Consider the following 458,755-nt stretch of genomic DNA (forward strand, 5'->3'; position numbering starts at 1 on the left):
GCTTGCTCGACGAGCGCCGCGTTCTGCTGCGTGACCTGATCCATCTCGCCGACCGCGCGATTGACCTGCTCGATGCCGGCGCTTTGCTCGCGCGATGCGCGGCTGATCTCTTCGAGAATCTGGTTGACGCGCCGTACCGATTGCACGATCTCGCCCATCGTCGAACCCGCGCTCGCGACGAGTTCGGCGCCCGCATCGACGCTGCCCGTCGACGTCTCGATCAGCGCCTTGATCTCCTTGGCCGCCGTGGCCGATCGCTGCGCGAGGCTGCGCACCTCGGCCGCGACGACCGCGAAGCCGCGGCCCTGTTCGCCCGCGCGCGCCGCTTCGACGGCCGCGTTCAGTGCGAGGATGTTCGTCTGGAACGCGATGCCGTCGATCACGCCGATGATGTCGCCAATCTGCCGCGAGCTGTTCGTGATGTCGCCCATCGTGCGCACGACATCGTCGACGACCTGGCTGCCGCGCGACGCGACATCGGCCGCCTGGCTCGCGAGCTCGGCCGCTTGCGCGGCGCTGTCCGCGTTGTGCTTCACGTTGTGCGTCATCTGGTCCATGCTCGATGCGGTTTGCACGAGCGCCGCCGCCTGTTCCTCGGTGCGTTGCGACAGGTCGGTATTGCCCGCGGCGATTTCCGTTGCGCCCACATCGATATTTTCGGTGCCGATGCGTACTTGCGAGACCGTCGCGACGAGCCCCTGTTGCATCGCGGAGAGCGCATGCAGCAGGCTCGTATGATCGCCGGCGGATACCGGCACGGCGGTCGCGAGGTCGCCGCTTGCCATGCGCTGCGTGGCCGCGACCGCGACTTCGAGGTCGCCGCCGAGCGTACGCCGCACGCTGCGCAGCACGAGCACCATCACGATGGTGGCGAGCGCGCCGAGCGCGAACGTGATGGCGAGCCAGCGCACGAGGTTGCCGATGAACGCGCTGCGCACGTCGTCCATGTACATGCCGGTGACGAGATACCAGTCCCACGGCGCGAAGCGCAGCGAAAAGCTCGTCTTCGGCACGGGTTTTTCGTTGCCGGGCTTCGACCACAGATAATCGACGAAGTCGCCGCCGCTATTGCGGTCGCCGGCCTTCACGATCTCGATGAATACATGGGTGCCCGCAGGGTCGGCGAACTGCGCAAGGTTCTTGCCGTCCAGCTCGGGCTTGATCGGATGCATGAGCATCACCGGCTTCGAATCGTTGATCGAGAAATAGCCGTCGGCGCCATAGCGCAGCGCGCCCACCGCGGCGAGCGCCTGCTTCTTCGCTTCCGCTTCGTCGATCGCGTGCTGCTGCGACAGCGTGTAGAAGTGGTTGACGATCGAATCGGCTTCCTGGCCGAGCGTCATCAGTTGCGCGCGGCGTTCCGCGATCATCGATGCGCGGGTCTGCCACGCGCCGAACGCGCCGATCAGGATCAGGCCGATCCACAGCACGGCAATCATCGAGCCGAGTTTCTTGTTGAGGGTCATGGTCTGCATGTCCGGGTGTCTGGATAAAGCGATGTCGATTGCGAGCGCGGTTGTCGTGCGAGTCGAAATACGAGGTCGTGAGATGACGTTGAAAGCCGATTTTTACGGTAATGCCGCGAGGCGAAACTTTGCGAGGCCTCAGTGCAGTTAACGGATGCGCGGCAAACCGCGCGCAGCAGGGGAAACCCTTATGCGGCAACGGTTTGCGCTAATTTTTGTCTGATAAATCAGTGCGTTGGGAAATCGTGGCGAGTGGCGGCATCGCGAGGCGGGAGCGAGCCGTTTGAGCGGTGCGTCGGTTTTCGCATGAACCGCGATAAATCACACATTTTTCAAACTAATTCCACCAATTGCCATAAATGACGCACCAATGCGGCGTCGGCGATTTATTTCCGATATAGTCGCCACTTTTGGTCAGCCGAAAGGGCACCGTAATTGCGGACAGCCCGAACCGATTTGAACAAGAACCGCATTGATCAATTCGATTTTTCCCTAAGAGCGGACGAGCGCTCCCGCGCCTTGTCTTTCCGCATGCTTAGGCTTGCTTTCGCAAGCTCGATTACGATCGATTTTCCCAACGACGTCGCGCGAGCGGCCGTCGACGATTTGCCGCCATTGCAGCGGCCCGCAGGAGCCACAAAATGAATGCACGCGAACCTTCTTTCTCCGCCACCTCGGTCACGTCGCGCAGCGCACGCCTGCGCCAGATGCTGCTCAGCAGCGAACTCGAATTCCTGATGGAAGCGCATAACGGCCTGTCGGCGCGCATCGTGCGCGAAGCGGGCTTCAAGGCGATCTGGGGCTCCGGTCTGACGATTTCCGCGCAATTCGGCGTGCGCGACAACAACGAGGCGAGCTGGACTCAGGTCGTCGATCAGCTCGAATTCATGGCCGACGCGAGCGACCTGCCGATTCTGCTCGATGGTGACACCGGTTACGGCAACTTCAACAACGTGCGCCGCCTTGTGCGCAAGCTCGAGCAGCGCGGCATCGCGGGCGTGTGCATCGAAGACAAGCAGTTTCCGAAAACGAACAGCTTTATCAACGGCGAACGCCAGCCGCTCGCGGATGTCGACGAATTCTGCGGCAAGATCAAGGCCGGCAAGGATTCGCAGCTCGACGAAAACTTTTCGATCGTCGCGCGCGTCGAGGCGCTGATCGCGGGCTGGGGCATGGAAGAGGCGCTGCGCCGCGCCGAAGCGTACCGGCAAGCAGGCGCCGACGCGATCCTGATGCACAGCAAGCTGTCGAAGCCCGACGAGATTCTCGAGTTCGCGCGCGAATGGGCCGGCCGCGGGCCGATCGTGATCGTGCCGACCAAGTACTACAGCACGCCGACCGATGTGTTCCGCAAGGCCGGCATCAGCGCGGTGATCTGGGCGAACCATCAGCTGCGCGCGGCCGTGTCGGCGATGCAGGCGGTCGTCAAGGACATCTACGAGCACCAGACGCTCGTCAACGTCGAAGATCGCGTGGCGACCGTCAACGAGATTTTCCGTCTGCAGGACGCGGACGAATATTCGGAAGCGGAAGACCGCTACCTGTCCGCCTCGCGCGCATCGGGCTCGGCTGTCGTGCTCGCGGCGAGCCGCGGCAAGGGTCTCGAAGCCGTCACGGCCGACCGTCCGAAGGTCATGCTGCCGATCGCCGGCAAGCCGCTGTTGCGCTGGCTCGTCGATGCGTTCAAGAAGCAGGGTGTCAACGACATCACGGTGGTCGGCGGTTATCGCGCCGACGCGATCGACACGGCCGGTATCAAGCTCGTCGTGAACGAACAGCACGAAACGACGGGCGAGCTCTCGTCGCTGGCCTGCGCGCTCGATCGTCTGCAGGGCGATACGGTTGTCTCATACGGCGATCTGCTGTTCCGCAGCTATATCGTGCGCGACCTCGTCGAAAGCGAAGCGCCGTTCTGCGTCGTCGTCGATTCGTCGGATGCGTCGGAAACGCATGCGGCCAACCGCAGCGTGCGCGATTTCGCATGGTGTTCGGCGTCGGACGACCGTGACCTGTTCGGCAACAAGGTGCTGCTGAGCCGCGTGTCGAGCGACGAGAGCGATGCGCCGGCCGGCGCGGCGTCGAAGGCGCCGCAAGGCCGCTGGGTCGGGCTCATGAACGTGCGCGGCGCGGGTCTCGCGCGCCTCAAGGAAGTGGTGGCGCAACTGCGCACGCGTGCAGACTTTGCGTCGCTCGACATGCCGGCGCTGCTCAATGCGCTGATCGAAGCGGGCGAAGAGGTCGAAGTGCAATACGTGCACGGCCACTGGCGCGGCGTCAACGATCTCGAAGACTTCCGCCGCGCCGGCGATTTCGCGCACGCGCAGACGCCGCTCGCACAAGCTGGCGGCGCAGACGAGGGCGCACGATGATCGAAGCAGCACAATTTGTCGAAGCGGCGCGCGAGCGCGGCTTCGACTGGTACGCGGGTGTGCCGTGTTCGTATCTGACGCCGTTCATCAACTACGTGCTGCAGGACCCGAATCTGCATTACGTGTCGGCGGCCAACGAAGGCGATGCGGTGGCGTTCGTCGCGGGCGTAACGCTCGGCGGCAAACGCGGCGTCACGATGATGCAGAACTCGGGGCTCGGCAATGCGGTGAGCCCGCTCACCTCGTTGACATGGACGTTCCGGCTGCCGCAATTGCTGATCGTCACGTGGCGCGGCCAGCCCGGTGTGCCCGACGAGCCGCAGCACGCGCTGATGGGCCCGATCACGCCGGCCATGCTCGACACGATGGAGATTCCGTGGGAGACGTTCCCGACCGAGGCCGACGCAATCGGTCCCGCGCTCGATCGCGCAACCAGACATATGGACGAAACGGGCCGGCCGTATGCGCTCGTGATGCAGAAGGGCAGTGTCAAACCGTATGAACTGAAAGCGGGCACTGCGGCGCCGCGCGGTGCGGCGAAAGCGGCGGTGACGCGGCTCGACGGCGTTGCGCCCGACGCATTGCCGACTCGCAACGAAGCGCTGCAGCGCGTGATCGCACATGCGCCGCTCGATTCGACGGTCGTGCTCGCGTCGACCGGTTTCTGCGGTCGCGAGCTGTATGCGATCGACGACCGTGCGAACCAGCTGTATATGGTCGGTTCGATGGGCTGCCTGACGCCGTTCGCGCTCGGCCTTGCGCTGGCGCGACCCGATCTGCACGTCGTCGCGCTCGATGGCGACGGTGCGGCACTGATGCGCATGGGCGTATTCGCTACGCTCGGCGCATATGGCACCGCGAATCTCACGCATGTGTTGCTCGATAATGGCGCGCACGATTCGACGGGCGGCCAGGCGACGGTGTCGCCGCAGGTATCGTTCGCCGGCGTCGCGGCCGCGTGCGGTTACGCATCGGCGGTGGAAACCGATCAACTGCGCGTGCTCGACGAGGTGCTCGCCGCGCCGCGTGCCGATGGCGTCGGCCCGCGTTTCGTGCGGCTCGCGATTCGCCGCGGCACGCCGGACGGCTTGCCGCGCCCGACGATCACGCCGCCCGATGTCAAGACCCGTCTGATGCGCCATATCGGCGCAAGTGCTGCGTAAGAGCAGGCGGGACAGCCAGCATAGTAAGTAGTCAGGAGAAAGTCGATGTTATTGCTGAATCCCGGGCCAGTAACGCTGAGCGCCCGCGTGCGCAACAGTCTGCTGCAAACCGATCTGTGCCACCGCGAAAGCGAGTTCTTCGATTTGCAGGACGAAGCGCGCGCGCGTCTGCTGCAGATCTATGGTCTCGATCCTGCGCAGTGGACCGCGGTGCTGATGACGGGCTCCGGCACTGCCGCGGTCGAAAGCATGGTGGCCGCGCTCGTGCCCGGGAAAGGCAAGCTGCTCGTGGTCGAGAACGGTGTGTATGGCGAGCGTATCGCCGCGATCGCGACGCAATATCAGATCGCGCAGACGGTGATCAGACACGAATGGATGCAGGCGCCGGACGTGGCGCGCATTGCCGCCGCACTCGATGCCGATCGTGCGATCACGCACGTCGCGGCGATTCACCACGAAACGACGACGGGCCGGCTCAACGACCTGCGTGCGCTTGCCGCGGTATGCCGCGAGCGCGGCGTGCGCTTGCTCGTGGATGGCGTGAGCAGCTTCGGCGCCGAAGCGATCGACTTTGCCGATACGACGATCGCCGCGGTTGCGGCTACGGCAAACAAGTGTTTGCATGGCGTGCCGGGCGCGGCATTCGTGATCGTGCGACGCGACGCGCTCGAGGTGGCCGCGAGCCGTACGTACTATCTCGACCTTGGGCGGCTTGCACGTTTGCAGGATCAGCGCAATACGCCGTTTACGCCGTCGGTGCATGCGTATTACGCGCTCGTCGAAGCGCTGCGCGAGATGGCCGACGAAGGCGGATGGACTGCGCGGCATGCGCGCTATGCGGCGCTCGCCGAGCAGGTGCGGGCGGGATTGGCCGCGCGTGGGATGGCGAGCGTGTTGCCGGCCGACCAGTCGTCGGTCGTGCTGCGCGCATACCGGCTGCCGGGCGGGGTGGCGTATCCGCAATTGCACGATGCGCTGAAAGCGCGCGGCTTCGTTATCTACGCGGGGCAGGGTGGCTTGTCCGCGGAGCTGTTCCGGATTTCGACGATGGGCGATATCCATGCACCGGATATCGAGCGCTTATTGCAGGGATTCGATCAGTTGTCGAAGTAGGCGTCGACCAAAAAAGGCGCGACGGGCGTGAGCTCGTGCGGCAAAGATCGCCGGTCTCGTATCGGCGCAAGCGGACCGTCACATTGCCCTTGCGCCGATGATTCCACAGGTCGACATCGACCTTCTTCGAGCCGCGAAAGCAGCGGAAACTACGAAGCCACCTTCACTAGCACCGGCTTGTCCCGATACTGCGTCGGAAACAGCTTCTTCAGATCCTGGACCTTCGGAATATCGTTGAACGCGATATACGGCTGATCCGGGTACAACGTCAAATAGTTCTGGTGATACGCCTCAGCCGGATAAAACGTGCGATCCGGCTCGATCGTCGTGATCTTTACGCGAACATATGCGCATTTTATCGCTCCGTCAGAGCCTGTATTAAAGAGACGTGAGATTGCTCTGAAAATGACTTTAAGTTGACGTTGCTTAACAGTTTTACATTGCACCTTGTGTACGGATAACTCAGAAACCCGGTAGATTGCCAAGCGAGAATTTCAAACAAAGAAAGAGAGGGCAATACCGGAATGAAGCGGTTCTATATCTTGCAAGGCGACAAGACGACGGCCGGCGGGCTGGTCGTCGATGGTCTGGACTATGCGTTTCACCACGGCACGAAATTTAGCTTTCTCGGAGCCAATGTGTATTGCCCGGCCTGTGGGACGAATGGAGTAATTGTGCCTATAGGCCCCCGCAGAAAATCAAACTTGCTCGGCAAGCAATTTGCGCTCGAAGGCGATGCATGTTGCTGCAGATGTCACCCTTCTCCTGCTCTCATTGCATCACAACGCCAATCAGGTGATTTCTTCGAGGTGCACGAGCTTGTGGAAATGGGATTGACGCCTCAAGGCTTAAGAGCCGCTAAACCACCCAATATAAATTTCGACGAACGCATTCGCGTGGTGAACCCGGCTGGATTGCCCATGGCTGGTGTTCCTTATCACATCCAGACGCGATCGGGCGAAGCATATAAAGGGCTAACAGATTCCGAAGGCTACAGTGAGCGTGTCTACACGGAGATCGAGCAGCAACTGAGTGTCGCCTTGGGCGGTGAAGCGCTTGCGAGGTGGAACGCATGAGAGATTACACGTATCAGATCGTCACCAACTCCCGAGAGGGCTCAAGTGCGGACGTGCTCGGGCCACTGATGCCCGCGCGGATGTTCTTCTTCGTTGTTGTCGAAGAACCGGGCAGGGACGGATTTCTCGTGCGGCATACATATGCCACCGTCGATGATCCCTTCTTGCAGGAATTGAAATTGAGTCCGCTCGCGAATGAGCGACAGGTATTTCCCGAAAGACATGGGCTGTGGCCCAAGGGCACGCAGGAATCGCCGGCGACCGTTGCAGAGCATGTATTGAAGTTCGAATCTGTTACGTCGTACGCGTCCGCAAGTACCAATTTCCCGGGCGGGGCCAAACGGTTCAGCGGCAAGTCGGTCTATGTTGATATTGCGGCCGCGAGACGCTCGGGCGCACGGCTTGTGACCACTGAAGAAATCGTGCTAGCGATAGATCAATACCAGGCAGGCCTCAATTCTGAACAGCGGCGCAAGGCCGAGTTCATCAAACGCAAGATTTTGTCGATGGATAGAGAAGTGCTTGTTCAACCGCGGACTAACGTTCCGGCGACTGGCATTTTTTCAAAGAGAGGCTTGAGTATAACGCTCGGCATCGTACGTTACGCACGCGTCGTGCAGGTGATCGGCCTTGGCTTTACCGCCTACGATCTCGGCGTAGCTGTCGATGATTCGATCAGGTTGAAGAGCGTCCGTCCTGTCGGAAAGGAGGTGATACGACAAGCGAGTGGCTGGGGCGGTGGCGTCGCCGGCGGTTGGGCAACGGCGGTTGCCGCTGCTCGCATTGGCGCTTCAACAGGGTCCCTTGTTGGCATCGAGCTCGGTCCAGGTGCCGTAGTTACTGGTCTGATCGGTGGCATCATCTTCGGAGCCGTGGGGTATTTTGGCGGTTCGTGGATCACGGATCAGATTTCCGACAAGTGACCGGAGGCGTCAGGCAATGTTTTCAATCACGCGCAAAATGAAGCAAGCAGAGGCAAGGAGTGCCGAGCGCGACAGGATCAAATCGCTTGAACAAAGATTCGGTCAGTCGTTCCACCAGCTGCGAGCGCTCTTTGCCGATGGACCGGCAGATTTGGAACGCGCGCGGTTGCCTTCTTATCCCGTCGCCATCTTCAATCGTGACATCGGCATCAACGCGTTCGGCTTAGCCTACGACATGGAGTCGGCGCAGTTCCCGCGTTTTCTGAACCTCGTGCGCACAGCGAGTGAGGAGCGCGACTGGTTATGCTTCCGGAGCGAAGCGGATGGGCGGGCAACCTCTACGCTGCTTCGTACCGAGTCCCGCTTCAGGGGTGTGTCGGTGAAGATGCTGTCCAACGATGTCGAACTGATCCGCTCAATTGAGCGGCAGCGGTTCAGCCCTGCCCCACCGTGGGTCGCGATGTACGAACACGGTCCGTTTCTGTCTCTGTCGCAGGGGGAAGAACAATACTGGCTCGAGCACATCTGGGTGCCATTCTGGCGAAGTCTGACGATCGAGGAGCAGGGTGAATTTGTCAGGGGTGCGCGCGGCGCAACCCGGCACTACCTTTCCGAAGGCCAATGGCGCGATTGGCTGATCGAACTGCGAGGAGAAGATCCGAGAACGCGAAATCTTGACGACGAAGCCGTGGCGCAACTCAACTGGTCGTAGACCGTCGGGCACCGAACGGGCGCTCATCCTTACGAGCGCCCACGTCATTCAAGCAAGACTTCGAAGATCCCTCACGAAGCCGAAGCCACCTTCACCAGCACCGGCTTGTCCCGATACTGCGTCGGAAACAGCTTCTTCAGATCCTGGACCTTCGGAATATCGTTGAACGCGATATACGGCTGATCCGGGTGCAACGTCAGGTAGTTCTGGTGATACGCCTCAGCCGGATAAAACGTGCGATCCGACTCGATCGTCGTCACGATCTTATCGGCGAACACGTGCGCGTTGCTCAACTGCGCGATATACGACTTCGCGATGCGGGCCTGCTCGGGCGTGGTCGGGAAGATCGTCGAGCGGTACTGCGTGCCGACGTCCGGCCCTTGCCGGTTCAGCTCGGTCGGGTCGTGCGCAACAGAAAAGTAAATCTGCAGGATGCGTCCGTAGCTGATCTGATGCGGATCGAACGTCACGCGCACCGATTCCGCATGGCCCGTCGTGCCGGTGCTCACCGTCTCGTATTCGGCTGCCGCTTGCGCGCCGCCGGTATAGCCCGACGTCGCGCTCGTCACGCCCTTGACGTGCTGGAACACACCCTGCACGCCCCAGAAACAGCCGCCCGCCAGCACGACCGTCTCCGAGGCAGGCGCGTTCGCTGCCGTCTCATCGACTGCCGGCGGTGGCACCATGTGTGCCTCGTCGGCCATGACGTGCCGTTGAGTGAAACCGACGCCCGCCACGAGCGCGGCGAAAAGCGCGACAAACGGCAGGCGGCGGCGCAATCGTTGCGCCGCCGTGGCGCCCTTGCGCGAGGGTTGTTGGCTAACTTCGTTCTTCATGGTCGTCTCCGTGATTGAAGCAGGGATCAACCGAACGTGAACGCGTATGCGCGCACGCCCGGGTCGAGAAAGCGGATTTCAAACGTGTGGTCGGTAATCGTGCCGCTCTGGCGGATCAGCTGATAGAGCCGCTGCGTGGTGACCGTGCCGTTGCCGTTCGCGTCGGTATCGCTGCCGTGATTCGAGCCCGGCGCCTTGCCGTCGATCATCACCTGGAAGCGCACCGGCTGTCCGTTCGCAGTCGGTCCGAGCACGAGATGCAGATCGCGTGCATGGAAGCGGAATGCAATCGCGCCGCCCGGCTGATCGAGATCGGTATGCTCGGCGCCGAGCGTCCACGTGCCGTCGAGCGCCCAGTCGTTCAGGCCGAGGCCATTGCCGAGCGTGTAACGGTGCGGCTTGTCGAGCACCGGTTCGCCCGGCGACGCGAAGTTCGTCGCGCGGTCGTAGCCGACGTAGGTCTCCGGCGACTGGATGTCGGCCATCTCGGGCGCGGCTTCTGCGCCCGTGCCGGTGTCCTTCACCATGCCGCCCGGCAGGTTGTGCGCGCCCGCTTCGGTCAGCAGTTGACGGATCACCTGCTCGGAGCCTGCATAGTCGCCTTCGCCGAAGTGGTGCGCGCGAATCCTGCCTTGCGCGTCGACGAAGTAATCGGCAGGCCAGTATTGATTGTCGAACGCGCGCCAGATCTTGTAGTTGTCGTCGATCGCAACGGGGAAGTTCACCTTCAGGTCCTTCACCGCGCGGCTCACGTTGCCGACGTCCTTTTCGAACGCAAACTCGGGCGTATGCACGCCGATCACCACGAGGCCTGCGTCCTTGTACTTGTCGGCCCACGCTTGCACGTACGGCAGCGTGCGCAGGCAGTTGATGCACGAGTAGGTCCAGAAGTCGATCAGCACGACCTTGCCGCGCAGTTGCGCCGCGGTGAGCGGCGGTGAATTCAGCCATTGCACGGCGCCGTCGAGCGACGGCAGCGTGCCTTCGACGGGCAGCGGTGCGGGACTGCCCGGTTGGGCCGCCTGGCTTGCCCGCGACATGGCCTGCGAGCTTTCGACGCCTGCCGCGGCGGCGTTGCCCGATAGAGCCGCGGCCATCGCTTCCCGCGGAGCATTTTTCGCCGGATGCAAGCGGTCGAGCACGTTCTGCTCGAGGCTATTCGTACCGGCAAGCGACAGATGTGTGAGAAAACCCGTGTCCGCATGCGCCGCAATCGCCGCGACACCCGCGAGCACGGCCACGCCGAGCCCGCGCTTGAGCCACTCGCTGATGTGCAGCGATTGCTTCATCCCGCTGAACACCTTGCCGCCGACCACGAGCGCGAGCGCCAGCGATGTCGCTGCGCCGGCCGCATACGAAAGCAGCAGCAACGACGTGTGCACGCTCGCGCCTTGCAACGCGGCGCCGGTCAGGATCAGCCCGAGAATCGGGCCCGCGCACGGCGCCCACAGCAGGCCCGTCGCGACGCCGAGCAGCAGCGATGCCCAGATCGTCTCCGAGATCGTCTGTTTGTTATCGGCGCCTTGTGCGGTCTCCGAAAGCCGCGCGCCGAGCGCGACGAGCGGCCGCGTCATCGAGTCGGACAGCTTCGGCAGCAGCAGTGTCAGGCCGAACAGCGCAAGCACGACGAGCGCGGCGATGCGGCCGTACTGGTTCGCGGCGACCGCCCAGCCGCCGCCGACCGCGGCCAGCGCGCCGACCGCGCTGAAGGTGGCGGCCATGCCGGCGAGCAGCGGCAGCCCGCTTTGCAGAAACGGCTTGCCCGTGCGTGCGAACACGAACGGCAGAACCGGCAGGATGCAGGGGCTGACGATCGTCAGCACGCCCCCCAGCCATGCGATCAGAAACGGAATCATCTTCGGCAACCTCGGCAAGCGATGCGCGCGCCGCATACCGGCGGCGCTCTTCCTGCCGATGCGCGGCCACGTCAGCACAACGCGGCGCCTGCGCGATCAACAGGTTCCTTTCATCGGGCAAACACCGTTTTCCGCTAGTTATTCCCCGATATATCGCTTGGTCGCGTCATGCTCGCGAAAATGACAGTTGCGGCACGCGCATGGATCGGCTCCGGGCGATATGCAGCGTCGAGCGTCGGGCCTTTTTCCATTACGTTTGCCAATCCGGGCGTGCCGCTAACGACCTTTTCGCGCCGGCGGCTCGAACTGTTCCACGAGGAAGTCGATGAATGCGCGCACGCGCGCCGCCTGGTTCTGGCGGCTCGGGTAGTACACGAAAAGATCGGCGTCCGGCAGCACGAAATCGGGCAGCACGACACGCAGCCGGCCGCTTTTCACGTATTTCTCGAGATCCCACTCCGAGCGGATCAGGATGCCGTGACCGTCGAGCGCCCAGCCGAGCACGATGTCGCCGTCGTTGCTCGACAGCATCCCGTGCACCTTGACCGCTTCGCTGTGCTGCTCGCGCACGAAGCGCCAGATACCGTAAGCGTCGTCGTTCTGACGGTGCACGATGCAGCGGTGATGCGCGAGATCGGCCACTTTCTGCGGCGTGCCGTTGCGTTCCAGATAGGCCGGCGACGCGCATAGAAAGCGCCGGTTCGACATGATGCGCCGCGCATTGAGGCGCTGATCGGGCAACTCGCCGAAGCGGATGGCCAGATCGAAGGCGTTTTCAATCAGATCGATTGGCCGGTCGGTCACCTCGAATTGCACTTCGACATCGGGATACGCCTTCGCAAACTTCGATACGACCGGCGCAATGGTCGTGCGCCCAAAGCCGAGCGACGCGTTCACGCGCAGCAGGCCGCGCGGCGCGGCGCCGTGGCTCGACACGGCGTCCTCCATTTCCTGCACCTGCGCGAGGATGCGCGCCGCGTGCTGCAGGTAGATCTCGCCTTCCGCCGTCAGGCTCACCGTGCGCGTCGTGCGGTTTACGAGCCGCACGCCGAGTTTTTCCTCCATCTGGGCGAGGCGCCGCGTCGCCGCGGGCGGCGTCAGATCGAGCGCGCGGGCCGCCGCCGAGAGGCTCTCGTGGCGCGCCAGCAGGACGAAAAACTCGAGGTCGGAGTTGATGTCGGTTTTCACTGAAACTGAATTATCAATTGAATATTGCTGAATTCTAACGCGCGTCGCCAGACGTAATCTTTCGTCTTTCAAACGTCGTATGCACCGGCAGCGTGCAGGATTTCTGGAGACTCCCGAATGAAGATCGTCGAGATTCGCGAAAAGACATTTCCTATTAGTTCGTCGATTCGCAATGCCTATATCGACTTCAGCAAAATGACACTGAGCTGCGTCGCCGTGATTACCGATGTGATCCGCGACGGCAAGCCGGTGGTCGGTTTCGGTTTCAACTCGAACGGCCGCTACGGTCAGGGCACGCTGATGCGCGAGCGCTTCATTCCGCGCATCATGGCCGCCGACCCCGCGTCGCTCGTCGACGACAAGGGCACGAACCTCGATCCGCACAAGATCTGGGCGACGATGTTCACGAATGAAAAGCCGGGCGGCCATGGCGAGCGCTCGGTCGCGATCGGCACGATCGACATGGCGATCTGGGATGCGGTCGCGAAGATCGAAGGCAAGCCGCTGTTCCAGCTGCTCGCGGACCGTTACGGCAACGGCGTGCCGGACCGCAAGGTGTTCGTCTACGCGGCAGGCGGCTACTACTACCCGGGCCAGGATCACGAGAAGCTGAAGGACGAGATGCGCAGCTATATCGACCGCGGCTATACGGTCGTCAAGAAGAAGATCGGTGGCGGCTCGCTCGACGAAGATCTGCGCCGTATCGATTCGATCCTCTCGGTGCTGCAGGACGGCCAAAAGCTCGCCGTCGACGCGAACGGCCGCTTCGATCTCGATACGGCAATCCGCTATGCAAAGGCGCTGTCGCAATACGACCTGTTCTGGTACGAAGAGCCGGGCGATCCGCTCGACTTCGAACTGCAGGCGACGCTGCGCAACTACTACGACAAGCCGATGGCGACCGGCGAAGATCTGTTCTCGATGCAGGACGCGCGCAACCTGATCCGCTACGGCGGCATGCGTTCGGATCGCGACTGGCTGCAATTCGACTGCGCGCTGTCGTACGGCCTCGTCGAATATCTGCGCACGCTCGACATGCTGCACGAGCACGGCTGGTCGCGTAAGCGCTGCATTCCGCATGGCGGCCACCAGATGTCGCTCAACATCGCGGCCGGTCTCGGCCTCGGCGGCAACGAGTCGTATCCGGATCTGTTCCAGCCGTTCGGCGGCTTCCCCGATGGCGTGAAGGTCGATAACGGTTACATCACGATGCCCGATCTGCCGGGTATCGGTTTCGAAGGCAAGAGCGATCTGTATCAGCAGATGCAAACGCTGCTCGCGTAATCGCGCAGCTCGATAAAGGCCGTTTGTCCGTCTGCATCGGGAGTGCAGCGGGCAAGCGGCTTCGTCGTAACAACGGGGATCGCGCGGGGACAAGCGGAAACACGATGGGCGCGAACTCCCCATTGTCATGTTCCATCGGTACGCTGGCCGCTTTTTCGGGCTGCCGGCATGCCAGCCGAAGCAGAAAGTGAGAAGGAGACCGAAGATGAGAATCAGGCAAACCCTTTCGAAGCTCTACGTGCAGGTGTTGATCGGTATTGCGATCGGCATTCTGCTCGGGCATTTCAATCCCGATGTCGGCGCGCAGATGAAGCCGCTCGGCGATCTGTTCATCAAGCTGATCCGGATGCTGCTCGCACCGATCATCTTCGCGTCGGTGGTGGTCGGCATCGCGCGCATGAACGATATCCACGAAGCAGGTCGCGTCGGCGTCAAGGCGTTGCTCTACTTTGAAATCGTCTCGACTTTCGCGCTGGCGATCGGTCTTGTCGTGGTGAACCTGATGAAGCCGGGCGTCGGCATGAACGTCGACCCGTCGCATATCGACGGCGCGGCGATCGCGTCGTACACGCACGCGGCGAAAGAGCACGGCGCGATCGCATTTCTGACGGGCATCGTGCCGTCGACGGTGGTCGGCTCGTTCGCGAACGGCGACATGCTGCAGATCATTTTCTTCTCGGTCCTGTTTGCGATCGCGCTCGCGAAGATGGGGCGGCGCGCCGATCCGTTCGTCGACATGCTCGACACGTTCCTGCACGGCATGTTCGGCGTGGTGCGCATCGTGATGTACGTCGCGCCGATCGGCGCATTCGGCGGTATCGCGTTCACGGTCGGCAAATACGGCATCGGCACGCTCAAGCAGTTCGGCGAGCTGATGCTGTGCGTATATCTGACGTCGGTCGTGTTCGTCGTCGTGATTCTCGGCGTGGTCATGCGCATGTGCGGGCTGTCGCTGTGGAAGTTCCTGCGCTATATCAAGGATGAAATCCTGATCACGTTCGGCACGGCTTCGACCGAAGCGGTGCTGCCGCAGATGCTCGTGAAGATGGAACAGCTCGGTTGCCGCAAGTCGGTGGTCGGCATGGTGCTGCCGACCGGGTACACGTTCAACGCGGACGGCACGTCGATCTATCTGACGATGGCGGCGATCTTTGTCGCGCAGGCGATGAATATCCATCTCACGCTCGAAGACCAGCTGATCGTACTCGGCGTGCTGCTGTTCACGTCGAAGGGGTCGGCCGGCGTGGCGGGCGCCGGTTTTGTCGCGCTCGCCGCGACGCTCGCATCGATGCATCAGATTCCGGTAACGGGCCTCGTGCTGCTGCTCGGTGTCGATCGTTTCCTGAACGAAGCGCGCGCGGTGACGAATCTGATCGGCAACGGCGTGGCAACGCTTGCCGTCGCGCGCTGGGAGGGTGCGCTCGATCGCGCGACGGCGACGGCCGTGCTCGACGGTCGCATCGATCCCGATAACGACGACGGTTCGCCGCAAACGGTGGGTTTCGACTCGGTGACGGCGCAAGGCCGTTGAGTGCGCAACGAATGCAGCGCAGATGAAACAGGCGCAGATGAAACAAGCGCATGAATGGCAGCAACCAGCAGCGATGTGACCGGACTTTCACAGACCGGTCACAAACCTTATCGATACGCTTCGGCGCAACGTATTTTTCCGCTGAAAGCCTCAAGTTCGGCGTGCCAGTGCCGTTGTAATCAGCGATAGACCGGGCCGTTTTTTCGATCGTTCGATCGCCGCCCGGTTCGTCCAAAAACAACTCATCTGGTCAATCATGTTCGCACGCCTCTCGATCTCCGCCCGGCTTTGGGCCACCACCGCAATACTCGGCGTTCTGATCGTCGCACTCGGACTGCTCGCGCAATTCGGCATGCAGGATCTGAGCGGCGATCTCGACTACGCATACTCGAACCAGCTTGCTTCGTCGATCGCGCTGGCCAAATCGAACCTGAATCTGACGATCACGCGCACGACGCTCGATCGCGCGCTGTTGCATCCCGAAGCGCCCGATGCGCCGAAGCTCATCGACAAGGCCGCGAGCTACCTCGCGATTTCGGACGAGGCGTGGAAGGACTACAACGCGCTGCCGCACGAAACCGAAGAGCAGGGTCTGGCCGACGCGGCCAACGCGGCGCGCAATGCGATCGTCCAGAATGCGCTGCTGCCGCTGATGGATGCGATGAGGAAAGGCGACGGCAAGACGGCCGACGATATCGCGATGAACGTCATCATCAAGTACACGGTGCCGCTCGCGAAGTCGTGGGACGCGCTGCAGCAATGGAAGCTCGAGCGCGGCAAGCGCGCGTTCGATGATGCGCAGAGCCGGTTCCGCATGCTGCGCACGATCGGCATCGTGCTGATCCTGATCGGCATGGGCGCCTGTGTGCTGTGCGCGAACGGCCTGAACCGTTCGATTTCGCGGCCGCTCGCCACGGTGCTCGAACAGTTGCGACGCATCGCGAGCGGCGATCTGACGGGCCGTCTCGACGTGCGTTCGCAAGACGAGATGGGCAAGCTCGTCGAAGGCTTGAAGACGATGCAAGGCGGCCTTGCCGATACGGTTCGCCAGGTCACGCATAGCTCCGAATCGATCTCCACCGCGACGCGCCAGATCGCGGCCGGCAACGGCGACCTGTCGCAGCGCACCGAAGAGCAGGCCGCTTCGCTCGAAGAAACGGCGGCGAGCATGGAGCAACTGACGGCGACGGTCAAACAGAATGCCGACAACGCCCGGCAGGCTCAGGATCTGGCCGGCAAGGCAAACGTTATCGCGGGACGCGGTGCGACGGTGGTCGGCGATGTCGTCGAGACGATGGGCAGCATCGATCGCAGCTCGCAGAAGATCGCCGACATCACGGGCGTGATCGAAGGCATCGCGTTTCAGACCAATATCCTCGCGCTGAATGCGGCGGTCGAAGCGGCGCGCGCGGGCGAAGAGGGCCGCGGCTTCGCCGTCGTCGCGGGCGAGGTGCGCAGCCTCGCACAGCGTTCGTCGGCGGCAGCCAAGGAAATCAAGGAACTGATCGGCGACTCGGTCGAGCGCGTCAATGCCGGCGCGCGCCTCGTCGGCACCGCGGGCGAAACGATGGAAGAATTGCGCCAGTCGATCGCGCACGTAACCGCGATCATGGACGAAATCGCCGCCGCTTCCGAAGAACAGCGCGACGGCATCGAGCAGGTCAATCGCGCGGTGACGCAGATGGATCAGGTGTCGCAGCAGAACGCGGCGCTCGTCGAAGAGGCTGCGGCGGCCGCTGCCGCGCTGGATGCGCAGGCGCAATCGCTGCGCAAGGCGGTGTCGGTCTTCCAGCTCGGTTGAGCGGCGCCGCGCCGTTATCGGCTATCGCAACGATGCGATAGCCGACGTTCCGATGCGTTACTGCGCAGTCAATACGTGACGCGCGTGATGCCGTCGCTCGACAGCAGGCGCACGCGTTCGCCGGGACGGAAGACCCCGTCGTCGGTGTTTTGCGTGATCGCGCGCCACGTGCCGTCGTCGAGGCGCACGGTGATTTCCTGACCGTGCTGCTGCGCGAGTTTGTGCTGCACCTCGCTGCCGGCCACCGCACCCGCGACGCCGCCGAGTACGCCCATCAGCAGCGAGCCGTGTCCGCGGCCGATCGCGCTGCCCGCCACACCCCCGAGCAGACCGCCGCCGAGTGCGCCAAGCACGCCGGGCTGGCCGTTGTTCGCGTCGATCGTCACGTTGCGCACATTTTCGACGGTGCCCATGCGGATCGTTTCTTCGCGTTGCGTCTGCGCTGCGCCGTAGATGCCGGGCGAACCGGCGGGCGACGCGCAGCCGGAGAGCGCGAACGCGCAGATCAGTGTCGAGGTGCCGGCGATAACCAGTGACCGTTTCATTTTTTCCCCTTGTTGCGCATCGGTGCCACCCGGTCGGGCGCTTGCCCCGCGCTTCATTGACGATTGCAGGGTAGCGGCGCTGAATGAGGCCGCAATGAGGGGAGCACACGCCGAGCGAGCGCGTGACATGGCGCGGCTTGCACCGCGCGGCCTGGAACGCAACGCCTGCCTTGCGGTAAATCGCGCCTCGTCGGTGCCTGCCACGCGCGAAAAGAGGAAAGTTGCGCGCGCCGGACCGTGGAACACTGTTTGCTATCGCATGCATGGCTGCGAATTTACGCAGTAGATTTTGCGCAGTGTGTAGCAATCGGCCGCGCGGCAAGCGGTACGAAAGCACGCTGGCATGCTCGCTCACCCAGACCCGGCCAGCCACGCGCAGGACCGCCGTCGCCGTTCGCAGCAGAACGGCGACGCGTGGCGAGAACGGCCGGGACTCGACTAACCAGAAGATGGGAGGCGTTGTGGCGTCAACAAAAAGGACCGGCCGGGTGGTTGGCTTGACGAATATGCGCGGAAAGAGCCGGCGCGAGAAAAACAGGCGCGGTGCGGGCGTGGGCAAGGCCGCATTCTGGGCGACGGCGACCGCCGCCGCGGCATTGGCGGCACCGGGTGCCTATGCGCAAACGCCGTCGCCGCTCGGCGAATGGCAATATTCGGCCGGCATCCCGCTCGAGAAACTGTACGAGCCGAAGCTGCCGACGTGGGAAACCCGCGTCGGTGCCGGCATGACGTTCGAGCCGCGTTACGACGGCTCGTCGCGCTATCACATCCTCGCGGGCCCGAGCCTCGATATCCGCTACAAGGATCTCGCGTTCCTTTCGACCGGAGAGGGCCTCGGCGTCAATGTGCTGCAGGGCCAGAACTGGCGCACGAGCGTCGCCATGGTGTATGACCTCGGACGGCGCGCCCACGACGATCCGCAGCATCTGAATGGTCTTGGCAATATCAACCCGGCGCCCGAGATCAAGCTCGCGGGCGAGTATGTGATCTCGAAGGAATTTCCGTTGACGTTCCGCACGGCGATCACGCGCAGCCTCGGCGGGTCGAACGGCTGGGTCATGGATCTCGGCGCGTATATGCCGATGCCGGGCAGTTCGGAGTCGTTCTTCTGGTTCGCCGGCCCGTCGGTGACGTTTGCCGATTCGACCTATATGAACAGCTGGTTCGGCGTGAATGCCGCGCAATCGGCCGCGTCGGGCTTGCGCCGGTACGATGCGAGCGCGGGCCTCAAATCGGCGGGGTTCGGCATCACGATGATCTGGTTCGTCAACAAGCACTGGTTCGTGACGGCCGACGGCGCGCTCAAGCGGCTGCTCGGCAGCGCCGCGAACAGCCCGATCATCCAGACGAAAACCAACGGCGTCTGCGATATCTCGCTCAACTATCAGTTCTGATGCCGTTCCGGCGCGTGGCGTTCGACGCGGGTGAAGCGCTTGCGCGCGATTGCGCAAGCCGCTTCGTCAGCGCCTGGACGCAGATGGCCAGTGCGGCCGCTTGCGCGAATGCCGCGAGGGCGGGCTCGCGCGTCAACGCGAACGACAGAACGAGGCAGAACGCACCGAACGAGAAGCGGCCGGCAACCATGCCGCGCAGCAGCGCGATCACGAACGCCGGACCGTGCGCGCGGTGCGACGACACGGACAGCACGACGCCCATCAGCGGAAACACGGCCAGCACGCCGCTCCAGCTCGCGCCGAGCCGCCCCGATAGCGCGGTGACGATCAACGTGAGCGCGATGCCTGCGAGCATCCGGCCCGCGAGGTCGATGCGCGTGAGCGGCGCGCCGTTGGCGATCGCGCGGCTCCTTGGCAAAAACGCATTGCCGAAACCGACACCGAGCGCAGCTGCGCCGAGCGCCCATGCAGTCGATGCGGACCATGCGAGCGCGCCGGACGAAATGGGCAGCAGCGCAAGCGCGTTCGCACAGGCGAACCACGCGGCGAGTCCGGCGGCGAGCGCGACGCGCCAGTGCGCAACGCCGCACGTCCACGCGTAGCCGAAATTGAACGCTTCCGATGCGAGAATCGCCGCCAGCGACAGCGTGGCCGCATGCGCACCGAACGAAGAACCGTGCTGCAGCACGAGCAGGTAGAGAATTGGGCCCGCTACGACCGGCAATCCGGCGAGCCATCCGGCGACCGCCGGTCCCCACCATTTGCCCGACATCGAGACGATCAGCAGGAAAGACGGAACCAGCGTGAGCTTGAGGGCAAGCATGTCGAACGCGCGGATTTTAAAGCCGGAGTATACCTGTCTACCTGTCGGGGCCTGCCGGAAATGCATTGCCGGGCGACGCTTCTGGTTGCCGGCACGCAGCGAACGCGGCAGATGGCCGTGCGACCGGCAATGACTGCAATAACGGTAATCGACGAAACCAGCCTGCGGATTGGACGCCTATGCTTTCAGACTCTTTTCGCGTCGAGACGATCGACGCACCCGACGATCTCGACGCGGCCACCGCGGCGCTCGTGCTCGCGAATGTCGAAGACCCTGTCGTGCGATGGATTTTCGACACGCCGCTGCGCATGATGACCTATGCGACGCAACTGTTTCGCGTGCTGGTCGCGAACGCGTTCGCTGCGGCCGCTTTGCAGCGCACTGACGACGGCCTTGCGGTCGCCTGCTGGCGGCCGCCGGGCGTCCATCACGACGACGGCGCGATTGCCGCGATTCTGCAGCAGGGGTGCGCGCCGGAGAAGCTCGAGGCGCTCGGCGGCGTAATCGCGGAACTCGAACGCTACGAGCCGCAAGGGCCTTTCTGGTATCTGTCGGCGCTCGGCGTCGACCCGATCGGGCAGCACCGCGGGCGCGGTGCGTTGCTGTTGCAGGCTCGCCTCGCCCAATGCGATGCGGCGCATTTGCCCGCGTACCTGTGGTCGTCCAACGAGCGCAATGTGCCGTTCTACGAGCGGCACGGTTTCGAAGTGCAGACGATGCTGCGCGTGAGCACCTGTCCGCCGATGATCCCGATGGTGCGCCGCGCGCGTTGAGCGGCGGTGAGCCGCACACTACGCCGCAATGAGCGCAATGAACCGCAATCAGCCGCGAGGCGGCCCGACAAGTCGCCTCGCCTCCAGCCCAGGCACGCGTCCGTGGCTCTACACGGGGTCCTTGTCGGGAGGCCCTTCGGGGCGCTGCGGTTCGTCGTTGTGATGGCCGGGCGACGGCGGCGTGAGCGGATCGCCCTCCGGGTCGCGCGTCGGGTCCGCGAGCGGTTCGGGAATCGGAGTGGTGTGCATGCGGCAAATCATGGCGTTACCTCGTGCTTGCCTTGTATCGGTTAGCCAGATGCGGGGAGCAACGTGGCCGGATTGCTGATCGATGCCCGATGCGCTTTCCTGCAACAGATAGCGTAGGCGATCAGGGTCGAACCTGCTCGGGCTTTGCTCGATCGAACGTGCGGCCTGCGTCGTGCGCCGCGCCCACGGCGCACCGGCGCCCCGGCGTCCCGCCCGGCGTCAATTCGCAAGCCTCGACGCGCGGCCTTCATCTGCCCATGCGATGCTCGCCGGCCGAGCGCCGCGCGGTATCGAGCCGCCAGTAACGTTCGCCTGCAAACACGTCGGCGTAACCTTCGGGACCGAACGCGCGTAGCTGGCTCGTGTACGCGCTGATCGCTTCGCGCTTTATCAACGCCCGGCGCTCGCAGTCGAGCGTGTGGTCGGCCGCCGGATGCGCGGGCGTTGCGACGATGCCGCGCTTCGCGAGGTCGACAAGACGCTGCTGAACCTGGCCCGGCATCGGCCGGTAGATCGCTTCCTCGTACGCGAACCACGTCAGATGCGAGAGCCGCGGCAGGATTTCGCAGCATGCGTCGAACACGAGCCGGTGATCGGCATGAAAAAGCCCGAGCGGCATCAGCAGCGTGTTCGCGGTCGAGCCGTAAATGGTTTCTTCGAGCGCGGCGGCGAGCTTGCCGATCGACGGCGAATCGAGATACTGCGCGTCGCGAAACGGCAGCCGCACCGGTATTGCGTCGAGCACCGCGAGCGCGTTGTCGTCTTCGATCGTGCGCGCATGGACGGATTCGTACGCGCCGGCGAAGCCGGCTTTCGTATCCCATTCGGTACACATGTCATGCTCGGGCGGCGCGGCGAACACGGTGCAGACCGCGGCATCGGGAGAGGTGGCGAGCAACGCGCCGCAACTGAACACGGCGTCGTCGAAATGCGGGGATACGACAAAGAGACGCGGATTGGTTTCGCTCATGGTTTGTGAGTGGACGGACCTGCCGGGGTGGTGGGCGGGCGGCCATCGTGGCGCCAGGCGGCCGCGGCTCCTCACCAGCTTAGATGCAAAACCGGCGCGCTGCTGCGGGTTTTATTGGCCGACAATTGCCGGTTCGCCTGCAAAGAGCGCAAGCGTTGTGCCTGTGGAGGCAGAGATAAATACGGGCGGAGATGAACACGGGCGCGCCGCCGTTCCCGGTCACCGGGCGCCGACGGCGCGGATTGCCGGTTTTGTGGCGTTTGTAGCGGGCTGATAGCGGCGCGGTAGCGGTTCAGTCGCGGCTTAGCTTACGCAGATCGTCCGGCGTGTCGACATCGGTCAGCACGCCCGCATCGTCGAGATCGAGCCGCGTCACCGCGTGCAGCGCGAACAGGGCGCGGGCGCCCGTGTCGCCGTCGAGCGCGAGCAGCGCGTCGCGATGTGCGGGACCGAAGCCGGCCGGATGGCCGCGCTGCCCGCGGTAATACGGCGCCACGATCGATGCGCCGCTATCGAGCGTGCGCGCGACCGCTTCGATCGTGGCGACCGCGATGCGCGGCATATCGGCCAGCGCGACGATCCAGCTTTCGGCGTCGTCGCTGGCCGCGACGCCGGCGGCGAGACTTGCGCCCATGCCGCGTTCGGCGTCCTTCGAAAACACGACGTCGCAGCCGGCGTCGTTGAGCACGCGCGCGAGCGGGTCGGAGCCGGGCCGCACGACCGCGATCACGCGCGGCACGACAAGCAGCAGCCGGTGCGCGGCTTCATGCGCGACCGGCGTGCCGTCGGGCAGACGCGCAAGCAGCTTGTTGTGGAGGCCGTCCGGATCGAAGCGCGATCCATAACCGGCGGCGAGCAGCACACCGGTCGCGAGCGACGCATAAGCCATGGGCGGCACCGGAAGAAGGGAATGAGCCCGATTGTGCGGCGCAACCGGGGTGCCACGCAAGTCGCATAACGGCTCAGCACCGGCGCTCGCGCTAGACGAAATGCCGCTGCGTGCCGGGCATCACCTTGTCGAGCGTGATCGGCAGATCGCGTACGCGCACGCCGCTCGCGTGATAGACCGCGTTCGCGATCGCGGCCGGCACGCCGGTAATGCCGATCTCGCCGATGCCCCTGACGCCGAGCGAGTTGATGTGCGGATCGGGCTCGTCGAGCATGACGACATCGAGTGCGTTGACGTCCGCATTGACCGGCACGTGGTATTCGGCCAGATTCGCATTCGTGATGCGGCCGACGCGCGGGTCGAGCGTGCTTTCTTCCTCGAGCGCCGCACCGATGCCCCAGACGATGCCGCCCATCAGCTGGCTGCGCGCGGTCTTTTCGTTGAGCACGCGGCCGATGTCGTAGACCGCCGTGACGCGCGCCACGCGTATCGTGCCGAGGTCCGCGTCGACGTGCACTTGCGCAAACACCGCGCCGAACGAATGCAACGAATAGCGTTGCCGCTCGTCGCCCGCTTTCGCGCTGGCGGTCGCCTCGATCGGCTGGCCGCCGGCGCGCGCGAGCACGGCCGCGGCCGGATCGCGTTTGGACGGATCCTTGCGGCTGACGACCCAACCTTTTTCGACGGTGACGTCCGCGACGTCGGTGCCGAACACCGGCGAAGCTCTATCGGCCAGCGCGAGCGCGATCAGTTTGTTGCGCACTTGCGTCGACGCGTCGCGCACGGCGGGCGATACGCTTGCGGCCGAGCGCGAGCCGCCCGAACCCGGCGCGTTCGGCAGCGTCGAGTCGCCGAGCGCGAAGCGGATGTTTTGCGTCTCGAAGCCCAACGCATCGGCGGCGACCTGCGTCATCACCGTGTAGGTGCCGGTGCCGATGTCCTGCGTGCCCGATGCGACGAATGCCGTGCCGTCCGGCAGGATGCGCGCGAGCGCTGCCGCCTCGCTGCGGTTCGCCGGATACGTCGCGGTCGCCATGCCCATGCCGATCAGCGTGTTGCCGGAGCGCATCGAGCGCGGCGCGCCGCTGCGGCGCGACCAGCCGAAACGTTGCGCGCCGATCTCGTAGCATGTGCGCAGCGCTTTGCTCGACCACGGTTTGCCTTCCTGCGGGTCGAGTTCCGCGTAGTTTTTCAGACGCAACTCGAGCGGGTCCATGTGCAGCGCGACCGCGAGTTCGTCCATTGCCGACTCGAGCGCGAACGAGCCCGTCGTCTCGCCCGGCGCGCGCATGAAAGTCGGCGTGCCGACGTTCAGTTGCACGAGCCGGTGCGTCGTGACCTGATTCGGTACCGCGTAAGACATTCGCGTGACCATGCAGCTGGTCTCGGTCCAGTCTTCGAACACCGAGGTGACCGAGATGCTGTCGTGGCGCATCGCGGTCAGCGTGCCGTCGGGTTTCGCGGCGAGCACGAAATGCTGCTCGGTGCGCGGCCGCGCACCGACCGGCCCGAACATCTGCGGCCGCTCGAGCGCGAGCCGCACGGGGCGGCCCGTCTGCTTCGCGGCCATCGCGCACAGCGTGACATGCGACCACGACGAGCCCTTGCAGCCGAATCCGCCGCCGATGAACGGCGAGATCACGCGCACGTTGTCGACCGGCATGCCCAGCGCTTTTGCGACCGCGACCTTCGCGCCGGTCACGCCTTGTGTCGAATCGTAGAGCGTCAGATGCGGGCCGTCCCACACGGCCATCGTCGCGTGCGGCTCCATCGGATTGTGCGTTTCCATCGGCGTCGTGTAGATCGCGTCGACGCGCACCGTGCCTTCGCGCAGGCCGGCGTCGACATCGCCGCGCTTCGTATCGGTTTGCCGTCCCTGCGGATTGTCGGGCGCATGCATGCGCGCTTTCGCCTGCGTGAAGTCGAGCGCGGCCGGCTGGCTTCGATACGCGATACGCAGCTGATGCGCAGCGTCGGTCGCATGCTCGAGCGTATCCGCGACGACGACCGCGACCGGTTCGTTGCTGTAGTGCACCTGGTTGTCCTGCAACAGCGAAAGGCGCCGGCCCGCGGGCGGCGCGAAGCCTGCCGTGCCATTCTGCGGCAGGCGCGGCGCGTTCTGGTACGTCATCACGAGCAGCACGCCCGGCAGCGTCTCGGCGCGGGTCGTGTCGATCGACGCGATCGTGCCGTTCGCAATCGTGCTCGTGACGAGCACCGCGTGCGCGAGCCGTGCTTCGGGAAACTCGGCCGCATAGCGGGCGCCGCCGGTCACCTTGAGCACGCCGTCGGTGCGGTCGAGCGGGTAGCCGATCATGTTCATGCGAGACCTCCCGCGTCATCGGCAGCCAGGGTAGAGGCCGGGTCGGCGGCCTGCTTGACGGCGCGCACGATGGCGCGCTGCGCGAGTTCGATCTTGAACGCGTTGTCGCGCTGCGCGCGCGCGTCGGCGAGCGCCGCGGAGGCCGCCTCGCGCAACCTCGCATCGGTCAGCGGATGGCCGTTCAGCGCCTGTTCAGCGGCGCTCGCGCGCCACGGCTTGTGTGCGACGCCGCCGAGCGCGATGCGCGCGTCTTTCACTGTGTTGCCGTCCATCTGCAGCGCGGCTGCGACCGAGACGAGCGCGAACGCGTAGCTCGCGCGGTCGCGCACCTTCAGGTAATGCGCGTGGTCGCCGAAGAGCGGTGGCGGCAGATCGACCGCGAGGATCAGCTCGCCCGTTTGCAGCGTCGTATCGAGGTCCGGGCGAGCGCCGGGCAGACGGTGAAATTCGCCGATCGGCACCGCGCGTTCGCCGCTCGGGCCGCGCACGCGTACGACCGCGTCGAGGGCCGCGAGCGCGACGCTCATATCCGACGGATTGACCGCGATGCATTGCGGACTCGCGCCGAGAATCGCGTGCGTGCGGTTCAGGCCTTCGAGCGCGGCGCAGCCGCTGCCGGGCAGGCGCTTGTTGCATTGCGCGAAGGCGGTGTCGTAGAAGTACGGGCAGCGCGTGCGTTGCATCAGATTGCCGCCGACGGTGGCCATATTGCGCAGTTGCGGCGATGCGCCTGCGAGAAAGGCTTGCGAAAGCAACGGGTAGCGTTCGCGCACGAGCGCATGATTCGCCGCGTCCGCGTTGCGCACCAGCGCGCCGAGGCGCAGCCCGCCGTCGGGCAGTGTCGCGACCGTGTCGAGGCCGCCGATGCGCGTGATGTCGATCAGCCGCATCGGCCGCGACACACCGCCTTTCATCAGGTCGAGCAGGTTGGTGCCGCCGCCGATATACATCGAGCCTGGCTCCTGTGCGGAGCGTAATGCGCCGTTCACGTCGGCGGCGCGTTCATAGGAAATCGGGTCCATGCGCGCTCCGTTACGCGTGAGTGGGAATGTGAGCCGGGACGAGGCCGATGGTATCGGCGCGGCCGTCGTGGCCGGCGCTGCCGGTGGTCGTGCCGCCGGCATTCGCCGCGCGCACGGCTGCGACGATATTCGCGTAGGCGCCGCAGCGGCAGAGGTTGCCGCTCATGCGCTCGCGGATTTCATCGTCGGTCAGTTGCGTCGGGCGGCGCCGCACGTCCGCGGTGACGGTGCTCGCCGTGCCTGCGCCGAATTCGTCGAGCATCGCGGTCGCCGAACACAACTGGCCCGGCGTGCAGTAACCGCATTGAAATGCATCGTGCTCGATGAACGCGCGCTGCAGCGGGCTCAGCGCGCCGTTTTGCGCGAGGCCTTCCACGGTCGTGATCTTTTCCCCTTCATGCATGACCGCAAGCGTCAGGCATGCATTGATGCGGCGACCGTCGGCGAGCACCGTGCACGCGCCGCATTGCCCGCGATCGCAGCCTTTCTTCGTGCCCATCAGGCCCGCGTATTCGCGCAGCGCGTCGAGCAGCGTCACGCGCGGTTCGAGTTGCAGCGTGTATTCGCGGCCGTTGATATCGAGCTTCACCGGCCGCGCGGCAACGGGCGCGGGCGGCGGTGCCGTCGCAGCGCCCGGTTGCGCGGGCTGCGACTGCGCATGCAGATGCGGGGCGGCGCCGACGGTCGCGGCGGCCGCCGCCGATTGCAGGAAGCGGCGGCGCGACGGTTGGGCGGGAGCCGCGCCGGCGGTGCCGGCAGTGTCGTCGTGCGCATTCTCGTGGTCGAGAGCGTGATCCTTGAACATGGTGTTCTGCTTGCTCCAGGAAAGGCCATTGCAAACTCGCAAGCGTCGGGCGCGTGTTGCCTTGAACGGCGAGCACGCCACGCGAGGCGATGGCCGGGCGGTAGTAGACGGAAACCGGAACAGCAATTTCGATGCCCCGCTCCCGATCTGCGAGACGCGTGGGGCGCGCGACGTGCGGCCGGCATCAAAAGCCGCGGCGGGCAACAGCGCAAGGGCGAATACGGAAGCCGGAATCGGCACGCGCTTCAACGCAGCACGTTGCACGCAACAAAGTCAAAAGTAAACAGGCGCACCAGAGTCTTGCGCGATTGAAAGTCAAAGTTCACGCGGAGCGTGCGTCATGACAGCGTGTTAAACACGGTTGAAAAGAATGTGATGCGCAAAGCACAGCAGGCCATGCATCCGCGGCATAGCTGCACGTTGCACGTCGTCGTTGGCCATAGGTCCGCTGCATAAGGGTCCGAGCGCCCGTTTCAGGCCATCGAGCCGGAATCGAAGCGCCGGACGCGCTCGCATCGGGCCGATGGCCCGTGAGCCGATCGAGCAGTTTCATGAGCCGACGCGCCATTCACGCCAAACGGGTGTCCCCCTAAAGTTCAACCCATGCCGTCGCAGACGGTACACACCAAACCGAAGGGGATTTGCGATGAAACGCTTGAACAAGGCTCTGATCGTTGCTTCATTCGTTGTCCTTCCGCTTGTCGGCCATGCGGCGGACAACGCGCCGTTGACGCGCGCACAGGTCCGCGCCGACCTGATCGCGGCTGAACAGAATGGGACGTTTCCGCTGAGCAAGGTGCACTATCCGGAGCCCGGCTGGAATCCGTCGGCGGTCTACGTCGCGAACAAGGCCGCTCAAAAGATGGCGCAGGAAGCGGCGAACCGGCAGGCAAACGGTGCGGATAACAGCGCGGATAAGAGCGCGAACGCCAGCGTGGCGGCATCGTCGTACGGCGGCTCGAACTTCGGCAGCTCCGCACAAGGGGCGCGCTTCGATAGCGCCGATCTTGGGCGGGCACATCCGGTCGACCTGTATCGCCATCATTGAGTTGAGACCTGGTTATGCAGATGCAGGGAACAGAGCTCGCATGTCGATTCGTTATGCGAACGAGACGGCCGCCTCGATCCTGTGTTTGCATGATGTGCGATGCGACGTGAACGCTTTGACCGATGCGCCAGACAGTATGCGCGATGGCTATGACACGGTTGATGGTGAATCCATGTCAACTCTGTCATGAATGGAAGCCTGATTGTTATTGCGGTCATGTTCCGTAAAATTCACGTCGCATCAGACCCGCAATCTGTAACGATGCCGAAGCCTGCTCGACATGAAAGAGAAGGCTTTCGCCGATTTGTTGAGGACGAGATGGATTTGTCTGCCGTTGAGGCGTTTGTGCGTGCCGCTGAAGCCAGGAGTTTTACCGGCGCAGCCAAACAGATGGGGTTGACGGCTTCCGGCGTCAGCAAGGCGGTCAGCAGGCTCGAATCGCAAACCGGTGTCGTGCTGTTGCATCGCTCGACGCGAAGTGTCGGGCTGACCGCGGAAGGGGCCGTGTTTTTCGATCGATGTCGCGAGATTCTCGCCGGTCTCAAGGACGCGGAGGCGGCGTTGCAACAGTCCGCTCAAGTGCCGTCCGGCCGCTTGCGGATTGCGGCGCCGATGGCATTCGGCCGGTCGGTGCTGATGCCCGCGCTTGTCGCGTTCAAGCGGCAGTTTCCCGACATCACGGTCGAAACGAGCTTCTCGGATGTGATGCAGGACATCATCGAGGAAGGTTTCGATATCGCGGTGCGTATCGGCGATCTGCCGTCGAGCCGTCTGATTGCGCGCGAGGTCGGTTTTGCGCACTGGGTGGCTTGCGCGAGCCCCGAGTATCTGGACGAGTACGGCAGGCCTCGGACTCCTGACGATCTCGCCGGGCACGATTGCGTGGCGTATATGTCGCCCGATACGCGGCGTTGCCGCGACTGGCACTTCATGTCGGGCAGCCGCGACTGGACCGTGCGCGTCGGCGATACCGCGCGCCAGGTGGTCGACCAGTGCGACGCGCTGATCGATGCGGCGCTCGCCGACTCCGGCATCGTCTACGTGCACAGCTATATCGCAGCGGACCATCTGCGCACGGGCAGGCTCGAGCGCGTGCTCGACGGCTACAACACGCCGAGGCGCACGGTTCACATCATCTATCCGACCTTGCGGCAGCTTTCGCCGAAGGTCCGCTCGTTCGTGGACTTCGCAGTGGAGGCGATCGCGGGTTGCAATGCGCTGTATCGGCCGAGCGAAGAACTCGATGTAGCTTGACGAACGCGGCGGCGCGGCTTTGCCGGTCGAGACGGCTGTCCCGCCCGCTTCGTGGCGCGCGTTCCCGGCACAATTGCGCCGTTGCTGCGAGCGCGCGTGCCGCGATCGTCAATCGATGCCGTGAAACACCGCGTCGTCCGGGCCGAGATACGCGGGCGGACGCCAGGCCGCATCGCGCATCGAATGCTGGACGAGCGTCTCGACGCCGAGCAGCACCGCGAAAATTGCCATGCGCACCGGAATGCCGTTGTCGGTCTGCCGGAAGATCGCGAGCCGTGAATCGTGGTTCAGATCGGTGCTGAGGTCGTTCGCACCGGGACGGCTATCGCGCGGCAGCGGGTGCATGATCAGCGTGTCGGGGCCGCACGCGCTGTCGACGAGCGCCTGGTTGATCTGGAAATCGGGCGTGTAGCCTTCGAACGATTCGTCGGTGAAGCGCTCTTTCTGAATACGCGTTGCATAAACGACGTCCGCGCCGCGCAAGCCGTTCGTCAGATCGTGCGTCTGCTCGATCACGTGGCCGTTGCGCGAGATCTGCTCGACGATATACGTCGGCATTTCGAGCATCGGCGGCGAGATCAGCGTGAACTTGATGCCGCGATAGAGCGCGAGCAGCTTCACGAGCGAATGCACGGTGCGCCCGTACTTGAGATCGCCGACCAGCGCGATATGCGCACCGTCCACAATCTTGCCGAGACGCGAGAACTCGCGCTGGATCGTGTAGAGATCGAGCAGCGCCTGGCTCGGATGCTCGCCGGGCCCGTCGCCGCCGTTGATCACGGGCACGTTGGTCGCGCGCGCGAATTCCGCGACCGAGCCTTGCTCCGGGTGCCGGATCACGAGCGCGTCGACATAGCCGCTCATGACGCGGCTCGTGTCGTAGATCGACTCGCCCTTGGCCATCGACGAAAACGTGAAGCCGGTCGTGTCGCACACCGAGCCGCCGAGCCGGCAAAACGCCGCGCCGAAGCTCACGCGGGTACGCGTGCTCGCTTCGAAGAACAGGTTGCCGAGCACAGCGCCTTCGAGCACACGCGAGATTTTTCTGCGGCGCGCGATCGGCTGCATGATGTCCGCGACGCGAAACAGCGCCTCGACCGAATCGCGCGAGAACTGGTCGACCGACAGCAATTGCGGCTTGCCTTCGAACAGCATCTGGCTCGCCAGCGTCGGGCGGTGCGAATCTACGCTTTGCGTATATCTTTCGGGTGCGGCGCCGCTTACGACGATTTCCGAGACGAAGCGCTCGACGATTTCCGGCATCGCGCGCGACTCCTGCGAGTCATCGGGCAGCAGCCAGGTGTCGAGCGCGCGGCGCGACACGCCGATGCGGCTCGCGAAGCCGTCGCGAGTCAGATTCATGCGACGCATCGCATCGCGCAGAAAGGCTTGTTGCGGAACGCTCATTCGGGCACCTCGTGCAGTCGGACCGACGTTGAGATCGACGTTGGCTGTTTCGTCAGCGGATATACGCGATGCGTATATTAATGCGCCGACGACCGAAGTCAAGGAAATATCGAAAAAGCCGGCGCGGCGAGCCGCGCCGCCTGCTCAGTTCAGAAGCGCGGATGCGTCGCGATGGCTCCGGATCTGCTGGTGCATCAACGCGCCGAACGCATCGGCCGTCAGCGGACGGCCGAGCAGAAAGCCCTGCATTTCGTCGCATTGCATGTGTTTGAGCTTGTCGTACTGCGACTCCGTCTCGACGCCTTCGGCCACCACGTCCATGTCGAGCGAGTGCGCGAGGGCGATGATCGCCGACACGATCGCCTGGCCTTCGTGGCCGTCGTCGTCGAGCCCGTTCGTGAAGAAGCGGTCGATCTTCAGCTGTTTGACGCGAAAGCGCTGCAGGTACGCGAGGCTCGAATAGCCGGTGCCGAAATCGTCGATCGAGATGTCGAAGCCCGCCTGCTGGAACTCGTGGATGGTCGCGATCGTCTTCGGCGCATCCTGCATCGCGACGCTTTCGGTGATTTCGAACATCAGTTGCGCGCACGCGACCTGTTCGGCCCGCGCGATGTCGAGAATGGTCGGCACGAGTTCGGGCTGGATCAGCTGGCGCGGCGACAGGTTGACCGCTACTTTCATCGGCGGCAGGCCGGCCGCTTCCCAGCGCCGGATCTGGCGGCACGTCTCGCGTACGACCCAGTAGCCGATCTGCACGATCTGGCCCGAACGCTCGGCGATCGGAATGAAATCGACGGGCGCGAGCTGGCCGAATTCCGGATGATCGAGCCGCAACAGTGCTTCGGCGCCGGCGACCTCGCCGTTGTCGCCGCGGAATTTCGGCTGGAAATGCAGCGCGAAATAACCTTTGCCGAGACCTTCGTGCAACGCGCGCTGGATTTTCAGCGTTCGCATCGCGGCCTCGTTCATGCGCGCTTCGAAGAAGCGGTAGATGCCGCGGCCTTCGCGCTTCGCTTCGTACATGGCGGCGTCCGCGTGGCGCAGCAGCGTGTCGACGCTGTCGCCATCCTGCGGGAACAGCGCGACGCCGATGCTCGGCATCACCTGCAGCGGCTGGCCGTCGGCGACGATGCCGTCGCGCATGCGCGCGAGCACGGCGTCGGCCATCTGTGCGGCATCCTGTGCCGACGTCAGGTCTTCGGCAAGAATCACGAACTCGTCGCCGCCCAGACGCGCGACCGTGTCCGCCGCGCGCACCGATTGCAGCAGACGCAGCGCGAACGCCTTCAGCACTTCGTCGCCGAACGCGTGGCCGAGCGAGTCGTTGATCGTCTTGAAGCCGTCGAGGTCCATGAACAGAATCGCGAACGGCTTATGGCGCGCTCGCGACACGTCGATCGCACGCCCGATCCGCTCGGTCAGCGAACTGCGGTTCAAGAGGCCGGTCAGCGTGTCGTAGGTCGCAAGGCGCACGATCTGGTTGTTCAGCGTCGAGACCGAGCCTGCGAGCACGCTTGCACGCGCATCGAAGCGCGACAGCAGCAGCGTGACGACGAGAATCGCGAACGTGAACAGAATGACGCTGGTCGCCAGCCACTGCGCGTGCTCGCCGGCGATCACGCTCGGGTTCGCGCCCTGCACGGCGCCGCAGATCGCGCCAGGCGCGAAGTCGGCGGCGGCCATGCCCGTGTAGTGCATGCCCGCGATCGCCATGCCCATCAGCGCGGCTGCGCCGATCCTTTTCACGATGATGCGGCGCTGGCTCGAATCGCGCAGCGTGTGCGCGATCCATAGCGCGGCGATCGACGCCGCGACGGCGATCGCAAGCGAAGCGGCGAACAGCGCGGGTTCATACCGGATGCCCGGTGCCATGCGCATCGCGGCCATACCCGTGTAGTGCATGCCGGCGATGCCGGCGCCCATCAGCACGCCGCCCGCGATGAGGCGCGGGCGCGACAGCGTGCGCCGCGTGACGATCGCGAGCGCAAAGTAGGACACGACGAAGGCGATCGCGAGCGACGCGCCGGTGATCGGCAGATCGTAGCCGAGCGGGATCGGCAGCGAAAACGCGAGCATGCCGATGAAGTGCATCGACCAGATACCGACGCCCATCGCGGCTGCGCCGCCCGCGAGCCACGCGCGGCGCTGGCGCGAGACCGCCTGCAGCGTGATGCGGCCCGCGAGGTCCAGTGCCGTGTAGGACGCGAGCGTGGCGACGACGATCGACAACGCGACGAGTGCAAGGTTATACGAGCTCGGCATGGCAGGTTCCGCGGTAGATAACTCCTTTACTGGTTATCGACGCCGGCTTGCAATTATTTAATACGCATCGCGCGTTGCGCGAGCGCAGTTGCGAACCGCCGGACCGGGCGGCGCATTTTTGCCACATCGTCGCTGGACGCGCGTTTTCGGCGTATTGTGCTGACGAGTCCAGGCGCGCTGCACTGAGCCTTCGTGCGCAGACCGATTGCCGGACACTGAAAGAGAATGCGGGGAAATCCGAGGTGCCGGGACGATGACCTTGCCGAACGATGACGCGCCTACGCCGCGCGACGCCTGTGTACAAAGCCTGCTCGATCACGCGGTCAACCGTGTGCGGGCCGACACCATCGCGTTCGCGCGACTGATCGGCGCGAAGCTTGCGAGCGGCGCGCTGCAGGAGCTCGGGTTGCCGCGCGACACGCTCGGCGCACTGGCCGCGCGCCATTTCCCCGGCGCCGTGCTGAGCGGGGCCATGCCGCTCGAAGCGTTTCCCGAACACCCCGATGCGACGCAACATCAGTCATTCGTCGACGATCTGCGCCGGCTGTTGCTGCGTCACGAACGGCCACCGATCGCGAACGCAATCGACGCGTGGTGCCTCGCCACGATCGTTTCAACCGCGTGCCTGCGTGGCGATCACTTGTGGCGCGATCTCGGTCTCGATGGCCGCGACGACGTCACCGACATCATGACGCGCCACTATCCGAGGCTCGTTGCGCGCAACGTCGACAACCTGCGCTGGAAGCGCTTTCTCGCCGAGCAGGTCGCGCTCGACAAAGGGCGCACGCCCGGCCCCGCGCCCGGATGTCCCGGCTGCGAAGACTTCGGCTTCTGTTTTCCGAAAACGTGACGAAAACGGGGCGGCAACGCGCGGGCGATTCCGGTATAAAGACCGCTGCTGCACCCCCCATCCACGTTCCAGGAGAAGTCGATGTACCCAGTTCGTAAGCTGATCGCGACACTCGGTCTGCTGGCTGCGGTTGCGAGCGCCGCGCCCGCGTTCGCGCAAACGGCGCCGGCCGGCGCGCCCGCCGCGACGCCGGCCGGCGACGGCACGTTCCTGCTCACCGTTTTCCTCAAGCACGACCAGTCCAAGACGCTGCCCGAGATCAACAGGGAACTCGCGAAGCAAGGGTTCTACAAGGCGTTTCCGCCGCCGGGCATCGAGGTTGTTTCGTGGTACGTGATGATGGGCGTCGGCCAGGTCGTGACGCTGCGCGTGCCGGCCAACCGGCTGCGCGAACTGAACCGTGTGCTCGAGGAAACCGCCTGGGGCGGCTACCGGACCGAATTCTATCCGACGTACGACTACAAGGCCGCCGCGGAAGAGGCGCGTAAGACGGAAGGGAAGTAGGTCGTCCAGGGGCAGCAAGCGGCAGCAAGCGGCAGCAAGCGGCGCGCACAACGCGGTGCGCGCCCCTACGGACTCGCTTCGTCGGCGGACGGCAGGAACGGCAGGTTTGCCGTTGCGAACATCACGGCGGCGAGGGTGACGATGCCGATCAGGATGCCTTCGAGCCGCATCAGCGCGGGCAGCGGATCGGCCGACCAGTGATGGTCCTGCACGAACACCATGATGAACGCGATCGTAAACTGGCGGCCCACGTAGCTTGCGCCGGCGCTGCCGCTCTGCACGTGGCAGCCCACCCACACGCCGCACGACAGCGCGATCAGGCATGGGATCTCCTTGCCGTTCATGAGCGGCAGCAGCGCAATGCCGAGCGCGCCGGCCAGCACACACCCGGTTACCCGCTGCACCATCTTCTGCACGACCGGTTTCTGATCGCGGCTCGTCAGCGATGCGGCGGGCAGCACCATCACGGCGACCGTGGTCACGAGCGCCTGCGCGAAGCCAGGCAGGTTCAGCGTATAGGTGAGCGCCGCGATGATGGCGATGGCCAGTCCCGATTGCAGACCGAGCAGCATCCGCGCGGCGCGCAGCTCGCGCAAGGGCGGCGCGGCCGCGGCGGCGGGCGAGGGCGCCGCGTCGCCGGTCCGCCTGCGCCGATGCCATTCGATCACGACGTGGAAAAGCCCCGCCACCACGACGCACGACAGCGTCCCGACGAGCACTTCGGCGACTCGCAACACGGCGAACGACGCGGTCTTCTCCATCGACCCGAGGATGTGCGCCTCGTAGGTGACGAGCAGGGACGTGATGCCGCCGAGCACCCACGCATATGAAGCCACCGCGCCGTTGCCGGAGTAGACGCAGAAGCCGCCGATCGCGCCGATCACCGGAATGAAGAGCCACGGCCGGTCGCCGATCAACGGGCCGACGACGGTGCCCACGAGCGCGCCGAGCAGCGTGCCGAGGATGCGGTACGTGGAACGCTCGATGCTGCCCTGGAAGCTCGTCTGCATGACCGCGAAGCCGCTGATCGCGGCCCACCAGGTGTTCGTCAGATGCAGCGCGTGCGCGACCGCTACGGCGAGTACGACCGACAGCACGGTTTGAGCGCCGAACAGCGCGCGCTCCTGCGACGGCTTCCATGCGGCGAGTTCGCGTCCGAGCGAAACAATCGCCGAGCGCGAGAGCTGGGTATAGGCGTTGAGCGGATTCATCGGCGGCGGCTTCGGAGTCGCGCGCCGCCTAGCGCGTGGCGATGGCCGCGGCGGCGCCCGCCATCATCGTCGCGCTCGCGCGATTCGCGATGCGCACGGCGCGCCGGCTCGTCAGCAGCTTGCGGGCGCGCGCGGCAACGAGCGCCCAGCCGAGATCGACCGCGCTCAATACGACGAGCATGGTGAGCGTGAGCTCAAGCCAGGCGAGCGTGCCGACATGCGACAGATCGACGAGCGTCGGCAGCAGCGCGAGATAGAAGACCATGATTTTCGGATTGCCGAGCGTGACCGCGAGCCCCGCGCCGAACATGCGCCATGCCGATCGATGCGCGGGCAACGGGCTCTCGCGCACGTCGGCCGGCGCTCGCCACATCTTCCAGGCGAGGTACAGCAGATACGCGATACCGGCAACTTTCAGCGCGACGAACACGGCCGCGAACGTGTGCGCGAGCGCGACGAGACCGGCGACCGCGCAACCAAGCCAGAGCGCTTCGCCAAGCCACATTGCGGCGAGGAACGGCAGCACCTCGCGCAGTCCGTTGGTCATCACGCGGGCGACGAGCGCGGCGATACTTGGGCCGGGGGAACCGGCCGCGACGACGAGCGCGAGTGCAAAGACAAGCAGACCAGACAAAGCCATCGTGATGTCTCCGGGTGACCGTTCGTGATGCCCGTCAGTGCGCGTGGAATTGCAGCGGAGCGCAGGACGCTGCGCTATCGGGCATTCTGCTTGTGCGCTCGCCGCGGGCGTGGGGCGTTCGCGGGCCGGTTCATTATAGCGGCGCGTTGTCGCGTCAATGCAGGTGAGGCAACGGCGTGGCGCGCGACGGCGCGCCGGCCGCGACATCGAGATTGCGCGCGTCGCGTTCTTTTGTGCGCGCTTTCGCGGCGCTTATCCTCGCCGGTATGCATTCACGCGACGCCACAGCGCGCCGACGACCAGTGACCCGACGCCAAGCCCGATGCCCAGCAGCACGATCGAACTCATATGGTCGCGCACGAGCGGCACGTTGCCGAACAGATAGCCGCCGGCAACGAGCGATACGATCCACAAGGCCGCGCCGGCGATCACGAACGACGCGAAACGCGCAAACGTCATCCGTGCGACGCCGGCGACGAACGGCGCGAAGGTCCGCACCACCGCGATGAAGGGCGACAGCAGGAACGTGTAGCCGCCGCGTGCCTCGTAGAACGCGTGCGCGCTGCGCAGCGCGTTGCGGTCCAGCCATCGATAGTCCGCGCTGTAGACCTTTTCGCCGAGCGCCCGCCCGAGCAGATAGCAGACGATGCTGCCCGCGACTGTCGCTGCGAACAGCACCGGCACGACGAGCCGGATGTCGAGCGCGCCGGTCGCGGCGAACGCACCGCAGATGAAGATCAGCGGATCGCCAGGCAGAAAGAACAGCGGTAGAAAACCGATCTCGACGAACACGATCGCGAACAGCATCGCGTAGACCGCAGGGCCGTATTGCGCGATCAGCGACGGCAGGTGCTGGTCGAAGTGAAGGGCGATTTGCAGAAGATGCAGGGGATCCATCGGCGGGTCTCTGAATGAAAGCTTGCGCAAGGCCTCGTCAGGCAACGGACATCAGTGTAACGGGGCTTGGCATCGAGGTCGGCGCTCCCGCATAGTGACGCGTTTGCCAATCGCGCGTTCAACCTCTACCCCCTCCCAATTGAAAACATTTGCCACACGCGTCGCGCTGCTCGGCATGGCGTTGTTCGCCTGCGCCGCCCACGCGATACAACGTCCGCAAGCGGGCATCCAGCCGGACGCATACAAGGTCATCGTGCTCGATTCGGGCGAAGCGCAACTGACGCTGATCGACGAAGCGACGCGTCAGGTGGCCGGCACCGAAAACACCGGGAAAGAGCCGCATCATCTGATGATTACGCCGGACCAGAAATCGTTGATCGTCGCCAACTCGGTGTCGAACAGCCTGATGTTCGTCGACCCCGCGAACGCGGCCGTGCAGCGCGTCCTGCAGGATATCGAAGATCCGTATCAACTCGGCTTTTCGCCCGATCATCGCTGGTTCGTCACCGCGGCGCTGAGACTCGATCGGGTCGACATCTACCGGTTCGACGGCCGCAACCTTTCGCTCGCGAAACGCATTGCGCTCGGCAAGACGCCAAGCCATATGACATTCTCGTCGGACGCGCGCACCGTCTATGTGACGTTGCAGGACTCGGGCGAACTCGCCGCGATCGATCTGGCCACGCAGTCGGTCGACTGGAAAATTCCGGTCGGACGCGACCCCGCGGGACTGTGGATGACGCCCGGCGATCGCGCTCTGCTCGTCGGCATGACGGGCGAAGACGATGTCGTGGTGGTGGACCCGCGCACGCGTGCGGTCGTGAAGCGGATTCACACGGGACGCGGCGCGCATAATTTCCGCAATCTCGACGACGGCCGTCACGTTGCCGTGACCAATCGCGTCGCCAACACGATCAGCATTCTCGACTACGCGACGCTGCAGAACGTCGGCGAAATCGACAACCTGATGCCCGGCCCCGACGATATGGAACTGTCCGCCGACCGGCGCTTCCTGTGGGTGACGTTCCGCTTCTCGCGGCATGTCGGCGTGATCGATCTGCCTGCGCGCAAGCTCGTGTCGACGATTGCCGTCGGGCGTTCGCCGCATGGCATCTATTTTCAGAATCGCGCGCCGGTATATCCGCCTAATCCCGATTGACGGCCGATAAAAAACGCCCGGAACGGGTCCGGGCGTTTTTCGACGTTGCGCGCTATTGTCGTGCGAGCGCCGCGCAACCGTCGCGCGGCGGCGCTTGCCGAAGCGCTCGCGCTTGCGTTTCAAGCGGCTTCAAGCTGGTTCAAGCGGCTTCGAGCGACGGATAGTCCGTGTAGCCCTTCGCGCCTTCCGCATAGAAGGTCGAGGCATCCGGCTCGTTGAGCGGCGCGTTCAGTTCGAAGCGGCGCGGCAGGTCCGGATTGGCGATAAACAGCTTGCCCCAGGCGACTGCGTCGGCTTCGCCGGCGTCGAGCACCTGTTGCGCGGTTTCCTTCGTGAACTTCTCGTTCGCGATATACGGGCCGCCGAATGCGTCCTTCAGCTTCGGTCCGATACGGTCGTCGCCGAGCGCTTCGCGTGCCGCGATAAATGCGATCTTGCGCTTGCCGAGCTCGCGCGCGACATAGCCGAAGGTCGCGACCGGGTTCGAGTCGCCCATCGAGTGCGAATCGCCGCGCGGCGCGAGATGCATGGCGACACGATCGGCACCCCAGACGTCGATGCATGCGTCCACCACTTCGAGCATCAGCCGCGCGCGGTTCTCGATCGGACCGCCGTACGCGTCGGTACGCCTGTTCGTGCTGTCCTGCAGGAACTGGTCGAGCAGATAACCGTTCGCGCCGTGCACCTGCACGCCGTCGAAGCCAGCCTTCTTCGCGTTTTCCGCGCCTTTGCGATACGCAGCCACGATGCCCGGGATTTCGGAGATGTCGAGCGCGCGCGGCGTGACGAACGGGCGCTGCGGACGCAGCAGGCTCACATGGCCTTGCGCCGCGATCGCGCTCGGCGCGACCGGCAGATCGCCGTTCAGGAAGTGCGGGTCCGATACGCGACCTACGTGCCACAGTTGCAGGAACATCAGGCCGCCGGCTTTGTGCACGGCGTCGGTCACGAGCTTCCAGCCTTCGGTTTGCTCGTCGGACCAGATGCCCGGCGTGTCCGCATAACCGACGCCTTGCGGCGTGACGGAAGTCGCTTCGGACAGGATCAGTCCGGCGGATGCACGCTCAGCGTAGTACTGCGCCATCAGCGCGTTCGGCACGCGGATATCGCCGGCGCGTTGGCGCGTAAGCGGCGCCATGATGATGCGGTTCTTGAGCGTGAGATCGCCAATCTTGAGCGGATCGAACAGAGTCGGCATGAGGGTTCACCTTTGTCTTGTGGGCGCAAGCCCGTGGCTATGGGTTCGGCGTTGGGTCCAGCTTGCAAGGCACGTTTGCAGTACACGCTGGATCTGGCTTGACGAAGCTGGCGTTGCGCATGCGTGCGTCCGAAATCAAAGGCCCGTGTTCATCTGCTCGACGAACGCCTTGATGACTTCCTCGTTGCGCTTGAAGAAGATCCACTGGCCGACCCGCTTCGACGTGACGAGCCCCGCGCGCTGCAAGGCGGCGAGGTGCGCGGAAACCGTCGACTGCGAGAGGCCGCAGCATTCGTCGATTTTTCCCGCGCACACGCCGTACTCGAGCGGCAGCTCCTGGTCGGAGAAGTGCCGTTCGGGGTCGCGCAGCTTCGCGAGAATCTCGCGGCGCACAGGATTGGCGAGCGCTTTGTGGATCGCGTCGATATCGATCGTCATCGGAACTGCTTCAGGTTCGTCGAGTTAGCTTTCAAACCTTTGCGGCCTCCCGTTTCGAGGCGGAGCCCGCTTTCGGTGCACGCAATTGCATCGTCAGGTACCGAATCTTATATCGGAATTTTGCGATATGTTTGAAAGCCATTCTGGGGTAGGGGTCGGGCTTTGTTGCAGAACAGTCCAGTGTGCGAGGCAGACAAAGCCTGTGGGAGCCTGTTCGCACCAGCCGCGTCGCGATGACGCGTTGCCGCTACGATGTCCCTTTGCGTATTTCAGCCTGAAGCTCTGGCGAAGCGATTTCACCGATGTTTCGAAAAGCACGCGAAAGCTGATCCAGAAGCTTTCCCTCGGCTCCGTGCTCTTCGAAGCACGTCTTCCACTGGCGTACCTCACTCCACACCCGGCGCATGATGCCAACGGCTGTCGGTCGTCCTGACACGAAAGCCGAGTAGTGGCTCAGAGCGTTGTCCAGCGTAGCGAGCTTGCCTTTTTCCCCTACGCCAAGATGCAGCCTTCGCTCGCTGGCGAGGAGGGGGCGGGGAACGACGTCGTACAGAGGGCTGAGTACCCAGCCATCAAGCCGCGGGTCCCGTACGAAGCCATGGTTGCGAAGATGGTCGTCGTCGTTGGTCTCGAAGATGTTGAGCACCATGCGAGCAAACATCTCCTCGCCATTGGCTCTGACACAGCCCGGGTGGACGTATTTGTGAATGGCGCGGCCCAGGTCCGCGTAGGCCTTGTCCGGTGACTCCAGCTCACCGCAGGCCACGAGCGTGAGGCCGCTCACGAACGGAAGCCTGCCTTCGACGCGGCGCTCGCCCGGACGGGTGTCGTGCAGGGCGCCCGTGGATAGTTTCTGGCCAGCCTCGCCCCAGAAGCGGTCGAAGCGACGAATGAGCATGACTGGCAGGCCGCCAATGTCCAGATAGCGTACTTCGGGGACCGTCAGGCCGCAGCGGCGGGCGAGCTCCAATGTGCATGCCTCTGCCCGGGCCACATCGAACGTGTCGCCCTTCGCCGGGAACTTGGCGAGCCATAGTGCCCCTTCGTCGTCGCGTACCGAAGCCTTGGGCCGAGCGCCGCCAGCGGAGGGACCGGCACCGAGGAAGCTCTCGAGGTTTGCCGGCACCGGAGCCCCGTTCTCGACGGCCTCTGCCGCCTCCAGCACGTATTGCAACGAATGCAGGTCGCTCGCGGATGCCGAATCAGGACTCGTTCTCTGTTCCCGCACGTCCAGGGCGCCGACGCGGTCCCCGCCGGCGTGCAGCAGGTACTGCACTTCAAGCAAACCATTGGCTGGGGCCTTCAGGCGCGCTTCAATCACCCTGCGTCCCCAGGCGTCGGGAGCCGCGTCGCGAATACTTCCAAACTCGCCGAGTCCGTTCAGCGGGAACAGCACTTTTCCCTTGATGGCCCGACGGTCGCCAAGCGCAAGGCTCACAGGGTCCAGTTCGAAGGATTCCTTACGCTGGATATATTGCGTGCCGTATGCGAACTCACTGGCCAGCTCGCGGTTCCGGACATTCGCACCGTCCGTTTCCGTCAGACCGAGGATGCCGGCCGGGACGAACCGATTGCCATCGGTTTGCGCGATGTGGCTGAAGACGAAGACTTCTGCTTTGCTGCGCGCCATCAGAAGTCCAGCCGCTCCAGTTCGGCCTTGCTCGGTTCGCGCACGCGCCGCGTCGTTTCACGCGCCGCCAACGCCTGCAGCGAAGGGTCGTCTTCCTTCAGAAGTGAAAGCAGGCTGACACCGGGCGCGATCGCTTCCAGATACCGAAGTATTTGTGCCTGCGTGCGACCGAGGTCGCCCTTCTCCAGCAGAACCGCCGTCGAGCGGGAAATTCCGGCGCGAGTCGCCGCATCCGCTTGACGAATGCGCCGGGCAATACGCAAGCGCGCCAGCTTCTCGCCGAGCTCTCGAGCTTCGCGTAGACGCTCGGGGCTCATCATCGGTTGCTCATCGCGCTTCATGTTTGCAATCCCGGTCTGAAAACCTATAACGCCTATTTTTGCAGACATCTTATCTCTCGCTTTGGAGATGTCAAGTTTGCAATGGCAATCATTATGCAGATAATGACTGTGATTACAGTCATGCTCACTTGGGGGCGGCGGGGAACGGTGGTGTTGAGTGTATGACCGCGCCGTTATCCATCTAGCAAGGCCAGACAGACCTTATCGTCGTCAGACGGTGGCGCGGTGGCGCCTAGGCAGGGCTTTTCGATAAGGTTGTCGCAGATGTTTGCAATGCAACTAACTGTCTGCTGCAGTCCACGACTTTCTGGCGCGCAGACCCGCGCGCGCATCACGTCACGCTGACAGGAAAGGCCGCAGCGTACTGCCTGGCAAGCGGGCCTAGCGGTTGCCGTCAAGCAGTTCGCCGAGCATTTCGTCGAAGGCAGCCTGAGCGTCTTCGAGTTCCTGCAGCGCGGCGTCGAAAGTCTGCAACGCGATCTGCGACGGGCGGCCGCTGCCGGCCGGCGGGAATTGCGACTGCAAGGCGGCGAAGGCCGTCTGCACCTGCTGCGTGGCGGCGACCACGCGCTCCATCGCTTGCGTTTCTTCGGCTCGTGCCTGTTCGGGGTTCATGATGTTCAGGGGCTCCCAAGGCTCTCGGTTCGATATGCGGATATGTGCGCAGGTGCGGCGTCGCGCGGCGCGATGCGGCGTTCACTATGCCACTCGCGCTGCGAGCATCAAAGTGCGGCGCCGTGTACGCGCCAATCACAACAGCGGTAATGCGCCGGGCGACTTCACTTCTCGCAACGACAGCGCGGATTCGATCGAGGTCACGCCCGGCAGCGCGCGCACCTGGTCGCGCATGAACGTGCCGTAGTCGTCGAGGTCGCGCGCAACGACCTGCATGACATAGTCGGCAGTTCCCGAGACGTTGTGGCACGACAGGATGCGCGGTATGGCCTCTACCTCGCGCTCGAAGCGGTTCGCGAGTGTCTTGTCGTGCACCGCGAAGCGCACGTAGACGAACGCAAAGACGCCAAGCCCCAACGCCCGGCGCGACAGTACCGCGCGATAGCGCTCGATGAAGCCCTCGTTTTCGAGGCGCTTGAGACGTCGCGCGCAAGGCGTTTCGCTCAAGCCGACGGTCTCGGCGAGCTTCGCGTTGGACATCCGGCCATCGGTCTGCAGTGTGGCAAGCAGCGCGAGGTCGATTTTGTCGAGGTCGTTCATGGTGGTGGAATAGGCCAATTAATAGCCGAATTTTAGAGCAAAGCTCCAGTTTACGTCACTGTTAGATCGAAAAACGCCAGAATGCTCTCGCGCGACGCGTGCAACATGAAGGCCATCGACATCGCAACTTCACGATGGAAGCCGACATGATTTCCGCTCATCTGCTGGTTCTGTTTATTGCGGCGCTTGCCGTTGTCTGTGCGCTGCCGGGACCGGACATGGCGCTCGTGCTGCAGACGACGATCGCGCGCGGCACGCGTCAGGGCTTCGGCGTCGCCTGTGGCCTTGCGACTGCGCGTGCGCTGCACGTCACGCTGTCCGCGTGCGGTGTCGCCGCGTTGCTGCGCAATGCGCCGTGGCTTTACGAAGTCGTGCGTTACGGCGGCGCCATTTATCTGGCATGGGTGGCCATACAGATTTTTCGCTCGCCGGTGTTCGCGATGCCCGATAAGGATGGACGTCCGATGGTGGACCAGAGCCTGCGGACCGCCTATGTGAAGGGTCTCTTCACGAATCTGCTGAACCCCAAGGCCTTGCTGTTCTGCTCGGTCCTGCTGCCGCAGTTCGTGCGTCCGGACGCCGGGCCGATCTGGTCGCAGGTGATCGAACTGGGCGTCGTGCTGGTTCTCGTATGCGCAGCCTTCGACACTGTCTATACGATCGGCGCCGCCCGCATCTCGCGATGGGTGCGCACGCATCCACTCGCGCAAACGGTGCAGCGCTGGACATTTTCAGCGGCATTGATCGGCTTTGCGCTGCGCCTGTCGCTCGACTGAGCGGTCGAACTGTTCCAGGCGCTGCGTTGCACACTTACTTCTTTAGCATCGACAGACGCTGCGACTTCTCTTCGATGATCTTGCGGCGATGCTTGTCTTTCATCTTTTTCCAGGTCTTGCATTCATCTCGTGTGCGCAGGCAGCCAACGCAATAACCGGTCTTGCCGTCGAACTTGCAGATATCGATGCACGGTGATTTGACGCTCATGGGCGGGGCGCGAAAGGGATGGTCGGAAAACCGTTCGGACGAAAAACGGACTGCGCAAACTGTCGCATGGCATCGCTGCGTGCGGCAAAGTGATTGTCTTTATAAAGACGATAGACTGCCGGGGCAGTGCGCTCATTGCAGCCTACTCAGTGCAGCCCACTCAGTGCAGCCCACTTACCGCATTCCGCACGGCGACCGCATTGCAGTCATCTGTGCGCTAATGTCCGGGCCTCAACCCTGATTGCCACGCGGTTATTCCATCGCTTTTCTTTTATGAAGACTCTGCTGCTCTATATCGTGACCGCGCTAGCGGAAATACTTGGCTGCTATTTGCCGTGGCGCTGGCTCAAGGACGACGGCTCCGTGTGGCTGCTCGTGCCCGGCGCATTGAGCCTCGCGCTGTTCGCCTGGCTGCTCACGTTCCATGGCGCGGCCGCGGGCCGCGTCTATGCGGCCTATGGCGGCGTGTATGTCGCGGTTGCGATTCTCTGGCTGTGGCTGGTCGAGCAGATGCGCCCGACGATCTGGGATATCGCCGGCGCCGCGTTGACGCTTGCCGGCATGAGCGTGATCGCGTTCCAGCCGCGCGGTTGATGTGCTGCGAGGCGCCGCGAAACGCAGCGAAACGCCGCGACGCAATCGGCGCGCCCGCGCATCGCCTCGCGTGCCGCGCGCGCCCGCAGCGGCGTTTAACTGTTCGGCTTGCCGAGATAGTCCATCTTGCCGAGTTCGACGCCGTTGTGACGCAGGATGTTGTACGCCGTCGTCACATGGAAATAGAAGTTCGGCAGAACGAAGCCAGTCAGAAACTGGATGCCCGTAAATTCGACCGGGCCGCTGCGCATTTTCAGCGCGATCGGCCGCGCTTCGCTGCCGTCGATCTGCTCGGGCTTGAACTCCTTCAGATACGCGATCGTTTTCTCGATGCGGGCGGCGAGTTCGTCGAACGACACTTCGACGTCGTCGTACTTCGGCGGCTCGACGCCGGCGAGGCGCGCCGCGCATCCTTTCGCACCGTCGGTCGCGATATGCACCTGGCGTGCGAGCGGCAACATGTCGGGAAAGAGACGCGATCCAGGCAGCACCGACGGGTCGAGCTGCTTTTCGGCCGCGTGCGCCTGGCCTTTGCCGAGAATGGCCAGAAGGTTGTTGAGGCCGCGAATCAGCACAGGCACTGATGCCTGATACATCGAAATGGTGGTCATTGGTTTTCTCCGTGAATTTTCTCGCGTGGAACACCGATGCGTTGCGTCGCTTATGCGCGAGCCGCGAGCCGCGAGCCGCGAGCCGCGAACGCGGCGCTTCGCTGGTGTATCGCGGCAGCATCATAACCCTTGTGACGTCGCGCCGACACCAGGCCATTCGGCCGATTGTCGTGTACCCCGGAACTGTGTTCGAATGGTTTTGTCGGACAGAACGGCGTGATCTCTGAAACGAATGCGGCAGCGGGCGGCGCGGCATACCACGCGGCGTCATGCATGCCGGCCATCTGCAACGCGCGGTCACGAGCCGCGCATGGAGGAGAGCGACACGATGGGCAAGCATCCATTGCCGGGCAGCGAGCGGGCTGTCACGGAAGGCTCGAAGGTGATTGGCCAATGCGATCCGGCGGAAACGATCGAAGCGATCGTCATGCTGCGCCGCCAGGACGAACAGCAGTTCGAACAGCTGGTGCGCAGGATCGCATCGGGTACGCCCGGCGCTGCGCCGATCTCGCGCGACGAACTGGAAAGGCGCTTCTGCGCGTCGCCGGAAGACATCGCAAAACTGAAGGCTTTTGCCGCGCAGCATGGCCTCACTGTGGTGCGTGAAGATGCGGCCGCGCGCACCGTCGCGTTGAGCGGTACCGTCGCGCAGTTCCAGGCCGCATTCGACGTCGAACTGCAGCACTACGAACATCATTCGATCGGCCGCTATCGCGGGCGCACCGGCGCGATCAGCGTGCCCGACGATTTGCACGGCGTCGTGACCGCGGTGCTTGGGCTCGACAACCGTCCGCAGGCGCGGCCCCACTTTCGTATCCGGCCGCCGTACAGGCCCGCGCGCGCGGCGCCGGCGGTGTCGTTCACACCGCTGCAGCTCGCGTCGCTGTATCGCTTTCCGCAAGGCGATGGCGGCGGCGAATGCATCGGCATCGTCGAACTCGGCGGTGGCTATCGCATGTCCGATCTCAACGCGTACTTTTCGAGCCTCGGCGTGAAGACGCCGAAAGTCGTGCCAGTCGGGGTCGATCAGGCCGGCAACGATCCGGGCGGCGACCCGAACGGCCCGGACGCCGAGGTGACGCTCGATATCGAAATCGCCGGCGCGATCGCACCGGGCGCGACACTCGCCGTGTACTTCTCGCCGAACAGCGACGCGGGCTTTGTCGATGCGGTAAGCCGCGCCGTGCACGACACCACGCATAAGCCGTCGGTCGTCTCCATCAGCTGGGGGGCGCCGGAATCGACGTGGACCGAACAGTCGATGCGGGCATTCAACGACGTGCTGCAATCGGCCGCTGCGATTGGCGTGACGGTTTGCGCGGCATCGGGCGATAGCGGCTCGGGCGACGGCGTCGGCGACGGGCGCGACCACGTCGATTTCCCCGCGTCGAGCCCGTATGTGCTCGCCTGCGGCGGCACGAGTCTCGAAGTGTCCGGGCAGAGCATTTCGCGTGAAGTCGTCTGGAACGACGGGGCGAACGGCGGCGCGACCGGCGGCGGCGTGAGTGCGACGTTTGCGGTTCCGGTATGGCAGGAGGGCTTGTCAGCGGCCAGTTCGCAAGGTGGCAAGGCGCCGCTCGCGCGGCGCGGCGTGCCCGATGTCGCAGCCGATGCGTCGCCGGCGACAGGCTACGATGTGCTGATCGGCGGGCAAAACACGGTGGTGGGCGGCACGAGCGCGGTCGCGCCTTTGTGGGCGGCGTTGATCGCGCGCATCAATGCCGCGAAAGGGCAACCGGCCGGCTTCGTCAACGCGAAGCTCTACAAGGCGGCGCGTGTCTGCAACGACATCACACAAGGCAATAACGGCAGTTATGCGGCCGCGTCGGGATGGGACGCCTGCACGGGTCTCGGCAGTCCCGATGGGGCGAAGGTGGCGGCGGCGCTTTAGGCCTGTTCGGGTTCGAGTTGCGGCGCGTATGGCGCGTATGGCGTGTATGGCGCGTGTGATGCGCGTAGCGGCTGCTGGACGGTAACGGTAATGCATTCTATGGAGCGGTCATGGCAAACAACGAATCGGCTTCCGGCGGTCTGCAGTCGTCACACTCTTCGGGTGCACCGTCCGCGACGGCGGGCGAGAGCACACCGCATCGTGCCGGCGATCAGCCTTTTTTCGATCCCGTCGCATACGGCAACGGCCCCGACGACTCTGTCAATGACGCGAGCGAAAACGCCGCAATCACGAAGCATTCGATCACGATCGGCGGCAGGAAAATCAACTACACGGCGACGGCGGGTCATCTGGTGACAGTCGACCCGAGCAGTTCGCAGCCGAACGCGAAAATGTTCTACGTCGCGTTTACGCAGGACGGCCAGAAAGAGGAAACGCGCCCGCTCACCTTTTTCTATAACGGTGGACCCGGTTCGTCCTCGGTGTTCGTGCTGCTTGGTTCGTTCGCGCCGCGGCGCATCAAAACGTCGATGCCGAGCTTTACGCCGCCCGCCCCGTATCAGATGGAGGACAACCCCGATAGTCTGATCGACACGAGCGACCTGATCTTTATCAACCCGGTCGGCACCGGCTATTCGGCCGCGATCGCGCCGCATAAGAATCGCGATTTCTGGGGCGTCGATCAGGACGCGGATTCGATCAAGCAGTTCATCAAGCGCTATCTGACGAAGAACAACCGGTGGAACTCGCCGAAGTTTCTGTTCGGCGAATCGTACGGCACCGCGCGCAGTTGCGTGCTTGCGTACCGCCTGCATGAAGACGGTGTCGATCTGAACGGCGTGACGCTGCAGTCGTCGATTCTGGACTATACGCAGGCGGGCAATCCGGTCGGCGCGCTGCCCACTGCGGCGGCGGACGCGTGGTTTCACAAAAAGCTCGGCGTCGCGCCGAGACCGGCTGACCTCGGCGCCTTCGCGGAAGAGGTCGCGCAGTTTGCGCGCACCGACTACCTGGCCGCGTTGCGCAAGTTCCCGACCACCGACGATGCGACCGTCGAAAAGCTCAGCGAGTACACCGGTATCGACAGGACGACGTTGCTCGCATGGAGCCTCGACATCGCAGCCTACGACAGCCGCGGCAATTCGCTGTTTCTCACGACGCTGCTGAAATCGAAAGGGCTCGCGCTCGGCGCATACGACGGCCGCGTCACCGCGATCGAAACCGGCATTGCCGGGCAGATCGATCCGAACTCGGGCGGCAACGATCCGACCATGACGGCCGTCACCGGCGTCTACACGACGATGTGGAACACATACCTGAACGAGCAGTTGAAATTCACATCGAACTCGGCATTCACCGATCTCAACGATCAGGCGTTCCAGAACTGGGACTTCAAACACATCGACCCGACCGGCGCGCAGAAAGGTGTCGACGACAAGGGCAACGTGGTGCTCTACACGGCGGGCGATCTTGCCGCGGTCATGGCGCTCAACGTCGATCTGAAGGTGCTGTCCGCGAACGGCTTTTACGATTTCGTCACGCCTTTCTATCAGACCGTCATCGACTTGCAGCGCATGCCGCTCGTGAGCCAGCAGGTGCGCGAGAATCTGTCCGCGCGCTTTTATCCGTCCGGTCATATGGTTTATCTCGACGGGGCATCGCGTACCGCGCTCAAGCATGACCTCGCACAGATGTACGCGTCCGCGATCGGCAATACAGCCGCGCTCGGCCGCATTCGCGCACTGCAGGCGCGTAGCCTGGAAAGAGCGGAGAAACCGGCGTAGTAGCGAGTCGCGCGCCATCGTGAAAGGTTGTGGACGCAATCGTTTTCATTTGCAAGAAAGCGCCAATTCAAAGCCTTCTGCGTCGGTGAAATCGCAGTAGGGTTGCCGAGTGTGTTTTAATTGGCCTGCGAATTGACCCTTCCGCGCCGGTCGACGGCGCGCTGACCAATGAACGAAGGCAATGCAGACAGGCGTGGCAACGCGCGCCGCATCAGTAATCGTATCGAGTCGAACGATCATCGCGCTGCCGCACGCACATGCCGCACTGCGCGCGTCTCGCGGTGCGCGCGTAGCGCCGCCGTCGCCGCGCTGTGCGTCTCGGCGCTGCTGCATGGCGGCGCGGTGCGCGCGCAAGACGCGTCGATGCTCGACGAGCGCGTCACGCAGCACTCGGTGGCAGACACGATCTGCAAACCCGGTTACGCAGATACCGTTTCGCCGCCGCTCGACGAGATGCTCGCGCACAAGAACCGGTTGCTTGCGCAACGGGGCATCGATACGGACGACAGCACCGAATACGCGCTGGACCGGCGTGTGCCGATCCTGCTGGGCGGCTCGCCCGACGCGGCCGACAACTTCGATCTGTTGCCGTGGGGCGGGCATCGCGGCGAGCGTCGCAAGGAATTGCTGGCTGCGAAATTGAAGCGCTGCGTCTGTGCCGGAAAGATGAGCCTGAGCGCTGCTCAGGCGGCGATTGCGGGCGACTGGCCCGCGCAATATGCACGCCTGCGCCGCACGCCGTGCGAAGACGGTCATGTCGGCATGACGACCGATGGTGACGACGACGGCTCGTGACGCGCAGGTCCGGATCAGGAGATACCCATGACGAAGCTCAAGCTCAGTTTGATCGCGGTTGCCGCGGCATCCGGCTTCCTGATGTCGAACGGTGCGTTCGCATCGGACGGCGCGCCGCTCGGATGCCGCACTGGCGACCCTCTGCACATTCGCGGCGACGCGCCTGCCGCGATCAGCTACGATGTGTACAGCCAGCTGTACCCGCTATCCGCGAAACGGCTCGCGCTGTTCGAGGAGGCGGGCACCGTGAAGCGTTTGCCGGAAGGCCTCGACGTCTGCGAGATCGCGGACGACGGGGTGACCGATCCGTCCGCGGTGCTCGTGCGGGGCCCGCACGACCGCATGGCGTGGTGGGTCAGCGCGGACCACGTGGCGCCGAAAGCCGCGAGCGACGGAAACGACTGAGCAGCCTGCGGCGAGCGTGTGTGCGGCACGTCAGAGGAGTCCGCAAGATGACGGCGTCTTACCTGCACCCGGCCGCGGCGCGAACGCTGCGCGGGTTTCGTTGCGTGGGGTGTGTATGAACCTGATCGTCTGGAATATTCCCGAGACCTGTTCCGAGCAGGATGTACGCGACTTTCTCCAGCATGAGCTCGGCCACTACGCGAAGAACGTCACGGTGTTCGAACAGGGCACGTCGAACGCTTACGCCAATGTCGAACTGAATGCGGACGTACCTTACGTCGGCGATGTCATTGCGCAGCAGGTGCACGGCAAAATGCTGTGCGGCGTGGTGTTGCAGGCGAGCGCAACGCCATTCGACGAAAGGCCCGCTCCGCCCCCGAAGAGCCTGTAGCGCGCTCATGTAAGGTAGGGCAAGCCGCGCGCCGCAACGCAGTCGCGAGCGGACTCACGTCGGTTTCAAACGCGCGCGCACACGCGTACACGTCGCACAAGAGCCTGCGCGCATGCCGCATTCACGGGCGAGCTGCGGGCGTTTCCCAGTCGAACGGCGTGTAAGGCAATGCACGCTTGTGATGCGTCGCCTCGTAAAAGCGCATCACGGTTTGATACACCGCGTCGCTCACCGGCTTGCCTTCGAGAAAGTCGTCGATGTCTTCGTAGCGGATGCCATACGCGTCCTCGTCGGGACGTTGCGGGCGCAACATTTCGAGGTCGGCGGTCGGCACCTTGTGCGCAAGCACGCCGGTTGCACCGAGCGCTTGCGCGACGGCGCGCACGCGCCGCTTGAACAGGCCCGCAAGCGGCAGCACGTCCGCGCCGCCATCGCCGAACTTCGTAAAGAAGCCCATCACCGATTCCGCAGCGTGATCGGTGCCGATCACGACACCGCGGCGCGCGCTTGCGACCGCGTATTGCGCAATCATCCGGCTGCGCGCCTTGATATTGCCGTGCACGAAGTCCTGTTGCTCGTGGTTCGCGAAGCGCAACCCGCTCGCGTCGAGCGACGCGAGCATCGCATCCGCCGCAGGTTTCACGTCGACGCTCAGCACCTCGTCCGGGCGAATAAACGCGAGCGCCTGCTGCGCATCGGCTTCGTCGTGCTGCGTGCCATACGGCAGGCGCATTGCAACGAAGTGCGCGTCGTAGTTCGCCGCGCGCAACCGCTCGACGGCCAGTTGCGCGAGACGGCCCGCGGTCGTCGAATCAACGCCACCGCTGATGCCGAGCACGTAAGTCGCAAGGCCGTTCGCGCGCAGATAGCGCGCGAGAAAATCGACGCGCCGCTCGATTTCCAGCGCGGCATCGAACGATGCGGTGACATGCAACTCTGCGGCGATGCGTTTCTGGCAAGCGGCGGCGTTTTCGTCATGGGGGGGCATCGGCGTTCTCCTCGGTACGGACGTTGCGCTTCGAGCGGCGTCCAGACAAATCCAGGCGGGTTTAAGCAGATCCGGGCAGATTCGAGCGTGCTGCGGACATGCAAGGAGTCTGGTTTAATGTGGACAGCTTGTCTCCGACTACGTTCGTCCGAAGCTTTAATTCACCTGACGCATTCGCGAAATTTGCACCGCGTGGTCGCAGCGTCGCGTCAGTCGAAACAGGCGATCGCGATGCGCGGTCAAATTTGGGCTGATGTTTGTCCATTCGACGCGTTCACATTGCGGATTTCGACGCGTGCCGTCATTGTCGTCGACACTCCCGCGGAGCTTGCCTTGCGCGGGTCTCGCGCGTGCCGTGAGGGTCGGCGCGCGATTATGGTCAAGCGGGTTTGCGTACACAGCGATGAAGAACAATAAGTTCTGCCGGCTGGCGAAACGCGCGCCGGAATCCACATATGGTAATGACGGATGCGATGCGATTTATCGAATCCAATGCGTCGGTAATATTGCGCCCGCCAATCGGACCGGATACCGCGCCGCTCGAGTTTTTTCGAAGTGTAGAGCGGGTTTGCGAGGCGGTTCGCGTTCTGCCGCATCGTCCTGCATATTCGCCGCCATCGCCTTGGCGAGCTGCGTGTTGACAGGCGGCGCATGTGCCGCCATCGCGTCGCAGCCGCGTACGCAGGCGGCATGGTCCGCGCTCGAGTCCGCCGTCGCGGCGCGCGATGCGGTCGGCGGCGCCGATCCACGGCAGGCGTTGCTGATGCGCGACCTGTTCGCGCACGACGTCGCGCGCCGGCTCAGAGTTCCGCTTGCCGATCAGCGCGCGTATGGCGAGCGGCTCGAGGCGGCACTCGACGCGCATGCGCTCGGCAGCCTGTCTGGCGAATATGTGGTGCTGGTCGACCGTAATCCGAACGTGCAGACGCTCTTTATCTATTTCCGCGCGGTGCCGGCCGACGATTGGCAACTGATCGGCGCGTCGCCGGTCGCGACCGGCCGGCCCGGACAGTATGACCACTTCATCACGCCGCTCGGCGTGTTCGAACACACGCCGGACAATATGGACTTTCGTGCGGAAGGCACGATGAACTCGAACGGTATCCGTGGCTACGGCCGGCATGATCTGCGCATCTTCGATCTTGGCTGGGCGCAGGCCGAGCGCGGATGGGGCAAGGGCGGCGTTTCGCAGATGCGTTTCCAGATGCATGCCACCGACCCGGACAAGCTCGAGCCGCTGCTCGGGATCCGCCATTCGAAGGGCTGCGTGCGGATTCCAGCAGCACTGAACCGGTTCCTCGATCACTACGGCATTCTCGATGCCGAGTACGAAGACCTCGTCGATGCGGGCCGCTCGCTGTGGGTGCTGCATTCCGACCGTCAGGTTACGCCGTGGGCGGGGCGCTATATCGTCGTCGTCGATTCGGCGCGCAAGACGAGGCCGGCATGGTCGCCCGCGCCGAGCAGCGCGCTGCGTGCGAAGATGCCGGGTCAAGCCGATACGGCCGATTGAATAAAGCGTGTCTCGGGTTTGATCGCGGTTGCGCGCAGCAATGCGCGATCAGCATGTCACGGTCGCGCAACCTTCCACGACCTCGCGCGACTTCGCAGGCCGTGCGGCACATCAGCGAGCTCGACGCCGGCCGCCGGCATCGGCTCACGACCTCGACCTCGCGAGCAACACCCCGACGAGTGCCACGACGAATCCGGCGATCTGGATCGGCGTCAGCGTCTCGCCAAAGCCGACATAGCCTTCGAGCGCGGCAAGCGGCGGCACGAGAAACAGCAGCGCAGTCGCGCGCGACGCGTCGCCGCGTCTGACGAGCCAGACAAGCATGGTCAGGCTGACGCCGGACAGCATCACGATGCCCCACGCAAGCGACACCCATAGGGTCGGCGACGGTATCCAGCGATGCTCGCCGAGCGCGAGCGCAAACAGCGCGGCAACGAGCGCCGCGCCGACATTCTGCACGGCGCTCGAACTGCGCAGATCGGCGCTTGCGAGCGAAGTCTTCTGAAACAGCGTGCCCGCGGTAATCGCCACGACGGCGAGAATCGAGACCGTGACGACGAGCCACGCGGGCGCGTTTCCGTGCGTCGCGGGCAAGCCGGCTGCGCTCAGCTTCGGTTCGAGCACGAGCGCGACCCCGGCGAGGCCGAGCGCCATGCCGCTCCAGCCGCGCCGCGACAGACGTTCGCCGAAGAGCGGCGCAGCGACGGCTGCGGTCAGAAGCGGTTGCAGCGCGCCGAGCAGCGCCATGACGCCGGCCGACATGCCTTGCGCGATGGCCCAGTAGCCGGCGCCTAGATAAACGCCTTGCAGCAGCGCCCCCGCAACCAGGTGTTTGCCGAGCGCGCGGCCGGTCGGCCAGGCGGCGCGGCCGATCCATGCCGCGCATGCAAACAGCAGGGCGGTGCCCGAGAAGCGCGCGAGCAGGAACAGATTCGGGTCGGCGAACGGCGCGATCGCGCGCGCGACGACGAAACCAGTCGACCACAGGACGACGAATACGACCGCACTGATTGAAGCGAACATGACAACGACGGCAACAGGATGAGATGCGTGCAGTATCGCGAAGCGGCTGTCGAGTGTCTTGTTCGAAGCTGCACTGCTGCCGCGCTGCCGTGGTGCCGCAGCGGCCGCTTCGAGACCCGGGCATTCAGTACATCAGCAGTATCGCCAGCGCGCCCAGCACTGCGCCGCAAACGGTGCACGCCCACAGCAGCGTGCGCGTGCGCCGATATTCGCGCGTGACTTCGCCGACCAGTTGTGCCTGCTGTCGCGTGGTCGCGATACTGTGCTGCTGCTGAAGATAACGAATCGCAAGCTGCGGCACGCGCGGCACCAGATGCGCAAGATGCGGCAGTTCCTGCGCGAGATGCTTTGCCCAGCCGCGATGATCGAAATCGCGCCGTGCGAGATCGGCGAGTACGCGGCGCGCGATATTCCAGCTGTCGACGCCCGGATGAAGCGCATTCGCGAGTTGCTCGGCCTGCTCGAAGGCGCGTTGCGCGGCGACGAGGCGCGGCGGCACGCAGCCTTCGAATGGCGCGACCGCATGCAGCAGATGATGAAACAGCGGGGCCGCCGTCCGCTCATGCGGCGCATCCGCAAAATGGGCTTCGGCGCGCATGCGCAGTTCGGCCTCGAGCTGCTCGGTGCGCGCATCGGGCGGCACGTGCCCGGCGTTGCGATGCAGATCGGCGAGGCGTCCGTAATGCTGGCCGAACAGCGCAGTCGCACCGTGCACGAAGAACGAGCGCTCGTCGCTCGACAGATTCGACATGACTGAAAAGTCGCCGAGCACGAGCTTGCCGTGCGTCTCATCGTCGACGCTTACGCGCACGCGCTGCGCGTCGAGCGCCGCATGGAAGAAGCCATGCTCGAACGCCTCGTGGGTCACGACCTCGATGATGCGCGCGGCGAGCGCCGGCACGCTGACGCGATGCGCCGCGAGGCCAGCGAAGTCGGTCACGCGTACGGTCGCGATACGCTGTATGACAAGCGTCGCGTCGCCGCACAGGTCCCAGATCACGGCGGGCACGACGACGCGCGCGTCGTCGGCGAACAGGTGCGCCGTCTGGCTCTGGTTTGCCGCTTCCGCGCGCAGGTCGAGACGGCGCATGATGTCCTGCGTGAACGTGTCCGCCAGTTCGCGCACACGCAGCTTGCGCGCCGCGCGCGACAGCTTTTCGAGCCAGCGCGCGACCCAGCGCAGCAGCGCCGTTTCGTCGGCGATCTGCGTGCGCTGACCGACGCGCAGCAACTTGATCTCGACGTCGCGATGGCCATCGATCGGCATGGCGAGCCGCGCGAGATGGATCTGGTGCGCAAAGCCGCTTTCGACGGCGGTCAGATCGATCGATTCGAACAGCGTCGGCAGGGGCCTGCCGAATGCGGCAGTCAGCGCGTTGCCCGCGGCGTCGGGCGGCAGCGGCTCGAGTAGATGGTGGACCGAATCGAGCGCGTCGTGCAGCGTGCCGGCGGCGAGCTCGGGGCGCGTCGCGAGTGTTTGCACAAAGCCGCCGGCGAGCGGCCCGAGCAGCGGAAGCAGGCCGCGCATACCCGCGCGGCCGCGCTCGGACGCATGCACGCGCTCGAGCAGCGTGACGATCCAGTGCACCTTATGGTCCGCAGGCGCGGCGAGCCAGATAAGGCGTGCGCCGAAGCGCAATGCGTGGAACAGCAGGAGCAGGCGGCGAAAGAAAGACGGCATCGGCTAAACGGTCGGCAGGGCGCACGGGGCAGTGCGCCGCATAAGGGGGCAAGCTTAGCAGGGATGCGCGTTCGGGCACACTAGCGCCGAAGGGTCGTTCGATGTTCGCGGCGCGGCAGCATGCGTGCCGGACGTCGCACCGCGCGCCACGCTTTGCCATGCGCGGCCCTGGCGCGTGCGCGGGTCTCACGTAATACAATATGCCGGCCTCCTGAACTGACACGAGCCGGTTACGAACGGCTGCCCAAGAGAGAGATGCTCGCCGAACAACGCTATCAATACATCCTGTCGCAGGTTTCGAAGAACGGCGCATTGTCGGTGGCGGAACTCGTGCGCGAGCTGAACGTATCGCGCGAGACGATCCGCCGCGACCTCAATACGCTTGCCGAACGCGGCCTCATCGTGACGACGCACGGCGGCGCGTTATCGAGCGAGCGGCGCGAGCCCGATCTCGATGTGCGCGAAGCGGCCAACGCGGCGGCCAAGCGGGCGATCGGCGAGCGAACGGCGCAGCTCGTGCCGGACGGCGCATCGCTCGTCATCGATTCGGGCAGCACGACGAACGCGGTCGCGCGCGCGTTGATGATCCGTCATCGGCTATCGGTCTATACGAACGACTGGCGCATCGCCCTCGTCCTCGGACGTCGCAATGAGAATCGCGTGACGCTGCTCGGCGGCGAGCTGTCCGATATCGAAGACGCGGCGTTCGGGCTCGATACGATCCACCAACTGTCGCAGTATCACGCCGATTTCGCGATCGTCGGCGCGGGCGGCATTACGCCCGATGCGCATCTGGCGGACTACTCGCGCATGGCGGCCGAAGTGCGCGCGAAGATGATCGAGGCCGGCAATATCGTGGTGGTCGTCGCCGACAATTCGAAGTTCGGGCGCGTGACGCCGGTGCGCATTCGCGGCCTCGAGCGCGCGCGCTATGTCGTGACCGAAGTTGCGCCGGAGCGCGCGCTCGCGAAGGCGATTACCGCGCGCGGGCCTGAGATTCTTGTCGCTTGAGCGCGGCAGCGGGCGCGCACTCGTGTCGCGCTCGCCGCGTACATGCCGTTTGCCTGCTGCCTGCCGCTGCTTATCCGCCGCCTATCCGCCGCAGCATATCGAACGCTCCGCGCTACTGAACGCGTATCCCTAACTGCTCGAGCGTCCGGCCGATCGCCGCCACGGCGTTGTGCATTTCGTTGACGTCGACGGCGCCGATGCAACCGACGCGAAACGTGTCCATCTGCGTGAGCTTCCCCGGATACAGCACATACCCCGCCTCGCGCACGGCCGCGTAAAACGCGGCGAAATTCCACTGCGCGTCGCGCGGCGCGTGAAACGTGACGATCACCGGTGCTTGTGCCTCGGCGCGCAGGAAAGGACGGAAGCCCAGCACCTGCATGCCGTCGATCAGCGTCGTGCAATTGCGCGCATAGCGCGCGCCGCGCGCACGCTGTCCGCCTTCCGCGATAAACGTATCGAGCGCGCGGCGTAGCGCGGCGACGACGTGCGTGGGCGGCGTGAAGCGCCACTGCGTCGTCTTCTTCATATAGGCGTACTGGTCGTACAGGTCGAGCGCCAGCGACGGCGAGCGGCCTTCGCTGGCTTCGAGCACGCTGCGCCTGACAATCGCAAAGCCCATGCCGGGCACGCCTTCGAGACACTTGCCGCTCGCGGATACGAGCGCGTCGATGCCGCCTGTGCGCAGATCGATCGGTAGCGCACCGAACGAACTCATTGCGTCGACGATCAGGCTCTTTCCGCGCCGCTTGCAGAGCGCGGCGATGTCATCGAGCGGATTGAGCAGACCCGCGCTCGTTTCGAGATGCACCAGCGCGACGTGCGTGATGCGCGGCTCGAGCGTAAGCGCGTGTTCGAGCGCCGCCGCGGTGACCGGCTCGTCTTCGCGCAACGGCAACTCGACGCAGGCGATCGAAAGCCGCTGCAGGATCTTCACGATACGTGCGCAATACGCGCCGTTGTTCGGCACGAGCACGCAGCCGTCGCGCGGCACCAGCGTGCCGAGCGCGGCTTCGACGGCGAAGGTTCCGCTGCCTTGCAGCGGCACGCAGACGTAGTCGGCAGTGCCATGCGCGATATCGACGAGGTCGCTGCAGACGCTTTGCGTGATCCGGTTGAAGGCCGCGTCCCACGAGCCCCAGTCGCGCAGCATCGCTTCGCGTGTCGTGGGCGATGTGGTCAGCGGTCCTGGCGTCAGCAGGACCGGATCGTTTCCGAGAATCACAGAGCGTTCCTTTTTGTCGAGCGATGATCTCGCCGATACGGCACATCGCGGCAGCATGAGCATGTTGGCTTTAATTGGCAATATGTGTCAAGTTGTGGCATTTTTAAGGTTCGTCACGGGATTGTCACGGAAACCTGTGATTCTTCCCCTGCCTGTCGAAACACGGCAGGCGGCGGATTCGTCGGATCAGGAGCCGCCCCGCCAGGCTGCGGTCAAGCGGGATTGCCAATAGACGTCAGCAATAGTTCAGCAAGGTGAGTTGGCAATCTGTGTGGAGCCAGGCGGACCCTACCCATGCGGCGCGGCTGCTTTCGTACCTTTGCGCGGTCGCGCGCCGCACAAACAGAACAGATTCGGGCAACCCGATGCGCCGGGTTCGGCCGCGGGTATTTCGCCCTTTGGAGAAAACGACATGAGATCGACGAATCAACCTCGCGCAATCGCCGGCGTCGCCCGCACGCTGCTGCCGGCGCTCGTCGCCGCCGCGGCGTTCGGCGCGAGCCTGTCCGCCCATGCGGCCGACGCGGTGGTGCTGTACACCGCCGACGGCCTCGAAAATCTGTACAAGGACGTGCTGCCGGCGTTCGAAAAGAAGGAAGGCATCAAGGTCAACATCGTGACGGCAGGCAGCGGCGAAGTGGTGAACCGCGCGACCGTCGAAAAAGACTCGCCGAAGGCCGACGTGCTCGTCACGCTGCCGCCGTTTATCCAGCAGGCGGCGCAAACGGGCCTGCTGCAGAACTACCAGAGCGTGAACTACAAGAACGTGCCGGCCATCGCGAAGGCGTCGGATGGCGCGTGGGCGACCTTCGTCAACAACTACTTCTCGTTCGCGATCAATCCGGAAGTCGTCAAGAACCAGCCGAAGACCTTCGCGGATCTGCTGCATCCGGACTACAGCGGCAAGGTCGCGTATTCGAATCCGGCCACGGCCGGCGACGGCATGGCGGTGATCATCCTGACCACTTCGCTGATGGGCGAAGACAAGGCATTCGATTACCTGAAGAAGCTCGAGCAGAGCGCGAAGTTCCACACGAAGGGCACGGGCTATCTCGACGTGCTGCTGTCGCGTAATGAAATCTCGGTCGCGAACGGCGACCTGCAGATGGACCTCGACGATGCGGCGAACGGCGGCCTGACGTTAAAGCCGATCTTCCTCGCGGCCGACAACGGCGGCCAGCCGACCACCTTCCAGCTGCCGTATGCGATCGGCCTGATCAAGAACGGCCCGAACACGGCCGGCGGCAAGAAGCTGATCGACTACCTGATGTCGAGCGAAGTGCAGGCGAGGGTGCCGGACATCTTCGGCATCCCGGCGCGTAGCGACGTGGCGCTCTCCGGCAAGAACGGCGCAGCGGTCAAGCAGGCCATCTCCGGCGTGAAGCTGATTCCGGTCGACTGGAACCAGGTGATGGCGAAGAAGGCCGACTGGACCGCGCGCTGGAAGAACGATGTGATCGGCAATTCGGGCAAGCAGCTCGAAGTCGTGAAGCCGAAATAAGCAGCTTGCCTTGCACTTCGCTTCATTTCGCCTGGCGGCGATCGCCCATCACTGAAAAGCGGGAGACGAACCCGGTGAATACCGCGAGCCTTGCTCATGCCGGCGCACTCGACGCCGCACCCGAATCACCGGGTATCGCGTACGCCGACACTTCGGGCGGCGTGCGGATCGAGCACCTGACCGTGCGTTTCGGCGCGCGCACGGTGCTCGACGATCTGTCGCTCACGATCGAGCGCGGCGAGCTGCTCACCGTGCTTGGCCGCAGCGGCTGCGGCAAGACCACGCTGCTGCGTTTCATCGCAGGGTTCATCGAGGCGGACGGGCTGTCCGGCACGTTGACGGTGGCCGGTCACGACCTCACGCATGTGCCCCCGCACAAGCGCAATCTCGGGCTGCTGTTCCAGAGCTATGCGCTGTTTCCGCATCTGTCGGTTTTCGATAACGTCGCGTTCGGGCTGCGCGCGCGGCGCGTGACGTCGAAAGAAATCGCGCGGCGTGTCGCCGACGCGCTCAAGCTCGTGCAGCTCGGCGATTCGGGGCATGTGATGCCCGCGCAACTGTCGGGCGGCATGCAGCAGCGCGTCGCACTGGCGCGCGCGCTGGTGATCGAACCGGACGTGCTGCTGCTCGACGAGCCGCTGTCCGCGCTCGACGCCAATCTGCGCGCTTCGGTGCGCTCCGAACTGAAGGCGCTGCACGAACGGCTGCCGAATCTGACGATCGTCTGCGTGACGCACGATCAGGACGACGCGCTCGTGCTGTCCGATCGCACGCTGTTGATGCGCGAAGGCCGCATCGCCCAGCTCGGCACGCCGCAACAGTTGTACGACACGCCGGACGACGCGTTCGTCGCGCGTTATCTCGGCGCGGCGAATCTGCTGCCCGCGCAGGTGGTCTTCCCGCTCGGCGATGCACGCCATGCGGAGCGCGAGCGCGTCGCGTGTCTGCGGCCGGAGTCGCTGCGCATCGTGCCGCTCGGGCAAGGGCAACTGCATGGCGCGATCGCGTCGGTCGAATGGTATGGCGCGGTGCTGTCGGTGTCGGTCGTGCTCGATGCGATGCCGAACGAGCCGGTGCTCGTCACGATGCAGCGCGTAAGCGGCATGACGCCCGAAAAGGGCGCGCGCGTGTCCTTGCATTACGAGGCGGACGATGTCGTCCTTATCAAGCCCTGACGCGCTCGGCGCGGCGGCCAACGCCGGCGATGCCGACGCGCGCCGCGCGGCGAGCGTCGCGTTGCACGCTGCGCAGAGGCGCCGCCGGATGCGTGCGTCGCAGTGGCATCTGCTGTTTCTGGCCGTCTTCGTGCTCGGGCCGCTCGTCGTCTATCCGCTCGTGCGGCTCGTGCTGCTGAGCCTGTCGGGCGCGCATGGCGTCAGCTTGCAGGCGTACGCGAAGTTTTTCGGCAATCCGGAGACGAGCGGCGTGATCGGCACCACGCTGTGGATTCTGTTGCTCAGCGCAGGGCTCGCGTCGCTGCTCGGCGTCGCGTTGGCGGCGCTGCTGTTTTTCAGGCCGTTTCCCGGCGCACGGCTCGTGACGCGGTTTCTCGAACTGTTCGTCGCGTTCCCGTCGTTTCTGGTCGCGTTCACGCTGATCTTTCTGTACGGCTCGCAAGGCTCGGTCAGTATCGGGCTGCAGCGGCTTTTCGATTTGCAGGCGCCGCCGCTCGATTTCCTGTTCGGTATCGGCGGCGTGGTGCTGGCGGAAGTCGTGTTCTATGCGCCGTTCGTCGTCAGGCCGACGCTCGCGTCGTTCGCGCTGCTCGATATGCGCTTGATCGAAGCGGCACGCAGTCTCGGCGCGAATGGCTGGATGGTCGCGTGGCGCGTGATCGTGCCGCTCGCATGGCCCGGCATCGCGGCCGGCACGATTCTCTGCTTCCTGCTGACGCTCAACGAGTTCGGCATTCTGCTCGTGCTCGGCAGCGCGCATCTGATCACGCTGCCGGTTGCGATCTATAGCTCGGCCACGGTCGATCTTGATCTGCCGACCGCTGCCGCGGGGGCGGTCGTGATGCTCGCGATGTCGCTGTCGCTCTATGCGCTGTACCGTCAGGTGAACCGGCGCACCGCGGGAGGTCGACGCTGATGGCGACGCCGCAAGACAAGGTCGTGCTGCCCGCGATCCGCCATCGCGCGCGTCCTGTGCGGCGCGGTCCTGTGGCACGTATCGCAAGCGGCTTGTTCCTCGCATTCGCCGCGTTGCTGTGTGTCTGGCTGTTCGTTTTACCGGTGATCGTCGTCGCGTTGTCGAGCGTCGCTGCGCATTGGTCGGGCACAATCCTGCCCGATGGTTTCAGCATGCGCTGGTTCGAGCGCCTCGGCTCGAGCGATTTCGATGCGGTCACAACGAGTCTCGAAGTCGGCTTCGGGGTGGCGCTGCTCGGCACCGCACTCGGGTTGTGGCTCGCGCTTGCGCTCGAGGGGCGCGACCGGCGCGGACTCGGCGCGCTCGTCGATACGATCGCGATGATGCCCAACGGCGTGCCGAGCGTCGTGCTCGGGCTCGCGGTGCTGATCGCGTATCACAAGCGGCCGGTGGATCTGTCGAGTTCGGCCGCGATCGTCGTATTCGTCCAGCTCGCGCTCGTGCTGCCGTTCTGCTATCGCTGCGCGGCCGCGGCGCTGCGTCCCGAACTGACGGTGCTGCGCGAAGCGGCGGCGAGCCTCGGCGCGCCGCCGTCGATGGTGTTGCGTACGGTTGTGCTGCCGCAGCTTGTGCCGGCGATTCGCGCGAGTCTCGCGCTCGGCTTCGCACTGTCGCTCGGCGAACTCGGCGCGACACTGACCGTGTATCCGCCGGGCTTTGCGACCGTGCCGATCGTCGTGGTCGGACAGGTCGAACGCGGTTATTACCTGCCGGCTTCGGCGCTCGCGCTGATTCTGCTGCTGGTCTCGCTCGTCGCGCTGCTGCTCATTGCGGCGCGCGTGCCTAAACGGCGCGCGGGCTGATACCCGTCCGCGCAGTCAATCTCCGAAATTTTGCGTGGTGCCTCTTTCTAGGAAATTCGACGCTTGTGGTTGTGGCAAAATTTGTCGAAATGACCGAAAATGTGGAAACCGTGCCGGTACCAATGGGAAGCATGCAATGACTGGTCAATCTCCTGAAGCGGCCCACGCTTCGCCGAATATCGACGTCAACGGGCGAACCTACCGGCTGCCCGGCACGCCAACCGTGGTCGTGTGCATCGACGGCTGCGAATACGACTATCTCGAAGCGGCGGCCGCGGCCGGCACGGCGCCTTATCTTGCGCGGCTGCTCGCCGGCGGCGCGGCGTTCAAGGGCGATTGCGTGATTCCGTCGTTCACCAACCCGAATAACCTGTCGATCGTCTGCGGCGTGCCGCCCGCGGTGCACGGCATCTGCGGCAATTACTTCTGGGACCCCGATGCGAACGGCGGCAAGGGCGGCGAAGTGATGATGAACGACCCAGCGTATCTGCGCGCGGGCACGTTGCTGGCCGCGGCGTCGCAGGCGGGCGCGGCGGTCGCGGTCGTCACGGCGAAGGACAAGCTGCGCCGGCTGCTCGGCTGGCAGATGAAGGGCATCTGCTTTTCCGCGGAAAACGCGGATGCGGCAACGCTCGAGGAAAACGGCATCGAACGCGTGAGCGATCTGGTCGGTTTGCCGGTGCCGGACGTGTATAGCGCGGCACTATCGGAGTTTGTGTTTGCCGCGGGCGTGCGGCTTGCGCGAACGCGCAAGCTCGACCTCATGTATCTGTCGACCACCGATTACGTGCAGCACAAGAGCGCGCCGGGCGCGCCCGAGGCCAATGCGTTCTACGCGATGATGGACCGTTATCTCGCGCAGTTGCATGAGCTCGGCTGGACGATCGCGCTGACCGCCGACCACGGCATGAATGCAAAGCACGATCCGGTGACCGGCGAGCCCAATGTGATCTATCTGCAGGACACGCTCGATGACTGGTTCGGCGCACGCGCGGCGCGCGTAATTCTGCCGATTACCGACCCGTATGTGGTGCACCATGGCGCGCTCGGGTCGTTTGCGACGGTCTATCTGCCGGCGTCGTTTGGCGCTGCGAACGAAATCGGTGTGGTGATCGAAAGGCTTGCCGCGCTGCCCGGCGTCGAAGTCGTGCTCGACAACCGCACGGCTTGCGAACGCTTTGAATTGCCGAACGATCGCGTCGGCGACATCGTCGTGATCAGCAAGCGCGACGTCGTGCTCGGCACGCGGCAAGCCGAACACGACCTGTCCGGCCTGACCGTGCCGCTGCGCTCGCATGGCGGCTTGTCCGAGCAGCAGGTGCCGCTCATCTTCAACCGGCGCGTCGCGCATTGGCCTGCCGACAGGCGCCTGCGCAACTTCGACGTGTTCGATGTCGCGCTCAACCATCTGGTGATCTCATGAACGCTGCGCTCGCGGAACGTCAGTCTGATCGTGCGGCCGATCGTTCGAGTGCTCGTTCGGGTGCTCATTCGAACGATCACGCGGCTTTTCGCGAGGAAGCGTTGCGGCTCGCCGGCGCACGCGCGCGGCGCGAGCGCACGCTCGACGTAGTCGATCCGTATCGCGGGCTGCGCGTCGGCAGCGTCCCGCTTGCGTCCGTCGACGATGTCCGTGCGGCGTTCGAGTACGCGTTTGCGTACCCGGCAAAGCTCACGCGCTATGAGCGCTCGCAAATACTCGAGCGCGCCGCGGCCTTGCTGCGCGAACGCGCGGAGGCTGCATCGGATCTGATCTCGCTCGAATCGGGCCTGTCGAAGCAGGACTCGCGTTATGAGATCGGCCGCGTCGCCGATGTATTCAAGTTCGCATCGATCGAAGCGCTGCGCGACGACGGCCAGAGTTTTTCGTGCGATCTGACGCCGCATGGCAAGCGTCGTCGCGTGTTCACGCAGCGCGAGCCGCTTGCGGGCGTGATCGTTGCAATCACACCCTTCAACCATCCGATGAACCAGGTCGCGCACAAGATCGCGCCGGCGATCGCAACGAACAATCGCGTTTTGCTGAAGCCATCGGAAAAGGTGCCGCTTTCTGCGTATTACCTTGCCGATCTGCTGTACGAGGCCGGCTTGCCCGAGCCGATGCTGCAAGTGCTGACCGGCGATCCGCGCGAAATCGCCGATGAACTGATCACGCATCCGCTCGCGGAACTCGTGACGTTTACCGGTGGTGTGGCGATCGGCAAGCATATCGCGACGCGGGCCGGTTACCGGCGCGTCGTGCTGGAACTCGGCGGTAACGATCCGCTGATCGTGCTCGAAGATGCCGATCTCGAGCGTGCGGCCGAGCTGGCCGTGCAAGGCTCGTACAAGAACTCGGGGCAGCGGTGCACGGCGGTCAAACGAATGCTTGTGCAGCGTAGCGTGGCTGCGCGTTTTACCGAGCTTGTCGTCGAAAAGACGCGCGCATGGTCGTATGGCGATCCATTCGATCCGGCTAACCAGATGGGCACGGTCATCGACGAAGCCGCGGCGCGGCTGTTCGAAGCGCGCGTCAATGAAGCGCTCGCGCAAGGCGCGCGGCTTCTGACAGGCCATCGACGCGATGGCGCGTTGTATGCGCCGACGGTCGTCGATTGCGTCGATCCGTCGATGACGCTGATACGCGAAGAAACCTTTGGGCCGGTTTCGCCGATCGTCGCATTCGATACGCTCGACGACGCGCTTCGAATCAGCAACGGCACACCCTATGGTTTGTCGTGCGGCGTGTGTACGAACCGGCAGGACGCGATTCTGCGTTTCATCAACGAATTGCGGGTCGGCACCGTGAATGTGTGGGAAGTGCCCGGCTATCGCGTCGAGCTCACGCCATTCGGCGGCATTAAAGATTCGGGGCTCGGCTATAAGGAAGGCGTGCAGGAGGCGATGAAGAGCTTCACCAATCTCAAGACGTTTTCGTTACCGTGGGAGTGACATCGTGGCTTTGAGTCTTGGCGACATCCGTGAGCTGTTCGAGCAACACGGGAGTCTCAATTATGGCGGCGAGCAGGTAACCCAGCTCGAGCATGCGTTGCAGTGCGGCGCGCTTGCGGAAAAGGAAGAAGCAGGCGACGAGCTGGTGGCCGCGGCGTTTCTGCACGACATCGGGCATTTGCTGAATCGTCGTGGTCCGACGCCGACTGCACGCGGCGTCGACGATCTGCATCAGTTCTTTGCGCTGCCGTTTCTGCGACCCGTATTGCCCGATGCGGTGCTCGAGCCGATTCGCCTGCATGTCGATGCCAAGCGCTGTTTGTGCGCGATCGACGATACGTACTTCGGCAGGCTGTCGCCGGATTCGGTGCGTAGTTTGAATCTGCAAGGCGGCATTTTCAGCAGCGACGAAGCCAACGCGTTCCTGAGCAAGCCTCATGCTGAAGACGCACTGCGTTTGCGTCGCTGGGACGATCTCGCGAAGGTGGCAAATACAGTGACACCCGATGTCGACCACTTTCTTGGCGTGGTCGAGCGCGTGATGGAGCGACAGGCGGTGGCTTGATTGAAGCGTTCGCGCTTAGCGCCTGTTGTATTTAGCGCCTGCGTTTTTCTTGATGATCGAGCGGTTGCATGAGGGCCTGTGAAGCGCTTCTTCACAGGCCCTCATGCTTTGCAAAATACCGCTTGCGTCGTGTCATGCATGTGTCTAGAATTCCGGTCTTTCGCGCTTTGGACAGCGTCTTTTTGAGGCGCAGTTGAAGAAAGCGCGGAAAGAGGAAGTGAGCGGGATCGCCAGCAATGGCGGGGCTTTCGCGGCGTCGGGCGGGTTAGGTGAAGTTAAAAACCTGTTGACGATGTGAGTGGGAGTCTGCATAATCTCGCTTCTCTGCTGCAGCGAGCGGCAGACACGAAGAAGGCGGTGGCGGTTCAGTGGAATGCGCCGGAAGGAAAGCCCGATTCGTGAATCGATCTTTAACAATTCACAGCCGATAAGTGTGGGTGCTTGATGGCGGCGCGCGATGACCTCTCGGGGTTATCGGATAGCGAAAGTATCAAGTGTCTCACACAGTATTGAAGGGTCTTCAGAGATGGAGGCCGAACTGTCAGTACGTTGAGTGAGCGACCGGTTCATCGCAGGAAACTGCGAAAAACATGAACCGAAAACAGTAACAGGCATTGAACTGAAGAGTTTGATCCTGGCTCAGATTGAACGCTGGCGGCATGCCTTACACATGCAAGTCGGACGGCAGCGCGGGGGCAACCCTGGCGGCGAGTGGCGAACGGGTGAGTAATACATCGGAACGTGTCCTGGAGTGGGGGATAGCCCGGCGAAAGCCGGATTAATACCGCATACGATCTGAGGATGAAAGCGGGGGACCGCAAGGCCTCGCGCTCAAGGAGCGGCCGATGGCGGATTAGCTAGTTGGTGGGGTAAAGGCCCACCAAGGCGACGATCCGTAGCTGGTCTGAGAGGACGACCAGCCACACTGGGACTGAGACACGGCCCAGACTCCTACGGGAGGCAGCAGTGGGGAATTTTGGACAATGGGGGCAACCCTGATCCAGCAATGCCGCGTGTGTGAAGAAGGCCTTCGGGTTGTAAAGCACTTTTGTCCGGAAAGAAAACTTCGTCCCTAATATGGATGGAGGATGACGGTACCGGAAGAATAAGCACCGGCTAACTACGTGCCAGCAGCCGCGGTAATACGTAGGGTGCGAGCGTTAATCGGAATTACTGGGCGTAAAGCGTGCGCAGGCGGTGATGTAAGACCGATGTGAAATCCCCGGGCTTAACCTGGGAACTGCATTGGTGACTGCATTGCTGGAGTATGGCAGAGGGGGGTGGAATTCCACGTGTAGCAGTGAAATGCGTAGAGATGTGGAGGAACACCGATGGCGAAGGCAGCCCCCTGGGCCAATACTGACGCTCATGCACGAAAGCGTGGGGAGCAAACAGGATTAGATACCCTGGTAGTCCACGCCCTAAACGATGTCAACTGGTTGTCGGGCCTTCATTGGCTTGGTAACGTAGCTAACGCGTGAAGTTGACCGCCTGGGGAGTACGGTCGCAAGATTAAAACTCAAAGGAATTGACGGGGACCCGCACAAGCGGTGGATGATGTGGATTAATTCGATGCAACGCGAAAAACCTTACCTACCCTTGACATGGACGGAACCTCGATGAGAGTTGAGGGTGCCCGAAAGGGAGCCGTCACACAGGTGCTGCATGGCTGTCGTCAGCTCGTGTCGTGAGATGTTGGGTTAAGTCCCGCAACGAGCGCAACCCTTGTCCCTGGTTGCTACGCAAGAGCACTCCAGGGAGACTGCCGGTGACAAACCGGAGGAAGGTGGGGATGACGTCAAGTCCTCATGGCCCTTATGGGTAGGGCTTCACACGTCATACAATGGTCGGAACAGAGGGTTGCCAAGCCGCGAGGTGGAGCCAATCCCAGAAAACCGATCGTAGTCCGGATCGCAGTCTGCAACTCGACTGCGTGAAGCTGGAATCGCTAGTAATCGCGGATCAGCATGCCGCGGTGAATACGTTCCCGGGTCTTGTACACACCGCCCGTCACACCATGGGAGTGGGTTTTACCAGAAGTGGCTAGTCTAACCGCAAGGAGGACGGTCACCACGGTAGGATTCATGACTGGGGTGAAGTCGTAACAAGGTAGCCGTATCGGAAGGTGCGGCTGGATCACCTCCTTTCCAGAGCTTAAGCGCTCAAAGTTGAGCACTCACACTTGTCGGCTGTGCATTGAAGGACAGGCTGAAGGGGTCTGTAGCTCAGTCGGTTAGAGCACCGTCTTGATAAGGCGGGGGTCGCTGGTTCGAATCCAGCCAGACCCACCATGTCGGCTGCCGTTGGCGCTTTGGCGCTTACGGAAGCCCCACCCCCGAAGGGGGCGGAAGGTGGAGAGCAGATCCCTTGAAAGTTGTCGTGCGGGGGATTAGCTCAGCTGGGAGAGCACCTGCTTTGCAAGCAGGGGGTCGTCGGTTCGATCCCGTCATCCTCCACCAATTACCAGTGCCTAGTGTCCGGTCAGCAGGTGAGCCGGGTATTACGCATTGGCAATTGCGCCAGTCAGCTCTGGTATGAAGCGGTAAGGCATATCGGCTGTCGTTCTTTAACAATCAGGAAGAAGCAGTAGTAGAGATCAATGAAAGCGTCTGTGAGATGGGCGTGAGTAGATTGGTCAGGGTTGTGATTGTATCGAAGTATTTTTTAGGGTCCTCGATGAGAGGGCGCTTGGAATACGGCACAACACGCAAGTGTGTGGGCTGCCTGTAAGTGCTAAAGCACTAACGGGCAGCGACACGCTAAAACTCAGCCTGTAGTGCGTGTGGTCGAAGGGACGCAAGTCCGTGGAGACACACCCGTTATAGGGTCAAGCGAACAAGTGCATGTGGTGGATGCCTTGGCGATCACAGGCGATGAAGGACGCGGTAGCCTGCGAAAAGCTTCGGGGAGCTGGCAAACGAGCATTGATCCGAAGATGTCCGAATGGGGAAACCCACTCCGAATGGAGTATCCGTGGCTGAATACATAGGCCATGTGAAGCGAACGCGGCGAACTGAAACATCTAAGTAGCCGCAGGAACAGAAATCAACCGAGATTCCCAGAGTAGTGGCGAGCGAAATGGGAGCAGCCTGTACTCTTTATCTGTACTGTTAGCCGAACGCTCTGGAAAGTGCGGCCATAGCGGGTGATAGCCCCGTAGGCGAAAGCAGTGTGGAAGAACTAGGTGTACGACAAGTAGGGCGGGACACGTGAAATCCTGTCTGAAGATGGGGGGACCATCCTCCAAGGCTAAATACTCGTGATCGACCGATAGTGAACCAGTACCGTGAGGGAAAGGCGAAAAGAACCCCGGGAGGGGAGTGAAACAGATCCTGAAACCGCATGCATACAAACAGTCGGAGCCTGGAAACGGGTGACGGCGTACCTTTTGTATAATGGGTCAGCGACTTACATTCAGTGGCGAGCTTAACCGATTAGGGCAGGCGTAGCGAAAGCGAGTCCGAACAGGGCGAATCAGTCGCTGGGTGTAGACCCGAAACCAGATGATCTATCCATGGCCAGGATGAAGGCACGGTAACACGTGCTGGAGGTCCGAACCCACTAGTGTTGAAAAACTAGGGGATGAGCTGTGGATAGGGGTGAAAGGCTAAACAAATCTGGAAATAGCTGGTTCTCTCCGAAAACTATTTAGGTAGTGCCTCGTGTCTCACCTTCGGGGGTAGAGCACTGTCATGGTTGAAGGGTCCATTGCGGATTACTTCGCCATAGCAAACTCCGAATACCGAAGAGTGCAATCACGGGAGACAGACATCGGGTGCTAACGTCCGGTGTCAAGAGGGAAACAACCCAGACCGCCAGCTAAGGTCCCCAAATATGGCTAAGTGGGAAACGAAGTGGGAAGGCTAAAACAGTCAGGAGGTTGGCTTAGAAGCAGCCACCCTTTAAAGAAAGCGTAATAGCTCACTGATCGAGTCGTCCTGCGCGGAAGATGTAACGGGGCTAAGCCATATACCGAAGCTGCGGATGCGCGCGCAAGCGCGCATGGTAGGAGAGCGTTCCGTAAGCCTGCGAAGGTGCACTGGAAAGTGTGCTGGAGGTATCGGAAGTGCGAATGCTGACATGAGTAGCGATAAAGGGGGTGAAAGGCCCCCTCGCCGTAAGCCCAAGGTTTCCTACGCAACGTTCATCGGCGTAGGGTGAGTCGGCCCCTAAGGCGAGGCAGAAATGCGTAGCTGATGGGAAGCAGGTCAATATTCCTGCACCAGTGTGAAATGCGATGGGGGGACGGATCGCGGAAGGTTGTCCGGGTGTTGGAAGTCCCGGTCGCTGCGTTGGAGAAGGTGCTCTGGCAAATCCGGGCACGTAATTCAAGGGCGTGGCGCGAGCTCCTTCGGGAGCGAAGCAACTGGAAGGGGTTCCAGGAAAAGCCTCTAAGCTTCAGTTTCACATTGACCGTACCGCAAACCGACACAGGTGGGCGAGATGAGTATTCTAAGGCGCTTGAGAGAACCCGGGAGAAGGAACTCGGCAAACTGGTACCGTAACTTCGGGATAAGGTACGCCCTTGTAGCTTGATGCGCCTGCGCGCAGAGGGTGAAGGGGTTGCAATAAACTGGTGGCTGCGACTGTTTAATAAAAACACAGCACTCTGCAAACACGAAAGTGGACGTATAGGGTGTGACGCCTGCCCGGTGCCGGAAGATTAAATGATGGGGTGCAAGCTCCTGATTGAAGTCCCGGTAAACGGCGGCCGTAACTATAACGGTCCTAAGGTAGCGAAATTCCTTGTCGGGTAAGTTCCGACCTGCACGAATGGCGTAACGATGGCCACACTGTCTCCTCCCGGGACTCAGCGAAGTTGAAGTGTTTGTGATGATGCAATCTCCCCGCGGCTAGACGGAAAGACCCCATGAACCTTTACTGCAGCTTTGCATTGGACTTTGAACCGGTCTGTGTAGGATAGGTGGGAGGCTACGAAGCTGGAACGCCAGTTTCAGTGGAGCCGTCCTTGAAATACCACCCTGATCTGTTTGAGGTTCTAACCTTGGACCCTGAAGCGGGTTCGGGGACAGTGCATGGCAGGCAGTTTGACTGGGGCGGTCTCCTCCCAAAGTGTAACGGAGGAGTACGAAGGTACGCTAGGTACGGTCGGAAATCGTGCTGATAGTGCAATGGCATAAGCGTGCTTGACTGTGAGACTGACAAGTCGAACAGGTGCGAAAGCAGGTCATAGTGATCCGGTGGTTCTGTATGGAAGGGCCATCGCTCAACGGATAAAAGGTACTCTGGGGATAACAGGCTGATACCGCCCAAGAGTTCATATCGACGGCGGTGTTTGGCACCTCGATGTCGGCTCATCTCATCCTGGGGCTGTAGCCGGTCCCAAGGGTATGGCTGTTCGCCATTTAAAGAGGTACGTGAGCTGGGTTTAAAACGTCGTGAGACAGTTTGGTCCCTATCTGCCGTGGGCGCTGGATATTTGAAGGGACCTGCTCCTAGTACGAGAGGACCGGAGTGGACGAACCTCTGGTGTACCGGTTGTGACGCCAGTCGCATCGCCGGGTAGCTATGTTCGGAAGAGATAACCGCTGAAAGCATCTAAGCGGGAAACTCGCCTTGAGATGAGATATCCCCGGGGCTTCGAGCCCCTTGAAGGGTCGTTCAAGACCAGGACGTTGATAGGTCAGGTGTGGAAGCGCAGTAATGCGTTAAGCTAACTGATACTAATTGCCCGTAAGGCTTGATCCTATAACCGGTGTGTTTTGCGGTCATGGTTAATGCTCCAGCATCTACCAGGACCCCACCCCCGTCAGGGGGCAGCGCAGACACACGGTCGAGTGAGCCGCGTTGTGCCAGACAACACAACCCACCCCCCTGCTACACCACGCTTCTTCCCGATTGGTCCGGCTGCCCGCGCGCAGCAGGACAACCCGTCATGCCTGATGACCATAGCGAGTCGGTCCCACCCCTTCCCATCCCGAACAGGACCGTGAAACGACTCCACGCCGATGATAGTGCGGATTGCCCGTGTGAAAGTAGGTAATCGTCAGGCTCCCCCTCAGTTGAAAACACCAACCCCGCCCTCAAAAGCGGGGTTGATGCGTTTACAGCCGGCTAAAGTTCATCGAAGCGTCAGCTCTCGAGCACTCGTCATCAAGACTCAAGACTACGTGTCGGCTCCTGCATCTGCGATCGAAACTATTTGATATTTCCCAGGTTAATTCGGATTCCAAACGTTGACAGGATTCATCTCGAAAAACAAACTGCTGTGCGAGTCGCTGTTGATCAACAACTGAGGATCGCATGAACCAGAAGCCAACCATCGCTGCTGCAATCGCCGGAGCCATCATCGCTCTGGCACCGTTAAGCCTACAGGCGGCACAGCCTGCCGCATCGGCTGCGTCGAGCGCAGCCATCGCGGGAGTCAGTGTGCTTCAGGCCGAAGGGACCGTGCAGGCGGTGGATCGTGTCGCACATACCGTCACTGTCAAAGATGCAGCAAGCGGTCAGGCAACTTTCAACGTCAACCCCGATACAACGAAGCTCGCGGAGCTCAAGGCAGGGGACAAGGTGCGTGTGCGGATGGTTCGTGATGCGGTCGTCACGCCGGCGTCCCACCCGTCGGCGAACATGACTGGCCAAGGCGCGGCAAACGCCGATCCGATGGCACATAACAACGTCGCGGCGGAAATCGTGTCGGTCGATCAGAAAACGGGTGTGCTCGCGCTGCGTGGACCCAAGGGCGCAGTGTTTCACATTCAGGCGAGCAACGCGGCGCAGATCGCGCATCTGCCAGCCGGTACGCATGTGGAAGTCGTCTACGCCCCGACCGCGAATGTGTCGGTATCGGCGGCTCAATAGATCGACCTCGTCCCGGCGACGTCATCGCCCGAAGTCAGTGGGTAGAATTCAGCGGGTCGATCTCAACACATGCGGCGTGGCAGCGGTTATATCGTGACCGCCGCCGCGCTTCTTAAAGGCCTGCGCTTACCAGCTTGAGTCGCGTAATTTCGGACGGGGCGCCCAGTCGTTTCGGCGGCCCCCAATAGCCGGTTCCGCGGCTCGTGTAGACCCACAAGCCATTCAGCCGAGCAAGTCCCGCCGTAAACGGCTGCTGCAAGCGGACGAAGAAGTTCCACGGGAAGAACTGTCCGCCATGAGTATGGCCCGACAGTTGCAGCGTGAATCCCGCGTCGGCCGCCGCCTCCGCCGTGCGCGGTTGATGCGCGAGCAGCACCCTGATCAGCACGTCGCCGGGGGCGCCTCGAAGCGCGGCCGCCGGATCGCTGTTATGCGCAGGGTCGTAGTGCCCCGCCGAGTAGTCGGTTACACCCGCGATCACCGCTTGCGCACCGTCGTGGTTCAGCACCACGTGCTCGTTGAGCAGCACGCGCAACCCGAGCCGTTCGAATTCCGCAATCCATGCATCGGCGCCCGAATAGTATTCGTGGTTGCCCGTGACGAGGTACGCGCCATGGCGCGCGGTGAGTTTCGACAACGGCTGCGTATGAGCCGACAACTGTGCGACGGAGCCGTCGACCACATCGCCGGTTACGGCAATCAGGTCTGGTTCGAGCCGGTTTACCGCGTCGACGATCGCATCGACGTAGTTGTGCTTGATGGTCGGTCCGACGTGAATATCGCTGATCTGCACGATGGTGAAGCCCTCGAGCGCGCGCGGCAAATCGTCGATCGGCACTTCGATCGTCACGACGCGCGCGCGACGCCGCGCGTTGACAAAGCCGATAGCCGTGGAGATCAGCGCAAGAATCGGCACTGCGGCCGCGCTATTTTGCCGCCAGTGTGCAATCGACACCGTGTTGGGCCACAGCGCGTCTACCGTCAATAGCGACGCGAGGACGATGTCGCGTGCGAATGTGAGCACGAGCAGCGACGAGAAAAAGCCCATCGCTAGCAGGCCGACCCACGCGAAGCGGTCGCCGACCGACTGCTGTTCGAAACGCCGCGCCAGCATGCCGGCCGGAATCAGTAGGCATGACAGCACGAGCCAAAGCACACAAAGCGCTCGCCCGATCGAACCGATCGGCAGGTCCGGAATGATCCGGAAACCTACGTAGAGGTGAAACAGAATGCCGATGGAGACAAGGCGAACGAAAAACGATGATAGGCGCATGGTAGAGGGTAGCGTGATGCGTCGGTGCCAAAACGACAGGGTCTGTCGCGAAGCAACGTCATATATGGGAACGCCGGCCAGTCATTCTACCGGCAGATTTGACGAGAGGTAGGAGGGGTAAAAGACAGTGCTCGACGGCTTTGCCGGAAACGCTATCGCGCTGGTTCCACGTACGGGTCCGTCCGGCGACGCCCTCGCGGACGAGGGTTCATACTTACCCGTATCTCGATATTATCCGCGCCGCATTCGCGGCTTTTGACATGCACGACCTGTTCGACGAACTGCCTGCGCCCGATGTGACGTGGTTTCCCGATTGGCTCGCGCCGGCGACGGCGACCTCGATGCTCGAGCGCATCATCGACGAAGTCGCGTGGCGGCAGGACACGATGGGGACACCCGCAGGCCGCGTGCCGCTGCCGCGCCTGACCGCGTGGCAGGGCGAGCCCGACGCCGTCTACGTTTATTCAGGTATCCGCAACGTGCCGGACGCGTGGACTGCAGCGGTCGGCGAACTGAAAGCCGCGGCCGAAACGGCTTGCGGCGCGCGCTTCAACAGCGTTTTGCTGAATCGTTACCGGACCGGCACAGACAGCATGGGCTGGCATGCGGATCGGGAACCCGAACTTGGCGACGAGCCGGTGATCGCATCGGTGAGCCTTGGCGCCACGCGCAGGTTCGACCTGCGACACAACCGGACTGGCGCGGTGCAGTCGTTCGGATTGAATAGCGGCAGTCTGCTCGTGATGCGCGGCCGCACGCAGACGGAGTGGCGTCATCGCATCCCGAAGGAGCCACGGGTTCATGGCGAGCGGATCAATCTGACGTTTCGGTATGTGATGCCGCGCGGCGCGTCGGCTGGCCGTTGAAGTATCGGGCGTCTATAACATGTTCGAAATATAAAATTTATGCGCATAAAGATGCGCAGCAATCAATAGGACGCCGTCGTCGGCGACCATGCGACACCATGAAATTCGCCCTATGTCGTTTGGAAATGCTATGTTGTAGTAACTTTGTGCTTACTTTTTACTCCGGCCCACTTAACATTTTTAGTCGAGGCAAGGCCATGAAAACGACGATCCGCAAGATGGGTAACTCGCATGGTGTGCTCATTCCGAAACCGATTTTGGCCCAGCTGGGACTGGAGGACGAAGTGGATATGCAAGTGGAAGGGAACGCGCTCGTGCTGCGTCGGCCGCAGAAAAAGGCGCGCGAGGGCTGGGCCGAAGCAAGCCGATCCGTTACCGCGGGCGGAGGCGATCGTCTCGTGCTGGGCGAATTCCCGAATGCGGGCGACGAGGGGTTCATATGGTAGAGCGCGGCGAGGTCTGGCTAGTTGCGCTGGATCCGACCGCCGGCAGCGAGATTCAGAAGATGCGGCCCTGCGTGGTCGTGTCGCCGCCGGAACTGAATGAACACCTGAACACGGTCATCGTCGCGCCGATGACCACCGGCAGCAAGGCGGCGCCGTTCCGCGTCGGCCTTACGTTTGCGCGCAAACGGGGGCTGATTCTGCTCGATCAGATCTGCACGGTCGATAAAGATCGATTGATCAGGAAAGCGGGGGCCATTTCCGATCAGGCGCTAGCGTCGACGCTAGCGGGGCTGCAGGAAATGTTTGTTGACTAGCTAGCCGCCAGCGTCGATGCGGCGCCTGACCGTCGCCACCAGTCGATCGAACGCGAGCGTGCTCGCAGGAAGCGCCACCGTATCGGGAAAGTGTTCGCGCGCGATGTCGGTCAATACCTGGCCCGGCGGCGCTTCGAGTAATACGCGTGCGCCCATTTCGACCATCGCCGTCAGCGCATCGAACCACCGCACGGTATGGCGCATGTTGGTCACGAGGTCGTCGCGAATCGCATCGGCGGTATGCAACGGTCGGCCACCGCGATTGCCGATATAGACGCTTTGCGGTGCATGGAACGGGATATTGCGCGCGTAGTCGGCAAGTTCGTCGGCGGCGGCGCCGAGCAGTTCGCAATGCGACGGCACGCTGACCGCCAGTCGCGTGGCCTTGCGCGCGCCGGCGGCAAGCGCGGTATCGATGAACGCGTCGAGCGCGTCGTTCGCGCCCGCGACGACGATTTGCCGCGGTGCGTTCACATTGCCGACGAACACGCGCGGTTGCCCGTCACGCGTGACTTGTGCAGCGAGCGTCTCGATCTCGTGCTCGGTCAGTCCCGCGATGGCCGCGAGTCCATAACCGGCCGGGTAGGCGCTTTCCATCAGTTCGGCGCGCTTGCGAACGAGACGTACCGCATCGGCGAATTCGAGTGCGCCGCAACAGACTGCCGCGGCATAGGCGCCGACCGACAGCCCTGCGCTGAAGTCGGCTGTCAACCGTTCCACAGCCAGCGCACGCGTGATCGCCACTCCGGCCACGACCATACCGATTTGCACGGCAACGGTCGATTGGAGGGCGGCGCGATTATCGAGCGTCAACACATCGAAGCCGAGCACATCTGACGCTTCGGCGAGGGTCGCGTCGCTCGCGGGGTGGACGGGAAGCTGATGCAGAAAGCCTTCAGTCTGCGCGCCTTGTCCGGGAAAGAGGAGGGCGAGCGTCATCGTATCGCGGCCCCGTCATCGCACGTCGATGGAAAGATGGAAAGCTGCTGCGACCTCGATGCCTTGCTTGCCGACGACGAGCCTGCCGTCGCGGCGCCGCTCGCCGCGGCCCACGGATCGCTCAGCAGCGACGCGCCAGCATTCGCGCGCACCATCACAGACGACTTTCCCGCAGCAAGCTCGGCCAGTGCGACACCGCCGGCCGGCGTGTCGAGCTGCGCATCCACCCGCACGCCGAGCCGCTGCGCGAGCACGAGCAGTTCGGCAAGCAACTGACCGGCCGCGGCGCGGTCGAGTCGTTCAGGCGCGCGAACAAGCAGATCGAGGTCGCTTGATCCATTGACCGTGGGCACGCCGGTCGCGAGCTCGAAGCCGGCGCTGCCGGCCGGCCCCCAGACATACTGTCCGAGCGAGCGAGGCGCACGACGGAGTTCGGCCAGCATGAAAAATGCGGGCAGCGGTTCGCGCCCCGGCACAGGTTCTTGCGTGACGAGTGCTTCCGGCGGCACTGCAAACTCGACATCGCCGTCTTCGACCCACGTACCGTACCGTTGCGCCCGGCTCGCGCCGCGTATGCCGACCGCGACGGAACCCGGCGCCGACGGCGCACGTCGCACGACCGCGAACGGCGCCCGCAGCAACGCCTCGCGAACCCATACAGGCTCGCTACCATGCAGCGGGACGCGATGCAGCCGCAATATGTCGTGCGGCTGCCAGCGCGCATGACCGCAGTTGCGGCCATCGCCGGGCGGCAGCGCAACCACCATCATCACGCCGCATCCCACTGGGCAGCGAGCCGCCGCCGCACTTCAATCGACGCGGCGCGCGTCTTATGCGCGGCCGCGGACTCGAGACGATGCGACAACCCGCGCGTCTTGTCCGCACGTGCGTCGCGTATCGAATCCGCAAGAATGCCGCGCACGCGTTCGATATGCGCGCCGCTCGGCGCATCCGCATCGATGTCGCCGATCAGCGTATCGAGCAGCCCCAACCTGGCAAACGACGCGATCGAATACGACATCGGCACGATCGTTTCGCCAAGCTTGTCGAGCTCATCGACGGTACGGCGCGTCACGCGCGCCGCGGCTTCCTTGCCCATCGCATGGACGAGCGTGCCGGGCGCATCGAGTGCGAGAATCCGGTTCGCCTGATAGCCGTGCGCGAGAAACGCGCCCGACATCGCCGGCCCGACGATCAGCGCGATCACCGGATGCCCCGCGTCGCGCGCGGTCGCATAAGCATCGACGCCAGCCGCGCACGCGAGATGCACGCCGAGCATCTCTTCACGATAGCCATACGCCTGGCTTTTCACATCGACGATCGCGACAATCGGCCGCTTGTTCGCGGTATTCGCGTCTTGCGCAATCGCATCGCGCACCGCACGCGCGAGCAGCCATCCCTGTTCGAGTCCGACCACGTTGTCGACGGCGCGTGGAAAGCGATTGTCGGGATCCGGCACGACCGAGACGAAACGTGCGAGTTCGTCGCCGAGCATCGCGTCGCCGCTCCAAACCGGTGCTTTCGTCGCCGGTTCGCCGGCCAGCGCGTGGAACCAGCGCGCGCCGCGTGTCAGTTGGGTATCGGTCACGGTCACTCCTTGCGCGTCGCAGTCGACGCATGGGCTGGATGAGATGCTTCGGCGCCGAACACCGCGCGCATCGTTTCGGGCGTCACGGTTTGCGGATCGATCGCGGCGAGCCGCGCGAGGTACGTGTCGACCTGCTCGCTGCGATGTGCGGCGGGCAGGCCGCGTGCAAAGGCGTCCAACACGGCGCTGCGCACCGCGACGACATCGTCTTCGACGAGGCTGTCCGCGAGCCCCGTCGCCGCACGTTGCTCGCCGCCGATCAGTTGCCAGATGCGGCGTTTGTCGCTCGAATCGAGCTCTTCGATACCGGCTTCCTGCTCGATCACTTCAGGCCCGTTCATGCCGAGCCGCCCCTGTTTCGTGACGACGAGGTGCGAGCACAGCGCCGCGGCCAGCGACATGCCGCCGAAGCAGCCGACCATGCCCGCGATCACGCCGACCACCGGCACGTACCGGCGCAGGGCGACGATCGCGGCCTGCATCTCGGCGATCACCGCGAGCCCGAGGTTGGCCTCCTGCAGCCGCACGCCGCCCGTTTCGAACAGCACGACCGGGCGCACGATCCGGCCGCGTTCGCAGTCGCGCAGCGCGAGTTCGAGCGCGGCGGCGAGTTTGCTGCCCGACACCTCGCCGATGCTGCCGCCCTGAAACGCCGATTCGAGCGCGGCAACCACGGCGGGCTCGCCGTCGATCGTGCCGCGCGCGATCACGGCGCCATCATCGGCCTGGCAGACGATGCCTTGCAGCGGCAGCCACGGCGATTCGATGCGGTCGAACGGACCGAGCAGCTCGCGGAACGTGCCGGGGTCGAGCAGGGCGCGCACGCGTTCGCGCGCGGGCAATTCGATAAAGCTGTCCGCAAGGACCGGCGCAGCCTGAAGCGCGGCAGTATTCATCACGCACCTCCCCGAGCACCCGAAGTACTACCTTGGGCGCCACCATTCGCCGCGCCGGCATCGATTGCTTCGATCGCTTCCGCCAGCCTCAACGCAACCACGCCCGGCGTCGCGCCGAAATCGTTGATCTCGATATGCGCCGCGCCGTCGTAGCGCTGGAAGAAGCGATCGAGCACGCTTTTCCAGATATGGCTATACCCGTCGACGCTCGTGCGCACGTCGACGGTCGCCGTCATCGAGGCAGCGGGCGACAGCAGCACTTCGAGGTCGCCGGACCCGACCACGCCGACATGCGCGCGGGCCGTGAGGGCGCGTTGCGCCGGATACTCGAACGTCAGGTGTTCCATGAGGCGGTACTCCCGGTGAAGTCTTGACGAGACAGTTTGTCGAGAAAGAGTGTCGCGGCGAGCAGATCGGCCGCGCCACCCGGAGAGGCGTTCAGCGCGACAAGCGCGCGATCGAGTGCGGCGAGTGCGGCGCGCCCGCCGTCAGTCGAGCTGCCGCCGGCCGCCAGCACGCGGCGGGCACCCTGCTGGCCGGCCCGCAGGCCGGTCAGGCCGGCGCGATGCAACAGGCAGGTGTCGTCGAGCGAGGCCATGATGGCGAGCAGTGCGTCGACGCGCGCCGATGTCTCGTCGATGCCCTGTGCGCGTGCCCGGAAGAGCGCCGGCAAACCGACGTCGAGCGCATGCGGAAAGCCGTCCTGTGCTTCGCGGCGCGCACCGCCGACCTGATAGCGCACGCGCACGCGTTCGCCGTTGCTGTCGGCGGGCGCGGCAAAGCGATCGGGGAAGCAGGCAATCTGCGCGCCGAACGAGCAGACTGCGGCGGCGTCGGACGCCGCACCCGCGGCGCGCACGACGGTCCGCGCCGCCACGCCGCTGATCGCCGCGCCCGCGATCATCAATCCGATAATCCAGATCGCGCCGCGATGCGCGTTGCTGCCGCCCGTCGCGCGCATCATCGTCTGTTCGCCGCTGCGGCCGATCTGTGCGAGCTCGGCGCGCAGCGTCGCCGACGGCGTGCGTTGCCGCGAAGCGCGCGCGAGTGCTTCGAAGGTCGCTTCGAGCGCACGCGCCGAACGGCGCATCGTCGGCAGATCGAGATCGCGATGCGCGCCGCTGCCGCGCCCGTCGACGAGCGCGGGCTTCGGCGTCAGCTCCGCTTCCTCGATCAGCGATTCGACGGCCAGCCGCGCCAGCTGCGCATCGGACAGCACGCTGTGCGCCGCGGCGCACGCGTTGCCGCCGCCGCGCTTCGCGCAGGTGGACGAAGCGCCCGCTACCGCCGCTCTCAGTGCCGCAGTCGCAGTCATCGCGTCACCAGCTTCTGAAGCGTGCCGGCGGCGCGTACAGGCCGCCCGACCACGTGACGAGATCGTCGATGCTGCGCGCCGCCAGCAGCGAGCGTTTCGCATCGCCGCGCCGGATACCGAGATCTTCGGGATAAGCGACGATGCCGCGCCGGCGCAACTCGGCGGTTTTCTCGGGCTTCGCGCGCAAGCCGATCGGCGTGACGCCGGCCACGGCGGCAATGGCCGCACGCCGTTCGTCGATGCCCTCGGCCTTGTGCAGATGCGCAATGCCTTCTTCGGTGACGACATGACTCACGTCGTCGCCGTAAATCATCACGGGCGCGATCGGCATGCCGCTCTTCTTGCCGACGGCGATCGCGTCGAGCTCGTCGACGAAAGTCGGCTCGCCGCCTTTCTTGTACGTCTCGGCCGTTTGCACGACGAGCTTCTGGCCGCGGGCAACCGGTGCATCGCCCTTGAGCAGCTTGAGCCACGCATCGCTCGCATGACGCCGGCCGCGCGGATCGTGACCCATGTTCGGCGCGCCGCCGAAGCCGGCCAGACGTCCGCGCGTGACGGTCGACGAATTGGCGTCGGCGTCGATCTGCAGCGTCGAGCCGATAAAGAGGTCGACCGCGTATTGCCCGGCCAGCTGGCACAGCACGCGGTTCGAGCGCAGCGTGCCGTCGCTGCCGGTGAAGAACACATCGGGCCGCGCTTCGATATACGCTTCCATGCCGACTTCGCTGCCGAAGCAGTGCACGCTGTCGACCCAGCCCGATTCGATCGCCGGAATCATCGTCGGGTGCGGATTGAGCGTCCAGTGGCGGCAGATCTTGCCGCGCAGGCCGAGCGATTCGCCGTACGTGGGCAGCAGCAGTTCGATCGCCGCGGTATCGAAGCCGATGCCGTGATTCAGCGACGTCACGTTGTACGGCTCGTAGATGCCGCGGATCACCATCATCGCAGTGAGCACCTGCAAGTCGCCGATATGGCGCGGATCGCGCGTGAAAAGCGGCTCGACCGCGAACGGCCGGTCCGCTTGCACGACGACGTCGACCCATGAAGCCGGGATATCGACGCGCGGCAGTTTGTCGACGATCTCGTTGACCTGCACGATCACGATGCCATGCCGGAATGCGGCGGCTTCGGCGATGGTCGGCGTGTCTTCGGTATTCGCGCCGGTGTACAGATTGCCGTGCCGGTCGGCCTGCTCGGCGCACAGCAGCGCGACCTGCGGCGACAGGTCGACGAACATCCGTGCATACAGCTCGACGTACGTGTGAATCGCACCGATTTCGAGCTTGCCGTCTTCGAGCAATTGCGCCACACGCAGGCTTTGCGGTCCCGCGAACGCGAAATCGACCTTATGCGCGATGCCCTTTTCGAACAGCGTCAGATGCTCGGGCCGGCTGATGCTCGAGATCAGCAGATGCACGTCGTGCACTTCGGCGGGATCGATCTTCGCGAACGAGCGCGACAGGAAGTCCGCCTGCTTCTGGTTGTCGCCTTCGAGCACGACACGGTCGCCCGGGCGAATCAGGGCCTGCAACGCATCGACGATACGCGTGGTGGGCAGCACGCCGTCTTCTTCGAGCCACGGAGCGATTTGCGCAAGACGGCGGGCCTTCTCGTCTCGCCGCGTGGTCCACGAGCGGGCAGGCGCCGCGTTCGCGCTAGCCGTCGTCGCGATCAGACGGTTGGGTTCGAGTCGCTGGTTCATCGGCAGGGGTACTCACGGATGGAGAGGTTGAAACGCGCGCGCGTTTCGCGCGCGGCTTGCGCTTGTGTGCCGTTTCTTCGGTCTTTGCGCGGTCGGTCAGAAAACGGTAGATCAGCTCCCCGGTGCCGATCAGGTGGGCGGCGACAAGCGATTGCGCAGCCGCGACATCGCGGCGCTGCACCGCGTCGAGCAATTCGACGTGTTCGTGATCCGATTCGCCCTTGTACTCGGGAAAACCGAACTTGAGCCGCAGATAGCGTTCGCCGCGGCGGTGCAGATTCGCAATCATCTCGCAGAGCTGCGGACGCCCGGCGGGCGCATAAAGACTCATATGAAACGCCTCGTTGCGCGCCACGTAGAGCGACGGATCGGGTTCACGCTCCGCAGCTTTGCACAACCTGGTCACTTCGCGCAGCGAAGCGGCCGTGTGCCGCGCAATGGCAAGGCCGAGCGCGAGGCTTTCGAGCGCGGAGCGAATCTCATAGATCTCGCGCGCTTCGTTCGCGGACAGCGGCGCGACCGTCGCGCCTTTATGCACCTCGACTTTCGCCCAGCCTTCGCTTTCGAGCTGGCGCAGCGCCTCGCGCACCGGAATCGCGCTAACCGAAAAGTGACGCGCGATCGCGTCCTGCCGCAGCGGAGCGCCGGGCGCGAGCGTGCCTTCGACGATGGCAGCGCGCAGCGCGTCCGCGATCATGCGCGACGCGCTCGAGCGGGGCGCGCCGGCGGTGGGCAGGAACGGCGCGGCGGGCGCGTCCTCCAGGGGAAAACCATTGGTTGCGGTGTTCATGATGGCATATATTATATATAAAAATGCAAGTTTTCCAGCCGGAAAAACCCGCGAAACGCCCGCCGCAGTAAGGCGGGCGTGGCTTTTTGAAAAAACGTTCCGGCGGAGAAAACCAAGGGGCCTGGCGCGCGTGCTGCACTCTCGTTTCAGCTTGCGCAATACCACCGCGCATTTCAACCGCACGCATTTCGCACATTGAAACCGCAGTATCTGGAGGAGCATGACTGATGGATTCAGTAACCGATTCCGACCGCGCCGTTGCCGCGCGTCCACGCAAGACGCCGCTCAACCGCTCGCAGATCGCCGGCTTCTGGGGCGCATGGGCGGGCTGGACGCTCGACGGCATGGACTCGTTCATCTACGCGCTGGTTCTGACGCCGGCGCTCACCGAACTGCTGCCGCGCTCGGGCTACGCCGCGACGCCCGCAAACGTCGGCCTTGCCGGCTCGATCCTGTTTGCGTTGTTCCTCGTCGGCTGGGGGCTGTCGTTCATCTGGGGGCCGATTGCGGACCGCTTCGGCCGCACCAAGGTGCTGGCCGCCACGATCTTTACGTTCGCGATCTTCACGGGTCTGTCGGCCACCGCGCATAACGTGTGGGAGCTGGCCATCTACCGCTTTATCGCGGGAGTCGGCATCGGCGGCGAATGGGCGCTCGCGGGCACGTATGTGGCCGAAGCGTGGCCCGAGGACCGCCGCAAGATGGGCGCCGGCTATCTGCAGACCGGCTATTACGCAGGCTTCTTTCTTGCCGCCGCGCTCAATTACACGATCGGCGTGCACTTCGGCTGGCGCGCGATGTTCCTGACGGGCGCGGTGCCGGTGTTCATCGCGATCCTGATCCTCACGCGCGTGAAGGAATCGGAGAAGTGGCAGAAGGCCGAGTCGAAAGCGGTGCAAACGAAACCGATGCGCGAGATCTTCTCTCCTGCGTACCGGCGCCGCACGTGGGTCGCCTGCGCGTTGCTGACCATCGCGATCATCGGTTTGTGGGCCGGCGCAGTCTATGAGCCGTCGGCGGTCATCCAGCTCGCGACGCGCTCCGGCATGGACAAGATCGCCGCGACGAAGATGGCCTCGCAAGCGACCGGTCTGCTGTCGATCGGCACGATACTCGGCTGCCTCGTGCTGCCGCCGATGGCCGAGCGCATCGGCCGCAAGTTGACGCTCGCCGTGTATTTCGCGGGCATGGCGGTGACCATCGCGCTGAGCTTCGGCTGGGCGTTCTATCTGCCGAACGGACTCGCGCCGTTTATCGCGATTCTGTTCGTGCTGGGCTTTTTTGGCGGCAACTTCGCGCTGTTCAGCCTCTGGCTGCCCGAGCAGTTCGAAACGCGCGTACGGGCGACGGCCTTCGCGTTCTGCACGTCGATTGGCCGTTTCGTCGGCGCGGGCGTGAACTTCCTGCTCGGCGCCGCGGTACTCAACATGCATACGCTCGGTGTTCCGGTCGCGCTGACGGCGATTGCATTCGTCGTCGGTCTCTTCATTATTCCGTTCGCGCCGGAGACCAAAGGCAAAGTGCTGCCGCAGTAATCTGCACTGCTGGCCGGTATCTTGCTCAAGGCGCGCGGTGACATGCCGCGCGCCTTTGCGCTTCCGGGGGCCATCTCCGGCTTTCTCATCGTGCGCTCGCCGGGCACAAAAAAAGCTCGCCGAACGCGCACTGCCGCCCGGTGTCGAAGCCGACAATGAAGTCGACCTGAGCAACGCGCGGCCATTCGATGCGCGCAGCAATCCGATGAGGAGGAGCAGCATGAACCGACGCATTTTTTCCGCGGTGGTAATCGCAGGCGCAGCCGCAACCGCACTGGCAAGCAGTGCCTCGTACGCGCAACTCAATCTCAAGCAGTTCGGTATTGGCGGCGGCGACGGTTCGTCGGGCAACGCCGCAACGGGCGCCGCGTCGGCGGGCGGCGTGTCGCAATTGCTGCAGAACTACGTGGGTGCGAACCAGCAGGTGCTGGCCGGCCAGTCGAGCCTCGCTTCGGCGATGGGCATGTCGGGCGCCGCAGGGCAGGCGCAGCAGGCCGCGGGCCTGTTGAGCGGCGGCACGCCGTCGGTCAGTCAGTTGACACAGGTCGGCAGCACGCAGCAGTCGCTGTCGCAGCAACTGACGCAGGCCTTCGCGAACGGCGGCGGTGCGTCGCCGTCGGGCTCGATCGACAAGCAGGCGTTCTCGAGCGGACTCGAATCGCTCGGCAAAGGCGTGAGCCAGTATTCGAGCCTGCAGTCGAGCCTCGGCAGCGTCGGGCAGATGAACCCGACGTCGCTGTTGCAGTCGGGCCTCAATCCGCAGACGGCGCAGGCCGCGTCGTATATCGCGCAGTCCGCGCCCGGGCAGTTGCAGTCGCTCGCGTCGACGCTTTCGCAGGCCGTGCAGTTCGCGACGAGCCATGGAATCAGCGTGCCGTCGATCGCCAACTCGGCGCTCAAGGGATTCTGACGAACGCTAACGAGCGCGCGCGACATCATCCGTATTCTTGCGCTTCAAAGGATCCGCACCGACAGGGCTCACGCCATGATTGCGCGGCTGTTTATTCAAACCATCGTCTGGCTCCTCGTCATGGGCGCGGTGCTGTTCGCGTCCGCGGGCACGCTCGCATGGCCGTTTGCATGGTTCTATCTCGTCGAAGTCGGCGTGCTCGGTCTGTGGCTCGGCGTATGGCTTGCGCGGCACGATCCGGCCTTGCTTGCCGAACGCATGAGCATGTTCATGCAGCCGGCGCAAAGCCGCTGGGACAAACTTTTCATGCTGTGCGCGGGCATCGGGTGGTTCGGCTGGCTCGTGTTGATCGGCATCGATGGCGGGCGCGTGCATCGATTGGACATGCCGCTCTGGCTCAACGTGTGCGGGGCGGCTGCCGTTTGCGTCTGTATCGTCGCGACGCGGTCCGTGTTCCGTGCGAACAGCTATGCAGCGCCGGTCGTGAAGATACAAACCGAGCGGGGCCACAAGGTCAGCGATAGCGGACCGTATGCGTTCGTGCGCCATCCGATGTACACCGCCGCGAGCCTGTACCTTGCCGGCACGCCGCTGATGCTCGGCTCGTGGTGGGGCCTCGCGTGCGTGCCGTTGATGATCGGCGGTCTCGGCTACCGCGCGGTGCTCGAGGAACGCACGCTGATCGACGGGCTAGAAGGCTACGCCGACTATGCGGCGCGCGTGCGCTACCGGCTCGTGCCGCATGTCTGGTGACGCGAGAAGGACGCGCTCGGCCGACAAGGCGTCGCGGCAGTCAATCCGGCGGGTGCCGCGCCGTGGCGCCTGCGTCACGAATCGTTCATATTGCGCAGCGCGAAAATTGACCGCGCGGCAAATCGTGGATAATGCTGCGCGAAATGCGCGATCAGGGCGCGCCGCCGACCGGCGGCGAGGTTCGATCCAACGTCGCGGCCGAACTGCCGGCCGTCCGGTTTACCCACCGGATTGACGAAAGCGAGAGGCGCATCAAACCCACGAGGTCGAAACAAAATGAACATGAACAGTCAGGCCGAAGCCGTTTGCGCACGCGCGGCGCACGCTAACCCGCTGCTGGCGCAGACGATGCCCGCCTATGAGCAGATCAAGCGCTACGTGCTGGCGCGCATTGCCGAGGGCGCGTGGACACCCGGCGCGCCAATTCCTTCGGAGACGGAACTCGTCAAGCAATTCGGCGTTGCGCGCATGACGGTTTCGCGCGCGCTGCGCGAACTGACGAACGAACGTGTACTGACGCGCGTGCAGGGCGCGGGCACCTATGTGGCGCCGCCACGCTATGAATCGACGGTGCATGCGGTTCGTAATATCGCCGATGAAATCGCCGCACGCGGCCATCGGCATTCGGCGCATGTGCTGATGCTCGAAGCAAGCGCTGCGCAAAGCGCGCTCGATGCGCTCGGGCTTGACGAGGGGCCCGTGTTCCACTCGCGCATCGTGCATTGCGAAGAGGGCGCGCCGATCCAGTACGAAGACCGCTTCGTGAACCCGCGCCTTTTTCCCCAGTATCTCGAGCAGGACTTCACGGTCGAAACGCCGAACCAGTATATGGTGCGCGTCGTGCCGATCCAGCGCGCCGAGTTCGAGATTCACGCGCAAAAGCCCGAGGCGCAGGTGCGCCGTCACCTGCAGATGGAGATGGGCGAGCCCTGCCTGATGCTGTGGCGTCGCACATGGGTCGGCGCCGAGATTGCGACGTCGGTGCAGTTGTGGCATCCGGCGTCGCGCTTTCACCTTGCTGGCGCGCTTTAGATTTCCGCGTTGCACGTCCTGCGTGCGAGCCGGCTTTGGTACCTCGCTTCAAAGCCCGGTATCAAAGCCTGGTATCGAAGCCTGGCTTCAAAGCCTCGCTTTGAAGCGCTCCGGCGCGCTCAATGCGCATTCAGATGCCGTGCAATCGTCGGATACACATCGATCGACGCATTCTTGCCGAAGATGCAGTCGATATGCCCATACCCGTCGAACAGATGCCGCTCGTAATTGTCCGGCCCGAATCGCTCCACCAGCATATCGAAGGTCATTTCGGTGCTGACCGGTAAATAGCAGCGATTTTCAGCGCCGTGGATAAACGCGATCGGCAGCTTCATTCCCTCGAGATTCCTTAGATAGACGTCTTCGCCTTGCGCATCGACAATATGGCCTTCGCGCACGATGCGTGCGAGCTGCATGAAAAGCTCGATATCGTGGACGCCGAACAGTTCGTCGAGGTTCGCATGCAGCGGCTCGTTCAATTGCGCATGCTCGTAGACGAGTCCATAGAGGAATGTCGCGCGATGGCAGACCGCGCTGTTGCATGCTTCGTCGTCTTCGTTCGGGAAGAAGCGCAGCGCCTCGTCGAGCAGATTGTGCGGCCACTTTTCGTGACGCGTGTACGCGGTCAGATCGTCGACGCCGAGAAAGCGCAGAATCTGCGGCGTATGCAGTCCTGCCTTGACGCGTTGCAACAGTCCCGGCACCAGATGCGCGGAAACCTGCGACAGCACGACCGAGCGCACGCCATGCAGGCCCGATAGCAGCGCCATCGTCGTGACGACCGCGCCGAGGCAGTGCGCGACCACCTGAATGTCTTGCGCGCCGCTCAGTTCGCGCACCTTCGCGACGGCGGCCGGAAGGTCGTAGCGCGCGATTGCATCGGCCGTGGTCGGCTCCGTCGCACTCGGCAATTCGATGCTCACGCGCAGATCGACGAGCCAGACATCGAAGCCCGCCGCGCACAGGAATTCGACGAGGTTCGTTTCGATCAGATCGGTCGAAAAAATGCGGCTCGATACGCCGGAGCCGTGCACGAGCAGCACCGGACCCTTCGTGCCGCCGTGATAACGCGTGAGCCGCAGGGTTTTGTTATCGGGCGTGGGGGTGTTGAAGTAGCTGACCTGCGGTGCCGGCGTGCGCAGCGCGCGACGCACGCGCGGCGTGACATCGTCGTCGGCGAATTGCAGCGGCGCGGCGACGCCGCCATATTCGGTGAACAGCACGCCCGCAAAAAACTCGCCGAATTTCCGCGTCCATTTGAGCCGCGTGGCGAGATCGGGCGCATTCGTCACTTCGATCGTGCGCTGCTGCTTGAGGAAATTCTCGGGCGTGATGATCAGCGTCGCGTGGCCAAGGACGGCGGCGTCCGCTGCTTCGGACGCGCGCACTTCGAGATAAAGCGTGTTGGTCTGCTCCCACAGATTCAGCAGCGACGAACGGGTGATGATTTTCTGTCCGAACAGGAAGACCGTCTTGCCATCGGTCGCGTCGAGCGTCATCCGGTAGTTCATGTTGCGGCGCTCGACATGCTCCGGGTCGACGACGAACAGATTGAAGCGGCCGTTCGAGATCTGCAGCGGTTCGGGCGACAGCGCCGCGCAAGTGAGCGTGCCGATCATCGCGGCCGTGTGCTGCGGATTGGCGAGCATGTCGGCAAGATCGGCCGATTCGACGGTTGCCGTGAAGCTCATCGGCACGCCCTGGTCCGAGGTCGCGCCGCTCGGCACATAGGTGCCTTTCATCGTCTCGGTGAAGCGCAGGCCGATTTTCGGCTGCGGCGGCGTAGCGGCAGTGCCGACGGCCGCGTAGTCGATCTGCCAGCCGCGTGCGGCGGCGAGCTGCGCGCAGTTGCGCTCGGCGAGCGCGGAAATCGTCAGCAGCGGGTTCACGCCGAGCGAGATCGGGATCACGGCGCCGTCCATCACATAGAGGCCCGGATGCACCGCACGGCCCGCGATGCCGGAAAACACGCGTCCGGCTTCGTCGACGACGCCCTGTTGCGCGTCGTCGGCCATCGCGCAGCCGCCGAGCGGATGCACGGTCACCGTGCGGTTGCGGAACATGTCCGATGAGATCGGATTGCGCACATATTCGCCGCCGAGCGCGCTCGTTGCCGCTTCGAGCGTGTGCTCGACGACGTCGTAAATCGGCTGCTTGCCGGCGTTCGGCCAGGCGACGCGCGGACGGCCATCGTCGTCGACGGTGATGCGGCCGCTTTCGTCGTCGTGCGCCATCACGAGGAAGGTCTGCGTGTTGCGCATCGCGCCGTAGTGCGGCCCGCGCAGCATGCTTTCGATCACGCGCGCTTCGTCCGCGAGCGGCGGATCGCCTTCCGGGTCCGGCATCGACACGCCTTCGACCGGCGCGGCGGCGCCGAGTACGCCGGCGAGGAAGCCGCCGATCGGCGACGCGAGCGACCCTTCCTCGATCACGAAACCGTCGCGCACATCGGGCGTGTTCCGATGATCGATGATGCCGGCGATGGTCGGCCCGACGCGCGGCAGATCGCCGCGCCATTGCGCGCCCCAGCCGACACCGTTGATGTCGTGGTCCGTATTGAACGCGAACGCGAGCACATCGCCGTTGCCGGTAAAGCGGTGACCGAGTTGCGTCGACACGGGCAGACCCGCTTCGTTCGAGCGCAGCAAAATCGCGGTCGAGCCGAGCGTGCCGGCCGACAGGATCACGATATCGGCCGTGATCGACATCTCGGGCGCTCCGTACAGATCGCGGCCGAGCGCGACCGGCTGATAGCGGACGATCCATTTCTGCCGGGCCTGATCGCGCAGCACGGAGTGGACGTCGACGCCCGTGAAAATCTGCGCGCCGTGCGCGACGGCATCAGGCAGATAGTTCATATGCGTCGAATTCTTCGCGTCGTAGTTGCAACCCGAATTGCAGTCGCCGCAGCCGACACAGCGGCATTGATCGACGCCCGCGGCGTTCTTGCCGTCCCTGAACGTGACGGTAATGGGCGGGCGGTAGAAGCGGTCTCCCATGCCGAGCTTTTGCGCGGACAACTCGAGCGCCGCGAGCTTGGGCAGCGGCTTCGAGTCGTGCGTAAAATCGTCGGGCACCTTTGACGGCTGCAGCATCGCGCTGGCAAGCGCATAGCCTTTATCGCGGCCGGGTTTGTCGGCGCGGATGGCGGCGGGCCAGTGCGGATCGTCCCAGAGGCGCTCGTCGGGCTGCAGCGCGACGTTGGCGTTGATCAGCGACGTACCGCCGAGACCGCAGCCGACCACCACGTTGACGTCGGGATTCACGTGCACTTCGAGCAGCGCGAGCGGCGAGCCTTCCTGGCCAATGCCCGTGTTGTACTGCACCTGCGTAAGCCCTTCGACCGGCGTTTTCGGGTATTCGCCAGCCATGAACTCGCGGCCCCGTTCAAGCAGACATACGTCGCGTTTCGCGCGCGCCATGCGGCTCGCCGCGATCGCACCACCGTAGCCGGACCCCACCACGACTACCTCGTAATGCGGCTTCATCGCCTCGAGGGCGCTGGACAAGCGGTTCATTTCGACCACCTCTTTAGATTCGATGTGCAGGGCGGGGGAGACCCTGACGACGAGGACGGCTCGCGCGCTCGCAGCCGATCTGCAATGAGGCATGCAACCCGATCATCCTGGACTGCGTGACAGAAAATGCAAAGGAGTTCGTGAGATACGAATGCAAATGCGGACGGTGCCAGGGCGCACTTCGACGATTGCCGTGGCCAATGCTTTGGCGTGCTACGCGGCCGCCTGTTACGCGGCCGCTTCAAACGGTTCGCCTTCGATGCTCGATTCGACGGCGAGCAGGTTGAGCACGACAAGGATCGCCGCGCGGTTTTCGATGCCGATTTCGATGCCGAGCTCGCCGGTGAGCCACCGGCCGATCTTCGTGTTGGAAAAGTCGATGGCGTCGGCCGTCTTTTTCATGGTGACGCCGAGCTTGACGGCGCGATAGTGATACGACGGCACGCGATGCCGCGTCGCCACGGCCGACAGGCCGCCCTTGCATTCGGAGCACCAGCCGAGGCTGCCGGCGAGCACGATGCGCTCGGGTTCGTCGAGACTCGCGATAAACGCGCGTGCGGCGGTGCGCACGCGCTGCTCGTCGAGACCGTGTTGCAGCAGCACGCTGCCGATCGGATCGTCGAGCGCGTGTGCGCGCAGATCGATTTCCTGCGCCATGCCTTCGCTTTCCATCGATACGTTGCGCTGATGACTCGCGCTGCGCAGACAGTCGATCAGATAACGGCGGAAGTACGCGCAGATCGCATAGCTGTTGGACGGCGCGCTTTCCGGGCACGCATGCGACTCCATATGGCCGGGCGCGAGACGCAGCACCTTCGAATAGATGAACTGATGCACGAGTTCTTCCTTGTCCTCGCCGAGCGCATGCAGTTCGAGCGGATGATAGCTGCGCAGCGCGCGCTTCACGAGGTCGTACATCGAGACCATTTCGTCGTCCGACAGTTGCGTGCGGCGCCGCCACAGTTCGGGAAGGATTGCATCGTCGAACGTGCGTGCGAATTCGTGACTCGATACCGCGCTCATGGAAGCCTCCGTCGGTTGAAGGGCAAAGAAGCGCGGTGGAGGCGGGAAGTCCGCCGGGGCCTTGGGGGCAAGCTGCTGAGCCGGTCTTCGCGTGCTTCGGAAGACCGCATGCCGCGCTGGAATTGGTATGCAGTATGGTTTTCGCGCGGCGCATCGCCTATATGGATTAAGTGATAGCTGGAGGGTAAACCGATGGGTAAACCAGGTACGCGTGCAGGCGTAAGCGCTTGTGCGGTGCGTCATCCGCTGCGCAACCCGACACCCGACTGGAATATTGCAGCGGTAGACTCTGCGTACACGAAAAACGACCACGAAGTAACGCAGCCGTTCGCCCTTGCAAGCGCGCCTGCTTTACCTCAAGGAGACCGCACGATGCGGGCCGATCCGATCCAGCGTGCCATCGACGAAGACCTCGTCCGCGTGCTTTACGCGCAGGACCCGATTGCCTTTTTCTCGCACTGGTTCTCGATTGTGATGCTGGTCGCGCTGTACTGGGCCGATATGCCGTATCCGCAGCGCTTCGCCGCGTGTTTTATCTTCTACGCGCTCGCGAACTGCGCGGGTCTCGCGCTATGGATGTGCCATCGGCGCTGGCCCGACGCACTGCGGGCGCGCGCGTGGATCTATCTGCATGCGGTGCGCAACGCGCTGCTGTATGCGGCGCCGGGACTTGCGATCTGGTTTGCGTTTCAAAGCACGCATACGAACCTGCCGCTGCTGCACACCGTACTGATCGTCACGCTGGCCGCAGGCGTGTTTATGTCGAACGGCTTCGACGTCGTCAATTTCTCGACGTCGATCGCATTCCTGCTGCTGCCGTCGATCGTGCTGCACTTCGGCGTCCACACGTTCGACCGCACCATTCTGGCGATCGTCCTCGCGTTCTTCTTCTGCGCGATCAACGTCTATGCGCTGAGCTATCGCAAGCTGTTCCAGCGCGTCGTGCAGGCGCGCGTCGATCAACAGACGCTGGCCGAATCGCTGGCCGAGCAGAAGCTCGTTGCCGAAGAGGCGAGCCTCGCGAAGTCGCGGTTCTTTGCGGCCGCCAGCCACGACTTGCGCCAGCCGCTGCACGCAATCGGTCTGCTGGCGGCGTCGCTGAACGACCCGGCGGCCAACCGTGAGCAACACACGAAGACCGCTGACCATATCGTCAACAACGTCGAGGCGCTCAATCAACTGTTCAACCAGGTGCTCGACCTTGCGCGGCTCGAAAGCGGCGTGACGCAGGTGATCAAGCTGCATTTCAGGCTCTCCGAACTGTTCGACCGCGTCGGCAACCAGTACTGGCCGCAGGCCGCGGCGAAGGGGCTCGCGCTGCGTATCGCGCCAACCTCGGCCGTCGTGCACGGCGACCCTGTGCTGCTCGAGCGGATTCTCAGCAATTTGCTGTCGAACGCGGTGCGCTATACGGAAAGCGGTGCGATCTGGATGGGCTTCAGGCGCTCGGGCTGCCTTGCGGGCGGCTATATCGAGGTGCGCGATTCCGGCATCGGCGTCCCGCCCGATGAACAGGAACGCATTTTCGAGGAGTTCTACCAGGTGGCCAATCCGCAGCGCGACGCGCGGCAAGGGCACGGTCTCGGCTTGCCGACCGTCAGACGCCTCGTCGAACTGCTCGGCGGCGAGCTGCAACTGCGCTCGCGGCCGGGGCGCGGTTCGGTGTTCCGCTTTAGCGTCGATGCGGGCGACCCGGCGCGCATCGTCGCGGGGCTCGACGAAACGGCGAGCGGGGCGTCGGCGGCGCTCGGCCGGCATGTGCTGTGCATCGACGACGAACCGGCGATTCTCGAAGGGCTGTCGAGTCTGCTTGGGCGTTGGGGCTGCATCGTACGCGGCGCGCGCGACGAGGGGCAGGCGTTGCGTGCAATCGATGAGGGCTTCATGCCCGACGCGGTGCTGTGCGACTACCAGCTCGCGAACCACCTGAGCGGCGCGCAGGCGCTGGCCGCCGTGCGCGACGCATTGCGCCAGCGTGGCCGCGATCAGGTCGTCACGCTGCTGATTACCGGCGATATGGCGTCCGCCGAACTGCAGGCGCTTGCGCGCGATGGCATTCCGGTACTGCACAAGCCCGTGACCGCGGCGCGGCTGCGCCGTACGCTCGAGATGCTGTGGCAGCAGCCGCAGACGCCGACGCCGATCGTCGTGGCGTTCGCGCCAAACGAGCAGGAGGGCGCGGTAGTGCCTCCTCAGGTGGCGCAGGCAATACAACAGCAGGCGATGCCGCAAGCGCTGTCAGGAAGGCGCGCGTAGCGCGTTTGCCGCTCGTGTCCTGACCGGTGCAAAGCAGCGCAACCGGGTCGGTGAGCCGTTATGCTCGCCTCGTCGCCTGCGTCGCCTTCCTTGCACCGGGCGTCGACGCGTTGAACTCCCTTCCGGTTTGCAGAAGAAAAACTCCACCCAGTATTGCCGCCATCGCTATCAGCTCGATGCCCCGAACCGACTCATGGGCGATCAGCGATCCCATGAGTAGTGCGATGACAGGCGGAACGTAGGTCACGCTCGAAGCGGCGACTGCACCAAGCCGGGCCACGATCGCGTAGTAAAGGATATACGCGAGGCCGGTGCCCGTCAGACCAAGCCCCAGCACGAGTCCCAAAACCGCGCGCGTATAGTCGGTGACGTGCATCATGCCGCGAAAGTCCGTGATGCAGCTGATGATGACAAGAGCGAAGCCGATCTGCCAGGTGGAGAGAACGAGCGGCGAAAGGTCGAGGTTCGACAGGAACCGCCGCGCGTAAACGAACGAGCATCCAACGCTCAGCGAGCCGGCGATCATGTAACCGACGCCTCGCGGATCGATGCCGCCGCCGTGCGCATTCCACGGCCGGGCGATCATCAACACGCCTACGAACCCAAGGACGATGCCGCCGATCATGCGTACATTCAGGCGCTCCTCGCGCAGCAAAGCCCACGCGCACAGAAACGAGAAGAGCGGGATTGCGCCGCTCAACATTCCCGCGACACTCGATGGCAAGAGTGCAGTTCCTTTGGCGAACGCGTAGTAATAGATCACGGTGGCAAGCAGCGACATCACGATGAAATGGTGTGCGTGGCGCAGGTGTCTCCATCTGAGCGCCCGCGTGAAGAGCGCGACCGCGAGCAGCGGCATGAAGCCGAAGAGCACGCGAAGAAACACGATCTGGCTGGCGGAGATCTCAACGCTTGCCCACTTCATGAACAGGAAATTCGTGCCCCAGACGAGGCCGAGCGCTGCGAAGGCGAGATAAGCGGGGTTCATAACGGCAAAATGGCGCGAGCGGATGATGAGGTCTTGATTGTCTTCGCGGCGCCGATGCGCTACAAACCATTTAATCTTTACGATGGAATAGAAAATCTGCACCATGCGACGCTATCCTCCACTGAAGGCACTTCCCGCGTTCGAGGCCGCGATGCGGCGGGGCAGCTTTACGCTCGCCGCCGACGAGTTGCGCGTGACCCCCGGCGCGATCGGTCAACAAATCCAGAAACTCGAAGCGTGGCTCGGCGTGACGCTGTTCGTTCGGCAGATTCGGCAGGTGACGCCCACTTCGGAAGGTCGAGCGTACTTTGCGCAGATTCGGCCTGCTCTTGCGGAAATCGTTAGCGCGAGCCATCGTCTTCGTGAGCGCCGCAAGAAAGGTGTCCGGCTATCCATGCCGCCGAGCTTTGCCGCGAAGTGGTTTGGGCCGCGCATGGCGGATTTTCTGCAAGCGAACCCGGGAATGTCACTGAGTCTGAGCACGACCACAACGATGGTTGATTTCGAGCTGGATGGAGTCGACCTGGCCGTCAGACACTTCGACGGTAACGCCCCGCATCTCTCCGTAGAACTGCTTTGCCGCGACGAAGCTCGTGTGTACTGCCACCCTGCATATGCGAAGAAACGCAAGTTGAGGCGGCCCGACGATTTGCGGTCGGCCACACTGCTGCACAACACGTTGCATCCGTACTGGAAGTCGTGGCTCGAGCGTTTCACTGAACTCGACGAATCTCAGATAGAGGCTATTGCCGGCCTGCAGTTCGACCAGTCATTGATGGCAATCGGAGCAGCGGTATCTGCTCAGGGCGTCGTGCTGACAAGTCCGCTGTTGGTGGAAGCGGAGCTTGCACGGGGAGAACTCGTCGATCCGTTCGACAAGGCGCTGCCACTGGCGCGTGGCTACTATCTGGTCCATCCCGACACCAGCGAACCGCAACAAGCCGTGCAATCGCTCAAGAGCTGGTTCGCCGGGCACATGGCTATCGGAACGCCAGGCTAGTTCGCACTCTTGACCGCGGCCGTCGACGGACCGCGCGCGATCAGAAAGTGCCTGCCTGCACCGCACGGCGAAATATCGATGCGACGCCGTGCGATGCCGGGCTATCGCCGGCGTGTCAGAACGCAGGCAAGTCGTTTACCCAGCGAATAATGTTTTTCAAATGGTCTGCCGGATCGCCGGGTATCGTGGTGGTCCACGTTTTGTCGTTCATGATCGACAGCGGCGCATAGGCAATTGCACCGACAATGACTTCAGAAATCAGACGACTTCCCAATGGGCCCAGTTTCGACGAATTGACGCCGGGGCCATTGGTCAGTTCAGCCTCCTTGAGAAAGTAGTACCACAGCGGCGTTTCGAATTGGCGACTCTCCGCCGGAACAGCTTCGTTCTGCATGTAAAGCGCACGCGCAGATGCATCCGGTTCGATCGCTTCCGGCGCAAACGGTGTAATGCCGTAGAACGCAGCCAGCGCTTCACCCGAGCAAACGCCGACCTGCCGGCTGCGGATGAGGTTGCGATGCGGCAGGTTCCCGATGTATTTGATGTCGTCGGGAATTGCGCTTTCCGGAAGGTCGAATACTCGCGACGTCACCTTGCCGTCAATCCGGTTACCCAGAACCGGCTTTGCACGTGCATAAAATACCGGCCACTCGATCGTGTTCTTTTCACGCAGAGTCTGACTTCCGCGAAGGTCGTCGAATTCGTTGCCGCGCGGCCCCGTGCCGACCAGGCTGTTGTCGAACAGAACCGTGCCATCCGGATGACGGCTGTTGAGGCGGTAGCTGCGCTTGAGCTGGCTATGACCGAAGCGATAACCGATCGCGAACTCATGCGGCATGCTCACCTTGAGCTGCCCCGTGGCCAGATCGAGGACGGGTTTGTGCTTGAGCGCGCCGAAATCCGGCAGCGCCACCTGCTCGAGGACATAACGCAACGTATCCGCTTCGATGACTCTCGGCAGGTGGTCCTTCAGGATCATCAGTTGCCAGTTGTAAATCGTCTCTTTACGAGCCTCGGCGAATGACTTTCCCTCGTCGACAAACTTGTTGTGCATGCGTTGCACGAGCAGATGGATCTGCAGAATCAGCTGGTTCTCGTCGTTGCGACTATCGCCAATGACTGCAGTGCCGTCTTCCTCGCGCGGCAGGTCCGTCATGCCGTTCGACGTAACCAGTCTGAACTTGTCTCCTTCATACAGGTCGCCCGCCGGTGAGCTCGAACTGACGCGCGTGCCATAGACGCTGTCGAGGTCGATCAAAGGCGACGCGCCGTCCACGACGGAGTTTGCGGTGACAGGCGCTCCGGCTTTTGCCGGAGGAAGCGGGTCTTGCTGCGGCTCGAAGAGATTGACCGCGTTCATTGTCAGGTCATGGTCGATGAACTGCCCCACGAAGGTGAATACCGCAGGGATGTCGCGGCTTTCGAACTTCGCAGGATCGCGTTTTTCTTCTGTATCGGGTGAGTAGGTGGTGCCTTCGTGCGGCAGCACGATATGAGACATCAGACTCGACGGAATCAGATAGGGAGCGTCGGGAACAAGCCGGGTAAAGAATGTTTCGGCCGTGGACTGAAGATGCGGCACCAGCGCCATCAAGGCCGACCCATGCTCGGGTGTATGCGCGGCAAGCGCATTGAGGCGAGCGGTCATCATGTCCTTATCGAGGATTGTGTACAGGCCCCCATGCTTCATCAGCGTCGTCAACGAACGGGACGTGCTGTGCGGACCGGGCCGTGATCGAATGGCGTGATTCAATGCGCGAAGGTTTGCGCGCAGCAGGGCGTCCTGATCTGTCTTGAGCATTGCTGTACCTGTTTGGTGAGATTCATTGGAAGTGAGGCAGTTCGTCGGCCCACGCTGCAGGAAATCATCGAAGGCATCGATGCTCTGCTGCAACACAGGCTCCGATTTCAAAACAGGTGAACGGCCGTCGCATTCCGTGTTGAAACTGATGCCTGATGAAGTATGAGATTTGTATCGGGCGCGAAGCGGCTTCTCTATCGATACATATGAGTTTCCCGACGATCGTCCAACTCATTGCACACCGCGTCCGGGTTCCGCACCTTGTTTTTAGCATTCAGGCGCGCCTGAGCTGCATCAATGCCACTTATGGAGACGACGACAATGACATCGAGGCAATCGCGCATGACCCGCTACGACACCGCCATGCTGCCGATCGACCGCCAGCTCGGATTGTTCACCGGGGAGCGACGCTGATGGTCGAGATCATGGCCGGCAACGCTATCCCCAAAGCCGGCGAGGTCTATGCCGCGCTCCACATGCCGTTCGCCACGCGCGCGGACCAGGTTGCCGCGGGGTGCGCACGATGAGCGATCGATTCGATATTCTGATCGTCGGCGGCGGTTCGGCAGGGGCGGTGCTCGCGAACCGTTTGAGCAGCGAACCGGCGCGCCGGGTACTGCTGCTGGAAGCCGGCAACGCCTATCGTCCGAACGAGTTCCCGGCCGTGCTTTGGAATGCCGACCACGCCGCCGGCGACGCCGCGCACGACTGGGGCTATCAGGCGATTACCTTCGAAGGCGGCCGCACGATCGCGGCGCCGTGCGCGAAGGCGCTCGGCGGCTGCTCGTCGGTGAACGCCGCCGTGGCGATCCGCGCCCGTCCGGCGGATTTTGCGAAGTGGACTGCGCGCGGTCTCGCCAGCTGGACGTTCGAGGACGTGCTGCCTTGTTTCAAGTCGATCGAAATCACGCCTGACGGCGACGACCGTTATCGGGGACGCCACGGTCCGCTGCCGGTGCGTCACCGCCGCCGCGACGAACTTACGCCCGCGCTGAACGCCTCCGTCGACGGCGCGCTCGAATGCGGCTTCGCCTATGTCGAGGACTTCAATGGTGACGATCAGGCAGGCGTGTCTCCATACCCGCTGAACGTTATCTCGGGGCGCCGTATCAACACCGGCATCGCCTTTCTCGACGACGGTGTGCGGAAGGCGTGAAGATTGCGCGCGCCATCGGACACTCGCAGGCGTTTTCGGCGACAGTCGCCGAGGAACTGGCGCCAGGTGCGAAGGTGTCGAACGCCGAGCTCGAACCGGTGATCCTCGCTAGTCTCGACGGCTATGCACATCCGACGTCGACCGCGCCGATGGGCGACGACGGCGTGGTCGACAGCGAAGGCCGCGTGCACGGCGTGGGAGGGCTGATGGTGGTTGACGCGTCCATCATGCCCTGCATTCCGAGCGCGCCGACCAACCTGACGACGATGATGCTCGCCGAGCACATCGCAGCGCGTGTGTTCGCGGCGCCTTGACGTTTTTTGCCGCCTCGTGCACGGGGCGAAACATATGACCGATCGCGGGGAACCGCTGCTCGGCCCGCATCCGGGCCGCGCTAGCCGATCGCAAGGCGATGATCGGATGCCCGGCCAGGTGCGAGCACGCGAGAGCCGGGTGCGATTGGCGAGAGCATGGATGAGTTGCACACACGCCGACGAGGGTATCCTCGCCAATCACTTCGCAGTTCAGAATGTCGTTCTGGCTCGCGCCCGAACATCACGGTAAAGTCGACTTCCCCTCTGTAGACGCGGCTCAACAGTTCCGGAACGATCCGTTCCGTGAACCACCTCGCGATATTCCGATACATGTCCTTGTAGCAGCCCAATACGCATGCAGGATGCGTGGCCGCGGGGCAAGGTCGTCATGCCTGCTCTTTTGTTTGCCAATCGATACATATTTGGCTTGACAGAGGGCTCGTCGTAACTATGATATGTATCGAATGTTTCAGAAAGGTATTTTTCACGTTGCCGTCAGAAAGAAACCGCGTTTTTGTGGCCGGTGCGAGCGCGGTATCGGCGCTGCTATCGCGCGGCAATTATCGGCTGGACAAAGGGCCTCGCCCGCGCCGCTGGCGACAGCGGGGAAATTGGTGGGCTGGCGGGCCTTTTCAGTAGCGCTTGCCGGACCTTTTATCGCGCTGGGGGCGAGCCGTCTGCCATACCGCTTCGTTCTTCTCCAAACAAAGGAATCTGATCATGGAATCTCGTCTTTCCGGCAAGGTTGCGTTTGTCACGGGCGGAGCGCGGGGCATTGGCGCGGCGGTGGTGCGCCGTCTCGCGCGGGAAGGGGCGGCGGTCGCATTCACCTATCACAGTTCGGCGGACAGCGCGCTGGCCCTTGCCGACAGCGTCAGGAAAGACGGAGGCAATGCGCTGGCGATCAAGGCCGATGTCGCGAACGACGAAGCGCTCACGCGTGCAATCGACGATGCGGCGAAGGAAATGGGCAAGGTGGACATTCTTGTCAATAATGCCGGTGTGCTGTATCTCGGCACCGTAGACAGTTTCTCGCTGGAAGATTTCGACAAGACACTGGCCGTCAATGTCCGCGCCGTATTCGTCGGCGTGAAGGCGGTGTTGCCACACATGGGACAGGGCGGCCGCATCATCACGATCGGCAGCTGCAATTCCGAGCGCATGCCGTTTCCGGGCGGCAGCGCTTACGCGATGAGCAAGTCGGCGCTGCGCGGCCTGACGCAAGGCATGGCGCGCGACCTCGCGCCTCGAGGCATTACCGTAAACAACGTGCACCCGGGTCCGGTCGACACCGATATGAATCCGCAGAACACCGAGTTCGGAGCGAAGCTGCACGAGTTGATGGCGGTGCAGCGGCATAGCACGGCCGACGAGATCGCCGGCATGGTGGCCTATGTCGCGAGCGACGAGGCGGCATTCGTGACAGGCGCAAATCTGGGCATCGACGGCGGCATCAACGCGTGAAGAACTGGCACGACCCGCATCGTGCAGGCAGAGGGGTCACAGTCGCTTGCCTGTAGGGCAGGCGTCCTGTTTCGTGGTGCCTGGACCGTGCGGCGATCTCTTGCGTCGTTCAACGGCGCGCGGCCGTGTTTCCCGTCAATACAGGCCAGCCTGCCAACGCAGCCTTGCCGGTTTTGGCGAGCGAGGCGCGACTCGCTCCATCGCGAGCCTGGATCGACATGCCTTGTTGTACCGTCATCAGATACGTGGCCAGCCCGTTGACATCTGTGCAAGCCGCAATCTCTCCGGTCTTCACGCCGGACGCCAGTTTGCGCGCCAGCGTTTTCGCGCATTCGCTTCGTCTGCGTATGAGCTCGTCGCGGACCGAGGCGCTGTCGTCCGCGGCGTGGAGTGCCGACAACACAACGAGGCATCCGGTTGGTTTGCCTTTGCGCGTAAATGCCCGTGCGCTCTCCATCAGAAATCCTTCTGCTGCGTCATAGGCGGTCTGCGCGGCCGCGACGGTTCCCCATATCGAAGCCCCATCCGTTTTGACGTACAACGCGACTGCCTCGCGAAAAAGCGCTTCTTTCGATCCAAACGCCGCATACAGACTCGGCGACGCAATGCCCATCGCAGACGTCAGGTCGACCATCGACGCGCCATCGAAACCTTTCGCCCAGAACACATCCATCGCGCGGGCCAGGGCCACGTCCCGGTCAAAGCCACGCGGTCTTCCACGGGTTCCCATCGCGAACTCCAATTATTTGTCGTTCAGTATATATTCTGACCGATAGATGCCAAGCCGTAACGGAATGACTGCTTTTCGCGCGAGCGCTGCCATTGCATGCGGCATGCGCCTCATTGATTGCGCGAAGCGCTTTGGTCCGCTTCGGGCCAGGCAGACATCGCAATGTCGATCATGTGCTCGAGCACTTCAGACGACGCGCCACTCTGCGGAAAGTTCAGAACCGCCTGCAAGACGCCGAGATAGTACCAGGCCAACGCGTCCACATCGCTCTCGGGACCAAGCTCGCCCGTCGCTACGGCTTCGCGCAGTAGATTCGCGAAAACTTCGCGTTGTCTCGCAATGCCGGCAAGTGCAGTTGCCTTGCCCGCAGCGGCGAGATCGATCAATTCGACGCTGCTTCGCGACAGCAGGCAACCGGCCGGGCGCCGCGACGCACCGGGTTTCGGCAAGAAATCGCGCAATATCGCCTCCACGCTTGCGCGCGCCGAATCGGCACGCGCCGAAGTCATCCGTTTGATCACCCGCTCCGTGTAGACCTCCAGCGCATCGCGGAAAAGGTTGTCCTTGTCGCCAAAGCGCAGGTAGAGGCTCGAGCGCGACAAGCCGGTCGCCTCCGTGAGGTCATGGATCGAAGCGGTCGCATAGCCGTGGCGCCAGAAGACGTCGATCGCGGCGGCGATGACGGCGCCCTCGTGATATTGCGGCTTTCCACTCATACATTCTCCTGTTGACAAACTGGAACGATTGTTCCATGATTCTTGTACCGATCGTTCCATCATACATCAGGGGAAGTGCCGTGCTCAATCAGTCACCTCAGCCACCTCACCCGGTATCGCGCCGCTTGCGCGTCGCCGTCGCAGGCGCGACGGGCCGTGTCGGCGCCACATTAATCGATCGACTGGGCGCGGATCCCGTCGATGTCATTGCACTGACGCGGCAAAGCGCTGCAGCGCACTGGGCGTCGAACGTGGCTGCCGCGACGGTGGACTTCGACCGGCACGCTACGCTTCAGGAGGCGCTTCGCGGCGTCGATAAGCTGTTTGTCGCACACGGCACATCGGCCCGGCAGGTGCAGAACGAGATCGCGCTTATCGACGCCGCCGTAGCCGCCGGTGTTCGCCACATCGTCAAGCTTTCGGTCATGGGGCCGGCAACGCGGCTCAATCCGTTTGCCTGGCACATGCAGATCGAAGCCCATCTGGCCCGCCAGCCGGTCGCGTCGACTGCACTGAGGCCCGCCACTTTCGCCGACGTGCTCAAGCGCGCAGGCGCCCTCGTAGCGGCAGGCCGTTGGGCCGGGGCAGCAGGCGACGGCAGTGCGAACTTCATCGATACGCGAGACGTTGCCGAAGCGGCACGCGTTGCCTTGCTCGAAGACGTCGCTGACCAGTCCCAGCGCGCATATCACCTGAGCGGGCCGCGCAACTGGACGATGCAGCAGATAGCCGACGAGTTATCGCATCTGCTCGGCCGGCCGGTTGTGTATCACCATCGGTCGCCGGCGGAGCATCGCGAGGCCTTGCTTGCCGATGGGCAGCCCGCGCTGGTTGCCGACCTGCTCGTCGGTTTGGACCTGCTTTTCAGCGAATCGGCGCTCGCAGAAACCACCTCGACCGTCGAGAAACTGACAGGCCAGCCTCCGCGTTCCTTGTCTGACTGGCTGAGAGAAAACATCGCGATCTTCCAGCAATAAGCGCATTCATCGCTCGCACTCGCGAGGCGCTGAAAGCGTGCCGATTTAAGGTTGGTACCTGGAGGCGGATTGGAACGGCCAGAGTTTCCCGCAGTCTGGCCATAACTCCATAGAAATCTTGCGGGGACATGAGACAAGTGATGAACAATCGATCGTTGCGCGCCCGCCGCGGGCTACCGCTTGCGGTACTGCTTTCGTTGCTGGCAGGACCGGCTTTTTCGCAAACGGCGGACGTGACACCTGCCGACACTGAGGCAGTTCGCAAGCTGTTTCTCCAGCAGGCGGCCGCCGAGACCGCGCATGACATCGACGCGCTGAACGGCATGTTCGCGCCTGCCGCGCCAGGGCAGCCTGATCCCGTTTCGTTCGTGGCGCGCGCATACCGCTTCTGGGGCAAGGACGCCGTGATGCAGCATTTCAAGCAGACCTTCGCCGGGACATGGAGTCTCGAGCCAGACCCGAGTGCGCTGCGCGTCATTGCGCTGAACCACGATACGGTGCAGGTGTATGCGCCGACCAAAGTGACGATCGGCGCGCCGGGTCAGCCCGCGAAGACCGCGACGTTTCTGATCAACGAATTTATGATCCGCAGCCCGTCCGGCTGGAAGGTTGCCGCGGTGATTCCGGTGCCGGCGCAATAGAGCGCAATAGGGGACGAGCAGATGAATATTCATACCATGCTGGCCTGCTGCGCGGCTGCCTCGCTGGTCAGTCTCGCGCACGCTGAAACGCCGCATCGTTTTACCGATGCGGACCGCCAGGCCGTTGAAGCGGTTTTCATCCGGCAAGCGCAGGCGGCCACCGCGCACGACATCAACGCGTTCGAGGGTGTGCTGGTCTCGGCGCCGGCCGGCGAGCCCGATCCGATTGTGCTGCTCGCTCGGTCCTATCAGTTCTGGGGCAAGCCGGCTCTGATCGAGCATTTCAAGAAAACGTTCGAGGGCGTGTGGAAGTTCGAGCCGGACACTGCGAAGATCCGCATTGTTCCGCTCACCGCTGACGTTGCGCAGTTGTATGCTCCTACGCGGGTCACGGTCGGCGCTTCGGAAGCCACCGCAAAGACCGCGTCGTTTCTCGTCTATGAAACGGCCGTGCGAACCGCTGACGGCTGGCGCATTGCGTCGATCGTTCCGGTGCCCGCGCAGTAGCCGGTGCGTATTGCTTCGCGTTGCCGTGCTCTGTTGTGCAGGGCACGCGAGTTTCCCGTGCCGCCTGTGCCTTCGTCATCGCCAGCGTTCATAAAGCACGGCACCAACGACGAAGAAGACGGTGTGCGCTACCGCAAACGTCAGCGCGCCGGTCAGGGAAAGAATGCGGGAGCCTGCGAATCCCTGGCCGATCATCGGCAGCACGAGGCAAGCGTTGGCGAGCCAGACTAGAGCGGCGACAAGAAGACCTTTCGCCAAGGCGGGCGCGCGCCAATTGCCGAGTACGACGGCATAGGCGACCATCATGGCTACGCCTATGACAATATGAAAAGCCTGCTGGAACATCCACGTGGCCACTAACGGGGGAACGGGCACCCCAGCCAGTTTGACCAGCAGCGTCAGAAGTCCTCCACGCGCAGTCACGATATGAACGGACTCAGCCGCGATCAGGATTGCCGTGTTCAGGAGAATCGCCAGAACACCGGCAAAAATGCTTGCGCGGAAGTTGATTGAAAAGCGGGCATCGAGACGACGCGGCGGCTCATGCGAGAAGGTGTTCATTCAATGGCACTCCGGTATCCGGTTTGATGCATCGCAGTCGAAGATTCGCGCGAAGGCCCGATCTCCTGCTTGGGAAACGGTATCGCTCGCCGCTTATTCCACGGACAGCAAAAAAAAGAGGGTGAGCCGCGGCGATAGCGGAGGAAGTGCGTCGTCAGCGAGGCATAACCCGAAGGCATGGGACGCATCGAAAGTAGGTATTTTTCGCCTCTTCCTTACCTGGCTAATCTTTCACTCAACGAATCGCACTTGACAGGCCGCTGTGGCCAGCACCGCGAAACGTCTCCGGCAACGCTCAGGAACCTCTGCGGTTTGCCTTGTCGATGAATGGATGTCGAATTAAATAAGGATATCGAAATGCGTATCTATCCAACAGTTACGATTGGCGCCTTGCTCGTTCTCGCGACGACCGGCTTTGCCTCCCCTGCTTCCGCTCAGGGCCTCAGCCGTGCCGAAGTACGCCAGCAACTCATAGACGCGGAAAACAACGGCTCACGTCTCGTGACCGAGACGTCCTATCCCGACATCGGTCTTATCTACTCGCATCAGGCCAGGTCCACAAGCGCGCGGCCAGACGGCATCGGTGGCACACCTGCCGGCACTTCGCAAACCAGCAAGCCGGAGAAGGCCAGTCACAACGCGCACCCCGACGACTGCGTCGGCCCGGTGAGCTTCTGCAACATCTATTTCGGCGGCTAACCCCCTCTGAATCTTTGTGGATCTCTTGACAACCTATGACCCGAAGGAGTCGACATCATGAAATCGCTCACATTCGCTTCCATTGCCGCTGCTGCGCTCTTCAGCCCTGTTTTGTGTTTCGCGCAAACCGCCGCTCCGCTCACGCGCGCCGAGGTCAGAGCCGATCTGATTCGCCTTGAGCAGGCCGGCTACAACCCGGCATCGGCAGACAATGTCTACTATCCCGCGAATATTCAGGCAGCCGAAGCAAAAGTCGCGGCTGAGCAGGCGCGGCAGACGTCGAATGACGCAGTCGGCGGCACGGCTGGCAACGGCACGTCGGATGCCGGGAAGCGGGCCGCCGCGCCCCGTGATTCGTCCTCGTCATGTGTGGGTCCCGCGAGCTTCTGCGATATCTACTACGGCGAGTGAGACATCGTGACAGCTATGTATGTCCACCGGGACGGGTATGCCATGGCGTGGCTGCGGCACCTGTCCGGTGCCGTCAGGGCACGATGTGACGTCCCGTTCCTCTAGCGGCTGCGAGGTCAAACCATGAACGTGCTGTCAGGCCGCCGCATCCTGCATCACCCAGCAGTGATCGGCATTGCGATCTATCTGGCCGAGGTGCTGACACGCACCGACAACAGCGTCGCCGGCGCGCTACTCGTGATAGCCGCGATGCTGGTTTCGCGATTCGCCATCGGGGTGCGTCGCCTGTTCGAGAGCGGCATGAAGTCGCAGCCGGCTTGCGCCGGATTAGACGGCGCCGCTTTGCGAAAACATTCATGGTTTATGGGAATAACCGCCGTGCGCTCGTGTTTGCACGCTTGTACCCGCTCCATGAACGAGTGGTCCCACCCGACGACACGAATTCCGATGAACTTCATTCACCTCTACGCATTCTATGAAGTTGCCCGCGCCGGGAGCGTCAGCGGCGGTGCCGAGCGTCTGCACGTGAGTCAGCCCGCCGTGACGCGTGAAATTCGCGAACTGGAAGACCGTCTCGGCTTGATCCTGTTCGATCGCCTTCCGCGCGGCGTCGCGCTGACCGAGGCGGGGAGCATTTTGTACGACTACGCAGACCGGATCTTCAAACTGGCCGACGGCGCGGAAAACCGCTTGAAAGAACTATCCGGTCTCGACGCAGGGCATATCACGATCGGGGCAAGCGCGACACTTGGCGTCTATTTCGTGCCGGACATCATCGCCCAGTTCAATGCGCAGCACCCGCGTGTGTCGATCGACCTCGTGGTGACGAACACGGAACGCGTCGAAGCCGGACTGCGCGACCTCACCTATGCACTCGGCTTCATCGAGGGGCCGTTCGACGATTCGATTTTCCACGCGCATCGCATCGGTTCGGATGAAATTGCGATCGTCGCGGCATCGTCTCATCCGCGCGCGGGAACGTCGTTGCTCGCGCGCCAGCTCGTGGATCACGCGGTGATCATGCGCGAGCCGGGATCGGGTACGCGAGCGGTTGTCGAGGAAGCCTATGCGCGGGCCGGCTCGCGTATCGAACCTTTGATGTCGGTCAGCGATACCGAAGCAATCAAACGCATGCTGCTTGCGCGGCATGCGCTCGCGTATCTGTCGGTACTCAGCGTGAAGGACGAGATACGACGTGGAGAGCTGACGACGATCGCTGTCGACGACCTGCGCATCGAACGACCGCTGCACATGGTCTGGATGAAGGGCCGGTCTTTATCGCCGAGCAGTCAGGCGATGTTCGACCTCGTTGTCGAGACGACGTAGGCCTTGTCAGACGGCAACAAACCGCGGGTCCAGATTGGCAACGGCAAATTCCCGCACGTGCTGCACAAATGACTTCAACAACAATGCAGGTGGCCTTTGGGACGGCGTCAAAATCGAAAAATCCGTAACAAGCGCGGGCTCAAACGGCTTGAACACGACGCCCGTGCCGCGATAGCTCCATGCGCTCATTGCATCGATCAGCGAAATTCCCACTCCAGCCTCGACGAACGAACAGATGGCATGCGACACCTGTGTTTCGAGCTGCGCCTTGAGTCGAATACCTTGAGCCGCAAACAACGCTTCGATCTGCAGCCGCGAATCGAGCGTGCGCGGATGCGCAATGAAGCGCTCTTCGGCAATGTCGTGCGGGCGAATCGTATCGAGCGCGCAGAGCCGATGCCCGGCCGGTAACGCGCATACCATGCGCGTGGAGATCAATCGCTCGCCGTGCGCGCTCGGATGATTCATCGACAGGATCGCGAAGCCGACATCGCAGCGTTGGCCCACAACCATATCGACCACCGATGGCGACGAATGCACCAGCACGGACACATGGGCCTCGGTATGCGTCTTCAGATAATCAGCAACCGCATGCGGCAGAAACGATAGCGCGATAGCAGGCGCTCCCACGATCTGCAGCGTGCCGCGTTGCAACGCCCGGATTTCTTCGGCCGCGCGTGCGATCCGGTCGACTCCGAAGAGCGAGCGTTGCACCTCTTCGTAAAGCGCCTGGGCCTCGACGGTCGGATAGAGCCGGCCCTTCACGCGCTCGAATAGTGAAAACCCTAGCGATCGTTCGAGATCGGCCAGAAGACGTGTGGTTGCAGGCTGCGAGATATGCAGCATCTCGCTCGCTCGCGTGACCGTCTGACAAAGCATGGTGGCCCGAAACGCTTCGAGCTGGCGGAGTTTCATTGTGCAAGGTCCATAACAAAATATTATCGACTGGCCAAAAAAAAGAATTTTCCATCCGATTTTTCTCTGCCTATTGTGACAGCCAATCCGCTTTTGCAGAGCAATTCGCAATCGTTCGAGCCATAGCCTTTTGTGTTCGGACGCGCGTTCCTGCCATTGTGCAGACAACCGGGGAGAAGATATTGATCAAGACCAGACTGGCCACCGCGGCGTTCGCGGCTTGCATGTCGCTGACCGCGCTCACGGCATCGGCGCAGCCCACGCTCTATGTCGGCTCATACGGCGGTTCGACGCAGACTGCGTTCGAAAAGAGCATCATCCCGGCGTTTGAAAAGGCCCATGACGTCAAGATTGTCTACGTGCCGGGCAATTCGACCGACACGCTCGCCAAACTGCAGGCACAGAAGGACAAGGAAGAGCTGAACGTCGTGCTGCTCGACGACGGCCCGATGTATCAGGCAGTGCAGTTCGGTTTCTGCGACAAGCTCGCCGATGCGCCGGTCTATCACGACCTGTATCCGCTCGCGCATATGAGCGACAAGGCAGTCGCGCTGGGCGTCGTGGCCACTGGCCTTGCCTACAACACCGATGCGTTCAGGAAGGCCGGCCTGCCACCGCCGACGTCGTGGACCGCGCTGACCGACAGGCGCTTCAGCCAGAAGATCGCGATACCGCCGATTTCAAACACCTATGGCTTGCAGACGCTGTTGATGTTCGCACGCCTGAATGGCGGCAGTGAAACCCGTATTGCGCCGGGTTTCGACGCACTCATCAAGCAGGTCGCGCCTAACGTGCTCGCGTGGGAACCGTCGCCGGGCAAGATGACCGAACTGTTTCAGGACGGCGACGTCACGCTCGCGGTATGGGGCAGTGGCCGCGTGCTGACGCTCGCGCAAACCGGCTTCCCGATCCGCTTCGTGTATCCGAAGGAGGGCGCGATGGCACTGCTGACTGCGGTGTGTCCGGTCGTGCAGAACAGGCAGGCGGAACTCTCGCAGCAGTTCGTGCAGTACCTGCTGTCGCCGCAGGTTCAAACCCTCCTCGCGCAAACCCAGGCTTGGGGACCGGTCAACAGCAAGACCGAGCTTGCGCCCGCGGTTGCGGCGACCGTGCCTTACGGCAAAGACCAGATTGCGAATCTGAAGACCACGGACTGGGCCGTCGTCAACGAGAAGCGCGCCGACTGGACCAACCAGTGGAACCGGCAGGTCGAGCGCTAAACGGCCGCGCGCCGACCTGACTGCGTTCTCTTCCAAACCGACGGCGCAACGGGCGATCCTCGTTGCGTGCCACCATGACATTTCTGCAACTCGACAGCCTGTCAAAGCGCTTTGGCGATTTCAACGCCGTTCAGGGCTTCTCGCTCGACGTGGCGCGCGGCGAGTTCATCTCGCTGCTCGGTCCGTCCGGCTGCGGCAAGACGACGACGCTGCAGATGATCGCCGGCTTCGTCACGCCGAGTGCCGGCCGCATCCTGCTCGATGGGCGCGACATCTCGCCACTCGCGCCCGAGAAGCGCGGGATGGGCGTCGTGTTCCAGAGCTATGCGCTGTTTGCGCACATGAGCGTCGCGGAGAACGTCGGCTTCGGACTCGACATGCGCAAGGTGCCGCGTGCCGAGCGTGCGAAGCGGATTCAGCAGACGCTGTCGCTGGTGCGGCTCGAGGGACTGGACAAGCGTTACCCGCGCGAACTGTCGGGCGGCCAGCGCCAGCGCGTCGCGATTGCGCGTGCGCTGGTGATCCAGCCGGAAGTACTGCTGCTCGACGAGCCGATGTCGAATCTCGATGCGAAGCTGCGCGAGGAGATGCATATCGAGCTGCGCGCGATCCAGCGTCAACTCGGCATCACGACGATTCTTGTCACGCATGACCAGGTTGAAGCGATGACGATGAGCGACCGGATCGCCGTCATGCACGGCGGACGCATCGTGCAGATCGCCGCGCCGCTCGACGCCTACGAGCGTCCCGAATCGCCGTTCGCCTCGACGTTTCTCGGCCGCACCAATGCGCTCGCGGGCACCGTGCTCGAACGTAAGCCGCACTGCTGCGTCGTGCGGGTCGGCGCGCGCACGGTGCATGTGCCGCACGATGGCCGCGAGGTCGGCGACGCGGTGAACGTCTACGTGCGCCCGGAAAAGTTGCGTCTGACAGCGGGCGGCGAGGGCGCGCTGCCGGGCCGCATCCGCACACGCCTGTTTCTCGGCAGCCACTGGATGCTCGAGGTCGATAGCGTGCTCGGCACGTTCCGCGTCAGCCAGCCCAATATCGGCACACCGCCGCCGACCGAGGGCGAGGCCGTCAACGTTGCGTGGTCGGACGACGATCTGCGCATTCTCGACGCGGAGGCATCCCATGGCTGACCTCGCGCTCGCCCCGGAACGGCAGGCGCAGCGCGCCCCCTGGCTTTTGGCCGGGCCCGCATTGCTGCTGTTCGTCGGCCTTCTGGTGGTGCCGATGTTCCTGATCGCGGTCCTGTCGTTCCATGCGTTCGACGGCACTCGCGGCGTCCTGCCCGATTACACGGTGTCGAACTATATCGAGGTGCTGAGCGATCCCTACTACCACGAAATATTCCTGCGCACAGCGGGGTTGTCGCTTGCTGTCACGGCGCTGTCGATCGTGCTCGGCGTGCCGGAAACATTGATTCTCGCGCGCATGAGAAGCCCGTGGCGCAGCGTGTTTCTGCTGATCATCCTCGGGCCGCTCCTGATCTCGGTCGTGGTGCGCACGCTCGGCTGGGCGATTCTGATGGGCCGCGTCGGCCTCATCAACGAGGCGTTGCTCGCGCTGCATCTGACCGATTCGCCGGTCCGGCTGCTGTTTTCGATGACGGGCGTCACGATCGCGCTCGTGCATGTGCTGGTGCCGTTCATGGTGATTTCAGTGTGGGCGTCGATCCAGAAGCTCGACCCGCAGGTCGAGAACGCCGGTCTGTCGCTCGGTGGTCCGCGCTTCACGGTGTTTCGGCGCGTCGTGCTGCCGCAACTGCTGCCGGGCGTATTGTCGGGCAGCATCATCGTGTTCGCGCTGTCCGCGTCGGCGTTCGCCACGCCGGCGATTCTGGGCGGCCGCCGGCTCAAGGTCGTCGCGACAGCCGCTTACGACGAATTCCTGAGTACGCTCAACTGGCCGCTCGGCGCGGCGATCGCGGTCCTGCTGCTGATCGCGAACGTCGCGATCATCCTCGGATGCAACCGGCTCATCGAACGGCGCTTCCGGGCGATCTTCGAATCCTGACAGGAGCGTCCACGATGCGCAGGAATGGTGTCTTCCCGCTTCTCTATCACACGCTTTTTATTGCGTTCATGGTCGCGCCGCTGGTCGTGGTGGTCGCGGTGTCGTTCACGGGCAAGGGCTATATCTCGATGCCGACCGACGGGCTGTCGCTGCGCTGGTTCCGTGCGCTCGGGCAGGCCGACGATTTCATCTCCGCGTTCTGGCTGTCGATCCGGCTTGGCATCGTCGCGGCGACCGTCGCGGTCGCGCTCGCGGTGCCGGCCGCGCTCGCGCTGACGCGCTACAGGTTCGCCGGGCGCGGCGCGTTGACGAGTTTCTTTCTGTCGCCGCTCATGATTCCGTACGTGGTGTTGGGCGTCGCATTCCTGCGTTTCTTCACGCTCGCGGGAATGACGGGCTCGTTCTTCTGGCTGGCGCTGACTCACGTGATCGTCGTGATGCCGTATGCGCTGCGTCTCGTGCTGGCATCCGCCACCGGCCTCGAGCGCGACGGCGAACGCGCGGCGCGCTCGCTCGGCGCCGGGCGTTTCACGGCGTTTCGACGCGTCGTGCTGCCGCTGCTGCTGCCGGGTGTCGCGGGCGGCTGGATTCTGGCTTTTATTCAAAGCTTCGATGAGCTGACGATGACCGTGTTCGTCGCGACGCCCGGCACCACGACGCTGCCGGTCGCGATGTACAACGACATCGCACAGAACATCGATCCGCTCGTGACGTCCATTTCGGCCGTACTGATCGTCGGTACGGTGCTGCTGATGATCGTGCTCGACCGCGTTGTCGGACTCGACCGTGTCCTCATCGGCAAAGGTTGATGACAGGAATATCTTCAATGAAAGCAACTGAGGTGATCGTGGTCGGCGGCGGTCTCGTCGGCATGGCGGTCGCATACGGTCTCGCGCGTCACGGCGCGAAGGTCACCGTGCTCGATGAAGGCGACGACGCCTTGCGCGCGTCGCGCGGCAACTTCGGGCTGGTGTGGGTGCAGGGCAAGGGTTACGGGCTGCCGGCCTATGCGCGCTGGAGCATGGAATCGGCGCGGCTGTGGCCGCAACTGGCGGCGGCGCTCGTCGACGAGTCGGGCGTCGACGTGCAGCTGAAGCAGCCTGGCGGCTTCCACCTCGTCCACTCGGAAGCGCAGGCGCGCGAACGCGAGGCGCGGCTTGGCTGGTTGCGCGACGCGCTTCGCGGTGCGTATCCGTTCGAGATGCTCGACCATGCGGCGGTCCGCGCGCGTCTGCCGGCGGTCGGTCCCGAGGTGTTCGGCGCGAGCTATACGCCGATGGACGGCCACGCGAATCCGCTCAAGTTGCTGCGTGCGCTCTATGCGGCGTGCGGGAAGCGCGGCGTCGAATGGGTGCGCAACCAGCGCGTCGAGCGGATCGACCCGGCGCAAGGCGTGTTCACGGTGCACGGCATCGGCCGCAGCTGGCAGGCGCAGAAGGTCGTGCTGGCCGCGGGCCTCGGCAATGCCGTCCTGGCACCGTGGGTCGGCCTGCATGCGCCGGTGCGCCCGAACCGCGGGCAGGTGCTGATCGGCGAGCGCACGACGCGCTTTCTCGACTATCCGACCACCTACGTGCGCCAGACCGACGAAGGCACGATCCAGCTCGGCGATTCGATGGAGGATGTCGGCTACGACGACACCACGACCATCGACGTGCTCGGCACCATCGCCCGGCGCGGCGTGCGCAGCTTCCCGGTTCTCGCGGGGCTCAAGCTGGTGCGCGCATGGAGCGCGCTGCGGGTGATGAGCCCCGATGGTTTCCCGATCTACGAGCAATCCCGTTCATCGCCGGGCGCCTTCGTCGTCACCTGTCACAGTGGCGTGACGCTCGCGGCGGCGCACGTGCTGCGCATCGCGCCGTGGATTGCCGGCGCGGCGGCGCCGCAGGACCTGGACGTATTCGCGGGCGACCGCTTTCTGAATCCGCAACGGACCTTCGATCATGCCCACTAGCAGTCTATTCAGTGTGCCGGCACGGGCCGGCGACGGTGCCCCGCGCATCACCGTCGAACTCGACGGCGTAGCGCTTCAGGTGCCGTCCGGATGCAGCGTCGCGGCGGCGCTGCTGGTCTCCGGCGTCACGCGATTTCGCAGCACGCCGGTCAGCGGCAGCGCACGCGCGCCGTACTGCATGATGGGCGTCTGCTTCGAATGCCTGATGGAGATCGATGGCGAGCCGAACCGGCAGACCTGTCTGATCGAAGTGCGCGACGGCATGAAGATCCGGAGCCAGGAAGGCGCCCGGGACCTCATGGCCGGTGCGGTGGAGGGCCATCATGAACGGTGAGCAGGTCGATCTCGCAATCGTCGGGGGCGGACCGGCAGGCATGGCCGCGGCCACGCTCGCGGCGAGCCTGGGCGTATCGGTGGTGCTGCTCGACGAACAAACCGCGCCCGGCGGCCAGATTTATCGCAATGTCGCCGCCGCGCCGCCGGGACGGCTCGACGTGCTCGGTCCCGACTATGCCGCGGGCCGCGCCCTGGTCGACGCGTTCCAGCGATCCACCGCACGCCACATCGGCGCAGCGGCCGTGTGGCACGTCAGCGCCGAACGAATGGTCCATTATCTTCAGGATGGCCAGGTTAAATCGGTGCAGGCGCGGCAGGTGATCCTATGCACCGGCGCGCTCGAACGGCCGTTCCCGATTCCGGGCTGGACCCTGCCGGGCGTGCTGAGCGCGGGCGCGGCGCAGATCCTGCTCAAGACCGCGGACGCGAGGCCGTCGGCGCCGGTGGTGCTGGGGGGCTGTGGGCCGCTGCTTTATCTGCTCGGCTGGCAATACATGCGCGCGGGGGTTCGGGTGCGCGCGATCGTCGATACGACCGATGCCGCCGACCGGCGCCGCGCGCTCGCGCATATTGGCGGCGCGATCGCCGGCTGGCGCTATCTGGAGAAAGGGCTGGCGATGATGCGCGCCTTGCGGCGCGCCGGCGTGCCGTTCTATCGAGGCGCGAGCGGACTCGAGGTCGAAGGCGACGATGCCGCGCATGCGTTGCGCTTTGTCAGCGCGGGCCGCGCGCAGCGGATCGAAAGCCGTGTGGTGCTGCTGCATCAGGGCGTCGTGCCCAATACGCAGTTCACGTGGTCGCTTCGCGCCGCGCATCGTTGGGACGATGCACAGCTGTGCTTTGTCCCGGTCACCGACGACTGGGGCGCGCTCGATCTGCCCGGTCTCTATGTTGCCGGCGACGGTCGCGGCATTGGCGGTGCGCTCGCGGCCGCGCTGCAGGGACAACTTTCGGCGCTCGGCGCGGCATGCGCACTCGGTCGGCTGCCGGTTGACGAACGCGATCGCCGCGCTTTGCCGCTGCGCGCGGAACTGGCTGCGCACATGCGGGTGCGGCCGTTCCTCGATGCGTTGTACCGACCGAAAGCGCAGAACCGTGTTCCCGCCGACGACGTGCTCGTCTGCCGGTGCGAAGAAGTCACCGCCGGCACGCTGCGCGAACATGTGAAGCTCGGCTGCACCGGCCCGAACCAGGCGAAATCGTTTGGACGCTGTGGCATGGGGCCGTGTCAGGGCCGGCTATGCGGCCTCACCGTCACCGAGGTCATTGCCGACGCCAGGCAGGTCTCGCCGGATGAGGTCGGTTACTACCGGATCAGACCGCCGATCAAGCCGATCACGCTCGGCGAGCTGGCCCGGCAAGCGTGATGGCGGGCCCGTCGATGAGCGCGTCGGGGATGGCGGGGGCAGACGTGATTGTCGTTGGCGGTGGCTTTCATGGCTTGTCGAGCGCGTTGCATCTCGCCCGCGCCGGCGCCCGGGTCATCGTGCTCGAAGCCGAGTACTGCGGGCGGCATGCATCGGGCGTCAACGCGGGCGGGGTACGCACGCTGGGCCGCCATCTCGCCGAGATTCCGCTTGCGCTCGCCTCGCGCGAACTATGGCACCGGCTGCCGGAACTGGTCGGCGATACGGCCGGCTTCGTGCCGAGCGGACAGATCAAGGTAGCGGAAACCGACGCCGAGCTGGAACTGCTGCGCACGCGCGTCGCCGAGCTCAACCAGCGTGGTTATCGGCATGAAGTCCTGATCGACGCGGCCACCGTGCGCACGCTGCTGCCCGCTGTCGCGCCGCATGTGACGGGCGGCATCTGGGCTGCCGACGATGGTCATGCATTGCCGTTTCGCGCGGTCACGGCTTTCCGCCGCGCGGCGCAGCGGCTCGGCGTCACGGTTCACGAAGGTATGCGCGCGGACGCGCTGCGGCGCGTCGGCGAGCGTTGGGAAGTCACGGCGGCAGGGCGACGCTTCACCGCCGAATACGTGGTCAACGCGGCGGGCGCATGGGCGAGCGGTATCGCAAAGCAGGTCGGCGAGCCGGTTCCGGAGGAGCCGGTTGCGTTGCTGCTGACCATCACGCATCGCGTGCCCGCGTTCTGTACGCCCGTGGTCGGCGCCACTGGGCGTCCACTATCGTTCAAGCAGTTCGACAATGGGACGGTGCTGATCGGCGGTGGCGTTCGCGGCTCGGTCGACATGGCTGCTCGCAGCGGCGACGTCGACTTCGCGCAACTCGCGTCGAACGCGCGTACCGCACTCGATCTGTTTCCCCATCTGCGCGGCGTTGGGATCAACCGGACCTGGGCCGGCATCGAAGGCTTCATGCCCGACGGCATCCCCGTCATCAGTCCGAGCCGGACGGCGCCGAAGCTCGTTCACTCATTCGGCTTCTCGGCGCATGGCTTTGAGCTCGCTCCGGCTGTCGGCCGCATCGTCGCGGACCTTGTGACGAGCGGCCGTAGCGCGCTGCCGGTCGAACCGTTTCGCATCGACCGCTTTCATTGAACCGGTCACGGCGCTCGAGCCGACATTGGCATGCGTTTAAGGTACCCAGGGTTTGTACCTATTTCAGCAACTTTCATTTGTTCTGCAGGCGCTTAATCAGAAGCTGGTTCCGGCCTAGACTGTAATCACTGAAACGCAAACGGGTGTTTGCGGAAAATCAAGCTCTGGAGGTAAGGATCATGAAACTCGTTCAATCGCTCGTCGTGGCTGCCGCTCTTGCTATTCCCGCTGTGTCGTCGTTCGCTCAATCGAATGCGGCGGGCGCACCGGTCAATCCGCAGGTATCGCATGTGAACGACGCGACCCAGGATTCCGGCGGCGTGGCGGATGGCACGTCGGCGTCGGGAAGCCATCAGCATCTGCGTGCGTTCCGTAGCGATGTATCGCGCCTGGGCCACAAGATTCAAGGTTCGATTCGTCCCGATGCAAACGATGGGATGAAGCCGATTTACTTCGGTTCATAAATCGCCGCGTTGAATTTCACAGGGCCGCACGACGTTTTTGCTTCAGACGGTGTGTGTCTCTGGTAGCAACGCAATCGAAAGCGCGCAGATTATCGTGCGCGCTTTCGCGTTTTGAAAAGACATGTCGCTGCGCGTGCATTGCGTTGCGAATCTCGTCCGTTTCGATCACGGTTTCCACCGCAGTGGCTTAGCCCGCGTCTCCGGAGCTGATGACCCTCTGAATGCTGCTCAGCATCTGTGCCAGATATCGCAGCAAGCCGACCGTATCGCCGAACTCCATGAAGCCGGGCTGCTCTCCATCGGAGAACAGGAGGGTGCCATCGAGCTTCGCATCGATGACGAGGTCGCCGTAAGCGGCATGCGGGCGGTATTCATCCGCGTTGAGCCGGAACGTATTGTTGTTGAGCGCCGCGTCGCGCAGACGCATCAGAAACTGCACCTCGGGCGCTCGTGAATCCGACATCTGATGAACTTCGAAGAAGTCTGCCACCGCGACGATCGCGTTCATACTCGGAATGCGCGTCGCGAAGGCGAGGCGCCGAGCAGCGTCGCTGAACGCCGGCCACTCGGGCACATCCGCCGGCGGCGTGCGTTTGGTCGGCGCGCCGTCCGCGGCGAGCGCACGGTCTTCGCCGGTGGTGCGCGTGACCGCGAACAGCGGCTCCGCTGCACTGAGGTCCGGTGCTTTTTCGCCTTTATCGATCCATTCGGCAAGCATGCTCGCGTATGCGGAGAGGCTCAGCAGCTGTGCATTGATAAAAGCGATTGCTGGATTGCATGAGTTGCGCGAATAAGTTTGGGGCATGTCGGCTCCTGCAGGTCGGTGAGCGTTGCGTGCTTCGTGCAACGCTCATGCCCGCTCGCGTCTGCTCGCGTCTGCTCGTGTCTGTTCGTAATTATCAGCTCGACATGCCGCTTTGTGCGAGGCTAGTGCATCAATGGCCGGTGGGAGTGGACCGCCCTCGTGCGAATTGCACACTCAGCGAAATAACCGGCTACGGTGTTCAGCGGCCGAACGCGATCAGGTCCTTGAAGATCAGGTGGCCCCAGGTTTTCCCCCGCCCATGCACGAGCAGTCCGCCTTCAGAAAGCCCGCCGAGCTGGATTGGCGCGAAACCGAGCTGTTGCGCAAGCGCACCGATCTTCCCCGCGGCGCCGCCGTCGTCGTCGCTCGCGAGGAACACGACCCGCCTGCCACCGTGTACGGCCGGATCCTGGTCAAGAACGGCAGCGACCAGATGATTGAAGCCTTTCACCACGCTCGCGCCGGTGAACGTCCTCGCGACGAAAGCAGAGGACGGGAGACCGCCCAGGTCCTCGAGCGGGGCCTGAGTGTTCATCGCGTCGACGACGGTCTTCCCGCTCCAGTCGGGCAATGCTTTTGCGACCTCCGGGTGCGACTCGAAACGGACTGCCAAAAAGATGACGTCTGCCTTGACGGCTTCGGCCACGGTTGTGGGAATGATCGTCGGTCCGATCGCGGCCGCATCGGCTGCAAAGCTTGCCGGATCGCGCGTGGTTGCAACGGCCACTTCGATGCCTTTGCGGGCGAACGCCCTGGCAAGTGCGTGGCCGATCTTGCCGAAGCCAATGATGGCGTAACTCATAGGTTCCTCCTTCGTTTCCCGTTGCGCTCAGAGCTTGTAACCGCCGCTCGCTTCAATTGTCTGGCCGGTCACCCAATGGCCTTCGTCCGAGGCCAGGAACGCCACGACGGCGGCGATTTCCGAAGGCTCGCCAAAGCGGCCCAGCGCGATCTGGGCTTCGACCGCCTTGACGAGTTCGGGATTCTGCCGAAAATCGGCGTTCGCATCGGTTCGCGTGAAGCCCGGCGCTACGGCGTTCGCGGTGATGCCGCGCGGCCCCAGTTCGATGGCGAGCGTATGCGTCAGCGTGTTGATGGCCGCTTTTGCCATCGAGTAGACGGGCGCAACCGTCACGGGCTTGGTGGCGGCAGCGGAAGAAATGTTGATGATGCGTCCGCCTTCGGCGAGGCGATCGAGCGCGGCCTGAACGATGAAGAAGGGCGCGCGCGCGTAGACCGCCATCAAGGTATCCCAACTTTCCGGCGTCGCTTCCCTGAAGCCAAGCCAGCCGGTATTGCCCGCGTTATTGACCAGAATGTCGAGGGTTGTGCTGCCGTTGCGCCGGGTGAATTCGTCGTCGAGATTCTCGAACAAGGCGGGGACGGTGGCCGGATCGACGAGATCCGCATGGATCGCGAACGCGGTGCCTCCCGCTTTCTCAATGGCCGCGACCGCTTCATCCGCGCTCGATTTGCTTGCGTTGTAGGTGAGCGCGACTGTCGCACCGTCCATTGCAAGACGTTCTGCGATGGCGCGGCCGATGCCCCGCGATGCACCGGTAACAAGCGCTGTTTTGCCCTTTAGCGATGGTGTCATCGTTTTTTCTCCTCAGAGTTGCGCGAGACCACCGTCGACGGCGACCTCGCTGGCGGTCATGAAACTGCTGTCCGATGACGCGAGAAAGGCGGCTACCGCCCCGATCTCCGCTGGATCGGCCATACGCTGAAGCGGATTCATCGAGGCGAAGACCTTCTGGCCTTCTTCGCCTAGCGCTGCCTTCGCGAGTTCGGTCGCGGTCGGCCCGGGCGACAGCACGTTGACCCGGATGCCGGTGCCCTTCAGGTCTTCGGCCCAGGTCCGGGCGAGGTTGCGCACCGCTGCCTTGCTCGCGCTGTAGGCCGCGAATGCCGGCGCTCCCGTGGTGCCGGCGCTCGATCCGGTCAGGATGATCGAACCGCCTGGGCCCATCAGCGGCAGCGCCTTCTGCACCGTAAAGATCGTTCCTTTGACATTGGTGTCGAACGTGTCGTCGATGTGCCCGGCGGTGATCTGACCGAGCGGAAGCGGGCTTCCAGTTCCGGCGTTGGCGAAGACGATGTCGAGCGTTCCGCGCTCGGCCTTCACCGCTGCATAAAGCCGGTCGAGGTCGGCGAGGCTCGAGACCGAGCCGTTCACCGCGCGGGCATTCGGCCCAAGTTCGGCCACACCGGCGTCGAGCGCTTCCTGGCGGCGGCCGAAGATGAAGACAAAGGCGCCTTCCTCGATGAAGCGCCTCGCTGCGGCACGGCCGATACCGGTGCCGCCGCCGGTGATCACGGCGGTCTTTCCATTCAGTCTGTTCATTCGTGCATCCTTCGAAAAATTCGACAGACACGATTCTGCGGCTCTTGATTCATGAAGCCAATTGACGAAAGATGTATAGTTACCATCTATTTTTTAGATATCTATGCTCGACAACGTCACCATCAATCAATTGCGCGCCTTCGTCGCCGTGTGCGATCAGGGAAGCTTTTCAGGGGCTGCACGGGAGTTGAGGCGTGCACAGTCGGCGATCAGTCACGCGATCGGCGCGCTCGAAAACGCGTTCGATGTAGCGCTGTTCGAGCGCAACACGCGCAAAGCGACGCTTACCGCTGCGGGTCGCAGTCTGCTGCCTGATGCTCGTGGGGTGATCTCGCGCACCGAGGAAATGAAGATGCGCGCGGTTTCGATCGCGGAGGCCGGGGTTCCGCAGGTCTCGATTGCTGTGGATACCTATTTTTCTCGCGCGCATCTGATTGAATGCCTGCGCACGCTGCAGGCGGACTTTCCGACGGTTGCCATCAATCTGCGCATGACGACCATGCAGGGTGGAGAGCGTCTGGTTCTCGAAGGCACCTGCGCGTTGGCGGTGACGATCACGGATGTGCCGGAGCTGAGCCCGGGCACCATAGAAAGGGATCATTTATGCGATGCGCAGATGGTGACCGTCTGTGCGCCATCGCATCCGCTGGCCTCAAGCGGGGGGCCGGTTTCGCGCGAGGAATTTGGGCGGCACATCCAGCTTGTCGTCACCGACAATCAGCCCGATGCCGAAAAGACGCAACAGGGGGTCGCGAGTGAACGCCAGTGGTGGGTGAACGACCTCGGCGCGAAGCATGATCTGCTCAGGGGCGGCTTGTGCTGGGGGCATATGCCGCGCCATATGGTCGAGGAAGATCTTGTAAAGGGAACACTGGTCAAACTTCAACGACGTGCATGGCACATGCGCGCCCTCACGTTCATGATCTCGCACCGGCGCGGGTACTCGTTTTCCGAATGCGAGACACGGTTGGTCGAACTGCTTGGGCGTTGTCATGCTTCGCAAAGGGGGAAGACGAGGGAGAAAGTAGTGCGCGGTCGCTGACGGCTACTGAACGTACGGAGTGGCACATTCTCGTCTACGTCAGACGAAGACTGGCTGGCCTGACCGCAAACAAACGCTTCTCCGCCATGGAGACGATTACGAAGCTGCGCGTCGACAGGCTGGTAGCGGGTCATGTCGCTCGATTCGGGACGCGCGTCGACGTGCTTACTGAGATCGGGTTTGATAACGGCCTTGAAAGAAGGGGCCGCCGCGGCCGAATACGATCTCGGCGAACCGTTCGCCGATGCGACGATGCGCACGGCCATCAGGGTGGAGTTGGTCGGGAAGCGGCAGATCGGCAAAATCCCGCTGTCCGTACAGGTCAAGTCCGTCGAGGTAGTGAAGGTGTGGATCGGCCACCGCACGCAGTTGCACGATACGCCGCAATGCCTCCCGGATGACGGTCAGTGTCAATTTCCCAGCCGTGCGCTCGGCAGGGTCGCCGGTCGCGCGAAACGACACCTTTCCTGCCATCAGCGCACTTTGATCGAATGCTCCGGGACCTGGCGTGTTTTCGTGAATCAAGCAGTAAAGCGGCGAAATGACGAGCAGCGGCGTCGTCGGGTGGCCTTCGCGGATCGTGTCGAGGAAACCATGAACCGCTGGCGTAAAGGCGCGTAGACGCATCAAATCGGTGTTGACGAGGTTGATGCCGATTTTCAGACTGATCAGGTCGGCCGGGGTGTCTCGCATCGCTCGAGCAGTGAACGGATCCAGTAGAGCGCTACCTCCGAAGCCGAGATTGATGAGCTCCACGTTGCCGCGCGAGGCAGCGAGCGCGGGCCAGATAGCCGTGGGGCTGTCGCCATTGGATCCCTGGCTGATCGAGCTGCCGTGGTGCAGCCACACCCTTCGACCATGGTCGGAGTCAGGGCGGATGCGGGCGTTGGTACGCAACGCAATGAGCTCGGTCATTTCGTTGTGCGGCATCCATATCTCGACTTTCTTGTCGTGGCCCGGCAGATCGCCAAAGCGAACGGTGCCGACTGGACCTGACTGTTTCGAAGCGGTACCGACGGCCATGTCGATCGTGGTGACGTCTCCGCCGGCCGCGCTGCTCTGCCCGACGAGTCGACCGTCGATGAGGAGGTCATACACGCCCGCAGGCCGCGGCGGGATACCGGCATAGATGTACCGGGTCGGAAGCACATCGATTTCGATGACTGTCGCATGAGTGTGGAACACCAGTCGCACTCCCGAGGGCTGCGCCTCGGCCATTGCCAGTTGCGGATCCGCGCATTGAGCCCGAGCTCGAGCGGGAAGGCGGTGCGGCATGTGCCCGCGGCTGGTCGGTTCCAATTCGAGGGCGCCACGTAACAGTTCGAGTGATATGGGCGTGGTGAACCAGGTCTGCGGGCTGTTGGGCATAGGATCCTTGCAAGTGGAGTAACGAGCTTAACAAACCGTGCGCGGTTGCCGAACCGCTCATAGCCAATAACGGTCGTTCGTTGCGGTCAACTGAACGACTCATCGCCAGATTGCGGATCTGGGGAACGGCGTCGCACGCGGCGCATGAAAACCTTATCGGATGGAGCGGTTCCGCCGGTCGACCAAAGCGGACCGAACGTCGTCGGAACGTTCAGGTTCAGCATGATTCGGCCAAGACCAAGGCGTCCGCGCCGGCGGCAATGCGAAGCGGACACGATGGGTCGTTCACCGCGCGCCACACCGCTTGCGCAACGTCCAGTGCGCGCGTGACCAGCGACGTCTGCCCCATTCCAGCAAAGACAGTCTGCGTGAAGGCCGCGTACTCCTCGGGCGCGGTGCCTTGCATGCGGGACCGCGCGTTTTCGCCAAAGGATGTTTCCGGCGCCCGGCCTGGCAGCACCAGGTTCACCCGAACGTTGAACGGCTCAAGTTCCTGCGCCAGGGACTCGGTGAATGCGTTGACCGCCGCCTTGCTCGCTGTGTAGACGGACAGCAGAGGCAGCGACTTCAAGGTCACACTCGAACTGACATTCACGATGACTCCCGCTTTGCGTTCGCGGAATTGAGGCAGCACCGCCTGGGTCATCGCGATCGTCCCAAACGTGTTGGTCTCGAACAGCTCGCGAGCGACTTGCATCGACGTGCCTTCCAGCGCGGCCAGCATGCCGATCCCTGCGTTGTTGACCAAAGCGTCGATCGGACCTGCCGCCTGCACGGCCTCGCGGATGCTGTCCGGATGGGTGACGTCGAGGGCGAGCACACGCAGACGTTTGGAGCGCGGCATCGAATCCTCGCGCGGCGTTCGCATCGTGGCGACCACCTTCCAGTCGCGGTCGAGGAAATAGCGCGCGGTTTCGAGGCCAAAGCCGGATGAGCATCCGGTGATCAGAACGGTTTTCATCAGGACATGCCGTGGGTTGATTGCGGAATCGAGACGATAAGACGCCGCAACCGGACTTGCTACAATCGAAAGTCCACATTTTCTTTGCAAGAGTCCAAACATGATTGACCCCTTGGCGGAGGTGGTCACGTTGCTTCAGCCTCGCGCACGATTCGCGAAAGTGGTCAATGGCGCGGGTTCATGGGGCGTTCGCCGTTCGGAAGTCGGCCAACCCTTTTACTGCGTGATCCTTGAAGGTTCCTGCCGCCTTGCAGTCGACGGACCGAAGCCGATCGCCCTGAACGAAGGCGACTTCGTGCTGATTCCCGCGGCGTATGACTTCACGATGTCGAGCATCGAGCCAACGACATCGAAGGCCTTCGATATGGCGCCCGTTGCGGTATCCGCTGCCGAGTTCAGAGTCGGCGCTCAAAGCGGTCCACCTGACGTTCGACTGCTCGTGGGGCACTTCACCTTCGGCTCGCCTGACGCAGCTTTGCTCGTTTCGCTTCTTCCGCAACTCGTGCACGTTCGCGCACAGAAGAGACTGGCCACGCTTGTGCAATTAGTGGGTGACGAATCTCACGCGCAACGGCCCGCGCGAGAGGTCGTGCTAGCACGGCTGCTCGAGGTTCTGATGATCGAGGCGTTGCGGTTCACTGCGGGCACGGCGGCGTCGCCGGGCCTGTTGCGCGGGCTTGCCGACGAGCGCCTTGCGCTTGCAATCCGACTGGTTCACGGAAGTCCGGCCCGGCCCTGGACGGTTGCGCAACTGGCGAAGGAAGCAGCGCTATCGCGTTCGGCATTCTTCGAACGGTTCACCCGAGCAGTGGGCGTCCCGCCAATTGAGTACCTGCTCGCCTGGCGTATGGCAATCGCGAGGAACATGCTGCGGCACGATAAGCGGAGTATTGCGGAAGTCGCACAACGCGTTGGTTACAGTTCTGCCAGCACCTTTAGCGTTGCATTTACCCGCCACGTCGGACTGTCGCCAACACGGTATGCACAGGAGCAAATGCGAGCTTCGTCCGCGTAGTCCGCGTTACGTGAACTGGCTGGGCTGAAATGCGGTATGCCAAATGACGGCGAACGACCGCAGTTGGACCCGAAAAGGATCTTCGCTGACGCCGGGCTCGATCACGCGATTCGGATCGCCAGGCGATAGTCGTCTTGCAGCGACTCCTCGAAATAGGCAGCCGGCGGACAGGCAGTTGATTCACAGGTGTTTTCGGAATTTTGTCGCGGTAAGGCGCGCGCTCGGCGGCGGCACGACGCCGACGCTAGCCGCGCAGCGCGACGATTTCGGTGGCCGGCCCCGTCGTGAACGAGGCGCAGACGCTGAACGCGTACTGGCACTCGCACTGGGTGCAGGAAACGGGCATGTTCAGCAGTGACAAGCGGCACGATACGTGGGCGTGCGGGTCGCCGGAAGAATGCACGCAACTGTATGGCAGCGCGTACACGAACACGGGCGGCGCGATCGATCCGCCGACGCCGGTCGGCAATATCGCAGCAACGATCCAGGCGCCGAATCTGTCGATCACGTCGAACGGGCAGATCCAGAACGTCGGCAACGTGATCGGCACATCGGTTTCGTTGACGGGTCAGCAACTGATCAACGGTATCACGACGGCTAATACGTATACGCCGCGCGTCAATGCGCCGTCGCAGGTTATTTCGTTGAGCCCGGTGAATTTGCCGGGGCTCAATCTTTCGACGCCGCGCCGTGTCGGTGATCCGTTGCCGACCGCGGTGGCCGGTCAGGCGGCCTTCGTCGACGGCTCGCTCGCGCCTTCGGCGATTGGCGACCTTGGTCCGCAGGATTTGCTGAACAACCTGCCGTCGAACCTGCAGCCGGGCTCGACGCTGTTCTACTACAACCCGCAGGAAGAGGACGTGTTGCTGCAGCAGGCCGCGCTGCAGCAGACGGGCAAGGCCAGCTTTATCGATGGGCTGAGCTACGACAGTATGAGCGGCGCGACGGTGACCGAGCAGGAGAAGGCGTACCTGTATCAGAACGCGATCGACTACGCGAAGGCGAACAACCTGCAGCTTGGCGATGCATTGACGCAGGCACAGGTGAGTGAACTCGACAAGCCGATGCTGTGGTACGTCGAGCAGACCGTGCCCGATCCGGATTGCAAGGCGACCGGTAACGCCACCTGTCCGACGATCACCGCGCTGATGCCGCAGGTGTATCTGCCGAGCGATACGAGTGCGATGTCGGCGGGTGGGAATAGCCCCCTTTATGTGATTGCTCATGCAGGACTCGGATGTGCCGCTGGGGCCGCTGAAGGAACAGGGTGCGCTGGTGGGGCGATTGGTGGGACTGTGTCGGCCGGGGTGAACCCGATCATCAACGGCAGTGGCAATCTTTCGCCAGCGGCGTTGGCCGGCATCGAAATGCTGGTGAGCGGGAGTGTTGCGGGCGCGCTCGGGTTCAATGTTCAGGGAGCAGCAACGGCGGCCCAGAACGAGACGCTGAACAACTTCTGTGAGCACAATTCGTGTGGCGCGGCACTGACCGCATTCCTGAACAACGTTAGCTCGGCGCTGAACGCTGGCGCGGACGTTCCCGTAATGGATGCGGCCGCGGGAACTGACGTGCTAGCGGGCATCGGGAATACCGCCCTGAACATTAGCAGTGGGTCACTGCCAGGCAGCGACAGTTTCGTGCCGTATTTCCAGTACAACAACCCGGCGCTTGGCGCGCTGGGTGAGACATACGCAACCTTGGGGCTTGGCGCGCTCGCTTTGTCGGCGTTCGAAGGTGCACTTGCCGCAAACACGGCGGGTACGTCAGAAGGCACGGCCAACGCAGCAACCCTTCAGGGTTTGAAGGGGCAGCTCGCGAACGAAAACTTGGCCAATATCGCTGCGCAGGACCCACGATTGGCGGCTGCGGTGAACGGTAGTGGCACCAGTAATATCAACTTCCCCATTGGAACAGGTACCGCGGCGGAAGCTGATACCCTTGGGCAAACGTGGGTCGGGGACGGCGCTCGGCCTATAAATGGCGTGCCGGGCGGTTTAGTGAGCGCCGACGGAACTCGGGTGTATAGGCCACCAACGGCTAAACCAAACACCCCTGTGCAATACGCCCCTACCGGTGTGCAGGCAAATTTCCAGCAACTGGAAAATGGCGTGGTTATAAGCAACGGACACTTGAACATCTCAAAGCCATGAAAGCAATCGTTAAGAGTATCGATACCGGTAGCCATGTGGCCTTCGACAAAGATTTGCCGGAGGACCAGATGTGCTTCGGCTTCTGGGTCACCGTGCAAGTTGGGCCAGATAACGAAGAGGGGGGACATCTGTATCAGATACTGGTATGCACCCCCGATTGGATCAAGACGAAATATCTTCATGCGGGCGCCGTATGGGGGCGTCATATGTTGATCGTCTCTCATTACGACTGCGATCGCATTAAGAGTGAGATTGCTCGGTATGTTGAAGGATGTACGGGGAAGAATTTTTGGGAGTTGGCGCAGAAGGTGGCGAGGATTGGTGCTTGGGAATTCGAGGACTATCAGGGTTAGCCGGGTGCCGTCGCGAATGCCGGTGTTGGTGACTTGTTGCCACAAACAGTGCAGCCGAGAGTGACTCGACTATTCAGTTCGGGGCTAACGACAATCAGAGCACCCACACCTTCCGTCACGTTATCGGCGGCGGCTCTGATGCAACCGCAGTTCAAAGCGCGGTGACAGGTGACCTCAACAATATCGGGGCGTCGTTGCCTCAGGGGCAGTGCACAGGCACCGTTGTTGTGAACGGGACGACCTTCAACTACAGTGCCTACAAGCTTCCGAACGGCACGATTAACGAATACCTGAACACTGCTTTATTTGCGAAGAAACTGCGGATATTCAAGATCGGCTGAGAGCATGCTTGTGCGGTTAGCCAATGGGCCTGGGCGCATGCTGATCTCCCGAGTTTGAAGCCCGCTTTCCCCGCCAGCCGATAATCTGCTCGAGCCCCGCGCATGACATGCGCCGAGGGTAACCAAGGCCCAAATCCACCCCCACCCCGGGCATGCCGCTTGCTCCCACCCGCAAGTCACAACAGAACATCGATCACACCAGGCGTCTGATCTCGCGTCTGTCACCCATGTCGCCAATGACTGATCCGATCGATCCTGCCCGCCACGCAGCGCGCGACACCGCCGCCACCGCCACCGACACCACAGACGGCGACCAGCCCGACGCTTCCACGACGCCGCCGACGCGCCACCGCGCGCCGCGCCCGCGTCGGATACCGAAAGCGCGCGTCGAACCGCCGCACGACACGTTCACATCAACCGTCTACTCGCCCGATCCCGAACACGCTGCACTGCCGTTCAACAGCCGCAAGCAGCAATGGTTCGACGCCCGCGGCTGGCAGCCATTCGACTTCCAGCGCGAGGTCTGGCGCGCGATTGCGGCCGGCTCGAGCGGCCTGCTGCACGCCACGACCGGCGCCGGCAAGACCTGGGCCGTATGGTTCGGCGCAATGGCGGCGTTCGGAGATCACCCGCCGCGCGCGCTCGCGGATCCGCTTACGGTCCTATGGGTGACGCCCATGCGCGCACTCGCCGCCGATACTGCCCGGGCGCTGCAAAGCTCCGCGCAAGGACTCGCCGTGCCCTGGACCGTCGGCCTGCGCACCGGCGACACCGGCTCGGCGGAACGCGCGCGCCAGAACCGGCGAATGCCGAGCGCACTCGTCACGACGCCGGAAAGCCTCGCGCTGATGCTCACGCGCAGCGACGCACGCGACGAGCTCAAGCACGTGCGCCTCGTGGTTGTCGACGAATGGCACGAACTGCTTGGCAACAAGCGCGGCACGCAGATGCAGCTCGCGATCGCGCGCCTCGCGGGCTGGCGCACCAATCTGCAAGTGTGGGGACTGTCGGCGACGCTCGGCAATCTCGAGTTCGCCGCCGATGTGCTGCTCGCGCCGGTTCGCACGCCGCGCTCAACCGTCAGCGGCATGCAACCGAAGGCGCTGATCATCGACACGCTGATCCCCGCGACGATCGAACGCTTTCCGTGGGGTGGCCACCTGGGCACGCGGCAGGTGGGGCCGGTCGCCGCGGGCATCGACGAAGCACGCACGTCGCTCGTCTTCACCAACACCCGCTCGCAGGCCGAGATCTGGTATCAGGCGCTGCTCGAAGCGCGGCCCGACTGGGCCGGGCTGATCGCGCTTCATCACGGCTCGCTCGCGCAAGAAGTGCGCGAATGGGTCGAAGATGGACTGAAGAACGGCAAACTCAAAGCGGTTGTGTGCACCTCGAGCCTCGATCTCGGCGTCGACTTTCTGCCGGTCGAGCGCGTGTTTCAGATCGGCTCGCCGAAGGGCGTCGCACGGCTCATGCAGCGCGCGGGACGCTCGGGCCACGCGCCCGGCCGCGCGTCGCGCATCACGATCGTGCCGACCCATGCACTCGAGCTGGTGGAAGCCGCCGCCGCGCGGCGCGCGGTCGAGGCGCAGCGGATCGAAGGCCGCGACACGCCGCACAAGCCATTCGACGTGCTGGTCCAGCATCTGGTCACGGTCGCGATCGGCGGCGGCTTCACCGCGCCCGATCTGCTCGACGAAATCCGTACGACCTTCGCATACCGCGACCTCAGCGCCTCAGAATTCGACTGGGCGCTGACCTTCGTCGAACGCGGCGGCGCATCGCTGCACGCGTATCCGGACTATCACCGTGTGGCACGCGACGATGACGGCATGTATCGCGTGCCGCGTGAAGACCTGATCAGGCGCCATCGCAACAATATCGGCACGATCGTCTCGAACGCGACGCTGCAAGTCGCCTGGCTCAGCGGCGGACGCATCGGCTCGATGGAAGAATCGTTCATCTCGCGGCTCAAGCCCGGCGACATCTTCACATTCGGCGGCCGGGCGCTGGAACTCGTGCGCGTGCGCGACATGACAGCGTATGTGCGGCGCGCGAGTTCGTCGCGAGGGGCGATGCCGCAGTGGGCGGGCAGCAAAATGCCCCTGTCGTCGGAGTTGGCGGACGCGACACTGGCGATGCTTGGGGAAGCCCAAGGCGGCGTCTACATCGAGCCCGAGATGATCGCGGTTCGGCCCTTGCTGCAACTACAGGCGAACTGGTCGGCGCTGCCGGAAGCCGGCGTACTCGTCGTCGAAGCGCTGCAAACCCGCGAAGGCCATCACTTCTTTTGCTATCCGTTCGCCGGACGCATTGCACATATCGGCCTCGCATCGCTGCTCGGCTGGCGCGCGTCGCGACATCAGCCGGGCACATTCTCGATCTCCGCCAACGACTACGGCTTCGAACTGTTGTCGTCGCAACCGTTCGACTGGGCGAGCCTGATTGCGGGCGGCCTGTTTTCCGCCACGCACCTCACGGACGACATCATGGAAAGCCTCAACGCATCGGAACTGGCGATGCGTCGCTTCCGCGAAATCGCCCGTGTTTCCGGGCTCATTTACCAAAGCCATCCGGGGCAGCACAAAAGCGCACGGCAATTGCAAGCCTCGAGCGGTCTCTTCTACGAGGTGTTCCGCAAGCATGACAGCAACAACCTGCTGCTCGCGCAAGCCGATTCGGAGGTCAGGTTGCAGGAACTCGAACTACGCCGCATCGAGCGCGCGCTCGTTGCGATGAATGCTTGCCGGCTTGCTTTGACGCATCCGAAGAAGCCAACACCGTTCGCATTCCCGCTGATCGTCGCGCGCATCCGCGAAAGACTCAGCACCGAAAAACTCGCCGACCGCATCGAGCGCATGCTGGCCGAGCTCGACAAGGCCGGACGCTGATGACTTTCCAGACCCTGACTGCCGAAGTGGGCGGCTTCGCGCTGCAACTGTGCGCACAGCGCGCCGCGTTCGACCCGCATCTGCGCAGCCTGTTCGTCGCGGATGCGCATTTCGGCAAAGACGCCGTATTCCGGGCGCACGGCGTGCCGGTGCCGGCCGGCGGTACGCATGACGATCTCGCGCGGCTCGATTCGCTGATCGCGACGCACCGGCCGGTATCGATCGTGTTCCTCGGCGATCTGCTGCATGGCAGGGCATCGCTCGGCAGCGCAACGGTGGGCGCGCTCGGCGAATGGCGTGCGCGGCATGCGTCTGTGCGCGTCGTGACAATCGAAGGCAATCATGACCGTAGCGCCGGAATCTTGCCGCCTTCGCTTGGCATCGAGACGGTGCAGGAGCCGTGGATGCATGGGCCATGGGCGCTGTGCCACTACCCGCAGGTGGTCGACGGTGCATACGCGCTCGCAGGCCACGAGCACCCGGTCTATGTGATCGCGAGCAGGTCGGATTCCGTGCGCGTGCCATGCTTTCGCTTTGCGGCGAAATACGGCGTGCTTCCGGCGTTCGGCGCATTCACGGGCGGATTCGTCGTCAACCAGCTTGCCGACGATGCGGCGATCTATGCAATCGCCCAGCACCGCGTCATTGCCGTTCGCGAGCGCCGATAGCTCGCGACGACCCGATCCGGAATCCGGGGCGCCCATCGAGCGAGCCGTTCGGGCGCATCGGCGACGCAGCCCATTACAGCACTTTTCCCGTCTCCAGCCATCCGTTGATCACCGCGATCGCCGTTGCCCGGTTATGCACGCCGAGCGCCCGGAAAATCACCGACAGATGCACCTTCACGGTCCCTTCGGCCACGCCGAGGTCGCGCGCGATCATCTTGTTGGTCCAGCCGCGATGCACGAGCCGCATGATTTCCTGCTGGCGCGGCGACAGGTTTTCGAGCAGATGCCGCTGATGCGGCTGCAGCGCTTCGACGCGCGCAATCGGTTCGGCCTCGGCCGCGCCCGCGGCAACCCCCGCGCTCGACGTCGAACCGGACGCCGTGCCCGACGCCGCGCCTGCAGTTTCCGGCAAGGTCGCGTCGCGCGCGCCGAGCAGGCTGAGTGCCTCCATCGGCACATACGCGCCGCCCGACAGCACGAGCTCGATCGCCTTCAGCATGACGCTCGACGGTTGCCGCTTCGGCACGAAGCCAAGCGCGCCGGCGGCCAGCACCGCGCGCATCTCGTCGGGCGACTCCTCGGCGGACAGCACGACGACCGGCAGCGCCGGATTCGCCTTCAGCAGGCTCTCGAGCGATGCGGCGCCGCTCATGCCGGGCATATGCAGATCGACGATCGCAAGGTCGTGGTTTGCATCGGGCCGCGCCAGCGCGGCAAGCGTTTCCCAACTCTCGGCTTCGTCGAACTGTGCGGCTGGATCGAGTCCGCGCAACAGTCCTTTGACACCCTGGCGGATCAGTTCATGGTCGTCGGCCACAAGAAACTTCATGATGTCTCCGCGAATTGGCCCTGCTGGTTCGTCCTGCTACCGCCGGACCGTCCATGCCGCCCACGCCGCATCGAGAATTTCCGCGTTGCGGCATGCGCGCCCCTGACGGCCAGCCGGCGCGGCTCGAAGTCCGCGTCCGGCGTCCCGCTCTGATTGCCGGTTGCTTATTGTTGGCGTCCTCGCCGGCGAAAGCAATCATGCCGTCGCCGGAGGCGGGTCCCTCGCGCCACCGCGATTGGCTTGCCGGCTGCGCGGCCCGGTACCGGGCCGGCGCGGCAGCGGCGGCGCAATGCGATGTCGAGTGGCGCGACGCGCAGGCGCCGCGGCCTGCTACGTAGACGAGTACGCCGAAACGTTTTTGAAGGGATGTCCGCGCGGCGAAGTGATAGCCGAAAGGCTTATCCGCACGCGGGTCGCGACGGGGACGGGCGACGCACGAGACGGAAGGGTTCGCCGCATGTCCGATGCATGCGGACGAGCCCATCCGGCCTAGCGGCTGACGGCGAACAGCGTCGCGTTCATCAGCACCTTGAACGCGAACCCGACCGTCATCGCGCTGCCGACACCGACACACCACAGCGCGACGAACCACAGCCAGCCGGGCAGGCGACGCGCGCTCGCTTCAGTTTCAGTGATAGTGGACTTCGCCATGACGCACCTTTCCGCGGAATACCCAGTAACCGAGCGTCGTGTACGCGATGATGATGGGCAGGATCACCGCGGCGCCCGCAAGCGTGAACATCTGGCTCGAGCGCGGCGCGGCCGCTTGCCAGAGCGTGACGCTCGACGGAATCGCATACGGCCAGAGGCTCACGAGCAGGCCGATATAGCCGAGCAGCACCAGCGCGAGCGCCAGCATGAACGGCGTGTTGTGATGCCGCTCGCGCACCGCGCGATACATGAAGAACGCGCACAGCGCGACGAGGAACGGCACCGGCAAAAGCCGTGCAAACAGATCCGACTCGAACCAGCGTTGCGCGATGTTCGGATCCTGCAGCGGGGTCCACAGGCTGACGAGTGCGATAAACACGAGCAGCACGATGGTCAGCGGCCATACGACGCGATGCAGGCGCCGTTGCAGATCGCCTTCGGTCTTCGCGACGAGCCAGCAGCAGCCGAGCAGTGCATAAGTTGCGACGAGCCCAAGCCCCGTTAGCAGCGAAAACGGTGTGAGCCAGCCGAACGCGCTGCCGGCGAAGCTGCCGTTTTCAACGGGGATGCCCTGCAGGAACGCGCCGAGCGCAATGCCCTGGAAGAACGCAGCGCCGGTCGACCCGCCGATAAACGCAAGGTCCCACAAATGTTTGGTGCGATTCGCCTTCGCGCGGATTTCGAACGACACGCCGCGGAAGATCAGACAGCCGAGCATGAACACGAGCGGCAGATACAGCGCCGGGAGCACGGTCGCATAGACCATCGGAAACGCGGCGAATAGCCCTGCGCCGCCGAGCACGAGCCACGTTTCGTTGCCGTCCCAGACGGGCGCGACGGTGTTCATCATCAGGTCGCGTTCCTTCTCGTCTGGAAAAAACGGATACACGATGCCGATGCCGAGATCGAAGCCGTCGAGCACGACATACAGCAACACACCAAGCGCGATGATCGCGGCCCACACTACAGTGACGTCCATCTTGTTCCTCGCAAATATCGATCAGGTTCAACGCGCGATGCAAACGCGGTATTCGAATCACGCAACCGGCAGCGCATGGCGGGCAGGGCGGCCGCGCGCGTCGTCGGGGACGCCGTCGGGTGTCGTGCCCGGCAGCGCGGGACCGTTGCGCATCAGCTTCAGCAGGTAGTAGACGCCGGTGCCGAACACGAGAAAGTAGATGACGATAAACGCCATCAGCGAGATGCCAACCTGCTGCGCCGTGAGCGGCGAGACCGCATCGACGGTGCGCTTCATGCCGTACACGACCCATGGCTGACGGCCCACCTCGGTCGTGACCCAACCGGCCAGCAGCGAGATGAAACCGGTCGGCCCCATCGCGACTGCAAAACGCTGGAACCATTTCGCTTCATACAGCCGATCGCGGCGGCGCATCGCCCAGGCAGTGATCGCGAACGCGATCATCAGCATGCCGAGGCCCGCCATCACGCGGAAGCTCCAGAACACGACGGTCGAATTCGGGCGGTCTTGCGGCGGAAATTCCTTGAGGCCGCGAATCTGGCCATCCCAGCTGTGCGTGAGAATCACGCTGCCCAGATGCGGAATCGACAGCGCATAGCGCGTGGTTTCTGCCTGCATGTCGGGAATGCCGAACAGATTCAGCGCGGTGCCATTCGTTTCGGTGTCCCAGATACCTTCGATCGCCGCGATCTTCGCAGGCTGATACTCGCGCGTATTCAGACCATGCTGATCGCCGACGAATGCCTGCACGGGCGCGAGAATCAGCAGCATCCAGAGCGCCATCGAAAACATTTTTCTCACGGCGGCGTCGCGCCGGCCCTTGAGCAGATGCCATGCGCCGACGGCCGCCACCACGAGCGCGGTCACGATAAAAGCCGCGAGCGCCATATGCGCGAGGCGATACGGAAACGACGGATTGAAAATGATCTTGAACCAGTCGACCGGCACGACATGGTTGTCGACGATCTCGATGCCTTGCGGCGTTTGCATCCAGCTATTCGACGCGAGAATCCAGAACGTCGAGATCAACGTGCCGATCGCGACCATCAGCGTCGCGGCGAAGTGTGCACGCGGGCTCACGCGCTGCCAGCCGAACAGCATGATGCCGAGGAAACCCGCTTCGAGAAAGAACGCGGTCATCACTTCGTACATCAGCAGCGGGCCCGTGACGGGTCCGGCGAAAGCGGAGAAGCCCGACCAGTTCGTGCCGAACTCGTAGCTCATCACGACGCCCGACACGACACCCATGCCGAACGCGACGGCGAAGATCTTCGACCAGAACAGGCACAGGTCCTTGTAGTACGCCTTGCCGGTTTGCAGCCAGCGCCACTCGAGCACGGCGACAAAGCTCGCGAGACCGATCGAGAGCGCGGGAAAAACGATGTGAAACGAAATGGTGAAGGCGAACTGGAGACGAGCCAGATCGAAGGCGGAGAGGGCGGTGTGCATTTTTCGATACCGGGAATCCGAACCACGCACGGCGACCCATGTCGGCGCGCACCTGCCTTTTTGTTTGGCAGGTGAACGCAAGCGTAAGGGAGTGTGAAAAATCGTGCTGCGCTGCGACGTGTGTCGAAATTACGCAGCGAGGCGCATTGCCGCAGCGGCTGCAGGCGGCATAAATATTTGATTGATATCAGGAAATGCGCATTGGATCGAAGCGCGCGGCGAACCGGGCGCCGATGCGGCGTGCGGCAATCCACCGCGCTGCAGCATCGGCTGAACGAGGCGGGAAGCGGGCGAAATCAGGTCTGCGGATCGGACCACAGGCGACCGCCCGTGGCCCAGTTTTCACGCGGCACGTCCACGAGAATGATGTCGACCGATGAAGGCTCGACCTTCAGCGACTCGCAAGTCGCTTTCGTGATCGCTTCGACGAATTCGCGCTTCTGCGCGACGGTGCGTCCCTCGAAGAGTTCGATGCGAAAGGTAGGCATAACTACGTCTCCTGGTTATGAAATGGTTGAAGCACTCCGGCTTCAGTCGCGATACGAGCGGTCGATGCGATCGAGCTTGCGCAGCAAGGCCGGCCATTCGATGCCGCCTTCAATGGCGCCGCCATCGTGGAGTTGCTCGGCCGCGCGCCCGGCAACCGCCGCGGACGGCAGCACGAGATGCGTGCCGCCCGCCTGCGCCTGCAGCTGGATTTCGCACGCCTTGATCAGCGTCGCCATCAGCACATACGCTTCGGCCACCGTGCGGCCTGCCGTCAACGTGCCGTGGTTGCGCAATAGCATGGCGGGCTTGTCGCCGAGATCGGCGACGAGCCGTTGGCCATCGGCCGGCGAGAACGTCACGCCTTCGTAATCGTGATACGCGAGATAACCGTGAAAGCGCAATGCGTGCTGCGAAGCGGGCAGCAAACCGGCAGGCTGGATCGACACCGCAATGCCCGCCGTGTTGTGCAGATGCATGACGCAGAACGCGTCCGCGCGCGCCGCGTGCACGGCCGCATGCAGCGCGAAACCTGTCGCGTTGACCGGATGCTCGCTCGCGCCGACGATATTGCCGTCGATGTCGATTTTCACGAGGTTCGAGGCGCACACTTCATCGAAGCCGAAGCCGAACGGGTTGATCAGAAAATGGCCCGGTTCGTCGGGAACGCTCGCGGAGATGTGCGTGTAGACGAGATCGTCCCAACCGTTCAACGCGGCGAGCCGGTAGGCGGCGGCGAGGTCGATGCGCGTGCGCTGCTCGGCCTCGGAAATCGGGCCGGACGCGGCGACGCGGCTCGCGGGGGTGTGGGCGAACGACATGGATGTCTCCTCGTGTGTACAGGGCGGATGCGAAGCATCAGCACGAGGATGATAGCGGGTTATGTCGAAGCGAGCCGGTCGGCGGGCGCATCGTCCGGCAGCGAGGCGTTTAGCCCGCGGCCGACATCTCGCCCGTATCGCCCAGCGCGCGCTGCATCAGCGTCGTATCGAGCCAGCGCCCATGCTTGAAGCCGACGCCGCGCAGCGTGCCGACAAGCTCGAACCCGGCCTGCCGATGCAGCGACAGCGAGCCGCCTGTGCCGCCGTCCGCGATGACCGCGATCATCTGACGCCACGGGCCGCGCTCGCATCGTTCGATCAGCGCCTGGAGCAGGGCGCGCCCGACGCCGCGGCCACGCAATGCATCGTCGACATAGATTGAGTCTTCGAGCGTGTGCCGGTATGCGATGCGCGGCCGGTACAGCGTCGCATAGCAGTAGCCGGCGACGCGGCCGTCGGTTTCCGCCACGAGATACGGCAAGCCGAGTGCGAGCACCGAGGCGCGCCGCGCGTGCAGATCGTCGACCGAAGGCGGCGTCTCTTCGAACGATGAGACGCCGGTCAGCACGTGGTGCGCGTAGATGGCCTGGATGGCGGGCAGATCCGCATCGGTTGCGTCGCGGATCGCCGGGCCGGACGAAGGGGGAGAAACGGCGGAACCAGGGGCATTCATTGGTGTTCGTTATCGGTCGTGCTTTGGCAGCCCTCAATATGCCCGATCAGTCGTGCAAATTGAAGCGCGTCAAAAACAACCGCTGTGCAGTCGATGCGCGATCCTGCCATGCTGGCAGCGTTGCGCTGCCAGAAGCGGGCGGCGGAAGGGCGCTAAAAATGCAGCCGGCTAACCCGCCGCGGTTTCCTGACGCCGCAGCGCCGGCGAATTCCTCAGCATGCCGATACACGCATCGGCAATCAGCTTCGCGTCGCGCGGCAAGTCCACCGACCCGTAGTCGAGCAGCCAGTCGCGCAGCACGCCGCCGAGAAACATCAGCATCAGGCCCGCGGCACGCGCGGTATCGAGTTCGCGCGGCAACTGGCCCTTGTCGATCGCGTTGCGCAGGCCCAGTTCCATGCGCGTGCGGCCGTCGCGCGCGGCGATGCGTTGCCGCTCGAGCACCGGCGCCATTTCTTCCGTGTATTCGCACTTCGTGAACAGCACTTCGAAAACGCGGCGGCTATGCGGCTCGATGGCGGCCTTGGCGAGACAGAACATGAAAAGATCGCGGATCCGGCCCAGTGGATCTGCTTCGCGAGGGTCGAACGTGGCGGTGACGAGCATTTCCATCGGCAGCTTCACGCGCTCGGCCATCGCACTGAACACTTCGCCCTTGTTCCTGAAGTGTCCATAGATGGCGCCGCGCGTGAGCCCCGCGTGCCCGGCGATCCGGGCGAGCGTCGTATGCGCGAAGCCGTGCTCGAAGAACGTCACTTCGGCCGCGTCGAGAATCTGATCGCGCGTCTTCAGCGCGTCTTCGCGTGTCCGTCTCATTGCCGTTACACGTTCGCTTCCTGCGGATCGCCGTCGTCGTGATGGTGGATCTTCTTCGACGGTTCATCGAGCTTGTCGCCGAGCAGACGCCGCACGGTGACGTAGAACACCGGTATCAGCATCAGCCCGAAGAACGTCGCGAACAGCATCCCGCCGATCACGCCCGTGCCGATCTCGTGACGCGACGCGGCGCCGGCGCCCGTCGACAGCACGAGCGGCACGACACCGAGAATAAACGCCATCGAGGTCATCAGAATCGGCCGCAGACGCAGGCGGCCCGCTTCGATGACCGCATCGTAGAGCGTCATGCCCCGCGCCTGGCCTTCGACCGCAAACTCGACGATCAGAATCGCGTTCTTCGCGGCAAGACCCACCACCGTCACGAGACCGATCTTGAAGTAGATGTCGTTCGGCACCTTGAACCACAGACAGAACGCGAGCATGCCCAGCATGCCGAGCGGCACGACGAGCAGAACGGCCACCGGAATCGTCCAGCTTTCGTACAGCGCCGCGAGACACAGGAACACCACGAGCACGGACAGCCCGAGCAGCACGGTCGCGGAGCTGCCCGCGAGCAGTTCCTGATACGACTGGCCGGTCCAGTCCGCCGCAAAGCCGTTCGGCAGCTTCGTATCGACGATGTTCTGCAGCGTGTCGATCGCCTGACCGGTCGAATAGCCCGGCGCCGAGTTACCGACGATCTCGATCGCCGAGTAACCGTTATAACGCGGCAACACGAGCGGACCGATGGTCCATTGAGTCTTCACGACACTCGACAGCGGCACCATGTTGTACGGTGCGATGCCGGTGTTCGCAGCCGACGGATTGACCTGCGTCAGATATCCGCTGCTGTTGGCCGCGCCGGTCGAGCTCGACGATGACGTACTGGCCGTTGTCGCGGTGCTCGCACTCGACGTCCCGCTTGTGATGCCGTTGGTTCCGCTGGTCGCCTTGGTCGGCGTATACAGATGCTGGAACGCATCGAGACCCATCCGGTACGGCGCGTCGGCCTGGATATACACGCGCTTCACGCGGCCGCCGTACGTGAACTGATCGATATAGAACGGCGCCAGTTGCATCTGGATCGTCGCATAGACATCGCTCAACGACAGGCCCATCGCTTCGGCCTGCACACGGTCGACCGCGATGTCCAGCTGCGGCGCGGTCGGCAGCGAGTTCGGCCGGATGCCGAACAGCACCGGGCTCTTCGTGGCGTCCGTGACCAGCGTCGCCGTCGCCGCGTCGAGCTCCGCGCGCGACTGGCCTTCACGCGCCTGCAGATACATATCGATACCGCCGAACTGGCTCAGGCCGCGAATGGTCGGCAGGTTGGTCGCGAAGATCTGTGCATCGGGAATCGCGTGCAGGATCTGATTCACCTCGGGAATCAGCTGCATGGCGGTTTTCGAGCGCTTGTCCCAGTCGGTCAGCTTGATGAACGCCATACCGACGTTTTCGCTCGTGCCGACGAAACTGAAGCCTTCCGGCTGGAAGATGCTCGAAATGTCCTTGCCGACGGGACTCTTCAGCAGCGTCTGGCGAACCTCGGTCATCACGTGGTTCGTGCGCTGGATCGTCGCGCCCGGCGGTAGATTGATCAGCGCGAGAATGAAGCCCTGGTCTTCGTCCGGCACGAAGCCGGTCGGCAGCTTCGTGTACAGGAAGCCGGCCAGCACGGTGACGATCACGAACAGCGTCATCCAGATCGGCACGCGGCGCGCCGAATGGCCGACATGGCGCACGTAATGGTGCGTCAGCCACTCGAAGCCGCTGTCGAACTTGCGGAACAGCCAGTTCTTCTGCACATGCGAGCCCTGTTTCAGGATCGCCGCGCACAGCGACGGCGTGAACGACATCGCGAGGAAGGCCGAGAAGATCATCGACACGGCGATCGTCAACGCGAACTGTGCGTAGATGATGCCGGTGGCGCCCGGTTGCAGCGCGGACGGCACGAACACGGCCGACAGCACGACCGTAATCGCGACGATGGCCCCCGTGATCTGCTTCATCGCCTTGATGGTGGCGGTGCGAGGGTCGGACTTGTCCTCCGTCATGATGCGCTCGACGTTTTCGATCACGACGATCGCATCGTCCACCACAATGCCGATGGCAAGCACCATCCCGAACAGCGTCAGCTGGTTGAGCGTGTAGTGAAGCGCGGACAGGCCGATGAACGTGCCGAGCAGCGCGACCGGTATCACGAGCGTTGGAATGATCGTGGCCCGGAAGTTCTGCAGGAACAGCAGCATCACGAGGAACACGAGGATGATCGCCTCGGCGAGCGTGTGCACGACGTCCGCGATCGACGCGGTGATGAATGGCGTGGTGTCGTACGGCACGCTCCACGACACCCCGTTCGGCAGGTCTTTCGCGAGCGACGTCATTTCCGCTTTCACCGCCTTCGCGACCGCCAGCGCGTTTGCGCCCGGCAGCAGGAACACCGCGAGGCCGCCGGCCGGCTTGCCGTCCCAGACCGGCGCGATGCCGTAGGTTTGCGCGCCGAACGTGATGTTCGCGACGTCCTTCAGACGCACCACCGTGCCGTTGCTGTTCGCCACGATGATGATGTCCTCGAACTGCTTGCGCGTCGAGAACAGCGAATCGCCGGAGACGGTGGCGGTGAACACCTGGCCGGGCAACGCCGGATCCGCGCCGAGCGAACCGGCCGCGAACTGCGCGTTCTGCGCGCTGATCGCGGTTTCCACCTGCGTGGTCGACAGCCCATACGACTGCAGCTTGTCCGGGTTGAGCCAGATACGCATCGCGTATTCGGAGCCGAGCAGCGTGGTATTTCCGACGCCGTTCACGCGGCCGATCTGCGGCTGGATGTCCGACGCGAGGATGTCCGAGAGGCGCCCGGCGTCGATCGCCGGATTATCCGAACGCAGCGCGAGGAACATCAGGATATCGGGGCTCGCCTTTGCGACCACGACGCCTTGCTGCACGACCGCGGACGGCAGCAGCGGCTGGGCGACCGTGATCTTGTTCTGCACCTGCACCTGCGCGATGTCGGGATTCGTGCCGGTCGCGAACGTCAGCGTGATGACGGACTGGCCGTTCGAACTCGACTTCGAACTGAAGTACAGCAGATTGTCGATGCCGGTCAGCTGCTGCTCGATCACCTGCGTGACGGTGGTTTCCATCGTCTGCGCGCTCGCGCCCGGATAGGTCGACGTGATCGTCACCTGCGGCGGCGCGATGTCCGGATACGAGTCGATCCCCATCGAGCGCATCGCGATGTATCCGAACAGCGAAATCAGGATCGCGACGACCCACGCGAAGACCGGGCGTTTGATAAAGAAACTCGGCATGCCGGAAACTCCTATTGCGCGCGGCTAGCCGCGTTCGCCGTGTCGGGTGCGGACGCCGCCGCGGCGCTCGCCGTCATGGCGCCCGATGCGGCCGGGGCCGGGGCCGCCGCTGCTGGGGCGCTTGCGGCCGCGGCGCCTGATGCGGCGGCTGCGGGCGGCTGCCATGCAACGGGCACCACCGGCTGGCCCTCGTGGACGCTCTGCAGTTGCGTGACGAGCACGCGGTCGCCGTCGTCGAGTCCGCCCGTGACGATCCAGCTGTCCTTGTACTGGTAGGCCGCGGTGATGTCCTTGCGCACGATCTTGTTGTCCGGGCTCACCGTGTACATGTACGAACCGACCGTGTCGCGCAGCAGCGCCTGCTGCGGCACGAGGATCACGTTGTTCTGCTGGCCGAGGTTCATCGTCAGGTTCACGTACATGCCGGGCAACAGCACATGGTTCGGGTTGGCCACGAGCGCGCGCAGATTGACCGCGCCGGTCGTCGCATTGACGGTCACGTCGGTGAAGTCGAGCGTGCCGACCTTGTCGTACACGCTGCCGTCGGGCAGCGTGACTTCGACCGTGGTCCGGTTCTGGTTCGACAGCGCGACCGAGCCCTTCGTCGCGGCCTGGCGCAGCGTGACGAGATCGGCGGCGCTGATCGTGAAGTTCACGTACGACGGGTCGATCTGCTGGACCGTGGTGAGCAGCGTGCCCGCCGCGCCGGCGTCGCTGTTGCCGCTGCCGACCACCGCGCCCGCGGTGACGAGCTGCTGGCTTGCGATGCCGCTGATCGGCGAGGTCACGCGCGTGTAGTCGAGATTGATGCGCGAGCTCTCGACGAGCGCCTGATCCGCTTTCACCTTCGCGGCCGCACTGCGTTCGGCGGCGTCGGAGTTGTCGACGGTCTGTTGCGACACCGAGCCGACCGGCAGCAGTTTGCGATTACGCACCGCGGTGATGTGGTCGTTGACGTAGGTCGCCTGGTCCTGCGCGAGCTGCGCGAGGTTGTTGTCGAGCTGCGCCTTGTAGAAGGTCGGGTCGATCTGGAACAGCAGTTGCCCTTCGCGCACCTGGCTGCCTTCCTTGTAGACGCGTTTGAGCAGCACACCGGACACGCGCGCGGTCACGTTCGCGCTGTAATACGGCGAAAGCCTGCCGACCAGATCCCTCGTGAGCGGCACGTCCTGCTTGTGCACGGTCACCACCGACACATGCGGCGGCGGCGGTGCGGCCGGCTTCTGTTTGCTGCAAGCGGCGAGGCCCACGAGTAAAAGGCACAGCAAAGGCCCGCGTAGCGGGAATGACTTCATGAAGACTCCATTCTTGCTTGACGGCAGTGATGACGACAGCCCGAGGCATCCGGCGCGGTATTCGTCGCATGACGAAGCCCGAACATCAGCCGGAGCGCCGCGAGTAGCGGGGATTCAAACATCCAGGACCGGCGCGGTTCAGCGCGGCGGCGGCGTCGACGCCTGCTGCTGGTCCGACGCCGCATCCGGCGCCGAAGCGGTCGTTGCCTTCGAAGACGCGCCGTTGCCGGCGGCCTGCATGTCCTTGTAGTCCCAGCCCCCGCCGAGATTCCTGACGAGTGCGACGCTGCTCTGCGCGAGCAGCGCCTGCGTGTCGCTCAGGTTCTGCTCGGCGAGCAGCAGGGTCAGCTGCTGGGTCAGCACGTCCTGCTGGCTGGCCGCGCCGGCCTCGAACTGCGCGTTCGAACTGGCGAACAGCTGCTGGTTGCGCTTGAGAATATCCGTGAACGACTGCGCCTGCTGGCGCAGGTGATTGACCGAGGAGAGGCTGTCTTCGACGTTCTGGAACGCGGTGAGCACCGTGTTGCGGTAGGTTGCGACATCCTGGTCATAGGTGGCGCGGGCCTGGCGTACCGCGGCTGTGCGTTCGCCGCCGTCGAAAATCGTCTGGGCGATATCGGGGCCGAGCGTCCAGAAGCGGTTCGGCAGCGAGAACAGATTGGCGAACGTATTGTGCTGGAAGCCGCCCGTGGCCGACAGCGTGACGGTCGGGAAGAATGCGGCTTCGGCCACGCCGATCAACGCATTGGCCGACGCCGCCGTGCGTTCGGCGGCCACCACGTCGTAGCGGCGCTCGAGCAGTTGCGACGGCACGCCGAGCGGGATTTGCGGCTGTACGAACGCATAATTCGGATCCGGCGCGATCGAGAAGTTGCCGGGCGGCACGCCTACCAGGACGGCGATCGCGTGCTCGTCCTGCTCGCGCGCGATCAGCGTGGTCTGCAGGTCGGCAATTACCACCTCGAGGTTGTCCTGCGCGGCGAGCACCTGGTCGTTCGACGCCTGGCCTTCGCGATACGCTTCCTGCGTCATATAGAGGATGCGGCTGTCGATGTCCTTTTGTTGCGTGAGCAACTGGATGTCGACGTCGGCCTGCCGCAATTCGAAATAGTCGATCGCAATGCTCGCGGCGATGGAGAGCCGCTGCCCGGCCAGTTGCGCGTCGGTGGCTTCCGCGGTGCCTCTCGCCGATTCGACCTGGCGGCGGATCGCGCCCCACAGGTCGAGCTCCCACGACGCCGTGGCGCTCGCGACGAAGTCGTTGTTCACGCCCGGCGCAAACGAGCCCGTGGCCGAGCGCGACGTTGCGCCGGCCGGCGTGCCGCTGCGCGTGCCGGACAGGTCCGCCGTGACGATCGGGAACAGCTGCGCCCGGTTCTCCTGAACGATCGCGAGCGCGGCGCGGTACGCGGCTTCGGCGGCGGCGATCGTGAAGTTCGCCTTCTGCGATTGTTCGATGAGTTCGGTGAGCTTGTCGTCGTTATACATGCGCCACCAGTCGCTCGACAGCGATGCCTGCGGGTTGGCCTGGGCGCGATTCCAGTTGGCGCCTTCCTTGAAGCTTTGCGGCACCTGGACATCGGGCCGCTTGAAGTCCGGGCCGAGCGCGCATGCCGTGACGGCGAGCGTGGCGGCGAGCGCGACGCCGCTCTTCAACAGGCGCCATGCCGGCGAGGGCGGCAAGGCGCGCGGCGCTTCAGATAACGATGGGGCAATCAGCGAAACAATTTTCACGCAGGCTTCCTGTCAAGGAATCGAGTGGCAAGTGAAATGCGACGGTTGCAAAAATGAACGTATAGCTTTGCTCTGTGACGAACGCTCGTCGTGCATTCGGCGATTCTAGTCGGTATGAGTGAAGTTATGACTGCATGTTTTGTTTACAGCGTGTTTCGTATGGCGGCAACAACAATGGCCATGCAAAACAGGTGTGTAAGCTTAATGAAAAAATATACGCCGGGCGACTATTGGAAATACGCGAATTTTTGAATTCGCACGATGTCGATTGCGAAGTCTGATCGTCCAATGCGAAAAGACTGTGGTCGAAAAGTCATGAAAACGGGCAAAATCAGGCAATCCGGATTAAGTCGTCCGCAATGTTGCTTACATAACACTGGTCGACTGTTGTGTCGCGCAACGGGAGTAGACGCGATGCGCGTAATCGTTGTTGCGCCAATGCAATAATGCATTGCGCTTTAAGAAGTAATCGTTACGCCGCTTCGCTTAATGGCCGATGTCTTATGTCGCACGTGTCGCGCATGATTAACGCGCTTTGCGCAATAGAGAAGGGTGCGCAATGCGCACCCTTCTCCGGCAATCCGACGCTCGCGCATTACTTCCCGCACAGCAGCAGCAGACGCTCCTGATCCGAGCATGGCCGCCGGTTCGTTTTCTGGGCGGTGGCGGCGGCGCGCTCCGGTGCGGCCGCCGTGCCCGCCGCCTGCATCGCGGCGCGATGCGCGAGGCACGCCTTCAGATGCTTCTCGACCGGCGGGTAGTATTGCCAGCCCTTGCCGAGACTCGGCAATTCGAGTTTCACCTGCTTCCACTTCGGATGACCATGCTCCTGCAGGTTGTCGAAGTTCTCGCATAGCGAGTCGGCGAAGCGGTTCAGATTGCCGACCGTGTCGCGCAGATTGTAGTCGTAGGTGACAAGAAACGCCTTGACGGTCCACGTCGGCACGTCTTCCTTGAGCCAGTTCGGGTAGCTCGATACGCGGATCGTCGCGGGGAAGTAGGTTTGTCTCGCGCGCGCGCTTTCGGGCGCATTCGGATCGACGCGCAGAAAGCGGATCTGCTGCAGCAGATCGGGGTTCATGTCGGTAAAGAGCTTGGCGGGTTGCCCGGCGACGACGATCGCGACGTCGATTTTCTTCACGATCAGCGCGGCGAGCGCATCTTCATTGCTCAGGTGCTGAACGTTCTGCTCGGGAATCGGCTGGTTGAACATCAGGCGGTAGAGCGTCGTTGCCGACTGCGCAGTGCCGCTGCCGATCAGCCCGACACTGATCACCTTGTCCTTGATGTCGTTGATGTTCTTCATCGGCGAATCGTTGCGCACGACGAAATAGATCTCTTCGTCGTAGAGCGGCATGATGAGCCGCAGCGGGCGGATCGTCGTGCCGGCATCCTGGTTGCCGGAGTTGGCCATGTCCACATAGGCCTGATAGACATCGGACTGCACGAGCGCAAGCTTGACGCCAGGCTCGAAGCGCATCCGCTGGACATTCTCCGCGGAACCCTTCGATGGAATCACTTCGAGATCGATGCCGACCGGCTGCGCGACCCATTTCGACAGGTCATTGCCGATCTGGATATACGTGCCGCGTTCGGGGCCGGTCACGATCTTGTAGTGCGCGTTCGCCGGCGCGGCGACGGCGAGTGCCGCGAAGAGCAGGGCGGTCAGGCCCGCCAGTCCCGTCAGAATGATTTTCAGCATGGTCTCTCTCCCATTTTTGGCATCGATGTGCGGCAGATCTCAAGACACTTTGGAATACGTAGGGTTGACGTGCAGCTAACGTGTGGCATCGGGCGGCGCGGCATGCTTCCATCCCGATTGCCTGATCGTGCGCTCCTGTGCATCGATACCGTTGTCGTTGCTTGCCGGGGTGGTGCTGCCGGCGGCGACCGGCTGATTCGTGCTCGCGCCGGGGTTGGCGGCTGATGGCGCGCTTGTTGTTGCGCTTGTCGGTGCGCTTTTGAGTGCGCTTGTGAGTGAGCTTGTCGGTGCACTTGTGGGCGCGCTCGTAAGCGCACTGGTCGTCGCGCCGGCAGGCGCGCGCGATGTGCGCGGCAACGGAGGCAGCGCCGCGGTGCCGCCCGGCGATGCGCCCCAATCCTGCGACGACGGCAAACGCACGCTGCTTGCGCCGCGCGGTAGCGGCGGCTCGGACGCCGCCGTCGTGCCGGATGCCGCGGCGCCGGCCTGCGATCCCTTCGGCGGTGTCAATGGTGTCCAGCCGGTCGACAGGATCGCGCGCTCGAGCAGCGATTGCGCGCGCGCGCTGCTCGAATCGATCGCGAGTGCATCCGATGCCTGCCGCTGCACGCATCCCCATGCGCGCTCGCTTGCGCATCGGTCCGCGCCTTGCAGCGCGGTGTCGCGCCGCTGTTCGCGCACGGCGATGTCGCGTTGAAGGTCGCGCGCGTCTTCGTTGTCGGCCTCGCGCGCGAGTGCGGCGTTCGTCGCGGCCTTCGCATCGGACAGGTTGTTTTGCGCGAGGCTGGCGCGTGCCGCGCGAAGGCTGTCGGGTAGGTCCTTGAATTGCGGCATGACGCGCGGTTTGGGCGCGGGCGACGGCGTATGTGCATCCGCAGAGGGGGGCACGGCATTCGTCTGTTGTGTCGAGTAGGGGGAAATCGAGCCGCCCGATGAACTGGCGATCTGGTCATCGGGTGCCGACTCCGGTTTGCGGTTTTCGCCGAGCAGCACATACGCCGCGTAGCCGAGCGCGACGATGAACGCGAGCAGCAGCAGTCCCTTCGCGACGATCCATTGCGTCGTATGCCAGAACGGCGACTGCCGCTCGATCGCGGAGTCGTCGCGGTAGTCGGGCTTGACCGGCGGCTGATCGGTTGCCGCGGCCTCGCCGGTCGACAATGCGGCCGGCGCGACCGGCACGGGCGTGGCCGGCGCTGCGGGACCCACGGCTCTCAAGGTCGCATCCGGGCGCGTGCGTGCCACGGTTTCGAGCGGTCGATCCGTGCCGCAGTAAGGGCAAAAATCGACATGCTGATAGAGCACACCGCCACAACGCTTGCACGGCGTGGGGAAACTCTGGTCACGAGTAATCTGAGCAGACATGCTGTCGACCCACCGTTATGGCGATGCCATTTCGGCATGCTCCGGATCGTCGTTGATGCGATCGGCGAGGACTCGCGGAACTCACGATCTACATGCGCAGGAAAGCGGCGAGGCTGGACCGAGCACAGCCGCTCGAAGAAAATATGGGTGCTTTCCAACAGCGCGTCAATCGCCGTTGTTACCTACCGCACACACGCGTTGCCGCCTCAAGGATCTGAACGATCGGCGCGAGGGAATTTTCACAGCGAAAACACGATTGCGTAAGCCGCTTTTTTAATCATAAGAATAGCTAAACGACTGACGCGACGTGTTGCCGCATCCGAGCCGTATCGCACATGCGGCTCATCAATGCTTGCGCAACGGATGATCGCGCATGAGCCACGCGAGCGCGAATGCAAGAACGACCACGCAGGCCGCTGTCAGATATACGGTATGCAACGCCCCCGCAAACGACTGAAGATACACGCTGCGCAATGCATCGGGGAGTTGGTGAATTGCAACAGGGCCGAGCGAATGCGGCAGCTCGGTACCTGCAGGCAACGCCGCTTGCAAGCGCGCCGCAAGCCCATTCGAAAAGATCGCGCCGAAGCCCGCAACGCCGACCGAACCGCCGATCGAACGGAACAGCGTCGCGCCCGATGTCGCGACACCGAGGTGCCTGAATTCGACCGTATTCTGCACCGCGAGAATCAGCACCTGCATCACCATGCCGAGGCCGCAGCCGACGAGACCCATGTACACATACATGGTGCGCACGGGCGTGGATACGGTCAGCGTGGCGAGCAGCGCCATGCCCGCGGCGACGAGCAACGTACCGACGATCGGGAACATGCGGTATTTGCCGATGCGGCTGATGAGCCTGCCGCTGATGATCGACATGACAAGCACGCCGCCCATGATCGGCAGCATCTGCATGCCGGCTTCGGAAGGCGTGGAGTGCTTGACGACCTGCAGATACATCGGCAGAAACGTGACCGAACCGAACAGCGATACGCCGACGATAAAGCCGATTGCGCTGGACAATAAAAACGTGCGCTGGCGAAACAGTTCGAGCGGCAGGATCGGTTCGCGCGCGTGACGTTCTTCGTATATGAAGCCGACCACGCAGACCGCGCCGAGCACGAGCGTCATCCACAACTGCGCCGACGACCATGGCAACAAACCGCCGCCTTCGCTCGTAAACAGGATGATGCAGGTGAGGGCGCCCGCGAGAAACGCGGCGCCCATGTAGTCGATCGAATGTTTCACCTGCAACGTGCGCGGCTTGAATACGGCACCGATCACCACCAACGCGACGATGCCGAGCGGCACGTTGATATAAAAGATCCAGCGCCACGACAGGTGGTCGACGAGGAAGCCGCCGAGTAGCGGGCCGACGACGGTGGCAAGACCGAACACGCCGCCGAATATGCCCTGATAGCGGCCCCGTTCCGCCGGTGGAATGACGTCGCCGATCGCGGCCATCGTGATGACGAGCAGGCCGCCGCCGCCCAGACCTTGCAGCGCGCGCAGCAACACGAGCTGCGTCATGTTCTGCGCGACGCCGCATAGCGCCGAGCCGATCAGGAACAGCACGATCGATGTTTGCAACACGATCTTGCGGCCGAACAGATCGCCGAACTTGCCGTACAGCGGCACGACGATGGTGGAAGTGAGCAGGTAGGCGGTGACGACCCACGACAGGCTGCTGAGCCCGCCCAGCTCGCCGACGATGGTCGGCAACGCGGTCGACACGATGGTCTGGTCGAGCGCGGCGAGCAGCATGACGAGCAGCAGCGCCGGAAACAGCAGGCGCAGCGACGGGCGCTGCGCCGTGTGTTCGACGGGCGCGGGAGCGGGGGAATTCACGTCGATGTCCAGGTCCATGATGCGGCAAGCGAACGGGAAGTACGCTTGAAATTAATTAACACGAAGATTAATATTATTCGACGTTAGCCGTTTCGTCAAATTCGAACGCGGCTCGGGTTCCGGCGATGGCGGTCGGGAACGAGGCCCTATAGTTGAAGCGGGAAAATTAAGTCTTATGAAAGGCTGGTTTATGGCAAAGGCAGCGCAATCGGGTAATGCGGCGGCAGCGGCGGCAGCGGCGGCAGAGGCGCCACTGTTGAATAGGGCACGCCGTCCCGGCCGGCCGCTGGGCGCCGCGCGCGCGCCCGAGCAGCGAGCGCGGCTGCTCGACGTCGCGCTCGCGCTATTTGCGCGGCAGGGCATCGTCGATACGACGCTTGGCGCGATCGCACGCGAAGCCGGCTACACACCGGCCATGGTTCACTACTACTTCAAGACGCGCGATCAACTGATCGACGTGCTGATCGACGAGCGCTTTATGCCGTTGCGGGCCGCGCTCGCGGGCGCGTTTCACGAGAACAGCGAAGATCCGGTCGCGGCCGTTACCGAACTGGCTCGCAGGCTTGTCGCGATGGCTCGCGACTATCCGTGGTTTCCATCGCTCTGGGTACGCGAAGTCATCAGCGAAGGCGGATTGCTGAAGCGGCGCATGAACGAGCGCTTCGGCGATGCGAAACAGAAGGCCTCGCTGGCACGCATCGCGAAATGGCAGAAGGAAGGGCGGTTGAATCCGTCTATCGAGCCGTCGCTACTGTACGTGTCGATACTGGGGCTGACGATTCTGCCGCTGGCCGCGTCGAATGCATGGCGCAACGATCCCGCGCGCAGCCGGCTCAAGGCCGACGACATTGCGCGCAATGCAGTCGCGTTGCTGACAGGCGGCGTCGGACCTCGCTAACAGGCGTCGTTCATGTCACGCTGCCCGCGCGCGGCCGGCGCGAACTGCGCGGACCGTCGTCGCAGTTCGCGTTTCCCGGCGAACCCGGCTCCCGGTCGCTCATTGTTCGAGCGGCCTGCGTTCGAGTTGCGCGTCGAGCGCTTGCGAATCGGCCAGCGCATCGAGCGATGCATAGGCCGCATCGCGATACTTCGCCGATAGCACGCCCCAGCGGCGCGCCCAGAGCGATGTGACGATCGGCGTCAGCAACGCCGTCACGACAACCGAGGTCGCAACCAGCGCCGTTGCGGCCGGTGCAACCGCCGCATAGCGCGGCTCGATGCCCGCGATGATCTGCGGCACCGCGACCGCCGCGCCCGCCGTCGAACAGGCGCCCACGCCCGCCGTGCCGTTGCCTCTCGCAAGAAAAATATCGGCGAGCACGAGCGTCGTGCCGGTCACGAGCATCACGCAGATGCCGACCACGATGCCAAGCAGGCCCGTGCTCGCGATCACCGCGAAATCGAGGTTATTGCCGAGCGCGAACGCGAAAAACGGCACCATGACCGGTACGGCCGACCCGAAGAAGCGCCGCAGTTCGGGATCGAGATTGCCGAGCGCGAAGCCGATCAGAAACGGCAGCAGCGCCCCGAATAACGTCGCATACGGAAAGCTCGCGAGGCCGGCGATGCCGAGCGTGACCATCGTCATGAACGGTCCCGATTCGAGCGACATCAGGCAGAACGCGCCCGCCTCCTCTTTCGTGCCGTACTGCTGCATCAGTGCCATATAGAGGCCGCCGTTCGTCTCGTTCATCACGCAGATCACGGTCAGTGCGGAGAGACCCGTGAGGAATCCCGACGTGATGCCGCCCGGCGGCAGGAAGTGCGAGGCAATCACGCCGGCGAGCGCGGCCGTCGCCACTTTCGTCACGACGAGCACGCCGCTTTTGCGCAGTACGACCGGCGTCGCCTTCAGGCTGATGCTGGCGCCCATGCAGAAGAACCAGACGGCAAGAATCGGCAGCGTGCCGGTGATCAGCGCGTTCGAAAACGAGCCGAGATATTTGCCTGCGTGCGGCGCGAAGGTGTGCACGCATGCGCCGAGCAGCAGCGGAACCAGCATCAGTCCGCCCGGAATGCGGTCGATGGCCTGTTTGATCTTCATGCCGGAGTGCTCCTCCACGAAACGGGTCGTGCCCGATCGGTTTTTTTTGGGTGCGCGGCCGGTGCGTCGTGCGCCCCGAACAGTGCTGGACTGCAATTTATCACCGGTTCCGCGCAGTATTCTGAAAATATTCGCATTGCTATGCGATCGTTTACACCTACTTCGTTGTCGTAATGGGCATTCATGCAGCATAAGATGCGCTGGTGCGATCGCGTGCGTCGCATCGGCGTATTCGGAGCAAACAATTGCGGACCGCTATTCCGAAAACAATTGACCTGATGCCTATGGCCGCGTTGCTCGCCTGATGAAAGCCGGGGAGGCACGCAATGTGCTACGAAGGATGGTGTTCGGAAAGTCGACGCAGAAGACCCGCGTCGGCCGAAGCCGTACGAGGCGTTCCTGCCGCGTGTGAGTGCGCGTGTGCATGAGCAATGCTACGGTGACGACAACGAGGAGCAGGAGGAAGGGCTGCAATGCATCGCAGTGCCGGTATTCGAGCGGTTCGGGCGGGTGATCGCGGGGCTTTGGATTTCGTTCCGGCCATGCGTGGCGGCGCCGATACGAAAGCTCATTATGTTGCGTTGCTAAAAGAGGCCGGGCGTGCAATTTCGGCACGACGGGGCTATCACGACAGTCTTCGCGCACCGGATTGAGCATTGTTCAGGGTCCGCATGGTCACGCGCGCGCCTTAAAGTTGGGCTATGTTGGCGTCGCCCGCGTCGCTGCGGTGCATTGCGCAGCAGCGTACACTTCCTTGCAACTCGTCGGACGCAGTGAGGTCAATGGACGGTAGATTGATGGAAACCGCCTGGCGAACAGCGCGCCGGCAGTTTCGAGCAGGTACGTCGTGTAAATCTGCAAGGGTGGTGAAGCTCGTACAGGCTATTCGCTGTCGGCGCTGGCGCGGTGCAAGTGCCTGACAAGACCACGTCAGAATGCATAAACAGCTGAACAACAGCTGCTTTTTAGGTAACAACGCAAAAATGAACGGTGCATTAAGGCTCGATCAGGCGACGATCGTGCTTGTAGAAGACGACCCGCAAAATCGCGAGTCGCTCAAGAGTTTGCTGGAGTCCGAAGGCGCGCATGTGGTGGCGGTGTCGGACGCGGAGGAGGGAGTCGAAGCGGCGGTGCGTGTGATGCCCGACGCCGTTGTGTGCGACATCGACTTGCCCGCCATGGACGGTTTCTATCTGATCCAGCGGTTGCGCGATCACGAGATTCGCGGCGATCACGCACCTGCGGTTGCGGTCGCGATTACCGGCCATACCGACGAAGCCTACCGCCTGCGCAGCATCGGCGAGGGATTCCAGCACTTCATGACGAAACCGGCTCGCCCCGAGACGCTGGTGACGCTGCTGCACGACGCGATCGGCGCGCGTGCGGCGGGTTAGCTAGCGCGACGCACGCTTCGCGCGTTTGCACGCATCGGCGTCGGCATGCATTTTCGAGTGTCCGGGGCCTTGTGCCCCTTCTGCCCGGCGTCGTGTGTTTCGTGTGTTTCGTGCTTCAGTTGCCGGCGGCTTGCGCCGCCTGGCACGCTGCGCACAGCCCTTTGAGTTCGATCTCTTCGCCGGCGAGCCGGTAGCCCGCGTCTTCGACCTGCGCGATCAACGCTTCGCGCAACTTCGGCTGGTGCAATTCGGCGACGCTGCCGCATTGCTGGCACACCACGAGCATGCCGTGCTGGCATTGCGTCAGATCGTGGCAAACGGTGAACGCGTTGATCGATTCGATGCGGTGCACGAGGCCCGCCGCGAGCAGGAAATCCAGCGCACGATACACGGTGGGCGGCGCCGAGCCGGGATGGATTTGCCGCATCTCGTCGAGCAGCGAATACGCTTTGGTCGCGCGCCCCGAATTGAGCAACAGTTCGAGCACCTTGCGCCGGATCGGCGTCAGTTTTTCGCCGCGCTCGCGGCAGTATTCATCGGCAAGCGCGAGCGCCGCCTCGGGCGAAGCGGGATGGCGATGCGCGGTGTTCCCAGTGTGGGCAGTATGCGCGCGCGCGCGGGCGGGCGCCCGTTTTTCGGGGGCCGGCTTGTCGGTGGCCACCCATGCCTTTGCGGTTTTCATGCGGTGATTATAAGGGGCCGGCGCAGGCGCGGATTCAGTCGAGTTTGACCTCGAAACCGCGCCGCACCGCGGGCCGCTCGAACATCATCTGATACCAGCGATGCACGTTCGGGTAGTCGGCGAGATCGACCTTATGGCGTTCATGGCGCCACGCCCAGCCGAGAATCGCGAAATCGGCGACGGACAGATCGCCCGCCACGTATTCGGTCTTGCCGAGGCGCGTATCGAGCACCGAGTAAAGCCGCCGCGTTTCCGCGGAAAAACGCTTGAAGCCGTACGCGCGGTCGCTTTCCGATTGCAGCGCTGCAAAGTGATGTACCTGGCCAGGCATCGGCCCGAAGCCGCCCATCTGCCACATCAGCCATTCGAGCACCGGCACGCGATCGCGCAGGCTCTTCGGCAGGAATTTGCCGGTTTTTTCGCCGAGATAAAGCAGAATCGCGCCCGATTCGAACACGCTGATCGGCTGCCCGTCCGGTCCCTGCGGATCGACGATCGCCGGGATCTTGTTGTTCGGGCTGATGCGCAGGAACTCCTCCTGGAATTGCGCGTTGTTGCCGATGTCGATCGGCTTGACCGTGTACGGCAGTTCCATTTCCTCGAGCGCGACGCTGATCTTGCGTCCGTTCGGCGTGGCCCAGGCGTAGAGCGTGATTGTCATGTCGTGGTGGAGTGAAAGTGAGTTGATCGCGAGGCGTCTGCGTATGTCTGCGTCTTGCGCACGCACGCAGTCTCACGTTCGTCAGGTGAGCGGGAAATCGACGTATTTGCGAAAACCCGAACGCGTCGCGAGGCGCGAATACCAGCGTTCGAGATTCGGCAGCGACGGCCGCTCGACCCCTTCGAGGCCGAACCAGCGCTTCGCATACGAGCCGATCACCACGTCGGCCAGCGTGAATTTTTCACCTTCGATGTAAAAATGCTTCTGCAATTGCGCATCGAGCATCTTCCAGATGGCGCCGACCGCGTTCACGTCGGCGGCGAGCTTCGTGGTGTCGCGTTGTTCGGCCGGTGTGCGCACGACGGCGAGAAACACGGGCCGTTCGGCCGGCACGAGCATCGCGAGCGTCCAGTCGAGCCAGCGGTCGATGCTCGCGCGCGCTTTCGGGTCGTTCGGATAGAGGCTGCTCGATTCCCCGTATTGCATCGCAAGATAGCGAAGGATGGCGTGCGATTCCCACAGCACGTAGTCGCCGTCGACGATGGTCGGAATACGGCCGGTCGGATTCATCGCGAGATAGTCGGGCGTGTCGTTGCGCCCGAATTGCAAGCCTGCATCGATGCGCTCGTATGGCAGCACGAGCTCGTCGCAGCACCACAAAACTTTCTGAACGTTGACGGAATTGCTGCGTCCCCAGATCGTAATCACCGGCGAAATCCCTTTTATGACAAGGTTGGCAAGCCGCCCACATGCGCGGCGTTCAATCGTTAACGATACACGAAGCCGAATCATCCGACCGAAGCGCAAGGACACCGCGGCGCGCGACCTATTCGCGTCGTAGGCATTGCGTACAATGAGCGCTCGCCGCGAGAGCGGCATCGACAACACGCGTCACTGACCACGAGGCATTGCATGGCCCGCATCGTTCCCGACGACTGGAAGCACGTCGCCGCCGCCGGCGCCGCCGCCCGCGAAATCGAAACGCTGAAGCTGCTCGAAGAGGCGCTGCCCGCCGGCTACACCGTCTATCACGGCGTGCATTGGACGCGCGTCAATCAGGGCTTTTCGGTATTCGGCGAAGCGGATTTCGTGATCGTCTCGCCGTCGGGGCGCGTCATGATCGTCGAGCAGAAAACGGGCTTTCTGCGCGAAACGCCGAAGGGCCTCGTCAAGGCGTACCTGCAGACCGAGCGTAACGTGGCGATTGCGCTCGCGCGCACGATCGAAGGCCTTCATCGCCGCTTCACCGCGGCCTTCGGCGCGGGCGCGTATTTCATCGAAGGGCTGCTGTACTGCCCCGATCATGCAGTCAAGGACGCGGCAATTGCCGGCGTGGACCCGGCGCGTATCGTCGACGCGACGAAGAAGGAGCGACTCGCCGCGATCATCCGCGAAGCGCTGCCGGCCGACGAGCCGCGTTTGCCATGCGCGGCCAAGATCCATCATTTCCTCGCCGACGAGCTGTCGCTGACGCCCGATGCGAGCGCGCTGGTCGGACAGGCGGGCACGCTCGTCACACGGCTCGCTGGCGGCCTCGCGACGTGGGCGCGCCGCCTCGAATTCACACCGTTCCGGCTGCGCGTGATCGGCACGGCCGGTTCGGGCAAGACGCAGCTCGCGGTGCAGGTGATGAACGACGCGGTCGCGCGCGGCGAGCGGCCGCTTTACGTGTGCTTCAACCGGCCGCTCGCCGATCATATTGCGCGCGTCGCGCCGCCCGAAGCGAAGGTCGCGAACTATCACCAGCTCTGCGACTGGATTGCGCGCGACAGCGGCCGCACGCCGGACTTCGCCGCGCCGGACGTATTTGCGCAGCTCGAAACGGTATTCGCGCAGACGCCGATCGATTCGCGCTGGCAATACGACGTGCTGATCGTCGACGAAGGGCAGGACTTCCGCGAGGCATGGGTGCCGGCGCTCGAGCGCGTGCTGCGGCCGGGCGGCGCGTGGTGGTGGCTCGAAGATCCGCTGCAGAATCTTTATATGCGCGAGCCGGTCGCGCTGCCGGGCTGGACCGTGCTGAAGGAATCGACGAACTACCGCAGTCCGCGCGACATTCTCGAGTATCTGCGCGACGTGGTCGGCGCAACGGTGCCGCATGCGGCCGGTCTTACCGCGGCGAGTCCGTTCGACGGCTCCGACATCGCGCTATCGATCTACGACGAAGCGCAAGCCGCCGACAGCTGCGTCGACGCGACGAAGCGCGCGATCACGCAGGCGCTGTCGCTCGGCTTTCGCAAGCAGGACATCGTCGTGTTGTCGTTTCGCGGGCGCGAAGGCTCGGTGCTCGCGTCGCTCGATCAGTTGGGGCCGCACCGCGTGCGCAGCTTCACCGGCAAATACGATCTGTTCGGCAACCCCGAGTACCGTGATGGCGACGTGCTGCTCGAATCGATCTATCGCTTCAAGGGGCAGGCCGCGCCGTGCGTGATTCTCACTGAAGTCGACTTCGATGCATTCGACGAGCGCAGCGCGAGGAAACTTTTCGTCGGTGCGACGCGCGCGACGATGAAGCTGATCGTCGTCGCATCGGAGCGTGCCGCGCGGCATCTGCAGCGAGGCACGGGCGAAGCAGGCGAAAACGCCGGGATGGCCGCGGTCAGCCCCAGCGCGACGCATTGACGAGCGTGCCCGAACGCGTTTGCGCATCCCACCAGATCACGCGCAGCAGCGGCGCCGCCTGCGCGATGCGCAGCGCCTGCACCGGATCGCTTTCGATGAAATGCGTGACGCCGCAGCGCAATGCCGCCGCGGCCTTGTGCGCGGCGGCGCCGAGCGGCGTTTCGTCGTGCCTGTCGGGCACGCGCATCACGAGTTCGAGGTGCCCGAACCCGTGGCGTTCGAGCCACGCGCGCGTGCGTTCGAGGTCCGTTTGCGGCCGGCCCGTGATGACCGCGCGCACATGCTGCAAGTCGATGCCGGGCAGCGCCTCATACGGTTGCAGCGCATCGCGCTCGGCGAGCGCCGCGGCCAGGTCGGCGTCGTAACGCGTGAGCGGCACATCGGGCAGCAGAATGCCGTCGAGGTCGATCGCGTAGGTTGCATACTCGTGATCGTGCGACATCGATTGTGCGGCGCCGGCTTCGACCTGCAGCCAGTCTTCACGATACCCGTCGGTGTATGCCTGGCGCTCCCATGGGAACAGCGCGAAATAGCCGCTCGCATCGTTGGCGAAGTCGGGGCGGATGCGACTCAGTTCGTCGAAGGCGCCTGTCAGCGTCTTGACGACGAGTCCATGCTGTTCGAGAAACGCAATGCAGTCGACGAGCGTAAAGCCGCGGCCCGCGATGTCTTCGCATAGCAGCACTTTCGAGCCCGGCGACGGCAGCGGCAGCGACGAATCCCATGTGACGTGGCGCGCACGGCGCTCGTAGCTCAGGAACGCGACGGGCACGCCGATGCTGTGCGAGGCCATCAGCGCGAGCGGCGCGCCGCCGCGCAGAATGCCGATGGCGGCTGAAAATCCTTCTGCGAGCAAGGCGGGCTGCAACGATTCGATCCAGTGGTCGAGCTGTTCGTAAGTGAGCGGAAGAACGGGCTTTTTCATGGGCTGGCGTTCGGTTGCGTTCTGGGCGCGAATTGATGTTGGAAGAGAGCCGATGGGTCGATACGCATGCGCCGCCGGCGTGACGGCTTTTTCGGGATGGAGGCGATATTATGCATGCGGTTCACCGGGTGCGCGCTCAGGATCGTGCTTCGCATGCGAACAAGCGCACGGTGGACCACCACGAACAACGGAAAAGAACAGGCCAGGTCATGCGGGAAGAACATGGGAAACTGCGCGGGAAACTGCGCGGGAAACCGCGCGAAACGCGGTGTGTGCCGGCGCGGCATGCGAGCCGCCGGGGACTCGATGCGATATGTCACAAGCTGACCTTTGCGATACTCGGATGCTGCGTCGCAGCGGCGGCTCATGCGACGCCGATGGCGCTCGACGTGACAGGCAAGATTGCGAACACGACGGACAGCGCGCATCACGTGTTTCATTTTTCGGAAGCGCAGATTCTCGCACTGCCCGCGCACTCGATTACGACTTCCACCTCCTGGACGCCGAAATCGACCTTCACGGGCCCGCTGCTCGCGGATATCCTGAAAAAGGTGGGCGCGTTCGGCAAGCGCATCGAAGTGCACACATACGACGACTACACCTACACGGTGCCCGTGTCGGACACCGATCGCTACGGCGTGATCGTCGCGTATAGCATGAACGGCCAGCGGCTCAGGATCAGGGATTTCGGACCGCTTTTCCTCATTTATCCGCGTGACGCGTACCCGGCGGAGCTGACCGGCGCGGCCACGGATGCGAAATTCGTATGGCAGATCAAGGCTTTGATCATCAAGTGACGCAAGGGCGGCCGACGTCGCCGGCGTCGATGCGCCGCGCGCTGCATCCGTGGCGGCGCCGCATCGTTTATGTGTTGATCTGGCTGACGGCCCTTGCTGCGCCGACCGCGGCGATCGGCTACCTGTTGTACGCGACGCTGCTGAGCCCGCGCGTCACGCAGCTCGCGGATTCATACGACGGCGTCTACTGGGACGCGGCGCAGTTGCAGATTGCCTATGCGCGTCTCGAAAGCCAGTTGCTTCAATACGAAACGGGCATCGACGGCGACTACGCGAAGCTTCGGCTGCAATATCACGTGCTGCAGTCGAAGCTGCGCGTGATGGCCGGCTCGACGCGCCAGCTTGCCGGCAAGGCCGTGCAGTCCGAAGAGCAGCAGCGTGAAATCGCGGCGCTGGCCGGAATGCTCGACGCGCTCGGGCCGACGCTCGACGCACTGCCGCGCGACCCGACGCTGGCCGGCAACATCGTGCTCGAACTGCGTCGCCATTGGAACGAGATCAACCATCTCGCGCTGTCGCGCCGCTCTTCGGAAGTCGCGACCCGCGCGGCGCTCGATACCGATTTCCTCGCGAAGCGGCGCATGCTGTTCGCGGCGGTCCTCGTGCTGATGCTGCTGTCGGCGGCGGCGAGCGTGCAGCTCGTCGTCAACGCCCGGCGGCGCACGAAGCTCATCAGACAGCAGCGCGCCGCGCTCGAAGCCGAGCATCAGGCCACGCGCGCGGCCCGCGAAGCGAGCCTCGCGAAGGACGCGTTTCTCGGCATGATCAGCCACGAGCTGCGCACGCCGCTGCACGCAATCGTATCGTCGATCGAATTGCTCGGCTTCAATTTCCACTCCGAAGCCGATCGCAAGGTCATCCGCCGTCTCGAATCGGCTGCGCGCCAGCTCGAAACGCAGATGAAGGACCTGACCGACTATGCGCGGCTCGGCGCGGGCAAGCTCGAACTGCGCGACGAGCAGTTCGAACCGCGCGAACTGCTCGCGTCGGTCGTCGACGAAAGCGAGCCGGCCGCGCACGCACGCGGCCTTGCATTCGCGAGCGGCGCAAGCGGCGTCGAGGGACTCGTCGAGTCGGACCCGCACCGCATCCGTCAGATCGTCACGAATCTTGTGACGAATGCGATCCGCTACACCGAAAAGGGCACGGTAACGCTGCATTTCGAGCAACGCAGCGACGCGCTCGCGATCGTGGTCAGCGATACCGGGCCCGGCGTGCCGACGGCGCAGCTTCCGTTGATCTTCAAGGAGTTCACGCGGCTCGACGAATCGCGCGCGCGGCGTTTCGACGGCGCGGGCATGGGGCTCGCCATCGTGCAGGGACTCGTCGACCTCTTTGGCGGCGAGCTTGCGGTCGACAGCGTCGTCGGCGTCGGCACGACGTTTACGGTGACGATCCCGGTGAAACCGGTCGAGCCGCCGGCCGCGGCAAGCCTGGGCCCGCGAGCGCGACGGCGCGGCGCGCGCCCGCGCGTACTGGTGGTGGACGACAACCAGCCCGTGCGCGAATCGCTGTGCGAGATGGTCGAGCACATGGGCTACGAAGGCGCGGCGGTCGGCGGCGCGGATGCCGCGTTCGCGTGGCTCGAGACGCAGCGGTGCGAACTGATCCTGCTCGACCTGCAGATGCCGGACAAGGACGGCTATGCGTTCATCGTCGAATTCAACGCCGACGAGGCGCGTGCGCGCGGCGTGCCGGTGATCGCGGTCACCGCTTACGCGCCCGAATTGCAGACGCATGGCGCGGCGCCGCTCTTCTTCGACTGTCTGACGAAGCCCGTGCATTACGACGTGCTGCATGCGGCCGTGCATCGGGCGCTGGCCGCGCAAGGGAGCACGGCGGGCGGCGCGGCCGCGGTTCTGTAACCCGCGGCCGTGGTTCCGTGACCACCGGCCCTGGCCCTGTGACCCGCGGCCAGGACCCGCGTGCGTAACCTATACCCGGCGCAGCCGCTTCGACAGATCGGCCACCAGAATCGCCATCCGCGCGGGCTTCTCATAGCACGCAACGTCGAATGCGCGCACGATCTCGCTGATATCGGACTCGCTGGCCTTGCCCGTCAGCAGTTCGCCGGTCAGCACGAAGATCGGCGCGTCGGGGTTTTCCGACGCGCGCACCGCGCGAATCGCGTTGGCCGATGTCTGATCGCCGAACAGCCAGTCGATCACGACGCCGTCGAATACTTGCGTCTGCAACGATTCGTTGAACGCCGCGAGACCGTACAGTGCCACGGCCGCGAAGCCGTTGCGTTCGAGATAGTCGCGCAGGTTGTCGGCCGATGCACGATCGTCGTCGACGACCGCGATCAGCGGCTTGTCGTTCTCGGCACGGCGCGGGTAGATCTCGATCTTGTGGACTTCGAACGCGTTCTGATAGAGCGCGCCGTCGCAGCGCACGACGCGCCACTGGTCCTGCTTCGACCACGCGATGAATTCGGGCCGGCTGCCCGGCTCGATCGGTGCGCCGACCCAGGCGGTGCAGGCGATCTCGGCTGTGCCGACGCTGAACAGCGCCTCCTGTGCCGTTGCGCCGACCATGCCGGGGTCGAGCGACTGCGCGCCGAACAGTTGCGCGGCGGGCTCGTCGAACACTTCGGCGACTTTCCTGATCTGGGAGAGCGTCCATGGGCTGTTGCCGCGCAGTTTGCGATGGCCCTGCGAGAAGCTCAGGTCCAGGATGCGGCACAACTCGCTGGTTTGCTGGCGCTTGGCAATGCCGTGCCGGCTCATCAGTTCGCGCACGCGTTCGGCAACAGCGAGAGAGTCGGCGGAAAGGGCGTCGTTAGACATGCTGGATGTAGGTTCGGTCGTCGAGTTATTCATTGGGCATCGTGCGCCTCACGTATTCTAACGAGGAAGTGCATGCGAATTGCATCAGGATGACTACTGGATTGACGCATGACGTCCGGCGCCGATAAGACGAAGTGCTCCCTTCACTACGTCACCGTCGCCGCGTGGCGTTTATTCGGGTGTGCTCATTGGGGGCGCTCATTCTGGGGCGCTCATTTGGGCGCAATGTCGCGACGCACACGCATGATGTGCTGCTCGACGTAAAACGCCGCGGCATCGCCGTCTCCGTTCACGATCGCCTCGTAGATCAACCGGTGTTCGGACACATAGAGACGGATGCGGCCGATGTCGTAGATCGCGTCGTCCTTCAGACGCTTCCACAGCGGCTGGTTCATTGCCTTTGCAACTTCATCGGCGATCTTCACGAACAGCGCGTCGCCGGTCATGATGGCGAGCTGACGGTGGAACAGCCGGTCGCTGTCGTTCCACAGCGCGCGTTGCGCGGCGTCGGTTACATCGGTTAGCGAATCCATCTGCGCGAGATAGTGCTCGGCGATCTCGTCGCGCCGCGCGTGCATGGCCGCGCGCCTTGCAATAGCGGGTTCGAGCACGAGACGCACGTCGAGCGCCGAGGTCGGGCTGAAGTCGGCATCGGCGCCGAACGCCGCGCCGCCGCCCGGGGCCGTGGCGAGCCGCTGCAGCGCATCGGCGCACACATAGGTGCCGGAATTGCGCCGCGTCAGCACGAGCCCTTCGTTCTGCAATGCGCCGATGGCCTCGCGCACGGCGGGCCGCCCGACGCCGAAGCGCGCCGCGAGATCGCGCTCGGACGGCAGACGCGACTCCGGCGCGAACTGCCCGTTGCGGATATCGGCGCGCATCCGTTCGGCGACCTGTTCGTAGATCTGTTTGGGACGAAACGGGTTATCGGGCGGCAGCAATGTCATGACCGGGAAGCGCCTCGGTCGACTGATCCAGAATCAAACCAGTTCGACGCTGTTTTTTTGAAATTGGTTGATATGGAACCAAAGCTGGTCTACATTCAGCGCCAGTATAGAACAGTCTGAGTCGGAGACAACAATGGTCTGCATAAAGGATCATTCGTCGGCATTGCCACAAGCAATGCAGGGAGCCGGGAAGCCATGAAATTGAACCGCGTGATCAGCACGGTCGAAGTCCATACCGCGGGTGAGCCGTTTCGCATCGTCACCAGTGGTCTGCCGAAAATTCCGGGTAAAACCATCGTCGAACGGCGTGCCTGGCTCAAGGAGCACGCGGACCATCTGCGCCGCGCGCTGATCTTCGAGCCGCGAGGTCACGCCGATATGTACGGCGGGTATCTGACCGATGCGGTCAGCGAGGGCGCCGACTTTGGCATCGTCTTCGTTCACAACGAGGGATATAGCGATCACTGCGGGCATGGCGTGATCGCGCTGGCCACCGCCGCCGTATCGCTTGGCTGGGTCGAGCGGACCGAACCCGAGACGCGCGTCGGCATCGATGCGCCGTGCGGATTTATCGAAGCGTTCGTCAAATGGGACGGCACGCATGCGGGCAGCGTGCGCTTCGTCAACGTGCCGTCGTTTATCTGGGAGCGCGACGTAACCGTGCATACGCCGAGCTTCGGCGAGGTGCGCGGCGATATCGCGTTCGGCGGGGCGTTCTATTTCTATACGTCGGGTGCGCCGTTCGAACTCGCGGTGCGCGAGTCGCAGATCGACCGGCTGATCCGCTTCGGCGCCGAAGTGAAGCGCGCGGCCAACGACGCGTTCGAGGTCCGGCATCCGCATATTCCCGAAATCAACCACGTGTACGGCACGATCATCGATAACGCGCCGCGCCATGCGGGCTCGACGCAGGCGAACTGCTGCGTGTTCGCGGACCGCGAGGTCGACCGGTCGCCGACGGGCTCGGGCACCGCGGGCCGCGTCGCGCAGCTTTATCTGCGCGGACAGCTGAAGGACGGCGAAACGCTCGTCAACGAATCGGTGATCGGCACGATTTTTCGCGGCCGCGTATTGAGCGAGACCAAGCTCGATCGTTTCGATGCGGTGATTCCCGAGATCGAAGGCGATGCCTATATTTGCGGATTCGCGAACTGGCTTGTCGATGAGCGCGATCCGTTGTCGTATGGGTTTCTCGTGCGCTGACGCGGCGCCCGGTTTGCGCTGCACGCACGCAACACGGGAAGGCGCCGCGCGCAGGCGCAGCCCGACCCGGTCGTACCTCGACCGATCGCATTGACGGAGGCTTCATCGATATGTCGCACAGCCTGTCCACACCGCTTTTCGATGCCGCCGAGACCGCGCGGCTCACACCGTATGCGGCGCTGGTCGACGCGCTGGCCGGTGCCGTCGTCGATTACACGGAGAAGCGCATCGCGAGCCCCGAGCGGCTTGTCGTGCCGCTCAACGACGATGGCGTGCTGCTGTCGATGCCGGCCACTGCGCCGGACCTCGCGATCCACAAGCTCGTGAACGTCTGTCCGCGCAACCGCGAGCGCGGGCTGCCGACGATCCACGGCCAGGTGATGGCGATCGACCCCGACACCGGCGAGACGCTGTTCATCCTCGATGGTCCGACGGTAACGGGCCGCCGCACCGCCGCGATGACGATGCTCGGCGTGCGCGTGCTGAGCCGTGCTGCGCCGCGCGATGTGCTGCTGATCGGCACCGGCACGCAGGCGGCCAATCACGTCGAGGCGTTGAGCGAACTGTATCCCGAGGCGCTCGTGCGCGTGCGCGGCAGCACGCCGGCGCGCTCGCATGCGTTCTGCGGCGAACAGGCGGCGAGGTTGCAGACGCAGGCGAGGGCGCAGGCACGCGCGTGCCGCTTGCAGCCGCTCGACGAAACGACGGTGCCCGCTTCGGTCGATCTCGTCATCACGCTGACGACGAGCCGCACGGCCGTCTATGACGAAGCGCCGCGCGCGGAACGGCTCGTGATCGGCGTCGGCGCATTCAAGCCCGATATGGCGGAACTCGGCGCACGGACGCTGCATGGCAGCGCGCTGTTTGTCGACGACCCGGCCGGTGCACGGCATGAGGCGGGGGATTTGATTCAGGCGAACGTGGACTGGGCGACAGTCGCGGGGATCGCCGCCGCGCTGAGCGGCTCGGTGCGTGACGGTGACGGTGCGCCGCGGGTCTTCAAAACGGTCGGCTGCGCGGCGTGGGATCTCGCCGCGGGGCGCGTCGCCCGGGGCGTGCTGGACGCCGGTTAGCGGGACTCGCCGCGCGAGTCGCACGACCGTTCACTATCCAGGCCCGGCCGCGCGCAACGTGCAAACAATGCGAAAACGTTGCAACATAGGCGTCTCGCGAAAAATGCTGCGACCGGAGTCGGAGCTTCGATCTGGCTCCCACCGGCGACCAAGGGCGACCAAGGGCGACCAAGGGCGACCAAGGCCGGCCAAGGGCGACTACCGTACCGGCCGCCACCGGCGACCACCGGCCCGGTCCGCCGCACCCGCATGACGTCACGCCGGGCTCGACCGCCGCGTTTTTTGCCGATCCAGTTCCTCGACCGCTGCTTCTTATTTGGTGCGACCGCGCTATGACCACTTCCAACGCTTCCGCTACGCCGGATCTCCCGCTCGACATGATCATCTTCGGCGGCGCCGGCGATCTGTCCGCCCGCAAGCTGCTGCCCGCGCTCTTCATGGCGCATTCGCACGGCAATCTGCCCGCCGACACGCGCATTCTCGCGATCGGCCGCCGCGACTGGACGCGCGAACAGTATGTGAACTTCATGGAAGAGCACTCGAAGCCGTTTATCGAACGCAAGGCGCTCGATGCGGCCGCGTGGGACAAATTCCTTGCGCTGTTCGACTATGTGCGCATCGACGTCGACAAGGCCGACGACTATGCGCGTCTTGCCGAGTCGTCGCGACCGAACGCGCGGCGCATCTTCTATCTCGCGACGTCGCCGGAACTGTTCACGACGATCTGCGACAACCTGTCCGCGCATGCGCTGATCGACGTCCATTCGCGCGTCGTGCTCGAAAAGCCGCTTGGCCATAACCTCGAATCGGCGCAGGCGATCAACAACTCGGTCGGCAAGCACTTCGAAGAAACGCAGATCTACCGGATCGACCACTATCTCGGCAAGGAGACCGTGCAGAACCTGATGGTGCTGCGCTTCGGCAATGCGATCTTCGGGCCGCTGTGGCAGGCGCCGTATATCCGCAGCGTGCAGATCACGGTGGCGGAGACGGTCGGCGTCGGCAGCCGGGCCGGCTTCTACGATCAGACCGGCGCGATGCGCGACATGGTGCAGAACCACTTGCTGCAGCTGCTGTGCATCGTCGCGATGGAACCGCCCGTGTCGCTCGATCCCGATGCCGTGCGCGACGAGAAGCTCAAGGTGCTGCGCTCGCTGCGCCCGATGACGGCCGAGGATATTGCGCGCGACACCGTGCGGGGTCAGTACACGGCGGGCGCGGTCGGCGGCGAACCAGTGAAGGGTTATCTCGAAGAAGACAACGTGCCGCAGGGCAGCCGCGCCGAAACCTTCGTCGCATTGCGCGCGCACATCAACAACTGGCGCTGGGCGCATGTGCCGTTCTTCCTGCGCACCGGCAAGCGGATGGCGAAGAAGCTGTCGGAGATCGTCATCGAATTCGCGGATCTGCCGTTCTCGATCATGCCGAACAGCCCGTGCGGTCCGCGCAGCTGCGGCAACCGGCTCGTCATCCAGCTGCAGCCGGCCGAGTCGATCCAGTTGCAGATGCTCGCGAAGGAGCCGGGCAGCGGCATGCGCACGTTGCCGGTCAACCTGAATCTCGATCTCGAGCAGGCGTTCACGGGCCGCCGCGCGGAAGCGTACGAGCGCCTGCTGATCGACGTCGTGCGCGGACGCCTCACGCACTTCATGCGCCGCGACGAACTCGAAGCCGCATGGGCATGGGCCGATCCGATCATCGAAGGCTGGAAGCAGGCCGGCGACCGGCCGCGGCCTTACACGGCGGGCACGTTCGGGCCGGGCGCATCGACTGCGCTGGTGACGCGGGAGAATATGGTCTGGTCGGAAGAGTCTTGACTCGCCTGCCTCGATCGCTTCAAACCTGCTTCAAAGCCGTTTCAAACTCGCTTCAAACTCGCTTCAAACGAATCGATGGACTCGCGGGGCAGTGTCGCTTGATAAACGCGGTCGCCCCGCGAGATCGTCCAGTCGATGCAGCGGGTTTTCAGCCGGCCTCCCTCACGCCGTATGCAATCCCCCGCGCATCAATTCGCGCACGCGCGACATGTCGGCTTCCACATGTCCCGTGCGCTCGAACAGATCCGCGAGCCAGTCGACGAACGCGCGCACGCGCGGCGACACGCGCCGGCCCTTCACGTACGCGATCGAGACGGCGGTCGGCACCGGTTTCCACTCCGGCAGCACCTCGCGCAACAAGCCTGCGTCGAGCCACTGCTGCGCCGCGATCCGCGCCGGCTGGATCAGTCCGAGGCCTTGCAGGCCGCAGGTCAAACAGGCCTGCTCGTCGTTGACGTTGACGAAACCGTCGACCCTCACCGCAAGCGGGCTGCCGTCCACTTCGAAATCGAAGCTGGCCGAACGCTCGCTTTGACGCGCCGTGCAGTTCACCGCGACGTGCCGCGCGAGATCGTCGAGCGTCGCCGGCACGCCGCATCGTTCGAGATACGCCGGGCTCGCGCAAGTCACATGCTCGAGCGTGCCGAGGCGCCGTGCCGCGAGGCCGGAGTCGGGCAGCTCGCCCAGCTGGATGCTGCAATCGACGGCCTCGCCGACCAGATCCACCGTGCGGTGGCTTACGCCGATCGACAGTTCGATGTTCGGAAAGCGAGCGTGGAAATCGTCGAGCGCAGGCAGCACGAGCGCGGTCGCGACCGCACCCGGCATTTCGACGCGCAGACGGCCGCTCGGATTCGCGTCCGTCTGCCGCAGGCTCGCTTCCATTTCGTCGATGTCCGCGAGAATCTGCGCGCAGCGCTCGTAATACGCCGCGCCTTCCGGCGTGAGACTCAGGCGCCGCGTCGTGCGGACCAGCAACGCGGTGCCGAGCAAGGCTTCGAGGTTCTGCATGATCGTCGTCGCCGTCGCGCGCGGCATGTTCAACGATTCCGCGGCGCGCGTGAAGCTGTTCGTATCGACGATCCTGATAAAAGTGCGCATAGCCTGAATACGGTCAATCACAGTGACTTCTCCAAGGAGAGCTACCTGAAAAAACATGCAGCAACGACGAGCGGCCGGCGCACCTGTCGAAAGGCACGCCGGCACTGCAGGGGCGAAACTCGGTCATGCCGCTGGACTGCGCGCGGCGCTTATTGGGCGGTTAATGGGCAGTTGATCGGCGCGACGCCGAAAACGCGGTACTGCCGCCCGTCGTGGTCATGTAGGTTCCTGCAAGAGAGGCCTTGCGGCCGCCGCCTTTAAACAGGCGGCAGGCTCGCTTCGTTCCGGTCGGCGCGTTTCCGGCATCGGCATCGGAGCAGGCGTAGCTGAGGTACGCAATCGGCACGGCGAACACTATGTGACGTGGATCGAAGCGCGAATCGAAGGTCTCTCGTCAGGGTTCCTATACTACGGAGCGCAAGCATCCCGGGGAATACCTGAACGTCTTGAATATTTGCCTATTTCTCGCGCCGCCTCACTGAAAAGCCCATTTAGTGCTAGATTTCAAGCCTTATTCTGTTGCGCGCGAGAATTGTGTGTGCGGCCGGACGCAGTCCGTCCACACCGTTTCGACGCAACGCCGTTTCATCTCAGGTATGGCAATGACCTTCGCTCCCGATCTCTCCGTTATCCCCGCTTCGCCCGTTGCGCCGGACGTGCGTCCCAGGCCGCGTCCGGTCAGCCGCGCGCAGCGGCATATGGTCGAGTTGTTCGACCGCCTCGCGCCGACCGACGGCTTTACGTATTCGTGCGTCAATGGCGTGAAGCTGATGCGCGCCAGCCGGCCGATGCCGCGCCACCCGGTCATGTACGAGCCGAGCATCGTGATCGTCTGCCAGGGGCGCAAGCGCGGCTTTCTCGGCGGCCAGTCGTATGTGTACGACGCACAGCAGTACCTCGTGCTGTCGGTGCCGCTGCCGTTCGAATGCGAGACCGAGGCGAGCGAAGAGGAGCCGTTCCTCGGGATTGCGATCGATGTCGATCTGGCGATGGTTGCCGAACTGCTGATGCTGCTCGAAGAGAGCCGTACCGACACGCACGAGGCGCCGCGCAGCATCTACTCGACGCCGCTCGACCCGGCGCTGTGCGATGCGGTCGAACGTCTGCTCGAAGCGCTCGCTGCGCCGCTCGACGCGCGCGTGCTTGCGCCATCGATCGTGCGCGAGATCTGCTATCGCGTGCTGACCGGCGTGCAGGGCCATGCCATTCGCGCGGCACTTACGCATCAACAGCACTTCGGGCGCATTGCGAAGGCGCTACGGCGCATTCATAGCGATTACGACCGCGCGCTCGATGTCGACACGCTCGCGCGAGAAGCGGGTATGAGTCTCGCGGTATTCCATGCGCAGTTCAAGATCGTGACGTCGACCTCGCCGATGCAGTACGTGAAGACGACGCGCCTGCATCAGGCACGTCTGCTGATGGTCCAGGACGGCGTCAACGCGAGCGTGGCGGCCGCGCGCGTCGGTTACGAGAGCGCGTCGCAGTTCAGCCGCGAATTCAAGCGCTTCTTCGGCCTTACGCCGACCGACGAAGTGCGGCGCATGCGCGGTGCGCTCGAAGCGCCACCGGCAAGCATCGCGCCGCCGCCGCGGCACCTGGTCGAGGCGCGCTGAATATCCACGCGCCGCCGTTGTTGCGCAGCGGCGCACCGTGGTAATCGCTATACCAGCATGAGCGCTTGACTGGTTAAAGCCGCGCGGCTTTCATACGATGGTCTTTCGCAGTCCCCATTCGCACAGAGGGAGAAAGACCCATGAAACGCTTTCATATCGCCCTGGCCGTCGCCAGTCTCGAAGCATCGATCGAAGATTACAGCCGCCGTCTCGGGCAAACGCCCGCGGCGGTCGTGCCAGGCCGCTACGCCATGTGGCGCACCGATCTGCTCAATTTTTCGATCAACGAGAATCCGCCGCGCGCGGGCCAACTGCGTCATGTCGGCTTCGAAGACGATGGCGCCGAGGGGTTCACGAGCACCGTCGACGTGAACGGTATCGAATGGGAGCAGTTCTCCGCGCGTGAGCAGGATCGCCGCATCGTCGCGATGTATGGCGTGCCGGTGCGCTCCGAAGGCGGCGCGTAAGAAAAGGTGAGGCGAACACGGCGCGGAAAACACGGCGCGGAAAACACGGCGCGGAAAACCGGCGAAATGTGCGTCATTGCCCGCTTCGCTGAAGCGCCGCGCGATGCGCGACTATACTGATTCGACCCATGCGATGTACTCAACGACAGGAGATGCAAATGGTCAAACTCGCGCTTTACGTCCGTCTCGAAGCCAAGCCCGGCAAGGAAAACGATGTCGAGCAGTTTCTGCGCGGCGGCTTGCCGCTTGTCGAAGCCGAACCGGAAACGATCGCATGGTTCGGCGTGCGGCTAGGCCCGTCGACATTCGCGATTTTCGACGCATTCAACGATGAAGCGGGCCGCAACGCGCATCTGTCAGGCAAGGTCGCGGCCGCGCTAATGGAAAAAGCGGGCGACCTGCTCGCCGAGCCGCCGAAAATCGAAAAGATCGACGTGCTCGCGGCGAAGCTGCCGCACTGAAACGGCCTACGGTTTGGTTGCCTCGCGCGCCTGCGCTTCGTCGGTTGCATAAAGCGCGCGTTTGTCCTCGTACATCAGCAGATCCGCGCGCTGCACGCCTGCTTCGAGCCGTTCGCCGCGCTGCACGGTGGCCGCGCCCATCGAAAAGCTCAGTGGCGTGCCCGGATAGAACTGATTGTTGAGTTCGACCAGTTGCCGGATCGTCTCGATCATCGCCGCGCCGCCGCGCTCGTCGGTGCCGGGCAGCAGCACCGCGAACTCGTCGCCGCCGATGCGCGCGGCGACGAACGGCACTTCCATCGCCTTCGCGAGCACTTCGCCCGCGCGACGCAGCAGCGCGTCGCCGGCCGCGTGCCCGAGCTGGTCGTTCACGCGCTTCAAGCCATTGAGGTCCGCCATGATGACGGTAACCGGATACGGGCCTTTACGCTCTAGCCGATTCAGCTCGTCGACGTAGAACGAGCGGTTGCGCAGTTTCGTCAGTACGTCGTGCTTGCCGAGGTACTCGAGGTACGCTTCGGCCTTCTTGCGCGCGGTGATGTCGGTCAGCGCGACGAGTACGAGATCCCAGTTCTGTTCGTGGCCCGGCAGCACCGAGAATTGCAGGTGCACGTGCACTTCGCTCGCATCGAGCGAATAGTTGAGCACTTCGCGCTGCTGGAACAGCTTGCCGTCCCACAGGTCGATCAGCTGCTCGCGGAAATGCGGGCGCATATCGTCGCGGAACACATCGGCGAGGCGCGCGAGCAGCGTGTGTTTGTCAGGTGCGGCAAACATTTCGAGCGTGTGCTGGTTGACGTCGAGCACATGAATTTCCTGCATGCAGCGCTCGACGAATTCCGGGTGCACATCGGTAAACGTGCGGAAATCGACGATGCCCTGCGCGCGCGCATCGTCGAGCAGGCGCTTGACGGCGCTGAAATCTTCGACCCATAGCGACACCGGCGAATGCTCGAATAGCCCGCGCGCGTATTGCTCGGCGTGCGCGATGCGGGAACGCGTGCGTTCGAGTTCGGTCACGTCTTCGACCGACACGAGCACGCGGTCCCATAGCAACGCGTGGCCGGGCAGCACCTGGCCCTTGAGCAGCACGTCGAGACGCCGGCCGCCGAGCGTGTAGTTGACGGTCTGGCTCGTGAAATGCGTCTGGCCGGACCACAGTTGGCACAGTTCTTCGAGATGCGTCTTCAGCATGTCGTCGCGGAACACGGCCGAAAGGTTGCCGGTCAGCTCGCCGAAATCGGTCGCGTCGAATAGCGCCAGCGTCTTGCGGTTGACCTTGATCACGCGGATGTGCCCCGCGCACTCGGCCACCCGCGGCGGATTGGCCTTCAGGAACGTGCGCAGATCGGTCACGCCTTGCGCGCGCCAGTCGTCGAACAGCGCGCGCACGCCGCTGAAGTCTTCGAGCCACAGCGAGACCGGGGCGAGCTCGAACATATCGGCGTCGTCGCTGGGCGTGGCGTCGCCGTGCGGGAGCGGATCGATCGGGGAGGGGACTGGCGGGAAAGTGGGCATGGCAGCTTTGAATTCGTCGAAGCCGCTATTTTAAGATGCGTCGGGGCGCGTCAGAAAGCAGGGTAAGTTTGAGTATCTGCACACCGCAATAATCAACTGACCGCGACACCCGTTCGCCATAACCGGTGTTTTCGCCGGAAGCCAGGGAAAACGAAAAATGACCATCGAACTGACGCTGCTCGCTTGGACGCTCCTGCTCGCACTGATCCAGGTACTATTGCCCGCGCTGTTGCGTAACCGCGAGACCGGCATTGCGTACAACAGCGGCGCACGCGACCAGCCGGGCGCGCCGGTCGGCAAGATCACCGGGCGGCTCATGCGCGCGCAGAGCAATCTGTTCGAGACGCTGCCCGTGTTTGCCGCGGCCGTGCTGATCGCGCACGTCGCGGGCCGCGACGATGCGCATACCGCGCTCGGCGCGTGGCTCTATCTGAGCGCGCGAGTCGTGTATGTGCCGCTCTACGCGGCCGGCGTGCCGTATGTGCGCTCGCTCGTATGGGTGGTGTCGCTAGCGGGTATCCTGCTGGTTCTCGGCCGGCTGATCTGACGCCGGCCTTTCTCCACGAGCGCCGCCATTGCCACCCGTGTCACGAAAGGAGCCTTGAACACATGAACGATCCGACGTCGACGATCGAAATCGAAACCGCGCCGAACCCCGAATTCGCCGTGATCCTGATGCATGGCCTCGGCGCCGACGCGAACGATTTCGTGCCGCTGATCCCCGAACTGCGCCTCGCCGGCGCACCTGCGGTGCGCTTCGTGTTTCCGAATGCACCAGAGATTCCGGTGACAGCGAACAACGGCTATGTGATGCGCGCGTGGTACGACATCCTGTCGCTTCAGGGCATCAACCGGCAGGTCGACGAGGCGGGCATCGACGCGTCGTGTGCGACCGTGCGGCAGCTGATCGCCGAACAGAACGCGCGCGGCATCGCGACATCGAAGGTGTTTCTCGCGGGTTTCTCGCAGGGCGGGGCAATGACGTACTCGGCCGGCCTGACGCATCCGGACGCGCTCGCCGGCCTGATCGTGCTGTCGGGCTACATGCCGTCGCAGCCGTATGTCGAAAGCCGTGCGAGCGAAGCGAACCGCCGCACGCCCGTGTTCGCCGCGCACGGCACGCAGGACGACGTGCTGCCGGTCACGCTCGGCGAAACGGCGCGCGACTATGCGCGCGCGCACGGCAACGAAGTTCAATGGCATGCGTATCCGATGCCGCATTCGGTCTGCGCGGAAGAGATCGTGGCGCTGCGCGCGTGGCTCGTGGCGCGATTGAAGTAAAAAGCAAACAGGCAATAGAACGAGCGGGCGGCAACGCAAGAGCGCGGCACGCGCGAGGCGCCGCGCGCCGCCGCGAGCACCGCTTCGCTCACGCCGACCGGGCGGCTCCAGTCAAACGCACGGCCTGCGCGGCTTCCGACGCGTCGTCGTCGGAAGCGCAAACGACATCGCCATCGAGCTCGCCGGCGCCGTTCGCGGCCGTGGTTTTTCTGTTTGCCGCGTAAGCACGCGGCGTCATGCCGTAGCGTTCCTTGAACGCACGGCTGAAGTGCGCGGCGCTTGCGAAGCCGCACCGATACGCGATTTCCTGGATCGCGCCCTGCGGCGCACCGGCCAGCATCCGCGTCGCGTGTTCGAGACGCAGCGTCCACGCGTAGCGCATCGGCGACAGCCCGTTTGCTTTCAGCGCGCGCGTGAGACAGCTCGCCGAGATATTGAGCTCCTCGGCGATGCGCACGACGCTCAGATCCGGATCGCCGATGCGGCGCGCGATCACCTGCTTCGCGCGCAGCATCGTTGCGGCACTCGCACGGCGCGACGCACGCGAATCGCGTTCGGTGACGAGCACGTCCATCAGATCGAGGCACTGGTCGCCGAGCCGCTCGAGCAGCGGCTCGCTGGCCTTGCCGGCCTGCGCGGTCAGATTCAGCACGAACTCGCGAACGGCGCCGACGTCCGCCGACGCCGCATCGGGACGGCACACCGTCGGGAAGCGGTGGCGCAAGCCGCGCTCGCGCAAGGCCGCTTTCGGAAAACGCAGGACGGCGAGGCGCGTGCGCTCGCGAAAGGATTCGTTGAACATATGCAGCGGATCGACCACGGCGATGTCGCCGGGGCCGAACCTGACTGTCTGTCCACGCTGTTCGACCGACATCATCCCGCTTCTGACCACCTTCACGAACAGATGATCGCCGTTCCAGGACGCAGGACGCTGCATGACCGGCGAAACGGACTGCCACGCGATGTCGACGTTGATGATGTCGGTTTGCCCCGCGTGCACGAGATGGGCGACCGATGGGGCCGAGCAGGTCGCGTCGAGCCGGCAGTGCAAACCATGCGTCGTCGAGATCGCGTCGATCCATGCGCTGCGGCCCGATGGCGCACCGTCCCAGCTGTTTTCGATAAAACGGGTATCCACGGCCGTACATCTCCTTTCCTGTGGGGCGCGAAGCCTTGGATGAGTGCGAATGCGGCATTGCTGCGAGTCGGCCCGTGGATCGTCATGCCTCGCTCAGAGCGGCACTGAGGCGGTGCAACCAGGTCCGGTACGCGGCACCCCCGTATAAGCGATGAGAACAGCGCAGAAGCGAAGAATATTCCGTTCGCGCCGTGTGAGTCGACGAATGCTGATATACGCTGCGTACAGTCAAATCATTGAGCGTGCACAGTCAATATCGCGCGCCTTTCCGTACACGGCGAAGATCGGCACGCACCACACGGACTCGCCCGATGCGGCGCGCATGCAGGATCTCGCGCTTTTCATGCGCGCTGCGGCACGTTGCCTTCTCCTCCAGACAAACCCGGATTGCTGCCTCAAAAGCGCCGCTGATATCGTGCGCAACGAACGGATGGAAGCGCTTCCATTCCTGCTGGATCAACGATCCCTGCGGTTCAACCTTGCCTGAGGAGTGCCCGTGGCTCAAGACGCAGTTGAATCCCTCGATGTCGCCGGCGGCAGCAATCTGGGCGGCGATCCTTTCACGCCCGCTGCCGGTTCTGCGCTATGGCGCAAGCACTTCCTGATCGGCGCGGCGACGGCCTCGTATCAGATCGAAGGCGCCGTCAACGAAGACGGCCGCCTGCCGTCGATCTGGGACACGTTCTCGGCCACGCCCGGCAAGGTGCTGCACGGCGATACCGGCGAACACGCGTGCGACCACTACCACCGCTGGGAAAGCGACGTCGAACTGCTTGCGTCGCTGAACTTCGAAGCGTACCGGCTATCGATCGCCTGGCCGCGCGTGATGGACGAAGCGGGGCGGCCGAACCGCAAAGGGCTCGACTTCTACAAGCGTCTGCTCGGCAAGCTGAAGGACAAGGGCCTGCAGACTTTCGCGACGCTCTATCACTGGGACTTGCCGCAGCATCTCGAAGATCGCGGCGGCTGGCTGAACCGCGACATCGTCTATCGCTTTGCCGATTACGCGGATCTGATGAGCCGCGAACTCGCGGGCCATGTCGACGCCTGGATGACGCTCAACGAGCCGTGGTGCTCGGCGTTTCTCGGTTACGGCAACGGCCATCACGCGCCGGGCCGCGCGAACCTGCGCTATGCGGTTCAGGCGATGCACCATCTGCTGCTCGCGCACGGCGAGGCGCTTGCGGTTCTGCGCGAGAACGATCCCGCATCGAAGAAGGGCATCGTCGCGAACGTCGGGCGCGGCACGGCCAACACGCAGAGCGCGGCCGATACGCACGCCGCGCATCTGTTCGAAGTGCAGCACAACGCGTGGATTCTCGATCCGCTTCTGAAGGGCACCTATCCGGCCGATCTGTGGACGCTATGGCCCGGCGCGGAACCGCTCGTGCTCGACGGCGACATGCAGACCATCGGTGCACCGCTCGATTTCCTCGGCATCAACTATTACTTTCGCACCAACGTGGAAAGCGACGGCGCGAACGGCTATATCGAAGTGCCGCTCGCCGGCGTCGAGCGCACGCAGATGGGCTGGGAAGTCTATCCCGACGGCCTGCGCGATCTGCTGACCGGCTTTCACCGCAACTATCGCGCGTTGCCGCCGATCTACATCACCGAAAACGGCATGGCCTCCGACGACAAGGTCGACAACGGCCATGTCGACGACGCGCAGCGCATCGCGTTTCTGAAGCGCCACCTCGCGGCTGTCGACGAAGCGATTGCGCAAGGCGTCGACGTGCGCGGCTATTTCGTCTGGTCGCTGCTCGATAACTTCGAATGGGCGTACGGTTACGAGCGCCGCTTCGGCGTGGTCCATGTCGACTACCGGACCCAGCAGCGCACCGTCAAACGCAGCGCGCAACTGATCTCGAAGTTCCTGCAGGAACGCGCCGCGCGCGCCTGATCCTGCGTCTTTCGTCCTCGTTTTCATCGGGCTTGCCGGCGGCGCGCCGGCAAGCATGCAGCCGACTTCAAACAAGCAGGCGCAACGCCTCAAGGAGATGCGATGAAGAGCAGAAGACCCGCAGCGCGCACGAACATCGCCGTGGCAAGCGCTTGCGCGCTGGCCCTATGCGGCGCGTTCGCCCAGCTGGCCGCCCCGGTACCCGCACAGGCGGCCGAGCCGCTCAAGGCGAACGTGATTCACTGGTGGACGTCGGGCGGCGAATCGGCCGCGATCCGCCAGTTTGCCGAGGCGTACGACAAGGCCGGCGGCCAGTGGGTCGACAACGCGGTGGCCGGCGCCGATCAGGCGCGCGCGACCGCGATCAACCGCATCGTCGGCGGCGATCCGCCGACTGCCGCGCAATTCAATACGTCGAAGCAGTTTCACGACCTGATCGACCAGGGCTTGCTCAACAACGTCGATACGGTGGCCGCGAAAGAAAACTGGGCGGCCATTTTCCCGCCGTCCATTCTGAACAGCATCCGTGTGAACGGCCATTACTACGCCACGCCGGTCGATATTCACATGCAGGGCTGGTTCTTCTATTCGAAGCCGCTGTTCCAGAAAGCCGGCATCGCGAACGAACCGCAGAACTTCGACGAGTTCGTTGCCGATCTCGACAAGCTCAAGAAAACCGGCGCGATTGCGCTCGCGTTCGGCGGGCAGCCGTGGCAGGAAAAAATCACGTTCGACGCGATTTTCGCGGACGTCGGCGGGCAGGACCTGTATCTTAAGGTCTACCGCGATCGCGATGTCAACGCGGTGAAGTCCGATGCCTTCAAGAAGGTGCTCGCCTCATTCAAGAAGCTGCACGACTACGTCGACCCGGGTTCGCCGGGGCGCAACTGGAACGATGCGACCGCGCTCGTCATTTCGGGCAAGGCCGGCGTGCAGATCATGGGCGACTGGGCGAAGGGCGAGTTCTCGGCGGCGAAGCAGTCGGCGGGCAAGGACTTCGGCTGTTTCCCGGGCTTCGGACCGCATTCGCCGTATCTGGTGGCAGGCGACGTATTCGTGTTTCCGAAGACCGACAATCCGAATGCGATCAAGGCGCAGAATCTGCTTGCGACGGTGATGACGTCGCCCACGGCGCAGGTGGCGTTCAGCGAGCGCAAGGGTTCGATTCCGATTCGCCCGGACGTCGATACGAGCCAGCTCGATATGTGCGCGAAGGAGGGCATTGCGATCATGAAAGACAAGTCGCGGCAGTTGCCGAATCCGGAGATGCTGATTTCGCCCGATGTGCAGGGCGCGTTGACCGACGTCATCACGAACTTCTGGAACAGGAACCAGTCGGTCGACGATGCGCAGAAGGCCTTCGCCGGCGCGCTGAAGGGCTGAGCGAGCGATGGGCGCGCTGAAATCGCAGGCTCTCGCGGACGTGGCCGGCAAGCCGCGTCGTGGCGGCGCTCATGCGGGCGCGGGTTCAGGCTCAGGAACGGGCGCAGGAACCGGCGGCGAAACTGCCGCCGTGTATCGGCGCCGGCCCTTGCGGCCCAGGCGTCCGTTAAGCAGGCGCTGGCCGTTCGCTGCCTGGGTTGCGCTGTTGCCGATGCTGCTGACGGTGATATTCGCGTATCTGGGCACGATGCTCTGGACCGTGCGCGTGTCGTTCAGCAACTCGCGCACGTTTCCGTCGAACGACTTCGCCGGTTTCACGCAGTACGCGCGGCTCTTTCATAACGACCGCTGGCTCGTGTCGCTGCAGCATATCGTGCTGTACGGCGCGTGCTTTATCGTCGCGTGCATCGTGCTCGGCATGCTGCTCGCCATCTTCATCGATCAGCGCGTGAGTGCCGAAGGCGTGTTGCGCACGATCTTTCTCTATCCGTATGCGATGTCGTTCGTCGCGACCGGCCTCGTCTGGCAGTGGATCCTGAATCCCTCGCTCGGCGCGCAGGCCGTGCTCCGAAAAATCGGCTTCGCGCATGCGCATTTCGACTGGATCGTCGATCAGGACTGGGTCGTCTATACGGTCGTCATCGCCACGGTCTGGCAGGCGTCGGGGCTCGTCATGGCGCTGATGCTCGCGGGGCTGCGCGGCGTCGACGACGAGCTGTGGAAAGCCGCGCGCCTCGACGGCATTCCGCGCTGGCGCGTGTACGCGAGCATCGTGATTCCGATGCTCGGACCGTCGCTTTCGACGGCGTTCGTGCTGCTGTTCGTGATGGTCGTGAAGCTCTACGACGCGGTGGTCGCGATGACGCAAGGCGGCCCCGGCACCGCGAGCGAAGTGCCCGCGAAGTTCATCATGGATTACCTGTTCGGCCGCGCGAACATCGGGCTCGCGTCGGCGGCATCGGTGGTGATGCTGCTGACGGTGCTCGCGATCCTTGCGCCGTTTTTCTATGCAAGAAGCCGCGCCGCTGCGCGAAAGGACGTGTGACACATGAGCACGCTCGATCCTGCCGAAGGCGCCGCCGCCTCACCGCAACGGCGTGGCCCGGGCAAACACACCGTAGCCGCGGCGGCGCGCGCGCCGCGTCCGCGTGCGCGCCGCCCGCGATTTTCTGCGGCACGCCTTGGCATCTACGCGTTCCTGATCGTCTGCGCGCTGTTCTTCCTGCTGCCGCTCTACGTAATGCTCGTGACGTCGGTGAAACCGATGGACGAAATCCGTCTCGGCAATCTGCTCGCGTGGCCCGCGCATCTGACGCTGCGGCCGTGGGTCGACGCATGGCAGGCCGCGTGCACCGGCCTCGACTGCGACGGCATCCAGGTCGGTTTCTGGAACTCGGTGCGCATCGTCGTGCCGAGCACCGTGCTGTCGATCGCGGTCGGCGCCGTGAACGGCTACGCACTGTCGCTCTGGCGGCCGCGCGGCGCGGGCTGGCTGTTCGGCGTGCTGCTCGTCGGCGCGTTCATTCCGTATCAGGTGATGATCTATCCGATGGTGCGCGTGCTCGCGAGCGTGCACCTGTTCAGCTCGCTGCCCGGCATCGTGGCGATCCACACGATATTCGGCATGCCGGTCATGACGCTGCTGTTTCGCAACTACTACGCGGGCATACCGCTCGAGCTGTTCAAGGCCGCGCGCATCGACGGCGGCGGCTTCTGGCGCATCTTTTTGCAACTGATGGTGCCGATGTCGTTGCCGATCATCGTCGTCGCGATGATCCTGCAGGTGACCAATATATGGAACGACTACCTGCTCGGTCTCGTGTTCGCAGGCACGAAAAACCTGCCGATGACGGTGCAACTGAACAACATCATCAATACGACGACCGGCGAGCGTCTCTACAACGTGAACATGGCCGCGACGATCCTGACGTCGCTCGTGCCGCTCGCGGTCTACTTCGTTTCGGGGCGCTGGTTCGTGCGCGGCATCGCGTCCGGCGCGGTGAAAGGTTGAACGAAAGCCGTAACGGAACCGTAGCGGAATCGTAATGAAGGGGGGGAGATGGCGACGGTAGCGAATGGCGCGGGCCTCGCGAATGTGGCGGTGCGCGACCTCAAGGTGCAACTGGGCGCAAACACCGTCATCGACGCGCTCGATCTCGACGTGCGCGGCGGCGAGTTCGTCGTGCTGCTCGGCCCGTCAGGCTGCGGCAAGTCGACGCTGCTGCACAGCATCGCGGGGCTCATCGACGTGAGCGACGGCAGTATCGAGATCGGCGGCGAAGACATGACATGGGCGGACCCGAAGGACCGCCGCGTGGCGCTCGTGTTCCAGTCGTACGCGCTGTATCCGACGATGAGCGTCGAGCGCAATCTGTCGTTCGCGCTGCGCATCAACGGCACGCCGAAGGCCGAGATCGAGCGGCGCGTCGCACGCGCATCGGACATGCTGCAACTGGGGCCGCTGCTCAAGCGCAAGCCCGCGCAACTGTCGGGCGGGCAGCGGCAGCGCGTCGCAATCGGCCGCGCGATCGTGCGCGAGGCCGACGTGTTTCTGTTCGACGAACCGCTGTCGAACCTCGACGCGAAACTGCGCACCGAACTGCGCCGCGAGCTCAAGCAACTGCATCAGCGTCTGAATGCGACGATGATCTACGTGACGCACGATCAGGTCGAGGCGATGACGCTCGCCACGCGCATGGCCGTGATGAAAAACGGCGTGATCCAGCAGTTCGGCACGCCGGCCGAGGTGTACGCGCGGCCCGAGAACCTGTTTGTGGCGACGTTCCTCGGCTCGCCGGCGATGAATCTGCTCAATGGCACGCTCGTGGTGGAACACGACGGCGTGCGGTTCGCCGGCACACATTTCACGCTCGACGTGTCGCGCTATCCGTTTCGCGAAGCGCCTGCGGCGGGCCGGCCATGCGTGCTCGGCGTGCGGCCCGAAGACGTGCGCGTGCATATCGGCAACAGCGGCGCGGACATGACCGGGCATGCCGGCGAGCGGGCAAAAGTGTCGCTTGTAGAACCGATGGGCAACCACCGCGTTATTTGGCTCGATTATCATGGCGCGCAGATCGCGTCGATCGATCAACAGAAAACGCCGGTCGCGGTGGGCGAAACCACTGCGTTTACGGTCGACGGCGCGCATATCTCGCTGTTCGACGAGGCCGGCAGCATGCGCCTCTGACCAGCACACCGGCAGATGGAGGCACTGTGGCAACCCTGAAAGACGTGGCGCGGCGCGCCGGAGTCGGGCTTTCGACGGCTTCGCGCGCAATTTCCGGTAAAGGGCCGGTGTCGGCCGATGCGGCCGCGCGCGTGCACGCGGCCATCGCGGAGCTGAACTTCCGGCCGTCGTCGATCGGGCGGGCGATGGCGACACGCTCGCTCGGCATCATTGGCCTGTTCGTGCCGACCTTTTTCGGCTCGTACTACGGCACGATCCTCAAGGAAACCGACACGCAGCTGCGCGCCGTCCACCGTCACGTGGTGGTCGCGACAGGCTGCGGCGAGGCGTCGCCGCGCGATCAGGCCATGGAAGCGGTGCGCTTTCTGATCGGGCGCGATTGCGACGGCGTGGTCGTCATCAGCCACGATCTGCACGACGAAGACCTGCACGCGCTGCACCGCATGCATCCGCGCGTCGTGTTCCTGAACCGCGCATTCGATGCGCTGCCCGACGCGTCGTTCTGCGCCGATCACCGCCGCGGCGGCGAACTCGCGGCGTCGACCTTGCTTGCGCACGGCCACCGGCAGATCGCGGTGATTTCCGGGCCGTTCACGGCATCGGACAATATCGAGCGCCTCTCCGGTTTCTTCGACGAACTCGCGCGGCACGGCATTGCGCGCGAAACGGTGCCGTTGATCGAATCGGACTTTTCGCCCGAAGGCGGCTATGCGGCCGCGCAAGCGCTGCTCGATGCGAAGCGGCCTTTCACGGCGCTGTTCGTCGCGAACGACACGATGGCGATCAGCGCGCTCGCGAAATTCCAGCAGGCGGGCATCGTCGTGCCGCGCGACGTCTCCGTGATCGGCTACGACGACGACTATGCGGCTGCATACGCCGCGCCTGCGCTGACGTCGGTGCATATTCCGACCGCGGAGCTCACGCAGAACGCTGTCAGGTGGCTGATCAACCGTTGCTATCGCACGTCGTGGGAGATCGTCCGCGAATTTCCGGTAACGGTGACGATGCGCGAGTCGGTCGGGCCGGCGCCGCGCATCGCGTTCAACCACGCGTGACCACGCGACCGCTCGGCATCCGCATGTTCACGCCTCGGCCGCGAAGCGTTCCCGCAGCACGTATTTTTGAATCTTGCCCGAAGGCGTTTGCGGAAAGCTATCGACGAAGCGCCAATGCCTTGGCGTCTTGAACGCCGCGAGATGCCGCCGGCAGTGGTTGAACAGTTCGTCCTCGGTCAGTTGCGCGCCTGCGGTCGTGCGAATGAACGCGACCACCACTTCGCCCCACGTCGGATCCGGCGCGCCGACGACGGCCGCATCGGCCACGCCCGGGTACGTGACGAGCACGTCCTCGATCTCGCGCGGATAGATGTTTTCGCCGCCCCGGATGATCACGTCCTTCAGTCGTCCGTGAATGCTGCAATAGCCGTCGGGATCGATGCTGCCGAGGTCGCCCGTGCGCAGCCAGCCATCGGCATCGAGTGTCTGGGCACTCGCTTGCGGATTGTCGTAGTAGCCGCGCATGACCGCGTAACCGCGCGCGCAGATTTGGCCGATGTCGCCGACCGGCACGATGGCACCGGTGTGCGGGTCGACGATTTTCACTTCGGTGTTCGGCAGCGGGCGGCCTACGGTCAACGCGCGCCGCTCGAACGGCTCGTCGGGACGCGTGTGCGTGATATACGGCGAATGCTCGGTCAAACCGAAGCCGATCGTCACGCGCGCGGGCACCGTGTTCTCGATGCGCTCGGCGAGTTCGGCCGACACCGGCGCGCCGCCGAGCCCCGCAATCCGCCACGACGACAGGTCGCGCTGCGCGAGCGTCGGATGTTCGAGTACCGCGATCGCCATGGTCGGCACCGAAAGCGTGAACGAACCGCGTTCGGACTCGATCAGTTCGAGCATCAGGCCCGCATCGAAGCCGGGCAGCATCACGTGCGTGCCGCCCGTCTGCAGGGCGCCGAGCGTGACGAGGCCGCAGCCGGCGGTGTGGAACATCGGCAACGGGTTGATCCAGACGTCGCGCTCGCGCACGCCGGCCGCTTCGGCGTTGAAGCGCGCATTGTTCACGAGCCCGCGATGATGCAGCATCGCGCCCTTCGGAAAGCCCGTCGTGCCCGACGTGTACTGGATTTGCGCGATGTCGCCGGGTTGCACGGCCGGCAGCCGCGCGCCCGGCAACTCGTCGGCGCTTGCGTATGGCAGGTCGTGCAGCGAGGCGATCTCGCGCAGCGCGGGCAATTGTGCGCGCACGCCGGCGAGCGTGGCGAGCATGTCGCGGTCGCGATAGTGCGGCACGGCGAAGCAGCCGGCCGCGCGCGACTGCTTGAGCACGTACGCGAGTTCCGCTTCCTTGAAGGCCGGATTGACCGTGACGAGCACGAGGCCCGCGAGCGCGGCGCCGAATTCGAGCAGTAGCCATTCGGGGCTGCTATTGCCCCATACGGCGATGTGTTCGTCGGGCTGAAAGCGCCGTGAGAGGCCGAGCGCGATGCGCTCGGCTGCGCTCAGCAATTCGCCGTAGGTCCACGCGCGGCGCGCGTGGCGGTCCGCGCTCCCCTCGACCAGTGCGATTTCGCCGGCATAGACGCGTGCCGCGCTGCGCAGCGCGTCGCCGACGGTTCGTTCGATGACCGGGTTCGACGGATCGGGGAGCCAGTGCGAATGCTGCAGGCGAGGGCGGGCGGACGGCGGCGTCATCGGGCGATTTCCCTTCGTTCGTGATGGGGCGGGTCGCAACGACGCGTTCACCCGCCCAGGAAAACAACGAAGGGCTTTGGTTTATTCCGCGAAACGGTGCCAGGGCACTGGCGCATGCGGATCGACGATCGACCCGGGACCGCGCTTCGATACACGCCGCCGGTCGCGCTTCAGACGATCTGTGCGTGCTTGAGCCACGCGTCGATCGCGTCGGCCGAAACCTGCGCGCTGCGCCAGCCGATATAACCGTCGGGCCGCACGATCCAGCCCATGCCGCTGATGCCGCTGATGCCGCTGATGCCGCTGACGCCGCTGACGCCGCGGTGGGCGCCGAACGCGGCGGCGAATGCGCCGGCCGTATCGGACAAGCTCGTCATGGTTTCGTCATGCGGCGGCGTACAGCCGGGCGCGGCGATCAGCAGAGCCGAAGCCGCGGAGCCGAGACCTGCCTGCAGGGCCCGACCCGCGCCGGCGAACGCGGCAAGTTGTGCGCAAAGCCGGGCGCCATGCGCATCGATATAACCGATCAGCGTATGGCGGCCGCGCCCGATGCGTTCGTGAAGGCGCACGGGATGGCCGACGAATGCGTGCGTGAGGCCGCCCGCGTCGGGCGCGCGGTCGCCGGGCGCAGGCAGTTCAGGCGGCAGTTGCGCGCATTCGTCCGCGACGATTGCGCTATCGCGATAGCCGACCAGCAATTGCGTTTCGCGCATGCCCGGCATCGCGGCCTGCTGCGCGAGTACGTTGTTCATGGCGCGCGTCGTCGCTTCGACGACATCGAGGCCGACCGGCCGCCGCTCGCTCGAATAGCTGTCGAGCAGCGCGTGCCGCGCGAGGCCGCGTGCGACGAGCGACAGCTTCCACGCGAGGTTGTGTGCGTCCTGCAAGCCGGTGTTCATGCCCTGGCCGCCGACCGGCGGATGAATATGCGCGGCGTCGCCCGCAATGAACACGCGCCCGTGCCCATACGACGGCACGATGCGGTGGCTCACGCGATACACCGACGACCAGCGCTGATTCGACAGGCCCGTGCCTTCGGGCAGCGCGGGCAGCATCAACGCGCGGATCTGCTCGAGACCGGGCGCGTCGTTCGCGGCGAAACGCTCGGCGAGCTGTGTCGCGAGCGCTTCCGACGCAACGATCACCGAAAGCCGATAGCGTTGCACCGAACCGCGCACCGGCACGGCCGCGAGCGACGACACCGCGCGCGTGGCATCGGACCAGTTGAAGCGGTACATCGGCCCGCGCGGCAGTGCCCAGTCGACATCGACGTCGGCAAGCGCAAAGGTCTGCGGATAGCGTGCGCCTTCATACGGCAGATTCAGTTGCGCGCGCACCGTGCTGCGCGCACCGTCGCAGCCGACGAGCCATTGGCAGCGCAGCGTACGTGTCTCGCCTTGCGGCCCGCGTAACAGGGCCTCTACGTCGTCGTTGGCTTCGCTAAACGCCTCGAGCGCCCAGCCATATTCGACGTGGCCGCCGTGCCGCTGCAGTGCTGTTTCGAGCAAGCGTTCCGTATCGAATTGCGCGAGCGACAGCGCGCCATACGGCAGCCCTTGCAACTGCGACAGCTGCATGCCGCCCGCGGGCGCGCCGTCCTGCCATGTTTCGATGCCGGTCAGCCATACGCCGGCATCGATGGCGTCAGCCGCAATACCGATATCGTCGAACACTTCGAGCGTGCGCGCGGTGACGCCGAGCGCCTTGCAGAAAAACGCGCGGCTCGCCTGGCGGTCGATCACGCATGCATCGATGCCGTCGCGGCGCAATTCGGTGGCCAGCAGCAGGCCGACAGGGCCCGCACCGACGATCAGCACCTCGGTGGTGTTCTGCATGATCCGTCGTCCTCCGTGTGTTCCGGTTCGGCTTGAAACGCGGTGCATACCTGTGTGCGGCAGCGCACATTCGCGCGCGGGCGCCGACCGTCACGATGATAGGCGATCCGTCGGCGCATGACGAGAGCGCCGCACGTACGCGCCGGATCGGGAAGTTAGGAGCGCTTGTCTTCAATGACCACGTCGCATCGGCATGCACCCGGTTGTTGAGGCGCATGCATCGTGCACCTACCGCCGGGTTCGCCGCAATCGCCGCAATCGCGCGCGCAGCGAACGCCCGCATGAGCTGAACGTAATAGGTCATGCCACACCGGTTATGGAATAACGCGTGGATGCTAGCTGTTCTGGTTGCATCGCCGCCGCCGTACTCATGCGTTTTGCTGTTGACGGCACGCCTTTTTCAACCCGTCCGGTGACATCCGGGCCGAGATGTAACCCCTTCGACTCTTTCTGAGGAAAAAACAATGCACGCAGCCACGCTGAAGCAGCGCGACGGCAAGCACGTCGACCCCGCAGCCATCGCCACGTTCCGCAGCGAATTCAAAGGGGAGGCGTTGTCGCCCGGCGATGAAGGTTATGAAGCGGCGCGCACGATCTGGAATGCGAGCATCGACAGGCATCCGGGTCTGATCGCACGTTGTTCGAGCGCGTCCGACGTGATTCGCGCCGTGAAGTTCGCGCGGGGGAACGACCTGCTCGTGTCGGTGAAGAGCGGCGGCCATAACGTCGCGGGCCGCTCGCTATGCGACGACGGCCTCGTGATCGATCTGTCGGCGATGAAGCGCGTGTCGGTCGACGCGGCAACGCGCACGGTTCACGTGCAGGCCGGCGCGCTGCTCGCCGATCTCGACCGCGAGACGCATCTGCACGGCCTCGCGGTGCCGGCCGGCGTGGTGTCGAAGACCGGTATCGCGGGGCTCACGCTCGGCGGCGGCGTCGGCTTCCTCGTGCGCAAGTACGGGCTCACGATCGACAACCTGCTGTCGTGCGAAGTGGTGACCGCGAACGGCGAGCTCGTGACCGCGAGCGCCGATTCGAATCCCGATCTGTTCTGGGGGCTGCGCGGCGGCGGCGGCAACTTCGGCGTCGTCACGTCGTTCGTGTTCCGCGCACATCCGGTGAAGACGGTGCTCGGCGGCCTGCTGCTCTATCCGCGCGCCGATGCGCGCGATGTGTTGCGCCATTTCCGCGAGTTCATGGCGACCGCGCCCGAAGAGCTGACTGCCTATGCGGGCTTGCTGTCGACGCCGGACGGTGTGCCCGCGGTCGGCATGATCGTGTGCTATTGCGGCGGCGACCTCGCCGAGGGCGAGCGCGTGCTTGCGCCGCTGCGCCAGTTCGGCACGCCGATGCTCGATGCGATCGAGCCGATGCCGTTCCCGGTCATGCAGTCGTTCCTCGAGCAATCGTTTCCGGACAAGTCGCACAACTACTGGAAATCGACGTTCGTCAAATCGTTCAGCGACGATGTGATCGATTTGCTGATCGAGCATATGGCGCGTCCGGTTTCGCCGCTGACCGCGGTCGTGGTCGAGTACTACGCCGGCGCGGCGACGCGCGTGCCGGCCGCGGAAACGGCGTTTCCGCATCGCGACCATCTGTATTACATCAACATCATGCCGCAGTGGCTCGATCCGGCCGACAACGATCGGCACGTCGCCTGGGCGCGCGGCCTGTTCGATGCACTCCGGCCGTATTCGAACGGCGCTTATCTGCCGAATTTCTTCAGCGACGAAGTGCCTGAGCAAAGCCGTGTTGCGTATGGCGATAACTATGCACGCCTGGCCGAGCTGAAGGCGAAGTACGATCCGTCGAACTTCTTCAGCCTCAATCAGAACATCAAACCGACCCGCTAGGCGACGCGGGTTGCGATCGCGCCTGCTATTGCGTTTGAAATTACGCCTGAAATTGCGCCTGTTACGCGCGCGCTGCTTCGACCGGTAACTTCGCATCTTCGACAACGGTGTCGTCGATCGGAAAGTGAAGTAGCGCCGCGAACAGGCTGGCCAGCGCGGTCGCGCCCCAAACCAGCGAATACGAGCCCGTCACGTCGAATACGAAGCCGCCGAGCCACGCGCCGAGGAACGAGCCGAGCTGGTGGCTCAGAAAGACGACCCCGAACAGCGTGCCGAGATGCCGCGTGCCGAACACCTTCGCAACGAGTCCGCTCGTGAGCGGCACGGTGCCGAGCCATGTCAGTCCCATCACGGCCGCGAACAGCACGACCGACGTCGTCGTCTTCGGCAGCAGGAAGAATGCCGCGATGGCCGCGCCGCGAATCAGATAGAGCCAGCCGAGTACGATCTGTTGCCGGTAGCGTCCGCCGAGCCAGCCGCATGCCCAACTGCCGGCCATGTTGAACAGCCCGATCAGCGATAGCGCGGTTGCGCCGAGGCCGATCGGCATATGGCACAGGAAAAGATAGCCGGGCAGATGCGTTGCGATGAACGCGAGCTGGAAGCCGCAGGTGAAAAAGCCGAGCGTGAGCAGACGGTAGCCGCGATGGCGCGACGCATAGGCGAGCGTTGCGCGTAACGAGGCCGGCTGCATTTCGCACGGCTTCGCCGCCGTGATGGACGTTCTGGTGGTTGCCGCCACGGCGCGCGGTGCATTGGCAGGCTGCGCGCGCCCTCGACGATCGAGCACGATGCCGAGCGGCGCCGCGAGCAACATCACGAAGGCGAGGACCAGCAGCGACGTGCCTACGCCTGAATCGAGCCGCACCGTCTGTGCGAGCGGCACCATCAGCACCTGGCCGAGCGATCCGCCCGCGCTTGCAAGGCCCATCGCAAGGCTGCGCTGTTGCGCCGATGCCACGCGTCCCACCGCGCTCAGCACGACGCCGAAGCTCGTGCAGCTGATGCCGACGCCGACCAGCACGCCGAGGCCCAGCACGAGCATCCAGCCCGACGACGAAGCCGCCGCAAGCGCGAGGCCCGCGGCAAACACCGCAGCGCCGAAGGCGACCACCGGCGCTGCGCCATGACGGTCGGCGGCCGCGCCTGCAAAGGGCTGAGCAAAGCCCCAGACGAGGTTGTGCAGCGCGATCGCGAATGCGATCAGCGTGACCGGCACGCCGCGGTCGAACGAGAACGGCCCGATAAAGAGGCCGAAGGTTTGCCGTACGCCCATCGCCGCGCTCATGACGAGCGCGGCCGCGGCGATCACGAGCAGCAGGTGGGACTTAAAGGGTTGCGCAGGATGGCGCAGGGCCGTCGACATGGTGGGTTCCTCCTCGCGGCCATGGTGGCAGCGCTTCGGAACGGCGACAAAAGAAAAGATTTTGACGACAGGTGAGAAATTTTCATGTCTCTTCCGGCACGCCGGAACCGGTTGCATCCGCAACCGGTTCGACGCTCGCTGCTTCGGCGAGCAGCCAGCGCCTGAACGCAATCATTTCGGGGCGTTCGTCGTCGGCGTGTGCGCTGACGAGCCAATAGGCCGGCTCGGCCGTGACGACGAGGCCGCTTGCGGCGACGAGCGTGCGGCCGGCAAGGTCGGCGTCGGCGAGCGGCAGCCGGCCGATGGCGACGCCGAGCCCGCCGGCGGCGGCCTCGAGCGCGAGCTGGACCGTATCGAAGCGCAGACCGCTCGAGGCGTCGAGGTCCTTGCAGTTGGCATCCGCGCCCGCGCCGTCCAGCCACGCTTGCCAGTCGGCGCTCGCGGTATCGACTTGGATCAGCGTCGCGCGGCGCAGGTCGACCGATCCGTTGTCGCGCCCGATCAACGTCTCGAGATACGCCGGGCTGCACACGGGCACGAGCCGCTCGCCGAACAGGCGGTCGCACGTTGCGCCGGCAATCGGGCCGCGCGATAGACGCAGCGCGAAATCGAAGCCGTCGGCCGGAAAGCCGACGAGCCGCCGCGACGTGTCGACGCTGACGTTGACGTTCGGCCAGCCTTCGCGAAAGCGCGCGAGGCGCGGCACGAACCAGCGCATCGCGAGCGTCGGCGCGCAGCTGACGGCGATGGTGCGGTTCGCGCGCCGGTCGGGCAGCCGCTGCGTGCCGATCGCGATCAGCGCAAAGGCCTCGGCGATATACGGCAGATACAGCTTGCCCTCGCGCGTGAGCGACAGTCCGCGCGGCTCGCGCACGAACAGCTCGACGCCCAGCGCCTCTTCGAGCCCGACGATGCCGTGACTGACCGCGCTCGGCGTCACGTTGAGCTCCGCCGCGGCGAGCTTGAAGCTTCGATGCCGCGCGGCCGCTTCGAAAAAGCGCAGCGACGATAAGGGCGGTAGGCGAAGCGGCATCGAATGTCCCCGGTGGTGTTGTGCGAGTCGGTAAAGGTCGGGCGAGCCCCGCGCGAGGCGGCTCGACACTGAACGATAGCAAAAACGATGAAATAATCAGGCCCTGTCAGGTGTTGTCTTTCGACCATGCGCACCGCGTTCATTGCAAACGAGGCTTGAAAATCGACGTGAAAGAACACCCACCCCAACACCCGATCGCGCACGTTGGCCTGCGAGGACGCGCGGCTGGCCGCATCGAGCGGCGTCGCTCGGTCTTGCGGATGCTCGGAGCCGCCGCCCTCATGGCGCCGTTCGCCGGCTCGCCGTTCGCGCGTGCGGCGGCGTCGCGTCAACTGAACATCTACAGTTGGCCCGACTATTTTTCGACGACCGATCTGCGTGCCTATGCGCAGCAGTCCGGCGTCACGCCCGCGGTATCGACATTCAATTCGAACGAGACCCTGTTCGCGAAGCTCAATAGCCCGGCGGGCGCGGGGTTCGACATCGTGATTCCGTCGTCGAGCTGGATCGCGCAGTTCGCGAAGCGCGGCCTGTTGCAGGAGTTCGATCACAGCCGGCTCGATCTCGCGTCGCTCGACCCGAAGCTGCTCGATCGCGAATACGACCGGGGCAACCGCTATTCGATACCAAAGGATTGGGGGCTGCTCGGCGTGCTCTACGATCCGCAAGTGACGGGCGAGATCGTCACATGGGAGGACTTCTTCAAGGCCGGCGAGAAGCCGGGCGTATCGGGCAAGGTGCGGCTGTCGGTATCGGGCTGGGAGACGATCGGGCCCGAACTGTGGATGCGCGGGCAGGACTGGAACAAGGCCAGCGCCGATCAGATCCGTGCGGCGGCCGAGCCCGTCAAACGCTTTGCGAAGCACGTGAAAACCTTCGCGACTCTGCAGCCCGATGCGGCGGCGAACGGTTCGATCGTGCTGGCGCAGACGCATCAGGCCGGCGCGCGCGCGGCGATCATGCTGAATCCGCGGCTCAAATGGGTCGTGCCAGGTCCGTTGAGCGAGCTTTGGGTGGACAACTATGCGATTGCGAAGCATGCGCCGCATCTCGACGACGCGTACGGTTTTCTCGCGTATCAGTTGCGGCCCGAAGTGCAGGTCGCCGAAACGCGCTACCTCGGTTTTCCGGCGGCGATCGCGGGCCTGCGCGACAAGATCGGGCCCGACGTGCACGACGCGGATCTGATCTTCGGCGGCAAGGGGCTCGACTTCAGCAAGCTGACGTCGTTCGTCGTCAACCCGGAAACGATCGGCGTCTATCTGCAGATGCAGACCGAAATCCGCGCGGCCGCGGGCTAAGGGCGGGGCATCGCGATGCGCGGCTTGCACGGCGACTCGTCCACGTCGGCGTCCGGGTCGGCTAAAACGCCGCCGCGCGCGGTGCCGCTCGCCTTGCGCGAGGCCTCCGATCACCTGCTTGCGGCGTTGCCGGCGTCGTGGCTTACGGTGTTCTTTCTCGTACCGCTTGGAGTGACGGCGGTATTTTCGTTCGGTCATTCGACGTTCGGCGGTGTCGAGGCCGGTTTCACGCTCGATAACTATGCGTTGGTGCTGACCGGCTTCTACGGCGCAACGCTTGCCCGAACGCTGCGTTTTGCCGCGACTGCGTCGCTGCTATGCGTCGGTGTGGCGTATCCGGCTGCTTACTTCATCGCGTTTCACGCGCGCCGCAAATTGCTCGCATTAACGCTGATTCTCGTGCCGTATTTTTCGAGCTTCCTGATTCGCGTGATGTCGCTGCGCATGGTGCTCGCGCGGCACGGCCTGGCCGAAGCGCTACTCGACGCGGTGGGACTGCATACGGGCGCGCTCGATGTGCTCGATACGCCGGTCGCGGTGTTTATCGGCATGGTCTACGTCTATTTGCCGATTGCGATCGTGCCGCTTGCGGTCGTGCTCGAACGGATTCCGCGCGAACTGATCGACGCGAGCGAAGATCTCGGCGCGACGCGCTGGCGCACGTTCTGTGCGGTGATTCTGCCGCTGAGCCGCCCCGGCATCGCGACCGCGCTGTTGCTGACCGCCGTGCCGATGCTCGGCGAAATGGTGATTCCGACGCTGCTTGGCGGCGGACGCGGCGTGTTGATGGGGCAGGCGATTGCCGAGCAGTATCTCGATGCGCAGAACTATGCGTTGGGTTCGGCGATGGCGATGGCCGTGTTGATTGCCGTCGCGGTACTCGTCGCGTTGCTGGCGCGCGTAACAGCAGGCTTTGAGGAGACGGGGCGATGAACGGGCAGCGTGCTTCGTCGTCCGACAGGTTGCGTGCGCAACGAGCTGCGACGCGGCCGCGTTTCAGTTCACGCCTGAACGTCGCGCAAACGGGCCTCGGGGCCTGGTACGCACTCGTCGTCGTGTTTCTGTTCGTGCCGATTGCGACCGGCATCGTGTATTCGTTCAATCTCGGCGTCGACAACAAGCAGACCGCGACGCTGACCGGCTGGACGCTGCAATGGTATGCAGCCGCGTGGAACGACCTGTCGCTGCGGCATGCGGTTGAAGAAAGCGTGATCGTCGCGGCGTGGTGCGCGCTGCTGTCGGTGCTGCTCGGCACGATGCTCGGGTTTGTCGTCGTGCGGCATCGGGCGCGCCGCGTGCGGCGCCTGCTCACGCTGATCACGTATCTGTTGCTGATTGTGCCCGAATCGGTGATCGGCATTTCGCTGTTGCTGTTTTATGCGGTGACGGGCGTGCCGCTCGACACGGCGACGCTCGTCGCGGGTATCACGCCAATCGGCATCGCCGTGGTCGCGCTCGTGGTGCGCGCGCGCATGCTGACGCTCGACCGCGATCTCGAAGACGCCGCCGCCGATCTGGGCGCCACGCGCACCGCGACGCTGCGCCATATCGTGCTGCCACAACTCGCGCCGGCCGTCGCGGCAGGCGGCGTGATGGCGTACACGTTCTCGTTCGATAATCTCGTGATTTCGGCCTTCCTCACGACGCCGCAAACAGGCACGCTGCCCGTGTATCTGTACGGCAGCCTGCAGTATGGTCCGTCGCCGGCCGTGTATGCGGCTGCGTCGGCGGTGTTCGTCTTTACGGTGGCGATGCTTGCGGTGGCGGCGCTGTTGTATCGGGCGATGCGGCAGCGCTCGTCGTCGCAAGGTTTCTCGCCTGAACACGCTGCGCAGACCGCGTGCGCGTAAGCCGTCGGCGCTATCGGGCAAAACGCTCAAAGGTAAAGGTATTCGATGTCCCGCTTCGATCTTCACTTGCTGCTCGATCCGCCGCGTTATCCCGCTGACCGTTACGCGCCGCTTGCCGATCGCATCAAGCGGCTGTTCGCGACGACGCGAGGCGACGTCGTGTTCGTGCAGGCCGAGGCGATTCTGGCGCTCGAGGCCGTGGCGACGAGCATCGCGCGGCCCGGACTGGTCGCCGTCAACGTGGTGACGAGCCCGTATGGCGCCTGGTTCGGCGCGTGGCGGCGCGACGGTTCATCAGGTGAACGCGGCGCCGGGGCAGCCGATCGAGGCCGCCGCGGTGTCCGCCTGTCTCGACCGCTTGCCGCAGGTGGATCTCGTCGCGGCCGTGCATGCGGAATCGTCGAATGGCGCGCTCAATCCGCTGGGCGCATTGGCGGCGCTCGCGCGTTCGCGTCAAGCGTTGTTCGTTGTCGATGCGGTCGCTTCGGTGGGCGGGCATCCGATCGACTTCGACGAGCATGACATCGATATCGCGGTGATCGGGGCGCAGAAAGCGCTTGCGGGGCCGGCCGGCATCTCGGCGGTCGCGGTCAGCGCGCGTGCGTGGGCGCATATCGACGCGCAGCCGGATTTCGCGCCGTCGAGTTTGTCGCTGGCGGAACTCAAGCGCAACTGGCTCGACCGTGGCCGGCTTGCGTTGCCGGGCACGCCGCCCGCGCTCGAATTCTGGGCGCTCGATGCGGCGCTCGATCGCGTCGAAGCCGAGGGCATCGAACTGGTTATCGCGCGGCATCGGCAGGCGGCGCAGGCAAGCCGTGCGGGCTTGCGTGCGCTCGGCGTCGAGCCGTGGATCGCAGCGGACGAGGCGGCGTCCGCGCTGGTGACATCGGTGCGGGCGCCGGAGGGCATTCATGCAAACGTCCTGATCGCGGATGCGGCGAAGCTCGGCGTGGAATTGCTGCCGGGCTTCGGCGAAATCGAAGGACGGATCGTGCGGCTCGATCACACCGGTTTGCGCGCGTCGTTCGACGCGGTGCTCGCGAATGTGACGGCGTTTGGCGCGGTTCTCGAGCGGCGCGAAGTGAAGGTCGATATCGGTGCGGCGGTGCGGGCCGTGAGGGATGTCTATGCCATCTGAGCGCGATGTGCATCGTTAGAAGCGACGTCTCCTGTCGTGAAGGCGGAATAGTTAGGGGGCTTGAGGTGTTTAGTCAGGTTCAGCCCTTATTGCGGGGCCGGGCATGGTAACGACCCGTCATGACGCCCGTCGATGGCTCGCAGACTCATCCGGAGCAGTCCGTTTTGCCCTCGACATCATCCATAGCGAACAATGATCTCAACGCTGCAAACTGATGGATTCGGCGAAAGTAAGGAATCGGAAGCGGCCCGGATCCGGAAAATAGAGCAATTTTACGTTACGGTTCGCAGAGAGATCATGGCCGCCGCTCCGCCTGAATTTGTGCGCGAGACCGCCATGAGCCAATTTCATTGCGACGATGGCTTGGGCGTAGCACTGAAGAACGTCCCAAGCGTGCCATTCAATCGATGGTTGGGACTCGGGGTCGATCGGCCTGCGACCGAGCAGGCAGTCGACCAGGCAATCAGCTGGATGACAGAGCACGCGAGCAGCATCTGGGGTCTGGAAGTGACTCCGGCGGCGTTGCCTGCTGCATTGCCGGACTGGATCGAGGCGCGAGGATTGCGTGCCATGCCCGGAGGCTTTGCCACCTTCTGGCGTGAAGCCATTCAGGTGGAGCAGTCTCCCGAAACCGGGTTCGTCATACGCCGGGCCGATGTCGAAGACGCCGATGTCTTTGGCACAACGGCGGTGACCTGTTTTGGAATGCCGGTTAGCTTTAGATCGTGGATGTCGGCTTTTCCAGGGCGGCCCGGATGGCATACCTATCTCGCCTTTCGCGATGCGACTCCAGTAGGCGTTGCCGCGATGTTCATCGACGCAGAGATGGCCTGGCTGGGTATTGATGCGACTGTGCCCGCATTCCGGGGGCAGGGCATTCATGGCGCGCTTCTATCCACGCGCATTGGAGATGCTGCTCAAAGCGGTGTCAAGTTGCTAACCATCGAGACCGACAGTCCCAGCGCGAATGTCCCACCCAATGCAGCTTATCGGAACATCGAGCGCGCAGGTTTTATCCTGTCGCATTCCCGGCTGCACTACGGCAAGGTTCCCGGACTGGAAAATGAGCGGTCGACAGCATGACGCTTTTCAACGAGCGGGTACCGGGCAGATGCTGACCATGCATTCGGCCGTTCACGGATGCCGCAGCGGCCGGCATCTTCGACGACGCGCCCGGCGAACGAATCTTCTCCTCGGCCGACGCTCGAGCATCCATCCATGGCCGCGAGCAGAACATCGATGTGGTCGATGCCGCGCGCTGATTGACTCGCGCGACCCGAGCAACTTTACGCGAGACTATGACCCCGATCTGTTCGCGGGAACCACGCCGTACAAACCAGCGGGATTCCCGACTGCGCGCGTGAGGCCTGGCGTCTCGCCGGCAGCAAGCTTTTGAACGCACGAGCCACGGCACCGGCGCGTGCCGGCAGCGCTCACCCGATCTGCTGCTTGAACCGCTTCCAGCGCGGCGTGTGCTTCAACTGCGCGATAGACATATGCTCCATATCCATGCGTGCCTCGGACGCGTAATTTCGCGCGAGGCTTTCGAGCCCTTCGAGGAGCGCCTTCTGTTCTCGCGACGAACGTTGATCGCGCGCGATCATGCCGGCCATGGCGCTGATCTGGTCGAGTTGCCGGCTCGCCCGGATCGCCTGATGGACAGCCGCTACGCTGAAGCGCTCGAGATGCGCGTATCGCTTCTGGCGCTGTTTGGGCGAAATGGATTGGCGCGTGTCGTTCGACGCGTCACCCTGGGCCGCGTCGAGCGCGATCCGTTCCGCGTTTCGCAATGCCTCGTCGCGAAGCGTCCGTTGTTCGTTCGAAACTGTTTTGGTGTGATTGGTCATTCTGCTTCCTCCGCTATAAGAGAAGGCCCGCGACCCACCGAATGAAAGGGTGAGCGGGCACATGACAGGGTTAGCGGACCGGCGTCGAAACCAAAACCGGCAGACCCGAAGGCCTCCCTGCCAAGGCCCGCCCGTTGAGGGCAGACGTGCAGAGGGAAAGCACGGCCTGCTTGCGCAGGCGTGCCGGTTTCGACTGATCAGGCCGCTAAACCTGAGCCATCAAATCGTGATGGAATCCGAAGTATAGAGTGCATCATGCGATCGAAGATCAACCGAACAAGCGATTTTCGAGCTTACCAAAATATTAAAATTTCGGATCCGAAATAAATAAATAAGACACGAGATAAATCTCAAGCTTTATCAATCAATTTCGCGAGACATATAGAGAATTCGCAGAGCGCTCTGCATCGATAATCCGCAACGACTCGCGATGGGTGCTGCGCCCGAGCACGACGGCCATATCGAGCCCGACGCGCTTGAAGAGCAGGACCGGACGACGAACACCGGCACGGTTGCATCGCCGTTACTTCGCTGCGCCAACCAGCGAAAACGCATCCCACTTCTGATCGACCGGCGTATGCGGGTTGTGCTCGAGCGCTTCTTCAACGAGCGGTTCGCACGCGCCGTAATCGGACCCGACGCTATCGCTATGCGCTTGCGGGAAATTGACCTCGAGCACTTTGCCGCCCCAGCGCTCGACCGTCGCCGTCATGCTGCATTTGCCGGCGCCGCCAATTTTCAGGTCGAGCACGAGCGCGTTCAGGTCGAGCGCTGCGTCCGAGTTCGTGAAGTTCCATTGCGCCTCCATCCGGTCATTTGGACCGCCCGTATCGACGAGCTTCATCGTTTTGTCTGGAATGCCGACCGACTGCACCAGATCGAGAATGTTGGAACCGATCAACTCGCCTTGCGGATCGCGTGCTTCGTGCGTTCTGAACGCGCCGCACGCCGTTAGCGTGGTTAAAGCAAAGACAAGGGGAATTGTCAGGTATCGCATGCATGCTCCCAATAAATGAACGGGTTGGTGTCCGGCACGCACTCACGCGGTGCGAGCAACGCTGTGTGCGAACGGCGCAAACTAAGTGCGACAAGCCTGCATGGACCGGGTTCCATGCCTGGAGGGTCGCGCTCGAGCGCCAATGCCGCGCCGACAGTCAGCAAGAAGGAATGCGACCTCGCGCTGCCGTTGCTCGAACAGGCGACCGAGCGTTCGTGATAGTGGAAAACCCGTGACCGCCCTTCAGAAGAAGCCCGTCGTTACCGTAGATAGAGCTACGCGTCGGGCCGGTAAAGATCGGGAAACGATCCGAGAACTGCCATGACGGAAGACAAACGCATGCAACCACCGGCAATCACATCATGACGGACCACGAACACCCGAAGCATTCTCTGCAGGCGGCCTTTCTGCGGCACGAGGAATCCCTCGCACCGCCGAACCGCGTGTTCGGCGACGACGATAGTGCCGTCTACCGCACGCTGCTCGAATCGACCAAAGCCATTCCGTGGAAAATCGACTGGGCGACCATGGAGTTCGCCTACATCGGCCCGCAGATCGAAACGCTGCTCGGTTGGGCGCCGTCGACGTGGAAGACCGTCAACGATTGGGCCGAGCGCATGCATCCGGACGACCGCCAGGCCGTGGTCGATTTTTGCGTCGCGCAGTCGAAGGCCGGTACCGATCATGAAGCCGACTATCGCGCGCTGACGCGCGACGGCGGCTATGTGTGGCTGCGCGACGTCGTGCATGTGGTGCGCAACGACAAAGGCGATGTCGAGGCGCTGATCGGATTCATGTTCGACATCAGCGAACGCAAGCGCACCGAAGACCAGCTCGCGCAATTGCAACGGGAACTCGAATATCTGTCGTTTCACGACAGTCTGACGGGCACGGGCAATCGCCGCAGATTCGACGACGTCATGGCGCGCACGTGGACCGCGGCGCAACGGTCCGGCCGCGCGTTGTCGGTCATCATGGTCGATATCGACTTCTTCAAGTCGTACAACGACTATTACGGACATCTGCAGGGCGACGAATGCCTGAAGCGTGTCGCCCGCGTGCTCGCGGAAGCGGCGGGCCCCGATCACTTCCTGGGCCGTTTCGGCGGTGAGGAGTTCGTGCTCGTGCTGGCCGATACCGACGCCGACGCGGCCGTCAAAATCGCCGAGCAGTGCCGCGCGCTGATCGCGCAAGCAGCGATCCCGCACGTGCGCTCACCGCATCAGCAGCGCGTGACCGCGAGCTTCGGCGTCGGCACGATCGTGCCGAACGAGCGCACGGACAAGACCACGTTTATCAATCTGATCGACGCGCAGCTTTATCACGCGAAGGAAAATGGCCGCAATCGCATCGCCGCGGTCGATCGCGCCGGCATGCAGGGGGAAGCGTTCAAATCGCATTCGCGCTGACGCGCCCGGTTTCGAACGTATAAAACAACGCAGCCCGGATTCACTCAGCGAATCCGGGCTGCGTTGCTTTGCGCGGCCTGCTTCGTCACCGTCGCATGATGCCCATCACGAGTGTGACGAGGAAGATGATGAGGAAGATAAAGAACAGCACTTTTGCGATGCTGGCGGCGCCCGCCGCGATTCCGCCGAAACCCAGCGCGGCGGCGATGATCGCGATGATGAAGAAGACCAGCGCGTAATAAAGCATGATGTGACCTCCGTCGGGTGGGGACACCGTGCGACCATTGCACGGACGTACCGATGCGATTGCAATGTCCGTTCCCGACCCTGTCTCGAAGCCTGCGCGCCCGCAAAGTGGCGAATTGACCGGTTTTAGCCTTTTGATCAGATTTTTACCTGTGGTCGACTCCAGGCATAATAGCGATGGTGCAATGCAATCAATGAGGGTCGTGTTCGCATTGCTGAATATCGGGCGTCTTTTACCGACGGTAAAACTGCCTTATTTCGACAGCGCATTGCCAGTCATCCCAGTGCACGAACGCGCTGCGCCTGTGCCCACTTAATCTCCAGACTCACTCCGGCGCCGCCGTATCGCGGGCCTTTCAGGAACCAGCTGATGAAACCGGTAAGGAATTCACTTTGGTCGCGTATCGGCCGATACGTGACCCTTGGCGTGCTTGCGTCCGCGCTTGCCGCCACATTCATGTTCCTGCATTGGCGTCACGAAGAGCGCGTCACGCAGGCGTCTTCGACGGCTTTGGGCGGCATCGCGAGCCAGATGCGCGCGGACGCGTCGGCGTGGACGCGCCACGAAAAGAGTGCGTCGGAGATGGTGCGCGACGTACAGGATCACGATGTCGCGGCCATTGGCCTGAGCCGGAACGCGATTCTCGTGTCGACGCTGCAGGGCGAGAAATATTATGTGGCCGACCATAACGGCACGTTCTCGAATGCGCTGCTGCTTGGCGACCTGAAGCCGGGCGGCAAGTCGCCGTATCAGCTCGTCTGGCTGCCCGATGCCGATGTGCGAACGGCGGGGGCACGCTGGACCGAGGTCGTCGATCACGCGCGCGACGCGCTGAGCCTGTTGCTGCCGGTGTTGATGCTGGGCGGCATTGTCTGGTTCATGCGCCGCGAGATGATGGGCGGCGCGCGCCTGCTCAGCAAGTCGCCGACGCTGCGTTTCGACGACGTGATCGGCGCCGGCGAAGCGAAAGCGGCGCTCGCCGACGTGCAGGCCTGGCTGACCGAGCCCGCGCAGTTCAGCGGCATGGGCGTGCGCGCGCCATGCGGCATTCTGATGACGGGCGGACCGGGCGTCGGCAAGACGCGCCTCGCGCAGGCGCTTGCCGGCGAATGCGGCGCGAACTTTATCGCGATCACGGGCAGCTACTTCAGCGCGAAGTACTACGGCGTCGGCATCCAGAAGGTCAAGCATCTGTTCGAGCTTGCGCGCAAGAATGCGCCGACGGTGATTTTCATCGACGAAGCCGACGGCCTCGGCAAGCGTACCGATACCGGCAGCGGCCCCGTCGAAGCCGAAAGCAATCGCATCATCAATCAGCTGCTCGCGGAGCTCGACGGGTTCGAGTCGAACGAGGGCGTGGTCGTTGTTGCCGCAACCAATCATCCGGACAACCTCGACGAAGCGCTCAGACGTCCGGGCCGTTTCGACCGCACGGTGCAAGTGCGCCTGCCCGATCTCGAAGATCGCGCGCAAATCCTGCGCTTCTATGCCGCGAAGCTGAAAACGAAACCGGGCGAGCTCGACTTCAACCAGCTCGCGCGTCTGACGACGGGCCTGTCGCCGGCTACGCTGTCGATGATCGTCAATCAGGCGGGCCTCGTTGCGCGCAAGGCCGGCGAACGCGAAGTGGCCGCGACGCATTTTCTCGAAGCGATCAAGATTGCGCGCATTGGCGATATCAACGGCGCCGAGCGCGCGCTGTCCGATGACGAGCGCACGCGCATCGCCGTGCACGAAGCGGGGCACGGCCTCGTTGCCGCCTTGCTCGACACGGGCGTGCTCGAAGAGGTGACGATCCTGCCGCGCGGCGGCGCGCTCGGCGTCGCCCTCATCACGAAGACCCAGGACAAGTACCTGTACCGCGAAACGGAAATGCGCAACGAGATTCAGGTGCTGCTCGGCGGGCGCAACGCCGAACTGCTCGTGTTCGACGAAGCATCGAGCGGCGCCGCGCAGGACTTGCAGGAGGCGTCGCGCATCGGCCTCGATATGGTTTCGAAGCACGGCTTCAACGCGGACGGCAATCTGTTCAGCCTTGCGTCGCTGCCGCAGCAGTATGCGGGACTGCAACTGAAGAATTCGATCGAGCACGCGAACGCGCTGCTGCACGATCTCAACGATGCGTGCTTTGCGCTGCTGCGCGCCAACGAACCGGTGCTGCGCGCGATCGCGGAACAGTTGCTTGAATCGGAGACGGTGCCGGGCGAGACGGTTTATCGTCTGATTCGCGAACACGCAGCTGCGCTCGCGAAGCGCGAAGCGGCTGTCGTGACTGAAGCGGCCGCAGCGTAAGCCGCGCGGGCGGAGCAGGGCAGCCTGCACTTTCTGCGGCTTGCATGTACTCTGCGCTTTACCGTAGTTCACACCCGACAGGACGGTGAAGCTCATGAACGACAAGTCCCACGCTATTCCCTACCGCAACGCCTTGATCATCGGAACGGGTCCCGGCATCAGCGCATCGGTGACCCGCATGCTGCGCGCGGCCGGCCTTCCGGTCGTGATCGCGGCGCGCGATGCGGGCAAGCTCGCAACGCTTGCCAAGGAGACCGGCGCGATCGCGCTGCCCGTCGATGCCACCGACGCCGCGCAGGTCGAGCGGCTTTTCACCGAAACGGATGCGCGGATCGGCGCACCGGAGATCGTCGTCTACAACGCGAGCCGCCGTGTGCCAGGACCGATCGCGGAACTCGACCCGGCGCAGGTCGACGCTGCGCTGGCGGTCTCGGCGCTGGGCGCGTTCTATTCGGTGCAGCAGGCGGCAAAGCGCATGGAGCCGGCCGGCAAGGGCGCGATCCTGCTGACGGGCGCGACCGCGGGCGTCAAAGGCTTCGCGCTGTCCGCGCCGTTCGCGATGGGCAAGTTTGCGCTGCGAGGCCTCGCGCAAAGCGCCGCGCGCGAACTCGCACCGAAGGGCATTCATGTTGCGCATATCGTGGTGGACGGCAGCGTGCGCGCCGGGCATCGTCCCGACCCGGCCGATCGGCCCGACAGCACGCTCGACCCCGATGCGATCGCCGAGTCGTATCTCGCTGTGCTGCGTCAGCATCGCAGTGCGTGGTCGTGGGAGCTCGAAGTCAGGCCTTGGGTCGAGAAATTCTGAACGCGCCGGCTGCGGGCGCATCGCGTGGCGCATAACGTCGCGTTGTAATCGCTACGCGGTCGCCTTGTCGCGTCGATCGCCGGCGGCCGGGCTGGCGGCAATGGTGGACCGCGCAACGGCTTTCCACTCGATCACGAGCTTCGCCGCGTTTGGGCACCGACGCGACAGAAGACGGTCGGCCAGCACCTTGCGAAAGATCGGCAGGTCGTCCGCCCCGCGATCTCGCACCAGCGCCCGCAACACCTCGTCGACGCACCGCGTCATCGACTCCGCTGTCAAGCAACTGGCGAGGTACGACGCGCTTCGAGCGAGTTCTACCTGATAGGCCTCTTCACATCGCCGATAGCGTTCGGCTTTTGTCATCGACTGGCTCCGATTGTGATTTTCGTTGGGTGGTGAGCCAGTGTTTGCGCAAGAAACAGTCCCGCCGATGGCGCCGTCTCCCGACGACAGCGGGATAAACAGAACATGCCTGACAATCAACGACGCGCCGCCAGTGCCGCGGCGCTTCTTACGTGCACGACGGCCTAAAGCGTACCGGGCCGCGGGTCCGGAATAAACCCGTCGCGATTCGGCATTTTCACGCGCGGCAGCGACTTTGCATCGAGCGTGGTGTGCTCGGGTACGATGCCGTTCTTGTACAGCAGCCATGCGCTAACCGAATAAATCTCGTTGGCGCTCAGCGACTCGGGCGCGTTATACGGCATCGCGCGGCGAATATAGTCGAATAGCGTCGTCGCGTAAGGCCAGTAACTACCGACGGTTTTCCTTGGCTTGACGCTGGTCAACGTGCCCGCGCCGCCGACCAGCGGATCGCCAATGCCGCCTTCGCCCGCCTTGCCATGGCACATCGCGCATTTCGCGGCAAATACTTTTGCGCCCGCGGCGACCGTGCCGGAGCCCGCAGGCAGCCCGCGACCGTCAGGGCTCACGTCGATATTCCAGCGCGCAATCGCCGCGCTGTCGATCGGTTTGCCGATGCCATACCTGTCCGCATTGGCGGACGCCGAACCGGCTGAGGGCGCACCATCGGCATAGGCGGCGCCGCATGCGGATATCGTTGCAACCGCAACCAGCGTCTTAAGCATTGCGCACCTCGCCATTCGCATCGACGCGCCAGCTTTGAATGCCGTTGTAGTGGTAGTACGAGTTCAGCCCGCGCGCGGCGACGAGCGCATCGCGGGTCGGCTGCACGTAGCCGGTTTCGTCGGTCGCGCGGCTTTGCAGTTGCGCGGGGCCGCCGTCCCATCGCCAGTCCGCTTCGAAGCGCGTCAACGCGCGGTCGTGAACCGCGCCGACGAGGCGCGCCGGGCGCCAGGTCTTGCCGCCGTCGGTGGAAACGTCGACGGAGCGGATACGGCCGCGGCCGGACCACGCAAGGCCGCTGATCGCGTAGTAACCCTGCGCCGTCAGTGTGTGACCCGGCGACGGCCGCGTAATGACGGACTTCGCGTCCATTTCGAACACGAATTGCCGTGCGAGCCCATCGGGCAGCAGGTCCGTGTACTTCGATGTTTCCTCGCGCGTCATCTCGGGCGCCGTGATCAGCTTGAGCCGCCGCAGCCATTTGATATTGGTGTTGCCCTCGAAGCCCGGCACGATGAGCCGCAGCGGATAGCCGTTCTCGGGCCGCAGCCGCTCGCCGTTCTGTGCATAGACGACAAGCGCGCGTTCGAGGATGCGCTCGAGCGGCAGGCTGCGCGTGAGCGCCGCGCCATCGGCGCCCTCGGCAAGCAGCCATTTGGCCGAAGGCGAGATGCCGCTTTCGTCGAGCAGCGTCGAGAGGCGCACGCCGGTCCATTCGCAGCACGACAGTAATCCGTGCGTAAACTGCACGGGCTTTCCGCTCGGACCTTTCCATTCGCTGCTCGTATTGCCCGAGCATTCGAGAAAGTAGATATGCGATTCGGACGGAAAGCGCATCACGTCGTCAATCGTATAGATGCGCGGCTCGCGCACGAGGCCGTGCACGACGAGCCGATGCTGGTCCGGGTCGATGGCCGGCACGCCCGCGTGATGCCGCTCGTAGACAAGGCCGTTCGGCGTGATGCTGCCGTAGAGGTCCGCAAGCGGCGACATGGCGGACCCGGAGCCCGGCATCGCGGGTGCGCTCGCCACGCGGCGGATGACGTCATGCTCGAACGATGCGGGCTGACCGTAAGGCGGCGAGACGAGCGGTGCGCCCGGTTCGAGCGTCCAGCTCGCGGGCGCGAGCGGAGGCTGCGACGCGGTAGCCGCGCCCGAGTGGGTGTCGGCAACGGCCAACGCACGTTGCACCGGCAGTGTCGCCGCGGCGACGCCGCCGGCCAGTCCGCCCGCGAGGCGGGCCAACGCGCGCCGGCGCGGGCGCGATTCGGGCGATGATGGAGTGGAAGCGGGAGCGTTGTTCATTCGAGTATGGAGTGTGAGGAGGGCTCGCTTCGCGCGGCGAAGTCAGGCAGAGTTAGCACACCGTGTGCCGCGCCAACGAAAAGCGCGGTCATTCAATCGCTGCGCCGATGCAATTGCGGCATGGCTGCGAGCAGCGAACCAGCCGGTCATCGTAAGGCGCCCGTTGGGTGTGCGCAAAACAACGATTGCCTCAAACGATATTCCACGTTCGCCCGTATGCATAGCACGCCGTGACGCATTGCGCCCGATTGGCGAAATCGGCGTATGTTAGAGGCCTTCCTATTGCGGACGGCGCGCGTGCGCCTCGACATCATGACCCAGTTCCGCCAGCTGCACCTCGGCGCTTTCATGCGGCCTGTCAGTCTTCATACGGGCGCGTGGCGTTATCCGGGCGCCTACCCCGATGCGAATTTCAACTTCGCGCATCTCGCGCGATTTGCCCAGACGCTCGAACGCGGCCGCTTCGACGCATTCTTTATGGCCGACCATCTCGCGGTGCTGAACATGCCGGTCAATGCGTTAAAGCGCAGTCACACGGTGACGTCGTTCGAACCCTTCACGCTGCTTTCGGCGCTATCGGCCGTGACGCAGCGAATCGGTCTGGTCGGCACCGCGTCGACGACGTTCGACGAGCCGTATCACGTCGCGCGCCGCTTCGCCTCGCTCGATCATATAAGCGGCGGTCGCGCCGGGTGGAATCTCGTGACGACCGCGAACCCCGACTCGGCGCTCAATTTCGGTCTTGACGAGCATGTCGAACATGGCGAGCGCTATCGACGTGCAAGGGAGTTCTACGACGTCGTCGTCGGATTGTGGGATAGCTGGGCCGACGATGCGTTCGTGCGCGATGTCGAAAGCGGCATCTTTGTCGATCCTGAGAAAGTTCACGTGCTCGATCACAAAGGCGAGCATTTCCGCGTGCGCGGACCGCTGAATATCGCGCGGCCGGTGCAGGGCTGGCCCGTGGTCGTGCAGGCGGGTTCGTCGGAAGCGGGGCGCCAGGTCGCAGCCGAAACCGCCGATGCCGTCTTCACCGTGCAGCCGGATCTCGAAGCAGGCAAGCGTTTTTATGCGGACGTGAAGGGCCGGCTCGATAAACTGGGCCGGCCGCGCGAGCATCTGAAGATTCTGCCAGGGGCATTCGTCGTGGTCGGCGATTCGCTCGATGAGGCGCGTGAGAAGCGCGCGTTGCTCGACACGCTGGTTCACTATGACAGCGGCATCGCGTCGCTGTCGATCGCGTTGGGCCACGATGTATCGGGCTTCGATCCCGACGGCTTGCTGCCCGACATTCCCGAGTCGAACGCGAGCAGGAGTTCGCGCGAGCGCGTCGTGAACTGGGCGCGCGCGGAGCAGCTGACGATCCGCCAGCTCGCGCAGCGCCTTGGCGGCTACTCGGGGCTCGAGATGGTCGGCACGCCGAAGTCGATCGCGGATCAGATGGAGCAGTGGCTCGTCGAAGAAGGCTCCGACGGCTTTAACGTGATGTTTCCGTATGTGCCCGCGGGCGTCGACGAGTTCGTCGACAAGGTCGTGCCCGAGCTGCAGAAACGCGGCATTTTCCGGCGCGAGTATGAAGGCTCGACGTTTCGCGAGCATCTCGGCCTCGCGCGTCCGGAGAACCGGTTTTTTGCGGGGCGAAAGGGCTGACTGCCGGCGTACGCGCGCTGACGCCTGCCGGCTCCTGGCTACCGGACCGCGGCAAACAGAAGCGATAACCCTGATGTCAGCATCAGTCCATCGACGACGGCCTTGAAATGATGCGCCGACATGTTGGCCACAATGCGTCGCGCGCCGAATGTACCGAGCATGATCGACATGCCCGTGATCAGTCCGTTCGCCACGATGCGCGGGGGAAGCGCGCCGAACTGTTCGAAGATCGCGACTTTCGCACCATACACGCCGAGCGATGCGGCGGCCTCGGTCGCCAGAAACGCGCCTTTTACCAGGCCATATCCGACGAAGACGGGCACTGTAATTGGCCCGGTCGATACGACGATGCCGGTCAGAAAGCCGACCACGCCGCCGATCAGCGACAGATGCAACCGCGTAACGCGGAACGATTCGCGACGCGACAGCCAGCGGCGGGCGGGCACCATCGCCACGAAGAACAGGCCCAGGGCGATGTCGACGGTGCGAGGCGGCAAGGCGAGCAAGGTGCGAACGCCGAGCATCGCACCGGGTATGGCGGTCACGCAGTAGGCGAGGCACGCCTTCCAGTCGATCTCGCGCCACCACGACAGCACCTTGCCGAGGTTGCCCATGATGGCCGCGATCGCCATGATCGGCACGGCCTCGCGCGGCCCATGGAGGATCACGAGCACGGGCATCAGCAACATCGACGAGCCTGTGCCGACCACGCCGCTTAACAGGCCTGCCATCAGGCCGACGCCCAGTATGAGCAGATAGCTCACTCGTCCCCCGTGTCATTCCATTCGCTTCGAATGATGACGGGAGCGATCGATTCATACAACCCGGAATTTCTGGCGTATTGCGTCAGTAAAACTCACGCAAGCGCGCTTAGCCTTTGCGCGCCTCGATCATCTTCCATCCGTTGCCCGCGGGATCGCGAAAACCCGCATCGACGCTGCCATAGCGGTCGACCGGCTCCTGCGTGAATTCGACTCCGCGCGCTTTCAGCTGTGCGTAGCGCGCGCGGCAGTCGGCCACGGTGAGCACGAGCGGCGGCATTGCACCCTTCGCGACCATGGCGCGCAGCGTGTGCGCGGTCGCTTCGTCGTGGATCGGCGGCCCCGGTGTAAAAAGGCCGAGCTGAAACGACGGTTGATCCGGATGCTGGACCGTGAGCCACCGGTATGGTCCGTTGCGCACGTCCGTATGCACGCGAAAGCCGAGTTTATCGACGTAAAACGAGAGCGCTTCGTCCTGGTTGTCGACGTACAAGCCCACCACATCGATCCCTTCGTTCATGGCATGTCCTCCTTGTTGAGTGTTGGCGGCAGCGTATCGTCGGCGACGCGGCGGCGCTTCTCCAAAACTGCGATCGTGAGGTCGGGGCGCTGTGCGGCCTTCAGCACGCAGGCAGGCACACGGTCTAGCGCGTGCATCGCGGCGCGCGCGTCGATGCGCATCGCGCTCGGGCTTTTGCCGGCGATGTCGTGGAACGTGCGGCCGAAAGTGCCCAGGCTTTCCCAGCCGGTTGCGAACGCGATGTCGGTAATGCCGAGATCGGTGTCGCGCAGCAGCGTCGTGGCCTGTTCGATGCGGCGCGTCAACAGATAGCGATGCGGCGGCAGGCCAAAGGCCCGCTTGAACGAACGCGCGAAATGCGCTTCGGAAACGCCGCTCACTTCGGCGAGGCGTTTGACGGGCCAGGCCTCGTGCGAGGCGGCGTCCATGCGGTCTTTGGCGCGCAGCAGGCGGCGCAGCAGGGCGGGATCCTCGAGTGCGCCGGCGTCGACGGCGGCGTTGCGCGCTCGAGGCGGCGAGACTGTCGGCGGGGCGAAGCGGGCGTTGCGCGAGGGCATCGGGTCTGGTCAGTGGGGCGGGGTAGCCTGTAGTTTAGCGCGACGCGTGGCCCGCTTAGCCGCCCATGTCAACCCGTTCTGCCGCCTGACACCGAACTGTTGCGTTGCGTCGCGCCGCGATCAGACGCCGCTTTCGCCGAGCGCCATATCGGCCATCAGTTCGGCCGCGAGCGACTCGAGCAGCGTGCGCAACGCGTCGATCGACAGCGCCGCGGGTACCGCGAGCACGGCCTTGACGCCGAACTGATGCGGCCCGACCGAAGTATGCGCGAGTTCGGTGCTCAGTTCCTCGATGCTGATGTTGTGCGAAGACAGGCTCGCGGACAGATCCTGCACGATGCCGGGACGGTCCGGCGCGGTCAGTTCCAGCGACACGCGCCGCAGGCCGTGCCCGAGCGGCGGCAGATCGCTGCGTGCGATCACGAGGCGCAGGCCCGCGCTTTCGAGGTCGCGTAAGGCGGTCGTAAGCGCATCGGCATGGCGCTGCGCGACTTCGAATTGCACCATGCCCGCGAACTGGCTGCCGAGGCTCGCCATGCGGCTGCCGGTCCAGTTCGCGCCGAACGCGCGTGCACGCTCCGAAAGCAGGTTGACGATGCCGGGACGGTCGGCGCCGATCGCGGTCACGACGAGCGACGCAAGCGGCCCGGACGGCTCTTCGGTCAATTCGATGCGCCGGCGAATGATCGGCGCGCGCGTCGCGAATTGCTCGTCCTGCGTGTGCGCCGGCAGTTCGCCGTGATCGCGCGCGTAATGCGCGACGCGCAGCAGCAACGCGAGTCCCATCGGCGCGAGCGCGCGCTCCCAGAGTTCGCGCGCCGTTTCGCCCTTCCTGACGAAACACCAGTCCTGCGCGGCAATCGCGCCCGCATCCCAGCCATGCGCGAGGTGATAGACCGAACCGCCGGCGATCGGGTCGCCTTCGAGGATCGTCCATTCGACCGCCGCGATGCCGCGATGGCGCGGCAGCAACGAAGGGTGATAGCCGACGCCGCCAAGGCGCGAGCGCGCGAGCGCCTCGTCGTTCACGCGTGCATGCGTATGCGCGGCGATGATGAGGTCGGTGCCTTCGGGAATCGCGCTTGCTTCGACGAGCCGCGGGTTGTCGTGGATCGCTGTCGGCAGGCCGGCCGCACGGCCCGCCGCCGCGAGGCGATCTTCGGCGGCCGGGGCCACGACGCCGGCAATCTCGATGCCGTCGGCGCGGAACGCTTCGAGCACCGAGGCGCCGAAATAGCGCGATCCCACGATTGTGCATTTCATCAGGCTGTCTCCGTCCCATCCTGTCGGGTTGCGAGATGCGCGGGCATCGGCATCGGAGCCGATACGCCGCATCGAGTGCTGCTGGTCGCGGACATTGTCGGCGATTTGCGGGGCGGTGTCGAACGGGAGAAGCGGGGATGGGCGATGCGTTTGCTCGACGACGGCAAGCGCGCCTGCTCGGGCATTTTTCTCGAGCCCGGCAAACCCGGGCATCGAATCGATTACTGCGCGGGCGCCGAAGCCGTGGCCGCCGTTCCCGGCGTCCATCGATAGACGACGAGGTTCGAGTCGTTGTAGTTGTCCTTCGTCACCACATACTCGCCGGTCGAACGCAGATACGCGCGCACGCCGTACATCGAATCGACGTTGGCGCCGAGGCTCACCTGCGTGGGATTCGTATTGGCGAGCGTCATGTCGAGCGAGCCCGTCGTCAGATTGAACGCGTCGATATTGGGCGATGTGATGTAGCCGACGAACAGGTAATTGCCCGCCGCCGCGATCGACTTCGGCTCGACGCCGCTCGGGAACGTGATGACGGGGTTCGGCGTGGTGTCGTTGCCGGCCGTCCAGCCGTGATAGACCTCGATGCGGTTGCCCATCGACGTAAAGTCGGCGCTGCCGGTCACGCCTTGCCCGAGAATCATCGTGTCGCTTTCGGGCAGATAGACGATGCGCGTGAGCGGCCGGATCGAGACCGGCACGAGCGTCGTCATGGGCGCTCCCCATGTCGGCTTGCCGGTCGCGTCGACGCCTGTCAGCGGGTAGTGGAAAATCTGGTTCGTGCGGTCGAGACCGGCCCACACGCCGCCCTGGCTGTCGAGGCTGAACCCGCCCGTCACCGGGCGCGTCGTGGCGAATGCCGCGCCCGGCAGCGTGGCGTCCGGTATCGCGATGTAGCCGCTTTGCGGGCTGAAGTGATAAAGGTAGAACGTCGAGGGATTCTGGCCCGACGCCGCGAGAATCCGGTTCGGGCCGACGGCGGCAATCTGTGCGAAGTGCGTGTCGCGCTCGGGGTTGTTGACGTTCAACCGCGGATCGTTGGGATACGCGATCGGGTCGACCGTGTTCGCGACGAGCGTGCCTGCGCTTGAGCCCGGGGTTGACCCCGGGGTTGAGCCGCCGGCCGCGCCGCCCGCGGTGCCGCCATACACGTTGGTGCCGCCGAAGAAAAGCGCGCCGTCGGTAAGCGGGTCGGGCGCGCCGTTGCCCTCGAAGTTCAGCGACTGAAGCGTCGTTGTCAGATTGCCCGCCCGGTCGTACACGTGGATGCTCGTCGCGCCGTTGCGGCCGAGATCCCAACTGCCGCCCCACGGGTTGTCGAGCACGGCCAGATTGCCGGCGGCATCCCTGCCGATACCGACCACGCGCGTGAAACGCGTCTGGCTCACTTGCCCTTTAGCGCCGGTGGTCGTGTTGAGAAAGCCGCCTTGCACGCCGAACGTACCGACTTGCGTGGGTCTGCCGGCGACGGCCGCATAGAGCTTGATATCCATATCCGGACCCTCGTCGCCGGCCATCAGGCGGCTCGAAGCCAGATCGAAAAATAACGCGGACGGCTGTGCGCCGGTGGGCATCTGGATCGTGTTCATCGGCGCGCCGGTGGGACTGAACTCGGCGATGCGGCCTTCGCTTTTCTGCGCGACCCAGATATTGCCGGCGCTATCGATCGCGAGCGCGCCCGGATCCTGCACGCTGATGTCCTGCTTCCAGACGCCGTCGGTCGTGTACATGCGCACGCGGTTGCCCGGATTGTCGCTGGCGACGAACAGCGAGTTCGCTGTCGCACAGCCAGTGATCACGTCGCCGCGCGCGACATTCGTTGCGGCACTGACCTGAATCCTGAAGTCCTGCGCACCTGTCGCGCGGTTATAGCGGCCGACATAGCCGCTGCCGAAGTTTCTGCTGAACTGCAATGCCGCGAACAGCGATGTGCTGTTGCCGGTAATGCAACTGCCCTGAAAATCGTTGTGCAGGCCGATCGAGCCGACAGTCTTGCCGTTCTGATAAATGGAGATACCGCCATAAACTTCGTCCCATAGCGAAGCCGTGTAGATCGTGCCATCGGGCGCGACCCACATCGAGCGGGCAGTATTGCCCACATGAGTGCTGTCGGTGCCGAAAGTATTTGCAACCCAGTCGGTCGTATATTGCGCCTGGCTCGCTGGAGCCATTGCGAAACAGAACGCTACTGCAACGAATACGGAACTGAGTCGTTTCATGGCCAGATGACTCCTGCACGGCCGACGGCCGATGGAAGGGGAATCGATGCAATGAATAAGAGCGGGTGCGATTCAGGATTTTTATTGATTCATTCTTGCCTGAAAAATATTCGACGAGACAGAAATAATTAATATCGGACGAACCTGCCATTCCATTGCATAGGCGGTGCTAAAAATACTCGTGCTCGACTCGTGTCGGTTAGCGTTACGGAGTTTCGCGTTCGGGAGAATGCCGCTCGCATAAGATCCGGAAATTACGAATGGTCGCGTCTTTGGTTAATTGGAAAATAAGCGCGAGCGAATGCGAATCGAATGAATAACGGATAAACGCGGCTATAAAGTGCCTGAAAAATTATCTGCGAAATCGGGTATTGCGCAATTAATACCTGCTTTGAACTCCGCCTGGCCATGCTCCGATGTGACGTCTCGGAACCCGAGGCGCGCGAGATACGAACGGCTTGCGTCTGTCACCGGGGCACCGTTGCGGTGCGCACCGGACGGACGAAACGGTGTCATCGCGGCAAGACGTCGCCGGGAGTCGGACGGGCATCGAGCTTGAGTTGCATGAAGGCGAGGTCGAGCCAGGCGCCGAACTTCATGCCGACTTCCTTCAGAAGCCCGACATGCTCGAAGCCGAGTTTCTCGTGGAGCCGGATCGACTCGACGTTGTTCGCCGTGATACCGGCCACCATGATGTGCTTGCCGATGGTGCGCGCGCTGTCGATCAGCTGTTCCATGAGCGCACGGCCGACGCCTTTTCCACGCTGGTCGCGACGCACATAGACCGAATGCTCGACCGTGTGACGGTAGCCGTCGAACGCACGCCAGTCGCCGAACGACGCAAAGCCGATCACGGCCCCGCGACCGTCGACGGCGACCAGCACCGGATAGCCGGCGTTCTCGCGCGCGGACAGCCAGGCCGCACGGTTCAAGCGATCGACGGTCAAATCATTCCAGATCGCCGTGGTGTTCAGAACCGCGTCGTTGTAGATCGCCGTGATGCCTTCGATATGTTCTGGGCCCGCGTGACGGATCTCCATTTGCTGTGCCCCGCATTGATCCACTATAGTGAGACGAGTGTACATGATAATAGACAACACAGATGAGCGATGTCGATGAGCGAATAGGCGCCCGCATTCGAGCCGAACGGGAGGCGCGCGGCTGGTCGCTCAGCGTGCTTGCCGAGAAGTCCGGCGTATCGCGGGCGATGATCCACAAGGTCGAACGAGGCGAGAGCAGTCCGACGGCTTCGTTGCTGGCCAAGCTCGCCGGTGCGTTCGGCATGACGATGTCGGCGCTGATGGCGCTCGCCGAACTCGAGGAGGGGCGGCTGCTGCGGGTGGCCGACCAGCCCTTATGGGTCGATCCGCAAAGCGGCTATCTGCGGCGGCATGTCTCGCCGAAGTCGGCGGCCGCGCTGAATCTCGTGGAAATCGATCTGCCGCCGGCCGCCGTGATTCCGATGCCGGCTGCAGCGTTTCGGCACAGGCAGCAGTTGATCTGGGTGCTGGATGGCTCGCTCGTGTTTATCGAGGGCCGCGAGCGTCATGAACTGAACGCCGGAGACTGTCTCGAACTCGGCACGCCGAGCGACTGTGTCTTCAGGAACGAAAGTTCGTCGACCTGCAAATATGCGGTCATCATCGCGCGCAAGAGCTGAATGGCCTCCCTCAGGCGAGGCTGCCGTCGGCCTGCGTTTCGCTCACGAGCCATTGGCTGAACGCGCGCATTGCCGGCGTGGCGGGCTTGCCCTTGTGCGACGTGAGCCAGTAGCTGCCCGCGTGCACGTCGATGTCGAATGGTTGCGCAAGGCGTCCCATCGCGAGATCGCGTTCGAACATCGACGCGGGCGCGAGCGCCACGCCCGCGCCCTGCATCGCCGCTTCGACCATCAGGCGCGACGAATCGAACACGGGGCCGCGCACCGGACGCGGCGCGAGCCCCGCGGCGTCGAACCAGTTTGCCCAGTCGTCGGCACGATACGAGCGCAGCAGCGTTTCGCCTGCGAGGTCCGCGGGCACGCGCAGACGTTGCGCGACGTCGGGTGCGCACAGTACCGAAAGCGGCGCATCGAAGAGCTTCAGCGCACGTGAGCCGGGCCAGGTGCCGTCGCCGAAACGAATGGCGAAATCGAGGCCTTCGCCGGCCAGATCGACGAGATTGTTGTTCGTCATCATCCTCAGTTCGACGAACGGATGCGCGTCGTGAAACGACTTCAGACGCGGCATCAACCATCCGACCGCGAAGGTTCCGACGGCGCCGACCGTCAGCACTTCGTGAAAGTGTCCGCCTTCGAATTGCCGCAATACGGCCTCGATGCGATCGAATGCGTCGCTGAGCACGGGGCGCAAAGCGAGCCCTTCATCGGTAATCGCGAGGCCGCGCGGCAGGCGCTTGAACAGCGTCGCGCCGAGGCGCTCTTCGAGCATGCGCACCTGCTGGCTGACGGCGGCCTGCGTGACGTTCAGTTCGAGCGCCGCGCGCGTGAAACTCAGATGCCGGGCCGACGATTCGAACGCGCGCAGCGCGTTTAAAGGCAGATACGGTCGCATGATCGAGACATTAGATTTTCTGGGGCAGCGGGCAATTTATCATCGTTTGTCAGCCTGCAGTGAAAACGCGATATTGGCGGCTCTTCAAGGAGAAACAATGATCGCGCGGCGCAGATTCATATTGACGGCATCGGGTAGTGGGATAGCTGGGATTGGAGCTCGCGCATATGGCTCATCGGCTGCGCGGACCTTGTCGCTGCTTGGTGCGCTATGTATCGCATCTGCGATGAGCCACGCGAACGCGGCCACAGTCGCGGCCACAGTCGAGGGCGCGGCCGCGCGTGCCGGCGGCGCCACTCGCAGCAGCATCGAGCGCGCGGTGGATCATGCGATACGCCCGATGATGGCGAAGGACCAGATTGCAGGCGTCGCGGTCGGCGTTATCGTCGACGGCAAGCCGCAGGTGTTCAACTTCGGCGTCGCGTCGACGCAAACGGGCAAGCCGGTCACGAACGACACGCTGTTCGAGCTCGGCTCGGTCAGCAAGACCTTTACGGCCACGCTGACGTCGTGGGCGCAAGTGAACGGGCAGCTGTCGCTGTCCGATAGCGTCGGCAAGTATCTGCCGACGCTGCGCGGCAGCCCGTTCGGCAATCTGAGCCTGCTCAATCTGGGCACGCATACGCCTGGCGGGCTTCCGCTCCAGGTGCCCGATGAAATCGAAAACGACGCGCAACTGATGCGTTATTTCAAGGCATGGCGTCCGCAGTATGCGCCGGGTACGTACCGGACCTATACCAATCCCGGCATCGGCACACTCGGCCTGATCGCGGCGAAGAGCATGAACGACGATTTCACTTCGCTGATCGAGCAGCGCCTTTTTCCGGCCCTCGGCCTGAAGCACAGCTTCATTGACATTCCTGTCGAGCATGCGTCCGATTACGCGCAAGGCTATACAAAGGACGGCAAGCCGATCCGGCTGAAGGGCGGCGAACTGGCGCCCGAAGCGTACGGCGTCAAATCGACGGCGGCGGACATGCTGCGCTTTATCGAAGCGAACATGAATCTGATCGAACTCGATGCGCCGCTGCAGCGCGCGATCGCCGATACGCACACCGGATACTTCAAGGCAGGGCCGATGACACAGGACCTGATCTGGGAGCAGTACCCGTATCCGGTTACGTTGAACTCGCTGCTCGAAGGCAATGCGCCGTCGATGGTCACAACCGGGATACCCGTAACCGCGATCGATCCGCCGCTGCCGCCCATGAACAACGTATGGATCAACAAGACGGGCTCGACGAACGGCTTCGGTGCTTACGTCGCGTTCGTACCGGCAAAACGGCTTGGCATCGTGATTCTCGGCAACCGTAATTTTCCGATCGCGGACCGCGTGGCCGCCGCACACGAGATTCTCACGTCGCTCGCGGGCGGTGCGCAGTAATCACGCCATCTGGCGTTGCTCACGCACGCCACGCTTCGCCCGCGGGAAAGCCGTACTTGTCGAGCGAAGCCGCATGCATCTCGATGCTGTACCCGGGCAGTTGCGGCGGCATACGCAGCTGTCCACGTTTGCTCGTCGACGCGTTTCATTTCATCCACACGGGGGTTCGTCAATTCTCAACATCAACCCCGGTCCGGAATATCGGCCTTGGCCGGTTGTTGTCGGTGTTGCAATGGCGCGCGTGGGCGGCGGATTATTTGGGTCCGCCGTCCGAAGCACCACGGAAGCACCACGCGCGTGCCTTTCACCTGACTCATCTGGAGAAGGCCATGTATCTGGGAAAGCGCGCAGTCGTGATCGGAGCCGGAGTCGGCGGACTGGCGGCCGCGCAGGCGCTTGTGGGCAGCTTCGAGCACATCGTGCTGATCGAACGCGACGTGTTGCCCGCGCAGGCCGAGGCGCGCCCCGGCGTGCCGCAGGGCCGGCATCCGCACGGACTGTTGCCGGGCTGCGTGGCGGCGCTCGATGCGCTGTTCGATGATTTTTCGACGAAGCTGTGCGATGCGGGTGCGAAGCAGTCGGACTTCGGCCAGAAGCTTCTGCTGGAATTCTCGGCGCAAGCGGCGCTACCTGCGCGCCAGCTCGGGATTCCTGTGGTGAAGTGTTCGCGCGGCCTGATCGAATGGGTCGCGCGGCGCGAGTTGCAGCGGCAAACAAGCATCGCGAAACTCGATGGGCGCCGCGTCACGGGAATTGTCGCGACACCGGATGGCAATGCGGTGGCCGCAGTGCGCTATGAAACACCAGCGGGCGCACAGGAAACGATCGCGGCGGACCTTGTGCTCGATGCATCGGGCCGGGGCGAGCCGACGCTCGAGTTTCTGCGTGCGACGGGACGCGAGGCGCCTGAAGAAACGGTGATGCGCATCGACATGAATTACTCGACGGCGATCGTCGAATTCTCACCCGAGAATCGGCCCGCGTACGACGTGCTGCGCACGATGCCGGCGCCCCCGGGCAACACGCATCAGGGCCTGCTGCTCGTCCGCGAAGATGACCGCTTCTTCGCAGGATTCGGCGCGCGCGGCGACGATGCCCCGCCGTCGGAATGGCCAGACCTTCTCGAGTTCGCGAAGACGCTGCAAACCTCGACGATCTACGACGTGCTGATGCATGCGAAGCCGTACGGCAAGATCTTCCGGCACAAGTTTCCGGAGAATCGCCGCAGGCACTTCGAGCGCTACACCGATTGGCCGCGCGGACTGATCGTGCTCGGCGACGCGATTTGCCGGTTCAATCCGGTCTATGGACAGGGCATGGCGGCCGCGGCAAAAGAGGCGCTGCTGCTGCGCGATCTGCTTGCAAGCCGCAAAAATGAAGCGCGACCGCTCGACGGCCTGTTCGAAGCGCTGATGAAAGCAGCGAGCCCGGTGCTCGACAATATCTGGACGCTCGCCGCGATGCCCGATCTCGCGTTTCGCGAGACGCATGGCGTGCGGCCCGACAACTTCGAAGACGCGCTCGGATTCAACGCAATGATGCAGCAGGCGGCGTGCGTCGACGCCGGCATCCACAAGCTCGTGGTCGAGGTGATGTCGCTGCTCAAGCCTGGGTCCGCACTCAGGGAGGAGCCCGTGGTCGCGAAGATCAGGCAGCTTGCTGCGCAGTTCGATGCGGCGAAGGATAGTCTCGAAGCCTGAGCGCGAAGCGGCGGCGTTCCCGCTTCTGAGAACGCATCGTTGCCATGCTTATTCCGCGAAAGCGGGTTGACACTCGATGGTCGCAGATTCCAGGAATCTGGACCGGACCGATCCGTAGGGATGCAGAAAAAGAACGGATTTCGGCGGCCTGCATGATCCGCAACCGGTGGTGCGTAGCCCACTCACCACTGGGCGGCCAACGCCTTGACGCCGCGCAGATTCCCGCGGTGTCGCCACTGCAGATCGTCGAGTGCCGTCAGATGTAGCCGCGGCAAACGTTCGAGCAACACCGTCAGCGAGGTCTCGAGTTCGAGCAGCGCGAGCCGATACCCGAGGCAATGATGAATGCCCGCGCCGAACGAGATGAGCCGCGCGTCATGGCGGGCGATGTCGAGCCGGTCCGGCGCGTCGAACTTCGCAGGGTCGCGATTCGCCGAGCCGAGCATCAACATGATGACGGTACCGCGCGGTATCGTCGTGCCGCCGATTTCGACGTCTTCGAGCGCGGTGCGCACCGTGGACTGGACCGACGTGTCGTAGCGCGCGCATTCGAATATGGCTTGCGCGATCCGATCGGGATGCCGCCTCAGTGCATGCAATTGCTCCGGATGGCGATGCAGCGCAATCAGCGCGTTGCCGAGCAGATTCGACGTCGTTTCATGACCCGCGCCGAACAACAGCATCACGTTGGCGATGATGTCTGCTTCGCTCATCTTCGCGCCGTTTTCCTCGATGCGCAGCAGCAGCGAGATCAGATCGTCGCCGGGCTTTTTGCGGCGCGCTTCGATGACGTCGGCAAAATATCGTTCGAGCTTCGCGCACGCTTCGTTCGGACCTGCGAGTTCGTCGAAAGGAACCGGCACCGCGTCGAGCGCGCGCGTCAGCTCGCGCGTGTCGTCGGCCAGCGCGCCGGCATCTTCGACGGGAACGTCTAGCATGCGGCAGATAATGCGGACGGGCAACGGCAATGCGTAGCTTGTCATCAGGTCCGCACCGTCGGCTTTCGTCATCGCGTCGATCAGTTCGTGCGCGGTCGTGCGCGCGATTTCGCGAATTGTCTCGACCTGCCGCGCATTGAACGCTCTCATCATCAGGCTGCGCAACGGCGTGTGGGCGGGCGGATTGATCGAGAACATCATGCGGCTTAGCGTCTGGAACACCGGCAGCCGCGGCCCGGCTTCGCCATACCTCGCGCGAATGCTCTCCAGATAGGCCTTGCCGATACGGCGGTCATGAAGCAATGCGTCGACGATGTCGTAATGCCCGGTCATCACCATGTTCGGTGCGATCGGCACGAGCGAACCTTCCGCACGCAGGCTGGCGTAAACGGGATACGGGTTCTCGAAGAACGATGCAGTTTGAAAATCGGTGAATTTCATGGGCGCGGTGCTCCAGGCGGTCGGTGCGCATGCGCACGGTACTCATCTGAACGCGCGGCGGCGCGGCGATATTCCTTGTATTCGTCGTATTTGATTTCCGGACGCCGTCTGATCGCGTTCAGGCCTTTTCATGGCGTGCAGGGACATACGCACCGCGAGAGAATTATTCGTTTTTGAGTATTGGCGATGCGTGTGTGAGGAACCCTCAAATGCTTCGCCGGACGGATGCTTCAAGCAAGGCCGATTCGTGGGAGCTGCGTGCCAAAAAGCTGAATCGACGCCAATGCCGCAACGATGCGACGAATGGCAAAAGAGGGAACGTCTTTACGGATGTGAATTACGCCCCTGAAAGTGAACCTTAAGTGCTTCCTCAGCGCCGCGTGTCACTCTATGCCGATCGGCTCTGACAAGTTTGCTTTCGACGGGAGTGTGTCGAACCATGTGGCAGGAAAGGATGAGCGGCCAGGCTGCGCGGACTGTTCGGACGTACCTTTCGATCGCGGCAGCGGCGTGCCTGACACTCCAGTTACCGGTACTCGGCCTGATTTTCGTATTCAGGGTGTCGGAAAAGACATTTGAAACGGCTTCGTTTCACCGCTTTTCCTTGACCTACGTCATCTGTTTCGTCTTCATTTTCCGGCTGGTCATGTGGATCGCGCACCATCGAACGCAAGCTGCACGGACAGTCCGCGCCCGCCGATGCCTGGGCCGAAGTGCAGCGTCGCGTCGAAGTATTGAGCGATACGCGCGACAATCGAAAGTCCCAGTCCGGTCCCTCGCGCAGTCACGTTCGAGCCCCGGAAAAAGCGATCCGTAATCCGCTCGCGTTCGGCCGGGGATACGCCGGGCCCATCGTCGGACACGCTCAGCACGATCGTTTGCCGTTCGCGTGCGATCCCGACGGCGATTTTCCCGCCCGCGCCACCGTATTTGATTGCGTTGTCCAGCACGTTGTCGATCAGAATGCGCATCAACGTCGCGTCGGCGCGGACCATCGCCGCGTGCGCGGCGTCGAACGACAGGTCGATGTCTTTCTGTTCCATTTCATCGTGCCGCGCAAGCACGGCGTCCTGGGCGATCGCAACCATGTCGACGTCGGCCGCCGCAATTTTTTCGTGTTCGTCGAGACGTGCGAGCAGAAGCAACTGTTCCGCAAGCCGCGCACTGCGGTCGACGCCTTGCGCGACACGCTGCATCGCGACACGCGATGCCTCGGGGTCGCATGACGAGAGCGCCACTTGCGCTTGCACCTTGATCGCGGCGAGCGGCGTCTTCAGTTCGTGCGCCGCGTCGGACGTAAAGGCGCGTTCGCGGCTGAATGTGGCTTGCACGCGCGCGAGCAACTGATTCAGTTCTTCGACCAACGGCCTGACCTCGACAGGCTCCGGCCCGAGCGCGATCGGATCAAGGCGCGTCGCATCGCGCGCGCGCACGGCCCGCGACAACGCCGCAAGTGGCGCAAGGCTTCGTCCGATGCCGACCCACACGAGCAACGCGAGCACCGGAAGTCCTATCAGCATCGGCCGCGCGATTCTTCCCGCGACGCCGCTCACGAGGTCGCTGCCCGTGAGCGCGGGCTCGATGAGGTCGATGGTCCTTCCGCTATCCGCATCGCGCACTGAGACCGCGTTCCACAGCGCGTCGCCGACGACGAAAGTGGACAAGCCATTTGCGTCGGGCAAACTGCGTTTGTATGCGGAAAAGCGCCCGAAATCGGGACTGCTTGCAACGATTCGGCTGTCCCGGTCGCGGACTTCCAGCAGCGCCCGGCGAGGAACCTGGTCGCCATCGGTGTTCGAACTGGAACCGGGGCCGTCCGGGTATTCGTTGCGCACGTCGACGCCGCTGGAGGCCACGCGCGCGAGACTGCTGGTGTCCAGCGGCGTTAGCAACGACGCGATCTGGAGCAGTCGCGTGCGGTCCCATTGGCGAACTTCGTGCGCCGTCTGGTGGTAGCTCCACGCGATCGCAATGCACCAGACCACGCCGATGCCCGGAAGCATCAGCGCGAGCAGGCGGGCGCGGATGGAAGTGGTCATGACAATTTATCCATCACGTATCCGAAACCGCGCACCGTCTTGATGAGGTCGCCGCCCAGTTTCTTTCTGAGGTTCGAGATATGCACTTCGATAGCATTGCTTTCGATCTCCGAATGCCATCCGTACAGACTATCTTCGAGACGTGCGCGCGATTGAGGTTTGCCAAGATGAGCGAGCAGGTGATTCAGCATGGCCCACTCTTTTGCCGTGAGCGAGACCGGCGTGTCGTCGACGGTGACGGTTTGCGAAAGCGGGTCGACGCGCAGGTTCCGGTACTCGATCGCTTCGGTACTGCGTCCATGCGAGCGGCGCACGAGCGCGCGGCAGCGCGCGATCAGTTCGGTCAGATCGAACGGCTTGCCGAGATAGTCGTCGGCTCCCGCCTCGAGGCCGATGACCCTGTCCGCCACCGTGCCCTTCGCCGTCAGCACGATGACGGGCACGTCGTTGCCCGAATGCCGAATCGCGGCCAGCACTTCGTTTCCTGACATGCGCGGCAAACCGAGGTCCAGTACGACGAGCGCGTAGCTCATCGTGCGCAACGCGAGCAGCGCCTCGACGCCGTCGTGCGTCCAGTCGACGGCGAATCCTGCCTGACGCAGGCCTGCGTCGACGCCGCTACCGATCAGGTCGTCATCTTCGACGAGGAGAATACGCATCAGGTGCTCCACGAGATCAATCGTTACTCGATACGACACGCAGTCTAGCCGTTTCCGCCTGGCGGGCATACCGGCCGCCGCTTAAGGTTTTCTTCAGGCAAGGCCAGTACATTTCCGGGTGGCGACGGGTCTGTCGCCTCAATACACTAACGCGTGTGGCGAGCATCGATCTCTCCGGCCGCTTAACACTCTCAGCCTATCTTGACGAAACTATCTGTCCAATACGACGGCATTGCCCGCACGCTGCACTGGCTGATCGTCCTGCTGATCGTCGCGCAGTTCCTGCTGGGCTGGACCATGCCCGACATCCATCGCGACACCGTGCCAGAAGGGCTGATCGCATGGCACCTGAAGGTGGGCGCCACGATCGTCGCGGTGATGGCACTGCGCGTTCTGTGGCGCATTAGCCATCGATCGCCGCCCGAAGATCTGCCCAAGGCGGTCGCCATGCTTTCGCGCGCGACCCACGTGTCGCTTTATGTCGTGCTCGTAAGCGTGCCTGTGCTCGGCTGGATCAATGCATCGTCGAGAGGATGGACGGTCGCGCTGCCCGGCGGCGTGCCGTTACCGGCCCTCTCCGCGAAGGGCGCTTCGTTCGGGCATGCGATGGGCGACGTCCATGGCGTGCTCGCCTGGGTCCTGCTCGCGCTGATCGCGGTCCATATTCTGGCTGCGCTTTTCCATCACCTCGTATTGAAGGACAACGTCATGCATCGCATGGTGCCGTGGACCGTGCGATCGTCTGCGCGCCGCAAGCGGACTGATTGACAAGGCGAGCCGGGACGATCGATGCGCGTGACAAGGCCTATCGCCGCATTCGTCCTGATCGTCGCTCGCGACGCGCGATGCGGGCAGTGGGAACGAGCACATATTTTCCTATACTCCTGAGGATACCGAGGCGAGAAGCGGCGATCCGCATTTCGTCGCCGCATACCCGGCAAACCGAGATCCGCCTCAAGCTGCCTCCCGCTCGCCGAGCCTCGGCTATCTCGCTGTCTATCCCCATCTCCATGCCAGAGATCCTTTAGCGCACCGCCGCCTGCCACACGCGTCTGCTTGATGTACGTCAAGCGGCCGCCCGTCAATGCCGCCCATGATGAACCGGTGATAGCACGCCGCGCCTCCCGACACCGCTCGCAGAGGCCGGGCACCCGATGGGATGGAGGCGGATATGGCAGGCTCGCAGGGCGCAACGGATGCGCCACGCGCATTTTCGCGAATCGCGGTCGCATGCGAACGCGGCAGCGGTCTGCTGATGCTCGCGCGATTCGCGCTGATGTTCGCGGCGAACAATCCCGCTGTCAGACTGATTGACATCGTTAGCAACCCGGCATCGCTGTTTCCGACGCTGATGCTGAGCTACCCCGACTGGAGCGAAGCGCATCGCGCGATGACTCATGCGGCATCGACGATGTTGAGGCAGGCATCGGCCGAACTGGCCCGCGCCGGCATCGACGTGGACACGCAGTTGCTCGACTCGCCGGCCCTGCATATCGACACTGCCGTGGTACTCGGCCGCGCCGCGACGTGCTGGCAAGCCGATCTCGTGGCGATTTCGTCGCCCTCGCGCAAGCACCATTGGGCCTGCCATTTCAATCCGGAGGAAGTGGCCGCCTCGACTCACTGCCCGGTGCTGTACGTTCCCAATTCGCAGCTTTCGACCGAGATTCCACGCCGCGCGCGCGTGCTGATACTCGTCGACGGCAGACACGCGTCATTGCAGATGCTGCGCGCCGCGTTGCCATCGGTTCCCGCCGATGCGGAGTTGAAGGTCGCCTACGTGATCGACGGCCTGTTCCATCTGCGCACATGGTGTCCGCGCGATCTGCTGCGCCGCCTGGGCGAACGCGCACTGGAAGCCGCCGCCGGGGTGCTACGCGAGCACGGTGTCGATGCGCGAACAACCTTGCTCGAGACGCAGGGCGAGCTCGACGACGTGCCCGATGCCATTTCGCGCGAAGCGAAGCAGTGGAAAGCGGACGTGATCGTGATGGGGCTGCGCAGCCGGCATGCGCTTTCCGAAACGTTGCCGGGACGTGTGGCTTCCCGCGCGCTACGCGACCCTCCATGCGCGGTGATCGTCTATCCGCCGGCATGGGTCGCGGAAAAGCTCGCACAGACTATCGACGGCCCCATGGTCGCCACCGGCATGGAGCCGCCGCCGATCATTCTTTAGACGCATTGTCCGATTTCATCAGCGTTCACTGGAGGTCATCATGTATCAGAAGATCCTGGTTGCCGTAGACGGCAGCGACACGTCGAAGCAGGCATTGAACGAGGCGGTGCGTGTCGCGGCGATGACGCACGGCAAGGTGCATGCGGTTTATGTCGTCGACCAGGCCGCGCTCTTTCCCTACGCGGGCTACTACGATCCGGTGGCGATGATCGATGCGTTCCGCCGCGACGGACGCATTGCGCTCGATGATGCGTCGGCCCGCTTTGCCGCCGCGGGTATCAGCGGCGAAGCGGAGCTCGTCGAAACCGAATCGGTCAGCGAGGACGTCGCGCATTGTCTGCACCGGTGCGCGCAGCGGTTCGGCGCCGAGCTCGCGGTGATGGGCACGCACGGCCGGCGTGGCATGCAGCGCGCGATTCTCGGCAGCGTCGCCGAGCGCTTCGTGCGCCTCTCCGAATGCCCGGTGCTGCTCGTGCGCATGGACGACACCGATGCGAAAGCGCCAGCGCAGGAGTGACAGGCGCAGCCATACGGAGAGCCGACATGAAATTCCTTCGTCAGTGGCGCATCTCGCTAGCGATGAGCGCCGTATTGGCCTCGATGATGGGGCTTGCCGCCGCGTTGCAGGGCATGGTGACCAGCGACGAAAAGGTGTTCTATGCGGGCAGCGTCGCGTTATGCGGCGGACTCGTCGCCGCTACGGTGCTGCTCGAGAGGGTGCGCAACCGTCGAAGCTGAAGGCGCCATGACTCGCCGCCTGTCGGCACGGCCTGGATCAAAACAACATGAAAGGCATCCTCAGACTCGCGTTCAAGCTGCTCGTGAACGACAACGCGAAATTTACCGCGCTGATTATCGGCATCACGTTCGCCGTCTTCCTGATGGTCGAGATGACATCGTTGTTCGCCGGCATATTGAACAAGTCGTCGTCCACGGTTATCAACGTGGGCGCGAAAATGTGGGTCATGGACCCGGCGGTGCAGACCATAGCAAGCAGCATCGGCATGCCCGATTACGTGCTCGATGCGGTGCGCAGCATCGATGGCGTGAAGTTCGCCGTACCGCTGTATTCCGGGGCCGCGCTGGTCCGCTTGCGCGACGGCACCTACCAGGCGGCCACCGTGATCGGCCTCGACGATGCGAGCCTGTTCGGCCGCCCGAAAATGAAAGCGGGGCGCATCGAAGACATCTACGCGGAGAACGGCTTCATCGGCATCGACGATGCCGAGTATCCGAAGCTGCATAGCCCGGCGCTCGGCGCCGACTTCGAGTTGAACGATCACCGCGGCGTGATCGTCGGCATCGCGACCGTCGCGAGCAGCGGGCTGTTCGGCACGCCGACGCTTTATACGACGTACAAGCGCGCGATCCAGTATGTTCCGCCGACGCGCTACACCACCTCGTACATTCTGGTCGAACCGAAATCGCCATCGGACGTTGCCCGCATCAAGGCTGGAGTCGCCGCGCTCGGTTACGTCGCCTTCACCAAGGCCGAGTTCATGCAGCGCATCTCGCGGTTCTACAAGTACGAGACCGGCCTCGGCACGAACATTCTGCTCATGACGCTGATCAGCTTCATCGTCGGACTGTCGATCTCGGGGCAGACGTTCTACACGTTCATCCTCGAGAACCTCGAGAAATTCGGCGCATTGAAGGCGATTGGCGCGAAAAGCCATGAGCTCGTCGCCATGATCCTGTTTCAGGCGACCTTCACCGCGCTGACCGGCTACGGCCTCGGTGTCGGACTGTGCGCCGGCACGATCACTCTCGCGCGGCTGCGCTTGCCGGGCTACGCAGCGATGATCACCTACGGCAATCTCATGCTGGCGTTCGCAATGGTCGTCGTGATTGCGGCGCTGTCGAGCTATCTCGGCGTGCGCCGCGTGCTGCGCATCGAACCATTCGACATTTTCAGGGGCTGACGATGCCGGCACCGGCGATCGACGCGCGTGGGCTCGACAAATGGTTCGGCGAAGGAGAGGCGCGGACCCGGGCGCTGAACAACGTGACGATGCAGGCGCATTTCGGAGAAATGCTGCTGATCGTGGGCCCGTCAGGCAGCGGCAAGACGACGCTGCTCAGCGTGATTTCCGGCATCCTGCGGCCCGACGGCGGGTCGGTGCGGATCGACGGCGTCGATCTCTGGCAGCAACGCGCGGATGCGATTGCCGAGTTCCGCCTGAACCGGATCGGCTTCGTGTTTCAGGACTACCACCTGTTTGCGCGCCTGACGACGCTCGAGAACGTCGCGATCCCGCTGATCCTGAAGCGGCGCGACTGGGACGACGCGCTTGCGCAGGCGCAAACCTGGCTCGACGTCGTCGGCCTGAAGAATCGCGCGAACCTGCCGCCGGTGAAGCTATCCGGCGGCGAACAGCAGCGCGTCGCGATTGCGCGCGCGATCGTCAGCGAACCGGATCTGCTGATTCTCGACGAACCGACCGCGTCGCTCGACGGCGATACCGGCCGCACGATCATCGAGTTCGTCAAGCATAAGGTGCTCAACGCGCATCGCTGCGTTGTCGTCGTCACCCACGACAGCCGTATCTTCGACTACGCGGACCGCATCCTGCACATGGAAGACGGCCAGCTGCGAAGCATCGACGAGGGAGGCGGCAAATGAAGCAGAAACTCGTCTTCGCCGCCGCGTTCGTCGGGTTCGTCGTCAGCGTCGTGGCGGCGTGGGTCTACGGCATCCAGCAACCGCCCGAGCCGCCCGTCTTCGATCCCGCATCGAATCCGTATGCGCACGGCGTCTACGCCACAGGTATCGTCGAGAGCGACCAGCCGGCGGGCTCGAACATCAATGTCTATCCCGATGTAACCGGGCCGGTCACGCGGCTTTTCGTGCACGACGGCGATGTCGTGAAGCGCGGCGATACGCTGCTCACGATCGACGACTCGGTGCAGCGCGCCACGGCCGCGCAACTGGCCGCGCAGGCCGATGCCGCCCAGGCGCTGCTCGACGAGCTGCGCGCGCAGCCGCGGCCCGAGACGCTCAGCGTCGCAACGGCGCAGGTGCGTGCCGCGGCCGCCAGTCTGAAGATGGCGCAAGACCAGTTCGACAAACAGCAGCGTGCTTACGCGATCGAGCCGAAGGCGGTCAGCCGCGACACGCTCGACAATGCGGCCAACGGCGTGAAAGTGGCGCGCGCGAATCTCGATGTGGTCGAACGGCAACTCGAATTGACGCGCGCGGGCGCGTGGATCTACGACGTGCGCAACCAGGAGAAGCAGGCGGCCGCGCTCAGGAAGGCAGCCGACGCCTCGGCCGCGCTGCTCGATCGCTATACGCTGCGCGCGCCGGCCGACGGCATGGTGTTGTCGCTGAACGCTGCATTGGGCGCATATCTGTCGCCGCAAGGCGTCTACGACACCTATGCGCAAGGCAACGCGCCCGCGGTCGTGCTCGGCTCGCATGCGAACCAGCTCGCGGTGCGCTGCTATGTCGACGAGATTCTGATCAACCGTCTGCCCGATCCGCACGCGCTGAAAGCGCGGATGTTCATCCGCGGCACGCCGGTGCAGGCGGCACTGCAATTCGTACGCATCCAGCCGTACGTCACGCCGAAAATCCAGTTGTCGGATCAGCGCACCGAGCGTGTCGACGTGCGCGTGCTGCCGGTGATCTTCCGCGTGGTGCCGCAGAACGGCGTGCGGATTTATCCAGGCCAGATCGTCGATGTCTACATTGCCTCGAACTGACGCGATTCGCGCGCTCCGCGCAACGCGGCGGCGGCGCCGCGATCGCATGCTGCGCGCGTCGCCGGCGAGGGCTGTGTGGGCCGCGAGCGGCGCGATCGTTGCGACGGTCGCGGCACTGTCGATCGCCGGCTGCGCGGTCGGGCCGGATTTTTCGCGTCCGCCCGCGCCGCGTGTCGATCAGTTCGTCAACGGCGCCGCGCCCGCAACGACGCTCGCGGCTGCCGGCGCGACACAGGTATTTCGCCCCGGTGCGCCGGTACGCAACGACTGGTGGACGCTTTTCGGCTGTCGCGCGATCGATGTGGCCGTCGACGAAACGCTGACCGGCAACCAGACGCTCGCTGCCGCGCAGGCGACGCTGCGGCGCAGCGAGCATGAATTGCGCGCGGGCGCGGGCATATTCTTCCCGCAAGTCGACGCGCAGTTCAGCGCATCGCGGCAAAGGTTCGCGCCACTGCGATCGGGAATCGACGTGCCGTCGTCGATCTTCAATCTGTTCACGCTCTCGGCAACGGTCTCGTATGCGCTCGACATCTGGGGCGGCGAACGGCGGCAGGTCGAGGCGCTCGCGGCGCAAACCGAGGCGCAACGCTATGCGGTCGCAGCCGCGTATCTGACGTTGAGCGCGAACGTCGTCAACACGATGATCGCGCGCGCCGCGTATCGCGACGAGATCGCCGCGACCGAAGAAATGGTCGCGCTCGTCGGCCAGCAGATCGATATCACGAACGCGCAGGTGATCGCCGGCGCCAGCGCTTACTCGGCCGTGGTCACGCTCGAGAACGAACGCGCCACGCTCGAAGCATCGGTGCCGGCGCTCGCGCAGAAGGAGGCGCAGGCCGACGATCTACTCGCTTTGCTGGCCGGACAGTTTCCATCCGAATGGCACGCGCCGCCGGTATCGCTCGCCGATATCGCAGTGCCGGCCGATTTGCCGCAAACGCTGCCGTCGACGCTCGTGCGCCGGCGTCCCGACATCCTGCAGGCCGAGGCTGCATTGCATGTCGCGAGCGCCAATGTCGGCGTCGCGACGGCCGCGCTGTTCCCGAACATCACGCTGTCGGCGAGCGGCGGTTTCGACAACACCTCGATGCATAGCCTGACGGACAGCAGCGGACGGGTCTGGAGCATCGGCGCGGGAATCGTGGCGCCGCTCTTTCAGGGCGGCACGCTCTGGCATCAGCGCAAGGCTGCGCTCGCGGCCTTCGACGAATCGAACGCCGGCTACCGGCAGACCGTGCTTGCCGCGTTCGCGCAGGTTGCCGACACGCTGCGCGCGCTCGAACACGACGCCGCCGCGCTCGACGCGCAAACGCGCGCGGTCGACGCCGCGGGCGAAGCGCTGCGCTTGCTGAAGACCGGTTATGAGGCCGGTACGGTCGGCTATCTCGAGATTCTGATCGCCGATCGCCAGTACCACGAGGCACGCATTGCGTGGCTGCAGGCAAGCGCGCAGCGCCTGCAGGATACGGTTGCGCTCTATGCAGCGCTTGGCGGCGGCTGGAACGAAGAGCCGCCGGCCGCAGCGGTGCCGATCTCGAATTGAACCGCGCCCGAATCAGACGAGCGGGGCTTTCAATTCGTGAAGCTAGATCGATATTCGATTCGTTATCCACACTCTTGTGACGCAATGTCCGCATTCGCGGGAAGTCCTATACGCGAGGAAGATTCTGCACACGTTCAAGCGAAAGTGTTTAGCCTGTTGTGAATCAGGGCTGAACGTCCACGCAAATTCTGGCGATTAGCGGGAATGTGCTTCGTTATCGAATGCCGTTTTAACAGTTACAGTGCGGTTGCCGAATCGGATAGGGAATAGATCGGGGGTTCCGCTGTTCTACGGTTGGACCTCGATAATTCTTCGGCAACCTACCTGTGACGCAATCTCATAGCATTCTCTTTCCCGCGCTGGTGCTGGCAACGTGGACCTGTATCTGGCTATGGGGCATCGGTCTCGCTGAATTCCTGTTTGCGATCGCAATCGGCATTCCGCTCAGGAGAACTGCTTGCTGGACGCGAACGCGGGTAATGGTATTCGATGCGCACAAGGATGGCACATGGATCGGACCCGACCGGTCCGGTTTGCTGCACGCCCCGATCATTTTTTATGTTTTTTCATTGGCGCTCACCATAACGCAGAGTGGAAACAGGTTCGATTATTTTATAGGCTGGTGCTATACGTTACTACGCATCGCATGCAGCCTAAGCGAAGTGCTTTCGAATGGGCTTACGAAAAAGCAGATCTTGCTATATTCGTCGAATGCAGCGCTGATCATTCTGTCGACGCATGTTCTTTTTGACATGTCGGGCAACTAGGCGGTAATAGTCAAATCGAGTCACTTCTTTGATCGGAACGGGCTTTTGCGACAGTTCTGTTTTTGCGCGACCGCGAAGTCAGTATCGCGCGATCGGCAAACGGTCGAACGTCGCGCTGCGCCATGTGTTCTGCCTGCCGGCATCCTGCCCGGCGTTCAGTATCCACATGGGACGCTGTTTCAGGCGTTATTGCGCAGCGGCGAACTGCGGGCGCTGCGACACGCGAATACGGTGATGCTTTCGCTTGATCTCGATCAAGGCCGGCGCGGCCGGTACGGCAAACCATTCTCCCTATGGCCGGTTCGCAGAGCATGAGCGCCGCTCGTGCGGAGCGGGACCGGATGAACCCATTCGAGGAGAAACCCATGCGTGCAATCGACGTGATGACCACTTCGGTCATCTACGCAACCCCTGAGATGAACATACGCGAAGCGGCCGGCCTGCTCGCCGAACATTCGATCAGCGCGGCGCCGGTCGTCGATGCCGACGGCAATCTGGTCGGTATCGTCAGTGAGGGCGACCTGTTGCATCGTAGCGAAATCGGCACCGGCGCGCGCCGGCGCTCATGGTGGCTGCAGTTCCTTTCGTCGACTCGCGAACTGGCGCGCGAGTACGTGAAGGAGCACGCGCAGACCGTCAAGGACGTGATGACGACCGACGTAATGACGGTCTACGAGGACACGCCGTTAGGCGAGGTCGCCGAACTGCTCGAGCGGCACCGGATCAAGCGTGTCCCGGTGCTGAAAAACGGCAAGGTGACGGGCATCGTGAGCCGTGCGAATCTCGTGCGCGCGTTGGCGAGCATCGAGCCGCCCGCGGCGCCGCTCGTGACGCCGGACGATGCGAAACTGCGCGAGGCGGTGCTTGCCGCGATGGCAGGCGAGCGCTGGGGACTGGCGCGGGAAAACGTCATCGTTGCGGACGGTGTGGTGCATCTCTGGGGCTCGATCACGAGCGACGAGGAGAGCAAGGCGCTATGCATTGCCGCGCAAAGCGTACCGGGTGTGAAGGAGGTGGTCAGCCATCTCGCGTACCCGGCTCCGTTTCCCGCAATGTAACGCGCGGTTTTCCGCGTGCATTGCCCATGGCATGGAGGCCGGCTTTGAACCGCGTTCACGACAACAAGCCAACATCGGCCGCGCTGCGTCGCGACAAACAACCTCAACCGCATACCGGCGACAGCTACCGGGCGCCGCTGCGCGTGCCAAGCGGCACGGGCTGCCGCGAATGCGGCGCCGTTTACGACAACGGCCGCTGGTTGTGGTGCGCCACGACGCGACGCACCAGTCAGCTCGTATGCCCGGCGTGCCGGCGGATTCTCGAGCATGCCCCCGCGGCCGAACTGTGGCTGCAGGGCTGCGGCTATCTCGATGCGCACCGCGATGAGGTTCTCGCGCTGTTGCATCATCAGGCGCAGGGCGAGCAGGAGCGCCACGCGCTCGAGCGGCTGATGCGCATCGACGAGCAGGCCGGCGGCATGAAGGTGACCACGACCGGCACGCATCTGCTGCGCCGGATCGGCGCTGCGCTGCTACGCACTCACCACGGCCGGCTTTCGATCGAGTATCGCGACGGCGATGGCCTGCTGCGTGCGCGCTGGAGCCATGCGGACAGCGACGTGTGACCACGTTCCCGCGGGCGGCCGAAGCGCCGCCTCGCCTCGCGCGGCGGCTACTTCGCTACTGCGCATCCGCAATCGATTCAGGCGGCAAGCTCGGCAAGCAACCCCAGCCGAGCGGCGCGAAAACTTCGCCGCCCGCCAATTCGATCTGTTCGACGAAAGCGGCCAGGGTAACACCGGCCATGATGTGCAGCGGCTCGCCATCGAGAAAACTCTCGGTGCGCAGCCATGGCGCGGCGCCCTCGTTGAGTTCGTACGCGCTGCGCGCATGGCCGTTGCGGCCCGATTCGGGAGGGAAGAGCGGCCCGTCGAACGTGACGCAGGTCAAGCGTGTTGCATGGCGTCGCGCCGAACGCCGGCGTTTGACTTGCGTCAACGCGCGCTGCCCGCAGGGCCGTAGGCTAGATGTGAGTTCCCGATCCGCCCCGCGCGATCATGTTTCGCACAGGTGTCCGCCATGCATATTTCCTTTCCACACGATGCGCCAGAGTATCGCGGGCGCGACCTCGTGGTCGCGTTTGCGGCACTCGTCGACGGCAAAGCGGTTCAGTGCGCGATCACCGCAGAGGCGCTCGAGGACCATTTCGGCGCGGCATCGCTGCGAGAACCGGATCTCATCGACGCCTTCATTGCACATCGTTTCGAAATCGAACAGGCCGCGGACACAATGCTCAACGAAGTGGGGGGCAACCCGGTACTGCTGCACAGCGGATACTTCCGCTTCTACCCGCACGCGCAAAACGGCTCGCGCGACGGCGTCGATAAGGAGAGGCCGAGATGAACAGCGATACGTCGCCGTCGGCATGGGATCTGGACGAACATCGGTTCGACGCATCCGCGCCCATGGAGCAGCAAGTGCGCTTTGCGCTGCAATACGCCGTGCTGGCCCCGTCGAATCACAACGCGCAGCCGTGGCGATTCATCGTCGACGCAGACACCGTTGAACTGTGCGCCGACCGCACGCGCGCATTGCCGGTGGTCGATCCGTTCGACCGCGAACTGTTGATCGGCTGCGGCGCGGCATTGCTCAATCTGCGGGTTGCGTTGAGTCATTTCGGGCTCTCCTACGCGATCACGGTGTTTCCGTCCGAACTCGATCCGGACATCGTCGCGCAGATCAAGGTGTCGCACGACGGCTATCGCGATGCGGGGCTCGCCGCGCTCTTCGGCGCCATCACGGAACGGGTCACGACGCGCGCGCCATTCTCGGGCGAAAACGTGGCAACGGCACTGCAGGCGAAACTGATCGATGCGTGCGATACGGAGGGCGCGATCGCGTGCTGCGTCGATGCCCGGTCGTCGCGCCAGGCGATCGCCGAGCTGATCGAAGAGGCCGATCACATCCAGTTCGCGGACCCGCGCTTCCGGCGCGAGCTGGCCAGCTGGATCCATCCGTCGCGCACGGCGGACGGCATGCCCGCGTACGGAGCGTCGGTGGGGCGCATGCTCGACCTCGCTGCGCCGTTCGTCGCGTCCGCCTTGCGGGTGTTCGACATGGGCGCGGGAGCGCCGGCCACGGACCGGCGTTTTATCGAAGGCTCGCCGCTGCTGGTCGGCATCGCCACGCGGCAGGACAATCGCGCGGAGTGGGTCGCCGCGGGTCAGGCGCTCGAGCGCATGTTGCTCGTTGCGGCATCCGAAGGGCTCACGGCGTCTTACCTCAATCAGCCGATCGAAGTCACCACGCTGCGAGAACCGCTGCGGGCGCTGCTGAAGGTCGACGCGATTCCGCAGTTGCTGCTTCGTGTCGGACGCGGTCCGCAGGTCGGTCACTCGCCGAGGCGGCCGATGCCGGACGTCGTCGACTGAGCGATGCGGCGGCGCCTCGTTCGAAGCGGCTCCGTTGCACATCCTTTGCCGGATCTGGGCCGCCGCACGCTCGGCTTTTCCGGTTTGTGCGTTCAGCGCGGCAACGTTTGCGCGGCGCGCGCAATCGGCGAATCGAGCAGGCGCAGGCCGAGCTTCGCTTGCCGCGATGCTGCGCGATGAACACCGGCGCCCGAGAGTTGGCCGCTAGCTGCGCGACCAGCTGCGACAGCGCCTCGATGCCGCCATGCGACGCACCGATGACAAAAATTCTGTCCTTCATGAATGGCCTCGCAATTGGGGTTTGTTTCCATGATGCTGGCGCGTTTGCGCATCGGGCTGACGTTGGTCAATCGTCAGAATGGATCCCCAATATTCGGCCGCTTCGATGCGCGAGAGCGGAACTTCGGTATCGAACCTCACGGCGAGCGTTCTTTCGTCGGCCGTCAGCGGTTCCGCGCGGGTGCGCTGCATTTCCAGCACCGCCAGGTCCGCATCGGACAGATCGTTGCGTGCCCGCGCGCGGGCGCTCACGCGCGCTGCCATGCACGCGTCGCTCGCGTGAAAATCGAGCAGCACGGCGCGCACGCCGAGCGCATGCGCGAGCTCCAGGAATGCAGCGCGGTGTTTGCGCTGAAGAAACGTGGCGTCGACGATGACGCTGTAGCCATTGCGCAGGATGTGCTCCGCTGTCTCGAGCAACGCGCCGTAGACGCGGTCGATTTCGTCCGGCGCGTACGAGTCGGCGCGCAACGCCGCCCGCCCGGGCGGCGCGTGCGTGCCGATCCGCTTGCGCTGCGCATCGCTCGAAAGACGTATCGCGGGATAAAGATCGGCCAGCGCACGGCTCGCCACCGATTTCCCCGACCCCGAAAACCCATGGCATAGCAGCAGACACCGGCGCTGGCCGGTCGCGGTTTCGTTGACGGCAGCGACAGCCGTATCGAGATAGCGCTCGCTTGCGGCGCGCGACGCCGGTTCCTGCGGACCGAGCCGCGCGACGTACGCACGCACGAGCGCGCGGTACACGATGTAAAAGCGCAGCGGGACGAGCGCGCCGTAGTCGCCGCTCGTCTCGAGCCAGCGATTGAGCATGCGCGTCGCGAGATCGGCCCGACCCGATGCGCGCAGATCCATCAGCACAAAGGCGAGGTCGTTGGCGATGTCGATCCAGCGCAACGCATCGTCGAATTCGATGCAATCGAACATCAGCACGGTGTCGCGCCACCGCACGATGTTGTTCAGATGCAGGTCGCCATGGCAACTGCGCACGAAGCCCGTTGCACGGCGCGCGTCGAGCGTATCGGCTACGCATGCCAATTCGGCGGCGCACCAGCGGCGCAGCGGCTCGATGCGAGCCGCGCCGATATGCGTGGCGCAGCCGTCGAGCACGGCGTCGCATTGCGCGCGCAGCAGCGCGGCGCTGCCGAGCGCGTGCCGCGGCACGTCTCGCGACGCGTGAAGGTGGCACAGCGCGAGCCGTGCCGCTGCGCGGTCGATATCCGCGCGCTGCAGGTCGCGTCGCGCGAGCAGCCGCGAAAACAGCATGCGCTCGTCGAAGCGTCGCATTCTGACCGCGTATTCGGCGCCGCCTGCACGGCTTGCGGCAACCTGCCTCGCGCGGCCCCCGGGCGCGATACGCACGAGGCCCAGATAAAGCGGCCCCGCAAGGGTCCGGTTCAGGCGCAGTTCGGCTTCGCAGCTACGCCGTCGGGCGTCGGCGTCGGTGAAATCGACAAAGCCGAATGCGACGGGTTTCTTGATCTTGTACGCAAACCGCCCGGCGAGATAGACAACCGACAGATGCGTTTCGCGGCGCTCGATGCGTCCCGCGGGGTGCAGGTAGAAGTCCGGCCGGCGCAGCGTGCGCTCGAGCGCGCGCCATGCGCGCCGCGCGGCGCGCTGGCGGTTCGCCGCGTGCAGCGTGGGGGTGCCTTCGACGTTCGATCGGATCATGGTGGGGTCGCATCGACGGTTGGTTTCGCGGCGCCCGGTGTTTCGCCCGTACGCGTGTCGCGATAGATCAGGTAGCGCTCGCAGCGGCATGAATGCAGCGCGCTCGCGGGCAGCGAGATGCGCGGCGTCGGTGGCGCTCGCGCCGCGCGCAAGGCTGTCCCAGACCTCGGCCGAGCCGATCGCAGCGCGCGTCGCCGCGAAATCGAAGCGCGCGGGATACAGGCGACCACTTTCGTCAGCGACGCGAGATCGAACGCGGTGTCCGCCGTCATCGGCTCGTCGCGAGGCAGACGCGCGCGGTTGCCTGCGGCGAGCCGGTACAGCACGCGTTGCGCGTCGCCCGCGAGCACGACCGCGCCGGGCACGCGGCCGGCTGCGATCTGGCCGGCGACGATGCGCTGCGCTTCCTCGCGCACTGGCGCATCGAATGGATCGTGCGTGCCGGCTGCCGCGCCCGGCGACGTCAGCAGCACGGCGCACAGCAGCGCGGCGCGCGCTGCGCCTGCGTGGCGACGCCTCATCGCGGCAACTGCGCCGGGTCGTAGCGATTGCGCGGGTTCCATAGCATCCAGCCGTTGGTGTGCTCCGCATCGGCGGCATCGACCTGCGCACGGATTTCGTCGGCATCGAACTCGTGATGGTCGAACGCGTAGTCGCGAAACGCCTGCAGCCACGGCCGGAAGCGCACACCGGGCAAACCGGTGCGCCGCTGCGCCTCGGCCAGCGAGCGGCGCACGATCTGGCCCGGATCGGCGGTCGGCCGCGTGCAGCCGGGCAGGCCCCAGGTGAAGCCCGACGGGTACAGCATCGGCGAGATGTAATCGAGCGCGGCGCCGAGCTGCTCGATCTGCTGGCCGATCGCCGTATCGTCGGCATTCCAGCAGACGTAGCCGAAGATGTCCGCCGACACGAACACGTTGTAACGGGCCAGACGTTCGCGCGCGGCGCCGAGGAAGCCGGTGATGGCCGCCGTGCGGTTCGCGCGCGTGTTGGGCTCGGCAAAGCGCAGGCCGGGCGCGTCGGGAAAGCGCACGTAGTCGAACTGGACTTCGTCGAAGCCGAGTCGCGCGGCTTCCTCGGCGAGGTCCAGATTGTGCGTCCATGCCTCGCGCACGAACGGGTCGATCCACTGCAACTGCTCGCGGTCGCGCCAGACCTGTCCCTGTGCGTCATGCACCGCCCAGGCGGGATGAGCGTCCGCGAGCGGATCGTCCTTGAACACGACGATGCGCGCGATCAGGTACAAACCGTCGCGATGCAGTTCGGCGACAAGAGCGGCGAAGTCGCGCATCGGCGCGGGATGAACCGGCAGTTTCGCGGCCGCGCCGATTGCGACGCGCGCGGCGCTCGGATAGGGCGTCATGCCGCGGTCGCCTTTTACGTCGATGACGAGCGCATTGATGCCGTTGCTTTCCTGCAGTTTCACCGCGGCGTCGCGCAGTACGGGACTCAGCACGCCATAGACGGACAGATAGACGGCCTTCGGCCGGAACGGCGTCAGCACGACCGTGACCGGCGCGTCGCCCGTCACCGGCGTGCGCGCGCGTTGATAGCCGGGTGCGCGCGCATCGATCACGGTGACGCCCGCCATGCTCGCGAAGCGGCCGTCCGCTGCGACCTTCTGCGCCGCACCGTCGACGACGACCCAGGCGTGCGGTATCGGCTTGCGCGTCGCGGCGTCGATGACGACGCCGCGCGTCTGCACGGAGGCCGTCGCAGGGGCCGTCTGCGTGCCGGCCGCCGCTCTCCCGCACGAGGCCGCGGCGAGCGCCAGAGCTGCGCAAGCGGTTCCGAAGGCCGCTCGCCAGCGCGCGCTCATCGCTGCGCTCCTGGGCCTGGCGGCGAACCCGTCTTCGTTTCGCCGAGCAGACGGCCGAGCAGTTGCGGCGTGCAGCCGTCGACCATCAGGAAGCGCGGCAGCGCGAGTGGCGCATCGGTGCGCCACACGCGGCGCGCTTCGATGGTCAGCCCGGCGACGTAGCCGCCTGCGCGGGCGAGCTCGACGAGTTCGTCGTCATAGATGCCGAACGGCCACGCGATCGTATCGACATGACCGCCGACCTCGCGCTCGATCGCTTCGCGCGAGTGCGCGAACTGCCGGCTCGCGAACCGGCGGAATTCGTCCGGCGACAGGCGGCGCCGCTCGACATGAAAATCCGGATGCCACCAGCTATGCGATTGCACGTCGAAGAAGCCGGTCGCCTTGAGGGCGCGCAACTGGTCCCAGGTCAGCGCGTACGGCGCGTTCGAGATCGCCGATGGATAGACGAACAGCGTGACGGGAAACCGCTCGCGCAGCACGATCGGCATCATCGCGTCGTACACCGAACGATGACCGTCGTCGACCGTCACCGCGACCGCCTTCGGCGGCAGCGTCGCCGCGCGGTCGCGTACCCATGCGACGATGTCCGCGAGCGGCACGATCTTGTAGCCGTGCTCGCGCAGAAACGCGAGATGCGCCTCGAAAGTCGCGATGCGCACGGTCATCGAATCGTCGGCCGACTGCGCGAAACGGTGGTAGACGAGGATCGCGACCACCGGCACGGCGGCGTTGCCGGCGACGGCGCCGTCCGGCAGCGCTGCGAATGCGGCCGGTGCGGCGGGCGCGAGCAGCGGACAGAGCACGCATGCGATCGCCACGACGACGCGCAGCGCAAGCTCGTACCGGACCAACGGCGCGGCGCCGTGATGCACAGCCGGGCGGCAGGCCATCAGAACGTCCGCGCGAAAGCGTCGCTGCCGTCGCTGCCGGCTTGCCGCATGGGCGGGCGCGCGATCATGCAATCGGTCGTCAGCAGCAGCGATGCGACCGAGATCGCATTTTGCAGCGCGGTGCGCGACACCTTGACGGGATCGACGATGCCGGCTTCGATCATGATTGCCTGCGCGAGCGTGGTCGCCGTCGTGGTCCCGTCGCCCGCGACTTCGCTCGTGCGCGTCGCGACTTCGCGCAGCAGGCGCGCGCCCATCTCGGCGAACGGGTCGGTGAGGTCGACCGCGCCCGCGACGACGACGCCCGAGTTGGCGACGAGCGGCGCCGCATCCGGCTTTTCGACGATCACGTTGCGCCCGCCGGGCCCGAGCGTGACCTTGACGGCTTCAGCGAGCGCATTGACGCCATTCAGCAGCAGCTGGCGCGCGTCCTGATGAAAGACAAGGTTTCTGGCTGACACGATGGGCTCCGTGGATGGATTCGTCGCTGACGGGCACGGCCGCGCTGCATGCCGTTTTGTTTCGATCATTGAACCGGGACCGCGCGCGCACGCTGTTGATCTGCATCAACGGACCGGCCGCTGGATCCGCCCCGAGCGGCCACCCGGGGGCCGCGCGCCGCTCGACGCGCGCGGGCGTTGATCGATATCAAATCGCGCACTTCGTGTTGCGCGATGCTTCAGGGGGAGCGCGGTCCGTCGCCGCATCGACCCACGGTGCGAGGTGCGCGGACAGTGCGGCCGCAGCGCGTGGCGCACGGGAGGGCACTGGATCATGAGCGAACTGGCAACGGCAACTGCTGCCGATTCCGTACGAGCGATTACTCGCGTCACGATGGCCGTCGATGCTTCGCCGGCATCGCAGCGGCTTGCCGCGTATGTGCGCGATCTGGTGCGTCCCGGCATGCATGTGTCGGTGGTCGGCATCGCGGAGAATCCGCGCGTGCTCACGCCGCAGCTGGCCTTCGACGACGCGATGCTCGCGACGGCGCGGCAGGGCATGCGCCGCGCCGTGCGCGATGCGTTGGGACGCGCGAGCGGCATCGTCAGCGCAAGCGGTGCGGACGTCGACGCGCGTCTCATCGACCAATCGCACGAGGACGGTGCCATCGCCGATGCACTGGTTGCCGACGCACGCACGTTTCATGCGGATCTGCTCGCGGTCGGAGCGCGGCAGCATCGAGGCATGCTGCGCTGGACCGACGCCAGCGTCTCGAGACCGGTTACGCGCGACGCGCATTGCTCGATGCTGATCGTGCCCGAGCGCTTCGAGCGCAAGCACACCGGGCCGCTCGAGCGCATCGTGTTCGCGATCGACGGCAGCGCCGCATCGCTGCATGCGATGCGTTACGCGCTGCAACTGGCGCCGGCGCAAAGCCGGTTGCTCGCAGTCTATGTCGTCGATCGGGCACTGCGGTTCCAATCGATGCCCGCGCTGCTGCTCGAGGATGCGTATATCGCCGAGGGCGAGCGGGCGCTCGGTCACGCGGCGACGATCTTTGCGCGTTGCCCGAATCCGTCGAAAACCGCGCTGCTGTCGACGCGAACCGTGGGCGACGACATCGCCCATGCGCTCGTGCGTGAAGCGATCCGCCTGCAGGCCGACCTGCTCGTGGTCGGCACGCACGGCCGGCGCGGACTGTCGGGCTGGCTGCTCGGCAGCGTGGCGCGGCGTGTCGCCCGGCTCTCCGACGTACCCGTGCTGCTCGTGCGGCCGACTGCCTGACCGCTTCGCCGGGACGCATTGCGTCGCGCTGCCGCTTGACCTGCGTCAAGTGCGGGGAGCCGTACGCGGCTACGCTCGGTGAGGCGGGTCGCCGGTGTGACGATCAGCTGTCGATCGGCGCCTGACGCGCCGTTATGGCGATTTCCATCGGATCGACGTCACATCCGACGTCGCAATGTTCAACCGATTGAACCGGCAAGGAAACCGAAATGGACGCAGCGAGCATTTGCACACGGGACGTCGTCTCATGCCGCCGTGACACGACGCTACTGGACGCGGCGCGGCTGATGCGCGACAGCCATGTCGGCGATCTGATCGTGGTCGACGGGCCGCCCGAGCGCGCATCGCCGGTCGGGATACTGACCGACCGCGATGTGGTGCTCGCAGTCGTCGCGCCCGGTGTCGATCCGTCCACGCTATTCGTCGGCGAAGTGATGAGTTCGCCCGCGATACTCGCGTATGCATGGGAAAACCTGTGGGAAGTCGCGAGCCGCATGCGGCTGCACGGTGTGCGCCGCATGCCCGTGATGGGCCAGTCGGGCGAGATGATCGGCGTGATCGCATTCGACGATCTGCTCGAAGCCGCGTCCGGCCTCGTGTCGTCGCTGTGTCACGCGGCGGGGCGGCAGCCGTATTTCGAGGAAAAGCGCCGCGCTTGACGCAAGGGAATCCGCATCGCACGAGGGCTGTGCCGGCGCTGCCGGCATGCCCTGCTCAGGCCGCCTCGCACGCGCGCAGGCGGTCGCTCAACACGGTGGCGAAACGCTGCAGCGATGCAAGCGAGCCGACCACGCTTTGATATTTTTCGCGGCCGATCTGTGCGTCGAGAAGCACGAGCATGCCGGCGTCGCGTGCGAGTGCGAGCAGTGCATCGGGTTCGTCGAAGACAGGCGGTTCGCCGCATGCATGGACCGTCGGCACGGACGCAGCCGCGACGGCGAGGCCGGAAAGGGCGCAAGCGCAGGTGACGTTGGACATGGCGAGTCTCCTTCTGTCAGGCGTTCGATGCCGCTTTTGCTGCGCGGCACCGATGGCATCCGACGTAAGCCGGATCGGTAACCAAAGTATGGTGCGCGCTCTTTCGCGATCCAATCAGGCGCCTCTGAAGTCGGTGTCATCCGCGACTGGCGACCTGCCGCGTAGTCCTACAGACAGTCGGCCGCTGCACCGCCGAACACGTTTTCACTACTGCGCCATCCATTGACCTGCGATCTTCACGTAGGAGCGCTTGACCGCCGCCCATGCCACGCGGTGCGCGATTGCTTCGCGCCGCACAGAGGCTGCGTATTCATCATATGCGGCGTTGAATGCGGCGCGGTAAATGTCCTGCGCGTGCGGCGGAAGATGATTTCGCACCGACGCGGGCAAGTCTTCGTTACTGGCATAAGGCATATCGTTCTCCGCGGTAGAAGCGCCGTAGCTGCCGGGCGCGCCAGGCGCGGACGTGACGCAAGCGTGCGCCGTGTGAAGACGTCTTCGCTTGATGCCGGTCAAATCGGGCCCGCGCATGCGCACTACGCTAGTACACGAGAACCGGGCGGCAACGCGATCTTGCGGGCATCGCCCTTCCTTATTCCGGTAATGGCGAGGACGCGCGTATGAATCCCATCAAGCCCGACAGTCAGATCAGACAGGAAGTCGAAGACGAACTGGCCGCCAACGCGGCCGTCGATGCAAACCATATCGGCGTATCCGCCTCGAATGCCATCGTCACGCTATCGGGCGAGGTCGCGAGCTACGCCGAAAAACTGGCCGCGGAAAAATCGGCGATGAGCATCTCCGGTGTCGACGCGGTCGTCGTCAAGCTCGATGTGAAGGTGCCGCAAAGCAACCGGCGAACCGACGAGGACATCGCGGTCGGCGTACGCGGCGTACTCGACTGGATCGCGGGCCTCGACGAATACAGCGTCAAGGTCAAGGTCGAGAAAGGATGCGTGACGCTGGTCGGCGAACTGCAGGATGCGTATCGCAGCCGCATTGCCGAACAGCACATCTCCCATATGCGGGGCGTGGTCGGCGTGTCGAATCAGATCCGGATTCGCGGCACGGCGTCGTCGGTCGACATCGAGCAGAACATCCGTAAAGCGATCGAGCGGCACACCGAACGCGAATTGAAGCACATCGGCATCGAGATCGAGGACGGCAAGGTTGCGGTGTCGGGGCGCGTCAGTTCGCCGGCGGAACGCGCGCTCGTGTGCGGCGCGGCACGCGGAACACGCGGCGTGACGGCAGTCGAAGACCGGCTCACGCTCGCATGAGGCAAGGCCGGCAAGCTCCGGCGCATCGTATCTATCGGAACAGCAGGAGAACACAGTGAAGACGCATGGAAGCGTAAAGCGCGACGTCGAGCAGGAGTTGCTCTGGGACAGGGGCGTCGACGCGCGCGCGATCAAGGTCAAGCTGGTCGGGGGAGCGGTCGCACTCAACGGAACCGTCCTGAACAACGCACAAAGAAACGAGGCACTGCGGGCTGCCCAGCGGGCCGCGCCGGACGTGGTGATTCATGACAATCTGATCGTGAAGTGTCCTGATAACGGCCAGTGTGCGGACTCGACGCTGGCCGACGAGATCCGCGCGACGCTCGAGCAGTGCGAAAGGCTGCGTCATGCGGCGATCGACGTCGCCGTGGCGGACGGCCGCGTGACGCTCACGGGGCTCGTCGACGCGCCGGCGCAGCGCGACGAGGCCGCCGTGCTGCTGAGGGATATTCCGGGCATTGCCGACATCGAAAACCGGATCGCGACGCGTTTGGGCGAAGCGGAACGCACGGTCGCGGACAGCATCGCGACGGCGCTGCAAGGGTCCGGGTTGCATGCGGCCGAATCGATCGTCGTCGATGTGCGCGATGGCATCGTGCGCCTGACGGGCACCTGCAGTTCGACGAAGCAGAAGGAAATCGCCTGCGAGGCCGCGTGGAAGGCAAAGGGCGTGCGCTGGGTCGTGGACCAGTTGCATATCGGCTGAAGGAAGGAGACGCATATGAACTGGCTACTCGAGTATTTCGCGCAAGCAACCCCCACGCTGAACCTGACGCTCTGGGCACTTCAGCCCGCGGTGCTCGGGCCCGATGGTCCGATCGTCAAGCCCGTGATTTCGCTGCCGTATCCGGGCATCGAACTGACCTACCGCGCCGCCGACGAAGTCCGGCGCGGCGAGCGTGTCTACGAATGGCCGGCGCGATACGAAAGCGCCGTTGCGGCCGGCGCCGCCGCGCATGCCGAAGCGATTGCGGACCCATCCGGCTTCTTTCGCGAAATTTCGATCTACGCGCCATCGGCGATCAACCGCGAACCGGTGGTCGTAATCAACCGGAATTTCTCGTTTGCCCCTGTATTCGCAGCCGACGGAACACCGGGCTTCGTCGGCGAAAGCATGCCGATCGAGGACGCGAGGCAGCCGGCGAACCAGATGAAGCTGCCGTGGTTCTTCTCGGGCTACGTCAGCATCTGACCGGTTCGCAAGGCCGCCGGTCAACGTAAGGAGCGACACATGAGCGATCAGGACGAACTCGTCGTCTGGTTCGAGGACCTGCGCCGCAACGACGTGCCGCGTGTGGGCGGCAAAAACGCTTCGCTAGGCGAAATGGTGAGCAATCTTGCCGCGTCCGGCATACGCGTTCCACCGGGTTTCGCGACGACGGCGCGCGCGTACTGGGACTTCATCGATGCGAATGGTCTGCGGGACACGATCGCCGGCCTGCTCGGCGAGTTCGCCGGGAACCGGCGCGCGCTGGCGGAGACCGGCGAAGCGATCCGGCACGCGATTCTGCGCGCGCAGTGGCCGGCCGCCACCGCAGAGGCCATTTGCCGAAGCTATGAGGAACTGGCCTCGCGCGTCGGCGGCGATGACCCCGACGTCGCCGTGCGTTCGAGCGCGACCGCCGAAGATCTGCCCGACGCGAGCTTTGCCGGCCAGCAGGAAACGTCGCTGGCGATTCGTGGCACGCAAGCGCTGCTCGACGCGTGCCGGCGCTGTTACGCATCGCTGTTTACCGATCGCGCGATCAGCTATCGCGAAGCGAAAGGATTCGATCACCTGAAAGTCGCACTCTCGATAGGCGTGCAGAAAATGGTGAGATCGGATCTCGGCGCATCGGGCGTCGCCTTTTCGATCGACACCGAGACGGGTTTCGACCGGATCGTGCTGATCGACGCCGCGTGGGGGCTCGGCGAAAACGTCGTGCAGGGCACGGTCGATCCCGACGAATACGAGGTGTTCAAGCCGCTGCTCGACGAAACCGCATGCGCGCCGATCATCGGCAAGAAGCGCGGCGGCAAGCTCAAAAAGATGGTGTACGCGAGCCGCGGCCCGCATCCGACGAAGAACGTGCCGACTTCGAAGGCGGAGCGCGCGGCATTCGTGCTCGCGGACGCCGACGTGCTGCTGCTGTCGCGTTGGGTCTGCGAGATCGAGCGCCACTATGGCCGGCCGATGGACATCGAATGGGCGAAGGACGGCGTGAGCGGCCAGCTGTTCATCGTGCAGGCCCGCCCCGAAACGGTTCAGTCGCGGCGCGAGGCGACTGCGATCAGAACCTTCCGCATGCGATCCGCGGGTCGCGAACTGCTCGCGGGCGTGAGCGTGGGGCAGGCGATCGCGGCGGGACCGGTCTGCGTGATCGAAAGCCCGCGCGACATGGCGCGTTTCGTCGATGGCTCTGTGCTCGTGACCGCTGCGACCGATCCCGACTGGGTGCCGGTCATGCGGCGCGCGTCCGCGATCGTGACCGATCACGGCGGCCGGACCTCGCATGCGGCGATCGTGAGCCGCGAGCTCGGGCTTCCCGCGATCGTGGGCACCGCCCACGCGACGCGCGTGCTGCACGACGAGCAGGATGTCACCGTGTCCTGCGCGCAAGGCGAGGTCGGGCACGTCTTCGAGGGAACCGCGGACTATCAGGTCGAAGAGATCGACTTCTGCGCGATTCCTCGCACGGACACGCGCATCATGCTGAACCTCGCCAACCCCGACGCGGCCTTGCGCTGGTGGCGCATGCCGGCCGACGGCGTCGGACTTGCGCGCATGGAGTTCGTCGTCAGCAACCACATCCGGATTCATCCGATGGCGCTCGCGCACTTCGACGATCTGAAAGATGCCGAGGCCGCCCGCACGATCGCGGAGATGACCGAGGGCTACCGCGACAGAACCGACTATTTCGTCGACCGTCTGTCATGCGGGCTCGGCCGTATCGCCGCCGTGTGTCATCCGCAGCCGGTGATCGTGCGCCTGAGCGACTTCAAGACCAACGAGTACGCCCATCTGATCGGCGGCGCCGCGTTCGAGCCCACGGAGGAAAATCCGATGCTCGGTTTGCGCGGCGCGTCGCGCTACTACTCGCCGCGCTACCGCGACGGATTCGCGCTTGAATGCCGCGCGCTGCGGCGGCTGCGCATCGAGATGGGCATGACCAACGTCATCGTCATGGTGCCGTTCTGCCGCACGCCAGAGGAAGCCGACCGCGTGCTCGAAGCGATGGCCGAACATGGCCTCAAACGCGGCGAGGCCGGCTTGCAGATCTATGTGATGTGCGAAATTCCTTCGAACGTGATTCTCGCCGACGAATTCGCACGGCGTTTCGATGGATTTTCGATCGGCAGCAACGACCTCACGCAGCTGACCCTCGGCGTCGACCGTGACTCGGCGGAACTCGCTGCGCTATTCGACGAGCGCAACGACGCGGTGAGGTGGATGATCCGCGAAGTCATCGAACGTGCCCATCGCGCCGGTGCGAAAGTCGGCCTGTGCGGCGAGGCGCCGAGCGCGCACCCCGAGTACGCGCGGTTCCTCGTCGAGTGCGGCATCGACTCGATTTCGGTCAGCCCCGACAGCTTTATCGCAGTCAAACGGCACGTGGCGCAGGCGGAAGCGTCGCTGCGCAAGCCACAGGCGCCTCGCGAGGCGCTCGAGGCTGCACTTCTTTCGGGCGAACGTCGATGAACATGCTGACCGTCACGCTGAACCCGGCCGTCGACATTTCGACGTCTGTCGAGCGGATCGCCGACACGCACAAGCTGCGCTGCGCCGCCGCGCGCCGCGACCCGGGCGGCGGCGGCATCAATGTCGCGCGTGTGCTGCACCGTCTCGGCGCCGACTGCACCGCGTTTCTGCTCGCGGGTGGAGGCAGCGGCCACACCTTGCTCGCGATGCTCGCCGACGAAGGACTGCACACCCAAGCGCTCGAAATCGCCGGCGAGACGCGCGAAGATTTCTCGGTGTTCGAGACCGCGACCGGCCGTGAATATCGCTTCGTCCTGCCCGGCCCGGCCGTTGCGCCGGACGAGTGGGCCGCCTGCCGGCGCCGCGTGCAAGCGGGGGTCGGCGCGGCGCGCTTCATGGTGTTGAGCGGCAGTCTGCCGCCGGGATTGTCGCGCGATGCGTACGCGCAACTCGCGCGCGACGCATGCGAGGTTCGTCCCGACATCCGCATCGCGGTCGATGCGTCGGGGCCGGCACTTGCCGCCGCGCTCGACAGCGGGCTCGTCGACATCGTGAAGCCGAGCCTCGCCGAATTGCGCGAGCTGACCGGAAAGGCGCTGTCCGACGCGCACGCGCAAGCGGACGCGGGCCGCGCGTTGATCGAAGCGGGCAAGGCGCGCATCGTGGCGATCACGCTCGGCAGCCAGGGTGCGCTGCTGGTCACGTCGAGGCAGACCTGCTTCATGCCCGCCGTGCCGACCGAAGTGCGCAGCGCGATCGGCGCCGGCGACAGCTTTCTGGCAGGCCTGCTTTGGGCGCTCGACCAGGGCGCGTCGGATGGCGAGGCGTTGCATTATGCCGCCGCAGCCGCGGCTGCGACGCTGCGCCAGCCGGGTACGCGGCTGTGCGACGCGCGCGACGTCGTTCGTGCGTACGCGAAGGGCGAAAGACCGCTCGTCGTGAACGGCACGGCGGCCGGTATCGCCGACCTTTGCGCAAAGCGTTGACGTACCGCGAGCCGGGCCCGCGCGAGGTCCGCGAGGTCCGCGAGGTCCGTTATCGCTGCAACGGCACGTGTATTTCGTCGCGCAGTTCGCGCACCTCCGGATGTTCGCGGGCCGCCGCGCACGCAAGCGCGCGTTGGCCAACCGTAGGCAGCGTGCCGCTCAACGTGACCGTGCCGTCTTGCGCCTGCACCCGGATGGCATCCGCATGTCGTTGCGCATCGCTGCGCAGTGCCGCGCGAATCTGCCCGAGCACCTCCATCTGGACCTGGCGGTCGCTCACGCGAAGCCGGTTGACGATCGACGTGACGCCCTGGAGTGGAATGACGACCGCCTCGGCGAGCTTCTTCTGGTACGACCAGTCGACGCGGCCGGTCAGCGTGAGCGCGCCGTCGCGAACGCCGACTTCGACCATTCCGCGTGGCAGGCACGCTTTCCAGACAAGCGCCGCCAGCGCCGCGTCGCGCAGGACGGCATCGGCGCGCCGCGCGGATGCGGGCAACCGGACCGACAGTTCATTGTCGACCGCCGCGAGTCCGTCGACGCAACGCGTGGTCGAACACGCCGCCACTTTCGCGGCGTAACTGGACACGGTGCCGCGCAAGGTCGCGCGGCCGCCGCGCACGTCCACGGTGATCGATTCGCGCTCGAGCAGCGGGTCATGACGCAGATTATCTGCGGCCCGTCGCGCCAGTTCGTGATCGGCCGGCGTGATGCACGGCGTTGTTTCTACCGAGGCCATGTTGATTTCCCCGATCCGAGAAGGTGTTGGCGAAGGGCAAGCCGAGTCATGGTGTCCTGCGGTCCATCGTCGCACGACGGTCATTTCCGGCGTTGACCCAGATCAACGGCCGGACATCGCGCGCCGCTCGCCGAGCGCGCGGTTGCGCAAGCCGTATCGCGATGCCGGCCGTGTCAGCGCGGCGACAGTTCGACGATCTCCGCGGTGATCTGCTCCTGGCGCAAACGCTGATGCTCGATTCTTAGCCGGCGCGCCATATCGTCGATGTTGCGGCGAGCGGCCATCATCGCGCGCATGCGCGCCTCGTTTTCTGCGGCGAGCGCGAGCACGATCGCCTCGCAAATCTGCGTGTAGACATATTCTTCGGCGAGGCTTTCCTGCAGTGGTCGCGGGGCCAGCGTGACGAGCGGCGGGAACGGGCGGGTCACCGGCCCGAATCGCGCGAAGTCGAACGGCAACAGCGACGTCGTGACGATCCGCGCCGCCTCGACGGCCTGCGGCGCGCCATGCACGAGCGCGACATGCGACACATCCGCATCGCCGAGGCGGTCATACAGTTCGTTGACGATCCGGTTGGCGATCTCGGGCACGGCGTTCGCATGCGCAGCCATTTCGGATGACCAGGCAACCGGTACGTCGAGCTCCGCGGCGGCGAGCCGTGCGCGTTCGCCGATCACGAGGTATGCCGTGCCGGTTGTGGCTGCACGTTGCGCGGCCTCTATGATGCGATGGTTGAACGTGCCGACGAAACCCTGTTCGGTGCCGATCGCGACAACGATCTGCCCGCTCGCGGGCCGAGCGTTCGGCGCAGCGGGCGATGCAGGCGCGGTCAACGTCATGGCATCGGCGATGGCGGCGGCAATCACCTCGGCGCACGCGCGGATGCCCGACAGACGCTCGAGCGCGTCGCGCGCACGCGCCGCGGCGATGCCGCGCATCGCGGTGACGACCGACGACAGTTCGTCGACGGTGCGCGCGCGCGCTTCGACGTCTGCGAGCCGATTGGTCATGGGCCGCTCCGTGCATCGGTCGAGCGGGCCGCGAGTTCGCGGGCGATACGCACGAGTTCGCGCCGGGCGGACGGATCGAGCGCGGCACCGGGCGCGACAGCGCGGGCGCCCGCTGCGATGTCCGCTGTGATGTCCGCTGTGACCCCCGCAGCGTCGAGCCGTGCGGGCAGCGCATCGCGAATCGATGCCAGCGCGTCCAGCGGACATTCGTCGAATGCGCCGTCGGACAATGCCGCCAGCAGGGCGAGTTCGTCGATGGGCCGCAGCGGCGAAAAGCGCGGCTGCGCAAGCAACGCACGAATGCGCGTGCCGCGCGCGATCTGCGCTTTCACGCGTGCATCGCTGAGGCCGCCGAAGCGCATGAACATCTCGAGTTCGAGGAATTGCGCGTAGTCGAGCCGCAGCCGTCCCGACACATCGTGCAACGCCGGTGTTTGCGCCTTCCCGCCGACGCGGCTGACACTGAGTCCGATATCGACGGCCGGGCGCTGGTTCGCGGCGAACAACCGTGCGTCGAGCACGATTTGCCCGTCCGTGATCGAGATCAGGTTCGTCGGTATGTACGCGGCCAGGTTGCCCGCGTCGGTTTCCGCGATCGGCAGCGCCGTCAGCGATCCGCCGCCGCGTGCGGGGCACAGCTGCGCCGCGCGTTCGAGAAGACGTGCGTGAAGGTAGAAGATGTCGCCCGGATAGGCCTCGCGACCGGGCGGCTCGCGCGCGAGCAGGGCGAGCTCGCGGTGCGTGGCCGCGTGCTTCGACAGGTCGTCGATGACGACCAGCGCGTGCTGGCCGCGGTCCCTGAAGAATTCGGCCATGCTGAACGCGGCAAACGGCGCGATCCATTGCAGGCCCGGCGGATCGGCCGCCGTGGCGACGATGCAGATGCATCGCTGCGGCGCGCCATGCGCGCGGATCGCCTCGATCACGCGTTCGACGGCCGTGGCGCGCTGGCCTATTGCGACATAGAGGCAGATCACGTCCGTGTGTTCCTGGTTGACGATCGTATCGACCGCGATCGACGTCTTGCCCGTCGCGCGATCGCCGATGATGAGCTCGCGCTGGCCGCGGCCGATCGCAAACAGCGCGTCGATCAGCAGAATGCCGGTCTCGATCGGATCGGATACGAGCGCGCGCTCGATGATCGATGGCGCGGGGCGCTCGATGGGCAGCGCGACCGTGCATTCGGGCGGCTCGCGGCGATCGAGCGGCCGGCCCAGCGGATCGACGATGCGTCCGAGCAGGGCCGGACCGACCGGCACTTCTACGACGCGTCCGGTACCTGAAACGCGCGTACCCGCGGCGATGCCGGTATCGCGATCGAGCAGGACGCAGGCGATCGCATCGCGATCGAGCGCAAGCGCGAAGCCCGATTGACCGCCTTCGAAATGCAGCAGCTCGTTGAGCCGCACGTGCGGCAGCCCGCTGATCCGCGCGATGCCGTCGGCGATCTGCTCGACGCGCCCGACGATTTCCGCTTGCGGCGCAAGGTTCGCGCGTGCAAGCGCGGCGCGGCTGTCGGCGAGCCATGCGTGCTGTGCCACGTCATGCATTGCGCGCGCCCTCGCTCGACAGCAGCTCGGACCGCACGCTTGCCAGGTCGTGCCGGAAACTGTTGCGCACGATCGCGTGCGGCGCTTCGAGTTCGAGCCCGGCGATCAATGCCGGCTCGACCTCGACCTCGAGCGCCGGCTCGAAACCGAGCGCGGCCGCCAGCGCCGAGCGGCAATGCGCGACTTCGCGCTCGCTCAGGTTGCGCGGCGCGAGCAGGCGCAGCGCGTCGCGTTGCGCATCGGGTCCGATACGGTTGTCGTGCGGCAGCGCCTGCACGGCGGCGGCAAGCGGCTCGATAAACGCGTCGACCTTAACGTCGGACGGGAGCCGTCCGAGCAGCCGCGCGGCGATTTCGAGTGCGAACCCGCTCGCACGCGCCGCATCGCCTTGCGCGGCATCGCGCTGCAGCGCGGCGATTTCGCCGACGGTCGACGCGCGCAGCGCGTCCGCATCGGCCCGTGCCTGCGCGAGCAGCGATGTCTTCAGGCGCTCGGCTTCGGCCGAAACCTCCTGCAGCGCTTGCGCGCGGCGCGCGGCGAGCGCGGCCAGTTCGGCGGCGGCCTGCTTGCGCTCGCCGTCGGCCGCAGCGCGCGCGTTGGCCGCCTCCTGCATGAGCGTGGCCACGGACTGCTGCCGATCGGCGATGATCTTCGCAACCGGCTTGAACAGAAAGCGCGACAGCAGCCACACGAGCACCAGCACGTTGACGGTCTGAAAGCCGAGTGTCCACCAGTCGATTCGCATGATGCGTCTACTTCGCGAAAGGATTCGCGAACAATACGAGCAGCGCGACGACGAGGCAGTAGATCGCCATCGTTTCGATCATCGCGAGGCCGACGAACAGCGTGCGCGAAATCGTGCCGGCCGATTCGGGCTGGCGCGCGAGGGCGTCCATCGCGGCGGCCACCGCGCGGCCTTCGGCGAGCGCGGGGCCGATTGCGCCGAACGAGACGGCGACGGCCGCCGCGGCGATGCTGATCAATTCGAGCCAGTTGGTCATGATGCTCCTTGACGCGGATGCGATGCGACGGCCGCGTCGTCCCCGACTGCGGCGCCGATGAAGACGGTCGCCAGCACGCTGAAAATGTAGGCCTGCACCGCGCCTGTCAGCAGATCGAGCGCCATCAGCGGGATCGGCACGAGAAGCCCGGCCAGCGACAGGACGATGCCGATCACGAATACGCCGCTCATCACATTGCCGAACAGACGCACGACCAGCGAAAAGGTGCGCGTCATCTGCTCGACGAGGTTGAGCGGGATCATGATCCACGCGGGCTGCGCGAACGATGCGAGGTATCGCGCGAGGCCGCGCGCGCATACGCCGTAGTAGATCGTCGCGCCGAGCACGATGCAGGCGAGCGCGGCATCGGTCTCGAGATGCGCGGTCGGCGGCTCGACGCCGGGCACGAGGGACGACCAGTTCGACACCAGGATGAACACGAACAGCGTGCCGACCAGCGAGCGATACGGTGCGGGGTCGGTGCGGATCGTGTCGCGAATCTGCGCATCGAGCGACGTCGCGAGCAATTCCAGCGCGGCCTGCAGCTTCGACGGCGTCGGCGACAACTGCCGCCGCAGCGCAAGCAGGGCGCAGGCGATCAGCGCCATCATGGCCCACGTGGTGATCACGGGCGCCGAGATCGGCACGAACCCGATCGTCACGAGCGGGCCGGTTGCGAGCGGCGAATGCATCATCGTGCCCACCTCGCGCGCCGCACCATCGCGTGCCGGGCCACGACGATCGCGACGAGCGCACTCGCCAGCGCGGCCGCGCCGAGTCTGGCGAGGCCGTAAAGCACGAGACCGAGCAAGGCGAAGCGGGCCAGTTGCAGAAGCACCGCGCAGCCGGTTGCGCTGCGTGTATAGCAACGCACGTTCACGAGCAGCGCCGCGAAGTACGCGACGCCCGTTGCGCCGCCCGCCACGGCGCCCGTGGCGATCTGCAGGGCAGGGGAAAGCGCAGGCGACAGCGGCATGGGTCAGCTCCTCGTACTTTGCCGGTGCATCCATCGCCACGCGCACCATAGGCCGATCGCCGCGCCGATCATCAGCAGCGGCGCCGAGAAGAACACGCCTGTGCCGAACCGCCGGTCGAGCCAATGGCCGAGCCACAGGCACAGCAGCGCGGGGAAAACAATGACCCAGCCGAGCATGCCGATCTGGCCGAGGCGGGACCCGAGCGAAGGCTCCGGCACGTCGCGCGCCTGCTGCTCGAGGCGCGCGGCCTTGCGCGCGGTCTGCTCGAGCACGCTGCTGTCGGGCTTGCCGTTGTGCGCGTACGCGTGCGCGCCGCGCTGGTCCGGCCGTGGCGGTTCACTGTCCGTCATGCGGGCCCCCTTCGTTTGCGCCGTCCGCGCGGCCCGCTTGTGCCCCTTCGGGCCGCAGATACTTCAGTATCTGGCGGATCGCCTGTGCGTTCAGGCGCATCTGTTCCACGCGCGCCCGGCGCACGGCGTCGAGGCGCGCTTCGCGCAGCGCCCGCATGCGCGCCTCGAGCGTATCGAGCGCCTCTCCGGGTTCGCCCGCGCGGCACGCGATGCTCACGTGCCCGCCGTCGACGACGCGCAGCACCGCGCCGCTCACCGCGCAGAAGCGCTTTTCGCCGTTTGCGGTGCGCCAGCGCAGTACGCAGGGCACGAGCACGGTCAGAAAGTCCGCGTGGCCCGGCAGGATGCCGAAGCTGCCGGTCGCGTCCTCCGCGCGAACGGCGACCACGTCCGTGCTGTCGACCAGCACGCCGGATGGGGTGGCGATTGTCAGGTGAAGCGCCGCGCTCCGCGATGGCACATTCATGACGCACCCTGTTCGCGCTCACGCGCTTCGTCCAGCGTTCCGGTCATGTAAAGCGATTTTTCGTGCCAGTCGTCGCATTCGCCGGCGAGGATCGCCTTGCATCCCGCCAGCGTGTCGGCGAGCGCGACGGAACGGCCCGGCACCCCGGTCAATGCTTCGGTCACGGCGAACGGCTGCGTGAGGAACCGTTGCAGCCTGCGCGCGCGGCCGACGATGCGCCGGTCGTCGAGGCCCAGCTCTTCCACGCCGAGCAGCGAGATCACGTCCTGCAGCTCGCGGTAGTGTTCGATGGTCCGCCGTACTTCGGCGGCGATCGCGACATGCTCCGCGCCGACGACGAACGGATCGAGCAGGATCGACGTCGATTCGATCGGGTCGATCGCCGGATACATGCCTTCGGCCGCCATCGCGCGCGACAGCATGACCGTGCTGTCGACATGCGCGGCGATCGTCGTGACGGCCGGGTCGGTGAAGTCGTCGGCCGGCACGTAGACCGCTTCGATCGCCGTGATCGACACGCCGCCGACCGACACGATGCGCTCCTGCAGCGCGCCGACTTCGCTCGCGAGCGTCGGCTGATAGCCGACTCGCGACGGCAGGCGGCCGAGCAGGCCGGACACCTCCGCGCCTGCCTGCACGAAGCGAAACACGTTGTCCATCAGCAGCAGGACGTCGCGATGCGCTTCGTCGCGAAAGTGTTCGGCGATCGTCAGCGCGGTAAGCGGCACACGCCAGCGCGCGCCAGGCGGCTCGTTCATCTGCCCGTAGACGAGCACGGTTCTCGGCAGGACACCCGATTGCCGCATGTCGAGCAGCATTTCGTGCCCCTCGCGCGAGCGCTCGCCGACGCCGGCGAATACGGAGATGCCCTGGTAACGCTCGACCATCGCATGGATCAGTTCCATCACGAGCACGGTTTTGCCCACGCCCGCGCCGCCGAACATCGCGGCCTTGCCGCCGCGCGCAAGCGGAGCGAGCAGATCGACGACCTTGATGCCGGTGGCGAAGATGCCGGTTGCGCTGTCCTGCGCGGACAGCGGCGGGGGAGTGCGATGGATCGGGCGCCGCGGGACGTCTGCGGGAAACGGTTCGCCGTCGTCGCCGGGCGTGCCCAATACGTCGATCAGGCGCCCAAGCGTCGCATCGCCTACCGGTATCGCAATGGGCTCGCAACCGGCGGTGGCTTGCGCCCCGCGCGCGAGTCCGCTGGTCGACTGCATCGCGAGCGCGCGTACGGTGTGCTCGTCGAGATGCGCCTGCACTTCGCCCACGATCGCGTGCCCGTCGTCGATTGCGATCGAAAGCGCCGTGTTCAGCGGTGCGAGCGAGCCCTGCCCGAAAGCCACGTCGACGACCGCGCCGCGCACCGCTGCGACTGTTCCGGCGAGCGTTTCGGGAGTGGACGGGACTTGCATAAGCATGGGCTCGGCGAGGGCAGGTGGGCGGGCGGCGACGCGCGCTAGCGTGGCGCGCAGTGCCGGGTCGGGCTCCATTGCGGCGGCGGATCTCGCCGCATTGGCTTCTTCGGAAGCGATCCCTTAACGGCTTTTTATCGCGCTCCGCCCTGGCTCTGTTTGATCACGATCAAGCGAGTACGCCGACCGGCGAGGCGCGCGTGCGCAAACCGGCTTGCATGGGAACCGCGAAAGCCGCGAAAGCCGCGAAGGCCGCGAAGGCCGTGAAACAGCGCGAAAGCCGCGAAAGCCGTGAAACCGCGCGGCGATTGCTTCAGATCAAGGCTCGATGCGGACCCGTGCATAGACTGGGTTCGAACATCCACTATGCGGGAGCATCGATCGTGAAACTTCCTTGGCCAGCACTCGTGTGCGGCAGCCTCGCAGCCGCGCTAGCCGTCGGCGTCGCCACCCCGTCGAGTGCCGGATCGGGACCGGCGAGCGAAGCCGGCGCGGCGCCGATCTTTTCGGGCAAGAGCCTGACGCGCGCGAATGCGATCGTGCTCGGCGTAGACCCTCGGCAAAACAGCATCACGCTCTGGGAAGACACGGGCGAGCCGGTCGTGGTGATGGTGGACAAGTCGCTCGGCGAAGTGAACAAGCTGCGGCTGGGCGACAAGGTCGAGATCACCTATAGCCGCGCGCTGTTGCTGCGCGCCGACAAATCCGGCGCGGATGCGATCCGCAAGCGCGTCGATTCCGACGTGACGAGCGCCGCGTCGGCAGGCTCGTCGATGTCCATGCATCGGGTCGAAGCGGTCGCCACCATCGCGAACATCGATCGCGCGAGGCGGCTCATCACGTTGCGCGGACCGAGCCGCACCGTCACGCTGCAGGCCTCGTCGGCGCGCCTGCTCGAGCGGCTCAAGGTCGGCGATAGCGTGCATGTCGATTACGTCGAAGCCACGGCGATTCATATCACGCGCGACGGCCTGCCGTTGCGATGAAGCGCGTTCGCGCGCCAACCGCAGATACAGGGATCGGCAATGCAATCCGATGCGACTACCGATCGCGAGCCCGGAGCACGGCGCGCGCGCTTTCCATACCGGCGCGTGATGATCGCGGCGTGGGATGGCCGTCTGCCTGCACGGCTCATCGACTACGCCACGGCCTGCTTCGATGCGGACGCGATCTTCCACGTCGTGGCGGTCGCGCCGCCCGACGACGACCCCGTGATGAACGCACGCTCCCGATGCGAGGCGTCGAACATGGTGCAGGCCGCATGCGGTCTGTTGACCGCGCGCGGACGCTGCGCGGGCGCTCAGCTGCTGACGCTCTCGCGTGCGTGGGCAAGCAGCGCATGGCTGCTTGCCGATGCCGCGTCGCATTGGGGCGCGGACCTCGTGCTCACGTCGTGCGCGGGCCCGGCCCATCTCGCGCGCGCCGCGCATTGCCCGGTGCTCGTGCTGCCCGATGCGGCATCGGGCCACCATGACGCGCCTCCACACCGCTTCTTCGTTGCAAGCGACGACAGCGATGCGTCGCGCGTGTCGGTCGACGAAGTGGCGCGCCTCATGCAAGCAGGCGACGCACTGCGCGTCGCGCGCGTCGTGCTCGACCCGGTCGGCGCGCCGCCCGTGGACACGCTCGACTCCGTCGTGCTGCAGGCGGCCGGGCACGGCAATCTCGCGCATGCGATCGTCGGCGCCGCGCTCGAGTGGCGCGCGGATCTGCTCGTGCTGGGCACGCATGCGGGCGAGCCGTCCGGAAAGTGGCGCTTCGCGAGCATCGCCGAGCAGGTCGCGCAGCTCGGCGCATTGCCGTTGCTGATGGTGCCGGCCGGCGCGCGCCGCTAAGCGCAAGAGCGCCGTCGACGAGCCGTTCTGGAACCGCTGGGGAGCCGATACGCGATGAAACGCCCGATGAAAGACCGCCGCAAGGAACCGGACAAGAGCCCACTGTCTTACGGCGTCGACATGGTCACGGTGGTAGCCATACTGCTCGTGGTGTTGCTGCTCACGGTCCAGCTGAACGGGTTGAGGAAAGCGGTCCATCCGGTGGCCTATAGCGACCTCATACGACTGATCGACGCGAAGCAGGTGGACGACCTCGAAATCGGTTCGTCGCGCATCACCGGCAAGCTGAAGGTGCCGGGCGCGGCGGCGCTGCTGCCGGCATCCGACGCGGCCACGCTCGACGTGCACGCCAATGAATCGGGCTTCGAAACCGAGCGCGTGGCCGACGACCGGCTCGCGGCCCGGCTCGATGCCGCGGGCATCCGCTATAGCGGCGTCCCCGACAGTACCTGGCTCGGCGCGTTGCTCTCGTGGGCCGCGCCCCTGATCGTGCTGTTCGCGTTATGGAGCTGGATTGCAAGACGTTCGTCCGGTCTGCGCGACTACTCGGGCATCGGCAAGAGCAAGCCGCGCCTCTATGTGCAGAGCGAGACGGACACCACCTTCGACGACATCGCGGGCATCGACGAAGCCAAGGCCGAACTGAGGCAGATCGTCTCCTTCCTGTGCGACCCGCAACGGTACCGGCGACTGGGCGGCAGGATTCCGAAGGGCGTGCTGATCGTCGGTGCGCCGGGCACGGGCAAGACGCTGCTCGCGAAGGCCGTGGCCGGCGAGGCGGGCGTGCCGTTTTTCTCGATCAGCGGGTCGGCGTTCGTCGAGATGTTCGTCGGCGTCGGCGCGGCGCGCGTGCGCGACCTGTTCGAGCAGGCGGAGCAGAAGGCGCCGTGCATCGTGTTTATCGACGAACTCGACGCGCTCGGCAAGGTGCGCGGCGCGGGGGCACTGGCGGGCAACGAGGAGCGCGAACAGACGCTGAACCAGTTGCTCGTCGAAATGGACGGCTTTCAGCCCAATTCCGGTGTGATCATCATGGCGGCGACGAATCGGCCCGAGATTCTCGACCCGGCATTGCTGCGCCCGGGGCGCTTCGACCGGCATATCGCGATCGACCGGCCGGACCCGACCGGCCGCAAGCAGATTCTCGCGGTCCATACGCGTCGCGTGCTGCTTGCGCCCGACGTCGAGCTTGCGGAGGTCGCGGCGCGCACGCCCGGCTTCGTCGGCGCGGATCTCGCGAACATCGTCAACGAGGCGGCCTTGCACGCGGCCGAGGAGGAAAAGCCGGCGGTCGAGATGAGCGACTTCGACGAGGCGATCGACCGCGCGATGACGGGCATGGAACGCAAAAGCCGCGTGATGAACGCGCAGGAGAAGCTGACGATCGCCTATCACGAAGCGGGCCACGCACTCGTCGCGCAAAGCCGCAAGCATTGCGATCCGGTGAAGAAAGTGTCGATCGTTCCGCGCGGCGTCGCGGCGCTCGGCTATACGCAACAGGTGCCGACCGAAGACCGCTATGTGTTGCGCCGTAGCGAACTGCTCGACCGCCTCGATGCGCTGCTTGGCGGCCGGGCCGCCGAGGAAATCGCGTTCGGCGATGTTTCGACCGGCGCGCAGAACGACCTCGAACAGGCGACCATGATCGCGCGGCACATGGTGGCGCGCTATGGGATGAGCGCACGCGCCGGGCTTGCCACGCTCGGCGATGTCGACGGCGACGATCTGCAGCCGGTATTCGCGCGAGCCGGCGGCGCGCATTGCAGCGAGCACACCGCGCAACTGATCGACGACGAAGTGCGCGAGCTGCTCGAAGCGGCTCACGCACGCGTCACGCAAACGCTCGTCGAACAGCGCGCGCTGCTCGAACGCATCGCGCAGCGTCTGCTCGAGCGCGAGGTGATCGACCGCAAGGAGTTGCTCGCGCTCGTCAACGGCGAGACGCCGGCCGCGGACGAAGCACGCGACGCATCGTTGGCATCGTTGGCATCGTCGGCTTCATTGGCGTCGTTGGCTCAGCCCGGTTCCGCGCTCGTCAAGTAGCGCTCCGGCACGCGGATATGCACGCGGAAGCCGGCGCCGGGCGCGCTATGAAACTCGATGGTTCCATGCAATTGCCTGACACGCTCGCGCATCCCGAGCAGGCCGAACGATTTGCGCCCGGCCGGGGCAGCGGCGGCAGCGGGCGCGCCCGTACCGTCGTCGACGATCTCGAGCTCGCAGATGCGGTTCGCGCGAGTCAGGCGAACCGACACGGTCTTCGCCTGAGCATGTCGGGCCACGTTCGTCAGGGCTTCCTGAACGATGCGGAAGATCGTCAGCGCGGCGAACTCGCCTATGCCGCTGTCGTCCGATACGTCGGCGCAGGCCTCGACGCCGTAACGTTTCGAGAAGTCGTCGGTGAGCCAGTCGAGCGCCGCGGACAAGCCGAGGTCGTCGAGCAGCGGCGGACGCAGATTCGCCGAAATCCGCCTGAGCGCGGCGGTCATCGCATCGACCTGCGCCTGCAGTTCACGCGTTTGCGGCAGCAGCTCGCTCGAACCGGCGACCGTCTGCAGCCGCGCTTCGAGCAACGCCACGCTCATTTTCAAAGCAGTGAGCTGCTGGCCCAGGTCGTCGTGCAATTCGCGCGCAATGCGCTTCTGTTCGTTTTCGCGTGCGATCTGCATCTGCGTCGACACTTCGCTTGCATGCTCGAGCGCCGCGAGGCGCATGCGCTCGGTCATGTCGCGCGTGACTTTCGCGAAGCCGAGCAAGCTGCCCGACGCATCGCGCACCGCCGTAATGACGACGTTGGCCCAGAAGCGTGAACCGTCGCGGCGCACGCGCCATCCTTCGTCCTCGATGCGACCGGTTGCGGCTGCGGTGTGCAACTCGCGGGCGGGCTTGCCCGCGGCGATATCGTCGGAAGTATAGAAAACGCCGAAGTGTTTGCCGATGATTTCTTCGGGCGAATAGCCTTTGATTCGCTGCGCGCCCGAATTCCAGCTCGCCACCAGCCCATTGGTGTCGATCATGAAGATCGCATAGTCGCGCACCGCTTCGATGAGCAACTGATAACGGTCTTCGATTGCGATATCCGGCAGCGATGGGTTTGCGCCGGAAGGTGAATCGTGAGGGGCCATAGCCACGCATCTCCACGCTGAATGAAGCCGCAACTCAAGGAAGGCGGCACATCAAGTCACGACATCGACAAAAGACTGATCTGCGTCAGGCGAATTCAGGTCGTGCCGACCGAACATCGCATACAGGCATCACGCACAGTGCATTCGCGTTGCTTTCGGAGGAGACAGAAATGGAACTGGACTTTCGCGCTCTGGAAAGAGCCGCATTTTCGGTAGTGGTTGCATTCGCTGTCATTTTGCTCGCAATTGTCATTCAAGGAAAGTATCCCGGGCTCGGTAGTCAGTTCGATGACGCTATGGTGCCGCACGCAGGCAACTTGCCGATGTGCGTCTTTTCCGCGGAGACGTTTGCGCGCGATACCTCGTTCGCGTGCGCGGCATTCGACTAGCAGAAGCGTTCGGCGGCACGCGCGTTTGGCGCGATCGGAGGCCGCTTGACTTACGTCAATGGCAACAGGACGGGCGCCGTTACGCTTGTTTGAGCGGTGCAGTATCCGATGCGCGCCGGACCGGCGCGTTTGCAGCCCAACCCCATCGTATCGATGGATATTCAAGGAGAGCAAGCGATGAGCAACGTGACGCGATATGACCCATTCTCGATCGACCCGGTGTCCGACCTGTTCCAGGGTCTGTTCCGGCCGATGCGCGGCATCCTGAATCAGGAGGACAGCGATCTCGCGTCGATGAAAATCGACGTGACGGAAAGCGACGGCGGCTACCTCGTCAAAGCGGAATTGCCTGGCGTCGACAAGAAAGACATCGACGTGCAGATCGACGGCAATCGCGTGTCGATCAATGCGAAAGTCGAGCGTAATCAGGAACAGAAGGAAGGCGAACGCGTGATCCGCCGCGAGCGCTATTCGGGCTCGTTCAGCCGTGCATTCTCGCTCGCGAACGAAGTGGACGAAAATACGGCGAGCGCCGAATACAAGGACGGCGTGCTGTCGCTTTCGCTGCCGAAAAAAGCGCCCGCCGATCGCAAGCGCGTGTCGATCAGCTAAAGCACGAAGAAGGCGAAAAAATTCTGCGCGCCTCCCGATCGCATGACTGCAGCGATCCGCGGCGCGCTTCTGTTTGCCGGCCCGCGGCGGCCGGCGTCCAGCGCCCAATGCCCGACGTGCGGCGTCAATCGGCAAGCGAACTCAATGTGGTTGCGCGTTTGCCTACGGTCTGGGCGAGTATCGGCAGTTCGTCTTCGTTCAGACTCAGCGCGCCGGCGAGCAGCGCGTGATTGATCCAGCCTCGCACGACGGTGGCGAGTCCGGCCGACGCACAGTAAAGCGAGACATTCTGCGCAATCGCGCCGGCCGCGACGGCCGAAAAGATATCGCGCTGCTGCGGCGCCATCGCGAGCAGCTTCGACATGCAGACGACATAGACGAGATCGAGCGGCGCGTTGCCGACAAAGTCCTGATAGCCGGTCATATTGCGCGCGTCGACCGCGTGCTTGAGCACGAGCCGGTGTGCAGGCGCGTCGTACCGGTAAACGCCGTCTTCGAGCACGGCATAGACGTCGATTTCATTGAACGCATGCGCCGAAGGGGCAGTGCGTCCGCCCGTGGCCGGCCGGTTCACGCCGTTTGCGGCCCACAGCAGCGCGCCGAGCGTGGCCGGCAGCAGCGCTTCGTCCGAGAACTCGCGCGTGCTTGCCCGCATCGACAGTGCGCTCATTAGCGGCAGCCCGGCACCGAGGTCCGGCTCGGGCAATTCGATGAAAGCCGGTGCATGGCTTCGCGGGACCACGGGGCGAGCGGCGGGCGAAGGCTCGTAAGTCAGCAGTTGCATATCTGTCATTTCAGGCTCCGAAGGATGGAGGCCAGCGCACGATTCGGCGCGGTGCCGCTTTCCACGATAAACATCGTGGCGGCGCGCAGCTTGACTTCAGTCAAGCTGGTCGCGCGGTGCGTGGCGCGACCAGTGCACGATGAGCGCGAGCGCGCCGGCCATGCCGCCCAGATGCGCGAAATGGGCGATGCCCGGCGCGCTGCCCGATAGTCCGAGGACGAGTTCGAGGGCCGCGTAGCCGGTTGCGAACATCCAGGCGGGCATCGGGATCGGCGGAAACAGCAATACGACGCGCTGCTTCGGAAACAGCAGCGCGTACGCGAGCAGCACACCGAATACGCCAGCCGATGCGCCGACCGTCGGATGGGCGCGTGCGGGCGCGAGCCATGCGATCGCCGTTTGCGTGAGTCCGCCCGCGAGCACGCTGGCGCCGTATAGCGCGCCGGTTCTTGCCGCGCCCAAGGTGCGCTCGATCGGGCGCCCGAACAGATAGAGCCCCCACATGTTGAAGACGAGATGCGTGAGACTGGCGTGCAGCGTGCTGTATGTGACGAGCTGCCAGACATGAAATGCGGCGCCGCCGTCCGTGCGCGGCGGCCACAGTGCGAACTGCTCGACGAGCCGGGAATCGCCTGCCGCTTCGAGCAGGAATACGAACGCGTTCAACGCGATCAGGGTCAAGGTCATGATGAAAGAGCGTCGGCACGCGCGAGGCGCGCGATTCCTCAAGGTACCGTCGGATTCGCGCCCGGCTTTGACCTGTGTCAGATGACGGCGCACGGCCTGTGCAATGCTCGTCTTCATCGGAATTCCCGATCTGGAACGAGGAGCGTGCGATGAAATCGGACAGGCAACTGAAACAGGAAGTGGAAGACGAACTCGAGTGGGACCCCGCCGTCACGGCGACCGACATCGGCGTCGAAGTGAGCGGCCGCGTGGTCACCTTGTCGGGGCATCCGCTCAGTTACGCGGAGAAGCTCGCAGCGGAAAAGGCCGCGCATCGCGTCGCGGGCGTCAAGGGCGTGGTCGTCGAAATGCAGGTGCGCCTGCCGCAAAGCGACACGCGCAGCGACGCCGATATCGCGGAAGCGGTCCGCTCGATTTTGCACTGGACCGTCTGCGTGCCCGACGAAGCCGTCAAGGTGCAGGTCGAACGCGGGTGGGTCACCTTGAGCGGCACGGTCGACTGGGCTTACCAGAGCCATGTGGCGCTGCGCTCGATTTCGCATATGCGCGGCGTTCTCGGCGTATCGAACCAGATCGAGGTGCGTGGCGACGTCGACGGCGGCGACGTCGCGTCGAAGATTCGCGAAGCGATGCAGCGGCACGCCCAGCGCGAAGCGAACCACATCGATATCGCGGTGCACGATGGCACCGTGACGCTTACCGGCAAGGTCGATTCGTACGCGGAACGCGCGGTCATGCGCGGCGCCGCATGGAGCGCGCCGGGCGTACGCGCCGTGGTCGACGAATTGCGGATCGAATGAGTTCAACGCTAGAGGAGAGTTCAGATGACTTTGACTGGCAATGCACACGAGGCCGAATGGTCGGTGGACGTCGTGACGTCCCCCGCCGAGGTCGGCGGATACCGGTGCGATATCCACGTCTCACACGAATCGGCGCATGGCGCATTCGCGCACGACTTCCAGCATAGTTCCGTCTTCGTGACCGAACGCGAGGCTCTGCTCGAGGGTCTGCGCGAGGGTATGACGTGGATCGAACTGAAGACGTCGGGCGCGCTGCACGTCTGACGTGCGCTTTTCAGTTTTCAGAGCGGTTGAAGGCACGCCGTTCCGGTTCCGCGTTCCGGTTCCGGTTTCTTCGAACGGCGTCAGCCTGAGTTCGATCGAAGACGGTGCCTCCCGAGGCACCGTCTTCGATTTGCAGCATTGCGGTTCGCAACTGCCGTTCGCTCGTTCCTAAAGCCCCAGATCGCCGGTCGCCAGCAGCGCGGCCGCGCAGACGGCGAGCGCAATCAGCCCGGCGAGTATCGCCATTTCGTAAGGCCGGAAGAGCCGCGCATGCTGTTCGCGGCGCGCCCAGCCATAGACGATCGCGCCCGGTGCGTACAGCAGCGCGCTCAGCAGCAGATACTTGAGCCCGGCCGCATACAGCAGCCAGCAGCAGTACAAGGCCGCGCCCGCGGCAATCAGCGTGTCGCGGTGCCGGGCCGATGCGTCGGCCGCGCCATAGCCTTCGCCGCGCCATGCGATCACGCACGCGTAGACGGCGGAAAACAGATACGGCACGAGGATCATCGACGTCGCGAGCGAGATCAGCGCGAGATACGTCGCATTCGAAAGCAGGGCGACGATGAGAAACAGCTGCACCAGCCCGTTCGTGACCCACAGCGCGCTGGCGGGCACGCCATGCGCGTTTTCGCGAGCGAGACGCCTGGGCATCACGCCTTCCGAGGCGGGCGTGAACAGCGTTTCCGCCGCGAGCAGCGTCCACGCGAGCAGCGCACCGCCTACCGACACGAGCAGACCGAGATTGATCAGTACAGCGCCCCACGTGCCGACTACCTTGGCCAGGACGCCCGCCATCGACGGATTTTTCATGGCGGCGAGTTCGGGCTGCCCGACCACGCCGAGCGACAGCAGCGATACGCCCATCAGCAGCGCCAGCACGACGACAAAGCCGAGCACGGTTGCGCGGCCGATGTCCTCGCGCGTTTTCGCGCGCGCGGAAAGCACGCTCGCGCCTTCGATGCCGATAAAAACCCAGACGGTGACGAGCATCGTGCTTTTCACCTGCTCGAGCACGCCGGGCAGTTTCGCGTTGCCCCAGAAGTCGGTGCGAAACTGCAAGCCGTGGAATGCCGCGGCGACCACCACGATAAAGAGCAGCAGCGGGACGATCTTGGCAGCCGTCGCGAGCCCGTTCAGGATCGCCGCGCTGCGGATGCCGCGCAGGATCATCGCGTGCATGATCCATAACGCGATCGACGCACCGGCAATCGCCGCCGGTGTGTTGCCCTCGCCGAAGATCGGGAAGAAGTAGCCGAGCGTGCCGAATACGATCACGAGATAGCCGACGTTGCCGATCCACGCGCTGACCCAGTAACCCCACGCGGAATTGAAGCCGACGAATTCGCCGGCGCTTGCGCGCGCGTAGGCATAAATGCCGTTGTCGAGCTGCGGCGCGCGCGTCGCGAGACGCTGATAGCAGAGCGCGAGCAACAGCATGCCGGCGCCGGTGATGAGCCAGCCGATCAGCACCGCGCCGGCGCCCGCGCCGGCCGCCATGTTCTGCGGCAACGAGAAAATGCCGCTGCCGATCATCGATCCGATGACGACAGCGCTCAGCAGCGAAAGAGGCAGTTTGTGCGGCGGGGCTGCGCTGCCCGCCGCTTGCGCCGGCGCGCTCGATGGCGGCTGGCCGAGATGCCCTGCGGGATTGCTCATGATGAAGCTCCCTGGTGGATGGAGTCTTCATTAGGTCATGCGATCCGGCCGGCGGTCTTGATACAGGTCATTGTCCGCGGTTGCGGCCCTCTGGCATGCAGTCGAAGCTGCACAAGCCTGTGCAGCGTTTTGAGCACCGCGTCGCTTGCAAGCGGCGTCGCGTTCACGCTCCCGACGCGGCGCGGTCCTACAGACCGTCGGTCATGACCGAACCGGGGATGCGCGAAGCGGTCGGCGCACTGAGGCGACCGGCCATATCGGGTTCGCCGCAGTGCGAGAGGATCGACGCGCGCGCGCGTTCGCGCAGACGCGCGGTCGAGGCGAAATCGGTGCCATCAGGCGCGATCGGCGGCAGCACGGTAACGGCAATCGCGCCTTGACGCGGAATCCACTCGCCGTCGCGCATCGCGAGGCGCGAACCGCGTAAGGCAATCGGCACGACCGGGTATCCGGTCACGCATGCGCAGCGGAAGGCGCCGAGATGGAACGCGCGCAAGCCCGCTTCATGCGTAAACGTCCCTTCAGGAAAGAACAGCAGACGTGCGCCGGCCTTCGCGTAGTCGATCAGGCGTGTTTCGTCGGCGAGGCTGCCGGCGTAGACGCCGCGCTCGACGAAACGCGCACCGATCGCGCGCAGCAGCGGACCGGCGAACGGCTTGCGCGACAGTTCGCGTTTGGTCACGAAGCCGACCGGCGACGGCAAGCTCGCCACCAGCGCGACGACGTCGAGATAACTCGTATGGTTCGATACGATCACCACCTGCGAGGCACGCAGCGCGTCGGGATCGCCTTCGACCGTGACGCGCAAGCCTGCCGCGCGCAGAAACAGGCGGCACCCGCGCGCGAGGATGCGCCAGTTGCGCGCCTCGTCGCGGCGAAACGCAATGCCGGCGAACACGCCCGTCGCAATCGCGGCGAAGGCGCTCCAGCAGACAGTCCCGCGTGCGACGTGCCGCACCTGGTCCATCGCGCGATGCGTGAGCGCCGCGCAACCGGGGCGTATCGCGTCGGCGAACTGCCGCCAGAACGCACGCGGCGCCAGCGCATGCGCACCGCTTTCGAAACGCTCGAGTGTCGCCGCGTGCCGGATCTTGCCGCCCGGCGTGCGGATGATGCTGCGCGGCCGCACCAGTGCCACCTGCTCCGCCGGCGCGCCGAACAGCGTGATAGCCGCCGCATTGATGCGCGCTTTCAGATGACTGCGCGCATCGGTGTCGATGGCGGGCAGCGTCGTTTCCGCGATGATGACGACGCGCTCGGTGCCGTTGCGTTTGTCGACGCCTGCGCAGACGGCGACGCCGCCATGCACGACGCCCGGTATGCGGCCGATCGTGTCTTCGAGTTCGTAGGGAAAGTAATGGCGCCCGCTGCGAATGATCATGTCCTTCACGCGTCCCGTCACGAACAGCTCGCCGTCGGCGACGTAACCGAGGTCGCCCGTATCGAGCCATCCGTCATCGAAAAGCGCCTCGGTCTGCGGCGCATTGCGCCAGTAGCCGCGCGTGGCCGACGTGCCGCGGAATTCGATCCTGCCGACGTGCCTTTGCGCAAGTTCCTCGCCATCGTTGCCGACGATGCGCAGTTCGGTTCCGTCGAGCGGAAACCCGCACCCGACCGTTTCGACGAAGTCGTCGCCATTCAATGCCGCTAACGCAAGCCCCGATTCGTGAAGCGCCGTGCGCACGATACGGTCGACGCGCAGGCCGCGCGAGGGCGGCGGAAACGTCAGGCCAAGCGTATTTTCCGCAAGTCCGTAGACGGGCGTGATTGCATTGGGCGCGAGTCCATAGGCGGCGAATTGCGCGGCGAACGCGCGCATCGTTTGCGGATTGACGGGTTCGGCGCCGCAAAAGGCAAAGCGCAGCGACGACAGATCCACCCCGTACAGATCGCGTTCGGCGAGGCGGTGTGCGCAACGCTCATACGCGAAGTTCGGTGCCGCCGTAATGCTGCCGCGATGGCGGCCGATCGCGCGCAACCAGTCGGCTGGCCGCGCGAGAAAGGCGAGCGGCGACATCACGACGAGCGGGAATCCGTAATAAAGCGGCGCGAGCCACGCGCCGATCAGTCCCATGTCGTGGTACAGCGGCAGCCAGCTGACGAGCACGTCCCGTTCGGTGACGCGCATCCGCTCGCCCATTGCGCGAATGTTCGCGAGCAGGTTCCGGTGGCTCAGGATCACGCCTTTCGGCGCGCCGGTGCTGCCCGACGTGTACTGGAACAACGCAATGTCGTCGGCGTGCGCTGCAAGCGGCGCCGGCATCGGCTGTGGCGCGATCTTTTGCGGCGTCAACACGTGGCGCAGCGTCGGCGCCTGAATCGCGAGCAGCCGGGCGATGAGGCTGACTTCGCCGGCGGCGATCAGCGCTTTTGCGCGAGCATTGGCGAGGATCGCGATATTGCGGCGCAGATGATCTTCGAGTTCGCTGCGATGGGCGGGCGGATAGAGCGGTACGGGAATCGCGTTGCAGAAGAGCAGGGCGGTAAAGCAGACGAAGTAGTCGAGCCCCGTCGGCAGCATCAGCGCGACGCTGTCGCCGGCCTCGATACCGAGCGCGCGCAAGCCGCCTGCGGCAAGCAAGGCCTGGCGGTACAGCGCGCCGATGCTGACCGGCGTTTCGCGGGCGGCTTCGTCGACGATCACGAGATGCGTACGGTCCGGATGACGCATGGCGTGCCATCGAATCACGTCGGACCACGTGGCAGCCGCGTGCGGCGCATCGATGCGTTCGTCCGCGAACGGGGCGAACGCCGCATCCGCCGGCGTGCTGACTGACGGAGGTGCCGACACCTCGGGCGCGCCGGCGAGCGCGCCAAGCACATCGGCTGGCGTTCTCGCCGAAGCGAATGCGTCGACCGGCAGATGCGTGCCGAAAGCCGCTTCGATCCGGGTCAGCAGTTCCGCGCGGACGAGGCTGTCGAAACCGAGATCCCGTTCGAACTGCGTGTCGAGCGTCACCTGAACGGGTGAGCCGTGCGGCGCCGCCGCATCGCCATTGGCCTCGCCTGCGCGCGATTCGTCGGCGAGCGTGCGGACGATGTCGAGCAGTGTTGTCCGTGCGTCCGCGGTCCGGGTCGAACGGGGCTCGTCGAGCGTGGTCATAGGTTCCTCCGCCATGGCTTGCCGGCAATGGATCGAACGCGGCCATGCCATGACTTGTGTCCACTGTGGCTCGCCTGCGCCAATGCGCCTATTCGACACGGTCTCCGCCGGCGGCCCTTGACGTACGTCAAGCGCGCCCGGATGTGTCGGCGCGTCGTCAGCCGATTGACACACGTCAAGGCCCGCGTCAACGATCGGACCATGATGAAACGCAGCAGATGCCCGCCAGGACGCCAGAACGGCGCCGATTGCGTGAATGGCAACGTGCTACGTTGGGAGGAGCATCATGGGCATCGGCATGCAGATCGTGTATCTCGGCTTTGCCGGCTCGCGTGAACTCGAGGGTGAAGCGGGGGCGCAGCTCGTGCGCCTCGAGCGCTACAGCAATCTGCTGTCGGGCTGCCATCTTGCGATCGAGGCATTGCGTGCGCGCAGCAGCCACCCGGTCTACGATGTGCGCCTCGATCTGCTGCTGCAAACATCGGGCTTCAAGCCGCTCGAGCACTGTTCCGATGAAGTTCCGCGCCTCGCGCTGCAGCGTGCGTTCGATCTGGCCGAGCGCGAACTTGCCACGCTCGCGGGGCGCGCGACGGCGCGCGCGCACTAGAATCCGCGCCCTGGAACCTGCGCGCTGGAATCCGTGCACCAGAACGCGCACTAGAATCCGATAGGCGCTTGCATGAGGCGGCGCTTCGCGCCGACGCCTCTTCGAAAAACGACGCGCCGATGGCAACCGCGGTTTTGCCGCCGGCGCTGCGGCAGAAGGACATTACATCTGGTCATCCGCGAATACGCCGTGCTCGGGCGCCGAACCGGTGCTGTCGAGGCATTGCACATGCCACCGTCCGACGATCGGCGCGTGATGGGCGTGGCGGTACCACAGCGCGCGGCCGCTTTCTCCTTCGAATGGTCCTTGCGCATCCGACAGATCGAGCTTTTCGAGCACGCATAGCGCGTGTCCCGTATGTTGCCCGTCGATGCGCGTATCGGAACCCGAGATTTCGAACTCGCCCCATTGCGGCAGATCGATGACGGCGTGGCCTTCGCGCGACCATTTGCGCGCCGCCAGGTCGAGCCACAGAAGGGCGTAGACCGAAGGGTCCGCGCAGTCGAAGGTGTCGAGATGTACGGTGATTCGCATGGCTCTTCCCGGTGTGGAGTGTCTTCCCGCAGCGGCAAAACGCAGATTCAGGCGCGGCCAGCAAGTCACTGGCTCATGACCCACTCGATAAGCGTATGCGCGTCCTGGGCGGACAGCGGCGGGCCGCCGCGCTCGGCGGAAACCGGCATCGGCATGTCGCCCCAATGCGCACGGCCGCCGGCACGCAGCTTCTGTTCGAGCATTCGGATCGCGTCAGGGTTGTCGCGATAGCGCTCGGCGATCTGATGAAACGCCGGTGCGAGAAAAGGGGCGTCCGACGTGTGGCAAAACATGCAGTGTTGCTGATCGACGAGCTCCGTGGGCTCGACGCGCTGCGCATGCGCCGTGCCGCATACGGCGAAGCCCGACACGGCGAGGCAGGCTGCGATCAGGCGCGAATGTAATGCTGGCATAGTCGTGGGCTCCTTTTCGCCACCACTTTAAAGAAAGCCGCCATAGCGCCGTTGACGCACATCAAGTGCCGATTGCAGGAGCGCAACGTCGGGAGAGCCCGCTTGGCGCAGGCATGTGCTCAAACGCGCGACAGTCCCTCGAGATCGACGATGCGAATCTGCCTGCCGCGCGTATCGACGAGCCGTTCGCGCTGGAACTTCGAGAACATGCGGCTGACCGTTTCGAGTTTCATGCCGAGATAACAGCCGATCTCTTCGCGTGTCATGCGCAGATTGAACTCGGACTGCGAATAGCCGAGCGCCTTGAAACGCTTCGACAGATTCAGCAGGAACGCTGCCACGCGCTGTTCCGCGGTCATCGTGCCGAGCAGCATCATCAGCGACGATTCGCGCACGATCTCGCCGCTCATCATCCGGTGCACGTGATGCTGCATCGCGCGTATTTCGCGGCAGACGGCTTCGAGCTGCATGAACGGAATCACGCAGACGACGCTGTCCTCGAGCGCGATCGCATCGCAATTGTGGCGACTCGTGCATACGCCATCGAGGCCGAGCGCTTCGCCCGCGATCTGGAAGCCCGTGACCTGTTCGCGACCGTCGCGATGCATGACGATGGTCTTGAACGAGCCGACGCGCACCGCGTAAATGCTCTGGAACGCGTCGCCGGCGCGGTACAGCGCCTCGCCGCGATGCACGGGGCGCGTCGTGCAGATCACCGCATCGAGTTGCGCGAGCTCCGCGGCGGAGAGGCCAGGAGGCATGCAGACCGAGCGCATCGAGCAGCCCGAGCAGCGCACGGCGCTCCGCTTGCCGGATTCGGCGCCCGGCGACGGATCGACCGGATGAATACGATGGAAGGCATGTGTCGGTCCGGCGGACGGCGCAGCCTGTTCGGCGAAGGCGAATGACATGATCGGCTCCTCGTTACTCAATGGCGCGCGAGCGGCGCGCTAACGAAAGGTCTCGGATGGTGTGGCACGCTGCGTCGAACTCGGCAGTCTTGTCGAAAAAGTAATGCGCACCGGCTTTGCTGCACGCGGCACGGAACGCCGGTCCCGAATGGTTCGTCAGCGCGATCATCACGATGTCGGGCAGACTTTTCGCGAGCGCTGAAATCAGTTCGATGCCGCTGCCTGCCGAAAGCCGCAGGTCGATGACCGCGACATCGGGACGGCACGCGCGAATCGCTTCGAGCGCCGTTTCGCTGTCTTCGGCTTCGCCGACAATCTGCACGCCGGCCAGCAGTTCGAGCAGTTGCGCGATATTGCGTCTGACGCTCGCCGCATCTTCGACGAGGAACACTTTGAGGGGGGCGCGGTGCACATCGGTATCCATGCACCGCAGTATCGTCGCTGCTATCTCAAAAAAGAATCGGCGACGGTGGAAGTTCGAGTAGGGCGCTGCGGTTTTGTGTAGGCGGTTTCCTACACGGAGGGAGTCGAAACGGAACAGCTGCGTGTGGAGCGGGTCTCGCGCGTCAGGCTTCGTCCTGGTCGTCGAACAGCTGATGGCGCATGGCGTAACGCACGAGCGCGGCTTCGTGCGGCATCTGCATCTTTTCGAGGATGCGCATTTTGTATGTGCTGATGGTCTTCGAACTCACGCACAGCGCCTGCGCGATTTCGGTAATCGTCTGCCCAGCGGCGATGCGCCGGAACACGTCGAATTCGCGATCGGACAGCCGTTGGTGCGGCAATGTGTCCGCCGGCTCGTTCAGGCTTTGCGCGAACCGCTCGGCCATCGCAAGGCTCACATAGACGCCGCCCGACGCGATTTTCGCCAAGGCGCCGACGAGTTCCGCACTGGCGCTTTCCTTCGTCAGGTAGCCGGACGCACCGGCCTTGAACGCGCGCACGGCGTATTGCTGTTCGGCATGCATCGTCAGCACGAGGATGCGCAGCTCCGGCTTTTCTTCCCTGATCTGCTTGATGAGCTCGAGGCCGTTGCGGCCCGGCATCGAGAGGTCGAGCACGAGAATCTGCGCCGGCGTCTTGCGGATCAGGGCGATGGTCGTGATGCTGTCGCATGCTTCGCCGGCGACCTCGAAGCCGCTTGCGCTCTGCAGGATGTGGCGCAATCCGTCGCGCACCATCGCGTGATCGTCGGCAATCAGAACCCGGGTCATAGGAGCGTCTCTTCCTGTTGTACGGCGCGTAACGGAAAGGAAACGGTAAGGATAAAGCCCTTGTCCTTCGCTGTCTCGATAGTAACCGTTCCGTCAAGCATGCGTGCGCGCTCGCGCACGCCGATGAGGCCGAAAGTCCTGCTCAGCTCCGCTTGCTGCTGCGTGCCGGGCCAGCGGGGCGGCTCGCCCGCGCCCCGCCCGTCGTCGATGACCTGCAGCGTGCAGAGGCCCTCGTCGGTCGCGAGGCGCAAGCGGACATTCGTCGCGTCGGCGTGGCGCGCGACGTTGTTCAGCGCTTCCTGAACGATGCGGAAAATCGCGGTGGCCGCCTCGCGCGTGAAATTCGTCTGCTCCGCGTGGATATGCTGCTCGACCGGGATGCCGTATCGCTGATTGAAGTCGCGCGCGAGCCAGTCGATCGCCGGCAGCAGGCCCAGGTCGTCGAGCATGACCGGGCGCAGGTCCGCGGCGATGCGGCGCAGCGATGCAACGGTGGAATCGATGAGCTTGCGCATGCCGGCAAGCAGCTGCAGCGCTTCGCCGGCGGCGGCCTGCGCGCCGGCCGGCTGGCCCGTTTGCGCGGGGGCGAGCGCCTGCTCGGCCGACGACAGATCCATTTTCAGCGCGCTCAGCTGTTGGCCAAGGTCGTCGTGGAGCTCGCGCGCAATGCGCATCTTTTCTTCTTCGCGCACCTGCTGGAGATTGGCGGACAGGTCGCGCAACTCCTCGCGCGACTGCTTGAGCGCGTTTTCGGCGTACACGCGTTCCGTGACGTCGCGCAAGACGACCGTGTAGAGCTTGCCCATCCGGTCGCGGACCTGCGAGATCGACGCCTCGAGCGGGAATTCTTCGCCGTTTGCGCGGATGCCGCTCAGCACGCGCTGCCGGCCCATTTGCCGTGTCGATACGCCGGTTACGCCGAACTGCTCGACATGGCCTGCGTGCGCCGCGCGGTAGCGTGCCGGAATGAAGCGATCGAGCGTCGTGCCGATCGCTTCCATGGCCGATACGCCAAACACGCGTTCCGCCATCGGGTTGAAGATGACGATGCGCTGCGTGTCGTCGATCGTGATGATCGCATCGGACGAGGCCTGCACGACGTTCATCATGCGGGCCTCGTTGAGCACGGCGTCGCCCACGCGCGCGGGACTGCTCGCATGCAACGAAATCCAGTAGCACGCGAGCGCCGCGAGCACGGTCGCGGCAAGTCCCGCGACAAGCACGATGGCGACCGGGCCGGCCGCGCCTGCGTCGGCCATGCCCGCGTCGGCGGAGAATGCGAGCGTCAGCATCGCGCCGCCGAATGAAACCGGTCTCGTCGCTGCGAATGCGCCGCGCGCGCCCGGCGCGTCTTCGTCGCCGCGTGCTGCGGAGTACACCGTCTGCGGCGGCGATCCGATCGCAAGCGACATGTCGAGGCCGCGTTCGGAAATGCCGGCGGGCTCGAACAGGCGGCCGGGATCGATCGATGCGAGCAGGAAGCCTGAGACAGTCGCTGCGGACGCTGCTGCCGGATCGCCGGCATGCTGCGTGCGAACCGGCAGCACGAGGAACAGCGCGTTGCCGCGCTCGCCTTGGTCAGCGCTGGCATACGGCGCAGCGGGCGCGGTCAGCACAACCTGTCCCGATTGCGCCGCGTCGCGCAGCGCGGCATGTACCGCGGGGTCGGCATAGGAGTTGCCTTCCGGCGGGCCGTCGGCGGGCGCGGACGACGCGGGGTCGCGCGGCGCCTGCGCATCGGCGATCGTGTCGGCGGGCACATATTCGAATGCGCGCACGGGCGTCGCCGCACGGCCGGGATCGAGCGTGTCGGCGAATTCGCGCGACACCTGCCGCGGGGCGCGCGGCGACGCTTCGACGACTTCGCGCGCCGTTGCGAGCCAGAGCGCGCTTGTCTGCAGTTCGTTGCGCACGGTCGTCGTGATGCGCTCGATGCGCCGCTCGAAGCGCGCCTGCGCCGACTGACGCAGTTCGTGCATGACGGCTCGCGCGACCGCGAAGGTTGCCATCAGACCGATCACGACGACGAGCGCGCAGACAATGGCCGGTTTCGCCAAGGGCCGTTCGCGTCTGACCCAGCGGCGCACTTTCATGGGCGAATTCCCCTGATTGTCCGTTGCCATCGACAACGCCTCCAATAGATGTGCCGACTCGATGGGCCAACCCGTGGCCCAACCCGTGGCCCAACCCGTGGCCCAAACAGCGGGCCAACCCGTGGGCTAACCCGCGAGCCAACCCGCGAGCTAACCCGCGAGCCAACCCGACTCACCAGGCCGACGTGCCGGCTCGCCGCGTCCATTGCGCACGGCAACGCTTGCGCCCGTGCATCGCGCTGCGCGGCATTGTCGCGCAGCGACTGCTACGCGTGATTGTGCACGCTTGTTCGCGACGCGCCAATTCGTGCCGTCCCCGAGCCTGCCGGCCTCCATGGCATCGCGTATTGCCCGTTTTTGCGGCCGGCCAGTCAACACGGCAAGCGTTGATCGGCATCAAGGGCGCACGCCGCGGCGCCGTCAAACTGGCCACACGGCATCGCGAGGACGAGGCCGCGACGCACAGCGGGCTTATGCCCGACGGAGGAGCCATGTACAAGAGGATATTGCTCGCGCTCGACGCCAGCCGGTGTTCGCGGCGCGCGCTCGACGAGGCCATTTCGCTCGCGCGCGTTTCGGGCGCGGTGGTCGAAGCGGTGAGCGTGGTGTCGCACGGCATGAAACTCGTCGATGTCGACTCGGGCTTCGTCGACGAATACCAGACGGAGACCGCTTCATACAAGCAGGCGTCGGTCGCGCTCGAGGAGGCGGCAGCGCGGTTTAGCCGCGAGGGCGTGACAGGAACGGTGCGCATGATCGATTCGTGCGGGGTGGAAGTGTCGAGCCTGATCGCGCTCGCGGCCGACGAGGCCGACGCCGAACTCATCGTGATGGGCACGCATGGCAGGCGCGGCGTGAAACGCCTGCTGCTCGGCAGTGTGGCCGAAGCCGTCGTGCGGACTGCGAACCAGCCCGTATTGCTCGTGCGCGCGCCGGCTGCGGCGGCCTGACGTCAATGCGACATCAGCACCGGCACCGTCATCGATTCGAGCACGGTCCGCGTCGAGCCGCCGAGCACGCGCTCCTGCGCGCGCGAGTGGCCGTACGCGCCCATCACGAGCAGATCCGCGTGCAGGTCGGCGACGCGGTTCAACAGCGTCGTGCCGGCGCTGATGGCCGCGATGTGCGGCGTCGTCGAGAACGATGCCTGTATCTGGTGGCGTTCGAGAAAAGCGGCGACGTCGATGGGGGGCAGTCGGCCGTCGTCGCGCTGGCGGCCGACCGTTTCGATCGTCACGAAACGCGCGCGCCGGATCAGCGGCAGCGCGTCGGTCAGGGCGCGGGCCGCTTCGCGGCTTGCGTCCCATGCGATCACGACGTTTTCGCCGAGGGTCTTCACCTGACCCGCGTACGGCAGGATCAGCGCGGGCCGTCCTGACGTCATCAGCACGTCTTCGATGAAATGGCGCGCGATGTAGTTCGACGGTTCGTGCGGGTCCAACTGGCCGAGCACGATCAGATCGGCGTGGCGCGCACTGAGCACGGCGGCCGCGACTGCCGGACCGGGCGGCGCGCGCCATTCGAAGCTGCACGCCGCGCGTTGCGCGGCGTCGATGAAGGCCGCTTGCGCCTGCTCGCGGCGCTCGGCATATTGCGTCTCGAGCATATCGAGCCGCACGCTGTCGCTCGGGCGGCACAGCGGCTGGAAGATCTCCCTGCATACGGTGTAAAGCCCGATCAGGTGCGCGTTGTACCGGCGGGCGAGATCGAGCGCGACCGTGGTGCGCGCCGTGCAGTGCGGGCTGTCGTCGAGGTGTACGAGCAAGGTCTTGTAGCTCATGACAGTTCCTTTTCGTTTTCGGCGCCGTGGCGCGCCGGTTCGTTCGCGTCCGGCACGCCCGCCTGCGCTGGAATCAGCAGCACCGGGCAGGTCGCGTTGCGCAGCACGCGCTCGGCCACGCTGCCCAGCACGAGCCGCCGGAAACCGCGCCTGCCGTGCGTGCCCATCACGATCAGATCGGCGCCGCACTCGATGGCCGTGCGCTGGATGCGATACGCGACGTCTTCGGCCGGCGCAGTCGCTTCCACCACGCGCGCACGGCCCTTGACGCCGGCTTTCTCCATCCGGCCGCGCGCCACGTCGATCACGCGCTTGCCTTCCTCGCAGTACGCATCGCGCACGACGACGGGGTCGAAGCCGGGCGTATCGAATGCGATCAGCGGCACATCGATCACGTAGACAGGGTGCAGCAATGCGTGGCTTTCCTGCGCAAGCCGCAACGCGAAACCGAGCGCGCGCATCGACGTCTCGCTGCCGTCGAGCGCAACCAGGATATTCGAATACATGAGGCTTCCTCCTCTGTGGAACGCGCGGCGCCGGCCTGGCGCGCCGCTTTTTATCTCGACATCAGCACCGGCAGCGTCATCGATCGGAGGACGGTGCGCGTGACGCCGCCCATCACGGCCTCCTGCCAGCGCGCGTGTCCGTACGCGCCCATCACGAGCAGGTCGCAGCCGCGATCGTGTGCGCAGGACAGCAGCGCGTCGCCGGCGCGCGCGCCGGTCGGCGCCTCGAGTTCGAGCACGTCGACCACCGCGTCATGACGCGCGAGCGTGAGCGCGATATCGGCGCCCGGGATGCGATCGCCCGGCAATTCGTCGGCCGCGCCGTGCACGGTGACCACGGTGTTCTGCTTCGCACGCGCGAGAAACGGCACGGCGTCGAAGGCGGCGCGAGCCGCTTCGCGACCGCCGTTCCAGGCGATCAGAATCCGGCTGCCGATGCTCGGGAATACGCCCGCGTAGGGCACGAGCAATACAGGCCGCCCTGCGGTCATCACGAGGTGTTCGGCGAAGTGATCGTCGATGTACGACTCCGGATCGTTCGGGTCGCTCTGCCCGGCGATCACGAGATCGGCCAGACGTGCGTACTGCGCGACCGCCTGGTTGCCGTGTTCGCGGGCGGCGAGGAAATGGCCGGTGACCTTCGCGCGCACGCATTCCGCGTAAAAAAGCCGTTGCACGGCGCCACGCCGCTCTTCGCGCGCGCGCAGATGGTCGGAGTAGTACTGCGCCGTGCCCGCCATCACGAAGAAGGCGCGCGGGTCGGGCGTGAAGATCGCGTGCAATCCCGTGATCTGTGCGCCGAATTGCTTCGCGATGCGCAGCGCCACGTCGAGCCGTGGCGCACTGCGTTCGCTGTTGTCCAGATGGACGAGGATGCTTCGATAGCTCATCGCGTGTGCTCCGTTGCATGGGCGCGAGGCCCGGGACCGAATTCAGTCTAAGTGGCCCTGCAACGGTCGCGTTGATGCAGATCAACCTGAATTCCAGCATGCGAGACGCGGCCGCACCGGCTTTGATTGACCCATGTCAACGGCCTGCGCGACACGCGGATTAGAGTCGATGCACAGCGATGCGGACACGGCTGCGACGTGCCCCATCGGCGCACGCGCCCGTTTCTCGGGTGCTCACTACGGACTGGAGGCACGATGATCGACGTCTCGAAAGCGTGGTTCGACGAATGCCGCGCCGCAATGGCGACGGTGTTCGAACTGGCGGCGCTCGCACAAGGCTGGCGCAACGATCTGCATGAGCTCGAAGGCAAACGGATCGCGCGCGACCATGCGGCCGCGCGGCGCATGCAGGAAGCGTCGCGCGCCGTCGACTGGCACGCGTTTTCCGCCGACGCGCAATCCGCGTTGCGCGACTATCTGAGCGCCACTGCGCAGATCTGGCAGGACGGCATCCGGATCGCGGGCGGCAATCAGGGGGCGCTCGCGAGCGCACTCGAACGCGCGAGCGGCAATGGCTTTGCCGCGTCGACGGGATGGTGGCGCGGCCTGCCCGCGTTCGACGCTTCCGCTCAGCCCGCGCGCGAATGGATGTCGATTTTCGAGCGGATGATGGCCGGCACGGGGGCGCCCGCGGGATTCGCCGCCAACCTCGCCGAGGCAGCGCCCGACGCGAGTCAGAGGCGCGCCGCACGAGGAGAACGGCATGTCGGATAAGCGAGTGGCTTTCGTGACGGGAGGCATGGGCGGCCTTGGCTCGGCAATCAGCCGCCGTCTGCATCAGGCCGGCGTGATCGTGGCCATGTCTCATTCGCCCGGCAACGATCACGTTGCGACGTGGCTCATGCACGAGCGCGACGCCGGCCGCGAATTCCGCGCATTCGAAGCCGACGTGAGCGACTTCGACTCGTGTGAAGCCTGCGCGCGCCGGGTGCTGGACGAACTGGGACGTGTCGATATCCTCATCAACAACGCCGGCGTGACGCGCGATGCGACATTCGCAAAGATGTCGAAGCCCGATTGGGACCGCGTCATGCGCACCGATCTCGACGGCATCTTCAACATGACGAAGCCGTTGCTCGCGGGGATGCTCGCGCGCGGCTTCGGCCGCATCGTCAATATCGGCTCGGTGAACGGCGTGCGCGGCGCCTACGGCCAGGCGAACTATTCGGCGGCCAAGGCCGGCGTGCACGGTTTCACCAAGGCGCTTGCGCTCGAAGTCGCGAAGCATGGCGTCACGGTGAATACGGTGGCGCCCGGTTATCTGGCCACGGCGATGGTCGAAGCCGTGCCGCACGAGGTGATGGAAAGCCGCATCCTGCCGCAGATTCCGGTCGGCAGGCTGGGACGGCCCGATGAAATCGCGGCGCTGATCGCGTTTCTGTGTTCGGACGAGGCGGCATTCATCACCGGCGCCGAAATCGACATCAACGGCGGCATGCATATGCGATGAGCGATATCACTCGAACGCAGGCAGAAGAGACCGGCGCCGCGCCGCAATCGGCACCGCCAACGCAAACGCAACCGCCATCTCTGCGCGGCGTGCCCGGCGCGGCGGCGCTCGACGCGCAAGGCGCCCGTGACCGCCTGCGCGAACACCGCCGGCAGCCCAAACCGTCGATGGCGAAACAGCACGACTGTGCAGCCGTGCTGTCCGCGCATAGCGATCCGCTCGATCAGGCGGCGCAGGCCGCGCTTGCCGTGCTGACGGGCGGTCTTTCGCCGGCCTCGATGACGCTCGCCTTTCTCGACTGGGTCATGCACAGCGCGATGGCGCCCGGCAAATGGCTCGACCTGTCGCTGCAGTTATCCGACGCGTGGTCCGCGGCCGTGCCCGGCTACGCGCATCACGCCGCCGATGTCGCCGACCCGCGATTCTCGAACGCGGGCTGGGCACACTGGCCGTACTGCCTGTTTCGCGACGGCTTCCTGCGCGCGCAGCGCTGGTGGCACGAAGCGACGACCGGCGTGCCCGGGGTGAGCCGGCATCACGAAGACATCGTGAATTTCAGTGCGCGTCAGTGGCTCGACGCCTGCTCGCCGAGCAACATCGCGATGCTCAATCCGGCCGTGCTCGAAACGGCCGTACGCACCGGCGGCAGCAATTTCGCGGCCGGCGCGCGCAACTGGATCGAAGATTTCGCGGATATCGCGCGCGCCTTGCGCGGCGAGCGGGTCGCGCGCCAGTCCGACTACCGCCCGGGCCATGAGCTTGCGATCACACCGGGGAAAGTCGTCTGGCGCAACGCGCTTTGCGAACTGCTGCAGTACACGCCGACGTCGAAGCGCGTTGCCCGGGAGCCGATCTTCATCGTGCCGTCGTGGATCATGAAGTACTACATTCTCGATCTGCAGCCGCACAATTCGCTGATCCGTTTTCTGGTAGACGCGGGCTTTACCGTATTCACGGTGTCGTGGCGCAATCCGGATGCATCCGACCGCGACCTCGCCCTCAACGACTATCTGACGCTTGGCATACTCGAACCGCTCGCACAGGTGCGCGCGCGTTGCGAAGGCGAGCCCGTGCACGCGGTCGGCTATTGCCTTGGCGGCACGCTGCTCGCGATTGCCGCGGCAGCGCTCGCGCGCGACGGCGCAAGCGCTGCACTGCGGTCGATCACGTTGCTTGCCGCGCAAACCGACTTCAGCGCGCCCGGCGAACTGGGACTGTTCATCGACGCGAGCGAGCTCGCCGCGCTCGATGCGCTGATGTGGCGGCAGGGCTATCTCGACGGCTCGCAAATGGCTGCGGCGTTCCAGTTGCTCAATGCGCGCGATCTGATCTGGTCGCGCATGATGAGCGAGTATCTGCTCGGCCGCCGCTCGAAGCCGAACGATCTCATGGCGTGGAACGCCGACGCGACGCGCATGCCGTACCGCATGCACATCGAGTATCTGAACGGGCTGCTGCTCAACAACGATCTCGCGGAAGGGCGCTATTGCGTCGACGGCCGGCCGGTCGCGCTGTCCGATATCGAGACGCCGGCGTTCATCGTCGGCACCGAACGCGACCACGTTTCGCCGTGGCGCTCGGTGTACAAGCTGCACCTGCTTACGCATAACGAAATGACTTTCCTGCTGACGGCCGGCGGCCATAACGCGGGCATCGTTTCGGAGCCCGGCCACGCGGGCCGCTATTACCGCTGCGCGATTCGCGAACCGGACGCGCCGTATCGCAGCCGGCACGACTTCTTCGAAGACACGCCGCCGGTCGACGGATCGTGGTGGCCGCGCTGGGCCGCGTGGCTGCAGGCGCATTCGAGCGGCGCCGTCGACGCGCGCCAGATCGACGGCGCACTGGCCGATGCGCCCGGTTCCTATGTGCTCGAGCCGTGAGCCGTCAGCCGTCAGCCGTCAGCCGCGCAGCGCGCCGTGTCGTCTGTCGTGTCGTGATTTCCCCGCGCGGTTCGCCATGCACTTGATCGACGTCAAGCGCCCGCCTGCTGCTGCCTCGTAGATTGACGACATACGTTTATGCGACGTGCAGCAGGCAACCGATACGCCATCCACGGAGGACTCATCCATGAAAGCAGTCGTTTATCACGGCCCGGGCAAGAAGTCGCTCGACGAACGGCCGATGCCCGAGCTTGCCGGTGCAACCGACGCGATCGTCAAGGTAACGCGCACGACGATCTGCGGCACCGACCTGCATATCCTGAAGGGCGACGTGCCGAGCTGCGAGCCGGGGCGGATTCTCGGCCACGAGGGCGTCGGCATCGTGCACAGCGTCGGCCAGGCGGTATCGGGGCTCGCCGTCGGCGACCATGTACTGATTTCGTGCATCTCGTCATGCGGCCAGTGCGAGTACTGCCGCCGCGGCATGTACTCGCATTGCACGACCGGCGGGTGGATTCTCGGCAACCGGATCGACGGCACGCAAGCCGAATATGTGCGCATTCCGCACGCGCAAACGAGCCTGTACCGCATTCCGGCCGGGCTCGACGAGGAGGCGCTCGTCATGCTGTCCGACATTTTGCCGACCGGCTTCGAGTGCGGCGTGCTCAACGGCAAGGTCGAACCGGGCAGCACCGTCGCGATCGTCGGTGCGGGCCCGATCGGACTCGCGGCGCTGCTGACCGCGCAGTTCTATTCGCCCGCGCAGATCGTCATGATCGACCAGGACCCGAACCGCCTCGAGATCGCGCAGCAATTCGGTGCGACCGCCTGCGTCGATGCGCGCGGCGGCGACGCCGTCGCGCAGGTCATGAAGCTGACCGGTTCGGTCGGGGTCGATTGCGCGATCGAGGCGGTCGGCGTGCCGGCGACGTTCGAACTCTGCGAGGCGCTGGTCGCGCCGGGCGGCGTGATCGCGAACGTCGGCGTGCATGGCGTGAAGGCCGATCTGCATCTCGAGAAGCTGTGGGACCGGAATATTTCGATCACGACGCGCCTCGTCGATACGGTCAGTACGCCGATGCTGCTGAAGACGGTGCGTGCAGGGCGGCTCGATCCCCGCAAGCTGATTACGCACCGGTTCGCATTGAGCCGCGCGATGGATGCGTACGAGACCTTCAGCCATGCGGCCGACTCGCACGCACTAAAGGTGCTGATCGAAGTGGACTAGGTGCGCATGCGGCCGCTCGCCGTGCAGGAGGGAGCGGCCGGATGGCGGCGATGATTGGAAGGAGAACTGGCCATGCAGGATCGTCCTCGAATACTGGTCGTCTGCTTTTCCCGGAGCGGCACGACACAGCGCCTCGCCGATATGCTCGCGGCGACATTGCCGGCCGATTGCGAAACCTTGTATGAACGCGAAGGCCCGCGCTGGCGAAGCGGCACGCGCGGCTATGCGCGCTCGATCGTCGATGTGATTGCGCATCGTCGCGCCAATCTGCGGCCGACGATGCACGACCCCTCGCACTATGACATCGTTGTGGTCGGCACGCCGGTCTGGGCCAGTTGCGCATCGACGCCGGTCGCGACGTGGCTGGCCGCGCACCACAGGCAATTCCGGCACGTGGCATTTTTTTGCAGCCTCGGCGGCCGCGGCAGCGAAAAGGCATTCGAACAGATGCATGCGAGCGTCGGCTTGTCGCCGCTCGCGACGTGCGCGGTGACCGGCGCCGATTTGCGCGCGGGGCGCGAGCATGCGCTGGTCAATGAATTCGCGCACAAGATCCGGCACCGTCTCGCAACGCTGGAGACGATTGAATGGACGATGTAGGCGAGCGGATCCTGCGCGCCGGCCTCGCGATTGCGTGCGGCGCTGCGGTGGCCGGCTGTGCAATCACGAGCTGGCAGGATCCGTATGGGCACGGCCACGACGACCGCGGCTCGGCGTTCGAAAAAAGCGAAGCCGGGCTTGCGATGGCGCGTGAACGCGCGTCCATCACATGTCGTGCGCCGGACGTGTGCGACGCGATCTGGCAGCGCACGCGCGCCTATGTTGCCGAGCATTCGCCGACGCGCATCCGTCGCGCCGATGCGGGCGCGATCGAAACCGAGCGGCCGCACGAGTTCGGCGTCGCCTACTTCTGGGCCGAACGCATCGCCTGCGAGGACGGATCGACGCGTATCCGGCTCAAGGGCTTGTGCCGCGGCATGTACGACAGCGTGGGCGGCCCCGGATGGACCTATAGGCAGTGCGCGCCGCAGATCGAGCAAGCGCAGACCGCGTTTGCGCGGGCTGTCGCGCCGCCGGGATGACGCGCGCAGCGTCCCCTGGGCCCGGCGAGGCCTTCATTCGGGCTCGATGCGCATTGAAGCATGCGCACTGAAGCAATCGCCGGAACGCTGACGCAACGTCAGCGCCTCTTTTGATCCATGTCATGGCGTCGGCGATCGAGGCTGCGAAACTGCAGCACATGATCGCGGCATTCGCGCTTTGCACGGTGTTTTCGCCGCCCCGATCGAAACGTAGGAGAAATGCGATGAATACCGAAGTCGGCAAGCTCGGCGCGTGGTCCGAGGTAGGCAAACTGCGCAAGGTCATGGTTTCTTCGCCGGGGCTCGCGCATCAGCGCCTGACGCCGGGCAACTGCGACGAGCTGTTGTTCGACGACGTCATGTGGGTCAGCCAGGCCAAGCGCGACCATTTCGATTTCGTCACGAAGATGCGCGAGCGCGGCGTCGAAGTGCTCGATGTGCACAATCTGCTGACGCAGACGCTCGGCAATCCCGAAGCGCGCAACTGGATACTCGACCGCAAGATCAGCGACAACAGCGTCGGCGTCGGCCTCAGTAACGAAGTACGTGCATGGATGAACGAACTGGAGCCGCGCCGGCTTGCCGAATTTCTGATCGGCGGCGTATCGATCGACGACATCCCGGGCAGCGACGCGCCGGTTCTGAAGCTTTATCGCGAATACGTCGGTTACTCGAGCTTCCTGCTGCCGCCATTGCCGAACATGATGTTTACGCGCGACACGACATGCTGGATCTACGGCGGCGTCACGCTCAATCCGATGTATTGGCCGGCGCGCAGACAGGAGACGCTGCTCGCCGCGGCCATCTACAAATTTCATCCGGCCTTCGCAGGCGCCGACTTCGATGTCTGGTGGGGCGACCCCGATATCGATCATGGCGCGGCGACGCTCGAAGGCGGCGACGTCATGCCGATCGGCAAAGGCATCGTGCTGATCGGCATGGGCGAGCGCACCTCGCGTCAGGCGATCGGACAGGTCGCGCGGGCGCTGTTTGCAAAGGGCGCCGCGCAGCAGGTGCTGGTGGCCGGGCTGCCGAAATCGCGCGCGGCGATGCACCTCGATACGGTCTTCAGCTTCTGCGACCGCGATCTCGTCACGATCTTCCCCGAGGTGGTCAGGCAAATCGTCACCTTTTCGGTTAGACCCGACGAGAAAAGCGCTTACGGCATAAGCGTTCACCGCGAAGACAAGCCGTTCGTCCAGGCGGTGGGCGATGCGCTCGGCCTGAAGGAGTTGCGCGTCGTCGAAACGGGCGGCAACCGGTTTGCCGCGGAGCGGGAGCAGTGGGACGACGGCAACAACATGGTTTGCGTCGAACCGGGCGTCGTGATCGGCTATGACCGCAATACCTTCACCAACACGTTGTTGCGCAAGGCCGGCATCGAAGTGATCACGATCACGGCGAGCGAGCTGGGCCGCGGACGCGGCGGTGGCCACTGCATGACCTGCCCGGTGATGCGCGACGCGGTCGACTATTGAGCGACTGCGAAACATGGGAAACGACGGAGACGAATGATGGCTTTCAATCTGCGAAATCGAAGCCTGTTGAGCCTGATGCACCATAGCACCCGCGATCTGCGCTATCTGCTCGACCTGTCGCGCGATCTGAAGCGCGCGAAGTACGCGGGTACCGAGCAGCAACACCTGCTTCGCAAGGACATTGCGCTGATTTTCGAAAAGACGTCGACGCGCACGCGTTGTGCGTTCGAAGTGGCGGCGCACGACCAGGGCGCGCACGTGACCTATATCGATCCCGCTTCGTCGCAGATCGGTCATAAGGAAAGCATGAAGGACACGGCGCGCGTACTCGGCCGCATGTACGACGCGATCGAGTATCGGGGCTTCAGTCAGGACGTCGTGGAAGAGCTGGCGCGCTATGCAGGCGTGCCTGTTTTCAACGGCCTGACCGACGAATACCATCCGACCCAGATGCTCGCCGATGTACTGACCATGAGCGAACACTCGGATAAGCCGCTTCACGACATCAGCTATGCGTATCTTGGCGATGCGCGCAACAACATGGGCAACTCGCTGCTGCTGATCGGCGCGAAGCTCGGCATGGACGTGCGCATCGGCGCGCCGCGCTCGCTCTGGCCCAACGCCGCGCATATCGAGGCTTGCGAACGCTTCGCGAGGGAAAGCGGCGCGCGCATGAAGCTGACCGAAGATCCGAAAGAAGCGGTGAGCCAGGTGGACTTCATTCATACCGATGTCTGGGTATCGATGGGCGAGCCCGTCGAAACGTGGGACGAACGCATCAAGGAACTGCTGCCGTATCAGGTGAACCGTCAACTGATCGAGGCGACCGGCAACCCGAGAACGAAGTTCATGCACTGTCTGCCCGCGTTTCACAACTGCGAAACGAAGGTCGGCCGGCAGATCGCCGAACGCTATCCGCATCTGGCCAACGGTATCGAAGTGACCGAGGACGTGTTCGAGTCCGACTTCAATATCGCGTTCGAGCAGGCGGAAAACCGGATGCATACGATCAAGGCGATTCTCGTCGCGACGCTGGCCGATCTCTGATCGAGCGGCTCGGCTCGTGGAATGAAAGGGGAATATCGTGCGCATTGTCATTGCTTTGGGCGGAAACGCGCTTCTGCAACGCGGTCAGCCGATGACCGAGAGCCAGCAACGCGAAAACGTCCGGACTGCCGCCGCGCAGATCGCTCAAGTGGCAAAGGGAAACGAGCTTGTCATTGCGCACGGCAACGGTCCGCAGGTCGGTCTGCTGGCGCTGCAAAGCGCGGCCTACAAGGACGTCGCGCCGTATCCGCTCGACGTGCTTGGCGCGCAGACCGAGGGCATGATCGGCTATCTGATCGAGCAGGAACTGGGCAACCTGCTGCCCTTCGAGGTGCCGTTCGCGACGATTCTGACGCAGGTCGAAGTCGATCCGGCGGACCCGGCATTCAGCCATCCGACCAAGCCGATCGGGCCGGTCTACACAAAGGACGAAGCCCAGCGGCTCGCTCGCGAGAAGGGCTGGAGCATCGCGCCGGACGGCGACAAATATCGCCGTGTGGTGGCCAGTCCGAAGCCGCAGCGAATCTTCGAAATCAGGCCCGTCAAATGGCTGCTCGAAAAAGGCACGATCGTGATCTGCGCCGGCGGCGGCGGCATCCCGACCTGCTACGGGGAAGACCACAAGCTGCGGGGCGTCGAGGCGGTGATCGATAAGGACCTGTGCTCCGCATTGCTCGCGCAGGAACTCGACGCGGATCTGCTCGTCATTGCGACCGACGTCGACGCGGCCTATGTCGAGTGGGGCACGCCGTCGCAAAAGGCGATTTCCTACGCGCATCCCGACGAACTCGAAAAGCTCGGCTTCGCAGCGGGATCGATGGGACCGAAAATCGCAGCGGCAATCGAGTTCGCGCGCAAGACCGGCAAAGACGCGGTGATCGGCGCGTTGCCCGACATCGTCGCGATCGTCGGGCGCGCGGCCGGGACGCGCATCGGCGTGCGCGAGCATGGAATACGGTTCTATGCGCCCGCGTAACGCGGTGCCGATTCCGGGTGCGTAGGGTGCGCGGCGTGCGTCGGGGCTGCCGCTGCAGGGCTTCGCCGCGCTACCTCCGCCTGCCCGCGCTCATGCGACCCTGCCAGCGAAAGCGATATCCGCTGCCCGCTATAGGGCGACAGTGCATGCCGCAATACGGCCTGAAGAATGTCGGCCCGGACGGACTCGAAAGCCAGTCGAATCTGTTCTTCATCGGCTGCATCGGCGTCGGGCGCTTCCGCCATGACCTGATATGGAACCGCGAACGCGCGATATCCCCAACCGAAACCGTATGCCGTAAACCACACGATAGACCCGTGAAGTACGGGGGACGTAATCCAGACCGATGGCTGACTCATGGCGATCACCTCGCACAAACGCGTACCGATACCCACAGGGAATCGTCGCATACGCACGTCAAAGAATAGGGTCCGCAGCAAGCACCTCGTTGACATACGTCAATCGCTTCCCGTTGAGCAACTGCCGACGGTCGTCACATCACTGGTTGAACCACAGATACTGAAGCGTCAGCGAAACTGCCTTGTAGTTGCCTCCGGCCCTCACCATGAACCCGTTCGATACGGCGAGCTTGGCCGACCAGTTGCGCGTGACCGGCACCGAAAGCGTGAGGCCATAGCGTGCGTTGTTTTGCCTGTCGTCGTTGCCGATGCCATCGACCGTGGTCGCGCCGCCGGCATAGAAGCCGACGTCGGTGGCGATCCACAACCCCGGACGGAACGTGTAGCCGCCATGAAGCTGCAGCACGGCAAGAGGCGCCTGGCTGCGTCGCCTGTCGCCGAGAAATGCGTCGTTGTCGGTGAATAGCCATACGCCCACCGACGCTTCGGCAAACCAGTTTCCGAATGGCTGCGAGACGGCGGCCTCGGGTTTGAATGCCCACCGGTTGCTGCCGACGTTGATGAGGCGCCGGGGCTCGTACTGTCCCGTCGGCGCCACGACCGCGAGGCTCATGCCGACGATCGTGTCCGGCTCGCGGCGAGCGAATTCCTCAGGTGTAAGCGCGGGGCCGCCCAACAGATCGATCGCGAGCCTGAAGCGCAGATCTCCCACGCCCGCACGATGCACCTGATTGGGCGCATCGAATACCTTCCCCGACACATCGCCACTGACGAACGGCGCGGCGAGTCCGATCGATGCGGCGCGTCCGGCAAAGCTGAATACATGCACGTACCCCGCCGCGAGCGAGTTGATGTTCGCCTTGATGTCGGTAACCGGTAACGACGGATCCGTGAGGACCTGGCCGCTGAGCCGCGTGTAGGTCAGTCCGATGAAATTGGTGCCTATCGGCGCAGGCGAGTAGGCGCGCGGCTCCAGTTCCTGCGCCGCCGCATGCAGCGCGGTCAGCAGCAGCGATGCGCCGGCCAATACGTTGCCGCCTCTGCGGATGCGAAGCGCGTGCAGCAGATGGCGCGATGGTCGCGCATCGAATCGCATGGAGAGGAGACGTGCAGCCCGCATGGTGAGCCCACTGAAACGCGTTTGACTGGCCGTGACCTGTTTGCCGTCACGCTAGCGGTGAACGGCGCGGCCGGCTTGATATGCGTCAGCGTTGACGCCCGGCAAAGGTCCGTCAATCGCTTTTCTCGCGTATTTGTGTGGTGTGGCCGTGCCAGTCGTGCGCTCTGTACGGCGTCTTTAAATGATTCGCGGCAAACCGGCCCGAGCTGCCCAAGATGTACCGGCTTGACATGAATCAATCGGTTTGCGCCCGATTAGCGATGTGATGTACGCATGTCCCTGCAGCCCCGGGAGATGACCGATGATCATCATCGCTGCATTCATCCTGTCCGTCTTTTTGTATAGCCTGGTCTCGAAGCGGCTCGAGCGGACAGTTCTCACCGCACCTCTTCTGTTCACAGCGGCCGGCGTGCTCATGTCTTTCTCGCATGAAGCGTTGAGCGAGCTCGCGCTAGACCGCAAAGGTCTGCTGCTGCTCGCCGAACTCGGGCTCGTGATGACGCTCTTCACCGATGCTTCGCGCGTGCGCCCGTCGATGCTGAAGGGCGAAACGAATTTGCCGGTGCGTCTGCTGAGCACGGGCATGCTGCTCACCATCGTGCTCGGCCTGCTCTGTGCGATGGGCGTGTTCAGGACCATGACCTTCTGGGAGGCCGGCATCCTTGCCGCGATACTCGCGCCGACCGACGCCGGCCTTGGGCAGGTTATCGTCAATAGTTCGCGCGTGCCGCGGCGGATTCGTCAGGCCTTGAATGTCGAAGCCGGTCTGAACGACGGTCTCGCCGTGCCTTTTCTGATGTTCTTCATTGCGCTGGCCGAGGCGCGCGAAACAGGCAATGGCGGCTCCGTGCTGACGCGCTTCCTGATCGAACAGCTTGGTTACGGAACGCTGGTGGGGCTCGCCATCGGCCTCGCAGGCGGCTATCTGCTGGGGCTTGCCCGTCGCAAGGAGTGGATGGCCGAGCCCGTCGCCCAGCTCGGCGTCGTGGCGCTTCCGCTTGCTTGCGTGGTGGCTTCGGAAGCCACGGGGGCAAGCATGTTCATCGCGGCATTCGTCGCGGGCCTCACGACGCAGATCGGCTTTAGCGAAGTCGGAAAGCATAGCGTCGAGTTCGCGGAGGATTGGGGCCAACTGTTCGACTATTTCGTTTTCTTCCTGTTCGGTCTGCTTGTCACGCAAGTCTGGGCTCAGTTCAGTTTCGCGATCCTGCTGTATGCCGTGCTGAGTCTGACACTGGTGCGCATGCTGCCGGTGGCGGTGGCGTTGCGCGGTACGCACCTGAGCCGCCCGACGGTTCTTTTCATGGGGTGGTTCGGGCCGAGGGGGCTTGCCTCGATTGTTCTCGGGCTTGTCTATCTGGAAGGGAATACGGGTCTGCCCGGAGAACCGGTCATCAAGCTTGCTGTCATGGCGACCGTCCTGCTCAGCATTCTTGCGCACGGCCTGACGGCGCTTCCGGCGACCGGCTGGTACGCGAAGTCCACCGCATCGCTGGGAAACAACGCGCCGGAGCTCGATCAGGATACGTCCGGCGCCGACCGGGCAGCCGCCGAAGGCGCCTGAGGCCGGCAATCCGTCATGGAGGATTCGATGCTCACCACACCGCGAACGCAGCAGGCGCTCTCCCGGCAAATGCTCGATGTACTGATACGCGCCGGCCTGATTGCCGTGCTCGCGATCTTCTGTTTTCGAATCTTCGTCCCATTTCTGAACCTGATGGCGTGGGCGCTGATTCTCGCCATCACGCTTTATCCGCTGCAGGTGCGCTTGCGCAAGCGTCTGCCAGATCGGGAAGGGCTCATCGCCACGCTGATCATCGCCGTCGCATTCTGCGTGATTCTCGTGCCGACCTTCATGCTCGGCGTTGCCGTCGCCGATTCGATCCAGCATGTCATGGCCGCGTTCAGGAGCGGCGGCATACAGATTCCGCCGCCCGACGAGTCGGTGGCGCAATGGCCGCTGGTGGGCGAGCGCGTGTACGCGTTCTGGCAACAGGGTTCGACCGATCTCATGGGGCTCGCGCACAAATTCGCGCCGCAACTGAAGGAAGCCGGTCTTGTCGTGCTCGGCACGGTGACGGGGCTCGGAGCCGGGCTCGTGATCTTCTTCGTCGCGCTCGTGGTTGCGGGTCTGTTCATGGCCCATGGCGAACAGTGCCACGTCAACGCCGTGCAGATCGCGTCGCGCATTTCGGGCCCGGGAAACGGCGAGACCATCGCCGATCTGTGTACTGCTACGATTCGCGCCGTCGCGCAAGGCGTGGTCGGCATCGCCTTCATCCAGATGCTGCTGATCGGTATCGGCTTCGTGGCAATGGGGATTCCCGGTGCGGGACTGCTCGCGCTCGCGGTATTGCTGATCGGCATCATGCAATTGCCCGCTACGTTGATCACCATCCCCGTGATCGCTTTCGTGATGGTCACCGAAGGCATCAGCGTGGCGACGATCGTGTTCGCCGTTTATGTGTTCGTCGCCGGGCTGGCCGACAACGTGCTCAAGCCGTTGCTGCTCGGGCGCGGCGTCGCCGTTCCGATGCCGGTCGTGCTGATCGGCGCGCTTGGGGGCATGGTGTCGGGCGGCGTGATCGGCCTGTTCATCGGTCCCGTGATGCTGGCGGTCGGTTATCAACTGTTCTGGCGGTGGGTGAGGGACCAGCCTGCCGCGACCTTGCCTGGCGAGAGCGTCGATGCCGTGGCGAGTCATAGCGCTGCTCGACAAGTCGAAGCGAAGTGACCGGAGGGCGTCATGGATAAAGCCGTTTCACGCAAACACGCGGGCCATGCACGCGAGAAGACTGCGCCGTATCGCACGCCTGACGAAAGGGCGGCGCAAGGCCGCATCATTCGCGACCTCGTGCCTCGTTCATCGCAGGCCGGATGGACTGCACCGGCGGAACGCCGCGATATCGTCGAGCTGCTCGACGACTCCAACGAGGGCCGTTTGCCGCAACTGGTCCCGATTCGCTTCGGGCGGATGGCAGCGAGTCCGTTCGCGTTCTACCGCGGCGCGGCTGCGATCATGGCGGCCGACCTCGCGACGACGCCGACGAGCGGAATCCGCGTGCAGGCGTGCGGCGACGCTCACCTGATGAACTTCGGCGGCTTTGCGACGCCCGAGCGCAACGTGATTTTCGACATCAACGATCTCGACGAGACGCTGCCTGCGCCGTTCGAATGGGACCTGAAGCGGCTCGCCGCGAGCGCGGCGATTGCCGCGCAGCATCTGGAGTTTTCGTACGGCGATATGGTTCGCATCGTCGCGGATCTCGTGCGGCAATACCGCGAACGCATGCATGACTACGCCTCGATGCGCGCGCTCGATGTCTGGTACGACCGCATCGACATGCAGAAGTACGAGGACCGGTCGGGCGATCCGGCGCTCGTCGAGGCCGCGCGCAAGCGCTTCGCCGAGCGCATCGAAATCGAGCGCCGCAAGACCGTGCCCGACTATCTGTATCCGCGGCTCGTCACGGAAGAAGGCGGGGAACCGCACATCAAGGACGAGCCGCCGCTGATCTTCCACCCCAGCGCGGAGCTCGCGCCCGGTCTCGACTCCGGCTACGCCGAAGCGATCGCTCTTTACCGTCAGAGCCTCGCCGAACATGTGCGCGTGCTGTTCGATAGATTCCATTTCGCCGATCTCGCGATCAAGGTGGTCGGCGTGGGCAGTGTCGGAACGATGTGCGCGGTGGGGCTCTTCATGGCATCGGACAATGATCCGCTGTTTCTGCAGGTCAAGGAGGCGAGGGCGTCGGTGCTCGAGCCGTATGCAGGCGCGAGCGTCCACCCGAATCACGGTCAGCGCGTGATTGCCGGCCAGCGCATCATGCAATCGGCCAGCGATGTGTTTCTCGGCTGGAGCCGCGCGAAGAACGGACGTGACTTCTATGTGCGCCAGCTTCGCGATATGAAAATGTCGGTCGTCATCGAATCGCTCGATACAGGCCTGCTGCGGCAATACGCGCGCATGTGCGCGCATGCGCTCGCGCGGGCTCACGCGCGTTCGGGCGATGCGGCGACGATCGCCGGCTACATGGGCTCCGGCCAGACATTCGACGACGCGATTACCGAGTTTGCAGCCGAATACAGCACGCAAAACCGGCGCGACTACCGCGAGTTCATTCAGGCGATCCGCCGCGGCCGGATCGAGGCGACGACGGACGCATAGCCGTTGCGGCAGTGCCGGGACCATGTTGCGCGGGAGGGGACGATGGCTCAAGAACAGGTTTCCGTGGTTGACGCTGCCGATACGGCGCCTGCAAAAAACTGGCGCGCGATCGTCGCGCCGATGCAATGGCTGCCGCATTACAGACTGCAATGGCTAACGTCCGATATCGTGGCGGGCCTGACGCTCGCCGCTTATGGCGTGCCTGTGTCGCTCGCTTATGCAACGCTTGCGGGCTTGCCGCCGCAGTACGGCATTTACTGCTATCTGGCGGGCGGGCTCTGTTATGCGCTGTTCGGCTCGTCGCGTCAACTGGCGATCGGGCCGACTTCGGCGATTTCGATGCTGGTCGGCGCCACGGTCGTGGATATGGCTGGCGCGGACCCCGTGCGCTTCGCGTCGATTGCCGCAATGACCGCGATCCTCGTTGCGCTCATGTGTGGGCTCGCCTGGATCTTGCGGCTAAGCTCGCTCGTCAACTTCATCAGCGAGACGATACTGCTGGGCTTCAAGGCCGGCGCGGCGTTCACCATCGCACTGACCCAGTTGCCGAAGCTGTTCGGCGTCAAGGGCGGCGGCGAGCCGTTCTTCGAACGCATTGCGATTCTGGCCGGCCAGCTTCCCGATACGCATCTGATCGTGCTTGCATTCGGTCTCGGTGCGTTGGTGCTGCTGATACTCGGTGAAAAATATCTGCCGGGCCGCCCCGTAGCCTTGTTCGTCGTGGCGCTGTCCATCGTGCTTCTTTCCGTGACGCCGCTTGCCGGATTGGGGTTCAAGGTGGTCGGCGCTTTGCCGCCCGGTCTGCCCGATTTTCATTTTCCGGCGCTGCGCGTGCGCGACGTCGACGGCATCGTTCCGCTTGCGTTCGCGTGTCTGCTGCTGTCGTACGTGGAGAGCGTGTCGGCCGCCCGCGCCATTGCGCAAAAGAACGGCTACGAAGTGGACCCGCGCCAGGAACTGCTCGCGCTCGGCGCCGCCAATCTGGGTGCGGGCCTGTTTCAGGGCTACCCGGTGGCGGGCGGCCTGTCGCAGTCCTCGGTCAACGACAAGGCAGGCGCGAAGACGCCGCTTGCGCTCGTGTTCGCTTCCATTGCGATGGGCCTCTGTCTGATCTTTCTTTCGAACCTGCTCGCCAATCTGCCGAGCGTCGTGCTCGCGGCGATCGTGCTCGTAGCCGTCAAGGGGCTCGTCGATATTCGCGAGCTGCGCCACGTCTGGCGCGTGAGCCGCTACGAATTCCTCGTATCGATCGTCGCGTTTGCGGCGGTATTGATGCTCGGCATCCTCAAAGGCGTGATATTCGCGGTGCTGGTGTCGATGCTGCTGCTGATCAGACGCGCCGCGCGTCCGCATGTCGCGATCCTCGGACGCATTCCGGGCACGCGCCAGTACTCGGACCTCGACCGCCATCCGGAAAACGAAGCGATTCCCGGCGTGCTGATCTTCCGTGCCGAAGCGGCGCTGCTTTACTTCAATGCCGAACATGTGCGCGCGACGGTCTGGAAAAGCATCCGTTCGAGCGCGAGTCCGGTGAAGCTCGTGATCTGCGACCTGTCCAGTTGTCCGACCGTGGATATCGCGGGCGCGCGCATGCTCGCGACGCTGCGCGCCGGCCTGGCCGACGCCGGCATCGCTCTGCGCCTCGTCTCGGCGCATGCCTACGCGCGCGACATTCTGCGCGCTGAGGGGCTCGAGCAGCAGGCCGGAGAATTCGCGCGACGAGCGTCCGTCGACGACGAAATCGAAACGTTCGCGCGCGACGTCGACGCGCAGTCCGCGATCGCAGCGGACGCGGGGCCGGGAACGTTGCCCGGCGAAGGCAAGCCGGCTTGAGGCCGCGTGCTCCGATCAGGGAGATCTACCATGGCTGATCAACCCAAGAAAATGAACGTCGTACAGCTGACGTTCATCGTCACCGTCAACATGATGGGATCGGGCATCATCATGCTGCCCGCCAACATGGCTAAAGTGGGGGCGATCTCGCTGCTGTCCTGGCTCGTCACCGCAATCGGATCGCTCGCGATCGCATATGGCTTTGCGGAGGCGGGGCTCTTCAATCAGCGCAGGGGCGGCATGGCCGCCTATGCGGAGGATGCGTACGGACGTGACGGCTATTTCCAGGTTTTTCTGCTGTATTTCCTGTCGATCGCGATTGCGAACGTGGCCGTCGCAAGCTCGGCACTCGGCTATCTGGCCGCGTTTTTCCCGATATTGACGTCCTCGCCCGCGCTCACGTGTGCCGGCGTGATCGGATTGCTGTGGTTGACCACAGTAGCCAATTTCGGAGGACCGAAGATAACGGGACGCATCGGCTCCGTGACCGTATGGGGCGTGATCCTGCCGGTCGGATTCATCTCGGTGGCCGGCTGGTTCTGGTTTCGCGGCGACACCTTCGCGGCTGCGTGGAATCCGAATGGACTGCGGATCTTCGATGGCATGAGTTCGAGCATCTCGCTCACGTTGTGGGCGTTCCTCGGCATGGAGTCGGCGGCACAGAATTCGTCGGCTGTCGCCAATCCGAAACGCGATGTTCCGCTCGCGTGCATGTTCGGCACGCTCGGCGCGGCCGTGATCTATATCCTGTCGACGGCCGTGATTCAGGGCATCGTACCGAATGCCGATCTCGCCAGATCGACCGGGCCGTTCGGTCTCGCGTTCGCGCACATGTTCAGCCCGGCGGTGGGCTCCATCGTCATGGCGCTGGCCGCGATGGCGTGCGTCGGTTCGCTGCTCGGATGGCAGTTCACGCTGGCGCAGACGGCCAAAGACGCGGCCGACACGCGCATGTTCCCCGCGATCTTCGGCAAGGCAAACGCGCTGGGCGCGCCAATCGCGGGCATGGTGATCATGGGCATCGTGCAATCGCTGATGGCGTTGTCGACGATTTCCCCGAGCCTCACCGAACAGTTCCAGGCACTCGTCAATCTCGCCGTCGTGACCAACGTACTGCCTTACATCATTTCGCTGTCGGCGCTGTTCGTCATGATGCGCAACGCCGGTGTGGGAGAGGCGAAGTACCGGCTCAATGCGGCGGTGACCGTCGTGGCGCTGGCGTATTCCATCTACGCGATCTACGCCTCGGGCAAGGATGCGGTGCTCGGCGGCATGCTGGTCATGGCGATCGGCTATGCGGTCTACGGCTTCGTCGCTTCGCGCCTGAACGTGTCGGGTTCGAGAGCGGGCGCGATCGCCGGACCCGCGGCCGCTGCGTTGGCGATCGCGCTTCTCGTGCTGTCCGCGTTCGTGCCGCAACCGGCGCATGCGCAGGACGGCGCGTCGGGTGGCACGCTGCAGCGCATCAGGCAAGCGGGCAGCATCCGCATCGGTTATGTTCGCGACGCGCGTCCGTTTGCCTACATGGACGATGCGGGGCAGGTCGCCGGCTATACGGCCACGCTGTGCCGGAAGATTGCCGAACAGATCGGGAGCGGATCGGGAACCGCTCCAGTCAAGGTGCGGTGGGTCGAGCTTACGCCAGGCGACGAGGCGCGGGCCGTGCGCGACAACGAGGTCGATCTGCTGTGCGGTGCCGCCGACACACTGGCGAACCGGAAGAGCATGTCGTTTTCGATCCCGGTCTACTCCGGCGGTATCAGCGCGTTGATGCGCCGCGATGCGCCTGCCGGTCTTCGCGAGATCCTGAGCGGCTCGGGCCCGTCGCATCCGACCTGGCGCGCGTCGCCCGCGCAACTGCTGTCGCGGCAGACCATTTCGGTCGTCGCGGATTCCCCGGCCCAGCGCTGGCTCGCCGGCAAACTCGGAGAACTCGAGATCGCATCGACCGTCGTTACGGTGCCCTCGATCCAGGCGGGCGTGCAGAAGGTGATCGACCGCGAGGCGAACGTGTTCTTCGCGGAGCGCTCGCTGCTGATCGCTGTCGTCAGCAGAAGTCCGGCGGCGCGCGATCTGACCATACTCGACCGTCGCTTCACGACGTTGCCGGTCGCAATCGCAATGGCACGCTCGGCCGACGACCTGCGCCTGCACGCAGACGAAACCCTTAGCCGTCTGTTCAGATCGCCCGAATTTCCTGGCTTGTACGGAAGATGGTTCGGAGAGCCTGACACCGAGACGCGTAACTTCTTCCGATTGGTGGCGCTTCCGGAATGACATGCGCGGCGGGGCGCGCGCGAGACCGACGCGTGCGCACCGAACGGTGGAGCCGGGTCACGCTGGCCGCGACCACCCGTGCGTGACGTTTCGGCTATCATCGCGGTCGCGCTGCGAACCACGCCTGTGTCCCGCGCCCCTCAGTTGGGGCGCGAGTCGTCGGATCGCCTGAAGCGCGAACGGGACATCCGATATTCCCGGCATAAGCCACCGTCCCGTTCTGTTCCGATCGGGCCTGTCTTCCATTGCGTCGACACGCTCGTCTTCTCGTACGGAAAGGTGAAATGGACAACGAAGCAGTCTGGCCGTTCAGAACCGTGGCCACGCGATACGTCGCGGCGACCTGCTTCGTGGCCGTCTCCTTCGCGTGCGCGTTCTGGCTGTCGCGGCACTTCGTGTCCGCTGCCGCGACGATGTCGTTGTGCGCGATCGTCCTCAGTGCGTGGCTGGGCGGCATCGGTCCGGGCGCATGGGCCGTGGTGGTGTCGCTCGTCGCATTCGACTACGGCTTCGTGCAGCCGCTGCACTCGCTGCACGTCGATCCGACCGATTTGCCGCGCATGATGATGTTTTCGTTCACGGCGACTTTTATAGGCTGCCTCGGCGCGCTGCAGCACCGCACCGCGCGCTCGCTGCGCGAAGCACACCGGCGGCTCGCGCGCACAGTCTCGATGCTGACCGAGGCGAACGCAGCACTGCAAAGGGAGAACGCCGAATATCTGCGCGTTGCCGAGCAGTTGCGGCTGAGCAGCGCGTTTCTCGCCGAAGGCCAGAAGATCAGCCGGACCGGCAGCTGGCGCTGGAATATCCGGTCCGCTACGCTCGTGTGGTCCGAGGAGCACTACCGGATTCTGGGCTACACGCCCGCCGCCGCGCCACCCGACTTCGACATGATCCGGCGGCGCATTCACCCGTCCGACCGCGAGATGGTGCGCGACATCGTGCGACGGGCGGTCGAAGCGAACAGCGCGTTCGAATGCGAATACCGGATCGTGCTTCCGGACGGAACGATCCGTCACATGTTCGGCACCGGGCGCCCGCTGTCTTACGAGGACGGGCGCATCGTCGAGTACATCGGCACGACCGTCGACGTGAGCGCGCGCAAGCAGACCGAAGACCTGCTGCGCAAAAGCGAAAAAGCATTCCGCACGCTCGCCGAAAATCTGCCCGACAGCGTGGTTCGATATAACCGGTATTGCGAACGCATCTACGTGAACCCTGCCTTCGAGCGCAAGCTCCATCTGTCCGCCCGCCGGGTGCTGAATGCTCCGCTAAGGGAAACCTGGATGTGCGACATCGCTGTCGAAGATTACGAAGCGATCGTTCGCCGCGTGCTGAGCTCGGGCGAGCCGGACGAAGTGTCGGGCATCTGGACGGCGGCGGGCGGCTCACGCACCTACAACTCGGTGCGCATTGCGGCCGAACGCGACGCCGATGGCGAGATCGTCAGTGCGATCGCGATCAGCCGCGACGTGACCGAAGCAAAACAGGCCGAAATGCGCGTCGAGGAATCGCGGCACCTGATCCGGCAACTCGCGGGCCGCAGCGAAGCGGCGCGCGAGGAAGAACGCAAGCATCTCGCACGCGAACTGCATGACGGCCTCGCGCAGTCGCTGCTTGCGGTGCGGATGCAATTGAGTGTACTGAGCCTCGAATTCGGCGCCGACATGCCGGCGCTGACAAAGCGGGCCAATCTGATCGTCGGCCACGTCGACAGCGCGATCAAAGTGGTGCGCAACGCGGTGACGAGCCTGCGTCCGGTCGCGCTCGATCTGGGCATACTGCCCGCGCTCGAATGGCTCGTGCAGGAATTCACCGGCGAAACGGGAATTCCATGCACATTCAATACCGATCTGTCGACCGTCGCGCTGCGCGAAAGCGAAACGACCGCGTTGTTCCGTATCGCGCAGGAAGCGTTGCGCAATATCATGCGGCACGCGCGCGCCACGCGTGCATGCCTGCTCCTCAAGCGCGAAGCCGCAGGCCTGCTGCTCGAAATCCGCGACGACGGCATCGGCTTCAATGCGACCCAAAAGAAGCCGACCTCGTTCGGGCTGGTGGGCATCCGGGAGCGGGTCTTGATGTTCGCCGGCACTTTCGATCTGCTTACGTCGCCGGGCGCGGGCACGACGTTGCGCATTCGCGTTCCTGCCACGGTATTGTCAGAGGCCTCATGATCCGCATTCTGATCGCGGACGACCACGCCATCATGCGTGAAGGAATCAAGCAGCTGTTCGCGCTGGAGAGGGATTTCGAAGTGGTCGGGGAAGCCGCCAACAGCGGCGACGTGCTCGCCGCGCTGCGCCGCACGCCGGCCGACCTGCTGCTGCTCGATCTGTCGATGCCCGGCATCAGCGGCGTCGATCTGATCGAGCACATCAGGGCGCACGAAGCGGCGCCGCCGATTCTCGTGCTCAGCATGCACAGCGAACTCCATTTCGTGCGTTACACGCTCAAGGCGGGCGCGGCGGGCTATCTGACGAAGGACAACCAGCCGCACACGCTGCTCGCCGCGATCCGCAAGGTCGCGGCCGGCGGCCGCTTTATCGATCCGCAACTGGCCGAGCACATGGTGTTCGATGCAGCGCAAGCGTTGCAACGCGCGCCGCACGAACGGCTGTCGGCGCGCGAATTCGCCATCTTCCGCCTGCTGGTGCGCGGGCTCGGCGTCAATGAAATCGCGGCGGAATTCGCGATCAGCAACAAGACCGTCAGCACGCACAAAGCGCGCCTCATGCAGAAGCTGAACTGCGGCAACAACGCGCAACTCGTGCGCTACGCGGTGTCGCATCGGCTCGTCGACTAGGCGCGGCTGCGCCGCTCGTTGCGGTTCGAGCGTCGGCGCGATGGGCTGGCCATGCCTTGCAGCGTGGTCATCGGTCGATACGCGTATCAGGAACGCCCTACAGCCGAATCAGGACCGCCTGATTTTCAGGCGCGCATGCGGCGCGGATAGTTTGCCGTCTGCGGATCGGCCTGTCTGAAGCAGAGCGGCAGATTCGATCGCGCTTACAAAACCAGAACATTGCATTCGAGAAATTCGCGGGGAAAGGCGTGACGATCATCAAGAATATGGCGCTGACACTGGCAGTCGCGCTATTGGCACTTCTGTTCATTACCGGCTATGGCTTGTGGCAATTGACCCGCTCCGAGGCGCGTTACGCGTATGTCGAAGCCAACACGGTACCGGCTCTCGTCGACCTCGCCGAAGCGACCGCGCAGATGTCGGAAATCCGTGCAGCCACGCTGTCGCGTGCGATGACTTCGAATCCGCAGTTGCGTCTGCAAAGGGATCAGCGCATTAGCGACGCGCATCGGCGCCTCGACGAAATCCTCGCGCGCTACGCGCACGATCACGTCATCGACGACAAGGACGAGGCGTTCCTCAAAGCGGATGCCGCGAATCTCGCCGAATATCGTTCGGTTCAGGCGAAATTCATCGAACAGACTTCGCACGCGCTCGACGATAGCCAGCTCGACGCCGCGCTTGCGCCGCTGACGCCCGCCACCGCAGCTGTGGTCAAAGGCCTGAAGAACCAGACCGACTACAACATTGCACAGGCGATCGCGCTCGGCGCCAAAGGCGAGCGTGCCGCCACCGCATCGGTCTGGACGCTCGCGCTCACCGCACTGGCCGTATTCGCATTCACGGGCGTACTGGCGTGGCGGTTGTTCAACCGTGTCCGCAACGGGCTCTCCGGGTTGCGGCGGACGCTCGCTACGGTCAGTCATTCGCTCGATCTGTCGCTGCGCGCGCCGGTCGAACGTCGCGATGAAATCGGCCAGACCGCCGAAGCGTTCAATCAGCTGATCGAGCGCGTCAAGACCGTGCTGCACACGGTCCAAGGTTCGAGCCATTCGGTACGCACGGCGGCTGCGCAGATCGCGGCGGGCAATGCCGATCTGTCGTCGCGCACGGAAGAGCAGGCTGCGTCGCTCGAAGAAACGGCCTCGAGCATGGAGCAGTTGACCACGGCGGTACAGCACAACGCCGCCAGCTCGAAACAGGCCAGCACGCTGACCGGCGGCGCGGCGCAACTGGCGCACAAAGGGCATGAAGTGGTAGCCCAGGTCGTCGGCACGATGAGCGAAATCGACGAGAGTTCGGACCGCATCGCGCAGATTACCGGCATCATCGAGGGCATCGCGTTCCAGACCAACATTCTCGCGCTGAACGCTGCGGTCGAAGCCGCGCGCGCCGGCGAACAGGGGCGTGGCTTCGCTGTCGTCGCCGGTGAAGTGCGCAGCCTCGCGCAGCGTGCGTCGAGCGCGGCGAAGGAGATCAAGGATCTGATTGCGCTTTCGGTGCAGAAGATTCACGCGGGGTCGTCGCTTGCCAATGAAGCCGGCGAAGCGATCTCGCAAGTCACGGCCGCGGTGGGCAAGGTGGCCGACGTGATCGGCGAAATCGCGCTCGCGTCGGAGGAGCAGAGCAGGGGCATCGAGCAGGTCAACCGCGCGATCATGCAGATGGACGAGGTTACGCAGCGTAATGCCGCGCTGGTCGAAGAGGCAGCGGCCGCCGCGCGCTCGCTCGAGGATCAGGGCGCCGAGCTCGATACGGCCGTGAACGCGTTCCGGCTCGATGCGGCAACGCAGCCCGCGATGCGGATGCTGGCCGCGTGATGCGGCCGGTATCGGGGCACCTCGTTTATTCGCTTGCTAGCCGATTTTATTGACGTCTGTTATAAATTTCGCGCTTGCACGCTCGCACATACCGCTCGGTGATGTTCACCGCTCTGGAATATGCAGGCTTCGTCAATCACCCATTCGAAGGGTGGCACGGGTCATATGGCGATAAGTATTGGGCCGTGGTGAAGCAGCAGGCAAACGCGTTCTATGGCCCGGTCGAAGCGCCGGAGAATGCCGGCCCGCATTTCAAAGTCCAAGGCTGTTAAAAACGGAAGCACTTTGCCATGCCGGATATCGTTGCCGTCACACCCGAAGACTTCAGGCTCTGGACCGACCATATCGACCGCCTGTTCGCGGAGTCCGGACGCAATGGACAACCGTTATTCTCGCCATTCGAGCAGGCGCCGAGCGCTTCATCGCCCGAACGACAAAGCCGGTTCGAGAGCAGCCTCGTCGTGCCGGTCAGACAGCCCGGTTGGATGCGCGCATGGTCCGTACAGGATCCGGCGGGGCGAATCGTCTGCCATCTCGATCTCTCAGGGTCGAACATTCCTTCCGAAAGCCATCGAATGACGCTCGGTATCGGCTGCGAGCCGGCCTTTCGACGCCGGGGAACCGGAACCATGTTGATGCGTCTCGCGATCGATTTTGCGTTGGTGCACGGCATCGAATGGATCGATCTGTTCGTATTCGGCGAGAACACGGCGGCCATCGCCTTGTACGAGCGGTTTGGCTTCACCGAATCGGGCCGCAGGCGCGATCGTTTCCGGCTGATGGGGCGAATGGTGGACGATGTGATGATGACGTTGCAGATTCCGCCATCTGCCGGATCGCCCGCGAGTCGGGCTTGATGCCGGCCGGCAGTCGTGGCGATTCCTAAGCAGGCTTTCGGGGCTTTCGCAAACTATGAGTTCGATCCAACTCAGTCGTGTGCTTCGCAATGACGCTGCCGATCTGATTTCGGCCAACTGCGACAATCAGCGCTATCACCTTCCATGGGTTACCTCATTCACGGATCAAGCAGGCTTCGATGCCTGGTTCGCGCGTTGCCTGACTGGACCCAACATCGGTCTCGTCGCCCGGCTGCGGACCACTGGCGAGATTGTCGGCGTCGTCAATATCAATGAAATCGTGGCAGGGGCTTTTCAGAGCGCTTATCTGGGGTACTACGGCATGGCCCGATTCGGCCGCAGAGGGTTGATGACCGAAGCAGTGGGAAGCGCGGTCAACCATGCTTTTGGCGAGTTGGGATTACATCGGCTCGAAGCAAACATCCAGCCGGCTAACCACGCGTCGATCGCGTTGGTGCGCCGACTCGGATTTCAGAAGGAAGGCTTCTCACCACGCTATTTGCGCATCAATGGCGAATGGCAAGACCATGAACGATGGGCGGTGCTGGCCGACACGATCGAGACTGGCGGATAGAAGCCGGGTATATTCGCCGGCTCGCGCACATGCAGCCAGTGCAATCAGCGTGGCTCGCCCTCGCCATGCGTCAACCAGTCGAAGCAGTTGCGCCACAGCCGCGCATAGCCATTCCAGGACGAGAACTCGGGAGGCAGCCAATGCACGGACATATCGCTCGTCCAGGCCAGCGTGCGGCCGGCGCCGAATTCGCCGGCGGCCAGTAGCGGATGTCCCGTGTCCGGCACCCGCGCGATCAGCGTCGCGTCGGATTTGAGCTCCACTTCGTTGTAGCCGAGCAGATGCGGCCATGCGCCAGCGATGCCCTCAAGCACCGGATGATCGGTCACGGGTTCGGGCGTGAAGCCTTCCGGCACCTCGACGCGGTCGTCATAGGGCAGGCAACGCACGGGCAAAACGTCCTCGACCGGCGTGTGCCGAAAGCGCGCGCTGCCATTGATGCCCTGGAAACTCAGATACCCGCCGATCATCATCAGCCCGCCGCCCGCGGCCACGTAGTCGCGCAGCAGCTTCAACCGGTTGGGGGTGCGCTGGCTTTTGATCCACGTGTCCGGATGCAGCAGCAGCGTGTTCGCGCCGATGTCGGACAGGATTACCGCATGCCATTCGCGAAGTGCCGCGAGCGTCGACGGGAACTGCGTCTGCGCGTCGTGACTCGGCATATGCGTCACGGCATAGTCGCCGTGTTCGAATAGTGCGAGAAACTGCTCCGCGCCGCTGTGATGGGTGATCGACGCAAACTGATCGAATCCTTTCGCATGCGTGGCCGTCGAGGTCCACGATTCGCCGGCCAGCAAGATCTTCTTTTTCATTCGATATCCTTTCCAATCCGTGAATGAGCGCCGCCTTCACCGGCGCATGCGCGGCGGGAAAACACGCGCGCCGGGTTCGTAACGAGCATCGTATCGATCTGCTCGTCCGTCACGCCTTGGCGCCTGAGCCTCGGTACGAAGTGCTCGAGGATGTAGCCATAGCCAAATCCGCCGTAGTGCGTCAGCATCATCTTCAGAAACACGTCCTGCGACATCAGCAGCCGGTCGATGTAGCCGGCATCGATCAGCGACCGGATCGCGCGCGCATTCTCTTCGTCCGACGGCGACTGCGCGTCCTCGTCGGCGTAGTAGTAGTCCATGCCGATCATGTCGTATTCGAGCCATGCGCCGCGCCGTGCAAGCGCATGCTGGTAGCCCGGATCGGCGTGACTCGGATTCATGTGGCACAGCACGGTATGGTGCAGGTCCGCCCCTTCTTCTTCGACAATATCGAGCACGCGGTGACCATGGCGCACCCAGCCCGGCAGATGAATCGACAGCGGCACGCCGGTGGCGGCGCTCGCGCGCGCGGCCGCGCGCAGCGATTTCGTTTCCTCCGCGGTGAACGCTGCCGACACTCCGATTTCTCCGATCAGCCCGGCGATGACGTCAGGCCTTTGCTCGAGCGCGCCGACCTCGAACATCAACTGCGCGGCCAGTTCCTCGATGCTCCGTTCACGCACATAGGCCGGGTGGGAAGACTCGAGATAAAAGCCCGTCGACATCACGACGTGCAGCCCCGTGCGGCGCGAAACCTCCTGTAGCGCGAGCGGATCGCGGCCGATGCCGATGTTGGTCGGATCGACGACGGTCGCGCCGCCGCGCTCGCGAAACTTCATCAGTTCGTCGACGGCGAGGTCCACGTCGACAAGCCGGCAATTGTCGCGATTCATGAGCGGGTTCATGCGCAGCGCACCAAGGATGCCGATGTGCACCTTCTGTTCGCCGATATGACGCCCCGCGCAACAGGACGGCGGCACCCATTTGTTCGATGCGTCGAGCAGGATGTGTTCGTGCATCAGCGTGACGCCCATCTCGTCGACGGGCACAGGACCGCAGACGGTCATCACATAGCCGCTGTCGACGCCGATCGGCAAAGCGGCAGTCGGTCGCGACACGGGTTGGGAGTGGGTCATCGATAGCCTCGCAGCGCGCGTTAGGTAGGGCAAGTAAAGCGCTTTACACGGCAAGGTATGTCGATGTCGGCGTCGATGTCAACCGGACAAAAAATTGCGGCGGCCCCAGTTCTCGTGTCGATCAGCATTTCATCGCTCGTTTCATGGGGTTTTCGGCGCCCGGCCGGTTCGCGGGTTCGGGAAAACACTAGCACGCCGGTTATTTTGAAGTGCTTGACACGCGAGATATGGCTACGTTCAATCGCATCAAACGAAGTAAAGCGCTTTACAAGCAGGCGGGCAGGCCGGCCGCAACCCCGGATTTCCGAATTCTAACGAGGCACGTGTGACGCAACGCCGTTTCGTACCAGGTCTCAAAGATGTCGCCCGCACGGCAGGCGTCTCGATGACGACCGTCTCGCGCTATCTGAACGCCGACCTCGTGTTGCCGGCCGACACGGCGCGGCGCATCGATGCGGCGATCCGGCAACTCGGCTATGTGCCGAACCTGCATGCGCGCAGTCTCGGGCGCGGCCGCTCCGACACCGTCGGGCTCGTGATTCCCGACATCGCGAATCCGTTCTTCGCGATGCTCGCGTCCGCGGTCGAACAGGCCGCCGAGGCGAAGGGGCTCGGCGTGCTGCTGAGCGCCACGTCGAACAGCGCGAACCGGGAACTGCAATACGTGACGCGGATGCGGCGCAATCAGGTCAGCGGCCTGCTGTTCGTCAGCGCGCATCACCACACGAGCGAACTCGCGCAGGCGCTGAACGACACGCGCGGACTCGTGCTCATCGACGAAGACATACCGGGCGTGCAGTGCGCGAAAGTGCTGTGCGACAACTATCGCGGCGGGTGGCTTGCCGGCGAGCATCTGACGGGCTACGGGCATCGGCGTATCGCCTTCATCGGCGGACCGTCGGAGCTCGCGAGCACGCGCGAGCGCTTTGCCGGACTGCGCGATGCCGCCGCGGCCGGCGGCGCCGAGATCGCGTTCGAGCTCTATGGGCCGTACTCGGCCGTGCATGGCGAAGACGCCGCGCGCGCACTGCTGAGCGTCGGCCGGCCGCCGACGGCGGTATTCGTATCGAGCGGCGAGATCGCATTCGGGCTGCTCGATGCGCTCAATCGCGCCGGCGTGGCGGTGCCCGAGCGCCTGTCGCTGATCGTGTTCGACGATGCCGGCCCGCTGCATCTGTTCAATCCGCCGTTGACGGCCATCCGTCAACCGATCGCCGAAATGGGCACCCTCGCCGTGGATCTCGTGCTGGCCGCCTCGCAAGGCGATGCCGAGCAACCTGAAACGCGTTTGCCGGTGGAGCTCGTGAAACGCGCATCGGTGGCGCGACCGCCGTCTTCTTGATCCTCGTCGTCTTCGTCGTCTGTCTGACTGCTTGTCCAACCTTCTGGAGGAGTTCCATGAACAAGGCATTACGTATTGCGATGCTGTGTTGCGCTGTGCCGTTCGGCCTCGTTGCACGCGCACAGGCCGCCGAGCCTCCGACCTACGCGCTGATCCTGATCAATCAGCAGGCCGTGTTCTTCAACCAGATGCGCAGCGGCGCCGAGGAAGAAGCGAAAAAGCTCGGCGCGAAGCTCGTCGTCTTCAACGCGAACGACGCGTCGTCCGCGCAGGTAAACGCGATTGACGACTATGTGCAGCAGAAGGTCGACGGCATCGCAATCGATGCGATCGACGTGAACGCGGTGCGCGGCGCACTGCGCAATGCGAGCACGGCGGGCATTCCGGTGGTCGGCGTCGATGCAGTGCTGCCGCCCGGACCGCAGAAGGCGCAGGTCGGCGTCGACAACACGGTCGGCGCGAAGCAGATGGCCACGCATTTTCTCGACTACGTACAGAAGAATCTGCATGGCAAGGCGCAGGTCGGCATCGTCGGCGCATTGAGCTCGGTGATCCAGAACACGCGCCAGAAAGGCTTCGTCGACGCGCTTGCCGTCAACGGCAACGTGAAGATCGCGGGCGTCGTCGACGGGCAGAATACTCAGGACGTCGCACTATCGGCCGCCGAAAACCTGCTGACCGCCAACCCCGACCTCGACGCGATCTATGCGACCGGCGAGCCGGCGATGCTCGGTGCGATCGCGGCGGTGCAGGCACAGGGGCGCGCGGACAAGGTCAAGGTGATCGGCTGGGATCTCGCGCCCGAGGTGATTCGCGGCATCGAACGCGGCGTGGTGCTCGGCGTCGTGCAGCAGGATCCGGCCGCGATGGGCCGTGCCTCGATCGACGCACTGAACGACGCGCACAAGGGCAAGCCGGTGCAGGCCGTGGTGGCCACGCCGCTCACGATCGTGACCAAGGCGAACGTGGGCGCGTATCGCAGCCAGTTCGCGGCCAAGTAGCGAACACGCGAGGGCAAATAAAGTGACCATCCCTGCGGCAAACCCGACCATGAACCCGCTCACTCCTGCGCAGCCGTTCGCTGCCGCGCACGCCGCGTCAGCGCGTGTGCCCGTGCTCGCGCTGAAGGGCATCCGCAAGAACTTCGGTTCGTTTCCAGCGCTGCGCGGCGTCGATCTCGACCTGTACCCGGGCGAATGCCTCGGTCTGATCGGCGATAACGCGGCCGGCAAATCGACGCTGACCAAGGTCATGGCGGGCACCTATCTGCCCGACGACGGCGCGATCTATATGGAAGGCGAGGAGGTGCGGCTCGCCGGTCCGGCCGACGCGCGCGCCCGTCACATCGAAATGGTCTATCAGGATCTGAGCCTGTGCGACACGGTCGACGTGGCCGGCAACCTGTTTCTCGGCCGCGAGATCTGCAAGGGCGGCATGCTGCAGCGCAGACGCATGCTGGCCGAAGCGCGCACGCTGCTCGAACGGCTCAAGATCCGCATTCCGAATCTGAACAACACGGTCGAACAGTTGTCCGGCGGGCAGCGCCAGTCGATCGCCATCGCGCGCGCGGCATCGTTTTCGCCGCGTGTGCTGATCATGGACGAGCCGACCTCGGCGCTTGCCGTGGCCGAAGTGGAAGCGGTGCTCGAACTGATCAACCGTGTCAAGGCGCAGGGCGTGGCCGTGGTGCTGATTACACACCGGCTGCAGGACCTGTTTCGCGTTTGCGACCGCATCGCGGTGATGTACGAAGGGACGAAGATCGCCGAGCGCCGGCTCGAAGAGACCACGCTCGAGGACCTCGTTCAGCTGATTGTCGGAGGGAGGCACGGATGAGCACCACATCGTATACCGAGCGCGAACTCGGCTCGCGCTCGCGCGACTACTTCGCGGCCCATGCCCAGGTGCTGTCGATCGCCGCATTCTTCGTAGGCTGCTGTGTGTTTTTTTCGCTCGGCAGCGCGAACTTCTTTTCCGCGAGCAACGCGCTGAACATCTTGCGGCAGCTTGCGCCGATTCTCGTGGTCGGCATCGCGATGACCTTCGTCATCACGACAGGCGGCATCGATCTGTCGGTCGGCTCGATGGCCGCGCTCACCAACGCGCTGGTGGCGATCCTGATCCAGCATGGCGTGCCGTGGCCCGTTGCGGTGCTCGCAACGCTTGCGCTCGGCGGTGCGATCGGCTGGCTGCAGGGCTGGATTTCGGCGAGCCAGGCCATTCCATCGTTCATCGTCACGCTCGCGGCCATGACGACGTTGCGCGGCATCGCGCTGTATTCGACCAAGGGCTTTTCGGTCGCGATCGATCCCGGCACGGGCTTCGACCTGATCGGCACAGGCACGCTGTTCGGTATTCCCGTGCCGGCGCTGATTGCCGTCGCGGTATCGGTGGCCGGCTATGTCTATCTGAATCGCGGGCGCTACGGCAGGCGCGTCATCGCGGTCGGCTCGAATGCCGAAGCGGCGCGGCGCGCCGGCATGCCGACGCTGCGGATCAAGGCTTCGGTGTTTCTGCTGACCGGGCTCGCGTCCGCGGTCGCGGGCCTGATTCTGGCCTCGCGCCTCGGTTCGGGCTCGTCCAATGCGGCGGTTGGCTTCGAGCTCGATGTGATCGCGGCCGTGGTGCTCGGCGGCACGTCGTTGATGGGCGGACGCGCGACGATCATCGGTACGATTCTCGGCTCGCTGACGATTGCCGTTATCGGCAACGGACTGATCCTCATGCATATCTCGCCGTTTTTCACGCAGATCATCACGGGTTTGATCATTCTCGGCGCGATCTGGCTCAACACGCGTGTTTTCGGTCAATACAAGTCAGCAAAGAAATAAGGCATTCGCACAGATGGCTACACATCACTCGCAGAACAGTCATTCGGAGCGCCTGCTCGCATCCGCGACGGATGAATGGCAGGCGATGCAGGAACATCGCTTTGTCGTCGATATCGAGCGCGACCGGCTGCCCGCCGACGCCTTCGCGCGCTACCTGTCGTATGAGGGGCGCTTCGTCGAAACGGCAATGGCAATCTTCGGCTACGCGCTCGTGAAGGCCGATACGATCGCGCACAAGCACTGGCTGATCGGCGTGCTCCATGCGCTATCGACCGAGCAAGTGCCGTATTTCGAGCGCACGCTCGCTGCGCTGGACCTGCCGCGTTCGTACGACGACGTCCCGTTGCCGCGCGCCGTCAGCGCATTCGATTCGGGCATGCTCGATATCGCGCGAAACGGGACTTACGAGGAGGTCATCGTTTCGATGCTCGCGGCCGAATGGATGTACGGCACCTGGTGCACGCGTGCGAGCCGCGCATCCATCAGCAATCCGTATGTGCGCGACTGGGTCGCGCTGCATGCGGAGCCGACCTTCCTCGCCCAGGTGCAATGGCTTAAAGCACAGGTCGATGGATGGTCCGCACAACGGTTCGACTTCGAGCGCAGCAGCGCGATCTTTCGCAAAGTGCTCGCGCTCGAGATCGATTTCCACAGCGCGGCTTATGAAGCCTGATGCGCCCGACGCTACAGGGGAGAAGCGATGAATACGCAAAGCAAACCGGTCTTCAGGACCAAGCCCAACGCCATCGAAACATTGTTCGGCAAGCGCAAGGCCGTACTCGGCATGATTCATTGCTTGCCGCTGCCGGGCGCGCCGCGCTACGAGGGGCAACCGATCGGCGAGATCGTCGATTTCGCGGTGAGCGAAGCGAAGGTGTACGCGCAGTTCGGACTTGACGGTCTCGTGGTCGAAAACCATGGCGACATTCCGTTTTCGAAGCCCGAAGATCTGGGCCCCGAAACAGCCGCGTCGATGGCCGTCGTGGCCGATGCGGTGCGCCGTGCAGTCGGGCTGCCGGTCGGCATCAACGTGCTCGCGAATGGCGCGGTGCAGGCGCTCGCCGTCGCGAAAGCGGCCGGCGCGACCTTCGTGCGCGTCAATCAGTGGGCCAATGCGTATGTGGCGAACGAAGGCTTTATCGAAGGCCCTGCGGCGCTCGCCACGCGCTATCGGGCGCGCTTGCGCGCAGCGGACATTCAGGTGTTCGCCGACGTCCATGTCAAACATGGGGCGCATGCGATCACGGCCGACCGGTCGCTCGCGGAACTCGCACGCGACGTCGAATTCTTCGACGCCGATGCGGCGATCGTCACCGGCCAGCGCACCGGCGATTCCGCGACGATGGACGAGTTGCGCGCGATTGCGCAAGGCACGTCGTTACCGGTCGTGATCGGGTCGGGCGTCAATCCGTCGAATGTCGGCGAGCTGTTCACCGTGGCCGACGCGGTGATCGTGGCGAGCTTCCTGAAGCAGGACGGGGTCTGGTGGAACCCGGTCGATCCCGACCGCGTCGCGACATTCATGAAAGAAGCTGTGAAGGCGCGCGCATGAGCATGGCGAACCGGCTCTTCGTGGTCGGCAACGCGGTGTCCGATCTGACCTTGACAGTCGAGCGTGCGGCTCACGCGGGCGAATCGATTCTCGCGGACAGCATGCAGCGCGCACCCGGCGGCAAGGGATTGAATCAGGCCGTGGCCGCGCACCGCGCAGGCGCCGCGGTCGTGTTTCACGCGAGCATCGGCGACGATGGCGAGGGCGCGGATATCGCGGCGCGCCTCGACGAAGAGGGCATGCATGCACTAAGGCTCGCGCGGCATGCGCTGCCGACGGATCTTTCGGTGCTCACGGTCGCGCGCAACGGCGAAAACTCGATCATCACGACGGCAGGCTGCACGCGCGCGCTGGACGCGGCCGGGCTCGTCGCGCAGATCGCCGATATCACGGCGGCCGATACGCTGCTGATGCAGGGCAATCTGTCGCTCGAAAGCAGCCGTGCGGTGATCGATTACGCCCGGGCGGCGGGGGCGGCCGTCATCGTGAACGCGGCGCCGTGGTGCTGGCCCGATGCCTCGGCGCTTGCCTCATGCGACGGTGTGATTGCCAACGAGGGCGAGATCTGTGCGATCGCGGGCGTCGACGACCCGGAACTGGGTGCGACACGCCTGCTCGTGCAAGGGCCGCAATGGGTGATCGTCACGCTGGGCGCGCGCGGCGCGCTGATCGCGCGCGGCGACGAGCGGGTTCGCATGCCCGCCGTATCGGTCGTGCCCGTCGATACGTCGGGCGCGGGCGACGTGTTCTGCGGCGTGCTGGCCGCGCTGCGCACGTCACGCAACGAGGCATTGCCGTTTCTGCGCGCGATCGAATGTGCGCAGCGCGCCGCCGCGATTACGGTCGGGCGGCCCGGCACCTTTTCGGCGATACCGTCGACCGAGGAAATGCGGCAGGTGATCCGCAACGGATAAGCGCCCGCAGTCTTTTTGCCGGTTCGGCACGTGAGCCCGTGTAATCGCTGCTTCGCGCATTCGCACGCTGCGCGGCGCGCGCAAACCGCCGTGCGAACGCGAAAAACCTTTCAACGGCCTACAAAGGTCGAACGGCGATACCGCCTAAGCTTTCAGTATTGAGCTCGCGGTAATGAGCTCGCAGTAATGAAACAGGCGACGGCGATGAACGAACCCGATCGGTTCACGGTGCGCTGCGACGGCGCACGAGTGGCTTGAACCGCTATGTTGCGAGTGCTTACGATCGAAGACGACGAGATCGCCGCGCGCTCGATCGTGGACGAACTTGGCCGCAGAGGCTTCGCCGTGCACTGGATCGACAACGGCAAGGAAGGCGTGGCGCGCGCGCTCAGCGACGATTACGACGTCATCACGCTCGACCGGATGCTGCCCGGCATGGACGGTCTGACGATTGTCACGACGATGCGCGGCATCGGCGTCGCGACGCCGGTACTGATGCTAAGCGCGCTCGGCGATGTCGATGAGCGCGTGCAGGGTCTGCGCGCAGGCGGCGACGACTATCTGACGAAGCCGTTCGACGCGGAGGAACTGGCCGCGCGGCTCGAAGCGCTCGTGCGCAGACACCACGCGCCCGCGGCGCAAGCGCAGGCGCTGTTGTCGGTCGGACCGATCGAACTCGACCTGATTTCGCGCAAAGCGCGCCGCGACGGCGCGGATATCCCGCTGTTGCCAACCGAGTATCGCGTGCTCGAATACATGATGCGTCACGCCGGCCGCACGATCACGCGGACGATGCTGTTCGAGGCGATATGGGGTTATCACTTCGATCCGGGCACCAATCTGATCGACGTGCACATGGGCCGTTTGCGCAAGAAAATCGATCCGCCCGGAGCACGCGCGATGATCCAGACCGTGCGCGGCTCCGGTTACATGCTCGGCTAGGCAGCGGTATCGGGGCATGCCGGCGGGCGTCGATGCCTGACAAAAACTTCATCTGTTTCATGGCCGTTCGATATGACGCGCGGACCATCCTTGTATCGTCACAACGTCGCACAAGGAGCGGATGACATGAAACCTTTCTGGATCAAGACCACGATGGCGCTTTGCATCGTACTGGCAAGCGGCGCCGCGTCGGCCAGCGCCAAGCTGACGCCGCAAGAATGCAACGACTACCCGTTCACGCCGCTGAGCAAGCCGGTCACGCACGCCCAGCTGATGCAGGAACTCGGCGAACTCGAATCGGTGGGCTACCAGGCATCGGCCGGAGACGACAGCTACTATCCGTCGGAAATTCAGCAGGCAGAAGCGCGCCTGAGGCTGAAGTACCGCGCCGACTGTCTCGGCGAGAAGGTCAAGGTGCCGACCTCGCCGATCATCTACAGCGGCGGTGCGGACGGATTCTATTGAGATCCGGCCAGCGCGCGGGACCAGCCAGACGAAACGAACTGCGGCAGCACCGGCATCACCCTCAAGGTGTTTGCTCGTGCTGCCGCGACGCTTGCAGTGCGACCGGATTGAACGGCACGGTGTCTTGCGGCTGCGGCAGATCGTGGGTCGACCAGCCGCCGCCGAGCGCGCCGATCAGATCGACCGATGCCTGCAGCCGGCGCGCCTTGACCTGAACCTCGGACAGTTCGGCCGTCAATGCGGCAATCTGTGCCACGGTGACATTCAGATAATCGTCGAGACCGCTCGTATAGAGCTGCATGGCGATGTCCTGCGCCTTCAGCGACGCCGTCACCGCGTCGCTTTGCTGTTTGTACTCGGTGGCGAGTCTGTTCGTCAGCGACAGTTGATCTTCGACCTGCTGGAATGCCTTGAGCACCGTCGACCGGTAGGTGTCCGCGGCCTGATGGAACGAAGACCAGCTCTGCTGCTCTTCGGCGCGGCGCAGTCCGCCCTCGAATAGCGGCAGCATCGCCGCTGCGCCGACACTCCACAGGCTGTCCGGCAGCGAAGCGAGCCCGATACCGTTGTCCTCGAAGCCGAAATTGGCACTGAGCCGGATGTTCGGATAGAACGCCGCGCGCGCGACGCCGATCGCCGCGTTGGCGGCCGCCATTTCACGCTCCGATGCCGCGATGTCGGGGCGCCGTTGCAGTAGCGCCGACGGCACGCCGACGGGGATGATCGGGATCTCGAACGATTTTAGATCGCCGGAAGGCAGCGTGAACGTCGATGGATTCTGGCCCGCCAGCACGGCAATCGCGTGTTCGAGAACCGCGCGTTGCGCCTCGATGTCCGTATCGGCTGCCTGAGCGGTCGCCAGCTGGTCGCGAGCGCGCTCGAAATCGAGCCCCGAACCGATCTTGCCGGTGTAGCGAAGTTTGGTGATTCTCACCGCGTCGCGGTAGTAGACGAGCGTCTTCGTATAGACCGCATGCTGTGCGTCGAGCCCGCGCAGCATCATGTAGTCGCTCGCCAACTGCATCTCGAGACTGAGCCGTGCCGTTGCGACGAGCGCTGCCGTGGCTTGCGCGTTGGCCTTGGCAAAGTTCGTCCGGTTGCGAATCTCGCCCCAGAAGTCGGGCTCCCAGCTCGCCGCCGCGCCATAGCCGAGCGATGACTCTTCGAGCGGCAGCGACGGACTCGACGCGAGGCTGTGAAAGAGGGTATGTGCCGACTCCGCGTTTTGCGACGCGAACGCCTGCGCGCTCAGCTGCGGAAACAGTTGCGAACGGGCTTCGCCGACCACGTCGCGCGCCTGCGTATAAGTCTCCTGCGCGGCCTGCAGATCCGGGTTGGCTGCATCGAGTCCGGTTTCGAGCCGGTCGAGTTCGCTGTCTCCGAACATTTTCCACCATGGCCCGTGGGCGAGCTGGTCGTCCGGATGCGCAAGCACGAACGGACCGGTTCCCTTGTAGCTCGTCGGCAGCAGCGTCGCGTCGGGCGGCGTATAGACCGGCGCGAGGCTGCAGCCGGCAAGCGGCACGACGAGCGTCAGCACTGCGCCGAAGAGCGCGCTGGCGCGGCCGAGGGCTGGTTTGACGTGGCGCCTCATTTCGCATCCTTTGCAGCGGGGTCGGCATCGGCCAGTCTCTGGGCGGCCGGTTGTGCGAGTTGCGCCGGTTGTGCGAGTTGCGCGGGTTGGGGAGGTTGCGCGGCCGCGACCTTTTGCCCGATGCCGGGCACGCCCTGAACGATATCGACCTTCTCCCCGTCGAGTATCCCCGCTGACGGGTTGACGATGAAGCGGTCGGCCGGCGTCAGCCCCGAAACGATCTGAACGCGCTGGCCAAGATTGAGTCCGAGCTTCACGTTCTGCAGATGCACGCGGTCGTGCGGATCCACGAGGGCCACCTGCATGCCTTGCTCGCGGAACAGCAGCGCCTGTTCGGGCACCACGAGTACATTCCGGTCCGACGGCACTTTAAAGGTTACCGTCGCATAGGTGCCGGGCCATAGAAGATGATCGGGGTTATCGGCGACCAGTTCGGTCACGACCGTTCTCGTGCGCGGATCGAATGCGTTCGCGGTGGTCAGCAGCTTCGCATGGAACTTGCGCCCCGGATACTGCGGCACCGTAAACGTCGCGTCGAGGCCCGGTTTCAGCATGCCGGCGTAGTCCTGCGGCACCGATACGAAAAGACGCATCTCGTGCACGTCCGCCACCGAGAACAGTTCGTCGGCGGCGCCGCCGGAGCTGACGTCGCCGCCGGCCGCATTGACGTAGTTGCCGAGGTCCGTATCGCGCGACGTGATCACGCCGTCGAACGGCGCGACGATGCTCTTGAACTGCTCGAGCGCATGGTAGCGCTCGACGTTGTGCTGCGCCGCCATCACCATCGCATCTTTCGCGTCGGCATTGGCGACCTTGATGTCGACATCTTCCTGCGCGACCGCTTCGGTGCCGGCAAGCGCTTTCCAGCGCGTTGCCGTGACGTCGGCCAGTTTGCTGTTGGTTTTCGCGACGACGAGATCGGCGAGCGCGCCCTGATATTGCTGGTCGACAGTCGGCGCATCGATCGTGGCGAGCAGCGAGCCCTTTTTGACGAACGCGCCATAGTCGACGTACCACTTCTGCACGTAGCCCGACACCTGCGCATAGATCGGCGCCGTGTACCAGGCCTTGATATTGCCGGGCAGCCTGACGGTACGGGTGGCGGGGCCCGCTGCGGGCGCCATCACCTGAACCTGGGGCACGGATTCTTCATCGGTGGCCGATTTCAGGTCCTCGAAACTGTCGTGCCGTTGCACGATGCCGTGGGCGACGAGGCCGCCGAGTAGCAGTGCGGCGATTGCGACAGACCATTTGGTGCGGTTCTGGCCTGGCGCCAGCACCTCGCGGGGGATGTTCATGGACGAGACTCCGTGGGGTCTGTGTCGTTGCGATGCATGATCGCGAATACGCAGGGGACGAAAAGCAATGTGGCGAACGTCGCGATCAGCAGACCGCCGATCACGGCACGGCCGAGCGGTGCGTTCTGCGAATTGCTGAGCGACATTGGCAGCATGCCGATGATCATCGCGAGCGCGGTCATCAGCACGGGCCGGATGCGCGCATGGCCTGCCTCGATCGCCGCGGCCACGGCGTCGCCGTGCGCGGCAAGACGGTCGCGCGCGAAAGACACGACGAGGATCGAGTTCGCCGTTGCCGTGCCCATGCACATGATCGCGCCGGTCAGCGCTGGGACGGACAGGTTCGTATGCGTGAGAAAGAGGCTCCAGACGATGCCCGCGAGTGCGCCCGGCAAGGCGGTGATGATGATGAACGGGTCGAGCCACGACTGGAAGTTGATGACGATCACGAGGTACACGAGCAGCACCGATATCGCGAGGCCGCCGAGCAGTTGCACATAGGCGCTCGTCATCGTCGTCGCCTGGCCGCGCAGGTGGATGCTCGCGCCATGCGGCAACTGCGACTGCATCTGCTTCACGGCTTTTTCCACATCGCCTTCGACGGCGCCCAGGTCGCGTTGCTGGTTGCTCACGTACACGTCGATGGCCGGCAGAATGTTGTAGTGCGATACCACGAGCGGCGAACCGGTCTGCGAAATCGAGCCGAGCGCGCCGAGCAACTGCGTGCTTTTGCCACCCGGCGAGCCGTTGCCGTCGTCGATCGGAATCGTCTCGAGGTCGTTCATCGACGAAAGCTGGTCCTGCGGGGTTTGCAGGTTGACGAGGTGCGAGACGCCGTTGGCCGTGTCGAGCCAGTAGGTCGGCGCCGTTTGCCCGCTGCCGGAGAGCGTGGCAAGCGCGTTGTCGGCGATGCTCGCTTCCGTCAGATTCACGCCGGAGGCGAAGCTGCGGTCGGCGTCCACTTTCAGCGTCGGTTCGTCGAACAGTTGCTGAACGTGCACGTCGGCCGCGCCCGGAATCCGGCGCAGACGCGCGGCGAGCTTTTGCGCGAAGGCCATGTTCTGAAGCTGTCCGCGGCCGGCGATCTGCACGTCGATCGGCGCGGGCAAACCGAAGTTCAGGATCTTCGCGGTGATGTCGCCCGGCAGGAACGAGAACTGGGTGCCCGGAAACATCTTCGGCAGCTCGCGGCGCAGCTTCGCGCGGTATGCGTCGACCGGCGATGCCTCGTCTTTCAGGCTGATCGTGATGTCGCAGTCCTGCGGCCCGATCGTGCCGTTCGAGTTGTACGCTTCGTTGGTGCTGCTGGTCGGCAAGCCGCAGTTGTCGACGAGGTTCGTCACCTGGCCCGCCAGGATGCGGCGCACGCCGTGATTGACGAGGTCGGCGATTTTGCCCGTGTCTTCGAGACGCGTGCCGGCCGGCGCGCGCATATGCATATCGATCTCGTCCGACTTGATGCCCGGAAAGAAATCTCGGCCGAGAAAGGCGACGAGGCCCATCGATGCGACCGCGCACAGCACGAACGTCAGAATGAAGCGCTTGCGATGCAGCACCGCGAGCGTCAGCACGTCGCGATACCGCTCGCGAAACGCATTGAAGCGTTGCTCGAAGCCGCCCTGAAAGCGCATGAAAACGTTCGGCTTGCCGGCCGCATGGCTGTGCAGGTGAATATGGGCCGGCATATGCACTTGCCCGCGCAGCAGCCACGCCGCCATGGTCGGCACGAGCGTGCGCGACAGGATGAACGACGCGAGCATCGCATAGATGATCGCTTCGGCGAGCGGACGAAACAGGTAGCCGGAAATGCCACCGAGCTGAAACATCGGCAGCCACACGATGCAAATACACAGTGTCGCGACGAGCGTCGGCACGACGATCTGATTCGCGGCCGCGATGATGCCGGGCTCCAGCTCTTCGCCTGTTTCGAGGTGCGCGTCGATATTTTCGATCATCACGGTCGCATCGTCGACGAGAATGCCGACCGCGAGGGCGAGCCCGCCCAATGTCATCACGTTGATCGTCTGACCGGTCAGGTGCAGCATGATCACCGAGCAAAGAATCGCGAGCGGAATCGAGGTCGCGACGATCAGCGTCGAACGCCAGCTGCCGAGAAAGAGCATCACCGTCAGGCCGGTCAGCAACGCGGCCGTGACCATCTCCTGCACGACGTCGCGCACCGAATCCTTGACGAATCCGGAGGTGTCGTTGAGCGGGGTGATTTTCACGCCCGCCGGCAGGGTCTTGACGATACCGGGCAGCGCTTTCTTGATGCCCGCGACGACGGACAGGGTCGACGCATCGCCGCTTTTCAGCACCTCGATCAGCACCGACTGCTTGCCCTTTACGAGCACGGCGTTGATTTGCGGAGGCGAGCCGCGGTGCACGTACGCGACGTCGCGCAGGTAGACCGTCGCTCCATTGACCGTCTTGATCGGCATATTGTTGAAAGAAGGCACCGCGACCGGCGTCGAATTCGTTTGCACCATGAAATCGAGCGTGCCGATCTTCTGGTCGCCGGCCGGCAGCACCACGTTCTGTTTGGCGAGCGCGTGGGCGACGTCGGTGGCCGACAGGCCATGTGCGAGCAGCTTCGCCTGGTTCAGGTCGATTTCGACGTTCAGCGAGCTGCCGCCGTACGGGTTCGGGATCGCCGTGCCCGGTACCGAGACGAGCGCCGGCCGGATCAGATTGGACGCCATGTCGTAGATCTGCGCGGCCGTCATGCTCGGCGCCGAGACCTGCAGAAACAGCACCGGTACCGACGATGCGCTATACGACAGCACTTGCGGCGGCGTGATGCCGGCCGGCATCTGCTTGAGCACGGTCTGCGAGACCGCGGTCACCTGTGCCTGAGCCGCTGCGATGTTGGTCCCGGGCTGAAAGAAGATCTTGACGACGCCGGTGCCATAGAGCGACTGGCTTTCGATGTGCTGGATATTGGCGACCGTCGTGGTCAACGCACGTTCGTAGTAGTAGACGACGCGGCCCGACATGTCCTGCGGCGACAGGCCCGTGTACGACCACACGACCGCGACCACCGGAATGCGGATCGCCGGAAAGATATCGGTCGGCGTCTTCACGATCGCCATCGCGCCGGCGAGCACGATGAGGATGCTCATCACCACGAAGGTGAGCGGACGGCGCAGGGCAACGAGGACAATGGCGTTCATGAAGAAGGACTTGGCGGCTTCGGGTTGAATCCGTGCATCGGACGTTTTTCTGGGCCTGATCCGCCGGGCGAGGGCGCAGCGGCGCACCTGCCGGCGTGGCGCGTGCGGCGCGGCCAGCTGAACGGAAGACAGCGCATGCGAATGCGCTACGGTTACGGAGTCGGTTCGCGCCGTGACTGCGGCGCGCGTGTCGCGCCGCGGTCCAGACCGCGGTTCGGAGATAACGCATCGCGCTCGCGCGGCGTGACACAGCGGCAGAGGGCTTGCATCGCGTGGAACAGGATCATGGCCGAATCAGGTCAATTGGGAACATGAACCCATGATCGGTGTTCGGTATTAACGCGCCTTAACCATCTTGGTGAAAGATTCTTAATTTTCGTGGTCAGCGCGGGTTGCGTCGCGAGCGAACGCCTGTTTTCAAGGGAGGGACGCCGTCCTTACATCATGTAATCGAGCGGGATCGAGATACCCGCAGATTCGCGCGAGACCGGAAACGATATCGCTGACGCTGCTGCCGACCGGAAAGCACGCTGCGACGCCGGCGGCCTGCAATATACGCGTGCTCTCGCCATCGAGATTTCCGCCGACCACGACGGGCATGGCGGCGCCGCGTATGCGCAATTGCTCGAGCAGCTCGAGCACCAATGCGCCGTGCGCGCCGGACAGCGACGATACGCCGATCAAATCCGCCTGTGCCGCGATCGCCTGCGAGCAGATGTCGGCGGCCGGCGCGAACAGCGGGCTCGCGACGACATCGAAGCCCGCGTCGGTCAGTGCGGCGGCGACCACGCGTGCGCCACGGTCATGGCCGTCCTGGCCGAGCTTGGTCATCAACACGCGCGGCCGCCGGCCGAACGCCGCGCTCACGCGCGCGAGCGCATCGCATGCGGCGCGCCATGCGGGGTCGTCCGATAGCGCATCGCGATAGACACCGGCGCCGACCCGCAGCGCCACCGTATGCCGCGGCCATACGGCTTCGAGCGCGCGCGTGCATTCGCCGACCGTGGCCCGCGCGCGCATGCAATCGATGGTCAACGCGAGCAGGTTGCCGTCGCCGTCGCGCGCCGCCCGTTCGAGCGCACGAAGCGCGGCGCCGACGCGCGCGATGTCGCGTTTCGCTTTCACGTCGGCTATCCGGAGCGCCTGGTGCCGTGCGACTTGCGCCGCATCGAGACCCGGGCCGCGCGCGGCGCCGCTCTCGTCAGGCGCATCGTCTTCCTGACGGTAGCCGTTCACGCCGACAATCGCGCGTTCGCCGCTTTCGATCTGCGCCTGCACTTCGAGCGCACACCGGTCGAGGCGCTCGCGCACCCATCCCGAGCGGATTGCGCCGACTATGCCGCCCTCGCCGTCGATCTCGTCGAGCAACGCGTGCACACGCGCGGCAATATCGGCGGTCAGCGATTCCATCATGTACGAGCCGGCCCACGGATCGATCACATCGCAAATGCCGGTTTCGTGCTGCAGCACCAGTTGCGTGTCGCGTGCGACGCGCGCGGATGCCGCGCACGGCAGCGCCAACGCTTCATCGTAGGCATTCGTGTGCAGCGACTGGGTTCCGCCGAACACCGCAGCCAGCGCTTCGACGGTGGTGCGCACGACATTGTTCAGCGGCTTTTGCGCGGTCAGCGACCAGCCCGACGTCTGGCAGTGCATGCGCAGCGCACGCGCACGGTCGGAACGCGCGCCGCATTGCGCAGCAAGCGTCGACCAGACGAGCCGCGCCGCACGCAGTTTGGCGATCTCCGCATAGAAATCGGTGCCGACGCCGAAGAAAAAGCTGAGGTGCTCGCATACGTCGTCCGCGCCCATGCCGCGCTCGACGAGCGTGCGCACATACGCGCGCGCATCGGCCATCGTCAGCGCGAGTTCGAGCACCGGGTCGGCGCCCGCTTCCTGAAAGTGATAGCCCGACACCGATAGCGCATGAAAGCGCGGCGCATGACTCGCCAGATACTCGACGACGTCCGCCGCGATGCGCAACGACGGTTCGGGCGCGAAGATGCACGTATTGCGTGTGATGAACTCCTTGAGAATGTCGTTCTGAATCGTGCCGGTCAGTTGCGCCGCGGCCACGCCGCGCTCTTCGGCCGCGACGATGAATGCGGCCAGCACGGGCAGTACCGCGCCGTTCATCGTCATCGAGACCGAGGTGTGTTCGAGTGCGATATCGGCGAAGAGCCGCGCCATGTCCTCGACGGTGTCGATCGCGACGCCGGTCACGCCGACATCGGCTGCCACCTGGGGATCGTCGGAGTCGTAGCCGCGCTGCGTCGGCAGATCGAACGCGACCGACAGGCCCTGCGCGCCCTCGGCAAGCGCGGTGCGAAACGCGAGGTTGGTGTCGGCCGCTTGCGCGTAGCCCGCGTACTGGCGGATCGTCCAGCGCCGGCCGGTGTACATCGACGTGTAGGGACCGCGCACGAACGGCGCTTCGCCGGGCAGGCTGTTGAGATGGGCGAGACCTTCGGTGTCCGCGCGCGTGTAAAGCGGCTTGAGCGTAACGGCGCGGCGACGCCTGCGCCCGAACGATCGCTTCATCGGCGCCTCCAGTGTTTTTCGGTCATCACGTCGGCGATCTTGCGGCCATCGCTCGTGCGGCGCACTTCGCTCCAGTGCGCGATGCCGCGCTCGCCGCTGCGCTCGCCGATCACATGCACGGTCAGCGCGTCGCCGAGGTCGACGTTGCCGTAGTAGTACAGCGCGCGGCTCGCGACGACCGGCGGCTCAGGGAAGCGATGGCGCTGCCACTCGGCACGATCGACGAACGACTGGAAGTTCGCGAAATACAGAAAATCGGCGCCGTTGAAGTCGCTGTTCGGACACGGCAGGAACTCGGCGGGCGCGCAACCTGTGGCCGGCAAGTCGTCGGCAAGCGCGGCGTCGCCGGCGCGCATCCGCTTGCCGAGCTCGATCATCGGCACCGCTTCGTCGGGCACCGGGCTCAACTCGCCGCGCAGTGCCGACAGCGCGGCGCGCGCGACGCCGCGGTTGCCGCGCGCGCCGCCGCGCGTGACGAACGTCGACGACATCGATACCTGTGCGAGCGGCGCGCCGCCGCGTTGCACGCGATGCGTGCTCACATGCCGCACCGCGCCGGTCCGATGCAGGCTGCTGCCGATCTCGAACTCGTCGTTCTCGCACAGCGAATCGAACCCGAACGCCTGCAGCCGGATCGCGGTAAAAGCCGCGTACGAGCGGTGCCCGCCGTCGTCGCCGAAGTCGTGCGTCGCGCGGCCCGCATGTGCCGCGAGCGCTTCCCAATGCCGATGCCCGCACTCCTTGAGCAGCCAGTTTTCCGACAGGCCTGTGTACGTCAACTGCGGCATGCCGGCCCGATAGCGGTCGGGCGGCATCATGCGGCAAGGCTCGCGGACGTCGTCTGCGAAGCTGTCGCGGACGCACGAATCGCATCGACCACGTGCTCGGCGTCGCGCGCAACGCCCGAGAAGCGTCCGGAACCCCACGTATGCAGCCATGGCAAGCCGATGAAGTACAGCCCCGCTTGCGGCGTGATCCCGCGCGTGTGCGCCGGATAGCCGCGCCCGTTGAACACCGGCGCGTCGAGCCAGCTGAAGTCCGGGGTAAAGCCGATGCACCAGATCACCGATGCGATGCCGCTCGCCGCAAGATCGAGCGACGTGCGCTCTCGCGGCGGCCGCCACACCGGCTGATACGGTTCGCCCGGCGGCGCGTCGATGCGTTGCCTGTCGATGAACGCGTCGATGCTCGCGTTGATCCGGTTGTACGTGTCGTCGGCGCTGTCGAGGTTCGCGGTCAGATTCGGCGCGAATTGCAGGCAGCCGTCGCGCAGATCGTCGAGCCGGCCATACAGCTCCATGCCTTCCTGCGCGAAACGCCGCAGGTCGATATCGCGGCCGCCGTCGCGGCCGGTCACATAGTGATTGGTGTTGTCGCGCACGCCTTCGCGCAGCGGATGCTGTTCGACCGGCATATCGTAATAGCGCATGTCCGCGAGCCAGTCCACCACATCGCGGCCGCGATAGAAGCGCGCGCAGCGCGGCGCCTCGCCGACCGCGAGATAGACCTTGCGGCCCGCGAGGTGCAAATCCTCCGCGATCTGCGCGCCGGACTGGCCCGAGCCGACCACCAGCACCGCGCCGTCGGGCAGGCTTTGCGGGTTGCGGTAAGCCGACGATTGCCATTGCGCGATTTCCGCCGGCAGCCGCTCGGCCATACGCGGCACGATCGGCGTGTGGTAACCGCCCGACGCCACCACCACGTGATCGGCGGTCCAGTTGCCGTTCGACGTTGCGACCGCGAAACGTCCGTCGGCCTGCCGCTTGACGCGCTTCACCTCGGTTTGCTCGAGCACCGGCGCATCGAGCTTCGCGATGAAGCCGTCGAGATACGCGACGATCTCGTCCTTCTTCATGAAGCCGTGCGGATCGTCGCCGCGATACGGATGACCGGGCAGCGCGCACTGCCAGTTCGGCGTGACGAGACAGAACGTGTCCCAGCGCTGCGTGCGCCACGTGTGCGCGAGCGTCGCTTTTTCGATCACCAGATGATCGATGTCCGCTGCCTTCAGGTAGTAGCTGATCGAGAGTCCAGCCTGTCCGCCGCCGATCACGATCACCGTGCGATGCGGCACGTCGCCTTCGGATGGCGACGCCAACGATACGTTCGACATGATGCTTGCCCTGTTCACGAGAGTTCGATCACTTTCACTTCGGCGGCCGGGTCGGCGGCGAAGCGCTCCGCATGCTGTTCGATCTGCGCGAGCTGGTCGAGCGCGGCCGAACAGGCGAAGCCGTACTTTTCGCGCACGCGCTCGGAGCCGATATGCAGCGCCTCGCGGGCGCGCGACACGAAATCGGCAAGCGGATAGCGCTGGCCGGGGACGAAGAAGTCGGCGACCACCGTCGACGGCGAGTAGCAGTTGACCTCATCGCCGTCGGGCCACTGGACCCGGAAGTGCATGACTGGCATCAGGTTCTCCTCTGGATTGGAATTCAGGCCGGGGCCAGCTGCATGCAATCGCGATACAGCGCGAGATGGCGCAGCGCGCTCGCGCGCCAGCTGAAGCGTTGCAGCAGGGCGGACACCGCATCGGTGAAATCGATGCCGCGGCGATCGTCGAATGCCTGCAGCAGGGCCGCGGCAATGCTGTGCGCGTCGTGCGGCTGTGCCCAGTAGCAGACGCGCCCATTCAGATACTCGGTAAACGGCGCGATCTGCGATACGACGACGGGCACGCCCGATGACAGCGCTTCGAGCACGACGAGGCCGAAGCCTTCGCGCAGCGAGACCATCGCAACTGCGTCGGCGCGTCGCATCAGCGCCGGAATCGCGTCGTCGTCGAGCGCGCCGGTGACGACGATCGCTTCGCCGAGGCCGATCGGCAGGCCCAGTTCGGCCGCACGCGCCGCGAAGCGACGCGTGTAGGCGTCGTGGTCGAGCAGGCTCGCGCCGCCCGCGATGACGAGCTGCGCGTTGCGCCGCGTCTTTCTGAGCAGCGCAAACGCTTCGAGCAGTTGCAGCGTGTTCTTGCGTTCCTCGATACCGCCGACCGCGAGCACGACCGGGTCGCCGTGCACGCCGAGTTCGGCGGGCAGCATGACGTCGTCGAGTTCGCGCGCCGCGCGAAAACGCTGCACGTCCACGCCGTTGTTCACCGTGACGGCTTCGATGCCGAAGCGGGTTTTCATCGTCTGCGTCCACACTTCGCTCACGCAGAACACGGCGTCGGCATCGGCATAGGCGCGGTGCTGCCATTGCGCGAGGCGTGGGTCGCGAAAAGCGTCGAGATGGTGAACGGTGCGCACGAAACCGCGGATCGTGCCTTCGGCACGCAGTTCGGCGAGCGCGTTGCCGCTGATGCTGTCCTGCGCGTGCAGCACGTCGAAGCCGGGGCGCGCCTGCGCGCGCAGTGTGGCTTGCAATGCGCTCTTCAATGCATCGATGCGTGTCTGCACCATCGATGCCGTGTCGAGTGCGCGCGCGGCGACGTTCGCGAGCACGATGCGGCACGGCGACGGCCGGAACATCGGCGCATGGTCTTCGGTCGGGGCGAAAATCGTCACGTCGTGCCCTTCGGCGACGAGCGCGCGGCCGAGTTCGAGCGTATGCACGACGCCACCGCGCGGGTTCACCGAATGCGTGAACAGGGCAATACGCAACGGCGTGTCGTTCATGCCGGCTCCTTGCGCGGCGCGTGTGCCGCTGGTGCGTTTGCGGCCTGGTTCGAAGGCGCGCCGATAAACGGACTGTCCGCGAAATTCCACAGCAGCGCCGCGTGATCGTTCTGCGTGACGACCACTTCGTGCGAGGCGTCGACGGTGCCGATTGCCGCGCAGTCAAGACCGCGCTCGCGAAACCGCGCGAGCACCGCATCGACGAGCGGCTCGCGCACCGACAGCACGAAGCCGAAGCTCGGAAACGCGCTGAGCCAGCGCTCGAAGTCGACGCCGTCGGGGCAGGGGATCGCATCGAGATCGAGCCGCGCGCCGGCGCCCGAGCATTCGAGCAGCATCAGCGAGGTGCCCAGCACGCCGGCCATGCTGATGTCTTTCGCCGCATCGCATAGGCCGCTTTCGGCGAGCATCGGCAGCAGCTCGAGGTCGCCGCGCAAGCGTTCGGCCGGCGCGCCGACCGACGCATTCCAGAACGGGTACGGATCTTCAAAGCGGCCGCGCAGATCGACCGCCATCACGAGACGGTCGCCCGCGCGCGCGTTGAAGCTCGACAGCAGCCGGCGCGCGCGCCCGACGATCGATACCGCGAGCTGCGGCTGCGCGCTGCGCGTATTGCTGTGGCCGCCGACGACCGGCACGCCATATGCGGACGAGGCGGCCGCGATACCGGCGAGCATCTCGCGCGCTCGCGCATGTCCGTCGCTCCACAGCGCATCGACGACGGCGAGCGGCCGGCCGCCCATCGCGTAGATATCGCTGACGTTGACCATCACGCTGCTATAACCGGCGAACCACGGCATCGCTTCGACGAAATCGCTGACGAGCCCTTCGATGGCGAACAGCAGATAACCGTCGCGATCCGCGATAGCCGCGCAATCGTCGCCGACCGCAACCGCCTGCGCGAGCGCGGCGACGCCGCCGGGCAGGCGCTCGGACAGCGACGCGACCACGTTCGCGATATCGGTTTTATGGCGAAAACCGCGGCTCTCGCGCAGCCGTTGAACGAGCGCGTCGAGGCTCATGAATGCCCCCGCGCCCCGGACGTGACGAACCCGCTTTCGGGGGTGTGGCACGGCGGATACCAGGCGAGGTCCGCCTGCATCCGATGATGCAGCCGGCCGAACAGCGTCTCTTCGGCGACCGTTTGCCAATGCAGGCGCCGGAACAACGGCACGTTCTGACCTTGCACATGCGCGTGAAACGTATCGCAGCCGAGTGCATGCGCGCTGCAGACGGCGAGCCGGATCAGCGTCGAACCGAGCCGTCCGTGCGAACGGAACGCCGCATGGACCGCGAGGCGCGAGCCGAGCCATGCGCGCGGTGCGCTCTCGTGAATCCGCACGGTGCCGACCACCTGCTCGGGCATGCCGGCGACGCAGCTCAGCGCGACGAGCAGCCTGGCGTGAGCGTCGATTTCATCGCGGTCGTCGCCGACGAAAATGCCCTGCTCGATGCAGAACACGGCGCGCCGCAGCGCATACGCGCCGTCGCTTTCCCACGGCAGCGTCGCCCACTTGATGCGATATTCGGCCGGCGTGAATTCGAGCGGCGGCGCGGCGTCGGCCAGATCGAAAGTGTCGCAATACATGGCTCAGGCCTCGTACGATGCAAGCGACGAACACGCGCCGCATTTGCCGCAACCGGCCTTGATATCGGCGGAACGCATCCGCGCGGCGCCCAGCATCGCACCGAGCGGCGCGAGGATCGACTTCATGAATTCCGGCGTCGGTGCGGGGTGGTCTTCGAGCGGCGTGCCGCTGATCGGCACGAACGGTACGACGAACGGATAGACGCCGAGTGCGATCAGTTCGCGCGACATCGACAGGATCGCGTCCGCGCTGTCGCCGAGGCCCGCGAGAATATACGTGCTGACCTGGCCGCGGCCGAATACCGCGACGGCGGCGCGGAACGCTTCCATGTAGCGCGACACCGGCACGCTCGCCTTGCCGGGCATGATGCGTTCGCGAACCGCCGGCGTGACTGCTTCGAGATGCATGCCGAGCGTATCGACGCCGCTGGCCTTCATGCGCTCGAACCAGCGGTTGTCGTCGGGCGGCTCGCATTGCGCCTGAATCGGAAGATCGACGGCCGCCTTGATCGCGAACGCGCTTTCGCAAAGGAGCTGCGCGCCGCGATCGGGCGTGGGCGGCGTGCCGGTGGTCAGCACCATATGCTTGACGCCGTCGAGCAGCACGGCGGCGCGCGCGACTTCGGCAAGCTGCTCCGGTGTCTTGCGCGCAATCGTGCGGCCTGCCGCGAGCGACTGGCCGATCGCGCAGAACTTGCAGCTTTTCTTGCGGCTTTCGTAGCGAATGCAGGTTTGCAGTACCGTGGTTGCGAGCACGTCGGTGCCGTGCAGTGTCGCGATATGCGAATAGGGCACGCCGTCGAGCGTTTGCAGGCGCGTGAAACGCGGCGCCTGCGCGAAGCCGACGGTGGCGATCGGAATCGTGCCGCGCATCAGCGTGCTTTGGCCCGACGCATCGGGCACGCCGGCGACGAACGGCGAATCCCACGCGGAACTCGTATGGACCGGCACCATGATCGTCACACCGTCGACGATCACTGCCTTGTGGTCCGACGGGCCCGCTCCGCCGCGGCGGCTCGCGGCACCCGCGTGCGGGTCGACCAGACGCAGGCCGGCCGATTGCAGTTCGGTGCGCAGCTCCATCATGCGCTGCTCGCTCGCATGCGTGTCAACCGGCGACAGGTTCGTGCTGGCGTTCATGCGCGCCTCCTGAAGTGGGATCGGTGGCCGCCGTTGACGGCTCGGCGGATGCGGCGGCTTGCATCGGACCGGATGCGGGTCCGAAGCTGGGTTGAAGCGCGGCTCCGAAGGCCGGTTCGGATGCAGCGGCAGCCATCGGCATCGAGGTCGTCGCCGGCCGGTCGTTGATCGCGAGGCTCAGCAATTCGGGACGCGCGTAATGGCCGACCGAGTCCATCATCCGTTTGCGCTTGGTGATCAGCGTCATATCGAGGTCCGCGATCACCATGCCTTCGCCCTCGCGCAGCGGCGGCGCCAGATGCTGCCCTTCGGGCGACACGATCGCCGCATGGCAGCCGCCGCGCAACGCTTTTTGCAGCTTCGGATCGGCGCTCACCGATTCGATCTGCGCGTCGGTGAGCCAGCCCGTCGAGTTGACCACGAAGCAGCCGGATTCGAGCGCATGGTGGCGGATCGTCACGTCGATCTGCTCGGAAAAAATCGGTCCGACGAGCGAGCCGGGAAACTGGCTGCAATGGATTTCCTCGTGCTGGGTCATCAGCGCATAGCGGGCGAGGGGGTTGTAATGCTCCCAGCACGCGAGTGCGCCGACGCGCGCATATGCGGTCTGCACGACTTTCAGACCTGCCGCGTCGCCCTGGCCCCAGATCATCCGCTCGTGAAACGTCGGCGTAAGCTTGCGGCGCTTGAGCGCGAGACGGCCGTCCGTGTCGAACACGAGCTGCGTGTTGTACAGGCTGCCGTAATCGCGCTCGTTCACGCCGAGCACGACGACCATGCGGTGGCGCCGCGCGCGTTCCGCGACTGCCTGCGTGACCGGGCCCGGCACCGCGACCGCGTGCTCGTAGAGGCGCATGTGATCGGCGCCCGACGCAACCGGCGGACGCACGAACGAAAAGTACGGGTAGTACGGCACGAAGGTCTCGGGAAAGACGGCGAGCTGCACGCCTTTCGCCGCGGCTTCGTCGAGCGCGTCGCACACCTTGTCGAGCGTGCCGCCGGGCCGCTCCAGGTCGGGCGCGATCTGCACCGCGGCCGCACGGATGATTCGCTGGTCGGACATGACGATCCCCGTCAGACGGTCCACGTATGGATGATCAGTGCGTCTTCCTTGCGATGCATCAACTGGAGATCGAGCACGTCGAGCGGATTGATCGGCCGGATGCCTTCGATCAGTGACGCTTCGCCGTGGCCGTACAGCGCCTGCAAGGCGAAACGGCACGCATAGACCTTGCCGCCTTCTTCCATGAACTTCATCAGTTGCTTGTTGAAGTTCAGATGGCCGGGAAACGCTTCGTCGCCGAGTGTCGGAAAGCCGCGCTGCAGACCGAGCGTGACGCCCGGGCCGTATAGCAGCACCGACGTATCGAAGCCTTTGCGCTGCAAGCGCGTGGCTTGCAGCAGGTTGACGAAACCGATCGAGCCTTCGAATGCGACGGTATGAAACGTGACGAGCGCCTTTTCGCCGGGCTCGGCTTTGACGTCGGGAAACACTTTCTCTTCGTAGTCGACCAGATAATCGCCTTTCTGATGCAACGGTTGCGTGACGGCGGGCATGGCGCGTTCTCCAGTAAATCGCATGAGGAATCGAGTGAACCGGTTCGCATGAATGGGTTGACCGGCGTGCTTGATAACGCAACGGATATGCCAATTTCCGGCGCGGTTCATGCGATCAATTGCCGATCAATCAGCGCCGAAACGTTCGAGCGACCCGAAAATTTCTTCGCAACGCTTGCTGGATGGGGCTTTGCGGCTGATTGCATCGATCGCGTGCGCACCGTCTCAGCGCAACGGCGATGCGCGTTGTGCGTGGGCGTGGTGCGCGATATCCCGCAAACGTGCACTGATGCGATCAATCCGATCAGGCCGCGCGGCAGATCGAGAAATATTGTTTTCCGGTGCGGACGTCGTGTTACTTTTTAGCGAACCGTTTCTGGCGGCCCGTTAAGGAATGCATATCGTGAACAGTCTCACGCATCATTGGCTCAAGCGGCTGACTGAAAGCCGTAAGCCTGCCTATCTCGTGATTCCCGATTTGATCGAGGAAGACCTCGCAAGCGGACGTCTGCGGCCGCGCGACCGCCTGCCCGGATTGCGCGATCTGGCCTGCGCACTGCAACTGAACTACACGACGATTGCGCGCGCCTATGCGGAGGCGCGCAAGCGCGGGTTGCTCGATGCGCGAGCGGGCAGCGGCACGTTCGTGCGAGGGCGCACGCAGACCTTGCCGCTTGCGGGCGGCAGCAGCGTCGAGATGTCGATGAACATGCCGCCTGAGCCGCCCGAACTGGTCGCGCGTCTGCGCGATTCGGCTTCGCGGCTTTTTGCGCAGGCGGACCCGTACCGGCTGTTGCGCTATCAGGATTTCGGCGGCACGCCCGACGACCGCGCGGCGGGCCGCACGTGGCTCAAGGACCGGCTGCCCGATTGCACGGAAGACACGGTACTCGTTTGCCCCGGCATTCATAGCGCGCTGGTCGCGCTCGTCTCGCAACTCGCGCGGCCCGGCGAAACGATCTGCCTCGATACGCTCGCCTATCCGGGCATCAAGGCGATCGCTTCGCAACTGGGCGTACGCCTGCAGCCGCTGCCGCGCGACGACGAAGGCCCGTTGCCGCACGCGTTCGAAGCGCTATGCAAGAGCGAGAAGCCCGGCGCGTTCTATTGCAACCCGACCTTGCAGAATCCGAGCACATTGACGCTGTCGACGCAGCGGCGCGAAGCGCTCGCCGATGTCGCCTTGCGCTACAGCGTGCCGATCGTCGAAGACGACGCGTACGGCTGGCTGCCGGCACGCAAGCCGATCGCGCTGGCAACGCTTGCACCGGATCTGACCTACTACGTAACAGGGTTTTCGAAAACGCTCGGGGCGGGGCTGCGTGTCGCCTATCTTCGCGCGCCGAATGCGCGGCAAGCGCAGCGCGTGTCGGGTGCTTTACGCGCAACCACCGTGATGCCCAGTCCCTTCACGGTGATGCTCGCGACGCAATGGGTCAACGACGGCACCGCGCACGAAATGCTATCGGCGATCCGCAGCGAAGCGAATGCGCGTCAAGGCATCGCGGCGGAAGAGCTCGACGAGTGGCGATACGATGCGCAGAGCGACGGCTTTCATCTGTGGCTCGGAATTCCTTCGTACTGCAACTGGAGCGCGCCGGAGCTTGCGCTGCAACTGCGCAACCAGGGCGTGGGCACGGTGGCGGGCGCGGCGTTTTCCACCGACGGCAATCCGCCCAATGCGATTCGCGTGTGTCTCGGCGGCCCTCAGGATCGCGACGACTGCCGCGAGGCGCTGAAACGCGTCGCCGAAACGCTCAGGGATCCGCATCATCTGCATATGCCGATGATGTGATCTGACTGAAAATCCGCAACCCCACCCGCACTTGCGTTCGACGCAATACAAAACTCGTACTGGCGTTTTCAACGTCGGTTGGAAGAAGCACGTCATAGACCGCCCTTGGCCGAGCCGCACACGCCGCGCACGTCGCACGTCGCTCCGCGTGTAACCCCATAACATCTGCTTTACGAGGCCCTCAGCCGCCGGTACTGCAAAAGCACGGCGCGACTGGCGAAAGCGAACGACGGGCAATTCTGGAACGTCTGGCGACGCAGTGTGCGCAAAATACCGCAAGGACATCGACTATATCCGGAATCGATACGGCGGCTTCACATTCGCCTGCCTGTTCGCAACGTCCTGCGAGGCCTACCATGCGCTGACGATATTCACCGAGCGAGCAGAAAATGTCGAGCCCAGCCAGCGTGTTTCCGTATGGACGAAGACGATGTCACTGAAACGGAATATCGAAACGTACATTCGCGCCAAGGACGGAAACCGGCCGCATCTGCTCGTCGACGCCTTCGCGGAAAACGCGGAACTGTCCATGCTCGTCAAAACGCCGGACATTGCGTTTCCTTCGGGCGTGCATGGCCGGGACGCGATCGGCTCGGTGCTCGTGCGCGAGTTTGCCGCCCAATACGAAAACGTCTACACGTTCTGCATCGGCGATCCGCCTTCGGACACGCAAGTGTTCGTATGCGACTGGCTTGTCTGCATGACAGAAAAAGCTGGCGGTGCGGCGCGGTTGGGATTCGGCCAGTACGAGTGGCGTAGCGCCGCGGGCCTCGTGGTCAAGCTGGGTATTTCGATCGAGGAGATGCGCGTGCTGGACAAGGACATCGCAGCGCCGATCCTCGCATGGGCGCGAGCGCGGCCGTATCCGTGGTGCACGCTGGCGCAGTTGACCGCGGACATGCCGCCGGTCGCCGCGTTGCAGCGTGTCGCTCGCCTGCTCGCGCAACGCGCGCGCCCGACCTGAGCCCCGGTTCGACAGGAGACCCCGATGAACGACACGCGCATGAAACCCTCTACGGCGCTCGCCATGGCGCAGGCGTTCGCACAGGGGAGCGCCGATCCGGTTGCCGTGACGGCCATAGCGCTCGAGCAGGCGCGCAGCAGACGCACGACTTTCATTTCGGTAGTCGCCGCGGATCGGGCATTGAAACAGGCGGAAGAAGCGGCTGAACGCTGGCGCCGGAAAATGCCGCTCAGCGTGCTCGATGGCGTGCCGATCGCGTGGAAAGACCTCTTCGATCTTGCCGGGCTCGCCACCACGGCGGGTTCTGCGACGGGGGCCGCAAACGCGCCGGCAGCGGCGAATGCAGCGCTCGTCGCACGGGCCGAACAGGCCGGCATGATCTCCGTGGGCAAGACGAACCTCAGCGAATTCGCCTATTCGGGATTGGGCCTGAATCCGCATTTCGGTACGCCGACCAACCCCGATATCGATCATGGCCTGCGCGTGCCGGGCGGGTCTTCGTCGGGCGCGGCAATTGCCGTTGCAACGGCAGTCGTGCCGATTTCCGTCGGGACCGATACAGCCGGCTCGATCCGGATTCCTTCGGCATTCAACGGCCTTACCGGTTACAGGGCCAGCATCGGCCGTTATTCACGTGCGGGAATGGTTGGCCTTTCGGGCACACTCGACACCATCGGCCCCATTGCGAACACGGTGTGCGATTGCGTCGCGTTCGACGCCGTGGTGCAAGGCGTGCCTTTTCGCAACGCAAACCGTGGTTTGCACAACGAGCGATTCGTCATCGACTCTTCGCTATTCGAACGATATGCGGTGTCCGATGCAGTCGCGTCGCGCTTCACTGCGTTTATCGAACGCTTGCGGGAAAGTGGCGCACGCGTCGACGAGTGTGCGTTTGCGGCGCTCGCCGAAGTTCATCGGGTCATTGCAGCGAAGGGATGGATCGGTGCGATCGAGGCGTTCGAAACGCATCGAGCCTTGCTTGACTCGGAGGCCGCGGCCACGCTCGATGCGCGTGTGCGCGATCGCCTTGAACTTGCCCGGCATGTTCCATCGTCACGGCGCGGCGAACTGCTGGCGCTAAGAGAGCGGCTGCAAGCGATGTTTGCGCGCGAGTTGCAGGAGGCGACCTTGATCGTGCCGACGGTCGGCCACACGCCACCGTTGCTCGCGCCGCTCGAGGCGGACCCGGAGCTGTTCGCGGCGGTCAATATGAAAACACTGGCGATGACGATGCCCGCAAGCTTTCTCGATGCGCCGGTCGTCGCCATGCCGTCGGGCGCCGACGGCCATTCCCTGCCGACCGGCGTCCAGCTGATCCGTCGCTCGAACGACGATGACACGTTGTTGAGCATCGCACAGCAGGTAGAGCGGCACATGCAAGCTTGCTGAACTGAGGAGAGTGGAGATGCCCAAGGAAATTCTCGTTGCGTTCGGTGTCGATGTCGACGCGGTGGCCGGCTGGCTCGGGTCATACGGCGGAGATGATTCTCCGAACGATATATCCCGCGGTCTTTTCGCGGGTGAAATCGGCTCGATGCGTCTGCTCGACCTGTTCGAGCGAAGAAAGATCAAAGCCACCTGGTTCATTCCCGGGCATTCGATCGATACGTTCCCCACGCAGATGCAGGCGGTCGCGGCGGCGGGCCATGAGATCGGCATTCACGGCTACAGCCATGAGAATCCGATCGCGATGACGCCCGAGCAGGAAGAGGCGGTGCTCGACCGGAGCATCGCGCTGGTCACGTCCCTGACGGGCCGGCCGCCGGCCGGCTACGTCGCGCCATGGTGGGAGCTGAGCCCCATCACCCACGAGCTGCTGCTCAGGAAGGGCGTCAAATACGATCACAGCCTGATGCACAAGGATTTCGAACCATACTTCGTGCGGGTTGGCGATACGTGGACGAAGATCGACTATACGAAGCACCCCGATGCATGGATGAAGCCGCTCGTGCGCGGTAGCGAAACCGCGCTGGTAGAGATTCCGGCCAGCTGGTATCTCGACGATCTGCCGCCAATGATGTTCATCAAAAAGGCGCCCAATAGCCACGGTTTCGTCAACCCGCGCGATATCGAATCGCTCTGGCGCGACCAGTTCGACTGGGTCTATCGGGAGATGGATTACGCGGTTTTTCCGATGACGATTCACCCGGACGTATCGGGCCGTCCGCAGGTTCTGCTGATGCTCGAGCGGCTGATGGACTACTTCGCGGAGCATGACGGCGTGCGGTTCGTGACGTTCGAACAGATCGCGGACGATTTCCTGCGCAGAACGCCGCGCAAACCGGGCTGAAAGCGGGTTCGATATCACTCGATGGTGGAAGGAGCTGGTGATGGATCAGACTACGAACGCGCATGCCGCGCATGAAGACGGCATTGCTGCCGCGCTCGCGAACTTCGCGATCGGCATGACGCTCGACGATGTCCCCGACGAGGTGCGGCAGCGCGCGAAATACCTGATGCTCGATGCGCTCGGGCTTGCCTATGCCACGAAGCGCTATCCGTTCACGAAGGTTACGCTCGCCGCCATGCAGTCGCTCGGGAGCGGATCTTCGACAGTGATCGGACATGGGCGACTCCTGCAGGCGAGGGACGCCATGGTCATGAACGGGCTGCTCGTACACGGACTCGATTTCGACGATACCCATATGGGCGGCGTGATTCACGCAACGGCGAGCCTGTTCCCTTGCACGCTCGGCACGGCCGAACTGCAAGGCGCTAGCGGTGCGCAAGTGCTTGCTGCCTACATCGCCGGCGTGGAAGTCGGTGCGCGCCTCACGTCGGCAGGCAAGGGCGGATTCCACGAGGTCGGCTTCAATCCGACCGGCGTGATCGGCACGTTCGCGAGCGCCGTCGCGGCTTCGCGCCTCGCCGGGCTGACGCCGCAGCAAGCCTGGATGGCACAGGGCATCGCGCTATCGATGGCCAGCGGCAGCCAGGCGTTCCTGCAGGGCGGGGCCTGGTCGAAGCGCATACAGCCGGGCTGGGCGGCCGCGGCGGGAATGACCGCCGCCACGCTCGCGAAGCACGGCTTCATCGGTCCGAAGGCGCCTTATGAAGGGAGGTTCGGTCTGTTCACGAGTTATCTCGGAGAGACGCGAGCCGCGGCGGACCTCGCACTGGCGACGAGCGAACTCGGACAGACGTGGCAAACCATGGAAGTGGCCGTCAAACCTATCCCTGCCTGCGTGTTCGCCCATGCGGCGATCGATGCCGCCATCATGCTGCACGGACAATGGCAGCGCGAGCGCGATGAACGCGGCGCGGCCGCCATCGAGGCGGTGAAGCGCGTGCGCGTCAAGGTGCCGCGCGAGGTCGTGAAGACCGTCTGCGAGCCCGTGGAGGCAAAACGGCGGCCTGCCAATGCGTATGAGGCCCAGTTCAGCATCCCCTATGTGGTGGCGACCGGTCTGCTGAAAGGGGCATTTACGCTTCGCGAACTGGACGACGACGCAGTAGCCGACCCGCAGGTTCTCGCGCTCGCGACGAAGGTCGACTATGAGGTCGATCCCGATACGACGTTCCCGCGTCATCACACGGGCGAGGTCATCGTCGAGTTTGCCGACGGGCGCCGTCTCGCGCATCGCGAAAGCGTCAACCGCGGCAGTGCCGATCGACCGCTCGGCAACGATGAAGTTGCCGAAAAGTACTGGTCGAACGTGAGCGGCGTTCTTTCTCCGGCACAGGCGAGTCGGATTCATGACGCGGTTCTCGCGATCGATCGGCAACCGCTCGGCGACTTGCTCAAGCTTCTTGCCGAGCCGGTTTGATACGGGAGAACGCGTTCCCGCTCTCGCCAGGCGCGATACTTCTTTCATACCCCTCGTGCAACTGCACCATGTTTGTGCCTGCGTCGCCGCGATAGACAACGCTACGGCGCATCGCGGCCGATCTCACGCCGATTGAGTATTGCGCGCCGCACGCAATCGCGGTTGCCGCGGGGGCTGCCGCGCCGCTGCGCCCACATTCAACCTGGCCTGAACAAACGTAACGAACATCGCTTGCACGCGAATCGCTTCGCGCCTCGGGCGCTGTGCGCGTACGTACGTTTATGTGTGCGTGCACGGAATAGAGTTCGTGCGAGGACTGTTCTCTGAATCAGCAGGGCATTGCCCACCAGAAACTCTCACTGCAGGAAACGCCGCGAATGAAGTCGTCGAAACCTTGTAACGCTAAGAATAACTTATTGATATCGCCAAGCGTTATGTCGAGTTCACGCGCAGTTTGAGAGGTCGCGCGCGACCCGGGTAGGGGTGTCAAAGATGAAGCTGGTTTGCGCATTGATCCCGGCAGCCTCGCTCGATGCGTTGCGCGATGTGCTGGTGGCGGCAGGCGTCAAGGGCATGACGGTAAGCGACGCGGCAGCCCGGCCGGACGAAGCGGCCGGATGCATGGTTGAAACGGTGATCGACGATGCGCTCCTCCACGCGGTCGTCAAGACCATTCTTGCCGTGTGTGGCGAAGATACGCCCGGTAACGTTCCTATGCGAATTTCAGACGTTCTTTATGGTGTGCGTATTCGCAATGCCGAACGCGTGACAGAAGGATGACAGGCGAAGGATCAACAGGAGATATCGCAGATGCAGTCTACGAAGTTACATGAAATTCACCGGTCGTCTTTAGCGGTGCCGGCAACGATCGGAGCTGTTTCGACGCCGTGTTTTCCGGTCGCACGCGTCGCGCTGACGGGGCGCTTATGAACAGGCCACAGATGAGGACCGTACAGAAAAGCCCCGCTGCCGAAGTGGCCGAAGCGATGGCTTCGGCGCCGGAAGACGTTCAGGACGAAACGCGCTACCGCTTTTTTCTCGAGCCGGGACAGACGGAGCTGACCGTCAGGAACATCGCAGAGCGGCTTCAGGCGGCCGGCATTCTTGCGGATGATCCGCGCGCAAAGGACGTCTTCGCGCGCCTGAGCGCGGCGGGAGGTGCGCGCGCGACGCTATCCATCGACGAATTCCGTATGCTGTTCGCGATCAATCCGAGTCTGTTTCGCCGCGTCGTGGAAGATTCGCTGGCCATACCGGACTGGAACCTGTTCTGCCGATCGATTGGCGATATCTTCCATGAGGCAGGGCGGGCGACAGGCGGCAAGGTGGCAGCCTACATTCCCGAACTCGCGCGCGTTCCGGCCGATAAATTCGGCCTGAGCATTTGCAGCGTCGACGGACAGCGAGCGCACTATGGCGACGCCGAAGATCCGTTCAGCATTCAGTCGATCTCGAAGACCGTCAGTTACTGCCTCGCGTGCGAGGAAGTCGGCGCGCATGCGCTTCATCAGCGCATCGGCCGCGAGCCTAGCGGACATTCGTTCAATGCGATTACGCTCGACGCCCAGCGCCGCCCGCACAATCCGATGATCAATGCCGGCGCGATCGCCAGCTGTTCGTTGATCAAAAGCGATCAGTCGGCGTCGACGCGTTTTGCACATGTGTTCGACGTATGGAAGCAGCTGACGGCCGACCGCCATGTCTCGTTCAACAATACGGTGTTCCTGTCCGAGCGCGATTCGGCGGACCGCAACTTCGCGCTCGCGTATTTCCTGCGGGAAAACGCCGCTCTGCCGGCCGGCACGAGCATTACCGCAACGCTCGATTTCTATTTTCAGTGCTGCTCGGTGGAGTTGACCTGCGACTCGATGGCGGTCGCGGCCGCCACGCTTGCAAACGGCGGCGTCAACCCGTTGACGGGCGAGCGGGTGTTTTCGACGGACACGGTGAAGAACTGTCTGTCGCTGATGCATTCGTGCGGCATGTACGACTTCTCCGGCGAGTTCGCGTTCCTGATCGGCGTGCCCGCAAAATCAGGCGTCGGCGGCGGGATCATGGTGGTGATACCGAAGGTGCTCGGGCTGTGCGTCTGGTCGCCTCCGCTCGACGAGCACGGCAATAGCGTAAGGGGCATCGAGTTCTGTACGCTGCTCACGTCGAAATTCTCGTTTCACAATTTCGACATCGTGAGCGGCGCCAGCGGCGAAAAGATCGACCCGACACGCCGCAAGGCGGCGACCGCGAACGCGCGCATCGTCGACCTGTGCTGGGCCGCGGCCAAAGGCGATACGAAGGAAATCCAGCGGCTCGTGGCGTCGGGGATCGACATCAACGGCGCGGATTACGACGGACGGACGGCGCTGCACATCGCGGCGTCCGAAGGTCAGGCAGTCGCGGTCCAGTACATATTGCAGAACGGCGGCAACCGTGACGCAAAGGACCGTTGGGGCAACACTCCGTTAAAGGATGCGCGGCGCAGCGGTAATGCCGGCATCGCGGAGCTTTTCAATGATTGAAGGATGGTTATGAACAAAAGTAAAAGCGCGGCGGTCATGCAGTTGATCAGCGAAGAAAAGGTCAAGTTTGTCGACTTCCGTTTCACCGACACGCGCGGCAAGGAACAGCACGTCTCGGTGCCGGTGTCGGCATTCGACGACGACAAGTTCGAAAGCGGCCATGCGTTCGACGGTTCCTCGATTGCCGGCTGGAAGGGGATCGAAGCATCGGACATGCTGCTCGTGCCGGATCCGGACACGGCGTTCGTCGACCCGTTCTACGAAGAATCGACGCTGGTGCTGACCTGCGACGTGATCGAGCCGTCGGACGGCAAGGGCTATGAACGCGACCCGCGCTCGCTGGCCAAGCGCGCTGAAGCCTATCTGAAGAGCACGGGCCTCGGCGACACGGCGTTCTTCGGTCCGGAACCCGAGTTCTTTATTTTCGACTCGGTGCAGTGGAGCTCCGATATGTCGGGCTGCTTCGTGAAGATCGGCTCGGAAGAAGCGCCGTGGTCGTCGGCGAAGGAATTCGAAGGCGGCAACACCGGTCACCGTCCGGGCCCGAAGGGCGGCTACTTCCCGGTCGCGCCGGTCGACACGTTCCAGGACATGCGCTCGGAAATGTGTCTGCTGCTCGAGCAGATCGGCATTCCGGTCGAAGTGCACCACCACGAAGTGGCGGGGCAGGGCCAGAACGAAATCGGCACGAAGTTCTCGACGCTCGTGCAGCGTGCCGACTGGACGCAGAAGCTCAAGTACATCGTGCACAACGTCGCGCACACGTACGGCAAGACGGCGACCTTCATGCCGAAGCCGGTGGTCGGCGACAACGGCTCGGGCATGCACGTGCACCAGTCGATCTGGAAGGACGGCCAGAACCTGTTCGCGGGTAACGGCTATGCGGGCCTGTCGGAGTTCGCGCTGTTCTACATCGGCGGCGTCATCAGGCACGCCCGCGCGCTGAACGCGATCTCGAACCCGACGACGAACTCGTACAAGCGTCTCGTGCCGCATTTCGAAGCACCGGTGAAGCTCGCCTACTCGGCGCGTAACCGTTCGGCGTCGATCCGCATTCCGCACGTGAGCAATCCGAAGGGCCGCCGTATCGAAACGCGTTTCCCGGATCCGATGGCGAACCCGTACCTGCTGTTCTCGGCGCTGATGATGGCGGGTCTCGACGGCGTGCAGAACAAGATTCACCCGGGCGAAGCGGCCGACAAGAACCTGTACGACCTGCCGCCGGAAGAGGATGCAAAGATCCCGACGGTGTGTGCCGGCCTCGACCAGGCGCTCGAAGCGCTCGACAAGGACCGCGAGTTCCTGACGCGCGGCGGTGTGTTCACGGATGCGATGCTCGACGCTTACATGGAACTGAAGGAAGCGGAACTGCAGCGCGTGCGCATGACCACGCACCCGGTCGAATTCGAACTGTATTACTCGCTGTAAGCGGCGATGCGCTTCGCCGCGGTTGGCGAAGCGCGCGTCCCTCGGTCACACTCGCCAGCGCGGCTTGTTCAATTCGACCGCCCGCACTTTCATGCTCGATGAAAGTGTGAAACGTGACATGAGCAGCTGTTTCGTGATGGGCCACCGTCGTCAATTCGCCGTTGCGCGGGCAGCCTGTACGATCACATCGGCGACGACGTCCGGGTTCGACACGGTAACGGCGTGCGAAGCGTCGACCTCGATCACGGTCGATTGCGCCCGCTCGGCTTCGAACTTCTGTTCGGCCGGCGGGATGGCGAGATCGCGAAGCGTGATGATTTGCCAGGTGGGCTTGCTCGTCCATGCAGCCGACCTCGGCGCCTCGGTCAAACAGGCCACGTCCATCGGACGTTGGGTGGCGATCATCAGGGCGGCTTCGCCAGCTGTCACGTCGGCGGCAGTCTGGCTATGAAACCTGTCCGCCTGGTAAAGGACATACGCGCCGCTCGTGCCGTCGGGCAGCGTGTAGGGAACCGGATAGGTGGACGTGAGGAATGAGCTTCCGGGGAAGCGTTCGATCAACACGCGCGGCGGTTCGCCTGCCGCGGGCAAAATGGAACCTGCATAGACGAGGCCTTTGACCTTGGGGTCGTCTGCGCCGGCTTCGGTAATGACGGCGCCGCCGTAGGAGTGCGCCACGAGGATCGCCGGTCCCTCGATCGTATCCAGCACGCTGCGCAGATACGCCGCGTCGACTCCCACACCCCGCAGCGGATTGGCGAAGGCCACGACCGGGAAGCCGTCCCGCTGCAGCCGCTGAATGACTGCGTTCCAGATCGACGCGTCTTCGAAAGCGCCGTGCACGAGCACGATCGTGGGCTTCAACGTTTCGGAGTTCACCGTTAATTCCTTCTCGAGGGGGTTACGAAGGAAGTGCTTTTGCTGACGTGGCCGCGTCAATATAACCTGCGTCGTTTATTCATTCTGCGAGAACGCCTTCACTTGTCGAGAACGCATGTTGCAATCGGGCTTCGATTCGTCAAACCTGGCATTTGACGACGTGTCGATCTCGCCCGATCGGACTTCTGTTATGCGCGATAGGGCTCGAAGCCGTACAGCCGCTCAGGGTTGTCGACGAAAATCGACTGTCGCACGGCCGTGTCGTCAACCCATTCGTCGAACTGGTCGATGAGGTCCGTATCGTCGGGCATCGGGACCGCATGGGCCGGATGCGGCCAGTCGGTACCCCATACCAGCTGGCGCGGGTTCGCCTCGATCAGCGCATCGATAAACGGCCGCGTATCGACATAAGGCGTCGCGCGAAGTCCGGTGCTGCGATAGGTGCCCGACAGCTTGACCCATGCGAGCCCTTCGCGAACCAGCGCGAGCAGATTCCGGAAGCCCGCATCATGAATGCCCTTGTGCGCCGGCACGTGACCGAGGTGGTCGAACACGGCGGGCACGCCGAGGCGTTCGACGAATCCGGTCAGGTCCGTAAGCGTCGACACGTCCGCGAGAAATTGCAGATGCCAGCCGAGCCCGCGAATCCGGTGCGCGAGCGTTTGTGCGGTCTCGAGCGCGAGGCCTGCGCCGAACAGCAGATTGAGGCGCACGCCGCGCGCGCCGAGCCGATGGAACTCGGCGAGATCGTTATCGCCGGCGCCGGGTTCGACCACCAGCACGGCGCGCATCGGCAGACGGCTGTCCGCGATCGCCTGCAGGCTGCGCCGGTTATCCATGCCATACGGGCTCGGCTGGATGATGACCGAGCGCGCGATGCCGAAGCTGTCCGCGAGCGCTTCGTAATCGGCGAGCGTCGCGTCGGGCGGCGTATAGCTGCGATCAGGCGCGTACGGCCATTGCTGCTCGGGACCGAATATGTGGAAATGACAGTCGACGGTGCCGGCCGGCAGCCGTTTTTTCGGCGCGCGCAATAGCGGGCGAGCAGGAGCGCAGACGGGGATGCTCACAAAAACGACCTCCATGGATAGCAGACAACGAACGAAAAAAGGCAATGCGATTCGCGGCGTGCCGAGCGCGGACCGGTAAAGCCGCGCCCGGCATGCCGACGATGGTTCACGCGACGCTCAAGGCTTGACGGTTGCCGATACCTTCGTCAGCTTGAACAGATCCGCGGGCGCCTGGCAGTGCTGGCAGTTCACGCCCGGCACGTTCGGCGCCTCCTTCACGACGTTGGCCGGCAGCGGCTGAATCGTCGCGCCCGGCGTCGGCGTGCCGTGCAGCGCCGAATTCAGCGACAACTCGGGCGTCAGGACCGGATCGAACACTTCGGTGTTGAACGAGTCGGGCACCTTCGTCGACGGAAATGCGTTGCAGCCGTTCACGAACGAGTCGCCGGTGCAGACCTTCACCTTGTCGGCGGGCACCCACGGCAGCGGGTACTCGATATTGTGCACGGTCACTTTGCGCTTGCCGGTCAGCTCTTCCATCATGAGCTTGAACGCATAGCCCGACACGTTGATCGGATCGCCGGACGAGATGCCGTCGAGCCCGCGCTTGCGCAGGTCCGGATTCGCGAGTGCAAGCCGGAAGCCATTGGTGTTCTCGCCCGTCACGGGCACGAGCTTTTTCTGGCCGCTGGCGAGCAGCGCCGCGACGATGCCATCTTCGCCGTTCTCGCCGAAAATCGCGTCGACATCGGGGTGCGCGGCAAGCGCCTTGGCGGTTTCCTGCTGCGTCGTCTGGCTATTCCACATGCCGTAGTACTCGGCGACGACCTTGATGTTCGGATATTTCCTGAACACGCTCATGGCGCCGTCGTAATTCATCTTGTCGACCGAATTGCCCGCCACGCCGCGATCGATGAACACATTGCCCTTGCCGTTCAGCTTGTTGACGAGCCACTGCGCCGTGTTTTGCGCGAAGCCCGCCGTGATGTAGCTGACCGTGCGCGCGCACGGCTCGGTGACGGTGCCGCTGTACGTGTACACGAGCACGTGCTTTTCGCACGCTTCGTGAATCGCGCGGTTCAGGCCCGTCGATGAAATCGGGAAGGTGATGATCGCGTCGGCGCCGGCCGACACCATGCTTTGATACGCGGCCGCCTGGGCCTGCACGTCGGTGCCCGAAATCACCGTTTTCAGATCCACGAGCTTGTCGTACGGCGGCGTGGCCGCCAGCGCCTTGATCAGGTTCGACGTCTCGGTCTGATAGCCGTTGCCGCTGTAGCTCATGCTCAGATAGACCTTGTACTTTTTCGGCGGCGTTTGCGCGTGTGCGGCGGTGCCGGCAAACGCTGCGACGGTTAGCGCGGCGGCGCATTGCGCGAGGGCGAAGCGGATTCTCATGTTTCCTCCGTATGTCTTTTAGGATGTCCCGGTCTTCAGGGTGGTGCTTCAGGATCGTTTTGATTGCGAGGCAATGCCACTGCGCTTGAAGAGCGTGGCGAGGTCGTCGCGCAACAGCACGAGCGCAACGAAGATCACGACGCCGTAGACGATCGTGCGCCAGCCTTGCGCGATGCCGAGCGAGGCGACGATGGTCGATAGCGTGGTGAGCAGGATGGCGCCGGCAGCGGCGCCGAGATACAGTCCGCGGCCGCCGACAATCGAGGTGCCGCCGATCACGACGGCCGCCACCGACGGCAGCAGGTAGCTCTGGCCGAGCGTCAGCGTGACGCCGCGCACGTAGCCGAGCATCAGGATGCCGGCAAGTCCCGCGCTCGCGCCGCTGATCGCATAGGCGGCGATCGTCAGCCGGTGCACGGGCAGGGCGGCAACGTAGGCGGCAGTCGGATTCGTGCCGAGCGCATAGAGCTTGCGGCCGAAGCCGGTGCGCATCTGCAGGAAGCAGCCGGCCGCGACCGCCACCACCATCAGATAGAGAATCGGCGTGCCGGCGGACGTGTTCGCGAACAGTGCCGACAGCGCGGCCGACGGTTGCCCGGTCGGCGTGCCTTGCGTGAAGCCGAGCGTGACGCCGTAGAGGATCACACCCATCGCCAGCGTCATGATGAACGGCGGAATCTTCACGACGCTGACGCCGATGCCGCTCAAGGCGCCGAGTGCGGCGGTGATCAGCAGAATGGCGGGCACGCCCCAGACCACGGCCGCATCCGATGCGCCGATCCACTTGAACGCGAGCACGCCGCCGAGCGTCATCATCGACGCGATGCTCAGATCGAGGCCGCCAAGCAGAATCACCATCTGCTGGCCGAACGCGACCACCATCAGGAAGCTCGAGATCACGAGAATCGCCTTCATCTGCGCGAGGCTGCCGAAATTCGGGCCGAGCGCGCGCGACGCGACGATCAGCGCGAACGAGATCGCGAACAGCGCGATCGAGGTGCGTACGTCGCGATCGAGCCGGGCGATCAAACCGGGCGCGCGGTGACCGTCGCGCGTGTCGGCGGGCCGGCCGCCGGTCAATGGCGTTTGTGTCATGCGTGGGCCTCCCCGCGAGTGGCGACGCGTGCGAAAAATACGGCGACCACGACCGCCGCGATCATCACCACGCCCTGGAAAATGCCGGTGTAGAACGACGACACGCCGGTGGAAAACAACACCTTCTGCAACAGCGTGAGCGTCAACGCCCCGAGCATCGAGCCGGCCACGCCGCCGCGGCCGCCCGCGAACGACGTGCCGCCGAGGGCGATGGCCGCGAACACGAGCAGCAGATACGGGTCGCCGGCGTTCGGCGTGCCGGTCGACGTCAAGGCGGTCAGCATGAAGCCGGCCAGCCCGTAGCAGACGCCCGCGAGCATGTATGCGACGAGCTTCACGCGCCGGACCGGCACGCCGGCGAGCAGCGCGGCCGATTCGTCGGCGCCGGTCGCATAGAGGCCCACGCCCCAGTCGGTCCGCCGCAACACGCGCCACAGCGCGTAGACGGCGACTGCGATCGCGAGCGCGACCGGAACGATGCCGCCGATGCGATCGGTCATCGTGTAAGTCATGAAGTCCGATACGTCGCCGCCCGGCGCATCGAGAATCAGCAGCGTGACGCCCGAGCAGACGATCATCGACGCAAGCGTCAGCGCGATCGATTGCAGGTTCCAGTACGCGACCAGATAGCCGTTGACCGCGCCGACCGCGGCACCCGCGGCGACCGCGATCGCAGCGCCTTCGAGCGCGCCCGCGGGGCCGCTGCCGCCGTGCACGGCGACCAGCACATTGGTCAGCGACACGACGCCGGCCACCGACAGATCGAAGCCGCGCGTGAGCACGACGAGCGTGCCGCCGGCTGCGGCAAGCGCGAGCGGCAGGCTGTTGTTGAGAATGTCGGTCAGCACCGTTGCGCTGAGCGCGTCCGATTGCGTGGCCGCGAAAATCACGGTCAGCACCGCGAGGATCACGATGATGACGGTCGTGCCGTCGCCGAGCGTGCGCCGATACCACGGATCCGGGCGCAGCGTCTGGCCCGTGCGGGCAGACGGCGCGCAAGAGGAGGGGCTGTGGTTCATTGGATCTTTGCTCCATGTCCAGCGGCGAGCGCGACCAGCCGTGCTTCGGAGAGTTGCTCGCCTGCCGCTTCGCCGGCCACGCGTCCGCCGTAGATCACGACGCAGCGGTCGGCGAGATGAATGAGTTCGGCCAGTTCGGTCGAATAGACGAGCGCCGCGCCGCCTTGCGCGACGAAGTTGCGGATCACGTCGTAGATCACCGCCTTCGTGCCGACGTCGACGCCGCGCGTCGGATCGAACAGCACCAGATAGCGCGCGCCCGACATCAGCACGCGGCCGATCAGCGCCTTCTGCTGGTTGCCGCCCGAGAGCGCGCCGATTTTCAGCTTCAGATAGCGGCTCGCGAGATCGACGCGGCCCGCTTCGCTGTCGACCACGGCCTGTTCGCGCGCGCGATCGACGATGCCGAAGCGGCCGAGCCGGCCGAGCACCGGCAGCGTCATGTTGGTGTCGGTGCGCAAGCCGAGAAACACGCCTTCGGTCTTGCGCTCTTCGGGAACGAAGCCGATGCCGGCCTGCGCCGCGGCCGCGGGGCTTGCGAGGCGCACCTGCTTGCCGTCGATGCGGATTTCACCGCTGCGCACCGGCGCGAGCCCGGCCAGCATCCGGAACAGATCGCGCTGGCCTTGCCCTTCGAGCGCGGCCACGCCCACGATTTCGCCCTTGCCGACGCTCAGCGAGATGTCCGCGACCGTGCCGCCGGCGAGGTGCCTCACGCCGAATGCTTCGGGCTGCGATGCTTTGGGCGCGTGGCGCGCCGCGTGTGCGTCGCGTGCCGCCGAGCCCACCATCATCTGGAAGATGCCGGCGTCTTCGATGCCGGCCAGCGACACGGTCTCGATGCTTTCGCCGTTGCGCAGCACGGTGCCGCGGCGGCACAGGCGGCGCACCTCGGAGAGCCGGTGCGAGATGTACAGCACGCCGGTGCCGGCTGCCGTGAGGCGCTCGAGAATATCGAACAGCCATTGCGGGTCGGCGAGCGCCGCGGTTGGCTCGTCGAGCACGAGCAGCCGCGGCTCGCGCGCGACCGCGCGCATGATTTCGATGCGCTGCTTTTCGGCCAGCGACAGCGAGCGCACCGGCACGCCGGGATGGATATGCGCGAGGTCGTAGGCGGCGAGCATCGCGGCGGCGCGTTCGCGGCTTTGCGCGACCGACACGAGGCCCGCCGCGCCTTTCGCCTGGCGCGGCAGCATCAGGTTTTCGGCGACGCTCAGATTCGGCAGCAGGCTCAGTTCCTGGAACGCGGTCGAGACACCTGCCGCGCGCGCGGCCATCGGATCGGCCGGCGCATACGGACGGCCGTCGAGCGTCAGCGAACCGGTGTCCGGCGCGACGATGCCCGACAGCACCTTGACGATCGTCGACTTGCCCGCGCCGTTTTCGCCGAGCAGCGCGTGGATCTCGCCCGGTTCGATGTCGAACGAGACGCGGCGCACGGCGACCGTCGCGCCATACGACTTCGCGATGCCGCCGATCTCGAGAATTCTCGGTGCGCCGCCCGCGGACGATGCGGGCCCGGACCGCGCGAGCGCGTCAGCCATTGTAGACACCGCCGTCGATGCCGAACGACTGCGCGGTCACGTAAGCCGATTCGTCCGACGCGAGATAGACGAACAGCGGCGCGATTTCGTCGGCGCGCGCCTGACGGCCGAGCGGCACCAGCGCGGCGATTTTCTGCTGCTGCGCGGACTCGCCGCCCATGAAGTCGATCGCGGGCTGATTGAACGCGGTGTCGACCCAGCCGGGGCAGATCGCATTGACGCGGATCGCGTCGGGCGCGAGTTCCATCGCGAGCGCCGTCGTGAACGCGATCACCGCGCCCTTGGACGCCGAGTAGGCGACGAGACCGGGACCGCCGCGCTTGCCGGCCAGCGACGACATATTGATGATCGAGCCTTTGCCTGAGCGTTTCAGATGCGCAACGGCGTGTTTCGCGCCGAAGAAATGGGCGCGCGCATTGACCGCGAAGAGCGCGTCCCAATCGGTCTGACTGAATTCCGCGATCGGGCCCGAGCGCTGCAGGCCGGCGTTCTGCGCGAGCACATCGAGGCCGCCGAGCCATTCGACGCCTTGCGCGATCAGATTCGCGACGCTCGCTTCGCTGCTCACGTCGACCTTGACGAAATGCGTCGCGCTGCCGAGCTCCGCGACGACGGCGCGTCCGGCGTTTTCATCGATATCGCCGATCACGACGCGCGCGCCTTGCGCGACGAAGCTGCGCACGGCTTCCTTGCCGATATTGCCGATGGCGCCCGTGATGACGATGCGCTTTCCCGAGAGACGACCTGACATGGTTGGACTCCTGACTAAAGAGGATGACTAGCCGCGCGAGTGCGCGAGCAGGAAGCGTTCGAGCAGCGTGTTGCAGAGCTCGGGGCTCTCCATCGTCGGCATATGCGCTGCGTCCGGGACGATCTGCAGCTCGGCGCCCGGAATCGAGCTGGCGATGCGCTCGAGCACGGGCAACGGCGTCGATGTATCCGCTGCGCCGGCAATCACGAGCGTCGGCACCGCGATGCGGCCGAGCCCTGCGGCGATCGTCATGTCGCGAATCGCCGCGGCGCAGCCGAGATAGCCGTCGAGCGAGGTGCCGAGGACCATCGCGCGCATCTGCGCCATCAGTTCGGGTTGCGACTGCCGGAAGGCCGGCGTGACCCAGCGGTCGACCGTCGCCTCGACGAGCGGCGGGATGCCGGTCTCGCGCGCTTCGACGATGCGCGCCTGCCACGAGGCCTTCGGCGCGTCGCTCGTCGTCGCGCACAACGCGAGGCTCGCGAGCCGCTCGCCGTGCGCGGCGCCGAATTGCTGGCCGATCATGCCGCCGAGCGAGAGGCCGACGTAATGAGCCTTGTCGATATCGAGCGTATCGAGCAGCGCGAGCACGTCTTGCGCGAGCAGCTCGAGCGTGTATTCGCCGGGCGTCGTACCCGATCCGCCGTGGCCGCGGATGTCGTAGGCGAGCACGTTGAACGAGCGCGACAGCACGTCGATCTGCGGCTGCCACATCGACAGGTCCGCCGCCAGTCCGTGGCTCAGCACGACGACCGGCGCGCCGGCTGGGCCGGTCAGCGAGTAGCGCGTCTGGATGCCGTTGGTTTCGGCCGTTCGAAGCATGTCTCCGTGTCCCTTTTTGCGTTTGTTCGGCTTGCGATCCGGCAGTGCCGGAAGGCGACGGAGACCGAGTCTCGATTTTGTCGACAATTTTGTCAATTTAATTGTGGTCAAGGTAAACGCCAATACTGTCAACCATGGAGACCGGTAGAATGCGCGGCAATATGGCTGCAAGCGGGCCCGCCGTGCTGCGGCAGCGCCCAGACGACAACGGATCGAGGGAGAGGGCTTGGTTACACGGACGGACACACAGGCGGCGCAACTGGTCGAGGGCATCAAGACGGACATCATCATTGGCCGTCTGCGGCCGCATCAGCGGCTCGTCGAAGAGGAGATCAGCGCGCAGTTCGGGGTGTCGCGCCATGTGCTGCGCGCAGCGCTCATGCAACTCGAGGGAATGGGCCTTGTCACGCGGCGGCCCAATCGCGGCGTGATCGTGCGTGATTTCTCGCTTGCCCAGGTCGAGCAGATCTACGAAGTCCGGATGATTCTGCAGCGCGAGGCGGCCTTGCGGATTCCCATGCCGGCGCAACCCGAGGCGCTTGCGGAAATCGAGGCGATCCACGCCGAATATTGCCGCGAGCTCGACGCGGGCAATCTGCTGCAGGTGAACGTGCTCAACGACGCCTTTCACCGGCGCATCTGGGCGACCTGCCCGAATCAGTACCTTGCCGAAACGATCGAAAAATTGTGGGTCGAGACAACCGGCATCCGCTGGTACGGCGTCGGCGACCCGCAACTGCTCACGCATTCGCGCGAGCATCACGCGACGATGATCGAGCAGTTGCGCAGCGGCGACCGCGAAGGTTTCGTCGCACTCGCCGTCGACCATATCGTGCCGCCGCTCGATGCGTTCAGGCGCGCGCATCGCACCAGTGCGTCGTTCATGGCGCCCGCCCAGCCGGAACGGAGACCGGATGAAACCGACCTACGAGATTCTCGTGCAGGGAAACAACCTGCGCCTGAAAAACGACTTCCTCGGCATCGCTAATGTCACGCTGATTCGAGGCAAAGACGGCCTGATCCTGTTCGATACCGGCGGCTACATATCGCGGCTCGGGCTGCTGAAGGCGCTTTCCGATCGCGGTCTCGCGCCGGCCGATATCGGCACGGTGTTTCTGTCGCATCTGCATTTCGACCACGCGCACAACGTCGATCTGTTCGCGCATGCGCGTTTCGTCGTCAGCGAACGCGAATGGGAATACGCGGCCCACCCGCATCCGCACGACCAGCTTTTGCCGTGGGGGATCCGCGAGCAACTGTCGAAGTCAAAGGTCGAGTTTCTGAGCGGGGAAGGGCAACTCGACGCCGGGGTCAACTTCTTCCCGGCGCCGGGCCATACGCCGGGCTGCTACGGCCTCGAACTCGAAACCGCGGAGCGCGGCCGCGTGATCGTTGCCGGCGACGCGATCAAATACGCCAAAGAAGCGATTCTCAAACGCTGCGACATGGCGTTCGACGAAGTCGACGTCGGCACGCGCACGATCCAGCGCATTCTCGAGCGCGCCGATCGTATCGTGCCGGGCCATTTTCCCGAACTGATCCGGCAGCCCGACGGCAATTTCATCTGGGAAGACCCGGCGCCGTTCGAACTTCTCGTGCGTTAGCGGCGCGCGCTGGGCGGATGCCGACCGACACCTTAGACCGACACCCGGACCCGAGTCGGGCCGCCGGTCAGATCCCGCCCATGCAGACGTTCGCGAGCGCAATCACTTCGTCGTCGGAGCGGAAGCGAAAGATCGCGGCGAGCGGCCCGAACGTCTCGTCTCGGGCCAGTTGCATCTTGTGCGGGTGTTCTTCGCGACGATCGGCGCGAAGCGTTGCGGCGCATTGCGTGCATTGCATCGCCATACGCAGGTTCACTCGACGTCGCTTGCGGTTTCCTTCAGCACGTCTTCGAGAATGGCGATGGCTTCGTCGAACACGTGGTCCTCGATGGTGAGCGGAAACAGGAAGCGAATCACGTTCGAATGGACACCGCACACGAGCAGCAGCAGGCCGCGCTCGAGCGCGCGCGACTGCACGCGCTTCGTGAACGCCGCATCGGGCTCGTGCGCGGCGCCTTGCTTGCCGAACTCGACCGCGATCATCGCGCCCGGGCCGCGTACATCGGCGATTTGCGGCACCGCTGCGCGAAGTTCTTTCAGTGTGGCCTTCAGGCGTTCGCCGAGCAAAGCCGCGCGATCGCACAGCGCCTCGCTATCGATGATGTCGAGCACCGCATGCGCGGCCGCGACGGCGAGCGGGTTGCCCGCGTAGGTGCCGCCGAGTCCGCCCGGCGCCGCCGCGTCCATGATCTCGGCGCGGCCCGTCACGCCCGATAGCGGCATACCGCCGGCGAGGCTCTTGGCCATCGTCATGAGGTCGGGCACGACGTCGTAGTGTTCCATCGCGAACAGCTTGCCCGTGCGCGCAAAGCCGGTTTGCACTTCGTCGGCGATCAGCAGCATGCCGTGCGTATCGCACAGCGCGCGCAGGCCGCGCACGAATTCCGCCGGCGCCGGGTGGAATCCGCCTTCGCCCTGCACGGGCTCGAAAATGATCGCTGCGACGCGCTGCGGATCGATGTCGGCCTTGAACAGATGCTCGAGCGCCTTCAGCGAATCGGCCGTCGTGACGCCGTGCAGCGGGGTCGGGAACGGCGCGTGAAAGACATCGGGCGGAAATGGCCCGAAGCCGAGCTTGTACGGTGCGACCTTGCCGGTCAGCGCCATGCCCATCATCGTGCGGCCGTGAAACGCGCCGGTGAACGCGATCACCCCCGGGCGGCCGGTGGCGGCGCGGGCGATCTTCACCGCGTTCTCGACCGCTTCGGCGCCGGTCGTGAAAAACGCGGTCTTTTTCGCGTGCTTCCCGGGCGTGCGCGCGTTGATCTTTTCGGCGAGTTCGACATACGAGCGGTACGGCACGACCTGATACGCCGTGTGCGTGAAGCGATCGAGCTGCTCGCGAATCGCCGCGACGATTTTCGGATGACGATGGCCGGTGTTGGTCACCGCGATGCCGGCCGCGAAGTCGATGAAGCGGCGGCCTTCGACATCCCACAACTGCGCATTGAGCGCGCGCTCGGCGTAGAAGTCGCACATCACACCGACGCCGCGGGGCGTCGCGGCGTCTTTACGCTGTTGCAGTTCGGAATTGGCGGTACTCATCGAGACTCCTCGTGACGCGGTTGGGGTGCGCTGCGCTGCTTGCGTGCACGAGCGACCGATGTCGCCGACTATAACCAGCTTTGGCTCCTGATTAGAGAGCCATCTTTGCGAAAACAAAGGAGCCATTGGTGCCGGGCACGATGTTGTCCGACTGGCTGGCGCAGCGCCTCGATCGCCGCGGCGAGCAGCCGCTGCATCGGCATTTGCATCGACTACCGCGCGCCGGGCGAGGCGCCGCAAACATCGTATGCGGGCGGCAACCGCCGTGATTCGATCGAGCAGTTTCCTGAGCCGCGATGCGATTCACGCGGCGCATGTCGGGCCGTAATCTTCACCCATGCCGTCGACAACGGTAACCCGACAGGAGGCAGCACATCATGAAGCGTTTAGCCCGGATTCTCGCGATTGCATCGTTTGCCGCAGTTCCGCTTTTTATGCCACGCAGCCGACGCAGAACACGTCTCGCGGGCTCATGTGCGCGCCGAACTGTTCGCCGCTGCGCGCACCGGTCAGCATCCGCAAGTCTATGCGCACTATCCGGAAGCTGCGCCGGACCGGGGCATTGCGTATGCGGCACGCCATGCGCAGGCAACCGATGGTGATACCTCATATGGCGCATCGACGACGGGCCGCAGTGCATCGGGCAAGCGTGCGAGCGCCGACGGAAGTGTCGACGATCGGTCGCAGTTCGATCGGTTGTACAACCATCCTTGATGCTTACAAGTTCAGGACTTCATTCCCCGAGGACATCGATCGTGGTCGAAACTTTTGCTTTCGCGTATGCAGCAGTGGAACTGAACCCGGCGTGAAGCCGGGTTCATGCTTTATGGCGGCAGTGAGTGTGGCATTGTCGCCGGTGCATTTGCGTTTGCCCGCGGGTCGGCCCTTTGCGTCGCCTGAATGCCGTAGTTCGACTACAAAAATACTCGATCGGTCATGCAATGCAATTCTTCTCGACGTAAGGCATTCGTAGGAATTCCGGGCGGTCATCAGCCAGGCATACTGCGTGACCGAACCACATTGTGGCTCTATTTCCTTTCTATTAATAAACAATCGTATTTCATTGCGCTGTCTGTTATGCGCCGCCGTAACACCAGCGAGGCCGCTACAGGGGAAAGCCCTGACGTGAAAACACGGACGCACCTCCGAAAGCTTTTATAAGATGTTTGGAGTTTTGCTACATCGCCACGACTGGCGACATCCGTGGCGCGGCCTCTCGAGGCGCGGCACGATCGTCTGCGGCGACCCGTGCCGCGATGCTCGCACCTGTCCGATGGCACAACACCGTTCGACGAACCGGTGGTGATCGCGCTCGCCTATTAAGTAGTCCACATATATGGATGGAGGAAGATATGAGGATCGTTCGCTGGCCGGCCGCCGCGCTGATGGTCGCGCTCGCCGCATCTGCGCATGCAACCGTTACGGGCAAGGATTCACCCTATCCGTTGCCGCAGCCGTTGACGGCCGCAGCCGAGGATTTTGGCGCGCACGCGCGCGCCGACATGCTCGTCAAGAAAATGACGCTGGATGAAAAGCTACAGCTCATCCATTCCGAGTATCAGATGTCCGATGTGCCCGGCGGCGGCGCCGGCTACATTCAGGGGGTGCCGCGTCTGGGCATTCCCGATCTGAACATGATCGACTCGTCGACCGGTTCGGGAAGCACGACTCAGCCTAGTACGACGTTCCCTGCCACGATCGGCCTGGCTGCGAGCTGGGACCCGTATCTCTCGCACGAGTTCGGGGCTGTGATTGCCGATCAGTTGCGCGAGCAGGGTTTCGGTATGGGCCTGGGCGGCGGCACCGACCTCGCGCGTGACCCGCGTGGTGGCCGCGCGTTCGAATACCTTGGCGAAGACCCCGTGCTCGCGGGTGTCATGCTCGCCGCGCGTACGGTTGGCACGCAGAAACGTCACGTTATCGCGACCATCAAGCACTATGTGCTCAACGATCAGGAAACGGGCCGCAACGGCGGCAACAGCCAGGCCGACGAGCGAACCATGCGCGAGCTGTATCTGCTGCCGTTCGAGATCGCCGCGAAAGAAGGGCGTCCGGGCAGCGTGATGTGCAGCTATAACCGGGTGAACGGAATTTACGCGTGCGAGAATCCGCATATTCTGAACGACGTGCTCAAGAACGACTGGGGCTTCGAGGGGCAGGTTCAGTCGGATTGGGGTGCGCCGCAAAGCACGGCGCCATCGATCAACGCTGGCCTCGATGAGGAGGAGGACGTCGGTCCAACCGTGTATCTGACACCTGCACTCGTCAAGCAGGCGCTCGCGACGCATCAGATCACGCAACAGCGCCTGGACGATATGGTCAGGCGCAAGCTGTACGTGATGATCCGCGTCGGCGTGTTCGACCATCCGGCCAAGGGCGGTGCGACGATCGATTTCGCGAAGTATCGTTCGTTTGCGCAGTCGGCCGAAGAGCAATCGATCGTATTACTGAAGAACGACAGCAACCAGTTGCCGCTCGCCGCGCCTGCACTGAACCGAATTGCCGTCATCGGGGGCCATGCCGATGTGGCCGTGCTTACCGGTGGCGGTTCGGGCAATACGCGAGATCCGGTCACCGGTCACTTTTCCGGATGCGGCGGTCTTGTGTTCCCGCGTCAGACAGGCTGCGGCTGGTGGCCCAATCCGTGGCTGACGATTCCCGTGCCGATCGTCCAGGCGATCCAGCAACTCGCGCCTGCCGCGAAAGTGAGCTTCGCGGGCAACACCGATCAGACGCAGCCATACCGCAACTACACGCAACAGGAGATCGATCAGGCCGTCGCGCTGGCTCGCCAGTCCGATGTGGCGCTCGTTGTCGTTACGCAGGAAGGAGGGGAGGATTTCGGCGAACTGGAAAGCCTGAGTCTTGCGAACCCGGGCAACCAGGATCAGCTGGTTGAAGCGGTGGCGAAGGCGAACCCGCATACGGTGGTCATCGTCGAAAGCGGCAATCCGGTGTTGATGCCGTGGAAGGACGACGTGGCTGCGATCGTGGAGGCCTGGTACCCGGGCGAGGGCGGCGGACAGGCGATCGCCAACGTGCTGTTCGGCAAGGTCAATCCGTCGGGCAAATTGCCTGTTACGTTCCCGGTTCGCGACCAGGACACGCCGACGTGGGGCTCGAACGGTGAGATTCCTACCGATCCGATTTACTCGGAAGAACTCGACATGGGCTATCGCTGGTATGACGCAAAGAACATCCAGCCGATGTTCGAGTTCGGCTACGGCCTCTCGTACACGCACTTCAGTTATTCGGATCTGTCGGTCAAGCGCGGTCCGGACCATACGCTGACGGCCTCGTTCAAGGTACGTAACGACGGCCGTGTAGCGGGAGCGGAAACGGCTCAGGTCTATCTCGGCGTGAACTACAACGGCGAACCGCCGCGGCGCCTCGTGGGCTGGGAAAAGACGTACCTGAAGCCCGGCGAAGCGAAGCAGATGCACGTCACGGTCACGCAGCGGGGGCAGAGCGTCTGGGATACGGCGCATAACGACTGGAAGTACGTGCCGGGCAGTGCGGTGTATGTCGGCGCGTCGTCACGCGATATCAGGCTGCAAAGCCGCTAACGTGCGCGGTACACCGGAGTGCCGGCACTGGGGCACTCCGGGTTGCGAGACAACCGGCTGCATGAGTGGATGGCTGCTCACACGGGCGCATTTGCGATATCGCGATATGTGAACCGGTCGTAGTAAACGAAAGCCGTATATCCGGCCGCGTTCAAGACGCCTCGCTGATGAACTTGAAGCTGTGCACGAAGGTTCGCGCGCCTATTTGCGCGGGGCCTTCGACCGCTTCCGGTCCACGCGCAATCTGTACTGAAACGTTCCGCCCTTGAAATACAGATACTCGAAATCGATCGGCTGCCGCTCGCTGTCATAGGTGAGCCGTTCGACACGCAGCACCGGTGCGTCCTTCTTCAACTCGAGCGCGCGCGTAATAGGGGAGTATGCCGGAATCGCGTCGATGTTCAGATCGGCACCGCCCAGCGCAACGCCGCAGTCGTTCTCAAGAATCAGAAAAATGTCGCGCGTGGCCAGGTCGGCGCGCTTGACCTTTCTTCCCAGTGCTTCCGGAAGGAAGGTGATTTCGTAGGACGTAGGCTCGCGATTGACGAGCCGCACCCGGCGAATCTCGGCGACCGCGGTGCCCGGTTCGAGCGCCAGCCGCGACGCGACTTCCTCACTGGACGCGACGAAGTCGAACGACACCACACGGTTGACGATTTCGTGTCCGTCGCCCGACATCGATTCGGCAAATCCCTGCAACGACGTGATGTTCTGAACCGTCTTCGGTTGAGAAACAAAGGAACCCTTGCCGTGCACCTTGAAGATCAGCCCCTCCTTCTGCAGATCGCCCAACGCCTGCCGGATCGTGATGCGGCTGACTTCGAACATGTCCTGCAACTCGCTCTCCGAGGGCATGCGGCTGTGAGGCGCATATTCGCCATCGAGAATGCCAGCGCGTAGTGCGTCCTTGATTTGCTGGTAGAGAGGAACAGGCGAGTTTGACTCGAATATGGGGCGGCGGGTGTGCATGGTCGATGAGTGGCGGGCACGGAAATCTCAACCGTGTAGCGGTGAGGTTCGTTGATTATACCGTCGCGCAAGTGTCAGCGCGCGAGCCCACCAATTATCGCAAGTCACGATCGCTGCTTACCTTTCCGGCTTACCTTTCCATTTGGCATTGTATTTGCATTTTCCGCGAAATCATATCGTGTCATAACGTGTTGACGTATGCTTCGGCTTCGTCTTCGGCGTCCCTTCCATGATGCGACGGAGCGGAGAAGAGATTGAATACCTTGCCTGCCTTGCTGACTGCCTTCACAGCCGCGTATGTGTCGACCAATGTCGATGGCTACGTGCTTCTGCTTAACTTCTTTAGCGACGCGCGTTATCGCGCCTATGAGATCGTGACGGGCCAGTTCGTCAGCGTGGCGGCGCAGATGGCTCTTTCCATTGCGATCGCTCAATCCGCGTGGCTGCCGGACGCGCCGTTCATCGGCCTGGCTGGCATCGTGCCGCTCGTCGCGGGCGTGTCGCGCATTGCCCGGATCGGCCGACGCCGTGGGCCCGAGAGTCGCAGCGGAGAGCCCGAAGCGATGCCGCGAGCGGGCGGCGCGGGTCGCGCGCTCACGGTGGCGATCGTCGCAACCTGCGGTGCGGTCGACAATGTGCTGGTTTACTCGAGTTTGCTGATCGGCAGGCCTTTGGCGGAGATTTCGTCGGTCGCTGCGATCTTCGTCATGCTAACCGTGCTTTTATGCGCTAGCGCCTTCCTGACCTCACGCTCGCACCTCTCGATCGCCGTGCTGCGCCGCGTGGCGACGCGTATCGCTCCATTCGCGACGACGGCGATAGGCCTCTCTTTGCTGATCCGCTTCGATACGTTGGGATGGATCTATTCGCTGGCTTGAACCGTTAAACGGCACGTGTCGCCGTGCACCACGGCGACACGCGGAATGCACCGTGTGCCGCAGCCAAGTTCGGAAGTGGGGCGCGCAGAGGCAAAAAAAGCGGGTGAATCCCAAGGTTTTGGCAGCGAAAAAGCATGGCATATCTTTTGCCTTATCCAGATCAACTTGTAATGACGAGTTATATCGACGGCCATGCCTACAGCTGATCTGACTTTTACCGGGACGAACGTTGCGCCGGCAACCGCGTCGCCCGAGCATCTCGGCGGACCGAGCCCGATGTATGCGCAGATTGCGGATATTCTGCGCAACCGCATCTTGCAGGGTGTATATCGTCCGCATCAGCAGATGCCGTCGGAGAGCGAACTGATGCATGCCTTTGACGTGAGTCGCATAACGGTCCGGCAGGCATTGGGGAACTTGCAAAGCGAAGGGCTGATCTTTCGCATTCATGGCAAGGGGACTTTCGTGTCACGACCACGGGCATTCCAGGATCTCGGCAGCCTGCGCGGGTTCGGAAGCGCAATGCGTGAAATGGGCTACGAAACGCATTCCAAGGTGCTGTCGCTGAGAACCATCGTACCGCCCAAACACGTGCGTGAACGTCTCGAGAGCGCCGAGCGTGTCACGGAACTGAAGCGTCTGCGGTTCCTGAACCGGGCGCCGATCTCGCTCGACGTGTCGTACCTGCCCTCCGAAATCGGCATGCGCGTCGCACGCGCCGATCTCACGAATCGCGATGTGTTTTCGGTGCTCGAAAACGACTGTCAGATCGCGCTCGGCCATGCCGATCTGCGGATGTGCTCGGTGCTTGCCACGGCAGAGCTGCTCGGCCTGCTCGGCGGGGAAGAAGGCTCGCCGATCCTGTTTATCGAGCGCGTCATTCATACGAGCGCAGGATTGCCGCTCGAATACGAAGAACTGTATTACCGGGGAGACGCCTTCCAGTTCAAGGTGCACGTCGACAGGCAGACGCCTCGCGCCGAGATTTGAGTTTGCGGGTGGATCACGTTCGGGGCACGACCGGCATCGCGGTCGTCACTTTCCGGCACACGCTGCACTGAACCGTTTCATGTCGTTCAATCTTTAGGATTACATCATGCGAATCAGAGACTTGGCAGGTCACACACTATGCTGTGCTTCACTCGTCGCGATAGGCTCGGTGCTGGCGTCTGGAACATCCGCGCACGCGGAAACAATTGACATCGGCATCGGCACGCAGGACACAACGACCAATACAGTCACCGGCGGAATCATCATCAAGCAGCTCGGTCTGCTGGACAAATATCTTCCGCATACGGGCAAATACAAGGGCGTCACCTACAACGTGACGTGGCAGAACGCGACCTCCGGGCCGCCGATCACCAACGGCATGATCGCCGGCAACCTGCAGATCGGCATGATGGGCGACTATCCATTGCTCGTGAACGGTGCGACCGGACACGCGACGGGCAACGACACGGAGCTCGTCGCCGTGATCGCATATAACGCGCAAGGCGGCGGAAATGGCGTTGTCGTGCCCAAGGATTCGCCCTACTACGACCTGCGCGACCTGAAAGGCAAGCGGGTATCGGTGCCGTTTGGCTCCGCCGCTCATGGCATGCTGCTCGCTGCATTGCAGAGCCGAAACTTGCCTCGCGACTATTTCGCGCTCGCGAACCAGTCGCCCGAAGTGGGCAGTACGAGCATTCAGGAAAAGCGCGTCGATGCACACGCCGACTTCGTCCCTTTCGCCGAACTGCTCCCTTATCGAGGTTACGCACGCAAGATTTTCGACGGCGCAGAAACGGGCCAACCCACGTTCCATGGTGTTGTCGTTAGAAAGGACTTTGGACAGAAATATCCGGAGATCGTCACCGCTTACATCAGGGCTCTGATGGATGCGAACGATTGGGTGCGAAAAAACCCGGAGCAGGCAGCGCGGAAGATTGAAGCCTGGACCAGGGTCGACAAGGAAGTGGCCTACATTTTTCTCGGCCCGGGTGGTATCGATACGCTCGATCCGACCATCAAGCCACGCTGGATTGCCGCGCTGAAAAAAGACTATGCGGTGCTCAAACAGCTCGACATGATCAAGGACCTCGACATTGACCATTGGGTCGACGACGCGTTCGTACGAGAAGCGTTCAAGGAATCGGGCCGCGACTACGGTGCACAGCTGGCGAGCTTCGCGAACTATCAGGTCCAAGGCAAGGACACCGTCTGCAATGCGCCGGTCAGCAACCCGTCGCAGGCCGGCCAGATATGGATCCACGGTGGAGATGTCGTGCCGTTCAGTTCGCCGGCTTGCACGCTTGAAGGTGTGAACCAGTACCGCGCACAAGGCAAGAAGCTTAACGCCGTCTATCTGACGGACAAGACGCTTGGCATAAAGGTCTTCGCAGACGATGCGTTCTACGCGCTCGGTGGCGAGGGCACCACGAATCCCGACCTCGAGCCGTTCCTGCTCAAGCGCGACGCCGAAGCGAGCGCGAAGAAGTCCGGCGCCAAGGTGGTGAACTTCACACAGGCGTTGAACGCAATCGGCAACGGGGGGAAATGAGATGGAACGCTCGCTCGATCTTGAACTCAAGAATCGCGTACCGGGACTGCCCGCAGCGTCTGGAAACAGAGCTCGCAGGAGCCGCCGCTTCAAGGCACCCACGCTGGACAGTGCGCAGGCACTCGGCGTCAAGACAGCGTTTGCTGCTCTTTCGATCGGCGTGGTGATCATGCTGTGGTATCTCGGCACGCGTTATCACGTGCAGTTCTATATCCGTTTTCAGAACGTGCCCACACCGTACGATGTCTTTCGTGAAGCCGTGCATGTCATCGGATCCAACACGTTCGGAAAGAACATCGGCAACAGCTTGCGTCGCATCTTTATAGGCTTCGCCATCGCGGTCGTTGCGGGCGTGGGCGTGGGCCTGATGATCGGCCGCTATCGCATCGTCAACCAGTTGCTGATGCCGGCGATCGAAGTGCTGCGCCCCATTCCGGCGATAGCGTGGGTCCCGATGTCGATCATGCTATGGCCGACCACCGAGTCTTCCATCGTATTCATCACGTTCATCGGGGCGTTTTATCCGATCCTGCTCAATACGGTCGATGGCGTCGAGTCGCTCGACGGCGTGTTGATGCGCGCGGGCCGATGTCTTGGCGCAAGCGAGGTCCAGCTTTTCTGGCATGTGATCCTGCCGGGCGTGTTACCGAACATATTTACCGGGCTCGCGGTGGGCATGGGGGTCGCGTGGGTGTCGCTGATCGCAGCCGAAATGATCTCCGGGCAGTACGGCGTCGGCTATTACACCTGGGAAGCGTATTCGCTCGTCAACTATCCCGCGATCGTGCTCGGCATGATTACCATCGGCGCACTCGGCCTGCTGTGCAGCGGCGCCATTCGACTGGTTGGCCAGTTGTCGATGCCGTGGCTCGCTTATGTCAACGGAGCGCGCAAATGACGAACACCAATAAAGGACGCCTCGACTGCCGCAATATCGGCGTCGTATTCGGCTCGGGCGACGAGCAGACCGAAGCGCTCAAGGATGTGTCGATTTCCGTCGAGCCGCACGAATTCGTCTCGCTGGTCGGTCCTTCCGGTTGTGGCAAGTCATCGCTATTGAGCATCGTCGCGGGCTTTACGCACCCGACACGCGGCATGGCCACGCTGGATGGCGTGCCGATCAGAAAGCCCGGTGCGGAGCGCGGCGTCGTGTTCCAGCAGTATTCGCTATTCCCGTGGCTGCGCGTGAGAGAGAACGTGGAGTTCGGCCTCAAGATGGCAGGCGTCTCGCGCGACAAGCGCGAAGGCACCGCGCGCACGCTGCTCGGGCTTGCGGGCCTGCTGGCTTTCGAAAACCATTATCCCGACCAGCTTTCGGGAGGCATGAAACAACGCATAGGCATCGTCCGGGCGCTCGCAGCGAATCCGCAGGTGCTGTTAATGGACGAGCCGTTCGGTGCACTCGACACGCAAACGCGCTCCGTGATGCAGGAGATTCTGACGAACATGTGGCAGCGCTTCCGTCTGTCGGTGCTGTTCATCACCCACGATATCGAAGAGGCGGTCTTTCTGTCCGACCGCATCTACGTCATGACGGCGCGTCCCGGCCGCATCAAGGCGGAAATTCGTGTGCCTCTGCCGCGCCCGCGTACCGCTGCGATGTTTGACACGATGGAGTTCACCGAACTCGTTCATCGCCTGAAGAACCTGATTCGGGAGGAGTCGCTGGCGGCGATGGGATCGGAACTGCAAAGCGGCGGTATCGAGGGATTCAGCATCGACATGGGCCCGAACGGCGTAGAAGAGATGCTCTGAGCCCGTTGAAATGAAAAACGGAAGAGCACATGGCACTTCAAGTTAGCATCCCTAAAGGAGGGCGGGGATTAACGCTCTCGATCCAATGGAGTATTAAATGAGCAAAAAACCGAACATCCTGTTCTTCCATGTCGACAATCTTGGCATGGGTGAGCTCGGCTGCTACGGCGGCGGCAAGCTGCGCGGTGCAGATACGAAGCGCATCGACAGTTTCTGCAAGGAAGGCATGAAGCTCACGCACTACGTGGTCGAACCACAATGCACGCCGACGCGCTCCGCCTTGATGACGGGCCGTTACCCGATCCGCTCCGGCAACCACACGATAGCGTTAGGCGGCAACGGCGGCGGCCTCGTGACGTGGGAAATCACGATCGCCGAGCTGCTGGCCAAAGGCGGCTACAAGTCGTCGTGCCTCGGCAAATGGCATATCGGGGCGGAGGATGGCCGCTTTCCCACCGATCACGGCTTCGACGAATGGTACGGCCCGCTGCGCACCTACGATGAATGCATGTGGCTCGAAGACCCTCACTATGTTCCCGAGCGCGACGGTTACTCGCACATGCACGAGGGCTTCAAGGACATAGGCACGAAGCCGCTGCTCGACGAGCAGCTCACGATGGAAACCAAGAAGACCTGCGATCTCGAGTATCAGAAGCGCGGCATCGACTTCATGCAGCGTTGCGTGAAGAACGACGAGCCGTTCTTCCTCTACTTCAATCATTCGCTGATGCACTTTCCGATGTCGCCGCGCGACGAGTTCGTCGGCAAGAGCACCAACGGAGACTGGGGCGATTGTCTCCTCATGCTCGATCACGACTTCGGCGTGCTGCTCGACGAACTGGACCGCCTCGGCGTCGCCAACGACACCATCGTCATTCTGTGCGGCGACAACGGCGCGGAAGATCACCTCGCGGGCCGCGGCACGGGCGGCTTCTTCGATGGCTCGTACTTCAGCTCCGCGGAAGGCGGCATCCGCACGCCGTTGCTGGCACGCTGGCCCGGTCGCATCCCGGCGGGTGTCGAGAGTAACGAGATGGTGCATGTCACCGACATGTTCACCACGCTGCTGAACTTCGCCGGCGAAGAGCCGCCGAAAGACCGGCTTATCGACGGCAAGGACCAGACGCAGTTCTTCCTCGGCGAGCAGACCCACTCGAACCGGGATTCGTGCATGGTGTGGCTCAAGGACGAATTGCATGCGGTCAAGTGGAAGGACTTCAAGATCAACTTCAAGCGTCAGCAGCATTTCCACGATCCTGAACTGCCGCTCGGCTTCGCGCGCATTACGCATTTGCAGGAAGACCCGAAGGAACGCGAGGCCGTGAATCAACGTTACGTGCGGTGGTGGGTCATGCAGCACGCGCATCGCGTCGTGCGCGATTTCGACGAGAGCGTGAAGCAGGAAGAGCTGATTCCGCCGGGCTCCGCACTGGAATTCGTGCCGAAGTCGGTCTTCAACTCCTGATGCCATGAGTGCGCCGATGAGGGACACGAAACCCGCAAAACGTGTATGCTGCTGCGCTCAGGCGAAGGCGGCGGCGCACGCGCCATCGATCGACGCCGGTCATATCGAAGGCATGGTGTTGATTACCGGCGGGGACTTCACGATGGGGTCCGATGTTTTCTATCGCGAGGAACGTCCGTCGCGGCGCGCCACGGCGCCCGATTTCCGGATCGACGCGCATCCTGTGACGAACGCGCAGTTCAAGGCGTTCGTCGATGCCACCGGCTATCTCACCGTATCCGAGCGGCAACCCGATCCGGCGTTGTATCCCGATGCCGATCCCGCGTTGCTTTGTCCGGGTTCGCTGGTCTTCATGCAGCCGTCATCGCGGGTCGGTCTGCGCGACTACCGGAACTGGTGGGCGTACGTGCCAGGCGCGAACTGGCGTCATCCGCAAGGGCCGCAGAGCGATCTCGAAGGTCTCGCGGATCATCCGGTGGTGCATGTGGCGTATGCGGATGCGAGCGCGTATGCAGCGTGGGCCGGCAAGTCGCTGCCCAATGAAATCGAGTGGGAATACGCGGCGCGCGGTGGCCTCGATGGCGCCGCGTATCCGTGGGGCGACGACCCCGCTCCTGAGGGACGGCAAATGGCGAACACATGGCAAGGCGAGTTTCCGTGGCAAAACACGGCGCTCGACGGCTATGAGCGCACCTCGCCGGTAAAGGCGTTTCCGGCCAACGGCTACGGTCTTTACGACGTCGCGGGCAACGTGTGGGAATGGACTAGCACGCGTTACGGCAGCGCGCCGGGCGTCGAGGAAACGAAATCATGCTGCGTGCCGTCGTCGGGGCCTGGCGAGCCCGGCGTACGCCATGTCGTCAAGGGCGGCTCGCATTTGTGTGCGCCGAGTTATTGCCTGCGTTATCGGCCTGCCGCACGCCAGGGCCAGACGCTCGATACGTCGACGAGCCATATCGGCTTTCGATGCGTTGTACGCGTGTGATCGCTGCGCACGCTCGGCGCACGCGTCGTCGAAGTGCGGCGCGTGTTACGTTGCAAACCAACAGAGTACTGTCATGACACATCCTGTGAGCAGGATAGAAGCACTGCGCGCGTCGTCGCGCATCACCTTGCCCGCATCACGCGCAGAACTGCTACGCGAAGTGCTTGCGGGCGTGGTGACCAGCCTCGCGCTGATTCCCGAAGTCATCTCTTTCGCTTTCATTTCGGGGGTTGAACCGCATGCGGCGCTGTTCGCATCCGTTGTGCTGCTGATCGTCACGTCGCTGCTCGGCGGGCGTCCCGCGATGGTGACAGCCGCGGCCGGCTCCGTCGCGCTCGTTATCGGGCCCATGGTGCAAGCGCACGGCACGGGCTACATTTTTCCCGCGGTGCTGCTCGGCGGCCTCATCCAGGTGGCGTTCGGCGCACTCGGTCTCGCGCGCATCGTGCGCTTCATTCCACGCTCGGTCATGCTCGGCTTCGTCAACGCGCTCGGCATTCTCATTTTCAGCGCGCAGTTGCCGCATCTTATCGACAAGCCCGCCGCGGTTTACGTGCTATTCGCTATCACGATCGCGATCGTCCTGCTCGGGCCGCGCGTGACTCGCGCGGTGCCGGCGCCGCTGATCGCGATCGTCGTCGCGACGGGGCTCGCGATCGTATTGCACTGGGCGGTGCCGACCGTTGGCGGCGATCATCCGGTGCCGGCGCAATCGCCGGGCTTGACGCCGTGGAGCGTGCCTTTCGATCTGGCGACCTTGAGGATTGTCTGGCAGACGGCCATCAGCATCGCGTTCGTGGGGCTGCTGGAAACGCTGCTGACCGCGAAGCTCGTCGACCAGATGACCGAGTCGCGCTCGAACAAGACGCGGGAATCGTGGGCGCTCGGCGTGGCCAATCTGTGCGCAGGCGCATTCGGCGGGATTGGCGGTTGCGCGATGATCGGGCAGACAGTGGTGAACGTCGGCATCGGCGGAGCACGCACGCGCGTATCCACGCTGGCGGCCGCGTTCACGCTACTGCTGCTGATGACGTGCCTGAGTTCCGTGATGGCGCGTATTCCGATGGTCGCTCTCGCGGCGGTGATGATGGTCGTTGCCGCAAAGACCGTCGACTGGCACAGTCTGCGCCCCGCGACGCTCAGGCGCATGCCATTGATGGAAACGTCAGTCATGCTCGTATCGGTCGCGCTAACCGTCCATACCGGCAATCTGGCGCTCGGCGTGGTCGGCGGGGTGCTTCTCGCGACGGTGCTGTTCGCGCGGCGCGTGGCGCATGTGGTCGAGGCCACGCGCACGATATCCCCCGACGCAAGCGTGCGCTATGAAGTGCACGGGCCGCTCTTCTTCGGGAGCAGCAACGATCTGGTGGATCGCTTCGAGTACGCGAACGATCCTCGCAAGGTCATCATCGATTTTTCGAAGTCCCAGATATGGGACGCCTCCACGGTCGCCGCTCTCGATTCGATCGAACAGAAGTATCGTCAGCACGACATCGACGTGCAATTTGTGGGGTTTGACGAACGCAGCTCCGCATTCCATGCGCGCCTGAGCGGAAATCTCAATGTCGGCTGATCCGGGACTTCGGCTCTCGAGCCGACGGATTGGAATGCGCCGGGCCACTTCTGCGGGGCCGCGTCGACCACGATCATCTGCTCGCCGCCCAAGGAGAGCGGCGCATCAGGGCGCTGAAATCCATGCGAACGAACCGTGGATCCTTATACGCCATCCCATCGACCAGACCGGTTTCCCCGGTTAAAAGGCGAGGTCGCTGTCATCGCGGGTAGCAACGGGATTGGTTTTGCGACAGCAAAGCGGTTCGTCGAGGAAGGCCCCTACGTTTTCATCGTCGGACGTTGGAAGGCAGAGCTGAATAAAGCGGTTGAAGCGATCGGCCTTAACGTCGTTGCATGCCGCGCTGGATTTTTGATCACCGTTGACAAGCAAAAATACGGCGCTTTAGACTGCGTCATCGCCCGAGGCCTGACAACGTTGTCCGCCCCGGAACCGGCATAGAAGCCCCCTGACGAACCAGCGGTTCGTCAGGGGGCTTTTTTTTGTCCGTATTTTCCCCCTGGACCTTGCGCCACCTTCTGGAGATACCGCATGTTGCTGAAGCCGTCGGCCTGGATACGTATGGCCGTTACCGCAGGACTCGCCATCACTACGCTGGCGGCAAGCGCCGCTGATCCCGTCAAAATCGGCTTGCTGGAGGATGCTTCCGGTAATTTCGCACTGGCAACCATTCCGAAGATTCACGCGACGGAACTGGCCGTCGACGAAATCAATGCCAAGGGCGGCATTCTCGGGCGGCCGATCAAGCTGATCGCGTACGACACGCAGTCGGACAACACCAAGTTCCAGGAACTGGCCCGGCGTCTCGTGCAGACCGACAAGCCCGACGTGATTTTCGGCGCATTCTCCAGCGCGTCGCGCGAAGCGATTCGCCCGATCATGGACCGCGCGCATCAGCTCTACTGGTACGACAACCAGTACGAGGGCGGTGTGTGCGACAGCAACACGTTCGTGACGGGCGCGGTGCCGGAGCAGCAGTTCTCGACGCTGATTCCGTGGATGATGCAGAAGTACGGAAAGAAGGTCTACACGATCGCCGCGGACTACAACTTCGGGCAGATCTCGGCGGAATGGGTGCGCAATATCGTCAAGGAGAACGGCGGCACGATGGTCGGCGAGGAATTTATTCCGTTGTCCGTATCGCAGTTCGGCCAGACGATCCAGAACATCCAGAAGGCCAAGCCCGATTTCGTGGTGACGCTGCTGGTGGGTGCGAACCAGGCGTCGTATTACGAACAGCAAGCTTCGGCGCACCTGAATCTGCCGATGGCGAGTTCGGTGAACGTCGGCCAGGCCTATGAGCACAAGCGCTTCAAACCGCCAGCACTGAAGGATATGTACGTGACGGCGAACTACGTCGAAGAAGTCGATACGCCGGCCAGCAACGACTTCAAGAAGCGCTTCCACGCGAAGTTCCCGAACGAGCCGTACATCAATCAGGAAGCGGCGAACGCGTACGACGCGATCTATCTGTATAAGGCCGCGGTTGAAAAAGCGAAATCGACCAATCAGGACGCGGTGCGCAAGGCGCTGGAAAGCGGCGGCATCTGCACCGAAGGCGAACAGGGCAAGGTGTGTATCGATCCGAAGAGCCATCACGCCAGCCACACGATTTTCCTCGTGCACGTGAAGGAAGATCACTCGGTCGAGATTCCGAAGGTGTGGGACGACGTGCAGCCGTACTGGCTCGGCAAGGTGGGCTGCGACCTGCCGAACAAGCCCGACCATCGCCAGTACACGCCGTCGAATCTGCCCAAGAAGTCCTGATCCAGACCGGCGCGCCGCGCGCAGCAGGCGGCGCGCCGGTTTTCTGAAAGTGGAGCAAGCATGGCCACGCTGTCGGTTGTCTACTCGATCATTTATCAGTTCGGCGACAGCTTCGCCTATCTGGTGCTCGCGGCGCTGGGCCTCGCGGTGATCTTCGGGATGATGGGCGTCATCAATCTCGCGCATGGCGAGTTCATCATGTGCGGCGCGTACGTCACTATCATCGCCGCCAAGCGCGGCGTGCCGCTGCCGCTCGCGATGCTGCTCGGTGCGCTCGCCGCGGCGCTGGCGGGCGTGGCGATCGAGCGGCTGGTGATTCGCCACCTGTACGACCGGCTGTTCGATTCGGTGGTGGCAACCTGGGCAATCAGCCTGATCGTGCAGCAGACCATGCTGCTGGTCGCGGGCCCGTCGCTCGAAGGCATCGGCACGCCGTTCAATTCCTTCTCGCTCGGCGACTATTCGTTCTCGACTTACCGCGCGGTGTTGCCGGGCATTGCGCTGGCGATCCTGTTCGCGCTTTACCTGCTGTTCTTCAAGACCAACTATGGCGTGTGCGCACGTGCGACGATCCAGAACGCGAAGATCGCGCAATGTCTCGGCTTGCGCACCGACCGGCTGTACACGCTGACCTTCGCGCTCGGCGCGGGGCTCGCCGGACTCACCGGCGCGCTCTATGCACCGACCATGACGGCGGTGCCGACGATGGGCAGCAATTTTATCGTGCAGGCCTTCGTCTCGGTGGTAGTGGGCGGCGCCAACGTGCTCGCCGGCACCACGCCGGCTGCCGGCGTGCTCGCAATCATCCAGACCGCGTTGACGGCCTCGTACGGTCAGCTGTTTGGGCAGATCGGCCTGCTGGTAACGGTGATCGTCGTGATCAGGCTGATGCCGCAAGGGCTTGGCAACCTCTTCACGCGTACGCGCTAGGAGATCGACGTGAAATCAGGCAACCTGCCTTCAGGCGGCCGCGCGAGCCGCGTGCTGCGTTACCTGCCGTGGCTCGTGGCGTTCTGCGTGCCGCTCGTCGTCGATGCGACGACGAGCGGCAATCTGGCCTACTGCCTGCTGTGGGCATTCGGTGCGGTCGGCCTCGCGGCGATGTGGGGATACGGTGGCATCCTGTCGTTCGGGCAGACGGCGTTTTTCGGCCTGTCGGGCTACAGCTACGGCATCTTCACGCTCAACTACGGCGATACCTGGTTCGAATCGTGGCTCGGGCTCGGCGCCGGGCTGGTGGTGAGCGTAGTGGCCGCGGCGCTGATCGGTTACATGATTTTCTTCGGCCGCATCAAGGGCGTGTTCATCGGCATCGTGACGTTATCGGTAACCTTGGTGCTCGAAACCTTCATGGCGCAGACCGCAGGGCCGCAATGGGTGATCGGCGAAGCGCGGCTGAACGGCTATAACGGCATGGGCGGCATGCCGCAATTGACGATTCCATGGCGGGGCGGACCGCTGACGCTCGAAAACGCCAGCTTCTATTACCTCGTGCTGATCCTGCTGCTGGTGGTCTATGTGGCGATGCGCCGGCTGCTCGACGGTACCTTCGGCCTCACGCTCATTGCGATTCGCGAGAATCCGCAGCGCGCGGAAATGCTCGGCGTCGACGTGCGCCTCCACCAGTGGCTGGTGTTCGTGCTCGGCTGCACGCTGGGCGGCCTGTCGGGCGCGCTGTACACGATCTGGGGTTCGTACATCACGCCGTCGACGATGGGCCTCACCGCGGCCGCGATGCCGGTGATCTGGGTGGCGACCTCGGGCAAGAAGAGCATCGGCGGCACCATCGTGGGTACCGCGCTGCTGGTCTGGCTGTCGCAGACCCTCGCGGTGTACGGCAGCCAGTACGCGTTGATCCTGCTCGGCGCGATTCTGCTGGTGGTCGTGCTGGCCGCGCCGGAGGGCCTGCTGCCGTTCGTCACGCGGCAACTGCGGCGCGTCGCCAGCGGGCCGGGCCGGGCGCGGCGCAGCGTGGGCGCCTGCCTGAAGCGCGAGGAGGGCCAGTCATGACTACGCTGCTGGAAACCCGTGGACTGAAGAAACATTTCGGCGGCGCGCATGTGATCAACGGCATCGACTTCAAGATCGACGCCGGCGAGATCCGCTGCGTGATCGGACCGAACGGCGCCGGCAAGAGCACCTTCTTCAAGCTGATCACCGGCGAGCACCGGCCTTCCGAAGGCAGCGTGCTGTTTCTCGGCCAGGACATGAGCCATGTGTTGCCGCACCAGCGCATCCGCATGGGCATGAGCATCAAGTTTCAGATTCCCGGCGTGTTTGCGGATCTGAGCGTGCGCCAGCATCTGCAACTGTCGCTGCATCGTGCCAAAGACGACCGGCCCGAAAGCCTCGACGACCTGCTGCAGCGCTTCATGCTGCACGATGAAGAGCAGGTGCTCGCGCGCAACCTGTCGCACGGCAAGAAGCAATGGCTCGAAATCGCCATGGCGGTGTCGTTGCGGCCCAAACTGCTGTTTCTCGACGAGCCGGTGGCCGGCATGTCCGTCGAGGAAACGCACGCCACGGGCGAGCTGATCAAGCGTTTGTCGGCGGCCGGCTTGACCATGATGGTGGTCGAGCACGACATGACCTTCGTCAAGCAGATCGCCACGCGTGTGACCGTGCTGCACGGCGGCCAGTTGCTGGCCGACGGGCCGCTCGACGACATCCTCGCGCGCGACGACGTGGCCGAAGTGTATCTGGGGAAAAAGAAATGAGCGCGCTGCTCGAAGTGTCGAATCTCGAGGCCGGCTATGGCGGCGGCCGCGTGCTCAACGGCGTGTCGTTCAGCATTGAAAGGGGCGAGGTGCTGGCGCTGATCGGCCGCAATGGAGTGGGCAAGACCACGCTGATGCGCGCGCTGATCGGCCTCGTCAAGCTGGACGCCGGCCGTATCGAGCTGGCGGGCGAAGCGATCGGTGCGGAAAAGCCCTATGTGCGCGCGCAAAAAGGTATCGGCTATGTGCCGCAGGGCCGCGAAATTTTCGGCGCGCTGACGGTGGCCGAGAACCTGCAGGTCGGCGCGCAGGCCAATCGCGTACAGGCTGCGCAGATGCGCGACAAGGTGGTGAGCTACTTTCCAATCCTGAAGCAGCGCTATGCGCAGAAGGCCGGCACGATGAGCGGCGGCGAACAGCAGCAGCTCGCGATTGCCCGCGCGCTGATCAGCGCGCCCAAGGTGCTGCTGCTCGACGAGCCTTCGGAAGGCATTCAGCCGTCGATTGTCGATCTGATCGGCGAGACGCTGCTGCAGATCGCCACTGAAACCGGCATCGGCGTGGTGCTGGTGGAGCAGGACATGGGCATGGTCGAGCGCATCGCCACGCGCTGCTGCGTGATGGACAAGGGCCGTATTGTCGATACCTTGAACCGCGAGCAGTTAGGGGATGAAGAACTGATTCGCCAATATCTGGCACTGTGATGGAGAGCGAAACATGAAATGGCTTGAACAATCGATCATGATGAAGCGCGGTGTCGGCGCCGATCGCGAGCCGGTCGAGCATCATCTGACCGAGGCGCTGCAGAAGACTTTCCACTACACGATCGGGCCGTACTCGCAGCCGGTGCTGCACGTCAAACCGGGCGACCGCGTGGTGGTCGAGACGCGCGATGCGTTCGAGGGCAAGATCAGGGAGGAGACCGACAAGCCTTCGCAGGTGCTGCAGGTGCCGTTTCTGAATCCGCAGAACGGGCCGATCATGATCGAAGGCGCCGAGAAGGGCGACGTGGTCGCCGTGTACATCGAAAAAATGGCGCCGCGCGGCAACGATCCGCACGGCTTCTGCTGCATGATCCCGAACTTCGGCGCCCTGACCGGCACCGACTACACGGCGCTGCTCAACGAGCCCTTGCCGGAAATCGTCCGAAAGATCAAGATCGACGAAGAGAACGTGTACTGGAGCAAACGCAATACGCTGCCGTACAAGCCGCATATCGGCACGTTGAGCCTGTCGCCCGAAATCGATTCGATCAACTCGCTGACGCCGGACTCGCATGGCGGCAACATGGACGTGCCCGACATGGGGCCGGGCAGCATTACGTATCTGCCGGTGCGTTCGCCGGGCGGCCGGCTGTTCATCGGCGACGCCCATGCGTGCCAGGGCGACGGCGAAGTGTGCGGAACCGCCGTCGAGTATCAGAGCACGACCACCGTGCGTGTCGATCTGATCAAGCAGTGGAAGATCGACTGGCCGCGGCTCGAAAACGAGGACGCGCTGATGAGCATCGGCAGCGCGCGTCCGCTGGAAGACGCCACCCGCATCGCGTACCGCGAGCTGGTGCTGTGGATGGCCGCGGACTACGGCTTCGACAAGTGGGACGCGTACATGATGCTCAGCCAGGTGGGCAAGGTGCGGCTGGGCAATTTTGTCGATCCAAAATATACCGTGGGCGCGATGGTCGCCAAGCATTATCTGAAGTAACCGAACCGGCAGCACGATCCACTCGCGCACTTGTACTGCGCGCGCATTCGAGAGCAATTCATCACATGGCTTTGTCCGATCCTGTACGCGTAGGCCTGTTGTGTTCGACCAGCGGCTCGACCGCCTGGCTCGAACAGTCGCAGTGGCGCGGCGCCAGCCTCGCCATCGAGGAGGTCAATGCGCAAGGCGGCATCGGCGGGCGCGAGCTGGTGGCAGTTCACTACGATCCGTGCTCGGATCCGCTGATGTTTCGCGAGCTGGCCGAGCGGCTGATCGTCCGGGACGGCGTCAACGTGATTTTCGGCGGCTATACGTCCACCAGCCGCAAGGCGATGCTGCCGGTGGTCGAGAAGCACAACCGGCTGCTGATCTACTCGCAGCAATACGAAGGCTTCGAGTATTCGGACAACATCATTTACAGCGGTGCATCGCCGAACCAGAACGGCGTGCAGCTGGCGGACTTCATGACGGAAACCTTCGGCGCGCGCGTCTACTTCGTCGGCTCGCGCTACGTGTATCCGTACGAGTGCAATCGCACCATGCAGGAGCTGCTGCTGCAGCACCCGGAAGGCGCCATCCTCGGCGAACGCTATCTGCCGCTCGATGCCACGCGCGAGCAGTTCACGCAGGTGGTGGCCGACATCAAGCGCAAGGCGCCGGACTGGATCTTCTGTACGGTGATCGGCGCCACGGTGCCGTTTCTGTACGATGCGTACGCCCATGCGGATCTCGACCCGGCGAAGATGCCGATCGGCAGCCTCAATACCTCCGAAACCGAGATTCATGCAATGGCGCGCGGTATCGCGGCCGGGCACTATACGGCGGCGCCGTATTTCCAGAGTATCGATACAGCCGAGAACCATCGCGCGGTGCGGCATCACCAGGCGCGCTTCGGCGCCGATACGCCCACCGACATGAACTGGGAGGCCGCGTACTACCAGATGCATATGTTCGCGCAGGCGTGCGCCCGCGCGGGTTCGGACGAGATCGCCGCGGTCATGCCGCACCTGCTCGGTTCGGAATTCGCGGCGCCGCAGGGCAGGGTGCGCATCGATCCGGTCAATCATCATATGGCGCTTTATCCACGCATCGGCCGCGCCAATGCGGATGGCCAGTTCAGCATCCTGCGCGCGGCGAAGTTCGCGGTCGGCCCCGATCCGTACATGACCCGTCAGACGCTGGGCGACTGGGTCACCAAGCTCAGCACACGGGACTACTGACGTGAGGGCGCGCGCGGACAGAGGCCAACGCAGCCTGACGAGTTCGATCCTGGAGCGCAACCCGCGCGTGGTCGTGTTCCATCCGGACGACGACGACGGGCTCACGCTGACCAACCATCTGCGGCGGATGGGCTTCCAGGTGGAGCGCTGCTGGCCGCCGTCCGACACCTTGCCGGACCGTATCGATCTGGTGTTTCACGCATTGTTGCCCGAGGAGCGCGCCCCGCGCGGCGAGTGGTTCGGGCCGGATGCGCCGCCCGTGATCTGCGTGGTGGCCTTCGAGAATCCCACCTTCATCGATCAGGCCATCAAGATGGGCTCGGACGGCATCGTCACCACGCCGATCCGCGCGTCGGGACTGCTGTCTACGGTGGTGATGGCGCTGCATCACGCGAAGCGCGCGCGTCAGCACACGCAACGGATTGCGAGACTCGAGCAGAAGCTGCTCGATAGCCGTCATCTGCACGAAGCCAAGGGAATTTTGATGTCGATGCATCACGTCGGCGAACGCGAGGCGTACGAGATGCTGCGCGCGCAGGCAATGGAAAAGCGCGTGACCATCGACGATATCTGCCATTCGGTGATTCAGGCCGGCGAGGTGCTGCAGATCAAGCGTGGCGCGCCGGCAGCGGACGGTTGTGCCAAAGATTGAAGGCCGGCGCGCCGGTCGGAAGTTCAGGTGCGCATGCCGCGGCGCGCCGCAGGTTAAATCAACAGGAGTGTCGAATGGAACGAGCGGGTGCGATCAACCTCGGCGGCGATTCCGCCGGGCTGGGGATCGATTTCGATGGGCTGACGGTCGAAGCGGTTCAACAGGGTTTCCGGGCCGGCCGGTTCACGGCGGAACAGCTGGCGCGTGCGTGCTTCCAGCGGATCGAGCGCTACAACCCGACCTACAACGCGCTGATCTTCCTGAATCCGGCGGCGCTCGACGACGCCCGCAAAATCGACGAACGTCGTACGCGCGGCGAAGCGCTGGGGCCGCTCGCCGGCGTGCCGGTGGTGATCAAGGATCCGATGGACATGGTTGGCTTTCCTACCACCGCGGGCTGGTCGAAGCTTTATAGCAAGACCGGCGGGGTGGATTTGATGCCGCAGCGCGATGCGCCGGTGGTCGCGCGCATGCGTGCGGCAGGCGCGATCATGCTGGGCAAGACCAATGTACCGGTGCTGAGCCATACGGGTACGCACGCGAACGACAGCTGGGCCGGACCGACCATCAACGTCGCGATGCCCACGCGGATGCCGGGCGGCAGCAGCGCCGGCACGGCCTCGGCGGTGGCGGCGGGCATGGCGGTGCTTGGCCTCGCAGAAGAGACTGGCGGCTCGATCCAGAATCCGGCTTCAGCGCAGGATCTCGTCGGCATCAAACCGACTATCGGGCTCGTGCCGAACGCGGGCGTGGTGCCGTTGTCGGGCAACCGCGACGTGGTGGGCCCGATCGCGCGCAACGTGACGGATGCTGCGCTGTGCCTCGACGTTCTGGCCGGCTACAGCAGCGAAGATCCCAAGACCCTCGCGGGCGTCGGCCGGCAGCCCGAGGGCGGCTACGCGGCAGGGCTCAGGCGTGAGGCGTTGCAAGGCAAGCGCATCGGCCTGTATGGCCCGGGCTGGCGTGCGCAGCCATTGTCGGACGAGGCGAGCGCACTGTACGAGCGCGTGAAAGGCGAACTGACGGCACTCGGCGTCACGCTGATCGACGATCCGTTCGCAGGCTCCGGTTTCGCGGCGCTGCGCAAACCGACTCCGCCGCTGGTGAACTTCGACGCGCGCGGCCTCGAGTCGATTCCGTACGATCTCGAATGCTATCTGGCGCGGCTCGGGCCGGCCTCGCCGTTGAAAACGTTTGCCGAGTTCGCGAAAGCGACCGAGGACGAGAACCCGTTCGGACCGAATGGCGTGCTGCGCTATATGCCGAATCTGCCGCAGTTCAACGCCGCGTTGGCCAATCCGTCGTTGCCGCCCGATATCTCGGAGTTCATCGAACTGAAGGCGCGCTATCTGCGCATCTTCGAGCGGGTGTTCTGCGAGCACCGGCTCGATGCCCTGGTGTTTCCGCAGATGCGCGGCGAGCTGCCATCGCTGCGCGGCACCGACACGATTCAGGAAACCACCGTCGGCGAGATCAATATCGCTGGCTTGCCCGGCATCGCGGTGCCCGCGGGATACTACGCGTCCGGCGCACCGTTCGGGCTGATCTTCGTCGGGCGCCAATGGGACGAGGCCGCGCTGCTCGGCTATGCGTACGCGTATGAGCAGAGCGGCACGCATCGGCACGCGCCGGCGCTTGCCGATACGCGTGAAGGGGCGGCGTCCTGATTCGACCCGTACGGGCGCCTGAATGCCGCGCCTGCGCGGCTTGTTGTACACAAACCGGGTTTGTCCGCCTGATGACAAGCCGGACTTGGATGCCTTGCAGGACGCGATCGGTCGAAGACGATGTTTACGGGATTAACGAAGCTCAGAAAGCGATGGTCGGCGGATTGCGCAAGCGGGTGTGCTGTTCGAAGTCGTATGCCATCGCGAGAATCTCTGCTTCACTGAAGCGCCGCGCTCCGACGATGTCGATCGCAATCGGCCGGCCATCAGCAAGATAACCGGCGGGTAGGGTGATAACCGGAAGGCCGAGTTCGTTGACCTCCGTGCCGGCGATCTGATCCCCGAGATACGTCACGGTGTTTCCGTCGAGATCCGGCAATGGCTGCGTCGAGCGCGGCAGGAAAAGCGCATCGATCTGCTTTTCATCCAGAATCCGCTCATACAGCGCCGCGAGTGACGCCTGCATGTCGATCACTTCACCGACCTGCGGGCTGTCCTTCTCAAAGTTGATCGCCGGGTCAGAAAGCAGCGCATGTAAAGGAGCGGTCGTCCCTACCCCGAGCGGAAAGCCTGCGCGCGCTTCGAATGCCTGCCGGTTCGGTGGATTGTCGCCGCCGAGGCCGGCGAGGTAAGCATCGACGCCTTCGAGATAGGCGTTGCATTGAGCAAAAGCCTTGCGCTGGGACCACCGCACCTGCCACTCTGTATCCCCAAAAACTGTCTCGACACTTTGCGCGCCCAGCTGGGAAGTGGCGATTTCAACCATTGCGCCGTAGTGCTCCTTCACAAGCGGATGCAGCTTCGAAGCCCAGATGCCGGGTTCGAACAGTCCGATGCGTTTTCCGCGAAGTGCGCCGCGATGCAGGGCTTCTGCGTACTTCGGCGCATCCGGTTTGCGATCGGCTATAACGTCGAGGACGGTTGCGGCGTCGGCCACAGATCTTGTAATCGGCCCAGCCACGTCATGATTGAAAAGTCCCGGGAAGATGCCCTCTTTCGGAACGAGGCCAAAGCTCGGTTTGAGTCCAACCAGGCTCTGTGCCGAGGCCGGAAAGAGAATGGATCCAGCCGTGTCGGTTCCTATTGCGACGACGCCCATACCCGCGGCAACTGCCGACGCGCTGCCGGTACTCGACGCCCCCGGCGCGAAGGCCGGATTGTAGACATTGAGCGTGTCGCCGTTAAAACTCGATTGTGCTCGCAGCCCGTCGAGACCGAAATCGGGCAGATTGCTCTTGCCTAGAATGATCGCCCCCGCTTCCTTCAGCTTCTCGACCAGACGGGCATCCCGATCTGGAAAGAGGTCAACACCGTTGAAAGTGCCACGCTGGGGATCGACGACACGACTGTTCGACGCGAAACCCGAGTAGCCGGCCGTGGTTCTCGTCCCGACGAGGTCCATGTTGTCCTTGATCACGACAGGAACGCCGTGCAGCGGACCGCGACGCTTCCCGCGCGCGATCTCGCCGTCCGCTATCCCGGCGTCGCTCAAAGCGTTCCGGTTGATCCAGATAAATGCATTGAGATACGGTTCCAGCAGATTGATCTGAGCAACGCATGCTGCTGTCAGCTCCACAACGGTATACGTTCCTGCGCTGAGGGCACCACCAATCGTTTCGATCGAAAGCCGCATCACGTCAATATCGGCCAATCGGCCGCGAAGGTGGTCGGGAATGCTTACTGGCGTAAAGTGGCGCATACATGCTCCGCGGTCGATAGAAAATCTGGTGGAAGACGGCTGTCCTGTGTCGGCGCAATGGCGCGACGCTTCATGAACGCCGGACGGCGAACGACACTGATTGCAACACCGTACGTCGGGGTTTATCGACTTTGACTTCGTCAAACCACGCGTGCGCGTCGATGGGTGCCACACTCCCCATATGATCAGCCATGGTCGTCTTCAGATCTGTTTTTAAGGTTGGCTTACCGTTGAATGTATGTGCGAACCCCTTTGCTTTGCTGCGCGCGTCGGTCGAGACATTTATTGCAAGGTTCACGCCATGCAGCGTTAGTTCGCCCCAGGTTCGGTCCAGTGAGCGCCAAGGCCCGCTAATCAGGAAGGCTTGCGCATCTCGGTACCCGTCGGGATGCTCTGGTTTTCACGTATCTGAACCGACTTTGGATCGCGCCGATTCAGATTTGAATCGCCTCCGGATAGCGCGGACAAAAGCATCTCCCGTTGCGCCGCCGGCCGTCGGGCAGGGTTTTCGGAGCGGCTCGTTACTCGCACTTTGACGGCGTAGGCAATGCCGCAGGCCGTTGCGCAAAACTTGAGGGGGCGCGGCTGATATCGAGTACCGTAAGCACTCTTTGGTCCTCGCCATATATCGCATGGTCACTGTCCGCCCACTGGATTCCCCCGACGCGGAGCAATTCAAAGCAATGCGTCTTCTCGCTGCCGACAACGCCCCAACCGCCATACGGCCTACGCGTCAGGAAGAATTCGCACACTCAATTGAGGAGATCGCCGGCCGCATTCGTTCGACGCCGACACAGGCCGTCTTCGGCGCGTTTGCGGGTGAATTGCTGGTCGGCATCACGGGCGTTCGTCGCGAGCCGCTGTGTCAGGTGAAGCACAAGGCCACGATATGGGGCGTTTTTGTTGACCCTTCATACCGTGGGCGAGGAATTGCACAAATGCTTTTGGCAGCAGCCACAGCTCACGCAAGCGAAGAGTGGGGCACCATCCAGTTGATGCTTTGCGTCAATGCGGAAAACCTGCCAGCAAAGAGGCTTTACGCGTCGTACGGCTTTCGGACGTTCGGCGTTGAGCCACGCGCGATGAAGGTTGGCGATCGTTTTTATGACGAGGAGCATATGTTCAAACAACTGGTCTAGCGCGAGCAAGGCACCAGACCGAGTTCGGCCACCAACCGCCACCAGACTGTGAAGCCCCGGGCGGAATACGGCCACTCGCTGGCTAGAACCGCTCGCCGGGGCGCCACGATGTCGAATTTCTAATGGCCGTACATGCAGAACGTTTTGCCTCAGCGCAGGATCGCCGTGCTTGAACAGTGGATGTTGCTTGAGGCCGATCCAAAGGCCGCCACGTTTTGTGAGCGGCCAGGCGAAATGCAGTTCGATGCAGGCAATCGTTTCGCGCACTTCCCGGGTCGTTGCATTGATCGAGATCAGTTCAGCTTGTCAGGCTTTGCGCTGCGAAATACTCCCGGGTTGATGGATCTGCGGATTCAAACCTCCCCAGCTCTTTGTAGTGGGAAGAGCTTCTATGACCCCTGAGGTCGAGTTGCGCCGAAATAGTACGCCCGGCTTACCGGAAAGTGTCAGCGCCTTTACCTTGTCTCCGCTCGGCAAGGTCACTAGCGAGCCCGCCGTGATGTAAAGACCCGCTTCGACGACACAATCGTCGCCCAAGGAGATCCCAACGCCCGAGTTGGCGCCGAGAAGGCATCGTTCGCCAATCGACACGACATGCTTTCCTCCGCCCGACGTGGTGCCCATGATGGAAGCGCCACCTCCGATATCGGTGCCCGCCCCGACGATCACCCCAAGGCTGATGCGCCCCTCGACCATACAGGGGCCCATTGTTCCAGCGTTTAAACTGCAGAAGCCCTCTGGCATTACAGAGGTGCCCGGCGCCAGGTGTGCACCGAGTAAGACCCGATTAACGTCAGCTATCCAGATGTCCGAAGGCGCCACATAATCAATCATACGTGGCACCTTAAAAACGCCTCGAATATCGACTAATGTGCCGCGGCCTCGACCGTGCCAGAGCAGTTCTTCGACTTTCTCGGGTTTGCACGGACCGAGCGAAGTCCAGGCAACGTCGCTCAGTAAAGTCAGAAAGCCGTCAAGATTCGCTTCCCGCGGCCGAATCAGCCTATGGCTCAATAGATGCAACCGTAGATATAGATCATGGATGTCGACCGGCGGGTGGCTGAGATCTTCGATCAGCGTTTCTATCGCAATCGTTTGAACATCTCTGACTGGATCATTCACCAGCGCGTTCAGCCCGCGCTTTCCTAACTTTTCGAGTGTCTCCTGCTTGGACAGCACGTGTGATCCGACGGCCGGTGACGCCGTGTTCAGGCGAACAACTGGAAACCACGTGTCGAGAATGGTCCCATCGCTGGCAACCGTCGCGAGACCGGCACCATAAGCACTATTTGAGTCAGGCATACGAGGTTAGAAAGTTATTTTGGGCTGAGTCAGTCCTGCGCAGCCTAAAAAAGGGGCAGGTAGACGCATTTAGTTGCAGCAGAGATTGGCAGTCTGAGAACACGCCAAGGACACGTTTATTCCGAATCTGGTGGTGGTTGCCCGGGCGCCCACGTTTGCCTGATACGAGGCCTGCGACGCCGGCCGCGCGGTAGCGCAGCACGAGCCGCTCGACCTGGCGCACACTCAGGCCCAGGCGCCCGGCTGCCTGGCCCGGTTTGAGCCGTCCGTCGGTCACCGCCTCGATGATCTTGACGCGCTGCAGTTCATTCATGCTGATCGTCACCAGTCCGGGTTCGTTCATCACAGGCTCCGTCGTGTGCGCGCGCCACAGCATGCGCCTCGCGGAGCCCCGAACCGGACATTTCTAACTGGCTCAAAGGGGGTGCGGCGGAATTCTTGGACTGGTTTATGTCGTGAGCCCGAGGCTCTCCCGGTATTCGATCGGACTGAGTGCGCCAAGCGAGATCTTGATCCGTTTCTCGTTGTACCAGCGAATGTACGAGTCGACGACCTCAATGAACTGGTCGGTGCTGACGGTCTGCCAGTCCCGGGAGTAAAACAGTTCCGTTTTCAGTCGTCCAAAGAAGCCTTCGCACGCCGCGTTATCGGGCGAGCAGCCCTTGCGCGACATTGAGCGAATCAGATTGGCCTCACGTATCCGGGTAAGCCAGCCTGGCCAGCGATAATGCGCACCGCGATCTGAATGGACAACAGGTCGGCTACTGCTACTACCGATTGCGTCGATGGCGGCATCGAGCATCGTGTTCACAAGCTCGGCGTCTGGTCGCGTACTGATCGACCAACTGATCACAAGCCCATCGAAGCAATCAATAACCGGCGCCAGATAGACTTTACCGGCAGGAATCTGGAACTCCGTGATGTCTGTGAGCCACTTTTCATTCGGTGCTGCTGCCCGGAAATCGCGGTTGATAAGGTTCTCGGGAGCCGGACCTATTTCTCCAGCGTAGGAGCCGTATCGTCGTCGCCTCGTTGTGGCCGCGCTTAGCTGCTCCTGCTTCATCAGGCGCCGAACGACCTTCTCCGAGATGAAGACTTTCTGCCTGCCAAGTGCCGCGCGCACCCGGCGATATCCATAGCAGCGGTGATTGAGCTCGAAGATATCTGCGATGGCAAGGCGTACACGAGCGTACTTGTCGGCAGTCTGTATCCGTGCCCGGTGATAGAAGTAGGAGCTACGGGCGAGCCCCAATTCCGCAAAAAGCTCCGGCAGCGTGTAGGTCTGTTTCAGGGCATCAACCAGCATTGTCTTCTCCCGATTCGTCAGGAGTTGCGGGTCGACGCCCAGGCCTTTTTTTATTATTTCATTGGCCTTCTTCAGGATGTCGTGTTCGATCTGGAGCTTCCGGATGTCTCGTCGGAGTGATTCGACCTGCTGCTCCAGCGTCGCTTTCTCGGAGCTCTCCGGCGGATCGTTGCGGCGTATCATGATTGAAGCAACCTCCTGACCGAGTAACCGATTTCTCCAGTTGTACAGCGTTGGGCGGCTCACGCCAATCTTTTTAGCAACTTCCTCTGCGCTTTCGCGTCGAGTGCACAGATCGATGACCGCTGTCCGCCTGCGCTCTGGTGTATGCCGAATACCCGAAGCCTTCCCGAGAACGCGTTTCGTTCGCTCGGGATGCAACTCGTCAAGCCAGGCGACAAGCGTCCCGCGTCCCGGATACCCCAACGCTTTCGTCGTTGCAGCCAGACACTGGCCATGGCTCATATAGTGGTCTGTGGCCGCCTTCTTTTGTTCTTCCGAATAGCGCGGCCTCAGGCAAATACGTTCCTTCGGCAAATCCAGACATCGCTCGTACGTGTGATACCAACGTTCGAGAGACTTCGTTGTCGGATAGCCTAATTGACGAACGGTCGCTGTAAGCCGCTTTCCAAGCTTCAGGTAGAGCTTGACCGCTCGGATGCGGTCTTCGTACGAGTACATGGACTAGCTCCCAAATAGTCCAAGAATTCCGCCGCACCCCCAAACCAGACATTACTAAATGGCCGTTACAGGCGTTCTGGTGCTAATTTATATTATGTCAAATTTGTTGTCCAAGTTCCGTCGCGCGATCTGTGCAATCAAGACATCCCTTGCCAAGGCATTGCTTCGACCGGCAGCAAGCTAACAAATCCAGAATCTCGCGCTTCGGGACGCCTGCTTCGAGCAGGCGTTTTTTTTGAACGCCGATCTTACGATACACGCGTCGGCGACGGGCATCGTGAATTCCAGGGCGTGAAGTACGGATGTGCCAGTACAGATTCCGCACCTCACGGACCACGGAGCGCAACTCGCTCGCCGACAGAACTTCACGCTCCCAAATTTCCAACTGCACCATATCCTAGCCCCGATCGCCAACGCTAACTGTCCCACGTCACCCAGCACATTCTCTCTGCATCGCTCAGCGAGGAACCACGGTCTTTGACAATTCGTTACGTTGCTTTCGGAAAAAAGTTGTGCCTTATACCGCCATAGGCCTCACCACATCTTCCGCAGCTTCAAACTCAGGCGGACCCTCTAAATCAATCACGGAACACCGCCCCGTGCGCAACAGCGTCGCGAAGTCTTGCTGAGTAGTAGACAGCCACATCCGCTTGGTCCAGATACCATCTTTCGGAAGCGGCGAATGGTTCCGCGCAAATAGCTTGAAACCTATGAAACCCGGCGCAGCGTCGGTTTCCGCAGTCTGATCTACTTGGACATACCATTCGCCATTCCGACTTTCGAGACCGTCGGTCACTCGAAATTCGTAGCGCGGGTTAGTCGACTCCGTGAGAAGACCATCAGCAACCTTCGAGGCCATAATCCGTTTATGCTCGTCCGAACTCCCGAGCGTTTTGCCCTCTGCAATAATCTTGCGCTTAAGATCATCGTGAGTCACCCCGAACAGTTCAAGAGACCTCTTCTCTCGTAGGGCAGCAGTTTTCTCCTTATCGATCAACTCAATAACGCGAATGTCCAAAGCCTCGTGAAAAGCAGAGTGAACCCAAAAATACCAGCCTTTGGCATACCCTGTCGTCTCGCCCTTACTGTCCGTGAACTCAATAGAAGTCAGGGGAACACGTCGCCCCGCGCCGTTCATCATTTTTTTCTCCCACCCGCCAATACCCTCGCCAACTTCTTTTTAGCTTGAGCTTCAAGACGCTTTGCATTTTCAACCGCTTTGGCTGCTGACGCCACTTCAGCTAAGCAACTCTCTAGGCTCGACCCTGGAAGCCACGAGCCTACCTCCCTCACCTGATGCGCATTCGTACTAACCACGCCATCTAACACTCCGTCTAATATGCTAAGGCGATGTTTGCAATACCCCCCGTTTTCCCCCGCAGGACACGAGCACAACGCAGAAACTTCATTACTGTCCCGTACAAACGTCACCCGATAAGGGTCCGGCGCAGAACCTTGGACCAAGAATTCGATCGTCTCCATGAAGATGTATCCCCGTGCAAGCGACTAGATTTATAACGCGAAGGTAGCATACACCGTAGCAAGCAAGATTGCGTGTGAACTATTTGCCTAAACTGACCGTATTACCTGTCGCCATTCCAAACACCCCGATACCCTGATTTCAGACGAACTGCGCACCGCGGCACGCCGCACCTCACTCAAAGCGCATCGACGATACGCCGATACCAGGCTACCCAGTGTTGCCAGTCGCCATCCAGAACACGCCGATCCCTCGATTCCAGAAAAGCTGCGCGCTATCGAAGTGCGCGCCGTTAGCACCAACACAGTCATACGCGGCCTGTATCGCTTCGCCCCGGACGCTACCAACGCCAAGATGCGCGTACGGCACGACCTCCGGCAGCACGATGCCCTTGCTGGTCCAGTACCGTTTCTTGTTGAAACCGACCGCGTCCGAACTCTTACCGACGTACTTCGCGATGTACGTCGCGATCAGGTGACGCATTGCACGCCCCTTGCCACTCAACTGCCGACGCACAAGGTATTTCTCAAAATCCTTGATACTGTCGTAGGTCGCGCCGTCCGTATTCGAATCCCGCAGCACCGACAACCAGATCGATCGGAGAATCTTCCAGTCCTGCCGACCGCTCACGGCAACGTGGATATGCCACCCATCCCGATTCTTAGTGTGACGCTCGAGCACAGCGACATAGTGAAAATCCTTGAGCTTGTTCATCCTTCGACGGAACGCGTCCCACCACTTCGCCCACACTTCAAGCCGTGTTTCGTTCGCCCGCGTCGAAAACGTCAGCATGCGGTCAGCGCCAATCGCCTTGCAGCGTTGCCGGATCATCCGCTTGGAACGCTCTATCGAAGTGCGCAACGACTTGTCGGATCTCACTGACACATCGGCATCAGACTCGCCCTCCTGTGCCACACGCTCACCTCTTGCGCCTCTTGGACGCAAGCGGATTTCGTTAAAGTGACGCAGCACCCGCGTACTGAACGCAACGACCTCCTGTTGACCGTCACTAAAGCGCTTTGTGCGCACGATGTACTCGTCGCTGAACGGAAAGCCCGCATCGTCAAAATCCGGAATCACTTCGCCGCGCACGCGAGCCGCGTTGATCGCCTGTCGCGAACCGTACTCGTTCAGGACGTCCTGGAACGTCGCACCGTTACCGCCTACAATAGCTGCACTCATGTTGGATACCCTTTTATCCAATGTTGGTCACGGCCCCGGATCGCTGCGAACGATTGCGGGGCTTCTTCATGTCCTACGGTCCCGCTAGCGCCTTTTGCCAGCGCCGTTTCCGTTAAGTGTTAGAGGTACAAGTTTAGGCGCGCTGCGCGCGCCGCCTCTGCGGCCTCCGGCTCGCTGGAGGCTTCGCGCCCCCGCGCCCGACTCCACCCCCCCCACCACCTTCGTGCAGCGTCGCCACGCGCCCGATACGGGCCGCAGCGCTCGTTGCGCGCACAACAAACCGGCTTTGCAGGGAGGGGTGGCCGCGCTCACCGCTTTCGCCTGCGTTCAGCCACCGCGCCGGTACCCGCTACTCGGTCCAGCAGGCCGCGCTAGGCCGCGCGACAACCGCCACGACTCCGCAGACACGCCGCAGCCGTACGTCGCTCCGGGTACGAGCTGGACACTCCTGACGCTGGACGCCTAGATTTTCTGGACCTGCAGCACCAGCACGACCTCCGTGCGCGCCTTCGACTTCGTGTGACCATCGAGAAACGCGGGCAGGAACCGCTCACCACTTGTCGCAACCGTGCTCTGGTCCTGCACCAGCCCGCCGAGCACGATCACTTCACCGTCCTGCAGATCCGCGACGGTCTGCAGCGAGCGCGTGTTCTTCGTCGGCGAGCCATTCACACCGGTCGTCGTGTTCACGAAGCTCGATATCTCCTCGTCGATGTTCAGCTCGATCACGTTGTCCATCACGGTCGGCGTCACGTTGAAGATCACCCCGGCATCCTGATAGTCAATCGACTGGACAGGCGTCCCGCTTGTGCCCTGGAAACTCACGCTCGCAACGGTCGGCACCTGCTGCCCGACATTGAGCTTCACCTGTTGCCCCGACACGCAGCGCACGTTAGGCGAGGACATTTCATGAAACCGTGAATTGGCCTGCATCGCCGATATCGCAAAGTCGAGCCGCCCCGAATCGAACTGCAGCGCGTTCGTATCCGCAGCGGCCGAACCCGAGCCGAGCTTCACACCGACACCGAGCAGCTGCGAGGCGACGCTAAAGCCGGTATTGCTGTCATCCGTATCGTCGACCTCATACGCCCACCCACGCACCACGACCTCACCCGCAGGCGTATCGAGCTGCGGCAGTAACGCCCGGACCTCTTTAACTTCACGCGCCGTGCCAGCGAACACCAGCTGATCGGCCGCGCTCACGACAGGCGATTGCGCCGGCGCCGATTGAACCGGCATGGCCGCACTGACACCCGACGCCGGCGACGCAACGGAAGGAACGGGCAATAGCGAAGGCGTCGCGACCGACGACACGCGGCCCGTGAACAGTGGCTCAATGAGCTTTGAGAGGTACGCAGCGCTGCGATGCCGCGGCTGATAGACATAGGTGTCGCGATCCGGCGCGCTACTCGAGACGGTTTTCTTCGACACGAAATCCACGCCGTTGCGCGTTTGCACTTCGAAGCCCTGGGAGTCGAGAAACGCTTTCACGAACTCGCGCAGATCGCCCTTGCTGCTGTCGAACTGAAACGACACTACCCGAGTGTCTTCAAGCACGTCTGACGAGATCACGTGAGGCACATGCAGCGCCTCGCCATACACCAGGTCGACCACCTGACCCACGTTCACGAATCGCAGATCGAATGCACCATTGCGCACACGCGGCAACGGATGCAACGCAGGCAACGATGCCGGTGCAACTGCAGCGGGCAACGGCGGCAAGGTCGGCAATGACTCGGCGTGCACCAGCTGGGCGGCACCGAGCAGCAGCACAGCAGATGTGCGCCTCATTTCTGCACCCCCGATGCGGTGCCGGTCCACATCGCCGCGCGCTCGCCATCGACCGTGCCCGCCGTGCGCAAACCGTCGCCCTTGAAATCCGCCGCATCCGCGAGCCGCAACCATCCGTCATGGTTCGCCACCACCACATACGAGCGCCCATCCGAGGCATAGCGGCCCACCACACGCCACGCCGCAGATGACGCCGCATCAGCAGCAGGCGCAATACTGATGCCTTTGGAGGAAGACGCCGCACCGGGTCTGGCCGCGCTCTTTGCGCCGACGCCAGACCACGTTGCACCGTGCACGCCCTTGAACGCGCGATAGCCCCACACCGCACCGACGATCAGCGCGATCGGCAGGATGAACAGCGCTTTCGGAATCACCGCTTTCTGCTTCGTGTGAATCTCCGCGCTCGTATAGAGCCTGAACACGTTGCGCGGATAGGTCCACATCGTCTTGACCGAATCCTTGAGACTGCCCACGTTATGGCAATGGTCCCACTCGTACAGCATCGCGCGGTTCAGCCCGAAGAGCTTGCGTACGTGCACATGACGCCCTACAAGGTCGCGTACGGCCTTGCTGATCCGTTGCGGGTGCTGCGTGATCAGGATGAAGTCAACGCCAAGGTGACGGTGTATGTGCAGCTTCTCGATATCTTCGCCCACCTTCACGCTCACCGAGGTAGGCGGCCAGATGCGCTGCGCTTCGTCGATCACGATCAGGTCATTCTGTTCGCGATGCTCGAACCACTTGCGCAGCCACGGCTCGTCGACGTCCAGATGGTCCACCGCCAGATCCCTGATGCCATCGACGAGCAGCCGCCGCCCCGCTTTCTGCTGTTTATCGATGTACCACACCGTGTAAAGCGTCTTGCCGCTTCCCGGTGTCCCCGTAATGAGCGTAATCATTATTTGATGAAGAAGCGTTTCATTGAAGATGCACCCGCCATGGCGACGCGTGCGGTGAAGGCACCCGCGATATACGACATGCCCTGGAAGACGCCACCGAGCGCGAGCACGTTCGCCAGATCGGACGGCAGACCACCGACGCCGCTTGTAACCCACGCGAGCGCCTGATTCACGGCCAGATCCACACCGGTCACGGTCAGTACCCCGACGCCGATTGCAATGGCCGCCTGGACGAGCAGCGGACCAACGAGCGACATCAACCATGTGGCGAGCGTCATGACCTGAGTCCGAAGACGATGATCAGCGCCGCACCGAGTCCGCACAGCGCGAGCACCAGCGGCTTCAGCGCAATCACGAACTGGCACAGCGGATCGTAGGAAAGGAGGAGCTGCTGACCGAACACGTTGACCGACAGCGGCGAAGGACACACCGGCGACGATGGACCGCCGACCGACACGGGAGAAAGCGTCACCGCCACGCTGCTAGACGGCAGATCCCCTTGCGTCGCGCTGCCGAGCTGCTGACACGCGACGATGGTCGGATCGAGCGCGCACAGGTCGGCCGTGTCAGAAGGAGGCGTGCCACTGTCGCCACCCGAATCATCACCCGTGCCGGTGCTGCCACCAGTCCCCGTGCTGCCACCGGTTCCCGTACTACCGCCTGTGCCAGTGCTGCCACCCGTTCCAGTACTGCCACCAGTCCCCGTGCTCCCGCCCGTGCCAGTGCTACCACCGGTCCCCGTGCTGCCGCCTGTACCCGACGACGCAACCGGCCCCGACGAGGACGGGACGGAACCCGAGAACGGCATCGCCATCCCGCCACCGTATGGCGAGCCATCCGTATAGTCGCCAAGCGTTGGTACATAGTCGGGATTGGCCTTGTTCCAGTCCGACACATCACCGGACGTGATCGGGTCCGCCGCGTTGTACGGGATGCCGTCATAGCCGCTCTGCTCGCTTGCCAGCTGCCACAGCGCGTTCAGCGTGTCGGCAACGAGCTGCGGATCGACCGGCGCGGCCAGATCGGCAGGAGGCAGCGATGTTTCCGCAGCAGCCGGGGTCATCGACACAGGCGTGGACGGCGCACCGACGCACTGCCCCCTGATCAGAAAGCCCGACTGACAGGCGACCCCGGAATAGTTCACGTCCTGAACAACGACGAACGCGGCAGTCGGTGATGGGCTTCCACCGGCAAACGTGATCGTCTGGTCGCACGCAAACCGCAACCCTATATTCATCACGCAATCGGTAATCGTATAGGTCGCCGTCGAGTTACTGTGATACTGCTCATACGCCACCGCAGCCGAATACGGGTCCCCCGCGCACACCGCTGTACAGGCCGTGTCAGCGCCGGTATGCCAGTACGGCTGACCCCTGACGAGCGCACCGCCCGACGTGCCCACACCGACCTTGCCGCCCATCGACGGCAGCAGCCATGACGTAATCAGCGCCGACGAGACATGCACCGCCGTATTCACCAGCGCGCCTACCGCACCGCATAACAGCACCGCCGCGAAGCCCTGGGCCGCACACGACAGCGCACCCTGCAACGCACCGAGCCCGGCACTACCCGCAAGCCCCCACGCGCTGTTAATGCCCTTCGCCGTTGCCTGGGCCTGAGCCGAATTTGGCGAGTAACCGAGTTCCGCTTCCTTTGCGGCAAGCACGCCGGTCGATTCGACCTGGGCCACGCTAAAGCCCGTGCCGTTCAGCGGATACGTGCCCAGAATGTTGCCCACTTCATCGACGACGAGCGGCGCAACGGTAGAACTCTGAGCGAACGCCACGCTCGCGAAGAGCAGCAGGAATGCCGTGACAGCCGCACACAGGTAGCGCATGGCATCCGCTCACAGAAAGAGAATCAGGCCCGCCGCCCAGCACGTACCCGCGATGATCGCGACTTCAACCCAGAACCCCATAGCCTCAACCCTCAGAAGACGAATTCACGAAATTGCGGATCGCACGAAAGCCGTACGCCACCGCCAGCACACCGAGCACCGCCGCGCCGATCTCCGCACCGACCGTCGCGCCGTCCTGACCATCGGGCGAGTCGGCACCGCCCGACACCATCACCGCCGTATCGACCTGCAGCGCAAGCGCATTTCCGTTCGCATCCATGCCGCACACGACCGGCGCACCGGAGACGGCGATATAGTTCACGCCGCTTGCCCCTTGCGGACCGCACACGATCACGTTCAGCCCCATCCCCTGCACCGCAGCCATACCGCCCCCACACGAAAAAAAAGCGACGCCTGACAGATGCCAAGCGCCGCCCGTACTACACGCTGCTACGGCGATCAGCGACCGAGGAAGCTCTTGACCGTCTTGTAGCCCCACGCGACGACCACCACCGCGAGCACCGCACCGCCGATATCGATGATGATCGGCGCCACGCCGTTGATCGACGACAGGATCGCCGTGTCATCGAACGCGGGCGTCGCACCCGAACCGCTCGTCTGCGCGAACGCCGCGACCGATGCCAGACCCGCCGCTGCACCCGCCGCCGCACGAACCGCAGCGCGCTTTGCCACCACACCCACCTTCTTCGTCATTGCAAACATCGTTGACCTCTCTCAGGTTCTATCGGCCCGTTGATTAGGATTCGCCCGACCGGGCCAGCTTCGCGCGAATCGACTTCTTCGGCGGATCGCGTCGCGCAATCACAGCGGACACAAACGCCACACCCTTGCAGACGAGGTAGACGAACAGCATCACGTTCAGGAACGCGAGCTGCGCGCCAATCCTGTCCAGCGCATCAAACGGAATGCTGTGCATCACCACTCCCCGGCCAGCCCGCCCATCGCGTGAAGATGGCGAGCCAGCAGAACATTCATCGGAAGGCCGAAGCGCTCGCGCGTACCCTCATCACGCATCGCGAGCCATGCAGACAGGCCGAGCCGTAACGAACGCATCAGCGGCATGTCAGGCCCCCGCAGCCACACCAACGCCAGCACCCGGTTTGCCAACCGGCTTCGGACGATTCGCCAACGTCCACGACACGATGCGCGGCACAATCCGACCAGCATCGGCCCCGTACCCTTCACCAAGCCGGTAATCGACCAGATACTCCTGACCGGCTTCGATCTGAATCTTTTCGTCGAACAGCGACGTTTTGGCCACGAACGAGCCATCCACCAGCTCGCCCGAATCAGGATCCTGATACGACTGCTCGATAAAGCAGTGCAACACCCGCATCGCACGCTTATCGCCCTTTTTCGTCGTGATTTCCTCATGCTTGATCGTCAGCACCCGAACTTTTTCCGTTGCCATTTTCTTAATCTCCAGATTAGGACTACTACGCGTAGTCAATTCACATAGAAGAAGCCCGGGATGACCCGGGGTTATCAACGCTGTACAGATTTCACATCACTACAGGCACCACAACCGCCCGCACGGTCGACACCACACCATGCGCACAACTGATCGACGACGAGAACCGATAACGCACTAACGTTTTTCCGCCGCACATCCAGCGGCATCACAATCACAGACGATGAAACGCCACCATCGAACAGGTCAGGCGTGGAGATATCGTCGACGCACTTAACCACGATCAGATTCGGAAGGGATTCGCCGGTGCGCCGACTTCAACCGGCACCAGCGTAAGAAAATTGGACTGACGACCCTGCCGGCAGAGTTCAGCACGGGCCTTGTCGCGAGCGCCCGCACCATCACGCGCACGGACTTCGACAGTCGCAACACGCGTGTGCGCATGCTGCGTATAGACATGGACTCGATATGCAGGCACAGCTAACCCCCGTTAGTTGCTTACAGCTCCCCGACTCCAGCGGGGTTTACCTTTTTGTACATGCTGATAGACTGCGGAACATCTACAGGCCGTAGGAATTCTACAGACCGTAGAATATCCTACGGTCTGTAGATGTCAAGGGGAACGTATATGAAGAGCGTGAAATATCTAGATGCAGTCATTGCAAAGAAGGGCCTCAAGAACGACAAGGCTCTATGCGACTACATGGGATGGTCGCACTCCGTTGCCAGCCATTACCGGACCGGCAAGCGCGTGATGGATAACGAAACATGCCTCCGCCTCGCGAGCGAACTCGACTTGGACAACCCGCTACCCATAATCATCGCTGCAGACATCGATCGAGCGGAGAAGTCAGGTCAAAAATCGTTATGGGAAGTTTTTACACCGAAGATGGCGGGACTTAGCGCGGCGCTTGTCTTCGCGATCGTCACAAATTTTGTGACACCCTCACCCGCGCAAGCCGCGCCGCTCCAACAAATTGGGGGCGCAACGGTTTATCTTATGTCAAATCAAAAACATGAGCATCCACGATGATGAACCACCGAACCCAGATCAGCAGCTTCCTGCTGGCCGACCTCGATAATTTGACACTACCCTCGACAATTCTGATCACGAATGTGCCCACCTGGACATGGGCGCGTTCTATGCGTCGGTCGAACTGCTGCGCTGTCCGGAGCTGCGTGGTTTGCCGATCGTGATCGGTGGTGGTCGCCAGGCCGCGCCTGAAACCTTGCCCCACGGCAGCCGGCAATTTGCCCATCCGCGCCAGCACTCGGGCGCGGCGTCGTCACCACGTCCACTTACGAAACGCGGGCGCTGGGCGTGTACTCGGCAATGGGCATGATGAACGCCGCACAGCTTGCCCCCGAATGCATATCTGATACCGGCGAACTTCGATTCTCACCGTCACTACTCGCGCCTCTTCAAGGCCGCCGTTCGGGCATTGGCCCTCGCGCGAGCATATCTCGGCGCGAAACAGGCTGAACGCCGTTCAATTTGGGCGCGGACGCTTGCGGGCATTTTTCTCACATACGTCAAAGAAACCGCAGATCAGCCCACGTAGCTATCCGGGGAAATGCCACTCGCAACGGGTTGCGTCACCGACTCTGAGCTGGCCGCCCTGCCCGGCAATCACGATTGCGTTCTGTCCGAACGTGAGCCCGCCGTCCACGCGCGGGTCGGCACGCCATCCCGCCAGCGTGTCGAGCGGTTCGTGCGGCCACGCCGGGTCGGGTGCGCCGCGCGTCTGGTCGACTGTCGTAATCGGACAGCGCGCGCAGGGTTTGACCAGACGCAGCACGACCGGCACACGCTGGTGCTCGCCATGCGCGTCCAGCCGCACGGTATCGACATAGTCTTCGTCGAAGGCGTCGAGATCGCCGGCCAGTACGATGTTGGGACGAAAGCGGTTCATCGGCACCGCGCTCGCACCTTTACCGGCAAGACGGCGGTTGATCTCGTCGAGAGAGGACTCGTTGGTCACGAGCAGTGGAAAACCATCGGCGAATTGCACCGGAGCTTCGATCTCGCCGGTCCATTTCCTGCTGGCGTGGCGAACCGGGTCAGGGTCGAAACGAACCAGCCTCACCGGCGCGGCCAGCGCCCGTGAAAACCATTGCGCGGCGGCATCGCCTTCGTCAAGCGCGCGGAAGCTGTCCTTCCACACGGTGACGCGAACCGTGCGCGCATGCGCCGGTGCGTCGAACGGCAACGCGAACGTGTCGTGCAGCGTTGGCGCGGAAAGCTCGAGCCGGTCTGCTGCAAGCGCGGTGCGAATCGTCGCCATGCGCGGATATTCGCGCTGCGACACGAACCGGCCATCGCCCTCGACCACCATCCAGTGACGATCCCAGCGAAGCCCGTGCGACACCACGTCGGCCGCTTGCAACGCAATGCCGGCACAGGATTTGATCGGATAGACGTACAGCGCACTGATAAAAGGCATGGCCGGGACAAGCGAGAGAAATTGATCTGAAATTTCCACGTATCGTACATCGTCCCGCAACCTGCCCGTGAGAATGCTTGCAGGCGCAACGATGACGGCGACCGTTGCGGCAGCCCTCGCTCGTATGCCGCGCCTACGAGGCCGGCCGAATCGATCTTCGCCGCGGCGCAACGCCTGCGCCCGGGAGGTCGCAACGGCGGACCCGCCTCAGCGCAACGCCTTCGCTGCCACATAAGGCCCGCTTGCGAACTGATATCACGCTTCGTGCAACGCCGCGAGCAGCCGCTCCGGCGTCAACGGCAGATCCCGCACGCGCAGGCCAAGTGCATCGGCAAGCGCATTGCCGATCGCTGCCGCAGTCGGCCCTGCCGCACATTCACCCACACCGAGCGGCGGCAGCTCCGGATGCGGCAAAATATGCACGGCAAACTCGCCGGGCACCTCGTCGAAACGCAGGATCGGATAATCGTCCCACGAGCGCGACGTGATCTGCGTCTGGTCCCACCGCACCGCTTCCTTCAAGGTCCAGCTTGCAGCCTGCAATACGCCGCCTTCGACCTGGTTCATCAGGCCGTCCGGGTTGATGACCTCACCGGCATCCACCGCGACCGTCACGCGTTCGAGCAGGATCCGATCGGTAACCTCCACTTCGATCACCACCGCGCAATAGGCCGCGCTGTTCTTGTACTGGGCGAAGCCGACGCCGCGTCCGCGCATTGCGTCGGCGCGTTTGGCCTCGGGCCTCGCATCGTGCCAGCCGGACTCGCGCGCTACCGTGTCGAGCACGGCGATCGCGCGCGGGTCGTCGAGATGCGCGATCCGGAAAGCGATCGGGTCGATCCTGGCCAGTGCCGCGAGCTCGTCCATCGCCGATTCGATCGCAAACACATTGGCAAACGCGCCCAGCGTGCGCAACGCCGAGCAACGCAACGTGCGCGCCGGCACGAAGTGATAGACGACCTCGCGCCCGGCCATCTTGTACAGCGGCTGCGCATTGCGCTGTCCGCCGCCGCCTTGCGCGAGCGGAAAATCGCGCGGCTCGGGCAGCGCGCCCGGCTGTTCGCGATGCCAGGCCGCCAGCAAGGCCGCGCCATTGCCGGTGCCCGGCCGCACCGCATGCGTGTGACTCCACACATCGTAGCGCCAGTGCGCGATACGGCCGTTCGCATCCAGACCGGCATCGACGCGCATCACCATCGCCGAGCCGAACGATGCCCACGACAGTTCGTCTTCGCGGCTCCATTGCACGCGCACCGGCCGGCCGCACGCGCGCGACAGCAACGCGGCGTCGAGCGCGACGTCGTCCGCGCCGTTGTGGCCGTAGCAACCGGCCCCGTCCTTGTGAGTCACGCTGACCTGATCGGGCGCGAGGCCGAACGTGGCCACCAGTTCGCGCTGCAATGCGAAGCTGCCTTGCGTGTGCGACCACACCGACAGGTGCGGCCGCTCGGGCGCGGCAGCTTGCCAGTGCGCGAGCGCGCAGGCCGGGCCGATCGACGCGTGCGACAGAAAGGGCTTCGAGTACCGCGCGTCGATACGCGCATGCAACTGCGTGCCGGTCGGCTCCACCGCCGCCTCGACCGTGCTCGGCTGGGACGGCAGCGCGGGCAGCCAGCTTTGCGCGGCATCGGGCGCGGGCAAGCTCGTTTCGCCGTCCCAGCGCGCGAGCCGCTGCGCCACCAGCGCGGCCTTGACCGCCTGCTCTTCGCGTTGCGCGCATACGCCGATAAAGCGTCCATCTACCAGCACCTGTTCGACACCGGGCAATGCACGCACCGCACCGGCATCGAAGCCGATGAGCCGCGCGCCGTACGACGGCGGCCGCACTACGCGCCCGTGCAACATGCCGGGCAACTCGAGGTCGTGCACGAACGCCGCGCCGAACAGTTTGGTCGACAGATCGAGGCGCGCCGCGCTGGTGCCGCTGATTTCTCGCGACGCCCAATGCCGCGGCATCGCGCTGCCGTCGGCCGGCGCGTCGAGATCGACGGCGCTTGCGAGCTCGCCGTAGGTCAGCGCGCGCCCGGGATGCGCAGCGCAAGAAAAGCGCCCCTGCGCGACATGCACCGCATCGGGAGCCACGTCGAGCCGCAGCGCCGCCGCCGCGATAAAGCGCTGCCGCACCTCCGCGCATGCTGCGCGCACCGCCATGCCGCCGATCTGCACCGACACGCTGCCGACCGTCAGGCCCTGGTCCGGGCAATGCTCGGTCGCGCCGGCCGTTACGCGTAGCGACGCGAGCGGTACGCAGAGTTCCTCGGCGGCCATCTGCGCGAGCGCAGTGACCGTGCCCTGGCCGAGCTCGACCTTGCCGATAAACAGTTCGATGGGGTTGTCTGCGGCGACGCGAATCCAGCTCGACAGACGCGGATTGGTCGACAGATCGGCATGCAACAGAGGCAGGTTCATCGCGAGGACTCCCTGGCGGCAGCCAGTGCCGCGATCGCGCGCCGCGCCGCGCGCAGAATGCGCACGTGGGTACCGCAGCGGCACAGATGACGATCGAGCGCACGCAGCAGTTCGGCATCGTCGGGAGCGGGGTTGTGTTCGATCAGCGCCGCCACCGACATCATGATGCCGTTGATGCAATACCCGCATTGCGCCGCCTGTTCGTCGACGAACGCCTGCTGCACCGGATGAGGCGCCGCGGCCGTGCCGAGGCCTTCGATGGTGGTCACCGCGCCGCTGCCGAGCGCCTCGAGCGGCAGATCGCAGGACTGCACCGCGCGCCCGTCGATCTGCACCGTGCAACTGCCGCAATGGCCGGCGCCGCAGCCGAAGCGCACGCCCTTCAACTGCAGGTCCTGACGCAGGATGTATAGCAACGGTGTCGACGGCTCAGCCCGCACGCGATGACGCGTGCCGTTAACCGTCAGTTCGAATTCCTGTTGCGAAGATAGAGTCATGTGCGTACCCGTCGGGTCTTGATCTTCAACAGGCGCGCAGCGTTACCGCCCATGATCGCCTGCTGCTGCGCGTCGCTCAGACGGGTGACGCTTTGCACCAGCCCGACTGGATCGTCGTCGCCCATATCATACGGATAGTCGGTACCGAGCAGCACATGGCGCGCGCCGTAGCGTTCGATCATGCTGTCGAGCAACGTGGTATCGAACGTAAGGGTATCGAAATAGAACTTCTTCAGATACGACGACGGTTTCTTCTTCACCAGCACGCGCGCATCGGCACGCGCCTTCCATGCATGGTCCATGCGCGCCGGATAGTGCGGCAGATAACCGCCCGCATGCGCGACGCAGAACTTCAGGCCCGGATAGCGATCCAGCACGCCACCGAAGATCAGATGGCTAACCGCCAGCGTCGATTCGAGCGGATTGCCGATCACGTTGTTGAAGTAGTGGTCGACCATGCGCTCGCCACGGTCGAAGCCGAGCGGATGGATAAACAGCACCACGTCGAGTTCCTGCGCCTTGGCGAAAAAGCGTTCGAGGCCAAGACGCCGGTCGGCCAGATCGATACCGTTGACGTTGGTGTTGATCTCCACACCGCGCATGCCAAGCCGGTTCACACAACGCACCAGTTCGGCGGTGGCCATCTTCGCGTCCTGCAGCGGCACCGTGCCGAGTCCGACGAAACGCTCGGGGTACTGTGCGACGAGCTCCGCGATGCGATCGTTCTGTGCGCGCGACAGGTCGCGGCCGAGGCCCGGCTCGGCCCAGTAGTAGTACTGTCCCGGCGACGGCGATACCGCCTGCATATCGATGCCCATCCGGTCCATATCCTGCAGACGCTCGTCGACGCCGGACAGCTTGCCGCCGCGCTCCTGCATCTGGCGCTGGTTGATCTCGCGGCTCAACGCATTGGCGAACACGATCGCCGGCTCTTTCTCGTGCGGCTTTAGCGGCGCGACCTGGGCGGCCACCTCAACGTTGTGATAGTGGCAATGAATGTCGATGCGCAGCGCACGACCGCGCTTGCTGCGCGCCAGCGTCGCGTCGCCGTTCTTCTGATGCTGGCAGCCGGGCACGTGGCGGCCCGGGGTACAGGTGTGAAACATGAAAGAGTTCCGATAGAAGCGGCACGCGCCGCGAACGTCAATGAATACCCAGATAGCGGTGCAAGGTCGCTTCGCTCGCCTGCAGCTCGGCAGGCTTGCCTTGCCAGACCACGCGCCCGGTCTCGAACAGGTAGACGCGGTCGGCCAGCGACAGCGCGCTGTACAGGTTCTGCTCGACCAGCAGAATGCCGAGGCCATGCGCGCGCAGGCGGCCGAGAATCTCCTCCACCTGTGCGACGGTGACCGGCGCGAGCCCTTCGGTCGGCTCGTCCATCAGCAGGATGCGCGGCCCGGTCATCAGCGCGCGGCCGATTGCGAGCAGTTGCCGCTCGCCGCCCGACAACTGGTTGCCGCGATTGGCTCGCCGCTCGCCGAGGCGCGGAAACGCGTCGAGCACCTGCTGCACGGTCCATGCGCCCGGGCGTTTGCGCTCGAGCATCTGCAGATGTTCGAGCACGGTCAGCGACGGAAACAGCCGGCGCCCCTGCGGCACGTAGCCGATCCGGCGCGCCGCGATCTGGTGCGACGGCAGGCCGCGCAGTTCGGCGCCGTCGAGGCGCACCGAGCCGGCGGTCACCTGCGGCGAGCCGAGCCCCATCACCGAGCGCACCAGCGAGGTCTTGCCCATGCCGTTGCGGCCGAGCAGCGCGACGATTTCGCCCTCGGCCACCTGCATCGTGACGCCGTCGAGCACGGCCGCCTCGCCGTATGCGGCGCTGACATTGCTGATCTCAAGCATGTCGCGGCCTCCCCAGATAGATTTCCTGCACCTGTGGGTTGCGCCGGATTTCAGAGGGCGTGCCCTCCACCAGCACCCGGCCCTGGTACATGCAGACCACGCGATCGACGAGTCCCAGCGCGAGGTCGATATCGTGTTCGATCAGGATCACCGACAAGCTCCGCGGCAAGCCGCGAATCACGTCGGCCATCACCCCCCGCTCGGCGGGCGACAGACCTGCCGCCGGTTCGTCGAGCAGCAGCAGGCGCGGCGCGCTGGTCAGCGACATCGCCAGTTCGAGCTGGCGTTGCTCGCCATATGACAGCTCCTTGACGAGCTGGCTGCGGCGCTGGTGCAGATGGCACTTGTCGAGCGCATCGGCGACCCGCTGGCGCTCGTCATCGCGTGCGCGCCCCGCGCCGAACAATGAAAACTTCGTGCGGCCGAGCCCGCGCGCGGCCAGCAACAGGTTGTCTTCCGCCGAAAGCCCGAAGAACAGGTTGGTGATCTGAAAGGTCCGCGCAATGCCGCGCGCCGCGCGCAGGTTCGGCGCCATGCGCGTGATATCGGCGCCGGCCAGCGCCACCCGTCCACACGAGGCCGGGATCATGCCGGTGATCGCGTTGAACAGCGTGGTCTTGCCGGCGCCGTTCGGGCCGAGAATGGCGCAGCGCTCGCCGGGCGCGATGGTCAGGTCGACGCCATCGACCGCCTTCAGCGCGCCGAAGTGGATGCCGACCTGAGCAAGTTCGAGAAGTGCGGAGTTCATCGCCAGCCTGTTTCGCCAGGAGCCGGCACTAGGCCTTCCCGATGCCCTGGAAAGCCCGCGAATACGAAGGCTGCTTCAGATAGTCGTCCGGCTTGTAGGTCCAGAACTGCGAAACCTGCGGATAGGTTTCGAGCGGCACGTTCCAGTAGCCGCCGCCGGGCCGCTTCTCGACCTGGCGGATATAGACGTCGTAGACGGGATTACCGTACGCGTCCAGATGCACCGGGCGACCCAGCGGCGAGTTCGTCAGCGTGACCTCGCGCACCGCGGCGAGAAACTTCTGCCGGTCCTCCACCTGGCCGTTCACCGCCTGGATCGCCTGTGCGAGCCACATCGCCGCCGAGTAGAACGAGAAGCCGTACAGCGACGGCAGCTTCTTGTAAGCGGCCTGATACGCGTCGACGAACTTCTGCGTCGCCGGGATCGGATTGCCTTCGGCGAAGTGCGCCGACGACACGATGCCGTCCACCTCGGGGCCCAGCGTGCGGATCACCGACTGGTCGGTGAAGTTCTGTGCGCCCATCAACGGAATCTTGCCCTTCATGCCGAAGCTTGCCCATTGCTGGATAAAGCGATTCGCATCGGCGCCGGTTTCCATCGCGAACACCGCATCGGGCGCGGCGCTCTGGATCTGCGCGATGTAGGGGCTAAAGTCCTGCGTGTTCAGCGGGTTCCAGAACTGCCCGGCAATCTTGCCGCCGAGGCCGGTAAACACTTGCGCAAAGCCGCCGCACTGCTCGTAGCCGAACGTGTAATCCTGCGACACCGTGACGATCTTGCGCAGATTCTTCTTGCGATACGCCCAGTCCGCGAGCGGCCGCGACATCTGGCTTGCCGTGTAGCCGGCCACGCGCAGCACGTTGGGCACGCGCGCACGTTGTGTCAGGTCGTCGGCGGCGACCACCGGTATGAAGTACGGCACGCCGTTGCTCTTCGCATATTCGGCCACGGCCAGCCCGGTATTGGCGAGCAGATCGCCGATCAGAAACGCCACGCCCTGCTGTTCGACCAGCTTGCGGGCTTTCTGCAACGCGATGTCGGGATTCGAGCCGTCGTCCTCCACCAGCACATGAATCTCGCGGCCGGCCACCTTGCCGCCGACCTGCGTCCAGTAAAGGTTGAAGCCCTCGACGATCTCCTTGCCGCCGGCCGCGACCACGCCGGTCAGCGGCGCCAGCAAGCCGATCTTGACCGGCCCCGTGCCTTGCGCGAGCGCCTCTAGCGCATGCGTCGACAGCATGAGCCCGCCGAATGCGGCAGCCGAAGTTTTGACGAAGCTGCGACGATCCATTGCTGATTCCCCACGATTTGATATTTTCGACGGCATGGTTCTAGACCTGCCCCGCTTTGCCCGCCGCGCGCGCGAGCCGCGCCGCGCGCTTGCCCGAACGGCTGCGCAGGCTGCCCAGCAGCCCCTCGGGCGCAAAGATCATCACGAGCACGAAGAGCAGGCCGAGCACCATCGACCAGCGTTCCGTGTACGAGCTGACCACGTTCTGCAGCACCACGATCAGCGCCGAGCCGACGATGCCGCCGGCAAGCGTGCCGATACCGCCGAGAATCGCCATCAGCAGGCCCATCACCGACTGCGTCAGAGCGACCGTCGACGGGCTGACGAAGCTGTTGAAAAGCGCGTACAAGGCGCCCGCGACCCCGGCCACGAAACCGGAAAACACAAAGCCGATCAGCAGATGGCGGCTCGTGTCGTAGCCCAGACTGCGCATGCGCGACTCGCTCTCGCGGATGCCGGCGAGCGACATGCCGAACGGCGAGCCGACGAAGCGCCACATCGCGAACATCAGCAGGCCGGCGAGCACCAGCACGAAGTAGAAGAAGCGCGACGGATCGGCCAGCCAGTCGGGCCGCACGTTGCCGCGCAAGCCGTTGTCCGCGCCGGTCACCGACGTCCAGCGCACGCAGACGCCCCACACCACCATGCCGAGCGCGAGCGTCAGCAGCAGGAAGTACACGCCGCTGGTGCGCACCGCAAGCAGGCCGACGATCAGCGACACCGCCATCGCGGCGGCCACGCCCAGCGCACAGCCGGCCCATACGTTACCGCCCGCCACGGTGACGACGTACATCACCACGTAGGTGGCGGTGCCGAAGATCGCGCCGTGACACAGCGACGTGCGGCCCGCATAGCCGGCCATGATGTCGATCGACATCGCGAGCAACGCGTAGATCAGCATCTGCGTGACGAGCCCCGTGCGGTAGCCCGGCGCGACGAGCGGCACCAGCGCGAGCAGCACGGCGGCGAGCGCGGCCGTCGCGGCGGCCTTGCGCGAGGTCTTCCGAAGGTTGTTCATGCGGTGCGTCCGAACAGGCCATGCGGCCGAAATGCGAGCAGCAGCGCCATCGGCCCGAAGATCACGAAGTACGACAGTTCGGGAAACCACACCTGTCCGAAGGTCGACAGCAGCGCGACGGCGAGGCTGCCGAGCGCTGCGCCGACCAGCGAGCCGCGTCCGCCGATGATCACCACGGCAAGGCTGTACACGAGAATTTCCGAATCGGCAGTCGGATACAGTGACAGAAACGCGCCGCCGAGCGCCCCCGCAATGCCGGCGAGCGCCATGCCGAGCAGGAAGGTCGCGACGAACACGACGCGGATGTTGATGCCCATCGCCTGCACGGTCTCGGCATCGTCGACGCCCGCTCGGATCAGCGCACCGAGGCGCGTGCGATTGACCGTCAGCCACAGCAGCACGAAGACCAGCACACCGACGCCGAGCACGAACAGCCGATAGCGCGGGTAATAAAGACCGCCGACCTGCAGCGGGCCCTGCAGCCATTCGGGAATCGGCACGTTCAGCGTATCGCCGCCGAAGATCACCAGCGCCGCATCGTTGATGATCAACCCGAGGCCGAGCGTCAGCAGCACCTGGCGCAGCTCGTGCCCGGCCACGAACCGCAGCAGCGCCTGCTCGACGAGACCGAGCAGCGCCACCAGCGCCGCCGCCGCGACGATGCCGGCGAGCAGACTGGAGGTGGCCGTGGCGACCGAATACGCCGTGTAGCCGCCGACCAGATACATCGCGCCGTGCGCGAGATTGACGATGCGCATCAGCCCGAACACCAGCGTAAAGCCGCTCGCGACGAGGAACAGCAGCGCCGCGAAGGTGAGCCCATTGAGCAACTGGACGGTGGCGAGCATCAGCGCGCGGCTCCGGTGTTTGTTTCCGGCCTGGCGCTGGCGGCGCCCTGCTGGCCGCGATACCAGTCGAGAATCTGCTCGCCGTTCCAGTGCAGCACGCCTGCATGCCGGTTGATATGCTCGTAGACCTTTTCCAGATACCCGATACGGAACGGCTGCCCGCTGATATACGGATGGATTGCCATCGCCATGATTTTCGGCCGCTCAGCGCCTTCCTGGTAATAGCGATCGAAGGTATCGATGCACTTCTGCGTCCAGTACGCCGCTTCGTGATGCTGCACCATCATCATCGTGATGTCGTTGTTTTCCATCGTGTACGGCAGCGTCACCAGCGGGCCATTGCCGGTGGCGATGGTGGTGGGTTCGTCGTCGTAGACCCAGTCGCCGATGTACTTGACGCCCGCGCCCGCGAGTAGTTCAGGCGTCTCGAGCGTCTGCGTCAGGCCCGGACCGAGCCAGCCCACCGGCCGCTTGCCGACGAACTTCTCGAGCACGTCCATACTGCGCTCGATCATCGACTTCTGGTCTTCCACCTTGTGGATCGGCATCTGTTCGAACGCATGCCCCATAAACTCCCAGCCCGCGTCGCGGCAGGCCGCCGCCACCCGCGGGTAGTCGACGCACACACGCGCGTTGATCGACAGCGTCGGGCGGATGCCGAGCAGGTCGTACAGCTTCTTGAAGCGCCAGAAGCCCACCCGCATGCCGTATTCGTGCCACGACCAGTTCGGCACGTCGGGCAGCAGCACGGCGCCGGTCGGCGCCGGCAGCACCTGGCGCGCCATCGGCCGCGCGATGTCCCAGACCTCGAGGTTGACGATGGTCCATACGATCACCCTTGCGTCGCCGGGCAGCTTAAGCGGTGGCCGGTCGACGATGGCGGAGTACCCGGTTCTTTCGCGCGGAATCATGGACATGAATGCAGTTCCTTCAATTGGGGGAGCGGCCGCTGGTGTGGCACCAGGCTCGGGCGCGGGGTCGGTTGCGCGCGGGTGCTCAGGTTGTGAGTTCGGCAAGCGCCATCACTTCATCGGAGGTCATCACGAAACCGAATGCGGTGCGAATGCACAGCAGCGCTGCATCGTGCAGCGCGGGCGCGTCCATCGTGTCGACGCAATCGCTCGGCACGAGCACCGCATAGTCGAGCGAGCACGCGGCGGTGACAGTCGACAGCACACAGCTGTTGGTATTGACGCCGGTGACGATCAGCGTGTTGATGCCATGCGAGCGCAACAGGAAATCGAGGTCGGTAGCGGTGAAGCAGTTGTAGCGCTTCTTGGTGTCCACCACCCAGTCGCGCGCTGCGTCGTGCAGACCGGGCATGATCGTGCAGCCCGGCATGCCGGTCAGGTTGTGCTTCAGCACGTTCTTGCGCGGATTGTTCGGATCTTCGGCGCGCGTGCGCCAGAACGCATTCACCCGGATCTCCTCGACGTCGCGGTAATGCGTGACCAGATGCACGACCGGGATCGCCTGGCTGCGGCACCAGTCGAACAGACGCCGGTTTGTGGCCACCACGCGCGCGGCGACGTCGGGTGCAGCCGGCATGGTGGCCACTTCCATGTCCAGATGCCCGCGATGCAGATCGATCGCGACCACCGCCGCCCTGACTTTGTCGACACCGAAATTCATGAAGATTCCTTATTGCAGGTTGTTACGGGAGAGCGTCAGCAGCGCGCGCTGATCGATGCCCAGGCGATCGGCGAGCCAGTCGCCGAGCAGTTCCTGGCCGATCGTCGGGTTGTCGTGCTGGCAATGCTCGGCGCCCGTCTCTTCCTCATCCAGCAGGCGCAACGTACAGTCGACGCCTTTCGCGACGCCGTAGTCGTAAACCTTGCGCGCCTGCGAGACCGTCAGTACGTCGTGACCGCCATGCATCACCAGATAAGGGCAGCGCATATGCTCCAGATGCCCTTCCAGCGCGAACTCGCGCGCCTTGTCCATGGCCGCCTTCATGCTCGGCCGGCCGAACACCCACTTGATGTGCATCGCCAGCCCGTGGTCTTCGCCGGCGCTGCCCCACATGTCGGTGATGCTCGAGATCGCGCCGTGCGATACGCAGGCGGCGAGGCGGTGCTCGTAACAGGCCGCGCGCGCCGCGTAGTAGCCGCCGAGACTCGAACCGCACACGGCGATGCGGGCCGGATCGACGTCGGCGCGGGTTTCGAGGTAATCGATGCAACGTCCGATCGGCACTTCGGTATCCGCACGATTGACGATGCGTTGCCGGCGCAGCGCGCCGCCCTGCCCGGGGCCGTCGATCATCAGCACCGAGATGCCGCGTTGCAGCGCGCCGTGCGCCTGCATGAACCACATCTCGTCCTTGATCGAATCGAGTCCGCCCATGCAGATCAGCACCGGCTGGCGCGCCACCGGAAACGGCGCGCGCACGAAATAGGCCGGCAGCGCGCTGCCGTTTTCGTATGGAATCTCGAGCACTTCGCCTGCAGGACTCAGTTGCCGCAGGAAACCGTGACTCGATCTTTCCATCAGCGTGAAGGTATCGAGGCGGCGCGGATCGTCCGGGTTCAGGAAGAACTCCGCCTGGCGGAAGTAGTTGGCAGCACGCAGATAGCAGTTGATCGACGTGCGCACGTGGCCCAGCGCTTCTTCGGCCTGCGCGCGCTGCAGATTGCGCTCGCCGGTAGCACGCCATTCGACGTGCCAGCTGTCGTCGTCGCCGGCGACGATGCGCGCGGCGGTTCGCAATGCTTCGCTGACCGCGCCGCCGCCCTCCTGCGTTTCGCCGAGGCCGCGGCGAAACTGATACGAGAACCATGGATGCTCCGGCCAGTGGTGCCAGCCGAATGGCTCGTAGTGAGCGTTGAGGTTCGCCGTGATGGTACCGATCGCGTTGTCTTCAGTCTGCATGCGTGACCTCGTGGAACTCACGTTTTGTATACATAACTGAGCAACAGGCGTGCCAATTCGCAGGCGTAGCCAATCATTAAATGCGCGATGCCCAGTCTCCGTGGGCTTCGTCGGATCAAACAACAACCGCCGACCCGGTTGACGGTCACCGATAAAATGCCTACAAACAAGAGGTAATGTGCTGTTCTGATGCACAGCCTGCGATTGCGGCTTCCGAATCGGTGCGCGGATTGCCCGGTTCGGTGCAGGCGTCGGCTGATAGAAAGCATCGTTGCAACGCGCTCGCAAAATCCATTTTTGGATACAATCAGGCAACAGACAGCATATTGATACGACCACCCGATCCACTTCGGAAGGCCTGCCGCCATGACCAAGCAAGTCCCCGCCGCCGACCCGAGCGCGCAGCCCACGCAACTGCAGCTTGCCGATCCTGCCAGCATCACGCGCTCGCAGTCGGTCACCGATCGACTCAGGGAAGCGATTCTCGCCGGCGTGTTCTCGCCCGCCGAGAAGCTACAGGAAGTGCCGCTAGCGAAGATGCTCGACGTGTCGCGCACGCCGATTCGCGCGGCGTTGCATCGGCTGGCGGCCGAGGGCATGCTGGAGTACGCACCGAACCGCGGCTACAGTGTGCGCAACCTCGCTACCGCCGAGCTGCTCGAAGTGATCGACATACGCGGCGTGCTCGAGGGGCTCGCTGCGCGGTTCGCGGCCGAGCACGGACTGACGCCGCCACTGGAAGCGATCTATCGCGAGGCGCTCGCCGACGGCGACACGCTGCTCGCGAAAGGCATGCTGTTGCCGGAAGACAAGCCGCTGTTTCGCGACGTCAATGTGCGCATCCACGATGCGATCGGCCAGGCCGCCGGCAACCGCATGATCAACGACATGATTCGCCAGTGCCACAACGTGCCGATGTCGTCGGACCGTAACATCCTGTGGGACGAATACCGCTGGAAGCTGCGCAGCCACGACGACCACCACCGGCTGTTCGAGGCGATCATGGCGCGCGAGCCGTACCGCGCCGAACAGCTGATGCGCGAACATATTCACAGCATCAAGTCGCAATTGCGCGAGCAGCTGGCGGGGCGCGCGCTGCCCGGCGATGCAACGTCGGCGCATGCCGGGTGACCGAGTTGCCAGAAGGTGACGTGGTACCCGCCGCCGCCCGCGATCGCGTTCCACACGTACCGATACTGCCCGCACAGCTTGAGGATGCCGACCTCGCACGTCGCGCCCGGCTGCACCGCCTGTCGACCATCCGGAAACCGCTTTGCGCGAATGATGCACTCATCGCTGTACGGCCATCGGTCTCCTCGAACTCCCGCGTTGCCTCGCACACGTGCAGCGTTCAAGGCTATTCTGCTATCCGCCAAAATACAGGTTGCAGTAGCTGATGGGGCCAACGCAGCCGGGCGTGTTGAACTGGATCTCGCGTCCGGTATTGACGCCGCCCGTGTAATCGACCCGCTTCCACGTCCTTGCACGATCGCTTTTGGCTGGCGCGGTGGCGGGCGGAGGCGTACTGGCTTGCGAAACCGGAGCCCTGTTTGTTCCTTGAATTGTTTGTTCCTGTGCGACGGCGGATGACGTGATGCACACAAACATCATCATGGCGAATGCAGCTGGTTTTTGACGATACAACATCTTCATCGTTCTCTCCTATCAAGATATCGTCTACACAACGATAGCTTCACTTTATTGCTTGAGCGCTGAGAATTGAACGACGGGCGCGTGAAAAAACTCTTCTGCCGTAGGCAAAAATGCTGCGATGGTCTTCATGCCCGGCTTCCTAAATATTTATACGAAGCCTAAATTATATGAATGGAATCGAATATTTATGGAAATTTGCGTGCTGGTATGGCGGGATTCGCATTTTGCGACGAAGGTAGTTCCCCGACACCCACAGAGCTAGTCATTTTCAATATATGCGACCAGATTATGTTTTATCAGTCGCTTGCCGCGGCGAAACAATGCACGCCCATCCTCGGCGCCGACCGTGGAACTCCGTCCTCATCCAGGATGAAGCCTCTGGAATTGCCATGATCGATCGTCGCAGATTTTCTTTCATTGCGTAAAGAGTGGCTGGTGCAAGTGCCGCGTCGGCGCCAGGTTGTCACGGCTAATAATTTTTCTACTGTGCCTGTCATTACCGGTGTCGACCAACGACTCAATCAGGTCATCGTCGTCTTTTCCCCCACGCAAGGTTACGAGTTGCCCTTTAAGCGCGATCGCTTGAGAGACAACGTCTGCGTGGAAATACGACTAAAGCCTGGCGGATGCTTGCGGTATGAGAGATGAAATCCGCGCGCTCCTGAGGCACCTTCTTAACGATATCAACATGCGAGGATGGACCGTGAAAGCATTCGGCAACATGAAAGTAGTCACCCAGCTTATGTGGGGATTCGGAGCGGTGTTGTCGATGCTGATCGGCGTCGGTGTGCTCGGACTCTCGGGTATCTATACAGAAAACGACCATGTCGAATCGCTGCGTGATAACTGGATTTCCAGCATTGAAGCTAGTGGAGAGATGCGTGCAGCATTGAAGGAAGTGGTTCTCAAGGAATTTCGCGAAGTAGTGGCGCGAACGCCGGAAGACGCAGAACTGGCCGATGAGGAAGTTGGCCACGCGCTGGATGCGTATCGGAAGGCTGCGGGCGAGTACGAAACGGATCTGCACGAGACCGCGGAGCAAACGGCCTACTCCCATATTCAGGCGTTGATGTCAAAGTATCTCGAACTCGACCAACGGATTCGCACATCGGTGAAGAGCGGACATCCGAACGAGGCGGCTACCCTTCTCAGTGGCGAAGGAAGCTCATTACGCGGTGACATCGAAAAGCAATTGGACATCATCCGGGATGTGAATCTGCAAGGCGCGAGCGACGAAGGCGACGTAGCCAATCTCGCCTATCTGCGCGCGAAGCACCTGCTCATATTCGTCACGGCCACGGCAGTCGTCGCGGGCTTACTGGTAACCATGCTGATCACGCTTACGCTCGTGCGCAAGTTGGGCGGTGAGCCCTCAAAAGCGGCTAGTCTGGCAGCGAAAATCGCTTCAGGCGATTTACTGGTTCCGGTCATAATCAAAAAAGGGGATACGAGCAGCCTGATGCACTCCATGGCGTTCATGAAAGATCAGCTCGCGCAGATAGTGGTTGGCATCAAGTCGACGAGCGATTCCATCGCGATCGCTGCCAGCGAAATCGCGCAAGGTAATGCGGACCTGTCCCAGCGCACCGAGGAGCAGGCTGCGTCGCTTGAGCAGACTGCCTCGAGCATGGACCAGCTGACCGGTGCGGTACGACAGAATGCAGATAGCGCGCGTGAGGCAACTCAGCTTGCGCATTCAGTCGCCGGCACGGCAGCAAGAGGTGAAGAAGCCGTCGGACGGGTCGTCGATACCATGCGCGAGATATCGGAGAGTTCGACAAAAGTGTCGGAGATCATTTCCGTCATAGAAAGCATCGCGTTTCAGACGAACATCCTCGCGCTGAACGCAGCGGTCGAAGCTGCCCGCGCTGGCGAAGAAGGTCGGGGGTTCGCGGTCGTGGCTTCGGAGGTAAGAAACCTCGCGCAACGTAGCGCGACGGCCGCAGGCGAGATCAAGGAACTCATCGTCGAGTCCGAAGGGCGCGTGGAACAGGGATCGAAGCTGGTCGAAGAAGCAGGCGGTACGATCAGGCAGTTGGTATCTTCCGTTCGTCACGTCGCGAACATCATGCAGCAGATATCTTCTGCATCCGACGAGCAGACCGCCGGCATCGAACAGATCAATAAGGCGATTGCCCAGATGGACGATGTTACGCAGCAGAATGCCGCACTCGTCGAACAGGCTTCTGCAGCGGTTCACTCCATGGACGAACAGGCAAGGTCCCTGCACGAAGCAGTCGCAGTCTTCAAGATCGAGGCCACCGTTGAGTCGGATACGCACTGACTGCGCCATATAGTACTTATCCGGCGTATGAATTGTCGTGTTTGGCCGGCAGCATCGGTCTGCCTCATGTGGTCAAGATTGTTGAACATCCTTCAATCATTGAGTCCGCTGTTGAATGGGTTGAGGCGGCCGCTAAAGACTTGGGTGAAGTCGTCGTTAAACCTGGCTAGCGCTTAACACTATGGGAGTTCAGCATGCGCATTGCGGGTTCGGAATACTTCAAGACGATGGCTTTGGCTGAGAAGATTGACGCGCAGACAAATCAGTCTTCTTTAGGGAACACACCCACAAGTGATCCTCTGTTGGACTCGGGATCGAGTGACCCATTGCCAAGCGCAGGAGCTGGCAATCCCCTTCCCGGCATCAGCAATGTGAATCGCGGGCAGGCGGCAAAACATCCGGGCGATACACACCCGTCGTCCGGCAGACCAAAAGGCGACGAGCAGTCCCGGAATAACCAGGTCGGGTCGCCAATTGACTCGGCACGTTCCCCGCGCCGCGGTGGCCGAATTCATGAGATAGTGTAAAAGCCGTTCCGGCCACGACACGCATACCAGATGATGATGGATAGTCGGCCGTGCCTGGTTTAGGCCATACCCGCATACACCGGCGGCAATAGCATCAGTTGTTCGGACCGGCATTCTGCAACGTCTGATTTTGCAGTTCACAGTGGCCGAGCAACGCTGGTCTTTGAAGGCGCGGCGAGACACCGCCCGCTGCACAACCGGTGAGAGACGGCTTACCTGGCTGCCGCGGAGATATGGCTATTCTCGGTCGATGATGATCCGATGGAGAGCCCGTTATCGACGAACTGTTTCAGTTCCGCCACGCACGAGCCGCAGACCGTGCCGCAGCCGAGCTTCGCTTTCAGTTCGGGCACGCTCGCGCCAGACTGCACGTCCTCGGAGATCTGCAGCGGCAGCACCAAGGCGCCGCGGCGGCTCTTCACCTGCACGAGGTCGCCTTCCGCGAGACCGCGGCGCGCGGCATCGCCCGGATGCATCGTCAGTGCCGGTTCCGGTGCATGCGAAAACAGCCTTGCCACGCGGCCCGTGCGGCTCATGCCATGCCACTGGTCGCGCAGGCGTCCGGTCGTCAGACGGAACGGAAAGCGCGCGTTGACCTCGTCGGCCACCGGCAGATAGCGCGTTGCATGAAAGCGCGCGCGCCCGTCCGCGGTGGCGAAGCGTCCATCGGTGTAGCGGCGCGCATCGCCCGCTGCGTGGCCCGGCGGAAACGGCCATTGCTGCGGTCCCTGCGCGTCGAGCAATGCGTAGCTGATGCCGCCGATGTCGAGATCGCGGCCGGCCGTGAGCGCGCGATGTTCGTCGAATACCGCTTCGGTGGTCTCGAAGCCGAACAGGTGCGGCTCGCGTTCGAGCTTGTGCGCGATACGGCGCGCGACTTCGTTCGCGATCCACCAGTCGGGCTTCGCCTCTCCGGCGGGCTCGACGGCGGCGCGCACGCGCGTGATGCGCCGCTCCGAATTCGTGACGGTCCCGGCTTTTTCGCCCCACGTCGCCGCGGGCAGCAGCACGTCCGCGTAGGGCACCGTGTCGGTTTGCATGAACGCGTCCTGCACGACGACGAATTCCGCCTGATCGAGCGCCTCGCGCACCTTCGCGATATCGGGCATCGAATGCACGGGGTTCGTGCACGCAATCCAGACCGCCTTGACCTTGCCGCTGCGCGCCGCTTCGAAGAGGTCGACGGGCGGGCAGTCCCGGCGTGTCCGACAGGCGCGTCGCATCGGCCAGCCCCCAGAGCCGCGCGATTTCTTCGCGATGCGCGGCGTTGCCGATATCGCGGTGCGCGGCGAGCATGGATCGGGCAGACCTTCGAGCGAATAGAGCAGCCGTTCGTAGAGCGCCTTGCGGTTCGCCGCATCCTCGACCACTTTCTGTTTCACGTAGTCGAGTCCGACGCGTGCGATGTAATGCACGGTGCGGTCGAGGTAATACGCTTCTTCGCGATAGAGCTGCAGGAACGCACCGGTGTATTCCTTCACCTCGTCCGGCGTCTTCACCTTGACGAGGAACTGCGCGACTTCGGTCCTGATGCCGCCGTTGCCGCCCACATACAGTTCCCAGCCGCTTTCGACCGCGATCACGCCGACGTCCTTGATGCCGGCTTCGGCGCAGTTGCGCCGCCGACGCCGAGGAACACGCCGAGCACGAGCAGCCGCGTGTAAGACGGCGCGCCCGGCATCAGCAGCAGCACGACCGACGGAACTGCCGACAGCAGCACGCCCATCAGGGCGATGCGTCGGCCATTGCACGCCTGGTACAGATTGCCGAGCGTCACGCGCAGGATCGCCGCGGCGAGCACCGGCACGGCGACCAGAAACCCCAGTTCGGCCGGAGACATCGCGATGTCTTTGTGAATGAACGGTGCGAGCGGCCCGAACATGACCCACACGGTGAAACCGGTATCGAAGTAGAAGAAGCACGCGAGCAGCGCGCGCCAGTTACCGCTCGCCAACGAACTGAACAGATTTTTCATAAATGTCTCTCTCGCATTTACGGTGCAGGTTTCATACCCCAGCCAGAAATCAGCGAGAACGAGCCAGCACACGATCTATTCCGTCTTATCGGGCAAAGGTATGTTTCCCGGTACTTGAGCAGTTCCGATAGGCGCTCGTTCATATAATCAGAATGAGGACTCCACCTGATTGACGCCAGCGTTCGACGGCCGGATATGTCGCCCGCGATTCATTGATAGCGTTCGTGTCAGCGAGCCCGGAAAGTAAAGTATCCAGAGTCGCGTCTGAGGCGATTTCCCGCTACTCCTTTGTGTTCCGTAACCCTCGTTTGACCGGGCAGCGGTCATCATCAAGGAAGAGAAGATGCTCTGGAAGACGATTGCAGTATGCGAGCAGCAACCTGAATGTTTGTCATCGCTGCAGCTTGTCCGTGACCGCCCGTATCGAGCATGAATCCGCTGTTGGCCGCCTCAGCAGAACGAGAGGGATGAACAGACTTTGTATCCGATCCACACCGCTATGCAGTCGGCGAATGTGTGAGCCATCGCGGCATCTCATATGGCCTTGTTGTCCCGGCTTACGATCACGCGAATGTGGAAGCGAATCGTCCGGTGCACAGGGAGACACTGCAAATACGGCCTTTTAAATGCCGCAATGGAGAAATTTATGCTTGGTCCCGAACATCGCACAATCGTCAAAGCCACCATTCCGCTGCTCGAGAGCGGCGGCGAGGCGCTCATCTCGCATTTCTACAGGACGATGCTCGCCGAGTATCCGGAAGTACGCCCGCTTTTCAATCAGGCCCATCAGGCTAATGGCGACCAGGCTCGCGCGCTTGCAAATGGCGTGCTGATGTACGCACGTCATATCGATCAGCTCGAACAGCTGGGCGGGCTCGTTTCGCAGATCGTCAACAAGCACGTGTCGCTGAATATCCTGCCTGAGCATTATCCGATCGTAGGCGCCTGTCTGCTGCGGGCGATCCGCGAAGTGCTCGGGCCGGAGATCGCAACCGATGCGGTCATCGAAGCCTGGGGCGCGGCCTACCAGCAGCTTGCCGATATCCTGATCGGCCTCGAGGAAAGCGCGTATGCGGCGAAGGAATCAGCGCAGGGCGGCTGGCGCGGCACGCGCAAATTCACGGTCGCGCGCAAGGTGCGCGAAAGCGACGAGATCACTTCGTTCTATCTGCGGCCCGCGGACGGTGGTGCGCTGCTCGACTTCAAGCCGGGACAGTTCATTGCGCTGCGGCTTGTGATCGACGGCGAGGAAGTGCGCCGCAACTATTCGCTGTCGGCGGCCGCGAACGGGCACGAGTATCGGATCAGCGTGAAGCGGGAGCCGAACGGGCGGGTGTCGAATTACCTGCATGATCGTGTGATCGAAGAAGACACGCTCGATGTGTTCACGCCGTCGGGCGACTTCACGCTCGAAGACAGCACGAAGCCGCTCGTGCTGATCAGCGGCGGCGTGGGCATCACGCCGACGCTTGCGATGCTGCGCGCTGCGCTGAAAGCGTCGCGACCCGTGCACTTCATTCACGCGGCGCGTCACGGCGGCGTGCACGCTTTCCGCCACTTTATCGACGATCTCGCCACGCGCAACCCGCAACTGAAGCGCTTCTATGTGTATGAAAAGCCGCGTGCGGAAGACAGCGCGCATGATGCGGAAGGCTTCCTCGACGAGGCGCGGCTGCGTGAATTCATGCCGGCTTCAAGCGACGTCGATGTGTATTTTCTCGGGCCTAAAGCGTTTATGAAGGCGATCAAAGGTCACCTTGAAGCGCTTGGCGTGCCAGCATCGCAAACCCGGTATGAGTTTTTTGGCCCATCCATTGCACTCGGTTGATCATACGTTCGCCAGCGAAGCGGAGCGTGGCCTGTCGGAGTATTTGGGAAGGCACCGACACGGCTACGATACCCATGACCTTTGCAAAAGCGCTCCGGGTGACCCTGTAATTGCCTGGCCGATTCACAAAGGGGATACGGAAAATGCGTCACAGACGCGTCCGACGCACGATACGATCTAGAACCGTGTCCGTAGGCCTACCGTCGTCACGACCTGATTTCCCGTCGACGAGGCACCACCTGAATTATTGATAAATGCGACGTACCCGTGACCTGAGACATGCTGGTACATTCCCTCGATATAGACGTCGGTACGTTTCGAGAATGCGTAAAGGGCCTGCACATTGATCTGATTCCATTTCGGTTCAGAGCCAAACGTGTTGCTTTGTGTCACGTGGCCGTCGGTATACACGTATGACGCGCCAAGCGTGATCGCGGGGGTCAACGCATACCTTCCGTTTAGTTCATAGTTGTCGAACCTGACCGTGCCGTTGTTCGATCCGAATGCCTTTGTACCCTGAAACTGGCTATGCGAATACACAAACCCCACCGTCGCCGGACCATAAACATAGTTTATGCCGGCGGTTGCGGTGCGCTGGACATCCGAGCCGAGAACGAAGCCTCCCGTACCATTCGAAGGCGACTCTCCCGTATCGATGGATCCGGCTGTGTTCGTCGTACTGTTCGACCCGTTGATCTGCAAATAACCGGCACCAACATTTAGCGATCCGTAATTATAGCTTCCTCCAAAGCTATATGCACGATTCAGGGCGAAGTCCTGATTGTTCGAGAAGGCGTAGAGTCCGCCGAACCTGAAACCATCGAGGTTTGGACTTGCATATTTGACCGCGTTGTTAATCCGGAACCCGTGGTTCAGGTTATCGTTGTCGAACGGGTGGGCGAAACCCGTGTCACCAAACGTTCCAGCAACGGCCGAGAGTGGCAGCACGAAGTCCGTATTGGAATCGTACTGACGGCCTAGAGTTACCGCACCCAACCGCTGGCTGCTCAGGCCGACGAATGCCTGCCGACCGAATAGCTTGCTGTCCTGGCCGAGTTTTCCGTTCTCGACGTTGAACCCGTTTTCGAGAACGAAGATTGCCTTAAGACCTCCACCCAGATCCTCCGCACCGCGGAGCCCGAAGCGGCTACCGTTGATCTCACCGCTTGTTGCCTGAAGCAATGATCCGTGCGCTGCCCCTTTTGCGACATTGTTTGTGTATATCAGCCCCGCGTCTATGATCCCGTATAGCGTGACGGAGCTTTGCGCGTGAGCCATCGACGACGTGACCGACAGAACCGCGGCGGTGGTAACTATCTTTCTGTACATCTCGTCTCCTTCGAAAGAGTCTGTTGATCGCGTTATCAAGTATTGAGGACTCTTACGATGCGAGTAACACCCAACGGGTAAAGAAACCTTTTCCGTTTTTCTGTGAATCGATGCGCGGCATACGGGATCGATCATCTGTGTCATGGATGACCAGACGGTCGTGACTTCGGCTGGCACTGACGCAGTCCCTCATTCTTGCCCCATTGCCGGCAATGCACTCGTTCGTTGAGCATCGGGAAACAACGACGTGTGCATCGTCGATATTGAAATCGCCGGCATGCGCACGTATCCCCTTCCCCATTGTTCACTCATTCATAAGTAATTCTTGGCAAATGAGCGATTGAACACGGAGAACGTGAGCGTGCATGCTTTAACGCAAGTATCTTGAACCATCGCTGACGATGTCAGGCACGACCTGTGACCTACCAGTCGAGGACGCGCTTTTCACGTGGCGGCGAACGCAGAGCTTCCCTGTCTCTGCAATTATGGAGTCTGCGGCATGGTTGGAATCGTTCGCATCGCGTTGAGGAGGCCCTATACGTTTATCGTGCTGGCCATCTTCATTCTTATCGTCGGCATCCTCTCGGCACTGAGGACACCGACCGACATCTTCCCGGACATCAATATCCCCGTGATCGCCGTGATCTGGCAATACACCGGATTGCCGCCCGATCAGATGGAGGGGCGCGTGATGGCTCCGTTCGAACGCGTGTTGACAACCACGGTCAACGACGTCCAGCACATCGAAGGCCGGTCCGTTTCCGGCTACGGGGTCGTCAAGATATTCTTTCAGAAGCATGCGGACATCCGCACGGCGAACGCTCAGGTCACTTCGATAGCCCAGTACATCCTCAAGCAATTACCGCCTGGTGCGACACCGCCGTTGATCGTGACTTATAGCGCGTCGACCGTGCCAATAGTCCAACTCGCACTTTCTGGCAAGGGGCTCACCGAGCAGAACCTCGGCGACCTCGGCCTCAACCAGTTGCGACCGATTCTGACCACGGTGGAGGGCGCGTCGCTACCCTATCCCTATGGCGGGAAAACGCGTCAAGTGCAAATCAACGTCAAGGCGGCCGAACTCGAAGCGCGAGGACTGTCCGCACAAGACGTCGCAAACGCGCTTGCGGCGCAAAATCTGATTACACCGGTCGGCACTGAGAAAGTCGGTGACTATGAATACATCGTGCAACTGAACAGCGCCCCATCGTCGATTGCCGCTATCGGGAACATCCCGATCAAAGCCGCCAACGGAACCGCGGTTTTCATGCATGACGTCGCCGATGTGACGGACGGCAGCCCGCCGCAGACAAACATCGTGCACGTCGATGGCAAGCGGTCGGTATTGCTGACGATCCTGAAGAACGGTTCGGTGTCCACGCTCGCCATCATCGCCGGGGTCAAGCAGAAAGTGGCTGATGCAAAGGCGTCGTTGCCGGACGCTCTTAAGGTCGATGTGATCGGCGATCAGTCGGTCTTCGTGCGCGCGGCGATATCCGGTGTCGCCCGCGAAGGGGTGATCGCCGCCGTGCTGACGAGCCTGATGATTCTGCTTTTCCTCGGCAGCTGGCGCTCAACGGTCATCATCGCGACTTCCATTCCGCTCGCCATTCTCGGATCAATCGCCGCGCTGTCGGCGCTCGGCGAAACGCTGAACATCATGACGCTTGGCGGACTGGCGCTCGCCGTTGGGATTCTCGTCGACGACGCCACAGTGACCATCGAAAACATCAACTGGCATCTCGAGCACGGCAAGGCGGTCGAAGACGCGATTCTTGATGGTGCCGCACAGATCGTCACGCCGGCGTTCGTGTCGCTGCTGTGTATCTGCATCGTATTCGTGCCGATGTTTTTTCTCGACGGCGTGGCCCGCTTCCTGTTCGTACCGATGGCGGAGGCAGTGATCTTTGCGATGGTGTCGTCCTTTGTTCTTTCGCGAACGCTCGTGCCTACGATGGCGAAGTATCTGCTCAAGCCCCACGCGCCCGGGCGCTTGCCAGGAAGCTCGCCGGAACACGCGCATTTGCCGCGCAAAACGTCGAACCCACTGGTTCGCTTCCAGCGCCGGTTCGAGGCCGGCTTCGAGCGCGTCCGCATGCATTACAGCGCGATGCTCGAACTGGTGCTCACATACCGCCGCGTCTTCGTACCGGGCTTCTTCGCGTTTGCCGCGCTGTCGCTTGCCCTGGTGCCGTTTCTTGGCCGCAACTTCTTCCCCGATGTCGACGCCGGCGAAATCCTCATGCACGTTCGCGCGCCGGTCGGCACGCGTGTCGAGAAGACAGCCGCAATCTTCGCTGCCGTGGAAAAACACGTTCAGGCGACCATCCCGCCAACCGAACTCGGCACGATGGTCGACAACATGGGTCTGTCGATTAGCGGCCTGAACACGGCCTACAACAACACCGGCACGATCGGCTCGCAGGACGGCGACATCCAGGTTTCGCTGAAGGAGGGGCACCGCCCCACGCGCGAATATGTGCGCAAGCTGCGTGAGACATTGCCAAAAGCGTTTCCCGGCGTCACGTTCTCGTTCCCACCGGCTGATATCGTCAGTCAGATCCTGAACTTTGGCGCACCGGCGCCGATCGATCTGCAGATTCGCGGCAGCCACTTACCGGCCGATTTCACGTATGCGAACCGGCTGCTCCGCCAGATCCGCCATGTGCCCGGCGTTGTCGACGCGCGCATCCAGCAATCGCAAAGCGATCCGCAATTCGACGTCGACGTGAACCGGAGCCAGGCGCTGTTGCAGGGCGTCACCGAACGCGACGTGACGAATAGCCTCGTCGTGCACATGGCGGGTTCGGGTCAGGTCGCCCCGACCTACTGGCTGAATGCGGCCAATGGCGTCGAGTATCCGATCGTGCTGCAAACGCCGCAGTACGGACTTGACACACTCCCCTCGCTTGCCGATCTGCCTGTCGGAGGCGGCCCGGCTGTGAGCGACGGGCAAATCCTCGGCGGCGTGGCAACGATTCGCCGCACCACCAGCGACGCCGTCGTCGACGACTACAACATCCAGCCGATGGTCGAGGTCTTCGCAACGACGCAAGGGCGCGATCTCGGTGCGGTGGCGTCCGATCTGCAGCGCATCGTTGCCGCCAATGCGCATGCGGTGCCCAAGGGCGCGCGAGTCGTCCTGCTTGGCCAGGTACAGACGATGAACAGCGCATTCAGCGGCCTGCTGTTCGGATTGGTCGGCGCAGTCGTGCTGATTTACCTGCTGATCGTCGTCAACTTCCAGTCGTGGTCGGATCCGCTCGTGATCATCACAGCGCTGCCGCTCGCGTTGGCGGGCATTGTGTGGATGCTGTACGCCACGCACACGCCGCTGTCGGTGCCCGCGTTGACCGGTGCGATCATGTGCATGGGCGTCGCCACGGCGAACTCGATTCTCGTCGTGAGTTTCTGCCGCGAACGGATCGCCGTGCACGGCGACGCGCTCAAAGCGGCGCTCGAAGCCGGCGCCACGCGTTTTCGCCCCGTATTGATGACAGCACTGTCGATGATGATCGGCATGGCGCCAATGGCATTGAGCCTCGGTGAAGGGGGCGAACAGAATGCGCCGCTCGGCCGCGCGGTAATCGGCGGACTGCTCTTCGCGACTACCGCGACGCTGTTCCTCGTTCCGGCCGTCTTTTGCATCGTGCATTCACGTAAGGGTCGCGATTCCGCGCTACCGACAATTTCCCGAGGTCCCTCCCATGTCTGATGAACTCACACCGCGTTCCGCGCCGCGGCGCATGCTCTCGCGCGCGGGAATGATCGGCGCTGCCGCCGCATTCGTCATTCTCGTCACAGGCACGGCGGTACGCGCCAGAAACAGTCGCGAACTCAAGGCCTGGACCGACATGCAGGCGATCCCAACCGTCACGGTTATCCGGCCAGCCCCGCCCGCGTCCGATGGTGCGCTGAATCTGCCGGGGCGGCTCGAGTCGTTTACCGATGCGCCGATCTATGCGCGTGTGAACGGCTACCTCAAATCGTGGCGCGTCGATATCGGTGACCGCGTGAAAGCCGGACAGGTGCTCGCGACCATCGACACGCCTGAACTCGATCAACAACTGATTCAGGCAAAAGCGGACCTCGCGAGCACACAGGCCGATGCCACGCTCGCAAAGACAAGCGCCGAACGCTGGCAGGCGCTGCTCGGCTCCGACGCGGTATCGCGTCAGGACGTGGACGACCGCACGCAGGACTACGCGCAAAAGAAAGCGCGCGTCGCGGCTGCGCGAGCGAATGTGGACAGGCTGATCGCGATGAAGACGTTCGCGACCATCGTGGCGCCGTTCGACGGCGTCGTCACCGCGCGCAACACGGATGTCGGCGCATTGATCGACGCGGGCAGCAGCAGTCACACGCAACTGTTCTCGGTATCGAGCGTGAGCCGGTTACGCGTCTATGTGCATGTGCCGCAATTTTATGCGCCGATGGTCAAACGTGGAGGCAGCGCGGACTTCACGGTTCCCGAATATCCGGGCCGGCATTTCACCGCGAATATTGTCGGTCTTGCCGACGCTGTCAATGCGTCATCGGGCACGACACTCGTGCAATTGCAAGTGGACAACGCGGCGCACCTGCTGCTGCCGGGTAGCTTCGTGACGCTGCATTTCGCATTGCCGGCGCCCGGTGGTGCGATGCAGATACCCGCCAGCGCGCTGATCTTCGACGAGCATGGCTTGCGTGTAGCAACCGTCGACAGCCGCGACGAAGTCAGATTCAAACCGGTGGCGATCGAGCAGGATCTGGGAAAAGCCGTAGAAATCGGCTCTGGGCTTAGCGGCAGCGACCGCGTGATCGATACGCCGCCCGATGGTCTCAGCGATGGCGATCGCGTACATATCGCGCGTAAGCGCGTCGAGGCGGCGAGTCATGGCTAGGTTACGGGCAGTTGCGTTCCTTGCGGGCTTCGCCGCTCTGAGTGGCTGTTCGCTCGCCCCGCATTATCAGGTTCCGGATGTGCCGGTCGCCGCGCGCTATCAATCGTCGACGTCATGGACGGTCGCAGCGCCCGCCGACCGGCTCGATCGCTCGGGGTGGTGGAAACTGTATCGCGAACCTCGGCTCGACGAACTCGAAGCGCAATTGATTGCCCACAACCACGATCTGCGCGCCGCGTACTACCACTATGTCCAATCGCAGGCATTCGTCAGGCAGGCAAGTTCGCAGTTCTATCCACAAGTTTCGGCGGGCGGCGAAGCTCAACGCGAGCGCGAGTCGGACACCCGGCCGTTGCGCAACGCGACGGCACCGACTGACTTCAACGCCGCGACGCTCGGCGCCGAAGTCGATTACGAGGTCGACCTGTGGGGGCGCGTGCGGGACTCCGTCGCTGCCAGCAAGGAAGAAAGCGAGGCCGAGAAGGACGATCTCGCGTCGATACAATTAAGCCTCGAGGTCGAACTGGCGCGCACCTGGCTCGACTTGCGCGGCGACGATCAGCAGATCAAACTGCTCGAAGACACAATCGACGCGTATCGAAAGGCGCTCGACCTGACGCGCAAGCGGCACGACGGCGGCGTGGCATCGGCGCTGGACGTTGCACGCGCAAGCACGCAGCTGTCGTTCGTTCGGTCCGATCTCACGCAGGTCCAGGCCAAACGCGCGCTGCTCGAGCATGCGATCGCTGTGCTGGTCGGCGCCTCGGCATCGGACTTCGCCCTTGCGCCGGGGGTTGGGCCGGTACCGCTGCCCGCAATTCCGGCAGGAGTGCCCGCCGAGTTGCTGCAACGCAGGCCCGATGTCGCAGCGGCCGAGCGCCGGGTAGCGGCGGCTAATTCGAAGATCGGCGTGGCGCGCTCGGCTTACTTCCCGTCGCTCACACTCAGCGCGCAGGGCGGCTTTCAAAGTTCGGTCTACTCGGATCTGCTCGGTTTGCCGAGCTCGTACTGGGCACTCGGCCCCGCGCTCGCGGTCTATCTGTTCGACGGCGGCAAGCGGCGAGCGCAAGTCCAATCCGCCGAAGCGGCGACGGCCGAGGCGGGCGAACGTTACCGCAGCGTGGTCCTCGCGTCCTTCAGGCAGGTGGAAGATGATCTGACATTGCTTGCGCAACTTGGCATAGCGACGACCGAGCAACAACAGGCCGTGGACGCGGCCGACCTGTCGGTCGATCTCGCGCTGTCGCGCTATCGTCGGGGTGCGGTCAGCTATCTTGAAGTAGTCGATGCGCAAACCGCCGCGCTCGCGGCTAAACGCGGCGAAATAGAAATCAGGACCCGGCAGCTCGATGCGAACGTCGACCTCGTCCGTGCGCTCGGCGGCGGCTGGCGCGTCGACGACGTCGACTCCGTCAAGACTACGCCGATGGCATCGGCGCCGTAATGCGATAAAGCTCAGTTCGTCGACTGCTCCACGCCAGGACAAGAACGTCGCACGACAACATTTCACTCGCGCTTGCGTCGGCCTTCGCGGGCAGCATGAATATTTTCGTAACAATATGAAGGCCATCCGTCAGACTCATGGCGACATCCCTGCTTCGCGCGCCGAACTGATATAGCATGATGCGCTCCAGATAAGAGCAGATTTTTGCGCAGCCGGAAGCCGTTTTTCGAAAGGTGCATCGATTGGATATCGCCGATCTCAAGGTCTTTGAAGCAGTTGCCCGTCTCGGCAGCATGAATCGGGCGGCGGTCGAATTGCATACCGTGCAGTCGAACGTTACCGCGCGAATCCGTTCGCTCGAACGCGAGGTCGGCGTGCCGCTGTTTCAAAGACACGTTCACGGCGTCAGCATGACACCTGCAGGACAGCGCATGCTGCCGTACGCCGCGCGCATGGCGAAGCTGCTTGCCGACGCAAAAATGGCGGCTGTGGACGATGGCCCGCCCAGCGGCAACCTGAACCTCGGAACACTCGAAACGACCGCTGCCATACGCCTCGCTCCGGTCCTCGGAACGTTTACACGGATGTACCCGAGGGTAAGGTTATCGTTGGCCACCGGCACCACCTCCGGGCTTACGCGCGATGTGATCGAGTGCCGGCTCGATGGTGCATTCGTCGCCGGTCCGCTTGACTACCCAGACCTCTTCACCGAGGCAGTCTTTCGCGAAGAGCTGGTACTGGTGAGCTCGTGCGCGATACGTTCGCTCGATGCGCTATCGACCGTTCCGGATCTGAAGCCGATTGTGTTCCGGCTAGGCTGCTCATACCGTCAGCGGCTTGAAGCGCTGCTCGCCGATATGGGAATCTTCGTTTCCGCACCGCTCGAGTTCGGTTCAATCGATGCAATCGTCACCTGCGTCGCCGCGGGCGTAGGCGTCACACTTCTGCCACGATCGGTTGTGTCGGCAAACGCCAACCATAACCAGCTGTCCGTGCACACGCTCCCTGGCGGCAGAGGCATCGTCGAGACGCTTTTCATCCGCCGGCGCGACTCATATGTCTCCAGCGCAATGCAGTCGTTTATCGACGTCGCGCGTTCGGAACTCGGCGTACGAATGGCCGCGGCGTGACGACCCTGCAAGGCTTCGACACGAGTCACCGGAAGCCATCCAGCAATCTCCGTTTCAGATATCCCCATCGCAACAAACCGCCATTGACCGAACGAGAAGCTTGTTAAGCTATTCGCACGCGTTCGCTCAACAATCCATGCATTTGGCGTCCCACGAGCAAGCTTCGCCGACGGCGACCGAATCGCCGGGCTTCGAGCGATAACGCGGGCGGCCTTTTGACTTTTAGCGGCGAGGTGTCGATGGACGAGCTCCAAATGTTGAGAGCCTTTATTGCGGCTACGCAGCACCGGAGCTTCAGTAGGGCTGCCGAGTCGCTCGGCGTAACGACCGGTGCGATTTCCAAGGCGGTCTCCAAACTCGAAGATCGCATCCAGACGCGATTGCTGCATCGAACGACGCGTTCGATCACCCTGACCGATGCTGCGCTCGCCTACTATCAGAGTTGCAGCAGGCTCATCGAGGAACTCGACGAGGCGCATCGACGCATCATGCGACAACGAGAGGTCGACAGCGGCCGGTTGCGCCTCGCCGTTCATCACGGGCTTATCAGTCCGGTGTTTTCGCGGTTTATATCGGACTACCATTCGATAGCGCCCAACGTCAATCTTCAGGTTTCCGTCAAAAGTGGCGCAGTCAATCTGTACGACGGCCAGTTCGATATGGCCATGGTGCCGGCAGCCCTCGTTGATCAGCAAGGCGTCATTCGGCGCACACTCTACCGGTCCGCTAGCGTACTCGTCGCGTCGCCGGGTTACCTCGATAAATGGGGGACACCGAAACGATTGGCCGACCTCTCTGCCCACTATCTTTTGATTCACCCCGACCTGCGTCAGAACGGTTCCAATTCGGCCGAACTGTACGAAGACGAGCGTGCGGCGAGCGTTGTTCCCATGTCTTCGATCGACGCTGACGAGGTGTCGCTGCGCGCCGCTGCGCTCGCCGGATTAGGCATCGCCACATTGCCCGAAGCGATGCTGCACGAAGATTTGTCGGTCGGCACGCTCGTGCCGGTTCTTCCACACTGCTGCGCACGCAACCCGGCCGGCGAAATCTGCCTTTTCTACTCCGATCGGGAACTGCTGCCGGTGCGCTCCAGAACCTTCGTCGACTTCTGCGTCGAATTCTTCAGAGAGGGCGGCCTGTATGCGCGCACCGGCGAAGCGGACGCGGCGGCGCTCGGGAAAGACGATGCCGCTCTCTGCCGACCGACACCGTCGGACACCGCGAAGCTCGCCGGGTGAATCGGGACATGCCTTTCAATCCGAATAGTCAGGAACCCGTATGCGACGTGCAGCGACCAGCGCAACGATGACACCGGTGTTCAACGTCTGGTGGGGTGCGCTGGCGGGCATGTGTTCGAGTCTGGTGGGGATCGGCCTCGCGCGTTTCGCATACACGCCGCTGCTGCCCGCGATCATTGCCGCCCACTGGTTTGCAGCGTCGACCGCTGCTTACCTCGCTGCAGCAAATCTGGGCGGATATCTGGCCGGGGCGTTGGCGGGCGGATGGCTCTCGAGGCGTGCCGACTCTACCCTTGTGCTGCGCACGATGATGCTTCTGGCGAGCGCCTCGTTTTTTGCCTGCTCCGTGCCGGTCTCTTTTTCATGGTTCTTTGCATGGCGCTTCGCATCGGGCCTGTCAGGCGGTGCGCTGATGGTGTTGGCCGCACCGACGATCCTTTCTCATGTGTCCTCGTCGCGCCGCGGATTCGTCGGCGGAGCGATATTCAGCGGTATCGGTCTCGGTATCGCGGCATCGGGCACCATCGTGCCGGCGCTGCTGCGCGAAAGCCTCGCCGAAACGTGGATCGGCCTCGGCGTCTGCGGGCTGTTGCTCACCGTCGTGGCATGGCATGGCTGGCCGAAGCCGCACTCGAGCACAAACGCATCCACCATCTCCCAGCAGTCGGCACAGCAACCGAAACACGCTGCTTCCCGCCGGCGGCCGCATGGACGCACTGTCACCCCTCTGGCGTTGCGCGCGTTGTACGCCGAGTACGCGTTGAATGCGGCGGGGCTGGTTCCGCACATGATCTTCCTGGTGGATTTCGTCGCGCGAGGGCTCGGCAAGGGGCTCGATGCGGGCGCGCAGTATTGGGTGATGTTCGGCCTGGGCGCGATTCTCGGGCCGCTGATTACCGGACATATCGCCGACCGCGTGGGGTTCGGTCCCGCGCTGCGCGGCGTACTGGTGCTGCAGATCGTCACGGTTGCGTTGCCCGCGTTCGATCCGGGCACCGTCGCGCTCATCGTCTCGAGCGTGCTCGTCGGCGCGGCCGTGCCGGGCATCGTGCCGCTCGTTCTGGGCCGCCTGCACGAACTGCTGGCCCACCATCCGGCCGCGCAGAAGCGCGCATGGAGTACCGCGACGACCTGCTTCGCAACGATTCAGGCGGCCGCGGCCTATGGCCTGTCCTATCTGTTCGGACACGACGGCGGCAACTACCGCATTCTGTTTGTGATTGGCACCGCGGCGCTTATTCTGGCGCTCGCGGTGGATCTGTGCTCACTGCTGTTCATCCGGCCGCGAACGCCGGCCCAATAGGGCAGCCACAGTCGATTTTCGTCACAACCCGGAGCGGCTGTATGGCTTCGTACCCTATCGCGAATACACAGAAGTAAAGGGCCATCCGATCAAGATGCAATTGACTCTCGCGACACGAATAGCGTGAGGGTGCTGTGTGTTATCGCCAATGAATTGCAGCGGTACGTCACGACACATCACCCATGTTTGCGGATCGCACCGGCGAACACGCGAGGAATTTCATGCCCAACAGTCTGGAAAGAATCAAGCACGTCGTTGTTGTCATGTTCGAGAATCGTTCTCTCGATACGATGCTCGGATGGCTCTACCCGGATGGCGATTTGCCGCAACGGGTGCTGCCCCCCGGCAGTTCGCCGGCTTTCGACGGCCTGCGCGCCGATTTCTCCAATCCGTCGCGTTCAGGAAATCGAATCTTTGTCACGGGCTCCGTGTCGAATACGCGCGTGCCGGACCCCGATCCGCAGGAGACTTTCTGCAACGTCGATGCGCAGATATTCGGACCACAAGACGGCATTGCGCCGCCCCTGCCGCCGATGCAAGGTTTCGTCCTCAACTACGAGACGACGTCGACGCGAGATGCGGGCCAGGTCATGCAAGGCCATAGCCCGATACAGGTGCCCGTGCTGTCGTCGCTGGCTCGCGCGTATGCGGTAAGCGACGCCTGGTTCGCCTCGGTACCGAGCCAGACCTGGCCCAATCGCGCGTTTGCGCACGCAGGCACATCGAACGGTCACGTCAACAACGACACCTTTGCGCGCAACCCCGGAACCCGAGGCTTGCCCGATCCGCTGGAATGGAATGTGAGGACCATCTTCAATGTGCTCGAAGACGCCGGTATTCCTTGGGCCATTTATCACGACACGACCGTCGTGCCGTCGCTCACGCGCACCATGTTCCCGCAGCTGTGGCACGACTCGCTGTCGCCGCGCTTCAAGCGCTTTTCCGCATTCGTCGATGCATGCGCGACGGGTTCGTTGCCGGCATACTCGTTTGTCGAGCCGAGCTTCCTGATCGATCCGACCGATCAGCATCCGCCGCACAACGTGAGTGCCGGCGACCACTTTCTCTATCGCATATGGAAAGCAGTCAGCACCTCGCCCGCATGGCGCGAGACGTTGCTGCTCATCACGTTCGACGAGCACGGGGGCACCTTCGATCACGTGTTGCCGCCCGCCAATGCGACACCGCCCGACGCCGCGAGCCAGAGCGGCGACGACGGGTTTGGCTTCGACCGCTTCGGCATACGCGTTCCGGCCGTGCTCGTCTCTCCGTATATCGAACGAGGCACGGTATTCCGCTCTCCGATCGCCACGCCTTACGATCACACATCGGTCCTCGCGACACTGCGCGACTGGCTCGCGATTCCATCGGCACAGATGCTGACGAGCGCGCGAATCGCGCAGGCACCGACGCTCGCACAGGTCCTGACACTCGAGACGCCGCGCGACGACCTGCCCGGGATTTCGGTGCCATTCGACGTGTTCGAGCATCCGTCGCCAGGCGAACCGATCAACGATCTGCAGATGAGCCTCGTGACCGGCACTGCGCGACGCCTGGGGCTCGACCCGAACGTCGTCGGCTCCCTGATGAATACACGCGCCGATGCGGCAGGTTTCTTCAACGGTATGGCAAGGCAACGCAAGCCCACCGGCGAATGACGCGCGCACGCGCACGCGCGCGCGAAGTTAGCGTCATACGCGCTCGTTTCAGGTTGCGCAACCAGGAGGCGCAACCTCAAGTCGACCGTCACGCGTAAGGCTTGTCGCGTTCAAACCAGCCTTCACGCGTTGCAAGCCGCAGGTTGAACGATGGGAAATCCAGTTCTTCCAAAGTGTCCAGAAATTGCGACTTCCCCAGAGTGTTTTATTCACGAAGGATACGTTCATCAGGCTCTTACCGCTTGTCACTACGTGAGGAATCGCATGCAGTGGGTACACGATTGCGTGGCCAAGGCACTGCGTTGGTGGTTCGATCACCGGATCTCCGGTGAAGCGATTCTTGATGGAGATGAACTGTTCCCGAATTCCAGGATGCTCACATCGAACTGGAAGAAAATAAGTCTCGAAGCATCGCGGACGATGCGGCGTTTGCACCATATTCCCCGCTTTCATGAGGCCGTCCCTGCACAGCAGGACATTTCGGCGAGTGACGACTCCGATTGGCGCATCTTCATCATGCGGGCCTACGGCGTGACGATCTTCAGAAATCTGGCGCAGTGCCCAACTGTCGCTGATTTTCTGGAAAAGTCACCAGATGTGCTTTCGGCATCCTTCTCGATTCTCGGACCGGGAAAGTCCATCCCAGCGCATAGAGGTCCATTTAGAGGCGTGTTGCGGGGCTATCTCGTCCTGAGCATGCCCACTCATGGCGACGGCACGCCGGCTGCCGTGCTGACAATCAACCGCAGTGAATATCGCCTGCACGAGGGCGAATTTCTTTTGTGGGACGACACATTCGAGCACGCGGTTCGAAATGAGAGTAGCGAATATCGAGTCGTTTTGTTGCTGGACATAAAGCGTCCCAATATGGCGTTAGATCTGCGGGCGATCTCGAGTATCGTCATGTTTAGTGTCCGTTTATCGATTTACGGGATGCGCTGGGTGAGCGGCCTTCGCACCGCTATTCGTGCCGCCGGTAAGGTTCGCGACGGGATGCGCAGCGACTGAAGATATCAATGTTTTTCGGCACGAGCGGCCCGCTGCCCGAGCGCACGCTGGGACTCCAACTTACCAGGTACTCGCGCTCTTTAGATGAACCGCAACGCCCAGGGCGCCGCGCCGCCGATCAGGGCACGGATGACAATGCCCCCGAGCGACCAGTGCCTGTTCTTTACTCCAGTTCCTGCAACTGCTGATGCAATACCTCGACGCGTTGCAGATGCGCGCTGCCGCGCTCGCGCAGACGTTCGGCCACCAGCGAGCAGATCAGATTGACGATGGCGGCGATCCCCGCCACGCTGTCGAACAGCATCATGCCGTCGGTATGGCAGCGGATCACCCATCGTGCGAGACGCGCCGGCTTGCCCGCAATCACGTCCGACACGTAGAGCGTGCTTACGCCCGCTTCGGCCAGCGCTGCCATCACCAGTTCGACGGCAGGCACCCGCCGGCGCAAGCCGATGACGATCGCGACGTCTTTCGCGCCGAGATCGCCGACGTACTCCGCGATCGTGTCGCCCGGCGCGGGAAGCACGATCACGTCGCCGCGCACCTGCACCAGCTCGCGGCGGATCATCGTCGCAATCGTGTGACTATGCCGGTAGCCGATGATCACCACCCTTCGCGCGCTCGCGATACCGCTCACCGCCTCCCCCAGCATCTGCCTGTCGAGCGACCGGTAGGTGCTGGCAAGATTCGTCACCTCGTGCTTCAGGTGCGCCTCCACCACTTCGTCGAGCCCGCCGTTCGCTTCTTTCCTTCCCCTCTCCTGCATATAGAGCGGCGAGCCGCCCATGAGCGCCGCCTTCGCCGTCTCGCGCGCATCGTCGTATGACGCGTAGCCCAATTTCTGAAAAAAACGCGTAGCGGTCGCCTTCGACACCTGTGCGCTCGCGGCCAGTTCCGTTGCGGTCAGCATCGCCAGTTGGCCCGGCGCGCTCAGGATCACGTCCGCGAGCCGCTGATCGATCTCCGACAACTGGTCGTAGCGCTCGGCAATCCGGCTTTCTATCGATACCGAACGCCGGTTCTTCTTCGTCTGTGTTGCAGCCATGAATGCTCGATAAAGACAGGGTGGATACGCAACGGCACAAATCGGCACGAATCGGCCGCGGCAACGCCAGGCGTTTGTCGCGGTGCAGGATCGCACCATCCCGGTGCCGCCCGCATGCGCTGCACGGCTGTCGTGCGTCGATGCGGCAAGCCGTCGCGCTCATTCTGGCACAGCCTACCCGATTACTGAAACTCCTGTTTCTTAACACTACCTTTAGAATCATACGTTTCACACGATAAATTCGTGAAACAGGTGTTTCTCACGCGAAGCTGGTACGGATCATGCCTTTCCACTACGTCGTTCACACACCACCACTACGGAGCCAACCCGATGTCACTGCCGCGCCTCACCCGTATCGTCCTCGCTGCTCTCGTCCCGGCCGCCGCGCTGTTGCATGCCGTGACGTCGCACGCCGACACGCTCGACGACATCAAGAGCCGCGGCAAGATGATCGTCGCGATCGACCCGACCTTCGCCCCGTACGAATACACCGATGCGAGCAACGCGATCGTCGGTTACGACCCTGCCATTCTGGCGGCCGTGGCCAAACGTCTCGGCGTGACAATCGAATATCAGCGCATGGCGTTCAGCGGCATCATCCCCGGCCTGCTCGCGCATTCGTTCGATATGGAAGGCTCCGCGCTCAACGTCACGGCGGAACGCGCAAAGCGCATCGCCTACGTGGTGCCCACCAGCAAGACCGTGAACGGCGCACTGGTGCGCCTCGACTTCAAGAAGATTGCTGCGAAGCCCACGCCCGAATCGCTCGCCGGCATGACGGGCGCCGTCAAGACCGGCAGCGCGCCGGAGTCGATCCTCAAGCAGTTCAACGAAACGCTGAAGAGCAGGAACCTCGCGCCGATCAACATCCTGAGCGTGGATAGCGTGGACCAGACGGTCGCCGCGCTAATGACGCGCCGCGCCGACTTCGTGTTCGACGATCTCACCGTGCTCGCGGGCGTCGTCAGGCAGAACCCCGGCAAGATGAAGCTGACGGGCGAACTCGGACCTTCGCAATGGATTTCGCTCGCCACGCGTCCCGAGGACACACGCCTGAACAAAGCCATCAGCGACGAGATTCTCGCGATGAAGAAGAGCGGCGAACTGGCCCGTCTGCAAAAGCAGTACCTCGGCGTGACGTTCGATACGCCGTCGGCCGATTTCATTCCTGCTCAGTGAGGCGGGCGGCATGAGCGAACCCATTCTCGCGCTAACGGTGAAGGCCGGCCACGGCCGCGCCTTCCAGGTCAAGGCCGGCCAGTTTCTGACGATCACGGACGTGGAAGGCCAGCAGGCCGCCGACTTCGTGGCGGTGGTTCAGGACGACATGAGCGAAAAACTCTCGCCGGTTCATACGCGCCGCCAGTTGCGCTCGCTGTTCTTCGACGTGGGCGACTCGCTGTACTCGTCGCTCGGCCGCCCGCTGCTGCGCGTCGTCGAGGATACCGTGGGCATTCACGACGCGAACGTCCCCGCATGCGACGACACGCGTTTCACGGTCGATTTCAACGTGACCGGCCATCGCAACTGTCTCGACAACATGCACTCGGGCCTGGCACTGCACGGCCTGTCGCCGTTCGACGTACCCGAGCCGTTCAACCTGTTCCAGAACGGACCCGTCACGCCGGATCGCCGCATGCAGGTGACCGACCCTACCAGCAATGCGGGCGATCGCATCACGTTCGAGGTACTCGAAGATCTGCTGTGCGCGGTCTCGTCGTGCCCGCAGGACATCATTCCGGGCAACGGCCTGCGCGTGACCGACATCGCGATCTCCGTCCACGCGGCGCCTCCGTCCGCTCTTTGCTCCGCGTAACGCACCGACACCATGCTTCTACTCAAAGACACCCCCGCCCGCGAGCCGCTCGCGCCAACCCGCGTCGTCGTGCCGGCCGGCGAAAGCCGTTCGATCGACGTCAAGGCTGGCCAGATCCTGCGCATCGAAGCAAAGGAAGCGGGCGCAGTCGCATCGATCTTCGCATTCAGCCGCGGCAATCCGGACATCTTCATGTCCGTGCATCACACGCGCGTGTTCAGCAATTCGTACGTCCTCCAGGCCGGCATGCGGATCGTCAGCAACCGCCGCCGCGCGTTGCTGGTGCTCGGCAAGGATACCGTGGGCCGTCACGACCTGCTGCTGCCCGCATCGACCACCGCCTATCTGGAAGCGAACGGCTACACCGGCCAGACCGGATGCGTGGAATCGGTTGCCATGATCGTCGCGAAAGAAGGCCTCACGCCGCCGAAGCTGCCCGATCCAATCAACCTCTTCATGCACGTCGACCTGCATCAGGACGGCAGCATCGAGCCGCAACCGAACGCCACGCGAGCGGGCGACTTCATCGCCTGCCGCGTGGTCGCGGACCTGGTGTTCATCGTCTCGGCCTGTTGCACCGGCATTCCCGGCAACGACAAGCCCGGCATGCTGGAGCTCGCGACGGCGGAAGAACTGATCGAGCTGTAACCTCGAGGACAACTGCATGTGGCTCGACCCTCAGGTCATTCAAAGCGCGCCGTCCCTGCTGAACGGCTGGCTCGTCACCGTCGAGCTGACCCTGTTCGGCGCGGCGGCCAGTCTCGTGTGCGGCCATCTGGCGCTGGCCATGCAACTCACGCGCTTTGCGCCGCTCGGCTGGCTCGCGCGCCTGTACATCAGCTTCATGCGCGGCACGCCCTCGCTCGTGCAGTTGTTCATGGTGTTTTTCGCGCTGCCGTTGATCGGCCTGGGCGGCAAGCCGATGCTGGCCGCCGCGCTCACGCTCGGCCTCAACAGCGGCGCTTACACGGCAGAGATCCTGCGCGGCAATCTGCGCGTGGTGACGCGTGGGCAGCTCGAAGCCGCGACGGCGATCGGCATGGCGCCGTGGCGCATCGCGTTGCGGATCGCGTTGCCGCAGATACTGAAGGCGAGCGTACCCGCGCTCGTCAACGAGTTCACGATCCTGCTGAAGACCACGCCGCTCGCTTCCGTGGTCGCCGTCACCGAGTTGACCTACGCCGGGCAGATGGTGATCGCGCGAATCTACACGTCTACCCAGATCATGCTCCTCGTCAGCGTCGGCTATCTCGCCGTGGTGTTGCCGGTGATCGCGCTCGGCCGCCGTCTGCAACGTGCGCCGTCCGCACGGACTGCAGGGACCACTGCGATGCGAGGCGCCTGACATGAGGTTCGATCCCGGTGTCCTCGCGGGCTATGTGCCGCTGCTGCTCGGCGGCTTCGTCGACACGATCTGGCTGTGTGTTCTCAGCGCGATTCTGGCCGGCGTGCTTGCCATGGCCCTGATCGTCGGCCGGCGTTGCGCACCGCGTGTGCTTGTCGTGCTGATCGACATGTACATCACGCTCACGCTCGCGCTGCCTCTGCTCGTGCTGCTGTACGTGACGTTCTACGTATTGCCCGATTTCGGCCTGCTACTGCCCGCGCCGGTGGCCGGCGTGGTGACGCTCGCCATCTACTACGCACCTTACGTCGCGCAGGTGATCGAGGCGGCCATCGGCGCGGTGCCGGCCGGCACGATCGAGGCCGGTGTCGCGCTCGGCATGCCACCGCTCGCGATCGCGCGGCGCATCGTGGCGCCGCAGGCGCTGCCCCTTCTGCTGCCGGCGCTGACCGGTCTGCTGATCGGTCTTTTCAAGGACTCGGCGCTGCTCTCCGTGATTTCGGTGCACGAGTTCATGTTTGTCGCCAAGGGCGTGGTGTCTGAAACCTACGCGCCGCTCGAAGTCTATTTCGCAGTGGCGCTCGTCTACTGGGCGGCGACGGCGGCGCTCGCGCACGCCACCCGCCACTGGGAACGCCGCATTGCACGCAGCCATGGCCTCGTGCCTGAACGCTAAACACCTATGAATTCGAACTCGTCTCCTGCCCTGCGCGCCCGAAACATCGTCAAGTCGTTCGGCATGCAACGCATTCTCGACGGCGTAAGCCTCGACGTCGCGCGCGGCGAAGTGGTCTGCATACTCGGGCCGTCGGGTTCGGGCAAGTCCACGCTGCTGCGCTGCCTGAACTGGCTCTCGCCGCCTGACTCCGGCGAGGTGTGGATCGGCGGCGAACGCGTCGGTCTGCGCGAGGACGCCGCGGCGCGTCCCGAGCACGAGATTCGCGCGCAACGCAGCCGGATCGGCATGGTGTTTCAAAGCTTCAACCTGTGGCCGCACATGAGTGCACTTGAAAACGTGATGGAGGGTCTGCTCTGCGTCAAGCGCATGTCGCGCCTCGAAGCCAGCGACATCGCGGTGGAGGCGCTACGCCAGGTCGGCCTGTCCGGCAAGCACGCGGCGATGCCCGCGAAGCTCTCGGGCGGCCAGCAGCAGCGCGTGGGCATTGCCAGAACGCTCGCCATGGCGCCCGAAGTCATTCTGTTCGACGAGCCGACCAGCGCGCTCGATCCCGAACTCGTCGGCGAAGTGCTCGCTGTGATGCGTGGGCTCGCGGGCGGCGCGACGACCATGATCGTCGTCACGCACGAAATCGGCTTTGCGCGCGAGGTGGCCGACCGCATCGTCTTCATGGACGGCGGCAAGATCGTCGAGATGGGGCCGCCCGCGCAGGTCATCGATCACCCTTCGTCGGCGCGTCTGCGCCAGTTCCTTCACCGTTCTACACCGCAAGAGTCCCGCTCATGACCTCCTCTCCTTCCCCTTTCACCGTACCCGCCGGACACGGCAAGGCAGTTCGTCTCCAGGCGGGCCAGGCCGTCAGGGTGGTCAATACGCACGGCACCCAGGTCGTCGATTGCTGGGCCTGGAACGCGTATGACCTCTCCGAGTACATGTGCATGGAGACGACGCGTGTCTGGAACCAGCGACTCAATCCGGTCGTGGGCGACAGCTTCGTCACCAACCAGCGTCATCCGATCCTGACGGTAGTCGAAGACACGACGCCCGGCGTCCACGACACCTTTATGGCCGCGTGCGACCGCAAGCGCTACGAACTGCTTGGTGCGCGCGGCTATCACCGCAACTGTTGCGACAACATGTTCGAGGGCATGTTCGAACTCGGCGTGACGCCGCCGCGTCCCAACCTCGCGTCGTTCAACATCTTCATGAATATCCGCGTGCAGCCGGACGGCATCACGCTGCACACGCTGCCCACCGTCACCCGGCCCGGCGAGTACATCACGCTGCGCGCGGAGATGGACTGCTTCGTGGCGTTTTCCGCGTGTCCGCAGGACATCGTGAAAATTCAAGGCCAAGGCGACAACACGCCGAAGCCCGTCGACATCGTCGTGCTCGACGATTTCCATTCCGACCTGCCCGGCACTCAGACGTGGGTCCCGGCAACCTGATCCCATACCACCAATAGCCATGGCAATTCCGACTATTCCCGACGACGCGCCCGTCTTCGCGCGCCGCGGCATCAATCTGGCCGACCCGCGTCTCGGTGCAAAGGCCGTACAGACCAGCGACGATTTCTTCGCTCCCATAGCGCGCATGCTGAACCCGGAGCCGGCCGTTTTCGTCCCCGGCAAATACGACGACAACGGCAAGTGGATGGACGGCTGGGAATCACGGCGCAAGCGCGTGAGCGGCTACGACCATTGTGTCGTCAAGCTGGGCGTGGCCGGCACGCTCGCAGGCGTCGATATCGATACGAGCCATTTCACCGGCAACTATCCGCCGGCGGCGTCGTTGCAGGCGTGTATGTCGGCAGACGACGTGCCGCCAACCGACACGGTCTGGACCGAAGTCCTGCCCTCGGTGGCATTGCGCGGCCACGCCCACCATTTCCACGCGATCGCTGCGGGCGACGCTGTCTACACGCATGTCCGCCTGAACATCTATCCGGACGGCGGCATCGCGCGCTTGCGCGTGTATGGCCGCCCAAGTGCTGTATTCGAAGCGGCCGTCGAAACCGACCTCGCTTCGGCAATGCACGGCGCGCGCGTCGTCGCTGCGAACGACGAGCACTTCGGCCTTGCTTCGAATCTGCTGTTGCCGCATCGCGCGGTGAACATGGGCGAAGGTTGGGAGACGAAACGGCGCCGCGAGCCGGGCAACGACTGGTGCATCGTCGAACTCGCGAAGCCTGGGCGCATCGCGCGCATCGTCGTGGATACCGCTCACTTCAAGGGCAACTTCGCAGATCGCTGTTCGCTGCAGGGCGCGAGCGTGACAGGCGGGACGGACGAATCGCTGGTCACACAGTCGATGTTCTGGCCGGCGCTCCTCGCCGAACGGTCCTTGCAGATGGATCATGCGCACACGTTCGCGCCGGACGCAGCGCCGCTCGTCACGCACGTACGTTTCAACATATTCCCGGATGGCGGCGTCTCGCGCCTGCGACTCTTCGGCCGCGCCGAAGGGTCGCGGCCGGAGGCGAGTTTCGCCGGAATTTCCTGAGCGACTCCGATTGGCCGGGATGCGGCCGGTAACGGACATAGTTGCGCGTCGTCCGGCAGCTGCCGTTTTCACGCTTATCTGCCCCGGCGACGGCCCTTGTCATGCACCACCCGAGCGTGAACATCGCCCGCCTCAAAAGCCCTTACGCGCATTGTCGTGTTGGCGCCGCGAGCGCTACACTGACGCCACTGCCGGTCCACGCGACGGCTCGTGTGCACCAGGCTGTCGATCGGTATCGGGAAATGGACGGTGAACCGCCCGCGCGACATCTGCGAAGCAACGTCGACAGCCGGCCTCGGTCGACGGACACCTTCAACCGCCGCCCCTTCGGGCCGGACAACGACCAGGAGACCAGCGATGCAAAACGACAGACCGCCTCCGCCGCGCGTGTCATACGTGAAAGGGATCCGGATCGGCGGCTCCGGATGGTTCGGCCGATTGCTGGCGCTCGTCATGGGCGCGATCATGCTTGTCGCGGCCGCGCTTGTCTCGGTGGTGCTGCTCGCCGTGCTGTTCGCTGTGGGTACGATCGTTGTCGGCTATCTCTGGTGGAAGACGCGCTCGCTGCGCCGGCACGCGCGTGCGTTTGGGGACGACGGTCGCACCGTCGACGTCGAAGTCGTGCAGGAAAGCTCGCCGCACGACGATTCCGCGAAACGCTAACCCTCGTTCACGCGTGCCCGCGCGGCTTGCTCGTGCGACGAGACCGCCGTGCATGTCGACGCCGCGCCGCACTGCCCGTTTTTTTTGTCCTCTTAGAATGAGGCGCGCGGCCCACCGCTGCCGCGCATTCCCCTTACTCGCCAGGAGGCAGACATGATTTCCAGCCGCGCGCAGGTCACTGAAATGATCGTCGCCGCAAGAGTTCGCAAAGGCATCAAATGGGCCGACATCGCCAACGAAGTGGGCTTGTCAAAAGAGTGGACGACGGCGGCGTGTCTTGGTCAGATGACCTTCGACAAAAAGCAGGCCGAGACAGTCGGCAAGATGCTCGATCTGCCCGATGAAGCCGTTGCATGGCTTCAGATCGTCCCTTACAAGGGTTCGTTGCCGACGCCGATACCGACAGACCCCTTGATTTACCGCTGGTACGAGGTCGTCAGCGTGTACGGCACGACGATCAAGGAACTCATTCACGAGGAGTTCGGCGACGGCATCATGAGCGCAATCGACTTTTCGATGGACATCCAGCGCGAAAGCGACCCGAAGGGCGATCGGGTCAACGTGGTTCTGTCCGGCAAATTTCTGCCGTATAAAACCTATTGAGCGCGCCTGGATCGGCCGCTGCCCGGCCGCATGCCGGTCCGGTCACGCTTTTATCGCGCCACTCGCGCGCATTGGATTGACGCCGCAGGCTTTTTTGAGCGTAGCGCCGAAGAGCACCCAGAGCGCGAGCGATCCTGTCGAAACAGCGCCCAGCACGAGAAAGGCGCTCGCGTATCCGAAATGCTGTGCGAGTACGCCGCCCAGCGCGGGACTCAGAGCGGCCCCTGCGCCCTGCAGACTCATGACGACGCCTTGCCCGACATTGACCCGGCCCGTTCCTCGCAGCAGCCGCACCACCAGCGCGGGCACCGCGACGCTCTGAAGCCCCGCGCCGATGCCGTCGAGCGCCTGAACTGGCCATACGCCCCACGCCGCAATGAACATCGCAGCAGCCATAGCGCGCAGCGGCAGCGCGAGGAAACTGATCAGGATCACGCCCCAGTAGCCGATTCGATGAATCAGGCGATTGGCAAAACATGCCGCGACGACCATCACGAGTTGCGCAACCACGATGGTCTGAGCGGTAAAGGCGCTCGGCTCCGCCTCATGCGCCGCGACGACCGCGAGGCCGTAAAGCGGCAGCATCGCCGCATTGCCCAGATGAAACATCGCAAGCGAAGCAGCAAGCAACAGCAAGGGCCGGCAGGTCAACAGAACGCGAAACCCGCTCGCATGTTCATGCTCGCGGTTCGGCTCTGCCGGCGTCGACCTGCCTAGACCGCGCGCACTGTCGTGATCGATTGCGTCGCGGCGGATCAGCAGCGTCGAGATTACCGTCAGCAAACCGGACACGCCGGCGAGGGCGAACACCGCCCCGAATCCATATCGCCATCCGAGCCAGCCCGAGAGCGCTGCTCCGACTACGTTGCCCGCGTGATTGGCCACCTGATTACGGCCAAACTGCCGGTCGAAGCCGTTTTCGCGAACGATGCCGAGCGTCGCGCCGGCCACCGCGGGACCGAGCGCCGCGCCCGTCACAGCAGTGAAGATCTGCGACGCGGCCACCATCCAATAACCGTGCGAGACCCACAGCACGAGCGACGCGAGCGTCGTCATCACGCCTGCGATCACGATAATGCCGCGCTTGTGACGGGTGGCATCGACGAGCGCACCCGCGGGGGAAGTCGCGAGCATGCCCGCGATACCGCCCAGCGTCATGACCGTGCCGATCGACTCGGGATGCCAGCCGTGCGCCTGGAGAAAGACACCGAGGAACGGCCCAATGCCTGCCTGCACGTCGGCCATGAAAAAATTCAACCCTTCGAGCGCGTACACGGGGTTCATGCGTCACCCATGGCTCTCAGGCAGTCTGCGGCGCGTCGACGAGTTCGGCTATTTCATCGACCTCGATCGTGCGCCCGTGCCGGTTCTTCACGCCGTGGCCCCAGGCATGAACGTGCGCACCCGGGCTCAGATAAGCGGCCAACTGCGCGGCAGCATGGGGCGGCATACGCAGCGACGTGCCGTCGTCCAGCAGCGCGCCGCGCAACTCCCCTTTCGGGCCAAAGAGCGAAAGGACCACTTCGCCGCATGCGTCCATCGGTTTGCGCGCGACGTGTGGCCGGTGATGCTTCGCGCCGTTGCGATGCGGACCTTCGTCGACAATCAGAACGCCGTTTTTCGCCGTCAGGCAAACGGCGGCAAGCATGTCCGCATCGCGCGGCTTGACGCCGCGAACGCGAACGACATCGCCAAGCGCGACATGACGCGCGAGTCGCTTCGACAAATGCGCAGGGAAGTGAACCTGACGGGACCCGATGACGAGGCCGTCGAGTTCACCGTGTGGATTCAACAGGAAGCGCGTGACTTTGCCGCGCGTCTCCGGAAGGCATGTGGGGTCGATCCAGTGCATTTGCGTTGTCCTGAAAGTGAGCGTGTTTCAAAGGTGTTCCGATGGCCTTGCCTCAAGGCTTGGGCGCAGCGCGGTCATAAAGCGGCGTGAGGTTGCCCGGAGAGCCGAACGCAGTCGCCTGAAGCGCGGTCCCATACTGATTCCGCGTGCCATAGCCTTGCGCCGATACCATCGCGCCCGTGCGCACGAGTGTCGCGAACTGTTGAGCTTCGGGCGGCGCGAGTTTGATCACGGTGCCGTCGGCGAGAATCACGCCGTCGGGTTCGCCACGCGGCGCAGTCGTGACATGCGCCACCTGTCCTTGTGCGCTCAGGCGCGAGAGCCCTTCTCCGCGTGCTGCGCGCGGCAACGGCGCGGCGCCGCGCATCGGCGGCTCGTCGATTACTTGCTGGCCGCTGCGCGTGTCGACGATGCGTTGCGCAGTGAAGCCGCCTCCTTCGTCGCGCCGGCCACTCGCCTCGACGATGTCGCCGCGGCGAACGGCCGAAGTCAGTTGCGTGCCCATATGCGGGGGAAAGCGCACGAGAGCGCCGTCGTCGGTCGTGAAGCCGTCGACATCGCCATCCGGATTGATGAGGAAGCGCGCTACGGTGCCCTGCGTGATCGCGAGCGAAGCCGCATCGGCAGGCGGCGCTGGCTCGGCGCCGGGAGGCGGCGGAGCCGGCAGACCGGGCGGCATCGGAGATCTGGCGAATGGCGGCAAAGCGTCTGCCGCGAGCGGCGGCGGCGGCGTTGCGGCGGACTGAGATTGCGCGGCACAGCCGGCGCTCGCTGCGAGCAAGGCGGCGAGAACGGCGATTCGCAAGCCGGGATAAGGGGGATAACAGGTCGATTGCATGATTCACTCCTTTCGCGTGGCGACGAGTGATCTGCAAGGGCTATGCCATTCGAGAAAAGCCGATGGTTCGGCGCGTTACGCGATAAAGGCGCGCCGGTCTGTCAAGAAATCGGACAGCGCCTGTCCGTTTCCTTGACGGTGCCTCGCTTAGGCCGAAGCCTCGGACATGCCAAGCGCCGCCATGCGCGTATAGAGCGACTGCCGGCTGATACCGAGCCGGCGCGCGGCCTCGGCACGGTTGCCGCCCGATGCCGAAAGCGCATGAACGATCAGCGCACGCTCGAGTTGCGCAATCGCTTGCGGCAGAGGCAGCTCGAGCAGTGTCGAGGGAATCGCGTCATCCCCGCTGTCTGCGCTCGCCGTCAGAAACGCGAAGTCTTCGCGCGTCAGCACCTGCCCGGGCGCAAGCGCACTCGCCCGTTCGATCGCATTGGCAAGTTCGCGCACATTGCCTGGCCATGCGAAGGTCGCGAGCAGGCGCTGCGCATCGGCCGAAAGATGTTTGCGCGCGACATCGGGCGATGCGCCCGCGAGGAAGTGCTCGGCAAGCGGCAGGATGTCGGCCACGCGCTCGCGCAGCGGCGGCATTCGCAACGGGATCACGTCGAGACGAAACAGCAGGTCCTGGCGGAAGGTGCCCGCCTCGACCATCGAAGCGAGATCGCGATGCGTGGCGGCGACCACGCGCACATCGACCGTAACCACCCGGTTCGTTCCCAGCGGCGTGACTTGCCGCTCCTGCAGCACACGCAGCAGCTTCGCTTGCATGGGAAGCGGCATATCGCCGACTTCATCGAGAAAAAGCGTGCCGCCATGCGCTTCTTCGACTCGCCCTCGCCGCTCGCCCTGTGCGCCCGTAAATGCGCCCTTGCCGTGTCCGAAGAGTTCGCTTTCGAGCAACTCGTGCGGAATGGCCGCACAGTTCACCGCGACGAAAGGACCGCTCGCGCGCGCCGACGCGCGATGCAGCACGCGTGCCGCGATCTCCTTGCCGGTACCTGTTTCGCCGGTGATGAGCACCGTCGAATTCGTACCCGCCGCGCGGCCGAGGCGCTTCTGCACTTCACGCATGGCCTCGCTGACGCCGAGCAGTTGCGGCTCGCGCATGTTGACTTCGTCGGCGAACACGCGCGCGACAGGCGTGCCGACCTGCGCCGATAGAATGCGCGCAAGCAGCGCCGCGATTTCGTCGCGCCCGACGGGCTTGGTCAGATGCTCGAAGGCGCCGAGCCGCATTGCGCCGATGGTATTGTCGCTGGTCGCGTGCGCGGTCAGCATCACGACCGGCACGGTCTGCAGCCCCGGCGTCGTGCGCAGCGTCTTCAACACGGCGAGGCCGTCCGCGCGAGGCAAGCGGAAGTCGAGGAAGATACAGTCGGGCGCCGAACGCGCGCGCAACTGCTCGAACGCTTCCTCGCCCGACGTCGCTTCGATCGGCGAGTGGCCGAGGTCTTGCACCGTCTCCGCGAGGCCTTCGCGAAAAGCATCGTCGTCGTCGATGATCAGGATGGTCGCCATGGCAAGTCGATCACAAAGCGCGTCACATTCGAATCTTCCGCAAGATAAGCGCGGCCGCCATGCGCCGACGCAATTTCGCGCACGACCGCAAGACCAAGGCCCGATCCATCCGGGCGGCCCGTCACGAACGGCTCGAAGATCCGCTCCCGCTCAGCCGGGCTCACGCCGGGACCATTATCGACGACTTCTAGCCTGAGCCGTTCGCCCTCTTGCGCCGCCGCGGCATACGCGCGAACCGTCACGGTTCCGCCCGACGGCGCGTGCCTCAGCGCGTTCACGAGAAGGTTGTCGAGCGCGCGCGCCAACTGAGCGGGGTCGAACACTGGCTGCGTCGGCTTCTGCGCGACCTCCACGCGAAGCGCGACGTGCCTCGATTCGGCGCGCGATTCATGCGTGTGAACGATATTGTCGAGCCATACGCGAAGATCGACCTCGCGCGCGCGGACCGTCACTGATTGCGTCAGCGCAAGCAGGCTCGTCACCTGCAACTCGATGCGCCCCACCTGCTCGATGATCGTTCTCAACGCGGCTTCGCGGCGTGCGCCGTCACCCGCAAGCGCGTTTTCGGCCTTCAGTCGCATCGCGCCTGCCGGATTGCGAATTTCATGGGCGATTTGCGCGGCCATCTTCCCCAGTGTGCTGAACCGCTCTGCCTGGGCGAGTTGCCGGTTCAGTGCATCGGCATCGCGCTTGAGCCGCTCGGCCCGCTCGCCATAACGATTGAGCGCATCGACGATCGGGTCCAGATCGCGCTCGCCGACGCGCTCGAGCCGCTTGCCCTGCTCGAATGCACCGTTAGGCGCGAGCGCCGTCTCGAGCAGCGCGAGATTCTGTCTCCATCGTTTGAGCGTCAGTGCCAGAAACAACGCGAGCACGACGATGACAGCGAGCACGCCCGCAAGTATGGCCGTCGCGCGCTCGCCGTACGGTCCAAGCGGCGGGCGAGCGCGCGTGAGCGTCCATGCGAGCAGGTTCGCGTGACGCGGCACGGGGCAGGCCACCGCGAGCACGGCGTCGGTTCCGCTCGACACGATATCGGCCTGTAACTGGCCAGTACTCGATGCGCCTTTTAGCGCACGCAAGATAAGCGGCATCTCGGCTTCGGGAATGTCGCGCTTGACGCCGCTGCCGCCATAGGTCGGAAACGCGTAAGCGATAAAGCCGTGCGACGCATTCGAAGGCGGCTCGCCGGTCCAGAAGCCGCCTTCGATGCCATCGGTCTGGACCAGCACGAGATCGAGCACGGCGTGCATCAGGTCGACGTTGGTTTCGCCGGGCCGTTGCATCGACAGGTCGTAGCGCGACGCGACCGCCGTGCAAGCGGCGGCGGCCTGCTGCTTTGCGGCAACGACGCGCTCGCTTAGCGCCGACGACAACATGAGCCATACCGCGACGCTGAGCAGCCCGCACAGTGCCGCAATCAGAATCCAGAGCGTGAGAAGCTGGGTGGAAAACGACGGTCTCGGCATAAGAGATCATGAGCGGGCGCAAGTGGCGCAATGAGCAGCAAATTCTCTGCCCGACATCATACGACCGAATTGAGCGCGCCTCGCCGTCGCGCCGCGCTTTTCCCCGTCCTCATCCACGATTTACATTCAGGTCTGATTTGAATAAATATCCTATATCACAAATTACGAATAAATGAATTTCAACGAGTGAGTGCATTTATGGCAAATCTGCCTTTCAAATTGTTGATAAGGCTTTCATGAATAGTTAATATGGCGAAACGATGCGTTCACGGATCCGCATCATCAGCAAAAGAGGAGACATCCAGACAGTCAAAAGATTGCGTGCCCAAACGTTTATTCCGGGCAAATTGCATTGCGCCGCCTCGATGTGTATTGAAGGGAAGTTATTAATATCAAAGAAGTGGCGGCAGCGTTATGTAACGGTTAATCAGGGTTTCCCAGCGGCCACGAGCCGGGTGACTGTCAAAACGTCTTCAATTGATCCGCCTCCCGGTTCGAACATGGCAAATCGTTCGGCTGCGAGGAAACGCCCTCATCATTTCATCATTATCTGATTTGCCCGGATTTCTCATTCAATACGACATTTTTAGACCAGCACATACGTACTTTCAAATCAGATTTCGCAAATGAAAAAGTCCTTCATCTTTGCTGCGCTGTCGGGCGCTCTGGCTACGGCCGCACATGCACAAAGCAGCGTTTCATTGTATGGCCTCGTCGATGCCGGCATCACCTATACGAACAACGTAAAGGGACACGCGAACTGGCAGGAAACAAGTGGTTCAGTCAACTCGAGCCGGTGGGGCCTGCGCGGCAACGAGGATCTCGGCGACGGCTTGAGGGCCATCTTCACATTGGAGGGCGGCTTCAGTACGAACAACGGCACGCTAGGCCAGGGTGGACGCGAATTCGGCCGACAGGCGTTTGTCGGCCTCGCGAGTAAAGACTATGGCACCGTAACCTTCGGCCGCCAATACGACATCATGGTCGACTACGTCGAACCACTTGGGCTCGCAGGCCAGCAATACGGCGGTACGTTTAGCGCTCATCCGTTCGACAACGACAACCTGGACAACACGTTCCGCTTGAATAACGCGGTCAAGTATGAAAGTCCGAACTTCGGCGGCTTGAAGTTCGGAGCGGTCTACGCCTTCTCGAATACCGCGGGCCAGTTCTCGAACAATCGTGCCTACAGCGCCGGCGCGTCGTACAAATACAAGGGGCTTACGCTTGCGGCCGCGTACCTGCAACTGAATAAAGACCTGTCGGGTGCGACTCCCGCCGCAGCGCTTGCGAGCGTCAACAGTGCCGGTGCGGTGGCCGGCGACAACACGCTGCTGGCGGGCCGCCAGCAAACCTGGGGCGCCGGCGTGAACTACGCGATCGGCCCTGCCGTGGCGGGCTTCGTGTACTCCCAGACCAACCTCACGCAAGGCTTTGGCGTCAATCCGGCCACGGCCGGTCAGACCATCTCGTTCGGCGGCAATAGCGCTCATTTCCAGAACTTCGAATTGAACGGCCATTATTCAGTGACGCGCGCGTTGAGCATCGCAAGCGGTTACACGTACACGCAGGCGAATTTCGGCTCGGGATCCGAACCGAAGTGGGGGCAATTGAACATGCAGATCGCCTATTACCTGTCGAAGCTCACCACGGTTTACCTCGAAGGCGAGTACCAGCATGTAATGAACCGAGAAGGCCTCAATGGCCAGATCATTGGAGCGATGATCAACAACACCTCCAGTGGCGGTGCGTCGTCGACGAGCAACCAGGTGGTCGTGACGGCAGGCATGCGTCTTCGCTTTTAACCGGCTTAGCCGCGCCGCGGTAGCGAGACGTCGCTGCAGCGGCGCGATTCAGATCATGTGACGGCCGCATACCCGCAAATCGGCGTCGACCGATCGGGCCACACGTCTGCGCTTCGCGCCGAGCGCTGCCACGCGCATGTGCCGGCCGTCATCGCTTCACGCGTCTCTTTCGGGGTCCGTCCTGCCATGCATTGCTGCTATCAGGCTATGTAGATGTTCAGCACTGAACGGCTTGCGCAGCGATGCGCATTCGAACCCCGTCTCGCGAGCATCGGGAGCATCGCCACCGGAGGCGAACACTATTCTGATATCCGGATGGCGTGCGAGCGCCTCTCTCGCGAAATCGACGCCCGACTGGCCGGGCAGCACGATATCCGTCAAAAGCACGTCCGGCCTGTTCATTGCGAGCATCGGCATCGCCTCTTCAGCGCTGCCCGCCTGTTGCACGTCATAGCCGAAGCTCATCAGCAATTCGCTGACCGCCTCGCGCGCCGTAGCGTCGTCGTCCACGATCAGAATCGATAACCCCGCCGGCGCATGAGCCGCGCCCGACTGCGCCGGCCCGGCCGACGATCCGGCCAGCGCGGGATTCGCGTCTTTCGCGCGAGCGGGACCCAGCAACCGGCGGATCTTCGACGCCAGTTGCTCGCGGCTATACGGCTTGCTCAACAGGTGTACGCCCGGGTCCAGACGGCCGCCGTGGACAATCGCGTTCTGCGTATAGCCCGAGGTGAAAAGAACCTTGAGGTGCGGCAACATGCGCGTCGCAAGTTTCGCGAGCTCGGTGCTGCGCATCGTGCCGGGCATCACGACATCGGTGAACAACAGGTCGATTTGCGCGCCGCTTTGCACGATCGCAAGCGCGCTTTGCGCGTCGTTTGCCTTCAGCACCGCATAGCCCAGTTGCTTGAGCGTTTCGACCACGGTCGCCTGCACGCGCCGGTCGTCCTCGACCACCAGTATGGTTTCGGACCCGCCCGTGAGCACAGCCGGCGGCAACGGCTCCAGTTCGGTCACACGCTCCATCGAGCGAGGCAGATAGATCTTCACGATCGTTCCATGCCCGGGCTCGCTGTAGATCCTGATATGGCCGCCGCTCTGCTTGATAAAGCCGTACGCCATGCTCAGGCCCAGTCCCGTGCCTTGCCCTTCCGGCTTGGTCGTAAAGAACGGCTCGAAAGCGCGCTCGAGCACGTCGGCAGGCATGCCGGTCCCGGTGTCGGCGATCGCGAGCAGCACGTATTGGCCCTCGCGGACGTCCGCGTCGAGCGCCTTGTAATGATCGTCGAGCATGGCGTTCGACAGCTCGAGCGTCAGCTTGCCGCCTTCCGGCATGGCGTCGCGCGCGTTGATCGCCAGATTCAGCACGACATTCTCAAGGTGATTCGGGTCGACCAGCGTGTTCCACAGACCGCCCGCGACGACCGTTTCGACGTGAATGATCTCGCCCAGCGCGCGCCTGAGCAGATCGTCCATGCCGCGCAGCATGACGGCCAGGTTCACGACGATCGGCTGCAACGCCTGGCGCCGCCCGAACGCGAGCAGTTGCGACGCAAGGTTTGCCCCATGCTCGACCGCTTCGATCGCCTTGCCGAGACGCTCTTTCGTCCAGACGTCGCGGCCGTGCCGCCCTTCGAGCAGTTCGAGGTTGCCGCGCAACACCTGCAGCACATTGTTGAAATCGTGCGCGACGCCGCCCGTCAGTTTGCCGAGCGCCTCCATCTTCTGCGACTGAAGCAGCGCGGCACGCGCCTTTTCGAGTTCTTCGTGGGCCGTCTTGCGCTCCGTGACATCGCGCGTGATCTTGGCGAAACCGATCAGTTGCCCCTCGTCGTCGCGGATCGCATCGATGACGACGTTGGCCCAGAACCGGCTGCCGTCTTTCCTGACGCGCCAGCCCTCGGTTTCGAAACGCCCTTCGGCCGCGGCCGTCGCGAGGCTGCGCGCGGGCAGACCTTCGGCCGCATCTTCGGCCGTATAGAACCGGCTGAAATGTGCTCCGATAATTTCGCCCGCTTCATATCCTTTGATGCGCGCGGCGCCAAGATTCCAGTTGGTCACGTGCCCTTCGGGCGACAGCATGAAGATCGAGTAATCGGTGACTCCCTGGACCAGCAGCCTGAAGCGGCGTTCGCTGTCGACGACGGCTTCATAGGCGAGGCGCTTGTCCGTCGTGTCGCGTACGATCTTGCCGAAGCCGTTGAAGGTGCCGTCCGGCGCATAAAGCGCCGTGATGAGCACGCTCGCCCAGAACCGGCTGCCGTCTTTTCTCACACGCCAGCCTTCCGTGTCGTATTGCCCGTGCTTGCGCGCGGTGTCCAGCACCATCTCAGGAACGCCGTCGCAGCGATCCTCCGGCGTGTAGAACACGGAAAAATGCCGGCCGATGATTTCGTCAGCCTCATAACCCTTGATGCGCATGGCGCCCGGGTTCCAGCTAGCCACTTCCCCTGCTTCGGTGAGCCTGAAAATCGCGTATTCGGATACGCGTGTGACCAGCGACCGTAGCCATAAAAAATCGACTTCTTCGTGCTGCTCGCCGTCCATCAGATCTCTCATTCAGATTTGCGCGAATACATTGCGTGCTGTTTCGTTCGCGCGATTGTCTTCCAATGCGCTGAGCGTGCCCGCGTGCACGCGATCTGCCGGCCGACAGACCGCGGCTTACGTCGGGACGCCGGTTCGTGGCATCGACGGTACCACAATCAGACACGGGCGCAAGTTCTCAGGTCCCCGCTTAAAAGACGGATATACGCCTTTCCGAGGCGGCGGCAAGCCATGTGGAATGCGGATTGCGGTTCGATAACGGCGGGCAAAGCCTGCGCAATTGTTAGTCATGCCATTCGATTGGAGGCTTCTCATGCGACTTCTAGTAACCCAGGACGGACTGCCGCGCGTTTCATGGGGTGCGGTATTCACAGGCGTTGTCATCTCGCTCGTTGTTTATCTCGTCATGAGCGTGCTCGGCACGGCAATCGGTGCTTCGCTTCTCAATCCTCTGTCTCGCCCCGATCCGGCGCGTGCTTTCGGTTTCGGCTCGGGCGTCTGGCTGATCGTCACGACCGTGGTTTCGGTCTTCGCCGGCGCCTATTTCGCCGGCCGCTGCGCGCCAGTGCTGGGATGGATGCATGGGCTGCTGGCATGGGCCGTCATGATCCTCTTCGTTGTCTTTGGCATGGCGTCGGTAATCGGCGGCGCGATTGGCGTGGCCGGCAACGTCGCGTCGGCCGGGGCGACGGCCGGCGCGGCGGCGGGTCAGTCGAAGGCGGGCAATGAGGCCATCGACAACCTCACGCAGCAGGCGCGCAGCGCCATCGCGTCGGTCACTGAAGCGGCCTCCAGTCCGCAGGCGCAAGCCGATGCGCGACAGGTCGCCGATTCCGCGGCGCGCACCGTTGCGCGTGCCAGTTGGTTCTCGGTGGCCGGGCTGTTCGTGGGCGCGGTCATCGCGCTCGGCGCGGGCGCGCTCGGGTTCAGGCACCAGCCGACGGTCGAACGGGGCACCAAGACCGGGCCGGCATATGCCGGAGGCGTGCCGCTCGCCGACGGTCCCGCCGGCGACATGGGACGGCGCGTGCGCTAGCCGCGAGGCGTGATCCGCGACTTCAGCAACGCGGAGGACGTTCGTCACGCGGCCTCCGCGCCCCGCTTGCGAATCGCCGGCCACCAGCGCGCCCGCGGTGCCTGCCGGGGGCAAGGGAAAGATGCCATCTGACGTGGGAACGTCGGATGCTCGGTCGTTAGCGCCCGCTGCACATAATCCTGAAGCGGGCCTCCCACAAGACCGCAAGAGAAAGCCATGACCGACTTCAGTTCAGCCTCGCCGACGATCACATCGATGATCCGGATGGATCATACGCACGTGCTATGCGCGTTTCACCGCTATCGCCTGTCGAGCCCGTGGTGGCGCAAACGCGCCATCGTGGGCGCGGTCTGCACGGCACTCGAGATTCACGCACAACTGGAAGAAGAAATCTTCTATCCCGCAGTCGCGCGGATCGCTCCGGACAACGATGCCGTTAAAAAAAGCCAACCCGAACATGACGAAATGCGCGAGATTATTGCGCAGCTACGCGCGATGGGCCCGGAAAACGCGGCCTACGACGGGCTCTTCATGCAGCTGATGCGCGTCACGATTCATCATGTCGCCGACGAAGAAACCGTGCTGATTCCGATGGCCGAACGGTCGCTGAAGAACGAACTGTCGTCGCTGGGCGCCGCGATGACGCGACGGCGCATGCAACTGCTCGGCGAGCGTCCGGTCGACGTGGCCGTTCATACGGCAGGCACGTTTCCGATTGCAACAGCGGTGCTGGCAGGCCTTGCCATCTTCAGTGTGAGCGGCCTGTTCGGCGGACCGTCTGCACGGCGGCGCGCGCGAAGCCGCAACTATGCATAGCGTCTCGCCGTAACACGCAAATCCATCGTCGATTCAAAAGCGCGCAAGAAAACCGACGCGAAGCCGACCGGCCGCCGTGCAAATCGCAGGCGTTGCGCCTGACACGACGCAGCACGGAGAAAGCGCGGCGGCGGAGCTATCGCCGCCGCATACCGCTACTTGCCCAACGCTTGCGCAGCAACCTCTTCTTCCGCAAGCAGGGAAAGCTTTTCGTCCGTGGCCTTTTCTTCCTTGAGCGTCTGAAGCAGCAGCGTCACCGCGTGCGTTTCGCCGAGTTGCTTCGCAAGCGCAATGGCCGATCCGTAGGCCGCGATTTCATAATGCTCGACCTTCTGTGCCGCGGCGATCAGCGCGGCATCGAGGACCGGTCCGCTTTCGATCTCGTCGATCTGCTCCTGACCTTCCTCGATGAGCCCCTCCATCGCAACGCATTTGATGCGTTTGAGACGAATGCCACATGCTTCGACAACCTGATCGATGCGCTCGATCTGCCCTCGCGTCTCTTCGAGGTGCGTGGTGAATGCGCTGCTCAATTCAGGACTCGTCGCGGCGCGCGCAAGCTTCGGCAAAGACTTTGTCATCTGCTTTTCCGCACTGTAAATATCGGAAAGCGAATGTACGAAAAGATCGTGAACGGTTTTGACGGTCATGGTCTGCTCCCTGAAGACGTGACGCCGTGTATGTCGGCAAGTGTCGTTGACGTGTCGCGTGAACTCGCGCCGCGAGACGACGCGTAGCTCATCGCCGCTTCCCGCTCGCCCGGCGCTTTGCGCCGGTGGCACCGCAATTGCCTGAGGCTTACCGGCAAGCGTCTGTCGGCGGGCGGGTCGCGCGCAAACCTCCGCATGGCGTATGCCTGCCTGTATCGCGCCGCACGCTCATAAAGGTGTGATGGTTAAAAGGTTGGCGATACGCGCCCGCACCATCCGGTCACGACCAAGGAGGAAATGATGAACGTCCCACGGCAGGTGGTCTCTTTTCTCGGTTCGCGCGGCAAGAAGCTCGCGACGGCGGAATCATGCACGGCGGGCGAGATCGCCTCGCTGCTTGCGTCCGTGCCCGGCAGCGGGAGTTGTCTGGACGTCGGCTTCATTACTTATTCGCCGTCCGGCAAGGCGGGTTTCCTTGACGTGCGCCAGCAAACGATGGATGAACACGGCCTGACGAGCGAGGCAGTCGCGCGCGAAATGGCCGAAGGCGCGCTGCATCAGGAAGGGTGCTGCGCCGACATCGCGGTCTCGAACACAGGCGTTGCGGACGGTGCGGCGGGCGGAAGTCCGCCGCCGGGCACCCAGTGCTTCGCATGGTCCTTCCGGACCGCGGACGGCGCACTCACGACCTTCTGTGAAACACGGCAGTTTGCGGGCGACCGGAACGAAGTGCGCCACGCCGCCGCGATTTACGCACTGTCGCGCATCGAGCATTATTTCAGTCGCCTGCCTGGCCGGATCTGACCATGCAATCCGCCAAGCCGCGCGGACGATGCGCCCGCGGTGCGCTGCTCACGGCTCGAGCTTGACCTTGATCCATCCCGGCTCGCGCGCGTCGAACGCCTGATACGCGTCGATCGCATTCATGATCGGCTCGCGCTGCGTCAGTATGCTGACCGGATCGAACGAATCGTTTCGTACGAGTTCGAGAAGCTTCGGCGTAATCGACCGGTGATTGCAATTGCCCATTTTGACCGACAGGTTCCGGTTCATCGCTTCGCCGATCGGAAAGAAGCGATCGCCTTCCGGATAGACGCCGATGATCGACACGGTGCCGGCCTTTGCAACGGCCTTGACGGCCCAGCGCAACACCTGGGACGGACCGCTGCCCGGTTGCCAGTGGCCATCGCGCGGATTCTGCTCGGGCGCGATCTCCTTGCGTTCGGCCTCGAACTGCCCCTGCGCGCCCTTTTGGCTTTGCGCGGCCGCGCCCTTTTCGGCGCGCACCGCATCGACGCCGACCGCATCGATCACGCGATCCACGCCGATGCCGCCCGTCAATTCGAGGATCGCCTGCACGGGATCGTCTTCGTCGAAGTTGACGACTTCCGCCCCCTGCTGGCGCGCCATCTCGAGACGCGACGCGATGCGGTCGACGGCAATCACGCGGCCTGCGCCCATCAGCTTCGCACTCGCGATCGCAAACTGTCCGACCGGGCCGGCGCCAAACACGGCAACCGTATCGCCAAGTTGGACTTCCGCAAGTTGCGCGCCGAAATAGCCGGTCGGGAAAATATCGGAGAGCAGGATCGCGCGGTCGTCATCGACGTTGTCGGGCAGGCGGATCAGACTCGCATGGGCGAGCGGCGTGCGCGCGTATTGCGCCTGCAGGCCGTTGAACGGGCCCGTCGTTTTCGGACCGCCGTAGAACGCGGTGCCGGCTAGCGGCCCGTTCGGGTTGGCCGTGTCGCATTGCGCCGTGTAACCCGCGCGGCAATACGAACAGAAACCGCATGAAATCGTCGACGGCACGAGCACGCGGTCGCCACGCGCCAGATTGCGCACGTTGCGGCCGACCTCCTCGACGATACCGACCGCCTCGTGACCCAATATCGTGCCCGGCGCCATGCCCGGCATCGTGCCGCGAATCATATGCAGATCGGTGCCGCAGATCGCGCTCGACGTAATGCGCACGATCGCGTCGGTCGGTTGTTCGATCGTTGGGTCGGCAACCGTATCGAGGCGAATATCGCCGACTCCGTGGAATACAACAGCTTTCATCGATGCTCTCCAGATGACAGGTTCAAGGCGGCGCGAGGGCCGGCTACTGTCGGTCGAGCAAGCGCAAGTCCCGACGAAGCCGCACGATGTGCCGCTGCATCAGGCACCCAATCAGGCAGCCCATCAGGCAGCCCATCAGGCACCCCGTTTGCGAAAGCCGTGGCATCGTGCAGCCGCATCGACGAGGATGTGCACTCCCGACCCCTTGAAAACAGATGTCCGAACCGAGCATTTCCGTGGTCGTTCTGACCTATAACCGCATGGCGCAACTCATCGACACGTTGATGCGGCTGCGCGCCCTGCCCGAACGGCCACCGATCGTCGTTGCCGACAACGGCTCCACGGACGACACCGTGCATAGGGTCGCCATGCTGTTCCCCGACGTCACGATCGTGCAATGCGGCGCCAATCTCGGCGCGGGCGGACGCAACCTCGCGGTCGATTGCGTGCGCACCGATTACGTCGCGTTCTGCGACGACGACACGTGGTGGAAGCCCGGTTCGCTTGCGCACGCCGTACGGTTGCTCGACGCGTATCCGCAGGTCGGCATACTGAACGCGCGTATCGAAGTCGGCGAAGCGCGCGAAACGGATCCGATCTCGACCCTGATGCAGCACAGTCCCCTCGATGCGACAGGCCTGCCGGGCCCATCGCTGGTCGGCTACATGGCGGGTGCGTCGGTCATGCGCACAGCGATGTTCCTCCAGATCGGCGGCTACGACGCGCGCTACTTTATCGGCGGCGAAGAGGAGCGCGTGGCGCTCGACGTGCTCGCCGCGGGGCACGCCATCGTGTACTGCGCGGCATGCGCGATCGCGCATCATCCTTCGCCGTTGCGCGATAGCGCGCTACGTCGGCGGATGCTCGCGCGTAACGCCGCATGGACTGCATGGCAAAGGCTGGCCGTGAGCGACGCATGCCGTGCCACGGCCCGCGCAATCGAATGCTTCCGCAAGGAAGGAACCCTGTGGCAGGACGGTTTCGCCCTGTTGCGCGGTCTGCGTTGGGCGCTGCGCGAACGCCGCCGCGTACCCGAACGCGTCGCGGCAATGCTCGCGGAAGTCAGGCTCGATGCGCGCGCGCCACATCGCGAATCGTTGCGATCAGAACTGCCGCAGCGACAGGTTTAGTCAGATGCGCCGCAAACCCGTCGTGTAGCGCACGCGCAGCGTCACCGGCGGCCGGTTCCGTGTAACCGGTCAGCGCGATCGCCGGCAAGCGCTCGCCGCCGGCGAGCGGATATTGCGCTTCGAGATCGCGTATGCGTTCGAGCACGCGGTAACCGTCCTCGTTACCGAGCACGATATCGCAGAGCAATACTTGCGGCCATGCGTGTCTCGGGATGTCGGCCAGACGCTGCAACGCTTCGTCACCGGAAGAAGCAAGCAGCACATGCGCGCCGCTCGCGCCGAGCACTGCTTCGAGCGCGTCACGCGCTTCTTCCTGATCGTCGAGCGCGAGCACGGTCAGCCCGGCGAGCGGCTCGTCGAGCCGGGCTTGAACCGGCGCGGCAGCCGGCATCGCAGCCGGCATTGACTGGCCGCTGCTGCCCGTTTGGCGGCCCGCAGCCGCGTCCGAGGCGTCATTCGAATGTGCCGCAACACCGCCGGCTTGCGCTTCGACATCGAGTGTCGCCGTCACGACGCGTGTATCCGCCGTCGCGGCGTCGACCACCGGCGCAAGCGGAATCACCGCGGCGTACGCGACGCGCGTGCCGACCTGCGTCGCGGTGAAGCGGCCCCCCAATGCGGAAAGCTTCGCCTCGATGCGCCGCGCGGCCTCTTCGGGCATCTCGCCGGATCGCTCGTGCGCGCCCGATACGCAGAGCCACGCATGATTCGCGCGCCGCTCGACCCGCAGCTCGACGGTCTCTCCCGCGTGCGCGTGCCCGATCTCGTTGCGGCACAGCGACGCGGTAATCTGCATGAGATCGAGCCGATTGCCCATCGCGCACAACTCGCCGTCGGGCATCGACACATGCCAGCGAATGCCGCGGCGCGCGATTTCGTCGCGCAGATCGTCGCCGACCGCGGCAACCAGCGGACCGAGCTCAACTGCCTGCGCAGACACCTTGCGCTGCATATGCTCGAGTTCGCCCTGCTGCCATTGCAGCGCCCACATCTTCGCGTAGACGCCGTCGCGCGAGAGCAGATCGTCGTGCGCGCCCTGCTCGACGATGCGGCCATGTTCCATGACGAGAATCCAGTCGGCGTCCACGACGGTCGACAGCCGGTGCGCGATCGCAATCGACGTGCGCCCTTGCGCGAGCCGGTTCAGCTCGGCCTGGATCGCGCGCTCCGAGCGCGTGTCGAGCGCCGACGTCGCTTCGTCGAAAACGATGATGCGCGGATTCTTCAGAATCGCGCGCGCGATCGCAATACGCTGACGCTCGCCGCCCGAGATCCGCAAACCGCGTTCGCCGACGCGCGTATCGTAATGATCGGGCAGGCGCTCGATAAACTCGTCGAGCTGCGCCGCGCGCGCGGCGCGCACGATATCGGCGCGCGTCGCATCGGGCCGGCCGTACGCGATGTTGTAGGCGATCGTATCGTTGAACAACACGGTGTCCTGCGGGACGATGCCGATCGCTTCGCGCACGCTCTTTTGCGTGACCTCGCGCAGGTCCTGGCCGTCGATGCTCACGCGGCCCGCGGCGGGCTGATAAAGCCGGAACAGCAGCCGCACGAGCGTCGATTTGCCCGAGCCGCTGCCGCCGACCACTGCAAGACGGTGTCCCGCATGCACGCGAAAATGCACGTCGTGCAGCACGGGCCGCGACGCGTCGTACGCGAAGCCGACATGCGCGAACTCGATGGCGCCGTCGGTGACGACGAGCGGTCGCGCTCGAGGCAAGTCGACATCTTCGCCTTGCACGCCCCGCGCCGTGAGAATTCTGAACATCCGCTCGACGTTCACCCTCGCGTCGTTTGTCTCGCGAAACACAAAGCCAAGCGTATTGAGCGGCATGCAGACCTGAATGATGTACGCGTTCACGAGCACGAGATCGCCGACCGTCATGCGTCCGAGCAGCACATACTGAACGGCGATCAGCAGCATCGCGGCGATGCCGGCCGCGATCACACCGCTTTGCCCGACGTGCAGTGTCGTGAGTGCGCGCTGGTTCGCGATGCGCGCGTCGACCCACTGGTCGAGCACGTCGGTCAGGCGCCGCGTTTCGACGTCTTCGGTCGCGAAGAATTTGACCGTGTCGTAATTGAGCAGGCTGTCGACGAGCCGCGCATCGGACTGCGCCTCGAGCGCATTGACACGCCGCTGCACGACCAGTCGCCGCCGCGTGAACACATAGGTATAGATCGCATAGCAGACGAAGGTGGCTGCGATAACCGCCGTAAAACCCCACGAATAGCCGCGCGCGATGATGACGACGATCGTCGCGATCTCGACGAAGGTCGGCACGATCGCGAAGATCGCGGTGCCAAGCAGGAAGCCGATGCCGTCGGCGCCCTTCTGAACGTCGCGCACGACTGTGCCCGTCTCCCGCTGTGCGTGGAAACGCGCGCCAAGCCGATGCAGGTGCGCAAAGGTCCGTTCGGTGAACGACGCGACCGTTCGCTGGGTGACGACGCTGAACACGACATCGCGCGCTTCATTGAGCGCATCGGCAAGAAAGCGCATCAGCGCGTACGCGAGCACGAGAAAGACCGGCAGCAACGCGAGCGACACCGGATGCCCGAGTTCGTCGACGATCTGCCTGAGCACGAGCGGCATGGCGACCGCGGCGAATTTGCCGACGATCATCAACGCAAACGACGCAAGCGTGATGCCGCGGTAAGCGAGCAGCGCGTGCCACAGATCGGCCGCGATGCGCCTACGCATCTGCCTGCTGCTTTTCCCGCCGATTTCCTGCGAGTGGTCTGGCCGAAAGTCGGTTGAGCTCATCTGCACGGTCCGGTCGCGTGATCACAAAACGTTTTCCGCACGCGAGCGAGATTCGGTCCCGGCGCGCCGCGAGGCCGCCACCAGGCGAGCTTTATCCGGGACGCGGCCCGAAGCGGCGTCGCAACACTGGCTCTTCGCCGCCCCGCCTTTTACACGTGCCGTGTAAATCAGGGAACGCCACAGCACTTCGAAAAAACGCTCACGGCGAAAAAACCATGCGTGCGTTGGCGTTCGTTGGAAATGCCGCACTCATCGTTGGGCACATCGGATGCTGAAACCACTGCATGCGCTGCTTGCCGCCATCATGCCCCGGCCGTCGCCGGACATCGCCTGAACATAAACCAAGAGGGAACCCCAATGAAGATCGCCATGATCAGCGAACACGCGTCGCCGCTCGCTCTTGCCGGCGGCGTCGATAGCGGCGGACAGAACATCTACGTTGCCAACGTTGCGCGGCAACTGCACCGCGCAGGCCATGAGGTCGACGTGTTCACGCGGCGCGACCGGTCGCTGTTACCGCTGGTGTCCGAAATGGACGGTATTCGGATCATCAATGTGCCCGCGGGTCCGCCGCGGCAACTCGCGAAGGAACGCCTGCTGCCGTATATGGACGAGTTTGCCGATTTCCTCGTGTCGTTCTTCAGGAACGAGCGCCGCCCGTACGATTTGATCCACGCGAATTTCTTCATGTCGGGCAAGGTCGCGCTGCAGGTGAAACGCGCGCTGAACCTTCCGGTGGTCATGACGTTCCACGCGCTAGGCCGCGTGCGGCGTATTCACCAGGGTAATGACGATGGTTTTCCTGACGAACGGTTTGCGATTGAAGACGACCTCGTGCGTCACTCCGATGTCGTCATTGCCGAGTGCCCTCAGGACGAAATCGATCTGATCGATCTGTATGATGCGGATCCCGAACGAATCGAAATCGTACCGTGCGGCTTCGACGTCGACGAATTGCAGCCCGTCGCGAGGCGCGAGGCCCGCGCAACGCTCGGCTGGCCGCAGGACGAATTCATCGTGCTGCAACTGGGCCGGCTCGTGCAGCGCAAAGGCATCGACAACGTGATTCGCGGCATCGGCGCCTTGAAACGCGATCATGGCGTCGCTGCACGTCTTTATATCGTGGGCGGCAATTCCGAGTCGCCCAACGAAATCGCAACGCCTGAAATCGCGCGACTGCGCGGCATCGCCGTTCAGGAGCAGGTTGCGGCCCAGACGACTTTCGTCGGCCGGCGCGGCCGTTCCCATCTGAGCCTCTTCTACAGCGCGGCGGACGTGTTCGTGACGACGCCGTGGTACGAGCCGTTCGGCATTACGCCCGTCGAAGCGATGGCGTGCGGCACGCCGGTGATCGGCGCCGACGTCGGCGGCATCCGCTATTCGGTCCGCGACGGCGCGACGGGCTGGCTCGTACCGCCGCGCGACCCGGCCGCGCTCGCGGCGCGGCTCGCGCACCTGCATGCGAACCCGGCGCGCGCGCGGCAGATGGGCGAGGCCGGACTGGCCCGCGCGCAGAGCGAATTTACATGGGAAGGCGTCGCGCGATCGCTGGAACACGTGTACCGCCGCGTCGCGCGGCTGCCGCAGCCGCGCGAGCGCGACGAGGCAATCGCTGCGCGCAGTGCGCGCTCCGCTGCAGGCGGGGCTTTCGGCTAGCCCGTCCATACGGATCGGTAAGCGCGGCAGGCCGCGCACAGCAGACGTGCCGCGGCAGCCAACCCACTCTTTTTGCGGACTCCCATCGAATATGTCCTCCATTGAAAGTCCGCCTTCCGGGCCGGCCCTGGCCCGCGCGCATGACGGCGCGGTCGATCCCCCACTGGCAGCCCTGCCTGAGCGTCAGGCTCCGCGCGCGGTCTTTCTCGACAAGGACGGTACGGTGCTCGACGACGTGCCGTATAACGTCGACCCGCGCAAGATGCGCTTTGCGCCCGGTGCGCGCGCGGCGCTCGAGCTGCTCGCCGCGTATCCGTACAGGTTGATCGTCGTGAGCAACCAGGGGGGCGTGGCGCAAGGCCGTTTTGCGATCGGCGCGCTCGATGCGGTCGAGCATCAATTGCGCGTGATGTTCGCGTCGTGCGGCGCCTCGCTCGACGCGTTCTACTCGTGCCCACACGATCCGCGCGGACATGTCGTGCCCTACGCATCCGCGTGCGCGTGCCGCAAGCCCGCACCCGGCATGCTGCTGCAGGCCGCGCACGATCACGGCATCGACTTGCGCGCATCGTGGCTCGTCGGCGACATCCTCGACGACGTGGAAGCCGGCAATCGCGCCGGCTGCCGCACGATTCTGCTCGATAACGGCAACGAAACCGAATGGCGCGACGGGCCGCGGCGCAGACCGTTCGCGTATGCGAACGATCTGCATGGCGCCGCGCGGCTCATTGCTTGCGAGTACGAGCTTTCGTGTGCGAACGGCGCAGCCCCCGGCAAAGCCGGTTCAGGCACGCCCACCGTCTGCGCCGGTAACGCCGCTCATGAGGGGGCGACGTCATGAAAAGCCTCTCCGCGCTCGCGAAGCCGCTCACGGCGCACGCGCGTCACGCCGCCGCAAAACCGCTCGAGGCCTGGGGCGCCGAAATCAAGCGCATTCTGTGCGTGCGTACCGACAATCTCGGCGACGTCCTGATGACGACGCCGGCGCTTCACGCATTGCGCAGCGCATCACCGGGCCGGCACCTGACCTTGCTGACCTCGCCGGCGGGCTGCGCGCTTGCGCCGCTCCTGCCCGACGTGGACGACGCGATTTGCTACGACGCGCCATGGGCGGGCCACAACCGGTCGCGAACCGTCGACGCGGACCTCGCGATGCGCGCGCTGCTGGAAAAGCGCGGCTTCGACGCGGCGGCGATCTTCACCGTCTACAGTCAGAACCCGCTTGGCGCAGCCACGCTCTGCTATCTCTCCGGCATCGGGCGAAGGCTCGCCCGATGCCGCGAGAACCCATATGCGCTGCTGACCGACTGGGTGCCCGAACACGAACCCGAGCAGGGCACGCAACACGAGGTCCTGCGCCAGCTTTCGCTCGTCGATGCAATCGGCGCGCGCACGAGCGACACGCAAATGCGCATGAGTGTCACCGATGCCGGGCGGACCGCGCTCGATGTCGCACTCGACGCGCGCGGCATCGACGCGACGCAGCCGTTTATCGTCATGCATCCGGGCGCGACGGCCGCGTCGCGCCGCTACCCGGCCGAGCGCTTCGGCAGCGCCGCGGCGCAGCTGATCCGCAAGACCGGTATGAACGTGCTCGTCACCGGCAGCGCCGGCGAAGCCGCGTTGATGCACACCTTGCGCGCATCGGCGCCGCCCGAGGCGCGCCCGTTCATCCACGAACTGACCGACGCGCTCGATCTCGGCGCGTTCGCGGCATTGATCGAACGCGCGCGCGTGCTGGTTTCGAACAACAGCGGCCCCGTGCACATCGCTTCGGCACTGGGCACGCCGGTCGTCGACCTGTACGCACTGACAAATCCGCAGCACGCGCCATGGCAAACGCCGCATCGCGTGCTATTTCACGACGTCGAATGCCGCTGGTGTTATCGCAGCGTGTGTCCCTACGGGCATCACGCTTGCCTGCGCGGCGTCGAAACCGGGGACGTCGTCGCCGCGACGCTCGAGCTGTTAGCCGAAACCCGCTCGCGCGCGGCACCGCAACCCGCAGACGACGAAGCGCGGCAAGTCGCGCAATAGACGCCGCCTGCGATCTTCAAGGACATCTTCGATACGGAGTGACGAATATGTACACACTCGGAATCAATGCGGTCTATCACGACAGCGCTGCCGCGCTGGTACGCGACGGCGTCGTGCTGGCGGCCGCCGAAGACGAACGATTTACGCACGTGAAGCACGCGAAGCGGCCCGTGCCGTTTTCAACGTGGCAATTGCCGTTCGATGCGATCGACTACTGCCTCTCGAGCGCAGGCATCACGCTGAAGGACGTCGACCACGTCGCGTACTCGTACGACCCGACGCTCTTTTCGGGCATGCCGAAAACGCCGGGCGCCACGATCGCGTTGCCGTTCGACCCGGCGCGGCAGCCGGCGGCGAATCCGTCCGAATCGCCGTGGGATCCTCTATTTCTCAGCTATATCGCCAACGCCAAAGCGCAATTGCTCGACGGTGCGCCGCATCATCTGGCCAGACGCTTTCGCGGTGTCGACCGCGACGGCGGCTTCAAATGGCATTTCGTCGATCACCACCTTTCGCATGAAGCAAGCGCGTTTCTCGCGAGCCCGTTCGACGATTGCGCGGTGCTGACGATGGACGGGCGCGGCGAAGGCGTGACGACGAGTATGGGACGCTTCGTCGACGGCTCGTACGAACGGCTGCGCCAGGTCGAACTGCCGCATTCGCTCGGATTGCTTTACGAAGCGGTAACGGGCTGGCTCGGCTTTCTGCACTCGTCGGACGAGTACAAGGTCATGGCGCTTGCATCGTTCGGCAAGCCGCGCTTCGCCGATCAGTTCCGCGAGATCGTCAGGGTGCATCAGGACGGCAGTTATACGGTCGATGCGCCGCGGCTCATCGAACGGTTCGGGCCCGCGCGCGAGCGAGGCGGTCCGCTCGAACAGCGTCATTACGACATCGCGAGTTCGCTGCAATGCGTGCTCGAAGAAACCGTGCTGCAACTCGCTCACTGGCTGCACCGGCAAACGGGTCTGCCGCGGCTGTGCATGGCGGGCGGCGTGGCGCTGAACTGCGTGATGAATTCGAAGGTGCGCGACCAGGGTCCGTTCGAAGACGTATGGGTGCAGCCGGCCGCCGGCGATGCGGGCACCGCGCTCGGCGCCGCATTGTGGACCGACTACCGGCAACGCGGCGACCGGCAACGGCACTGGACGATGGATCACGCGTATCTCGGGCCTCGGTATGCCGACGACGAAGTCGAACAGTTCTTGAAATGGTCGAAAATTCCGTACCGCCGCGCACGCGACATTGCCGACGAAGCAGCCGCGATGCTCGCCGCGGGCAAGGTGCTCGGCTGGTATCAGGGGCGCACCGAGTTCGGTCCGCGCGCACTCGGCTCGCGCTCGATTCTCGCCTCGCCGATCGACCCCGGCATGCAGGCGCGCCTGAACGAAATCAAGGACCGCGAGGATTTCCGGCCGGTGGCGCCCGTCGTGATGGAGGAACATGCGGCCGACTGGTTCGTCGGCGCCACGCGTGCGCCGTTCATGTTGTTTATCTTCGACGTGCGCGAAGAGAAAGCGGACCGGATTCCTGCCGTGCGGCACGTGGACGGCACTGCACGCGTGCAGACGATCAACCGCGATCAACACGCGCTCTACTACGATCTGCTCGACGCGTTTTATCGGCGAACCGGCGTGCCCGTGCTCGTCAATACCTCCTTTAATACGCGCGGCGAACCGATGGTCAACTCCCCGCGCGATGCGGTCGAATCGTTCTGGACGTCGCCGCTCGATGCGCTGGTGATCGGATCGTTCATCGTCGAGAAAGTCGGTTCGGCGTCGGTTTGCGCAGAGGCCGTGCGATGAGCACGAGCAGCCGCGTGGGTTCTGTCGACGCGTCGGCGCCGGCGCCAGCGCCGGACATATCGGTCGTCGTGCCGACGTACCGGCGCCCCGCGATGCTCGAGACCTGCCTCGATGCCGTCGCCGCGCAACAGCTCGATTGCACGCGCTATGAAATCGTCGTCTGCGACGACGGACCCGAAGACGTCGCCACCCGCGCGTTCGTCGACCGCTTCGCGGCACGCCAGGCCGCACGCGGCCTCGCGGTTCGCTATGTGCCGGTCACCGCCACGCAAGGTCCCGCGGCTGCGCGCAATGCGGGCTGGCGCGCGGCGCGCGCGCCGCTCGTTGCCTTCACCGACGACGACACGATCCCTGACCCGCGATGGCTCGCGGCGGGCCTCGCGGCGACAGCGCGCGCGAACGCCGACGCCGTTTCGGGTCGCATCGTGATGCCGTTGCCCGATCACCCGAGCGACTACGAACTCGACGCGAGCGGCCTCTCGTGCGCCGAATTCGCCACCGCGAACGTCTTTGTGCGCCGCGCGGCGCTCGAAGCGACGGGCGGCTTCGACGAGCGCTTCACCGCCGCATGGCGCGAGGATTCCGACCTGCAATTCATGCTGCTGAACGCCGGTTGCCGGATCGTGCGCGCCGACGACGCGATCGTCGTTCATCCGGTACGACCCGCGCGTTGGGGCGTGAGCCTGCATCAGCAAAAAAAGAGCTTTTTCGAAGCGCTGCTGTTCCGCAAGCATCCGGCGATGTACCGGCAACGCATCGACGCCCGCCCGCCGCTGCGCTACTACGCGATCGTCTGCAGCGCGGTGTGTGGGCTACTGGCCGGGCTGGCAGGCTTCGGTGCGCTCGCGTGGTGCGCGCTGCTCATATGGGCGTGTCTCACCGCCGGCTTCTGCATGCAACGCCTGCGCCACACGCGGCGCGACTGGCCGCATCTGGCCGAAATGGTGTGGACGTCGCTGCTGATTCCGTTTCTATCGGTGTACTGGCGTCTGTACGGCGCGTTTCGTTTCAAGGTGATGTTCCTATGAGCACATCGATCGAATCATTGGAGTGTGTCACAGCGCGTCCCGCGGGGCCTGCGCGGATTGTGATTTTCCGTGCGCTTCAACTGGGCGACATGCTGTGCAGCGTGCCCGCGTTGCGCGCGCTGCGCCGCGCGGTGCCGCATGCGCATATCGCCCTGATCGGCCTGCCGTGGGCGAAAAGCTTCGTCGAACGCTATCGCGGTCTGGTCGACGAACTGATCGTGTTTCCGGGCGCACGAGGCTTTCCGGAACAGCAAGAAGACGACGCCGCCCTGCCCGGCTTCATCGCCGCGATGCGCGCGCGCCGCTTCGATCTGGCGATCCAGATGCACGGCAGCGGCGGCATCGCGAACGACATCGTCGGCCAGTTCGGCGCGCGCGCGTATGCAGGCTTCGTCCAGCCCGGCGAAGCGCGCGACGGTTGCTTCATTGCGTGGCCCGAGTCCTTGCCCGAACCGCACCGTTACCTCGCGCTGACCGATGCACTCGGCGCACCCGCCGATGGCGATGCACTCGCGTTCGAACTGACACCGCAAGACCTCGCCGAACACGCGGCTCTCGTCGCCTTGCACCGCATAGCGTGCGAACGCCTCGTGCTCGTCCATCCGGGCGCGCAATTGCCGTCGCGGCGCTGGCCTGTCGAACGGTTTGCCGAAGTCGCCAACGCACTCGCCTCGGACGGCTGGCGCGTCGCGATCACGGGCACCGCATCGGAAATCGAACTGTCGGCCCGTCTGCTCGGCACGATGGTTGCACCGGCGCTGCATCTCGTGGGCGCGACCTCGCTCGGCGCACTCGCCGCGCTCGTGCGCGACGCGCGGCTCGTCGTCTGTAACGACACCGGCATTTCGCACATTGCGGCCGCGATGCAAACGCCAAGCGTCGTCATCGCATCGGGCAGCGACACGCGCCGCTGGGCCCCGCTCGACCGGCAACGGCATCGTGTGCTTGCCGACTATCCGGCGTGCCGGCCGTGCGCGTTCCGCGAGTGCCCATATGGACACGAGTGTGCGTTGAACGTGAGCGTCGAAAGCGTGATCGAGGCCGCGCACGCGCAGCTTGCACTCGATTCCGCAACGGTCCACGCGGCTGCCGGCCGCGCGGCGAGGCCGCGCATCGCCGATGCGGCTTACTCTATCGCACGCTGGGAGGCGTCCCATGTCCGCTAATCGACGCCTGCGCATTCTCACCTGGCATGTGCACGGCAACTACCTGTATTACCTGACGCAGGTTCCGCACGACTTTTATCTCGTCACGAAGCCTGGCCACCCGCCCGGGTACGCGGGCCGCAACGGCTCGTTGCCGTGGGGCGACAACGTGCATGAAGTGCCGATCGACGCAGTCGCGTCGCAGCATTTCGACGTCGTGCTCTATCAGCATCGCGTGCATTGGGAACACGATCGCGAGCATGTGCTGTCGGCGCAGCAGCGGCGCCTGCCGCGCATCTATATCGAGCACGACCCGCCGCTCGACAATCCGTACGCGCAGAAACATTGGGTCGACGACCCGCAGACGCTCGTCGTGCACGTCACGCATTTCAACGAGCTCGCGTGGGACTGCGGCGCGACGCCGACGTGCGTGATCGAACACGGCGTCGTGGTGCCGAAAAACGTGCAGTACAGCGGCGAACTCGAGCGCGGCATCGTCGTCGTCAACCACCTCGCGCAGCGCGGCCGACGCCTCGGCGCGGACCTGTTCGATACGATGCGCGAGCGCGTGCCGCTCGACCTCGTCGGCATGGATGCGGCGAAAAGCGGCGGCATCGGCGAAATACCGAACCTCGAACTGGCTGCGTTTACCGCGCGCTACCGCTTCTTTTTCAATCCGATCCGCTGGACGAGCCTTGGCCTCGCCATCGTCGAAGCAATGACGATCGGCATGCCGATCGTCGGCTTCGCGACGACCGAACTCGCCACCGTCATTCGCAACGGCGAAAACGGCTACGTGCATACGAACCGCGAGTTGCTCGTCGAGGCGATGCACAGCCTGCTCGGCGATCCGGCGCACGCGCGTTCGCTCGGTCATGCGGCGCGGCGCACCGCACGCGAACGTTTTCATATCGACCGTTTCGTGCGCGACTGGCTCGCGGCGCTATCGCGCGTGAGCGGTTGAGCACGATGATCAAGGGAGCAGCATCATGAGAGAACTGACACGCAAACGGATTCTCGTCACGGGCGGCGCCGGCTTTCTCGGCTCGCATCTATGCGAACGCCTCGTGACGCAGGGCCACGACGTGCTGTGCGTGGACAACTTCTATACGGGAACCCGGGACAACGTCGCACACCTGCTCGACTGCGCGAACTTCGAGATGATGCGCCATGACGTGACGTTCCCGCTCTATGTCGAAGTGGACGAGATCTATAACCTCGCATGCCCCGCCTCTCCGGTCCACTATCAGCACGACCCCGTGCAGACGACCAAAACGAGCGTGCACGGCGCGATCAATATGCTGGGGCTCGCCAAGCGCGTGAAGGCGAAAATCTTCCAGGCGTCGACGAGCGAAGTGTACGGCGACGCGCGCGTGCACCCGCAAACGGAGAACTATTGGGGCAACGTGAATCCGATCGGCCCGCGCTCGTGCTACGACGAAGGCAAGCGCTGTGCGGAGACGCTCTTCATGGATTACCGGCGGCAGCACGGTCTCGACATTCGCATCGCGCGAATCTTCAATACGTATGGGCCGCGCATGCATCCGGCCGACGGCCGCGTCGTATCGAACTTCATGGTGCAGGCGCTCGGCGGCAAACCGCTGACCGTTTACGGAGACGGCTCGCAAACGCGCTCGTTCTGCTACGTGGACGACATGATCGATGCATTCGTGCGTCTGATGAACCTGCGCTCCGATCCCGGCTGCCCCGTCAATCTCGGTAACCCATACGAAGTGTCGATGCTCGAGATCGCGCAGCGCACCAAAGCGATCACCGGATCGACCTCGCGAATCGAGTTCCTGCCGCTGCCCGTGGACGACCCGTGTCGACGCCAGCCCGATATTTCGC

General features: G+C 63.9%; 416 protein-coding genes, 2 tRNA genes, 3 rRNA genes and 11 pseudogenes (2 of these 432 only partly in view). 230 read left to right on the top strand and 202 right to left on the bottom strand.

Annotation, left to right across the window (positions count from 1 at the left end; genetic code table 11):
* Window positions 1-1,466, bottom strand: the 5' portion of a protein-coding gene (locus BTO02_RS27430) for a methyl-accepting chemotaxis protein (RefSeq protein ID WP_075161439.1). It extends 85 nt beyond the left edge of the window; the window shows 1,466 of its 1,551 coding nt (coding positions 1-1,466); its start codon is at window positions 1,464-1,466; its stop codon lies off the left edge, out of view.
* 641 nt (window positions 1,467-2,107) lie between these two features.
* On the opposite strand from BTO02_RS27430, the gene aepX reads away from it, so the two are divergent.
* The 3 genes from aepX to BTO02_RS27445 are packed head-to-tail and all read left to right on the top strand — an operon-like array spanning window position 2,108 to window position 6,111.
* Complete coding sequence (gene aepX, locus BTO02_RS27435; protein ID WP_075160257.1) at window positions 2,108-3,835, top strand: phosphoenolpyruvate mutase; 1,728 nt, start codon at window positions 2,108-2,110, stop codon at window positions 3,833-3,835.
* Window positions 3,832-4,998, top strand: a complete 1,167-nt coding sequence (gene aepY, locus BTO02_RS27440; RefSeq protein WP_075160258.1) for a phosphonopyruvate decarboxylase — start codon at window positions 3,832-3,834, stop codon at window positions 4,996-4,998. The genes aepX and aepY overlap by 4 nt, the downstream gene beginning before the upstream one ends.
* A gap of 45 nt (window positions 4,999-5,043) precedes the next feature.
* Complete coding sequence (locus tag BTO02_RS27445) at window positions 5,044-6,111, top strand: 2-aminoethylphosphonate aminotransferase (protein WP_075160259.1); 1,068 nt, start codon at window positions 5,044-5,046, stop codon at window positions 6,109-6,111.
* Window positions 6,112-6,260: 149 nt separating this feature from the next.
* Here the strand turns inward: BTO02_RS27445 and BTO02_RS35270 are convergent.
* A pseudogene (locus BTO02_RS35270) lies at window positions 6,261-6,443 on the bottom strand (peptide-methionine (S)-S-oxide reductase MsrA); the annotation flags it as partial.
* Between the two features lie 192 nt (window positions 6,444-6,635).
* Between BTO02_RS35270 and BTO02_RS35275 the strand changes: the two are divergent.
* The 3 genes from BTO02_RS35275 to BTO02_RS27460 are packed head-to-tail and all read left to right on the top strand — an operon-like array spanning window position 6,636 to window position 8,822.
* Window positions 6,636-7,187: a PAAR domain-containing protein gene (locus tag BTO02_RS35275; protein WP_075160260.1), complete on the top strand. Its 552-nt coding sequence runs from the start codon at window positions 6,636-6,638 to the stop codon at window positions 7,185-7,187.
* The gene (locus BTO02_RS27455; protein ID WP_075160261.1) at window positions 7,184-8,110 is read left to right on the top strand and encodes a hypothetical protein; all 927 of its coding nucleotides are present in this window, start codon (window positions 7,184-7,186) and stop codon (window positions 8,108-8,110) included. Before BTO02_RS35275 ends, BTO02_RS27455 begins: the two co-directional genes overlap by 4 nt.
* A 16-nt stretch (window positions 8,111-8,126) precedes the next feature.
* Window positions 8,127-8,822, top strand: coding sequence for a hypothetical protein (locus BTO02_RS27460; protein WP_075160262.1), 696 nt, complete (start codon window positions 8,127-8,129; stop codon window positions 8,820-8,822).
* 71 nt (window positions 8,823-8,893) lie between these two features.
* Here the strand turns inward: BTO02_RS27460 and msrA are convergent, their stop codons facing one another.
* The 3 genes from msrA to BTO02_RS27475 all read right to left on the bottom strand — a co-directional run bounded on the left by msrA (window position 8,894) and on the right by BTO02_RS27475 (window position 12,702).
* Window positions 8,894-9,658 carry a peptide-methionine (S)-S-oxide reductase MsrA gene (msrA, locus tag BTO02_RS27465; protein WP_083615408.1) on the bottom strand — a complete coding sequence of 255 codons (765 nt, stop codon included), beginning with the start codon at window positions 9,656-9,658 and terminating at the stop codon, window positions 8,894-8,896.
* Window positions 9,659-9,684: 26 nt separating this feature from the next.
* Window positions 9,685-11,514, bottom strand: coding sequence for a cytochrome c biogenesis protein DipZ (locus BTO02_RS27470; RefSeq protein ID WP_075161441.1), 1,830 nt, complete (start codon window positions 11,512-11,514; stop codon window positions 9,685-9,687).
* 276 nt (window positions 11,515-11,790) lie between these two features.
* Window positions 11,791-12,702: a LysR family transcriptional regulator gene (locus tag BTO02_RS27475; protein ID WP_075160263.1), complete on the bottom strand. Its 912-nt coding sequence runs from the start codon at window positions 12,700-12,702 to the stop codon at window positions 11,791-11,793.
* 117 nt (window positions 12,703-12,819) lie between these two features.
* On the opposite strand from BTO02_RS27475, the gene BTO02_RS27480 reads away from it, so the two are divergent.
* The 3 genes from BTO02_RS27480 (at window position 12,820) to BTO02_RS27490 (ending at window position 17,318) form a co-directional block, all read left to right on the top strand.
* Window positions 12,820-13,986, top strand: a complete 1,167-nt coding sequence (locus BTO02_RS27480; RefSeq protein ID WP_075160264.1) for a mandelate racemase/muconate lactonizing enzyme family protein — start codon at window positions 12,820-12,822, stop codon at window positions 13,984-13,986.
* A gap of 205 nt (window positions 13,987-14,191) precedes the next feature.
* Window positions 14,192-15,517 carry a C4-dicarboxylate transporter DctA gene (gene dctA / locus BTO02_RS27485; protein WP_075161442.1) on the top strand — a complete coding sequence of 442 codons (1,326 nt, stop codon included), beginning with the start codon at window positions 14,192-14,194 and terminating at the stop codon, window positions 15,515-15,517.
* Window positions 15,518-15,773: 256 nt separating this feature from the next.
* Entirely contained in the window at window positions 15,774-17,318 is a 1,545-nt protein-coding gene (locus BTO02_RS27490) for a methyl-accepting chemotaxis protein (protein WP_075160265.1), read from the top strand.
* Between the two features lie 68 nt (window positions 17,319-17,386).
* Here BTO02_RS27490 and BTO02_RS27495 read toward each other — a convergent pair whose 3' ends face one another.
* Window positions 17,387-17,863, bottom strand: coding sequence for a glycine zipper 2TM domain-containing protein (locus tag BTO02_RS27495; RefSeq protein ID WP_075161443.1), 477 nt, complete (start codon window positions 17,861-17,863; stop codon window positions 17,387-17,389).
* Between the two features lie 497 nt (window positions 17,864-18,360).
* On the opposite strand from BTO02_RS27495, the gene BTO02_RS27500 reads away from it, so the two are divergent.
* Complete coding sequence (locus tag BTO02_RS27500) at window positions 18,361-19,257, top strand: MipA/OmpV family protein (RefSeq protein WP_442953524.1); 897 nt, start codon at window positions 18,361-18,363, stop codon at window positions 19,255-19,257.
* On the opposite strand, the gene BTO02_RS27505 is transcribed toward BTO02_RS27500, so the two are convergent.
* Window positions 19,241-20,080 carry a hypothetical protein gene (locus BTO02_RS27505; RefSeq protein WP_075160266.1) on the bottom strand — a complete coding sequence of 280 codons (840 nt, stop codon included), beginning with the start codon at window positions 20,078-20,080 and terminating at the stop codon, window positions 19,241-19,243. The two genes, BTO02_RS27500 and BTO02_RS27505, sit on opposite strands and share 17 nt — an antisense overlap.
* A gap of 179 nt (window positions 20,081-20,259) precedes the next feature.
* On the opposite strand from BTO02_RS27505, the gene BTO02_RS27510 reads away from it, so the two are divergent.
* Window positions 20,260-20,853, top strand: coding sequence for a GNAT family N-acetyltransferase (locus BTO02_RS27510; RefSeq protein ID WP_075160267.1), 594 nt, complete (start codon window positions 20,260-20,262; stop codon window positions 20,851-20,853).
* 108 nt (window positions 20,854-20,961) lie between these two features.
* Here the strand turns inward: BTO02_RS27510 and BTO02_RS34880 are convergent, their stop codons facing one another.
* From BTO02_RS34880 to BTO02_RS27535, 6 genes are all read right to left on the bottom strand, one after another.
* Window positions 20,962-21,102, bottom strand: a complete 141-nt coding sequence (locus BTO02_RS34880; RefSeq protein ID WP_198039360.1) for a hypothetical protein — start codon at window positions 21,100-21,102, stop codon at window positions 20,962-20,964.
* Window positions 21,103-21,349: 247 nt separating this feature from the next.
* On the bottom strand, window positions 21,350-22,072 hold the full coding sequence (locus BTO02_RS27515; RefSeq protein ID WP_075160268.1) for a PIG-L family deacetylase: 723 nt from the start codon (window positions 22,070-22,072) through the stop codon (window positions 21,350-21,352).
* A gap of 292 nt (window positions 22,073-22,364) precedes the next feature.
* Window positions 22,365-22,961, bottom strand: a complete 597-nt coding sequence (locus BTO02_RS27520; protein WP_075160269.1) for a nucleotidyltransferase family protein — start codon at window positions 22,959-22,961, stop codon at window positions 22,365-22,367.
* Between the two features lie 91 nt (window positions 22,962-23,052).
* On the bottom strand, window positions 23,053-25,284 hold the full coding sequence (locus BTO02_RS27525) for a xanthine dehydrogenase family protein molybdopterin-binding subunit (RefSeq protein ID WP_075160270.1): 2,232 nt from the start codon (window positions 25,282-25,284) through the stop codon (window positions 23,053-23,055).
* Window positions 25,281-26,306, bottom strand: a complete 1,026-nt coding sequence (locus BTO02_RS27530; RefSeq protein WP_075160271.1) for an FAD binding domain-containing protein — start codon at window positions 26,304-26,306, stop codon at window positions 25,281-25,283. Before BTO02_RS27530 ends, BTO02_RS27525 begins: the two co-directional genes overlap by 4 nt.
* A gap of 10 nt (window positions 26,307-26,316) precedes the next feature.
* The gene (locus BTO02_RS27535; protein ID WP_083615409.1) at window positions 26,317-27,111 is read right to left on the bottom strand and encodes a 2Fe-2S iron-sulfur cluster-binding protein; all 795 of its coding nucleotides are present in this window, start codon (window positions 27,109-27,111) and stop codon (window positions 26,317-26,319) included.
* 646 nt (window positions 27,112-27,757) lie between these two features.
* Between BTO02_RS27535 and BTO02_RS27540 the strand changes: the two genes are divergently transcribed.
* Both BTO02_RS27540 and BTO02_RS27545 read left to right on the top strand, forming a co-directional pair.
* The gene (locus BTO02_RS27540; RefSeq protein ID WP_075160272.1) at window positions 27,758-28,159 is read left to right on the top strand and encodes a DUF4148 domain-containing protein; all 402 of its coding nucleotides are present in this window, start codon (window positions 27,758-27,760) and stop codon (window positions 28,157-28,159) included.
* Window positions 28,160-28,483: 324 nt separating this feature from the next.
* Complete coding sequence (locus BTO02_RS27545) at window positions 28,484-29,413, top strand: LysR family transcriptional regulator (protein ID WP_198039268.1); 930 nt, start codon at window positions 28,484-28,486, stop codon at window positions 29,411-29,413.
* A 108-nt stretch (window positions 29,414-29,521) separates the two neighbouring features.
* On the opposite strand, the gene BTO02_RS27550 is transcribed toward BTO02_RS27545, so the two are convergent.
* Together BTO02_RS27550 and BTO02_RS27555 are read right to left on the bottom strand one after the other, a co-directional pair.
* Entirely contained in the window at window positions 29,522-30,820 is a 1,299-nt protein-coding gene (locus tag BTO02_RS27550; protein WP_075160274.1) for an aspartate carbamoyltransferase, read from the bottom strand.
* A gap of 144 nt (window positions 30,821-30,964) precedes the next feature.
* Window positions 30,965-33,082, bottom strand: a complete 2,118-nt coding sequence (locus BTO02_RS27555) for a putative bifunctional diguanylate cyclase/phosphodiesterase (RefSeq protein ID WP_075160275.1) — start codon at window positions 33,080-33,082, stop codon at window positions 30,965-30,967.
* A gap of 253 nt (window positions 33,083-33,335) precedes the next feature.
* Between BTO02_RS27555 and BTO02_RS27560 the strand changes: the two genes are divergently transcribed.
* Both BTO02_RS27560 and BTO02_RS27565 read left to right on the top strand, forming a co-directional pair.
* Window positions 33,336-33,932: a nitrogen fixation protein NifQ gene (locus BTO02_RS27560; RefSeq protein WP_075160276.1), complete on the top strand. Its 597-nt coding sequence runs from the start codon at window positions 33,336-33,338 to the stop codon at window positions 33,930-33,932.
* Between the two features lie 81 nt (window positions 33,933-34,013).
* Window positions 34,014-34,436, top strand: a complete 423-nt coding sequence (locus BTO02_RS27565) for a hypothetical protein (protein WP_075160277.1) — start codon at window positions 34,014-34,016, stop codon at window positions 34,434-34,436.
* 65 nt (window positions 34,437-34,501) lie between these two features.
* Here the strand turns inward: BTO02_RS27565 and BTO02_RS27570 are convergent, their stop codons facing one another.
* From BTO02_RS27570 to BTO02_RS27580, 3 genes are all read right to left on the bottom strand, one after another.
* Complete coding sequence (locus BTO02_RS27570; RefSeq protein WP_075160278.1) at window positions 34,502-35,647, bottom strand: FUSC family protein; 1,146 nt, start codon at window positions 35,645-35,647, stop codon at window positions 34,502-34,504.
* A gap of 28 nt (window positions 35,648-35,675) precedes the next feature.
* Window positions 35,676-36,287 (bottom strand): LysE family translocator, encoded by a 612-nt coding sequence (locus BTO02_RS27575; RefSeq protein WP_075160279.1) that lies wholly within the window; start codon window positions 36,285-36,287, stop codon window positions 35,676-35,678.
* Between the two features lie 252 nt (window positions 36,288-36,539).
* Window positions 36,540-37,184 carry a VTT domain-containing protein gene (locus tag BTO02_RS27580; RefSeq protein ID WP_075160280.1) on the bottom strand — a complete coding sequence of 215 codons (645 nt, stop codon included), beginning with the start codon at window positions 37,182-37,184 and terminating at the stop codon, window positions 36,540-36,542.
* Window positions 37,185-37,359: 175 nt separating this feature from the next.
* On the opposite strand from BTO02_RS27580, the gene BTO02_RS27585 reads away from it, so the two are divergent.
* A complete protein-coding gene (locus BTO02_RS27585) occupies window positions 37,360-38,343 on the top strand; it encodes a YVTN family beta-propeller repeat protein (protein ID WP_083615531.1) in 984 nt (327 codons plus the stop codon).
* A 139-nt stretch (window positions 38,344-38,482) separates the two neighbouring features.
* Here the strand turns inward: BTO02_RS27585 and BTO02_RS27590 are convergent, their stop codons facing one another.
* The 6 genes from BTO02_RS27590 to BTO02_RS27615 form a co-directional block, all read right to left on the bottom strand.
* Window positions 38,483-39,541, bottom strand: coding sequence for an alkene reductase (locus BTO02_RS27590; RefSeq protein WP_075160282.1), 1,059 nt, complete (start codon window positions 39,539-39,541; stop codon window positions 38,483-38,485).
* 135 nt (window positions 39,542-39,676) lie between these two features.
* Entirely contained in the window at window positions 39,677-39,979 is a 303-nt protein-coding gene (locus tag BTO02_RS27595; protein ID WP_075160283.1) for an ArsR/SmtB family transcription factor, read from the bottom strand.
* Window positions 39,980-40,226: 247 nt separating this feature from the next.
* Entirely contained in the window at window positions 40,227-41,609 is a 1,383-nt protein-coding gene (locus BTO02_RS27600; RefSeq protein WP_075160284.1) for a type II toxin-antitoxin system HipA family toxin, read from the bottom strand.
* Entirely contained in the window at window positions 41,609-41,950 is a 342-nt protein-coding gene (locus BTO02_RS27605; RefSeq protein ID WP_075160285.1) for a helix-turn-helix domain-containing protein, read from the bottom strand. Before BTO02_RS27605 ends, BTO02_RS27600 begins: the two co-directional genes overlap by 1 nt.
* A 381-nt stretch (window positions 41,951-42,331) precedes the next feature.
* Complete coding sequence (locus tag BTO02_RS27610; RefSeq protein ID WP_075160286.1) at window positions 42,332-42,565, bottom strand: hypothetical protein; 234 nt, start codon at window positions 42,563-42,565, stop codon at window positions 42,332-42,334.
* 135 nt (window positions 42,566-42,700) lie between these two features.
* Window positions 42,701-43,165, bottom strand: coding sequence for an Lrp/AsnC family transcriptional regulator (locus BTO02_RS27615; protein ID WP_075160287.1), 465 nt, complete (start codon window positions 43,163-43,165; stop codon window positions 42,701-42,703).
* Window positions 43,166-43,311: 146 nt separating this feature from the next.
* Between BTO02_RS27615 and BTO02_RS27620 the strand changes: the two genes are divergently transcribed.
* Window positions 43,312-43,941 (top strand): LysE family translocator, encoded by a 630-nt coding sequence (locus BTO02_RS27620; RefSeq protein WP_075161445.1) that lies wholly within the window; start codon window positions 43,312-43,314, stop codon window positions 43,939-43,941.
* A 34-nt stretch (window positions 43,942-43,975) separates the two neighbouring features.
* Here BTO02_RS27620 and BTO02_RS27625 read toward each other — a convergent pair whose 3' ends face one another.
* Window positions 43,976-44,149, bottom strand: a complete 174-nt coding sequence (locus BTO02_RS27625) for a DUF1289 domain-containing protein (RefSeq protein WP_075160288.1) — start codon at window positions 44,147-44,149, stop codon at window positions 43,976-43,978.
* Between the two features lie 273 nt (window positions 44,150-44,422).
* Here BTO02_RS27625 and BTO02_RS27630 point away from each other — a divergent pair, with 273 nt between their 5' ends.
* Window positions 44,423-44,743, top strand: coding sequence for a YnfA family protein (locus BTO02_RS27630; protein ID WP_075160289.1), 321 nt, complete (start codon window positions 44,423-44,425; stop codon window positions 44,741-44,743).
* A gap of 95 nt (window positions 44,744-44,838) precedes the next feature.
* Here the strand turns inward: BTO02_RS27630 and BTO02_RS27635 are convergent, their stop codons facing one another.
* Window positions 44,839-45,354, bottom strand: a complete 516-nt coding sequence (locus tag BTO02_RS27635; RefSeq protein WP_075160290.1) for a DUF1993 domain-containing protein — start codon at window positions 45,352-45,354, stop codon at window positions 44,839-44,841.
* Between the two features lie 328 nt (window positions 45,355-45,682).
* Here BTO02_RS27635 and BTO02_RS27645 point away from each other — a divergent pair, with 328 nt between their 5' ends.
* The 5 genes from BTO02_RS27645 (at window position 45,683) to BTO02_RS27665 (ending at window position 50,620) form a co-directional block, all read left to right on the top strand.
* On the top strand, window positions 45,683-47,245 hold the full coding sequence (locus BTO02_RS27645) for a S53 family peptidase (RefSeq protein ID WP_075161446.1): 1,563 nt from the start codon (window positions 45,683-45,685) through the stop codon (window positions 47,243-47,245).
* A gap of 110 nt (window positions 47,246-47,355) precedes the next feature.
* Window positions 47,356-49,029: a S10 family peptidase gene (locus tag BTO02_RS27650; RefSeq protein ID WP_075160292.1), complete on the top strand. Its 1,674-nt coding sequence runs from the start codon at window positions 47,356-47,358 to the stop codon at window positions 49,027-49,029.
* Window positions 49,030-49,197: 168 nt separating this feature from the next.
* Complete coding sequence (locus tag BTO02_RS27655; RefSeq protein ID WP_075160293.1) at window positions 49,198-49,824, top strand: hypothetical protein; 627 nt, start codon at window positions 49,198-49,200, stop codon at window positions 49,822-49,824.
* Between the two features lie 27 nt (window positions 49,825-49,851).
* Complete coding sequence (locus tag BTO02_RS27660) at window positions 49,852-50,229, top strand: hypothetical protein (protein ID WP_075160294.1); 378 nt, start codon at window positions 49,852-49,854, stop codon at window positions 50,227-50,229.
* Between the two features lie 115 nt (window positions 50,230-50,344).
* The gene (locus BTO02_RS27665; RefSeq protein ID WP_075160295.1) at window positions 50,345-50,620 is read left to right on the top strand and encodes a hypothetical protein; all 276 of its coding nucleotides are present in this window, start codon (window positions 50,345-50,347) and stop codon (window positions 50,618-50,620) included.
* Between the two features lie 121 nt (window positions 50,621-50,741).
* Here BTO02_RS27665 and nadE read toward each other — a convergent pair whose 3' ends face one another.
* On the bottom strand, window positions 50,742-51,608 hold the full coding sequence (gene nadE / locus BTO02_RS27670) for an ammonia-dependent NAD(+) synthetase (protein ID WP_075160296.1): 867 nt from the start codon (window positions 51,606-51,608) through the stop codon (window positions 50,742-50,744).
* A gap of 604 nt (window positions 51,609-52,212) precedes the next feature.
* Here nadE and BTO02_RS27680 point away from each other — a divergent pair.
* A complete protein-coding gene (locus BTO02_RS27680) occupies window positions 52,213-53,121 on the top strand; it encodes a L,D-transpeptidase (protein ID WP_332262285.1) in 909 nt (302 codons plus the stop codon).
* Between the two features lie 144 nt (window positions 53,122-53,265).
* Here the strand turns inward: BTO02_RS27680 and BTO02_RS27685 are convergent, their stop codons facing one another.
* Both BTO02_RS27685 and BTO02_RS27690 read right to left on the bottom strand, forming a co-directional pair.
* Window positions 53,266-54,144, bottom strand: coding sequence for a DMT family transporter (locus BTO02_RS27685; RefSeq protein WP_075160299.1), 879 nt, complete (start codon window positions 54,142-54,144; stop codon window positions 53,266-53,268).
* Between the two features lie 124 nt (window positions 54,145-54,268).
* Window positions 54,269-55,825 carry an ABC1 kinase family protein gene (locus tag BTO02_RS27690; RefSeq protein WP_075160300.1) on the bottom strand — a complete coding sequence of 519 codons (1,557 nt, stop codon included), beginning with the start codon at window positions 55,823-55,825 and terminating at the stop codon, window positions 54,269-54,271.
* A gap of 255 nt (window positions 55,826-56,080) precedes the next feature.
* On the opposite strand from BTO02_RS27690, the gene BTO02_RS27695 reads away from it, so the two are divergent.
* Window positions 56,081-56,836: a DeoR/GlpR family DNA-binding transcription regulator gene (locus BTO02_RS27695; RefSeq protein ID WP_075160301.1), complete on the top strand. Its 756-nt coding sequence runs from the start codon at window positions 56,081-56,083 to the stop codon at window positions 56,834-56,836.
* Between the two features lie 112 nt (window positions 56,837-56,948).
* On the opposite strand, the gene BTO02_RS27700 is transcribed toward BTO02_RS27695, so the two are convergent.
* Window positions 56,949-58,118 carry a 2-aminoethylphosphonate--pyruvate transaminase gene (locus BTO02_RS27700; RefSeq protein ID WP_083615532.1) on the bottom strand — a complete coding sequence of 390 codons (1,170 nt, stop codon included), beginning with the start codon at window positions 58,116-58,118 and terminating at the stop codon, window positions 56,949-56,951.
* Between the two features lie 355 nt (window positions 58,119-58,473).
* On the opposite strand from BTO02_RS27700, the gene phnS reads away from it, so the two are divergent.
* From phnS to BTO02_RS27765, 13 genes are all read left to right on the top strand, one after another.
* Window positions 58,474-59,562, top strand: coding sequence for a 2-aminoethylphosphonate ABC transporter substrate-binding protein (gene phnS / locus BTO02_RS27705; protein ID WP_075161448.1), 1,089 nt, complete (start codon window positions 58,474-58,476; stop codon window positions 59,560-59,562).
* 74 nt (window positions 59,563-59,636) lie between these two features.
* Window positions 59,637-60,737 carry a 2-aminoethylphosphonate ABC transport system ATP-binding subunit PhnT gene (gene phnT, locus BTO02_RS27710; RefSeq protein ID WP_075160302.1) on the top strand — a complete coding sequence of 367 codons (1,101 nt, stop codon included), beginning with the start codon at window positions 59,637-59,639 and terminating at the stop codon, window positions 60,735-60,737.
* Entirely contained in the window at window positions 60,715-61,653 is a 939-nt protein-coding gene (locus tag BTO02_RS27715) for a 2-aminoethylphosphonate ABC transporter permease subunit (RefSeq protein WP_075160303.1), read from the top strand. The genes phnT and BTO02_RS27715 overlap by 23 nt, the downstream gene beginning before the upstream one ends.
* The gene (gene phnV, locus BTO02_RS27720) at window positions 61,653-62,516 is read left to right on the top strand and encodes a 2-aminoethylphosphonate ABC transport system, membrane component PhnV (RefSeq protein ID WP_075160304.1); all 864 of its coding nucleotides are present in this window, start codon (window positions 61,653-61,655) and stop codon (window positions 62,514-62,516) included. Before BTO02_RS27715 ends, phnV begins: the two co-directional genes overlap by 1 nt.
* Before the next feature lie 136 nt (window positions 62,517-62,652).
* Window positions 62,653-63,939 carry a phosphonoacetate hydrolase gene (gene phnA, locus BTO02_RS27725; protein ID WP_075160305.1) on the top strand — a complete coding sequence of 429 codons (1,287 nt, stop codon included), beginning with the start codon at window positions 62,653-62,655 and terminating at the stop codon, window positions 63,937-63,939.
* A complete protein-coding gene (gene phnY / locus BTO02_RS27730; RefSeq protein ID WP_083615412.1) occupies window positions 63,936-65,447 on the top strand; it encodes a phosphonoacetaldehyde dehydrogenase in 1,512 nt (503 codons plus the stop codon). Before phnA ends, phnY begins: the two co-directional genes overlap by 4 nt.
* A gap of 4 nt (window positions 65,448-65,451) precedes the next feature.
* Complete coding sequence (locus BTO02_RS27735) at window positions 65,452-66,012, top strand: phosphonate degradation HD-domain oxygenase (protein WP_075160306.1); 561 nt, start codon at window positions 65,452-65,454, stop codon at window positions 66,010-66,012.
* Window positions 66,013-66,628: 616 nt separating this feature from the next.
* Window positions 66,629-68,159 (top strand): 16S ribosomal RNA (locus BTO02_RS27740).
* Window positions 68,160-68,226: 67 nt separating this feature from the next.
* Window positions 68,227-68,303, top strand: a tRNA-Ile gene (locus BTO02_RS27745).
* 92 nt (window positions 68,304-68,395) lie between these two features.
* Window positions 68,396-68,471: transfer RNA gene (locus BTO02_RS27750), tRNA-Ala, on the top strand.
* Window positions 68,472-68,837: 366 nt separating this feature from the next.
* Window positions 68,838-71,721: ribosomal RNA gene (locus tag BTO02_RS27755) — 23S ribosomal RNA — on the top strand.
* Window positions 71,722-71,911: 190 nt separating this feature from the next.
* Window positions 71,912-72,025, top strand: a 5S ribosomal RNA gene (gene rrf, locus BTO02_RS27760).
* The 16S, 23S and 5S rRNA genes sit together here with 2 tRNA genes alongside, the layout of an rRNA operon.
* A gap of 251 nt (window positions 72,026-72,276) precedes the next feature.
* Complete coding sequence (locus tag BTO02_RS27765; protein WP_075160307.1) at window positions 72,277-72,834, top strand: hypothetical protein; 558 nt, start codon at window positions 72,277-72,279, stop codon at window positions 72,832-72,834.
* Window positions 72,835-72,946: 112 nt separating this feature from the next.
* Here the strand turns inward: BTO02_RS27765 and BTO02_RS27770 are convergent, their stop codons facing one another.
* A complete protein-coding gene (locus tag BTO02_RS27770; RefSeq protein WP_075160308.1) occupies window positions 72,947-74,107 on the bottom strand; it encodes a metallophosphoesterase in 1,161 nt (386 codons plus the stop codon).
* Window positions 74,108-74,367: 260 nt separating this feature from the next.
* Here BTO02_RS27770 and BTO02_RS27775 point away from each other — a divergent pair, with 260 nt between their 5' ends.
* The 3 genes from BTO02_RS27775 to BTO02_RS27785 all read left to right on the top strand — a co-directional run bounded on the left by BTO02_RS27775 (window position 74,368) and on the right by BTO02_RS27785 (window position 75,733).
* A complete protein-coding gene (locus tag BTO02_RS27775; protein ID WP_075160309.1) occupies window positions 74,368-74,973 on the top strand; it encodes an alpha-ketoglutarate-dependent dioxygenase AlkB family protein in 606 nt (201 codons plus the stop codon).
* 197 nt (window positions 74,974-75,170) lie between these two features.
* Complete coding sequence (locus BTO02_RS27780; RefSeq protein ID WP_075160310.1) at window positions 75,171-75,419, top strand: AbrB/MazE/SpoVT family DNA-binding domain-containing protein; 249 nt, start codon at window positions 75,171-75,173, stop codon at window positions 75,417-75,419.
* Complete coding sequence (locus BTO02_RS27785; protein ID WP_075160311.1) at window positions 75,413-75,733, top strand: type II toxin-antitoxin system PemK/MazF family toxin; 321 nt, start codon at window positions 75,413-75,415, stop codon at window positions 75,731-75,733. Before BTO02_RS27780 ends, BTO02_RS27785 begins: the two co-directional genes overlap by 7 nt.
* Here the strand turns inward: BTO02_RS27785 and mdcH are convergent, their stop codons facing one another.
* The 8 genes from mdcH to BTO02_RS27825 are packed head-to-tail and all read right to left on the bottom strand — an operon-like array spanning window position 75,734 to window position 82,963.
* Window positions 75,734-76,672, bottom strand: coding sequence for a malonate decarboxylase subunit epsilon (gene mdcH / locus BTO02_RS27790; protein ID WP_075160312.1), 939 nt, complete (start codon window positions 76,670-76,672; stop codon window positions 75,734-75,736).
* Window positions 76,669-77,442 carry a malonate decarboxylase holo-ACP synthase gene (locus BTO02_RS27795; RefSeq protein WP_083615533.1) on the bottom strand — a complete coding sequence of 258 codons (774 nt, stop codon included), beginning with the start codon at window positions 77,440-77,442 and terminating at the stop codon, window positions 76,669-76,671. The genes mdcH and BTO02_RS27795 overlap by 4 nt, the downstream gene beginning before the upstream one ends.
* On the bottom strand, window positions 77,442-78,260 hold the full coding sequence (mdcE, locus tag BTO02_RS27800; protein ID WP_075161450.1) for a biotin-independent malonate decarboxylase subunit gamma: 819 nt from the start codon (window positions 78,258-78,260) through the stop codon (window positions 77,442-77,444). The genes BTO02_RS27795 and mdcE overlap by 1 nt, the downstream gene beginning before the upstream one ends.
* A gap of 2 nt (window positions 78,261-78,262) precedes the next feature.
* A complete protein-coding gene (locus tag BTO02_RS27805; protein ID WP_075160314.1) occupies window positions 78,263-79,156 on the bottom strand; it encodes a biotin-independent malonate decarboxylase subunit beta in 894 nt (297 codons plus the stop codon).
* The gene (locus tag BTO02_RS27810; RefSeq protein WP_075160315.1) at window positions 79,156-79,503 is read right to left on the bottom strand and encodes a malonate decarboxylase subunit delta; all 348 of its coding nucleotides are present in this window, start codon (window positions 79,501-79,503) and stop codon (window positions 79,156-79,158) included. Before BTO02_RS27810 ends, BTO02_RS27805 begins: the two co-directional genes overlap by 1 nt.
* Entirely contained in the window at window positions 79,491-80,471 is a 981-nt protein-coding gene (locus BTO02_RS27815; protein WP_075160316.1) for a triphosphoribosyl-dephospho-CoA synthase, read from the bottom strand. The genes BTO02_RS27810 and BTO02_RS27815 overlap by 13 nt, the downstream gene beginning before the upstream one ends.
* Window positions 80,472-80,475: 4 nt before the next feature.
* The gene (gene mdcA / locus BTO02_RS27820) at window positions 80,476-82,173 is read right to left on the bottom strand and encodes a malonate decarboxylase subunit alpha (RefSeq protein ID WP_075160317.1); all 1,698 of its coding nucleotides are present in this window, start codon (window positions 82,171-82,173) and stop codon (window positions 80,476-80,478) included.
* Complete coding sequence (locus BTO02_RS27825; protein WP_083615414.1) at window positions 82,127-82,963, bottom strand: GntR family transcriptional regulator; 837 nt, start codon at window positions 82,961-82,963, stop codon at window positions 82,127-82,129. Before BTO02_RS27825 ends, mdcA begins: the two co-directional genes overlap by 47 nt.
* A gap of 227 nt (window positions 82,964-83,190) precedes the next feature.
* Between BTO02_RS27825 and BTO02_RS27830 the strand changes: the two genes are divergently transcribed.
* From BTO02_RS27830 to BTO02_RS27840, 3 genes are all read left to right on the top strand, one after another.
* Window positions 83,191-84,498 carry an MFS transporter gene (locus tag BTO02_RS27830; protein WP_075160318.1) on the top strand — a complete coding sequence of 436 codons (1,308 nt, stop codon included), beginning with the start codon at window positions 83,191-83,193 and terminating at the stop codon, window positions 84,496-84,498.
* A gap of 220 nt (window positions 84,499-84,718) precedes the next feature.
* Window positions 84,719-85,408 carry a hypothetical protein gene (locus tag BTO02_RS27835; protein WP_075160319.1) on the top strand — a complete coding sequence of 230 codons (690 nt, stop codon included), beginning with the start codon at window positions 84,719-84,721 and terminating at the stop codon, window positions 85,406-85,408.
* A 75-nt stretch (window positions 85,409-85,483) separates the two neighbouring features.
* Window positions 85,484-86,161, top strand: coding sequence for a methyltransferase family protein (locus BTO02_RS27840; protein WP_075160320.1), 678 nt, complete (start codon window positions 85,484-85,486; stop codon window positions 86,159-86,161).
* Between the two features lie 74 nt (window positions 86,162-86,235).
* On the opposite strand, the gene BTO02_RS34515 is transcribed toward BTO02_RS27840, so the two are convergent.
* Window positions 86,236-86,445, bottom strand: a complete 210-nt coding sequence (locus BTO02_RS34515) for a hypothetical protein (RefSeq protein ID WP_156884002.1) — start codon at window positions 86,443-86,445, stop codon at window positions 86,236-86,238.
* Between BTO02_RS34515 and hutC the strand changes: the two genes are divergently transcribed.
* Window positions 86,444-87,193, top strand: coding sequence for a histidine utilization repressor (hutC, locus tag BTO02_RS27845; RefSeq protein WP_442953509.1), 750 nt, complete (start codon window positions 86,444-86,446; stop codon window positions 87,191-87,193). The genes BTO02_RS34515 and hutC overlap by 2 nt on opposite strands.
* 119 nt (window positions 87,194-87,312) lie before the next feature.
* Here the strand turns inward: hutC and BTO02_RS27850 are convergent, their stop codons facing one another.
* Together BTO02_RS27850 and BTO02_RS27855 are read right to left on the bottom strand one after the other, a co-directional pair.
* A complete protein-coding gene (locus tag BTO02_RS27850; protein ID WP_075161451.1) occupies window positions 87,313-90,711 on the bottom strand; it encodes an alpha/beta fold hydrolase in 3,399 nt (1,132 codons plus the stop codon).
* A gap of 228 nt (window positions 90,712-90,939) precedes the next feature.
* A complete protein-coding gene (locus BTO02_RS27855; protein ID WP_075160322.1) occupies window positions 90,940-91,734 on the bottom strand; it encodes a hypothetical protein in 795 nt (264 codons plus the stop codon).
* A gap of 372 nt (window positions 91,735-92,106) precedes the next feature.
* Here BTO02_RS27855 and BTO02_RS27860 point away from each other — a divergent pair, with 372 nt between their 5' ends.
* Window positions 92,107-93,990: an ATP-binding response regulator gene (locus tag BTO02_RS27860; protein ID WP_083615415.1), complete on the top strand. Its 1,884-nt coding sequence runs from the start codon at window positions 92,107-92,109 to the stop codon at window positions 93,988-93,990.
* A gap of 58 nt (window positions 93,991-94,048) precedes the next feature.
* Here BTO02_RS27860 and BTO02_RS27865 read toward each other — a convergent pair whose 3' ends face one another.
* Window positions 94,049-94,978: a DMT family transporter gene (locus BTO02_RS27865; RefSeq protein ID WP_075161452.1), complete on the bottom strand. Its 930-nt coding sequence runs from the start codon at window positions 94,976-94,978 to the stop codon at window positions 94,049-94,051.
* 103 nt (window positions 94,979-95,081) lie between these two features.
* Between BTO02_RS27865 and BTO02_RS27870 the strand changes: the two genes are divergently transcribed.
* Entirely contained in the window at window positions 95,082-95,978 is an 897-nt protein-coding gene (locus BTO02_RS27870) for a LysR substrate-binding domain-containing protein (protein WP_075160323.1), read from the top strand.
* Between the two features lie 115 nt (window positions 95,979-96,093).
* On the opposite strand, the gene BTO02_RS27875 is transcribed toward BTO02_RS27870, so the two are convergent.
* Window positions 96,094-97,872, bottom strand: a complete 1,779-nt coding sequence (locus tag BTO02_RS27875; RefSeq protein WP_156884003.1) for a peroxidase family protein — start codon at window positions 97,870-97,872, stop codon at window positions 96,094-96,096.
* Between the two features lie 62 nt (window positions 97,873-97,934).
* Between BTO02_RS27875 and BTO02_RS35280 the strand changes: the two genes are divergently transcribed.
* The 3 genes and pseudogenes from BTO02_RS35280 to BTO02_RS27890 all read left to right on the top strand — a co-directional run bounded on the left by BTO02_RS35280 (window position 97,935) and on the right by BTO02_RS27890 (window position 100,713).
* Window positions 97,935-98,306 (top strand): hypothetical protein, encoded by a 372-nt coding sequence (locus tag BTO02_RS35280; RefSeq protein WP_232243564.1) that lies wholly within the window; start codon window positions 97,935-97,937, stop codon window positions 98,304-98,306.
* Window positions 98,303-99,249 (top strand): annotated as a pseudogene (locus tag BTO02_RS35685) (GMC family oxidoreductase N-terminal domain-containing protein). The gene BTO02_RS35280 and the pseudogene BTO02_RS35685 overlap by 4 nt, the downstream one beginning before the upstream one ends.
* 720 nt (window positions 99,250-99,969) lie before the next feature.
* On the top strand, window positions 99,970-100,713 hold the full coding sequence (locus BTO02_RS27890; protein WP_075160326.1) for an SDR family oxidoreductase: 744 nt from the start codon (window positions 99,970-99,972) through the stop codon (window positions 100,711-100,713).
* A 109-nt stretch (window positions 100,714-100,822) separates the two neighbouring features.
* Here the strand turns inward: BTO02_RS27890 and BTO02_RS27895 are convergent, their stop codons facing one another.
* On the bottom strand, window positions 100,823-101,443 hold the full coding sequence (locus BTO02_RS27895) for a TetR/AcrR family transcriptional regulator (RefSeq protein ID WP_075161453.1): 621 nt from the start codon (window positions 101,441-101,443) through the stop codon (window positions 100,823-100,825).
* Between the two features lie 110 nt (window positions 101,444-101,553).
* The gene (locus tag BTO02_RS27900) at window positions 101,554-102,159 is read right to left on the bottom strand and encodes a TetR/AcrR family transcriptional regulator (RefSeq protein ID WP_075160327.1); all 606 of its coding nucleotides are present in this window, start codon (window positions 102,157-102,159) and stop codon (window positions 101,554-101,556) included.
* Between the two features lie 80 nt (window positions 102,160-102,239).
* On the opposite strand from BTO02_RS27900, the gene BTO02_RS27905 reads away from it, so the two are divergent.
* The 3 genes from BTO02_RS27905 to BTO02_RS27915 all read left to right on the top strand — a co-directional run bounded on the left by BTO02_RS27905 (window position 102,240) and on the right by BTO02_RS27915 (window position 104,284).
* Window positions 102,240-103,136 carry an NmrA family NAD(P)-binding protein gene (locus BTO02_RS27905; protein ID WP_075160328.1) on the top strand — a complete coding sequence of 299 codons (897 nt, stop codon included), beginning with the start codon at window positions 102,240-102,242 and terminating at the stop codon, window positions 103,134-103,136.
* A gap of 140 nt (window positions 103,137-103,276) precedes the next feature.
* Window positions 103,277-103,777: a YybH family protein gene (locus BTO02_RS27910; RefSeq protein ID WP_075160329.1), complete on the top strand. Its 501-nt coding sequence runs from the start codon at window positions 103,277-103,279 to the stop codon at window positions 103,775-103,777.
* Window positions 103,778-103,798: 21 nt separating this feature from the next.
* Complete coding sequence (locus BTO02_RS27915; RefSeq protein ID WP_075160330.1) at window positions 103,799-104,284, top strand: nuclear transport factor 2 family protein; 486 nt, start codon at window positions 103,799-103,801, stop codon at window positions 104,282-104,284.
* Window positions 104,285-104,359: 75 nt separating this feature from the next.
* Here BTO02_RS27915 and BTO02_RS27920 read toward each other — a convergent pair whose 3' ends face one another.
* The gene (locus BTO02_RS27920; RefSeq protein ID WP_075160331.1) at window positions 104,360-104,845 is read right to left on the bottom strand and encodes a hypothetical protein; all 486 of its coding nucleotides are present in this window, start codon (window positions 104,843-104,845) and stop codon (window positions 104,360-104,362) included.
* Between the two features lie 357 nt (window positions 104,846-105,202).
* Here BTO02_RS27920 and BTO02_RS27925 point away from each other — a divergent pair, with 357 nt between their 5' ends.
* The 3 genes from BTO02_RS27925 (at window position 105,203) to BTO02_RS27935 (ending at window position 107,281) form a co-directional block, all read left to right on the top strand.
* Window positions 105,203-105,544, top strand: coding sequence for a DUF4148 domain-containing protein (locus BTO02_RS27925; protein WP_075161454.1), 342 nt, complete (start codon window positions 105,203-105,205; stop codon window positions 105,542-105,544).
* 54 nt (window positions 105,545-105,598) lie between these two features.
* Window positions 105,599-105,955: a DUF4148 domain-containing protein gene (locus BTO02_RS27930; protein ID WP_442953510.1), complete on the top strand. Its 357-nt coding sequence runs from the start codon at window positions 105,599-105,601 to the stop codon at window positions 105,953-105,955.
* 447 nt (window positions 105,956-106,402) lie between these two features.
* Entirely contained in the window at window positions 106,403-107,281 is an 879-nt protein-coding gene (locus BTO02_RS27935) for a LysR family transcriptional regulator (RefSeq protein WP_075161455.1), read from the top strand.
* 6 nt (window positions 107,282-107,287) lie between these two features.
* Here the strand turns inward: BTO02_RS27935 and BTO02_RS27940 are convergent, their stop codons facing one another.
* The gene (locus tag BTO02_RS27940) at window positions 107,288-108,307 is read right to left on the bottom strand and encodes a LysR substrate-binding domain-containing protein (protein WP_232243567.1); all 1,020 of its coding nucleotides are present in this window, start codon (window positions 108,305-108,307) and stop codon (window positions 107,288-107,290) included.
* Window positions 108,308-108,378: 71 nt separating this feature from the next.
* On the opposite strand from BTO02_RS27940, the gene BTO02_RS27945 reads away from it, so the two are divergent.
* From BTO02_RS27945 to BTO02_RS27985, 9 genes are all read left to right on the top strand, one after another.
* Window positions 108,379-109,416, top strand: coding sequence for an ABC transporter substrate-binding protein (locus BTO02_RS27945; RefSeq protein ID WP_075160334.1), 1,038 nt, complete (start codon window positions 108,379-108,381; stop codon window positions 109,414-109,416).
* A 74-nt stretch (window positions 109,417-109,490) separates the two neighbouring features.
* Window positions 109,491-110,558 carry an ABC transporter ATP-binding protein gene (locus BTO02_RS27950; protein ID WP_075160335.1) on the top strand — a complete coding sequence of 356 codons (1,068 nt, stop codon included), beginning with the start codon at window positions 109,491-109,493 and terminating at the stop codon, window positions 110,556-110,558.
* Window positions 110,551-111,435, top strand: a complete 885-nt coding sequence (locus tag BTO02_RS27955) for an ABC transporter permease (RefSeq protein WP_075160336.1) — start codon at window positions 110,551-110,553, stop codon at window positions 111,433-111,435. The genes BTO02_RS27950 and BTO02_RS27955 overlap by 8 nt, the downstream gene beginning before the upstream one ends.
* A 14-nt stretch (window positions 111,436-111,449) precedes the next feature.
* Window positions 111,450-112,244 (top strand): ABC transporter permease, encoded by a 795-nt coding sequence (locus BTO02_RS27960; protein ID WP_075160337.1) that lies wholly within the window; start codon window positions 111,450-111,452, stop codon window positions 112,242-112,244.
* A gap of 17 nt (window positions 112,245-112,261) precedes the next feature.
* Window positions 112,262-113,389, top strand: a complete 1,128-nt coding sequence (locus BTO02_RS27965) for an NAD(P)/FAD-dependent oxidoreductase (RefSeq protein ID WP_075160338.1) — start codon at window positions 112,262-112,264, stop codon at window positions 113,387-113,389.
* Window positions 113,379-113,723: a (2Fe-2S)-binding protein gene (locus BTO02_RS27970; RefSeq protein ID WP_075160339.1), complete on the top strand. Its 345-nt coding sequence runs from the start codon at window positions 113,379-113,381 to the stop codon at window positions 113,721-113,723. Before BTO02_RS27965 ends, BTO02_RS27970 begins: the two co-directional genes overlap by 11 nt.
* Window positions 113,713-115,092 carry an FAD/NAD(P)-dependent oxidoreductase gene (locus BTO02_RS27975; protein ID WP_075160340.1) on the top strand — a complete coding sequence of 460 codons (1,380 nt, stop codon included), beginning with the start codon at window positions 113,713-113,715 and terminating at the stop codon, window positions 115,090-115,092. The genes BTO02_RS27970 and BTO02_RS27975 overlap by 11 nt, the downstream gene beginning before the upstream one ends.
* Window positions 115,093-115,106: 14 nt before the next feature.
* Window positions 115,107-116,228, top strand: coding sequence for an NAD(P)/FAD-dependent oxidoreductase (locus BTO02_RS27980; RefSeq protein WP_075161456.1), 1,122 nt, complete (start codon window positions 115,107-115,109; stop codon window positions 116,226-116,228).
* Between the two features lie 179 nt (window positions 116,229-116,407).
* Window positions 116,408-116,692 (top strand): hypothetical protein, encoded by a 285-nt coding sequence (locus tag BTO02_RS27985; RefSeq protein ID WP_075160341.1) that lies wholly within the window; start codon window positions 116,408-116,410, stop codon window positions 116,690-116,692.
* Window positions 116,693-116,879: 187 nt separating this feature from the next.
* On the opposite strand, the gene BTO02_RS27990 is transcribed toward BTO02_RS27985, so the two are convergent.
* The 4 genes from BTO02_RS27990 to BTO02_RS28005 all read right to left on the bottom strand — a co-directional run bounded on the left by BTO02_RS27990 (window position 116,880) and on the right by BTO02_RS28005 (window position 119,841).
* A complete protein-coding gene (locus BTO02_RS27990) occupies window positions 116,880-117,497 on the bottom strand; it encodes a hypothetical protein (RefSeq protein ID WP_075160342.1) in 618 nt (205 codons plus the stop codon).
* 199 nt (window positions 117,498-117,696) lie between these two features.
* Complete coding sequence (locus BTO02_RS27995; protein ID WP_075160343.1) at window positions 117,697-118,299, bottom strand: NADPH-dependent F420 reductase; 603 nt, start codon at window positions 118,297-118,299, stop codon at window positions 117,697-117,699.
* Between the two features lie 27 nt (window positions 118,300-118,326).
* Window positions 118,327-119,094, bottom strand: coding sequence for an SDR family NAD(P)-dependent oxidoreductase (locus tag BTO02_RS28000; protein ID WP_075160344.1), 768 nt, complete (start codon window positions 119,092-119,094; stop codon window positions 118,327-118,329).
* Window positions 119,095-119,106: 12 nt separating this feature from the next.
* On the bottom strand, window positions 119,107-119,841 hold the full coding sequence (locus tag BTO02_RS28005; protein WP_075160345.1) for an SDR family NAD(P)-dependent oxidoreductase: 735 nt from the start codon (window positions 119,839-119,841) through the stop codon (window positions 119,107-119,109).
* 103 nt (window positions 119,842-119,944) lie between these two features.
* Here BTO02_RS28005 and BTO02_RS28010 point away from each other — a divergent pair, with 103 nt between their 5' ends.
* Window positions 119,945-120,883 (top strand): LysR family transcriptional regulator, encoded by a 939-nt coding sequence (locus tag BTO02_RS28010; protein WP_075160346.1) that lies wholly within the window; start codon window positions 119,945-119,947, stop codon window positions 120,881-120,883.
* A 165-nt stretch (window positions 120,884-121,048) separates the two neighbouring features.
* Here the strand turns inward: BTO02_RS28010 and BTO02_RS28015 are convergent, their stop codons facing one another.
* Both BTO02_RS28015 and BTO02_RS28020 read right to left on the bottom strand, forming a co-directional pair.
* Window positions 121,049-122,251 (bottom strand): SGNH/GDSL hydrolase family protein, encoded by a 1,203-nt coding sequence (locus BTO02_RS28015; RefSeq protein ID WP_075160347.1) that lies wholly within the window; start codon window positions 122,249-122,251, stop codon window positions 121,049-121,051.
* A gap of 217 nt (window positions 122,252-122,468) precedes the next feature.
* Window positions 122,469-123,212: an SDR family oxidoreductase gene (locus BTO02_RS28020; RefSeq protein ID WP_075160348.1), complete on the bottom strand. Its 744-nt coding sequence runs from the start codon at window positions 123,210-123,212 to the stop codon at window positions 122,469-122,471.
* 100 nt (window positions 123,213-123,312) lie between these two features.
* On the opposite strand from BTO02_RS28020, the gene BTO02_RS28025 reads away from it, so the two are divergent.
* The 5 genes from BTO02_RS28025 to pdeM all read left to right on the top strand — a co-directional run bounded on the left by BTO02_RS28025 (window position 123,313) and on the right by pdeM (window position 130,630).
* Window positions 123,313-124,227 carry an AraC family transcriptional regulator gene (locus tag BTO02_RS28025; protein WP_075160349.1) on the top strand — a complete coding sequence of 305 codons (915 nt, stop codon included), beginning with the start codon at window positions 123,313-123,315 and terminating at the stop codon, window positions 124,225-124,227.
* A 344-nt stretch (window positions 124,228-124,571) separates the two neighbouring features.
* Window positions 124,572-126,377 (top strand): hypothetical protein, encoded by a 1,806-nt coding sequence (locus BTO02_RS35690; protein WP_442953511.1) that lies wholly within the window; start codon window positions 124,572-124,574, stop codon window positions 126,375-126,377.
* Entirely contained in the window at window positions 126,374-126,730 is a 357-nt protein-coding gene (locus BTO02_RS28035; RefSeq protein ID WP_075160350.1) for an immunity 8 family protein, read from the top strand. The genes BTO02_RS35690 and BTO02_RS28035 overlap by 4 nt, the downstream gene beginning before the upstream one ends.
* Window positions 126,731-127,307: 577 nt before the next feature.
* A complete protein-coding gene (locus tag BTO02_RS28040; protein ID WP_075160351.1) occupies window positions 127,308-129,962 on the top strand; it encodes a ligase-associated DNA damage response DEXH box helicase in 2,655 nt (884 codons plus the stop codon).
* Window positions 129,962-130,630 (top strand): ligase-associated DNA damage response endonuclease PdeM, encoded by a 669-nt coding sequence (gene pdeM, locus BTO02_RS28045; protein WP_075160352.1) that lies wholly within the window; start codon window positions 129,962-129,964, stop codon window positions 130,628-130,630. The genes BTO02_RS28040 and pdeM overlap by 1 nt, the downstream gene beginning before the upstream one ends.
* 73 nt (window positions 130,631-130,703) lie before the next feature.
* Here the strand turns inward: pdeM and BTO02_RS28050 are convergent, their stop codons facing one another.
* From BTO02_RS28050 to BTO02_RS28115, 14 genes are all read right to left on the bottom strand, one after another.
* Entirely contained in the window at window positions 130,704-131,459 is a 756-nt protein-coding gene (locus tag BTO02_RS28050; protein ID WP_075160353.1) for a response regulator transcription factor, read from the bottom strand.
* A gap of 489 nt (window positions 131,460-131,948) precedes the next feature.
* A complete protein-coding gene (locus BTO02_RS34885; protein ID WP_198039271.1) occupies window positions 131,949-132,110 on the bottom strand; it encodes a hypothetical protein in 162 nt (53 codons plus the stop codon).
* Entirely contained in the window at window positions 132,088-133,089 is a 1,002-nt protein-coding gene (cydB, locus tag BTO02_RS28060) for a cytochrome d ubiquinol oxidase subunit II (protein ID WP_075160355.1), read from the bottom strand. Before cydB ends, BTO02_RS34885 begins: the two co-directional genes overlap by 23 nt.
* 57 nt (window positions 133,090-133,146) lie before the next feature.
* The gene (locus BTO02_RS28065; protein WP_075160356.1) at window positions 133,147-134,538 is read right to left on the bottom strand and encodes a cytochrome ubiquinol oxidase subunit I; all 1,392 of its coding nucleotides are present in this window, start codon (window positions 134,536-134,538) and stop codon (window positions 133,147-133,149) included.
* Window positions 134,539-134,834: 296 nt separating this feature from the next.
* Window positions 134,835-135,026, bottom strand: coding sequence for a 4-oxalocrotonate tautomerase (locus BTO02_RS28070; protein WP_075160357.1), 192 nt, complete (start codon window positions 135,024-135,026; stop codon window positions 134,835-134,837).
* Window positions 135,027-135,068: 42 nt separating this feature from the next.
* Window positions 135,069-135,845: a class II aldolase/adducin family protein gene (locus tag BTO02_RS28075; RefSeq protein WP_075160358.1), complete on the bottom strand. Its 777-nt coding sequence runs from the start codon at window positions 135,843-135,845 to the stop codon at window positions 135,069-135,071.
* A 109-nt stretch (window positions 135,846-135,954) separates the two neighbouring features.
* Window positions 135,955-136,518: a GNAT family N-acetyltransferase gene (locus BTO02_RS28080; protein ID WP_075160359.1), complete on the bottom strand. Its 564-nt coding sequence runs from the start codon at window positions 136,516-136,518 to the stop codon at window positions 135,955-135,957.
* Between the two features lie 168 nt (window positions 136,519-136,686).
* Window positions 136,687-137,334: a TetR family transcriptional regulator gene (locus BTO02_RS28085; RefSeq protein WP_075160360.1), complete on the bottom strand. Its 648-nt coding sequence runs from the start codon at window positions 137,332-137,334 to the stop codon at window positions 136,687-136,689.
* Between the two features lie 5 nt (window positions 137,335-137,339).
* The gene (locus tag BTO02_RS28090) at window positions 137,340-140,645 is read right to left on the bottom strand and encodes an efflux RND transporter permease subunit (protein ID WP_075160361.1); all 3,306 of its coding nucleotides are present in this window, start codon (window positions 140,643-140,645) and stop codon (window positions 137,340-137,342) included.
* A gap of 11 nt (window positions 140,646-140,656) precedes the next feature.
* A complete protein-coding gene (locus BTO02_RS28095) occupies window positions 140,657-141,940 on the bottom strand; it encodes an efflux RND transporter periplasmic adaptor subunit (RefSeq protein WP_075160362.1) in 1,284 nt (427 codons plus the stop codon).
* 138 nt (window positions 141,941-142,078) lie between these two features.
* Complete coding sequence (locus BTO02_RS28100) at window positions 142,079-143,674, bottom strand: efflux transporter outer membrane subunit (protein ID WP_232243568.1); 1,596 nt, start codon at window positions 143,672-143,674, stop codon at window positions 142,079-142,081.
* Window positions 143,675-144,269: 595 nt separating this feature from the next.
* Window positions 144,270-145,376, bottom strand: a complete 1,107-nt coding sequence (locus BTO02_RS28105) for a TAXI family TRAP transporter solute-binding subunit (protein WP_075160363.1) — start codon at window positions 145,374-145,376, stop codon at window positions 144,270-144,272.
* Between the two features lie 75 nt (window positions 145,377-145,451).
* Window positions 145,452-146,594, bottom strand: a complete 1,143-nt coding sequence (locus tag BTO02_RS28110) for a zinc ribbon domain-containing protein (RefSeq protein WP_156884006.1) — start codon at window positions 146,592-146,594, stop codon at window positions 145,452-145,454.
* 492 nt (window positions 146,595-147,086) lie between these two features.
* Window positions 147,087-148,589 (bottom strand): MDR family MFS transporter, encoded by a 1,503-nt coding sequence (locus tag BTO02_RS28115; protein WP_232243569.1) that lies wholly within the window; start codon window positions 148,587-148,589, stop codon window positions 147,087-147,089.
* Between the two features lie 190 nt (window positions 148,590-148,779).
* Between BTO02_RS28115 and BTO02_RS28120 the strand changes: the two genes are divergently transcribed.
* Window positions 148,780-149,487, top strand: a complete 708-nt coding sequence (locus tag BTO02_RS28120; RefSeq protein ID WP_156884007.1) for a TetR/AcrR family transcriptional regulator — start codon at window positions 148,780-148,782, stop codon at window positions 149,485-149,487.
* A gap of 99 nt (window positions 149,488-149,586) precedes the next feature.
* Here the strand turns inward: BTO02_RS28120 and kdgT are convergent, their stop codons facing one another.
* A complete protein-coding gene (gene kdgT / locus BTO02_RS28125; protein WP_075160367.1) occupies window positions 149,587-150,633 on the bottom strand; it encodes a 2-keto-3-deoxygluconate transporter in 1,047 nt (348 codons plus the stop codon).
* 304 nt (window positions 150,634-150,937) lie between these two features.
* Here kdgT and BTO02_RS28130 point away from each other — a divergent pair.
* Both BTO02_RS28130 and BTO02_RS28135 read left to right on the top strand, forming a co-directional pair.
* Window positions 150,938-151,286 (top strand): annotated as a pseudogene (locus BTO02_RS28130) (IclR family transcriptional regulator domain-containing protein); the annotation flags it as partial.
* A 282-nt stretch (window positions 151,287-151,568) separates the two neighbouring features.
* Complete coding sequence (locus tag BTO02_RS28135) at window positions 151,569-152,027, top strand: response regulator (protein ID WP_075160368.1); 459 nt, start codon at window positions 151,569-151,571, stop codon at window positions 152,025-152,027.
* Window positions 152,028-152,142: 115 nt separating this feature from the next.
* On the opposite strand, the gene BTO02_RS28140 is transcribed toward BTO02_RS28135, so the two are convergent.
* The 3 genes from BTO02_RS28140 to BTO02_RS28150 form a co-directional block, all read right to left on the bottom strand.
* Window positions 152,143-152,709, bottom strand: a complete 567-nt coding sequence (locus tag BTO02_RS28140) for a Fur family transcriptional regulator (protein ID WP_075160369.1) — start codon at window positions 152,707-152,709, stop codon at window positions 152,143-152,145.
* 34 nt (window positions 152,710-152,743) lie between these two features.
* The gene (locus BTO02_RS28145) at window positions 152,744-153,370 is read right to left on the bottom strand and encodes a glutathione S-transferase family protein (protein WP_075160370.1); all 627 of its coding nucleotides are present in this window, start codon (window positions 153,368-153,370) and stop codon (window positions 152,744-152,746) included.
* 81 nt (window positions 153,371-153,451) lie between these two features.
* Window positions 153,452-154,078 carry a glutathione S-transferase family protein gene (locus BTO02_RS28150; RefSeq protein WP_075160371.1) on the bottom strand — a complete coding sequence of 209 codons (627 nt, stop codon included), beginning with the start codon at window positions 154,076-154,078 and terminating at the stop codon, window positions 153,452-153,454.
* A gap of 204 nt (window positions 154,079-154,282) precedes the next feature.
* On the opposite strand from BTO02_RS28150, the gene BTO02_RS28155 reads away from it, so the two are divergent.
* Window positions 154,283-155,992: an ATP-binding domain-containing protein gene (locus BTO02_RS28155; protein WP_075160372.1), complete on the top strand. Its 1,710-nt coding sequence runs from the start codon at window positions 154,283-154,285 to the stop codon at window positions 155,990-155,992.
* Here BTO02_RS28155 and BTO02_RS28160 read toward each other — a convergent pair.
* Entirely contained in the window at window positions 155,970-156,917 is a 948-nt protein-coding gene (locus BTO02_RS28160; protein WP_075160373.1) for a phosphoribosyltransferase, read from the bottom strand. The genes BTO02_RS28155 and BTO02_RS28160 overlap by 23 nt on opposite strands.
* 377 nt (window positions 156,918-157,294) lie before the next feature.
* Between BTO02_RS28160 and BTO02_RS28165 the strand changes: the two genes are divergently transcribed.
* Window positions 157,295-157,714, top strand: coding sequence for a molybdopterin-dependent oxidoreductase (locus BTO02_RS28165; RefSeq protein WP_232243687.1), 420 nt, complete (start codon window positions 157,295-157,297; stop codon window positions 157,712-157,714).
* On the top strand, window positions 157,684-159,579 hold the full coding sequence (locus BTO02_RS28170) for a hybrid sensor histidine kinase/response regulator (protein WP_198039272.1): 1,896 nt from the start codon (window positions 157,684-157,686) through the stop codon (window positions 159,577-159,579). Before BTO02_RS28165 ends, BTO02_RS28170 begins: the two co-directional genes overlap by 31 nt.
* 69 nt (window positions 159,580-159,648) lie before the next feature.
* On the opposite strand, the gene BTO02_RS28175 is transcribed toward BTO02_RS28170, so the two are convergent.
* Complete coding sequence (locus BTO02_RS28175; protein ID WP_075160374.1) at window positions 159,649-160,503, bottom strand: helix-turn-helix domain-containing protein; 855 nt, start codon at window positions 160,501-160,503, stop codon at window positions 159,649-159,651.
* A 212-nt stretch (window positions 160,504-160,715) separates the two neighbouring features.
* A complete protein-coding gene (locus tag BTO02_RS28180) occupies window positions 160,716-161,450 on the bottom strand; it encodes a FadR/GntR family transcriptional regulator (protein ID WP_075160375.1) in 735 nt (244 codons plus the stop codon).
* A 195-nt stretch (window positions 161,451-161,645) separates the two neighbouring features.
* On the opposite strand from BTO02_RS28180, the gene lhpH reads away from it, so the two are divergent.
* From lhpH to zwf, 3 genes are all read left to right on the top strand, one after another.
* On the top strand, window positions 161,646-162,653 hold the full coding sequence (gene lhpH / locus BTO02_RS28185; protein ID WP_075160376.1) for a trans-3-hydroxy-L-proline dehydratase: 1,008 nt from the start codon (window positions 161,646-161,648) through the stop codon (window positions 162,651-162,653).
* Between the two features lie 110 nt (window positions 162,654-162,763).
* Complete coding sequence (gene lhpI / locus BTO02_RS28190) at window positions 162,764-163,726, top strand: bifunctional Delta(1)-pyrroline-2-carboxylate/Delta(1)-piperideine-2-carboxylate reductase (protein WP_075160377.1); 963 nt, start codon at window positions 162,764-162,766, stop codon at window positions 163,724-163,726.
* A gap of 332 nt (window positions 163,727-164,058) precedes the next feature.
* Entirely contained in the window at window positions 164,059-165,543 is a 1,485-nt protein-coding gene (gene zwf / locus BTO02_RS28195) for a glucose-6-phosphate dehydrogenase (protein ID WP_075160378.1), read from the top strand.
* Between the two features lie 162 nt (window positions 165,544-165,705).
* Here zwf and BTO02_RS28200 read toward each other — a convergent pair whose 3' ends face one another.
* On the bottom strand, window positions 165,706-166,665 hold the full coding sequence (locus BTO02_RS28200) for a LysR family transcriptional regulator (protein ID WP_075160379.1): 960 nt from the start codon (window positions 166,663-166,665) through the stop codon (window positions 165,706-165,708).
* Window positions 166,666-167,342: 677 nt separating this feature from the next.
* Here BTO02_RS28200 and BTO02_RS28210 point away from each other — a divergent pair.
* From BTO02_RS28210 to BTO02_RS28220, 3 genes are all read left to right on the top strand, one after another.
* Window positions 167,343-168,260: an AraC family transcriptional regulator gene (locus BTO02_RS28210; protein ID WP_075161460.1), complete on the top strand. Its 918-nt coding sequence runs from the start codon at window positions 167,343-167,345 to the stop codon at window positions 168,258-168,260.
* 140 nt (window positions 168,261-168,400) lie between these two features.
* The gene (locus BTO02_RS28215) at window positions 168,401-168,727 is read left to right on the top strand and encodes a hypothetical protein (protein WP_075160381.1); all 327 of its coding nucleotides are present in this window, start codon (window positions 168,401-168,403) and stop codon (window positions 168,725-168,727) included.
* Between the two features lie 158 nt (window positions 168,728-168,885).
* Window positions 168,886-169,188 (top strand): putative quinol monooxygenase, encoded by a 303-nt coding sequence (locus BTO02_RS28220; RefSeq protein ID WP_075160382.1) that lies wholly within the window; start codon window positions 168,886-168,888, stop codon window positions 169,186-169,188.
* A gap of 6 nt (window positions 169,189-169,194) precedes the next feature.
* Here BTO02_RS28220 and BTO02_RS28225 read toward each other — a convergent pair whose 3' ends face one another.
* Window positions 169,195-170,628, bottom strand: a complete 1,434-nt coding sequence (locus BTO02_RS28225; protein WP_198039273.1) for a sensor domain-containing diguanylate cyclase — start codon at window positions 170,626-170,628, stop codon at window positions 169,195-169,197.
* Between the two features lie 235 nt (window positions 170,629-170,863).
* Here BTO02_RS28225 and BTO02_RS28230 point away from each other — a divergent pair, with 235 nt between their 5' ends.
* Together BTO02_RS28230 and BTO02_RS28235 are read left to right on the top strand one after the other, a co-directional pair.
* Entirely contained in the window at window positions 170,864-171,253 is a 390-nt protein-coding gene (locus tag BTO02_RS28230) for an MAPEG family protein (RefSeq protein WP_075160384.1), read from the top strand.
* Between the two features lie 62 nt (window positions 171,254-171,315).
* Window positions 171,316-171,987: an alpha/beta hydrolase gene (locus BTO02_RS28235; protein WP_075160385.1), complete on the top strand. Its 672-nt coding sequence runs from the start codon at window positions 171,316-171,318 to the stop codon at window positions 171,985-171,987.
* Window positions 171,988-172,075: 88 nt separating this feature from the next.
* On the opposite strand, the gene BTO02_RS28240 is transcribed toward BTO02_RS28235, so the two are convergent.
* The gene (locus BTO02_RS28240) at window positions 172,076-173,125 is read right to left on the bottom strand and encodes a helix-turn-helix domain-containing protein (protein WP_075160386.1); all 1,050 of its coding nucleotides are present in this window, start codon (window positions 173,123-173,125) and stop codon (window positions 172,076-172,078) included.
* A 205-nt stretch (window positions 173,126-173,330) separates the two neighbouring features.
* Here BTO02_RS28240 and BTO02_RS28245 point away from each other — a divergent pair, with 205 nt between their 5' ends.
* From BTO02_RS28245 to BTO02_RS28275, 7 genes are all read left to right on the top strand, one after another.
* A complete protein-coding gene (locus BTO02_RS28245; protein WP_075160387.1) occupies window positions 173,331-173,612 on the top strand; it encodes a hypothetical protein in 282 nt (93 codons plus the stop codon).
* A gap of 9 nt (window positions 173,613-173,621) precedes the next feature.
* On the top strand, window positions 173,622-175,028 hold the full coding sequence (locus tag BTO02_RS28250) for a GH1 family beta-glucosidase (RefSeq protein ID WP_075160388.1): 1,407 nt from the start codon (window positions 173,622-173,624) through the stop codon (window positions 175,026-175,028).
* Window positions 175,029-175,130: 102 nt separating this feature from the next.
* The gene (locus BTO02_RS28255) at window positions 175,131-176,411 is read left to right on the top strand and encodes an ABC transporter substrate-binding protein (protein ID WP_075160389.1); all 1,281 of its coding nucleotides are present in this window, start codon (window positions 175,131-175,133) and stop codon (window positions 176,409-176,411) included.
* A gap of 211 nt (window positions 176,412-176,622) precedes the next feature.
* Window positions 176,623-177,456: a carbohydrate ABC transporter permease gene (locus BTO02_RS28260; RefSeq protein WP_232243689.1), complete on the top strand. Its 834-nt coding sequence runs from the start codon at window positions 176,623-176,625 to the stop codon at window positions 177,454-177,456.
* 3 nt (window positions 177,457-177,459) lie between these two features.
* Window positions 177,460-178,422 carry a carbohydrate ABC transporter permease gene (locus tag BTO02_RS28265; protein WP_083615417.1) on the top strand — a complete coding sequence of 321 codons (963 nt, stop codon included), beginning with the start codon at window positions 177,460-177,462 and terminating at the stop codon, window positions 178,420-178,422.
* Between the two features lie 48 nt (window positions 178,423-178,470).
* Window positions 178,471-179,598, top strand: a complete 1,128-nt coding sequence (locus BTO02_RS28270; protein ID WP_075160390.1) for an ABC transporter ATP-binding protein — start codon at window positions 178,471-178,473, stop codon at window positions 179,596-179,598.
* Window positions 179,599-179,624: 26 nt separating this feature from the next.
* On the top strand, window positions 179,625-180,653 hold the full coding sequence (locus BTO02_RS28275; RefSeq protein ID WP_075160391.1) for a LacI family DNA-binding transcriptional regulator: 1,029 nt from the start codon (window positions 179,625-179,627) through the stop codon (window positions 180,651-180,653).
* Between the two features lie 27 nt (window positions 180,654-180,680).
* Here the strand turns inward: BTO02_RS28275 and BTO02_RS28280 are convergent, their stop codons facing one another.
* Complete coding sequence (locus tag BTO02_RS28280) at window positions 180,681-182,294, bottom strand: AMP-binding protein (protein WP_075160392.1); 1,614 nt, start codon at window positions 182,292-182,294, stop codon at window positions 180,681-180,683.
* Window positions 182,295-182,464: 170 nt separating this feature from the next.
* On the bottom strand, window positions 182,465-184,129 hold the full coding sequence (locus BTO02_RS28285; RefSeq protein WP_075160393.1) for an FAD-dependent monooxygenase: 1,665 nt from the start codon (window positions 184,127-184,129) through the stop codon (window positions 182,465-182,467).
* 464 nt (window positions 184,130-184,593) lie between these two features.
* Here BTO02_RS28285 and BTO02_RS28295 point away from each other — a divergent pair, with 464 nt between their 5' ends.
* Complete coding sequence (locus BTO02_RS28295; RefSeq protein ID WP_075160395.1) at window positions 184,594-185,985, top strand: FAD-binding oxidoreductase; 1,392 nt, start codon at window positions 184,594-184,596, stop codon at window positions 185,983-185,985.
* A 61-nt stretch (window positions 185,986-186,046) separates the two neighbouring features.
* On the opposite strand, the gene BTO02_RS28300 is transcribed toward BTO02_RS28295, so the two are convergent.
* Together BTO02_RS28300 and BTO02_RS28305 are read right to left on the bottom strand one after the other, a co-directional pair.
* On the bottom strand, window positions 186,047-187,351 hold the full coding sequence (locus tag BTO02_RS28300) for an MFS transporter (RefSeq protein ID WP_075160396.1): 1,305 nt from the start codon (window positions 187,349-187,351) through the stop codon (window positions 186,047-186,049).
* Window positions 187,352-187,433: 82 nt separating this feature from the next.
* A complete protein-coding gene (locus tag BTO02_RS28305; protein WP_075160397.1) occupies window positions 187,434-188,384 on the bottom strand; it encodes a LysR substrate-binding domain-containing protein in 951 nt (316 codons plus the stop codon).
* A gap of 281 nt (window positions 188,385-188,665) precedes the next feature.
* Here BTO02_RS28305 and BTO02_RS28310 point away from each other — a divergent pair, with 281 nt between their 5' ends.
* The 5 genes from BTO02_RS28310 (at window position 188,666) to BTO02_RS28330 (ending at window position 193,756) form a co-directional block, all read left to right on the top strand.
* Window positions 188,666-189,685 (top strand): polyamine ABC transporter substrate-binding protein, encoded by a 1,020-nt coding sequence (locus tag BTO02_RS28310; protein WP_198039274.1) that lies wholly within the window; start codon window positions 188,666-188,668, stop codon window positions 189,683-189,685.
* 15 nt (window positions 189,686-189,700) lie between these two features.
* Window positions 189,701-190,618 carry an ABC transporter permease gene (locus BTO02_RS28315; protein ID WP_083615418.1) on the top strand — a complete coding sequence of 306 codons (918 nt, stop codon included), beginning with the start codon at window positions 189,701-189,703 and terminating at the stop codon, window positions 190,616-190,618.
* Window positions 190,615-191,535, top strand: coding sequence for an ABC transporter permease (locus BTO02_RS28320; protein ID WP_075160399.1), 921 nt, complete (start codon window positions 190,615-190,617; stop codon window positions 191,533-191,535). The genes BTO02_RS28315 and BTO02_RS28320 overlap by 4 nt, the downstream gene beginning before the upstream one ends.
* A 256-nt stretch (window positions 191,536-191,791) precedes the next feature.
* Window positions 191,792-192,673 carry a pyridoxal-phosphate-dependent aminotransferase family protein gene (locus BTO02_RS28325; RefSeq protein ID WP_232243570.1) on the top strand — a complete coding sequence of 294 codons (882 nt, stop codon included), beginning with the start codon at window positions 191,792-191,794 and terminating at the stop codon, window positions 192,671-192,673.
* A 192-nt stretch (window positions 192,674-192,865) separates the two neighbouring features.
* The gene (locus tag BTO02_RS28330; protein ID WP_075160400.1) at window positions 192,866-193,756 is read left to right on the top strand and encodes a GNAT family N-acetyltransferase; all 891 of its coding nucleotides are present in this window, start codon (window positions 192,866-192,868) and stop codon (window positions 193,754-193,756) included.
* A gap of 350 nt (window positions 193,757-194,106) precedes the next feature.
* Here the strand turns inward: BTO02_RS28330 and BTO02_RS28335 are convergent, their stop codons facing one another.
* Complete coding sequence (locus BTO02_RS28335; protein ID WP_075160401.1) at window positions 194,107-194,520, bottom strand: hypothetical protein; 414 nt, start codon at window positions 194,518-194,520, stop codon at window positions 194,107-194,109.
* 523 nt (window positions 194,521-195,043) lie between these two features.
* Entirely contained in the window at window positions 195,044-195,517 is a 474-nt protein-coding gene (locus BTO02_RS28340; RefSeq protein WP_075160402.1) for a hypothetical protein, read from the bottom strand.
* A gap of 362 nt (window positions 195,518-195,879) precedes the next feature.
* Here BTO02_RS28340 and BTO02_RS28350 point away from each other — a divergent pair, with 362 nt between their 5' ends.
* A complete protein-coding gene (locus BTO02_RS28350; protein ID WP_075160404.1) occupies window positions 195,880-196,926 on the top strand; it encodes a GGDEF domain-containing protein in 1,047 nt (348 codons plus the stop codon).
* An 85-nt stretch (window positions 196,927-197,011) separates the two neighbouring features.
* On the opposite strand, the gene BTO02_RS28355 is transcribed toward BTO02_RS28350, so the two are convergent.
* Window positions 197,012-197,173 (bottom strand): DUF1328 family protein, encoded by a 162-nt coding sequence (locus BTO02_RS28355; protein WP_075160405.1) that lies wholly within the window; start codon window positions 197,171-197,173, stop codon window positions 197,012-197,014.
* Window positions 197,174-197,542: 369 nt separating this feature from the next.
* Between BTO02_RS28355 and BTO02_RS28360 the strand changes: the two genes are divergently transcribed.
* Both BTO02_RS28360 and BTO02_RS28365 read left to right on the top strand, forming a co-directional pair.
* Complete coding sequence (locus BTO02_RS28360) at window positions 197,543-199,465, top strand: AAA family ATPase (RefSeq protein WP_075160406.1); 1,923 nt, start codon at window positions 197,543-197,545, stop codon at window positions 199,463-199,465.
* Window positions 199,466-199,559: 94 nt separating this feature from the next.
* Window positions 199,560-200,273 (top strand): SDR family NAD(P)-dependent oxidoreductase, encoded by a 714-nt coding sequence (locus tag BTO02_RS28365; protein WP_075160407.1) that lies wholly within the window; start codon window positions 199,560-199,562, stop codon window positions 200,271-200,273.
* Window positions 200,274-200,324: 51 nt separating this feature from the next.
* Here BTO02_RS28365 and BTO02_RS28370 read toward each other — a convergent pair whose 3' ends face one another.
* The 3 genes from BTO02_RS28370 to soxC form a co-directional block, all read right to left on the bottom strand.
* Window positions 200,325-200,636 carry a hypothetical protein gene (locus BTO02_RS28370; protein WP_156884009.1) on the bottom strand — a complete coding sequence of 104 codons (312 nt, stop codon included), beginning with the start codon at window positions 200,634-200,636 and terminating at the stop codon, window positions 200,325-200,327.
* A 164-nt stretch (window positions 200,637-200,800) separates the two neighbouring features.
* On the bottom strand, window positions 200,801-201,361 hold the full coding sequence (locus BTO02_RS28375) for a c-type cytochrome (RefSeq protein ID WP_075160409.1): 561 nt from the start codon (window positions 201,359-201,361) through the stop codon (window positions 200,801-200,803).
* Window positions 201,354-202,664: a sulfite dehydrogenase gene (gene soxC, locus BTO02_RS28380; RefSeq protein ID WP_075160410.1), complete on the bottom strand. Its 1,311-nt coding sequence runs from the start codon at window positions 202,662-202,664 to the stop codon at window positions 201,354-201,356. The genes BTO02_RS28375 and soxC overlap by 8 nt, the downstream gene beginning before the upstream one ends.
* Window positions 202,665-202,976: 312 nt before the next feature.
* Here soxC and BTO02_RS28385 point away from each other — a divergent pair, with 312 nt between their 5' ends.
* Window positions 202,977-204,314, top strand: a complete 1,338-nt coding sequence (locus BTO02_RS28385; RefSeq protein WP_075161464.1) for an LLM class flavin-dependent oxidoreductase — start codon at window positions 202,977-202,979, stop codon at window positions 204,312-204,314.
* Window positions 204,315-204,352: 38 nt separating this feature from the next.
* Here BTO02_RS28385 and BTO02_RS28390 read toward each other — a convergent pair whose 3' ends face one another.
* The 6 genes from BTO02_RS28390 to BTO02_RS28415 form a co-directional block, all read right to left on the bottom strand.
* Window positions 204,353-205,078 (bottom strand): sulfite exporter TauE/SafE family protein, encoded by a 726-nt coding sequence (locus tag BTO02_RS28390; RefSeq protein ID WP_075160411.1) that lies wholly within the window; start codon window positions 205,076-205,078, stop codon window positions 204,353-204,355.
* A 106-nt stretch (window positions 205,079-205,184) separates the two neighbouring features.
* Window positions 205,185-205,595 (bottom strand): VOC family protein, encoded by a 411-nt coding sequence (locus tag BTO02_RS28395; protein WP_075160412.1) that lies wholly within the window; start codon window positions 205,593-205,595, stop codon window positions 205,185-205,187.
* Window positions 205,592-206,152: a helix-turn-helix domain-containing protein gene (locus BTO02_RS28400; RefSeq protein WP_075160413.1), complete on the bottom strand. Its 561-nt coding sequence runs from the start codon at window positions 206,150-206,152 to the stop codon at window positions 205,592-205,594. Before BTO02_RS28400 ends, BTO02_RS28395 begins: the two co-directional genes overlap by 4 nt.
* A gap of 120 nt (window positions 206,153-206,272) precedes the next feature.
* Window positions 206,273-207,415 carry an ACT domain-containing protein gene (locus BTO02_RS28405; RefSeq protein ID WP_075161465.1) on the bottom strand — a complete coding sequence of 381 codons (1,143 nt, stop codon included), beginning with the start codon at window positions 207,413-207,415 and terminating at the stop codon, window positions 206,273-206,275.
* A gap of 221 nt (window positions 207,416-207,636) precedes the next feature.
* A complete protein-coding gene (locus tag BTO02_RS28410; RefSeq protein ID WP_075160414.1) occupies window positions 207,637-209,634 on the bottom strand; it encodes an SMP-30/gluconolactonase/LRE family protein in 1,998 nt (665 codons plus the stop codon).
* 512 nt (window positions 209,635-210,146) lie between these two features.
* Window positions 210,147-210,674, bottom strand: a complete 528-nt coding sequence (locus BTO02_RS28415) for a GNAT family N-acetyltransferase (RefSeq protein ID WP_075160415.1) — start codon at window positions 210,672-210,674, stop codon at window positions 210,147-210,149.
* Between the two features lie 62 nt (window positions 210,675-210,736).
* Here BTO02_RS28415 and BTO02_RS28420 point away from each other — a divergent pair, with 62 nt between their 5' ends.
* Window positions 210,737-211,294, top strand: a complete 558-nt coding sequence (locus tag BTO02_RS28420) for a helix-turn-helix domain-containing protein (RefSeq protein ID WP_075160416.1) — start codon at window positions 210,737-210,739, stop codon at window positions 211,292-211,294.
* Between the two features lie 10 nt (window positions 211,295-211,304).
* Here BTO02_RS28420 and BTO02_RS28425 read toward each other — a convergent pair whose 3' ends face one another.
* Complete coding sequence (locus BTO02_RS28425; protein ID WP_075160417.1) at window positions 211,305-212,186, bottom strand: LysR family transcriptional regulator; 882 nt, start codon at window positions 212,184-212,186, stop codon at window positions 211,305-211,307.
* 226 nt (window positions 212,187-212,412) lie between these two features.
* On the opposite strand from BTO02_RS28425, the gene ampC reads away from it, so the two are divergent.
* Both ampC and BTO02_RS28435 read left to right on the top strand, forming a co-directional pair.
* Window positions 212,413-213,570: a class C beta-lactamase gene (ampC, locus tag BTO02_RS28430; RefSeq protein ID WP_075160418.1), complete on the top strand. Its 1,158-nt coding sequence runs from the start codon at window positions 212,413-212,415 to the stop codon at window positions 213,568-213,570.
* Between the two features lie 329 nt (window positions 213,571-213,899).
* A complete protein-coding gene (locus tag BTO02_RS28435) occupies window positions 213,900-215,270 on the top strand; it encodes a hypothetical protein (protein WP_075160419.1) in 1,371 nt (456 codons plus the stop codon).
* A gap of 182 nt (window positions 215,271-215,452) precedes the next feature.
* Here the strand turns inward: BTO02_RS28435 and BTO02_RS35695 are convergent, their stop codons facing one another.
* The 3 genes from BTO02_RS35695 to BTO02_RS28450 form a co-directional block, all read right to left on the bottom strand.
* Window positions 215,453-216,208, bottom strand: a complete 756-nt coding sequence (locus BTO02_RS35695) for a cytochrome P450 (RefSeq protein WP_442953512.1) — start codon at window positions 216,206-216,208, stop codon at window positions 215,453-215,455.
* 1,085 nt (window positions 216,209-217,293) lie between these two features.
* On the bottom strand, window positions 217,294-218,688 hold the full coding sequence (locus BTO02_RS28445) for an ATP-binding protein (protein ID WP_075160421.1): 1,395 nt from the start codon (window positions 218,686-218,688) through the stop codon (window positions 217,294-217,296).
* On the bottom strand, window positions 218,685-219,347 hold the full coding sequence (locus BTO02_RS28450; protein WP_075160422.1) for a response regulator: 663 nt from the start codon (window positions 219,345-219,347) through the stop codon (window positions 218,685-218,687). Before BTO02_RS28450 ends, BTO02_RS28445 begins: the two co-directional genes overlap by 4 nt.
* Window positions 219,348-219,548: 201 nt before the next feature.
* On the opposite strand from BTO02_RS28450, the gene BTO02_RS28455 reads away from it, so the two are divergent.
* The 11 genes from BTO02_RS28455 (at window position 219,549) to BTO02_RS28505 (ending at window position 229,165) form a co-directional block, all read left to right on the top strand.
* A complete protein-coding gene (locus BTO02_RS28455; RefSeq protein ID WP_075160423.1) occupies window positions 219,549-220,115 on the top strand; it encodes a cytochrome b in 567 nt (188 codons plus the stop codon).
* A gap of 403 nt (window positions 220,116-220,518) precedes the next feature.
* Window positions 220,519-221,523, top strand: a complete 1,005-nt coding sequence (locus BTO02_RS28460) for a universal stress protein (protein WP_198039275.1) — start codon at window positions 220,519-220,521, stop codon at window positions 221,521-221,523.
* A 40-nt stretch (window positions 221,524-221,563) separates the two neighbouring features.
* Window positions 221,564-222,040 carry a universal stress protein gene (locus BTO02_RS28465; protein ID WP_075160425.1) on the top strand — a complete coding sequence of 159 codons (477 nt, stop codon included), beginning with the start codon at window positions 221,564-221,566 and terminating at the stop codon, window positions 222,038-222,040.
* Between the two features lie 26 nt (window positions 222,041-222,066).
* Window positions 222,067-222,261 carry a DUF2964 family protein gene (locus BTO02_RS33975; protein ID WP_198039276.1) on the top strand — a complete coding sequence of 65 codons (195 nt, stop codon included), beginning with the start codon at window positions 222,067-222,069 and terminating at the stop codon, window positions 222,259-222,261.
* Window positions 222,262-222,308: 47 nt separating this feature from the next.
* Window positions 222,309-223,445: an ABC transporter permease gene (locus tag BTO02_RS28475; protein WP_075160426.1), complete on the top strand. Its 1,137-nt coding sequence runs from the start codon at window positions 222,309-222,311 to the stop codon at window positions 223,443-223,445.
* A complete protein-coding gene (locus BTO02_RS28480) occupies window positions 223,442-224,146 on the top strand; it encodes an ABC transporter ATP-binding protein (protein ID WP_198039344.1) in 705 nt (234 codons plus the stop codon). The genes BTO02_RS28475 and BTO02_RS28480 overlap by 4 nt, the downstream gene beginning before the upstream one ends.
* On the top strand, window positions 224,143-225,228 hold the full coding sequence (locus BTO02_RS28485; RefSeq protein ID WP_075160428.1) for an HlyD family secretion protein: 1,086 nt from the start codon (window positions 224,143-224,145) through the stop codon (window positions 225,226-225,228). Before BTO02_RS28480 ends, BTO02_RS28485 begins: the two co-directional genes overlap by 4 nt.
* Window positions 225,229-225,274: 46 nt before the next feature.
* Window positions 225,275-226,774 (top strand): efflux transporter outer membrane subunit, encoded by a 1,500-nt coding sequence (locus tag BTO02_RS28490; protein ID WP_075160429.1) that lies wholly within the window; start codon window positions 225,275-225,277, stop codon window positions 226,772-226,774.
* Window positions 226,775-227,100: 326 nt separating this feature from the next.
* Window positions 227,101-227,541, top strand: coding sequence for a hypothetical protein (locus tag BTO02_RS28495; RefSeq protein WP_075160430.1), 441 nt, complete (start codon window positions 227,101-227,103; stop codon window positions 227,539-227,541).
* Window positions 227,542-227,906: 365 nt separating this feature from the next.
* On the top strand, window positions 227,907-228,599 hold the full coding sequence (locus BTO02_RS28500) for a CBS domain-containing protein (protein WP_075160431.1): 693 nt from the start codon (window positions 227,907-227,909) through the stop codon (window positions 228,597-228,599).
* A 44-nt stretch (window positions 228,600-228,643) separates the two neighbouring features.
* On the top strand, window positions 228,644-229,165 hold the full coding sequence (locus tag BTO02_RS28505) for a BCAM0308 family protein (RefSeq protein WP_232243571.1): 522 nt from the start codon (window positions 228,644-228,646) through the stop codon (window positions 229,163-229,165).
* A 55-nt stretch (window positions 229,166-229,220) separates the two neighbouring features.
* Here the strand turns inward: BTO02_RS28505 and BTO02_RS28510 are convergent.
* A pseudogene (locus BTO02_RS28510) lies at window positions 229,221-229,481 on the bottom strand (hypothetical protein); the annotation flags it as partial.
* A gap of 138 nt (window positions 229,482-229,619) precedes the next feature.
* Between BTO02_RS28510 and BTO02_RS28515 the strand changes: the two are divergent.
* Together BTO02_RS28515 and BTO02_RS28520 are read left to right on the top strand one after the other, a co-directional pair.
* On the top strand, window positions 229,620-229,943 hold the full coding sequence (locus BTO02_RS28515; protein ID WP_075160434.1) for a DUF1488 domain-containing protein: 324 nt from the start codon (window positions 229,620-229,622) through the stop codon (window positions 229,941-229,943).
* Window positions 229,940-230,971 carry an Acg family FMN-binding oxidoreductase gene (locus tag BTO02_RS28520; RefSeq protein ID WP_075160435.1) on the top strand — a complete coding sequence of 344 codons (1,032 nt, stop codon included), beginning with the start codon at window positions 229,940-229,942 and terminating at the stop codon, window positions 230,969-230,971. Before BTO02_RS28515 ends, BTO02_RS28520 begins: the two co-directional genes overlap by 4 nt.
* Window positions 230,972-231,134: 163 nt before the next feature.
* On the opposite strand, the pseudogene BTO02_RS35460 reads toward BTO02_RS28520, so the two are convergent.
* The 6 genes and pseudogenes from BTO02_RS35460 to BTO02_RS33980 form a co-directional block, all read right to left on the bottom strand.
* Window positions 231,135-231,251: pseudogene (locus tag BTO02_RS35460) on the bottom strand (chemotaxis protein CheB); the annotation flags it as partial.
* Entirely contained in the window at window positions 231,248-232,924 is a 1,677-nt protein-coding gene (locus BTO02_RS28530; protein ID WP_075160436.1) for a bifunctional aminoglycoside phosphotransferase/ATP-binding protein, read from the bottom strand. The gene BTO02_RS28530 and the pseudogene BTO02_RS35460, both read right to left, overlap by 4 nt.
* The gene (locus BTO02_RS28535) at window positions 232,921-233,445 is read right to left on the bottom strand and encodes a serine hydrolase (protein ID WP_075160437.1); all 525 of its coding nucleotides are present in this window, start codon (window positions 233,443-233,445) and stop codon (window positions 232,921-232,923) included. The genes BTO02_RS28530 and BTO02_RS28535 overlap by 4 nt, the downstream gene beginning before the upstream one ends.
* Window positions 233,442-234,743 (bottom strand): putative glycoside hydrolase, encoded by a 1,302-nt coding sequence (locus tag BTO02_RS28540; protein ID WP_083615420.1) that lies wholly within the window; start codon window positions 234,741-234,743, stop codon window positions 233,442-233,444. The genes BTO02_RS28535 and BTO02_RS28540 overlap by 4 nt, the downstream gene beginning before the upstream one ends.
* Window positions 234,740-235,636, bottom strand: a complete 897-nt coding sequence (locus tag BTO02_RS28545) for a polysaccharide deacetylase family protein (protein ID WP_075160438.1) — start codon at window positions 235,634-235,636, stop codon at window positions 234,740-234,742. Before BTO02_RS28545 ends, BTO02_RS28540 begins: the two co-directional genes overlap by 4 nt.
* 122 nt (window positions 235,637-235,758) lie before the next feature.
* Window positions 235,759-236,097, bottom strand: a pseudogene (locus BTO02_RS33980) (TCP-1/cpn60 chaperonin family protein); the annotation flags it as partial.
* A gap of 313 nt (window positions 236,098-236,410) precedes the next feature.
* On the opposite strand from BTO02_RS33980, the gene BTO02_RS28555 reads away from it, so the two are divergent.
* A complete protein-coding gene (locus BTO02_RS28555; RefSeq protein WP_075161467.1) occupies window positions 236,411-237,361 on the top strand; it encodes a universal stress protein in 951 nt (316 codons plus the stop codon).
* Window positions 237,362-237,570: 209 nt separating this feature from the next.
* Window positions 237,571-238,020: a CBS domain-containing protein gene (locus BTO02_RS28560; RefSeq protein WP_075160440.1), complete on the top strand. Its 450-nt coding sequence runs from the start codon at window positions 237,571-237,573 to the stop codon at window positions 238,018-238,020.
* Between the two features lie 55 nt (window positions 238,021-238,075).
* Here the strand turns inward: BTO02_RS28560 and BTO02_RS28565 are convergent, their stop codons facing one another.
* A complete protein-coding gene (locus BTO02_RS28565) occupies window positions 238,076-238,339 on the bottom strand; it encodes a hypothetical protein (protein WP_156884013.1) in 264 nt (87 codons plus the stop codon).
* Between the two features lie 207 nt (window positions 238,340-238,546).
* Window positions 238,547-238,870, bottom strand: a complete 324-nt coding sequence (locus tag BTO02_RS35550) for a ChaB family protein (RefSeq protein ID WP_332262268.1) — start codon at window positions 238,868-238,870, stop codon at window positions 238,547-238,549.
* A 98-nt stretch (window positions 238,871-238,968) separates the two neighbouring features.
* Between BTO02_RS35550 and BTO02_RS28575 the strand changes: the two genes are divergently transcribed.
* The 5 genes from BTO02_RS28575 to BTO02_RS28595 are packed head-to-tail and all read left to right on the top strand — an operon-like array spanning window position 238,969 to window position 244,284.
* Entirely contained in the window at window positions 238,969-239,619 is a 651-nt protein-coding gene (locus BTO02_RS28575) for a BON domain-containing protein (protein ID WP_075161470.1), read from the top strand.
* A 55-nt stretch (window positions 239,620-239,674) separates the two neighbouring features.
* Window positions 239,675-240,325, top strand: coding sequence for a BON domain-containing protein (locus BTO02_RS28580; RefSeq protein ID WP_075160441.1), 651 nt, complete (start codon window positions 239,675-239,677; stop codon window positions 240,323-240,325).
* A gap of 15 nt (window positions 240,326-240,340) precedes the next feature.
* Window positions 240,341-240,811, top strand: coding sequence for a hypothetical protein (locus BTO02_RS28585; RefSeq protein WP_075160442.1), 471 nt, complete (start codon window positions 240,341-240,343; stop codon window positions 240,809-240,811).
* Between the two features lie 39 nt (window positions 240,812-240,850).
* On the top strand, window positions 240,851-243,298 hold the full coding sequence (ppsA, locus tag BTO02_RS28590; protein WP_075160443.1) for a phosphoenolpyruvate synthase: 2,448 nt from the start codon (window positions 240,851-240,853) through the stop codon (window positions 243,296-243,298).
* Complete coding sequence (locus BTO02_RS28595; protein ID WP_075160444.1) at window positions 243,295-244,284, top strand: 1-phosphofructokinase family hexose kinase; 990 nt, start codon at window positions 243,295-243,297, stop codon at window positions 244,282-244,284. The genes ppsA and BTO02_RS28595 overlap by 4 nt, the downstream gene beginning before the upstream one ends.
* Window positions 244,285-244,333: 49 nt before the next feature.
* On the opposite strand, the gene BTO02_RS28600 is transcribed toward BTO02_RS28595, so the two are convergent.
* From BTO02_RS28600 to atpD, 10 genes are all read right to left on the bottom strand, one after another.
* A complete protein-coding gene (locus BTO02_RS28600) occupies window positions 244,334-245,023 on the bottom strand; it encodes a BON domain-containing protein (protein ID WP_075160445.1) in 690 nt (229 codons plus the stop codon).
* Between the two features lie 173 nt (window positions 245,024-245,196).
* Window positions 245,197-246,033 carry a F0F1 ATP synthase subunit gamma gene (locus BTO02_RS28605; RefSeq protein WP_075160446.1) on the bottom strand — a complete coding sequence of 279 codons (837 nt, stop codon included), beginning with the start codon at window positions 246,031-246,033 and terminating at the stop codon, window positions 245,197-245,199.
* Complete coding sequence (locus BTO02_RS28610) at window positions 246,030-247,583, bottom strand: F0F1 ATP synthase subunit alpha (RefSeq protein ID WP_075160447.1); 1,554 nt, start codon at window positions 247,581-247,583, stop codon at window positions 246,030-246,032. Before BTO02_RS28610 ends, BTO02_RS28605 begins: the two co-directional genes overlap by 4 nt.
* Window positions 247,576-248,328 (bottom strand): F0F1 ATP synthase subunit B family protein, encoded by a 753-nt coding sequence (locus tag BTO02_RS28615; protein WP_075160448.1) that lies wholly within the window; start codon window positions 248,326-248,328, stop codon window positions 247,576-247,578. Before BTO02_RS28615 ends, BTO02_RS28610 begins: the two co-directional genes overlap by 8 nt.
* Window positions 248,329-248,335: 7 nt before the next feature.
* Entirely contained in the window at window positions 248,336-248,584 is a 249-nt protein-coding gene (locus BTO02_RS28620) for a F0F1 ATP synthase subunit C (RefSeq protein ID WP_075160449.1), read from the bottom strand.
* Complete coding sequence (locus tag BTO02_RS28625) at window positions 248,581-249,279, bottom strand: F0F1 ATP synthase subunit A (protein WP_075161471.1); 699 nt, start codon at window positions 249,277-249,279, stop codon at window positions 248,581-248,583. Before BTO02_RS28625 ends, BTO02_RS28620 begins: the two co-directional genes overlap by 4 nt.
* Window positions 249,276-249,560 carry an N-ATPase subunit AtpR gene (locus BTO02_RS28630; RefSeq protein ID WP_075160450.1) on the bottom strand — a complete coding sequence of 95 codons (285 nt, stop codon included), beginning with the start codon at window positions 249,558-249,560 and terminating at the stop codon, window positions 249,276-249,278. Before BTO02_RS28630 ends, BTO02_RS28625 begins: the two co-directional genes overlap by 4 nt.
* A 3-nt stretch (window positions 249,561-249,563) precedes the next feature.
* Complete coding sequence (locus BTO02_RS28635; protein ID WP_083615421.1) at window positions 249,564-249,911, bottom strand: AtpZ/AtpI family protein; 348 nt, start codon at window positions 249,909-249,911, stop codon at window positions 249,564-249,566.
* Window positions 249,898-250,377, bottom strand: coding sequence for a F0F1 ATP synthase subunit epsilon (locus BTO02_RS28640; protein WP_075160451.1), 480 nt, complete (start codon window positions 250,375-250,377; stop codon window positions 249,898-249,900). Before BTO02_RS28640 ends, BTO02_RS28635 begins: the two co-directional genes overlap by 14 nt.
* A complete protein-coding gene (gene atpD, locus BTO02_RS28645; RefSeq protein WP_075161473.1) occupies window positions 250,374-251,792 on the bottom strand; it encodes a F0F1 ATP synthase subunit beta in 1,419 nt (472 codons plus the stop codon). The genes BTO02_RS28640 and atpD overlap by 4 nt, the downstream gene beginning before the upstream one ends.
* A gap of 383 nt (window positions 251,793-252,175) precedes the next feature.
* Between atpD and BTO02_RS35295 the strand changes: the two genes are divergently transcribed.
* The 3 genes from BTO02_RS35295 to ftsH all read left to right on the top strand — a co-directional run bounded on the left by BTO02_RS35295 (window position 252,176) and on the right by ftsH (window position 255,670).
* Window positions 252,176-252,778, top strand: a complete 603-nt coding sequence (locus BTO02_RS35295) for a hypothetical protein (protein WP_075161474.1) — start codon at window positions 252,176-252,178, stop codon at window positions 252,776-252,778.
* A gap of 39 nt (window positions 252,779-252,817) precedes the next feature.
* Window positions 252,818-253,627 carry a universal stress protein gene (locus BTO02_RS28655; protein WP_075160452.1) on the top strand — a complete coding sequence of 270 codons (810 nt, stop codon included), beginning with the start codon at window positions 252,818-252,820 and terminating at the stop codon, window positions 253,625-253,627.
* A 120-nt stretch (window positions 253,628-253,747) separates the two neighbouring features.
* Entirely contained in the window at window positions 253,748-255,670 is a 1,923-nt protein-coding gene (gene ftsH / locus BTO02_RS28660) for an ATP-dependent zinc metalloprotease FtsH (protein ID WP_075161475.1), read from the top strand.
* On the opposite strand, the gene BTO02_RS28665 is transcribed toward ftsH, so the two are convergent.
* On the bottom strand, window positions 255,643-256,752 hold the full coding sequence (locus BTO02_RS28665; protein WP_075160453.1) for a PAS domain-containing sensor histidine kinase: 1,110 nt from the start codon (window positions 256,750-256,752) through the stop codon (window positions 255,643-255,645). The two genes, ftsH and BTO02_RS28665, sit on opposite strands and share 28 nt — an antisense overlap.
* 170 nt (window positions 256,753-256,922) lie before the next feature.
* Here BTO02_RS28665 and BTO02_RS28670 point away from each other — a divergent pair, with 170 nt between their 5' ends.
* Complete coding sequence (locus tag BTO02_RS28670) at window positions 256,923-257,141, top strand: hypothetical protein (protein ID WP_075160454.1); 219 nt, start codon at window positions 256,923-256,925, stop codon at window positions 257,139-257,141.
* Between the two features lie 177 nt (window positions 257,142-257,318).
* Window positions 257,319-257,753 (top strand): Hsp20/alpha crystallin family protein, encoded by a 435-nt coding sequence (locus BTO02_RS28675; RefSeq protein WP_075161476.1) that lies wholly within the window; start codon window positions 257,319-257,321, stop codon window positions 257,751-257,753.
* Window positions 257,754-257,877: 124 nt separating this feature from the next.
* On the opposite strand, the gene BTO02_RS28680 is transcribed toward BTO02_RS28675, so the two are convergent.
* Both BTO02_RS28680 and BTO02_RS28685 read right to left on the bottom strand, forming a co-directional pair.
* Complete coding sequence (locus tag BTO02_RS28680) at window positions 257,878-258,546, bottom strand: SagB/ThcOx family dehydrogenase (protein WP_075160455.1); 669 nt, start codon at window positions 258,544-258,546, stop codon at window positions 257,878-257,880.
* A gap of 87 nt (window positions 258,547-258,633) precedes the next feature.
* Entirely contained in the window at window positions 258,634-259,224 is a 591-nt protein-coding gene (locus tag BTO02_RS28685; protein ID WP_075161477.1) for a rhomboid family intramembrane serine protease, read from the bottom strand.
* 149 nt (window positions 259,225-259,373) lie between these two features.
* Here BTO02_RS28685 and BTO02_RS28690 point away from each other — a divergent pair, with 149 nt between their 5' ends.
* Together BTO02_RS28690 and BTO02_RS28695 are read left to right on the top strand one after the other, a co-directional pair.
* Window positions 259,374-260,024, top strand: coding sequence for a BON domain-containing protein (locus BTO02_RS28690; protein WP_075160456.1), 651 nt, complete (start codon window positions 259,374-259,376; stop codon window positions 260,022-260,024).
* A 24-nt stretch (window positions 260,025-260,048) separates the two neighbouring features.
* Complete coding sequence (locus tag BTO02_RS28695; RefSeq protein ID WP_075160457.1) at window positions 260,049-260,288, top strand: UDP-glucose 4-epimerase; 240 nt, start codon at window positions 260,049-260,051, stop codon at window positions 260,286-260,288.
* Between the two features lie 168 nt (window positions 260,289-260,456).
* On the opposite strand, the gene arcD is transcribed toward BTO02_RS28695, so the two are convergent.
* Window positions 260,457-261,944, bottom strand: a complete 1,488-nt coding sequence (arcD, locus tag BTO02_RS28700; RefSeq protein WP_075160458.1) for an arginine-ornithine antiporter — start codon at window positions 261,942-261,944, stop codon at window positions 260,457-260,459.
* Window positions 261,945-262,131: 187 nt separating this feature from the next.
* Window positions 262,132-265,047 carry an AMP-binding protein gene (locus BTO02_RS28705; RefSeq protein WP_075160459.1) on the bottom strand — a complete coding sequence of 972 codons (2,916 nt, stop codon included), beginning with the start codon at window positions 265,045-265,047 and terminating at the stop codon, window positions 262,132-262,134.
* Between the two features lie 286 nt (window positions 265,048-265,333).
* Between BTO02_RS28705 and BTO02_RS28710 the strand changes: the two genes are divergently transcribed.
* Complete coding sequence (locus BTO02_RS28710; protein WP_075160460.1) at window positions 265,334-265,654, top strand: hypothetical protein; 321 nt, start codon at window positions 265,334-265,336, stop codon at window positions 265,652-265,654.
* Window positions 265,655-265,816: 162 nt separating this feature from the next.
* Here BTO02_RS28710 and BTO02_RS28715 read toward each other — a convergent pair whose 3' ends face one another.
* The 6 genes from BTO02_RS28715 to BTO02_RS28740 all read right to left on the bottom strand — a co-directional run bounded on the left by BTO02_RS28715 (window position 265,817) and on the right by BTO02_RS28740 (window position 270,849).
* Window positions 265,817-266,188, bottom strand: coding sequence for a DUF3564 domain-containing protein (locus tag BTO02_RS28715; protein WP_075160461.1), 372 nt, complete (start codon window positions 266,186-266,188; stop codon window positions 265,817-265,819).
* 65 nt (window positions 266,189-266,253) lie between these two features.
* Window positions 266,254-266,601 (bottom strand): c-type cytochrome, encoded by a 348-nt coding sequence (locus tag BTO02_RS28720; protein ID WP_075160462.1) that lies wholly within the window; start codon window positions 266,599-266,601, stop codon window positions 266,254-266,256.
* Window positions 266,602-266,720: 119 nt separating this feature from the next.
* A complete protein-coding gene (gene fnr / locus BTO02_RS28725; RefSeq protein WP_075160463.1) occupies window positions 266,721-267,512 on the bottom strand; it encodes a fumarate/nitrate reduction transcriptional regulator Fnr in 792 nt (263 codons plus the stop codon).
* A gap of 13 nt (window positions 267,513-267,525) precedes the next feature.
* Window positions 267,526-267,936: a response regulator gene (locus BTO02_RS28730; protein WP_075160464.1), complete on the bottom strand. Its 411-nt coding sequence runs from the start codon at window positions 267,934-267,936 to the stop codon at window positions 267,526-267,528.
* A gap of 142 nt (window positions 267,937-268,078) precedes the next feature.
* A complete protein-coding gene (locus BTO02_RS28735) occupies window positions 268,079-268,726 on the bottom strand; it encodes a response regulator (protein ID WP_075160465.1) in 648 nt (215 codons plus the stop codon).
* A complete protein-coding gene (locus tag BTO02_RS28740) occupies window positions 268,723-270,849 on the bottom strand; it encodes a PAS domain S-box protein (RefSeq protein WP_232243572.1) in 2,127 nt (708 codons plus the stop codon). Before BTO02_RS28740 ends, BTO02_RS28735 begins: the two co-directional genes overlap by 4 nt.
* Window positions 270,850-271,310: 461 nt before the next feature.
* On the opposite strand from BTO02_RS28740, the gene BTO02_RS28745 reads away from it, so the two are divergent.
* A complete protein-coding gene (locus BTO02_RS28745) occupies window positions 271,311-271,769 on the top strand; it encodes a universal stress protein (RefSeq protein WP_075161479.1) in 459 nt (152 codons plus the stop codon).
* Between the two features lie 2 nt (window positions 271,770-271,771).
* Here BTO02_RS28745 and BTO02_RS28750 read toward each other — a convergent pair whose 3' ends face one another.
* Genes BTO02_RS28750 through BTO02_RS28760 form a run of 3 tightly spaced genes read right to left on the bottom strand, consistent with a single transcriptional unit; the run spans window position 271,772 to window position 273,995 of the window.
* The gene (locus BTO02_RS28750; RefSeq protein WP_075160466.1) at window positions 271,772-272,599 is read right to left on the bottom strand and encodes a universal stress protein; all 828 of its coding nucleotides are present in this window, start codon (window positions 272,597-272,599) and stop codon (window positions 271,772-271,774) included.
* On the bottom strand, window positions 272,596-273,105 hold the full coding sequence (locus BTO02_RS28755) for a universal stress protein (protein WP_075160467.1): 510 nt from the start codon (window positions 273,103-273,105) through the stop codon (window positions 272,596-272,598). The genes BTO02_RS28750 and BTO02_RS28755 overlap by 4 nt, the downstream gene beginning before the upstream one ends.
* Window positions 273,106-273,155: 50 nt before the next feature.
* Window positions 273,156-273,995: a universal stress protein gene (locus tag BTO02_RS28760; protein WP_075160468.1), complete on the bottom strand. Its 840-nt coding sequence runs from the start codon at window positions 273,993-273,995 to the stop codon at window positions 273,156-273,158.
* Between the two features lie 255 nt (window positions 273,996-274,250).
* Between BTO02_RS28760 and BTO02_RS28765 the strand changes: the two genes are divergently transcribed.
* The 9 genes from BTO02_RS28765 to arcC all read left to right on the top strand — a co-directional run bounded on the left by BTO02_RS28765 (window position 274,251) and on the right by arcC (window position 283,199).
* Window positions 274,251-274,769 (top strand): hypothetical protein, encoded by a 519-nt coding sequence (locus BTO02_RS28765; RefSeq protein ID WP_075160469.1) that lies wholly within the window; start codon window positions 274,251-274,253, stop codon window positions 274,767-274,769.
* On the top strand, window positions 274,759-275,505 hold the full coding sequence (gene phbB / locus BTO02_RS28770; protein ID WP_075160470.1) for an acetoacetyl-CoA reductase: 747 nt from the start codon (window positions 274,759-274,761) through the stop codon (window positions 275,503-275,505). Before BTO02_RS28765 ends, phbB begins: the two co-directional genes overlap by 11 nt.
* Complete coding sequence (locus tag BTO02_RS28775; RefSeq protein WP_083615422.1) at window positions 275,502-277,388, top strand: alpha/beta fold hydrolase; 1,887 nt, start codon at window positions 275,502-275,504, stop codon at window positions 277,386-277,388. Before phbB ends, BTO02_RS28775 begins: the two co-directional genes overlap by 4 nt.
* A 187-nt stretch (window positions 277,389-277,575) precedes the next feature.
* Window positions 277,576-278,616: a zinc-dependent alcohol dehydrogenase family protein gene (locus BTO02_RS28780; RefSeq protein WP_075160471.1), complete on the top strand. Its 1,041-nt coding sequence runs from the start codon at window positions 277,576-277,578 to the stop codon at window positions 278,614-278,616.
* Window positions 278,617-278,688: 72 nt separating this feature from the next.
* On the top strand, window positions 278,689-279,216 hold the full coding sequence (locus BTO02_RS28785; RefSeq protein ID WP_075160472.1) for a flavodoxin family protein: 528 nt from the start codon (window positions 278,689-278,691) through the stop codon (window positions 279,214-279,216).
* Window positions 279,204-279,698 carry a hypothetical protein gene (locus BTO02_RS28790; RefSeq protein WP_075160473.1) on the top strand — a complete coding sequence of 165 codons (495 nt, stop codon included), beginning with the start codon at window positions 279,204-279,206 and terminating at the stop codon, window positions 279,696-279,698. The genes BTO02_RS28785 and BTO02_RS28790 overlap by 13 nt, the downstream gene beginning before the upstream one ends.
* Window positions 279,699-279,922: 224 nt before the next feature.
* A complete protein-coding gene (arcA, locus tag BTO02_RS28795) occupies window positions 279,923-281,176 on the top strand; it encodes an arginine deiminase (protein WP_075161481.1) in 1,254 nt (417 codons plus the stop codon).
* A gap of 36 nt (window positions 281,177-281,212) precedes the next feature.
* Window positions 281,213-282,223 carry an ornithine carbamoyltransferase gene (locus BTO02_RS28800; protein WP_075161482.1) on the top strand — a complete coding sequence of 337 codons (1,011 nt, stop codon included), beginning with the start codon at window positions 281,213-281,215 and terminating at the stop codon, window positions 282,221-282,223.
* Window positions 282,224-282,257: 34 nt separating this feature from the next.
* Window positions 282,258-283,199, top strand: coding sequence for a carbamate kinase (gene arcC, locus BTO02_RS28805; protein ID WP_198039345.1), 942 nt, complete (start codon window positions 282,258-282,260; stop codon window positions 283,197-283,199).
* A gap of 498 nt (window positions 283,200-283,697) precedes the next feature.
* Here the strand turns inward: arcC and BTO02_RS28815 are convergent, their stop codons facing one another.
* Window positions 283,698-284,555 (bottom strand): transporter, encoded by an 858-nt coding sequence (locus BTO02_RS28815; RefSeq protein WP_075161483.1) that lies wholly within the window; start codon window positions 284,553-284,555, stop codon window positions 283,698-283,700.
* Between the two features lie 424 nt (window positions 284,556-284,979).
* On the opposite strand from BTO02_RS28815, the gene BTO02_RS28820 reads away from it, so the two are divergent.
* The 10 genes from BTO02_RS28820 to BTO02_RS28865 all read left to right on the top strand — a co-directional run bounded on the left by BTO02_RS28820 (window position 284,980) and on the right by BTO02_RS28865 (window position 299,013).
* Window positions 284,980-286,242, top strand: a complete 1,263-nt coding sequence (locus BTO02_RS28820) for a cation:proton antiporter (RefSeq protein WP_075160476.1) — start codon at window positions 284,980-284,982, stop codon at window positions 286,240-286,242.
* Between the two features lie 27 nt (window positions 286,243-286,269).
* Window positions 286,270-287,412, top strand: coding sequence for an AI-2E family transporter (locus BTO02_RS28825; protein WP_075161484.1), 1,143 nt, complete (start codon window positions 286,270-286,272; stop codon window positions 287,410-287,412).
* Between the two features lie 12 nt (window positions 287,413-287,424).
* Window positions 287,425-288,846 (top strand): DUF2252 domain-containing protein, encoded by a 1,422-nt coding sequence (locus BTO02_RS28830; RefSeq protein ID WP_075160477.1) that lies wholly within the window; start codon window positions 287,425-287,427, stop codon window positions 288,844-288,846.
* Between the two features lie 42 nt (window positions 288,847-288,888).
* Window positions 288,889-290,679, top strand: a complete 1,791-nt coding sequence (locus BTO02_RS28835; RefSeq protein WP_075160478.1) for a SulP family inorganic anion transporter — start codon at window positions 288,889-288,891, stop codon at window positions 290,677-290,679.
* Between the two features lie 30 nt (window positions 290,680-290,709).
* Entirely contained in the window at window positions 290,710-292,956 is a 2,247-nt protein-coding gene (potE, locus tag BTO02_RS28840) for a putrescine-ornithine antiporter (protein WP_075160479.1), read from the top strand.
* Window positions 292,957-293,240: 284 nt separating this feature from the next.
* On the top strand, window positions 293,241-295,133 hold the full coding sequence (locus BTO02_RS28845; protein ID WP_075160480.1) for a PAS domain-containing protein: 1,893 nt from the start codon (window positions 293,241-293,243) through the stop codon (window positions 295,131-295,133).
* Window positions 295,130-295,762 (top strand): response regulator, encoded by a 633-nt coding sequence (locus tag BTO02_RS28850; protein ID WP_075160481.1) that lies wholly within the window; start codon window positions 295,130-295,132, stop codon window positions 295,760-295,762. The genes BTO02_RS28845 and BTO02_RS28850 overlap by 4 nt, the downstream gene beginning before the upstream one ends.
* A gap of 248 nt (window positions 295,763-296,010) precedes the next feature.
* Window positions 296,011-297,582 carry a methyl-accepting chemotaxis protein gene (locus tag BTO02_RS28855; RefSeq protein WP_075160482.1) on the top strand — a complete coding sequence of 524 codons (1,572 nt, stop codon included), beginning with the start codon at window positions 296,011-296,013 and terminating at the stop codon, window positions 297,580-297,582.
* A gap of 290 nt (window positions 297,583-297,872) precedes the next feature.
* Window positions 297,873-298,439, top strand: a complete 567-nt coding sequence (locus BTO02_RS28860; protein WP_075160483.1) for a GNAT family N-acetyltransferase — start codon at window positions 297,873-297,875, stop codon at window positions 298,437-298,439.
* 55 nt (window positions 298,440-298,494) lie between these two features.
* Window positions 298,495-299,013: a GNAT family N-acetyltransferase gene (locus BTO02_RS28865; RefSeq protein ID WP_075160484.1), complete on the top strand. Its 519-nt coding sequence runs from the start codon at window positions 298,495-298,497 to the stop codon at window positions 299,011-299,013.
* Window positions 299,014-299,057: 44 nt separating this feature from the next.
* On the opposite strand, the gene BTO02_RS28870 is transcribed toward BTO02_RS28865, so the two are convergent.
* The gene (locus BTO02_RS28870; RefSeq protein ID WP_075160485.1) at window positions 299,058-299,825 is read right to left on the bottom strand and encodes a glutamine amidotransferase; all 768 of its coding nucleotides are present in this window, start codon (window positions 299,823-299,825) and stop codon (window positions 299,058-299,060) included.
* Window positions 299,822-300,961: a phosphotriesterase family protein gene (locus tag BTO02_RS28875; RefSeq protein WP_075160486.1), complete on the bottom strand. Its 1,140-nt coding sequence runs from the start codon at window positions 300,959-300,961 to the stop codon at window positions 299,822-299,824. The genes BTO02_RS28870 and BTO02_RS28875 overlap by 4 nt, the downstream gene beginning before the upstream one ends.
* A gap of 385 nt (window positions 300,962-301,346) precedes the next feature.
* Between BTO02_RS28875 and BTO02_RS28880 the strand changes: the two genes are divergently transcribed.
* From BTO02_RS28880 to BTO02_RS28920, 9 genes are all read left to right on the top strand, one after another.
* Window positions 301,347-302,303 carry a LacI family DNA-binding transcriptional regulator gene (locus BTO02_RS28880; RefSeq protein WP_232243573.1) on the top strand — a complete coding sequence of 319 codons (957 nt, stop codon included), beginning with the start codon at window positions 301,347-301,349 and terminating at the stop codon, window positions 302,301-302,303.
* 56 nt (window positions 302,304-302,359) lie between these two features.
* On the top strand, window positions 302,360-303,304 hold the full coding sequence (locus BTO02_RS28885; RefSeq protein WP_075160488.1) for an ABC transporter substrate-binding protein: 945 nt from the start codon (window positions 302,360-302,362) through the stop codon (window positions 303,302-303,304).
* A 49-nt stretch (window positions 303,305-303,353) separates the two neighbouring features.
* On the top strand, window positions 303,354-304,139 hold the full coding sequence (locus BTO02_RS28890; RefSeq protein ID WP_075160489.1) for an ATP-binding cassette domain-containing protein: 786 nt from the start codon (window positions 303,354-303,356) through the stop codon (window positions 304,137-304,139).
* Window positions 304,136-305,134, top strand: coding sequence for an ABC transporter permease (locus BTO02_RS28895; protein WP_075160490.1), 999 nt, complete (start codon window positions 304,136-304,138; stop codon window positions 305,132-305,134). Before BTO02_RS28890 ends, BTO02_RS28895 begins: the two co-directional genes overlap by 4 nt.
* Window positions 305,135-305,147: 13 nt before the next feature.
* The gene (locus BTO02_RS28900; protein WP_075160491.1) at window positions 305,148-305,807 is read left to right on the top strand and encodes a TenA family protein; all 660 of its coding nucleotides are present in this window, start codon (window positions 305,148-305,150) and stop codon (window positions 305,805-305,807) included.
* 27 nt (window positions 305,808-305,834) lie between these two features.
* Window positions 305,835-306,686 carry a BtpA/SgcQ family protein gene (locus tag BTO02_RS28905; RefSeq protein WP_075160492.1) on the top strand — a complete coding sequence of 284 codons (852 nt, stop codon included), beginning with the start codon at window positions 305,835-305,837 and terminating at the stop codon, window positions 306,684-306,686.
* Window positions 306,683-307,600, top strand: a complete 918-nt coding sequence (locus BTO02_RS28910) for a ribokinase (protein ID WP_075160493.1) — start codon at window positions 306,683-306,685, stop codon at window positions 307,598-307,600. The genes BTO02_RS28905 and BTO02_RS28910 overlap by 4 nt, the downstream gene beginning before the upstream one ends.
* Before the next feature lie 264 nt (window positions 307,601-307,864).
* On the top strand, window positions 307,865-308,542 hold the full coding sequence (locus tag BTO02_RS28915; protein ID WP_075160494.1) for a response regulator transcription factor: 678 nt from the start codon (window positions 307,865-307,867) through the stop codon (window positions 308,540-308,542).
* A gap of 126 nt (window positions 308,543-308,668) precedes the next feature.
* On the top strand, window positions 308,669-309,007 hold the full coding sequence (locus BTO02_RS28920) for a DUF4148 domain-containing protein (RefSeq protein ID WP_075160495.1): 339 nt from the start codon (window positions 308,669-308,671) through the stop codon (window positions 309,005-309,007).
* 61 nt (window positions 309,008-309,068) lie between these two features.
* Here the strand turns inward: BTO02_RS28920 and BTO02_RS28925 are convergent, their stop codons facing one another.
* From BTO02_RS28925 to BTO02_RS28985, 13 genes are all read right to left on the bottom strand, one after another.
* Entirely contained in the window at window positions 309,069-310,601 is a 1,533-nt protein-coding gene (locus BTO02_RS28925) for an efflux transporter outer membrane subunit (protein ID WP_075160496.1), read from the bottom strand.
* Window positions 310,598-311,899, bottom strand: a complete 1,302-nt coding sequence (locus tag BTO02_RS28930) for an efflux RND transporter periplasmic adaptor subunit (RefSeq protein ID WP_075160497.1) — start codon at window positions 311,897-311,899, stop codon at window positions 310,598-310,600. Before BTO02_RS28930 ends, BTO02_RS28925 begins: the two co-directional genes overlap by 4 nt.
* Window positions 311,896-315,072: an efflux RND transporter permease subunit gene (locus BTO02_RS28935; RefSeq protein WP_075160498.1), complete on the bottom strand. Its 3,177-nt coding sequence runs from the start codon at window positions 315,070-315,072 to the stop codon at window positions 311,896-311,898. The genes BTO02_RS28930 and BTO02_RS28935 overlap by 4 nt, the downstream gene beginning before the upstream one ends.
* A gap of 417 nt (window positions 315,073-315,489) precedes the next feature.
* Entirely contained in the window at window positions 315,490-317,613 is a 2,124-nt protein-coding gene (scpA, locus tag BTO02_RS28940; RefSeq protein ID WP_075160499.1) for a methylmalonyl-CoA mutase, read from the bottom strand.
* On the bottom strand, window positions 317,610-318,431 hold the full coding sequence (locus BTO02_RS28945; protein WP_083615424.1) for a Pnap_2097 family protein: 822 nt from the start codon (window positions 318,429-318,431) through the stop codon (window positions 317,610-317,612). The genes scpA and BTO02_RS28945 overlap by 4 nt, the downstream gene beginning before the upstream one ends.
* A complete protein-coding gene (locus tag BTO02_RS28950) occupies window positions 318,428-319,726 on the bottom strand; it encodes an MSMEG_0569 family flavin-dependent oxidoreductase (RefSeq protein ID WP_075160500.1) in 1,299 nt (432 codons plus the stop codon). The genes BTO02_RS28945 and BTO02_RS28950 overlap by 4 nt, the downstream gene beginning before the upstream one ends.
* A gap of 14 nt (window positions 319,727-319,740) precedes the next feature.
* Entirely contained in the window at window positions 319,741-320,025 is a 285-nt protein-coding gene (locus tag BTO02_RS28955; protein ID WP_075160501.1) for an MSMEG_0570 family nitrogen starvation response protein, read from the bottom strand.
* Between the two features lie 23 nt (window positions 320,026-320,048).
* On the bottom strand, window positions 320,049-321,230 hold the full coding sequence (locus BTO02_RS28960) for an MSMEG_0565 family glycosyltransferase (protein WP_075160502.1): 1,182 nt from the start codon (window positions 321,228-321,230) through the stop codon (window positions 320,049-320,051).
* Window positions 321,227-322,252, bottom strand: a complete 1,026-nt coding sequence (locus BTO02_RS28965) for a sll0787 family AIR synthase-like protein (protein ID WP_075160503.1) — start codon at window positions 322,250-322,252, stop codon at window positions 321,227-321,229. The genes BTO02_RS28960 and BTO02_RS28965 overlap by 4 nt, the downstream gene beginning before the upstream one ends.
* Window positions 322,249-322,818 (bottom strand): MSMEG_0567/Sll0786 family nitrogen starvation N-acetyltransferase, encoded by a 570-nt coding sequence (locus tag BTO02_RS28970; protein ID WP_075160504.1) that lies wholly within the window; start codon window positions 322,816-322,818, stop codon window positions 322,249-322,251. The genes BTO02_RS28965 and BTO02_RS28970 overlap by 4 nt, the downstream gene beginning before the upstream one ends.
* A 3-nt stretch (window positions 322,819-322,821) precedes the next feature.
* The gene (locus BTO02_RS28975; RefSeq protein WP_083615425.1) at window positions 322,822-323,958 is read right to left on the bottom strand and encodes an MSMEG_0568 family radical SAM protein; all 1,137 of its coding nucleotides are present in this window, start codon (window positions 323,956-323,958) and stop codon (window positions 322,822-322,824) included.
* A complete protein-coding gene (locus BTO02_RS28980) occupies window positions 323,927-325,021 on the bottom strand; it encodes a Nit6803 family nitrilase (protein ID WP_075161487.1) in 1,095 nt (364 codons plus the stop codon). The genes BTO02_RS28975 and BTO02_RS28980 overlap by 32 nt, the downstream gene beginning before the upstream one ends.
* An 11-nt stretch (window positions 325,022-325,032) precedes the next feature.
* A complete protein-coding gene (locus BTO02_RS28985) occupies window positions 325,033-325,515 on the bottom strand; it encodes an MSMEG_0572/Sll0783 family nitrogen starvation response protein (RefSeq protein ID WP_075160505.1) in 483 nt (160 codons plus the stop codon).
* 48 nt (window positions 325,516-325,563) lie between these two features.
* Here BTO02_RS28985 and BTO02_RS34525 point away from each other — a divergent pair, with 48 nt between their 5' ends.
* From BTO02_RS34525 to glnA, 9 genes are all read left to right on the top strand, one after another.
* Entirely contained in the window at window positions 325,564-325,881 is a 318-nt protein-coding gene (locus BTO02_RS34525; protein WP_156884016.1) for a hypothetical protein, read from the top strand.
* A gap of 37 nt (window positions 325,882-325,918) precedes the next feature.
* The gene (locus tag BTO02_RS28990; protein ID WP_075161488.1) at window positions 325,919-327,310 is read left to right on the top strand and encodes an aminotransferase-like domain-containing protein; all 1,392 of its coding nucleotides are present in this window, start codon (window positions 325,919-325,921) and stop codon (window positions 327,308-327,310) included.
* 430 nt (window positions 327,311-327,740) lie between these two features.
* Window positions 327,741-328,274, top strand: coding sequence for a hypothetical protein (locus tag BTO02_RS28995; protein WP_075161489.1), 534 nt, complete (start codon window positions 327,741-327,743; stop codon window positions 328,272-328,274).
* A gap of 24 nt (window positions 328,275-328,298) precedes the next feature.
* Window positions 328,299-329,663: an amidase family protein gene (locus BTO02_RS29000; RefSeq protein WP_075160506.1), complete on the top strand. Its 1,365-nt coding sequence runs from the start codon at window positions 328,299-328,301 to the stop codon at window positions 329,661-329,663.
* A 16-nt stretch (window positions 329,664-329,679) separates the two neighbouring features.
* Window positions 329,680-330,564, top strand: a complete 885-nt coding sequence (locus BTO02_RS29005) for a polysaccharide deacetylase family protein (RefSeq protein ID WP_075160507.1) — start codon at window positions 329,680-329,682, stop codon at window positions 330,562-330,564.
* Between the two features lie 40 nt (window positions 330,565-330,604).
* Window positions 330,605-332,041, top strand: coding sequence for an MmgE/PrpD family protein (locus tag BTO02_RS29010; RefSeq protein WP_075160508.1), 1,437 nt, complete (start codon window positions 330,605-330,607; stop codon window positions 332,039-332,041).
* Between the two features lie 492 nt (window positions 332,042-332,533).
* A complete protein-coding gene (locus BTO02_RS29015) occupies window positions 332,534-332,821 on the top strand; it encodes a P-II family nitrogen regulator (protein ID WP_075160509.1) in 288 nt (95 codons plus the stop codon).
* Window positions 332,822-332,982: 161 nt separating this feature from the next.
* The gene (glsA, locus tag BTO02_RS29020) at window positions 332,983-334,557 is read left to right on the top strand and encodes a glutaminase A (RefSeq protein ID WP_198039280.1); all 1,575 of its coding nucleotides are present in this window, start codon (window positions 332,983-332,985) and stop codon (window positions 334,555-334,557) included.
* A gap of 9 nt (window positions 334,558-334,566) precedes the next feature.
* Entirely contained in the window at window positions 334,567-335,985 is a 1,419-nt protein-coding gene (glnA, locus tag BTO02_RS29025) for a type I glutamate--ammonia ligase (protein WP_075160511.1), read from the top strand.
* A 150-nt stretch (window positions 335,986-336,135) separates the two neighbouring features.
* On the opposite strand, the gene BTO02_RS29030 is transcribed toward glnA, so the two are convergent.
* The 8 genes from BTO02_RS29030 to pcaD form a co-directional block, all read right to left on the bottom strand.
* Complete coding sequence (locus BTO02_RS29030) at window positions 336,136-336,864, bottom strand: alpha/beta fold hydrolase (protein WP_075160512.1); 729 nt, start codon at window positions 336,862-336,864, stop codon at window positions 336,136-336,138.
* A gap of 188 nt (window positions 336,865-337,052) precedes the next feature.
* On the bottom strand, window positions 337,053-337,934 hold the full coding sequence (locus BTO02_RS29035) for an amidohydrolase family protein (RefSeq protein WP_232243574.1): 882 nt from the start codon (window positions 337,932-337,934) through the stop codon (window positions 337,053-337,055).
* 117 nt (window positions 337,935-338,051) lie between these two features.
* Window positions 338,052-339,272, bottom strand: a complete 1,221-nt coding sequence (locus BTO02_RS29040) for a sugar ABC transporter substrate-binding protein (RefSeq protein WP_075160514.1) — start codon at window positions 339,270-339,272, stop codon at window positions 338,052-338,054.
* 48 nt (window positions 339,273-339,320) lie between these two features.
* The gene (locus BTO02_RS29045) at window positions 339,321-340,367 is read right to left on the bottom strand and encodes an ABC transporter permease (protein ID WP_075160515.1); all 1,047 of its coding nucleotides are present in this window, start codon (window positions 340,365-340,367) and stop codon (window positions 339,321-339,323) included.
* Window positions 340,364-341,386, bottom strand: a complete 1,023-nt coding sequence (locus BTO02_RS29050; RefSeq protein WP_075160516.1) for an ABC transporter permease — start codon at window positions 341,384-341,386, stop codon at window positions 340,364-340,366. Before BTO02_RS29050 ends, BTO02_RS29045 begins: the two co-directional genes overlap by 4 nt.
* Window positions 341,383-342,930, bottom strand: coding sequence for a sugar ABC transporter ATP-binding protein (locus BTO02_RS29055; protein WP_075160517.1), 1,548 nt, complete (start codon window positions 342,928-342,930; stop codon window positions 341,383-341,385). The genes BTO02_RS29050 and BTO02_RS29055 overlap by 4 nt, the downstream gene beginning before the upstream one ends.
* On the bottom strand, window positions 342,923-343,681 hold the full coding sequence (locus tag BTO02_RS29060; protein ID WP_075160518.1) for an SDR family NAD(P)-dependent oxidoreductase: 759 nt from the start codon (window positions 343,679-343,681) through the stop codon (window positions 342,923-342,925). The genes BTO02_RS29055 and BTO02_RS29060 overlap by 8 nt, the downstream gene beginning before the upstream one ends.
* 27 nt (window positions 343,682-343,708) lie before the next feature.
* The gene (gene pcaD, locus BTO02_RS29065; RefSeq protein WP_075160519.1) at window positions 343,709-344,503 is read right to left on the bottom strand and encodes a 3-oxoadipate enol-lactonase; all 795 of its coding nucleotides are present in this window, start codon (window positions 344,501-344,503) and stop codon (window positions 343,709-343,711) included.
* A 226-nt stretch (window positions 344,504-344,729) separates the two neighbouring features.
* On the opposite strand from pcaD, the gene BTO02_RS29070 reads away from it, so the two are divergent.
* Window positions 344,730-345,491 (top strand): GntR family transcriptional regulator, encoded by a 762-nt coding sequence (locus BTO02_RS29070; RefSeq protein ID WP_083615426.1) that lies wholly within the window; start codon window positions 344,730-344,732, stop codon window positions 345,489-345,491.
* Entirely contained in the window at window positions 345,418-346,107 is a 690-nt protein-coding gene (locus BTO02_RS29075; RefSeq protein WP_075160520.1) for an MBL fold metallo-hydrolase, read from the top strand. Before BTO02_RS29070 ends, BTO02_RS29075 begins: the two co-directional genes overlap by 74 nt.
* 88 nt (window positions 346,108-346,195) lie before the next feature.
* Here BTO02_RS29075 and BTO02_RS35300 read toward each other — a convergent pair.
* Window positions 346,196-346,282, bottom strand: a pseudogene (locus BTO02_RS35300) (aldehyde dehydrogenase family protein); the annotation flags it as partial.
* A 77-nt stretch (window positions 346,283-346,359) separates the two neighbouring features.
* Window positions 346,360-347,652, bottom strand: coding sequence for a 4-aminobutyrate--2-oxoglutarate transaminase (locus tag BTO02_RS29085; protein ID WP_075160521.1), 1,293 nt, complete (start codon window positions 347,650-347,652; stop codon window positions 346,360-346,362).
* A 405-nt stretch (window positions 347,653-348,057) separates the two neighbouring features.
* Here BTO02_RS29085 and BTO02_RS29090 point away from each other — a divergent pair, with 405 nt between their 5' ends.
* Together BTO02_RS29090 and BTO02_RS29095 are read left to right on the top strand one after the other, a co-directional pair.
* A complete protein-coding gene (locus tag BTO02_RS29090; protein ID WP_156884018.1) occupies window positions 348,058-348,366 on the top strand; it encodes a hypothetical protein in 309 nt (102 codons plus the stop codon).
* Window positions 348,367-349,004: 638 nt separating this feature from the next.
* Window positions 349,005-351,218 (top strand): glycoside hydrolase family 3 C-terminal domain-containing protein, encoded by a 2,214-nt coding sequence (locus BTO02_RS29095; protein ID WP_075161490.1) that lies wholly within the window; start codon window positions 349,005-349,007, stop codon window positions 351,216-351,218.
* 201 nt (window positions 351,219-351,419) lie between these two features.
* Here the strand turns inward: BTO02_RS29095 and BTO02_RS29100 are convergent, their stop codons facing one another.
* Window positions 351,420-352,187: a GntR family transcriptional regulator gene (locus BTO02_RS29100; RefSeq protein ID WP_075160523.1), complete on the bottom strand. Its 768-nt coding sequence runs from the start codon at window positions 352,185-352,187 to the stop codon at window positions 351,420-351,422.
* A 254-nt stretch (window positions 352,188-352,441) separates the two neighbouring features.
* On the opposite strand from BTO02_RS29100, the gene BTO02_RS29105 reads away from it, so the two are divergent.
* The 18 genes from BTO02_RS29105 to BTO02_RS29190 all read left to right on the top strand — a co-directional run bounded on the left by BTO02_RS29105 (window position 352,442) and on the right by BTO02_RS29190 (window position 371,109).
* The gene (locus BTO02_RS29105) at window positions 352,442-353,065 is read left to right on the top strand and encodes a cadmium resistance transporter (RefSeq protein WP_083615427.1); all 624 of its coding nucleotides are present in this window, start codon (window positions 352,442-352,444) and stop codon (window positions 353,063-353,065) included.
* Between the two features lie 192 nt (window positions 353,066-353,257).
* A complete protein-coding gene (locus tag BTO02_RS29110) occupies window positions 353,258-354,055 on the top strand; it encodes a GntR family transcriptional regulator (protein ID WP_083615428.1) in 798 nt (265 codons plus the stop codon).
* A 106-nt stretch (window positions 354,056-354,161) separates the two neighbouring features.
* Window positions 354,162-355,604, top strand: a complete 1,443-nt coding sequence (locus BTO02_RS29115; protein WP_075160525.1) for an ABC transporter substrate-binding protein — start codon at window positions 354,162-354,164, stop codon at window positions 355,602-355,604.
* Between the two features lies 1 nt (window position 355,605).
* Window positions 355,606-356,502 carry an ABC transporter permease gene (locus tag BTO02_RS29120; protein ID WP_075160526.1) on the top strand — a complete coding sequence of 299 codons (897 nt, stop codon included), beginning with the start codon at window positions 355,606-355,608 and terminating at the stop codon, window positions 356,500-356,502.
* The gene (locus tag BTO02_RS29125; RefSeq protein ID WP_075160527.1) at window positions 356,499-357,359 is read left to right on the top strand and encodes an ABC transporter ATP-binding protein; all 861 of its coding nucleotides are present in this window, start codon (window positions 356,499-356,501) and stop codon (window positions 357,357-357,359) included. Before BTO02_RS29120 ends, BTO02_RS29125 begins: the two co-directional genes overlap by 4 nt.
* Before the next feature lie 97 nt (window positions 357,360-357,456).
* On the top strand, window positions 357,457-358,824 hold the full coding sequence (locus tag BTO02_RS29130) for an arylsulfatase (protein WP_075160528.1): 1,368 nt from the start codon (window positions 357,457-357,459) through the stop codon (window positions 358,822-358,824).
* A 16-nt stretch (window positions 358,825-358,840) separates the two neighbouring features.
* A complete protein-coding gene (locus BTO02_RS29135) occupies window positions 358,841-359,809 on the top strand; it encodes a formylglycine-generating enzyme family protein (protein ID WP_198039281.1) in 969 nt (322 codons plus the stop codon).
* A 73-nt stretch (window positions 359,810-359,882) separates the two neighbouring features.
* Complete coding sequence (locus BTO02_RS29140) at window positions 359,883-361,382, top strand: SulP family inorganic anion transporter (protein WP_075160529.1); 1,500 nt, start codon at window positions 359,883-359,885, stop codon at window positions 361,380-361,382.
* 135 nt (window positions 361,383-361,517) lie between these two features.
* Entirely contained in the window at window positions 361,518-361,823 is a 306-nt protein-coding gene (locus BTO02_RS35700) for an SDR family NAD(P)-dependent oxidoreductase (protein ID WP_075160530.1), read from the top strand.
* Window positions 361,824-361,913: 90 nt separating this feature from the next.
* On the top strand, window positions 361,914-363,149 hold the full coding sequence (locus BTO02_RS29150) for an urea ABC transporter substrate-binding protein (RefSeq protein WP_075160531.1): 1,236 nt from the start codon (window positions 361,914-361,916) through the stop codon (window positions 363,147-363,149).
* Window positions 363,150-363,209: 60 nt separating this feature from the next.
* Window positions 363,210-364,079 carry an ABC transporter permease subunit gene (locus tag BTO02_RS29155; protein WP_075160532.1) on the top strand — a complete coding sequence of 290 codons (870 nt, stop codon included), beginning with the start codon at window positions 363,210-363,212 and terminating at the stop codon, window positions 364,077-364,079.
* A 9-nt stretch (window positions 364,080-364,088) separates the two neighbouring features.
* Window positions 364,089-365,159, top strand: a complete 1,071-nt coding sequence (locus BTO02_RS29160) for a branched-chain amino acid ABC transporter permease (RefSeq protein ID WP_083615429.1) — start codon at window positions 364,089-364,091, stop codon at window positions 365,157-365,159.
* Entirely contained in the window at window positions 365,156-365,866 is a 711-nt protein-coding gene (locus tag BTO02_RS29165; RefSeq protein ID WP_075160534.1) for an ABC transporter ATP-binding protein, read from the top strand. The genes BTO02_RS29160 and BTO02_RS29165 overlap by 4 nt, the downstream gene beginning before the upstream one ends.
* A complete protein-coding gene (locus BTO02_RS29170; protein WP_075160535.1) occupies window positions 365,863-366,570 on the top strand; it encodes an ABC transporter ATP-binding protein in 708 nt (235 codons plus the stop codon). The genes BTO02_RS29165 and BTO02_RS29170 overlap by 4 nt, the downstream gene beginning before the upstream one ends.
* 13 nt (window positions 366,571-366,583) lie before the next feature.
* Window positions 366,584-367,570 carry an acetamidase/formamidase family protein gene (locus BTO02_RS29175; RefSeq protein ID WP_075160536.1) on the top strand — a complete coding sequence of 329 codons (987 nt, stop codon included), beginning with the start codon at window positions 366,584-366,586 and terminating at the stop codon, window positions 367,568-367,570.
* Between the two features lie 65 nt (window positions 367,571-367,635).
* Window positions 367,636-368,790, top strand: a complete 1,155-nt coding sequence (locus tag BTO02_RS29180) for a transporter substrate-binding domain-containing protein (protein ID WP_075160537.1) — start codon at window positions 367,636-367,638, stop codon at window positions 368,788-368,790.
* Window position 368,791: 1 nt separating this feature from the next.
* Window positions 368,792-369,442, top strand: coding sequence for an ANTAR domain-containing response regulator (locus BTO02_RS29185; RefSeq protein WP_075160538.1), 651 nt, complete (start codon window positions 368,792-368,794; stop codon window positions 369,440-369,442).
* 74 nt (window positions 369,443-369,516) lie between these two features.
* A complete protein-coding gene (locus tag BTO02_RS29190) occupies window positions 369,517-371,109 on the top strand; it encodes an amidase (RefSeq protein WP_075160539.1) in 1,593 nt (530 codons plus the stop codon).
* A gap of 142 nt (window positions 371,110-371,251) precedes the next feature.
* Here the strand turns inward: BTO02_RS29190 and BTO02_RS29195 are convergent, their stop codons facing one another.
* Entirely contained in the window at window positions 371,252-372,808 is a 1,557-nt protein-coding gene (locus tag BTO02_RS29195; RefSeq protein ID WP_083615430.1) for an amidase, read from the bottom strand.
* 632 nt (window positions 372,809-373,440) lie between these two features.
* Here BTO02_RS29195 and BTO02_RS29200 point away from each other — a divergent pair.
* Window positions 373,441-373,947 carry a GNAT family N-acetyltransferase gene (locus BTO02_RS29200; RefSeq protein ID WP_075160541.1) on the top strand — a complete coding sequence of 169 codons (507 nt, stop codon included), beginning with the start codon at window positions 373,441-373,443 and terminating at the stop codon, window positions 373,945-373,947.
* Window positions 373,948-374,253: 306 nt separating this feature from the next.
* On the opposite strand, the gene BTO02_RS29205 is transcribed toward BTO02_RS29200, so the two are convergent.
* The 16 genes and pseudogenes from BTO02_RS29205 to BTO02_RS29280 form a co-directional block, all read right to left on the bottom strand.
* Window positions 374,254-375,126 (bottom strand): DapH/DapD/GlmU-related protein, encoded by an 873-nt coding sequence (locus BTO02_RS29205; protein WP_269668037.1) that lies wholly within the window; start codon window positions 375,124-375,126, stop codon window positions 374,254-374,256.
* A gap of 256 nt (window positions 375,127-375,382) precedes the next feature.
* Window positions 375,383-375,592, bottom strand: a pseudogene (locus BTO02_RS29210) (helix-turn-helix domain-containing protein); the annotation flags it as partial.
* 105 nt (window positions 375,593-375,697) lie between these two features.
* On the bottom strand, window positions 375,698-377,236 hold the full coding sequence (locus BTO02_RS29215; RefSeq protein WP_075157113.1) for an IS3 family transposase: 1,539 nt from the start codon (window positions 377,234-377,236) through the stop codon (window positions 375,698-375,700).
* 97 nt (window positions 377,237-377,333) lie between these two features.
* Window positions 377,334-377,630 (bottom strand): hypothetical protein, encoded by a 297-nt coding sequence (locus BTO02_RS29220; RefSeq protein WP_232243575.1) that lies wholly within the window; start codon window positions 377,628-377,630, stop codon window positions 377,334-377,336.
* Window positions 377,631-377,753: 123 nt separating this feature from the next.
* Window positions 377,754-378,377, bottom strand: a complete 624-nt coding sequence (locus BTO02_RS29225; protein ID WP_075160543.1) for a hypothetical protein — start codon at window positions 378,375-378,377, stop codon at window positions 377,754-377,756.
* Window positions 378,374-378,718, bottom strand: a complete 345-nt coding sequence (locus tag BTO02_RS35705; RefSeq protein WP_075160544.1) for an SWIM zinc finger family protein — start codon at window positions 378,716-378,718, stop codon at window positions 378,374-378,376. The genes BTO02_RS29225 and BTO02_RS35705 overlap by 4 nt, the downstream gene beginning before the upstream one ends.
* Before the next feature lie 208 nt (window positions 378,719-378,926).
* Window positions 378,927-379,898: a rolling circle replication-associated protein gene (locus BTO02_RS29235; RefSeq protein ID WP_156884019.1), complete on the bottom strand. Its 972-nt coding sequence runs from the start codon at window positions 379,896-379,898 to the stop codon at window positions 378,927-378,929.
* Between the two features lie 462 nt (window positions 379,899-380,360).
* Window positions 380,361-381,689, bottom strand: coding sequence for a type II secretion system protein GspD (locus BTO02_RS29240; protein ID WP_075160545.1), 1,329 nt, complete (start codon window positions 381,687-381,689; stop codon window positions 380,361-380,363).
* Entirely contained in the window at window positions 381,686-382,588 is a 903-nt protein-coding gene (locus tag BTO02_RS29245; RefSeq protein ID WP_075160546.1) for a zonular occludens toxin domain-containing protein, read from the bottom strand. The genes BTO02_RS29240 and BTO02_RS29245 overlap by 4 nt, the downstream gene beginning before the upstream one ends.
* On the bottom strand, window positions 382,588-382,866 hold the full coding sequence (locus BTO02_RS29250; RefSeq protein ID WP_075160547.1) for a DUF2523 family protein: 279 nt from the start codon (window positions 382,864-382,866) through the stop codon (window positions 382,588-382,590). Before BTO02_RS29250 ends, BTO02_RS29245 begins: the two co-directional genes overlap by 1 nt.
* Entirely contained in the window at window positions 382,863-384,425 is a 1,563-nt protein-coding gene (locus BTO02_RS34540) for a virulence factor TspB C-terminal domain-related protein (RefSeq protein ID WP_156884020.1), read from the bottom strand. The genes BTO02_RS29250 and BTO02_RS34540 overlap by 4 nt, the downstream gene beginning before the upstream one ends.
* An 85-nt stretch (window positions 384,426-384,510) precedes the next feature.
* Complete coding sequence (locus tag BTO02_RS29265; RefSeq protein ID WP_075160548.1) at window positions 384,511-384,810, bottom strand: major capsid protein; 300 nt, start codon at window positions 384,808-384,810, stop codon at window positions 384,511-384,513.
* Between the two features lie 74 nt (window positions 384,811-384,884).
* Window positions 384,885-385,139: a major capsid protein gene (locus BTO02_RS29270; protein ID WP_075161495.1), complete on the bottom strand. Its 255-nt coding sequence runs from the start codon at window positions 385,137-385,139 to the stop codon at window positions 384,885-384,887.
* Window positions 385,140-385,182: 43 nt separating this feature from the next.
* Window positions 385,183-385,362 carry a hypothetical protein gene (locus tag BTO02_RS29275; protein ID WP_075160549.1) on the bottom strand — a complete coding sequence of 60 codons (180 nt, stop codon included), beginning with the start codon at window positions 385,360-385,362 and terminating at the stop codon, window positions 385,183-385,185.
* On the bottom strand, window positions 385,362-385,508 hold the full coding sequence (locus BTO02_RS34545) for a hypothetical protein (RefSeq protein WP_156884021.1): 147 nt from the start codon (window positions 385,506-385,508) through the stop codon (window positions 385,362-385,364). Before BTO02_RS34545 ends, BTO02_RS29275 begins: the two co-directional genes overlap by 1 nt.
* Window position 385,509: 1 nt before the next feature.
* On the bottom strand, window positions 385,510-385,857 hold the full coding sequence (locus BTO02_RS29280; protein ID WP_075160550.1) for a hypothetical protein: 348 nt from the start codon (window positions 385,855-385,857) through the stop codon (window positions 385,510-385,512).
* A gap of 628 nt (window positions 385,858-386,485) precedes the next feature.
* On the opposite strand from BTO02_RS29280, the gene BTO02_RS29285 reads away from it, so the two are divergent.
* Together BTO02_RS29285 and BTO02_RS29290 are read left to right on the top strand one after the other, a co-directional pair.
* Window positions 386,486-386,890: a Cro/Cl family transcriptional regulator gene (locus tag BTO02_RS29285; protein ID WP_075160551.1), complete on the top strand. Its 405-nt coding sequence runs from the start codon at window positions 386,486-386,488 to the stop codon at window positions 386,888-386,890.
* A 97-nt stretch (window positions 386,891-386,987) separates the two neighbouring features.
* Window positions 386,988-387,293: pseudogene (locus BTO02_RS29290) on the top strand (Y-family DNA polymerase); the annotation flags it as partial.
* 126 nt (window positions 387,294-387,419) lie between these two features.
* Here BTO02_RS29290 and BTO02_RS29295 read toward each other — a convergent pair.
* From BTO02_RS29295 to BTO02_RS29350, 12 genes are all read right to left on the bottom strand, one after another.
* Window positions 387,420-388,301, bottom strand: a complete 882-nt coding sequence (locus tag BTO02_RS29295; RefSeq protein WP_075160552.1) for an MOSC domain-containing protein — start codon at window positions 388,299-388,301, stop codon at window positions 387,420-387,422.
* 255 nt (window positions 388,302-388,556) lie between these two features.
* Entirely contained in the window at window positions 388,557-390,794 is a 2,238-nt protein-coding gene (locus BTO02_RS29300; RefSeq protein WP_083615432.1) for a xanthine dehydrogenase family protein molybdopterin-binding subunit, read from the bottom strand.
* A complete protein-coding gene (locus BTO02_RS29305) occupies window positions 390,707-391,207 on the bottom strand; it encodes a (2Fe-2S)-binding protein (protein WP_075160553.1) in 501 nt (166 codons plus the stop codon). Before BTO02_RS29305 ends, BTO02_RS29300 begins: the two co-directional genes overlap by 88 nt.
* Window positions 391,204-392,313 carry an amidohydrolase family protein gene (locus BTO02_RS29310; protein ID WP_083615433.1) on the bottom strand — a complete coding sequence of 370 codons (1,110 nt, stop codon included), beginning with the start codon at window positions 392,311-392,313 and terminating at the stop codon, window positions 391,204-391,206. Before BTO02_RS29310 ends, BTO02_RS29305 begins: the two co-directional genes overlap by 4 nt.
* 37 nt (window positions 392,314-392,350) lie before the next feature.
* Window positions 392,351-393,052, bottom strand: coding sequence for an ABC transporter ATP-binding protein (locus BTO02_RS29315; RefSeq protein WP_075160554.1), 702 nt, complete (start codon window positions 393,050-393,052; stop codon window positions 392,351-392,353).
* A complete protein-coding gene (locus tag BTO02_RS29320) occupies window positions 393,045-393,800 on the bottom strand; it encodes an ABC transporter ATP-binding protein (protein ID WP_075160555.1) in 756 nt (251 codons plus the stop codon). Before BTO02_RS29320 ends, BTO02_RS29315 begins: the two co-directional genes overlap by 8 nt.
* Window positions 393,801-393,828: 28 nt before the next feature.
* Window positions 393,829-395,091 (bottom strand): ABC transporter substrate-binding protein, encoded by a 1,263-nt coding sequence (locus BTO02_RS29325; RefSeq protein ID WP_075160556.1) that lies wholly within the window; start codon window positions 395,089-395,091, stop codon window positions 393,829-393,831.
* A 40-nt stretch (window positions 395,092-395,131) separates the two neighbouring features.
* On the bottom strand, window positions 395,132-396,109 hold the full coding sequence (locus BTO02_RS29330) for a branched-chain amino acid ABC transporter permease (RefSeq protein WP_075160557.1): 978 nt from the start codon (window positions 396,107-396,109) through the stop codon (window positions 395,132-395,134).
* Window positions 396,106-396,957 (bottom strand): branched-chain amino acid ABC transporter permease, encoded by an 852-nt coding sequence (locus tag BTO02_RS29335; protein ID WP_075160558.1) that lies wholly within the window; start codon window positions 396,955-396,957, stop codon window positions 396,106-396,108. Before BTO02_RS29335 ends, BTO02_RS29330 begins: the two co-directional genes overlap by 4 nt.
* Window positions 396,957-397,874 (bottom strand): polysaccharide deacetylase family protein, encoded by a 918-nt coding sequence (locus tag BTO02_RS29340; RefSeq protein WP_075160559.1) that lies wholly within the window; start codon window positions 397,872-397,874, stop codon window positions 396,957-396,959. Before BTO02_RS29340 ends, BTO02_RS29335 begins: the two co-directional genes overlap by 1 nt.
* A gap of 79 nt (window positions 397,875-397,953) precedes the next feature.
* The gene (locus tag BTO02_RS29345; RefSeq protein WP_075160560.1) at window positions 397,954-398,589 is read right to left on the bottom strand and encodes a cysteine hydrolase family protein; all 636 of its coding nucleotides are present in this window, start codon (window positions 398,587-398,589) and stop codon (window positions 397,954-397,956) included.
* A 9-nt stretch (window positions 398,590-398,598) separates the two neighbouring features.
* Window positions 398,599-399,828 (bottom strand): alpha/beta hydrolase family protein, encoded by a 1,230-nt coding sequence (locus BTO02_RS29350; protein WP_075160561.1) that lies wholly within the window; start codon window positions 399,826-399,828, stop codon window positions 398,599-398,601.
* A gap of 366 nt (window positions 399,829-400,194) precedes the next feature.
* On the opposite strand from BTO02_RS29350, the gene BTO02_RS29355 reads away from it, so the two are divergent.
* On the top strand, window positions 400,195-400,959 hold the full coding sequence (locus BTO02_RS29355) for a GntR family transcriptional regulator (protein WP_083615435.1): 765 nt from the start codon (window positions 400,195-400,197) through the stop codon (window positions 400,957-400,959).
* Between the two features lie 234 nt (window positions 400,960-401,193).
* Here BTO02_RS29355 and BTO02_RS34550 read toward each other — a convergent pair whose 3' ends face one another.
* Entirely contained in the window at window positions 401,194-401,481 is a 288-nt protein-coding gene (locus BTO02_RS34550; RefSeq protein ID WP_156884022.1) for a hypothetical protein, read from the bottom strand.
* A gap of 637 nt (window positions 401,482-402,118) precedes the next feature.
* Between BTO02_RS34550 and BTO02_RS29360 the strand changes: the two genes are divergently transcribed.
* Window positions 402,119-403,765, top strand: a complete 1,647-nt coding sequence (locus BTO02_RS29360) for a methyl-accepting chemotaxis protein (protein WP_083615436.1) — start codon at window positions 402,119-402,121, stop codon at window positions 403,763-403,765.
* Between the two features lie 739 nt (window positions 403,766-404,504).
* Here BTO02_RS29360 and BTO02_RS29365 read toward each other — a convergent pair.
* The 3 genes and pseudogenes from BTO02_RS29365 to BTO02_RS29370 form a co-directional block, all read right to left on the bottom strand.
* On the bottom strand, window positions 404,505-405,515 hold the full coding sequence (locus BTO02_RS29365) for a nitrate reductase (RefSeq protein WP_442953513.1): 1,011 nt from the start codon (window positions 405,513-405,515) through the stop codon (window positions 404,505-404,507).
* Window positions 405,516-405,587: 72 nt separating this feature from the next.
* Window positions 405,588-405,911 (bottom strand): annotated as a pseudogene (locus tag BTO02_RS35710) (nitrite reductase large subunit); the annotation flags it as partial.
* A pseudogene (locus tag BTO02_RS29370) lies at window positions 405,905-406,267 on the bottom strand (MFS transporter); the annotation flags it as partial. The pseudogenes BTO02_RS29370 and BTO02_RS35710, both read right to left, overlap by 7 nt.
* Before the next feature lie 646 nt (window positions 406,268-406,913).
* On the opposite strand from BTO02_RS29370, the gene hmpA reads away from it, so the two are divergent.
* Window positions 406,914-408,095: an NO-inducible flavohemoprotein gene (gene hmpA / locus BTO02_RS29375; protein WP_075161499.1), complete on the top strand. Its 1,182-nt coding sequence runs from the start codon at window positions 406,914-406,916 to the stop codon at window positions 408,093-408,095.
* A gap of 177 nt (window positions 408,096-408,272) precedes the next feature.
* Here hmpA and BTO02_RS29380 read toward each other — a convergent pair whose 3' ends face one another.
* Window positions 408,273-409,424: a porin gene (locus BTO02_RS29380; RefSeq protein WP_075160563.1), complete on the bottom strand. Its 1,152-nt coding sequence runs from the start codon at window positions 409,422-409,424 to the stop codon at window positions 408,273-408,275.
* A gap of 499 nt (window positions 409,425-409,923) precedes the next feature.
* Here BTO02_RS29380 and BTO02_RS29385 point away from each other — a divergent pair, with 499 nt between their 5' ends.
* The 8 genes from BTO02_RS29385 (at window position 409,924) to BTO02_RS29420 (ending at window position 422,091) form a co-directional block, all read left to right on the top strand.
* A complete protein-coding gene (locus BTO02_RS29385; RefSeq protein WP_075160564.1) occupies window positions 409,924-413,139 on the top strand; it encodes an efflux RND transporter permease subunit in 3,216 nt (1,071 codons plus the stop codon).
* The gene (locus BTO02_RS29390) at window positions 413,132-414,307 is read left to right on the top strand and encodes an efflux RND transporter periplasmic adaptor subunit (protein WP_075160565.1); all 1,176 of its coding nucleotides are present in this window, start codon (window positions 413,132-413,134) and stop codon (window positions 414,305-414,307) included. Before BTO02_RS29385 ends, BTO02_RS29390 begins: the two co-directional genes overlap by 8 nt.
* Window positions 414,300-415,751 carry an efflux transporter outer membrane subunit gene (locus tag BTO02_RS29395; RefSeq protein WP_075160566.1) on the top strand — a complete coding sequence of 484 codons (1,452 nt, stop codon included), beginning with the start codon at window positions 414,300-414,302 and terminating at the stop codon, window positions 415,749-415,751. The genes BTO02_RS29390 and BTO02_RS29395 overlap by 8 nt, the downstream gene beginning before the upstream one ends.
* A 242-nt stretch (window positions 415,752-415,993) precedes the next feature.
* Complete coding sequence (locus BTO02_RS29400) at window positions 415,994-416,881, top strand: LysR family transcriptional regulator (RefSeq protein ID WP_075160567.1); 888 nt, start codon at window positions 415,994-415,996, stop codon at window positions 416,879-416,881.
* Window positions 416,882-417,120: 239 nt separating this feature from the next.
* Window positions 417,121-418,122 (top strand): LysR family transcriptional regulator, encoded by a 1,002-nt coding sequence (locus BTO02_RS29405; protein ID WP_075160568.1) that lies wholly within the window; start codon window positions 417,121-417,123, stop codon window positions 418,120-418,122.
* Window positions 418,123-418,162: 40 nt separating this feature from the next.
* Window positions 418,163-419,425, top strand: a complete 1,263-nt coding sequence (locus tag BTO02_RS29410; protein WP_075160569.1) for a YbfB/YjiJ family MFS transporter — start codon at window positions 418,163-418,165, stop codon at window positions 419,423-419,425.
* A gap of 221 nt (window positions 419,426-419,646) precedes the next feature.
* Window positions 419,647-421,083 (top strand): alkaline phosphatase family protein, encoded by a 1,437-nt coding sequence (locus BTO02_RS29415; RefSeq protein WP_075161500.1) that lies wholly within the window; start codon window positions 419,647-419,649, stop codon window positions 421,081-421,083.
* Window positions 421,084-421,347: 264 nt separating this feature from the next.
* Window positions 421,348-422,091, top strand: a complete 744-nt coding sequence (locus BTO02_RS29420) for an aspartyl/asparaginyl beta-hydroxylase domain-containing protein (protein WP_075160570.1) — start codon at window positions 421,348-421,350, stop codon at window positions 422,089-422,091.
* A 163-nt stretch (window positions 422,092-422,254) separates the two neighbouring features.
* On the opposite strand, the gene BTO02_RS29425 is transcribed toward BTO02_RS29420, so the two are convergent.
* Window positions 422,255-423,136 (bottom strand): MurR/RpiR family transcriptional regulator, encoded by an 882-nt coding sequence (locus tag BTO02_RS29425; protein WP_075160571.1) that lies wholly within the window; start codon window positions 423,134-423,136, stop codon window positions 422,255-422,257.
* Between the two features lie 330 nt (window positions 423,137-423,466).
* On the opposite strand from BTO02_RS29425, the gene BTO02_RS29430 reads away from it, so the two are divergent.
* From BTO02_RS29430 to cynS, 10 genes are all read left to right on the top strand, one after another.
* Window positions 423,467-424,315: a transporter substrate-binding domain-containing protein gene (locus BTO02_RS29430; RefSeq protein WP_075160572.1), complete on the top strand. Its 849-nt coding sequence runs from the start codon at window positions 423,467-423,469 to the stop codon at window positions 424,313-424,315.
* A gap of 10 nt (window positions 424,316-424,325) precedes the next feature.
* The gene (locus BTO02_RS29435; RefSeq protein WP_075160573.1) at window positions 424,326-424,952 is read left to right on the top strand and encodes a DUF1989 domain-containing protein; all 627 of its coding nucleotides are present in this window, start codon (window positions 424,326-424,328) and stop codon (window positions 424,950-424,952) included.
* Between the two features lie 12 nt (window positions 424,953-424,964).
* Complete coding sequence (locus BTO02_RS29440; protein WP_075160574.1) at window positions 424,965-425,600, top strand: urea carboxylase-associated family protein; 636 nt, start codon at window positions 424,965-424,967, stop codon at window positions 425,598-425,600.
* 16 nt (window positions 425,601-425,616) lie between these two features.
* Entirely contained in the window at window positions 425,617-426,297 is a 681-nt protein-coding gene (locus BTO02_RS29445) for an amino acid ABC transporter permease (RefSeq protein ID WP_075160575.1), read from the top strand.
* A gap of 1 nt (window position 426,298) precedes the next feature.
* Window positions 426,299-426,973 carry an amino acid ABC transporter permease gene (locus BTO02_RS29450; RefSeq protein WP_075160576.1) on the top strand — a complete coding sequence of 225 codons (675 nt, stop codon included), beginning with the start codon at window positions 426,299-426,301 and terminating at the stop codon, window positions 426,971-426,973.
* Between the two features lie 6 nt (window positions 426,974-426,979).
* On the top strand, window positions 426,980-427,762 hold the full coding sequence (locus tag BTO02_RS29455) for an amino acid ABC transporter ATP-binding protein (protein WP_075160577.1): 783 nt from the start codon (window positions 426,980-426,982) through the stop codon (window positions 427,760-427,762).
* The gene (locus BTO02_RS29460; protein ID WP_075160578.1) at window positions 427,759-428,424 is read left to right on the top strand and encodes a DUF1989 domain-containing protein; all 666 of its coding nucleotides are present in this window, start codon (window positions 427,759-427,761) and stop codon (window positions 428,422-428,424) included. Before BTO02_RS29455 ends, BTO02_RS29460 begins: the two co-directional genes overlap by 4 nt.
* Window positions 428,425-428,443: 19 nt before the next feature.
* Window positions 428,444-429,478, top strand: a complete 1,035-nt coding sequence (alc, locus tag BTO02_RS29465; protein WP_075160579.1) for an allantoicase — start codon at window positions 428,444-428,446, stop codon at window positions 429,476-429,478.
* 357 nt (window positions 429,479-429,835) lie between these two features.
* Window positions 429,836-430,141 (top strand): hypothetical protein, encoded by a 306-nt coding sequence (locus BTO02_RS29470; protein WP_075160580.1) that lies wholly within the window; start codon window positions 429,836-429,838, stop codon window positions 430,139-430,141.
* A gap of 153 nt (window positions 430,142-430,294) precedes the next feature.
* Window positions 430,295-430,744, top strand: a complete 450-nt coding sequence (gene cynS, locus BTO02_RS29475) for a cyanase (RefSeq protein ID WP_075160581.1) — start codon at window positions 430,295-430,297, stop codon at window positions 430,742-430,744.
* 42 nt (window positions 430,745-430,786) lie between these two features.
* Here cynS and BTO02_RS29480 read toward each other — a convergent pair whose 3' ends face one another.
* The 5 genes from BTO02_RS29480 to BTO02_RS29500 all read right to left on the bottom strand — a co-directional run bounded on the left by BTO02_RS29480 (window position 430,787) and on the right by BTO02_RS29500 (window position 436,421).
* Complete coding sequence (locus BTO02_RS29480) at window positions 430,787-432,028, bottom strand: MFS transporter (RefSeq protein ID WP_075160582.1); 1,242 nt, start codon at window positions 432,026-432,028, stop codon at window positions 430,787-430,789.
* 16 nt (window positions 432,029-432,044) lie between these two features.
* Window positions 432,045-432,596, bottom strand: a complete 552-nt coding sequence (locus BTO02_RS29485) for a hypothetical protein (RefSeq protein ID WP_075160583.1) — start codon at window positions 432,594-432,596, stop codon at window positions 432,045-432,047.
* 52 nt (window positions 432,597-432,648) lie between these two features.
* Window positions 432,649-433,434, bottom strand: coding sequence for a hypothetical protein (locus tag BTO02_RS29490; RefSeq protein WP_075160584.1), 786 nt, complete (start codon window positions 433,432-433,434; stop codon window positions 432,649-432,651).
* Between the two features lie 147 nt (window positions 433,435-433,581).
* Window positions 433,582-434,952 (bottom strand): sigma-54-dependent transcriptional regulator, encoded by a 1,371-nt coding sequence (locus BTO02_RS29495; RefSeq protein WP_075160585.1) that lies wholly within the window; start codon window positions 434,950-434,952, stop codon window positions 433,582-433,584.
* Window positions 434,937-436,421, bottom strand: coding sequence for a sensor histidine kinase (locus BTO02_RS29500; protein ID WP_075160586.1), 1,485 nt, complete (start codon window positions 436,419-436,421; stop codon window positions 434,937-434,939). Before BTO02_RS29500 ends, BTO02_RS29495 begins: the two co-directional genes overlap by 16 nt.
* A 626-nt stretch (window positions 436,422-437,047) precedes the next feature.
* On the opposite strand from BTO02_RS29500, the gene BTO02_RS29505 reads away from it, so the two are divergent.
* Window positions 437,048-438,226 (top strand): porin, encoded by a 1,179-nt coding sequence (locus tag BTO02_RS29505; protein WP_075160587.1) that lies wholly within the window; start codon window positions 437,048-437,050, stop codon window positions 438,224-438,226.
* A 156-nt stretch (window positions 438,227-438,382) separates the two neighbouring features.
* Here the strand turns inward: BTO02_RS29505 and BTO02_RS29510 are convergent, their stop codons facing one another.
* Entirely contained in the window at window positions 438,383-440,785 is a 2,403-nt protein-coding gene (locus BTO02_RS29510; RefSeq protein ID WP_075160588.1) for a hybrid sensor histidine kinase/response regulator, read from the bottom strand.
* Window positions 440,786-441,086: 301 nt separating this feature from the next.
* Between BTO02_RS29510 and BTO02_RS29515 the strand changes: the two genes are divergently transcribed.
* Both BTO02_RS29515 and BTO02_RS29520 read left to right on the top strand, forming a co-directional pair.
* Entirely contained in the window at window positions 441,087-441,809 is a 723-nt protein-coding gene (locus tag BTO02_RS29515; protein WP_198039282.1) for a hypothetical protein, read from the top strand.
* A gap of 216 nt (window positions 441,810-442,025) precedes the next feature.
* Window positions 442,026-442,625 carry a hemerythrin domain-containing protein gene (locus tag BTO02_RS29520; protein ID WP_075160590.1) on the top strand — a complete coding sequence of 200 codons (600 nt, stop codon included), beginning with the start codon at window positions 442,026-442,028 and terminating at the stop codon, window positions 442,623-442,625.
* A 155-nt stretch (window positions 442,626-442,780) separates the two neighbouring features.
* On the opposite strand, the gene BTO02_RS29525 is transcribed toward BTO02_RS29520, so the two are convergent.
* Complete coding sequence (locus tag BTO02_RS29525; RefSeq protein WP_075160591.1) at window positions 442,781-443,275, bottom strand: YciE/YciF ferroxidase family protein; 495 nt, start codon at window positions 443,273-443,275, stop codon at window positions 442,781-442,783.
* A gap of 300 nt (window positions 443,276-443,575) precedes the next feature.
* Here BTO02_RS29525 and BTO02_RS29530 point away from each other — a divergent pair, with 300 nt between their 5' ends.
* The gene (locus tag BTO02_RS29530; RefSeq protein WP_075161501.1) at window positions 443,576-444,079 is read left to right on the top strand and encodes a CinA family protein; all 504 of its coding nucleotides are present in this window, start codon (window positions 443,576-443,578) and stop codon (window positions 444,077-444,079) included.
* Window positions 444,080-444,127: 48 nt separating this feature from the next.
* Here the strand turns inward: BTO02_RS29530 and BTO02_RS29535 are convergent, their stop codons facing one another.
* Window positions 444,128-445,336: a zinc-dependent alcohol dehydrogenase gene (locus tag BTO02_RS29535; protein ID WP_075160592.1), complete on the bottom strand. Its 1,209-nt coding sequence runs from the start codon at window positions 445,334-445,336 to the stop codon at window positions 444,128-444,130.
* A gap of 215 nt (window positions 445,337-445,551) precedes the next feature.
* Between BTO02_RS29535 and BTO02_RS29540 the strand changes: the two genes are divergently transcribed.
* Window positions 445,552-446,466: a glycosyltransferase family 2 protein gene (locus BTO02_RS29540; protein ID WP_075160593.1), complete on the top strand. Its 915-nt coding sequence runs from the start codon at window positions 445,552-445,554 to the stop codon at window positions 446,464-446,466.
* Here BTO02_RS29540 and BTO02_RS29545 read toward each other — a convergent pair.
* The gene (locus BTO02_RS29545) at window positions 446,399-449,173 is read right to left on the bottom strand and encodes an ATP-binding cassette domain-containing protein (RefSeq protein ID WP_442953464.1); all 2,775 of its coding nucleotides are present in this window, start codon (window positions 449,171-449,173) and stop codon (window positions 446,399-446,401) included. The two genes, BTO02_RS29540 and BTO02_RS29545, sit on opposite strands and share 68 nt — an antisense overlap.
* A gap of 420 nt (window positions 449,174-449,593) precedes the next feature.
* Between BTO02_RS29545 and BTO02_RS29550 the strand changes: the two genes are divergently transcribed.
* The 8 genes from BTO02_RS29550 to BTO02_RS29585 all read left to right on the top strand — a co-directional run.
* Window positions 449,594-450,892, top strand: a complete 1,299-nt coding sequence (locus BTO02_RS29550; RefSeq protein WP_075160595.1) for a glycosyltransferase family 4 protein — start codon at window positions 449,594-449,596, stop codon at window positions 450,890-450,892.
* 91 nt (window positions 450,893-450,983) lie between these two features.
* The gene (locus tag BTO02_RS29555; RefSeq protein WP_083615438.1) at window positions 450,984-451,733 is read left to right on the top strand and encodes a D-glycero-alpha-D-manno-heptose-1,7-bisphosphate 7-phosphatase; all 750 of its coding nucleotides are present in this window, start codon (window positions 450,984-450,986) and stop codon (window positions 451,731-451,733) included.
* Window positions 451,730-452,929 (top strand): glycosyltransferase family 9 protein, encoded by a 1,200-nt coding sequence (locus BTO02_RS29560; RefSeq protein ID WP_075160596.1) that lies wholly within the window; start codon window positions 451,730-451,732, stop codon window positions 452,927-452,929. Before BTO02_RS29555 ends, BTO02_RS29560 begins: the two co-directional genes overlap by 4 nt.
* Before the next feature lie 47 nt (window positions 452,930-452,976).
* Window positions 452,977-454,734 (top strand): carbamoyltransferase family protein, encoded by a 1,758-nt coding sequence (locus BTO02_RS29565; RefSeq protein ID WP_075160597.1) that lies wholly within the window; start codon window positions 452,977-452,979, stop codon window positions 454,732-454,734.
* On the top strand, window positions 454,731-455,762 hold the full coding sequence (locus tag BTO02_RS29570) for a glycosyltransferase family 2 protein (protein ID WP_075160598.1): 1,032 nt from the start codon (window positions 454,731-454,733) through the stop codon (window positions 455,760-455,762). The genes BTO02_RS29565 and BTO02_RS29570 overlap by 4 nt, the downstream gene beginning before the upstream one ends.
* Complete coding sequence (locus BTO02_RS29575; protein ID WP_083615439.1) at window positions 455,759-456,928, top strand: glycosyltransferase family 9 protein; 1,170 nt, start codon at window positions 455,759-455,761, stop codon at window positions 456,926-456,928. Before BTO02_RS29570 ends, BTO02_RS29575 begins: the two co-directional genes overlap by 4 nt.
* Entirely contained in the window at window positions 456,918-457,871 is a 954-nt protein-coding gene (locus BTO02_RS29580; RefSeq protein WP_075160599.1) for a glycosyltransferase, read from the top strand. Before BTO02_RS29575 ends, BTO02_RS29580 begins: the two co-directional genes overlap by 11 nt.
* A gap of 25 nt (window positions 457,872-457,896) precedes the next feature.
* A protein-coding gene (locus BTO02_RS29585; RefSeq protein ID WP_075160600.1) for a UDP-glucuronic acid decarboxylase family protein crosses the window boundary here: on the top strand, window positions 457,897-458,755 show its 5' portion. The gene runs 125 nt beyond the window's last position; the window shows 859 of its 984 coding nt (coding positions 1-859); its start codon is at window positions 457,897-457,899; the stop codon falls past the right edge of the window.

Origin of the sequence: Paraburkholderia sp. SOS3 (genome assembly GCF_001922345.1) — a bacterium.
Classification (GTDB): domain Bacteria; phylum Pseudomonadota; class Gammaproteobacteria; order Burkholderiales; family Burkholderiaceae; genus Paraburkholderia.

Bases quoted from the DNA above. Each gene is read 5' to 3' on its own strand.
- aepX (WP_075160257.1), top strand. From the start codon at position 2,108: ATGAATGCACGCGAACCTTCTTTCTCCGCCACCTCGGTCACGTCGCGC.
- aepY (WP_075160258.1), top strand. From the start codon at position 3,832: ATGATCGAAGCAGCACAATTTGTCGAAGCGGCGCGCGAGCGCGGCTTC.
- BTO02_RS27445 (WP_075160259.1), top strand. From the start codon at position 5,044: ATGTTATTGCTGAATCCCGGGCCAGTAACGCTGAGCGCCCGCGTGCGC.
- BTO02_RS35275 (WP_075160260.1), top strand. From the start codon at position 6,636: ATGAAGCGGTTCTATATCTTGCAAGGCGACAAGACGACGGCCGGCGGG.
- BTO02_RS27455 (WP_075160261.1), top strand. From the start codon at position 7,184: ATGAGAGATTACACGTATCAGATCGTCACCAACTCCCGAGAGGGCTCA.
- BTO02_RS27460 (WP_075160262.1), top strand. From the start codon at position 8,127: ATGTTTTCAATCACGCGCAAAATGAAGCAAGCAGAGGCAAGGAGTGCC.
- msrA (WP_083615408.1), bottom strand. From the start codon at position 9,658: ATGAAGAACGAAGTTAGCCAACAACCCTCGCGCAAGGGCGCCACGGCG.
- BTO02_RS27470 (WP_075161441.1), bottom strand. From the start codon at position 11,514: ATGATTCCGTTTCTGATCGCATGGCTGGGGGGCGTGCTGACGATCGTC.
- BTO02_RS27480 (WP_075160264.1), top strand. From the start codon at position 12,820: ATGAAGATCGTCGAGATTCGCGAAAAGACATTTCCTATTAGTTCGTCG.
- dctA (WP_075161442.1), top strand. From the start codon at position 14,192: ATGAGAATCAGGCAAACCCTTTCGAAGCTCTACGTGCAGGTGTTGATC.
- BTO02_RS27490 (WP_075160265.1), top strand. From the start codon at position 15,774: ATGTTCGCACGCCTCTCGATCTCCGCCCGGCTTTGGGCCACCACCGCA.
- BTO02_RS27495 (WP_075161443.1), bottom strand. From the start codon at position 17,863: ATGAAACGGTCACTGGTTATCGCCGGCACCTCGACACTGATCTGCGCG.
- BTO02_RS27505 (WP_075160266.1), bottom strand. From the start codon at position 20,080: ATGCTTGCCCTCAAGCTCACGCTGGTTCCGTCTTTCCTGCTGATCGTC.
- BTO02_RS27510 (WP_075160267.1), top strand. From the start codon at position 20,260: ATGCTTTCAGACTCTTTTCGCGTCGAGACGATCGACGCACCCGACGAT.
- BTO02_RS34880 (WP_198039360.1), bottom strand. From the start codon at position 21,102: ATGCACACCACTCCGATTCCCGAACCGCTCGCGGACCCGACGCGCGAC.
- BTO02_RS27515 (WP_075160268.1), bottom strand. From the start codon at position 22,072: ATGAGCGAAACCAATCCGCGTCTCTTTGTCGTATCCCCGCATTTCGAC.
- BTO02_RS27520 (WP_075160269.1), bottom strand. From the start codon at position 22,961: ATGGCTTATGCGTCGCTCGCGACCGGTGTGCTGCTCGCCGCCGGTTAT.
- BTO02_RS27525 (WP_075160270.1), bottom strand. From the start codon at position 25,284: ATGAACATGATCGGCTACCCGCTCGACCGCACCGACGGCGTGCTCAAG.
- BTO02_RS27530 (WP_075160271.1), bottom strand. From the start codon at position 26,306: ATGGACCCGATTTCCTATGAACGCGCCGCCGACGTGAACGGCGCATTA.
- BTO02_RS27535 (WP_083615409.1), bottom strand. From the start codon at position 27,111: ATGTTCAAGGATCACGCTCTCGACCACGAGAATGCGCACGACGACACT.
- BTO02_RS27540 (WP_075160272.1), top strand. From the start codon at position 27,758: ATGAAACGCTTGAACAAGGCTCTGATCGTTGCTTCATTCGTTGTCCTT.
- BTO02_RS27550 (WP_075160274.1), bottom strand. From the start codon at position 30,820: ATGAGCGTTCCGCAACAAGCCTTTCTGCGCGATGCGATGCGTCGCATG.
- BTO02_RS27555 (WP_075160275.1), bottom strand. From the start codon at position 33,082: ATGCCGAGCTCGTATAACCTTGCACTCGTCGCGTTGTCGATCGTCGTC.
- BTO02_RS27560 (WP_075160276.1), top strand. From the start codon at position 33,336: ATGACCTTGCCGAACGATGACGCGCCTACGCCGCGCGACGCCTGTGTA.
- BTO02_RS27565 (WP_075160277.1), top strand. From the start codon at position 34,014: ATGTACCCAGTTCGTAAGCTGATCGCGACACTCGGTCTGCTGGCTGCG.
- BTO02_RS27570 (WP_075160278.1), bottom strand. From the start codon at position 35,647: ATGAATCCGCTCAACGCCTATACCCAGCTCTCGCGCTCGGCGATTGTT.
- BTO02_RS27575 (WP_075160279.1), bottom strand. From the start codon at position 36,287: ATGGCTTTGTCTGGTCTGCTTGTCTTTGCACTCGCGCTCGTCGTCGCG.
- BTO02_RS27580 (WP_075160280.1), bottom strand. From the start codon at position 37,184: ATGGATCCCCTGCATCTTCTGCAAATCGCCCTTCACTTCGACCAGCAC.
- BTO02_RS27585 (WP_083615531.1), top strand. From the start codon at position 37,360: ATGGCGTTGTTCGCCTGCGCCGCCCACGCGATACAACGTCCGCAAGCG.
- BTO02_RS27590 (WP_075160282.1), bottom strand. From the start codon at position 39,541: ATGCCGACTCTGTTCGATCCGCTCAAGATTGGCGATCTCACGCTCAAG.
- BTO02_RS27595 (WP_075160283.1), bottom strand. From the start codon at position 39,979: ATGACGATCGATATCGACGCGATCCACAAAGCGCTCGCCAATCCTGTG.
- BTO02_RS27600 (WP_075160284.1), bottom strand. From the start codon at position 41,609: ATGGCGCGCAGCAAAGCAGAAGTCTTCGTCTTCAGCCACATCGCGCAA.
- BTO02_RS27605 (WP_075160285.1), bottom strand. From the start codon at position 41,950: ATGAAGCGCGATGAGCAACCGATGATGAGCCCCGAGCGTCTACGCGAA.
- BTO02_RS27610 (WP_075160286.1), bottom strand. From the start codon at position 42,565: ATGAACCCCGAACAGGCACGAGCCGAAGAAACGCAAGCGATGGAGCGC.
- BTO02_RS27615 (WP_075160287.1), bottom strand. From the start codon at position 43,165: ATGAACGACCTCGACAAAATCGACCTCGCGCTGCTTGCCACACTGCAG.
- BTO02_RS27620 (WP_075161445.1), top strand. From the start codon at position 43,312: ATGATTTCCGCTCATCTGCTGGTTCTGTTTATTGCGGCGCTTGCCGTT.
- BTO02_RS27625 (WP_075160288.1), bottom strand. From the start codon at position 44,149: ATGAGCGTCAAATCACCGTGCATCGATATCTGCAAGTTCGACGGCAAG.
- BTO02_RS27630 (WP_075160289.1), top strand. From the start codon at position 44,423: ATGAAGACTCTGCTGCTCTATATCGTGACCGCGCTAGCGGAAATACTT.
- BTO02_RS27635 (WP_075160290.1), bottom strand. From the start codon at position 45,354: ATGACCACCATTTCGATGTATCAGGCATCAGTGCCTGTGCTGATTCGC.
- BTO02_RS27645 (WP_075161446.1), top strand. From the start codon at position 45,683: ATGGGCAAGCATCCATTGCCGGGCAGCGAGCGGGCTGTCACGGAAGGC.
- BTO02_RS27650 (WP_075160292.1), top strand. From the start codon at position 47,356: ATGGCAAACAACGAATCGGCTTCCGGCGGTCTGCAGTCGTCACACTCT.
- BTO02_RS27655 (WP_075160293.1), top strand. From the start codon at position 49,198: ATGAACGAAGGCAATGCAGACAGGCGTGGCAACGCGCGCCGCATCAGT.
- BTO02_RS27660 (WP_075160294.1), top strand. From the start codon at position 49,852: ATGACGAAGCTCAAGCTCAGTTTGATCGCGGTTGCCGCGGCATCCGGC.
- BTO02_RS27665 (WP_075160295.1), top strand. From the start codon at position 50,345: ATGAACCTGATCGTCTGGAATATTCCCGAGACCTGTTCCGAGCAGGAT.
- nadE (WP_075160296.1), bottom strand. From the start codon at position 51,608: ATGCCCCCCCATGACGAAAACGCCGCCGCTTGCCAGAAACGCATCGCC.
- BTO02_RS27685 (WP_075160299.1), bottom strand. From the start codon at position 54,144: ATGTTCGCTTCAATCAGTGCGGTCGTATTCGTCGTCCTGTGGTCGACT.
- BTO02_RS27690 (WP_075160300.1), bottom strand. From the start codon at position 55,825: ATGCCGTCTTTCTTTCGCCGCCTGCTCCTGCTGTTCCACGCATTGCGC.
- BTO02_RS27695 (WP_075160301.1), top strand. From the start codon at position 56,081: ATGCTCGCCGAACAACGCTATCAATACATCCTGTCGCAGGTTTCGAAG.
- BTO02_RS27700 (WP_083615532.1), bottom strand. From the start codon at position 58,118: ATGCTGCCGCGATGTGCCGTATCGGCGAGATCATCGCTCGACAAAAAG.
- phnS (WP_075161448.1), top strand. From the start codon at position 58,474: ATGAGATCGACGAATCAACCTCGCGCAATCGCCGGCGTCGCCCGCACG.
- BTO02_RS27715 (WP_075160303.1), top strand. From the start codon at position 60,715: ATGTCGTCCTTATCAAGCCCTGACGCGCTCGGCGCGGCGGCCAACGCC.
- phnV (WP_075160304.1), top strand. From the start codon at position 61,653: ATGGCGACGCCGCAAGACAAGGTCGTGCTGCCCGCGATCCGCCATCGC.
- phnA (WP_075160305.1), top strand. From the start codon at position 62,653: ATGACTGGTCAATCTCCTGAAGCGGCCCACGCTTCGCCGAATATCGAC.
- phnY (WP_083615412.1), top strand. From the start codon at position 63,936: ATGAACGCTGCGCTCGCGGAACGTCAGTCTGATCGTGCGGCCGATCGT.
- BTO02_RS27765 (WP_075160307.1), top strand. From the start codon at position 72,277: ATGAACCAGAAGCCAACCATCGCTGCTGCAATCGCCGGAGCCATCATC.
- BTO02_RS27770 (WP_075160308.1), bottom strand. From the start codon at position 74,107: ATGCGCCTATCATCGTTTTTCGTTCGCCTTGTCTCCATCGGCATTCTG.
- BTO02_RS27775 (WP_075160309.1), top strand. From the start codon at position 74,368: ATGCACGACCTGTTCGACGAACTGCCTGCGCCCGATGTGACGTGGTTT.
- BTO02_RS27780 (WP_075160310.1), top strand. From the start codon at position 75,171: ATGAAAACGACGATCCGCAAGATGGGTAACTCGCATGGTGTGCTCATT.
- BTO02_RS27785 (WP_075160311.1), top strand. From the start codon at position 75,413: ATGGTAGAGCGCGGCGAGGTCTGGCTAGTTGCGCTGGATCCGACCGCC.
- mdcH (WP_075160312.1), bottom strand. From the start codon at position 76,672: ATGACGCTCGCCCTCCTCTTTCCCGGACAAGGCGCGCAGACTGAAGGC.
- BTO02_RS27795 (WP_083615533.1), bottom strand. From the start codon at position 77,442: ATGATGGTGGTTGCGCTGCCGCCCGGCGATGGCCGCAACTGCGGTCAT.
- BTO02_RS27805 (WP_075160314.1), bottom strand. From the start codon at position 79,156: ATGAATACTGCCGCGCTTCAGGCTGCGCCGGTCCTTGCGGACAGCTTT.
- BTO02_RS27810 (WP_075160315.1), bottom strand. From the start codon at position 79,503: ATGGAACACCTGACGTTCGAGTATCCGGCGCAACGCGCCCTCACGGCC.
- BTO02_RS27815 (WP_075160316.1), bottom strand. From the start codon at position 80,471: ATGACTGCGACTGCGGCACTGAGAGCGGCGGTAGCGGGCGCTTCGTCC.
- mdcA (WP_075160317.1), bottom strand. From the start codon at position 82,173: ATGAACCAGCGACTCGAACCCAACCGTCTGATCGCGACGACGGCTAGC.
- BTO02_RS27825 (WP_083615414.1), bottom strand. From the start codon at position 82,963: ATGAACACCGCAACCAATGGTTTTCCCCTGGAGGACGCGCCCGCCGCG.
- BTO02_RS27830 (WP_075160318.1), top strand. From the start codon at position 83,191: ATGGATTCAGTAACCGATTCCGACCGCGCCGTTGCCGCGCGTCCACGC.
- BTO02_RS27835 (WP_075160319.1), top strand. From the start codon at position 84,719: ATGAACCGACGCATTTTTTCCGCGGTGGTAATCGCAGGCGCAGCCGCA.
- BTO02_RS27840 (WP_075160320.1), top strand. From the start codon at position 85,484: ATGATTGCGCGGCTGTTTATTCAAACCATCGTCTGGCTCCTCGTCATG.
- hutC (WP_442953509.1), top strand. From the start codon at position 86,444: ATGAACAGTCAGGCCGAAGCCGTTTGCGCACGCGCGGCGCACGCTAAC.
- BTO02_RS34515 (WP_156884002.1), bottom strand. From the start codon at position 86,445: ATGTTCATTTTGTTTCGACCTCGTGGGTTTGATGCGCCTCTCGCTTTC.
- BTO02_RS27850 (WP_075161451.1), bottom strand. From the start codon at position 90,711: ATGAACCGCTTGTCCAGCGCCCTCGAGGCGATGAAGCCGCATTACGAG.
- BTO02_RS27855 (WP_075160322.1), bottom strand. From the start codon at position 91,734: ATGAGCGCGGTATCGAGTCACGAATTCGCACGCACGTTCGACGATGCA.
- BTO02_RS27860 (WP_083615415.1), top strand. From the start codon at position 92,107: ATGCGGGCCGATCCGATCCAGCGTGCCATCGACGAAGACCTCGTCCGC.
- BTO02_RS27865 (WP_075161452.1), bottom strand. From the start codon at position 94,978: ATGAACCCCGCTTATCTCGCCTTCGCAGCGCTCGGCCTCGTCTGGGGC.
- BTO02_RS27870 (WP_075160323.1), top strand. From the start codon at position 95,082: ATGCGACGCTATCCTCCACTGAAGGCACTTCCCGCGTTCGAGGCCGCG.
- BTO02_RS35280 (WP_232243564.1), top strand. From the start codon at position 97,935: ATGAAGTATGAGATTTGTATCGGGCGCGAAGCGGCTTCTCTATCGATA.
- BTO02_RS27890 (WP_075160326.1), top strand. From the start codon at position 99,970: ATGGAATCTCGTCTTTCCGGCAAGGTTGCGTTTGTCACGGGCGGAGCG.
- BTO02_RS27895 (WP_075161453.1), bottom strand. From the start codon at position 101,443: ATGGGAACCCGTGGAAGACCGCGTGGCTTTGACCGGGACGTGGCCCTG.
- BTO02_RS27900 (WP_075160327.1), bottom strand. From the start codon at position 102,159: ATGAGTGGAAAGCCGCAATATCACGAGGGCGCCGTCATCGCCGCCGCG.
- BTO02_RS27910 (WP_075160329.1), top strand. From the start codon at position 103,277: ATGAACAATCGATCGTTGCGCGCCCGCCGCGGGCTACCGCTTGCGGTA.
- BTO02_RS27915 (WP_075160330.1), top strand. From the start codon at position 103,799: ATGAATATTCATACCATGCTGGCCTGCTGCGCGGCTGCCTCGCTGGTC.
- BTO02_RS27920 (WP_075160331.1), bottom strand. From the start codon at position 104,845: ATGAACACCTTCTCGCATGAGCCGCCGCGTCGTCTCGATGCCCGCTTT.
- BTO02_RS27925 (WP_075161454.1), top strand. From the start codon at position 105,203: ATGCGTATCTATCCAACAGTTACGATTGGCGCCTTGCTCGTTCTCGCG.
- BTO02_RS27935 (WP_075161455.1), top strand. From the start codon at position 106,403: ATGAACTTCATTCACCTCTACGCATTCTATGAAGTTGCCCGCGCCGGG.
- BTO02_RS27950 (WP_075160335.1), top strand. From the start codon at position 109,491: ATGACATTTCTGCAACTCGACAGCCTGTCAAAGCGCTTTGGCGATTTC.
- BTO02_RS27955 (WP_075160336.1), top strand. From the start codon at position 110,551: ATGGCTGACCTCGCGCTCGCCCCGGAACGGCAGGCGCAGCGCGCCCCC.
- BTO02_RS27960 (WP_075160337.1), top strand. From the start codon at position 111,450: ATGCGCAGGAATGGTGTCTTCCCGCTTCTCTATCACACGCTTTTTATT.
- BTO02_RS27965 (WP_075160338.1), top strand. From the start codon at position 112,262: ATGAAAGCAACTGAGGTGATCGTGGTCGGCGGCGGTCTCGTCGGCATG.
- BTO02_RS27970 (WP_075160339.1), top strand. From the start codon at position 113,379: ATGCCCACTAGCAGTCTATTCAGTGTGCCGGCACGGGCCGGCGACGGT.
- BTO02_RS27975 (WP_075160340.1), top strand. From the start codon at position 113,713: ATGAACGGTGAGCAGGTCGATCTCGCAATCGTCGGGGGCGGACCGGCA.
- BTO02_RS27980 (WP_075161456.1), top strand. From the start codon at position 115,107: ATGAGCGCGTCGGGGATGGCGGGGGCAGACGTGATTGTCGTTGGCGGT.
- BTO02_RS27985 (WP_075160341.1), top strand. From the start codon at position 116,408: ATGAAACTCGTTCAATCGCTCGTCGTGGCTGCCGCTCTTGCTATTCCC.
- BTO02_RS27990 (WP_075160342.1), bottom strand. From the start codon at position 117,497: ATGCCCCAAACTTATTCGCGCAACTCATGCAATCCAGCAATCGCTTTT.
- BTO02_RS27995 (WP_075160343.1), bottom strand. From the start codon at position 118,299: ATGAGTTACGCCATCATTGGCTTCGGCAAGATCGGCCACGCACTTGCC.
- BTO02_RS28000 (WP_075160344.1), bottom strand. From the start codon at position 119,094: ATGACACCATCGCTAAAGGGCAAAACAGCGCTTGTTACCGGTGCATCG.
- BTO02_RS28005 (WP_075160345.1), bottom strand. From the start codon at position 119,841: ATGAACAGACTGAATGGAAAGACCGCCGTGATCACCGGCGGCGGCACC.
- BTO02_RS28010 (WP_075160346.1), top strand. From the start codon at position 119,945: ATGCTCGACAACGTCACCATCAATCAATTGCGCGCCTTCGTCGCCGTG.
- BTO02_RS28015 (WP_075160347.1), bottom strand. From the start codon at position 122,251: ATGCCCAACAGCCCGCAGACCTGGTTCACCACGCCCATATCACTCGAA.
- BTO02_RS28020 (WP_075160348.1), bottom strand. From the start codon at position 123,212: ATGAAAACCGTTCTGATCACCGGATGCTCATCCGGCTTTGGCCTCGAA.
- BTO02_RS28025 (WP_075160349.1), top strand. From the start codon at position 123,313: ATGATTGACCCCTTGGCGGAGGTGGTCACGTTGCTTCAGCCTCGCGCA.
- BTO02_RS35690 (WP_442953511.1), top strand. From the start codon at position 124,572: ATGTTCAGCAGTGACAAGCGGCACGATACGTGGGCGTGCGGGTCGCCG.
- BTO02_RS28035 (WP_075160350.1), top strand. From the start codon at position 126,374: ATGAAAGCAATCGTTAAGAGTATCGATACCGGTAGCCATGTGGCCTTC.
- BTO02_RS28040 (WP_075160351.1), top strand. From the start codon at position 127,308: ATGACTGATCCGATCGATCCTGCCCGCCACGCAGCGCGCGACACCGCC.
- pdeM (WP_075160352.1), top strand. From the start codon at position 129,962: ATGACTTTCCAGACCCTGACTGCCGAAGTGGGCGGCTTCGCGCTGCAA.
- BTO02_RS28050 (WP_075160353.1), bottom strand. From the start codon at position 131,459: ATGAAGTTTCTTGTGGCCGACGACCATGAACTGATCCGCCAGGGTGTC.
- BTO02_RS34885 (WP_198039271.1), bottom strand. From the start codon at position 132,110: ATGGCGAAGTCCACTATCACTGAAACTGAAGCGAGCGCGCGTCGCCTG.
- cydB (WP_075160355.1), bottom strand. From the start codon at position 133,089: ATGGACGTCACTGTAGTGTGGGCCGCGATCATCGCGCTTGGTGTGTTG.
- BTO02_RS28065 (WP_075160356.1), bottom strand. From the start codon at position 134,538: ATGCACACCGCCCTCTCCGCCTTCGATCTGGCTCGTCTCCAGTTCGCC.
- BTO02_RS28070 (WP_075160357.1), bottom strand. From the start codon at position 135,026: ATGCCTACCTTTCGCATCGAACTCTTCGAGGGACGCACCGTCGCGCAG.
- BTO02_RS28075 (WP_075160358.1), bottom strand. From the start codon at position 135,845: ATGTCGTTCGCCCACACCCCCGCGAGCCGCGTCGCCGCGTCCGGCCCG.
- BTO02_RS28080 (WP_075160359.1), bottom strand. From the start codon at position 136,518: ATGAATGCCCCTGGTTCCGCCGTTTCTCCCCCTTCGTCCGGCCCGGCG.
- BTO02_RS28085 (WP_075160360.1), bottom strand. From the start codon at position 137,334: ATGAGACGGACACGCGAAGACGCGCTGAAGACGCGCGATCAGATTCTC.
- BTO02_RS28090 (WP_075160361.1), bottom strand. From the start codon at position 140,645: ATGCCGAGTTTCTTTATCAAACGCCCGGTCTTCGCGTGGGTCGTCGCG.
- BTO02_RS28095 (WP_075160362.1), bottom strand. From the start codon at position 141,940: ATGAAGTCATTCCCGCTACGCGGGCCTTTGCTGTGCCTTTTACTCGTG.
- BTO02_RS28105 (WP_075160363.1), bottom strand. From the start codon at position 145,376: ATGCTGAAAATCATTCTGACGGGACTGGCGGGCCTGACCGCCCTGCTC.
- BTO02_RS28120 (WP_156884007.1), top strand. From the start codon at position 148,780: ATGGCAAAGGCAGCGCAATCGGGTAATGCGGCGGCAGCGGCGGCAGCG.
- kdgT (WP_075160367.1), bottom strand. From the start codon at position 150,633: ATGAAGATCAAACAGGCCATCGACCGCATTCCGGGCGGACTGATGCTG.
- BTO02_RS28135 (WP_075160368.1), top strand. From the start codon at position 151,569: ATGCATAAACAGCTGAACAACAGCTGCTTTTTAGGTAACAACGCAAAA.
- BTO02_RS28140 (WP_075160369.1), bottom strand. From the start codon at position 152,709: ATGAAAACCGCAAAGGCATGGGTGGCCACCGACAAGCCGGCCCCCGAA.
- BTO02_RS28145 (WP_075160370.1), bottom strand. From the start codon at position 153,370: ATGACAATCACGCTCTACGCCTGGGCCACGCCGAACGGACGCAAGATC.
- BTO02_RS28155 (WP_075160372.1), top strand. From the start codon at position 154,283: ATGGCCCGCATCGTTCCCGACGACTGGAAGCACGTCGCCGCCGCCGGC.
- BTO02_RS28160 (WP_075160373.1), bottom strand. From the start codon at position 156,917: ATGAAAAAGCCCGTTCTTCCGCTCACTTACGAACAGCTCGACCACTGG.
- BTO02_RS28165 (WP_232243687.1), top strand. From the start codon at position 157,295: ATGGCGCTCGACGTGACAGGCAAGATTGCGAACACGACGGACAGCGCG.
- BTO02_RS28170 (WP_198039272.1), top strand. From the start codon at position 157,684: ATGGCAGATCAAGGCTTTGATCATCAAGTGACGCAAGGGCGGCCGACG.
- BTO02_RS28175 (WP_075160374.1), bottom strand. From the start codon at position 160,503: ATGTCTAACGACGCCCTTTCCGCCGACTCTCTCGCTGTTGCCGAACGC.
- BTO02_RS28180 (WP_075160375.1), bottom strand. From the start codon at position 161,450: ATGACATTGCTGCCGCCCGATAACCCGTTTCGTCCCAAACAGATCTAC.
- lhpH (WP_075160376.1), top strand. From the start codon at position 161,646: ATGAAATTGAACCGCGTGATCAGCACGGTCGAAGTCCATACCGCGGGT.
- lhpI (WP_075160377.1), top strand. From the start codon at position 162,764: ATGTCGCACAGCCTGTCCACACCGCTTTTCGATGCCGCCGAGACCGCG.
- zwf (WP_075160378.1), top strand. From the start codon at position 164,059: ATGACCACTTCCAACGCTTCCGCTACGCCGGATCTCCCGCTCGACATG.
- BTO02_RS28210 (WP_075161460.1), top strand. From the start codon at position 167,343: ATGGTCGAGTTGTTCGACCGCCTCGCGCCGACCGACGGCTTTACGTAT.
- BTO02_RS28215 (WP_075160381.1), top strand. From the start codon at position 168,401: ATGAAACGCTTTCATATCGCCCTGGCCGTCGCCAGTCTCGAAGCATCG.
- BTO02_RS28220 (WP_075160382.1), top strand. From the start codon at position 168,886: ATGGTCAAACTCGCGCTTTACGTCCGTCTCGAAGCCAAGCCCGGCAAG.
- BTO02_RS28225 (WP_198039273.1), bottom strand. From the start codon at position 170,628: ATGTTCGAGCTCGCCCCGGTCTCGCTGTGGCTCGAAGACTTCAGCGGC.
- BTO02_RS28230 (WP_075160384.1), top strand. From the start codon at position 170,864: ATGACCATCGAACTGACGCTGCTCGCTTGGACGCTCCTGCTCGCACTG.
- BTO02_RS28235 (WP_075160385.1), top strand. From the start codon at position 171,316: ATGAACGATCCGACGTCGACGATCGAAATCGAAACCGCGCCGAACCCC.
- BTO02_RS28245 (WP_075160387.1), top strand. From the start codon at position 173,331: ATGCTGATATACGCTGCGTACAGTCAAATCATTGAGCGTGCACAGTCA.
- BTO02_RS28255 (WP_075160389.1), top strand. From the start codon at position 175,131: ATGAAGAGCAGAAGACCCGCAGCGCGCACGAACATCGCCGTGGCAAGC.
- BTO02_RS28260 (WP_232243689.1), top strand. From the start codon at position 176,623: ATGCTGCTGACGGTGATATTCGCGTATCTGGGCACGATGCTCTGGACC.
- BTO02_RS28265 (WP_083615417.1), top strand. From the start codon at position 177,460: ATGAGCACGCTCGATCCTGCCGAAGGCGCCGCCGCCTCACCGCAACGG.
- BTO02_RS28270 (WP_075160390.1), top strand. From the start codon at position 178,471: ATGGCGACGGTAGCGAATGGCGCGGGCCTCGCGAATGTGGCGGTGCGC.
- BTO02_RS28280 (WP_075160392.1), bottom strand. From the start codon at position 182,294: ATGACGCCGCCGTCCGCCCGCCCTCGCCTGCAGCATTCGCACTGGCTC.
- BTO02_RS28285 (WP_075160393.1), bottom strand. From the start codon at position 184,129: ATGCAGAACACCACCGAGGTGCTGATCGTCGGTGCGGGCCCTGTCGGC.
- BTO02_RS28295 (WP_075160395.1), top strand. From the start codon at position 184,594: ATGCACGCAGCCACGCTGAAGCAGCGCGACGGCAAGCACGTCGACCCC.
- BTO02_RS28300 (WP_075160396.1), bottom strand. From the start codon at position 187,351: ATGTCGACGGCCCTGCGCCATCCTGCGCAACCCTTTAAGTCCCACCTG.
- BTO02_RS28305 (WP_075160397.1), bottom strand. From the start codon at position 188,384: ATGCCGCTTCGCCTACCGCCCTTATCGTCGCTGCGCTTTTTCGAAGCG.
- BTO02_RS28310 (WP_198039274.1), top strand. From the start codon at position 188,666: ATGGCGCCGTTCGCCGGCTCGCCGTTCGCGCGTGCGGCGGCGTCGCGT.
- BTO02_RS28315 (WP_083615418.1), top strand. From the start codon at position 189,701: ATGCGCGGCTTGCACGGCGACTCGTCCACGTCGGCGTCCGGGTCGGCT.
- BTO02_RS28320 (WP_075160399.1), top strand. From the start codon at position 190,615: ATGAACGGGCAGCGTGCTTCGTCGTCCGACAGGTTGCGTGCGCAACGA.
- BTO02_RS28325 (WP_232243570.1), top strand. From the start codon at position 191,792: ATGGCGCCTGGTTCGGCGCGTGGCGGCGCGACGGTTCATCAGGTGAAC.
- BTO02_RS28330 (WP_075160400.1), top strand. From the start codon at position 192,866: ATGATCTCAACGCTGCAAACTGATGGATTCGGCGAAAGTAAGGAATCG.
- BTO02_RS28335 (WP_075160401.1), bottom strand. From the start codon at position 194,520: ATGACCAATCACACCAAAACAGTTTCGAACGAACAACGGACGCTTCGC.
- BTO02_RS28340 (WP_075160402.1), bottom strand. From the start codon at position 195,517: ATGCGATACCTGACAATTCCCCTTGTCTTTGCTTTAACCACGCTAACG.
- BTO02_RS28350 (WP_075160404.1), top strand. From the start codon at position 195,880: ATGACGGACCACGAACACCCGAAGCATTCTCTGCAGGCGGCCTTTCTG.
- BTO02_RS28355 (WP_075160405.1), bottom strand. From the start codon at position 197,173: ATGCTTTATTACGCGCTGGTCTTCTTCATCATCGCGATCATCGCCGCC.
- BTO02_RS28360 (WP_075160406.1), top strand. From the start codon at position 197,543: ATGAAACCGGTAAGGAATTCACTTTGGTCGCGTATCGGCCGATACGTG.
- BTO02_RS28365 (WP_075160407.1), top strand. From the start codon at position 199,560: ATGAACGACAAGTCCCACGCTATTCCCTACCGCAACGCCTTGATCATC.
- BTO02_RS28370 (WP_156884009.1), bottom strand. From the start codon at position 200,636: ATGACAAAAGCCGAACGCTATCGGCGATGTGAAGAGGCCTATCAGGTA.
- BTO02_RS28375 (WP_075160409.1), bottom strand. From the start codon at position 201,361: ATGCTTAAGACGCTGGTTGCGGTTGCAACGATATCCGCATGCGGCGCC.
- soxC (WP_075160410.1), bottom strand. From the start codon at position 202,664: ATGAACAACGCTCCCGCTTCCACTCCATCATCGCCCGAATCGCGCCCG.
- BTO02_RS28385 (WP_075161464.1), top strand. From the start codon at position 202,977: ATGACCCAGTTCCGCCAGCTGCACCTCGGCGCTTTCATGCGGCCTGTC.
- BTO02_RS28395 (WP_075160412.1), bottom strand. From the start codon at position 205,595: ATGAACGAAGGGATCGATGTGGTGGGCTTGTACGTCGACAACCAGGAC.
- BTO02_RS28400 (WP_075160413.1), bottom strand. From the start codon at position 206,152: ATGCCCTCGCGCAACGCCCGCTTCGCCCCGCCGACAGTCTCGCCGCCT.
- BTO02_RS28405 (WP_075161465.1), bottom strand. From the start codon at position 207,415: ATGAAATGCACAATCGTGGGATCGCGCTATTTCGGCGCCTCGGTGCTC.
- BTO02_RS28410 (WP_075160414.1), bottom strand. From the start codon at position 209,634: ATGAAACGACTCAGTTCCGTATTCGTTGCAGTAGCGTTCTGTTTCGCA.
- BTO02_RS28415 (WP_075160415.1), bottom strand. From the start codon at position 210,674: ATGGAGATCCGTCACGCGGGCCCAGAACATATCGAAGGCATCACGGCG.
- BTO02_RS28420 (WP_075160416.1), top strand. From the start codon at position 210,737: ATGAGCGATGTCGATGAGCGAATAGGCGCCCGCATTCGAGCCGAACGG.
- BTO02_RS28425 (WP_075160417.1), bottom strand. From the start codon at position 212,186: ATGCGACCGTATCTGCCTTTAAACGCGCTGCGCGCGTTCGAATCGTCG.
- ampC (WP_075160418.1), top strand. From the start codon at position 212,413: ATGAGCCACGCGAACGCGGCCACAGTCGCGGCCACAGTCGAGGGCGCG.
- BTO02_RS28435 (WP_075160419.1), top strand. From the start codon at position 213,900: ATGTATCTGGGAAAGCGCGCAGTCGTGATCGGAGCCGGAGTCGGCGGA.
- BTO02_RS35695 (WP_442953512.1), bottom strand. From the start codon at position 216,208: ATGCTAGACGTTCCCGTCGAAGATGCCGGCGCGCTGGCCGACGACACG.
- BTO02_RS28445 (WP_075160421.1), bottom strand. From the start codon at position 218,688: ATGACCACTTCCATCCGCGCCCGCCTGCTCGCGCTGATGCTTCCGGGC.
- BTO02_RS28450 (WP_075160422.1), bottom strand. From the start codon at position 219,347: ATGCGTATTCTCCTCGTCGAAGATGACGACCTGATCGGTAGCGGCGTC.
- BTO02_RS28460 (WP_198039275.1), top strand. From the start codon at position 220,519: ATGGCAGGCTCGCAGGGCGCAACGGATGCGCCACGCGCATTTTCGCGA.
- BTO02_RS28465 (WP_075160425.1), top strand. From the start codon at position 221,564: ATGTATCAGAAGATCCTGGTTGCCGTAGACGGCAGCGACACGTCGAAG.
- BTO02_RS33975 (WP_198039276.1), top strand. From the start codon at position 222,067: ATGAAATTCCTTCGTCAGTGGCGCATCTCGCTAGCGATGAGCGCCGTA.
- BTO02_RS28475 (WP_075160426.1), top strand. From the start codon at position 222,309: ATGAAAGGCATCCTCAGACTCGCGTTCAAGCTGCTCGTGAACGACAAC.
- BTO02_RS28485 (WP_075160428.1), top strand. From the start codon at position 224,143: ATGAAGCAGAAACTCGTCTTCGCCGCCGCGTTCGTCGGGTTCGTCGTC.
- BTO02_RS28490 (WP_075160429.1), top strand. From the start codon at position 225,275: ATGCTGCGCGCGTCGCCGGCGAGGGCTGTGTGGGCCGCGAGCGGCGCG.
- BTO02_RS28500 (WP_075160431.1), top strand. From the start codon at position 227,907: ATGCGTGCAATCGACGTGATGACCACTTCGGTCATCTACGCAACCCCT.
- BTO02_RS28515 (WP_075160434.1), top strand. From the start codon at position 229,620: ATGCATATTTCCTTTCCACACGATGCGCCAGAGTATCGCGGGCGCGAC.
- BTO02_RS28520 (WP_075160435.1), top strand. From the start codon at position 229,940: ATGAACAGCGATACGTCGCCGTCGGCATGGGATCTGGACGAACATCGG.
- BTO02_RS28530 (WP_075160436.1), bottom strand. From the start codon at position 232,924: ATGATCCGATCGAACGTCGAAGGCACCCCCACGCTGCACGCGGCGAAC.
- BTO02_RS28535 (WP_075160437.1), bottom strand. From the start codon at position 233,445: ATGAGGCGTCGCCACGCAGGCGCAGCGCGCGCCGCGCTGCTGTGCGCC.
- BTO02_RS28540 (WP_083615420.1), bottom strand. From the start codon at position 234,743: ATGAGCGCGCGCTGGCGAGCGGCCTTCGGAACCGCTTGCGCAGCTCTG.
- BTO02_RS28545 (WP_075160438.1), bottom strand. From the start codon at position 235,636: ATGGCCTGCCGCCCGGCTGTGCATCACGGCGCCGCGCCGTTGGTCCGG.
- BTO02_RS28555 (WP_075161467.1), top strand. From the start codon at position 236,411: ATGAGCGAACTGGCAACGGCAACTGCTGCCGATTCCGTACGAGCGATT.
- BTO02_RS28560 (WP_075160440.1), top strand. From the start codon at position 237,571: ATGGACGCAGCGAGCATTTGCACACGGGACGTCGTCTCATGCCGCCGT.
- BTO02_RS28565 (WP_156884013.1), bottom strand. From the start codon at position 238,339: ATGTCCAACGTCACCTGCGCTTGCGCCCTTTCCGGCCTCGCCGTCGCG.
- BTO02_RS35550 (WP_332262268.1), bottom strand. From the start codon at position 238,870: ATGCGCGGGCCCGATTTGACCGGCATCAAGCGAAGACGTCTTCACACG.
- BTO02_RS28585 (WP_075160442.1), top strand. From the start codon at position 240,341: ATGAACTGGCTACTCGAGTATTTCGCGCAAGCAACCCCCACGCTGAAC.
- ppsA (WP_075160443.1), top strand. From the start codon at position 240,851: ATGAGCGATCAGGACGAACTCGTCGTCTGGTTCGAGGACCTGCGCCGC.
- BTO02_RS28595 (WP_075160444.1), top strand. From the start codon at position 243,295: ATGAACATGCTGACCGTCACGCTGAACCCGGCCGTCGACATTTCGACG.
- BTO02_RS28600 (WP_075160445.1), bottom strand. From the start codon at position 245,023: ATGGCCTCGGTAGAAACAACGCCGTGCATCACGCCGGCCGATCACGAA.
- BTO02_RS28605 (WP_075160446.1), bottom strand. From the start codon at position 246,033: ATGACCAATCGGCTCGCAGACGTCGAAGCGCGCGCGCGCACCGTCGAC.
- BTO02_RS28610 (WP_075160447.1), bottom strand. From the start codon at position 247,583: ATGCATGACGTGGCACAGCACGCATGGCTCGCCGACAGCCGCGCCGCG.
- BTO02_RS28615 (WP_075160448.1), bottom strand. From the start codon at position 248,328: ATGCGAATCGACTGGTGGACACTCGGCTTTCAGACCGTCAACGTGCTG.
- BTO02_RS28620 (WP_075160449.1), bottom strand. From the start codon at position 248,584: ATGACCAACTGGCTCGAATTGATCAGCATCGCCGCGGCGGCCGTCGCC.
- BTO02_RS28625 (WP_075161471.1), bottom strand. From the start codon at position 249,279: ATGATGCATTCGCCGCTCGCAACCGGCCCGCTCGTGACGATCGGGTTC.
- BTO02_RS28630 (WP_075160450.1), bottom strand. From the start codon at position 249,560: ATGCCGCTGTCGCCTGCGCTTTCCCCTGCCCTGCAGATCGCCACGGGC.
- BTO02_RS28635 (WP_083615421.1), bottom strand. From the start codon at position 249,911: ATGACGGACAGTGAACCGCCACGGCCGGACCAGCGCGGCGCGCACGCG.
- BTO02_RS28640 (WP_075160451.1), bottom strand. From the start codon at position 250,377: ATGAATGTGCCATCGCGGAGCGCGGCGCTTCACCTGACAATCGCCACC.
- atpD (WP_075161473.1), bottom strand. From the start codon at position 251,792: ATGCAAGTCCCGTCCACTCCCGAAACGCTCGCCGGAACAGTCGCAGCG.
- BTO02_RS28655 (WP_075160452.1), top strand. From the start codon at position 252,818: ATGCAATCCGATGCGACTACCGATCGCGAGCCCGGAGCACGGCGCGCG.
- ftsH (WP_075161475.1), top strand. From the start codon at position 253,748: ATGGTCACGGTGGTAGCCATACTGCTCGTGGTGTTGCTGCTCACGGTC.
- BTO02_RS28665 (WP_075160453.1), bottom strand. From the start codon at position 256,752: ATGGCCCCTCACGATTCACCTTCCGGCGCAAACCCATCGCTGCCGGAT.
- BTO02_RS28670 (WP_075160454.1), top strand. From the start codon at position 256,923: ATGGAACTGGACTTTCGCGCTCTGGAAAGAGCCGCATTTTCGGTAGTG.
- BTO02_RS28675 (WP_075161476.1), top strand. From the start codon at position 257,319: ATGAGCAACGTGACGCGATATGACCCATTCTCGATCGACCCGGTGTCC.
- BTO02_RS28680 (WP_075160455.1), bottom strand. From the start codon at position 258,546: ATGACAGATATGCAACTGCTGACTTACGAGCCTTCGCCCGCCGCTCGC.
- BTO02_RS28685 (WP_075161477.1), bottom strand. From the start codon at position 259,224: ATGACCTTGACCCTGATCGCGTTGAACGCGTTCGTATTCCTGCTCGAA.
- BTO02_RS28690 (WP_075160456.1), top strand. From the start codon at position 259,374: ATGAAATCGGACAGGCAACTGAAACAGGAAGTGGAAGACGAACTCGAG.
- BTO02_RS28695 (WP_075160457.1), top strand. From the start codon at position 260,049: ATGACTTTGACTGGCAATGCACACGAGGCCGAATGGTCGGTGGACGTC.
- arcD (WP_075160458.1), bottom strand. From the start codon at position 261,944: ATGAGCAATCCCGCAGGGCATCTCGGCCAGCCGCCATCGAGCGCGCCG.
- BTO02_RS28705 (WP_075160459.1), bottom strand. From the start codon at position 265,047: ATGACCACGCTCGACGAGCCCCGTTCGACCCGGACCGCGGACGCACGG.
- BTO02_RS28710 (WP_075160460.1), top strand. From the start codon at position 265,334: ATGGGCATCGGCATGCAGATCGTGTATCTCGGCTTTGCCGGCTCGCGT.
- BTO02_RS28715 (WP_075160461.1), bottom strand. From the start codon at position 266,188: ATGCGAATCACCGTACATCTCGACACCTTCGACTGCGCGGACCCTTCG.
- BTO02_RS28720 (WP_075160462.1), bottom strand. From the start codon at position 266,601: ATGCCAGCATTACATTCGCGCCTGATCGCAGCCTGCCTCGCCGTGTCG.
- fnr (WP_075160463.1), bottom strand. From the start codon at position 267,512: ATGTCATTCGCCTTCGCCGAACAGGCTGCGCCGTCCGCCGGACCGACA.
- BTO02_RS28730 (WP_075160464.1), bottom strand. From the start codon at position 267,936: ATGGATACCGATGTGCACCGCGCCCCCCTCAAAGTGTTCCTCGTCGAA.
- BTO02_RS28735 (WP_075160465.1), bottom strand. From the start codon at position 268,726: ATGACCCGGGTTCTGATTGCCGACGATCACGCGATGGTGCGCGACGGA.
- BTO02_RS28740 (WP_232243572.1), bottom strand. From the start codon at position 270,849: ATGGCAACGGACAATCAGGGGAATTCGCCCATGAAAGTGCGCCGCTGG.
- BTO02_RS28745 (WP_075161479.1), top strand. From the start codon at position 271,311: ATGTACAAGAGGATATTGCTCGCGCTCGACGCCAGCCGGTGTTCGCGG.
- BTO02_RS28750 (WP_075160466.1), bottom strand. From the start codon at position 272,599: ATGAGCTACAAGACCTTGCTCGTACACCTCGACGACAGCCCGCACTGC.
- BTO02_RS28755 (WP_075160467.1), bottom strand. From the start codon at position 273,105: ATGTATTCGAATATCCTGGTTGCGCTCGACGGCAGCGAGACGTCGATG.
- BTO02_RS28760 (WP_075160468.1), bottom strand. From the start codon at position 273,995: ATGAGCTATCGAAGCATCCTCGTCCATCTGGACAACAGCGAACGCAGT.
- BTO02_RS28765 (WP_075160469.1), top strand. From the start codon at position 274,251: ATGATCGACGTCTCGAAAGCGTGGTTCGACGAATGCCGCGCCGCAATG.
- phbB (WP_075160470.1), top strand. From the start codon at position 274,759: ATGTCGGATAAGCGAGTGGCTTTCGTGACGGGAGGCATGGGCGGCCTT.
- BTO02_RS28775 (WP_083615422.1), top strand. From the start codon at position 275,502: ATGAGCGATATCACTCGAACGCAGGCAGAAGAGACCGGCGCCGCGCCG.
- BTO02_RS28780 (WP_075160471.1), top strand. From the start codon at position 277,576: ATGAAAGCAGTCGTTTATCACGGCCCGGGCAAGAAGTCGCTCGACGAA.
- BTO02_RS28785 (WP_075160472.1), top strand. From the start codon at position 278,689: ATGCAGGATCGTCCTCGAATACTGGTCGTCTGCTTTTCCCGGAGCGGC.
- BTO02_RS28790 (WP_075160473.1), top strand. From the start codon at position 279,204: ATGGACGATGTAGGCGAGCGGATCCTGCGCGCCGGCCTCGCGATTGCG.
- arcA (WP_075161481.1), top strand. From the start codon at position 279,923: ATGAATACCGAAGTCGGCAAGCTCGGCGCGTGGTCCGAGGTAGGCAAA.
- BTO02_RS28800 (WP_075161482.1), top strand. From the start codon at position 281,213: ATGGCTTTCAATCTGCGAAATCGAAGCCTGTTGAGCCTGATGCACCAT.
- BTO02_RS28820 (WP_075160476.1), top strand. From the start codon at position 284,980: ATGATCATCATCGCTGCATTCATCCTGTCCGTCTTTTTGTATAGCCTG.
- BTO02_RS28825 (WP_075161484.1), top strand. From the start codon at position 286,270: ATGCTCACCACACCGCGAACGCAGCAGGCGCTCTCCCGGCAAATGCTC.
- BTO02_RS28830 (WP_075160477.1), top strand. From the start codon at position 287,425: ATGGATAAAGCCGTTTCACGCAAACACGCGGGCCATGCACGCGAGAAG.
- BTO02_RS28835 (WP_075160478.1), top strand. From the start codon at position 288,889: ATGGCTCAAGAACAGGTTTCCGTGGTTGACGCTGCCGATACGGCGCCT.
- potE (WP_075160479.1), top strand. From the start codon at position 290,710: ATGGCTGATCAACCCAAGAAAATGAACGTCGTACAGCTGACGTTCATC.
- BTO02_RS28845 (WP_075160480.1), top strand. From the start codon at position 293,241: ATGGACAACGAAGCAGTCTGGCCGTTCAGAACCGTGGCCACGCGATAC.
- BTO02_RS28850 (WP_075160481.1), top strand. From the start codon at position 295,130: ATGATCCGCATTCTGATCGCGGACGACCACGCCATCATGCGTGAAGGA.
- BTO02_RS28860 (WP_075160483.1), top strand. From the start codon at position 297,873: ATGCCGGATATCGTTGCCGTCACACCCGAAGACTTCAGGCTCTGGACC.
- BTO02_RS28865 (WP_075160484.1), top strand. From the start codon at position 298,495: ATGAGTTCGATCCAACTCAGTCGTGTGCTTCGCAATGACGCTGCCGAT.
- BTO02_RS28870 (WP_075160485.1), bottom strand. From the start codon at position 299,825: ATGAAAAAGAAGATCTTGCTGGCCGGCGAATCGTGGACCTCGACGGCC.
- BTO02_RS28875 (WP_075160486.1), bottom strand. From the start codon at position 300,961: ATGACCCACTCCCAACCCGTGTCGCGACCGACTGCCGCTTTGCCGATC.
- BTO02_RS28880 (WP_232243573.1), top strand. From the start codon at position 301,347: ATGACGACCGTCTCGCGCTATCTGAACGCCGACCTCGTGTTGCCGGCC.
- BTO02_RS28885 (WP_075160488.1), top strand. From the start codon at position 302,360: ATGAACAAGGCATTACGTATTGCGATGCTGTGTTGCGCTGTGCCGTTC.
- BTO02_RS28890 (WP_075160489.1), top strand. From the start codon at position 303,354: ATGAACCCGCTCACTCCTGCGCAGCCGTTCGCTGCCGCGCACGCCGCG.
- BTO02_RS28895 (WP_075160490.1), top strand. From the start codon at position 304,136: ATGAGCACCACATCGTATACCGAGCGCGAACTCGGCTCGCGCTCGCGC.
- BTO02_RS28900 (WP_075160491.1), top strand. From the start codon at position 305,148: ATGGCTACACATCACTCGCAGAACAGTCATTCGGAGCGCCTGCTCGCA.
- BTO02_RS28905 (WP_075160492.1), top strand. From the start codon at position 305,835: ATGAATACGCAAAGCAAACCGGTCTTCAGGACCAAGCCCAACGCCATC.
- BTO02_RS28910 (WP_075160493.1), top strand. From the start codon at position 306,683: ATGAGCATGGCGAACCGGCTCTTCGTGGTCGGCAACGCGGTGTCCGAT.
- BTO02_RS28915 (WP_075160494.1), top strand. From the start codon at position 307,865: ATGTTGCGAGTGCTTACGATCGAAGACGACGAGATCGCCGCGCGCTCG.
- BTO02_RS28920 (WP_075160495.1), top strand. From the start codon at position 308,669: ATGAAACCTTTCTGGATCAAGACCACGATGGCGCTTTGCATCGTACTG.
- BTO02_RS28925 (WP_075160496.1), bottom strand. From the start codon at position 310,601: ATGAGGCGCCACGTCAAACCAGCCCTCGGCCGCGCCAGCGCGCTCTTC.
- BTO02_RS28930 (WP_075160497.1), bottom strand. From the start codon at position 311,899: ATGAACATCCCCCGCGAGGTGCTGGCGCCAGGCCAGAACCGCACCAAA.
- BTO02_RS28935 (WP_075160498.1), bottom strand. From the start codon at position 315,072: ATGAACGCCATTGTCCTCGTTGCCCTGCGCCGTCCGCTCACCTTCGTG.
- scpA (WP_075160499.1), bottom strand. From the start codon at position 317,613: ATGAAGCGATCGTTCGGGCGCAGGCGTCGCCGCGCCGTTACGCTCAAG.
- BTO02_RS28945 (WP_083615424.1), bottom strand. From the start codon at position 318,431: ATGATGCCGCCCGACCGCTATCGGGCCGGCATGCCGCAGTTGACGTAC.
- BTO02_RS28950 (WP_075160500.1), bottom strand. From the start codon at position 319,726: ATGTCGAACGTATCGTTGGCGTCGCCATCCGAAGGCGACGTGCCGCAT.
- BTO02_RS28955 (WP_075160501.1), bottom strand. From the start codon at position 320,025: ATGCCAGTCATGCACTTCCGGGTCCAGTGGCCCGACGGCGATGAGGTC.
- BTO02_RS28960 (WP_075160502.1), bottom strand. From the start codon at position 321,230: ATGAACGACACGCCGTTGCGTATTGCCCTGTTCACGCATTCGGTGAAC.
- BTO02_RS28965 (WP_075160503.1), bottom strand. From the start codon at position 322,252: ATGAGCCTCGACGCGCTCGTTCAACGGCTGCGCGAGAGCCGCGGTTTT.
- BTO02_RS28970 (WP_075160504.1), bottom strand. From the start codon at position 322,818: ATGTATTGCGACACTTTCGATCTGGCCGACGCCGCGCCGCCGCTCGAA.
- BTO02_RS28975 (WP_083615425.1), bottom strand. From the start codon at position 323,958: ATGAACGCCAGCACGAACCTGTCGCCGGTTGACACGCATGCGAGCGAG.
- BTO02_RS28980 (WP_075161487.1), bottom strand. From the start codon at position 325,021: ATGTCCGACCAGCGAATCATCCGTGCGGCCGCGGTGCAGATCGCGCCC.
- BTO02_RS28985 (WP_075160505.1), bottom strand. From the start codon at position 325,515: ATGCCCGCCGTCACGCAACCGTTGCATCAGAAAGGCGATTATCTGGTC.
- BTO02_RS34525 (WP_156884016.1), top strand. From the start codon at position 325,564: ATGAATGGGTTGACCGGCGTGCTTGATAACGCAACGGATATGCCAATT.
- BTO02_RS28995 (WP_075161489.1), top strand. From the start codon at position 327,741: ATGTCACTGAAACGGAATATCGAAACGTACATTCGCGCCAAGGACGGA.
- BTO02_RS29000 (WP_075160506.1), top strand. From the start codon at position 328,299: ATGAACGACACGCGCATGAAACCCTCTACGGCGCTCGCCATGGCGCAG.
- BTO02_RS29005 (WP_075160507.1), top strand. From the start codon at position 329,680: ATGCCCAAGGAAATTCTCGTTGCGTTCGGTGTCGATGTCGACGCGGTG.
- BTO02_RS29010 (WP_075160508.1), top strand. From the start codon at position 330,605: ATGGATCAGACTACGAACGCGCATGCCGCGCATGAAGACGGCATTGCT.
- BTO02_RS29015 (WP_075160509.1), top strand. From the start codon at position 332,534: ATGAAGCTGGTTTGCGCATTGATCCCGGCAGCCTCGCTCGATGCGTTG.
- glsA (WP_198039280.1), top strand. From the start codon at position 332,983: ATGAGGACCGTACAGAAAAGCCCCGCTGCCGAAGTGGCCGAAGCGATG.
- glnA (WP_075160511.1), top strand. From the start codon at position 334,567: ATGAACAAAAGTAAAAGCGCGGCGGTCATGCAGTTGATCAGCGAAGAA.
- BTO02_RS29040 (WP_075160514.1), bottom strand. From the start codon at position 339,272: ATGAGAATCCGCTTCGCCCTCGCGCAATGCGCCGCCGCGCTAACCGTC.
- BTO02_RS29045 (WP_075160515.1), bottom strand. From the start codon at position 340,367: ATGACACAAACGCCATTGACCGGCGGCCGGCCCGCCGACACGCGCGAC.
- BTO02_RS29050 (WP_075160516.1), bottom strand. From the start codon at position 341,386: ATGAACCACAGCCCCTCCTCTTGCGCGCCGTCTGCCCGCACGGGCCAG.
- BTO02_RS29055 (WP_075160517.1), bottom strand. From the start codon at position 342,930: ATGGCTGACGCGCTCGCGCGGTCCGGGCCCGCATCGTCCGCGGGCGGC.
- BTO02_RS29060 (WP_075160518.1), bottom strand. From the start codon at position 343,681: ATGTCAGGTCGTCTCTCGGGAAAGCGCATCGTCATCACGGGCGCCATC.
- pcaD (WP_075160519.1), bottom strand. From the start codon at position 344,503: ATGCTTCGAACGGCCGAAACCAACGGCATCCAGACGCGCTACTCGCTG.
- BTO02_RS29075 (WP_075160520.1), top strand. From the start codon at position 345,418: ATGAAACCGACCTACGAGATTCTCGTGCAGGGAAACAACCTGCGCCTG.
- BTO02_RS29085 (WP_075160521.1), bottom strand. From the start codon at position 347,652: ATGAGTACCGCCAATTCCGAACTGCAACAGCGTAAAGACGCCGCGACG.
- BTO02_RS29095 (WP_075161490.1), top strand. From the start codon at position 349,005: ATGAGGATCGTTCGCTGGCCGGCCGCCGCGCTGATGGTCGCGCTCGCC.
- BTO02_RS29100 (WP_075160523.1), bottom strand. From the start codon at position 352,187: ATGCACACCCGCCGCCCCATATTCGAGTCAAACTCGCCTGTTCCTCTC.
- BTO02_RS29110 (WP_083615428.1), top strand. From the start codon at position 353,258: ATGCCTACAGCTGATCTGACTTTTACCGGGACGAACGTTGCGCCGGCA.
- BTO02_RS29115 (WP_075160525.1), top strand. From the start codon at position 354,162: ATGCGAATCAGAGACTTGGCAGGTCACACACTATGCTGTGCTTCACTC.
- BTO02_RS29120 (WP_075160526.1), top strand. From the start codon at position 355,606: ATGGAACGCTCGCTCGATCTTGAACTCAAGAATCGCGTACCGGGACTG.
- BTO02_RS29125 (WP_075160527.1), top strand. From the start codon at position 356,499: ATGACGAACACCAATAAAGGACGCCTCGACTGCCGCAATATCGGCGTC.
- BTO02_RS29130 (WP_075160528.1), top strand. From the start codon at position 357,457: ATGAGCAAAAAACCGAACATCCTGTTCTTCCATGTCGACAATCTTGGC.
- BTO02_RS29135 (WP_198039281.1), top strand. From the start codon at position 358,841: ATGAGGGACACGAAACCCGCAAAACGTGTATGCTGCTGCGCTCAGGCG.
- BTO02_RS29140 (WP_075160529.1), top strand. From the start codon at position 359,883: ATGACACATCCTGTGAGCAGGATAGAAGCACTGCGCGCGTCGTCGCGC.
- BTO02_RS29150 (WP_075160531.1), top strand. From the start codon at position 361,914: ATGTTGCTGAAGCCGTCGGCCTGGATACGTATGGCCGTTACCGCAGGA.
- BTO02_RS29155 (WP_075160532.1), top strand. From the start codon at position 363,210: ATGGCCACGCTGTCGGTTGTCTACTCGATCATTTATCAGTTCGGCGAC.
- BTO02_RS29165 (WP_075160534.1), top strand. From the start codon at position 365,156: ATGACTACGCTGCTGGAAACCCGTGGACTGAAGAAACATTTCGGCGGC.
- BTO02_RS29170 (WP_075160535.1), top strand. From the start codon at position 365,863: ATGAGCGCGCTGCTCGAAGTGTCGAATCTCGAGGCCGGCTATGGCGGC.
- BTO02_RS29175 (WP_075160536.1), top strand. From the start codon at position 366,584: ATGAAATGGCTTGAACAATCGATCATGATGAAGCGCGGTGTCGGCGCC.
- BTO02_RS29180 (WP_075160537.1), top strand. From the start codon at position 367,636: ATGGCTTTGTCCGATCCTGTACGCGTAGGCCTGTTGTGTTCGACCAGC.
- BTO02_RS29190 (WP_075160539.1), top strand. From the start codon at position 369,517: ATGGAACGAGCGGGTGCGATCAACCTCGGCGGCGATTCCGCCGGGCTG.
- BTO02_RS29195 (WP_083615430.1), bottom strand. From the start codon at position 372,808: ATGCGCCACTTTACGCCAGTAAGCATTCCCGACCACCTTCGCGGCCGA.
- BTO02_RS29200 (WP_075160541.1), top strand. From the start codon at position 373,441: ATGGTCACTGTCCGCCCACTGGATTCCCCCGACGCGGAGCAATTCAAA.
- BTO02_RS29215 (WP_075157113.1), bottom strand. From the start codon at position 377,236: ATGTACTCGTACGAAGACCGCATCCGAGCGGTCAAGCTCTACCTGAAG.
- BTO02_RS29220 (WP_232243575.1), bottom strand. From the start codon at position 377,630: ATGGTGCAGTTGGAAATTTGGGAGCGTGAAGTTCTGTCGGCGAGCGAG.
- BTO02_RS29225 (WP_075160543.1), bottom strand. From the start codon at position 378,377: ATGATGAACGGCGCGGGGCGACGTGTTCCCCTGACTTCTATTGAGTTC.
- BTO02_RS35705 (WP_075160544.1), bottom strand. From the start codon at position 378,718: ATGGAGACGATCGAATTCTTGGTCCAAGGTTCTGCGCCGGACCCTTAT.
- BTO02_RS29235 (WP_156884019.1), bottom strand. From the start codon at position 379,898: ATGAGTGCAGCTATTGTAGGCGGTAACGGTGCGACGTTCCAGGACGTC.
- BTO02_RS29240 (WP_075160545.1), bottom strand. From the start codon at position 381,689: ATGAGGCGCACATCTGCTGTGCTGCTGCTCGGTGCCGCCCAGCTGGTG.
- BTO02_RS29245 (WP_075160546.1), bottom strand. From the start codon at position 382,588: ATGATTACGCTCATTACGGGGACACCGGGAAGCGGCAAGACGCTTTAC.
- BTO02_RS29250 (WP_075160547.1), bottom strand. From the start codon at position 382,866: ATGACGCTCGCCACATGGTTGATGTCGCTCGTTGGTCCGCTGCTCGTC.
- BTO02_RS34540 (WP_156884020.1), bottom strand. From the start codon at position 384,425: ATGCGCTACCTGTGTGCGGCTGTCACGGCATTCCTGCTGCTCTTCGCG.
- BTO02_RS29265 (WP_075160548.1), bottom strand. From the start codon at position 384,810: ATGGCTGCGGTGCAGGGGATGGGGCTGAACGTGATCGTGTGCGGTCCG.
- BTO02_RS29270 (WP_075161495.1), bottom strand. From the start codon at position 385,139: ATGACGAAGAAGGTGGGTGTGGTGGCAAAGCGCGCTGCGGTTCGTGCG.
- BTO02_RS29275 (WP_075160549.1), bottom strand. From the start codon at position 385,362: ATGCACAGCATTCCGTTTGATGCGCTGGACAGGATTGGCGCGCAGCTC.
- BTO02_RS34545 (WP_156884021.1), bottom strand. From the start codon at position 385,508: ATGCCGCTGATGCGTTCGTTACGGCTCGGCCTGTCTGCATGGCTCGCG.
- BTO02_RS29280 (WP_075160550.1), bottom strand. From the start codon at position 385,857: ATGGCAACGGAAAAAGTTCGGGTGCTGACGATCAAGCATGAGGAAATC.
- BTO02_RS29285 (WP_075160551.1), top strand. From the start codon at position 386,486: ATGAAGAGCGTGAAATATCTAGATGCAGTCATTGCAAAGAAGGGCCTC.
- BTO02_RS29295 (WP_075160552.1), bottom strand. From the start codon at position 388,301: ATGCCTTTTATCAGTGCGCTGTACGTCTATCCGATCAAATCCTGTGCC.
- BTO02_RS29305 (WP_075160553.1), bottom strand. From the start codon at position 391,207: ATGACTCTATCTTCGCAACAGGAATTCGAACTGACGGTTAACGGCACG.
- BTO02_RS29310 (WP_083615433.1), bottom strand. From the start codon at position 392,313: ATGTTTCACACCTGTACCCCGGGCCGCCACGTGCCCGGCTGCCAGCAT.
- BTO02_RS29315 (WP_075160554.1), bottom strand. From the start codon at position 393,052: ATGCTTGAGATCAGCAATGTCAGCGCCGCATACGGCGAGGCGGCCGTG.
- BTO02_RS29320 (WP_075160555.1), bottom strand. From the start codon at position 393,800: ATGAACTCCGCACTTCTCGAACTTGCTCAGGTCGGCATCCACTTCGGC.
- BTO02_RS29325 (WP_075160556.1), bottom strand. From the start codon at position 395,091: ATGGATCGTCGCAGCTTCGTCAAAACTTCGGCTGCCGCATTCGGCGGG.
- BTO02_RS29330 (WP_075160557.1), bottom strand. From the start codon at position 396,109: ATGAACAACCTTCGGAAGACCTCGCGCAAGGCCGCCGCGACGGCCGCG.
- BTO02_RS29335 (WP_075160558.1), bottom strand. From the start codon at position 396,957: ATGCTCGCCACCGTCCAGTTGCTCAATGGGCTCACCTTCGCGGCGCTG.
- BTO02_RS29340 (WP_075160559.1), bottom strand. From the start codon at position 397,874: ATGTCCATGATTCCGCGCGAAAGAACCGGGTACTCCGCCATCGTCGAC.
- BTO02_RS29345 (WP_075160560.1), bottom strand. From the start codon at position 398,589: ATGAATTTCGGTGTCGACAAAGTCAGGGCGGCGGTGGTCGCGATCGAT.
- BTO02_RS29350 (WP_075160561.1), bottom strand. From the start codon at position 399,828: ATGCAGACTGAAGACAACGCGATCGGTACCATCACGGCGAACCTCAAC.
- BTO02_RS29355 (WP_083615435.1), top strand. From the start codon at position 400,195: ATGACCAAGCAAGTCCCCGCCGCCGACCCGAGCGCGCAGCCCACGCAA.
- BTO02_RS34550 (WP_156884022.1), bottom strand. From the start codon at position 401,481: ATGAAGATGTTGTATCGTCAAAAACCAGCTGCATTCGCCATGATGATG.
- BTO02_RS29360 (WP_083615436.1), top strand. From the start codon at position 402,119: ATGAGAGATGAAATCCGCGCGCTCCTGAGGCACCTTCTTAACGATATC.
- BTO02_RS29365 (WP_442953513.1), bottom strand. From the start codon at position 405,515: ATGCGACGCGCCTGTCGGACACGCCGGGACTGCCCGCCCGTCGACCTC.
- hmpA (WP_075161499.1), top strand. From the start codon at position 406,914: ATGCTTGGTCCCGAACATCGCACAATCGTCAAAGCCACCATTCCGCTG.
- BTO02_RS29380 (WP_075160563.1), bottom strand. From the start codon at position 409,424: ATGTACAGAAAGATAGTTACCACCGCCGCGGTTCTGTCGGTCACGTCG.
- BTO02_RS29385 (WP_075160564.1), top strand. From the start codon at position 409,924: ATGGTTGGAATCGTTCGCATCGCGTTGAGGAGGCCCTATACGTTTATC.
- BTO02_RS29390 (WP_075160565.1), top strand. From the start codon at position 413,132: ATGTCTGATGAACTCACACCGCGTTCCGCGCCGCGGCGCATGCTCTCG.
- BTO02_RS29395 (WP_075160566.1), top strand. From the start codon at position 414,300: ATGGCTAGGTTACGGGCAGTTGCGTTCCTTGCGGGCTTCGCCGCTCTG.
- BTO02_RS29405 (WP_075160568.1), top strand. From the start codon at position 417,121: ATGGACGAGCTCCAAATGTTGAGAGCCTTTATTGCGGCTACGCAGCAC.
- BTO02_RS29410 (WP_075160569.1), top strand. From the start codon at position 418,163: ATGCGACGTGCAGCGACCAGCGCAACGATGACACCGGTGTTCAACGTC.
- BTO02_RS29415 (WP_075161500.1), top strand. From the start codon at position 419,647: ATGCCCAACAGTCTGGAAAGAATCAAGCACGTCGTTGTTGTCATGTTC.
- BTO02_RS29420 (WP_075160570.1), top strand. From the start codon at position 421,348: ATGCAGTGGGTACACGATTGCGTGGCCAAGGCACTGCGTTGGTGGTTC.
- BTO02_RS29425 (WP_075160571.1), bottom strand. From the start codon at position 423,136: ATGGCTGCAACACAGACGAAGAAGAACCGGCGTTCGGTATCGATAGAA.
- BTO02_RS29430 (WP_075160572.1), top strand. From the start codon at position 423,467: ATGTCACTGCCGCGCCTCACCCGTATCGTCCTCGCTGCTCTCGTCCCG.
- BTO02_RS29435 (WP_075160573.1), top strand. From the start codon at position 424,326: ATGAGCGAACCCATTCTCGCGCTAACGGTGAAGGCCGGCCACGGCCGC.
- BTO02_RS29440 (WP_075160574.1), top strand. From the start codon at position 424,965: ATGCTTCTACTCAAAGACACCCCCGCCCGCGAGCCGCTCGCGCCAACC.
- BTO02_RS29445 (WP_075160575.1), top strand. From the start codon at position 425,617: ATGTGGCTCGACCCTCAGGTCATTCAAAGCGCGCCGTCCCTGCTGAAC.
- BTO02_RS29450 (WP_075160576.1), top strand. From the start codon at position 426,299: ATGAGGTTCGATCCCGGTGTCCTCGCGGGCTATGTGCCGCTGCTGCTC.
- BTO02_RS29455 (WP_075160577.1), top strand. From the start codon at position 426,980: ATGAATTCGAACTCGTCTCCTGCCCTGCGCGCCCGAAACATCGTCAAG.
- BTO02_RS29460 (WP_075160578.1), top strand. From the start codon at position 427,759: ATGACCTCCTCTCCTTCCCCTTTCACCGTACCCGCCGGACACGGCAAG.
- alc (WP_075160579.1), top strand. From the start codon at position 428,444: ATGGCAATTCCGACTATTCCCGACGACGCGCCCGTCTTCGCGCGCCGC.
- BTO02_RS29470 (WP_075160580.1), top strand. From the start codon at position 429,836: ATGCAAAACGACAGACCGCCTCCGCCGCGCGTGTCATACGTGAAAGGG.
- cynS (WP_075160581.1), top strand. From the start codon at position 430,295: ATGATTTCCAGCCGCGCGCAGGTCACTGAAATGATCGTCGCCGCAAGA.
- BTO02_RS29480 (WP_075160582.1), bottom strand. From the start codon at position 432,028: ATGAACCCCGTGTACGCGCTCGAAGGGTTGAATTTTTTCATGGCCGAC.
- BTO02_RS29485 (WP_075160583.1), bottom strand. From the start codon at position 432,596: ATGCACTGGATCGACCCCACATGCCTTCCGGAGACGCGCGGCAAAGTC.
- BTO02_RS29490 (WP_075160584.1), bottom strand. From the start codon at position 433,434: ATGCAATCGACCTGTTATCCCCCTTATCCCGGCTTGCGAATCGCCGTT.
- BTO02_RS29495 (WP_075160585.1), bottom strand. From the start codon at position 434,952: ATGGCGACCATCCTGATCATCGACGACGACGATGCTTTTCGCGAAGGC.
- BTO02_RS29500 (WP_075160586.1), bottom strand. From the start codon at position 436,421: ATGCCGAGACCGTCGTTTTCCACCCAGCTTCTCACGCTCTGGATTCTG.
- BTO02_RS29505 (WP_075160587.1), top strand. From the start codon at position 437,048: ATGAAAAAGTCCTTCATCTTTGCTGCGCTGTCGGGCGCTCTGGCTACG.
- BTO02_RS29510 (WP_075160588.1), bottom strand. From the start codon at position 440,785: ATGAGAGATCTGATGGACGGCGAGCAGCACGAAGAAGTCGATTTTTTA.
- BTO02_RS29515 (WP_198039282.1), top strand. From the start codon at position 441,087: ATGCGACTTCTAGTAACCCAGGACGGACTGCCGCGCGTTTCATGGGGT.
- BTO02_RS29520 (WP_075160590.1), top strand. From the start codon at position 442,026: ATGACCGACTTCAGTTCAGCCTCGCCGACGATCACATCGATGATCCGG.
- BTO02_RS29525 (WP_075160591.1), bottom strand. From the start codon at position 443,275: ATGACCGTCAAAACCGTTCACGATCTTTTCGTACATTCGCTTTCCGAT.
- BTO02_RS29530 (WP_075161501.1), top strand. From the start codon at position 443,576: ATGAACGTCCCACGGCAGGTGGTCTCTTTTCTCGGTTCGCGCGGCAAG.
- BTO02_RS29535 (WP_075160592.1), bottom strand. From the start codon at position 445,336: ATGAAAGCTGTTGTATTCCACGGAGTCGGCGATATTCGCCTCGATACG.
- BTO02_RS29540 (WP_075160593.1), top strand. From the start codon at position 445,552: ATGTCCGAACCGAGCATTTCCGTGGTCGTTCTGACCTATAACCGCATG.
- BTO02_RS29545 (WP_442953464.1), bottom strand. From the start codon at position 449,173: ATGCGTAGGCGCATCGCGGCCGATCTGTGGCACGCGCTGCTCGCTTAC.
- BTO02_RS29550 (WP_075160595.1), top strand. From the start codon at position 449,594: ATGAAGATCGCCATGATCAGCGAACACGCGTCGCCGCTCGCTCTTGCC.
- BTO02_RS29555 (WP_083615438.1), top strand. From the start codon at position 450,984: ATGTCCTCCATTGAAAGTCCGCCTTCCGGGCCGGCCCTGGCCCGCGCG.
- BTO02_RS29560 (WP_075160596.1), top strand. From the start codon at position 451,730: ATGAAAAGCCTCTCCGCGCTCGCGAAGCCGCTCACGGCGCACGCGCGT.
- BTO02_RS29565 (WP_075160597.1), top strand. From the start codon at position 452,977: ATGTACACACTCGGAATCAATGCGGTCTATCACGACAGCGCTGCCGCG.
- BTO02_RS29570 (WP_075160598.1), top strand. From the start codon at position 454,731: ATGAGCACGAGCAGCCGCGTGGGTTCTGTCGACGCGTCGGCGCCGGCG.
- BTO02_RS29575 (WP_083615439.1), top strand. From the start codon at position 455,759: ATGAGCACATCGATCGAATCATTGGAGTGTGTCACAGCGCGTCCCGCG.
- BTO02_RS29580 (WP_075160599.1), top strand. From the start codon at position 456,918: ATGTCCGCTAATCGACGCCTGCGCATTCTCACCTGGCATGTGCACGGC.